The organism is Pseudonocardia adelaidensis, from assembly GCF_039543345.1.
Lineage (GTDB): Bacteria > Actinomycetota > Actinomycetes > Mycobacteriales > Pseudonocardiaceae > Pseudonocardia > Pseudonocardia adelaidensis.
The window spans coordinates 1-348,699 of sequence record NZ_BAABJO010000005.1; the positions used below are offsets into that span (position 1 = coordinate 1).

The 348,699-nt window shown below is 74.4% G+C and carries 323 protein-coding genes, 5 pseudogenes and 1 riboswitch; of the genes and pseudogenes, 166 read left to right on the forward strand and 162 right to left on the reverse strand.

The genetic code is table 11. The features are described 5' to 3' along the window. Positions 1-835, reverse strand: an 835-nt coding sequence (locus ABEA81_RS07435; protein WP_345604089.1) for an MFS transporter, incomplete at its 3' end; no start/stop codon positions are given. Next, the gene (locus tag ABEA81_RS07440) at positions 835-1,401 is read right to left on the reverse strand and encodes a TetR/AcrR family transcriptional regulator (protein ID WP_345604090.1); all 567 of its coding nucleotides are present in this window, start codon (positions 1,399-1,401) and stop codon (positions 835-837) included. The genes ABEA81_RS07435 and ABEA81_RS07440, both read right to left, overlap by 1 nt. A gap of 52 nt (positions 1,402-1,453) precedes the next feature. Here ABEA81_RS07440 and idi point away from each other — a divergent pair, with 52 nt between their 5' ends. The 3 genes from idi to ABEA81_RS07455 are packed head-to-tail and all read left to right on the forward strand — an operon-like array spanning position 1,454 to position 3,947. Then, positions 1,454-1,981, forward strand: coding sequence for an isopentenyl-diphosphate Delta-isomerase (gene idi / locus ABEA81_RS07445; RefSeq protein ID WP_345604092.1), 528 nt, complete (start codon positions 1,454-1,456; stop codon positions 1,979-1,981). Further along, the gene (locus ABEA81_RS07450; protein ID WP_345604093.1) at positions 1,978-2,922 is read left to right on the forward strand and encodes a ribose-phosphate diphosphokinase; all 945 of its coding nucleotides are present in this window, start codon (positions 1,978-1,980) and stop codon (positions 2,920-2,922) included. Before idi ends, ABEA81_RS07450 begins: the two co-directional genes overlap by 4 nt. Further along, positions 2,922-3,947, forward strand: a complete 1,026-nt coding sequence (locus ABEA81_RS07455) for a hypothetical protein (protein ID WP_345604094.1) — start codon at positions 2,922-2,924, stop codon at positions 3,945-3,947. Before ABEA81_RS07450 ends, ABEA81_RS07455 begins: the two co-directional genes overlap by 1 nt. Here ABEA81_RS07455 and ABEA81_RS07460 read toward each other — a convergent pair. Then, entirely contained in the window at positions 3,935-4,444 is a 510-nt protein-coding gene (locus tag ABEA81_RS07460) for a cupin domain-containing protein (RefSeq protein ID WP_345604095.1), read from the reverse strand. The two genes, ABEA81_RS07455 and ABEA81_RS07460, sit on opposite strands and share 13 nt — an antisense overlap. A gap of 114 nt (positions 4,445-4,558) precedes the next feature. Here ABEA81_RS07460 and ABEA81_RS07465 point away from each other — a divergent pair, with 114 nt between their 5' ends. Beyond that, a complete protein-coding gene (locus tag ABEA81_RS07465; protein ID WP_345604096.1) occupies positions 4,559-4,921 on the forward strand; it encodes a VOC family protein in 363 nt (120 codons plus the stop codon). 140 nt (positions 4,922-5,061) lie between these two features. Here ABEA81_RS07465 and ABEA81_RS07470 read toward each other — a convergent pair whose 3' ends face one another. Further along, positions 5,062-5,274 carry a hypothetical protein gene (locus ABEA81_RS07470; protein ID WP_345604097.1) on the reverse strand — a complete coding sequence of 71 codons (213 nt, stop codon included), beginning with the start codon at positions 5,272-5,274 and terminating at the stop codon, positions 5,062-5,064. Positions 5,275-5,487: 213 nt separating this feature from the next. Between ABEA81_RS07470 and ABEA81_RS07475 the strand changes: the two genes are divergently transcribed. Together ABEA81_RS07475 and ABEA81_RS07480 are read left to right on the forward strand one after the other, a co-directional pair. Continuing rightward, entirely contained in the window at positions 5,488-5,673 is a 186-nt protein-coding gene (locus ABEA81_RS07475; RefSeq protein ID WP_345604098.1) for a MerR family transcriptional regulator, read from the forward strand. 42 nt (positions 5,674-5,715) lie between these two features. After that, positions 5,716-6,750 carry a methyltransferase gene (locus tag ABEA81_RS07480; RefSeq protein ID WP_345604099.1) on the forward strand — a complete coding sequence of 345 codons (1,035 nt, stop codon included), beginning with the start codon at positions 5,716-5,718 and terminating at the stop codon, positions 6,748-6,750. Here ABEA81_RS07480 and ABEA81_RS07485 read toward each other — a convergent pair. The 3 genes from ABEA81_RS07485 to ABEA81_RS07495 form a co-directional block, all read right to left on the reverse strand. Then, the gene (locus tag ABEA81_RS07485) at positions 6,702-8,168 is read right to left on the reverse strand and encodes an MFS transporter (RefSeq protein ID WP_345604101.1); all 1,467 of its coding nucleotides are present in this window, start codon (positions 8,166-8,168) and stop codon (positions 6,702-6,704) included. The two genes, ABEA81_RS07480 and ABEA81_RS07485, sit on opposite strands and share 49 nt — an antisense overlap. Before the next feature lie 287 nt (positions 8,169-8,455). Then, positions 8,456-8,920, reverse strand: coding sequence for a group II truncated hemoglobin (locus tag ABEA81_RS07490; RefSeq protein ID WP_345604102.1), 465 nt, complete (start codon positions 8,918-8,920; stop codon positions 8,456-8,458). 78 nt (positions 8,921-8,998) lie between these two features. Continuing rightward, on the reverse strand, positions 8,999-9,637 hold the full coding sequence (locus ABEA81_RS07495) for a TetR/AcrR family transcriptional regulator (RefSeq protein WP_345604103.1): 639 nt from the start codon (positions 9,635-9,637) through the stop codon (positions 8,999-9,001). 63 nt (positions 9,638-9,700) lie between these two features. On the opposite strand from ABEA81_RS07495, the gene ABEA81_RS07500 reads away from it, so the two are divergent. Then, positions 9,701-10,744, forward strand: a complete 1,044-nt coding sequence (locus ABEA81_RS07500) for an aldo/keto reductase (protein ID WP_345604104.1) — start codon at positions 9,701-9,703, stop codon at positions 10,742-10,744. Position 10,745: 1 nt separating this feature from the next. Here the strand turns inward: ABEA81_RS07500 and ABEA81_RS07505 are convergent, their stop codons facing one another. The 13 genes from ABEA81_RS07505 to ABEA81_RS07565 all read right to left on the reverse strand — a co-directional run bounded on the left by ABEA81_RS07505 (position 10,746) and on the right by ABEA81_RS07565 (position 23,681). Continuing rightward, entirely contained in the window at positions 10,746-11,714 is a 969-nt protein-coding gene (locus ABEA81_RS07505) for an ABC transporter substrate-binding protein (protein ID WP_345604105.1), read from the reverse strand. 119 nt (positions 11,715-11,833) lie between these two features. After that, on the reverse strand, positions 11,834-12,979 hold the full coding sequence (locus ABEA81_RS07510) for an NAD(P)/FAD-dependent oxidoreductase (protein WP_345604106.1): 1,146 nt from the start codon (positions 12,977-12,979) through the stop codon (positions 11,834-11,836). A gap of 18 nt (positions 12,980-12,997) precedes the next feature. Next, positions 12,998-13,789 carry an ABC transporter permease gene (locus ABEA81_RS07515; RefSeq protein ID WP_345604107.1) on the reverse strand — a complete coding sequence of 264 codons (792 nt, stop codon included), beginning with the start codon at positions 13,787-13,789 and terminating at the stop codon, positions 12,998-13,000. Next, entirely contained in the window at positions 13,786-14,655 is an 870-nt protein-coding gene (locus tag ABEA81_RS07520; protein WP_345604108.1) for an ABC transporter permease, read from the reverse strand. Before ABEA81_RS07520 ends, ABEA81_RS07515 begins: the two co-directional genes overlap by 4 nt. Beyond that, positions 14,613-15,704: an ABC transporter ATP-binding protein gene (locus tag ABEA81_RS07525; RefSeq protein WP_345604109.1), complete on the reverse strand. Its 1,092-nt coding sequence runs from the start codon at positions 15,702-15,704 to the stop codon at positions 14,613-14,615. The genes ABEA81_RS07520 and ABEA81_RS07525 overlap by 43 nt, the downstream gene beginning before the upstream one ends. Further along, on the reverse strand, positions 15,701-16,759 hold the full coding sequence (locus ABEA81_RS07530) for an ABC transporter substrate-binding protein (protein ID WP_345604110.1): 1,059 nt from the start codon (positions 16,757-16,759) through the stop codon (positions 15,701-15,703). The genes ABEA81_RS07525 and ABEA81_RS07530 overlap by 4 nt, the downstream gene beginning before the upstream one ends. 11 nt (positions 16,760-16,770) lie before the next feature. Further along, positions 16,771-17,904 carry an N-methyl-L-tryptophan oxidase gene (gene solA / locus ABEA81_RS07535; protein WP_345604111.1) on the reverse strand — a complete coding sequence of 378 codons (1,134 nt, stop codon included), beginning with the start codon at positions 17,902-17,904 and terminating at the stop codon, positions 16,771-16,773. Next, positions 17,901-18,626, reverse strand: coding sequence for a GntR family transcriptional regulator (locus tag ABEA81_RS07540; RefSeq protein ID WP_345604112.1), 726 nt, complete (start codon positions 18,624-18,626; stop codon positions 17,901-17,903). Before ABEA81_RS07540 ends, solA begins: the two co-directional genes overlap by 4 nt. 142 nt (positions 18,627-18,768) lie before the next feature. Beyond that, positions 18,769-20,085: an ABC transporter substrate-binding protein gene (locus ABEA81_RS07545; RefSeq protein ID WP_345604113.1), complete on the reverse strand. Its 1,317-nt coding sequence runs from the start codon at positions 20,083-20,085 to the stop codon at positions 18,769-18,771. Then, on the reverse strand, positions 20,082-21,170 hold the full coding sequence (locus tag ABEA81_RS07550) for a branched-chain amino acid ABC transporter permease (protein WP_345604114.1): 1,089 nt from the start codon (positions 21,168-21,170) through the stop codon (positions 20,082-20,084). Before ABEA81_RS07550 ends, ABEA81_RS07545 begins: the two co-directional genes overlap by 4 nt. A gap of 8 nt (positions 21,171-21,178) precedes the next feature. Further along, complete coding sequence (locus ABEA81_RS07555; protein WP_345604115.1) at positions 21,179-22,057, reverse strand: branched-chain amino acid ABC transporter permease; 879 nt, start codon at positions 22,055-22,057, stop codon at positions 21,179-21,181. Positions 22,058-22,069: 12 nt separating this feature from the next. Then, on the reverse strand, positions 22,070-22,789 hold the full coding sequence (locus tag ABEA81_RS07560; protein ID WP_345604116.1) for an ABC transporter ATP-binding protein: 720 nt from the start codon (positions 22,787-22,789) through the stop codon (positions 22,070-22,072). A 106-nt stretch (positions 22,790-22,895) separates the two neighbouring features. Next, the gene (locus ABEA81_RS07565) at positions 22,896-23,681 is read right to left on the reverse strand and encodes an ABC transporter ATP-binding protein (RefSeq protein WP_345604117.1); all 786 of its coding nucleotides are present in this window, start codon (positions 23,679-23,681) and stop codon (positions 22,896-22,898) included. A 167-nt stretch (positions 23,682-23,848) separates the two neighbouring features. Between ABEA81_RS07565 and ABEA81_RS07570 the strand changes: the two genes are divergently transcribed. Together ABEA81_RS07570 and ABEA81_RS07575 are read left to right on the forward strand one after the other, a co-directional pair. Continuing rightward, positions 23,849-25,066 carry a PucR family transcriptional regulator gene (locus ABEA81_RS07570; protein WP_345604118.1) on the forward strand — a complete coding sequence of 406 codons (1,218 nt, stop codon included), beginning with the start codon at positions 23,849-23,851 and terminating at the stop codon, positions 25,064-25,066. A gap of 151 nt (positions 25,067-25,217) precedes the next feature. Next, the gene (locus tag ABEA81_RS07575) at positions 25,218-26,198 is read left to right on the forward strand and encodes an endonuclease/exonuclease/phosphatase family protein (protein ID WP_345604119.1); all 981 of its coding nucleotides are present in this window, start codon (positions 25,218-25,220) and stop codon (positions 26,196-26,198) included. Here the strand turns inward: ABEA81_RS07575 and ABEA81_RS07580 are convergent. Beyond that, positions 26,184-27,368 (reverse strand): FAD-dependent monooxygenase, encoded by a 1,185-nt coding sequence (locus ABEA81_RS07580; protein ID WP_345604120.1) that lies wholly within the window; start codon positions 27,366-27,368, stop codon positions 26,184-26,186. The genes ABEA81_RS07575 and ABEA81_RS07580 overlap by 15 nt on opposite strands. A gap of 63 nt (positions 27,369-27,431) precedes the next feature. Here ABEA81_RS07580 and ABEA81_RS07585 point away from each other — a divergent pair, with 63 nt between their 5' ends. From ABEA81_RS07585 to ptsP, 4 genes are read left to right on the forward strand one after another with little or no spacing between them, the layout of a single operon-like run. Then, positions 27,432-28,040, forward strand: coding sequence for a TetR/AcrR family transcriptional regulator (locus tag ABEA81_RS07585; RefSeq protein ID WP_345604121.1), 609 nt, complete (start codon positions 27,432-27,434; stop codon positions 28,038-28,040). A gap of 38 nt (positions 28,041-28,078) precedes the next feature. Then, positions 28,079-29,080 carry a dihydroxyacetone kinase subunit DhaK gene (gene dhaK, locus ABEA81_RS07590; protein WP_345604122.1) on the forward strand — a complete coding sequence of 334 codons (1,002 nt, stop codon included), beginning with the start codon at positions 28,079-28,081 and terminating at the stop codon, positions 29,078-29,080. Then, positions 29,080-29,727 (forward strand): dihydroxyacetone kinase subunit DhaL, encoded by a 648-nt coding sequence (dhaL, locus tag ABEA81_RS07595; protein WP_345604123.1) that lies wholly within the window; start codon positions 29,080-29,082, stop codon positions 29,725-29,727. The genes dhaK and dhaL overlap by 1 nt, the downstream gene beginning before the upstream one ends. 22 nt (positions 29,728-29,749) lie before the next feature. Further along, positions 29,750-32,191: a phosphoenolpyruvate--protein phosphotransferase gene (ptsP, locus tag ABEA81_RS07600; RefSeq protein ID WP_345604124.1), complete on the forward strand. Its 2,442-nt coding sequence runs from the start codon at positions 29,750-29,752 to the stop codon at positions 32,189-32,191. Between the two features lie 8 nt (positions 32,192-32,199). On the opposite strand, the gene ABEA81_RS07605 is transcribed toward ptsP, so the two are convergent. Continuing rightward, positions 32,200-32,643: a L,D-transpeptidase gene (locus tag ABEA81_RS07605; protein ID WP_345604125.1), complete on the reverse strand. Its 444-nt coding sequence runs from the start codon at positions 32,641-32,643 to the stop codon at positions 32,200-32,202. Positions 32,644-32,720: 77 nt separating this feature from the next. Here ABEA81_RS07605 and ABEA81_RS07610 point away from each other — a divergent pair, with 77 nt between their 5' ends. Further along, positions 32,721-33,650, forward strand: coding sequence for a dihydrodipicolinate synthase family protein (locus tag ABEA81_RS07610; protein ID WP_345604126.1), 930 nt, complete (start codon positions 32,721-32,723; stop codon positions 33,648-33,650). Here ABEA81_RS07610 and ABEA81_RS07615 read toward each other — a convergent pair. From ABEA81_RS07615 to ABEA81_RS07630, 4 genes are all read right to left on the reverse strand, one after another. Continuing rightward, positions 33,617-34,129 carry a flavin reductase family protein gene (locus tag ABEA81_RS07615; RefSeq protein ID WP_345604127.1) on the reverse strand — a complete coding sequence of 171 codons (513 nt, stop codon included), beginning with the start codon at positions 34,127-34,129 and terminating at the stop codon, positions 33,617-33,619. The two genes, ABEA81_RS07610 and ABEA81_RS07615, sit on opposite strands and share 34 nt — an antisense overlap. Before the next feature lie 319 nt (positions 34,130-34,448). Beyond that, positions 34,449-35,516: a sigma-70 family RNA polymerase sigma factor gene (locus ABEA81_RS07620; protein ID WP_345604128.1), complete on the reverse strand. Its 1,068-nt coding sequence runs from the start codon at positions 35,514-35,516 to the stop codon at positions 34,449-34,451. Positions 35,517-35,669: 153 nt separating this feature from the next. Continuing rightward, a complete protein-coding gene (gene dtd / locus ABEA81_RS07625; RefSeq protein WP_345604129.1) occupies positions 35,670-36,095 on the reverse strand; it encodes a D-aminoacyl-tRNA deacylase in 426 nt (141 codons plus the stop codon). Between the two features lie 10 nt (positions 36,096-36,105). Then, positions 36,106-37,578: a DUF7782 domain-containing protein gene (locus ABEA81_RS07630; protein ID WP_345604130.1), complete on the reverse strand. Its 1,473-nt coding sequence runs from the start codon at positions 37,576-37,578 to the stop codon at positions 36,106-36,108. Positions 37,579-37,764: 186 nt separating this feature from the next. Here ABEA81_RS07630 and ABEA81_RS07635 point away from each other — a divergent pair, with 186 nt between their 5' ends. From ABEA81_RS07635 to ABEA81_RS07675, 9 genes are all read left to right on the forward strand, one after another. After that, the gene (locus ABEA81_RS07635) at positions 37,765-38,352 is read left to right on the forward strand and encodes an HhH-GPD-type base excision DNA repair protein (protein WP_345604131.1); all 588 of its coding nucleotides are present in this window, start codon (positions 37,765-37,767) and stop codon (positions 38,350-38,352) included. Beyond that, entirely contained in the window at positions 38,353-38,751 is a 399-nt protein-coding gene (locus tag ABEA81_RS07640) for an ArsR/SmtB family transcription factor (protein WP_345604132.1), read from the forward strand. It abuts the gene before it with no gap. Between the two features lie 318 nt (positions 38,752-39,069). Then, a complete protein-coding gene (locus tag ABEA81_RS07645; RefSeq protein WP_345604133.1) occupies positions 39,070-39,744 on the forward strand; it encodes an energy-coupling factor ABC transporter permease in 675 nt (224 codons plus the stop codon). Continuing rightward, positions 39,745-40,044 (forward strand): energy-coupling factor ABC transporter substrate-binding protein, encoded by a 300-nt coding sequence (locus ABEA81_RS07650; protein WP_345604134.1) that lies wholly within the window; start codon positions 39,745-39,747, stop codon positions 40,042-40,044. It begins immediately after the preceding gene. Beyond that, entirely contained in the window at positions 40,044-40,778 is a 735-nt protein-coding gene (cbiQ, locus tag ABEA81_RS07655) for a cobalt ECF transporter T component CbiQ (RefSeq protein WP_345604135.1), read from the forward strand. Before ABEA81_RS07650 ends, cbiQ begins: the two co-directional genes overlap by 1 nt. Continuing rightward, positions 40,775-41,629, forward strand: coding sequence for an energy-coupling factor ABC transporter ATP-binding protein (locus ABEA81_RS07660; protein ID WP_345604136.1), 855 nt, complete (start codon positions 40,775-40,777; stop codon positions 41,627-41,629). Before cbiQ ends, ABEA81_RS07660 begins: the two co-directional genes overlap by 4 nt. 89 nt (positions 41,630-41,718) lie before the next feature. Then, complete coding sequence (locus ABEA81_RS07665) at positions 41,719-42,036, forward strand: DUF3099 domain-containing protein (RefSeq protein WP_345604137.1); 318 nt, start codon at positions 41,719-41,721, stop codon at positions 42,034-42,036. 54 nt (positions 42,037-42,090) lie between these two features. Continuing rightward, positions 42,091-42,786, forward strand: coding sequence for an ArsR/SmtB family transcription factor (locus ABEA81_RS07670; RefSeq protein WP_345604138.1), 696 nt, complete (start codon positions 42,091-42,093; stop codon positions 42,784-42,786). Further along, the gene (locus tag ABEA81_RS07675; protein ID WP_345604139.1) at positions 42,783-43,499 is read left to right on the forward strand and encodes a haloacid dehalogenase type II; all 717 of its coding nucleotides are present in this window, start codon (positions 42,783-42,785) and stop codon (positions 43,497-43,499) included. Before ABEA81_RS07670 ends, ABEA81_RS07675 begins: the two co-directional genes overlap by 4 nt. Positions 43,500-43,977: 478 nt before the next feature. Here the strand turns inward: ABEA81_RS07675 and ABEA81_RS07680 are convergent, their stop codons facing one another. After that, the gene (locus ABEA81_RS07680) at positions 43,978-44,835 is read right to left on the reverse strand and encodes a carbohydrate kinase family protein (protein WP_345604140.1); all 858 of its coding nucleotides are present in this window, start codon (positions 44,833-44,835) and stop codon (positions 43,978-43,980) included. After that, positions 44,832-45,779 carry a pseudouridine-5'-phosphate glycosidase gene (locus ABEA81_RS07685; RefSeq protein WP_345604417.1) on the reverse strand — a complete coding sequence of 316 codons (948 nt, stop codon included), beginning with the start codon at positions 45,777-45,779 and terminating at the stop codon, positions 44,832-44,834. Before ABEA81_RS07685 ends, ABEA81_RS07680 begins: the two co-directional genes overlap by 4 nt. Before the next feature lie 10 nt (positions 45,780-45,789). On the opposite strand from ABEA81_RS07685, the gene ABEA81_RS07690 reads away from it, so the two are divergent. Both ABEA81_RS07690 and ABEA81_RS07695 read left to right on the forward strand, forming a co-directional pair. Continuing rightward, positions 45,790-46,053: a DUF3039 domain-containing protein gene (locus tag ABEA81_RS07690; RefSeq protein WP_345604141.1), complete on the forward strand. Its 264-nt coding sequence runs from the start codon at positions 45,790-45,792 to the stop codon at positions 46,051-46,053. 45 nt (positions 46,054-46,098) lie between these two features. Further along, entirely contained in the window at positions 46,099-46,746 is a 648-nt protein-coding gene (locus ABEA81_RS07695; RefSeq protein ID WP_345604142.1) for a class I SAM-dependent methyltransferase, read from the forward strand. A gap of 88 nt (positions 46,747-46,834) precedes the next feature. Here ABEA81_RS07695 and ABEA81_RS07700 read toward each other — a convergent pair whose 3' ends face one another. Continuing rightward, on the reverse strand, positions 46,835-48,523 hold the full coding sequence (locus tag ABEA81_RS07700; protein ID WP_345604143.1) for a PHA/PHB synthase family protein: 1,689 nt from the start codon (positions 48,521-48,523) through the stop codon (positions 46,835-46,837). A gap of 254 nt (positions 48,524-48,777) precedes the next feature. Here ABEA81_RS07700 and ABEA81_RS07705 point away from each other — a divergent pair, with 254 nt between their 5' ends. Further along, positions 48,778-50,490 (forward strand): DEAD/DEAH box helicase, encoded by a 1,713-nt coding sequence (locus ABEA81_RS07705; protein WP_345604144.1) that lies wholly within the window; start codon positions 48,778-48,780, stop codon positions 50,488-50,490. A gap of 87 nt (positions 50,491-50,577) precedes the next feature. On the opposite strand, the gene ABEA81_RS07710 is transcribed toward ABEA81_RS07705, so the two are convergent. Then, positions 50,578-50,763, reverse strand: a complete 186-nt coding sequence (locus tag ABEA81_RS07710) for a DUF7455 domain-containing protein (RefSeq protein WP_142047742.1) — start codon at positions 50,761-50,763, stop codon at positions 50,578-50,580. 350 nt (positions 50,764-51,113) lie between these two features. Here ABEA81_RS07710 and ABEA81_RS07715 point away from each other — a divergent pair, with 350 nt between their 5' ends. The 5 genes from ABEA81_RS07715 (at position 51,114) to ABEA81_RS07735 (ending at position 56,894) form a co-directional block, all read left to right on the forward strand. Next, positions 51,114-51,932 carry an EamA family transporter gene (locus tag ABEA81_RS07715; protein ID WP_345604418.1) on the forward strand — a complete coding sequence of 273 codons (819 nt, stop codon included), beginning with the start codon at positions 51,114-51,116 and terminating at the stop codon, positions 51,930-51,932. A 284-nt stretch (positions 51,933-52,216) separates the two neighbouring features. After that, positions 52,217-53,344 carry a sugar ABC transporter substrate-binding protein gene (locus ABEA81_RS07720; RefSeq protein ID WP_345604145.1) on the forward strand — a complete coding sequence of 376 codons (1,128 nt, stop codon included), beginning with the start codon at positions 52,217-52,219 and terminating at the stop codon, positions 53,342-53,344. Positions 53,345-53,416: 72 nt separating this feature from the next. Beyond that, entirely contained in the window at positions 53,417-54,190 is a 774-nt protein-coding gene (locus tag ABEA81_RS07725; RefSeq protein WP_345604146.1) for an ATP-binding cassette domain-containing protein, read from the forward strand. Beyond that, complete coding sequence (locus ABEA81_RS07730; protein ID WP_345604147.1) at positions 54,190-55,683, forward strand: sugar ABC transporter permease; 1,494 nt, start codon at positions 54,190-54,192, stop codon at positions 55,681-55,683. The genes ABEA81_RS07725 and ABEA81_RS07730 overlap by 1 nt, the downstream gene beginning before the upstream one ends. Beyond that, a complete protein-coding gene (locus ABEA81_RS07735) occupies positions 55,680-56,894 on the forward strand; it encodes an ROK family transcriptional regulator (protein WP_345604148.1) in 1,215 nt (404 codons plus the stop codon). The genes ABEA81_RS07730 and ABEA81_RS07735 overlap by 4 nt, the downstream gene beginning before the upstream one ends. Before the next feature lie 13 nt (positions 56,895-56,907). Here ABEA81_RS07735 and ABEA81_RS07740 read toward each other — a convergent pair. After that, positions 56,908-57,297, reverse strand: a pseudogene (locus tag ABEA81_RS07740) (carboxylesterase/lipase family protein); the annotation flags it as partial. On the opposite strand from ABEA81_RS07740, the pseudogene ABEA81_RS42580 reads away from it, so the two are divergent. Beyond that, positions 57,276-57,398 (forward strand): annotated as a pseudogene (locus tag ABEA81_RS42580) (helix-turn-helix domain-containing protein); the annotation flags it as partial. The pseudogenes ABEA81_RS07740 and ABEA81_RS42580 overlap by 22 nt on opposite strands. Before the next feature lie 175 nt (positions 57,399-57,573). Then, positions 57,574-58,313: pseudogene (locus ABEA81_RS42585) on the forward strand (MmyB family transcriptional regulator). Here the strand turns inward: ABEA81_RS42585 and ABEA81_RS07750 are convergent. From ABEA81_RS07750 to ABEA81_RS07765, 4 genes are read right to left on the reverse strand one after another with little or no spacing between them, the layout of a single operon-like run. Continuing rightward, the gene (locus tag ABEA81_RS07750; protein WP_345604149.1) at positions 58,225-59,568 is read right to left on the reverse strand and encodes a right-handed parallel beta-helix repeat-containing protein; all 1,344 of its coding nucleotides are present in this window, start codon (positions 59,566-59,568) and stop codon (positions 58,225-58,227) included. The pseudogene ABEA81_RS42585 and the gene ABEA81_RS07750 overlap by 89 nt on opposite strands. Beyond that, positions 59,565-61,394, reverse strand: a complete 1,830-nt coding sequence (locus ABEA81_RS07755; protein ID WP_345604150.1) for a right-handed parallel beta-helix repeat-containing protein — start codon at positions 61,392-61,394, stop codon at positions 59,565-59,567. Before ABEA81_RS07755 ends, ABEA81_RS07750 begins: the two co-directional genes overlap by 4 nt. A 50-nt stretch (positions 61,395-61,444) precedes the next feature. Continuing rightward, the gene (locus ABEA81_RS07760; RefSeq protein ID WP_345604151.1) at positions 61,445-62,689 is read right to left on the reverse strand and encodes a glycosyltransferase; all 1,245 of its coding nucleotides are present in this window, start codon (positions 62,687-62,689) and stop codon (positions 61,445-61,447) included. Next, the gene (locus tag ABEA81_RS07765) at positions 62,686-63,612 is read right to left on the reverse strand and encodes a hypothetical protein (RefSeq protein ID WP_345604152.1); all 927 of its coding nucleotides are present in this window, start codon (positions 63,610-63,612) and stop codon (positions 62,686-62,688) included. Before ABEA81_RS07765 ends, ABEA81_RS07760 begins: the two co-directional genes overlap by 4 nt. A 596-nt stretch (positions 63,613-64,208) precedes the next feature. Between ABEA81_RS07765 and ABEA81_RS07770 the strand changes: the two genes are divergently transcribed. The 5 genes from ABEA81_RS07770 to ABEA81_RS07790 all read left to right on the forward strand — a co-directional run bounded on the left by ABEA81_RS07770 (position 64,209) and on the right by ABEA81_RS07790 (position 69,303). Further along, a complete protein-coding gene (locus ABEA81_RS07770) occupies positions 64,209-65,621 on the forward strand; it encodes a cytochrome ubiquinol oxidase subunit I (protein WP_345604153.1) in 1,413 nt (470 codons plus the stop codon). Further along, complete coding sequence (locus tag ABEA81_RS07775) at positions 65,618-66,634, forward strand: cytochrome d ubiquinol oxidase subunit II (protein WP_345604154.1); 1,017 nt, start codon at positions 65,618-65,620, stop codon at positions 66,632-66,634. Before ABEA81_RS07770 ends, ABEA81_RS07775 begins: the two co-directional genes overlap by 4 nt. Positions 66,635-66,677: 43 nt before the next feature. Further along, positions 66,678-66,791: riboswitch (TPP riboswitch) on the forward strand. After that, positions 66,782-67,798 carry an ABC transporter substrate-binding protein gene (locus ABEA81_RS07780; RefSeq protein ID WP_345604155.1) on the forward strand — a complete coding sequence of 339 codons (1,017 nt, stop codon included), beginning with the start codon at positions 66,782-66,784 and terminating at the stop codon, positions 67,796-67,798. It overlaps the preceding riboswitch by 10 nt. Further along, positions 67,773-68,552: an ABC transporter permease gene (locus tag ABEA81_RS07785; RefSeq protein ID WP_345604156.1), complete on the forward strand. Its 780-nt coding sequence runs from the start codon at positions 67,773-67,775 to the stop codon at positions 68,550-68,552. Before ABEA81_RS07780 ends, ABEA81_RS07785 begins: the two co-directional genes overlap by 26 nt. Continuing rightward, positions 68,545-69,303 (forward strand): ABC transporter ATP-binding protein, encoded by a 759-nt coding sequence (locus tag ABEA81_RS07790; protein WP_345604157.1) that lies wholly within the window; start codon positions 68,545-68,547, stop codon positions 69,301-69,303. The genes ABEA81_RS07785 and ABEA81_RS07790 overlap by 8 nt, the downstream gene beginning before the upstream one ends. Here ABEA81_RS07790 and ABEA81_RS07795 read toward each other — a convergent pair. From ABEA81_RS07795 to ABEA81_RS07810, 4 genes are all read right to left on the reverse strand, one after another. Beyond that, positions 69,222-70,034, reverse strand: a complete 813-nt coding sequence (locus tag ABEA81_RS07795; RefSeq protein ID WP_345604158.1) for a tetratricopeptide repeat protein — start codon at positions 70,032-70,034, stop codon at positions 69,222-69,224. The two genes, ABEA81_RS07790 and ABEA81_RS07795, sit on opposite strands and share 82 nt — an antisense overlap. A 104-nt stretch (positions 70,035-70,138) precedes the next feature. Further along, positions 70,139-71,149, reverse strand: coding sequence for a LacI family DNA-binding transcriptional regulator (locus ABEA81_RS07800; RefSeq protein ID WP_345604419.1), 1,011 nt, complete (start codon positions 71,147-71,149; stop codon positions 70,139-70,141). Between the two features lie 117 nt (positions 71,150-71,266). Next, positions 71,267-75,148: a hypothetical protein gene (locus ABEA81_RS07805; RefSeq protein ID WP_345604159.1), complete on the reverse strand. Its 3,882-nt coding sequence runs from the start codon at positions 75,146-75,148 to the stop codon at positions 71,267-71,269. Continuing rightward, on the reverse strand, positions 75,145-76,437 hold the full coding sequence (locus ABEA81_RS07810) for an MFS transporter (protein ID WP_345604160.1): 1,293 nt from the start codon (positions 76,435-76,437) through the stop codon (positions 75,145-75,147). The genes ABEA81_RS07805 and ABEA81_RS07810 overlap by 4 nt, the downstream gene beginning before the upstream one ends. Positions 76,438-77,169: 732 nt before the next feature. Between ABEA81_RS07810 and ABEA81_RS07815 the strand changes: the two genes are divergently transcribed. From ABEA81_RS07815 to ABEA81_RS07835, 5 genes are all read left to right on the forward strand, one after another. Then, on the forward strand, positions 77,170-77,517 hold the full coding sequence (locus tag ABEA81_RS07815; RefSeq protein WP_345604161.1) for an L-rhamnose mutarotase: 348 nt from the start codon (positions 77,170-77,172) through the stop codon (positions 77,515-77,517). Then, on the forward strand, positions 77,514-78,671 hold the full coding sequence (gene rhaI / locus ABEA81_RS07820; RefSeq protein WP_345604162.1) for an L-rhamnose isomerase: 1,158 nt from the start codon (positions 77,514-77,516) through the stop codon (positions 78,669-78,671). The genes ABEA81_RS07815 and rhaI overlap by 4 nt, the downstream gene beginning before the upstream one ends. A gap of 89 nt (positions 78,672-78,760) precedes the next feature. Continuing rightward, complete coding sequence (locus ABEA81_RS07825) at positions 78,761-80,791, forward strand: bifunctional aldolase/short-chain dehydrogenase (protein ID WP_345604163.1); 2,031 nt, start codon at positions 78,761-78,763, stop codon at positions 80,789-80,791. 80 nt (positions 80,792-80,871) lie between these two features. Continuing rightward, complete coding sequence (locus tag ABEA81_RS07830) at positions 80,872-82,323, forward strand: L-fucose/L-arabinose isomerase family protein (RefSeq protein WP_345604164.1); 1,452 nt, start codon at positions 80,872-80,874, stop codon at positions 82,321-82,323. After that, positions 82,320-83,771, forward strand: a complete 1,452-nt coding sequence (locus tag ABEA81_RS07835) for a rhamnulokinase (protein WP_345604165.1) — start codon at positions 82,320-82,322, stop codon at positions 83,769-83,771. Before ABEA81_RS07830 ends, ABEA81_RS07835 begins: the two co-directional genes overlap by 4 nt. Before the next feature lie 336 nt (positions 83,772-84,107). Here the strand turns inward: ABEA81_RS07835 and ABEA81_RS07840 are convergent, their stop codons facing one another. The 5 genes from ABEA81_RS07840 to ABEA81_RS07860 all read right to left on the reverse strand — a co-directional run bounded on the left by ABEA81_RS07840 (position 84,108) and on the right by ABEA81_RS07860 (position 87,992). After that, positions 84,108-84,551: an Hsp20/alpha crystallin family protein gene (locus tag ABEA81_RS07840; protein WP_345604166.1), complete on the reverse strand. Its 444-nt coding sequence runs from the start codon at positions 84,549-84,551 to the stop codon at positions 84,108-84,110. Positions 84,552-84,645: 94 nt separating this feature from the next. Beyond that, positions 84,646-85,410, reverse strand: a complete 765-nt coding sequence (locus ABEA81_RS07845; RefSeq protein WP_345604167.1) for an ABC transporter ATP-binding protein — start codon at positions 85,408-85,410, stop codon at positions 84,646-84,648. A gap of 11 nt (positions 85,411-85,421) precedes the next feature. Next, positions 85,422-86,195 (reverse strand): ABC transporter permease, encoded by a 774-nt coding sequence (locus ABEA81_RS07850; protein ID WP_345604420.1) that lies wholly within the window; start codon positions 86,193-86,195, stop codon positions 85,422-85,424. 5 nt (positions 86,196-86,200) lie between these two features. Further along, entirely contained in the window at positions 86,201-86,986 is a 786-nt protein-coding gene (locus ABEA81_RS07855; protein WP_345604168.1) for an ABC transporter permease, read from the reverse strand. Further along, positions 86,976-87,992 (reverse strand): ABC transporter substrate-binding protein, encoded by a 1,017-nt coding sequence (locus tag ABEA81_RS07860; protein ID WP_345604169.1) that lies wholly within the window; start codon positions 87,990-87,992, stop codon positions 86,976-86,978. Before ABEA81_RS07860 ends, ABEA81_RS07855 begins: the two co-directional genes overlap by 11 nt. Before the next feature lie 278 nt (positions 87,993-88,270). Between ABEA81_RS07860 and ABEA81_RS07865 the strand changes: the two genes are divergently transcribed. Then, on the forward strand, positions 88,271-89,398 hold the full coding sequence (locus ABEA81_RS07865) for an ABC transporter ATP-binding protein (protein ID WP_345604170.1): 1,128 nt from the start codon (positions 88,271-88,273) through the stop codon (positions 89,396-89,398). A 273-nt stretch (positions 89,399-89,671) separates the two neighbouring features. Here ABEA81_RS07865 and ABEA81_RS07870 read toward each other — a convergent pair whose 3' ends face one another. The 4 genes from ABEA81_RS07870 to ABEA81_RS07885 all read right to left on the reverse strand — a co-directional run bounded on the left by ABEA81_RS07870 (position 89,672) and on the right by ABEA81_RS07885 (position 93,813). After that, the gene (locus ABEA81_RS07870) at positions 89,672-90,157 is read right to left on the reverse strand and encodes a DinB family protein (RefSeq protein ID WP_345604171.1); all 486 of its coding nucleotides are present in this window, start codon (positions 90,155-90,157) and stop codon (positions 89,672-89,674) included. A gap of 63 nt (positions 90,158-90,220) precedes the next feature. Then, positions 90,221-92,308, reverse strand: coding sequence for a xanthine dehydrogenase family protein molybdopterin-binding subunit (locus tag ABEA81_RS07875; RefSeq protein ID WP_345604172.1), 2,088 nt, complete (start codon positions 92,306-92,308; stop codon positions 90,221-90,223). Between the two features lie 3 nt (positions 92,309-92,311). Further along, positions 92,312-93,310, reverse strand: coding sequence for an FAD binding domain-containing protein (locus ABEA81_RS07880; RefSeq protein WP_345604173.1), 999 nt, complete (start codon positions 93,308-93,310; stop codon positions 92,312-92,314). Continuing rightward, on the reverse strand, positions 93,307-93,813 hold the full coding sequence (locus ABEA81_RS07885) for a (2Fe-2S)-binding protein (protein WP_345604174.1): 507 nt from the start codon (positions 93,811-93,813) through the stop codon (positions 93,307-93,309). The genes ABEA81_RS07880 and ABEA81_RS07885 overlap by 4 nt, the downstream gene beginning before the upstream one ends. Positions 93,814-93,877: 64 nt before the next feature. On the opposite strand from ABEA81_RS07885, the gene ABEA81_RS07890 reads away from it, so the two are divergent. Next, positions 93,878-94,753 (forward strand): TroA family protein, encoded by an 876-nt coding sequence (locus tag ABEA81_RS07890; protein WP_345604175.1) that lies wholly within the window; start codon positions 93,878-93,880, stop codon positions 94,751-94,753. Here ABEA81_RS07890 and ABEA81_RS07895 read toward each other — a convergent pair. The 3 genes from ABEA81_RS07895 to ABEA81_RS07905 are packed head-to-tail and all read right to left on the reverse strand — an operon-like array spanning position 94,731 to position 96,258. Then, a complete protein-coding gene (locus ABEA81_RS07895) occupies positions 94,731-95,177 on the reverse strand; it encodes a hypothetical protein (protein WP_345604176.1) in 447 nt (148 codons plus the stop codon). The genes ABEA81_RS07890 and ABEA81_RS07895 overlap by 23 nt on opposite strands. Next, complete coding sequence (locus tag ABEA81_RS07900; protein WP_345604177.1) at positions 95,164-95,751, reverse strand: TetR/AcrR family transcriptional regulator; 588 nt, start codon at positions 95,749-95,751, stop codon at positions 95,164-95,166. The genes ABEA81_RS07895 and ABEA81_RS07900 overlap by 14 nt, the downstream gene beginning before the upstream one ends. Before the next feature lie 33 nt (positions 95,752-95,784). Beyond that, positions 95,785-96,258, reverse strand: a complete 474-nt coding sequence (locus ABEA81_RS07905) for an Lrp/AsnC family transcriptional regulator (RefSeq protein WP_345604178.1) — start codon at positions 96,256-96,258, stop codon at positions 95,785-95,787. Between the two features lie 59 nt (positions 96,259-96,317). On the opposite strand from ABEA81_RS07905, the gene ABEA81_RS07910 reads away from it, so the two are divergent. Genes ABEA81_RS07910 through ABEA81_RS07925 form a run of 4 tightly spaced genes read left to right on the forward strand, consistent with a single transcriptional unit; the run spans position 96,318 to position 99,607 of the window. Beyond that, positions 96,318-96,740 (forward strand): DUF2000 family protein, encoded by a 423-nt coding sequence (locus ABEA81_RS07910; protein WP_345604179.1) that lies wholly within the window; start codon positions 96,318-96,320, stop codon positions 96,738-96,740. Next, a complete protein-coding gene (locus tag ABEA81_RS07915) occupies positions 96,737-97,342 on the forward strand; it encodes a LysE family translocator (RefSeq protein ID WP_345604180.1) in 606 nt (201 codons plus the stop codon). Before ABEA81_RS07910 ends, ABEA81_RS07915 begins: the two co-directional genes overlap by 4 nt. A 42-nt stretch (positions 97,343-97,384) precedes the next feature. Next, the gene (locus ABEA81_RS07920) at positions 97,385-98,839 is read left to right on the forward strand and encodes a DUF2252 domain-containing protein (protein WP_345604181.1); all 1,455 of its coding nucleotides are present in this window, start codon (positions 97,385-97,387) and stop codon (positions 98,837-98,839) included. A 3-nt stretch (positions 98,840-98,842) separates the two neighbouring features. Next, entirely contained in the window at positions 98,843-99,607 is a 765-nt protein-coding gene (locus ABEA81_RS07925; RefSeq protein ID WP_345604182.1) for an alpha/beta fold hydrolase, read from the forward strand. Between the two features lie 118 nt (positions 99,608-99,725). On the opposite strand, the gene ABEA81_RS07930 is transcribed toward ABEA81_RS07925, so the two are convergent. Beyond that, entirely contained in the window at positions 99,726-100,643 is a 918-nt protein-coding gene (locus ABEA81_RS07930) for a substrate-binding domain-containing protein (RefSeq protein WP_345604183.1), read from the reverse strand. 26 nt (positions 100,644-100,669) lie between these two features. On the opposite strand from ABEA81_RS07930, the gene ABEA81_RS07935 reads away from it, so the two are divergent. The 3 genes from ABEA81_RS07935 to ABEA81_RS07945 are packed head-to-tail and all read left to right on the forward strand — an operon-like array spanning position 100,670 to position 103,282. Further along, a complete protein-coding gene (locus ABEA81_RS07935; RefSeq protein ID WP_345604184.1) occupies positions 100,670-101,512 on the forward strand; it encodes an ABC transporter substrate-binding protein in 843 nt (280 codons plus the stop codon). Positions 101,513-101,519: 7 nt separating this feature from the next. Beyond that, positions 101,520-102,206: an ABC transporter permease gene (locus tag ABEA81_RS07940; protein ID WP_345604185.1), complete on the forward strand. Its 687-nt coding sequence runs from the start codon at positions 101,520-101,522 to the stop codon at positions 102,204-102,206. A 56-nt stretch (positions 102,207-102,262) separates the two neighbouring features. Further along, positions 102,263-103,282 carry an ABC transporter ATP-binding protein gene (locus tag ABEA81_RS07945; protein WP_345604186.1) on the forward strand — a complete coding sequence of 340 codons (1,020 nt, stop codon included), beginning with the start codon at positions 102,263-102,265 and terminating at the stop codon, positions 103,280-103,282. A 70-nt stretch (positions 103,283-103,352) separates the two neighbouring features. Here ABEA81_RS07945 and ABEA81_RS07950 read toward each other — a convergent pair whose 3' ends face one another. Beyond that, positions 103,353-104,261 carry a DMT family transporter gene (locus tag ABEA81_RS07950; RefSeq protein ID WP_345604187.1) on the reverse strand — a complete coding sequence of 303 codons (909 nt, stop codon included), beginning with the start codon at positions 104,259-104,261 and terminating at the stop codon, positions 103,353-103,355. 107 nt (positions 104,262-104,368) lie between these two features. After that, positions 104,369-104,815, reverse strand: coding sequence for a MarR family winged helix-turn-helix transcriptional regulator (locus ABEA81_RS07955; protein ID WP_345604188.1), 447 nt, complete (start codon positions 104,813-104,815; stop codon positions 104,369-104,371). A 239-nt stretch (positions 104,816-105,054) separates the two neighbouring features. Between ABEA81_RS07955 and ABEA81_RS07960 the strand changes: the two genes are divergently transcribed. Continuing rightward, positions 105,055-105,255 (forward strand): hypothetical protein, encoded by a 201-nt coding sequence (locus ABEA81_RS07960; RefSeq protein WP_345604189.1) that lies wholly within the window; start codon positions 105,055-105,057, stop codon positions 105,253-105,255. Between the two features lie 60 nt (positions 105,256-105,315). On the opposite strand, the gene ABEA81_RS07965 is transcribed toward ABEA81_RS07960, so the two are convergent. The 4 genes from ABEA81_RS07965 to ABEA81_RS07980 form a co-directional block, all read right to left on the reverse strand. Continuing rightward, positions 105,316-106,095: an HpcH/HpaI aldolase family protein gene (locus ABEA81_RS07965; RefSeq protein WP_345604190.1), complete on the reverse strand. Its 780-nt coding sequence runs from the start codon at positions 106,093-106,095 to the stop codon at positions 105,316-105,318. 19 nt (positions 106,096-106,114) lie between these two features. After that, entirely contained in the window at positions 106,115-106,843 is a 729-nt protein-coding gene (locus ABEA81_RS07970; RefSeq protein WP_345604191.1) for an SDR family NAD(P)-dependent oxidoreductase, read from the reverse strand. 63 nt (positions 106,844-106,906) lie between these two features. Next, the gene (locus tag ABEA81_RS07975; RefSeq protein WP_345604192.1) at positions 106,907-108,115 is read right to left on the reverse strand and encodes an alkaline phosphatase; all 1,209 of its coding nucleotides are present in this window, start codon (positions 108,113-108,115) and stop codon (positions 106,907-106,909) included. Between the two features lie 63 nt (positions 108,116-108,178). Continuing rightward, positions 108,179-108,901, reverse strand: a complete 723-nt coding sequence (locus ABEA81_RS07980; protein ID WP_345604193.1) for a GAF and ANTAR domain-containing protein — start codon at positions 108,899-108,901, stop codon at positions 108,179-108,181. A 269-nt stretch (positions 108,902-109,170) separates the two neighbouring features. On the opposite strand from ABEA81_RS07980, the gene ABEA81_RS07985 reads away from it, so the two are divergent. The 3 genes from ABEA81_RS07985 to ABEA81_RS07995 are packed head-to-tail and all read left to right on the forward strand — an operon-like array spanning position 109,171 to position 110,868. Continuing rightward, entirely contained in the window at positions 109,171-109,578 is a 408-nt protein-coding gene (locus ABEA81_RS07985) for a hypothetical protein (protein WP_345604194.1), read from the forward strand. Positions 109,579-109,634: 56 nt separating this feature from the next. After that, positions 109,635-110,066: an STAS domain-containing protein gene (locus ABEA81_RS07990; RefSeq protein ID WP_345604421.1), complete on the forward strand. Its 432-nt coding sequence runs from the start codon at positions 109,635-109,637 to the stop codon at positions 110,064-110,066. 55 nt (positions 110,067-110,121) lie between these two features. Next, positions 110,122-110,868, forward strand: coding sequence for an ANTAR domain-containing protein (locus tag ABEA81_RS07995; protein WP_345604195.1), 747 nt, complete (start codon positions 110,122-110,124; stop codon positions 110,866-110,868). Here the strand turns inward: ABEA81_RS07995 and ABEA81_RS08000 are convergent. The 3 genes from ABEA81_RS08000 to ABEA81_RS08010 are packed head-to-tail and all read right to left on the reverse strand — an operon-like array spanning position 110,817 to position 113,175. Then, on the reverse strand, positions 110,817-111,578 hold the full coding sequence (locus tag ABEA81_RS08000; RefSeq protein WP_345604196.1) for an SDR family oxidoreductase: 762 nt from the start codon (positions 111,576-111,578) through the stop codon (positions 110,817-110,819). The genes ABEA81_RS07995 and ABEA81_RS08000 overlap by 52 nt on opposite strands. Before the next feature lie 55 nt (positions 111,579-111,633). After that, positions 111,634-112,584: a LysR family transcriptional regulator gene (locus tag ABEA81_RS08005; RefSeq protein ID WP_345604197.1), complete on the reverse strand. Its 951-nt coding sequence runs from the start codon at positions 112,582-112,584 to the stop codon at positions 111,634-111,636. A 12-nt stretch (positions 112,585-112,596) separates the two neighbouring features. Beyond that, on the reverse strand, positions 112,597-113,175 hold the full coding sequence (locus tag ABEA81_RS08010) for a TetR/AcrR family transcriptional regulator (RefSeq protein WP_345604198.1): 579 nt from the start codon (positions 113,173-113,175) through the stop codon (positions 112,597-112,599). An 86-nt stretch (positions 113,176-113,261) separates the two neighbouring features. Between ABEA81_RS08010 and ABEA81_RS08015 the strand changes: the two genes are divergently transcribed. The 4 genes from ABEA81_RS08015 (at position 113,262) to ABEA81_RS08030 (ending at position 116,763) form a co-directional block, all read left to right on the forward strand. Then, complete coding sequence (locus ABEA81_RS08015) at positions 113,262-114,188, forward strand: aldo/keto reductase (protein ID WP_345604199.1); 927 nt, start codon at positions 113,262-113,264, stop codon at positions 114,186-114,188. A gap of 78 nt (positions 114,189-114,266) precedes the next feature. Continuing rightward, positions 114,267-114,740, forward strand: coding sequence for a 2,4'-dihydroxyacetophenone dioxygenase family protein (locus ABEA81_RS08020; protein ID WP_345604200.1), 474 nt, complete (start codon positions 114,267-114,269; stop codon positions 114,738-114,740). Between the two features lie 159 nt (positions 114,741-114,899). Then, entirely contained in the window at positions 114,900-115,529 is a 630-nt protein-coding gene (locus ABEA81_RS08025; RefSeq protein ID WP_345604201.1) for a TetR/AcrR family transcriptional regulator, read from the forward strand. Continuing rightward, on the forward strand, positions 115,513-116,763 hold the full coding sequence (locus tag ABEA81_RS08030; protein ID WP_345604202.1) for an MFS transporter: 1,251 nt from the start codon (positions 115,513-115,515) through the stop codon (positions 116,761-116,763). Before ABEA81_RS08025 ends, ABEA81_RS08030 begins: the two co-directional genes overlap by 17 nt. Here the strand turns inward: ABEA81_RS08030 and ABEA81_RS08035 are convergent. Beyond that, on the reverse strand, positions 116,718-117,134 hold the full coding sequence (locus ABEA81_RS08035) for a nuclear transport factor 2 family protein (protein WP_345604203.1): 417 nt from the start codon (positions 117,132-117,134) through the stop codon (positions 116,718-116,720). The genes ABEA81_RS08030 and ABEA81_RS08035 overlap by 46 nt on opposite strands. Positions 117,135-117,193: 59 nt before the next feature. Between ABEA81_RS08035 and ABEA81_RS08040 the strand changes: the two genes are divergently transcribed. Further along, positions 117,194-118,789 (forward strand): phytoene desaturase family protein, encoded by a 1,596-nt coding sequence (locus ABEA81_RS08040; RefSeq protein WP_345604204.1) that lies wholly within the window; start codon positions 117,194-117,196, stop codon positions 118,787-118,789. Between the two features lie 123 nt (positions 118,790-118,912). On the opposite strand, the gene ABEA81_RS08045 is transcribed toward ABEA81_RS08040, so the two are convergent. Both ABEA81_RS08045 and ABEA81_RS08050 read right to left on the reverse strand, forming a co-directional pair. Then, positions 118,913-120,736, reverse strand: coding sequence for a hypothetical protein (locus ABEA81_RS08045; protein WP_345604205.1), 1,824 nt, complete (start codon positions 120,734-120,736; stop codon positions 118,913-118,915). 296 nt (positions 120,737-121,032) lie between these two features. After that, entirely contained in the window at positions 121,033-121,812 is a 780-nt protein-coding gene (locus ABEA81_RS08050) for a YqjF family protein (protein WP_345604206.1), read from the reverse strand. Positions 121,813-121,919: 107 nt separating this feature from the next. Here ABEA81_RS08050 and ABEA81_RS08055 point away from each other — a divergent pair, with 107 nt between their 5' ends. The 3 genes from ABEA81_RS08055 to ABEA81_RS08065 are packed head-to-tail and all read left to right on the forward strand — an operon-like array spanning position 121,920 to position 125,904. Then, positions 121,920-122,402, forward strand: a complete 483-nt coding sequence (locus tag ABEA81_RS08055; protein WP_345604207.1) for a MarR family winged helix-turn-helix transcriptional regulator — start codon at positions 121,920-121,922, stop codon at positions 122,400-122,402. A 59-nt stretch (positions 122,403-122,461) separates the two neighbouring features. After that, on the forward strand, positions 122,462-125,104 hold the full coding sequence (locus ABEA81_RS08060; protein WP_345604208.1) for an MFS transporter: 2,643 nt from the start codon (positions 122,462-122,464) through the stop codon (positions 125,102-125,104). After that, a complete protein-coding gene (locus ABEA81_RS08065) occupies positions 125,101-125,904 on the forward strand; it encodes a YceI family protein (RefSeq protein WP_345604209.1) in 804 nt (267 codons plus the stop codon). The genes ABEA81_RS08060 and ABEA81_RS08065 overlap by 4 nt, the downstream gene beginning before the upstream one ends. A gap of 81 nt (positions 125,905-125,985) precedes the next feature. Here the strand turns inward: ABEA81_RS08065 and ABEA81_RS08070 are convergent, their stop codons facing one another. Next, on the reverse strand, positions 125,986-127,035 hold the full coding sequence (locus ABEA81_RS08070) for an NAD-dependent epimerase/dehydratase family protein (RefSeq protein WP_345604210.1): 1,050 nt from the start codon (positions 127,033-127,035) through the stop codon (positions 125,986-125,988). A 128-nt stretch (positions 127,036-127,163) separates the two neighbouring features. Here ABEA81_RS08070 and ABEA81_RS08075 point away from each other — a divergent pair, with 128 nt between their 5' ends. From ABEA81_RS08075 to ABEA81_RS08085, 3 genes are all read left to right on the forward strand, one after another. Next, complete coding sequence (locus ABEA81_RS08075; RefSeq protein WP_345604211.1) at positions 127,164-128,957, forward strand: thiamine pyrophosphate-requiring protein; 1,794 nt, start codon at positions 127,164-127,166, stop codon at positions 128,955-128,957. A 6-nt stretch (positions 128,958-128,963) separates the two neighbouring features. Then, positions 128,964-129,410, forward strand: a complete 447-nt coding sequence (locus ABEA81_RS08080; protein ID WP_345604212.1) for a universal stress protein — start codon at positions 128,964-128,966, stop codon at positions 129,408-129,410. Between the two features lie 264 nt (positions 129,411-129,674). Further along, complete coding sequence (locus ABEA81_RS08085; RefSeq protein WP_345604213.1) at positions 129,675-130,832, forward strand: trypsin-like peptidase domain-containing protein; 1,158 nt, start codon at positions 129,675-129,677, stop codon at positions 130,830-130,832. Positions 130,833-131,184: 352 nt separating this feature from the next. On the opposite strand, the gene ABEA81_RS08090 is transcribed toward ABEA81_RS08085, so the two are convergent. Continuing rightward, the gene (locus tag ABEA81_RS08090; protein WP_345604214.1) at positions 131,185-131,850 is read right to left on the reverse strand and encodes a uridine kinase family protein; all 666 of its coding nucleotides are present in this window, start codon (positions 131,848-131,850) and stop codon (positions 131,185-131,187) included. Positions 131,851-131,860: 10 nt separating this feature from the next. After that, positions 131,861-133,246 (reverse strand): MFS transporter, encoded by a 1,386-nt coding sequence (locus tag ABEA81_RS08095; RefSeq protein ID WP_345604215.1) that lies wholly within the window; start codon positions 133,244-133,246, stop codon positions 131,861-131,863. An 88-nt stretch (positions 133,247-133,334) separates the two neighbouring features. Here ABEA81_RS08095 and ABEA81_RS08100 point away from each other — a divergent pair, with 88 nt between their 5' ends. Continuing rightward, positions 133,335-133,814: a MarR family winged helix-turn-helix transcriptional regulator gene (locus tag ABEA81_RS08100; protein WP_345604216.1), complete on the forward strand. Its 480-nt coding sequence runs from the start codon at positions 133,335-133,337 to the stop codon at positions 133,812-133,814. 8 nt (positions 133,815-133,822) lie between these two features. On the opposite strand, the gene ABEA81_RS08105 is transcribed toward ABEA81_RS08100, so the two are convergent. Genes ABEA81_RS08105 through ABEA81_RS08135 form a run of 7 tightly spaced genes read right to left on the reverse strand, consistent with a single transcriptional unit; the run spans position 133,823 to position 139,658 of the window. Then, on the reverse strand, positions 133,823-134,713 hold the full coding sequence (locus tag ABEA81_RS08105) for a hypothetical protein (RefSeq protein ID WP_345604218.1): 891 nt from the start codon (positions 134,711-134,713) through the stop codon (positions 133,823-133,825). Further along, a complete protein-coding gene (locus ABEA81_RS08110) occupies positions 134,710-135,321 on the reverse strand; it encodes a nuclear transport factor 2 family protein (RefSeq protein ID WP_345604219.1) in 612 nt (203 codons plus the stop codon). Before ABEA81_RS08110 ends, ABEA81_RS08105 begins: the two co-directional genes overlap by 4 nt. After that, positions 135,251-136,168, reverse strand: a complete 918-nt coding sequence (locus ABEA81_RS08115) for a sugar phosphate isomerase/epimerase family protein (RefSeq protein WP_345604220.1) — start codon at positions 136,166-136,168, stop codon at positions 135,251-135,253. Before ABEA81_RS08115 ends, ABEA81_RS08110 begins: the two co-directional genes overlap by 71 nt. After that, entirely contained in the window at positions 136,165-136,809 is a 645-nt protein-coding gene (locus ABEA81_RS08120) for a nitroreductase family protein (protein WP_345604221.1), read from the reverse strand. Before ABEA81_RS08120 ends, ABEA81_RS08115 begins: the two co-directional genes overlap by 4 nt. Continuing rightward, on the reverse strand, positions 136,806-138,074 hold the full coding sequence (locus ABEA81_RS08125; RefSeq protein ID WP_345604222.1) for an MFS transporter: 1,269 nt from the start codon (positions 138,072-138,074) through the stop codon (positions 136,806-136,808). The genes ABEA81_RS08120 and ABEA81_RS08125 overlap by 4 nt, the downstream gene beginning before the upstream one ends. After that, positions 138,058-138,882, reverse strand: a complete 825-nt coding sequence (locus ABEA81_RS08130) for an alpha/beta fold hydrolase (protein ID WP_345604223.1) — start codon at positions 138,880-138,882, stop codon at positions 138,058-138,060. Before ABEA81_RS08130 ends, ABEA81_RS08125 begins: the two co-directional genes overlap by 17 nt. An 11-nt stretch (positions 138,883-138,893) precedes the next feature. Next, positions 138,894-139,658 carry an SDR family NAD(P)-dependent oxidoreductase gene (locus tag ABEA81_RS08135; protein ID WP_345604224.1) on the reverse strand — a complete coding sequence of 255 codons (765 nt, stop codon included), beginning with the start codon at positions 139,656-139,658 and terminating at the stop codon, positions 138,894-138,896. A gap of 84 nt (positions 139,659-139,742) precedes the next feature. On the opposite strand from ABEA81_RS08135, the gene ABEA81_RS08140 reads away from it, so the two are divergent. Both ABEA81_RS08140 and ABEA81_RS08145 read left to right on the forward strand, forming a co-directional pair. After that, a complete protein-coding gene (locus tag ABEA81_RS08140) occupies positions 139,743-140,666 on the forward strand; it encodes a LysR family transcriptional regulator (protein WP_345604225.1) in 924 nt (307 codons plus the stop codon). Then, complete coding sequence (locus ABEA81_RS08145) at positions 140,653-141,630, forward strand: sigma-70 family RNA polymerase sigma factor (RefSeq protein WP_345604227.1); 978 nt, start codon at positions 140,653-140,655, stop codon at positions 141,628-141,630. The genes ABEA81_RS08140 and ABEA81_RS08145 overlap by 14 nt, the downstream gene beginning before the upstream one ends. On the opposite strand, the gene ABEA81_RS08150 is transcribed toward ABEA81_RS08145, so the two are convergent. The 5 genes from ABEA81_RS08150 to ABEA81_RS08170 all read right to left on the reverse strand — a co-directional run bounded on the left by ABEA81_RS08150 (position 141,600) and on the right by ABEA81_RS08170 (position 145,618). Continuing rightward, on the reverse strand, positions 141,600-141,998 hold the full coding sequence (locus tag ABEA81_RS08150; RefSeq protein ID WP_345604228.1) for a PPOX class F420-dependent oxidoreductase: 399 nt from the start codon (positions 141,996-141,998) through the stop codon (positions 141,600-141,602). The genes ABEA81_RS08145 and ABEA81_RS08150 overlap by 31 nt on opposite strands. Positions 141,999-142,128: 130 nt before the next feature. Then, positions 142,129-142,329, reverse strand: a complete 201-nt coding sequence (locus tag ABEA81_RS08155; RefSeq protein ID WP_345604229.1) for a DUF397 domain-containing protein — start codon at positions 142,327-142,329, stop codon at positions 142,129-142,131. 21 nt (positions 142,330-142,350) lie between these two features. Continuing rightward, positions 142,351-143,193: a helix-turn-helix domain-containing protein gene (locus ABEA81_RS08160; RefSeq protein WP_345604230.1), complete on the reverse strand. Its 843-nt coding sequence runs from the start codon at positions 143,191-143,193 to the stop codon at positions 142,351-142,353. 46 nt (positions 143,194-143,239) lie between these two features. After that, positions 143,240-144,337 (reverse strand): PTS fructose transporter subunit IIC, encoded by a 1,098-nt coding sequence (locus ABEA81_RS08165; protein ID WP_345604231.1) that lies wholly within the window; start codon positions 144,335-144,337, stop codon positions 143,240-143,242. Positions 144,338-144,355: 18 nt separating this feature from the next. Continuing rightward, the gene (locus ABEA81_RS08170) at positions 144,356-145,618 is read right to left on the reverse strand and encodes an MFS transporter (RefSeq protein WP_345604233.1); all 1,263 of its coding nucleotides are present in this window, start codon (positions 145,616-145,618) and stop codon (positions 144,356-144,358) included. Between the two features lie 241 nt (positions 145,619-145,859). On the opposite strand from ABEA81_RS08170, the gene ABEA81_RS08175 reads away from it, so the two are divergent. Next, positions 145,860-146,201, forward strand: a complete 342-nt coding sequence (locus ABEA81_RS08175) for an MmcQ/YjbR family DNA-binding protein (protein ID WP_345604234.1) — start codon at positions 145,860-145,862, stop codon at positions 146,199-146,201. Here ABEA81_RS08175 and ABEA81_RS08180 read toward each other — a convergent pair. Beyond that, the gene (locus ABEA81_RS08180; protein WP_345604235.1) at positions 146,186-148,132 is read right to left on the reverse strand and encodes a heavy metal translocating P-type ATPase; all 1,947 of its coding nucleotides are present in this window, start codon (positions 148,130-148,132) and stop codon (positions 146,186-146,188) included. The two genes, ABEA81_RS08175 and ABEA81_RS08180, sit on opposite strands and share 16 nt — an antisense overlap. Before the next feature lie 76 nt (positions 148,133-148,208). Between ABEA81_RS08180 and ABEA81_RS08185 the strand changes: the two genes are divergently transcribed. From ABEA81_RS08185 to ABEA81_RS08200, 4 genes are all read left to right on the forward strand, one after another. After that, positions 148,209-148,526 carry an ArsR/SmtB family transcription factor gene (locus tag ABEA81_RS08185; protein WP_345604236.1) on the forward strand — a complete coding sequence of 106 codons (318 nt, stop codon included), beginning with the start codon at positions 148,209-148,211 and terminating at the stop codon, positions 148,524-148,526. Between the two features lie 267 nt (positions 148,527-148,793). Further along, positions 148,794-149,363 (forward strand): CBS domain-containing protein, encoded by a 570-nt coding sequence (locus tag ABEA81_RS08190; RefSeq protein WP_345604237.1) that lies wholly within the window; start codon positions 148,794-148,796, stop codon positions 149,361-149,363. Positions 149,364-149,409: 46 nt separating this feature from the next. Continuing rightward, positions 149,410-151,122, forward strand: a complete 1,713-nt coding sequence (locus tag ABEA81_RS08195; RefSeq protein WP_345604238.1) for an MFS transporter — start codon at positions 149,410-149,412, stop codon at positions 151,120-151,122. A gap of 124 nt (positions 151,123-151,246) precedes the next feature. Beyond that, positions 151,247-152,305: a methyltransferase gene (locus ABEA81_RS08200; RefSeq protein ID WP_345604239.1), complete on the forward strand. Its 1,059-nt coding sequence runs from the start codon at positions 151,247-151,249 to the stop codon at positions 152,303-152,305. 63 nt (positions 152,306-152,368) lie between these two features. Here ABEA81_RS08200 and ABEA81_RS08205 read toward each other — a convergent pair whose 3' ends face one another. Beyond that, positions 152,369-153,919: an RNA polymerase sigma factor gene (locus tag ABEA81_RS08205; protein WP_425570480.1), complete on the reverse strand. Its 1,551-nt coding sequence runs from the start codon at positions 153,917-153,919 to the stop codon at positions 152,369-152,371. Positions 153,920-153,999: 80 nt separating this feature from the next. Here ABEA81_RS08205 and ABEA81_RS08210 point away from each other — a divergent pair, with 80 nt between their 5' ends. After that, a complete protein-coding gene (locus ABEA81_RS08210) occupies positions 154,000-154,899 on the forward strand; it encodes an inositol monophosphatase family protein (protein WP_345604241.1) in 900 nt (299 codons plus the stop codon). A gap of 97 nt (positions 154,900-154,996) precedes the next feature. Here the strand turns inward: ABEA81_RS08210 and cei are convergent, their stop codons facing one another. Then, on the reverse strand, positions 154,997-155,656 hold the full coding sequence (gene cei / locus ABEA81_RS08215; protein WP_345604243.1) for an envelope integrity protein Cei: 660 nt from the start codon (positions 155,654-155,656) through the stop codon (positions 154,997-154,999). After that, positions 155,653-156,756, reverse strand: coding sequence for a phosphotransferase family protein (locus ABEA81_RS08220; RefSeq protein WP_345604245.1), 1,104 nt, complete (start codon positions 156,754-156,756; stop codon positions 155,653-155,655). Before ABEA81_RS08220 ends, cei begins: the two co-directional genes overlap by 4 nt. Positions 156,757-157,002: 246 nt before the next feature. On the opposite strand from ABEA81_RS08220, the gene ABEA81_RS08225 reads away from it, so the two are divergent. Next, positions 157,003-157,305: a DUF4193 domain-containing protein gene (locus tag ABEA81_RS08225; protein ID WP_142104151.1), complete on the forward strand. Its 303-nt coding sequence runs from the start codon at positions 157,003-157,005 to the stop codon at positions 157,303-157,305. Positions 157,306-157,416: 111 nt separating this feature from the next. On the opposite strand, the gene ABEA81_RS08230 is transcribed toward ABEA81_RS08225, so the two are convergent. After that, positions 157,417-157,896 carry a DUF3093 domain-containing protein gene (locus tag ABEA81_RS08230; protein ID WP_345604246.1) on the reverse strand — a complete coding sequence of 160 codons (480 nt, stop codon included), beginning with the start codon at positions 157,894-157,896 and terminating at the stop codon, positions 157,417-157,419. A gap of 113 nt (positions 157,897-158,009) precedes the next feature. Between ABEA81_RS08230 and dut the strand changes: the two genes are divergently transcribed. Together dut and ABEA81_RS08240 are read left to right on the forward strand one after the other, a co-directional pair. Beyond that, a complete protein-coding gene (gene dut / locus ABEA81_RS08235) occupies positions 158,010-158,465 on the forward strand; it encodes a dUTP diphosphatase (RefSeq protein WP_345604423.1) in 456 nt (151 codons plus the stop codon). 29 nt (positions 158,466-158,494) lie between these two features. Continuing rightward, on the forward strand, positions 158,495-161,122 hold the full coding sequence (locus tag ABEA81_RS08240; RefSeq protein ID WP_345604247.1) for a DUF3710 domain-containing protein: 2,628 nt from the start codon (positions 158,495-158,497) through the stop codon (positions 161,120-161,122). A gap of 2 nt (positions 161,123-161,124) precedes the next feature. On the opposite strand, the gene ABEA81_RS08245 is transcribed toward ABEA81_RS08240, so the two are convergent. Further along, on the reverse strand, positions 161,125-161,814 hold the full coding sequence (locus ABEA81_RS08245; RefSeq protein WP_345604249.1) for an alpha/beta hydrolase: 690 nt from the start codon (positions 161,812-161,814) through the stop codon (positions 161,125-161,127). Positions 161,815-161,960: 146 nt separating this feature from the next. On the opposite strand from ABEA81_RS08245, the gene ABEA81_RS08250 reads away from it, so the two are divergent. Next, complete coding sequence (locus ABEA81_RS08250; protein WP_345604250.1) at positions 161,961-162,344, forward strand: OB-fold nucleic acid binding domain-containing protein; 384 nt, start codon at positions 161,961-161,963, stop codon at positions 162,342-162,344. A gap of 118 nt (positions 162,345-162,462) precedes the next feature. After that, positions 162,463-163,140 (forward strand): DUF3159 domain-containing protein, encoded by a 678-nt coding sequence (locus ABEA81_RS08255; RefSeq protein WP_345604251.1) that lies wholly within the window; start codon positions 162,463-162,465, stop codon positions 163,138-163,140. Positions 163,141-163,390: 250 nt separating this feature from the next. Here ABEA81_RS08255 and ABEA81_RS08260 read toward each other — a convergent pair whose 3' ends face one another. Continuing rightward, positions 163,391-164,047, reverse strand: a complete 657-nt coding sequence (locus ABEA81_RS08260) for a potassium channel family protein (RefSeq protein ID WP_345604252.1) — start codon at positions 164,045-164,047, stop codon at positions 163,391-163,393. Positions 164,048-164,052: 5 nt separating this feature from the next. Beyond that, positions 164,053-164,715: a potassium channel family protein gene (locus ABEA81_RS08265; RefSeq protein ID WP_345604253.1), complete on the reverse strand. Its 663-nt coding sequence runs from the start codon at positions 164,713-164,715 to the stop codon at positions 164,053-164,055. Between the two features lie 120 nt (positions 164,716-164,835). On the opposite strand from ABEA81_RS08265, the gene ABEA81_RS08270 reads away from it, so the two are divergent. Beyond that, the gene (locus ABEA81_RS08270; RefSeq protein ID WP_345604254.1) at positions 164,836-166,881 is read left to right on the forward strand and encodes an APC family permease; all 2,046 of its coding nucleotides are present in this window, start codon (positions 164,836-164,838) and stop codon (positions 166,879-166,881) included. After that, on the forward strand, positions 166,878-168,047 hold the full coding sequence (locus ABEA81_RS08275) for a class I SAM-dependent RNA methyltransferase (RefSeq protein ID WP_345604255.1): 1,170 nt from the start codon (positions 166,878-166,880) through the stop codon (positions 168,045-168,047). Before ABEA81_RS08270 ends, ABEA81_RS08275 begins: the two co-directional genes overlap by 4 nt. Positions 168,048-168,079: 32 nt before the next feature. On the opposite strand, the gene ABEA81_RS08280 is transcribed toward ABEA81_RS08275, so the two are convergent. From ABEA81_RS08280 to ABEA81_RS08295, 4 genes are all read right to left on the reverse strand, one after another. After that, positions 168,080-169,264, reverse strand: a complete 1,185-nt coding sequence (locus ABEA81_RS08280; protein ID WP_345604256.1) for an ROK family transcriptional regulator — start codon at positions 169,262-169,264, stop codon at positions 168,080-168,082. A 64-nt stretch (positions 169,265-169,328) separates the two neighbouring features. Continuing rightward, positions 169,329-171,275 (reverse strand): primary-amine oxidase, encoded by a 1,947-nt coding sequence (locus ABEA81_RS08285; RefSeq protein ID WP_345604258.1) that lies wholly within the window; start codon positions 171,273-171,275, stop codon positions 169,329-169,331. Beyond that, complete coding sequence (locus ABEA81_RS08290) at positions 171,272-172,825, reverse strand: APC family permease (RefSeq protein ID WP_345604259.1); 1,554 nt, start codon at positions 172,823-172,825, stop codon at positions 171,272-171,274. Before ABEA81_RS08290 ends, ABEA81_RS08285 begins: the two co-directional genes overlap by 4 nt. Positions 172,826-172,930: 105 nt before the next feature. After that, positions 172,931-173,515, reverse strand: coding sequence for a TetR/AcrR family transcriptional regulator (locus tag ABEA81_RS08295; protein ID WP_345604260.1), 585 nt, complete (start codon positions 173,513-173,515; stop codon positions 172,931-172,933). Positions 173,516-173,626: 111 nt separating this feature from the next. Here ABEA81_RS08295 and ABEA81_RS08300 point away from each other — a divergent pair, with 111 nt between their 5' ends. The 5 genes from ABEA81_RS08300 (at position 173,627) to ABEA81_RS08320 (ending at position 181,816) form a co-directional block, all read left to right on the forward strand. Continuing rightward, entirely contained in the window at positions 173,627-174,802 is a 1,176-nt protein-coding gene (locus tag ABEA81_RS08300) for a macrolide family glycosyltransferase (protein WP_345604261.1), read from the forward strand. A 106-nt stretch (positions 174,803-174,908) separates the two neighbouring features. Beyond that, complete coding sequence (locus ABEA81_RS08305; RefSeq protein WP_425570481.1) at positions 174,909-177,377, forward strand: Tex family protein; 2,469 nt, start codon at positions 174,909-174,911, stop codon at positions 177,375-177,377. A 94-nt stretch (positions 177,378-177,471) separates the two neighbouring features. Further along, positions 177,472-178,425 (forward strand): TIGR03557 family F420-dependent LLM class oxidoreductase, encoded by a 954-nt coding sequence (locus ABEA81_RS08310; RefSeq protein ID WP_345604262.1) that lies wholly within the window; start codon positions 177,472-177,474, stop codon positions 178,423-178,425. 163 nt (positions 178,426-178,588) lie between these two features. Continuing rightward, positions 178,589-180,325: a DEAD/DEAH box helicase gene (locus ABEA81_RS08315; protein WP_345604263.1), complete on the forward strand. Its 1,737-nt coding sequence runs from the start codon at positions 178,589-178,591 to the stop codon at positions 180,323-180,325. A 135-nt stretch (positions 180,326-180,460) separates the two neighbouring features. Continuing rightward, entirely contained in the window at positions 180,461-181,816 is a 1,356-nt protein-coding gene (locus ABEA81_RS08320; protein ID WP_345604264.1) for an MFS transporter, read from the forward strand. A 33-nt stretch (positions 181,817-181,849) separates the two neighbouring features. Here ABEA81_RS08320 and ABEA81_RS08325 read toward each other — a convergent pair whose 3' ends face one another. After that, positions 181,850-182,548 carry a DsbA family oxidoreductase gene (locus ABEA81_RS08325; protein ID WP_345604265.1) on the reverse strand — a complete coding sequence of 233 codons (699 nt, stop codon included), beginning with the start codon at positions 182,546-182,548 and terminating at the stop codon, positions 181,850-181,852. 137 nt (positions 182,549-182,685) lie between these two features. On the opposite strand from ABEA81_RS08325, the gene ABEA81_RS08330 reads away from it, so the two are divergent. Next, positions 182,686-183,285, forward strand: coding sequence for a class I SAM-dependent methyltransferase (locus ABEA81_RS08330; RefSeq protein ID WP_345604266.1), 600 nt, complete (start codon positions 182,686-182,688; stop codon positions 183,283-183,285). Here the strand turns inward: ABEA81_RS08330 and ABEA81_RS08335 are convergent. Together ABEA81_RS08335 and ABEA81_RS08340 are read right to left on the reverse strand one after the other, a co-directional pair. Continuing rightward, a complete protein-coding gene (locus tag ABEA81_RS08335; protein WP_345604267.1) occupies positions 183,264-184,511 on the reverse strand; it encodes an ROK family transcriptional regulator in 1,248 nt (415 codons plus the stop codon). The genes ABEA81_RS08330 and ABEA81_RS08335 overlap by 22 nt on opposite strands. A gap of 116 nt (positions 184,512-184,627) precedes the next feature. Continuing rightward, positions 184,628-185,449, reverse strand: coding sequence for a shikimate dehydrogenase (locus tag ABEA81_RS08340; protein ID WP_345604268.1), 822 nt, complete (start codon positions 185,447-185,449; stop codon positions 184,628-184,630). A gap of 51 nt (positions 185,450-185,500) precedes the next feature. Here ABEA81_RS08340 and ABEA81_RS08345 point away from each other — a divergent pair, with 51 nt between their 5' ends. From ABEA81_RS08345 to ABEA81_RS08375, 7 genes are all read left to right on the forward strand, one after another. Beyond that, complete coding sequence (locus ABEA81_RS08345) at positions 185,501-186,238, forward strand: SDR family NAD(P)-dependent oxidoreductase (protein ID WP_345604269.1); 738 nt, start codon at positions 185,501-185,503, stop codon at positions 186,236-186,238. 110 nt (positions 186,239-186,348) lie between these two features. After that, positions 186,349-187,596, forward strand: a complete 1,248-nt coding sequence (locus tag ABEA81_RS08350) for a glycosyltransferase family 4 protein (protein WP_345604270.1) — start codon at positions 186,349-186,351, stop codon at positions 187,594-187,596. Further along, positions 187,593-189,722, forward strand: a complete 2,130-nt coding sequence (locus ABEA81_RS08355; protein ID WP_345604271.1) for an amylo-alpha-1,6-glucosidase — start codon at positions 187,593-187,595, stop codon at positions 189,720-189,722. Before ABEA81_RS08350 ends, ABEA81_RS08355 begins: the two co-directional genes overlap by 4 nt. A 237-nt stretch (positions 189,723-189,959) precedes the next feature. Next, a complete protein-coding gene (locus tag ABEA81_RS08360) occupies positions 189,960-190,829 on the forward strand; it encodes an ABC transporter permease (protein ID WP_345604272.1) in 870 nt (289 codons plus the stop codon). Then, on the forward strand, positions 190,826-191,599 hold the full coding sequence (locus ABEA81_RS08365; RefSeq protein ID WP_345604273.1) for an ABC transporter ATP-binding protein: 774 nt from the start codon (positions 190,826-190,828) through the stop codon (positions 191,597-191,599). Before ABEA81_RS08360 ends, ABEA81_RS08365 begins: the two co-directional genes overlap by 4 nt. Further along, positions 191,596-192,405, forward strand: a complete 810-nt coding sequence (locus ABEA81_RS08370; protein ID WP_345604274.1) for an ABC transporter permease — start codon at positions 191,596-191,598, stop codon at positions 192,403-192,405. Before ABEA81_RS08365 ends, ABEA81_RS08370 begins: the two co-directional genes overlap by 4 nt. Before the next feature lie 14 nt (positions 192,406-192,419). Next, the gene (locus tag ABEA81_RS08375; protein ID WP_345604275.1) at positions 192,420-193,562 is read left to right on the forward strand and encodes an ABC transporter substrate-binding protein; all 1,143 of its coding nucleotides are present in this window, start codon (positions 192,420-192,422) and stop codon (positions 193,560-193,562) included. On the opposite strand, the gene ABEA81_RS08380 is transcribed toward ABEA81_RS08375, so the two are convergent. Then, a complete protein-coding gene (locus ABEA81_RS08380; RefSeq protein ID WP_345604276.1) occupies positions 193,543-194,670 on the reverse strand; it encodes a GNAT family N-acetyltransferase in 1,128 nt (375 codons plus the stop codon). The two genes, ABEA81_RS08375 and ABEA81_RS08380, sit on opposite strands and share 20 nt — an antisense overlap. Before the next feature lie 47 nt (positions 194,671-194,717). Here ABEA81_RS08380 and ABEA81_RS08385 point away from each other — a divergent pair, with 47 nt between their 5' ends. Both ABEA81_RS08385 and rnhA read left to right on the forward strand, forming a co-directional pair. Next, a complete protein-coding gene (locus ABEA81_RS08385) occupies positions 194,718-195,557 on the forward strand; it encodes an arylamine N-acetyltransferase family protein (protein ID WP_345604277.1) in 840 nt (279 codons plus the stop codon). A 22-nt stretch (positions 195,558-195,579) separates the two neighbouring features. After that, a complete protein-coding gene (gene rnhA / locus ABEA81_RS08390; protein ID WP_345604278.1) occupies positions 195,580-196,032 on the forward strand; it encodes a ribonuclease HI in 453 nt (150 codons plus the stop codon). A 246-nt stretch (positions 196,033-196,278) separates the two neighbouring features. Here the strand turns inward: rnhA and ABEA81_RS08395 are convergent, their stop codons facing one another. Next, entirely contained in the window at positions 196,279-196,953 is a 675-nt protein-coding gene (locus ABEA81_RS08395) for a LysM peptidoglycan-binding domain-containing protein (protein ID WP_345604279.1), read from the reverse strand. A 161-nt stretch (positions 196,954-197,114) separates the two neighbouring features. Between ABEA81_RS08395 and ABEA81_RS08400 the strand changes: the two genes are divergently transcribed. Together ABEA81_RS08400 and ABEA81_RS08405 are read left to right on the forward strand one after the other, a co-directional pair. Next, complete coding sequence (locus tag ABEA81_RS08400) at positions 197,115-197,804, forward strand: tetratricopeptide repeat protein (RefSeq protein ID WP_345604280.1); 690 nt, start codon at positions 197,115-197,117, stop codon at positions 197,802-197,804. A gap of 48 nt (positions 197,805-197,852) precedes the next feature. Continuing rightward, positions 197,853-199,451: an amino acid permease gene (locus ABEA81_RS08405; RefSeq protein ID WP_345604281.1), complete on the forward strand. Its 1,599-nt coding sequence runs from the start codon at positions 197,853-197,855 to the stop codon at positions 199,449-199,451. Positions 199,452-199,543: 92 nt separating this feature from the next. Here ABEA81_RS08405 and ABEA81_RS08410 read toward each other — a convergent pair whose 3' ends face one another. After that, the gene (locus ABEA81_RS08410) at positions 199,544-200,053 is read right to left on the reverse strand and encodes a DinB family protein (RefSeq protein ID WP_345604282.1); all 510 of its coding nucleotides are present in this window, start codon (positions 200,051-200,053) and stop codon (positions 199,544-199,546) included. Positions 200,054-200,100: 47 nt separating this feature from the next. Beyond that, complete coding sequence (locus ABEA81_RS08415) at positions 200,101-201,537, reverse strand: MFS transporter (protein WP_425570482.1); 1,437 nt, start codon at positions 201,535-201,537, stop codon at positions 200,101-200,103. An 87-nt stretch (positions 201,538-201,624) separates the two neighbouring features. On the opposite strand from ABEA81_RS08415, the gene ABEA81_RS08420 reads away from it, so the two are divergent. Then, a complete protein-coding gene (locus tag ABEA81_RS08420; RefSeq protein WP_345604284.1) occupies positions 201,625-202,017 on the forward strand; it encodes a MarR family winged helix-turn-helix transcriptional regulator in 393 nt (130 codons plus the stop codon). A gap of 136 nt (positions 202,018-202,153) precedes the next feature. Here the strand turns inward: ABEA81_RS08420 and mtnA are convergent, their stop codons facing one another. Next, positions 202,154-203,278 (reverse strand): S-methyl-5-thioribose-1-phosphate isomerase, encoded by a 1,125-nt coding sequence (mtnA, locus tag ABEA81_RS08425; RefSeq protein ID WP_345604285.1) that lies wholly within the window; start codon positions 203,276-203,278, stop codon positions 202,154-202,156. A gap of 25 nt (positions 203,279-203,303) precedes the next feature. Then, positions 203,304-203,723: a hypothetical protein gene (locus ABEA81_RS08430; protein WP_345604286.1), complete on the reverse strand. Its 420-nt coding sequence runs from the start codon at positions 203,721-203,723 to the stop codon at positions 203,304-203,306. Between the two features lie 72 nt (positions 203,724-203,795). On the opposite strand from ABEA81_RS08430, the gene ABEA81_RS08435 reads away from it, so the two are divergent. Beyond that, the gene (locus ABEA81_RS08435) at positions 203,796-204,398 is read left to right on the forward strand and encodes a TetR/AcrR family transcriptional regulator (protein WP_345604287.1); all 603 of its coding nucleotides are present in this window, start codon (positions 203,796-203,798) and stop codon (positions 204,396-204,398) included. Here the strand turns inward: ABEA81_RS08435 and ABEA81_RS08440 are convergent. From ABEA81_RS08440 to ABEA81_RS08460, 5 genes are all read right to left on the reverse strand, one after another. Beyond that, positions 204,379-206,706, reverse strand: a complete 2,328-nt coding sequence (locus tag ABEA81_RS08440) for a phosphotransferase (protein ID WP_345604288.1) — start codon at positions 206,704-206,706, stop codon at positions 204,379-204,381. The two genes, ABEA81_RS08435 and ABEA81_RS08440, sit on opposite strands and share 20 nt — an antisense overlap. A 252-nt stretch (positions 206,707-206,958) precedes the next feature. Continuing rightward, positions 206,959-207,828, reverse strand: coding sequence for a L,D-transpeptidase family protein (locus ABEA81_RS08445; protein WP_345604289.1), 870 nt, complete (start codon positions 207,826-207,828; stop codon positions 206,959-206,961). 168 nt (positions 207,829-207,996) lie between these two features. After that, positions 207,997-209,748, reverse strand: coding sequence for an ABC transporter ATP-binding protein (locus ABEA81_RS08450; RefSeq protein WP_345604290.1), 1,752 nt, complete (start codon positions 209,746-209,748; stop codon positions 207,997-207,999). Next, positions 209,745-211,250: an ABC transporter ATP-binding protein gene (locus tag ABEA81_RS08455; protein ID WP_345604291.1), complete on the reverse strand. Its 1,506-nt coding sequence runs from the start codon at positions 211,248-211,250 to the stop codon at positions 209,745-209,747. Before ABEA81_RS08455 ends, ABEA81_RS08450 begins: the two co-directional genes overlap by 4 nt. A gap of 30 nt (positions 211,251-211,280) precedes the next feature. After that, complete coding sequence (locus tag ABEA81_RS08460) at positions 211,281-214,718, reverse strand: indolepyruvate ferredoxin oxidoreductase family protein (protein ID WP_345604292.1); 3,438 nt, start codon at positions 214,716-214,718, stop codon at positions 211,281-211,283. A gap of 143 nt (positions 214,719-214,861) precedes the next feature. Between ABEA81_RS08460 and ABEA81_RS08465 the strand changes: the two genes are divergently transcribed. After that, complete coding sequence (locus tag ABEA81_RS08465) at positions 214,862-215,311, forward strand: Lrp/AsnC family transcriptional regulator (RefSeq protein WP_345604293.1); 450 nt, start codon at positions 214,862-214,864, stop codon at positions 215,309-215,311. Positions 215,312-215,373: 62 nt separating this feature from the next. Here the strand turns inward: ABEA81_RS08465 and ABEA81_RS08470 are convergent, their stop codons facing one another. The 7 genes from ABEA81_RS08470 to ABEA81_RS08500 form a co-directional block, all read right to left on the reverse strand. Further along, complete coding sequence (locus tag ABEA81_RS08470) at positions 215,374-216,579, reverse strand: alpha-D-ribose 1-methylphosphonate 5-triphosphate diphosphatase (protein ID WP_345604294.1); 1,206 nt, start codon at positions 216,577-216,579, stop codon at positions 215,374-215,376. 76 nt (positions 216,580-216,655) lie between these two features. Continuing rightward, positions 216,656-217,387 carry an ATP-binding cassette domain-containing protein gene (locus ABEA81_RS08475; protein ID WP_345604295.1) on the reverse strand — a complete coding sequence of 244 codons (732 nt, stop codon included), beginning with the start codon at positions 217,385-217,387 and terminating at the stop codon, positions 216,656-216,658. 2 nt (positions 217,388-217,389) lie between these two features. After that, on the reverse strand, positions 217,390-219,252 hold the full coding sequence (locus ABEA81_RS08480) for an alpha-D-ribose 1-methylphosphonate 5-phosphate C-P-lyase PhnJ (protein ID WP_345604296.1): 1,863 nt from the start codon (positions 219,250-219,252) through the stop codon (positions 217,390-217,392). Beyond that, complete coding sequence (locus tag ABEA81_RS08485; RefSeq protein ID WP_345604297.1) at positions 219,249-220,349, reverse strand: carbon-phosphorus lyase complex subunit PhnI; 1,101 nt, start codon at positions 220,347-220,349, stop codon at positions 219,249-219,251. The genes ABEA81_RS08480 and ABEA81_RS08485 overlap by 4 nt, the downstream gene beginning before the upstream one ends. A gap of 1 nt (position 220,350) precedes the next feature. After that, entirely contained in the window at positions 220,351-220,920 is a 570-nt protein-coding gene (gene phnH, locus ABEA81_RS08490) for a phosphonate C-P lyase system protein PhnH (RefSeq protein ID WP_345604298.1), read from the reverse strand. Then, positions 220,917-221,345: a phosphonate C-P lyase system protein PhnG gene (locus tag ABEA81_RS08495; protein ID WP_345604299.1), complete on the reverse strand. Its 429-nt coding sequence runs from the start codon at positions 221,343-221,345 to the stop codon at positions 220,917-220,919. The genes phnH and ABEA81_RS08495 overlap by 4 nt, the downstream gene beginning before the upstream one ends. A gap of 15 nt (positions 221,346-221,360) precedes the next feature. Next, complete coding sequence (locus tag ABEA81_RS08500; protein WP_345604300.1) at positions 221,361-222,086, reverse strand: GntR family transcriptional regulator; 726 nt, start codon at positions 222,084-222,086, stop codon at positions 221,361-221,363. Between the two features lie 190 nt (positions 222,087-222,276). On the opposite strand from ABEA81_RS08500, the gene ABEA81_RS08505 reads away from it, so the two are divergent. Then, the gene (locus ABEA81_RS08505; RefSeq protein WP_345604301.1) at positions 222,277-222,852 is read left to right on the forward strand and encodes a hypothetical protein; all 576 of its coding nucleotides are present in this window, start codon (positions 222,277-222,279) and stop codon (positions 222,850-222,852) included. Positions 222,853-223,068: 216 nt separating this feature from the next. Here the strand turns inward: ABEA81_RS08505 and phnE are convergent, their stop codons facing one another. Genes phnE through ABEA81_RS08520 form a run of 3 tightly spaced genes read right to left on the reverse strand, consistent with a single transcriptional unit; the run spans position 223,069 to position 226,408 of the window. After that, positions 223,069-224,676, reverse strand: coding sequence for a phosphonate ABC transporter, permease protein PhnE (phnE, locus tag ABEA81_RS08510; RefSeq protein WP_345604302.1), 1,608 nt, complete (start codon positions 224,674-224,676; stop codon positions 223,069-223,071). Further along, the gene (gene phnC, locus ABEA81_RS08515; RefSeq protein ID WP_345604303.1) at positions 224,673-225,461 is read right to left on the reverse strand and encodes a phosphonate ABC transporter ATP-binding protein; all 789 of its coding nucleotides are present in this window, start codon (positions 225,459-225,461) and stop codon (positions 224,673-224,675) included. Before phnC ends, phnE begins: the two co-directional genes overlap by 4 nt. 5 nt (positions 225,462-225,466) lie before the next feature. Further along, a complete protein-coding gene (locus ABEA81_RS08520) occupies positions 225,467-226,408 on the reverse strand; it encodes a phosphate/phosphite/phosphonate ABC transporter substrate-binding protein (RefSeq protein ID WP_345604304.1) in 942 nt (313 codons plus the stop codon). Between the two features lie 373 nt (positions 226,409-226,781). Here ABEA81_RS08520 and ABEA81_RS08525 point away from each other — a divergent pair, with 373 nt between their 5' ends. The 4 genes from ABEA81_RS08525 to ABEA81_RS08540 are packed head-to-tail and all read left to right on the forward strand — an operon-like array spanning position 226,782 to position 230,591. Continuing rightward, positions 226,782-227,402: a bifunctional 4-hydroxy-2-oxoglutarate aldolase/2-dehydro-3-deoxy-phosphogluconate aldolase gene (locus ABEA81_RS08525; RefSeq protein ID WP_345604305.1), complete on the forward strand. Its 621-nt coding sequence runs from the start codon at positions 226,782-226,784 to the stop codon at positions 227,400-227,402. Then, on the forward strand, positions 227,399-228,352 hold the full coding sequence (locus ABEA81_RS08530; RefSeq protein WP_345604306.1) for a sugar kinase: 954 nt from the start codon (positions 227,399-227,401) through the stop codon (positions 228,350-228,352). Before ABEA81_RS08525 ends, ABEA81_RS08530 begins: the two co-directional genes overlap by 4 nt. Positions 228,353-228,402: 50 nt before the next feature. Continuing rightward, a complete protein-coding gene (locus ABEA81_RS08535; protein WP_345604307.1) occupies positions 228,403-229,839 on the forward strand; it encodes an Nramp family divalent metal transporter in 1,437 nt (478 codons plus the stop codon). A gap of 5 nt (positions 229,840-229,844) precedes the next feature. Then, positions 229,845-230,591: a pirin family protein gene (locus ABEA81_RS08540; RefSeq protein WP_345604308.1), complete on the forward strand. Its 747-nt coding sequence runs from the start codon at positions 229,845-229,847 to the stop codon at positions 230,589-230,591. A gap of 42 nt (positions 230,592-230,633) precedes the next feature. Here ABEA81_RS08540 and ABEA81_RS08545 read toward each other — a convergent pair whose 3' ends face one another. From ABEA81_RS08545 to ABEA81_RS08560, 4 genes are all read right to left on the reverse strand, one after another. Beyond that, entirely contained in the window at positions 230,634-231,071 is a 438-nt protein-coding gene (locus tag ABEA81_RS08545; RefSeq protein WP_345604309.1) for a DUF1707 SHOCT-like domain-containing protein, read from the reverse strand. Between the two features lie 79 nt (positions 231,072-231,150). Continuing rightward, on the reverse strand, positions 231,151-233,466 hold the full coding sequence (locus ABEA81_RS08550; protein ID WP_345604310.1) for a penicillin-binding protein: 2,316 nt from the start codon (positions 233,464-233,466) through the stop codon (positions 231,151-231,153). 66 nt (positions 233,467-233,532) lie between these two features. Further along, positions 233,533-234,204, reverse strand: coding sequence for a maleylpyruvate isomerase N-terminal domain-containing protein (locus ABEA81_RS08555; protein WP_345604311.1), 672 nt, complete (start codon positions 234,202-234,204; stop codon positions 233,533-233,535). Positions 234,205-234,245: 41 nt separating this feature from the next. Next, entirely contained in the window at positions 234,246-234,794 is a 549-nt protein-coding gene (locus ABEA81_RS08560) for a MarR family winged helix-turn-helix transcriptional regulator (protein WP_345604312.1), read from the reverse strand. Positions 234,795-234,842: 48 nt separating this feature from the next. Here ABEA81_RS08560 and ABEA81_RS08565 point away from each other — a divergent pair, with 48 nt between their 5' ends. Then, a complete protein-coding gene (locus ABEA81_RS08565; protein ID WP_345604313.1) occupies positions 234,843-236,111 on the forward strand; it encodes an amidohydrolase family protein in 1,269 nt (422 codons plus the stop codon). 13 nt (positions 236,112-236,124) lie between these two features. Here ABEA81_RS08565 and ABEA81_RS08570 read toward each other — a convergent pair whose 3' ends face one another. Further along, entirely contained in the window at positions 236,125-237,189 is a 1,065-nt protein-coding gene (locus tag ABEA81_RS08570) for a LacI family DNA-binding transcriptional regulator (RefSeq protein ID WP_345604314.1), read from the reverse strand. Positions 237,190-237,344: 155 nt separating this feature from the next. Between ABEA81_RS08570 and ABEA81_RS08575 the strand changes: the two genes are divergently transcribed. Genes ABEA81_RS08575 through ABEA81_RS08605 form a run of 7 tightly spaced genes read left to right on the forward strand, consistent with a single transcriptional unit; the run spans position 237,345 to position 245,395 of the window. Continuing rightward, positions 237,345-238,634 carry an ABC transporter substrate-binding protein gene (locus tag ABEA81_RS08575; protein WP_345604315.1) on the forward strand — a complete coding sequence of 430 codons (1,290 nt, stop codon included), beginning with the start codon at positions 237,345-237,347 and terminating at the stop codon, positions 238,632-238,634. Between the two features lie 2 nt (positions 238,635-238,636). Next, complete coding sequence (locus ABEA81_RS08580; RefSeq protein ID WP_345604316.1) at positions 238,637-239,578, forward strand: carbohydrate ABC transporter permease; 942 nt, start codon at positions 238,637-238,639, stop codon at positions 239,576-239,578. Further along, positions 239,568-240,500, forward strand: coding sequence for a carbohydrate ABC transporter permease (locus tag ABEA81_RS08585; RefSeq protein ID WP_345604317.1), 933 nt, complete (start codon positions 239,568-239,570; stop codon positions 240,498-240,500). The genes ABEA81_RS08580 and ABEA81_RS08585 overlap by 11 nt, the downstream gene beginning before the upstream one ends. Positions 240,501-240,531: 31 nt before the next feature. Further along, positions 240,532-241,299, forward strand: coding sequence for an SDR family NAD(P)-dependent oxidoreductase (locus ABEA81_RS08590; protein WP_345604318.1), 768 nt, complete (start codon positions 240,532-240,534; stop codon positions 241,297-241,299). A 5-nt stretch (positions 241,300-241,304) separates the two neighbouring features. Next, entirely contained in the window at positions 241,305-242,828 is a 1,524-nt protein-coding gene (locus tag ABEA81_RS08595) for a heparinase II/III domain-containing protein (RefSeq protein ID WP_345604319.1), read from the forward strand. Further along, on the forward strand, positions 242,829-244,721 hold the full coding sequence (locus ABEA81_RS08600; RefSeq protein WP_345604320.1) for a heparinase II/III domain-containing protein: 1,893 nt from the start codon (positions 242,829-242,831) through the stop codon (positions 244,719-244,721). Positions 244,722-244,735: 14 nt separating this feature from the next. Beyond that, positions 244,736-245,395 (forward strand): YesL family protein, encoded by a 660-nt coding sequence (locus ABEA81_RS08605; protein ID WP_345604321.1) that lies wholly within the window; start codon positions 244,736-244,738, stop codon positions 245,393-245,395. A 201-nt stretch (positions 245,396-245,596) separates the two neighbouring features. Here ABEA81_RS08605 and ABEA81_RS08610 read toward each other — a convergent pair whose 3' ends face one another. After that, entirely contained in the window at positions 245,597-246,295 is a 699-nt protein-coding gene (locus tag ABEA81_RS08610; protein WP_345604322.1) for a GntR family transcriptional regulator, read from the reverse strand. A gap of 245 nt (positions 246,296-246,540) precedes the next feature. On the opposite strand from ABEA81_RS08610, the gene ABEA81_RS08615 reads away from it, so the two are divergent. The 8 genes from ABEA81_RS08615 (at position 246,541) to ABEA81_RS08650 (ending at position 256,177) form a co-directional block, all read left to right on the forward strand. Next, positions 246,541-247,521 (forward strand): carbohydrate ABC transporter permease, encoded by a 981-nt coding sequence (locus tag ABEA81_RS08615; protein ID WP_345604323.1) that lies wholly within the window; start codon positions 246,541-246,543, stop codon positions 247,519-247,521. Then, positions 247,518-248,414, forward strand: a complete 897-nt coding sequence (locus ABEA81_RS08620; protein ID WP_345604324.1) for a carbohydrate ABC transporter permease — start codon at positions 247,518-247,520, stop codon at positions 248,412-248,414. Before ABEA81_RS08615 ends, ABEA81_RS08620 begins: the two co-directional genes overlap by 4 nt. A 34-nt stretch (positions 248,415-248,448) precedes the next feature. Beyond that, positions 248,449-249,873 (forward strand): ABC transporter substrate-binding protein, encoded by a 1,425-nt coding sequence (locus ABEA81_RS08625; protein WP_345604325.1) that lies wholly within the window; start codon positions 248,449-248,451, stop codon positions 249,871-249,873. A 22-nt stretch (positions 249,874-249,895) separates the two neighbouring features. Continuing rightward, on the forward strand, positions 249,896-251,647 hold the full coding sequence (locus ABEA81_RS08630) for a GH39 family glycosyl hydrolase (RefSeq protein WP_345604326.1): 1,752 nt from the start codon (positions 249,896-249,898) through the stop codon (positions 251,645-251,647). After that, entirely contained in the window at positions 251,644-253,089 is a 1,446-nt protein-coding gene (locus ABEA81_RS08635) for an NAD-dependent succinate-semialdehyde dehydrogenase (protein WP_345604328.1), read from the forward strand. The genes ABEA81_RS08630 and ABEA81_RS08635 overlap by 4 nt, the downstream gene beginning before the upstream one ends. Continuing rightward, positions 253,086-253,994: a dihydrodipicolinate synthase family protein gene (locus ABEA81_RS08640; RefSeq protein WP_345604329.1), complete on the forward strand. Its 909-nt coding sequence runs from the start codon at positions 253,086-253,088 to the stop codon at positions 253,992-253,994. The genes ABEA81_RS08635 and ABEA81_RS08640 overlap by 4 nt, the downstream gene beginning before the upstream one ends. Then, positions 253,991-255,682 (forward strand): dihydroxy-acid dehydratase, encoded by a 1,692-nt coding sequence (locus ABEA81_RS08645; RefSeq protein WP_345604330.1) that lies wholly within the window; start codon positions 253,991-253,993, stop codon positions 255,680-255,682. Before ABEA81_RS08640 ends, ABEA81_RS08645 begins: the two co-directional genes overlap by 4 nt. 273 nt (positions 255,683-255,955) lie before the next feature. Then, positions 255,956-256,177: a hypothetical protein gene (locus ABEA81_RS08650; protein WP_345604331.1), complete on the forward strand. Its 222-nt coding sequence runs from the start codon at positions 255,956-255,958 to the stop codon at positions 256,175-256,177. A 20-nt stretch (positions 256,178-256,197) separates the two neighbouring features. On the opposite strand, the gene ABEA81_RS08655 is transcribed toward ABEA81_RS08650, so the two are convergent. The 4 genes from ABEA81_RS08655 to ABEA81_RS08670 form a co-directional block, all read right to left on the reverse strand. Continuing rightward, positions 256,198-256,716 (reverse strand): MFS transporter, encoded by a 519-nt coding sequence (locus ABEA81_RS08655; RefSeq protein WP_345604333.1) that lies wholly within the window; start codon positions 256,714-256,716, stop codon positions 256,198-256,200. Between the two features lie 244 nt (positions 256,717-256,960). Then, positions 256,961-258,472, reverse strand: a complete 1,512-nt coding sequence (locus ABEA81_RS08660) for a tripartite tricarboxylate transporter permease (protein ID WP_345604334.1) — start codon at positions 258,470-258,472, stop codon at positions 256,961-256,963. 10 nt (positions 258,473-258,482) lie between these two features. Beyond that, positions 258,483-259,016, reverse strand: a complete 534-nt coding sequence (locus ABEA81_RS08665; RefSeq protein ID WP_345604335.1) for a tripartite tricarboxylate transporter TctB family protein — start codon at positions 259,014-259,016, stop codon at positions 258,483-258,485. Beyond that, a complete protein-coding gene (locus tag ABEA81_RS08670) occupies positions 259,013-260,029 on the reverse strand; it encodes a Bug family tripartite tricarboxylate transporter substrate binding protein (protein ID WP_345604336.1) in 1,017 nt (338 codons plus the stop codon). The genes ABEA81_RS08665 and ABEA81_RS08670 overlap by 4 nt, the downstream gene beginning before the upstream one ends. 117 nt (positions 260,030-260,146) lie before the next feature. On the opposite strand from ABEA81_RS08670, the gene ABEA81_RS08675 reads away from it, so the two are divergent. The 5 genes from ABEA81_RS08675 (at position 260,147) to ABEA81_RS08695 (ending at position 265,225) form a co-directional block, all read left to right on the forward strand. Further along, positions 260,147-261,040, forward strand: coding sequence for a LysR substrate-binding domain-containing protein (locus ABEA81_RS08675; protein ID WP_345604337.1), 894 nt, complete (start codon positions 260,147-260,149; stop codon positions 261,038-261,040). A 70-nt stretch (positions 261,041-261,110) separates the two neighbouring features. Continuing rightward, the gene (kdgD, locus tag ABEA81_RS08680) at positions 261,111-262,025 is read left to right on the forward strand and encodes a 5-dehydro-4-deoxyglucarate dehydratase (RefSeq protein ID WP_345604338.1); all 915 of its coding nucleotides are present in this window, start codon (positions 261,111-261,113) and stop codon (positions 262,023-262,025) included. Continuing rightward, entirely contained in the window at positions 262,025-263,356 is a 1,332-nt protein-coding gene (locus tag ABEA81_RS08685) for an enolase C-terminal domain-like protein (protein WP_345604339.1), read from the forward strand. The genes kdgD and ABEA81_RS08685 overlap by 1 nt, the downstream gene beginning before the upstream one ends. A gap of 55 nt (positions 263,357-263,411) precedes the next feature. Beyond that, complete coding sequence (locus ABEA81_RS08690) at positions 263,412-264,548, forward strand: L-talarate/galactarate dehydratase (RefSeq protein ID WP_345604340.1); 1,137 nt, start codon at positions 263,412-263,414, stop codon at positions 264,546-264,548. Positions 264,549-264,604: 56 nt separating this feature from the next. Next, positions 264,605-265,225 carry an L-threonylcarbamoyladenylate synthase gene (locus tag ABEA81_RS08695; RefSeq protein ID WP_345604341.1) on the forward strand — a complete coding sequence of 207 codons (621 nt, stop codon included), beginning with the start codon at positions 264,605-264,607 and terminating at the stop codon, positions 265,223-265,225. Between the two features lie 19 nt (positions 265,226-265,244). On the opposite strand, the gene ABEA81_RS08700 is transcribed toward ABEA81_RS08695, so the two are convergent. Next, positions 265,245-265,568: a MoaD/ThiS family protein gene (locus tag ABEA81_RS08700; protein ID WP_345604342.1), complete on the reverse strand. Its 324-nt coding sequence runs from the start codon at positions 265,566-265,568 to the stop codon at positions 265,245-265,247. Positions 265,569-265,579: 11 nt separating this feature from the next. Next, a complete protein-coding gene (locus ABEA81_RS08705) occupies positions 265,580-266,695 on the reverse strand; it encodes a WD40/YVTN/BNR-like repeat-containing protein (protein ID WP_345604343.1) in 1,116 nt (371 codons plus the stop codon). Positions 266,696-267,082: 387 nt separating this feature from the next. Between ABEA81_RS08705 and ABEA81_RS08710 the strand changes: the two genes are divergently transcribed. Both ABEA81_RS08710 and ABEA81_RS08715 read left to right on the forward strand, forming a co-directional pair. Next, positions 267,083-268,540 carry a hypothetical protein gene (locus ABEA81_RS08710; protein ID WP_345604344.1) on the forward strand — a complete coding sequence of 486 codons (1,458 nt, stop codon included), beginning with the start codon at positions 267,083-267,085 and terminating at the stop codon, positions 268,538-268,540. 31 nt (positions 268,541-268,571) lie between these two features. Continuing rightward, complete coding sequence (locus ABEA81_RS08715) at positions 268,572-269,780, forward strand: cysteine desulfurase-like protein (protein ID WP_345604346.1); 1,209 nt, start codon at positions 268,572-268,574, stop codon at positions 269,778-269,780. Between the two features lie 178 nt (positions 269,781-269,958). Here the strand turns inward: ABEA81_RS08715 and ABEA81_RS08720 are convergent, their stop codons facing one another. Next, a complete protein-coding gene (locus tag ABEA81_RS08720) occupies positions 269,959-270,612 on the reverse strand; it encodes an RNA polymerase sigma factor (RefSeq protein WP_345604347.1) in 654 nt (217 codons plus the stop codon). A gap of 55 nt (positions 270,613-270,667) precedes the next feature. Then, positions 270,668-271,180 (reverse strand): Lrp/AsnC family transcriptional regulator, encoded by a 513-nt coding sequence (locus ABEA81_RS08725; RefSeq protein ID WP_345604348.1) that lies wholly within the window; start codon positions 271,178-271,180, stop codon positions 270,668-270,670. A gap of 67 nt (positions 271,181-271,247) precedes the next feature. On the opposite strand from ABEA81_RS08725, the gene ald reads away from it, so the two are divergent. The 4 genes from ald to ABEA81_RS08745 all read left to right on the forward strand — a co-directional run bounded on the left by ald (position 271,248) and on the right by ABEA81_RS08745 (position 275,108). Beyond that, positions 271,248-272,381, forward strand: a complete 1,134-nt coding sequence (ald, locus tag ABEA81_RS08730) for an alanine dehydrogenase (protein ID WP_345604350.1) — start codon at positions 271,248-271,250, stop codon at positions 272,379-272,381. 140 nt (positions 272,382-272,521) lie between these two features. Continuing rightward, complete coding sequence (locus tag ABEA81_RS08735) at positions 272,522-273,571, forward strand: diacylglycerol/lipid kinase family protein (RefSeq protein WP_345604352.1); 1,050 nt, start codon at positions 272,522-272,524, stop codon at positions 273,569-273,571. A gap of 8 nt (positions 273,572-273,579) precedes the next feature. Next, positions 273,580-274,347: a precorrin-6A synthase (deacetylating) gene (cobF, locus tag ABEA81_RS08740; protein WP_345604354.1), complete on the forward strand. Its 768-nt coding sequence runs from the start codon at positions 273,580-273,582 to the stop codon at positions 274,345-274,347. Continuing rightward, positions 274,344-275,108, forward strand: coding sequence for a cobalt-precorrin-6A reductase (locus ABEA81_RS08745; protein WP_345604356.1), 765 nt, complete (start codon positions 274,344-274,346; stop codon positions 275,106-275,108). Before cobF ends, ABEA81_RS08745 begins: the two co-directional genes overlap by 4 nt. 32 nt (positions 275,109-275,140) lie before the next feature. On the opposite strand, the gene pip is transcribed toward ABEA81_RS08745, so the two are convergent. Together pip and ABEA81_RS08755 are read right to left on the reverse strand one after the other, a co-directional pair. Beyond that, a complete protein-coding gene (pip, locus tag ABEA81_RS08750) occupies positions 275,141-276,091 on the reverse strand; it encodes a prolyl aminopeptidase (protein WP_345604357.1) in 951 nt (316 codons plus the stop codon). 17 nt (positions 276,092-276,108) lie between these two features. Next, entirely contained in the window at positions 276,109-276,882 is a 774-nt protein-coding gene (locus ABEA81_RS08755; RefSeq protein ID WP_345604358.1) for a class I SAM-dependent methyltransferase, read from the reverse strand. Positions 276,883-276,985: 103 nt separating this feature from the next. On the opposite strand from ABEA81_RS08755, the gene ABEA81_RS08760 reads away from it, so the two are divergent. Beyond that, positions 276,986-277,159 carry a hypothetical protein gene (locus ABEA81_RS08760; RefSeq protein ID WP_345604359.1) on the forward strand — a complete coding sequence of 58 codons (174 nt, stop codon included), beginning with the start codon at positions 276,986-276,988 and terminating at the stop codon, positions 277,157-277,159. 3 nt (positions 277,160-277,162) lie between these two features. Here ABEA81_RS08760 and ABEA81_RS08765 read toward each other — a convergent pair whose 3' ends face one another. Then, complete coding sequence (locus tag ABEA81_RS08765) at positions 277,163-278,194, reverse strand: DNA polymerase IV (RefSeq protein ID WP_345604360.1); 1,032 nt, start codon at positions 278,192-278,194, stop codon at positions 277,163-277,165. 95 nt (positions 278,195-278,289) lie between these two features. Here ABEA81_RS08765 and ABEA81_RS08770 point away from each other — a divergent pair, with 95 nt between their 5' ends. Then, on the forward strand, positions 278,290-279,975 hold the full coding sequence (locus ABEA81_RS08770; RefSeq protein WP_345604361.1) for a S8 family serine peptidase: 1,686 nt from the start codon (positions 278,290-278,292) through the stop codon (positions 279,973-279,975). A gap of 49 nt (positions 279,976-280,024) precedes the next feature. Here the strand turns inward: ABEA81_RS08770 and ABEA81_RS08775 are convergent, their stop codons facing one another. After that, entirely contained in the window at positions 280,025-281,485 is a 1,461-nt protein-coding gene (locus ABEA81_RS08775) for a GDSL-type esterase/lipase family protein (RefSeq protein ID WP_345604362.1), read from the reverse strand. A 163-nt stretch (positions 281,486-281,648) separates the two neighbouring features. Beyond that, positions 281,649-283,808, reverse strand: a complete 2,160-nt coding sequence (locus ABEA81_RS08780; RefSeq protein ID WP_345604363.1) for a SpoIIE family protein phosphatase — start codon at positions 283,806-283,808, stop codon at positions 281,649-281,651. A 246-nt stretch (positions 283,809-284,054) separates the two neighbouring features. On the opposite strand from ABEA81_RS08780, the gene ABEA81_RS08785 reads away from it, so the two are divergent. Next, positions 284,055-288,557, forward strand: coding sequence for a HAMP domain-containing protein (locus ABEA81_RS08785; RefSeq protein ID WP_345604364.1), 4,503 nt, complete (start codon positions 284,055-284,057; stop codon positions 288,555-288,557). Next, on the forward strand, positions 288,554-289,096 hold the full coding sequence (locus ABEA81_RS08790; protein WP_345604365.1) for a response regulator: 543 nt from the start codon (positions 288,554-288,556) through the stop codon (positions 289,094-289,096). Before ABEA81_RS08785 ends, ABEA81_RS08790 begins: the two co-directional genes overlap by 4 nt. A gap of 102 nt (positions 289,097-289,198) precedes the next feature. Here ABEA81_RS08790 and ABEA81_RS08795 read toward each other — a convergent pair whose 3' ends face one another. Both ABEA81_RS08795 and ABEA81_RS08800 read right to left on the reverse strand, forming a co-directional pair. Then, positions 289,199-289,387: a CsbD family protein gene (locus ABEA81_RS08795; RefSeq protein ID WP_345604366.1), complete on the reverse strand. Its 189-nt coding sequence runs from the start codon at positions 289,385-289,387 to the stop codon at positions 289,199-289,201. Between the two features lie 83 nt (positions 289,388-289,470). Next, a complete protein-coding gene (locus tag ABEA81_RS08800; protein WP_345604367.1) occupies positions 289,471-290,604 on the reverse strand; it encodes an AbrB family transcriptional regulator in 1,134 nt (377 codons plus the stop codon). A gap of 36 nt (positions 290,605-290,640) precedes the next feature. Between ABEA81_RS08800 and ABEA81_RS08805 the strand changes: the two genes are divergently transcribed. Beyond that, positions 290,641-291,765: an Rv2629 family ribosome hibernation factor gene (locus tag ABEA81_RS08805; RefSeq protein ID WP_345604368.1), complete on the forward strand. Its 1,125-nt coding sequence runs from the start codon at positions 290,641-290,643 to the stop codon at positions 291,763-291,765. A gap of 252 nt (positions 291,766-292,017) precedes the next feature. Beyond that, positions 292,018-292,311 (forward strand): annotated as a pseudogene (locus ABEA81_RS08810) (STAS domain-containing protein); the annotation flags it as partial. 4 nt (positions 292,312-292,315) lie between these two features. Here ABEA81_RS08810 and ABEA81_RS08815 read toward each other — a convergent pair. From ABEA81_RS08815 to ABEA81_RS08835, 5 genes are all read right to left on the reverse strand, one after another. After that, positions 292,316-293,056, reverse strand: coding sequence for an ATP-binding protein (locus tag ABEA81_RS08815; protein WP_345604369.1), 741 nt, complete (start codon positions 293,054-293,056; stop codon positions 292,316-292,318). Then, positions 293,053-293,262 carry a hypothetical protein gene (locus tag ABEA81_RS08820; protein ID WP_345604370.1) on the reverse strand — a complete coding sequence of 70 codons (210 nt, stop codon included), beginning with the start codon at positions 293,260-293,262 and terminating at the stop codon, positions 293,053-293,055. Before ABEA81_RS08820 ends, ABEA81_RS08815 begins: the two co-directional genes overlap by 4 nt. Beyond that, a complete protein-coding gene (locus ABEA81_RS08825) occupies positions 293,259-293,507 on the reverse strand; it encodes a hypothetical protein (protein WP_345604371.1) in 249 nt (82 codons plus the stop codon). Before ABEA81_RS08825 ends, ABEA81_RS08820 begins: the two co-directional genes overlap by 4 nt. Positions 293,508-293,740: 233 nt before the next feature. Continuing rightward, on the reverse strand, positions 293,741-294,730 hold the full coding sequence (locus ABEA81_RS08830; RefSeq protein ID WP_345604372.1) for a YihY/virulence factor BrkB family protein: 990 nt from the start codon (positions 294,728-294,730) through the stop codon (positions 293,741-293,743). A gap of 128 nt (positions 294,731-294,858) precedes the next feature. Then, positions 294,859-299,265 (reverse strand): SpoIIE family protein phosphatase, encoded by a 4,407-nt coding sequence (locus ABEA81_RS08835; RefSeq protein ID WP_345604373.1) that lies wholly within the window; start codon positions 299,263-299,265, stop codon positions 294,859-294,861. A gap of 142 nt (positions 299,266-299,407) precedes the next feature. Here ABEA81_RS08835 and ABEA81_RS08840 point away from each other — a divergent pair, with 142 nt between their 5' ends. After that, the gene (locus ABEA81_RS08840) at positions 299,408-300,262 is read left to right on the forward strand and encodes an SDR family oxidoreductase (RefSeq protein WP_345604374.1); all 855 of its coding nucleotides are present in this window, start codon (positions 299,408-299,410) and stop codon (positions 300,260-300,262) included. A gap of 38 nt (positions 300,263-300,300) precedes the next feature. On the opposite strand, the gene ABEA81_RS08845 is transcribed toward ABEA81_RS08840, so the two are convergent. Further along, the gene (locus ABEA81_RS08845) at positions 300,301-301,929 is read right to left on the reverse strand and encodes a RecQ family ATP-dependent DNA helicase (RefSeq protein ID WP_345604375.1); all 1,629 of its coding nucleotides are present in this window, start codon (positions 301,927-301,929) and stop codon (positions 300,301-300,303) included. A gap of 121 nt (positions 301,930-302,050) precedes the next feature. Between ABEA81_RS08845 and ABEA81_RS08850 the strand changes: the two genes are divergently transcribed. The 3 genes from ABEA81_RS08850 (at position 302,051) to ABEA81_RS08860 (ending at position 304,967) form a co-directional block, all read left to right on the forward strand. Further along, complete coding sequence (locus ABEA81_RS08850; RefSeq protein WP_345604376.1) at positions 302,051-303,061, forward strand: glycosyltransferase; 1,011 nt, start codon at positions 302,051-302,053, stop codon at positions 303,059-303,061. A 5-nt stretch (positions 303,062-303,066) separates the two neighbouring features. Then, complete coding sequence (locus tag ABEA81_RS08855; protein WP_345604377.1) at positions 303,067-304,290, forward strand: glycosyltransferase; 1,224 nt, start codon at positions 303,067-303,069, stop codon at positions 304,288-304,290. Between the two features lie 101 nt (positions 304,291-304,391). Further along, positions 304,392-304,967, forward strand: a complete 576-nt coding sequence (locus tag ABEA81_RS08860; RefSeq protein ID WP_345604426.1) for a D-sedoheptulose-7-phosphate isomerase — start codon at positions 304,392-304,394, stop codon at positions 304,965-304,967. Positions 304,968-304,999: 32 nt separating this feature from the next. On the opposite strand, the gene surE is transcribed toward ABEA81_RS08860, so the two are convergent. The 5 genes from surE to ABEA81_RS08885 are packed head-to-tail and all read right to left on the reverse strand — an operon-like array spanning position 305,000 to position 308,724. Next, positions 305,000-305,770, reverse strand: coding sequence for a 5'/3'-nucleotidase SurE (gene surE, locus ABEA81_RS08865; protein ID WP_345604378.1), 771 nt, complete (start codon positions 305,768-305,770; stop codon positions 305,000-305,002). A gap of 15 nt (positions 305,771-305,785) precedes the next feature. Next, positions 305,786-306,367, reverse strand: coding sequence for a PfkB family carbohydrate kinase (locus ABEA81_RS08870; protein WP_345604379.1), 582 nt, complete (start codon positions 306,365-306,367; stop codon positions 305,786-305,788). Then, a complete protein-coding gene (locus ABEA81_RS08875; protein ID WP_345604380.1) occupies positions 306,304-306,711 on the reverse strand; it encodes a 1-phosphofructokinase family hexose kinase in 408 nt (135 codons plus the stop codon). Before ABEA81_RS08875 ends, ABEA81_RS08870 begins: the two co-directional genes overlap by 64 nt. A gap of 40 nt (positions 306,712-306,751) precedes the next feature. After that, on the reverse strand, positions 306,752-306,967 hold the full coding sequence (locus tag ABEA81_RS08880) for a hypothetical protein (RefSeq protein WP_345604381.1): 216 nt from the start codon (positions 306,965-306,967) through the stop codon (positions 306,752-306,754). A gap of 56 nt (positions 306,968-307,023) precedes the next feature. Then, positions 307,024-308,724, reverse strand: a complete 1,701-nt coding sequence (locus ABEA81_RS08885) for a formate--tetrahydrofolate ligase (RefSeq protein ID WP_345604382.1) — start codon at positions 308,722-308,724, stop codon at positions 307,024-307,026. A gap of 215 nt (positions 308,725-308,939) precedes the next feature. On the opposite strand from ABEA81_RS08885, the gene ABEA81_RS08890 reads away from it, so the two are divergent. The 7 genes from ABEA81_RS08890 to ABEA81_RS08920 are packed head-to-tail and all read left to right on the forward strand — an operon-like array spanning position 308,940 to position 316,355. Beyond that, positions 308,940-309,503 carry a D-glycero-alpha-D-manno-heptose-1,7-bisphosphate 7-phosphatase gene (locus tag ABEA81_RS08890; RefSeq protein WP_345604383.1) on the forward strand — a complete coding sequence of 188 codons (564 nt, stop codon included), beginning with the start codon at positions 308,940-308,942 and terminating at the stop codon, positions 309,501-309,503. Beyond that, a complete protein-coding gene (locus tag ABEA81_RS08895; protein WP_345604384.1) occupies positions 309,500-310,657 on the forward strand; it encodes a glycosyltransferase family 9 protein in 1,158 nt (385 codons plus the stop codon). Before ABEA81_RS08890 ends, ABEA81_RS08895 begins: the two co-directional genes overlap by 4 nt. Next, positions 310,654-311,397 carry an SDR family oxidoreductase gene (locus ABEA81_RS08900; protein ID WP_345604385.1) on the forward strand — a complete coding sequence of 248 codons (744 nt, stop codon included), beginning with the start codon at positions 310,654-310,656 and terminating at the stop codon, positions 311,395-311,397. Before ABEA81_RS08895 ends, ABEA81_RS08900 begins: the two co-directional genes overlap by 4 nt. Further along, entirely contained in the window at positions 311,388-312,581 is a 1,194-nt protein-coding gene (locus ABEA81_RS08905; protein ID WP_345604386.1) for a glycosyltransferase family 9 protein, read from the forward strand. Before ABEA81_RS08900 ends, ABEA81_RS08905 begins: the two co-directional genes overlap by 10 nt. Then, positions 312,554-314,104, forward strand: coding sequence for a D-glycero-beta-D-manno-heptose 1-phosphate adenylyltransferase (gene rfaE2, locus ABEA81_RS08910; protein ID WP_345604387.1), 1,551 nt, complete (start codon positions 312,554-312,556; stop codon positions 314,102-314,104). Before ABEA81_RS08905 ends, rfaE2 begins: the two co-directional genes overlap by 28 nt. After that, positions 314,101-314,928 (forward strand): glycosyltransferase family 2 protein, encoded by an 828-nt coding sequence (locus ABEA81_RS08915; RefSeq protein ID WP_345604388.1) that lies wholly within the window; start codon positions 314,101-314,103, stop codon positions 314,926-314,928. The genes rfaE2 and ABEA81_RS08915 overlap by 4 nt, the downstream gene beginning before the upstream one ends. Then, entirely contained in the window at positions 314,925-316,355 is a 1,431-nt protein-coding gene (locus tag ABEA81_RS08920; protein ID WP_345604389.1) for a PfkB family carbohydrate kinase, read from the forward strand. The genes ABEA81_RS08915 and ABEA81_RS08920 overlap by 4 nt, the downstream gene beginning before the upstream one ends. Positions 316,356-316,373: 18 nt before the next feature. Here ABEA81_RS08920 and ABEA81_RS08925 read toward each other — a convergent pair whose 3' ends face one another. Next, the gene (locus ABEA81_RS08925) at positions 316,374-317,402 is read right to left on the reverse strand and encodes a glycosyltransferase family 9 protein (protein WP_345604390.1); all 1,029 of its coding nucleotides are present in this window, start codon (positions 317,400-317,402) and stop codon (positions 316,374-316,376) included. A gap of 42 nt (positions 317,403-317,444) precedes the next feature. Here ABEA81_RS08925 and ABEA81_RS08930 point away from each other — a divergent pair, with 42 nt between their 5' ends. Together ABEA81_RS08930 and ABEA81_RS08935 are read left to right on the forward strand one after the other, a co-directional pair. Continuing rightward, the gene (locus ABEA81_RS08930) at positions 317,445-318,545 is read left to right on the forward strand and encodes a glycosyltransferase family 9 protein (protein ID WP_345604391.1); all 1,101 of its coding nucleotides are present in this window, start codon (positions 317,445-317,447) and stop codon (positions 318,543-318,545) included. Between the two features lie 130 nt (positions 318,546-318,675). Next, positions 318,676-319,275, forward strand: coding sequence for a UdgX family uracil-DNA binding protein (locus tag ABEA81_RS08935; RefSeq protein WP_425570484.1), 600 nt, complete (start codon positions 318,676-318,678; stop codon positions 319,273-319,275). 139 nt (positions 319,276-319,414) lie between these two features. Here the strand turns inward: ABEA81_RS08935 and ABEA81_RS08940 are convergent, their stop codons facing one another. Further along, on the reverse strand, positions 319,415-321,943 hold the full coding sequence (locus tag ABEA81_RS08940; protein ID WP_345604392.1) for an ATP-dependent Clp protease ATP-binding subunit: 2,529 nt from the start codon (positions 321,941-321,943) through the stop codon (positions 319,415-319,417). A 105-nt stretch (positions 321,944-322,048) separates the two neighbouring features. Here ABEA81_RS08940 and ABEA81_RS08945 point away from each other — a divergent pair, with 105 nt between their 5' ends. The 4 genes from ABEA81_RS08945 (at position 322,049) to ABEA81_RS08960 (ending at position 325,961) form a co-directional block, all read left to right on the forward strand. Beyond that, the gene (locus tag ABEA81_RS08945; RefSeq protein WP_345604393.1) at positions 322,049-322,744 is read left to right on the forward strand and encodes a methyltransferase domain-containing protein; all 696 of its coding nucleotides are present in this window, start codon (positions 322,049-322,051) and stop codon (positions 322,742-322,744) included. Positions 322,745-322,933: 189 nt separating this feature from the next. Further along, positions 322,934-323,695: a 3-oxoacyl-ACP reductase FabG gene (gene fabG / locus ABEA81_RS08950; RefSeq protein ID WP_345604394.1), complete on the forward strand. Its 762-nt coding sequence runs from the start codon at positions 322,934-322,936 to the stop codon at positions 323,693-323,695. Between the two features lie 21 nt (positions 323,696-323,716). Next, positions 323,717-324,973, forward strand: a complete 1,257-nt coding sequence (locus ABEA81_RS08955) for a DUF4032 domain-containing protein (protein WP_345604395.1) — start codon at positions 323,717-323,719, stop codon at positions 324,971-324,973. Between the two features lie 106 nt (positions 324,974-325,079). Next, positions 325,080-325,961, forward strand: a complete 882-nt coding sequence (locus ABEA81_RS08960; RefSeq protein WP_345604396.1) for an SAM-dependent methyltransferase — start codon at positions 325,080-325,082, stop codon at positions 325,959-325,961. 150 nt (positions 325,962-326,111) lie between these two features. Here ABEA81_RS08960 and ABEA81_RS08965 read toward each other — a convergent pair whose 3' ends face one another. The 7 genes from ABEA81_RS08965 to ABEA81_RS08995 form a co-directional block, all read right to left on the reverse strand. After that, the gene (locus ABEA81_RS08965; RefSeq protein ID WP_345604397.1) at positions 326,112-327,467 is read right to left on the reverse strand and encodes a hypothetical protein; all 1,356 of its coding nucleotides are present in this window, start codon (positions 327,465-327,467) and stop codon (positions 326,112-326,114) included. Positions 327,468-327,523: 56 nt separating this feature from the next. Beyond that, complete coding sequence (gene cydC, locus ABEA81_RS08970) at positions 327,524-329,308, reverse strand: thiol reductant ABC exporter subunit CydC (RefSeq protein ID WP_345604398.1); 1,785 nt, start codon at positions 329,306-329,308, stop codon at positions 327,524-327,526. Continuing rightward, the gene (cydD, locus tag ABEA81_RS08975; protein ID WP_345604399.1) at positions 329,301-330,989 is read right to left on the reverse strand and encodes a thiol reductant ABC exporter subunit CydD; all 1,689 of its coding nucleotides are present in this window, start codon (positions 330,987-330,989) and stop codon (positions 329,301-329,303) included. The genes cydC and cydD overlap by 8 nt, the downstream gene beginning before the upstream one ends. Further along, complete coding sequence (gene cydB, locus ABEA81_RS08980; RefSeq protein ID WP_345604400.1) at positions 330,986-331,987, reverse strand: cytochrome d ubiquinol oxidase subunit II; 1,002 nt, start codon at positions 331,985-331,987, stop codon at positions 330,986-330,988. The genes cydD and cydB overlap by 4 nt, the downstream gene beginning before the upstream one ends. A 14-nt stretch (positions 331,988-332,001) precedes the next feature. After that, a complete protein-coding gene (locus ABEA81_RS08985; RefSeq protein ID WP_345604401.1) occupies positions 332,002-333,435 on the reverse strand; it encodes a cytochrome ubiquinol oxidase subunit I in 1,434 nt (477 codons plus the stop codon). 99 nt (positions 333,436-333,534) lie between these two features. Next, positions 333,535-334,254, reverse strand: coding sequence for an anti-sigma factor family protein (locus ABEA81_RS08990; protein ID WP_345604402.1), 720 nt, complete (start codon positions 334,252-334,254; stop codon positions 333,535-333,537). Next, positions 334,251-334,793, reverse strand: a complete 543-nt coding sequence (locus ABEA81_RS08995) for a sigma-70 family RNA polymerase sigma factor (RefSeq protein ID WP_345604403.1) — start codon at positions 334,791-334,793, stop codon at positions 334,251-334,253. The genes ABEA81_RS08990 and ABEA81_RS08995 overlap by 4 nt, the downstream gene beginning before the upstream one ends. A gap of 192 nt (positions 334,794-334,985) precedes the next feature. On the opposite strand from ABEA81_RS08995, the gene ABEA81_RS09000 reads away from it, so the two are divergent. The 6 genes from ABEA81_RS09000 (at position 334,986) to meaB (ending at position 342,114) form a co-directional block, all read left to right on the forward strand. Beyond that, positions 334,986-335,675 carry a hypothetical protein gene (locus ABEA81_RS09000; RefSeq protein ID WP_345604404.1) on the forward strand — a complete coding sequence of 230 codons (690 nt, stop codon included), beginning with the start codon at positions 334,986-334,988 and terminating at the stop codon, positions 335,673-335,675. A 73-nt stretch (positions 335,676-335,748) separates the two neighbouring features. Beyond that, positions 335,749-336,450 (forward strand): DUF6529 family protein, encoded by a 702-nt coding sequence (locus ABEA81_RS09005; protein ID WP_345604405.1) that lies wholly within the window; start codon positions 335,749-335,751, stop codon positions 336,448-336,450. Positions 336,451-336,460: 10 nt separating this feature from the next. Beyond that, a complete protein-coding gene (locus ABEA81_RS09010; protein ID WP_345604406.1) occupies positions 336,461-336,934 on the forward strand; it encodes a Rieske (2Fe-2S) protein in 474 nt (157 codons plus the stop codon). Between the two features lie 121 nt (positions 336,935-337,055). Next, the gene (locus tag ABEA81_RS09015) at positions 337,056-338,975 is read left to right on the forward strand and encodes a methylmalonyl-CoA mutase family protein (RefSeq protein ID WP_345604407.1); all 1,920 of its coding nucleotides are present in this window, start codon (positions 337,056-337,058) and stop codon (positions 338,973-338,975) included. Continuing rightward, positions 338,972-341,131: a methylmalonyl-CoA mutase gene (gene scpA, locus ABEA81_RS09020; RefSeq protein ID WP_345604408.1), complete on the forward strand. Its 2,160-nt coding sequence runs from the start codon at positions 338,972-338,974 to the stop codon at positions 341,129-341,131. The genes ABEA81_RS09015 and scpA overlap by 4 nt, the downstream gene beginning before the upstream one ends. Beyond that, positions 341,131-342,114, forward strand: a complete 984-nt coding sequence (meaB, locus tag ABEA81_RS09025) for a methylmalonyl Co-A mutase-associated GTPase MeaB (RefSeq protein ID WP_345604409.1) — start codon at positions 341,131-341,133, stop codon at positions 342,112-342,114. The genes scpA and meaB overlap by 1 nt, the downstream gene beginning before the upstream one ends. 10 nt (positions 342,115-342,124) lie before the next feature. Here meaB and ABEA81_RS09030 read toward each other — a convergent pair whose 3' ends face one another. After that, a complete protein-coding gene (locus ABEA81_RS09030) occupies positions 342,125-343,369 on the reverse strand; it encodes an MFS transporter (protein WP_345604410.1) in 1,245 nt (414 codons plus the stop codon). Between the two features lie 263 nt (positions 343,370-343,632). On the opposite strand from ABEA81_RS09030, the gene ABEA81_RS09035 reads away from it, so the two are divergent. Together ABEA81_RS09035 and ABEA81_RS09040 are read left to right on the forward strand one after the other, a co-directional pair. Then, complete coding sequence (locus ABEA81_RS09035; RefSeq protein WP_345604411.1) at positions 343,633-344,436, forward strand: metal-dependent hydrolase; 804 nt, start codon at positions 343,633-343,635, stop codon at positions 344,434-344,436. Between the two features lie 33 nt (positions 344,437-344,469). Continuing rightward, positions 344,470-345,279, forward strand: coding sequence for a DUF1932 domain-containing protein (locus tag ABEA81_RS09040; protein ID WP_345604412.1), 810 nt, complete (start codon positions 344,470-344,472; stop codon positions 345,277-345,279). 129 nt (positions 345,280-345,408) lie between these two features. On the opposite strand, the gene ABEA81_RS09045 is transcribed toward ABEA81_RS09040, so the two are convergent. The 5 genes and pseudogenes from ABEA81_RS09045 to ABEA81_RS09065 all read right to left on the reverse strand — a co-directional run. Continuing rightward, positions 345,409-345,576 carry a hypothetical protein gene (locus tag ABEA81_RS09045; RefSeq protein ID WP_345604413.1) on the reverse strand — a complete coding sequence of 56 codons (168 nt, stop codon included), beginning with the start codon at positions 345,574-345,576 and terminating at the stop codon, positions 345,409-345,411. A gap of 154 nt (positions 345,577-345,730) precedes the next feature. Continuing rightward, entirely contained in the window at positions 345,731-346,471 is a 741-nt protein-coding gene (locus tag ABEA81_RS09050; RefSeq protein ID WP_345604414.1) for a GntR family transcriptional regulator, read from the reverse strand. A 107-nt stretch (positions 346,472-346,578) separates the two neighbouring features. Next, entirely contained in the window at positions 346,579-347,337 is a 759-nt protein-coding gene (locus ABEA81_RS09055; protein ID WP_345604415.1) for an FAD-binding oxidoreductase, read from the reverse strand. 7 nt (positions 347,338-347,344) lie between these two features. Beyond that, positions 347,345-347,953, reverse strand: a complete 609-nt coding sequence (locus ABEA81_RS09060; protein ID WP_345604416.1) for a sulfite oxidase-like oxidoreductase — start codon at positions 347,951-347,953, stop codon at positions 347,345-347,347. Positions 347,954-347,960: 7 nt separating this feature from the next. After that, positions 347,961-348,699: pseudogene (locus tag ABEA81_RS09065) on the reverse strand (hypothetical protein); the annotation flags it as partial.

The following is a 348,699-nucleotide window of genomic DNA, read 5'->3' on the forward strand; positions in this document are numbered from 1 at the left end:
GCGCGGCCACGCGGGCGGCGCCGAGGCGGTCGGTCACGATCCCGGCGAGCGGCGCGGTCAACCCGCCGAGCAGCGCGAACGCGCCGAAGACCAGCCCGATGCCGGTGGAGCCGAGCCCGAGCGCCGACAGGTGCAGCGGCAGCACCGGCTCGGCGAACGCGATCGCCGCCGCCCCGAGCGCGGTGAGCCCGATCAGCAGGCCGGCCCGCGGTCCCCGCGCGACCTCCCGCAACGAGGCCGATGCCGGCGCGGCCGCGGTGGGCCCGACCCACGCGAGCCGCGCCCCGGCGGCGGCCGCCGCCAGCACCGCGACCAGCACGAACGGGGCGTGCGGGCCGAACGCGTCGGCGAGGAACCCCGAGACGGCCGGGCCGAGCAGCACGCCGAGCCCGACGGCGGAGAGCGCGAACCCCATCACGGTGCCACGTCGCTCGGGCGGGTGGGTGCCGGCGATCAGCGCCAGCCCGGCCGCCCAGCTCGCGGCCGCCGCGACGCCCTGCGCCGCCCGCGCGAGCGAGAGCACGGCGAGGCCGACGGCACCCGGGACGTCGACCACGGCCGCGAACAGCGCCGTCGCGGCGGCGAGCGCGATCAGGCCGGCGAGCAGGGGTGCCCGCGCGCCGCTCCGGTCGACCCAGCGGCCGACCACCGGCGTCGCGACGAGCATCGCCACCGCGTACGCGGCGAAGAGCAGCCCCGCGGCACCGGACGAGCCGGCGACCGCCGGGAGCACGGGCAGCAGCGGTACGAGGCTGCCGTACAGGAACATGTCGACGGCGAGCGCCAGCGTGACGACCCCGGCGGCGGCGCGGGGGCGGGTCGGTCCGCGGGACATCACGGGAGGATCCCTCCGAGTAGGGGCCGCACGCTGGTGGCGTCGGCCGGGGGAACGAGGGCCGGGTCGTGGCCGGCGAGCAGCGCGGTGCCGCACAGCCACGTGAGGAGGTGGGCGGCGGCCGGGGCCGGGTCGGCGGTCGGGGCCACGGCGGCCCGCAACCGGTCGCGCCACGCGTGGAAGCCTGCCGCCTTCTCCGCGAGCGCGCCGGAGGAGGCGGCCGCGCGCATGCTCACCGCCATCAGGGCGGCGAACCGGCGGTCGGTGTGCAGCGCCGTGAGCCAGGCGAGTGCGAACGCTTCGAGGCGGTCGGCGAGCGGGACGCCCGGGGTGTCGAGCGCGGCCCAGACGGGGGCGGCGACCACGTCCCACGTCTCGCCGAGCACGGCGGCCAGGAGCGCCTCCTTGTCCGCGAAGTGGTGGTAGACCGCGCCGCGCGTGACGCCGGCGTCCTCGGCGATCGCGGCGAGCGTCGCCCGGTCGATCCCGTCGCGGGCGAAGGCGAAGAGCGCGGCATCGAGGACGGCGGCGCGCGTGGCTGCGGTGTCCTCGGCGGTACGGCGCACGGCCTATTGATACATGCATGTATGTATGAAAGGCAAGCACTACGGTGGGCACGTGACGGAGCAGGTCGTACTCCTCGACGACGGCGGCTGCCCCATCGGCGTCGCCGACAAGGCCACCGTGCACGGGGCGAGCACACCGCTCCACCTGGCGTTCTCCTGCTACGGCTTCGACGGCGCAGGCCGGCTGCTCGTCACCCGGCGGGCCCGCCACAAGGTGACCTTCCCCGGCGTGCGCACCAACACCTGCTGCGGCCACCCGGCGCCGGGCGAGGCGGTGGCGGATGCCGTCCGGCGGCGGCTGGCCGACGAGCTCGGCGTGGGCGCCGTCGACCTGCGGCTCGTGCTGCCCGACTTCGCCTACCGGGCGGCCGCCGGGGGCGTCGAGGAGAACGAGCTCTGCCCCGTCTACGTGTGCACGCTCGTCGGCGAGCCGCACGCCCGGCCCGACGAGGTCGAGTCCGTGGAGTGGTGGAGCTGGGAGGCGTTCCTCGCGGCGGCCACGGCGGGCGAGCTCTCCCCGTGGGCGCAGCTGCAGGCCCCGCTGCTCGATGCCCGCCGAGACGATTGGAACATGCGATGAGGGAGATCACGATCTTCAGCGGCTCGGCCCACCGGGAGCTCGCGGCCGCCATCTGCCACCACCTCGAGGTGCCGCTCGCGCCCTCGCGGGTCACCCGGTTCGCCAACGACTGCCTCGAGGTCCAGCTGCTGGCCAACTGTCGCGAGCGGGACGTGTTCATCGTGCAGCCGCTGGCGCCGCCCGTTCAGGACAACCTCGTCGAGCTGCTCCTGATGCTCGACGCGGCCCGCGGCGCGTCGGCCGCGCGGATCACGGTGGTGATGCCGCACTTCGCCTACGCCCGCTCGGACAAGAAGGGCGCCCCGCGCATCTCGATCGCCGCCCGCCTGGTGGCCGACCTCATGCAGACGGCAGGCGCCGACCGGGTCCTCACGATGACGCTGCACTCCCCGCAGGTGCACGGCTTCTTCGGGGTGCCGGTCGACCACCTGCACGCCCTGCACGAGCTGGCCCGCCACTTCCGCGGCGGGGACCTCTCCAACTCGGTGGTCGTGTCGCCCGACCTGGGCAACGCCAAGGAGGCCTCGCGCTTCGCGCGGCTGCTCGGCCTGCCCGTCGCGGCCGCGGCGAAGGAGCGGATCTCCGATGACAAGGTCCTGATCAGCTCGATCATCGGCGACGTCCGCGGCAAGGACGTCGTGGTGCTCGACGACGAGATCGCCCGCGGCAGCACGATCGTCGAGCTGCTCGACCGGCTCGTCGAGCACGACGTCGCCTCGATCCGGGTCGCGTGCACCCACGGCCTGTTCAGCGACGGCGCGCTGGACCGGATCGGGCGGCGCGACGACGTCGCGGAGATCGTGTGCACCAACACCGTGCCGCTGCCCGGCGCCGAGGACGCCCCGAAGCTCACCGTGATCTCGGTCGCCCCCGCGCTCGCCGAGGCGATGCGCCGGATCCACAACGGCGAGTCGGTGAGCGTGCTGTTCGACGAGCACTGATGCTGGCCGGGGAGGCGCGGGCCGCGGCCCTGGACTGGGCGCGGTGCCGGACCGAGCCGGGCTTCCGGGGGGCCTACCTCGCGGGCTCCACCGCGGACCGGCCCGCCGACGCCGTGCAGCCGCCCTGGTCGGACGTCGACGTCACCGTCGTGGTGGCCGGAACGGCTCCCCCGAAGCCGGGCAAGATCCGCCACCACGGTGCGCTCCTCGACGTCTCGTACCTGCCGGAGGAGCTCCTCGCCGACCCCGATCGCGTCGCGGCCACCCACTACCTCGCGCCGTCGTTCGCCGGCCCGGACGGCGTGCTGCTCGACCCCACCGGGCTGCTCGGGCGGCTGCGGGCCGCGATCGCGCCGACCTACGACTCGCCGGGGGCACGGCGCCGCCGGGTCGCGGACGTGCTCACGGCGATCCGGATGCGGCTGTCCGCGATCGACGCGGCTGCCCGATGGCCCCAGCAGGTGCAGGCCTGGCTCTTCCCGTCCACCCTCGGCACGGTCGCGGCGCTGGTGGCGGCCGGAGAGCGCCCGACGGTCCGGCTGCGCTTCCGGCGCGCCCGCGACGTGCTCCACGACCGTCCCGGCGGCTACGCCCGAATGCTGGAGCTGCTCGGATGCGCCGGTGTCGACGCCGGGGTGGTGGTGCGCCACCTCGACCGGCTCGGCGACCTGTTCGACGAGGCCGCCGCGGTCGGCAGCACCCCGTTCCCCTTCTCGTCGGACATCAGCGCCGAGGCCCGGCCGATCGCGATCGACGGCAGCCGCGCGCTCGTCGACGCGGGGGATCACCGCGAGGCGGTGTTCTGGATCGTCGCCACGTTCGCCCGCTGCCAGCAGGTCCTCGACGCCGACGCGCCACCGGAGCGCTCCCGGGCCGCGGAGCGTGCGTTCCGGGACGCGCTGGCGGAGCTCACCGGCGTGCGCGGCCCGGACGACCTGCGCGCCCGGTCCTCCGCCACCGTCGCCCTGCTCCCGGAGCTGGAGGACGTGGCGGCGACCATCGTCGGCTCCCGTCAGACGAAGTAGCTGTCGTGGCGCGTGAAGAACTCGGCGCGCTGCTCGTCGTTCATAGCGGCCAGCTGGGTGATCCCCTCGAAGTAGGCCTCGCGGGGTGCCCCGGGTGTGAAGAGCATCAGCATGGACACCGGCTCGCCGGACTCGTTGCGGAACGCGTGCAGCCCGCCCGGCGGGACGTACAGGAAGTCGCCCGTGGTGCCGTCGATCCAGCGCTCGCCGTCGAACAGCCGCAGCGTCCCGGACAGGACGAAGAACGACTCCGACATCGTCCGGTGGAAGTGCGTCGCCGGTCCACCGGGCTCCGGACCCATGTCGACGCGGTAGAGCCCGAAATCGCCATCGCTGGACGGCCCGGTGGCCAGGTAGTGGTAGGCGGTCCCGGAGCCGACCGTTGGACCGGAGGAGGTGACCGGCGTGGACACGAAGTCGGGTGCCGTGCTCGCGGAACGGAACGTCGCATTGATCTCCCCCGCCGCGCCGGCGTAGCGGGGATGTGGGTAGGACACGAGGCCTCCTGTGGGTGAACCGTCGGACCGTCGGCCCGGTGCCGGCCAGTGTTCGGCCTGAACCCGGGTCGAGGTCAATCCCCGGCTGCGCCGGATCCGGCTACCGTCGTGGGCATGGTCAGCAGGCTGATCGCGGTGGCCGTCGACTGCCGGGACCCGGAGCGCTGCGCCACCTTCTGGTGCGCCGCGCTCGGCACGGAGGTGGACCGGCGGTGGCGCGATGCCCACGGTGTCGAGTACGTGCAGATCGGCACGGGGAAGGGCCCGTTGCTGCTCTTCCGGCCGGTGCCCGAGGCGCGGTCGGGGAAGAACCGGCTGCACCTGGACATCGCGCCCGCCGTCGGCACGCAGGAGGCCGAGGTCGCGCGGCTCGTCGACCTGGGCGCCACCCGGATCGCCGACGAGCCGGAGCTCCCGTGGGTGGTGCTCGCCGATCCGGAGGGCAACGAGTTCTGCGTGCTGCCCCCCAACGGCTGATCGAACTGAGCAGCACGTGGGCGCTGCTGCGATGACCCCGGCGTACTGATCGCCGGCACTGATCGGTTCGAGCAGGACCTCGGCGCTGCCGGGATCGCGCTGGTGCTTCTCGCGGCGGCGGTGGGGGCCGCGGTGGGGGTTCAGTGCCGGGTCGCGAGAAGGCGGCGCGCGGTGTCCGCGACCAGCCACAGGCTGCACGGCCAGGCGAGGTGGGCGCTGCCCGTGCCCGGCAGCCCGCACCCGCGGCAGCGGCTCCTGGCGTCCGGGACGTGCGCCGCCAGCAGGACCTCGACGACCTGCGGCATGCGCGCCAGCTGCGCAGCAACGGGCGATGGTTCTGTAGCGTCCCGCATCGGGTCCGCACTCCTCAGCAGTGTGGGTCAAGGCCCCGGCCTGGTGTTGCAGCACCCGGCCGGGGCCGCCTCGGGTGGAGGCCCACCGATCGTCCCAGCGTCGACTGAAATGCACAATATGACTTTAGCGTTTGATACGGTGGGTTAGGCTGGTTCGCCGTATGTGCTGATGAGCGACGTCTTCGCTCAGTTCGCTGATCTACCGTCTGACTTGTGGGGAAGCGTCTGATCTCGACGGGCGAGCTCGCCCGCGAGCTCGGCGTCGCCCGCGGCACGATCCTGGTGTGGATCAGCAACGGCGTGATCACACCGGAGTACACGACGCCGGGCGGGCACCACAGGTGGGTGCTCGAGGACGTCCGCCGTCAGCTCCGGGACGCACGGCAGCGCGACGAGTAGGTATCTGGATCCGGGTTCCGCCCGCTCGTACCGTCCATGGGCATGACATCCGCCGCCTCGCGGCTCGCCCGGCTCGCCGACGGCTACGTCGTGACGCAGCTGCTGTGGGTCGCGGCCGAGCTGCGGATCGCCGACGCGCTGGCCGACGGCCCGCGTTCCGCGAAGGAGCTCGCCACGCAGGTCGGCGCCGACCCGGACGTGCTGCGCCGGGTGCTGCGGGGTCTCGCGGCGGAGGAGGTTCTCGACGATCTCCCCGGCGACCGGTTCGGGCTCACCGCTACGGGCGAACTCCTGCGTGACGGGGTCGAGGGCTCGCAGCGTGGTGCCGTCCTCGCCCGCGGTGGCCTCTACTACGGCGCGCTGGCCGGGTTGCTGGACGCGGTGCGGGACGGCGGCGTCCCGTTCGAGCTCGTCCACGGCAGGACGTTCTTCCAGCACCTCGACATCCACCCCGCGGAGAGCGCCCGCTTCCAATCGTCGATGGCGGTGCGCGCCGCGCGCGAGGCGGCCGCGGTGGTGGAGGCGTACGACTTCCGCCGGTTCCGCACGCTCGTGGACGTCGGTGGCGGCACCGGCGTGCTGCTCGCGGAGATCCTGCGGGCGGCCCCGCCCGTGTCCGGTGTGCTGTTCGACCGGCCCGAGGTCGTTCGGGGCTCACAGCTGCCGCACGTCGGCGGCGACTTCTTCGCCGAGGTCCCGGCGGGCGCGGAGGCCTACGTGCTCTCCCGCGTGATCCACGACTGGCCCGGCGCCGAGGCCGTCGCGATACTGAGGACCGTCCGCCGCGCGATCCCGGACTCCGGCACGCTGCTGCTGGTCGAGGCGGTGCTCCCGGCGCGGGCGTCCGACGACCCCGCGGCGGTGCGGATGGACGTGCACATGCTGACGCTGCTGGGTGGCCAGGAGCGGACGGCCGACGAGTTCGCGGCGCTGCTGGCGGCCGCCGGTTTCCGGCTCGACCGGGTCATGCCGACGGGACCGAGGAGCGGGGTGCACGTCCTCGTGGCCCGGCCGGCCGAGGTCCCCCGTCACTCCGACCGGCCACGCAGCAGGGCCGCCAGCGGCGGCGAGTCGTAGGCCGGTCCGTCGCCGTCCACCCACCGCCGGATGTGGGGAGCCTGGGGTGGGGAGCCGCCGAGCAGGAGCACCCCGGTCAGCGCGACGGCCCCGGCGGCCGCGGTGCCCGCGACGAGCAGCGCGGCGTGCCGGACGCCGGTGGCGGGATCCGCCGCGGAGGTGGCCGCGCGCAGCAGCAGCGGGGCGAGCAGGAAGGCCGCCTCGGCGCGCAGGAGCTGCACGAGCGCGAACGCGGGACCGAGCCGCGGGGCGGGCACGCTGAGCGCACCCAGGAAGAGCCCCGGCCCGACGCCCGCGCCGGCCCCGAGGCCGAGCAACGCTCCGGCCGCAGCGGCCAGCGGGACGGCCGGGAGCGCCCCCGCGACGGCCAGCAGCACACCGGCCGCCGCCGTGGTGAGCAGGCCGCCCAGCACGAGCACCGGCAACCAGCGGGTGGGCAGCACGCGGACGATGAGCCACAGCGCGACCGCCATCCCGAGCACCTGGGTGGCGAGCACGGCGCCGACGGCCGCCGGACCCATGCCCTCGACCTGCTGGAGGCGGACGACGGCGAGCTCGACGAGGGTCGTGAAGGCGGCGCCGCTGAGCATCGCGGCGCCGACCCCGGTGACCGGCAGGGTGTGCGCGATCAGCCGCACGGGCATCAGCGGCCGCTCCTTGCGGTACTCGCGCACGACGAGGACGACCAGCGCGGCCACGCCGACGCCGGTCACCAGCACCGCGGCCGGCGGCGGGGCGGGTGCCGCGGCCAGCAGGCTGACCCCGAGGAACGGCAGGATCGTGGCCGCCGCGGCGAGCGGGATGCCGGACGGGTCGAAACCCATGTGCGGGTTCGGGTCGCCGCCGCGCTCGAAGCCCAGCACGCCGACCACGAGTGCGGCGAGGGCCACCACGGCCGCCCCGGCGAACAGCAGCCGCCACCGCTCCGGGCCTGCCGCCACGCCGCCGACCGTCGTCCCGATCGCGGCGCCGCCGAACAGGCCCAGGTTGATCAACGAGACGGTGAGCGGGACCCGCGCCGCCCCGTGGCGGGTGACGAGCGGGGGGAGCGCGACGACGAGCAGCATCCCGGTCGCCCCGCCGTGCAGCACCCGGCCGGCGCCGAACCAGACGACGTCCGGCGCGAGGGCGGCGATGCTCGCGCCGAGGGCGGACGTCGCGGTGCACGCCAGGTAGAGCCGCCTGGCCGGGGCGCGCTGGACGAGGTCGGCGGCGACGACCACGCACAGCGCGTACGCCGCGTTCGCCAAGCCGTTCGCGAGCTGCAGGCCGGACCTGGTCGCGCCGAGCTCCCCGCCCTGCAACGGCGTGAGCGGGAAGGACGCCGTCGACAGCACGACGAACGGGCCGAGGCCGAGCAGCGCCATCGCCAGCGCGCTCGACCAGCGCCCGGCGAGCGGGACGGGGAGCCGGCCCACGTCCGGGTCAGCCCGGCACGCCCCGGTGGCGGCGCAGCGCCGCGCCGGTCCACGGGGGCGGCGGCCCGATCGGAGCGCCCCGATCGCCGAGGCCGCACCTGCCTGCGCAGCTCCGGGACGCGGTCGGGCCGTCCGTGCGGAAGCGGTCGCGGGGTCCGGGGACGCTGCAGCGCATCCCGACGTGTTACCCGTTCAGCCGTGATCGAAGCGGGTGGCCGGGTGCCGCGGGGCGGGGTCGCTGGAGATCAGGGTGCCGGCGTGGCTGCCGGGTACGTGCCGGCCGGTGGTCACGGGGTGTACGGCGGCGCCTCTCCCCAGCCCCAGCGGGGGGTCGGGTAGTCCGTGGGCGGGTTGGCGCCCGGCGCGGAGTTGGCCTTGGCGATGCGGGTGCCCCACTCGATGTAGGCGACGAAGGCGGAGCGGAACTCGGGATCGCCGGGCAGCCCCGCCTCGTCGGCGCTCTCGGCGATCAGCTGCGCCCACCGGGCCCGCTGCTGCTCGGTGATCGCGAGGCCGATGTGGTGGGAGAGCATGGCCGGGTAGCCGCCGAGCTGGTCGGTGTACTCGGTGGGCCCGCGGAACACCTCGCCCAGCCAGCGGGCCACGTGGTCCTGGTGGTCCGGGCTCATGTGGCGGAAGATCGGCTCGAGCAGCGGGTCCTCGAGCACGCGCTCGTAGAAGACGTCGGTGAGGCGGTGCAGGGCGGCGGAGCCGCCGCACCACTCGTACAGCGTGGGAACGGCGTCGGTCACGGGATCCCTCCAGGAATTACGTAATTACAGCGTATAGAGGATCGGCCGACTTCTGAATCCGCCCAGGCGGTCGACCGGTCAGCGTGGCGGGGATCCGTAAACGGCTGCGAGCCAGACGCCGGTGATCGTGTCGACGAGGACGTCCTCGTCGTCGAACGGGGCGACACCGGCAGCCGCGAGGTACTGCAGCCTTTCGCTGAGCCAGGTGAGCGCGCTCGCCAGGTGATCGGCGGGAAGGCCGCCTCGCGGGGCGACACCCTCCGCCCGGTCGCGTTCGATGCGCTCCGCCGTGGCCGCGGTGAACCCGGCCATCAGCACCGTCCACAACTCGGTGAGCTGCGGATCGGTGTGCCAGTTCTCGACGATCGCGCGTAGGACGGGGGCCTTCCGGCGCCACAGCTCGCTCCCCGCGGTCACGGACCGGCGCAGGGCGGGCTCCGGCGGCCCGCCGCCCGCACGCGCCGTCCAGGACTCGGCTGTCGCGTGCCCGCTCTGCACGGCGCCGCGGACCAGCTCGGCGAGCACGTCGTGCTTGCCGCCGAAGTAGAAGTAGAAGCTCGCCCGGGACACGCCTGCGGCCGCGAGGATCTCCGCGACGGCGAGCTTGTCGAACGGGCGGCGGGCCAGCAGGGATTCGGTGGCCTCCAGGATCGCTGCGCGCACATCCCGGGTGACGGGCGTGGCAGCGCGCCCTCGGCGGGGAGTCGGCGCGGTCACACGCGGACCATACAGTATGTCTGGATAGGTTGTCCGTACACCCTGTATGGATGGAGGCTCCTCATGCAGTACCGGCTCCTGGGCCGCACCGGCCTGCGCGTCGCTCCGTTCGCGCTGGGGGCGATGACCTTCGGGGACACCTCGTGGGGCACCGACGAGACCACCTCCCGGGCGATCGTCGACCGCTACCTCGACGCAGGCGGCAACTTCATCGACACGGCGAACGGTTACGCATCGGGTCGCAGCGAGGAGATCCTCGGCGCCGTGTTGGCCGAGTCCGGCCGCCGCGACGAGGTCGTCCTGGCCACGAAGTTCACCGCGGCCCGCCGCGCAGGCGACCCGAACGCGGGCGGCAACGGGCGCAAGAACATCCTCGCGTCCCTCGAGGAGTCGCTGCGCCGGCTCCGCACGGACTACCTCGACCTCTACTGGCTGCACATCTGGGACACGGTGACCCCCGTGGAGGAGGTGATGTCGACCTTCGACGCCCTCGTGCGCGCCGGCAAGGTGCGGGCGGTCGGGCTGAGCGACACCCCGGCCTGGTACGCGGCGAAAGCGCAGCTGCGGGCCGCGGCGCACGGCTGGGAACCGGTGGCCGCACTGCAGCTCGAGTACTCGCTCGTCGAGCGGTCCATCGAGCGTGAACACGTCCCGGCCGCGCTCGACCTCGGCATGGGCATCGTCCCGTGGTCACCGCTCGCCCACGGGTTCCTCACCGGCAAGTACACCCGGGGCGGCGACGACGGCATCGTCGGCGAGGGCCGGGTCCAGGCCCTGCGGGCCTCTCCCTACGGCCGGAGGCACACGGAACGGGACTGGGCGGTCCTCGCCAGCCTCGTCGAGATCGCGGACGAGCTCGGCGCAAGTCCGGCGCAGGTGGCGCTGAGCTGGGTGACGAGCCGGCCGGGCGTGAGCTCGACCCTCGTCGGGGCCCGTACGGTCGCACAGCTCGAGGACAACCTCGGTGCGCTCGACGTGATCCTCTCCGCCGAGCACCTCGCGCGGCTCGAACAGCTCGGTCGCCCCGACCTCCTGCACCCGTACGACCTGCACGTGCCCGAGCACACCCGGCGGCTGCACGGTGGCGCCGTCGTCGCCGCGGGGTAGGTCACACCACCTTGCGCGCGGACTCCAGGTGCCCCGCCAGCTCGGTCGTGTACGCCGCCTGCGCGGCGTAGTCCATGCTCGCGAACACCCACGGGTAGACCTGGCGGGCCTGTCCCGCGGCCGTCCGCGCGAACGTCGGCTGGGCGAGGATCTGGTCCGCCGTCATGTCGTCGATCTGCGACTCGAGCACGATGTCGGCGGGCAGCGAGCCGACGTTCTCCCAGCTCACGATCTGCCAGTAGTAGCCGGTCCCGCCCGGGTCGACGAACCGGACGCCGAGGTCGGCGAGCGCCGTGAGGGTCGGGTCGTCGGGGGCCTTCGCCACGTAGAAGCCCTCGGCCGGGTAGGCCGCCACCACCAGCACCTGCAACCCTGACGCCGCCGCGGTGCGCAGCCGGTCGGCCGCGGCGTCGTACTCGGCGCGGGCGCCGGTGACCACCGCCGGGTCGGCGCCGAGGGCGAGCGCGAGCTGGGCCGTGCGGTCGATCACCTGCACCGCCGACCCGTCCATCGTGATCGCGACGATCGGGGCGATGCGGGCCACCGCCTCCTGCTGGGCGAGGTCGGCGAAACCGTAGAGCGGGGCCTGCGGGTCGATCGTGCCGGCGGCGTCGACGGGATAGGCGTGCGTGACGATGAGGTCCGGGTGGGCGGCGGCGAGGGCCTCCAGGTCGATCTGCCCGTACATCGGCCCGAGCTCGGCCACGCCGGACAGGTCACGGCCGGCGAACCGCTGGTCCTGGCTGATCGCGGTGTAGCCGAAAGCGGCGACCGGCTCGATCCCGTAGTTCCACAGCGACGCCACGACGTCGGTGAGGCCGGCGACCCGGGTGGGCCGGTGATCCACGGTGACCGTGGTGCCCAGGTCGTCGGTGAACGACCAGCTCCCCGTGCCGGTGGTCTCGGGCGGCGAGGTGGAGCAGGCCGTGACGGCCAGCAGGCCGGCGAGGAGCAGGCCGAGCAGTCGCATGGACGATCTCCAGTAGGTAAGAAGCCTCACCTTACTCAGAGGTGCCCCGGATGCTCCCTGCCGATGTCAGCAAAGCCACTTTCAGGACGCCACACGTCAGGAAAGTGGCTTTGCTGACCTCACTGCTCGCCGGGGCGCCGGGCCGGCGCGGGCGATGCCGTGGGGCTGCCTGCGAAGCGGCTCGGGCGGAACGCCGCCAGCAGCGGTGACTCCGTGCCGAGCAGCTCGCCGGACACCAGGTCGCCCAGGAGCGGGCCGAGGGTGATACCGCTGTGGGTCGCCACCGCGTAGAAGCGGCGGTCGGGATCGGCGAACCCCGCGATCGTCAGGCCGTCCGCCGGTAGCGGCCGCTGCCCGACGCGGATCTTCTCCAGCCGGGTGCCCGCGGTGAGGGCGAGCACGTCGGGCAGCCGCCCGGTGATCTCGGCGGCGAGCGGGCCGTCGGCGGGCGGCGGGGAGGCCGGGTCGGCGGCGCCGTCGAGGTCGAGGGCCTGCAGCAGCAGGCGCCCTCCGCCGTCGGGCCGGACGTTGAGCCGGGAGTGGGTGAGCAGCCGCGACAGCCGGGCGGGCACCGGCTCGGTGGTGGCCAGGAACCCGACGGTGGCCGAGCCGGCCAGGTCCGGGTCGAGCAGGGGCACGTCGAGCCCGGCGAGCGCGGCCACCGGTGTGCTCCACCGGCCCGCGCAGCACACGATGACGTCGGCGGCGTGCTTGTCCCCGTGCGCGGTGGTGACGGTAGGGGTCGCGAGGTCGATGCCGCTCACCTCGGTGTGCGGCAGGACGGTCGCGCCGCGGTCGCGGGCCTCGCCGAGCAGCCGGGCGTGCAGCAGCCCGGGCAGGGTGTGGGCCTCGTCGGGGTAGAACACGAACTCCGCGTCGGCGGGCGCCACGAGGTCGGGCTCCAGCGAGAGGGCCTCGGCCCGGGTGAGCCGCCGCACGGGGTAGCCGCGGCCCTCCAGCTTCGCCACGCGCGCGGCGAGCAGCGCGGCGTGCTCGTCGGTGGTGGCCCATTCCAGGTGCCCGGTGGGGAAGAACCAGGATGTCGGCCCGCCGGCGAGCGCGTGGTGGGCGGCGACGCCCGCGCTGTTGAGCTCGAAGTAGGGCTGCGGGTCCTTGTTGTTCGCGTTGACCCACGCGAACGACGTCGCTGTCGTGCCCGCGCCCGGGCGGCCGGCGTCGAGCACGGTGACCTCGGTGCCGCGCCGGGTCAGGGCCGCCGCGACGGCCGCGCCCACCACTCCGGCTCCGATGACGACAACACGCACGGGAAGAGCTCCGTTCTTTCAGCGACTGGTGCCGAACAGGCGGGCGACGCCGACCACGCGTTCGATGACGAGCGCGGCCACGACGGCCAGCAGCACCATCAGCGTGCCGACGGCGGTGACCGTGGGGTCGTAGTTGTACTGGAGGTAGTTGAAGATCCGGACGGGCAGCGTCTGCATGTCGGTGGTCACCACGAACAGGGCGACGGTGAGGTCGTCGAACGAGGTGATCAGCGCGAAGAACGCCCCCGCGATCAGCGAGCCGCGCACCGCGGGCAGCGTGACGTGCCAGAACACCTGCAGCGAGCTCGCGCCCAGCCCGGCGGCCGCGCGCTCGGCCGAGCGGTCCAGGCCGTGCAGGCCGGCCAGCACGAGCCGCACCGTATAGGGCACGGTCAGCACGAGGTGCGCGAGCAGCAGGGTGAACGGGCTGGAGGCCATGCCCAGCTGCGCGTACCACTGCAGGAGCCCGATGCCGAGCACGATCGTCGGCACCGCGAACGCGCTGGAGAACATCGTGTCGAGCGCCGTGCGCCCGGGGAACGGGTACCGGTGGATCGCGAGGCCCGCGGCGAGCCCGAGCACGGTGGACACGACCGCCGCGCCGATCGCGACTCCGAAGCTGAGCGCGAACGACATGAGGAACTCCGGCCTGCCGGCCAGCTCCAGGTACCAGTGCACCGTGATCCCCTGCGGTGGGAACGCGACGTAGCTGGTGGTCGTGAGCGAGGACGCGATCGTCACGAGCACGGGCGCGAGCAGGAAGAGCGCGACGAGCGTGGCGAACAGCCCTCCGGCGACCCGGCCGATCACGACAGCGCCCCCGCCCGCTTGCGCAGCAGGGCCGCGTAACCGGCCATGAGCGCCGTGGTGACCACGACGAGGATGAAGCCGATCGCGGCGGCGTAGGGCCAGTCGAGGTTCACGGTGGCCTCGGTGTAGACGAAGTACGGCATCAGCTTGACGGTCGGCCCGCCGAGGATGGCGGGGGTGACGAAGCTCGACACCGTCAGGCTGAACACGATGAGCGACCCGGCCACCATCCCGGCCACCGACAGCGGCACGGTGATCCGCCAGAAGCAGCTCCAGCCCGACGCGCCGAGGCCGCGGGCGGCCGGTACCAGCGTCGGGTCGATCCGGTCGAGCGCGGCCACGAGCGGCAGCACCATGTACGCGAGCATCACGTGCAGCATCCCGATGACCACGGCGACGTCGTTGTAGAGCATCGCCGGCGGCTCGAGCCCGACCCCGCGGAACACCGCGGCCACCGGCCCGTTCGGCCCGAGCACGACCAGCCACCCGTACGCCCGGATCACCATGCTGATCAGCAGCGGCGAGAGCAGCACGAGCGAGAGGTAGTTGCGCACCCGCGGGGAGCGACCGCGCAGGTAGAGCGCGAACGGGTACCCGATGAGCAGGCAGCCGAGCGTGGTGACGGCGCCGATCAGCAGGGTGTGCACGAGGACGTCCCGGTAGAACGGGTCGCCGAGGAAGCGCACGTAGTTGGCGAGGGTGAAGCCGCCCTGCGCGGTGCGGAAGCTGTTCAGCACCAGCGTGAAGAGCGGCGCGACGAAGAGCAGCGCGAACACCGCCATCGCGGGCAGCGCGAGCAGCAGCCCGGTCCGGCGGGCCGTGCTCACCCGGAGCGGGCGACCAGCGAGGCGTGCTGCGACGGCCACGTGCACCTCACCTCCTCCCCGGTACCCGGCACGGCGGCGGCGAACGGCACGGTGACCTCCAGCTGCCCCGCGGCGGTCTCCACGTGGCAGCGCACGCGGGTGCCGAGGAACCGGGTGGACGTGACCCGACCGGCGATTCCGTCCGTCCCGAACTGCACGGCTTCGGGCCGCACGTAGACCCGCGCCGGCGCGCCATCGGCCGGTGCCGCTCCGACCGCGGTCGCGGCGATCACATGCCCGTCCGGCAGGCGGCAGCCCCCGGCCGTGGCGACGCCGTCGAGGACGTTGACCTCGCCGACGAACGTCGCGACGAAGTCCGTGGCCGGGCGCAGGTAGACGGTCTGCGGGTCGGCGATCTGGTGGATGGTGCCCTCGTTCATCACCGCGATCCGGTCGGAGACGGCGAGGGCCTCCTCCTGGTCGTGGGTCACGAGGATCGCGGTCGTCCCGATCCGGCGCTGGAGCGCGACGACCTCGTCCCGCAGCCGCACGCGCAGCTGGGCGTCGAGGTTGGAGAACGGCTCGTCGAGCAGCAGCAGGTCGGGCTCCACGACGAGCGCCCGCGCCAGGGCGGCGCGCTGCTGCTGGCCGCCGGAGAGCTGGCGCGGGTGGCGGCCCTCCATCCCGTCGAGGCCGACCATCTCCAGCGCCTCGGTGACCTTCCGCCTGCGCTCCGCGGCCGCGGTGCGCCGCATCCGCAGCCCGAAGCCGACGTTGTCGGCCACGGTCATGTGGGGGAAGAGGGCGTAGGACTGGAACACCATGCCCATCGCGCGCCGGTTCGCCGGCACGGTCGTGAGCTCCCGGCCGTCGACCTGCACGCTGCCGGCATCCGGCAGGAGGTGGCCGGCCACGATGTTGAGGGTGGTGGTCTTGCCGCAACCCGACGGGCCGAGCAGGGTGAGGAACTCGCCGGGCTCGGTCTGCAGGTCGATGCCGCGCACGACCTCCCGGCCGCCGAGCGTCTTGCGGATCCCCCCGAGGGTCAGCCGGCCGCGCGCAGGCGCACCGACGGGCGCCCCGGTGACGGACCCGGTCGTGGCCGTCACCGGACCTCCACCTCCCGGTTCCAGCGCTCGGTCCAGGCGGCGCGGTCGCGGTTGATCGTGGGCCAGTCCAGCTTGCGCAGCTGCCCGACCTCGTCGAGCCCGACGACCTTCGACTCCAGGTCCGGTTCGAGGGTGACGCCCGGCACGACGGAGCCGTCGTAGGTGGCCCGCGCTAGCTCGGCCTGCACCGCCGGGTCGAGCAGGTGGGCGACGAACTTCTGCGCGAGGTCGGCGTGCGGTGCCCCGGCGACCACGTTCGCGGTGGTGACCAGCGCCATCGCGCCGCCCTCCGGGTAGACGAACCGCACGGGGAAGTCCTTCTCCGCGAGCGACGACACCCGCGAGACCCCCCACACCGATGCGGCCGCCTGGCCCTGCAGGAAGTAGTTGGAGACGTCGGCCGTCGTGTCGAACGTGACGGCGTTGCGCGCGATCTGCTGGACGGCGGTGAACCCGGGCTCGATGTTCTGCTCGGAACCGCCGTTCTGCACCCCCGCACCGACGAGCATGCCGACGCCGTAGGTGTTGGTGATCGACGGGAGCACCAGCGCGCCCTGGAGGCGCGGGTCGGCCAGGTCGCTCCACTTGGTGGGGGCGGGGATGCCGTGCTGGTCGAACCACTCCGGGTTGTAGGCGATGCCGGTGGCGGTCACGCCGAACCCGACGCCGACATCGCCGGGGAGCCGCGCGACGTCGACCACCTCGTCCACCGGGACGACGGCGGTGTCGAGCGGCGCGACCAGCCCGGCGTCGCGCGCCTGGGCCTGCGGGCCGTCGTCGAGCAGGGCGACGTCGATCTGCGGGCTCGCCTGCTGCGCCTTCAGCTTCGCGATGCTGTCGGTGGAGGAGCCCGGGATGTAGGTCACCGTGCAGCCGCAGGTCTGCTCGAAGCCGGGGATGATCGACTCGCGGAACGCGGTCTCGAACGAGCCGCCGTATCCGGCCACGACGAGTGCGTTCGCGTTGCCCGTCGGGGTCGGGGGCGCGCAGCCGGTGACGGCGAGCGCGAGCGCGCCCACCAGCGTGCCGAGCGCGAGCCGAAGTCTCGGGCGCATGGGGATACCTCCTACAGGGGCCGGGCGGGGGAGAGGTGGTCGACCGGCCGCGGGGTGGAGCCGGTGAGAACGAGGTCGGCCGCGGCGTCGCCGAACACGGGCGCGAGCTTGAAGCCGTGGCCGGAGAAGCCGGTGGCGACGTGCACGCGCCCGCCGAGGCCGGGGAGCGGACCGAGCAGGCCGTGCCCGTCGGGGGTGAAGCCGTCGCAGTAGGTGGCGATGCGGATCGGGTCGGGCACGAGCCCGGGCAGGACGGCGGAGACGGCCGTGCGCAACCGGTCGACCAGCTCGGGGGCGGCGCTGCGGGGCAGCGCCTCCGGGGCGTCGACGGGTGGGAACTCCCCGTGCGGGTTGACCTTCACACCCCTGCCGTCCACGGCCGGGAAGCAGGAGAAGGCGTGCGGGCCCACCCGGACCGCGATCGGGCACCGCTTCGCGTCGAACAGGCTGGGATCGTGGCGGGTGAACCAGGTGGACGTGATCGTCCGCGGCTGGACCGGGAGATCGCCGAGCAGCGTGCGGGCCCACGGCCCGGGGGCCAGGACGACGGCGTCGAACCGGTCGGTTGCTCGGTCGGTGCGGATCGTGACCCCGTCGCCGTCCGGCTCGACGTCGAGCACCCGCTCGTAGCGGCGGATCGTCGCGCCGGCCCGCTCCGCCGCGGCCGCGGCGGCCTGCACCGCGGGTTCGGGCGTCAGGAACCCGGCATCCGGGTCGAGGACGAGGACCTCGCCGTCGCCGAGGGGGTGCTCGGGCACCCGCCGCCGGGCCTCCGCCCCGGTCAGGAGCTCGACCGGCAGGTCGTACCGCTCCGCGCAGTCGAGCACGGCCCGCACCGTGGGGTGGTCGGCCGGGCCGACGGTCGCGCCCCCGACGAGGTGCAGCAGCCGCGCCCCGGCGGCCTCCTCGAGCTCGTGCCAGAGGCCGCGGGCCGCCTGCAGCAGCGGGACGTACTCGGCGCCCTCCTTGTAGGCGGTGCGGAAGATGCGGGACTCACCGCCGGCGGCGCCGCGGTCGTGACCCGGCGCGTAGGTGTCGAAGCCGGTGGCCGGCACGCCGCGGGCGGCCAACCGCCAGAGCGTCATCGCGCCCACGGTGCCCGTGCCGACGACAGCGATTCCGGGGGCGAGTCGCGGTTGGCTCATCGGGCGCTTCCGAGCGAGGTCTCGACGTAGAACCGGGAGTCCGCGGCCGGGAGGATCGCCTGCATGTGCTCGACGACCTCGTCGCGCACCGTCCAGGTGACCCGCAGCCAGCGGAACACCGCGGTGCCCTCCGGCAGGCCGAAGAGCTCCGCGTGCGTGGCGTCGAGGGCGTGCGGCTCGACGTAGAGCCGGGACCGTTCGAGCACGACGCCGCGCCGGCGCAGGTACGGGTGCGTGGTCACGTGGACCAGGTCCTGGTCGAGCAGGTCGGGCGCGTACCGGAACGGCAGCACGGCCAGCTCCGTGGCCGCCACCCGGCTCCCGTCGGCGGTGAGCTTGTGCCGCTCGACCTGCACGACGGCCTCGTCGGCGGCGACGCCGGGCAGCTGCAGCGCGGCCGTCCCGCCGGGGATCACCCGGGCGTCGACGACGCGGTGGTCGCCCGGCAGCTCCGGGCCTTCCAGGAGCAGGCCGGCCGAGCGGAGCAGGTTGTGCTCACCGGCCGTCTGCGCGACGAACGTGCCCCGGCGCCGGTAGCGCACGACGAGGCCGGCGTCGGCCATGTCGCGCAGCGCCCGCTGCACGGTGATGCGGGAGACGCCGAACTGCTCGCCGAGCTCGGCCTCGGTCGGTACGCGCGTGCCGGGCGGCCAGGTGCCGGCCAGGATGCGCGACTCCAACTCCTTGCGGATCTGCGCGTGGAGCGGGTCGCTCGTGGTCATACCCGGGGATCCTGGGCGGCCGGATTTGATATGTCAATAGCGCAATAGAGATGTCATATGGCAGCAACGGGGGCGAGTTGCAGCAAGGCCACCCTGTTGCCGTCCCCTGGCAGGAAGGTGGCCATGCTGCAACGCGCCTGCCTCAGCTCACCGGCTGCACGTCCGGGATGCCGTCGGCCGGGGGAGCGGCCCGCTCGCCGGTTTCTTCCGTGATCGGGGCGTCGCCGTTGTCGGTGACGAGCACCGGGGTGAGGTTCTCCGTCCTGCCCCCGGCGATCCGGGTGACCTGGACGCCGGAGATACCGGCGTGCCGGTCGGCGGAGTACCGGAACGGCGCGGCCCACGGCCCCTCGAACGTCCTGCCCGCGCGCTCGACCGCGTCGACGATGCCCTTGCGCGTCGGGTTCGGACCCGCGGCCTGCAGGGCCTGCACGAACGTGTAGGCCTCCGCCATCCCGTACACGCGGTAGTTCGTGAGCTCGCCGTCCCCGCCGTTCGCGTCCCAGACCCGCTGGAACAGCTGCATCCACGGGTCGTCCGGCGTGTCCACGCCGGGCAGGTACTCGGTGGTCAGCACACCCTCGAGCAGCCCGGCGTCGGTGACGGCGCCCTCGGAGAAGCGGGCGAGCAGCGAGCCGACGAGCGTCGGGTCGGAGCCGACGTTGGAGTAGATCCACTGCGGGTGGTAGTTCAGGCGGAGCGACTGCAGCTGCGACAGCGCCGTGTAGGACGGCACGTTGAAGCCGATCACCAGGTCGGCGCCCGCCGCCTGCAGGGCCGCGATCTGCGGGGCGACGTCGGTGTTGCCCGGTGTGTACCGCTCGGCGGCCACGATCTGCTTGTCGAGGAACCGGCGGGCGCCGGCCTCGCCGTCCCGCCCGAAGTCGTCGTCCTGCAGGAACAGGCCCACCTTGGCGTTCGGGAAGTTCTGCGCCACGTACTGGGCGATGATCTTGCCCTCGATCTCGTAGTCGGGCTGCCAGCCGAACGTCATGGGGTTGTCGGCCGGGTGGTCCCACAGCCGCGAGCCGGAGGAGACGAACAGGTCGGGCACGCCCTCGCTGTTGAGGTAGTCGAGCACGGCGGAGTGGGTGGGTGTGCCGAGGCCACCCATGATCGCGAAGACCTGGTCCTGCAGCACCAGCTCGTTGACGACCTGGCTGGTCTGCGTGGGGTTGTACGCGTCGTCGCGGAAGACGTACTCGATCTGGCGGCCGTTCACGCCGCCCGCGGCGTTGACGAAGTCGAAGTAGGCCTTCGTCCCGGTCGGGATCTCGCTGTAGCCGGGCGCGGCCACCCCGGTGAGCGGGAAGTGGGCGCCGACCTTCACCGACGTCGGCGTGATGCCGGCCTCGGCCGCCGCTCCACCGCCGCCCTCGGCCGGGCGGCCGCCGGCACCGCACCCGCTGACCAGCAGCGCCGCCGCCGCGAGCGCGGCGCACAGACCCCTTGCCTTCATCGTGTCCTCCTCCGGCGACCCCAGACCTTCTTCAACACGCCCACCGCTCCCGTCGGGGCGAGCAGCATCACGAGGATCAGCACCACGCCGTAGACGAACGGGGCGAGCTGCGCGGCCTGCGTGCCGTCGAGCCCGGCGGCGGTGCCGAGGTTGGTGACGGCGGGCGGCAGGAACACCAGCAACGCGCTGCCGAGCAGTGCGCCGGCCAGGCTGCCGAGGCCACCGACGACCACGGCCGTGAGCAGCCCGAGCGACAGCACGATCGTGAACCCGCTGGGCGCGGCGAGCCGCACCACGACGCCGAGCACGGCACCGGCCAGCCCCGCGCACGCCGCGCTGACCACGAACGCCAGCACCCGGACCTGACCCAGCCGGATCCCGGCGAGCTCGGCGGCGACCTCGTCGTCGCGCACCGCCCGCCAGACGCGCCCGACCCGTCCGGCCATGAGGTTGGCGAGCAACAGCAGGACCAGCAGCAGCGTGCCCCAGCCGAGGTAGGCGAGGTACTTCGCGCTCGGCGTCTCGTGCGCGAAGAGGAAGTAGACCGTGGCGTCGAACCAGCCTGGTACGTCGGGCGAGGCGATGCGCAGGCCCTGCTCGCCGCCGAGCGTGTGGTCGAAGTAGATCGCGAGCCCGGGCACGGCGACGGCCAGCGCGAGCGTGGCCCCGGCGAGGTAGGGCCCGTGCAGCCGCGCGGCGGCGGCCCCGACCACCGCCCCGACGAGCGCCGTCCCGGCCGCGGCGACGAGCATGATCAGCGGGAGCGGCAGCGCCCCGTCACCCTCGGGCCCGAGCAGCAGGCCGGTCGTGTATGCGCCGACGGCCATCAGCGCGCCGTGTCCGAGCGAGATCTGGCCGTTCAGACCGGTGAGCACGGTGAGCCCGGCCGCCGCGATGGCGTAGTAGGACATCGTGGCGAGCTGCGAGTTGCGGAACGGGCTGGTGAACTCCAGTACGAGCACGACGGCGACCAGCGCGACCAGCACCGTGAGCCCGTGGCGGGCGAACGTCGAGCGCGGGCGCCACCGGAAGCGGGGCTTGCGGGACGGGGCGGACGGCGCCTGCGGGAGCGTCTGCTGCACCATCGGACCCCTCAGACCCGCCGCGCCGCGGTGCGGGCGAAGAGGCCTTGCGGCCGCACGAGCAGCACCGCCACGAGGATCACCAGCGCCGCGAGCGCGACGAGCTCGCTGCCCAGGTAGCCGCTCACGTAGGACAGCAGGAGACCGATCGCGAGGCCGCCGACCACGGCACCGCCGGGGGAGTCGAGCCCGCCCAGCACCGCGGCCACGAACCCGTACACGATCACGGCGTCCATGTAGGCGGGGAACACCAGGCTTCCGCCCGCGATGAGCAGCCCGGAGAGCGACCCCACGACCGCCGCGAGCGCCCAGCCCAGCGTCAGCATCCGGCCCACGCGCACCCCGAGCAGCCGCGACACCTCCTGGGAGAACGCGGCCGCGCGCATCTTCAGCCCGAGGTCGGTGAACCGGAAGAGCGCGACCAGTGCGAGCATCACGACGACCACCGCGACGATCACGTAGATGCTGTTCGCGGTGAACGCGATGTTGGCCCCGCCGACCGTGAACCCGCGCAGGTCGAACGGGGCGGGGAAGGACCGGAACGTCGAGCCGAAGAGGATCGCGGCGAGCGCCTGCAGCGCCACGAACAGCCCCAGCGTGACGATCACGGCGTTCAGCTCCGGGCCGCCCTCGACCGGGCGGATGACCAGCCGCTCGACCAGCGCACCGAGCACGAGCCCCGACCCGAGCGCCACGACGAGCCCGACCCAGTAGGACTGCCCGCCCTCGATCAGCGTGAGCGCGATGTAGGTGGTGAACATGCCCATGGCGCCCTGGGCGAAGTTGACGATCCGGGTGGAGCGCCAGATCAGCACCAGTGCCAGCGCGAACGCGGCGTAGACGGCGCCCTGGCCGAGCCCGGTCAGCGTGACGTTGAGGAACTGCTGCATCGCGCCCCCTGCTCAGAATCCGAGATAGGCGTGCCGGAGGGCGGCGTCGGCCGCGAGGTCGGCCGCCGCCTGGCGGGCAACCACCCGGCCGAGGTTCAGCACGACCCCGGCGTCGGCGATGGACAGGGCGCTGCGTGCGTTCTGCTCGACGAGGAGCACGGTCATGCCGTCCTCGTCGACGAGCCCGCGCAGGAGCTCGAAGATCTGCGCGACGATCCTCGGTGCCAGCCCGAGCGACGGCTCGTCCAGCAGCAGCACCGACGGTCCGGCGAGCAGCGCGCGCCCGATCACGAGCATCTGCCGCTCGCCGCCGGACAGGACGTGCGCGTCCCGGCGGCGGCGCTCCGCGAGCGGCGGGAACATCTCGTACACCTGCGCGAGCCCTCGGCCGGTCTTCCGGCGGGACGCCCCGAGCATCGCCCCGAGGCGCAGGTTCTCCTCCACCGTCAGCTCGGTGATCACGCCGCGGCCCTCGGGGACGTGCGCGATCCCGGCGCGGGCGATCGCCTCGGCCGGGGCGCGGGTGAGGTCGGCGCCGTCGAGCAGCACCTGACCCGCCTGTGGCCGCACCAGCCCGGAGATCGTGCGCAGCAGCGTGGTCTTGCCCGCCCCGTTCGCCCCCAGCACGGCGGTGATCCGCCCCGGCTCGGCGACGAGATCGACCGAGTCCAGCGCGGTGACGGCCCCGTAGGAGGTGGTGAGCCCCCGCACCTCGAGGCTGCCGGTGCTCATGGCGCCCCCTCGCAATCCCGGGCCCCTCGCCGCTCCCCGCGTGTCAGCAAAGCCACTTTCACGACACCAGGCGTCCTGAAAGTGGCTTTGCTGACGTTCCGGCGCCTCACTTCCGCGCCTCCTCACCCAGGTACGCGTCGATGACCGCCTGGTCGTCCCGCACCTCGTCCGGCGTGCCGTCGGCCACCACCCGGCCGAAGTCCAGGACGGTGATGCGGTCACAGACCTCCATCACCAGGTCCATGTGGTGTTCCACCAGCACCACCGCCATCCGGGTGGTGAGCCCGCGGATCAGCTCGCCGAGCTCGGCCATCTCGCCGGAGCCCAGCCCGCTCGCGGGCTCGTCGAGCAGCAGCAGGTCGGGCTCGGTGGCGAACGCGCGGGCGAGCGCCACCCGCTTCTGCACGGCGTACGGGAGGCTCCCGGGGAGCCGGTCGGCGTAGCCGTCGGCGCCGAGCTCGGCGAGGGCGGCCATGGCGCGTTCGCGGAGTGCCCGCTCGTCCCGGTCGGAGCGGGGGAGCGCGAAGAGGGTGGACGTGAAGCCCGCCCGCCGGTGCCGGTCGGCCCCGACCATCACGTTCTCGGCCACGGTGAGCCCCCGGAACAGGCCGACGCCCTGCAGCGTGCGGGCGATGCCCATCGCCGCGAGCCGGTGCGGGCGCAGGTCGCGCACCGGGCGGCCGTTGCGCAGCACGGCACCGGCGTCGGGCCGGACGAACCCGCAGCAGACGTTGAACAGCGTGGTCTTGCCCGCACCGTTCGGCCCGATCACGCCGTGCACGGCGCCCGCGGCGACGGAGAGCGAGACGTCGTCGAGCGCCACCAGCCCGCCGAACCGGACGCCGACGCCTGCCACCGCGAACACCGGCACCTCTGCGGCGGGCGGGTTCACGGCGTGCGTCCTCCCGGTGGGCTCGGGGGCGGCGGTGCCCCGGGTCACACCTTGGGCGCGGCGCCCAACCAATGCCATGGGCGCAGTGCCCAGCATCCGGGCTGCGGATCTGGGCGGTGCGCCCGGCGGGCTGGACTCGGGTGTGCGCACTGCTGCACAGTGCCGGGATGCTGCCCACCGGCCGCCCCGGTCGCCGGCTGCGGCCGGCCGCCGACGAGGCGTTGCGGGTGCTCGGCTCCGCGCTGCTCGGGGACGTCGACGGCCTCGCCGACCGCCTCACCGTGCTCGTGCTCCAGCGCGAGCCGGTCTACGCCGAGCGGGACATGATCGACGAGCTGAGCGCAGCGTGCCGGGCCAACATGGAGCGCGGGGTCCAGGTGATCGCCGACCGGGTGCCGGACGGTGTCGACCCCGAGGACACGTCCCTCGACACCGGGCGGCGCCGGGCCCGTGCGGGAGTGCCACTGGAGGTCGTGCTGCGCGCCTACCGGTTGGGCGGGCGCGTGCTGTGGGACGCGCTGCTGGAGGCGTCGCGGCGCCGGTTCGCCGGCGCGTACGACGAGGCGCTGCTGGACGCCGCGAGCTACGTCTGGCGGGTCAACGACAGCAGCTCGTCCGCGCTCGTGCAGGCCTACCGGCAGGAGGAGCTGCGTCTGCAGAGCCACGACCTGGGCCGCCGCCACGCCGTCCTCGACGGGCTCATCGAGGGCCGCGGCAGCGACCCGGTCTTCCTCCGTGACGCCGCCACCGTGCTGGGCCTCCCGGAGAGCGGGCCGGTCCTGTGCGTCGTCGCGCCCGTCGGGCCGTCCGGGGAGGACCCGCTGCGCGCGCCGCAGGAGGCGCTCGCGGCCGTCGGCATCGCGTCGGCCTGGTTCCTGCGCCCGCACGACGAGGTCGGCGTCGCTGCGCTGGGTCGCCGGGCGCCGCGGATCGCCCTGGACGCGCTGCGCCCGTGCGCGGTCGGCCGGGCCGGCGTCTCCCCGGTGGTCGACGGCCTGGGCGCACTCGACACCGGCTACCGGCTCGCCCACACCGCCGCCCGCACCCTGGACGCACCCGGCCTCGCCGTCCTGGACGAGCGGCTGCCCGAGGCGCTGCTCGCCGACAGCCCCGAGCTCGCTCCGCGCGTGGTCCGCGCCGGCCTCGGCGACCTCCTCGACCTGCCACCCGCCGACCGCGACACGCTCCTGCAGACGCTGGAGCAGTTGCTCGCCGCAGGCGGATCACCGACCCACGCGGCCACCGCGCTCTTCTGCCACCGCAACACCGTGATCTACCGGATGCGCCGGATCGAGGCCGCCACCGGCCGCTCGATCGGCGACCCCCGCGACCGCCTGCTCCTCACGCTCGGCCTGCTGGCCACCCGCACCGGGCCCCGCCCATGACGATCATGTGCCGGGCGCAGCGGGCTCGTCGGATAGCCTGACGCGGCCCGAGCGACGCGGCCGGCGCGGAACCGGCCCCGTCCCGTGGACGTTGACCCAGAAGCCCGCCGACGCGACTGCCGGGCGCCCACCGAGAGAGGATCCGGCATCGATGGCCCTGGTACCGCTGGTCTCCGCGCTGGTACGCCCGTTCGTCCCGCGCAGCCTCCGGCCCCGGGTCGCGGAGAAGGTGTACACGGCCCACGCGCTCGTGCGGGGCGGTCCCGCCACGTTCGCCGCGGTCGTGCAGGCGTGGCGCCCGCACGCGGTGGCGTCCGCACTCGCGGGTGCCGCGCTGCTGGCCACCCGCCGCCGCACCCGCCCGCTCGCGGCGGGCCTCGCGGCCGCCGGGCTGGCGGCCGGGGCGCCGGTGGTGCGGCGCGCCGCGCGGAGAGCCACCGCGGCGCCGGGGCCGGGCGATGTCACCGTCCTCACCGCCAACGTGTGGCACGGGCACGCCGACACCGGGGCGCTCGCCGCGCTGGTGGCCGACGAGCGCCCGCACTTCGTGGTGCTGCCGGAGGCGGGCGCCGACTTCCGCGACAAGCTCATGCCGCTCCTCGCCGGGCTCGGCTACGGGGCGTGGGTGGCGTCGGGCGGCGGGAACCGCGACGGCCACGACGTCCTCCTGCTGGTCGGCGAGCACGCGGGCGACGTCCGGGTGCGGGCGGACCACCGGATGCGGCTGCCGCACCTCGAGGCCACCGGCGGCGTCCTCGGCGCGCGCACGCTCTACGCCGTACACCCCACGGCGCCGATGTCCCGGCGCAGCACCGCCTGGTGGCACGACGAGCTGGCGCTCGTCCGGAGCTGGTGCGCCGGACCGGTGGCCCCGCTGGTGGCCGGTGACTTCAACGCCACGTTCGACCACCCCGCCCTGCGCGCCGCGCTCGGCGGCTGCCGCAGCGCCGCCGACGGCACCGGCCGCGGCGTGGTCGGCACGTTCCCGGCCGGCCTGCCGCGATGGCTCGGCATCCAGATCGACCACGTGCTCGTGCCGGCGGACGCCGTCACCACGCGGTTCGAGGTGCTCGACCTCGCCGGCGCCGACCACCGCGCCGTGCTCGCCCGGGTGCGCCTACCTCGTTGTTGAGGACAGCGCGCGGTGCGCGGCCTCCGGCGCGAACCGGTAGTGGACGGCGAGCGAGCGCACGGCGAGGGCCGGGGGCACGAGGCGGAACAGCACGTCCCGCAGCCGGCCCCGCCACCCGGTGAGCCCGAGCAGCCGGTGCATCCGGCGGCTCTCCCGCAGCAGCGCGGACGTGCGGGGCCTGCGGAGCGCGTCGTACCGCCGGAACGCGTCCGGCACGTCCCGCGCGGTGGCACCGTCGAGCACGACGCCCAGCGTCGCCGCGTCCTCGAACGCCTGGCAGGCGCCCTGCCCGAGATCCGGCGTCATGGCGTGGCCCGCGTCCCCGAGCAGGACCACGCGGCCGATCGCGAGCGTGGGCAGTGGCGAAACCAGCTGCTGGGTCTCCGCGACGTGCACCGACTCCGCGGGCGTGGCGTCGATGAGCGCGACGGTGGCCGGGTGCCAGCCCGCGCGGCGGTCGCGCAGCCAGCGGTGCCGCTCGGCGGGATCGGCCGGGGCCGCGCCGTGCCACGTGGCGTACCAGTAGACGCCGCCGTCGGCGAGCGGCAGGCAGCCGAAGCGGTCGCCGGTGCGGTGGTCGACGAACTCGCCGACGGCCATCTCGACGCCGTCCGGCGCGGCCGGTGCGATCGCGCGTGCGGCGTACTCGCCGGAACCCGCGACGCCGGGGTGGTCGGGCAGCAGCGCGGCCCGCAGCGTGCTGTGGGCGCCGTCGGCGACGATCACGGCGTCGGCGTGCACCGGGCCACCACCCGTGCGGAGCTCGATGTGGTCTCCTGCGTTGTACAGCGCGAGGACGGGCGTGTCGGTGAGGACCGTGCCGGGCGCGAGCGCGTCGACGAGCAGGCCGTGCAACCAGGAGCGGCGGACGACGACCAGCGGCGCCCCGACCTGCTTGCGCACAGCGGCCAGGTCCGCGGTGAGCAGCGGCTTCCCGTGCCGGTTCCGCATGCCGCCCCCGGCGTCGAGCGGCCCGGTCTGCGCGCGCACGGGTTCCCCCAACCCGAGCGCGTCGAGCGCGAGCACCCCGTTGGGCATGATCCCGATTCCGGCCCCCGCCTCGCGCAGCTCCGGCGTCCGCTCCAGGACGGTGACGGTGTGCCCGGCGCGATCCGCGGCCACCGCCGCTGCCAGACCACCGAGCCCCGCCCCGATGACCACGACGTGCATGGCTCCCCCCTCTACATCTGTAGAGTGGAGCGTAGACCACTGGCTCACGGATGTAGAGGGGATATGGGCGACCGCAGAACCGAGATCCTCGACGGCGCGTTGCGGGTGCTGGCCGAACAGGGCATGCGAGGGCTCACGCACCGCGCCGTGGACGCGGTCGCCGGCATTCCCCAGGGCAGCACGTCGTACTACTTCCGCAGCAGGTCCGCGCTCGTCATGGGCTGTGTCGAGCGGATGCTGGAGCTCGATCTCGCCATCGAGGCGCCTGCCGTCTGCGCCGTCCGCAATGATCATCGCGCGCTGGTGGACGTACTCGTCGACACCGTTGTCTCGTTGGTCACAACGCAGCGGTACCGCACGCTCGCGCGCTACGAGCTGAGCCTCGCCGCCATGCGGGATCCGCAGCTGCGGGCCGCACTGGTGTGCGCCGGGGACACCGTCCGCGCCTTCGGCGCCCAGATGCTGCGGGACCTCGGGGTCGCCGACGCGGCCCGCTCGGCCGAGGAGCTACTGGCCATGCTGGACGGCCTGCTGTTCACGATGCTCGTCCGGGGCCCGCAGGAGCCCGCCGCGATCGCCGAAGCGCTCGGTCCGTCGGTGGAACGGGCCGTGCGGGCGCAGCTGGGTGTCTCGGGCACCAGGACCGTGGCGCAGGGCACGGAGGAGTCGTAGGGTCCGCGAGATCGTCCCATCGTCGCGGAGGGCCGGGCGTGAAGAAGCTGATCAACGATCCTGCAGACGTCGTCACGGAGGCCTTGAGCGGCATGGCCGCGGCCCACCCCGACCTACGGGTGGATCTCGACCACAAGATCGTGTACCGGGCGGACGCGCCCGTCCAGGGCAAGGTCGGGCTGCTGTCCGGGGGCGGGTCCGGGCACGAGCCGCTGCACGGCGGGTTCGTCGGGCCCGGCATGCTCGACGCGGCCTGCGCGGGTGAGGTGTTCACCTCACCGGTGCCCGACCAGATGCTCGAGGCCACGCGCGGCATCGACGGGGGCGCCGGCGTGCTGCACATCGTGAAGAACTACACCGGCGACGTCATGAACTTCGAGATGGCCGCCGAGCTCGCCGCTGCCGACACCGGCGTGGAGGTCGTCTCGGTCGTCACGAACGACGACGTCGCCGTGCAGGACAGCCTCTACACGGCGGGCAGGCGGGGGGTGGGCGTCACCGTGCTGGTCGAGAAGCTGGCCGGCGCGGCGGCCGACGAGGGCCGCGACCTCGCCGGCGTGGCGGCCGTCGCCCGGCGGGTCAACGACGCGGGCCGGAGCATGGGGATGGCGCTCACGTCGTGCACGGTGCCGGCCGCGGGCCGGCCGACGTTCGACCTGCCCGACGACGAGATGGAGATCGGCATCGGCATCCACGGCGAGCCGGGGCGGCGGCGGGTGCCGCTCGCACCGGCCCGTGAGGTGGCCGAGATGCTGGTGGAGCCCATCCTCGCCGACCGCGACTTCACCGGCGACGGCGGAACGCTGCTCTTCGTCAACGGGATGGGCGGCACGCCGATGCTGGAGCTGTACGTGATGTACCGGGAGGTCTCGCGGATCCTCGCGAAGGCCGGGGTCTCGGTCGCCCGGTCGCTGGTCGGGCCCTACATCACGAGCCTCGAGATGGCCGGCTGCTCGGTCACCCTGCTCCAGCTGGACGACGAGCTGCTGCGGCTCTGGGACGCGCCCGTGCGCACGCCCGGCATGCGCTGGGGCGTCTGATGGCGGCTCCCGACGAGTTCGCGGTGATCGACACCGCCGCGCTCGACCGCTGGATCCGCGCGTTCGCGGCCGCCGTGGCCGAGAACGAGCAGGAGCTCACCCGGCTCGACTCGGCGATCGGCGACGCCGACCACGGCGCCAACATGAACCGCGGCCTCAAGGCGGTGGTGGCGAAGCTCGACGAGGCCGCCCCCGCAGGCCCGGGCGCGCTGCTGAAGCAGACCGGCATGACGCTGGTCAGCACGGTCGGCGGCGCGAGCGGGCCGCTCTACGGCACGTTCTTCCTGCGGATGGCCACCGCGATCGGCGACGCCGACACGGTGGACCAGAAGCTGTTCGCGGCGGCCCTGCGGGCGGGCGTGGAGGGCGTGGTCGCCCGCGGCAAGGCCGAGGCCGGCGACAAGACGATGTACGACGCGCTCGCCCCCGCCGTCGACGCGCTCGACGCCGCGCTGGGCGGTGAGGACACCACGGGCGCGCTCCGGGCCGCCGCCGACGCCGCCGCGCAGGGCCGGGACGCCACCACCCCGATGCAGGCCCGCAAGGGCCGCGCGAGCTACCTGGGCGAGCGCAGCGTGGGTCACCAGGACCCGGGGGCCACATCGGCGACCCTGCTCCTGCAGGCCGCGGCGGACACGCTGGGATGAGGCTGCAGGACGGGGCGGCCCGGTGACCCCCCTCGTCGGGCTCGTCGTCGTCTCCCACAGCCGTGCGCTGGCCGAGGGCGCGGTCGCTCTCGCGCGCGAGATGGCGCCGGGGGAGCTCGCGATCGAGGTGGCCGCCGGGCTCGACGAGACCACGTTCGGCACCGACGCCGTCGCGATCGCCGGCGCGATCGGGGCCGCCGACTCCGGGGCCGGTGTCGTCGTGTTGATGGACCTCGGCAGCGCCGTGCTGTCGGCGGAGCTGGCCCTCGACCTGCTCGACGACCCCGACGCGCGGAACCGCGTCCTGCTGTGCCCGGCGCCGCTGGTGGAGGGGCTCGTCGTCGCGGCCGTCACGGCGGCGGGCGGGGCCGGGCGGGACGAGGTGGCCGCCGAGGCCGCGGCCGCGCTCGGGGGGAAGCGGGCACAGCTGGGCGCGCCCGCGGACGCCGCTCCCGCCCCGGCCGCGGACGCCGAGGTCACCGCCGGGTTCACCGTCGCCAACGCCCACGGGTTGCACGCGCGTCCCGCCGCCCGGCTGGCCGCGCTCGTCCGGGGCCTGGACGGGGCCGAGGTGCGCGTGCGCAACGCCACCACGGGTTCGGACTGGATCCCGGCCGCGAGCCTGGCCGGCCTCACCGCACTGGGCGCGTTGGCCGGGCACTGCGTCGAGGTCGGGGCGGCGGGGCCGGGCGCGGCCGAGGCCGTGGAGGCGGTGCTGGCGCTCGCCGACCGGCAGTTCGACGAGGCGCAGGCCCCCGCGGTGCCGGCCCCTCCGCCGTCGTCCGCGGCCGGGCCGCTGGGGGCGTCGCCGGGGATCGGCATCGGGCCCAAACGCGCGGCCGAGCCGCCCGCCCCGGTCGTGCCGGACGAGCCCGTGGGCGACGCGGCCGTGGAAGGCGAACGCCTCGATGCGGCCTTGGCCGCGGTCGCGGGTGAGATCCGCGCCGGCCGCGACACCACCGCACGGGAGCTGGGCGAGGCGGAGGCGGCCATCTTCGACGCCCACCTGCTACTGCTCGACGACCCCGCCCTGCTCGCCGACGCCCGCTCCGGGATCCGCGCCGGGGCGTCCGCGCCGCGGGCCTGGTCGGACGCGGCGGAGCGCGTCGCGGCCACCTGGGAGGCGCTGCCCGATCCGTACCTCGCGGCACGGGCGGCCGACGTGCGCGCCGTCTCCGCCCAGGTGCTGCGGGCGCTCGCCGGCGGCCCGGCCATCGTCCCGGTGGACGCGTCCGGCCCGGCGGCCGTGCTCGTCGCGCGCGACCTCACGCCGGCACAGGCCGCCGCGCTCGACCCGGAACGGGTGGCGGGCGTCGTGCTCGCCGCGGGCAGCCCCACCGCGCACAGCGCGATCCTGCTGCGTGCCCGCGGGGTGCCTGCGGTCGTCGCGGCCGGTCCGGCCGTGCTCGCCGCGCCGGACGGCACCCCGGTCGCCCTCGACGGCGCCACCGGCGAGCTCGCCGTCGACCCGGCGCCCGGCGTGCTCGACACGTTCCGCGAGCGGGCCGCCGCGCGGGCCGAGCGGGAGGCGCGGGCCCGGCAGCAGGCGGCGACCCCCGCCGTCACGCGCGACGGCGTCGGCGTGCTCGTCGGCGCGAACGTCGGCTCACCGGCGGACGCGGTGGACGCGGCGGCGGCCGGGGCGGACCTGGTGGGGCTGCTGCGCACCGAGTTCCTGTTCCTCGGCCGCACCTCGGCACCGGACGTCGACGAGCAGGAGGCGGCCTACCGCGAGGTCGCCGCCGCGCTGGGCGGCCGGCGGGTCACGATCCGCACGCTCGACGTCGGCGGCGACAAGCCGCTGCCCTACCTGCCGCTCCCGGCCGAGGCCAACCCGTTCCTCGGCCTGCGCGGCATCCGGCTGGCCGAGGACCATCCCGGCCTGCTCGCCGACCAGCTGCTGGCCGCCGTGCGCGTGGCGCACGAGACGCCGGTGAGCCTGATGTTCCCGATGGTCGCCGCGCTCGGTGAGCTCGTGGCCGCCCGCCGCGCCCTGGACGCCGCGATCGCCGCGGACGGCCGGGGCACGCCGGTGGGGCTGCAGGTCGGGATCATGGTGGAGGTGCCCGCGACGGCGCTCAAGGCGGCCGCCTTCGTGCCCCACGTCGACTTCTTCAGCATCGGCACCAACGACCTCACCCAGTACGCGCTGGCCGCCGAGCGGGGCAACCCGGGCGTCGCGACGCTGGCCGACCCCCTCGACCCCGGCGTGCTCCGCCTCGTCGACGCGGTGTGCCGGGCGGCGGGGGAGCGCGCCCTCGTCGCGGTGTGCGGGGAGGCCGCCGCCGACCCGCTCGCCGCGCAGCTCCTCGTCGGGCTCGGGGTGCGCGAGCTCAGCACCGCCCCGCCCGCGGTGCCGGGCACCAAACAGACGGTCCGTGACATGGACGTCGCGGAGGCCGTCGAGCGCGCCACCGCGGCGCTGACCGCCGACGGTCCCGCAGCCGTCCGCCACGCCAGGTGACCGGACGGTCAGCGGTGGACCTGGACCGCGTCGCCGGGCTGCAGGGCGCGGTAGAACGCGGCCGCGGCGTCGGCGGAGAGCCGGACGCAGCCGTGGGAGCGCGAGTCCCGGTCGCCCTCGTGGAAGGCCACGCCACCACGCGTGAAGAACACCGCGTGCGGCATGGGCGCGTCGTCGTAGGCCCGGCTGCGGTGGTCGTCGTCCTTGTAGGTCACCGAGAACCGCCCGACCGGAGTGCGGTGGCCCTGGCCGCCCGCGGTCACCCGCACCGGCCCGTAGGTCACCTCACCGCGGTCCATCAGCCATGCCGTGCCCTCGGACAGGTCCACGCAGGCCCGGGCCGTCGCGTCGCACGGGGCCGATGCGGCTGCCCCGGGCGCCGTCCCGATCAGCAGGCCGGCAACCGTGGCGGTGGTCAGGGCCGCGCCGGCGAGCGGCCGTGCGAACCGCATGGGAACGTCCTCCTCGTGAGTGGGATGCACAGGGCGTTCCCCCATCGGGAGGATCTCATGCGCGGGGGTGGCGCACGGTGATCCAGGGAGTCTGTCCGGTCCTCGAGGTCCCCTTCACGGCCGCGGGCGACGTCGACTACGACGGCTTCGACCGCGTCACCGAGCACGTCATGGGCACCGGCGTCGGCGCAGTGATGTTCCCCGGGTTCGCCTCGGAGTTCCCCAAGCTGGACGACGCCGAGCGCACCCGCCTCACCGGCAGGCTCCTGCGGGCGGGAAACGCGCACGGGGTGCCTGTGGTCGTCTCGGTGCCCGACCACGCCACAGTGGTGGCGATCCGGCGGGCCCGGGAGGCGATCGACGCCGGGGCCGCGGCGATCAACATCCTGCCGCCGCACGTGTTCGCCCCGGCACCGGCGCAGGTGCGCCGGCACGTCGAGGCCGTGCTCGACGCCGTCGCCGGCACGCCCGTCGTGCTCCAGTACGCGCCGGCGCAGACCGGCACCGCACTGGACGCGGAGACGATCCGCGCGTTCGCCGAGCGCCACGGAGCGGGCCTGCAGGTCAAGGTGGAGGTGGTGCCGCCCGGCCCGGTCGTGAGCGCGCTGGCCGCCGGGCCGCGGCCGGTCGGCTGCCTGATCGGGTACGCCGGGGTCCACCTGCTGGACGGGCTGCGCCGCGGCGCGGTGGGCGTGCAGCCCGGGTGCTCCTTCGTGGAGGTCTACGTCGAGATCTGGCGGCTGTGGCACGCCGGTCGCATCGCCGACGCTGAGGCGCTGCACCGCAGGCTGCTGCCCTACATCGCGTACTGGATGCAGCACGTCGAGCTCATCGTGCAGGCCGAGAAGACGATCTCCCGGCGCCGCGGGCTGATCGCGGACGACCACTGCCGCATGCCCGGGCGGCCGCTGGACGGCCCGGAGTCCGCCGAGGTGGACCGCTTCCTGGAGGAGTTCGCCGACCTGCTGGCCGGTCAGGGGTCGGGCGGCTCGGTGGTGACGCCGTAGCGGCCGCGGTAGAACAGGAGCGGCAGTCGGTCGGGGGCGGCGCCGAGGTCGAGGACGCGGCCGACGGCGATGGTGTGGTCGCCGCCGTCGTACTCGTTCCAGAGGATGCAGTCGATCCAGGCGCTGACCCCGTCGAGCACCGGCGCGCCGGTCGGGCTCGGGCGCCACGGCACACCGGCGAACTTGTCGACGCCGTCACCGGCCGAGCGCGCGAAGCCGGCGGAGAGCTCCTGGTGGTCGGCGGCCAGCACGTTCACGCAGAACGTGTCGGCCCGGCGGATCCGCGGCCAGGTGGACGACGTGCGGGCGGCGGCGAAGCTGACCAGCGGCGGGTCCAGCGACAGCGAGGCGAACGACTGGCAGGTGAAGCCGATGGGGCCGCCCGGGGTGGCCGCGGTGACCACGACGATGCCGGACACGAAGTGGCCGAGCACCTCTCGCATGACCGCGGGGGAGACGGGTCCGGCGGGAGCACCCATGGCCGTCAGCCTAGGTCAAGTGCCCCCCGCCGGGGGTCCGCCACATATCTCGACAGCCCAGCTTCCCGCTGGCCGCGCCGGCGAACCGGCCGAGTACGTCCAGTACGAGGCCGGTCCGCCGACACAGCCAACAGAAACCTGGATCCGCCGATATACGTGCCGGCCCCCCGGCGGGGGGCACTACTCGATCGTGTGAAGCTGGGCTCTCGCCGGTGTGCCCCGGTCGGAGCGCTCCGCCGGAACAGGTACACAGTGCGCTGGCCGGCGCCACCCGGCTCACGGGGAGCCCATTCGGGTGGCGCCGGCCAGGGCACCGGTGTCAGCTCGCGTAGGCGCGCAGCCGGTCGGCGCGCTCGCCGATCCGCAGCTTCGCCATGACCTCGCGCTCGATCTGGCGCACCCGCTCCCGGGACAGCCCGAAGCGGCGGCCGATCTGGTCGAGCGTGCGCGGCTGGCCGTCGTCGAGGCCGTAGCGCATCCGGATGACCTGCTGCTCGCGCTCCTCGAGGGTGGCGAGCACCCGGCGGAGGTCGTCGTGCAGGAGGTGCGAGATCACGGTGGTCTCGGCGTCGGTGGCCTCGCCGTCCTCGATGAAGTCGCCGAGCGGCGCCTCCTCCTCGGACCCGACCGGCATGTCGAGGCTCACCGGGTCGCGAGCGTGGTCGAGCAGGTCGGCGATCTTCTCCTCGTCGATGCCCGACTCCGCGGCGAGCTCCTCGTGGGTGGCGTCGCGGCCGAGCTTCTGGTGCAGGTCGCGCTTGATCCGCGCCAGCTTGTTGACCTGCTCGACGAGGTGGACGGGCAGGCGGATGGTGCGGGCCTGGTCGGCCATGCCGCGGGTGATCGCCTGGCGGATCCACCACGTGGCGTAGGTCGAGAACTTGAAGCCCTTGGTGTAGTCGAACTTCTCCACCGCGCGGATGAGGCCGAGGTTGCCCTCCTGGATCAGGTCCAGCAGCGGCATGCCGCGACCGGTGTAGCGCTTGGCCAGCGACACGACGAGGCGCAGGTTGGCCTCGAGCAGGTGGTTGCGGGCCCGCCGGCCGTCGCGGACGATCGCCCGCAGGTCGGCGGCGTACTGCTTGTCGAGCTCGCCGGGCGCCGCTGAGTCGAGCACGTGCTGGGCGAAGACGCCCGCCTCGATGCGCTTGGCCAGCTCGACCTCCTGCGCCGCGGTGAGCAGCGCGGTCTTGCCGATACCGTTCAGGTAGACGCGCACGAGGTCGGCCGCGGGACTCTGGGCGTCGAGGTCCTCGGCGGAGATCTCCGGGGCGATCTCCTCGGGACGGTCGCCAGGAGTGGTACCCAGCGCGTCGGAGTCGGTACGCTGACCCGGGATGGCGGGCCGTGCAGTCTTCGCGGGCCCGTTGATGGTGGGCGCTGTCATGTGGTCCTCCCCTTGCGCGACCCGGGCGGGGCGTTGGGCTACAGCCGTCCGCTCGTGGCTCTCATGGGGGTCAACGCCCCCTCAGTTCATATCGTTCCCAGAGTGAGCGCATGCACTCATGCTCTCTCAGCGCGCCCTCAGCCCGGCCGGGAGTCACACCTCCACGAGCACCGTGAACGGCCCGTCGTTCACCGATTCCACGGCCATCATCGCGCCGAACACCCCCGTGGCCACCGGAGCGCCACGCTCCCGCAACGCGGCCACCACCGCCTCCACCAGCGGTTCTGCCTTCTCGGGCGCGGCGGCGGCCGACCAGGACGGGCGCCTGCCCTTGCGGGTTTCCCCGTAGAGCGTGAACTGGCTCACCACCAGCAGCGGTGCGCCCGCATCCGCGCACGACACCTCTCCGGGCAGGATCCGCAGCTCGTGCAGCTTCCGGGCCATCACGGGAGCGGCGGCCACCGTGTCGTCGCGGTGCACACCGAGCAGCACCAGCAGGCCGGGGCCGTCGATCTCGCCGACCACCTGGCCGTCCACCCGCACCGCCGCCCGTGTGACGCGCGTCACCACTGCTCTCATCGGGCAGCCCTCATGCCGGCACCAGGACGCCGTGCCTGACGAACTCGCGCACGGCCGGGAGGGCCGCGGCCACCAGCTCGCCCGCCGGCCGGTCGTGCGCGACGGCCAGCAGCTCCACGAGCTCGCCGAGCGCGAGCGCGCCCTGGCAGCCGGCCAGCAGCGCGGCGGCGGGGCCGTCGACCTCGTGCCGCCAGCGCGGCCCGTCGAGCCGCGCGACGGCGGCGCCGACCTCGGTCCACCCCTCGGCGCCCGGTTCCGCGTACGTCTCCAGCACCACCGACGGGGCCACCGCCAGCGGCGCGGCGAGCAGCGCGTCGTCACGGGCGTGGGCGCGCAGCCAGTCGATGCGGTCCAGCCAGCCCGCCGTCTCCGGGCCGAGCGGGTCGGCGACCTCCCCGAGGAGGTCCTCGAACACCACGCTCGGCTCCCCGTCCGTGCGGCGCAGGGTGAGGAACCCGAACCCGACGGCCTCGACGCGCTCGCGCTCCATCCAGTCCAGCCACGCGCCCGCCTGCTCGCGCGCCCCGGGGGAGGCGAGGTCGAGCCCCGCGTCGCGCTGCCACGTGCCGACGTGCAGCGCCGGGTCGGACACCTCCCGCTGCACGATCCACGCGTCGACGCCGTCCGGCAGCCAGGACCGCACGCGGTCGGGCCAGTCCTCGCCCCGCACGTGCAGCCACGAGCCGAGCAGCTGGGCCACGCCGCCGGGCTCCAGGTGCTCGGGGAGGGCGCGCAGCAACGCCGCCAGCGCGGCGTCGCCGTCCTGGCCGGAGTCGCGGTAGACGTAGTCGACGCGCGCGGGTCCCGGCACGAACGGCGGGTTGGACACGATCTGGTCGAACCGGCGGCCGGCAACCGGCTCCAGCCACGGCCCGTCCACGAGCTCCACGTCGACCCCGCTCAGCGCGAACGTCGCCCGCGCCATCGCGAGCGCCCGCGGCGCGACGTCGGTGGCCGTGACGGCCCGGGCGTGCCTTCCGGCGTGCAGGGCCTGCACGCCGCAGCCGGTGCCGAGGTCGAGCAGCGAGCCCACGGGGCGCCGGACCGTGGCGGCGGCGAGCGTCAGCGACGCGGCCCCCACCCCCGTGACGTGGTCGCGTTCCTGGCGGCGGGCATCCAGGTCGGAGAGCACCCACCAGTCGCCGTCGTCGTCGCCGTACGGGCGCAGGTCGAGCGCCGCGCGCCAGCCCTGCGCCTCCTGCAGGAGCAGGCCGGCGGCCGCCGCGTCGGCGGGCGGAAGCGGCGCGAGCGCGGCCGCGACGGCGGCGTCCGGCTCGGTCGAGCCGAGCAGCAGCAGCCGCACGAGCACCCCGAGCTCAGCGCCGTCCCGGCTCGCGCGGAAGGCCGGCTCGACCTCGCTGCGCCCCAGCGCGGCGTGCGCGGACGGGCCGAGCAGCTCCCGGACGCCGTCGGTGGTGTAGCGGGCGCGCAGCAGCGCAGTACGCAGTGCCTCGGCGGCGGCGGGGGAGAGGTGGGGAAGCACGCCGACAGTCTCGCGTGCGGCATACCGACCCGTGCCGGGCGGTCACACACGAACGGTGGTGCCCGCACACCAACTGCAGTTGGTGTGTCAGCACCGAAGTCGGTGTGCGAGCGCGGATGTTGGTGTGTGCGGGTCCGGGCGGCGCTGGATGGCTCCCGGAGGCCGTGGCGGCGCTACCCTCCGGTCGTGGCCCTCTGTCTCGCCCAGGACGCCGACGCCGACGCGCTGCTCGACCGCGACCCGCTCGCACTGCTGATCGGCATGCTGCTGGACCAGCAGTTCCCCATGGAGCGGGCGTTCGCCGGCCCGGCGCTGATCGCCCAGCGGCTCGGCGTCACCGTGCTCGACGCCCGCGAGCTCGCCGCGTACGACCCCGAGGCGCTCGTCCAGGTCTTCCGCGGCCCGCCCGCCGTGCACCGCTACCCCGGCTCGATGGCCGGACGGGTGCAGGCGCTCGCCGCCGCCGTCGTCGAGCAGTACGACGGTGGCGCGTCCCGGCTCTGGAGCGGCGTCGAGGACGGGCGCGAGCTCTTCCGCCGGCTCGCCGCCCTGCCCGGGTACGGCACGCAGAAGGCGCAGATCTTCACCGCGCTGCTCGGCAAGCAGCGCGGGGTCACCCCGCCGGGCTGGCGGGAGGCGGCGGGCGGGTACGGCGAGGAGGGCGTGCACCGCTCGGTCGCCGACGTCGTCGATGCCGCGTCGCTGGCGCAGGTCCGCGAGTACAAGCAGGCCAAGAAGGCGGCGATGAAGAGCGGCGCGAAGGCTGGAGGCTGAGTGCACCGGGTCCCAGCGGCCCGCCGGGACGCGCGGGTCATCGATCCCGACCAGGTGTGCGACGCCGCGGCCGTCCTGGCCGACGCCGCGCAGGTGCAGCACTCCGCCGCCGTGCTCGACGCGCTGGGCGACGTCAACCGGCTCAGCATCCTGCTCGCGCTGCACCACGCGGGTGACCTGTGCGTCTCCGACCTGGCGTTCGCCGTCGGGATGAGCGACAGCGCCGTCTCGCACGCGCTGCGGCTGCTGCGCGCCCACGGGATGGTGAGCGCGCACCGGGAGGGCAGGCTCGTCCGCTACCGGGTCACCGGTGGCCTCACCACCCGGCTGCTGGACGTGGTGTCCGAGGGCGTCGTCGGCGAGGTCGTCCTGCACGCCCACGGTGCTGATCACCGCTAGGAGGGCGCACCTCGTCGACCGGGTGCGTGACGCGAGACGGGGCGTGTGACCCGCGCGCGATCCCGGAGGCCCGCGCTTCGGGGCCGAGGCGAGGCGTGGGGCAGCCGGTCGCGAGCGGGGGACGGTGCGCTGGGAGGTACTGATCGGATCGGTCACGATGGCGATGCCGAAGGCCACCATCCCGGCCCTCACGATCGGGCAACGGCCTCAGGGCCGCAGCCTCGGTGATCAGTGCCCGGGGCGTCCGCGCCGACCTCTGAACGATTGAAGGACTGTTCAGGCTTGAAGGTGATCGTGCCGGCGGCTTAGGTTCTGCCGGTGCACATCGCCGAGGGGTACCTGCCGCCGCTGCACGCACTGGCCTGGACGGCGGTGGCCGCCCCGTTCGTGGTGCACGGGGCGCGGGCCGTGGTCCGCCAGGTCCGGGAGGAGCCCGAGACGCGGCTCCTGCTCGGGGCGGCCGGCGCGTTCACGTTCGTGCTCTCGGCGCTGAAGCTCCCGTCCGTCACCGGCTCCAGCTCCCACCCGACGGGCACCGGCCTCGGGGCGATCCTGTTCCGACCACCCGTGATGGCGTTGCTCGGCACGATCGTGCTCACCTTCCAGGCACTGCTGCTCGCCCACGGCGGGATCACCACGCTCGGTGCCAACGCCGTCTCGATGGCGGTGGTGGGGCCGTGGGTCGCGTACGGGGTGTACGCGCTGGTCCGGCGGCTGGGCGGCGGGCTCTCGGCCGCGGTGTTCCTCGCCGCGGCGCTGGCCGACCTCTCGACCTACTGCACCACGGCCGTGCAGCTCGCGCTCGCCCACCCGGACCCCGCCTCCGGCGTGCCCGGGGCCCTCGCCGAGTTCATCGCGATCTTCGCCGTGACGCAGGTCCCCCTGGCGGTGAGCGAGGGCCTGCTGACGGTCCTGGTCGTGCGCCTGCTCACCCGCGTCAGCCCGGCCGAGCTCGCCCGGCTCGGCATCCGCCCGGCCCGCCAGGAGGCGTGAATGTCCCGGTTCAGCCTCGTCAACTGGTTGCTCGTGGTGGGAGTCGTGCTGCTCGCGGCCGTCCCGCTCGTCATCGGCAGCGACACCGAGTTCGCGGGCGCCGACGGCGTCGCCGTGGAGCGGATCGACGAGAGCGACTACCGGCCGTGGTTCGCGCCGCTGTTCGCGCCGTCGCCGGAGACGGCGTCCGGCCTGTTCGCGATGCAGGCGGCGATCGGCGGCGGCGTGCTGGGCTACGTGTTCGGGGTGGCCCGCACCCGCCGCCGCAACGCCCCGCCGCCCGCCGACCCGCCGGCCTGATGCCCGCGCTCGATGCCGTGGCCTGCACCGGGCCGTGGCGCCACCGGCACCCGGGGGAGAAGGCCGCGCTCGCGTTCGGCCTGCTCTGCTGCGCCGTCGCGCTGCCGCCGTGGCCCGGCGCCCTGGTCGTCGGGGCCGTGGCGGCGGCGCTGCTGCTCGGGCCGGCGGGGCTCGGGGTGCTCCGCCTGCTGCGGGCAGCGCGCGGCCCGCTCACGTTCGTCGTGGTCGGTGCGCTGCCGCTGCTGTTCTCGGTGGGCGGCCCGGCGCTCGTCCGGGTCGATCCCGCAGGGGTGGGCGCGGCGCTCGCGCTGACCGGGCGCGCCACGGCGGCCGTGCTGTGCCTGCTGCTGTTCGCGGCCACCACGCCGCTCGCCGACACCCTGCCCCGGCTGGCCCGGCTCGGGGTGCCGCCGGCCGTGGTCGACGTCGCGGGGCTCGTCTACCGCATGCTGTTCCTGCTGCTCGACCGCATCGCCGCGGTGCGGGCGGCGCAGGCGGGCCGGCTCGGGTTCCGGGACTTGCGCACGGCGTTCCGATCGGTGGCGGGCCAGGCCGGTGCGGTGTTCGTGAGCGCGTTCGACCGGGCGCGGCGCATGGAACAGGGCCTCGCTCTGCGCGGTGAGCCGGGAGCGTTGCGGGTGCAGCTGCCCGCGCAGCGGCTCTCCCGCCGGTTCCTGGCGGCAACCGCGGTGTTGCTCGCGGCCGTCGTCACCCTGTCGCTGGCGTTCGCGTGACGCCCCCGGTGCTCGAGGCCCGCGGCCTGCACTTCGCGTACGAGCCCGGCCGGCCCGTCCTCACCGGCGCCGACCTCGCGCTGCACGGCGGGCGCCGCACCGCCGTCCTCGGCCCGAACGGCGGCGGCAAGACCACGCTCTTCCGGCTGCTCGCCGGGGCGCTCGCCCCGGACGCGGGGCAGGTGCTGCTCGACGGGGTCCCGGTGCGCCGCACCCGCGCAGGCCGGACCGCGCTGCGCACCCAGGTGCAGCTCGTGCTGCAGGACCCGGACGACCAGCTCTTCGCCGCCACCGTGGCCCAGGACGTCTCGTTCGGGCCGGTCAACCTCGGGCTGGACGAGGCCACGGTGCGCGCCCGGGTGGACGCCGCCCTCGCCGCGCTCGACCTCACCGCGGTCGCGGACCGGCCCCCGCACCTGCTCTCGTTCGGCCAGAAGAAGCGCGTGGCGATCGCGGGCGCCGTGGCGATGGCACCCCGGCTGCTGGTGCTCGACGAGCCGACGGCGGGCCTCGACCCCGCCGGGGTCGAAGCGCTGTTGGTCACCCTCGCCGAGCTGGAGGCCGGTGGCACGACCCCGGTGCTGTCCACCCACGACGTCGACCTCGCCCACCGGTGGGCCGCCGATGTCGCGGTGGTCGTCGACGGGCGGGTGCGGACCGGGCCCGCCGATGCCGTGCTCGGCGACCCGGACCTGCTGCGGACCGCCCGGCTCGGCCCGGCGTGGGCGCCCGCCGTGCACCGGCTGCTGCGCGCCGCGGGATCGGACGCCCGGCCCCGCAGCGCGGCCGAGCTGCACGCCCTGCTGGAGGGGCGCACGAACCCCGGCGAGCCGCGCGTGCCGGCCCGGTGAAACGGGCACCCGGGTGGGGCAGACGCGGCCGCACCCGAGTGGCACGATGGGTGCAGGCGCGACAGGCGCCAGAGGGAGTACATGCAGCCGTGGCAGCAGATCCGCAGCGCGCAACCGACCCGGTTCTCATCACCGATGCGGCCCGCTCCTACGAGGAGGAACTCGCCGTCCGGAAGCGGCGCTACAAGATCATGATGGGGATGCGGATCCCCTTCATGATCGCCGCCGCCGCCTTCTACCAGATCCCGTGGCTCGCGGTCGCCCTGCTGGTGCTGTCGATCCCGCTGCCGTGGGTGGCCGTGCTCATCGCCAACGACCGGCTGCCCAACAAGGCGGAGAAGACCAACCGCTACCAGCCCGACCGCCGCCAGATCGAGCAGCGCGAGCACCCGGTCATCGACGGCTAGAGGCGCCGGCACACTTCAACCGCCGTTGAAGCATCCGCCGGTTACGTTCGGTCCGTGACCGGAGAGGCCGACCTCGCGCGGATCGGGGCGTTGCTCGCCGACCGCACGCGCGTCGCGATGCTGCTGGCGCTGCTCGGCGGCCGGCCCATGTCGGCGTCCGCGCTGGCCGACGTCGCGGGGGTGTCCGCATCGCTGGCGAGCGCGCACCTGCGCAAGCTCGTCGAGGGCGGGCTGCTCGTCGTCGAGTCCGCCGGCCGGCAGCGGCACTTCCGGCTGGCCACCGCGGTGGCGGACGCCCTCGAAGGCCTGCTGCTGCTCGCGCCGCCGGACCGGGTCACGTCGCTGCGCGCGTCCGTCCGCGGGCAGAACCTGCGGCGGGCCAGGATGTGCTACGACCACCTTGCGGGCACGGTCGGTGTCGTCCTCACCGAAGCGCTCGCGCGGCGCGGGGTGCTCGTCGAACGGGAACGCGGCTACGCCGTCACCGCCGAGGGCCCGCTGGTGCTCGCGGAGATCGGCGTCCGGCTCGACGGGCTCGACCGCCTGCGCCGGCCGCTGGCCCGCCGGTGCATGGACTGGAGCGAGCGGCGCCACCACCTGGCGGGGAGCCTCGGCGCCGCCCTCACGAGCCGGCTGATCGAGCTGGACTGGGTGCGCCTGTCCGAGGCGAGCCGGGTGGTGCGGTTGACGACGGCCGGGCAGCGGGGCCTCGACGAGTGGTTGCAGGTCGATCTGGGAGTCGGGTCATGAGAGCGGACGAGGTCGACGTGCTGGCCTTCGACGTCTTCGGTACGAGCGTCGACTGGTGGACCGGGATCACCTGCCAGGTCACCGGGATCGCCGCCGCGCGCGGGATCGACGTCGACGCCGCGGCGCTCGCGGGCGCGTGGCGCGACCGGTACCTCCCGTCGATGGCGCGCGTGCGGACCGGCGAGCGGCCGTGGACGCCGCTCGACACGCTCCACCGGGAGTCCCTCGACGACGTCCTGGACGAGCTCGGCCTCGCCGACCGCTTCGCCGAGGCGGTCCGTGAGCAGCTGGTGCGCTGCTGGTACCGGCTGCCCGCCTGGGACGACGTGGCGGGCGGCCTGGACCGGCTGCGCGGGCGCTACCTCGTGGTGGCCCTGTCGAACGGCGGGTTCGCGCTGCTCACGCACCTCGCCAAGCACGCGGGCCTGCGGTTCGACGCGGTTCTCTCGGCCGAGCTCGCCCGCACGTACAAGCCCGACCCGGCCGTGTACCGCACTGCGGCCGGCCTGCTCGGCGTGGAGCCGGCGCGCATGCTCCTCGTCGCCTGCCACGGGTGGGACATCACCGGGGCGGCGAACGCGGGGCTGCGCACCGCGTTCCTCGAGCGCCCGGGCGAGAAGGGCCCGGACCACACGGCGGACCGGGCGGTCGACACCAGCGCCGACCTGGTGGTCCGCGGCGTCGGCGAGCTGGCGGCTGCACTGGGCTGCTAGTGCGCTAGTGCCCCCGCCGGAAGTCCGCCGAACAATTCGGCGGCCCAGCCCCACGCTGCGCGCACCGGCCGACGTCCCGAGTACGCCCGGTACGAGGGCCGTCGCCCGGCACACGCAGCGAGAACCTGGATCCACCGACTTACCCAACGGACTTCCGGCGGGGGACATTAGTGTCCCGAGTCGAAAGTCCACCACGTATCTCGACGGCCCAGCTCCACGCTGAGCGCACCGGCGAACCGGCCGAGTACGCCCGGTACGAGGCCGGCTCGCCGGCGCACTCAGCGAGAACCTGGATCCGCCGATATACGCACCGAACTTCCGACTCGGGACACTAGATGAGCGCGGCGCCGCCGTGAGGCGGTCCGGCCGGGCGGGTCGGCGCCGAGCCAGCGCGGTGCTCAAGGGCAGAAGGTCGGCCATTTCCCCGTGATCGGCGATCCGGTGCGGGTGCTGCTAACCCACCGCGAACCGCTGGGGCTCAGCCGGGCCGCGCGCCCAGCCGCCCCACCGCCGCCGCGCGCGCGGCGCAGCCCGCCTCCAGGGCGGCCGCGGGGCCCGCGCCGGTGAGCCACGCGACGAGCACACCCGCGTCGAAGGCGTCGCCCGCGCCCGTCGGGTCCACCACCTCGATGGGCGGCGGCTGCGCGGTCCTCGTCCCGTCCCGGTCGGTCCAGCGGGCCGGGGCCGGGCCGTCCGTCGCCGCGACCGCCCCCACCACACCGCGCAGCGCCTCGGCGCCCCCGAGGGCGGCCAGCTCGGCGGCGTTCGGCAGGAGCAGGTCGACGCCCCGGACGTCGTCGGTGAACCCGGCGCCGAGGGCGGGCGCGACCTGCGGGTCCACCGACGTGCTCAGCCCGGCCGCGCGGGCCCGGGCGAGTGCCGCCCGCCCCGCGGCCCGCGACGCCGGGCCGAGCAGGACGTAGCCCGAGAGGTGCAGGTGATCGGCCGCTTCGACGGACGGCAGGTCGGCGGGCGCCAGCCGGGCGGCGGCCCCGCGGTCGGAGAGCATCGTGCGGTCGCCGTCGGCGAGGAGCACGACCACCGTGCACGTGGGGAGCTCGGGATCCACCGCGAGCGCGGGGCGCACCCCGGCCGCCCGCAGGTCGTCGGTGGCCGCGCGCCCCGCCGGGTCGTCGCCGACCCGCGCGACGAGCGTGACGTCCGCGCCGAGGTGCGCGAGCCACGCGGCGGTGTTCGCGCCGGCCCCTCCGGCGCGCGTGCGGATCCGGGCGGGCACGTCCGCGCCGGCGACGGCGGGCGAGCACGGCTCGACCAGGACGTCCACCGCGACGTCGCCCACCACCACGACCCGGGGCCCGAACCGCGGCGGTGTCATGTGCCGAGCGCGCCCGCCACCCGCGCGGCCAGCTCGGCGTTGGCCAGCACGAGGGCGAGGTTGGTCCGCAGGCTCGCGCCGTCGCTCTCGGCGTGGAAGTGCTCCAGCAGCACCGGCGTGACGTCCTTGCCGGTGACCCCGCGCGACGCGACGAGCGCCAGCCCCTCGTCCAGCAGCCGGTCGTGCAGCACGCCGTCGAGCTCGGCGTCCGGCGGCACGGGCTGCGCGAGCACGGCGCCCGACGTCCCACCCAGCGCCCGGTGCGCCAGCCACACCGCGGCGGCCTCGGCGGGCGTGTCCACCCGCCACGGCACCGGGTGGCCGGAGTCGCGGCGGTAGAACCCGGGGAAGGCGTCGGTGCGGTAGCCGAGGACGGGCACCGACTCGGTTTCGAGGACCTCGAGGGTGGCCGGCACGTCGAGGATCGACTTCACACCCGAGCACACGACGAGCACCGGTGTGCCGGCGAGCGCGGCCAGGTCGGCGGACACGTCCCAGGTCTCCCGGGCACCGCGGTGCACACCGCCCAGCCCGCCGGTCGCGAACACCCGCACGCCCGCGGCGTGGGCGAGCGCGGCGGTCGCCGCCACCGTCGTGGCGCCGTCCCGGCGCAGGCCGACCGCGGCGCCGAGGTCGCGGGCCGACAGCTTCGCGAGCCCACCCGCGCACACGCGGTCCAGCTCGGCCGCGGTGAGCCCGACGCGGGCGACCCCGTCGAGGACGGCGACGGTGGCGGGCACGGCGCCGTGGGCGCGGACGGCGGTCTCGAGGTCCTCGGCGGCGGCCCGGTTCTGTGGAGCCGGCAGGCCGTGGGCGAGCAGCGTGCTCTCCAACGCCACCACCGGACGGCCGGCGGCGACGGCGTCGGCGACTTCGGGTGAGGTCAGCAACTGCGCACGCGGGAACGGATCAGGTGGGGAGACGGGAACGGGCACGTGCGGCATCATGGACGACATGGCCACGCAGGTTCTGCCCGACGTCGACACCCGGCCCGAGGGCACCGACACCTCCGGCGACGACGCGCCGAAGATGTTCCACTACGTGAAGAAGGCCAAGATCACCGAGAGTGCGGTGCTCGGCAACATGGTGGTGGCGCTGTGCGGCGAGACGTTCCCGGTCACCCGCTCCCCGAAGCCGGGCTCGCCGGTGTGCCCGGAGTGCAAGAAGATCTTCGACACGTTCCGCAAGGGCGACGGCAATGACGGTGGCGGGGACTGAGCGGCCGCGCTGTTGACTGACCACTCTGCCGGGGTACCCGCCAGCATGCCGTCCCCGGCCCAGGTCCCCCTGCGCAGCGCGCTCCGCGCCTGGGTGTACGACCGGGTCATCGCCGGCATGACGGCCACGTGGTACCGGCACGTGCTCGCGCGGTTGCCCACCGGTGCCCGCATCCTCGACGTCGGGATCGGCACGGGAGCGGCGCTGGCGCGGTGCGCCGACGTGGTGCGCGCCAAGGGGCTCGGCGTGGTCGGCCTCGACATCGACCGGGACTACCTGGCGTGCTGCCAGGCGGCGCTGGGCCGCGCCGGCCTCACCGGCCACGTCACGCCTGTGCTGGGCTCGGTCTACGACCACCGTGGCGGCCCGTACGACGCCGTGTACTTCAGCGCCAGCCTGATGCTGCTCCCCGACCCGGCAGCCGCCATCGCGCACGTCGCGTCGCTGCTCTCCCCGGACGGGCGGCTCTACAGCACGCAGACGTTCCACCACCACCGGTCCCCGCTGCTGGAGTGGGCGAAGCCGCTGGCCCAGCACGTCACCACGATCCACTTCGGGCGGGTCACCTACGAGCACGAGTTCCGCAAGGCGTTCGCCGACGCCGGGGTGGAGCTCGAGGAGCTCAGCACGATGCGCAGCACCCGGTACTCGTCCTACCGGCTCGCCGTCGCCCGCGTCCCCGACGCCGCTTAGACACTGTGGACGTACTTTGCGTAGCGGTGCCGGTGACGTGCTCCCTCGAAGCGGCTCCGCCGCTTTCCCGACACCGCCTGGCGTCTCGCTAACGTCCCAGCACGTACGCGCCGGGGGCCGGGGCCAGCGCGTGCATGCCGCGCCCGCCGAGCTCCGGCGGGGCGTCCCGCACCGGGCCGCTGCGCGCGACGAGCCACGAGAGGTGGTCGGTCCACCACGAGCCGGGCCGGTCCTCGGCGTCGGCGAGCCAGCGCCCCGGCTCGCCGGGTACGGCGGTGCCCGCCCGGAACCCGGCGCCGATGCCGCCCGGCGGGCTCACCAGCGAGGCGGCGTGCCCCCCTGTCGCGAGCACGAACCGGCAGGTGCCGCCGAGCAGGTCCGCCGCCGCGTACGCATCGCGCCAGGTGGTGACCGGGTCGGCCGCACCGGTCACCAGGTAGCAGTCGCGGTCGACCTTGGCCAGGTCCAGCGGGGTGTCGAGTAGGCTGGCCGCGCCCGGCACCGCGAGCGGGGCCCGCAGGGCGACGTCGACGAGGTCGCGGTGCAGGCCGGCCGGCGCGCGCGCCGTGTCGGTGAGCCAGAACAGCACCTCCGACGCGGGCGGTTCGGCGCCGCAGAGGTAGGAGTGCACGGCCTGCGGCCAGAGCAGGGTGTCCGGCGCCCGCCAGGCCAGCTCGGCGAGCAGTGGGCGGCCGTCGAGGTGGCCCGCGCGCTCGGACTCCGCCACGGCGGCCCGCGCGGCTACCGGGTCCGGCGGCACGGACCGGGCATCGAGCACGGTGCCGGCGAGCGTCACGGCGGCGACCCGGTCCTGGGTGCCGGTGGCGGCGAGGTGGGCGAGCAGCATCGCGGTGATCGTGCCGCCCGCGCCGAACGCCATCAGGGACGAGCGGTGGGTCCGGGTCACGTGCTCGGCGGCGTCCATCCCGTCGAGCACGGCCCGGCCGTACGTGTCGAGGTCCCAGTGTGCGTGGGCCCGGTCGGCGGGGTCGGGGTTGCGCCAGGACAGGGCGAACACCTGCACGCCCGCCCGGACGAGGTGCTCGACGATGCTGCGGCCGGGCGCGAGGTCGGCCAGGTAGTAGCGGTTCAGCACGGGCGGCACGACGAGCAGCGGCACCTCGTGCACCAGCTCGGTGCGGGGCAGGTACTGGATGAGCTCGAAGACGGGCGTGCGCAGCACCACCGCCCCCGGCGTCGCGCCGACATCGGTGCCCACCTCGAACGTGCCGGCCGCCGCGGGGACGGGCGTGCGTGGCGGCGCGGCCATGTCGCCGACGAGCCTGCGCACACCGCGCACGGCGCTCGCCCCGCCGGTGCCGATGGCCGCTCGCCACACCGCGGGGTTCAGCGGGGTCGTGGTCGGGGAGAGCACGCCCGAGAGCGCGGCGACGGCGGCGCGCATCCGCGCCTCGTCGGGGGCGGCGAGCCCGGCATCGGACACGAGCGCGTCGGCGGCGGCGCTCGCAGCGAGGTGTGCCTGGGCGAGGCGGCGCAGGAGCGGGTTGCGCATCCACGCCGGGTCGGCGTAGCGGTCGTCGTCCGGGCCCGGCAGCAGTCGGGAGCGGCCGGCGCCGATCCGGGCCAGCTCGGCGGCGAGGCCCACGCCGCGGCGGGCAACGGCTCCCGGCCGTGCCGCGAGGCCTGCGGCCATCCGCAGCGCCGAGCCCCCGGACAGCAGCCCCAGCGGGCCGGTCTGCCCGTCGGCGATCAACGCGTCCAACCCGGTGGTGGCGGCTGCCGCGGCATCCGCTGCTGGCGGGTGCGGGTCGATCATCGCGGGCTCCTCGGTGCCGGCAGGGGGCTGCCGGAGCATCGCCCCCGCCGGGCACCGGGGGCAAGTCGTCGCCACCCGGTCAGGGGGCGCCGGCGTCCGTCCCCCAGCATGCACCATCGGCGGGTCCCACCCGTCCCGCGGGCGCGGCCCGTTAACCTGATCGACGCCCCCCAGCCGCCCCGCGACATCAACGGTGCCGTCGCGGTCGCCCGTGCCGGGCCGGATCCCTCGCAGTCGAGACGTCAGGGAGATGTGTGTCCGCGCCGACCCCTCAGGCCCAGCAGATCGCTCCCTCCGCACGACCGTTGCGCGCCTGGCAGCGCAGCGCACTCGCCCGCTACCTCGCCGCCGCGCCCAAGGACTTCCTCGCCGTCGCGACGCCCGGCGCGGGCAAGACCGCGTTCGCGCTGCGCGTGGCCTCCGAGCTGATCGCCGACCGGGTGATCGACGCGATCACGGTGGTGACGCCCACCGAGCACCTCAAGCACCAGTGGGCGGTGGCTGCGGCGAACGTCGGCATCGCGCTGGACCCGGACTTCCGCAACTCCACCGGCGCCACGTCGTCGGACTACCGGGGTATCGCCGTGACCTACGCGGGCGTGGCGTCGCACCCGCTCCTGCACCGGGCGCGCACGGAGAACCGGCGCACCCTGGTGGTCCTCGACGAGGTGCACCACGCCGGCGACGCCCGCTCGTGGGGTGACGGCGTGCGGGAGGCCTTCGACGGCGCCACCCGGCGGCTCACGCTCACCGGCACCCCGTTCCGCAGCGACGACAACCCGATCCCGTTCGTCGACTACCTCCCGGACTCCGACGGCAGCCTGCGCAGCCGCGCCGACCACTCCTACGGCTACGCCGAGGCCCTCGCGGACGGCGTCGTGCGGCCCGTCGTGTTCCTCGCCTACTCCGGGACGTCCAGCTGGCGCACGAGCGCGGGCGAGGAGATGACGGCCCGGCTCGGCGAGCCGATGACGGCGGAGCAGACCGCCCGCGCCTGGCGCACCGCGCTCGACCCGGCGGGCGAGTGGATCCCGGCGGTGCTGTCGGCGGCCGACCGGCGGCTCACCGCCCACCGCAACGGCGGTATGCCGGACGCGGGCGGCCTCGTGATCGCGTCGGACCAGACCACCGCGCGCGCCTACGCCGAGATCCTCACCCGCGTGACCGGCACCGCCCCGGTCGTCGTGCTGTCCGACGAGCCGGGTGCCTCGGCGCGGATCGCGAAGTTCTCCGAGTCGGAGGACCGCTGGATGGTGGCGGTCCGGATGGTGTCCGAGGGCGTCGACGTGCCGCGGCTCGCGGTCGGCGTGTACGCGACGAGCGCGTCCACCCCGCTGTTCTTCGCCCAGGCCATCGGGCGGTTCGTGCGGTCGAGGAGGCCCGGGGAGACGGCGTCGGTCTTCGTGCCGAGCGTGCCGGTGCTGCTGGGGCTCGCGAGCGAGCTGGAGGCCCAGCGCGACCACGTGCTCGGCAAGCCGCACCGGGCCGACGAGCAGTGGGACGACGAGCTGCTCGCCCGCGCCCAGCGCCAGGAGGACGAGCCGGGGGAGGACGAGAAGTCGTTCACCGCACTCGGCGCGGAGGCCGAGCTGGACCAGCTGATCTACGAGGGCACCTCGTTCTCCGCCGACGAGGAGGACTACCTCGGCCTCCCGGGCCTGCTCGAGCCCGAGCAGGTGCGCACCCTGCTCAACCAGCGGCAGAAGGAGTGGATGACCCGCTCCCAGAAGAAGGCGCCCGCGGTGGCGCCGCCGCCCGCCGAGCGGCCCCAGCTGACGGTCCGGGAGCAGCTGAACAAGCTGCGCAAGGAGCTCAACACCCTGGTGGCCCTCTACCACCACCGCACCGGCAAGCCGCACGGCGTGATCCACAGCGAGCTGCGCAAGACCTGCGGCGGGCCGCCCACGGCCATGGCCAACATCGAGCAGCTCGAGGAACGCATCGCCACCTTGCGCTCCTGGCGCTGACCAGGTGCACGGACGACGACGGGGCGGGGACCTGTGTGGTCCCCGCCCCGTCGTGGCGTCGGATCGGGCCGGCCGGAGCCGGCCTGGTCAACTGCCTGACTGCACGTCGATCTCCAGCTCGCGGAGCTTGTCGGCGTGGGCCCGTGCGTGGTGACCGCAGAACAGCAGTTCGCCGCCCTTCGGCAACACGGCCCGGACCTTCGCAGCCGCCCCACAACGGTCACAGCGGTCTGCGGCGGTCAACTCGGGCCGGGTCAGGGTTCCTGGCTGCATAGCGGTCTCCCTCCGTCTCGACCCCGGGCTGCAGACCCGAGATCGCTTGCTGTGACGACCGCTCGCGCGGTGCGCCCACTCTCCCAGACGTTCAGCACCCCTGCACGTGTTCCCGTGGCGCGTCGCGACGGACGTCACGCTCGACCGGATGGCCGAGCGTCATCGCGGTGACGCTGCGGTGACTCCTGCAGATCCAGTTGACTACGTGTGAATGATGCGTTCCCGCACGGGATGCCGCAACACGACCCGTGTAAACACTTCTGACAAGCCGACTACGCTGAGCACACGTGCGGAGTGGTGTGGCAACCCGGGTTCCGGCGCCCGTCCTGTTCGTCGTGGGCGCGGTCTCGATGTACGTCGGCGCGGCGCTGGCCGTCGCGCTGTTCGACCGGTTGCCGCCCAGCGCCGTTGCCGTGCTCCGCCTGCTCGGGGCCGCGCTGGTGCTGCTGGCGTGGCGGCGGCCTGCGCGATCGGCGTGGCGCGGCGCCCGGTTCTGGCGGGCCTCCGCGTTCGGGCTGGCCACCGCACTGATGAACATCGCGTTCTACGAGGCGATCGCCCGGCTGCCGCTCGGCACGGCGGTGGCGATCGAGTTCTGCGGCCCGGTGGCGGTCGCGGCGGCGGCGTCGCGCCGCCCGCGGGACGTCGCCGCGGTGCTCTTCGCCGCCGTCGGCGTGCTCCTCATCGCAGATGTGCGCTGGTCAGGGAGCCCCTCGGGGGTGCTGTGGGCGCTCGGGGCGGCCACGATGTGGGCCGCGTACATCGTGCTCGGCAAGCGCGTGGCGTCCGGCGGCAACGGCCTGGACGACATGACGGTCGGGTTCGTCGTGGCGGCCGTCGTGCTCTCGCCGCTGCTCTTCGCCGCGGGCACGGGGGCGGTCGCCGCGCTGGCCGACCCGCTCGTGCTCGTGCTCGCGGTGGGCGTCGGCGTGCTGTCGAGCGTGGTGCCGTACGTGCTGGACCAGGTTGTTCTGCGCCGCCTCGGGCAGGCGCGGTTCGCCGTTCTGCTCGCCCTGCTGCCTGCCACGGCCACGGTCGTCGGCCTGATCGGGCTGGCGCAGGTCCCGACGGCGCTGGAGTTCGTCGGCATCGCCGCCGTCGTGGCCGCCGTGGCACTGCGGTCGCGCGACGGGGACACCCCGGAGACGGTGGGCCGAACGGGAGCCTGACCACGCTCCGTAGCGGCGGACGCTCTCACGATCCGTCATGGGATTCCGCCTGATGGAGTGACGCCGGGACGGTCGGGTGAATCGAGGTCGCCGGCGCCGCCGCACGCGGCCCCGAGGGGCCCGGACGCCGCCCCGAAGTGCGTCCTCGACAACAAATGCCGCTCCGTGAGACCGAAATGTGACCGTCCGCGCCGGACTGTAACGATCCAGTGTGCTTGGCGCCACCGCTGTCGGGGACATACGTTGTCGGTCACAACATTCCCCGCAGCTGTGGAAGGACGACCATGCGCACCAGGAGAACCGCGCTCGCGGCCGCAGGGCTGGGAACTGCCCTCGTACTCGCCGCCTGCGGCCAGAACGCTGCCGCGCCCTCGGGGCCGGCCGAGAGCAACGCGCCGACCGGCGGGGTCAAGGTCGGGGTGATCCTCCCCGAGACCAAGAGCTCCGCCCGCTGGGAGGGCTTCGACAAGCCGCTCCTGGAGAAGGCGATGCAGGCCGAGGGTCTCGACGCCGACATCCAGAACGCCCTCGGCGACGAGCAGAAGTTCTCCACGCTGGCCGACAGCATGCTCGCCAGCGGGGTCAAGGTGCTCGTGATCGCGTCGATCAGCAGCGAGTCCGGCTCGGCCGTGGCGGCGAAGGCCAAGGCCCAGGGTGTCCCGACGATCGACTACGACCGCCTCAACCTCGGCGGCTCCAGCGACTACTACGTCTCGTTCGACAACGAGAAGGTCGGCCAGCTGCAGGGCGAGGGACTCGTGAAGGGCATCGAGGCGGGGGGCAAGCAGAACCCCCAGATCATCGAGATCGAGGGCGCGCCCACGGACAACAACGCCACGCTGTTCTACAACGGCCAGCAGCGCGTGCTCGGGCCGAAGTACCAGTCCGGTGAGTACAAGCTCGTGCAGAGCCAGAAGATCGCAGACTGGGACGCCCAGGTCGGCAGCACCACGTTCGAGCAGATCCTCACGGGCAACGGCGGCAAGGTGGACGGCGTCGTCGCGGCCAACGACGAGCTCGCGGGCGGGATCATCACCGTCCTCACGAAGTACGGGCTGAACGGCAAGGTCCCGGTCACCGGCCAGGACGCCACCCCGGCCGGCCTGCAGGCCATCCTGCGCGGCGACCAGTACATGACGGTCTACAAGCCGATCAAGCAGGAGGCGGACGCCGCCGCGACGCTCACCGCCGCGCTGGCGAAGGGCGACACGGCCGCCGCCAGTGCGCTCGCCACCGGCTCGGTGGATGACACCAAGGGCAACCGCAAGGTCAAGTCGGTGCTGCTCGAGCCGCAGCTGATCACCAAGGACAACGTCAAGAAGGTGATCGACGACGGCCAGGTCAAGGGCTCCGAGGTCTGCGTCGCCGAGACCCAGGCCGCCTGCCAGCAGCTGGGGATCAGCGCCAGCTGAACTCTCGACCCCTCGTGAGCGGACGCGCGCGCTCGAGTGCGCGCATCCGCTCACGAGGACCGGAGGTGCACCATGAGCGAACCGATCCTGCAGCTGCGCGGGGTCAACAAGAGCTTCGGCGCCGTGCAGGTGTTGCACGACGTCGACTTCGACGTGCGGGCCGGTGAGGTCACCGCCCTCGTCGGCGACAACGGGGCGGGCAAGTCGACGCTGGTGAAGTGCGTGGCCGGCATCCACCCGTTCGACAGCGGGGAGATCCGCTTCGCCGGCGAGCCGGTCACGATCCACGGCCCCACCGACGCGTCCCACCTCGGCATCGAGGTCGTGTACCAGGACCTCGCGCTGGCCGACAACCTCGACATCGTGCAGAACATGTTCCTCGGGCGGGAGCGGGGCAAGCCCTGGCTGCTCGACGAGGCCGACATGGAGCAGGCGGCCCGCCGCACCCTGGCGTCGCTGTCGGTGCGCACCGTCACCTCGGTGCGGATGCCGGTGGCGGCGCTGTCCGGCGGGCAGCGCCAGACCGTCGCCATCGCGAAGGCCGTGCTGTGGGACTCCCGGGTCGTGCTGCTGGACGAGCCGACGGCCGCGCTGGGCGTCGCGCAGACCCGGCAGGTGCTCGACCTGGTCCGCCGCCTGGCCGAGCAGGGCCTCGGCGTCGTGCTGATCAGCCACAACATGGCCGACGTGTTCGAGGTCGCCGACCGGATCGCCACCCTGTACCTGGGCCGGATGGTCGCGCAGGTGCCGACCAAGGACGTGACGCACGGCCAGGTCGTCGAGCTGATCACCGCGGGCCGGTCGGGTGACCTCGGCCTGCAGCGCCCCGAGAGTGTGGCCGTCTGATGCCTTCCGAGAAGGTCAGTACCGAGAAGACGAAGTCCGAGGAGTCGCAGGTGGAGAAGACGGCCGACGCCGTGGGTGCGGCGGAGCGCGCCGCGCCCGCATCCGCGCGTGCGGCCGACTTCGGCATCGACACCACGGCCCGGAGCACCCAGGAGGCGATCCGCGCCTACCTGAGCAATCTCCGCAACGGTGAGCTGGGCGCGCTGCCCGCCCTGCTCGGGCTCGCGGCGCTGTTCGTGCTGTTCACCGTGCTGGACACGGGTGGTACGTTCCCCAGCCTGCTGAACCTGGCCAACCTGCTGCAGCAGGGGGCGGGGCAGACGATCATCGCCATCGGCCTGGTGTTCGTGCTGCTGACGGGCGAGATCGACCTCGCAGCCGGCACGGCGTCCGGGCTCGCGGCGGCCGTCATGGCGCTGCACCTGGTGAGCGGCGGCAACCTGCTCGGCGGCATGGGCACCACGGTGTTCGTGATGTTCCTCGTGGTGATCGTGGTCGCGATCGTGCTGGCACTGATGTTGCGCATCTGGTTCGGCGCCGTGCTCTCGGCCGTGGCGTTCGTGCTGCTGTTGATCGGTTTCCCGCCCAACCCGTGGCTGGAGATGCTCCTGGCCGTGTGCGTCGGCGTCACGATCGGCTGCCTCACCGGGTTCGCCGTCGCGAAGCTCGGCATGCCCTCGTTCGTGGTGACGCTGGCGCTCTTCATCGCGTGGCAGGGCGTCATCCTGCAGCTGATCGGCGAGGGCGGAACCCTGGGCCTGCGCGACCCGGTGATCATCGCGGTGGCCAACGGCAACCTGTCGACGCTGGGCAGCTGGGTGCTGTTCGTGGTCGCCGCGGGCGGCTACGCGGCGGTGCTGCTCAACCGGCAGCGGTCGCGGCGCAAGCTCGGGCTGGTGGCGCAGCCGACCGGGCTCGTGCTGCTGAAGGTGGGCGCCGTGGTGGTGCTCGCCGCGGTGGCGACGTTCCTGCTCACGCTCGACCGCTCGCCGGGCACCACGCCGATCGCGGGCGTGCCCTACGTCGTGCCGGTCGTGCTCGTACTGCTCGTCGCGGGCACGTACGTGCTCGACCGCACCCGCTTCGGCCGGCACGTGTACGCGGTCGGCGGCAACCGGGAGGCCGCGCGCCGGGCGGGCATCGACGTCACGCGCGTGCGGGCCACCGTGTTCGTGATCGGCTCGGCGTGCGCGGCGATCGGCGCGATCGTCTACTCCTCGAAGGTGGGCTCGGTGTCCCCGGCCGCGGGCGGCGGCAACACGCTGCTGTTCGCCGTGGGCGCCGCGGTCATCGGCGGCACGTCGCTCTTCGGCGGACGCGGGCGCGTCAGCAACGCCGTGATCGGCGGGGCGGTGCTCGCCACCGTGAACAACGGCCTCGGCCTGCTCGGCCAGCCCGCGTCGGTGGTGTTCCTCGTCAACGGGATCGTCCTCCTGCTCGCCGCGGGGGTCGACGTGCTGTCGCGGCGGCGATCGGCGGTCGCCGGCAGGTGAGTCGCACGTGGGGCGGTGACGGCGGCGGCGGGGCGTCCGCCGTCACGGCGGGTGCCCGGCCCGACGAGGCCCGCCGGCACAACCGCGCCGCCCTGCTCCGGCGCCTGCACGTCGCAGGGCCCTGCACGCGTGCCACGCTCGCCTCCGAGCTGGGGCTCAACCGCAGCACGATCAAGGCGGTGGTCGACGGCCTCGCCGAGGCCGGCGTCGTCACCGAGGCGGTGCCCGCGCAGCGCAACGGGGCCGGCCGGCCGTCGCTGATGGTGCTGCCCGAGCCCGAGGCCGCCGTCGTGCTCGCCATCGACGTGCGCGTCGAGCAGGTCGCGATGGCCATGGTCGGCATCGGCGGGCAGGTGCTCGGCCGGCACAGCTGGAACCTGCACCACCGCACCCGCGTTCCGGGCGAGGTGATCACCCACATCGCGGAGTCGGCGCAGCTGCTCGCCGACGAGCTCGCCGTGTCCGCCCGCGGCGCGGCGGTCTCGGTCCCCGGCGTCGTGCGGCGCGACGACGGGTTCGTGCACGAGGCGCCCAACCTCGGGTGGCGCGACGTCGCGCTCGGCGCCCGGCTGGGGACCGTGCTGCGGATCCCGGTGCAGGTGGCCAACGACGCCGAGCTGGGCGCGCTCGCCGAGCACGTCCGTGGCGAGGCGCACGGCGTCGACGACCTCGTCTACATCTCCGCCGACCGCGGCGTCGGCGGTGGCGTGATCGCGGCAGGCCGGCCCCTGCGGGGCACGCGCGGGTACGTCGGTGAGATCGGCCATCTCGTCGTCCGGCCCGGCGGCCGGGCCTGCTACTGCGGCAACCGCGGCTGCTGGGAGACCGAGGTGGGGGAGGCGGCGCTGTGCCGGGCCCTCGGGCTGCCCGAGGACACCCCGCGCGGCGTGGTGGTGGCCGAGCTGCGCTCGCTCGCGGACGCACCCTTCCCCGGGCCGGCCACCGCTCCACTCGACGAGTTCGCCGAGTGGCTGGCGACCGGTCTCGTCACGGTCGTCAACGTGACGGCCCCGGACCTCGTGGTGCTCGGCGACCTGTTCACCGCGCTCCCGCCCGCGGTCGTCGACCACGTCCGGACGCAGGTGCACGAGCGGAGCCTGGTGAGCAGGGCGGTCGGGGGCACCCGCATCGAGACCAGCCCGCTCGGGCGCGACGCCAAGCTCGTGGGGGCGGCGGAGCTGGCCTTCGAGCCGGTGCTCGGCGCGGTATGAGGGATCGGGACGGTCAGGACGTCCGGCCTGGCAACACCTCCACCACCGGTCGATGCGGGTCGTAGGCGGGCCAGCCCGGGTCGCCGGTCGTGGCGAACGCGACCCACGCCCCGTGCACCCGCCCGGCGAGCCCGGTGGGGACGGGGTCGGGGCCGAGCAGACCGCTCTCCCCGTGCAGCCACGACTCGTGGGCGAGGTCGAAGACGAACGGCAGCTCGACGGTGTGGGCGGCACCGAGCCTGCCGCCGAGGGCCGTCGAGCGGTACCCGAACGAGTAGACGTGGGTGCGGCCGCCGGACAGCTGCGCGTGTGCCGCGGCCATCCGCGCGGTGCCGGCCCCGAACAGCGCCTCCCCGAGCAGCGCCGAGCGCAGCTCGCCAGGTGTGGCCCCGGGCCGGGCCGCTCGGTGGCGGGCTGCGCCGCGAGGAGCTCGCCCAGCTGGCAGGCGTCAGCGTCTCGTACTACACGCGCCTCGAGCAGGGCCTCTCACGCGGCGCCTCGGCAGAGGTCCTGGAAGCCGTCGCCCGCGCCCTGCGGCTCGACGACCACGAGCGCGAGCACCTCGGGCGGCTGGCCGAGGCCTCCCGCCGGGCGCCCCGGGTGCGCAGGCCACGGCCCGAGCGGCCCGCCGACGAGACGCGGGATCCTGCGTGCCGTCGACGCCGTCCCCGCGCTCGTACTGGGCCGGCGTACGGACGTGCTCGCGTGGAACGAGCTGGGGCACGCCCTGACCGCTGGGCACCTGGATCCGGACAGCCCCGACGACCCGGCCCGGCGGCCGAACACGAGCCGGATGCTGTTCCTCGATCCGCACTGCCGGGAGCTGTACGCGGACTGGGAGCGCAAGGCGCGCGCGGTCGTCGGCTACCTGCGGATCGCGGTCGGCCGGTACCCGAGGACCCGCTGCTCGCGGCGCTGATCGGCGAGCTGACGATGAAGAGCCCCGAGTTCGTCGCGCTGTGGGCCGACCACCGGGTGGCGCCGTGCGACGCCGCGTCCTACGAGCTGCACCACCCCGTCGTGGGGAGGGTGACGGTGACGCAGCAGACGCTGGCGATCGCCCGTTCGCCGGGCCAGTCGCTGGTCGTCTGCACGACGCCGGCCGGGTCCCCCCTCCGAGGAGGCGCTCACCCTGCTCCGGGCCACCGGGGTGGCGTACGCCGGCCGGGCCGCGCGGGTGCCCGGGCCGGGGTGAGGGCTCGATGGCGCCGTGCTCGCCCTTGTGGTGGTGATCGCCGATCCCATGCCTCCGCGTGGTCGGACCCAGCGGTAGGCGCACCGGATCCCGGGGCCGGCCCCGGCGCTGACCCCGCCCTGATCGGCCGGGGCGCTACCCCCTGTCCGCCACCACGTCGGCGTCGGTGTTGCCGCTCACCTCGTTGGCGCTGTCCGGGGCCACCGGGTCGCCGGTGGACATGATCCCCGAGCGGTTCTCGGTGATCGTGTTCCCGGTGAGGTCGACGGCGCCGCTGGTGTCGACGTACACGCCGTACCGGGCGTTCTCCGCGATGACGTTGTCGTGCACGGCGGTGCCGGTCGACTCGCTCACCACGCGCAGGCCGTCCTGCTGGTTGCCGCGGAGCTGGTTTCCCTCCACGACGTTGCCCTCGGCGAGCTGCGTGACCCCGACGCCGGTCTCGCCGTTGTCGTACACCTCGTTGCCGCGCAGCGTGTTGGCGCCCGACTCGTTGATGTTGATGCCCTGGGCGTTGTTGCCGAACGACTGGTTGCCCTCGACGAGGTTCCGGTCCGAACGCAGGTACAGCACGATCCCGTGGTGGGCGTTGCGGTACACCACGTTGTCGCGGATCACGCTGTCGGTGCAGTCCTCGGCGAGGATGATCCCGTGCTTGCCGTTGTCGTGCACGACGTTGCGCTCGATGGAAAGCTTCGTCGACCCGGTGTGCGGGTCGATCCCGTACAGGACGTTGTCGCGGAACTCGTTGTCGAGCACGGACAGGCCGCTCACCTCGTAGGTGTAGAGCCCGTAGTAGAGGTGCGACACGACGCTGTCGGTGATCGACCCGCCGGTGCCCGCGGTGCGCCAGGACAGCCCGTACGCCTCCACGTCGCCGTGGCCCAGGTAGTGCAGCTCGGCGTGGGAGATCGTCATCTGGGCGCCGTCCCGGGCGAGCAGGAAGCTGCGGCCGTCGTCGAAGCCGGTGTCCACGCTGCCCGTGCCCTCGTCCCACGACGTGACGCAGGAGCCGGTGATGTCGAGCTTCCCGCCGAGCGCCTCGACCGACACGAACCGGCCCGGGGCGCTCGCGAGCTTGAGCCACCGGACCTGCGGCGCGCTGATCTGCAGCTCGGCCCCACCGCGCACGGCGAGGTCGGCGCCGAGCTGCCACTCGCCGGGGTTCACCTCGCGCAGGGCCGCGGGGTCACCGACGGCCGCGGCGATCGCCGGCAGCGTGACGCCGGTGCCGGCGACGAGGTCGATCACGTTGGTCGCCCGGTCGAACCGGACGTCGAGCCCGGTGGGCGCTGCGGGTGCCGGCGCGTCGGCGGCCGGGGCCTCCCGCACGCACGGCTGCGCCGGATCGGACGCGGCGGGCGCCGGGACGTCCCGGCGCTCCAGCGGCGCCGGTGCGGCCGTGCCGCAACCGGCCACGAGTACGGCCGCGACGGCGCCGGTGACGAGCGCCTGCACGGCGCGGCGCCAGGTAGTCACAACGCCTCCATCGGAAGGGGCGGGCGGCGGCGCCGGGTGGCGCCGCCGAGCCGGCGCTGGCGGAACGTGTGCAGCTCCTCCAGCACCACGGCCAGCAGGATCAGCGGGACGCCGACCGCGCCCAGCAGGTTGAGCGGCGGCAGGCTGAGGTCGTTGGCGCCCTGCTGGGTGACCACGCCGCGCACCGACTCCAGCGCGTGCACGTTGGAGTCGACGAGCGTGAACGGGCTTCCCTGGGCGCTGTTGACCCCGAGCTCGGTGGTGTCGACCGTGATCCCGGACGCGTAGACCTGCTCCGGGGAACGGGAGCGGATCCCCTCCCTGGCGGCCGTGATCGTCGAGTTCGTGACCGTGGCACCGGCCGCGAGGTCCAGCCCCGTGCCGCCGCCGGTGATCTGGGCGCCCGTGATGCGGGCGTCCGGGGTGAAGCTGCGCACGCCGTCGGACTCGACCCCGTTGACGGCGAGGTCGGTGACGACGAGCCCGGACGTGCCGGCTGCGGTGACGAGCCCGTCGCGGCCGCCCTCGACGGTGAGCCCGGTGAGGCGGATGTCGTGGGCGCCGCGGTCGACCCGCACGGCCGAGCGGGAGTCGTACACGTGGACGTCGTCGAGCGTGATGTCGTTGCCGTTGACGGCCACTCCTGCGACGCGGGCGCCGCTGAACGTGGAGTTCCTGGCCTGGAGGCCGCTGGTGCTCTTCTCGACCACCAGCCCGCGGGTGCCGCCGGTGGTCTGGATCCCGTCCAGCACGATCCCGGAGCTGTGGACGTGGGTGAACACGCCCAGCCGCTGGTCGGTGGCCGTGTAGCCGGTGACCGTGATGCCGGTGGAGCGGGAGATCCGCAGCCCGCCGGCCTGGTCGGCCGTGGTGTCGACCGCCGAGATCTGCGTGCCGTTCTCGCCGACCACCGCGACGCCGAAGGCGCCGTTGGCGTTCGTGCTGATGCCGTTGATCGGGCGACCGCCGCTCGCACCGGACACCAGCACGCCGTTCTCGCCGTTGCCGGTGGCCCGGATCCCGCTCATCGTGGTGCCCTCGTCACCGGCCAGCACGAGCCCGTCCTCGGCCGAGTCGGACACCGTGAGCTGGTCGATCTGCACGCCTTCCGAGTGGGACAGCTGCACCCCGGTGCTGCCGCGCGCCACCGTGCTGCGCACGAGCGATCCGGTGCTGCCCTTGTGGAACTCCACGGCCGCGTTGCCGTCGTCGTCGGCCCCGGGGGTGCCGTCGGACACGGCGCCGAGATCGTTGATCGTGGCGTCAGTGATGTCGAGCCGGCCGCCGCCCGAGGCGACGATCGTCGGGCGACCCTTCGCCTCGGGCGGGAGCGGCTGCCCGGTGGCGGGGTCGACGGACGTGACGGTGATCCCGTTGATGGCGAGGCGGCCGCTGCCGGTGTGGATCGAGGCGGCGTCGGCCTGGGTGGCCCCGCCGGCGAGCGCCACGGTGTGCACGGGGCTGCCGGAGCCGCCCAGCTGGAGCGCGACGCGCGGGGTGAGGACGAGGGTGGCGTCGAGCGTCGCGGTGCCGTCGGTGACCTTCAGCCAGTCCGACGGCAGGGCGCGGTCGAGGTCGGCGATGGTGACCGTGCCGCTGGCACGGCCGACCTGGCGCGTGACGCGGCCGTCGGTGGCCAGGTCGATGCGGTAGTCGCGCACGACCGCCATGTGGTGCGGGCGGCCGCGGGACTCCCACGCCCTGCGCACCGAGGCGGCGGTGTCAGGGGTGATCACCTGGGTGGGTTGGACCACCGCCACCGGACGGGCCACCGGGACGGCCATCGCCGTGCCCGCCGTGAGCCCGAGGCCGATGGCGGTGGTCATGCCCGCCGCGAGGATGCGTCCGACCCACCGCGTACTGGTGGTGCCGGTGTTCATGCAGCAGCCCTCCGGAGGGGGATGACGTTGTCGTGGTGGTCGTCGTCGGTGTGGTCGCCGACGGTGGTGCGCACGACCTCGCCGTTCTCGACCGCGACCTGGCGGGTGAGCCAGGCCTGCTTGCGGATGGTGACCAGCGCCGTGATCTTGATGATCGCCATCAGCCAGGAGACGGCCACGTAGCCCAGCACGAAGAAGAAGCTGGACGGGCGGCGGCGGATGTGTGGGGCGAGCTTGGCCGCGCGGCTGATCTGCCACCAGAGCAGCAGCACGCCCGCGAGGATCCAGTTCTGGGTGATGAGCGCGATCACCATCGCGGTGGGCCCGAGCAGCAGCGTGAAGCTCGAGATGCCCTTGTCGATCATGGTGTAGGCGAGGAACGGGTGGCGCCACACCCAGGGCTTCGACAGCGCCCGCAGGTCCGAGCGCCATGTGTTGCGGGCCCAGCGCAGCCGCTGGCGGAAGAAGATGCGCCAGCGGTCCGGGAACGTGGACCACACCTCGGCGGTGCGCTGCATGTAGGTGAGGTGCCCGCGCTCCAGGATCAGCGTGGTCAGCCGCTTGTCGTCACCGGAGAGCGACTGGACACCCCAGAACGTCTCGTTCATGAAGTCGTCCTCGATCTCCAGCAGCAGCTCGCGCCGGTAGACCGCGGTGCGCCCGGACAGACAGGAGACGGCCTTGCCCAGCAGGCTCTGGCTGGCGTTCTCGTCGAAGTAGCGGTGGTCGAGGAACATGTCCGTGATCCGGGCGAGGAACCCCTTCGACCCGTAGACCGACTGGCGGGTGCCCACCCCGCCGATCCGCGGGTCGGCGAACGGCTTGGCCACCTCGGTGGCCACGTCCTGGGCCCAGATCGTGTCGGAGTCGACGAGGGCGACCAGCTCCGTGCGGGCGGCTCGCCACCCGCGGCGCAGCGCGTCGCGCTTGCCCGGGACGTCGGTGATGACGACGGTGACCGGGTAGCGGCTGGCGACGTCCTGGCAGGTGGTGTCGGAGGCGTCGATGACGAGGATGACCTCCTCGACGTCGTTGGCCAGCCACGACTCGATCGCCGCCGCGAAGATCTTCGGGTCTTCCTGGTAGACCGGCACCACGATGGACAGCGGCAGCCGGTGGGTGTTGATCACCGGCTTGTACAGCACCGCGGGGATGCGCCGCACCAACCACGCACCCCAGCGGATCAGGCCGAGCACGCCCAGCGGGGTGCCCAGCACGTAGTAGTAGACCGGCAGGTTCATGCCGACTTGCGCTCCCCGGTGGCCCTGCTCTGCTCGCGGAGGTCACCGGCGGCGGCGTGCGCCGCCTGCTCGACCTCGTGCTCGACGATCGCGGCGAGCCGGTCGTTGACCTCGACCACGGCCGAGAGCAGCGGCATGTCCACCCCGACGGTGTCGGCGAAGCCGAGGAAGCCCTGGGTGTCCTTGGGCAGGCACACCCCGCCGTAGGGGGCGCCGCCGCGGATGCCGTACTCGGGGTTGATCGAGCCTTCGGCGGAGCGGGCGACGGTGGCGGCGATCGGGTCCAGGTCCAGGCCGAGCTTCTGGGCGACCAGCCACATCTCGTTCCAGAAGCTGATCTTGGTGGCGTTGAAGATGTTGTGCGCGCACTTGATGAACTCGGCCTCGGCCGGGTCGGTGAAGGTGCGCAGCTCGCCACCGAACGGGGAGAGCACGGCGCGCAGCCGCTCCACGTTCCGCGGGTCGCGGCTGGCGATGATGGTCATCCACGGGTTGGCGAAGTCCTCGGCCGCGGAGACCGCGCGCAGGAACTCCGGGTTCGACGCCAGCCCGAAGCCCTCGTTCGCGACCATCCCGGAGTTCTCCTCCAGGGTGGTCTTGACCAGGCCCTCGGTGGTGCCCGGGGGCACGGTGGAACGCACGACCACGATGTGCTTCGCCGACGCGCCCGCGATCGCGCGACCCACGGCCGCGGTGCCCGCGGTGAACGCCGACAGGTCGTAGCGGTGCCCGTCGTTCGGCGTCGGCAGCGTCAGGAAGATCAACGACTCCGGCTCGCCGGCCAGGTCGATCGCGGTGCGGGCGTCCCAGCCGCGGTCGCGCAGCTCGCGGACCCGCACCTCGTTGATGTCGACGAACGTGACGTCGTGGCCGGCCTTCAGGAAACCTTCACCGGTTGCGGCGCCCACGACACCGGAACCCATGATGAAAATCCTGCTCTTCACGGAAATGTCCCCCCTGCTGATGGCGATCCGAGGACGAGCAAGATCCACCTCGGATCTGGATACGGTGTGGCGGAGCGGCGGACGGCGCCGTCCGCACGGATGGTTCGAACCCGCCCCGGTCGTCGCGGACCGGCACGCGGGCATGCTCGAACACCCCGTGGGCGACGGGTGCTCGAGCGCATCGGTGCGGGTCAACCGATCCTCGGTGCGGCCGGTGCCAGCTCCCGCTGAAGTCGTCCGGTGTTGCGCCCCCGCCGGACGGCTCCCGTTTCCGGGAGTCGAGATCGGTCGTTTCTCCTACCGCTGACCGGCTGATCGCCGGTGGAACCCCTACGAGATCAACCTTATCTCAACGGCCCCTGAGATCGTCTCAGATTCGGAGTAGCACCGGGTCCGAGGGCCGGTGGCCTCGGCGCGATTTCCGCAGGTCACGGCGTTGCGCGCGGCGAGCGATCGCGCGTCGCTGCGGAGAGGCGGCGACTGTGATAACCGGCACTGCCGTTCCACCAGCCCAAACGCAATGGTGCGGCGCGGAGTTCCGCGGGTAGCCCTGCCCCGACGACCGGGGGTGGTGCGTGGGCGCTACGGAATGGGTCGTGGTGGCCGCGACCCCGGGAGACCTCGTGGCTGCGCGCACGCAGATGGGGTTCTCGCTGGGGTGGCACATCGTGATCGCCTGCTTCGGCGTGGGCATGCCCGGCCTCGCCGTCTTCGCGGAGTGGCGAGGGCTGCGGACCGGGGACCCGGCGTGGGAGGGGCTCGCCCGCACCTGGGCCCGCTCCATGGGTGTGCTGTTCGCGGTCGGTGCGGTGTCGGGCACCATCCTCAGCTTCGAGATGGGGCTGCTGTGGCCCGGCCTGATGGGAACCTTCGGCGACGTGATCGGGCTGCCCTTCGCGCTGGAGGGGTTCGCCTTCTTCATCGAGGCGATCTTCCTGGGGATCTGGCTGTACGCCTGGGACCGGCTGCCGCCGCGCATCCACGTGCTCACCGGCGTGCCGGTGCTCGTGGCGGGGGTGGCCTCGGCCTTCTTCGTCGTCACGGCGAACGCGTGGATGAACCAGCCGCGGGGCTTCGACCTCGTCGACGGCCGGGTGACCGGTGTGCGGCCGTGGGGGGCGATGTTCAACCCCGCGACGCCCCCGCAGACCGTCCACATGATCGTCGCCGCGTTCATGGTCACCGGGTTCGGCATGGCCTCGGTCTACGCCGTCGGGCTGCTGCGGGGCCGCCGGGACCGCCACCACCGGCTCGGCTTCCTCGTCCCGTTCACCGTCGCGGCCGTGCTCGCCCCCGTGCAGGTGGTGGTCGGCGACTGGGCGGCGCACTTCATCGCCGACAACCAGGCGCTCAAGCTCGCGGCGATCGAGGGGCTCTCCGAGACCACGGCCGGGGCGCCCCTCTCGCTCGGCGGGATCTACACCGGCGGAGAGCTGCGCTATGCGCTGGAGATCCCGAACGCGCTCTCGTTGCTGGCGCACTGGGATCCGGACGCGGTGGTGCTCGGCCTCGACCAGGCCGCGCCGGACCTGCGGCCGCCGGTCAACGTCGTGCACCTGAGCTTCCAGCTCATGGTCGGGATCGGGTTCGCGCTGGTCGCGCTCGGCGCGTGGCAGGCGGGGAGCTGGTGGCGGCGCCGGGACCTGCCCGGATCGCCGTGGTTCCTGCGCGCCGCCGTGCTCGCCGGGCCGGCTGCGGCGCTCGCCCTCGAGGCCGGGTGGGTGGTCACCGAGGTCGGCCGCCAGCCGTGGGTCGTCTACGGCGTGCTCCTCACCCGTGACGCGGTCAACCCGCACCCCGGGCTCGTGGCCGGTCTGCTGATGGTGCTGGCCGTCTACGCGGTGCTGACGGTCGCGACGGTGACGGTGCTGCGGCGGCTGGCCCGCCGCGGTCCGGTGGCGCCCCAGGAGCGTGCGGGAGAACCGGTGTCACAGCTCCCGGTATCACAGCGTCCCGCGTCACGGCGCCCCGGCGAGGCCGAGCGGTGAGCGCGGCGGACGCGCTGCTCGCGATCCTCTGGGTCGGGCTCACCCTGTACGCGCTGCTCGGCGGCGCCGACTTCGGGGCCGGCCTGTGGGACCTGCTCGCGGGCGGCACCGAGCGCGGCAGGCCGCAGCGCGACCTGATCGAGCACTCGATCGGCCCGGTCTGGGAGGCCAACCACGTGTGGCTGATCTTCGTGATCACGCTGTTCTGGACGGCGTTCCCGGCGGCGTTCGCCCCGTTCGCCGCCACCCTCTACATCCCGCTCACCCTCGCGGCGCTGGGCATCATCGCCCGAGGAGCCGCCTTCGCGTTCCGCAAGGCGAGCGAGGAGCTCGCGCTGCAGCGCGCGTACGGTGCCGCGTTCGCCTTCTCCTCGCTGGTCACGCCGTTCTTCCTCGGCACCACCGTCGGTGCCGTCGCGTCCGGGCGCGTGCCGGCGCGGATCGGCGCGGGCGACGTGATGGGCAGCTGGTGGAACCCGACGTCGGTCACCGCAGGCGTGCTCGCCGTCGGGACGACGGCCTACCTCGCCGCCGTCTACCTGTGCGCCGACGCCCGGCGGGCCGGGCGGGAGCGGCTCACCGAGGGCTTCCGCATGCGGGCGCTCGGCACCGGCGTGCTCGTCGGCATCGCGACGATCGCCGCGCTGGTGGTCGTCCACGCGGACGCGCCCGGCCTCTTCGCCGGGCTGACGGGTCCGGCGCTCCCGGTTGCCGTGGTCAGCGTGCTCGCCGGCGTCGCGTCGCTCGGGCTGCTGGTCGCCCGCCGCTACGTGCTCGTCCGGCTGACCGCCGCGCTGGCCGTCACCGCGGTGCTCTGGGGGTGGGGTGTCGCGCAGTACCCGACCGTGCTGCCCGGGCTGACGGTCGCCGCGGCGGCCGGAGACCCCGCGGTGCTCTCCACGGTGCTGTGGGTCCTCGGGTTCGGGGCCCTGCTCCTGGTGCCGTCGTTGCTGTTCCTGTTCACGGTATTCCAGCGGGAACGGGCGTTCCAGCGGGAACGTGCGGCGCGCTGAGAGCGGCGGGGTGCGCACGATCGGGCGGTACGACGTATTGTCGTGCCGACCCCACGGGAGCCTCGCGTTCCGAGGCTGAGAGGGCGGCAGGACCGGCCGCTGACCGTTCGTACCTGACCCGGTTAGTACCGGCGTAGGGAGGAACTGGTGAAACCCGTACGTGCCCGAGCGCTGGCGGCCCTGTCGGCCGTGCTGGCACTGGTGCTGGCCGGCTGCGGCAGCGGGAGCGGGCCGCAGCCGATCCGCGTGGCACTCGACTGGACGCCGAACACCAACCACACCGGCCTGTTCGTGGCCCAGCAGGAGGGCTGGTTCCGCGAGGCGGGCCTCGACGTGCAGTTCCTGCCGTACAACAACACCTCTCCGGACACGCTCGTCTCCTCCGGCGCCGCGGAGTTCGGCATCAGCTTCCAGGACTCCTTCACGTTCTCGAAGGCGGCGGGCGCGGACATCACCTCCGTGATGGCCGTGCTGCAGCACTGGGCCACGCAGATCGCGGTGCGGGCCGACCGGGCCGACATCACGTCGCCGAAGGACCTCGACGGCAAGACCTACGGCGGCTTCGGCGCGGCGTACGAGGAGCCCAAGATGCGCGCGGTGATCCGGGACGCGGGCGGCACGGGCACGTTCCGGACGGTCGTCCTCGGCACCGCCGCGTACGAGGCGCTCTACGCGGGGCAGGTCGACTTCACGGAGCCGTTCGTCGCATGGGAGGGCATCGAGGCGGAGATGCGCGGGCAGCCGCTCAAGACGTTCTCCTACACCGACTACGGGTTCCCGGACGCCTACAACGTGCTGCTCATCGGCAACTCGCCATGGCTGCAGGCCCACCCCGACCTCGCGGCGAAGTTCGTGCAGGCGGCGCAGCGCGGCTACCAGCTCGCGGCCGACGACCCGGACCGCGCGGCCCAGCTCCTGATCGACGCCAACCCCGGCACGTTCACCGAACCGGACCTCGTCCGGCGCAGCCAGGAGATGCTCGCCGACCGGTTCCTGCGCGACGAGAACGGCCGGGTGGGCACCCAGACGCTCGAGAAGTGGACGGGGTACTCGGGCTGGGTGTTCGGCACGGGGGCGCTGACCGGACCGGACGGGGCCCCGCTCACCCAACGCCCGGACTTCACCACCTGGTTCAGCGATGACTACGTCGCGCCGCCGGCCTGACTCGCGGGTGTTGCCGCGGGTGCTGCCGCCGCTGGTGCTCGTCGTGGCGGGGCTCGTGGCGTGGCAGTGGGCCGTCACCGCGGCGGCGGTGCGCCCGCAGGTGTTGCCCTCGCCCCTGCGGGTGCTGGAGCAGGGCTGGGCGTTCCGCGACCAGATCTGGGCGAACACGCTGCCGACGGTGCAGGTCACCGCGGTCGGGTTCGCGGTGTCGCTGGCGCTTGGCTGGGCGATCGCGGTGGCGGTGGACTTCTCGCCGTGGCTGCGCCGCGCCCTCACGCCGCTGCTCGTCGCCTCGCAGACGCTTCCGATCATCGCGATCGCCCCGCTGCTGATCATCTGGTTCGGGTTCGGGCTGTTCCCGAAGGTCGTGGTGATCGCCCTCGTGACGTTCTTCCCGATCACGGTCGGGCTCGTCGAGGGGTTCGCCGCCACCGACCGGCAGGCCACCAGCCTGCTGCGCAGCATGGGCGCCTCGCGCTGGCAGCAGTTCCGCTACGTGCGGCTGCCCGGCGCCATGCCCCGGTTCTTCACGGCGCTGCGCATCGGGATCACCTACGCCGTCACCGGCGCGATCTTCGCCGAGTACGTGGGCGCGACGGCCGGGCTGGGCATCTTCATGAGCGTCCAGAAGAACTCCTTCCGCACCGACCTCGTGCTCGCGGCCGTGCTGGTCACGGCGCTGCTGTCGGTGGCGCTGTTCCTGCTGACCTACGCCGTGGAGCGGCTCGTGATCCCGTGGTGGCGCCGTGGCTGACGTGAAGCTCGTGGTGGACGGCTTGCACAAGTCGTTCCCGGGCCCACTCCCCGTGCTGGACGGGGTGGAGTTCGACGTGGCGCCCGGCGAGTTCGTCTCGGTGATCGGGCCGAGCGGCTGCGGCAAGTCCACGCTGTTCAACGTGATCGCCGGGCTGGAGACGCCGGATGCCGGGCGCGTGCTGGTGGACGGTGCCGACGCCACCGGGCGCGTCGACCACGTCGCCTACATGCCGCAGCGCGACCTGCTGTTCCCGTGGCGCACGGTGCTGGACAACACGACGCTCGGCCTCGAGGTGGCCGGGGTGCCGCGGCGCGCCGCGCGGGAGCGGGCCCGCGCGCTCTTCGCGCCGTTCGGCCTCGAGGGGTTCGAGTCGGCGCGGCCGCACGAGCTGTCGGGCGGGATGCGCCAGCGGGCCGCGCTGTTGCGCACCGTCGTGCAGGACCGGGCCGTGCTGCTGCTCGACGAGCCGTTCGGCGCGCTGGACTCGCTCACCCGCACCGACATGCAGACCTGGCTGGAGGAGGTCCGCGCCGGCTTCAAGTGGACCGTCCTGCTGATCACCCACGACATCCGCGAGGCGGCGTTCCTGTCCGACCGGGTGGTGGTGCTCGGGCCGCGGCCCACGCGGGTGCGGCGGGAGGTGGTGGTGGACCTGCCGCGCCCCCGTCAGGTCGAGCTGATCACCTCGACGCGGTTCGCCGAGGTCGAGGCCGAGCTGCTCGCGGCGTTGCGCGGTTCCCCGTCCTGAAGCACGCTCAGCAGCTCGTCGTGCAGCGCGACGGTGTCGGGGTGGTTCGCACCGAGCAGCGCGGACGAGTCCGCGAAGGCCTGCCGGAACAGCGCGACGGCCTCGTCGGAGCGGCCGAGCGCGGCGAGGCAGCCCGCGGCGTTCGCGCGCAGGGCGATCGTGTGCGCGTGGCGGGGGCCGTGGGCCTGCTCCGAGTCGTGCAGCGTGACCTCGAGCAGGGTGAGCGCCGACACGACGTCCCCCGCGGCGGCGCGGGCGAGGGCCATCCCCATCCGGGAGACGAGCGTGTCGGGATGGGTGGGCCCGAGGATCCGGCGGCGGTCGGCGGTGACGCGCGTCGACAGCTCGACCGCCTCATCGGCCCGCCCGGCCAGGCGGTAGGCCGAGGCCAGGGCGTCGGCGGCCGTGAGCGTGCGCGGGTCGTCGGCGCCGAACACGCGCACGCGGTCGGTGAGGTTCGCGGCCATCAGCTCCAGCCCGCGCCGGTCACCGGCGGCCACGAGCGCGGCGGCGAGGTTGCCTGCCACCGTGAGCGTGTGCGGGTGGTCGCCGCCGAGCGAGCCGATGCACCCCTCGTGGGCGTCCTCGAACCGGGGCACGGCCTCGGACACCCGCCCCACCGCGAAGTAGCTGACGCCGTCAGCGTTGCGCGCGGCGAGCGCGGCGACGTCCTCCGGGCCGCGTTGGCGGGCGGATCCACGATCGCGTCCCTCGCGCGACCACCACGCCATCGTCGACCCCTTCCCCCAATCGGTGGAGCCAGACGGTACCGATAGGCCCTGGGCCCCTCGACGCGGGTCCCGGGAAAGTGATCATCCCGGCCGGGCGGTCCCCGTCACGCGGGCCTGCTGGCCGGGCGCAGGCGGGTGGAGGCGCGCACCACGAGCTCGGGGGCGAAGACCACCTGCTGGTGCTGGTGGTCCTCCGGCGCCCGGGCCTCCTCGAGGAGCAACGTGGCCGCGGTCCGGCCCAGCAACTGCCGGGGCTGGCTCACCGACGTCAGCGGCACGGCCGCGGCCTCGGCGAACTCGATGTCGTCGTAACCGACGATCGCGAGGTCGTCGGGCACGCGGAGGCCGAGGCGCACCATCTGCTGCAGCAGCCCGAGCGCGACGAGGTCGTTGGCGCAGAACGCCGCCGTGGGGCGGCGCGCCGCGGGCATCCCGGCGATCCGCTCCCCGGCCCGGCGGCCCTCGGCGACGTTGAGCGCCGCCGTCTCCATGATCACGAGGTCGGCGCCGGGCGAGCGGGCGGCCGCCTTCTCGGCGCCGGCGATCCGGTCGGCGACCTGCCCGATCGCCCGCGGGCCGCCGACGAACGCGATCCGCCGGTGGCCCGTCTCGAGGAGGTGCGTGACGGCGAGGTCGCCGCCGAGCACGTCGTCGACGGTCACCGAGCAGCCGTCCGGGCCCGCGCCGCGGTCCACGATCACCACCGGCGTGCCGCGGCCCGCGAGCGCACCGAGGCGCGGGTCGGCCGCGTCGACCGGCGTGATCAGCACGCCCTCCACGCGTTGCTGCTCGAGCAGGTCGAGGAAGCTCGCCTGGCGGTCGCTGCTCTCGGCGCTGTTGCAGAGGAAGAGCGCGAGCCCCGCGCCGTCCGCTGCCTCCTGCACGCCCTCGGCCACGTCGGTGAAGAACGGGTTGGACGTGTCCAGCACGACGTAGGCGAGTGTGCGGCTGCCCCCGCCGCGCAACTGGCGCGCCGACTCGTTGCGCACGAACCCCAGCTCGGCGATCGCGGTCCGCACCCGCTGCCGGGTGCCCTCGCTGACCAGCTCCGGCCGGTTGAGGACGTTCGACACGGTGCCGAGCGAGACGCCGGCGCGCAGCGCCACGTCCTTCATGCTCGGGGCGCCCCGTGGGCCCGTCCCCGCCGTCACCGCTGTCGCCTCCCGAGACCGCTGGAACGGATCGAGTCTAGTGCTCTCGAGGTCATGGCCCCGCCACCCGCGGCGGATCGGTCATCGAGACCCCCCGTACCGGTGCAACACGACCGGCCCGAGCAACCCGGTCCGGACCTGCCCCGCGTAGACGCCGGCCGTGGGGGACGCGTCGTCGAGGTACCCGGCCAGGGTGCCGCGCACGACGACCTCGATCTCGTTCTCGCCGGGTCGCAGGTGCCCGGTGAGCTCGGCGCGCCACGGCCCCCACACCAGCCGGGCGGCGAGGCTGCCGTTCACGCGGACGTCGGCGGTGCCGCGCACCTCACCGAGGTCGAGCACGCTGCGCCCGCCCTCCGGCACCACCGCGGTGGCCCGGTAGGTCACGTGCCCGCCCAGCGCGCGCAGGCCCAGCTCCTCCCACGGCACGAGCGGCGTCTCGGCCTCGGTGACCTCCAGCTCGACGGGACCGTCCAGCAGCGCACCGCCGCGCCTGCCGTCGCGAGCTTTGAGGCGGAGCAGCACGTCGGGGCCGTCGTGCGCGGGGAGCCGGAGGACCCCGTCGACCGGGGTGATCTCCGTGCCGTCCACCTCCGCCACCACGGGCAGCGGTGTCGGGACCCGCAGCGCCACCGTTCCCGGCGGGACGCGCAGCCGCAGCCGTTCGGTGCGCTCGGGGCCGGGCGCGATGTCCGGCACGACCGGGAGCACCACGCCCCGCCCGCCCGCTGCCGGGTCGAGCCAGTCCGCTCCGGGCAGCGGGTGGGGCCGCGGGACCGCGCACACGAACGCGGGATCGCCGGGGTGCCTGCGGCGCAGCTCGAGCGGCACCGCGGCGCCGTCCCGCCGGGCGGTCCAGCCGGGCCCGCTGCACACGCCGAGGTCCGGGGAGTCGAGGGTGGCGGCGGTCGGCTCGCCGCCCTGGTTGGTCACGCGCAGGACGAGCTCGTTGGCACCGGCGCGCAGGTGCGGTCGGATGTCGTAGGCGTGCACGCGGACCTCGCGGTGGCCGGGGTACGGCTGGAAGTCGCCCTGGCGGCCGACCTCTGCGCCGTTGACGAGCACGCGGCACGCCCCGTCCGAGCCCACGTGCACCCGCGCGTCCGCGGGAACAGCGTCGAGCGGGAGGTCGAGGACGAGGTCGGCGGACTCGCCCACCACGACCTGCCCGGCCGGGAGCATCCACTCCGGACGCCGGTACGCCGCGGCGTCGGCCACCACGGCGAACGACGCGCGCAGCGGGCCGTTGCGCTCGGCGGTCAGCTCGATCTCGACGGCCACGGTGCGGCCGGCCGGAAGGGGGCTGAACGTCAGGTGCCCGGTGCCGTCGACCGGCACCTCGGCGCCGTCCACCAGCACGCGCCGGGGCGCCCCCGCCCCCACGGCGAGCAGGAGCCCCGGCCGGTCCGGAAGGGGCAGGTGGGTCCGCACGGCCACCCGTTCGCCGACGCGGACGTGCCGCCAGTCCAGGAACTCCTCCGGCACGTGGCCCTTGGGCCCGAGGGTCTCGGCGTGCGCGGGGTCGTCGCGGATGCCGCGCGCGAGCGACCACTCGGCGGGCCGCCACCCCGCCCCCGGCCCGCGGACCTCCGCGAACGGCCCGAACCCCGCCGTGACCGGCGTCCAGTCCCCGCCGTCTCGCGCGTGTTCCAGGCGCCATGCCTCGATCGGGAGGGTTCCGGGGCGGTCGGCGGCGGCGAGGTCGCCCCACCGGTTGTCCAGCGTGGACTCGGGGCGCACCCGCCACGGCCCGTCGAGCGGAATCGTGTCCAGCAGCGGATTCAGCGGCTCCGCGGTGGCGTCCGGGAGCTCCGAACCGAGGACGACGAGGGCCACGGCGCCGTCGTCGAAGGGCACGGCGAGCTCCCACGCCCCGTCCGGCGCGGCCGAGACCTCCAGCTCGGTGCGCCGGCCCGTGCCCGGCGACCAGCTCTGCGCCCGCGGCCGCTCGATCCCCGTCACCCGCACCCGCGCGACCCGGTCGCCGGCCACGCGGAACCGGTAGCCGGTGGTGCGCAGCGCGTCGTTGTAGCCCTGCCAGGTGAAGCCGCTCTCCAGCCAGGACCCGTGCAGGTCGAGGATCGGTGCCTCGGTGCCGGTGTGCTCGTCGTGGGCGGTGAGGGCGAGCACGTGCGCGTCGCCGTGGCGCCGCAACAGGAACGGGGCGTCGGCCTGCACGCGCACCGGGCCGTGCCGCACCGCGGCCGGCGCGTCCTGCGCGGTGGCGACCACGGCGATCGTCCCGTCGGCGACGGCCGCCGCGAACCGCTCCCCGACGCCCGCGTCGCCGCCGGGGAACAGCTCCGGCGCCCGCTCCACGCAGAGCACCCGCCCGCCCGCGGCGGCGAACTCCAGCAGCCGCTCCGCGGCATCGGCGTGCAGCGCGGACACGGCGGGCAGCACGAGGGTGCGGTAGACCTCGGCGCCGATGCGCAGCGTGTCCGCGAGCACCTCGCCGGTGGCGAGGGTGGCCTCGTCGAGGGCGTCGTGGTCGATCCCGGCCCGCTCCAAGACCCCGCACCGCTCGGAGAGCCACGAGTTCACGCCGTTGAGCTCGCGGAACACACGGTTGACCCGCTCGGCGTCCGGGAGCGGCCCGGCGAGGGTGACGTGGGCCTGCGCGGTGGTGGTGGGGGAGAGCAGCAGCACGTCGGCGACGTGCGTTCCTGCGGTGAGCACCGAGCAGAGCCGCGCCACCGCCGTGGCGAACACCGGGTAGGAGGGCCAGTACGGCTGGCGCCAGCAGGTGGACGGCGGCGCCCACTCCCACCAGCCGCCGACGGTGGAGTAGTAGACGGCGTGCGGGTCGTAGAGCGTGGCACCGCGGCGCAGGAACGCCGAGAGCCAGTCGTAGGTCTCCTCCAGCGTGCCGCCCCAGCCGGAGGAGTGGAACGCCTCGATCCAGGTGCGCTCGTGCCCGTTGGCGTGGGCCAGCGAGCTGTGGACCTTGGCGTCGCCCCAGTGGTCGCTACCGGGGGCGCCGTAGCCGCGGTGCAGGCCGAGGTAGTCGCCGTAGGTGTGCACGCCGCCGACCGGGTCGCCCTCCCGGGCCGGCGAGGCCTGGTCGAACCCGCAGACGAGCCCGCGCTCGGCGAACCACGCGTCGTGCTGGTCGAAGAAGCCGCGGCGGGCCAGCGTGGCGCGGTGGGCGTGGTAGTCGCGGCGCACCCGGGCGGCCTCGGGGGAGGGGTCCTGCTCCCAGAGCGCCCAGAGCCGGGGGAGCAGGTCGTAGCCGTGCTCCTGCTCGAAGGTCGCGGCGAAGTCGTGGCCCCACGTCGGCATCGGCGGCAGCTCGTCCTGGAAGAAGCCGCCGATGCTGCGGCCGAACCAGTGGCCGACGGCCTTCTCCATGGTGCCGTGCACCTGGTCGAGCAGGGCGGCGCAGGCCCGGGTGGAGAAGTAGTCGAACCCGCTGGTGCCGGCGTGGACGAGCGTGACGCGGGCCGGTGCGCCCGCCCAGCGCGCGACGCCCTCCGCCAGCGGGACGGGGACCCGCTCCCCACCCGCGGGGACCGCGTAGGCGGCGAGCGCATCGTGCCCGGCCGGGGCGGAGACGGAGACGTCGGTGCCCTCCGCCTCCGTGCGGAACAGCGCCTGCCCGGCGAACGCCGGCTCGGCCGCGACCAGGCGGCCCTGGAAGTTGGCCCCGGAGAAGCCGATCTGGTCGTAGAGCCAGAGCGTGAAGCCCAGCTCCTCGGCGTCGGCGCAGGCGCCGTCGAACAGCTCCAGCCACTCCGGGGAGAGGAACGGCGGGTCGTCGGCCACCGAACCGAACATCGGCCCGGTCGGTGCCAGGCACAGCACCACGGCCTGCCGGACGCCGCCCGCCACGAGCTGCTCCATCTGCCAGCGCAGCCGCTCCCGGGTGACGGTTGCGCCGCTCCACCACCAGATGGGCAGGGGGCCGTACTGCGGGCCGGGGTCGGTGAACCGGGCGAGCAGGTCCTCGACCCCGGCCGTCATGCCGCGGCCCGCTCGGCCTCGATCTGTTCGAGCGACTTGCCGACGGTGTCGGGCATCCAGAAGAACCCGATGACCCCGCTGATCAGGAGGAACGCCGTGAGCAGCAGGGCGACCGGCCCGATCTCCACCGCCGCGAGGATCGGCACGAAGAACGACCAGATGCCCAGCAGCGTGCGGGCCACGCCGAACGTGAAGCCCTGCGCGGTGCCGCGCAGCATCGTCGGGAACAGTTCCTGGCTGAACACCTTGTACGTCGGCTCGCCCGCGAGCGAGGCGCCGATGCCGAAGAGCACGATGTTGGCGATCACGACCGGCACCGTGAACGGCAGCACGAGGTAGATCGCGTACGCGGCGATCTGGAACAACGCGCCGATGCCCCACATCATCCGCCGGGTGCGGGAGCTGCGGTCGTTGTAGCGCATGAACACGAACACGGTCGAGAAGATCGTGATGATGAAGCCGGCGCAGGACAGGGCGATGCCGGCGGCCTGCGTGCCCGCGCCGAGCGTCTCGACGACGTACGGCGTGAAGATGCCTGCGGTGCCCGCGGCGAGCCCCCAGAACGTGTAGATCGACGCCGTCCACACGAGCGCGCGCAGGTTCGGCCCGCGGAAGAGCGCCGCCACCTGGTCGCCCATCGACCGCGCGCGGCCCGAGGCCGCGGTCCAGCGCGCCGACTCGACCATGCCGCGCCGCAACGCCCAGGTCACGAGCGCCACGATCGCGAGGTGGATGAACACGATCCGCGTGCCCAGCAGCCCGATCGGGCTCAGCACGAGCGCCAGCACCAGCACGACCACCGGGCCGAGGCTCCAGGCCACCTGCGTGAGCCCGATGAGCCGGCCGCGGCCCTTCGCCGGTGCGAACTCGCCCACGAGCGCGAGCGAGGTGGGCACGTCCGCACCCACCGCCAGGCCGACGATGAACGTGCCGGCGAACAACATCGCCGGGTCCACGGAGAACGCGATCAGCAGGATGCCCAGTGCGTAGACGAGCAGGTCCCACTTGTAGATGCGCTTGCGACCGAGCTTGTCGCCGAGCCGCCCACCGACGAACGCGCCGATCGCGCATCCGATGGCGTTCGGCCCGATCGCCGTGAGCGCGCCGACCCCGAAGCTGGAGAGGCCCAGCTCCGACTGGAACAGCGTGAGCCCGGCGCCCAGCGCCACGATCGAGCCGGCGTCGAGGTAGGACGCCATCGCGGCGAGCACCGACCACTTCCACTGCTGCCTGCTGATCGTCGTGTCGTCCCCACCGGGCTCGACCCCGACGGCATCGGGTGCGGCCATGGGCTCTCCTCGTCCTCGTCGACGGCGTGGCTGTTGAAACGTATTAAGGCGGCAGGCTAGCGCCGGTGCAGACCGGCAACAAGCCCCAATTTTCACGTCTCGAGTTGAGATCATCCCAGTTTGACGCGCGATGGAGCGGGCGGCGTCCCGCGCGCCTCGCCGCGTCGATGGACCGAACGGTGCATTCGCTCGCACCCCGTGGGCACAACCGTTGGGGTCCTTCTCCGGGCCTCCTGGCGGCGCCGCGCAGTGTGCGGGGCCGCCCCTCGCAGCCGCTGGTGCGACCCGTGACCTTCGAGCCTCTGCGGCCACTACGGGCAGCACCGCGGGCAGGCCGGGGCCTGCCCGATGGTCCGCGCGGCGCCGCCAGGAGGCGGTCCCGCAGCGGGGTCGGCGCGCGGCGATCACGGGCAGATGGTTGCTCCGCAGGGGTGACCACGGGCGGATGGTCGCTGCCGGAGATCATTCGGCCACCATTTCGCCTTGATCGGCGATCCGGTGCGCGCGCTGCACCTCGGACGGCACCACGTGTGACGACGCCGCCGTCGAGCGCTCCCCCGATCGCCCTCGACCACTGAGAACCCAGGAATCAACCATCCAGCGAGCGGGAGTGCCGGTCGCTCCGTGCGGGTGCGTGGCGGCGACCCCGTTGACGCCCCCGGCGCCGACCCCTAGAGTGAATTGAAAGGTTTCATTCCGTCGCCGACGTCGTCGCATGGAGGGCCGAACACCTTGCGGTACTGCTTCCTGCTCCAGGTCCGGCCCGACCGCTTGGACGAGTACAAGGAGCGCCACCGCGCGGTGTGGCCGGAGATGCTCGCGGCGCTGCGCGACACCGGCTGGCGGAACTACTCGCTGCACGTGCGCGATGACGGGCTGCTCGTGGGGTACGTCGAGTGCGACGACCTGGCCGCCGCGCAGCGCGCGATGGCCGACACCGAGGTGAACACCCGCTGGCAGGCCGAGATGGCGCAGTACTTCACCGGCCTCGACGGCCGGGCCCCGGACGAGGGGTTCCTCGTCCTCGAGGAGGTCTTCCACCTGGAGGACCAGCTGTCCCGAACGGAGAACGACAGGTGAGAGACGTCCGGGCTGCCCTGCGGCAGCAGCGCATCGAGACCCCGTCGTGGGCCTACGCCAACTCCGGCACGCGGTTCAAGGTGTTCACCCAGCCCGGGGTACCGCGCAACCCCGAGGAGAAGATCGCCGACGCGGCGGTCGTGCACCGGCTGACCGGCGTGGCGCCCACGGTGGCGCTGCACATCCCGTGGGACGAGGTGGACGACTACGCGGCGCTCGCGAAGTACGCCGCCGACCAGGGCGTCGGGATCGGGGCGATCAACGCCAACGTCTTCCAGGACGACGACTACAAGCTCGGCTCCGTCACCAACCCGGACGCGGGCGTGCGCCGCAAGGCCACCGACCACCTGCTCGAGTGCGTCGACATCATGGACGCCACCGGCTCGCGGGACCTGAAGCTCTGGTTCTCCGACGGCACCAACTACCCGGGGCAGGACTCGATCCGCGCCCGCCAGGACCGGCTCGCCGAGGCGCTCTCCGAGGTGTACGCCCGGCTCGGTGACCACCAGCGGATGCTGCTGGAGTACAAGCTCTTCGAGCCGGCGTTCTACACCACCGACGTGCCGGACTGGGGCACCTCGTACGCCCACTGCATCGAGCTCGGCCCCAAGGCCACCGTCTGCATCGACACCGGCCACCACGCCCCGGGCACCAACATCGAGTTCATCGTGGCGTTCCTGCTGCGGGCCGGGAAGCTCGGCGCGTTCGACTTCAACTCCCGCTTCTACGCCGACGACGACCTCATGGTCGGCGCGGCCGACCCGTTCCAGCTGTTCCGGATCATGCACGAGATCGTCTCCGCCGACGCGCTGGGCGAGGAGGCCGGCATCGCGTTCATGCTGGACCAGTGCCACAACATCGAGCCGAAGATCCCGGCGATCATCCGGTCGGTGCTCAACGTGCAGGAGGCCACGGCCAAGGCGCTGCTCGTCGACGCCGACGCGCTCGCCGCGGCGCAGCAGGCCGGTGACGTGCTCGGCGCCAACGCGGTGCTGATGGACGCCTACAACACCGACGTCCGCCCGCTGCTGCGCGAGCTGCGCGAGGAGATGGGCCTCGACCCCGACCCGACGGCCGCATACGCGAGGTCCGGCTACGCCGAGAAGATCGTGGCCGAGCGGGTGGGCGGCGAGCAGGCAGGCTGGGGCGCGTAGGCCTCGCCCTGGTGTCAGCAAAGTGGCTTTACTGACGCCAGGCGTCATGGAAGTGGCTTTGCTGACACCCCTCGACCCCGGAAGGGATCATGACCGTCGTTCAGGAGCTCATCGCTCGGAGCAATCGGCTCGGGGCCGACCCGACCACCACCAACTACGCGGGGGGCAACACCTCGGCGAAGGGCTCCGAGACCGACCCGGTCACCGGGCAGCCGGTCGACCTGATCTGGGTGAAGGGGTCCGGGGGTGATCTCGGGACGCTCACCGAGAAGGGCCTGGCCGTGCTGCGGCTCGACCGGATGCGGGCGCTCGTCGACGTCTACCCGGGCGTGGAGCGCGAGGACGAGATGGTCGCCGCGTTCGACTTCTGCCTGCACGGCAGGGGCGGCGCGGCGCCGTCGATCGACACCGCGATGCACGGGCTCGTCGAGGCCGACCACGTCGACCACCTGCACCCGGACGCCGGCATCGCGATCGCCGCGGCCGCGGACGGCGAGGCGCTCACGAAGGAGATCTTCGGCGACCGGGTGCTGTGGGTGCCGTGGCGGCGCCCCGGCTTCCAGCTGGGCCTCGACATCGCCGCGATCAAGGCGGCCAACCCGCAGGCCATCGGCGTGATCCTCGGCGGGCACGGGATCACGGCGTGGGGCGCGACCAGCGAGGAGTGCGAGCGCAACTCGCTCGACATCATCCGCACCGCCCAGGCCTACATCGACTCCCGGGGGGCGGCGGAGCCGTTCGGCCCGCTGCGCCCCGGTTTCGAACCCCTTCCGGAGGACGAGCGACGGGCCCGCGCGGCCGCGCTCGCGCCCGTCGTCCGCGGGCTCGCCTCCACCGACCGGCGGCAGGTCGGCCACTTCACCGACTCGGATGTCGTCCTGGACTTCCTGTCCCGGGAGAAGCTGGCCCCGCTCGCCGCGCTCGGCACGAGCTGCCCGGACCACTTCCTGCGCACCAAGGTCGCGCCGCTCGTGCTCGACCTGCCGGCCACCGCGCCCCTCGACGAGGCGATCGCGCGCCTGGAGGAGCTGCACGCCGCCTACCGCGACGACTACCGCGCCTACTACGAGCGCCACGCCACCGCGGACAGCCCGCCCATGCGCGGCGCCGACCCGGCGATCGTGCTCGTCCCCGGCGTCGGCATGTTCAGCTTCGGGGCCAACAAGCAGACCGCACGCGTGGCCGGCGAGTTCTACGTCAACGCGATCAACGTGATGCGCGGCGCCGAGGCCGTCTCGACCTACGCGCCGATCCCCGAGTCGGAGAAGTTCCGCATCGAGTACTGGGCCCTCGAGGAGGCCAAGCTCCAGCGGATGCCCAAGCCCAAGCCCCTCGCAACCCGGATCGCGTTCGTCACCGGCGGCGGGTCCGGCATCGGCAAGGCGATCGCCCACCGGCTGGCCACCGAGGGTGCCTGCGTCGTCGTGGCCGACCGGGACGGGGACGCGGCCGCCGCCGTCGCCGCCGAGCTGGGCTCCACGGACGTCGCGGTGCCGGTCACCGTCGACGTCACCGACGCCGAGGCCGTCGCCGCGGCAATCGACGCCACCGCGCTCGCCTTCGGCGGCGTCGACCTGGTGGTCAACAACGCCGGCCTGTCGATCTCCAAGCCGCTGCTGGAGACCACCGAGGCCGACTGGGACCTGCAGCACGACGTCATGGCGAAGGGTTCGTTCCTCGTCTCCCGCGCCGCGGCGAAGGCGATGATCGCGCAGGCGATGGGCGGCGACATCGTCTACATCTCCAGCAAGAACGGCGTGTTCGCCGGGCCCAACAACGTGGCGTACGGCGCGGCGAAGGCCGACCAGGCCCACCAGGTGCGGCTGCTCGCGGCGGAGCTCGGCGAGCACGGCATCAAGGTCAACGGCGTCAACCCGGACGGCGTGGTGCGCGGCTCGGGGATCTTCGCGGGCGGCTGGGGTGCGCAGCGCGCAGCCGTCTACGGCGTGCCGGAGGAGGAGCTGGGCAAGTTCTACGCCCAGCGCACGCTGCTCAAGCGGGAGGTGCTGCCCGAGCACGTCGCGGCTGCGGTCTTCGCGCTGACGGGCGGCGACCTCACCCACACCACCGGCCTGCACATCCCGGTCGACGCCGGCGTGGCGGCGGCCTTCCTGCGCTGACGCACCCGTGAGTGGATACGAGTGCTCCCACCCTCGTATCCACTCACGACCCCCAGCTCGACCGACTCGAGGAGGAGCCGATGACCACCGTCGCCGAGGCGCGCGGGTCCGCCCTGCGCCGCGTCACGTCCCGCCGGACCACCGTGGGCCTCGTCGCCGGCGGGCTGGGCGCGTACTGGCCGCAGTTCCCCGACCTGCTCCCGCAGCTGCAGCGCTCGGCGGCGCGGGTGTCGGAGCGGCTGCGGCAGGTGGGCGACATCGACGTGGTGGACGTCGGCTTCATCTCCGACGCCCCGGAGGGCGCGGTCGCGGCGGAGAAGCTGCGCGTCGCGGGCTGCGACCTGATCGTCGGCTTCCTCACGACGTACATGACGGCGTCGATGCTGCTGCCCGTGGCGCAGCGCAGCGGGGCGCCGGTGCTGCTGATCAACCTGCAGCCCACCGAGAAGATGGACCACGAGACGTTCGACACCGGCGCGTGGCTCGCCTACTGCGGCGCCTGCCCGCTGCCGGAGATGGCCAACGCGTTCGAGCGCGCGGGCGTGGACTTCCGGTCGGTGTCGGGCTACCTCGAGGACGAGCGCGCCTGGGCGCGCATCGGGCGCTGGGTCAAGGCGGCGGGCGTGCGCGGGGCGCTGCGGCACGGCCGGCACGGGCTGATGGGCCACCTCTACCCGGGGATGCTCGACGTCTCCACCGACCTCACGTCCGTGTCCACCCAGCTGGGCGGGCACGTCGAGGTGCTCGAGTTGGACGACCTGCGGGTGCGGGTGGAGGACGTCACCGACGCGCAGGTCGGCGAGCGGGTGGCGCTCGCGCAGGAGGTCTTCGACTTCGACGACACGGTCAACCCGGACGACCTCGCCTGGGGCGCGCGCGTGTCGGTGGGCCTCGACCGGCTCGTCGACGACTTCGCGCTCGACTCGCTCGCCTACTACCACCGCGGCCTGAACGGTGAGCAGCACGAGAAGCTCGGCGCCGGCATGATCCTCGGAGCCTCGCTGCTCACCGCCCGCGGCGTGCCGGCGGCGGGGGAGTACGAGCTGCGCAACTCCATCGCCATGCTGGTGATGGACCGGCTCGGCGCGGGCGGCTCGTTCACCGAGCTGCAGGCGCTGAACTTTTCCGACGACGTGGTGGAGATGGGCCACGACGGCCCGGCCCACCTGGCGATCAGCTCCCGCCGGCCGCTGCTGCGCGGCCTCGGCGTCTACCACGGCAAGCGGGGCTGGGGCGTGTCCGTCGAGTTCGACGTGAAGCAGGGCCCGGTCACGACGTTCGGGATCGGGCAGCGCCGCGACGGCCGGTACGTGATGGTGGCGTCGGAGGGCACCGTCGTGCCCGGCCCGCTGCTGAAGATCGGCAACACGACGTCCCGGGTCGACTTCGGCTGCGATCCCGGCGAGTGGACCGACGCCTGGAGCGCGTCGGGCGTCGACCACCACTGGGCGCTCGGCACCGGCCACCGCGCCGCCGAGCTGAAGGCCGTGGCCGAGCTGCTCGGGCTCGAGTTCGTGCAGGTGCGGGTGTGAGGGTCGCCGCCGTCGACCTGGGAGCGTCCAGTGGCCGGGTGATGGCCGCCGAGGTCGGCCCCGACCGGCTGGAGCTCACCGAGGTCGCGCGGTTCCCCAACGGGCCCGTGCGGCTGCGGGACACGCTGCACTGGGACCTGCTCGCCCTGTACCGGGGCGTTCTGGACGGCCTGCGCGCTGCTGGCCCCGAGCTGGACGCGGTGGGCATCGACTCGTGGGGCGTCGACTACGGCCTGCTCGACGCCACCGGCGCCCTGCTCGGCAACCCCGTGCACCACCGCGACGCCCGCACCGACGGGGTGGCCGAGCGGGTCAACGGGATCGTCCCGCCCGCCGACCTGTACGCGGCCACCGGCGTGCAGGTGATGCCGATCAACACGATCTACCAGCTGGTGGCGGCGCTCGGCACCCCGCAGCTGGCCGCCGCCAAGCAGCTGCTCCTGCTGCCGGACCTGCTCGCGTACTGGCTCACCGGCACCCGCCGCGCCGAGGTGACCAACGCGTCCACCACCGGGCTGCTGGACGTCGCGGCGCGGACGTGGTCGGACGGCGTCGCCCGGCGGGTGGGCATCGACCCGGCCCTGTTCGCGCCGCTCGTCGAGGCGGGGGAGCGGATCGGGGACGTCTCGCCGCACGTGCTCGCCGACACCGGCCTCACCGGCCCCGTGCCGGTGATCGCGGTGGGTTCGCACGACACGGCGTCCGCGGTGGTGGGCGTGCCGGCCGAGGGGGAGCGGTTCGCGTTCATCTCCTGCGGCACGTGGTCGCTGGTCGGGGTGGAGCTGCCCGCGCCGGTGCTCACGGAGGCCAGCCGCGCCGCCAACTTCTCCAACGAGCTGGGCGTCGACGGCACCGTGCGCTACCTGCGCAACGTGATGGGCCTGTGGCTGCTGCAGGAGTGCCTGCGCGCCTGGCCGGACACCGACCTGATCACCGTGCTCGACGAGGCTGCCGCCGCGCCGGCCTTCGCCGCGGTCGTCGACGCGGGTGCTCCCGAGTTCCTGGCGCCCGACCGCATGCCCGAGCGCATCGCCGACGCGTGCCGCAGGCTCGGCCAGGACCCGCCCCCGAGCCGGGGTGCCACCGTCCGCTGCGTCCTGGAGAGCCTCGCGCTCGCCCACCGGCGCGTGGTGCGCCAGGCCGTGGCTCTGTCCGGCCGGGAGGTCGACGTCGTGCACGTCGTGGGCGGCGGCTCGCGCAACGCCCTGCTCTGCCAGCTCACGGCCGACGCCTGCGGCCTGCCCGTCGTCGCCGGCCCGGTGGAGGCCACGGCGATGGGGAACGTCCTGGTGCAGGCCCGCGCCCTGGGGGCGCTGCACGGCGACCTCGCGGCCTTGCGCGCCCTGCTGCGCGCGACGCAGCCGCTCACGCGCTACGAACCGCAGGGCGACGAGCGCGCGTGGGCGGAGGCCGAGCAGCGCCTGGAGCGGACCCCCGCGCGGGCCTGAGCGGCTCCCGCTTCGGACGCCGGCCGGTCGGGGTGCGCCGCGCAGGCCTTGCGGTCGCACACCAACTCGTGCGCTCACGCACGAACTGCAGTTGGTGTGCGGGCACCGACGTTGGTGTGTGACGCCTCCGGGGCGGCGTCGGCTGCCGGGTCACGCACCAACTTGTGTCCTCACGCACGAACTGCAGTTGGTGTGCGGCCACCGAGGTCCGTGTGTGAGCTCGCGGCCGTAGCGTGAGCCGCGTGCCAGGTTGCTGCGAGCGCGCTCTGGCCCCAGATGCGACGAACGGCGCGCTCGTCGGCACCTAGCCGACGGGCGCGCCGTTCGTCAGGATCGTCAGGCGGCCGGCTGCTCGATCGCCGCCGTTCCGGTCGTCACCGGGATCTGCCTCGCGCCGCTGCCGGCGTGGGCGCCCGCGACGCGCACGGTCAGCACGCCGGCGTCGTACGACGCGGTGACGGCGTCGGCGGTGACGTGCGCCGGCAGGCCGAAGCTGCGGCGGAACGAGCCGTAGCGCACCTCGCGCAGGCTGCGCCCGTCCCGCTCCTCGGTGCGCTCGTCACGCCGCTCGCCGCGCACGACGAGTCGACCGCCGTCGATCTCGACGGTGACGTCGCGCTCGGCGTCGAGGCCGGGCAGCTCCAGCCGGACGAGCGCGTCGTCGCCGTCGCGCTCGACCTCGGCGGCCGGGACGAAACCGCGCGGTTGGCGGGCGGCGCGGAACAGGGCGTCGAACTCGGCGAACGGGTCGCGCCGGGTCCACAGCGAAAGGGTGCTCATGATCTTCTCCTCGGGGGGCATCGGGGCCGGCTCCGCTCCGGCCCAGCACCCTCCTCAACATGAGCCGACCCGGCTCAATTCCCAACATGTGGGACTAGGCCTGCCGGCGTTTGATCGCCCGGAAGATGTGGGCCCGCAGGTGGGCGAACTCGGGGAGCTCCTTGGTCTCGACCTGGTCGCGCGGGGACGGCAGGTCGACCTTCAGGACCTCCTGCACCTCGGTGGGCGCCGAGGTCAGCACGACCACCCGGTCGCCGAGGTAGGCGGCCTCGTCGATGTCGTGCGTGACGAAGACGACCGTGATCCCGTACTCGGTGCGCACCTGGAGCACGAGGTCCTCCAGGTCGGCGCGGGTCTGCGCGTCGACCGACGCGAACGGCTCGTCCATCAGCAGGATCTCCGGCTGGTACGCCAGCGCGCGGGCGATCGCCACCCGCTGCTGCATCCCGCCGGACAGCTCCCAGGGGAAGTGGTCGATGAAGCCGGTCAGCCCCACCGACCCCACGGCCTCCTCGACCAGCCGCGTCCGCTCGGCCTTGGCCATGCGCTTGTGGCGCAGCGGGAGGGTGATGTTGTCGCGCACCGACATCCACGGCAGCAGCGAACGGCTGTACTCCTGGAAGACGAAGCCCACCTGTTCCGGCGGCCCGTCGATCGCACGCCCGCCGAGCAGCACCTGCCCCGAGCTCGGCCGCAACAGCCCGGACATGCACCTGAGCAGGGTTGTCTTGCCGCATCCCGACGGCCCGACCACGCACACGAACTCGCCCGCCTCGACGCTGAAGCTGACGTTCGCGATCGCGCGGGTGATCCGCTCACCCTCGCCGTAGGACTTGGCGAGGTCGACGACGTCGATCATGGACCGTCCTCTCACTGCAGGGCGCTCGCGCGCGCGCCGCGGTGCCACCTGAGCACCCGCCGCTCCACCAGCGCGAACGCCGCGTTGAGCAGGTAGCCGAGCAGGCCGAGCAGCACGATGCCGGACCACATCTCGGGGATGTCGAACGAACGCTCCGACTGGAGGATGAAGTAGCCGATCCCGCTGGTGCTCGCCACCATCTCGCTGATCACCATCAGGATGAGCGCCAGCGAGAGGCTGGTCCGCATCCCCGCGAAGATCTGCGGCAGCGCGGCGGGCCAGATCACCCGGCGCAGCCGCTCCGGCCCGCGCACCCCGTAGACGCGCGCCGTCTCCAGCATGGTGTGGTCCACCCCGCGGACCCCGTCGATGGTGTTGAGCAGGATCGGCCACAGCCCCACCAACGCGATGACGAAGACCTTCATCGCGTCGCCCACACCGAGCACGAGGATGGCGAAGGGCAGCAGGGCGGGCGGCGGGATCGCCCGGACGAACTCCACGATCGGCTCGGTGACCCGCCGTGCCCCGGTGGACAGGCCGAGCGCGGTGCCGAGCGGGATGCTGACCGCCACCGCGATGGCGAACCCGGCACCGAGCCGCGCGAGGCTCGGCACCACGTCGGTGCCGACCCGCTCGAACACCCAGGTGTCGGCGAACGTCCGCAGGATCTCGGCGAGCGGGGGGAAGTAGAAGTTGTCGGCGTTCGCCGACCAGACCCACCAGGCGACGACCACGGCGGCCGGCACGGCCAGCTCCAGCAGGATCAGCCGGACCCGCCGCCACATGGCCGTCACGCCGCGCTCCCCTCGACCGTCCGGTGCGCCGGGTGCCAGCGCAGCACCCGCCGCTCGACCCGGGAGAAGATCCCGTTCAGGCCCCAGCCGACGAGGCCCGTGACGATGATCAGCGCGTACATGAGGTCGGTGGCACCCCCTGCCCGCGCCGCGTTGATCTCCCGGCCCAGCCCGGCGGAGCCGATCACCAGCTCGGCCGTGACCGCCAGGATGAGCGCGACGGTCGACGAGATCCGCAGGCCGGTGGCCACGTACGGGACCGCGCTCGGCAGCACCACCCGGGTGAGCCGTTCGCTGCGGCGGAGCCCGAAGACCCGGGCGGTGTCGAGCGCCACCGGGTCGACGTCCTGCATGCCGTACACGGTCTGGATGAGCAGCGGCCAGAGTGCGGCGAACGCCGCCAGGAAGACCTTGCTCTCCAGGCCGATCCCGTAGACGAGGATGGCGAGCGGGATCAGCGCGACCGAGGGGATCGGCCGGAGGAACTCGATCAGCATGCGGCACGCCCGGTACCGCACGGCGCTCGTGCCGATCGCCACCCCGGCCGGGATCGCCAGCGCGGCCGCGAGGCCCAGCCCGAGCGCCCACCCCTGCAGGGTGTGCCCGACGGCCGCCCAGAGGGCGCCCTGGCCGAGCTCGCCCGCGAGGGTGACGACGGTCCGCGACACCGGCGGGAAGTAGGTGCTGGGCAGCACCTCGGCCCGGGACGCCGCCTCGGCGAGCAGGAGCGCCACGGCGATGCCCGCCACCGGCGGCCCCCAGGCGCGCGGATCAGCTCGCACCGGGCTGCCAGATCAGCTCGGAGACGTTCGGCTCCTGGTCGATCAGCCCGTACTGCGTGCTCAGCCGGCCCATGAGCTCGATGGACGGCCGGTTGAGGTCGGTGCCCCACTTCGGGAGGCGGACCTGGCCGATGAGCTCGGCCGGGATCTTGGTGTAGCTGCCCAGGGTGGCGCGCACGTCGTCGGGGTGGTCCGCGGCGTAGGTCAGCGAGTTGTTCATCGCACGGACGAACCGCTCCACCACGTCCTGGTTCTGCTCGATGTAGGGCTGCATCGTGAAGTACGTGGCGACGGTCAGGCCGGGGTCGACGTCGAAGATGGTGGGCATCATGTCGCGATAGCCGTTCTTCTCGGCGATCGTGCGGAACGGCTCCACCACGACGATCGCGTCGACGTCGCCGCCCTCGAGCGCCTGGTTCATCTCGGGGAACGGCACCTCGGTGAACTGCAGCGTCGAAACGTCGACCCCGTGCTTCTCCAGGGCCGCCTTCGTCATCACGTCGTTGATGTTCTGCAGGGTGTTGATGGCGATCGTCTTGCCTGCGAGGTCCTTCGGCGAGCGGATGTCGCTGTCGCCGCGCACGAACAGGTGCGTCCACGACTCGGGTTCCGTCGCACCCTCCTGCACGCCCTGCGCGATGATCCGCACCGGGAGCCCCTTGCTCGCGGCGATGAGCATGGACGTGGTGTTGGAGAACCCGATCTGCAGGTCGCCGCTCTGCACGGCGGGCAGGATCTCGGCGCCGCCCGCGAACTGCTGCGGCTCGATCGTGAGCTTCTCCTGCTCGAAGAAACCCATCTTCATCCCGAGGTAGAGGGGTGCGACGTCGGCGATCGGTATGACGCCCACCTTCAGCGTCGCGGGCGCGTTGTCGGCAGTTCCCCCGCCGCCACCTCCGCCGCACGCGGCGAGGAGGCCGAGGGCCGCGGCGAACGCCACCGCGAGGAGGCGACGCGCGTAGCGCGGCCTCGTCGACCGGCCGACCGGCGAAGGTACCTGCACCATTGCGGACCCCTCTCGACCTCGCACCCGCGCGCGTCGGGCCGAGTATCACGGGGCGGACGGGAGCCGTACAGCGATGAGTCCAGGCCGTTATCCGTGGGCAGGAACAGCCGCCGATGGGCGATTCGCGAATGCGAAGGAGCGCGTTGTGGACGGCGCTGCAGGGCACGTCGCGCGCCGCAGGCCCCGCGCCGGCCGTGGTCCCGACGTCGCGGCACCGGGGGATGGTCCCGGGGAAGTCGCATGACAACCGTCGGGGGTGCTGCTTACCGTTCCTTGACGTGGACACTGGTACGGGCCTCGAGGACGTCACGGTCACCTACGGCGAGGTGCCCGCTCTCCGCGGTGTCACGTTGCTGGCCGAGCCCGGTGAGGTGCTCGCGGTCGTCGGTCCCTCTGGGAGCGGCAAGACCACCGCACTGCGCGCCGTCGCCGGGCTCCAGCCGCTGCGGGAGGGGCGGGTGCTGGTCGCCGGCCGCGACGTCACCACGGTCCAGGTGTCCCAGCGCGACGTCTCGATGGTCTTCCGCTCCACCACGCTCGTGCCGTTCCTCGACGTGGCCGCCAACCTCGCGCGTTCGGCGGGCGCGTTCGGCGTGCCGGAGCCGGAGGCGGCGCGGCGGGTGGCCGCGCGGAGCAAGCTGCTCGGGCTGGTCCGCCTGCTGCCCCGGCTGCCGCACACGCTCTCCGCGGGGGAGTCCGGCCTCACCGGGATCGGGCGCACGCTCGTCCGCACGCCACGGGCGTTCCTGTTCGACGAGCCGCTCGCCCACCTCGACGCCGCCGAGCGCGCCCGCACCCGTCGCACCATCGTCGACGCCGTGCGGAAGGCGGGCGTCGGCGCCCTCTACGTCACCCACGACCAGGCCGAGGCCATGGCCGTGGGCGACCGACTCGCCGTGCTGCACGAGGGCCGCATCCGGCAGGTCGACCGGCCGCGCCGGGTGTACGAGGCGCCCGCCGACACGTTCGTCGCGGATTTCGTCGGCGACGCCGGGATCGGGCTGCTCCCGGCCCGCCTGGTCACGTCCGGCGGCGCGGCCGGCTTCCAGGTGGGTGGGCGCACCGTCCCGCTGTGGGGGCCGGTGCCCGAGGCCCTCGCCTCCCGCGTCGGCTCGCGGGTGCTGCTCGGGCTGCGGGCCGAGGACGTCGCGGAGGCCGGCCCCGGCGCCGACCCCGCGTCGGTGGCGGTGCCGGTGTCGGTGCGCAGCGTCGAGCGGCCCGGCCACGACGCCGTGGTGAGCGCCGAGGTCGGGCTGCCGGGGGAGGCCGACGGCGCGCGGCTGGTCGCCCGCGTCCGCGGCGGCACGTCGCTGCGGACGGGGGCGCGGGCCCAGCTGCTGCTCGATGCCCGGCGGGCGCACGTCTTCGACCCGGCCACCGGGCGGGCGCTCATGCACCCGAACTAGCCCTCGCCGATCGCCCCCGCGCGGCAACCGCGATCGACGAGTGCGGTCAGAGCCGCATCGGTGCGGCTGCCTCGCTGTTGGTGCCATCCGGCTGCGTGAGGTCCAGGCATGGCCTGACGGCCTGGTGCTCCTCGACGATTCACGTGCGCGCCACCCCGGGCCGCGGCGCGGTCGCTCACACACCAACCTTGGTGCTCGCACAGCAACTGCAGTTCGTGTGCCGGCGCCACGGTTGGTGTGCCACCACCTGGCGCCGGGATGGACCTGCCCGGGTCAGCGGCCGGTCGCGCCGTCGATCAGCTCGCGGAGGATGTCGGCGTGCCCGGCGTGGCGGCCGGTCTCCTCGATCATGTGGGCCAGCGCCCAGCGCATCGACGGTGCACGGCCGGGCCGGGCCACCGGTGCGGTCAGGTCGGTGCAGGCGTCGATCACCGCGTTCGCCCGGTCGACGGCGTCGCGGTAGTCGGCCAGGACGGACGCGACCGTCTCGTCCGGCCGGGGCCGGAACGTGCCCGGCCAGTCGGCCACCTGCTCGCCGAGGAAGGTGAACCGCTCGACGTGGGCGAGGTGGCGGACCAGCCCGAGCAGCGACGTGCCGGAGGGGACGCCCGGGGTGCGGACCTGCGGTTCCGGGACGTCCTCCGCCTTCGCGGCGACCGCGGTGCGCAGGTGGTCGAGGAAGCCGCGCAGCACGTCCTTCTCACCGGGGCCGGTGCGCGGGGGCGGGGTGTCGCGCCGGCGGGCGCGGGTGGGAGGCATGCGGTCAGCGTGACCCAGCCGGCGCGGGTCGGCACGGTTCCTTGCCGTCCCGGCAAGACGGCGTCACGGCAGGGCGGCCAGCAGCTTGTCCAGGGTGATCGGCAGGTCCCGCACCCGCACGCCGGTGGCGTGGTGCACGGCGTTGGACACGGCCGCGGCGGTGCCGACGATCCCGATCTCGCCGATGCCCTTCGAGCCCATCGGGTTGACGTGCGGGTCGGGCCGGTCGAGCCAGTGCGCCTGCACGTCGCCGACGTCGGCGTCGACCGCCACGTGGTACTCGGCGAGGTCGTGGTTGACGACGTGACCGAACCGCGGGTCGAGGACGCTCTCCTCCTCGAGGGCCATCGACAGTCCCATCGTCATGCCGCCGAGGAACTGGGAGCGGGCGGTGCGCGGGTTGACGATGCGGCCCGCGTCGAACACGCCGACCAGGCGGGGCACCCGGACCTCGCCGGTGTCGGCGTGCACCCGCGCCTCGACGAACTGCGCGCCGAAGGCGAACATCGCGTAGTCCTCGGCCTCGGGGTTCCTCCCGGAGGAGCCGTCCATCTCGTCGCCGTCCTCGGGGTCGGTGCCGAACTTCTCCCGGAACGCCCGGGCGGCCGCCACCAGCGCCGACCCCCAGCTGGACGTGCCCGACGAGCCGCCCGCGACCGACGCGGTGGGGTGGTCGGTGTCGCCGATCAGCACGTCGACGTCCTCGCCTGCCACGCCGAGGGCGTCCGCGGTGATCTGGGGGAGCACGGTCCAGGCGCCGGTGCCCAGGTCCGCTGCCCCGATCCGCGCCACGTAGCGGCCGGCCTCGTACCGGATCACGGCGCTGGAGGGCTGCCGCATCGCCGGGTAGATGGACGATGCCACGCCGGTGCCGACCAGCCATTCACCGTCGCGCCGTACGGCGGGTCGCGGGTCGCGGTCGTGCCACCCGAAGCGCTCGGCCCCCTCGCGCAGGCACTGCACCAGCCCGCGGCTGGAGAACGGTCTGCCCGAGTCCGGATCGACGTCGGGCTCGTTGCGGATCCGCAGCTCGACCGGGTCGACCCCGAGCTCGGCGGCGAGCTCGTCCACCGCGACCTCGGGCGCGAACATCCCGGGGCACTCGCCCGGCGCGCGCATCCAGGACGGCACGGGCACGTCCAGCGCGGCGAGCCGGTGGGTGGTGCGGCGGTTCGGCGCCGCGTACACGTGCCGGCTCACCACCGCGGTCTGCTCGGCGAACTCCTTGATCCGGGAGGTCTGCTCGATGACGTCGTGCGCGATGGCGACCAGGCGCCCGTCGCGCTCGGCGCCGAGCTGGACCCGCTGGATGGTGGGCGTGCGGTATCCCGCGAGGGAGAACATCTGCTGCCGGGTGAGCGCGAGCTTCACCGGCCGCCCCGGCACCGCCCGCGCGGCCAGTGCCGCGAGCACGACGTGGGCGTGCGGCGTGCCCTTGGAGCCGAAGCCGCCGCCGACGTACGGGCAGATCACCCGGACCCGATCCTCGGCCAGGCCGAAGACCCGGCAGATGGCTGCCCGGTCGGGGTGCACGCCCTGGGTCGAGTCCCACAGCGTCAACGCCTCCTCGTCCCACAACGCGGTGGTGGCGTGCGGCTCGAGCGGGTTGTTGTGGTACATCGGCGTCGTGTACGTCTGCCGCACGGTCACCGGCGCGGCGGCCAGCGCGTCGTCGACGGCGCCCTCCGCGGTGTCGGTCGGGAAGGCGGGGTTCACCTTCTCCGGGGCGTAGAGGTCGCCGCGGTCGGCGGTGAGCACGACGTCGTGCGGGGCCTCGTCGTACTCGACGCGCACCAGCTCGGCGGCCCGGCGTGCACCCTCGGAGGACTCGGCGACGACCACCCCGACGAACTGGCCGCGGAAGGCGACCTCGTCGCCCTGCAGCACGGCCAGCTCGGCGTCCTCGGTGGACGCGAGCCGCTCGGCGGTGGCCGGGGTCAGCACGGCCAGCACGCCCTCGGCCGCCTCGGCGGCCGAGGTGTCGATCCGCGTCACCCGCCCGCGGGCGATCGCCGCCTGCACGGGGTGGCAGTACGCCGGGTTCGCCACCGGCGTCTCGTAGGCGTAGGTGGCGGTGCCGCGCACCTTGTCGGTGCCGTCGCGGCGCACCGGGTCCCGCCCGATGGCCCGGGTCTCCAGCAGGTCGGTCATCGCTCAGGACTCCTCGGCGAGTTCACGCAGGACGGCCACCAGCGTGCGCGTGAGCAGCGGGATCTTGAACGCGTTGCCGCCGTCGATCCCGTCCTGCGGGCGGGCGTCGGCCAGCTCGGCCTCGGCGGCGGCGCGGAAGCCGCGCACGTCGGCCGCGGCCCCGCGCAGCACCTCCTCCGCGCGCCGGGCCCGCCACGGCTTGTGGGCGACGCCGCCGAACGCGATCCGGCAGTCGCGGACCGTTCCGTCGTCCACATCCAGCGCCGCGGCCACCGAGACCAGGGCGAACGCGTAGGACGCGCGGTCGCGCACCTTGCGGTAGCGGGAGCGGCGGGCGATCGGCGACGGCGGCAGGTCGATCGCCGTGATCAGCTCGCCGTGCTCGAGCACCGTGTCGTGATCGGGCCGGTCCCCCGGCAGCCGGTGCAGGTCGCCGAACGGGATGGTGCGCTCGCCGTCCACCCCGAGCACGTGCACCTGCGCGTCGAGCGCCGCCATCGCCACCGCCATGTCGGAGGGGTGGGTGGCGATGCAGTGCTCGGAGGCGCCGAGCACGGCGTGCCCGCGGGTGGCGCCGCCGATGGCCGAGCACCCCGAGCCGGGCTCACGCTTGTTGCAGGGCGTGGTGACGTCCTGGAAGTAGACGCAGCGGGTGCGCTGCAGCGGGTTGCCGCCGGTGGTCGCCATGTTGCGCAGCTGCCCGGACGCGCCGGAGAGCAGCGCCTGCGCGAGCACCGGGTACCGCTCGCGGACGCGGCGGTCGGCGGCGAGGTCGCTGTTGCGGACCCCGGCGCCGATGCGCAGCCCGCCCCCGTCGAGGTCGGCGACCTCCCGCGAGGTGAGCGCGGTGACGTCCACGAGCAGGCCGGGTTCGGCGACGCCCAGCTTGAGGTGGTCGACGAGGTTGGTGCCGCCGGCGAGGAACGCGGCCTCGGGGTCGGCGCTGACGGTACGGACGGCGGTGGCCGCATCGGCGGGCGCCTCGAAGGTGAAGGGCCTCATCGCCGCGCTCCCGCCGCCGTGACGGCCGCGACGATGCCGACGTAGGCGCCGCAGCGGCACAGGTTGCCGCTCATCCGTTCCGCCACCTCGTCGTGGTCCAGCCGCGGCTGCGCGCCGTCCGGTGTCACGGCGCTGGCCCAGCCGGACCCCAGCTCGTCCAGCGCGCCCACCGCGGAGCACACCTGACCCGGTGTGCAGTAGCCGCACTGGAAGCCGTCGTGGTCGAGGAACGCCCGCTGGACGGGGTGCAGGGCGCCGTCGCTGCCGAGCCCGTCGGCGGTGGTGACCTCCCGGCCGTCGTGCGCCACCGCGAGCGCGAGGCAGGCGAGCACCCGCCTGCCGTCGAGCAGCACGGTGCACGCGCCGCACTGCCCGTGGTCGCAGCCCTTCTTCGGGCTCGTCACCCCCAGCCGCTCGCGGAGCGCGTCGAGCAACGTCGTGCGGGTGTCGACGGTGACCGGCCGCGACACGCCGTCGACGTGGAGGGTGATGTCGGCGTCCATACCCCAGCGTTCCCGGCATCGCAGACCTCATGCCGAGGCGCGACGGCCGAACTAGCCTCTGCACGTGCGGATCGCCTCGCTGCTCCCGGCGGCCACCGAGATCGTCGCCGCCCTCGGGCGCGCTGAGGACCTCGTCGCGGTCACGTACGAGTGCGATCCGGCGATCCGCGAACGGACGCCCGTGGTGGTCGACACCGCCCTCCCGCCGGGGCTGGAGCCCGGCGAGATCGACGCGGTGGTGCGGGACCGGACCGCCCGCGGCCTGCCGATGTACGAGCTGGACCGGGCCGCCCTCGCCGCGCAGGATCCCGACCTGATCCTCACGCAGGATCTGTGCCGGGTGTGCGCGTTGCCGGCGGGCACGGTGGCCGACGCGCTGGACGCGATCGGCTGCCGGGCCGACGTGCTGTCGCTCGACCCGCGGTCGGTGGAGGACGTGCTCTCCGCGATCGCGGCGGTCGGCCGCCGGATCGGGGCGCCTGCCGCGCTCGTCGGCACGTTGCGAGACCGGCTGGACGCCGTCGAGGCGGCGGTCCGCGGTCGGCCGCGGCCGCGCGTGCTGGTGCTCGAGTGGGTCGACCCGCCCTTCGTCGGCGGGCACTGGGTGCCGGAGCTGGTGCGCCGGGCCGGCGGAGACCCGGTCGGCGGGGTGGAGGGTGGGCGCAGCGTCGCCACGGGCTGGGCCGAGCTCGCCGTGCAGGCCGCCGGCGTCGTGCTCGTCGCGCCGTGCGGCTACGGCCTCGACTCGGCCGTGGCACAGGCGGCCGCGGTGTGCGAGCGGTTCCCGGACACGGCTGTCCTGGCGATCGACGCCGACTCGTACGTGGTGCGCGCGGGCCCGCGCCTCGTCGACGGGATCGAGGCGATCGCGTGGGCGCTGCACCCGGACGCCGTGCCGCCGCCCCCGCCGGGGCGGATCACGCGCTGCGCACCGGCCTGAACCAGCCCGCGTAGGCGAAGACCAGGCCGAGCACGCCGAGCGCCGCGAAGAACACGCGGGCCACGATCGTCGCCGTCGGGGAGAGGAGGGTGGCGCCGGCGCCCGCCTCGATCGTCGACGGGGTGGCGATCAGGAGGAACCCGCGGATCGCCACGAACCAGCCGAAGAGCGAGATCGCCACGGCGAGCGGGCCACGCCAGTTGCGGTGCAGGCCGATGACGACCAGCCCGGCCGCGAGCATGAGGGCGCCGAGCACCAGCACGTTGAACGTCTGCGCGAACAGGTCGCCGACCAGGCCCCGCAGGTCGGGCAGGCGGATCGCGTAGACGATCCCGAAGGTCGCGACGTAGGGGCCGATGACGCGGGCGAACGCGCGGGTGCGCAGCTGCGCCTCCCGATCGGCCGTGGGGTCAGCGGTTGGCATCTCGTTCTCCTTCCGGCCGGTAGCCGGCCTGGTGCAGCACGGCGCGCAGGTACCGCTCCGCGTCGTCGGCCGTGGTGGTGTCCGGGCGGGAGACCAGGTGTTGCCAGACCGCGCCGGTGAGCACGTCCAGCAGGACGCCGGGATCGGTGCCGGGTGGCAGCTGCCCACCGTCGCGCGCCCGTTCGAGCACCCGCGTGCGGGCCTGGTCCCGGTGGGCCCCGAACCGCTCCTGGTAGGCCGCGACGAGCTCGGGGAGGTCGTCGGTCGCGCCGTAGAGGCGGCGCAGCAGGCGGCGCTGACGGGGGTCGGCGAGCGCGTGGGCCCAGCCGGCCAGCAGGTGCTCGACGTCGCGGATCTCCGGTGCCGCCGGGGGGTTGCCGTACGCGGCCTCCACGGTGGCGATCAGCAGGCGGCCCTTGTCCGGGTACCGCCGGTAGACCGTGGCCCGGGTGACGCCTGCGCGCCGGGCGACCTGCTCGATGCTGGTGGCCTCGACGCCGCGTTCGAGGAGCAGTTCGAGCGCGGCGGACAGGATGGCGGCATCTGCCTCCTGGCTGCGGGGACGACCGGGCACGGCATTAACAATACAGCCCTGTGCTGTATTGAATCAACGGCTGGGGCGGACCGGAGCTGTCACCGGCCGGTCGAAGATGAGGTGCGTCTGGGCGTGGCCGACCTCGGGCCGGGTGGTCAGGTGGTCGACGATCAGGCGGTGCAGGTGGGCGCTGTCGGCGACGGCGACGTGGAGGAAGAAGTCGTCCGGGCCCGACACCGTGTAGAGCGCGAGGGTTTCCGGCAGCGCGAGCACCGCGGCCGTGAACGCCTCGACGAACTCCCTGCGGTGCGGGCGCAGCTGGACCGCGACGAACGCCTGCAACCCCCGGCCGATCGATGCCGGGTCCACGACCGCGCGCACCGCCGTGATCACGCCGAGCGCGCGCAGCCGGCGCACCCGCTCGTGGCAGGAGGATGTGGGCAGGCCGACGCGGGCGGCCAGCTCCTTGTTGGTGATCGACGCGTCGTCCTGCAACTGCCGCAGGATTCGCCAGTCGACCGGATCCAGATCGTCAACATCAGGCATATTCTGGACGATATCCGGATCTGGTTGTCAACTCCCGGACGATGCCCGAGATTGGCGCGGTGCCTCCCCGCTGTGTCCTCGTCCTCGACCCCGCCGCGCCGCGGTGGCTGATCGCCAACGCCGCCGCCGTGCTCGGCGCCTCCGCCGGTGCCGCGGGCGCCGCCGCGCTCGGCCCGGAGCTGACCGACGCCTCCGGAGCGCGGTGGCCCGCGATCGCGGAGATCGTCGTCCCGGTGCTCGCCGCGTCCCCCGCCGAGCTCGCCGCCCTGCGTGCGGCCGCACCGGATGCCGGCGTCACCGCGCTGGCCTTCCCCGACCTCGCGCAGGCCTCGCCCACCTACGCCGACTTCGCGGCCGCGGTGGCCCGCACCGCGACCGCCGACATCGGCGTGCACGCCGTCGCGCTGCTCGGGTCGGGAAACGCGGTCCGCCGGCTGACCAGGCACCTGCCCGCGCTGACCGACCCCGTCCCGGTCCCGTGACGCCCGAGCGCTGGACGGCGTTCGTCGGCGTCCTGCTGGTGGTGCTGTGCACCCCGGGCCCGGACTTCGCGGTGGTGCTGCGGCACGCGCTCGCGGACCCGCGGCGGGGTGCGAAGGCCGCAGCCGGGATCGTGACCGGGCTCGCCGGGCACACCGCCGCGGCGGCCCTCGGCCTGTCCGCCGTGCTCGCGGCCCGCCCGGACGTGCTCACCGCCGTCCGCTTCGCCGGTGCGGCGTACCTCGGGTGGCTCGGCGTGCAGGCCCTGCGCGCGGCGTTCGCCCGCGCTCCGGCGGCGGCGGCCCGCGTGCGCAGCTCGCGCCCCTACCTCGACGGGCTCGCGGGCAACCTGCTCAACCCGAAGGCCCTGCTGTTCTTCCTGGGCCTCATCCCGCAGTTCGTCGTGCCGGGGCCCACGGTCACCGCCCAGCTGCTCCTGCTGGCCGGCACCACGGTGCTGGCGTCCGTGATGTGGTGGGCCATCGTGATCCCGGTCGTCGCCCGGGGCCGGGCGGCGCTCGCCCGCTCCCGCGTACGGCGCGCCGTCGACGCCGCGACCGGGGGCGCCCTGCTCGCCGTGGCGGTCGGCGTCGCGCGGGGCTGACGGGCCCGTCGGGCGTAACATCGCCAGGCGTAGCATCACGGCGTGACCGGCCGTGCGCAGCTCCCGGTTGCCGGTCCGGTTCGCGGCCACACCGTTCTCGCCGACGCCGACGGCACGCCCTACTCGTCGCTGCGCCAACGGCCCGTGGAGCGGGCGGAGCGCTACGCGCTCGGCAAGGCGTTGCGCAAGCGGGTGCCGCGCTCGTCGCTCGGCGAGTGGAGCCCGCCCGCCGACCGCCGCGACCCGGTCGAGCTGATCATGGAGAGCCACGTCGGCCGGGTGGATCGGCTGGTGCCGGTGCGGGTCGGCCGGATGATCGAGTCGCCGTACGGCTTCCTGCGCGGCACCGCGGTCGTCATGGCCGATGACGTGGCGGGCCTGCCCGCCACGGGGATCACACCGGTCGTCTGCGGCGACGCCCATCTGGGCAACTTCGGCTTCTACGCCTCCCCGGAACGCGACCTCGTGATCGATCTCAACGACTTCGACGAGGCCCACCCCGGCAGCTGGGAGTGGGACGTGCGCCGCCTCGTGACGAGCGTCTGGGTGGCCGGGCGGCAGAACGGCGCCGGCGAGGACGCCTGCGAGACCGCCGTGAGCGCGTGCGTCGAGGCGTACCGGGACGAGCTGCGCCACCTCGCTGACCAGCCGCTGCTCTCGCGCTCCTACCAGCGGCTCGACGTCGACCGGCTCGCGCAGGAGAGCTCGAAGCCGCTGCGGTCGGAGGTCGAGCGGGCCGCGAAACGGGCGCGCAACCGCACCAGCGACCGGGCCCTGCCGCGGTTCACGACGGAGGTCGAGGGCAGGCGCCGGATCGTCGAGGAGCCACCGCTCATCACGCGCGTGTCGGACGCGGAGGCGGACGAGCTCGCCGAGGCCCTGGACCGGTACCTCCTCACGCTCGCCCCGCACTGGCGGCGGGCGCTGGGTGGCTACACGATCGTCGACATCGCGCACAAGGTGGTGGGCGTCGGGAGCGTCGGGTTGCGCGCCTACGTGGCGTTGCTGGAGGGCTCCTCGCCGGACGACGTGGTGTTCCTGCAGCTCAAACAGGCGCGCCGGTCGGTGCTGGCGCGGCACGTGCACGGCGAGTCGGCGTGGCACGCCCACCAGGGCCAGCGGGTGGTGGAGTACCAGCAGGCGCTGCAGACGGTGAGCGACCCGCTGCTGGGCTGGACCACCGTGGTTGGGCGCCACAAGGAAACGCAGCAGTACTACGTGCGGCAGTTCCGCGACATGAAGGGCACGGTGGCGCTGGACGCTATCGATCCGGGCGCCCTCGCCGACTACGCCGGTGTGCTCGGACACCTGCTCGCGAAGGGCCACGCGCGCACCAGCGGCGCGTCGATGATCGCCGGTTACGTCGGCGGCTCCGACAACGTGGACATGGCCATGTGCCGGTTCGCCCGCGCCTACGCCGACCAGACCGAGGCCGACCACGCCGCCCTGATCAAGGCTGTCGAGCGCGGTCTGCTGCCCGTCGAGCGGGGGGTGTAGCAGGTGACGGTGGACCTGCCGGCGGCCCCCTGGAGCCAGGTCCGTCGCATGGCGCGGCACGTCGGGCGTTCGCTCGGGCCGGCGCTGGGCCTGACGACCCCCGCCCTCGTGCGCCATCCCGTCTGGCAGGCGGGAGGTGCCGACGGTGGCGGGACGGGCGTGGTCGTGACGCCCGGGTTCGCAGGCGCGGACGCGTCCATGGGGATGCTGCGCCGGTGGCTCGCCCGCCGCGGCTACACCCCCACCGGCGCCGGGCTGGGGATCAACGTCGGCTGCACCGAGGAGCTCGTCGACCGGCTCGAGCGGCGCGTCGGGGAGCACGCCGAGCGCACCGAGGGCCCGGTCGTGCTGGTCGGGCACAGCCGGGGCGGGATGCTGGCGCGCATCGTCGCCGTCCGCAGGCCCGACCTCGTGCGCGGGCTCGCGATGCTGGGCAGCCCCGTTCTCGACCCGCTCGACGCGGGTGGCCTCGCCGCCATGGTGCTGCCGGCGGTGCTGCGCCTGTCCGAGCTGGGCGTGCGCGGCCTGGTCGACGGCGACTGCCTCACCGGGCCGTGCCGCGCGGCCGCCGCGCACGGCCTCGCGGCCCCGCTCCCCGTGCCGGCCGTCTCGATCTACTCCCGCGACGACGGCGTGGTCGGGTGGCGGTCCTGCCAGGACCCGGAGGCCGAGTGGGTGGAGGTCGGGAGCAGCCACACCGGCATGGGCACCGACCCCGCCGTCTACGCCGCGCTCGCCCCGCGCCTCGCCGCATGGGTCGCCTCCTGACGCCGCCGCGTCGGAACGAGGAACTCGCCTGTCGAAACGGGGGACTCGCGTCCCACGGGGCGAGTCTCGCGTTCGGGTGGGCGAGTTCCGCGGTCGGCACGTGGCGTGCGGGGACGTCTCAGGCTTCCAGGTCCTCCACCTGGCCGGCGCGGGAGGTGTCGTAGCCGCCGAGGGCCGTGACCGCGACCCGGGTGGCCGGGTCGAGCAGGGCCGTCACGAGCGGGGCGGCGGCGTCGAGGGCGTCGCCGGGGAGGACGACGTCGTACTCCTCGGACACGAGCGGCACGAAGTCGAGGTCGAGGTCGTGGGCCACCGAGCGGACGCCGAGGCCCGCGTCGACCACGCCGGACGCCACCGCCAGCGCGGTCTCCAGGTGCGATCCGGTCTCCGGGCCCGCCACGGCGTCCGGGTCGTGACCCGCCTCGAGCAGCAGCCGGTCGAGCAGCACGCGGGTGCCGGTGCCGAACCGGCGCTTGGCGACGCGCACGGTGGCCAGGTCCGCCGCCGCGGCGAGTCCGCGGGGGTTGCCGGGCGGTACGAGCAGGCCCTGCTCGCGGCTCCACAAGTGGACGAGGTGGGGCCGCAGCCCGCGCAGCAGGCCGCGGGCGAACGGGGCGTTGTAGCGGCCGCTGTGGTGCAGCAGGTGCACGGCGGCGCCATCGGCCCGGCCCTGCCGCACCGCCCGTAGCCCGCCGAAGCTCCCCTCCGTGCCGATCGACCGGACGGTGCGGCCGAGCCCGCGGGTGACGACGTCGAGGGCCGGGTCGTCGCTGCCGGCCAGCCGGAACACCTGCTCGCCGTGCAGGAACCGGCGCGCGGCCATCGCGCCGCCGGTGGCGACGCGGGTGCGGCGCCGGTCGGCGGTGACGATCACGCCCGCGTCCGCCAGCGTGCGGACGGCCCGCCCGATCGTCGACGCCGTGGTGCCGAACCGCTGCGCCATCTCGCGCACGCCGGGCAGCTCGGCGCCCTCGGCGAGCTCGCCCGCGCCGATCCGGCCGGCCAGCTCGGCGCAGATCTCCCGGTACCGGGTCACGCCTGGCGACCCTATAGTCCCGGTCTGTGCAAGCACAGTTGCGAGCAGCCGTTGCCGGCGTCGTCCTGGTGGTACTCGCGGCGTGCGGGTCGCCCGCCGCCGGCCCGTCCGCGGAGCGGTCGCTGATCCTCGCGACGACCACGAGCACCCAGGACTCCGGCCTGCTCGACGACCTGCTCCCGGCGTTCACCGACGCCACCGGGTGGGCGGTGAAGCCGGTCGCCGTGGGCAGCGGGCAGGCGATCGAGATGGGCCGCCGCGGCGAGGCCGACGTGCTGCTGGTGCACTCGGCCGCCGCCGAGGAGCAGTACGTCGCCGAGGGCACAGCGGGGCGCCGCCTGCTCGTCATGCACAACGACTTCGTGCTGCTCGGACCGGACGCCGACCCGGCAGGCGTGCGAGGGGTGCCCGTCGAGGAGGCGATGCGCCGGATCGTCGCCGCGGGGGCGGTGTTCGTCTCCCGCGGCGACGAGTCCGGCACCCACGCGCGGGAGAAGGCGCTGTGGGAGCAGGCGGGGGTGGCTCCGGGCGGGTCCTGGTACCAGGAGACGGGCCAGGGCATGGGGGCCACGCTGCGGGTGGCCGCGGAGAAGGCCGGCTACACGCTGTCCGACCGGGCCACGTACCTCTCCCAGCCCGGCGGGCTCGCGCTGCTCGTCGAGGGCGACCCGGGGCTGCTCAACGTCTACCACGTGATCGAGGTGACGAAGCGCGCAGGCGAGCGGGTGCAGCCCGATGCGGCCGCGGCGTTCGCCGACTGGATCACGGGGCCGGAGGCGCAGCAGCGCATCGGAGAGTTCGGCCGGGCGCAGTACGGGCAGCCGCTGTTCGTCCCCGATGCGGGCAAGCCGGATCCCACCGGCGCCTGACCGCGCGATGGACGTCCTGCTCGACGGCCTGAGGCAGGCGCTGTCGCTGCTGTTCTCCGGCGACGCCGGGACCTGGGCGATCACCCTGCTCACGCTGCGCGTCTCGCTCGGTGCCACGGTGGTCGCCGCACTGGTCGGGGTGCCGATCGGCGCGGCGATCGCGCTCGGCTCGTTCCCCGGACGGCGGGTGCTGCTCGCCGCGGCGAACACCGGGATGGGGCTCCCGCCGGTGGTCGTCGGGCTCGTCGTCACCGTGTTCCTGTGGCGCAGCGGGCCGCTCGGTGGGCTGGGCCTGCTGTACACGCCCACCGCGATGGTGGTGGCGCAGGCGGTGATCGCCACCCCGGTGGTGGTCGCGCTGGTGGCGGCCGCGTTGCAGCAGGTCGACCCGGAGTTCCTGGTGCAGATGCAGGGGCTCGGCGCCACCCGGGTGCGGGCGCTCTGGGCGCTCGGGGTCGAGGCGCGGCTGCCGCTGCTGGCCGCGGCGATGGCGGCGTTCGGTGCCGTGGTGAGCGAGGTCGGCGCGGCGCAGATGGTGGGCGGCAACATCGCCGGGCAGACCCGGGTGCTCACCACCGCGGCGGTGCTCGCCACCAGCCGCGGCGAGTTCGGGCTCGCCATCGCGTTCGGGCTGGTTCTGTTGTTGCTCGCGTTCGCGGTGAACCTGGTCGTGACGCTCGCCGGTCGGCCATGAGCGAGCATGCGAGCGAATCATCGGCTATGAGCGAGCGTGCGAGCGGATCATCGGCCATGAGCGAGCTTGCGAGCGAACCATCGGGCCAGCGCCCGCGGATCGGCTGCCGCGACCTGCGGGTGAGCGCGCGCGGCCGGGAGCTGCTGCACGTCCCGGCGCTCGACGTCGCCGCGGGCGATGCCCTCGCCGTGCTGGGGCCGAACGGGGCGGGGAAGTCGACGCTGCTGCGGGCGCTCGCGAACCTGGGCGGTCTCCACCGGACCGGCGAGGTGCTCCTCGACGGACGGCGGGCCGGGTCACGGGAGCTGCGGTGCGCGGTGGCGGCCGTGCTGCAGCGGCCGATCCTGCGGCACGGGTCGGTGGCGGCGAACGCCGCGGCGGGCCTGCGGCTGCGCGGCACCGGGAGGGCGGAGGCACGGCGCCGGTCGGCCCCGTGGCTGGACGCGCTGGGTGTCGGGCACCTCGCGCCCCGCTCCGCGCGCACGCTCTCCGGCGGGGAGGCCCAGCGCGTGGCGATCGCCCGTGCGCTCGCCGTCGCGCCGCGGGTGCTGCTGCTCGACGAGCCGTTCGCAGGCCTGGACGCCACCACCCGCGCCGACCTGCTCGCCGACCTGCACGCCGTGCTCGACGGGTTGGACACCGCGACCCTGCTCGTCACGCACGACCGGCACGAGGCCGTGGCGCTGGCCGGCCGGACCGCGCTGCTCGTCGCGGGCCGGATCCGGCAGCTCGGGCCGACCGAGCGGGTGCTGGACGAGCCGGTCGACGTCGACTGCGCCCGGCTCGTCGGGTTCACCAACCTGCTGCCGCCCGCCGTCACCGGCCGCGCGGAGCTGTGCGCGGCCCGGCCGGAGCACTGCTCGATCGGGGGGGCCGGCGGGGTGCGGATCCCCGGAACCGTGCGCCGGGTCGTTCCGCTCGGCGGCGCCACCCGGGTGGACGTGGACACGGCGGCAGGCACCCTCGCCTGTCGCGCGCCGGGTGCCGAGGGCCTGGCGCCCGGTCACCGGGTCACGGTGTCGGTTGCGGAGGCCGGTCTCCGCACGATCCCGACGAGCGGGCCGTTCGCCGGCTAGTGTCCCGGACCGGACTTTTGGTCCGAGACACTAGGTTCCGACGGACGGTCCGCTCGTGCGAGGGGCGAGGTCATCCCCGGCCAGGAGGCCGGGCCGAGCCGACCGGAACACGGCGGCCGGTGCTCGCCCAGTACGCGCCGGCGAGAACGAGGGCGCAGCCGGCGGCCTGCAGCGGGGTGGGGCGCTCGCCGAGCACCACGGCGCCGAGCACGACCGCGCCGACCGGTGTGAGCAGCAGCAGTACCGCGGCCGTCTGACCGGGCAGGTGCGGCGACGCGAGCGCGACGAGGAGCCAGCCCAGCACCTGCCCGGTCAGCGCCACGAGGGCCAGCCAGCCGAACGCCGGCCAGCCGGGCGTGAGGTCGACCCCGTGCCACACCGCGCCGACCAGGAGCGAGAACACCACGGCCGAGACCGTCACGTCGGCGTAGGAGCGCAGCGGAGCACCGGCCCCACCACCCCGGCGCAGCAGGTACAGGAACCCCGAGTAGCAGACCGCGGCGAGCACGGCGTGTACCGCGCCCGCAACGGGGGCCGGTGCCGAGCCGCCGCCGTCGACGACGCCCGCGGTCAGCACGACCCCCGCCGCCAGCACGGGGAGGGCGCTCGTGTAGCGCCATGTCGGGTGCTCTCCGTCGATCAGCAGGGCGAGCAGCGGCACGAGCACGACCTGCACGTTGACCAGGACCGTCGACATCCCGGCGCCGATCTCGCTGATCGCCTGTGTCCACAGGAGCATGTCGCCTGCGAACAAGGCGCCCGCCGACCACGCGACGAGGCGGGCGGGTCGTTCCGGCCCGTCGCGCCGCCGTTCCACCGCGGCCAGTGCGAACAGGGCGGGGAGCGCGAGGACGGTGCGCCAGAACGACGCCGTGCCGGGGGAGGTGGCGGACACGCTGATCAGCACCGCTGATGCGGACACGCACAGCGCACCGACGGCCGTGCTCGCCCGGGGCGACGTGCTCGGCAGATCGGTCATCCTTCCGGCCTACCCGGACCCTGCCGGCACCAATGATGGCCGGTGCCGCGTCCCGGCGCGCGATCCTCGCCGGGCTCGCTGCGGGGAAGGGCGAGCCGCGGACATCGTCAGCGGGCGGGACCGTCGGCCAGGCCGCTGCGGCAGCGGTTGAGGTAGTCCCGCAGCTCCGCGCGCTCGGCCGTCGTGAGGTCGCCGAGCATCCGCTCCTCCAGGGCGCGCACCTGCGACTCCATGCGCTCCAGCAGGTCGCGTCCCGCGGGGGTGAGGCTGATCAGGAGGCGGCGGGCGTGGCGCGGGTCGGGATGGCGGGTCACGAGGTCGCGGCGCTCGAGCGCGGTGACGAGATCGCCCATCGACTGCGGGGTGACGAACGCGTTGCGGGCGAGCTCGGCGCTGGTCAGGCCGTCGCGGCGGGCGAGGGCGGTGAGCGCGGTGTACTGCACCACCGTGGTGCCGGATGGGCGAAGCAGCTCGTCGAGCCGGGACCGGACGGCCAGCTCGACCTGCTTGACGGCGTAGAGCAGCGACGGTCCCGCCGCCGGATCCGCCGTCATACGCCCAGCCCCCTCCGTCGTGTCCTCCCCGCCGGACAGCGTATGAGCACGCAGCCCGGGCGCACGCACCACCTCGCATGATCGGCCGGGTCGGCCGGGTGGGGGTAGGGTCAGCCGAGTCAGGTCGGGCGGGCACACCGTGTGCGCCTCGTGCAGATCGCCGCCTGACGAACGGTCGCGCCGGACGGTCGCCCCTGCACCACGCGGCCCTCGGCGGACGGCTGAGGGAGCACGGACGCATGAGATGGACCGGACAGCCTTCCCGCACCGAGGACCACGGCAGGTTCGCCGTGGCACAGGCCGCCGCGGAGGCCGAGAGCGCCGACCAGCACCGCCGCGCCGCCCGGGTGGTCGCGGGCCGGGCCGTCGACGCCACCGAGTGCGCGGAGATGCTCGCGATGCTCGGCCTGGACGGCGGGGCGGAGCGCGTCCGCCACTGACGCCGCATCGGTTCGTGCAGCTCCGAGCGGGGCAGGGCGCCCGGCGCCGGCGAGCGCGGTTCAGCCCTGCAACACCGACCGGATCGCCGCGATCCCGGCCGCGAGCGCCTGCTGGTAGAGCCACAGGTCGCCGTTGTAGGCGAGCAGCGAGAAGCCGCGACCGGCCAGATCGGTGGCCTGCTCGACGGACGTCGGCATGAACCCGGCGATCGTCCCGGTGTCGGCGGCGGCCTTGGCGACGCGGTCGAGCGCGGCGAGGTAGTCGGGGTGGTCGAACTGCCCGGGGATGCCCATCGAGTTGGTGAGGTCGAAGTGCCCGACCCACACGACGTCGACCCCGGGCACCGCGGCGATCTCCTCGACCGCCTCGAGCCCCGCGACCGTCTCGATCTGGCAGATCACCGCGTTGTCGCTGTTGGCCTTGCGCATCGTGGCCACGTTGTCGCCGGTGCGGTAGTCGTCGTGAGCCACGCCGAACGCGGCGCCGCGGCTGCCGTCCGGCGGGTACTTCGACCACTCCACGAGCCGCGCGGCCACCTCGGCCGAGCCGACCATCGGCGCCATGATCCCGCTCGCGCCGACGTCGAGGGCGCGGCTCACCGTGGTGCGGTCGAAGGCCGACGGGATCCGGATCCAGGCCGGCACCCCGGTGGGCCGGGTGGTGGCCACGAGCCCACCGAGCGTCTCCCAGCCCCAGCCGGTGTGCTCGGCGTCGTAGAGCACGAACTCGGCGCCCGCGTGCGCGGCGAGCCGGCCGATGCCGTTCGTGGCGAACTCGAACACGAACGTCCCGAGCGCCAGCTCGCCCGACCTGGCCTTCTCGATCACGGGCAGGGTCACGGTCGCCGCCTTCCTCTCGTCACCTGAGTGCGAAACCGCCGTCGATCAGCAGCTCCGTGCCGCAGCAGAACGCCGAGTCATCGCTGAGGAAGTACTCCACGGCCTTCGCGATCTCCCAGGGCTGCGCGAACCGGCCGAGCACGGTCTCGCGCATCCACTGCGGGTGCAGGTCGTCCTTCGCCATGGTGAGCGGGGTCTGCACGTAGCCCGGGGAGACCGCGTTGACCCGCACCCAGCGCGGCCCCCACTCGACGGCGAGCGAGCGGGTGAGCGCGCTGACACCCGCCTTCGACGTGTTGTAGGCGCACTGCCGCTGCGGGTGGTTGACGATCGCGTTGCCGGACATCGAGGCGATGTTGACGATCGCGCCCCCGCCGCGGGCGAGCAGCTCGCGGCCGAACTCGCGGCAGGTGAGGAACACCCCGCGCAGGTTCACCGAGAGGATCCGGTCGAACTCGGCGAGCGGCATGTCCTCCGCGGCGACGTCCTCGACGATGCCCGCGCTGTTCACCAGGTCGACCGCGCGATCGTCGTCGGCGTAGAGCGCGCGGACCGCGCGGGTGACGGACTCCTCGGAGGTCACGTCCACCGGGTGGCCGGTGACGCCGGCCGGGAGCGCGTCGAGCCCCTTGAGGTCGAGCCCGTACACCTGGGCGCCCTGCCCGGCGAGGCTCTCGCAGATCGCCAGCCCGATCCCGCCGGCTGCGCCGGTGACGGCGATGCGTCGCCCCTCGAAGCGGTCGGTCACGTTCGCTCCCCTCCTGGCCGGGTGCCGCGGTTCGGCGATGGCCCCGCGGCTCGATGGTGCCACTCAGGCGCTGATGCTCATCGCCTCGAGCAGCTCGGGGAAGACCTGCGTGTTCGCCATGGCGCCGTCGAACGCCTCCGCCCCGGGTCCGCCCGCCGTGATGGGCACGGGGCCGTTGGTGGGGCCGGTGCGGGTCCACCGCAGCCACAGCTGCTGGTCGGAGTCGGCGGCGGGGTACGGGCCGTCCGCGCCGGGCCGCGTGGCGCCCGGGTCGGCGAGGCTGACGTTCATGCCGCCCGTCTCGTGGTCGCCCGCCACGACGATCAAGGTGCCGGGGTTGACCGCCTGGAAGTCGAGCGCGGCCTGCACGGTGGCGTCCAGGGCCCGGCCCGCCTCCAGCACGAGCCCCCCGTTGCCCGTGCGAGCCATCGCGTCGATGCCCGCCTCGTCGACGACGAGGAAGAAGCCGGCCTCGCGGCGGTCGAGGGCGGCGAGTGCCGCGCGCGTCATGTCGGGGAGCGGCACGGCGGGCGCGTAGCGGCCCTCGCCCGGCCGGCCCGGCTCGAACATCGGCCCGTCGGCGAAGAGCCCCAGCAGCCGGTCGGCGGCCGCGGCCCGCAGCCCGGCGGCGTCGGTCACGGTGGAGTAGCCGAGAGAGCGCGCCTGCCCCAGCAGGTCCGACCACGGCGCCGCCCCACCACCGAGTACCACGTCGACCCGCGACCCCTCCAGGTACTGCCGCGCGATCGTCCGATCGACCGGGACCTCCCCCTCGTCGCCCTCCGGGTTCTCGATCGGCGGCCGGGGGGCGAGGTGCGCGGCGAACGCGGCGGGTACCGGGTCGGTGACCTCGGCCGTGGTCACGAGGCCGGTGGCCTTGCCGGCGTCCCGTGCGTGCTCCAGCACGGTGGTGAGCGGTTGGCCGTCGGCGTCGACCCCGATCGCGCCGGGGGCGGTGGGCATGCCGGTGGCGAGGGTGGTGGCCCCCGCCGCCGCGTCGGAGACCGGGTCCACGGGTGCGATCGACCCGCCCGCGTCGAGCCGGTCCATCGCGAGCTGTCCCGAGGGCCCGGCGATCGCGAGCCGCAGGAAGTCGTGCTGGGCCTGGCCCATCCCGCTGCCCAGGATCAGGATGACGCTGCGCGCCACCTCCTCGCGGGCCCCCTCGGCGGGCGCGTCGGCCGGGACCGCGCTGCACGCCGCCAGGGCGCAGGCGAGGACACCGGCCGCCAGGATCCGGGCCACGCGGATGTGGGCGGGCGGCGCAGCCACCGGTGGGAGACCTCCAGGCGTCGGGGATCCCGGCAGCCTAGTCCGGCGCGTTCGCGAGCGGGGTCAGCCGCCCCGGCCCTCCCCGGCGGCGCGGGCGATCGCCGTGACGAGCTCCGTGGCGACGTGCCGCAGCTTGGTGTTGCGTTGCTGCGACACCCTGCGCAGCACGTCGAACGCCTCGTCGGCCGAGCACCGCTCGCGGCCCATCACGATCCCGATCGCCTGGTCGATCACCGAGCGGGACGACAGCGCGATGCGCAGGTTGTCGGTGAGGCTCACCTGGTCGTACGTGCGCAGGGCCGCGGTCAGCGCGACGGCGGCGTGGGCGGCGAGGACCTGCGCCAGCTGCAGGTCGCGCTCGTCGAAGCCCGCGCCCGCGGCGGCGTAGAGGTTGAGCACGCCCACCGGGCCGTCGCGACCCATCAGCGGCACGCCGAGCGCGCCGGTGATGCCGTGGCTCAGCATCCTCGTGGCGAAGTCCCCCCAGCGCCCCTCGCCGCGCACGTCGGCGACGTGCACGGGCGACCCGGTGCGCATGGCGTCCAGGCACGGGCCCGAGCCCCGCTCGTACTGGTACTCGTCGATCTGGGATGCGAGCCCGTCAGCGGCCGCCACGGTGATCACCCGGCCCCGTTCGGCCAGGGTGATGCTCGCCGTCGTGGCGCCCGCGACGAGCCGGACCGACAGTTCCGCCACACCGCGCAGGAGATCGTCGAACGACTCGGTGGACAGCAACAGCGCCGCCAGCTCCGCCGCGCTGTCGTCCTGGTCCCGATCCACCGTCATGTGCGTGCCCGTCCGCGAACCCGAGAACATGCCGGTCGACGTCCCGGGCGCCCCATAGCGTGGCACGACGGCGCGCCGTCCGCACGGGGCGAACCCGCAGATGGACGTACGGTTGCCGTCCTCGCGCCCCTCTCGTAGCATCCCCGAACGGTTGGACCGACAGCCGGTGCGTGAGTGCACGCGCGGCATTGGCGTGGTTCTGAGCCCCCGGTCCCCTGATCCGCCGCCTGCGCTCCGCGAGTCGAGAAAACGGCAGCAGAGGGGAAAGCATGCACGCTGTTGTGCAGCCGGAGCGATACGTCATTCCCGACCCGCAGGCCCTGCGGATCATGTCCGTCCAGCCCGATCGCGAGCACGCCTTCGTCGAGGTGATCGGCGCCTGCGGCCATGAGGGCGCCGCCGAGCTGCGGCAGAGGGTGGACGGGTTGCTGATCGCCGGCGCGCGCTTCGTGCTGGTGGACCTCACCGGGGCGGGCGAGGTCGCGCCCACGACGACCGCCGCGCTCGCCGCGGCCGGGCGTCAGCTGACCCGGCGCAAGGGATGGCTCAGGACGGTGGGCCACGACGCCGGGTCCGCCGCGCGGTACGAGGCCTCGCTGCTCGACCTGTTCGCGATGTACCAGGCGGCCGCGTGGAGGGGCGCGGGCCGAGGCGCCGGCGGTGCATCGGCACGATGAGCACCGAATGGAGGTCCGGATCTGGCAGCGCCCTCCTCCACCGGGAACCCGTGCCGATGGACCTGTCGGCGCTGGTGCCCGCCCCGCGCCGGGAGAGCCACCCCGCCGTTCCCGATCAGGCCGCACCTGATCGGGACGAGCCGCTCGACGTGCGGCTGCACGCGCCGACCCCCGACACGGTCATCGTGCGGGTCGCCGGTGCGCTGCACCTGCGCAGCTCCGCGGTGCTGATGATCCGGGTGCGGCAGCAGCTGTACCGGGCGCCGCACGTCATCCTCGATCTCACCTCGGTGACGTGGGTGGACGTGCGGGTCGCGGGCGAGCTGCGGGCCCTGCACGCGAGGGCCGCCGGGTGCGGCACCCACCTGCACATCGCCGCCGAGAACGAGCGCGTCGTCGACGCGCTGCGGCGGATCGGCCTGCGCGAGCCGGTCGTACCCGGCACCGCCGACGCCGTCCTCGCCTGCCTGGCACCCCGTAACGATTGAGGCACGGGCAGCGACCGCCTGCCGGGGTCGGGGTGAACGTGCCGGGGGGACGTCGGTGGGGCGGGCAGCTGCGGGGGAGCAGGTCGGCGTCGAGCTGGCGGCGCTCGTGGTGGCGACGTCGTCGGTCGACGAGCTGCTGGTGGGGATCGCCGAGCTCACGGTGCGGGTGGTACCGGCCGCCGTGTCGGCGAGCGTCGCGCTCACGGCGCCGGCGTGGAGCGGGCACGCGATCGCGGTCGACGAGCGCGTGGCCCGGCTGGAGGCCCTGCAACGGCGCGACGCGGCAGGTCCCGGGGCGGACGCCCTCCGAGTGGCGCATCCGGTCGAGGCAGGCGACCTGAGCGCGGAACGGCGTTGGCCCGTCTACGCCAGGGCCGCCGCCGGTGCCGGGATACGCGCGATCAGAGCCGTGCCGATGCTGGTGCGTGACTGCCCACCGATCGGCGTGCTCACCGTCTACGGAGCCGCGGCAGCCGCGTTCGGCGGGCCGGACCACGGGCACGCCGACCTGGTCGCCGGCCTCGCCACGGTGGCCGTGACCGGCACGATGCGCAACTACGACGAGACCGCGCACTCCGCCCGCCTGCGCCAGGCGCTGGCCTCGCGATCGGCGATCGACCAGGCGATCGGAATCGTCATGGCGGAGCGGACCTGCTCGGCGGAGCACGCCTTCAGCACCCTGCGCGCCGCGGCGCGGCAGCGCTCCACGACGTTGCAGGACGTCGCCGCCGACGTCATCGCGGGCCCTGCTCAGCGGGAGAGCCAGCCCCCGTCGACGGCGAGCACGTGCCCGTGGACGTAGTCGGCGGCCGGGGAGGCGAGGAAGACGGCGGCCCCCGCGACGTCCTCGGGCTCGGCCCAGCGGCCCGCCGGGATCCGGGCCAGGATCTCGGAGCTGCGGGCCGGGTCGCTGCGCAGCGCGGCGGTGGTGGCGGTGGCGACGTAACCGGGGGCGACCGCGTTGACGTTCACGCGGTGCGGGGCCCACTCGTTCGCGAGCGCGCGGGTGAGCCCGGCGATGGCGTGCTTGCTCGCCGTGTACGAGGGCACGAGGAGCCCGCCCTGGAAGCTCAGCATCGACGCGACGTTGATGATCTTGCCGGAGCCGCGTGCGACCATCCGGCGCCCCGCCGCCCGGCACAGCTCGAACGTGGCGTGCAGGTTGACCTCGATGACGCCGTACCAGTCCTCGTCGCTGAACTCGGCGGCCGGGGCGCGGCGGATCAGCCCGGCGTTGTTGACCAGGATGTCGACGGCGTGGGCCTCGAGGAGGCGCTCGACCACGGCGCTCCGGGCGGAACGGTCGGCGAGGTCCAGCAGCTGCGTGGTGACCGCGGCGCCCGCGGCGCCCGCCTCCTCGGCCACCGGGCCCAGGTTGTCGCGCTCGGACAGCAGGATCAGGTCCGCGCCCGCCGCGGCGAGGCCGAGCGCGATCGCGCGGCCGATCCCCGACCCGGCGCCGGTGACCATGGCCAGCCGGCCGTCGAGTGCGAAGGGGGAGGTGGGAGCCACGGCCAGACGGTAGGAGTGGCCGGTCGCGGCGGTGAAGAGCGAGTTCCGGATGGGGCTATTCGGATGTCGGATCCGGCACCGGCTCCGTGCCGTCGGGGCGGGGCTGGCGGATGATCTGCTGCAGCAGGGTGCGGGCCGCGGCGGTGAGGTGGCGGGCGGAGTCCCAGTGGACGGCCACGCGTCGGCCCGCACCGCCCTCCAGCCTGCGGACGCAGACGCCCGCGGTGTCGGTCACCCGCGCGGCGAGCGCGTTGGTGATGCCGACCCCGAAGCCGTGGCGCACCAGCGACATGAGCGTCTGAGGCTGGTTGGTGGCCTGCACCGGCTCCAGCTCGTACCCGCACTCCCGGAAGCGCCGGTAGGACTCGAACTCGCCGGTCTCCGGCGCGTCGAGCCTGCCGATGGACAGCAGCGGGTGCGTGGCGACCTCCGCCACCGGCAACGGCTCCGGTAGCTCCGACAGCGGGTGCCCGGGCGGGTGCAGCGCGACGAGGGACTCACCCCACAACACGTGCTTGCGCACGGTCGACCGGGCCGGTGCCGGGCTCACCGGCCGGATGCACAGGTCCAGCTCGCCCGCGGCGAGCGCATCGTCGAGCTCGAGCGTGGAGCGCTCGACGAGCACCACGCGCACGTCCGGGCTGCTGCGTGCGGCCTGGCGGAGCACGTGGGGCACGAACGCGGCGCTGGCGCTGGGGTGGCTCCCGAGGGTCACGACGCCCCGGGCGCCGCCGCGCCACGCCGCCATGGCGGCCTCGGTGGTCTCGACCTCGCGCAGGATCGACCGGGCGTGCTCGGCCAGCGCCGTGCCCGCCTCGGTGAGCTCGACGGGCCGCTTCCGCCGGTTGAACAGCGGGATGCCGACCGCGCGCTCCAGCGCGGCGACGTGCATGCTGATGCGCGGCTGGGAGCGGTGGGTGGCCTCGGCGGCGGCCACGAAGCTGCCCGTGTCGACGACCGCGAGGAACGACACCAGCCATTCCAGCCGCATGTCCGATCTCAGCATCGCGGCCAGACCCTACGTCCCCGGGCCGCGCCGCACCATCAGGGCGTCGAGGACGAGGTCGAGCAGCCGCCCCGTCTGCTCCGAGGTGCCGTCGGTCCCGGCGGACAGGAGCACCCCGACGAGCATCGCGGTGACGTCGCCGGGAGGGACGTCCGCGCGGAGCGAGCCCTCCCGTGCGCCCGCCGTGAGGATCGTCGCGATCGCGCCGGTGATGCGCTCCCTGGTGGTCGGGGTGGCGATCCGTCCCGATGCCCAGCCGGCGCGGAGCGTGTCGAGCATCCCCCGCTTCGTCGAGACGAACGCCGCGTAGCGGTCCATCCAGGCGCGGAGCGCGACCGCCGGCGGGAGCTCGTCGAGCAGGGCGGAGGCGCTGCTCGTGACGTCGTCGAGCTCGGCGCCGTAGACGGCCTCGACGAGCGCCTCGCGCGTGGGGAAGTGGCGGTAGAGCGTGCCGATCCCGACACCGGCCTGCCGGGCGATGCCCTCGAGCGAGACGGTGCCGTCGGCGGTGGCGAAGGCGGCCCGGGCGGTGGCGATGAGCTTCTCGCGGTTGCGCCGGGCGTGGGCGCGGACGGGGAGGTCGGGAGCCAAACCGGAGGCACCTCCGATAATGGTACGGTTGCTGCGGCGGAGGGGCCTCCGCTTCCGCCATAATCCCACGAGGACGGAGCTCTCGAATGTCGACCCACACCCCGTCGTCCGAGGTCACGCGCTCCGGCGGCGCGGGCATCCTCGCCGGCCGCACCGTGTCCCGCATCGGGTACGGCGCGATGCAGCTCGAACGTCTGCACGGCGACCGCGCCGCCGCCGTCGCGCTGCTCCGCCGCGCCGTCGAGCTCGGCGTCGGCCACGTCGACACCGCGGAGTTCTACGGGAACGGCCTCGTCAACGGGCTCATCCGCGAGGCGTTCCGCCCCGAGGACGGCGTTGTCGTCGTGAGCAAGGTGGGCGCCGACCCCGACCCGGGCGCCCCCCGCCCGCTGCGCCCCGCTCAGCGGCCCGAGCAGCTGCGGGCGAGCGTCGAGGACAACCTCAGGAGCCTCGGGACGGACCGGATCCCGGTCGTGAACCTCCGGCGGCTCGACGCGGGCCCCGGGCTCCGGGCCGAGGGCGACCAGGTCGTCGACCCCGACGACCAGCTCGCGGTGCTGACGGCCATGCGCGACGAGGGCAAGATCGGAGCGATCGGGCTGAGCGGTGTGACGATCGACGTGCTGCGCCGGGCGATCCCGGCGGGCATCGCCTGCGTGCAGAACCTGTACAGCCTCGTGGCGCGCGACGACGAGGACGTGCTCGCGCTCTGCGTCGCCGAGGGGATCGCCTGGATGCCGTTCTTCCCGCTGGGTGGCGCGTTCCCGACCATGCCCAAGGTGACCGACGAGCCCGCGGTGCGGGACGCGGCGCGGTCGCTCGGCTGCACGCCGGCGCAGGTCGGCCTGGCCTGGCTGCTCCGGCACGCCCCGAACGTGCTGCTCATCCCCGGCACCGCCGACCCCGAGCACCTCGAGGCGAACGTCGCCGCGGGCGCGGTCACGCTCGACGGCGAGATCCTCGCCGCGCTCGACGCGGTCCCGTCCCGCCCGGCGGACCTGCCGCTCCACTGACCGCAGCATCAGCCGTGCGCATGCCGGCATCCACGAAGCGCGATTCACGCTGCGCGCGTCCGGAGGTACAACGGGGCGATGAGTGACCTCGCGAGCGAGCACGCCTTGGACTTCCTGGTCCAGTCGGCCGACCTGCCCTGGGTGCCGCAGGGCTCGAACAACGTCTGGTTCAAGCCGATCCGCATCAACCTGGAGAAGGGCAGCTGGGTCAACCTGCTCAAGGTTGCCAAGAGCGGCGTCGTGAACCGGCACCGCCACCTCGCCGAGGTGGAGGGCTGGGTGCTGCAGGGCAGGTGGCACTACATCGAGCACGACTGGCAGGCCACGCCCGGCGCCTACGTCTTCGAGCCGCCCGGCGACGTCCACACGCTGGTGGCCGATGTCGAGGACGAGTCGCAGCCGATGCTCACGCTGTTCTCCATCCACGGCCCGATCGAGTACATGGACGCCGACGGCAACCTCGCCTACGTCGAGACGGCGGAGACGAAGCTGAAGCGCTACACGGACTACTGCGAGGAAGCCGGGATCGAGCCGGCGGAGATCGTCTTCTAGCGGGTGGCACGCGGGGCCCCGCCGGCGCACCCGTGTCGGCTCGGGCACCCCGCGTGGGCGGGCGCCCCCGTCGACGGGCGCGTGGAGCGAGACGGGGTGCGCGGCCGTCCCGCGCTGCGGTGAGTTGCGTAGTGAGGACTCACTACGTATCGTGGAGGCATGCCTTCCGAAGACACCCCACGCCGGCGCGCGCCGCGCCAGAGCACCGAGGAGCGGCGCGCGATGATCGTCCGGGCCGCCATCCCGCTGCTGGTCGAGATCGGGCCCTCCGTCACGACCCTGCAGATCGCCCGCGCCGCCGGGATCAGCGAACCGACGATCTTCCGCGCGTTCGCGGACAAGAACGAGCTGCTGGCCGCCTGCCTGACCGAGATCACCGATTCCCGGCACGTGGTCGACGAGCTCGACGCGATCGATCCCGGCCTGCCGTTGCGGGACCGCCTGATCGCGTTGATCGAGGCCGTCCGGGCGCAGGGGGAGCGCACCGGCGCGGTCGTCGACGCGGTCAGCCTCGCGGGCATGTCGCGGCCGCGGCGGGAGGACGTTCCCGAGGACGAGCGGGCGCGCCTGTCGGAGCGCCGGAACGCGTCCTGGGCGCGGTTGCGGGCCGCCGTGGCCGCCGTGCTCGAACCGGACGCGGCGGAGCTCCGCATGCCCGCGCCGGATGTCGCCGGCATGGTGCTCGCGATCGTGATGTCGCTCGGGCGAGGTGGCGGCTGGGGCGCGGGCGACGCGAGCGTCACCACCGACGGCCTGGTCGACCTCCTGCTCCATGGCATCACCGCGTAGCGCGGTCGCCGGCGACCGCCGGTTCGCCGCGCTGTGGGCCGCGCACAGCGTCTCGACCTTCGGCGACGCGCTCACGACGCTGACCCTCGTCCTGCTGATCACGGAGACGACGCACTCGGTGGCCGCGGTCGGCGGGCTCACCGTGGTGATCGCGGTCCCGGGCATCGCGGTCGGCCTGCTCGCCGGCGCCTACGTCGACCGCTGGGACCGGCGCCAGATCATGATCGTCGCCGACGTGTTGCGGGCGGCCCTCCTGGTGGTGCTGGCGCTGGTCACCCGGGGGTCGGTCGACCTGCCCACGATCTACGTGATCGCGTTCCTGCAATCGGTCGTCGGTACCTTCTTCAACCCGGCGCGGGCCGCGCTGATGCAGGTGATCGTCCCCGCCGACGAGCAGCTGCGCGCCAACTCCCTCGTCCAGACCACCACCGTGACCGGTGAGCTCGCAGGCGTGACCCTCGCCGGCGTCCTCGTCGCGGGGCTGCACACCTACTGGATCTCGTTCGGGGTCGACGCGGCGACGTTCGCGGTGTCGGCCGTGCTCGTCGCGACGATCCGCGGGGTCGCGACGGGCGCCGCCGGAGGGGACACCGCGACCTGGACGGCGGTGCGCGACGGCCTGTCGGCGGTCCGTTCCGCGCCCACGCTCCAGGCGCTGCTCATCGTGTTCGGCGCGCTCACCTTCGCGCTCGCCCCGATGGCCGTGCTGCTCACCCCGTACGTCGTGGACACGCTGCGGATCTCGACCGCATGGATCGGCCCGATCCAGGCCGGGGACACCGCGGGCAACATCGTGGGCGGCCTGCTCGTCGCGATGCTCGCCCGGCGGCTCGCGCCGCGCAGGCTGGTCGTCACCGGGCTGTTCGCGCTGGCGGCGGTGATCGCGTCCACCGCGCTGGCCACCACGGTCCCGGCGTTGATGGCGGTCCACCTGCTCTTCGGCCTGCTGACCGTCGCGATCGGGACCGGGATCGGCGCGCTGACGCAGACGGAGGTCGACAACGCCCTGATGGGCCGGTTCGTCGGCGTCATGTCGATCGTGCCCGCCGCGGTGTCCGTGCTCGCGGTGGCCCTGTCCGGCAGCCTGGCCGCGGCGCTCGGCGTGCGGACGGTGCTCGTCGTCGCCGGCGCCGTTCTCGCCGCCGGCGCCGGCGTCGCCTGGGTCCGGTTCCGGCAGGCGGCCCGCCGTCACACGGCGTCGAACGCCCGCGCCACGGCGAGGCTGTCCTCGTAGATGTGGTAGCGGGTGATCAGCCCGTCCGCCACGGTCACGTGGAGCGCGAACGCGGCGACGTAGCTGCGGCCGGTCGGCTTCGCGGTGTGGGCGATCTCGCCCAGCACCACCGCGTCGGCCCCGTCGACGAGCACCGCGTGGACGCGGGCGTCGCTCTCCCCGGGCACGTGGTGCTCGGCGATCTCCCGGAAGTTGTCGGCGGCCTCGGCCCGGGTGCCGCGGCGGCGGATCCACGGCACGGTCTGCGTGTAGTCGCCGTCGGGCCAGTCGAGCTCCCAGTCCACCTCGTCGGCGAACAGCGGCGCGATCCGGTCCGGGTCGCCCGCCGCGATGCGGCGCAGGAGCTCGTCGACCGTCTGTCGGGTGTTCATGGGACCAGCCTGGCGGCCGGTCGCGGCACGATCGATGACGTCCCGGGTAAAAGTGGGACATGGAGATCGCCGACGCGGTCGTGATCGGCGGCGGGCACCACGGCCTCGTCGCGGCGGCGGTGCTGGCGGACGCCGGCTGGGACGTGTGCCTGCTGGAGGCCACCGACGTGCTCGGCGGCGCCGTCCGTTCCGCCGAGCTGCACCCGGGGTTCACCGCGGACCTGTTCAGCGCGTTCTACCCCCTCACGGCGGGGTCGCCGGTGCTGCGCGCCCTCGACCTCGGCGGCCACGGGCTGCGCTGGGCCCACGCGCCCGCCGTCCTCGCCCATCCGGCGCACCCGGACGGCGCCCCCGCGGCGGTCCTGCACCGGGACCGGGAGCGCACCGCGGCCGCCCTGGGGCCGGGCGACGGCGAGGCGTGGCTGCGGCTGTGCGCGCAGTGGGACGCGATCGGCGACGCGGTGCTCCGCTCGCTCTTCACCGCGTTCCCGCCGGTGCGGGGGCCGCTGGAGCTGCTGCGCCGCACCGGCACCGCGGACGCCCTTCGGCTCGCCCGCTTCCTCGCGTTGCCGGTCCGGCGCATGGGGGAGGAGCTGTTCGCGCGCGAGCCTGCGCGCCTGCTGCTCGCCGGCAATGGCGGGCACGCCGACATCCCCCCGGACGCGCCCGGCAGCGGCGTGTTCGGGTGGCTGCTCGCGATGCTGGGCCAGCAGCACGGCTTCCCCGTGCCGGTGGGCGGGGCGGGGGAGCTCGCCGCGGCACTCGCCCGGCGGGCCGCGGCGGCGGGTGCCGAGCTGCACACGGGGGAGCGGGTCGAACGGATCGACGTGCGCGGTGGCCGTGCGGTGGCCGTGCACTGCGCCACCGGCCGCACGGTGCGGGCCCGCCGCGCCGTGATCGCCGACGTCGCCGCGCCCGCGCTCTACCGCGACCTGCTGCCGGCGGCCGCGGTGCCGTCCCGGCTGCGCGCCGATCTCGAGCGCTTCGTGTGGGAAACCCCGACCGTCAAGGTCAACTGGGCGCTGCGCGAGCCGATCCCGTGGCGCAACCCGGGCACGGCCGGGGCCGGCACCGTGCACCTGGGCGCCGACGCGCGGGGCCTCGTGCGGTGGGCGGGTGAGATCGAGTCGGGCACCGTCCCGGCCACACCGTTCCTGCTGCTCGGGCAGATGACCACGGCCGACGCCTCCCGCTCCCCGGCAGGCACCGAGAGCGCGTGGGCCTACACCCACCTGCCCCGCGGTGTCGCCGACGACCGCACCGCGGACGGGCTGGCCGAGCGGATCGACGAGGTCGTCGAGGCGTTCGCGCCCGGCTTCCGGGACCGCGTGGTGCACCGGATGGTCCAGCGGCCCCGGGACCTGCAGGCGGCCGACCCGAACCTCGTGGACGGGGCGGTCGGCGGCGGCACGGCGCAGCTGTACCAGCAGCTCGTGTTCCGCCCCGTGCCAGGGCTCGGCCGGTCCGAGACGGTGGTCGACGGCCTGTACCTGGGCAGCGCATCGGCGCACCCCGGTGGTGGGGTGCACGGGGTGTGCGGCTGGCTCGCGGCCCGCGCCGCGCTCGCCGACCACGGGTTGCTCGGGGGGCTCCGCCGCCGCGCCCGGTCCGCGGCGCTCGAGCTGATCTACCGGGACCCGCCCCCGCCGAGGTGAGGGCGGCGCCGGGGCGCGACGGGCCGGGCGGCCCGCTTCGCCCACCCACCCCCGACCTCGCACGGCGCCCGCCCGTGCGTAGGCCCGATCCCTTCAGCGGGGTGATGCGTGAGCGGCCGGGGATCAGTCGCTCTGCGCGCTCTCGTCGTCGCCGCTGCTGTCGGCGCTGCTGCTGTCGTCGCCGCTGCTGTCGGCGTGCTCGCTGTCGTCGCCGCTGCTGTCGGCGTGCTCGCTGTCGTCGCCGCTGCTGTCGGCGTGCTCGCTGTCGTCGTCGGCGTCGCTGCTGCTGCTGTCGCTGTCGTCGGTGCTGCGAGCGTCGCTGCTGTCGTCCCCGTCCGCGTCGTCGGCGCTGCTGCTGTCGTCGGTGCTCGCCCCGTCGGTGCTGCTGTCGTCGGTGCTGCTGTCGTCGGTGCTGCTGTCGGTGCTGCTGTCGTCGTCCCGGATGGCGTCGCGCGGGTCGTCGTCGCTGCTGGTCCTGTCGTCGTCAGCGGCGGCGTTGTCGGCCCGGGAGTCCTCGTCCGACCGGTCGCCCAGCAGGGCGGAGGTCAGGCCGCCGACCGCGTTGCCCACGGTGTCGGTGACCTCCCGCCCCGGCTCGTCGGCCGTGGGCGTCGCGTCGCCGGTGTCCGTGTCGGTGTCGTCCTCGCGGTCCGCGCTCCCGAGCGTCACGGAGGGCACCTCGACGGCCGGGACCTCGACGTCGGGGAGGTCGACCTCGGCGGGGCCCAGCGCGAGGCCGGGCGGTTCGATCGTCGTGGCGGAGACCTTCGCCCCGGGGAGGGCGACCTCGGGCGGTGCGTCGGAAGACAGCGCGAGGCGGGCCCCGGAGACCTCGACGTCGGGGGTCGTGACGGGCGCCCCGGACGTCGCGACCGGGCCGACGCGCGCGCTCGAGGCGGCGAGGTCGGGCGTGCGGACCTCGGCGGGCGTGGTGGACACCGACACCTCTCCCGGCGCGGCTGCGACGGCCACCACCGGTGGGACGACCGCGCCCGGCCCGGCGGTCACCGCCGGAGTGCGGAGCGGGCCCACGGCGGGCAGCTCGGCGCCCGTCGCCGGCAGCTGCACGGCCGGCGTCGTCACCGCGGGGGCCGCCAGCACCACACCCCCGCCGGTCTGCGAGCCGCCTCCGCCCGGACCGGCCGGTTCATTGCCGGGGGACGCGCCGGGGGCGCCGCCGCCGGGGATGCCGCCGCCGGGGGCGTGCCCCGAACCCGGACCCGTACCGCCGCCCGTACCGGTGGCAGGCGGCGCGGGCGATGCGCCGGGCGGGGGCGTCCACGACCACGTCCCGCCCGGCGGGGTGCCGGCTCCGCCGGGCGGGACGGTCCCGGGCTCGGGCCCGACTGCGGGACCGGCCGGCCCCGTCGGTGCCCTGTCCGGAGTCAGGGGGCGCTGGACCGGGTCGGAGCGGCCGAACGCCGCGGGGCGGGTCGCCGGGACACCGAGAGCGGTGCCGTCCACCTCGGACGGGATCCCGTCGGCGAACAGCAGGCGCATGGCGGCGAACACGGACCTGTCCGCACCGGTGCCGCCGGACGAGCCGTATCCGGAGTCACCCGGCGCGCCCGCGGACGGCAACGGGATGTCGCGGTCATGGCCCGGCGCCGAGCGGCTCGCGGCGTCCTCGACCACCGACGGTCCGAGCACGGCCGTGGCGGCGAACAGGGCGCCGGCCGCGACCGCGACCTTGCGGACGTTCCGCCGGGGTGGCTCGGGCGCAGGCTGCGGGACCCGGGCGTGGCCACGCGGCAGCAGCGGGCGGTCGGCCACGTGGGGGCCGCGGCCCTCACGGCGCAGCAGCGCCGCGACCGACACCGCGCCTGCCGGGCCCGTCGGTCGCGGGGGAGGCGGGGGTGCCCCGGCGTGCCGGGCGAGCAGCTCGGCGACGCTGATCGTTTCGGCCCTGCTGGCGCGGGGGCCGTGCGAACAGGTGGGGTGTTCCACGGGTCACGCCTTCCGGGTGTTCGTGCAGGTCCAGATCGGGGGCGAGTCGATTCCTACTCGCCACGCGCGGGGGACGGCCAGACGCTGTTCGCCCGCTCGTCGGACGTCACCTGATCAGCCGCGAGACCTCGTCCACCGCCACCGAACGTCCCGGAACTACCACCCACCGATGTGGACGCCACCTCTTCGTGCTGATCGACGGTGCTGATCAGGCCGAACGGAGCAGTAGCACCGAGCCTCACGATGAGTGCCCGCCCCGCTACCCGTCGCGCGGGTGTGACCGTGGGTCACGTGACTCACCCCGACGGCGCTGCCCCGTTGTCCGGGCGACCAGTCGACACAGGGGCCGTGAGGACCGGACACCCGAACGTCGCGGCCACCCCGCCGCTGAAGGCGACGTGGTCCGGCGGGCGCCGCGCGAGGTCGCCGAGCCCGGCCGCGGCCAGCAGCCCGTCGTCCAGCTCGTGCACCTCCGCGCGCCGCAGCGGCCAGGCGACGTGCGTGGTGGGCAGGTACCAGGTGCGGCCGAGGTGGCCGACGTGCAGGCCCCAGCGGGCGGTGAGGAACCGCTCCAGCGGACCGTCGATCGGAGGCCCGACTGGCGCGACGGCGACCCGGCTGCGGACCGGCGGGCCCGGCCCGCGCAGTCGGGCGGAGTAGCCGCGCAGCGCGCCTGCGCGGCCGAACCGCATGCTGGCCCACCGGTACGGCAGCCCGAACACGGCGCGGCCCGCGGCGACGGCGGGCCGGCTCTCCGCGGCCATGCAGCGGAACACCACGCCGCGGCGGCCGGCGGCATCCACCGAGTACAGCCGCACGTTGGTCTCCAGGAACGTGCCCCACGGCACCGGCGGGCCGCCCGCGACGGCCGTGCCGACCAGGCGGAACGGGATCAGCCCGACGTAGGTGGACCCGTCGGCCACGTCCGGCGCCACGCCCGCCGGGAGCAGGTGCCGCACCGCGTCCGGGTCGACGGCCCAGTGCAGGAACGCCACGTCGAGCCAGTGTTGCGTGAGCAGGTGCGGGCGCGGCATGGGCGGCGGGTCGGCCCGCGCGGGCCCGATCGGTGCTTCCACGGTCGCATCGTGCCGCGCGCCGCCGGTGTCGGACGACACACCCAAATCAGTTGTAGAGGCCAACTAATTGCGTATAGTTGTTGGTAGCAACCAACTTGGAGGCTCTTGTGATCACTGCGGCCACCGCCGACGAGCTGCTGGAGCTCCTCCGCACGGTCATGCGGGCGAGCCGCACAGCACGGCTGGGTCCCGAGGCGGAGGACATGCCCGGCTGGAAGTTCGCCGTGCTCGGCCTGCTCGCCCGGGAGGGGGAGCAGCGCCTCGGCCAGGTCGCGGCGCACCTCGAGGTCGACCCGTCGGTGGCCAGCCGCCAGGTGGCCACGCTGGAACAGCTCGGCCTCGTCACGCGTCGCCCCGACCCGGCCGACGGCCGGGCGCAGCTGCTCGCCGTCTCACCCGCCGGGCTCGCCGCCCGCGACGGGTACCTCGCCCAGCGGGCGCGGTGGGTGGCCGATGCGCTCGACGGCTGGGACGACGCCGAGGTCGCCCACCTGGTGGAGCGGATGAACCAGCTGGTCGCCCAGCTGCACTGCGCGCTGGCCGCCCACCACCGCCCGCCCGCGCGGGTGGCGGCCGGGTCCGCCTCCTGAACACACACCACATGACACGTGCCCGAGCAGAGTCCCGAGCATCGGCCCGAGGAGAAGGATTGACCACCACAGCAGAGGAGACGCTGCCTGCCCAGGCCGCCGTCGCCCGACAACCGGCTGCAGCCGACAGCGGGCGGATGTCGCGCAGGCAGGTCCTGGAGGCGCTCTCCGGGATGCTGCTCGCGATGTTCACGGCGTTCCTGTCGTCGACGATCGTGTCGAACGCCCTGCCGACGATCATCACCGACCTGCACGGCACGCAGAGCCAGTACACCTGGGTGGTCACCGCCACCCTGCTCGCCTCCACGGCCACGACTCCGATCTGGGGCAAGCTCGCCGACCTGTTCAGCAAGAAGCTGCTGGTGCAGCTGGCGATCACCATCTTCACGGTCGGCTCGATCCTCGCCGGCTTCTCGCACTCCGTCGGCATCCTGATCGGCTGGCGGGTGCTGCAGGGCATCGGCCTCGGCGGGCTGCAGGCCCTGATCATGATCGTGATGGCCGCGATGATCAGCCCCCGCGAGCGGGGGCGCTACACCGGTCTGATCTCCACCGTCATGTCGGTGGCCCCGGTGGCCGGCCCGCTGATCGGCGGCCTCATCGTCGACACCGACTGGCTGGGATGGCGCTGGTGCTTCTGGGTGGGCGCGCCGCTCGCCGTGGTCGCGCTGGTGGTCGTGCAGCGCACGCTCAACCTGCCGGTCGTCAAGCGCAAGGTCAGCATCGACTACCTGGGCGCAGCGCTCGTCGCGGGTGGCGTGTCGGCCCTGCTGATCTGGGTGACGCTCGCCGGCAACCAGTTCGCGTGGGGCTCCACCACCTCGCTCGCCCTCGCCGGGCTCGGCCTGGTGCTGATCGTGCTCTTCCTCGTGGTGGAGGCGCGGGCCAAGGAACCGATCATCCCGCTGCGGCTGTTCCGCGACCGCACCACCACGCTCGCCATCCTCGCGAGCATCGCCGTGGGCGTGGCCATGTTCGGCGGCGCGGTGTTCCTCGGCCAGTACTTCCAGATCGCGCGGGGCTTCTCGCCGACGGCGGCCGGACTGCTCACGCTGCCGATGATCCTCGGATCCATGATCGCGGCGACCGGCTCGGGCTCCCTGATCACCCGGTACGGCAAGTGGAAGATCTACCTGGTCCTCGGCGCGATCTTCCTGCTCCTCGGGTTCGGTGCGCTCTCCACGATCGACCACAGCACGAACCTGGTGCTGGTCGGGTCCTTCCTGTTCGTCCTCGGCCTCGGCATGGGCATGTCGATGCAGAACCTCGTCCTCGCCGTGCAGAACTCCGTGGCCGCCACCGACCTCGGGGCCGCGAGCTCCACCGTCACGTTCTTCCGCTCCATGGGCGGCACGATCGGCGTGTCGGTGCTCGGCGCCGTGCTCGCGTCCCGGGTCGCCGAGCTGACCGCACGGGGCCTCGCCACCGCGGGCGTGGCCGCCCCCACGGGCGGCGCAGGCATCGGCAACCTCAACGAGCTGCCCGCGGCCATCGCCGCGATCGTCCGCGCGGCCTACGGCGACGCCACCGCCTGGATCTTCATGATCGCCGGCGCCCTCGCGATCATCACCCTGATCGCCGTGCTGGCCATCCGTGAGGTCCCGCTGCGCACGGAGACCGGGATGGAGCGCGAGCGGGCCGAGGCCGGCGCCGTCACCGACCGCGCCGTCACCGACCGCGCCGTCACCGACCGCACTGCTACCGACCGCGCCGTCGCCCCGAGCGGCAACGGCACGCGGCTGAACGGCAGCGCGTACGAGTGGGAACGGCTCGGCGCGACGAACGGCAACGGCAACGGCAACGGCAACGGCCACCGGCCCGCCGACGGGGAGGGCAAGCACGCCGCCGTCCCCGGAGCTCTTCCGGCCACCGAGCGGCCGTCACCGCGCCCGCGCCGGACCCCGACCGGCCCGGGCGTCCACGGCACCGTCTCCCGCGCCGACGGCGCCGCGCTGAACGGGGCGGTCGTCACGGTCACCGACCAGGTCGGGCGGCAGGAGGGCAGCACCACCACGGACCACGACGGGACCTACCGCGTCACGCTGACCAGCGGCGGCACGTACCTGGTGGTCGCCGCATCCGGCGCGCTGGAGCCGCGCGCCGCCCTGGTGCCGGTGGCCGAGCAGCCGGTCCGCCACGACATCGTGCTCTCGGGCAGCAGCGGGGTGTACGGCCTCGTCACCAGCACCGCAGCCGGCGCCGACGGGCTCCCGCGCCCGGTGCCCGCAGCGTCCGTCACGCTGATCGACGTGCGGGGCGTCGTCGCCGGTTCCACCCGCAGTGACGGCAGCGGCCGGTACCGGCTCCCCGGCGTCCCGGAGGGCCAGTACACGCTGGCGGCCACCGCGCCCGGCCACCCACCGGTGGCGCTGAGCGTGCGGCTCGACCCGGATCGGCACACCGAGCGTGACATCGCCCTGCCCGCCCGCGCCGTCCTGCGGGGCACCGTCCTCGCGACGGGCGCCGTCGTCGACCACGCCGTCGCCACCCTCGTGGACGCCGACGGCACCGTGGTCGCATCCACGATCACCGGCCCGGGCGGCACGTTCGAGTTCGCCGACCTGCCCCCGGGCACCTACACGCTCAGGGCGCGCACCTACGACCCGGTGGCGCAGGTCGTGCAGGTGTCGGCCGGGACGACGGCCACGACGGTGGTCGAGCTGGTCCCGCCGTCCGTCGACGCCGAAGAGGTGTACCGGTGACCGGCGGAGCGGTCGCCGGTCGGCTGGCGACCTCCGACGGGCGGCCGCTCGTCGGCACACTCACGGCGGTCGACGCTACCGGTGGGCAGGCCGCCCGCACCGCGAGCGGCGACGACGGCCACTTCCTCATCGACGGGCTGCCCGCGGGCGGCTACACGGTGGTGGTCGCCGCGCCCGGCCGGCAGCCGCGGGCCAGCGCGGTGACGGTGGCCGACGACCGGATCACTCCGCTCGGCGTGCTGGAGCTGGCCCCCGAAGCCGGCGCCCCGCTCCCGGCCCCGGGCACCTGGACGATCGACCCGCAGCACTCGAGCATCCGCGTGAGCGCACTGCACCTCGGGATGAGCCGCATCCACGTCCGGCTGCGGCGCTTCGGCGGGCACATCGAGGTGGCCGACCCGTTCGAGGGCAGCTCGGTGGAGGTCACGATCGACCCGGCAGGCCTCGACTCCGACGAGCCGGACCGCGACGCGCACCTGCGCAGCACCGACTTCCTCGACGTCGTCCGCTACCCGGAGATCCGCTACAAGAGCGAGGGGCTGCGGCGCGTCGACGCGGAACGCTTCACGCTCGACGGCGTGCTCACGCTGAAGGACGTGAGCGCCCCCGTGCCGCTGCACGTCGTCTACGGCGGCACCGGCCCGGACCTCACCGGTGGCACGCGCGCAGCGTTCTCCGCCTCCACCGAGATCTCCCGCGACGACTTCGCGATCAGCTGGAACCAGCCGGTGCTCGCCGGCACCCTGGCCGTCGGCCGCACCCTGCGCGTGGAGATCGACATCCAGGCCTGGCGCGCGTAGCGGAGGCGGTCTTCGCGGGCACGGGCGGATCCGGCCCGGGAACGCGCCGAACTGCTGAGCAAGGCCGGTGCCCTGATCCGGCTACGGTTGCTCGCCCGCGCCCGTGCCCACCTCGCGGGAACGCAGCGGTCCTCCGGTGCGCGGGGAGAGCGGGGGCGTGTCCATCCCCGCACCGTCGCGGAGCCCGCCGAGGAACTCGTCGAGCGTCTCGAGCGAGTCGTGGCGCGGTTGCCAGCCCAGCTCGGAACGGGCCCGGTCGGTACTCATGATCGGCACCCGGAGCAGGGCGTCGAGCAGGTGGGGCGATGCCGGGGTCAGCCGCAGCTGCCACGCGGTCGCGACGGCGGCCCGCGCGGGGCGCGCCGGCAGCCGCACCGGGCGGGCACCCAGCAGCCGGGCGAGCTGCTGCGCGTCGACCACCGGGTCGGTGGCCACGTTGAACGCGCCCCGCACGTCCCGGACCACCGCCCGCCGGAACGCGTCGGCCGCGTCGAGGGAGTGCACCACCTGGAAGCGCAGGCCGGGCAGGTCCGGCACCACCGGGATCAGGCTCGGCCGGACGAGCCGGTTCGGCAGGAACGGGCCGACGAACAGCCGCCGCTGCTCGGCGCCCGTCTCCCGCTTGAAGACGAAGCCCGGGCGGATGCGCACGATGCGCAGCTGCGGGTGCTCGGCCTCGATGCGGTCGAGCACGCGCTCCAGGTAGGCCTTCTCCCGCGGGTACGCGGCGGTGGGCCATCCGTCGGTGGGCCAGCTCTCGTCGACCGGGGTGTCCTTCGGGCCGGGTGAGTATGCCCCCACCGAGGATGCGTGGACGATCGTGCGCACGCCGGCCTCGACCGCGGCGCGGAACAGCCGGATCCCGCCGAGCACGTTGACCCGCCACGTGAGGATCGGGTCGTGCGACGGCTGGATCAGCCAGCCCAGGTGGACCAGCGCGTCGGCGCCGCGCAGGTGCGCGGCCACGTCGTCGGTGGCGATGTCCGCGGTGGCCCATTCGACGTCGTCCGGGCGCCACGCCGGTGAGCGCCGCGCGAGGCCGAGCACCGAGGTGACGTCCGGATCGGCGACGAGTGCGGGGACGAGGCTGGTCCCGATGTTGCCCGTGGCGCCCACGACGACGACTCGCATGCCGGTGGGTGACCCGTGGTGCCCGTCGCAAACTGGCCGATTCGCACCCGCACGACGCGGTGTCACGCCGCTGATCTCGGGTAAGCCCCCCGGTAGGACCGGCGAACGAGCAGTGGAGGCGAGTGCACGTGGCCGACTCAGTGGGTGACTACGTCCTGCGCAGGTTGCGGGAGTGGGGTGTCGAGGAGGTCTTCGCCTACCCGGGGGACGGGATCAACGGTCTCGTGACCGCGTTCGGGAAGGCGGAGGACCGGCCGCGGTTCATCCAGTCCCGGCACGAGGAGATGTCGGCCTTCGAGGCCGTCGGGTACGCGAAGTTCTCCGGGAAGGTCGGCGTCTGCATGGCGACCTCGGGGCCGGGGGCGATCCACCTGCTCAACGGCCTGTACGACGCGAAGCTCGACCACGTGCCGGTCGTCGCGATCGTCGGGCAGACCGAGCGCAGCGCGATGGGCGGGTCCTACCAGCAGGAGGTGGACCTGCAGGCCCTGTTCAAGGACGTGGCCAGCGAGTACCTGGTGGAGGTCAACGTCTCCGAGCAGCTGCCGAACGCGCTGGACCGGGCGTTCCGCACCGCGCTCAGCCGCCGCGCGCCGACCGCGCTCATCATCCCGAGCGACCTGCAGACCGAGCCGTACACGCCGCCGCAGCACGCGTTCAAGCAGGTGCCCTCCAGCGAGCCGGGCCTGGTGGCGCCGACGCTGGTGCCCGCGGAGGCGGAGCTCGTCCGCGCCGCCGAGGTGCTGAACGCAGGGCACAAGGTCGCGATACTGGTCGGGCAGGGCGCCCGCGGCGCCGCCGCCGAGGTCGAGCAGGTGGCCGACGTGCTGGGCGCAGGCGTCGCCAAGGCGCTGCTGGGCAAGGACGTCCTGTCGGACGAGCTGTCGTTCGTCACCGGGTCGATCGGGCTGCTCGGCACCCGCCCCAGCTACGAGCTGATGCGCGACTGCGACACGCTGCTGATCGTCGGATCGAGCTTCCCGTACTCGCAGTTCCTGCCCGAGTTCGGGCAGGCGCGGGCCGTGCAGATCGACATCGACGGCACCATGATCGGGATGCGCTACCCGACCGAGGTGAACCTCGTCGGGGACTCCGGGGCGACCCTGCGGGCGCTGCTCCCGCTGCTGGCCGGGCCCACCGACCGGGCGTGGCGGGAGAAGGTCGAGGAGAACGTCGCGGGCTGGTGGGAGACCATGCGGCGGGAGGCGATGGTCGACGCGGACCCGGTGAACCCGATGCGGATCGTGTGGGAGCTCTCCGAGCGCATCCCGCACAACGCGATCGTGACGTCCGACTCTGGCTCGGCCGCCAACTGGTACGCCCGTCACCTGCGCATCCGGGGAGACATCCGCAGCTCGCTCTCGGGCACCCTGGCCACGATGGGTCCCGCGGTGCCGTACGCGATCGGCGCGAAGTTCGCCCACCCGGACCGCCCGGCGATCGCGCTCACCGGCGACGGTGCGATGCAGATGAACGGACTGGCCGAGCTGCTGACGATCGCCCGCTACGCGGACCGCTGGTCCGACCGCCGCTGCATCGTCTGCGTGCTGCACAACAACGACCTCAACCAGGTCACGTGGGAGTTGCGCGCGATGGGCGGGGCGCCGAAGTTCGAGGAGTCGCAGGTGCTGCCGGACGTCTCGTACGCCGACTTCGCCCGCGGCCTCGGCCTGGAGGCGATCACGGTCACCAGCCCGGACGAGCTGGGGCCGGCCTGGGACCGCGTGCTCGCCGCCGACCGGCCCTCCGTCCTCGACGTGCACTGCGACCCCGAGGTGCCGCCGATCCCGCCGCACGCCACGTTCGAGCAGGCGAAGTCGGCGGCGCAGGCCGTGCTCAAGGGCGACCCGGACGCGTTCCACCTGGTCGCCGAGGGCATCAAGACCAAGCTCCAGGAGGTCGTTCCCGGCCGGGGGAGGTGAGGCGCGGTGACAGCCCAGGAACTCGCCGTCGGGGTGGACGGCACGGCCGAGGGCGTGGCAGCGCTGCGCTGGGCCGTGGACCACGCGCGGGTGACCGGAGCGCGGGTGCTGGCGGTCGCGGTGACCGAACCGCCGTTGCCGGTGGCGGGCGGCCCGGAGGTCGGCGGGGCGTTCATCGCGCAGCCCGCGCTCGACGACGAGCAGCTCACCGCGGCCGCCGAGGCCTGGCTGTCCGAGGCGATCGCGGCGCTGCCGGCCGACGCGAGGGAGCTGGTGGAGCGGCAGGTGCGGCACGGGGACGCGGCCACCGAGCTCCTGGAGGTGGCGCGCGACGCCGACCTGCTGGTGCTGGGCAACCACGGCCGCGGCGGGCTCACCGGTGTGCTCGCCGGGTCGGTCGCGCAGCGGTGCGCCCACCACGTCACGTGTCCGCTGGTGCTCGTCCCGGTGTGAGGTCCACATGAGGTGTGTGACGTGATCGGGTGTACGGGGCCGCAGGCCGGTCACGAATCGCGCAGAAGTCGTGCACCAATGGCTGACGGCGGGCACACTCGTGGGCATCGACGAGGACGAGAACGACGGGGCGAGCGGCTCCCGGTACGGGGTGTGGACGGGAGTTCGCCGGGGGGCGGACGCTGCCGATCGGAGGCCGGGAAGCGCGCGTTCCACCGTGCACGAGCCCATGGGGGGAACCGAAGCGTGAGATCCGTTGGGAAGGTGTCGACAGGGGCACTGGTCAGACGGCTGTCCGGGCTGGCGGTGGCGCTGGCCGTCGTCGCGGTGTCGCTGCTCACCGGGGCCGCGCCGGCGCAGGCCGACGAACCGGCGCCGCCGCCGCTGAACGGCCTCATCGACCCCGGGCTGCTGGAGTCGGTCCAGCAGTCGATCGTGGGCCTGGTCATCACCTGGGAGGAACCGCAGGACCCGTTCGCGCTCGCCCCGGCGCCCGCGCCCGCGGCTCCCGGGGACGACCTGCCGGTCATGACGATCTGCACCGGCTGGTTCGACTCCCCCACCACGATCGTGACGGCGGGCCACTGCGTCGACCCGGCGGAGGGCAGGCAGGCCCTCGACAACCGTGCGGGCCCCGCGGTCGACCCGACCACCGGCGCACCCCAGCCGAGCCAGGGCGCGCGTCCGGAGCCGAAGCGCACGGTCTGGGCCTTCCAGCCGCGTGAGCTGCAGGGCGCCGTCATCACGGCGCCGGTCATCGTCCGGGTCGACAGCTTCCGCAAGGCCGACGAGGGCGACACCGCCAAGCTCGAGATGTACGGCATGCCGCCGGCGAAGCCGCTGGCGATCGCGCCTGGGGAGCCGCAGCTCGGGGAGACCGTGACGTCGATCGGGTTCCCGGGGATCAACATCGACGAGACCGACGGCGTCGACATCCGCGGCCTGGCGAGCGGCGGCAAGACACCCGCCGAGGTGCTGCAGGACTCCCGGCTCCAGCCGGTGAACACCAGCGGCACGATCACGGCCCGCCAGTTCCGCCAGGGCGTCGCCGTCTACCAGATCAACGCCGACCTCGCGGAGGGCATCTCCGGCGGGCCCACCATCAACGCCCGCGGCGAGGTCCTCGGCATCAACAGCCAGATGACCGTGCCGTTCATCGGGCAGAACTTCAACGTCATCACCGACACCGGGATGCTGCGGGACTTCCTGGGGCAGGGCGCCGCGCAGCCGGGGGCGGCCCCGCAGGGCGAGCCCAGCCAGGTCGCGATCGAGAACACCGCGAGCGGCACCGGGCAGGCCGCACCCCTGACGGTCGTCATCGCCTTGATCGGTGGAGCGGTCGTCGGCGCGATCCTGATGTGGCTCTTCGCCCGCCCGAGGTCCGCGCCTGCGCGATCCGGTTCGGGGGAGTCCGAGGAGTAGTCCGAGGAGTAGCGCCCGCCCCGTCCCGCCGACGCAACCCGCGTGCGGGTGGTGGTCGTGAGCGGCATGCATCATGCCATTCGAGCTGCGCACCTTCCGCGCCGGTGACTACCAGGCGGGCGTCGATCTCGATGACAACGCCGCGATGCTCGAGCTGATGGACGAGCGCCCGTGATCTCCTGCGACGTCAACGACCTGATCCGTGCCCACAACGTCGACGACCCCCGGCACGGGGAGTATGCGACCTGGTTGCGGGGCGCCGTCAACGGCGATCGATCGTTCGGGCTGTCGTCGCTGGTCGCCGGCGCCTTCCTGCGGAAGGTGACGCATCCCGAGGTTCTCGTGAACCTGCTCAGATCGATCGACCGGAGAGCGGCGGCGCCACCACGACCTCGCGTTCGGGATCGTGACCGATCTGTGGCGTTCCCGCGACGATGATGCTCGCCCGCTCCCACGGGCGATCGGCGGCCAGGAACGGGAGCTCCTCCGCCTCCCACTGCCGCCAGCCTTCGAGTGCCCTCGCGTCGCCGCCGTCGCGAACGAGGCCGCGGCGCTCGGCCGTGGGCCAGTCCGACTGCACCCATACGGCAGTGTCGATCAGGTGGGAGAGCTCCCGTCTGGAGGCGCCGACGCCTTCGACGATCACGAGTGGTGCCCGTGCTGAGGCGTCGATGTGGCCGGTCCGACCGTGAGGAGCCCAGGCCGGCGGCTGGTAGTGGACGTCATGGCCATCGTGCAGCGGCTCGAGCACACCGGCGATCATGAGGTCGTCCCAGCCGAAGCGCGAGTGCTCCCACGCGATGTCATCGGTGTGCACGACCTGCGTCCCCGGCAGCGCGGCCCGGATCCGCCCGGCGAGCGTGGTCTTCCCGCTGGCCCCTCGCCCGTCCACCGCTGCGATCGGCGGCCGGGCCTTCGTCGTCCGGGGCGGCTCGAGCAGGAGGGCTGTGAGGGAGGCCAGCGGCTCGATGCGCCACGGCCCGGCCGGCGGCTCCTCGTCCCGCAAGGTCAGGCGCATGCAGGAGGTACTACCAGCGTCCGCGTTGGTTCGGGATCCGCATGGCCAGTGCACCTGCCCCGCCCATCACCACGGCGAGGGCCAGGAAGGCGACGGTGTTGGCCGCGGCCGGGTCGGCGGCCGCGGAGCTCGCCGCGGTGACCAGCGAGACCGCGACGATCGCGCCGGCCTGCCGGAACAGCACCCGCAGGCCCGAGACGGCCGCGGCCTGCTCCGGCACGAGGTGCATCCCGGCATTGGCCGAGGACGGGGAGGCGAAGCCCATCCCGAGGCCCATCACGGCGGCGCCGAGGGAGAGCCAGACCTCGGGGCCGCTGTGCACCGGTGGCAGTGCGATGAGCACCAGCGCCACGGTGATCGCGGCCATCCCGGCGAGCAGGAGCGGCCGGTGCCCGAGCCTGCGCAGCAGGCCGACCGCCACCGCCGACACCACGATCATGAAGACGGCGCGGACCGTCAGCAGGCCGCCGGAGGCGATGGGGGACATGCCGTAGCGGATCTGGGCGTAGTGCGGCAGCAGCGCCGAGAACCCGATCACGGCGGCGCCGAACAGGACGTTCATCACGTTCATGACGCCCAGCGAGTGCCCGGTCAGCAGGCGCGGCGGGATGATCGGGTCGGGGTGCCGGTGCAGGTGGCGCAGCAGGAACCGGCCCGCCACGAGCGCGACGGCGCCCGCGACGACCACCGAGGCCGGGCCGGTCCAGCCCTCGCCGAACGACCCGATCCGGGTGATCGCGATCATCCCGGACAGCAGGAGTGCGGTGAGCCAGCCGACGCCGACGAGGTCGACGCCGCCCATCGCCGCGCGCGGGGTCTCCCGGATCAGGGCGCGCCCGAGGCACACCAGCAGGATCCCGACCGGCACGTTGACGAAGAAGATCTCCCGCCACGACGCGAACGTGAGGATGAGCCCGCCGGCGAGGGGCCCCAGCACCGCGCCGATCGGGAAGGCCGTGCTGAACAGCGCGATGGCCCGGTCGCGGTCCGGGCCGAACTCGGCCGAGACGATGGCGGTGGCCACCGGGAGCAGGACACCGCCTGCGAGCCCCTGGAGGAACCGACCGATGATCAGCTCCACGGTGCCCGAGGACAGCCCGCACAGCACCGACATCAGCGTGAATGCGGCGACCGCCACCAGGTACACGCGGCGGGCGCCGAACCGGTCGCCCAGGGGGCCTGCGAAGGGCAGGATCAGGATCTGGCCGACCGAGTAGATCGTGATCGTCCAGCCCATCCACGCCAGGCTCGCTCCGAGGTCGGCCTGCATCGCCGAGAGCGCCGTGGCGACCGAGGTCTGGTCGATGGCGTGCATCAGCATGGCGAGCACGACGGTGGCGAACACCAGCCAGCGGACGAGGGGGCGGCGCGGCGCGGCATCGACTGTGACGGACACCGGGCCCCCTCCCCAACTTGCCTTTCGGCAAGCAATTTAACCACGGGTCGTGACCACATGGCATCGCCCGTCCTGGTTTCATGGGCGGATGCAGGGCACAGGGGCTGCCGCGGGTTTCGACACCGACGCCGCCATTCGGCTGCGACGCGTGATCAGCAAGCTGGCCCGGTCGATGAACGAGTCCGCGTCGAGCGAGGAGCTGACGCCCACGCAGGCGTCGGTGCTCGGCGTGGTCGTCGCGCGCGGCCCGATCCGGATCTCCGCGGTCGCCGAGCTGGAGGGCGTCAACCCCACGATGCTCTCGCGGGTGATGGGCGTGCTGGAGCAGAAGGGGCTGATCGAGCGCTCCTCGGCCACGTCGGACCAGCGCGGTGTGGTGGCCGAGGCCACCGTCGAGGGCCGCGAGAAGAGCAAACGGATCCTCGAACGCCGCACGGCGATCCTGTTCGCGGTGGTCGAGCAGCTCCCCCCGGAGACCGCGGCCGCGCTGCTGGCCGCCCTGCCGGCACTGGAGGAGCTCACCGCGGCGTTCGCGGAGCGCAGGCCCACCCTCGCGCAGGGCGGCTGACCGGCGCGTCAGCCGGTGAGCTCGACCCGGAAGATCTCGAACGTCGCCACCGGCTGCGGGCCGCCCATCTCCGCGAAGTGGGCGTTCAGGGCGTACACAGCGCCATCGCGCAGCGCCGCGGTGGTCGTGGTCGCCTCCGGCGTGGTGAGGCGGCGGCCGGTCACCCGGGCGGACGCCCAGCCGCTGTCGCTGCGCAGCTCCAGCACGGCGGGGTGGAACGGCGCCGGGGTGACGACGGCCCGGTCGGGGAGGAGCAGGAGGCCGTCGGCCGCCAGTGGTTCGGGCAGGCGCACCTCGGTCAGCCGCTCGGGCCGGTCGAGCGGGACGCGGAAGAGCGTGCGGGCGCTCGCCAGCGACACGAGCAGGTGGCCGGTCGGCAGGTACTCGATCCCGTTCAGGCCGATGCCCTCTCCGGACAGGCGTGGGTCCTCGACGAAGACGCTCGCTCGCCCGTCCGGCGTGACCCGGTAGATCACCGGCGTGAAGCTGTCGGTGACGTAGGCGTTCCCGGCGGGGTCGACCGCCACGTCGTTGGCGAGGTGCCGGGCATTCGGGCGCAGCGCGGCCAGGTCCACGAGGTGGCGCCGGTGCCCGGTGGCGAGGTCGTGGATCGCCAGCTTCGCCTCGCCTGCGACCTGCGGGTCCCCGACGGCGGCGAAGGCGGCGCCCGCCACCAGCAGCCGGCCGTGGGCGGCGTCGACGTGGAGACCGAGCGAGCTGGTGATCCCGTCCGCCGCGGCGAACTCCTGGAGGGAGCCGTCGTCGCGGACGGCCGTGACCGTTCCGCGGGCGACCGAGCTCACGAGGAACCTCGCCCCGTCCCACTCGACGCCCTCCGGGTAGAGGCCCGGATCGTGGACGAGCACCTCGTCCGGGAGTGCCGCAGTGGAGCGGGTCATCGCGGGTCTCCCGCCGTGTCCGAGCCCGCGAGCCACGCCGCCCCCTCGGCGTAGAGCCGCTCCACGGCCTCGCCGGTGAGCCCCGGCAGCCCGCCCTCGACCGTGAACCCGGCCTTCGTCTGCACGTAGCCGAGGTGGCGGTAGCCCTCCGGGAAGTGGCCGAGCAGCTGCGGGTCCAGGTGCAGCGTCGCGTCCGGGTCGACGACGTCGAGGCGGTCCTTCTCGTAGATCGGCTGGCGGCGCACGATGAGCCATCGGCCGCCGTCGCGGGCCAGGAAGTCGTAGAAGCGCCCCGTGCACACGACGTCGACCTCGACCCCGTCGACCTCGGCCCGCTGGCTGATGGTCATCTTGGTCTGGGCGATGGCGCGATCTCCGCGGACGTCCGCGGTGTGCCCGCCGAGGAAGTGCAGGATCCGCACGCCGTTCTCGAACCCGGTGCGGCTGGCCTCGACGAACTCCGCGGCCGGGCCCTGGAACCACGTCGCCGTCATCCAGCCGGCGCTCGGGTGCCAGACGGTGGCGAACCGCTCCCAGTCACCCGCGTCGCGCCACAGCGCCCAGTCCTCCACCAGCTTGCGGATCGCCTGCGCATCCTCGGAGGTCATGTTCCTTCCCTTCCTCCCAGTCGGGGGCCCCGCACGCCGCGAGGACCTTCGCGTTGTGGCGCAGGGTCGACAGCGGGTCCCGTTCGGTGCTGAGGTCCTCCAGCGACACCCAACCCGCGTAGCCGATCTCGCGCAGGTGTCCGAGCACGCCCGCGACGTCGACCGCGCCGTCGTCGAGCGGGCTCCAGCGGGGCCCGTCGACCGGGGAGACCGCGGCGTTCTTGAGGTGGACGTGGTGCAGGTACGGCCCGAGCAGCTCGGTGGCGATCCGCCGGTCCTCGTAGCCCTCGACCACCAGGTTCCCCACGTCGTAGATCACGCCGACGCGCGCGGGGTCGAAGTGCGCCACCGCGCGGTGGGCGAGCGACGCGCTGGGGAAGATCGTGCCCTGGTGGAGCTCGACGGCGATGCGCACGCCCCGCCGGGCGGCGCGCGCCTGCGCCTCGTCGAGGAAGCCGAGGGCCTGCGCGAACAGCGGGTGGTAGCCCGGCCCGCCCGGTCGCGGGCGGGGGCCCTGCAGCCGGACCTGCGGTGCCCCGGCGGCCTCGGCGACGTCCAGCACTCGGTCGAGCGTCGCGCGGTCGCCGGTCTGCACGTAGGGCGTGAGCCCGACGACGGCGAGCCCGGCGTCCGCGCACAGGCGGGCGGCGCGGGCGCCCGCGGCCGGGTCGAGCGCGAGCGTGCAGCGGTTGCCGCGCAGGAACGTCCCGGCGGTGCTGCCGGCCGCGTGCGGGGCCTCGCCGACCTTCCACTCCAGTCCCCGGTAGCCGGCGGCCGCGGCGTACCCGACGGCCTCCTCGGGGGTCAGGGTCGGGAGGGCGACCGTCGCGTACGAGTAGCGGATCACCACTGCTCCCAGTGCAGGACCTCGGCGACGGGCACGCGGGAGCCGGGCCGGAAATCCGTGCCGACGGTGTGCGCGACGGGCGTGAGCGCCACCTGCATCACGCGCTCGTGGTCGATGCCGAGCAGCTCCGCGGCCTCGCGCTCGAAGTGCAGGTGGGAGGTGGTCCAGCAGGTGCCGAGGCCGTGCAGGCGGGCGGCGAGCATGAAGCTCCACGTCGCCGGGAGGATCGAGCCCCACGTCCCCGCCTGCTCGACGACGGCCGCGCCCTCGGTCCGGCCGGTGACGCACGGGACGACGAGCGCCGGCATGCGGTGCAGGGTGCGGTACAGGTGGTCGACACCGTCGAAGACCTTCTCCATCGTGCCCGGCTTCGCGTACGCGCGGCGGGCGTCCTCCTCGGGCATCGGGGTCCCGCCGGCCCGCGTGCCGCGCCGCCAGATGTCCGCGAGCGCGGCCTTGCGGTCGGGCACGGTCACCACGACGAAGCTCCAGCGCTGCCGGTTGCGCCCGGTCGGGGCCTGCACGGCGATCTCGACGCAGGCCTCGATGAGCGCGGGGTCGACGGGCCGGTCGAGGTCGAGGCGCCTGCGTACGGCGCGGGTCGTGGTGACGAGCTCGTGCGCGCTGAGGTCGAGCATCATCGGGCCACCGCGTCGCGCTCGGGGTCGGCGACGGCGGCGAACAGCAGCCCGGCGAGGGCGAGCAGCCCGCCGCACATCAGGAACGCGGTCGTGTAACCGGCGGTGGGGGAGGAGGTCGAGTCGAGGATCAGGCCGGTGATCAGCGGGCTCACGATGCCGGCGCAGCTGCCCGCCGCGATCAGCACGGCGAGCGCCCCGGCCCGCTTCGCGGCGGGCGCGATCTCGGCGATCATCGGCAGCGTCACCGTGTTGACCGTGACGGAGAACCCGTAGCCGAGCACCAGCACCGCGATGGCGACCACGGTCGAGGACACCCACGGCAGCACGCAGAGCAGCGCGCCGGAGGCGGCCAGCACGAGCCCGCCGGCGATGCCGCGGACCGTGCGGGAGCCGGTGCCCCTGCGCAGCATCCGGTCGCCGAGCGACCCGCACCCGAGGAGCGCGACGATCCCCATCGCGCTCGGGAGCGCGTACAGCAGCCCGGACGCGGTGGCGGTGAAGCCGAGGCCGTTCTCGAAGTACGACGGCAGCCAGGTGAACACGACGGCGGCCAGCGCGCCCTGCGCGAAGTAGGCGAACGCGGCGACGAGGAACGTGCGGCTGCGCAGCAAGCGGGTCCAGCGCGCCGGCGCCTCCGCCCCGACGGGGGTGGACTCGGTGGCGAACGGCCCCATCCGGCCCACGGCGCACCAGATCACGGTCCACACCAGCGCGAGAACGCCGACGGTCAGGAACCCGCTGCGCCAGCCGAAGGCGACGACGACCACCGTCAGCGCCGGCAGCAGCGCGACCTTCGCCACCGCGGAACCGCTCGTGATCAGCGACGCCGGGAGGCCCCGCCGCTCGTTGGGGAACCAGGAGTAGGCCACCGTGTGCAGCAGCGGGACGACCGGTCCCTCGGCGGCGCCGACGACGAGCCTGCTCACCACGAGCGCCACCGCGGCGGTGGCGAGGACGGCGGGCGCCTGGCCGATGGCCCACAGCACGCCGGAGGCCAGCAGGAGCAGGCGGGGCGATACGCGGTTGGCGAGCAGCCCGAGACCGAGGCAGGCGATGAGCTGCAGGACGTACGACGCGCTCCCGAGCGCGCCGAACGCGGTGGACGACAGGCCGAGGTCCTCCCGCACCGGGTTGGCCACGATGCCGAGCAGTGCCTTGTCGAGGAAGACCACCACGACCGCGCCGACGACGGCGGCCGTGACCGTCCACGCCCGCGCGCTGCTGTGGACCGGTGGTGCGAGGGGGCGATCAGCGTTGACCGTCATCGGGTTCTCCTTCGAGGTGGGCGAGCCACCGGCCGGCCTCGTCGCCGACCAGCTGCGGGCGTTCCTGGTGGATCCAGTGGCCGACGCCGGGCACGTCGACCACGCGGGACGCGGGGTGGCGCAGGTGCGACCGTTCGAGCGCCGCGCGCGCCGGGTCGCGGTGGAACGCGAGCACCGGTTGGGTCCGGCGGGCGAGCAGTTCGTCCGCGGCGGGGCGGAACCGGATCGAGCTCGGCGCGAAGAGGTTCGCGCGCATGCTGCGGGCCACGACGAACGGCGGCACCCGCGCGAGCGTCCGCTGGTGCCATTCGCGCAGGTGCGGTGCGGCCGTCCGGGCGTCGGGGCCTGCGGCGACGAGCCGGGCGACGTCGCGGACGACCGCCTCCGGGTCGTCCTGCTCGGCGATCGGGTGCAGCCGTTCCCGCTCCTGCGGGTCGCCGCCGTAGTCGGGGTCTATGAGGACGAGGGCGTGCACGAGGTCCGGCCGTTCGACGGCCAGCCGGGACGCCAGCGACGCGCCCATCGAGTGCGCGACGACCACGGCGGGCCCCATGCCGAGCGCGGTGATCACGGCGGCGAGGTCGGCCGCGAGCTCCGCTGCGTCGTACCGGGAGTCCGGGGCGCTGCTGGAGCCGTGACCCCGCAGGTCGGCGGCTACCACGCGGCGGCTCCGGCGCAGGTCGGGGAGCAGGTGGATCCAGGTGTCGGAGCTGTCGAGCCAGCCGTGCACGAGCAGCGCGGGCCGGCCGGGACCGCCCGGCTCGTCGGTGTGGTGGAGCTGCACGCCGGGCAGCTGGAGAACGGGCACCGTCGCCTCCGTCAGGGCCTCGGCGCGAGCTGCGCGCCGCCGGCCACGTGCAGGACCTCGCCGGTGATGAACCGGGCCCGGTCGGACGCGAGGAACGCCACCGCGTGGGCGACGTCCTCGGGCGTGGCCAGGCGCGGGATCGCGGCCATCGCCCGGTGCCGCTCGGCGATCGCGGCGAACTCGGCGTCGCTGCGGCCGCCGCGCGTGAACGGGGTGACCACCATGCTCGGCGCGACCGCGTTCACGGTGATCCCGCGGGGGCCGAGCTCGACCGCGAGGGCCCGGGTCAGCCCCACCAGGCCCGCCTTCGACGCCGCGTACGCTGCGGGCCCACCGGAGAGCCAGGTCCGGGAGCCGATGTTGACGATCGCGCCGCCGCCCACGGTCAGCAGGTCCGCGCTCGCGTGGCACAGCAGCGCGGGCGCCCACAGGTTCACGGCGACGACCAGGTCCCAGTCGGCGCGCATCTCGGCGAAGCCGCCCCGTGCGTTGCGGCCCGCCGCGTTCACGAGCTGGTCGAGGCGGCCGAACCGGGAGCCGAGCTCGTCGACCAGCCGCTCGACGTCGTCCTCGTCGGTGACGTCCGCCTCGTGGCCGACGGCGGGCCGGCCGGTCCCGGTCCGGATCCGCTCGGCCTGCCGCGCGGCCTCGTCGCCGTCGACGTCGACCAGCACGACGACGGCGCCGTCGGCGGAGAGCCGCAGGGCGCTCGCGGCCCCGAGCGCTCCGGCGCCGCCCGTGACCACGGCGACGCGCTCGTTAGAACAACCAGGCATAGAGCGAGTACAGGATCTGTGGTCCGTCCTGTCCAGGTCCTGCTCGCTACCGCTACTTCTGCTTCGGAGGCATAAGGTGGCCGGGTGGAACTGCGGCACCTGCGCTACTTCCTCGCCGTCGCGGAGTTCGGTTCGCTCAACCGGGCGGCGGCCCACCTCCTGGTGGCCCAACCGTCGCTGAGCCGCCAGATCCGGGCGCTCGAGCACGAGCTCGGGCGGCCGTTGCTGGAACGCAGCGCGCGCGGCGTCGCGCTGACCGCGGCCGGCACGGCGCTCGCGGGCCACGCCCGCCAGCTGCTGGCCCTCGAGGCGGCCACGGCCGACGTCGTCGCGGGCACCGACCGGGTGCGGGAGACCGTGTCGGTCGGGGTGCCGCCCGGCATCCCGCCGGACTGGCTGGTGGAGACCGTGCGCACCATCGGGGCGGACGTGCCCGACTGCACGCTGGCGCTCGTGGAGGCGAACACGTCAGAACAGCTGCGGTCGCTGCAGAAGGGCGAGCTCGACGTCGGGATCGTCCACCAGGCGCCGCCCTCGGGGCACATCGGGAAGCTGCTCTGGACCGAGCCCTTCGGCATCGCGCTGCGCCCCGGCCACCGGCTCGCCGACGCGGCGCAGCACCGGCTGGCCGACCTGGACGGCCTGCGCGTCCTGATCCACTCGCGGGGACAGGTGCCCGGCCAGCAGGACGGTCTCCTCGCGGCCGCCGCGACCGCGGGCGTGCACCCGACCTGGCTCTTCGCCCGGTTCGTCGAACACGCGCTCGCCGCGGCCGAGGCCCACCGGGCCGACGCGGTGGTCGTCGGGGCGCGCACCGCGTGCAGGCAGCTGTCCGGCTGGCGCTGGACGCCGCTGCGCGACCTGCCGCTCTCGCTCACCACCTGGGTGGTCCGCCGCGGTGAGACCCGGCGGGTGGTCCGGGCCGTCGCGGACGCGCTGGGCGAACGGCCCGAGCCGACCGATTCCCCTTCGCCGCCGGACGGGTCTACCTGTCATGACCACGAGTGACTTCGCCGCCCGCACCGAGCCGTTCCGCCGCGAGATCCTCGCGCACTGCTACCGGATGCTCGGATCGCTGCAGGACGCCGAGGACGTCGTCCAGGAGACCTACCTGCGGGCGTGGCGGGGCTACGGCGGGTTCGAGCAGCGCTCCTCGGTGCGTACCTGGCTCCACCGGATCGCGACGAACGCGAGCCTCACCGCACTGGAACGCCGCGGCCGCCGCGTGCTGCCCTCCGGCCTCGCAGGCCCGTCCGAGGACCCGTACGCACCGCCGGTTCCCGCCGGGCCGGAGGTCAGCTGGGTGCAGCCGATCCCGGACGCGCTGGTCACGGCCGATCCCGACGACCCGGCGGCTGCGGTGGTGGCGCGGGAGGACCTGCGGCTCGCGCTCGTCGCGAGCTTGCAGCTCCTGCCCGCCCGGCAGCGGGCGGTGCTGCTGTTGCGCGACGTTCTGGCGTTCCCGGCCGCCGAGGTCGCCGCCGTGCTCGACATGAGCGTCCCGGCCGTCAAGAGCGCGCTGCAGCGCGCCCGGGCCCGGGTGGAGGAGGCGGCGCCGAGCGCCGATGCGCTCGTCGAGCCGGACGAGCCGCGGGCCCGCGCCCTGCTCGACCGCTACATCGCCGCCTTCGAGAACGCCGACGCCGCGGCCTTCGAGGAGGTGCTGCGCGAGGACGCCGCGCTGGAGATGGTCGGCTCGCGCACCTGGTTCTCCGGGCTGAACACCTGCCTGCCGTACATCACGAGCCCGCCGGTGCTCGGGGCACCGGGGGACTGGCGGATGGTGCCGGCCCGCGCCAACGGGCAGCCGGCCGCGGTGGCGTACCGCCGCGGCCCCTCCGGCGTCCACGAGCCGTTCGGGGTGGCGGTGCTGACCGTCGCGGAGGACGGGATCGGCCGCATCGTCGTGTTCGCCGACCCCGGCCTCGTCACGGCCTTCGGCTATCCGGCAGAGAGCGGGGGCCAGAAGTAGAGCCGCTCCGGGTGGATCCGCACGATCACGCGCTCGGCCCCGGGCTCGGGAGGTGGCGTCGCCCCGCCCAGGTAGCGCCCGTACATCTCGTGGAGCAGGGTCTTGTCCGGGTCGTCGGTGATGTCGACGTGGCCGCGGATCTCCACGTACCGGCCGGAGTGCGCGAGCACCAGCAGGCTCACGCGCGGGTCGCGTTCCATGTTGCGGGTCTTCAGCCGCCCGCGGATCGTGCTGAACACGACGGTCCCGCCCGTCGGCTTCACGAAGATCACGGACGACTGTGGCCGGCCGTCGCGGTTCGCCGTGGAGAGGATCGCGGTGTGCGGCCCGTCGAGGAGCTCGCGGGCCGCATCGAGTTCGGATGTCATGCAGGGGCAGACCCGGCAGGTTCGGAAGAGGAACCGGCCCCGAGGCCACTTCACAGACCCAGCCCGGGCTTCACACGAGGCCGGCCTTGTCTGCCTTGTGCGAAGGGCCTGCTCCGTGCGTGACGTCGGGTCAGGACCGGTCGAACTCGCCCGACCGCACGGCCGTGAGGAACTCCGTCCAGCTCGGGGCGGGGTAGCGGTGTGGGGGCAGCGCGCGGTCCTTCGTGTCCCGCACCGCGACGGCATCGGGCAGGAACGCCACCTCGACGCAGGAGTCACCGTTGCCGCCGCTGAAGCTGCTCGTGAACCAGCGGAGCTCGTCGTCGTCCACGGCCTTCTCCTTCGGACGGTCTCACCCCCCGGCTGACCGGCGGATCAGCGCCAGCGATTCGGCCGGGTCTAGCGAATCGGACAGCACATGCTCGAACGCCAGCTTAGCCCGCACGACCTCCTCAGCCTTGTCGAGCATCAATGCTCCGACCGTGTGCTCGATGTAGGCCATGTCGGGCTCTTCGAGCTCACCGAAGCTGAGGATGCTGAATCCGGAGGCCAGTGCCGCGTGAGCGCCGACGGCGGCCGGCAGCACGTGCAGGGTGACGCTGTCCAGCTCTGCGAGCATGGCCAGATGGTCGAGCTGCTCACGCAGCCCGTCCGGCCCGCCGACCGGACGGTGCAGTACGGGTTCGTCGACCACCGCTACCAGCTCCAGCGGGTTCTCGGCCGACGACAACCGCTGCTGGCGGTACATCCGGGCCGCGACCTCGTTGTCCAGCTGCTCGTCGGTCCGCCGCACCGGCACCGCGCGCATCAACGCCCGGGCGTACCCGGCGGTCTGCAGCAGCCCGGGCACGTAGCCGAGGGTGAAGACCTGGACCCGGCTCGCCTCCGTCTCGAACGCGATGTAGCTGTTGTTGCCCAGCCCGTACGCCCGCCACCACCCCGGCTGCTGAGCCTCGCGGGCCAGATCCAGCAGCTCGTTCCACCGTGCGCCGCCCGCGTCGTAGACGTCGAGCATGCTCTTCACCCAGTGCACGTCGATGACGACCTGGGCGTTCTCGATCCGGGACAGCTTGCTCACCGAGAAGTCCAGCTTCGGTGCCGCCTGCTCCAGGGTGAGGCCCGACTGCTCGCGCAGCAGTTTCAGCTGGCGGGCCAGCACCCGCCGCCGGATCATCGAACCCTCGTGCCGCGTCACGTGACCCCCCGCTCCGTCCTGGTCACGGATCGTGGCACAGGGGATCTCAGGAGCGGGATTCCCGCATCCGCTGTTCCCGCGCCTTCAGGGCCAGGACGGCCGCGGTCGACACGAGGGTGCCGGTGGCGATCGCGAGGAGGTAGCCGAACGGGTTGCCGACCAGCGGGACCACGAAGATCCCGCCGTGCGGGGTGGCGGCGGCGACGCCGAGGGCGGCCGTCAGACCGCCCGTCACCGCCGAGCCGGCGAGGAGCGACGGGAGCACCCGCAGCGGGTCGGCTGCGGCGAACGGGATCGCCCCCTCGGTCACGTAGACGGCGCCGAGCAGCCAGGCGGCGCGCCCGGTCTCCCGCTCGGCGGGGGTGAACCAGTGGCGGCGCAGCGTGGTGGCGAGCGCCATCGCGAGCGGCGGCGTCATGCCGGCGGCCATGACGGCGGCCATCGCCGTCAGCGCCGCCGGCGTGCCCGTGGCCAGGCCGGCGACGGCGAACGTGTAGGCCGTCTTGTTGATGGGCCCGCCCAGGTCGGCGGCCACCATCAGCCCGAGCGTCGCGCCGGCGAGCACGAGGCTGCCGGTGGACAGGTCGGCGAGGCCGCTCGTCAGGGCGGAGGTCAGGGCGGCCAGCGGCGTGCCGACGACGAGCCACATCACGGCGCCGGTGACCAGGGTGCCCGCCAGCGGCAGGACCAGCACGGGACGCAGGCCCGCGACGGCGCTGGGTGGGTGCCAGCGCGCGAGCCGGTCGACGACGACACCGGCGAGCACCCCGGCGACGAGCCCGCCGAGGAAGCCGGCCCCGGTCTGCGCGGCGACGGTGCCGCCGACGAACCCGGGCACGAGCGCGGGCCGATCGGCGATGGCGTGGGCGACGTACCCGCCGACCACGGGCACGAGCAGGCCGAAGGTGAGCGTGCCGAGCTGGTGCAGCAGCGCCGCCCAGCTCTGCCCGGCGAGCCAGTCGAAGCCGTCGGTCACCGGGGGCGCGGTGCCGATCGCCGGGCCGCCGAGCGCGTAGCCGAGCGCCAGCAGCACGCCGCCGGTGACCACGAACGGGATCGCGTAGCTCACGCCCTGCATGAGCTTGCCGTGGATCGCGGCGAACGTCGGGACGGAGGTGGGGTGGGTCAGGGTGGCAGCTTCCATGTCGAAGCCTCCTTGTCATCAGGTCGCGAGGGCTTCCAGGCCCGGGTACGGGCGCCGGTCGGCGGCGGGTCCGGAGAGCTGCGTGTGGAGCACGCCGAGCTGGGAGGTGTGCCGCGCGACGGCGGCGCGGAGGGCGGTGCTGACGGCGTGGAGCACGCGTTCGCCGCCGCCGAGCGCGGGCACGGCCAGCCCTGCGGCCACCGCGGCCAGCGCGGCGACCGTCGCGAAGGCGACGGGCAGCCCGACCGCCTCGGCGACGATGCCCAGCAGCGGCGGGCCGCCGAGCAGCCCGGTGTAGCCGACCGTCGAGGCGAGCGCGACGCCGCCGGCGCCAGCGTGGGCGCCCGCGCGCGCGATGGCGATCGGGAAGACGTTGGCCAGGCCCAGCCCGATCAGCACGAAGCCCGCGAGCACGATCGGAACGGCCGGGACGGTGGCCACCACCAGCGCTCCGGTGGTCGCGAGCAGCGCCCCACCGGTCACGACGCGGGTGGGGCCGGCGGCGTGGACGAGGCCGTTCCCGGCCAGCCGGCCGCAGGCCATGGCGAGGGAGAAGCCGGAGTAGCCCGCGGCCGCGAGCACCGGCGTCGCGCCGATCTCCTGCAGGTGCAGCGCACCCCAGTCGGTGACCGCGCCCTCCCCGAACGCCGTGCAGCCTGCGATGACGCCCAGCACCACGACGATGCCGCGGGCGGTGCCGCGCGGCGCCGGGTCGGCGCCGTCCGGGGAGTGCTCGCCGTCGGCGGCGAGCAGGGCGGGCGCCACGGCCGCCGTCACGAGCGCGCCGAGCGCGGCGACGACGAGCAGGTGCACGGCGGGCGAGGCGACAGCGGCGACGGCTCCACCCGCGGTGGCCCCGCCGAGCCCGCCGGCGCTGAACCCGGCGTGCAGGGACGGCAGCACGGGACGGTGCAGCGCGGCCTCGACCTGCACGCCGATGGCGTTGGCGGCCACGTTCAGCGTTCCGGTGGCGGCGCCGAACCCGAGCAGCGCGGCCGCGAGCGCGGGGACCGAGCCGGTGAGGCCGGGGAGGGCGATCGCGGCGCAGGTGGCGATCGCGGCCGCCACCCCGGTGAGCCCGGGGCCGAGCCGGGCGCACAGCACGCCCGTCAGTTGCATGCTGGCGAGCGCGCCGAGCGAGACGCACAGCAGGGCGAGGCCGAGCGTGGTCGGCCCCGCGCCGACGCCCGCCGCGACGTCGGGGATGCGCGAGGCCCATGACCCGAACACGGCGCCGTCCACGGTGAACAGCAGGGTCGCGGCGATGCGGTGCCGGCGCACGGGTGTGGTGGTCGACCTGCGGCGACGGGCCGCTCGCAGGCGTGCGGGATCCAGGGGGAAGGGCATATGGGTTCCGGTTCCACGTGATCGTCGACTTCTGCGGGCATACGGCGCGGCGACGGCGGGCACCTGTCTCCAGCATCCCGGCAAGGCCGCCCGGAATCGATCCAGATCGTGGTGAGACCCCTCACGGCCCCGAACGCGTTCCGGAACTGTCGTGCCCCCGGTGGAAGCTGGGGCCATGGTCACGGTCGACTCCGTGCGGCGGCTGGCGCTGTCGCTGCCCCGCACCACCGAGCACCTCATCCACGACCGGGTGAAGTTCCGCGTCGGCCAGATCGTCTACGTCGCGTTCTCCCGGGACGAGACGGTCATGGGTTTCGCCTATCCGAAGGAGGAACGCGACGCGCTCATCGCGTCCGACCCCGCCAAGTTCCACCTGCCCGGGCTCTCCGACCAGCGGTTCCACTGGGTGCACGCCTGGACGGCCGCGCTCGACGAGGACGAGATGCGCGAGCTGGTGGTCGACGCCTGGCGGATGGTGGTGCCGAAGAGCGTGGCCGCCGCTCACCTGTCGCCGTAGCGCAACGCGCGCGGGCGGCCCGGTGTTCCGGCGCGCCGCCATGCGGCCGCGCGCAGGAGGCGCAGGCCGTTGAGCGCCACCACGACCGTGGAGCCCTCGTGCCCGGCCACGCCCAGTGGCAGGGGGAGGGTGCCGAGGAGGTCCCACGTCACGAGGCCGGCGATCACCGTGGCCGCGATCCCGATGTTGGCCAGGACCACCCGGCGCGCGCGGCGGGAGAGGCCGAGCAGGTTCGGCAAGGTGATGAGGTCGTCGCGGACGATCACGGCGTCCGCCGTCTCCACCGCCAGCGCGATCCCGCGCCCGCCCAGCGCCACGCCGACGTCGGCGGTGGCGAGCGCGGGGGCGTCGTTCACCCCGTCGCCGACGAGCAGCGTGCGGTGCCCGGAGGCCTGCAGTTCGCGCACGGCGGCGGCCTTGGCGTCGGGGAGGAGCCCGGCGCGCACGTCGGTGATCCCCACGGCGTCGGCCACCCGCTGCGCTGCGGCCGCGTGGTCGCCGGTGAGCAGCACGGGCGCGTTCCCGGTCAGCTCCGCGAGCCGTGCCACCGTGTCGGCGGCGTCCGGCCGGAGCCGGTCGACGAGCGCGAGGAACCCGGCCGGGCGGCCGTCGGCGGTCACGGTGACGACCGTGGCGCCGCCGGCCTGCAGCCGGCTGATCGCCGGGTCCGCGTCCGGCATGGTCGGCGAGCCGACGACCACGGCCGTCGCGCCGACGGTGGCGCGGACGCCCCGGCCGGGCAGGGAGCCGAAGTCGCCGGCGTCGGCGACGGCCAGCCCGCGTTCCCGCGCGGCCCGCACCACCGCGGCGGCGAGGGGGTGCTCGCTGGGGCGCTCGGCGGCCGCGGCCAGCGCGAGCACGGTGTCCTCGTCGAACCCGTCGAACGCGGTGACGGACTCGACGTGCGGCCGGCCCTCGGTGAGCGTGCCCGTCTTGTCGAACGCGACGACGGTGGTGCGGCCCAACGCCTCCATCGCCACAGCGGACTTCACGAGGACGCCCCGCCGGCCGCCGTTCGCGATCGCGGCGAGCAGCGGCGGCATCGTCGCGAGGACGACCGCGCACGGGGAGGCGACGATCATGAACGTCATCGCGCGCAGGAGCGTCGGCTCGAACGCCGCGCCGAACGCGAGCGGGATCGCGACCAGCGCCAGCGCGGCGACCACCACGGCCCCGGAGTAGCGCTGCTCGATGCGTTCGACGAAGAGCTGGGTACGCGCCTTGGTGGCCGACGCCTCCCGCACCATCGCCGCGATGCGGGCCACCACCGACTCCGTCGCGACGCGCTCGACCCGGACCCGCAGCGCGCCGGTGCCGTTCAGGCTGCCGGCGAAGACCTCGTCGCCCGGGCGTTTCGGGACGGGCAGGCCCTCGCCCGTGATCGAGGCCTGGTCCACCTCGCTGGTCCCGGAGATCACCACGCCGTCCGCTCCGACGCGCTCGCCGGGCCGGACGAGCACCACGTCGCCGACGTCGAGGTCCGCGACCGGGATGTTCTCCTCGGTCCCGTCGGCGTGGAGCAGAGCGGCGCGCTCGGGAGCGAGGTCGAGCAGCGCCCGCACCGACTCCTCGGTCCGCCGGGTGACCACGGCCTCCACCGCCGCGGAGGTGGCGAAGATGACGATGAGCAGGGCTCCGTCGAAGACCTGGCCGATCGCGGCCGCGATCGCCGCCACCACCATCAGCAGGTCGACGTCGAGCGCCCGCCCGCGCAGCGCGCGGAGCCCGGCCAGCGCGGGTTCCCAGCCCCCGGCCACGTAGCAGGCGAGGTACAGCGCCCACCAGACCGGTGAGGGTGCCCCTGTGAGCTGGGCGGCCCCACCGGCCGTGAAGAGCGCCAGCGCCACCGCGGCCCACCGCACCTCGGGCAGTGCGCCGATCGCCGCCCGGCGGTGGACGGCGGGCAGGGCGGGACGTTCGAGGGTGACCACGGCGTGGAACAATAGCTGCGCATATGCGAAGGTTCAAAGGCAGTCAGGTAGTTGTGGCCTCCGCTACCCTCGGGACGTGCACGACACCCTGCCCGACTTCGACATGCCCGGCGAGGACGAGGCACGGGCCGCCGCCGAGCGCTTCCGGCTGCTCGCCGACCCCACCCGGGTGAAGATCCTCTGGGCGCTCTCGCAGGGTGAGACGTCGGTGGCCTGCCTCGCCGAGCTCGTGGGCGCCTCGCCCACGGCGGTCAGCCAGCACCTGTCGAAGCTGCGACTCGCCGGCCTCGTCCGCGGCCGGAGGGACGGCACGTTCGTGCACTACACGGCGGTCGACGCCGACGTCTCCGCCCTGCTGGCCGCGGCACTCGGAGCCCGGCCGGCCGCCCGCTGAGCCGAGGCCGGTGTGCGGCCACCGTGGCCACGCCGCCCGGGCCGTTGCACACCAATCGTGGTGCTCGCGCAGCAACTGCAGTTCGTGTGTGGGCGCTTCTGTTGGTGTGTCAGTGCCTGGCCTCGTCGCGCCGAGCCGTCACGCACCAACCGTGGTGTTCGCGCACCAGCTGCAGCTCATGTGTGGGCGCAACGGTTCGGGTGCGACCGCCCCGGCCCACCTCTGGCGCCCCGCCGCCCGTGGAGCGCGCGGGGGGCGTCGGGGGCGATGCCCCCGGGTACCCCGCTCTCGACGAGCACCGGTGCCGTGTTGCTGGGGGTCGCGTTGCTGGGGAAGCGGTTCATGCGCAGGCGTGCCCGCCCCCGCCGGGTGCGGGCGGGCGAGCGGCTCGGTGGCCTGCTCGCCTGCGACGTGATGATGCCCCGGCCGTTCCTGGCTCCGGGGTGGTGGACGGTGCAGGCCCTGGTGGAGCAGCTGCTCGGGCCCGACGGGCCCCGGCACCGGATGTTCCCGGTGGTCGACCTCGAGGGGCGGCTGGTGGGGCGCCTGCATCTCGCCGAGATCGCCGCGATCGACCCACGCGCCCGCCGGACGACCACCGTCGCCGCCGTGGCGCGCCCCGTGCCGGCCGAGCAGGTGGTCGAGCACGACGTGCCGCTCGAGCGCATCGTGCGGCGCCCGCACTGCCCCGGGCGGGACATCGTCGTCGAGCAGGACGGTCGCGTGGTCGGGCTCATCGCGGTGGCGGATCTCCAGCGCGCGGCCGAGCTGGAGGCGCTGCAGTCCGACGCTGCGGACCACCGGGTGCCGTGGAACGGGTCGTTCGGCTGGCAATGACGGATCACACGGTCGCGCCGGTCGCTCTGGCGTAGAGTTATTGTCAATGCTAACGAGCGATGCGGAGAGTTCCCGCTACAAGTGGGTGGCGCTCTCCAACACGACCATCGGCGTGCTGATCGTCACGATCAACATGTCGATCCTGTTGATCGCGCTGCCCGACATCTTCCGGGGTATCGGCATCGACCCGCTCGCGCCGGGCGACATCGGCTACCTGCTCTGGCTGATCATGGGTTACCTCGTGGTGACGGCGGTGCTCGTGGTCAGCTTCGGGCGTCTCGGGGACATCTTCGGCCGCACCCGGATGTACAACCTCGGCTTCGCGGTGTTCACCGTGTTCTCGGTGCTGCTCGCGTGCGTGTGGATGCAGGGTGACGCCGCGGCGCTCTGGTTGATCGTCATGCGGGTCCTGCAGGGCGTCGGCGGGGCGCTGCTCCTCGCCAACTCCACCGCGATCCTCACCGATGCGTTCCCGGCCCACCAGCGTGGGCTCGCGCTCGGCATCAACCAGGTCGCCGGCATCGCGGGGTCGTTCATCGGGCTCATCGTGGGCGGGGTGCTGGCCCCGCTGAACTGGCGACTGGTCTTCCTGGTGTCCGTGCCCGTCGGGGTGTTCGGGACGATCTGGGCGTACCTCAAGCTGCGGGAGAGCGGCGCCCGTCTGCCGGCCCGGCTGGACTGGTGGGGCAACATCACGTTCGCCGTCGGGCTCGTCGCGGTGCTCGTCGGCATCACGTACGGCATCCAGCCCTACGGGGACCGGGCGATGGGCTGGGGCAACCCGATGGTGCTCGCCTGCATCATCGGCGGGATCGCCGTGCTCGCCGTGTTCGCGTGGATCGAGACCCGCGTACCGGAGCCGATGTTCCACCTGTCGCTGTTCCGGCTGCGGGCGTTCACCGCGGGCAACATCGCCAGCCTGCTCGCCGCGCTGGGGCGGGGCGGGCTGCAGTTCATCCTGATCATCTGGCTGCAGGGGATCTGGCTGCCCGAACACGGGTACGACTTCGAGCAGACGCCGCTGTGGGCCGGCATCTACATGGTGCCGTTGACCATCGGCTTCCTGGTCGCGGGCCCGATCTCGGGGATGCTCTCCGACCGGTTCGGCGCCCGCCCGTTCTCCACCGGCGGGATGGTGCTCGCCGCCGCCAGCTTCGCCCTGATGGACCTGCTGCCGGTCGACTTCGACTACCGGGCGTTCGCCGCCCTGCTCGCGCTGAACGGCCTCGCGATGGGCCTGTTCAGCTCGCCCAACCGGGCCGCGATCATGAACAGCCTGCCGCCCGGCCAGCGCGGCGTAGGCGCCGGCATGACCTCGACGTTCCAGAACTCGGCGACGGTGCTGTCCATCGGCGTCTTCTTCTCGATGCTCATCCTGGGGCTCGCCAGCACCCTACCCGGCACCCTCTACCAGGGCCTCGTCGACAACGGCGTGCCCGCCGACGCCGCCACGCGCGTCGCGAACCTGCCGCCGGTCGGGTCGCTGTTCGCGGCACTCCTCGGCGACAACCCGATCCAGAACATGCTCGGCCCCGACGTCCTCGCGACGCTCACCCCGCAGCAGGTGCAGTTCCTCACCGGGCGCACGTTCTTCCCGGAGCTGATCTCCGGTCCGTTCGCCTCCGGCCTCACCCTGGCGCTCGGCTTCGCCGCGGGCGCGTGCCTCGTCGCCGCGCTCGCCTCGGCCATGCGCGGGCGGACCTACCACCACAGGGAGCCCGGCCAGCCCGAGCCGCTGCCGGCCCGCGCGCAGGCCTGACCCCCGGCCCGGGCCGTGGGGACCGGCCGCCCGTCCGTGCTCTCGTGCGGTGGAAGGGGCGTTGTCGACCGGACCGCGATCTGCTCACGATTCGAGGATCGCCGAGCCTTCGTGGAGGTGGCCCGTGCCCGAGTCCGGCAGGGACGATGACGTCCTGGCCAATGCTGGCCGGTTGTTGGAGATGGTCAACAGCAGTTGGATGCCGCAGGCGTTGCGCACGGCGGCGGAGCTGGGCATCGCCGATCTGCTCGCCCACGGTCCCCGGTCCGCGCCGGACCTGGCCGAGGCCACGAGCACGCACGCGCCGTCGTTGCACCGGCTGTTGCGTGCGCTCGTCGCGATCGACGTCGTCAGCGAGCGCGACGACGGGACGTTCGAGCTCACGGCGTCGGGCCGGCTCCTGCAGACCGACGTCGAGGGCACGGTCCGGTCGTGGACGATCTACCAGGGCCGGGACGTCTGGGACGAGTGGGGCCTCATGCTCGAGGCCGTCCGGACGGGCAGGAGCGGGCGGGAGATCGCCACCGGCAAGCGGGGCGACTGGAAGCCCGGCTTCGAGCCGCTGCGCGACGACCCGGAGCGGGCCGCGATCTTCAACCGGGCGATGGCCGAGCTCACCCGCCTCAACGCACGCTCGCTCGTCGCCGGCTACGACTTCGGCGGGTACGCGCGCATCGCCGACATCGGAGGCGGTTACGGCGAGCTGATCGCCGCGATCCTGGCCGCCCACCCCGGCTCGCGCGGCATCCTCTTCGACCTCCCGCACGCGATCGAGAGCGCGCGACCGCACCTGGAGAAGAACGGTGTCCTCGACCGCTGCGAGGTGGTGAGCGGGAGCTTTTTCGACGAGGTCCCGGGCGGCGCCGACCTGTACGTCATGAAGAGCGTGATCCACGACTGGGACGACGTGCGCGCCGCGGAGATCCTCGGCAACGTCCGCAGGGCGATGGGCGCGACGTCGAGGCTGGTGCTGATCGAGCGGCTGATGCCCGAACGCATGAAGCCGGGCAAGGAGTTCCACGCCCTCGCCCGCGCGGACATGAACATGCTGGTGGCCCACGCGGCCCCGGAGCGCACCGCGGCCGACTGGCGGCGGCTCCTCGAGTCGGCGGGCTTCTCGGTCGCTGCCGTGTCGCCCGTCACCGCGACGTCCAGCGCGATCGAGGCCGTGCCGGCGGGGTGAACGCACAGCAGAACGCCCTCCGAGCCGGATTCCGCGGCTCGGAGGGCGTTCGGTGGGTGGCTCTCAGTCGAGGTAGTCGCGCAGCACCTGCGACCGCGACGGGTGGCGCAGCTTCGACATCGTCTTGGACTCGATCTGCCGGATCCGCTCGCGGGTGACCCCGTAGACCTGGCCGATCTCGTCGAGGGTGCGCGGCTGGCCGTCGGTGAGGCCGAACCGCAGCCGGACGACGCCTGCCTCGCGCTCGGACAGCGTGGCGAGCACCGACTGCAGCTGGTCCTGCAGCAGCGTGAAGCTCACCGCGTCGACCGCGACGACGGCCTCGGAGTCCTCGATGAAGTCGCCGAGCTGGGAGTCGCCCTCGTCGCCGATGGTCTGGTCCAGCGAGATGGGCTCCCGGGCGTACTGCTGGATCTCCAGCACCTTCTCCGGGGTGATGTCCATCTCCTTGGCCAGCTCCTCCGGCGTGGGCTCGCGGCCCAGGTCCTGGAGCAGCTCGCGCTGGATGCGGCCGAGCTTGTTGATGACCTCGACCATGTGCACCGGGATGCGGATGGTGCGGGCCTGGTCGGCCATGGCGCGGGTGATGGCCTGGCGGATCCACCACGTGGCGTAGGTGGAGAACTTGTAGCCCTTGGTGTAGTCGAACTTCTCGACCGCGCGGATGAGGCCGAGGTTGCCCTCCTGGATCAGGTCCAGGAACGCCATCCCGCGGCCGGTGTAGCGCTTGGCCAGCGAGACCACGAGGCGGAGGTTGGCCTCGAGCAGGTGGTTCTTGGCGCGCTCGCCGTCGCGGACGATCCACCGCAGGTCGCGGCGCATCTGCGGCGACACCTTCTCGCCCGCGTCGATCGAGCGGCGCATGCGCTCCGCGGCGTAGAGGCCGGCCTCGATCCGTTTGGCGAGCTCGACCTCCTCCTCCGCGTTGAGCAGCGCGACCTTGCCGATCTGCTTGAGGTAGGCGCGGACGGAGTCGGCCGACGCGGTGAGCTCGGCGTCCTTGCGGGCCTGCCGCAGCGCCTCGGACTCCTCCTCGTCCCAGACGAAGTCGGCCGACTGCTTCTGCTGGGAGCTGCGGGTGGTGGGGGCACGACGGTTGGCGCCGGTGTTGGCCGGCTCCTCGTCCTCGTCGTCCTCGTCCTCGTCGTCGTCCACGACCTCGACGACGTCGTCCGCGAGCTCGGCATCGAGCTCGACGTCGACATCCTCCAGCTCAACGGCCTCGGGGGCGCCGTCGAGCTCCACCTCGCCGTCGAGGTCGGTGGGCTCGCCCTCGGCGGTGGGGTCGGCCTTCTTGGTGGACTTGCCCGCCGTCTTGGGGGCCCCACCCTTCGCGGCGCCCGAGCGCGACCGGGTGGTGCCGGTCTTCGCGGTTGCGCCCGATCGCTTGCCGGATCGGCGAGCGGGTGCGGGACCTGCCGCCTGGTCGACGGTCGGGTCGATACGGGTTGCGGAGTCTGCGGCTGCCACTAGGCCCTCTCGCTGCGTGCGCTCTATGGTGCGCCGGGAGACGTCGAGCTCCGGCTGCTGGACGAGAATGTTGTGCTGGCACCTCGACGGGCGGCGCTCGGTGTCTGGTGTTGAGGGCCATCCCGCGTCGGGGTACTGCGCCATTGTAACTGCGTGTGCTCCAGCGGGCCGAAGCTGAGCCCGGTCGGCCTCGTCTGCGCACCCGTGCGGCGCGGTGTGGTCGGATGGAGACCGTGAACGAGGCCCGTCCCACCGCTCCGACCACTCCCGCTCAGCCGGCCGCGCGCGCCGACGACGAGCCCGCCGACCTGCGCCGCATCGCCGAGGGTCTCGTCACGCAGGCCGCCGGGCACCTCGAGGGGCTGCCCCGCCCGTGGGACGAGCGCGGCGGGAGCGCCGCGGGTGTCGCCACGAAGAGCACCCCGACCGACGTCGTCACCGCCTCCGACCACGCGCTGGAGGCCTTCATCCGCTCGCGGCTCGGTGAGCTGCGGCCCGACGACGCCGTCGTGGGGGAGGAGCACGGGAGCACGGCGGGGGAGTCGCGCACCGTCTGGCTCGTCGACCCGATCGACGGCACGGTCAACTTCCTGTACGGCATGCCCTGGTACGCCATCTCGGTGGCCGCCGTCCGGGACGGCGTGTCGCTGGCCGGAGCGGTGATCGAGCCGGCCACCGGACGGCTGTGGAGCGCCGCCACGGGTGCCGGCGCCACCTGCGACGGACGCCCGCTGCGCGTGTCGGGTGCCACCGACCTGTCGCTGTCGCTGCTCGGCACGGGCTTCTCCTACCGCCCGGAGCGCCGGGTGCGGCAGGCGCGCATGATCGGCGGCATGCTGCCGCACGTGCGGGACGTGCGGCGGGCCGGAGCGGCCTCGCTCGACCTGTGCGCCGTCGCCGCCGGCTGGGCGGACGCCTACCTCGAGCACGGCTGCAACTGGTGGGACTGGGCGGCCGCCGCGCTCATCGCCGAGGAGGCGGGCGCGCTCGTGCGCACGCCGGGACCGACGGGCAGCGTGCCCCCCGACGACGGCCTCGGCGCCGACGCCCTGTTCGCCGCCACCCCCGCCATCGCCGACGAGCTCGCCGCCCTGGCCCGCGAGCACGGGGCCGCGGACGTCTGACGGCCCCTCGCACAGCAACACTGGCGCTCCCGCACCGACTGCAGTTGGGGTGGGAGCCCCGAGGTCGGTGTGCGACGCCATGGGCGCCGGTTCGGGGTCAGCAGCTGGCGCTGCGCGCCTCCTCGACGAGCTCCGGGGGCAGGGTGGGCGGGGCGGGGGCGGCAGCGGCGGCGTCCGGGTCGGCGTTCGCCGCGCCGTCGGTGCCGCCACCCGGCTCGGTGAGCTGGTCGAGCGCGTCGCGCGCGGCGCGGCCCGGGTTGAAGTCGCCGAATCCCGTGCCCACCGAGATGTCCACCCCGGCGTCCGGGCGGCCGTCGCGCACGAGCTCGACGCAGGGCATCACGAGCGTGAGGGTGCTCGCCGCCGTCTCCCCGGCCGCGCCGAAGCGCAGTTGGCCGTAGCACTCCATGTCCTCGTTCGGGAAGAGCGGGTCGTTGCCGGTGCCCTTGACGGCGAAACCGAGGTCGCCCAGCTGCGCCGCCACCAGGCTGGCCTGCCCGCGCTGCCCGCCCGCGTTGAGCACGTGCACCTCCACGGTGGCCGGCGGGGCGGACGGCACGTCGTCGAGGGCGCCGCTTTCCAGGACCTCGCCCGCAGGAGGGTTGGGCACCGGGCAGGAGGACGCGCTGGCCGCGCCGCCCGCGTTGACGAAGACGATGCTCCACGTGGCGATCGCCGCCACGGCCAGCACGCTGACCACGACGAGCACCGGCCCTTGCCGGCGGCGCTGGTACGGGCGGGTTCGGGTAGCGGTCATCGGTCCAGTCCCTCCGCGAGCACGTGCTGGCCCAGCGCGACGAGCGGGGCGAGGCTGCCGTCGAGCCCGGCGGCCATGGATGCCGGCACCATCCCCGCCTGCACCCGGGCGAGGATGCCGGCGAGCACCACGCCCAGCTTGAACGCGCCGAAGGCGACATACCACGGCAGCGGGGCGAGGTCGATGCCGGACCCGGCGGCGTACGCGTCCGCGACCTCGGCGCGGCGCAGGAAGCCGGGCAGCCGGGTGGGGCTCGGCAGGTGCTGGGCGGCCCGCCACACCGGGTGCTCGTCGGCCTGGTGCCAGTAGACGAGCAGCAGCCCCAGGTCGGCGAGCGGGTCGCCGAGCGTGGAGAGCTCCCAGTCGAGCACGGCGCGGATGCGCCCCGGGTCGGCGGCGTCGAACAGGCAGTTGTCGATGCGGTAGTCGCCGTGCACGATCGTGTGCCGCTGGGTGGCGGGCACGGCGGCGGTGAGCCGCTCGGCGAGCCGGGACAGCTCGGCGGCGGTGGCCGCGTCCGCAGGCACGCCGTCGCGGGCCTGCTCCCACTGCGCCACCCAGCGCCGCACCTGCCGCGTGAGGTAGCCGTCCGGGCGGCCGAAGTCGCCGAGCCCGACGGCGTGCGGGTCGACGCCGTGCAGCGCCACGAGCACGTCGACGAGCGCCGTGCTCGCCCGGCGCCGCTCGTCCTCCGTGTTCGCCCATCCGGGTGGTAGTTCGCCCAGCGGTACGACGCCCTCGACGAGCTCCATCACGTAGCACGGCGCGTCCACCGGCGGCCCGTCCGCCGAGGCGGCCAGCACGCGCGGCACCGGGACGGCGGTGCCGGCCAGTGCGCTGATCACCCGCCGCTCGCGGCCCATGTCGTGCGCCGTGGCCGCAACCCGGCCCACCGGCGGCCGGCGCAGCACGACGGCGCCTGCCGGGCTGTCCACCCGGTACGTCAGGTTCGACCGGCCCGCGCCGAGCGGCTCGAGCGTGCAGTCCCGCCAGCGATCGTCGCCGAGCTCCGCCGCGAGCCACGCGCCGACGTCGTCCGGGTCGGCCCCCGGCGCCGGCGCGGGGTGCGGGCGATGCCCGCGCTCGGGAGAGACAGCCACCCGCGAACCCTAACCGCGCATGTGGACGCCACCTCCGGGCGACACGGGCAGGGGTGTGGCCGGCCGCGCACTGGGTTACCCTTCGGCGCCCCGAGGGGGAGCTCCACTATCGCGGGCGCGATAGCGCATCACGGCTGCGAGTGGGGCTGGGTTGAGACATGCGTCACAGAATCGCCGGGCACAAACCCCGGCCCCTGGGCGTTGTCCAGCCGCACGACGACGACAGTGTGTAAGAGGGTGGGAACGATGGCGACCGACTACGACGCGCCGCGGCGCAACGAGACCGACGACATGGCTGAGGACTCGCTCGACGAGCTGAAGGCCCGTCGCAACGAGGCCCAGTCGTCGGTCGTGGACGTCGACGAGTCGGACACGGCGGAGAGCTTCGAGCTGCCGGGCGCCGACCTGTCCGGCGAGGAGCTCACGGTCAAGGTGCTGCCCAAGCAGGCCGACGAGTTCACCTGCGCGAGCTGCTTCCTCGTCCACCACCGCAGCCGGCTCGCGTCCAGCAGCGGTGGACAGTACATCTGCCGCGACTGCGCGGCCTGAGGCTCCACAAAGGGGGGAATCGAACTGCCCCGAACCGCACCCCGGTTCGGGGCTGTGTCGTGTTCGGGGTCGTGCTTCGGGGTCGTGCTCGGGCTCGTCCCCCGTCCGGCGTCAGCGGCCGAGCGCGGCGATCAGGGCGTCCGGGTCGCGGGTGCTGACGATCCAGTACGGCGTGTCGTCGTCCGGGTCGGTGACCTCGATCCGGACGACGGGCCCGACCCACGCCCGGTGCACGAGGTGGGCCGCCGGGTCGAGCTCCGGGCCCAGCGCCACCTGCTTGTCCTTCCGCTGCACCACGTCGACGCGGCCGACGTGGCGCAGCGCGAGGCGGGCCTCGCCCGCCCGGAGCTCGCCGTCGGCGACCCGCACCCGGAGGTGGCCGAGCCACACCAGCGCCCCGAGGCAGAGCGGCACCGCGATCGCGTAGCCGATCCACGAGCGGATGCCCGGGTAGCCCATGTGCACCTCGGCGCCGAGCAACACCGCCAGTCCGAGCGCCGGCAGGTACCACCACAGCGGCACCGACAACCGCTCGTCGAACCGAGGGGTGCCGGACGTCGCAGGCGGGGTGGCCGACGGGTGCTCGTTCACGGCACCCGAGGGTAGCCTCGCCCGTCGTGCCCGGCCCCGTCGATGCTCCCCACCGCGAGCCGCTCACCGCACCGCTCGTCCCGGCGCCAGAAGATCCGGCCCCCACCGTCGAGGTGCTCATCACGCGGCTCGACCCCGGGCTGCCCGCGCCGTCCTACGCGCGGGCCGGCGACGCGGGCGCCGACCTCCACTGCACCGCCGACGTCGTGCTGGCCCCCGGGGAGCGCGCGATGGTCGGCACCGGGGTGGCGATCGCCCTTCCCCGCGGGTACGCGGGCTTCGTGCACCCCCGGTCCGGGCTCGCCGCCCGCGCCGGGCTGTCCATCGTCAACGCCCCCGGCACCGTCGACGCCGGGTACCGCGGCGAGATCCTCGTCTGTCTCATCAACCTCGACCCGCGCGAGGAGCTGCGGCTGCGCCGCGGCGACCGGATCGCCCAGCTGGTGGTCCAGAAGGTGGAGCACGCCCGGTTCGTCGAGGTGGGGGAGCTGCCCGCCTCCGAGCGGGGCGCGGGTGGCCACGGCTCCACCGGCGGGCACGAGCGGCTGCACACCGGGGACGGGCCGTAGTGGCGCGACGGGGCAGGGGTGCGTCCGGCGTGCGGCCGGACCCGGACGACGGTTTCGAGGTCGATGGGGGCGGGCTGGCCCTCGACACGGAGAGCCCGCTCCCACCCACCGGCCCGCACGACGGCGACGAGCTCGACCCCGAGCTCACCGACGCGGCCGGTCTGGTCGACTTCGGGTCGCTCCGCGTGCCGGTGCCACCGGACGGCACCGTCACCGTCGAGCCCACCGCGGGCGGCCGCATGCAGGCCGTGCACATCGCGCTGCCGGAGGGCCGGCTGTCGGTGAGCGCGCTCGCCGCGCCGAAGTCGTCCAAGCTGTGGCCCGAGCTGGCAGGCGAGATCGACGCCTCGCTGCGCGAGGGCGGGGCGCGGGTGCGCTCGTTCCCCGGCGAGTGGGGCCGGGAGCTGCACGCGACGTCCGGCGGCGCCACGTCCGTGTTCGTCGGGGTGGACGGGGCGCGCTGGATGGTCTACGGCGTCGCCACCGGACCCTCCGGGCAGGCCGCACCCCTCGATGCCGAGCTGCGCCGCTTGCTGCGGGGCACCGTCGTGGTGCGCGGCAAGCAGCCCTACCCGGTGCGCACGATCCTGCCGCTCACCATGCCCGATCACCTCGCGGCCGAGGCCGAGGCCGCGGCCGCCGCCGCGGTCACGGCGACGAAGAAGAGGTCGTCCGCCAAGGCCGGCGCGGGGAGGTCGGCGCCGGGCAGGGCGGCACCCGGGAAGACGGCACCCGGGAAGACGGCGCCGCCGAACTCGGACACGGCCACCGCGGCCGCCAAGAAGGCCGCCGCCCGGCGGGCGGCCGCCCGCAAGGCCGCAGCGGCCGCCGCGGTGAAGGCGGCGGCGGAGGCGCTCGCCGAGCAGGCGGCGGAGGACCGGGCCGCCGCCGCGGAACGCCCGGACGCCGGGACCGCCGCCCGCGGCGCCCGCACCGGTGCGTACCCGGCTGCCGGGACGGTCCCCACGGGCCCCGGTCCGGACGCGCCGCTGCACGAGCAGGCGCCGTCCGCGCGCCGGGCGGCCGCCGCGGCGTGGCGCGCCCGGCCTGCGGCGCCCCCGCCCGCGGAGGCGCTTCCCGTCGCCCGTCCGGTCGCCGACCCTCCCGCCACCGAGGCGCTGCCCCTCGCACCCGCGGCGCGCCCGGACCTGCCCCCGACCGAGGCGCTGCCCCACGTCGAGCCGGGCTCCGGGGGCAGGCGCCGGCTGGGTGAGCCCGTTGCAGCCCCGCCGCCCCCCGGAGGCCGGCGGCACCTGCCGGAACCCGCGGTCGAGGAGCCCCGCCCCGGCGGGCGGCGCCGGCTGCGCGAGCCCGCGGCCGACCTGCCCCCACCCGCCCGCGGGTACCCCGCTGATCCGCCGCTCCCGGAGGGCGGCAGGCGACGGCTGCGCGAGCCCGACGGGGTGATCGCTGCCACGGCACCGTGGGCCGTCGACGCGCCCGATGGGCGGCGCAGGTCGGCCGAGCCGGTCGCCGACACCGGGGTGTCCGCGTCCGGCCGCCGGCGCCTGCGGGAGCCGGGGGAGCGGGGCGCCCCACGACCCGCCGAACCGTTCGCCCCGCCCGGTCCGGCCGGTGCGGACCGTCGAGCGCCCGCGGCCGGCGCGGGCGTGTCCGCCACGGGCAGGCGCCGGCTGCGCGAGTCGTGGGAGCCGAGTGAGCCGGGCGTCGACGCGGGGGTCTCCGCGACCGGCCGCCGGCGCCTGCGGGAGTCCTGGGACGACGCCGGGCCGCGCCGGGAGACGGCTCCCGGTGGCCCGAGCGGTTCGGGCGGCAGGCGCGGGCCCGACGTCGCACCGCCCGTGCTCCCCGGTGGGGCCGCGGCGGACACCGGCGTGTCGGCGTCCGGACGGCGGCGGCTGCGGGAGCCGTGGGACGAGGCCCCGCCGCGCGACGCGCGGGCCGGGTCGATCCGGCCGGCCGACACCGAGGAGCCGGGCAGGCGTCGGTTGCGGGAGCCGTGGGAGGACTCCGGACCGGGTGTGTCGGCGACGGGTCGGCGGCGCCTGCGGGAGTCGTGGGACGGGGACGACGCCGGGGCCGGTCCGTGGGAGACGGGCCCCGGCGGGCCGCACCGGTCGAGCGGACCGCCCGGGCCCCTGGACGGCGGCATCTCCGGGGCCGGCAGGCGCCGCCTGCGCGAGTCGTGGGACGAGGCCGGCGCGGATCCCGGCCCGGGCGTCGCCGCGTCCGGACGGCGGCGCCTGCGGGAGCCGTGGGAAGGAGCCGAGCAGGGCGGCGCGGGGCCGGTCCGGCGGCGGCTGCACGACCCCTGGGACGATGCCGGCCCCGAGCCGGTGGAACCGGTCGGGCAGCGCCGGCATGACGCGGGTGCGGACCTGCTCTCCGGCACTGGTGGCCGGCGCCGCCTGCGCGAACCGGAGCCGGCGCCGGTCCGGGACGGGACGCAGACGGAGCCGTGGCTGCACGGCCCCGGGGGTCCGCCGGAGCGCGGCGCCCGCCGCACCCCGAACTCCGAGTACATGATCGAGACCGGGGAACAGGACGCCGGCTGGGTCGCCGCGCTCGACGGCCACGGCGACCGGCGCGACGGCGGCCGGCACTCGGGGGCGGGAAACGGGTCCCCCACGGTCCGGCTGGAGTCGCTGCTGAGCGAGCTGGATCCCAACCGGCCGAGGCGCCGCCACCGCCGCTGAGCTCACCGCGCGCCGACTGCTGCCTGTTGCCAGGCAGGCAGGACGGCCCGGCCGAGCACGGCGGGGTCGGCACCGACCGCGCCGAGCGTCGTCGTGCGGATCGCCGCGCGGGGCAGCGCCCGAGCCCAGGTGCGGGCCGTGGCCAGCGGGTGCACCGGGTCGTCGACGAGCGCGACGATCCCCACCGGCACCGTGAGCGAGCCGAGCAGGGCCCGGTCCGGTGCGGCCTGGGCCGCGGCGGCGTCGAGGGCGTCGCCGGGACCGGGGCCGTACCCGGCCCACGCGCGGGCGAGCTCGTCGGCCACCCACCGGGGACCTGCCGCCCGGGCCGCCGCCACCGCCGCCGCGAGCCCGCCCACCCGCACCTGCGCGGCCGTGGCCCTGGCCGCGGCGGCTGCGGGGGCGCCGTCGGGTGCGCCGGTCCAGGCGGGCATGGCGACCAGCACCCCGGCGAGCCCGGCGGGTGCCCGCTCGGCCGCCCACGCCGTGGCGACGTGCGCACCGAGGGAGACCCCGCCGACGAGGAACGGCCCGGGGCCCCCGGCCGCCGCGTCCAGCGCGGCCCGGTACCCGGCGACGACGTCCCCGCCGGGACGCGGCGCCACGGCCTCCAGCGTGATTCCCCACACGTCCAGGGCGGGCTGGAACGCGGAGCGGACGAACCGGGCATCCGACCCGGATCCGGGCAACATGACGGCCCGGACGGCGCGACCGGTCGACCGCTCGTCGTGGCCTGGGGAAAAGGGGCCCGGTGAGGTCAGCGGAGTGGGTTTCCTGGGGGTTACATTGAGAACATATCCGGGCCTCGCATGGAGGCGCCGAGCGAGCTGGGGGACAGATGACCAGCACCGATGGCGGTGCGTTCCGCCGCATGCTTCGCCGGCTCACCAGTGACGCCGACGAGCTGGACGCCGACGACCTCGAGGCGGGTGCGCAGAAGTCCGGCGCGCAGCGCGCGTCCGACTGCGCATGCGGCCAGGAGGTCACGATGCTCGGCAGGTTGCGCAGCGTCGAGTTCCGGCCGCAGGACGCCGAGGCGTCGCTGGAGGCCGAGCTGTTCGACGGCACCGACGGCGTCACGCTGATCTGGCTGGGCAGGCGCCGCATCCCCGGCATCGAGCCGGGCCGCACGATGCGCGTGCGCGGGCGGCTCGCGCTCCGGGACGGGCGCAAGGTGCTCTACAACCCGTTCTACGAGATCTGCCCCGCCAACACCGTCTGACCCGCACCCGCTGTCCGGCCGGTACCCTCGGCGAGGCCGGTCCGCCGGCCCGCTCGACAGCACCTGGATCAGCCGAGACATGCACCGGGCCTCCGGTCCGGCGCGCGCGAGGAGCACCGTGACCCACGGCCCGACCCCAGGCCACCCTTCCGAGTCCCGGACCGATGGTCGGGCGGCCGACAAGCCGCGGGACGAGCGCGCGGCGGCGAGCCTCCTGGAGCAGATGGGCGGCGTGCAGGGCCTCGTCGCCTCCACCATCCCGGTCGCGGTGTTCGTCCTGGCGAACGTCGTATTCGGGTTGCAAGCGGCCCTGATCTCCGCGCTCGTGGCGGGGGTCGCGATCGCGGTGTGGCGGGTTGCCCGCAAGCAGGCGCTGCAGCCGGCCGTGTCCGGCCTGTTGGGCGTGGGGGTCGCGGCCTTCATCGCCTACCGCACGGGCGAGGCTCGCGGCTTCTACCTGCCCGGCCTGCTCTTCAGCGCGGCGTGCGGCCTGGCCTTCCTGGTGTCGATGCTGGTCCGGTGGCCGCTCGCCGGAGTCGTCTGGCACGCGGTGAACGGTCACGGCCAGTCGTGGCGCGCCGACCGCAGCCTGCTGCGCGCCTACACGTTCGCCACGGCCCTCTGGACCCTCGTGTTCGCCTCCCGTGTCGTGGTGCAGGGCTGGCTCTACAAGGCCGACGAGGAGACGTGGCTCGGCATCGCGCGGCTCGCCATGGGCTACCCGCTCGTCGGGCTGGCGCTGCTCGGCACGATCTGGGCCGTCCGCCGGGCGGGGCGCGACCCGGCGCCCGCCTGACGGGCCCCGGTGGCGCCGCGCGCCTACCGTGCACGGCCGGAAGGCTGTCCACCGGACGGCGTAGATACGACCGGTGTTCGATCTTGAACTGAGACCCCTCACGTCGATGTCGAGGCTGTGGACAAGACAGCGGCGTGCCATGACGAGGTTGGTGGCAGGCCGCGACCGGTCGGGCACGGCGCGCCCACGGCCGGTCCGATCACGCCCCGAGCCGGTCGGGACCGCGAGAAGAACGACCTCGACCTCGGGCCTAGACGCCCAGCGCGGCGCGGATGTCCTCCTCCACGGCGGAGGTGGCGACGAACAGCAGCTCGTCGCCGGGTTCGAGGGCGTCGTCGGCCTGGGGCACGATCACCCGGCCACCGCGCAGGATCACCACGAGCGCCGAGTCGACCGGTAGCTCGAGCGACCGCACCGGCCGCCCGGCGAGCGGGGTGTGCTCCGGCAGCGTGACCTCCACGAGGTTGGCCTGGCCCTGCCGCAGCGTGAGCAGCCGCACCAGGTCGCCGACGGCCACCGCCTCCTCCACCAGGGCGGCGAGCAGCCGGGGGGTGGACACGGCGACGTCGACACCCCAGTTGTCGCTGAACAGCCACTCGTTGCGCGGGTCGTTCACCCGCGCCACGACGCGGCGCACCGCGAACTCCGTCTTGGCGAGCAGCGACACGACGAGGTTGACCTTGTCGTCCCCGGTGGCGGCGATGACGACGTCGCAGCTCTCCAGCCCGGCCTCCTCGAGGGAGGCCAGCTCGCAGGCGTCGGCGTGCACCCACTCCGCGCGTTCGACCGACTCGGGGTCGATGTTGGCGAGCTCACGCTCGATGAGCATCACCTGGTGCTTGTTCTCCACCAGCTCCAGCGCGATGGAGCGGCCGACTGCGCCTGCTCCCGCGATCGCGATGCGCATCTGTCTCAGCCTTCCTGGGGCGGTGCGCCGGCCGCCGCCGTGACGTCGCTGACCGTGCCGGACACCGCAGCGACGTAGATCGTGTCCTCGGCCTGCACCGCGGTCTCGGGACCGGGGAGCACCCCGGTTCCGAACCGCACGATGAACGCCACGCGACAGCCCGCGGCGGCCTCCAGCTCGTGGACCGGGTGGCCGACCCACTCCTCGTGCACCGGCAGCGGCAGGATCGCGACGGTGCCGGTGGGCTCGCGCCACGCCGAGGCGACGCCGTCGGGGAGCAGCATCCGCATCAGCCGGTCGGTGCTCCACGGGACGGTGGCGACGGTCGGGATCCCGAGCCGCTCGTAGACCGCGGCGCGCTTCGCGTCGTAGATCCGGGCGACGACGCGCTCGACGCCGAACGTCTCGCGGGCCACCCGGGCGGAGATGATGTTGGAGTTGTCGCCGCTGGAGACCGCGGCGAACGCCTGGGCCCGCTCGACGCCCGCCTCCACCAGAACATCGCGGTGGTAGCCCTCGCCGACCACCTGCTTGCCCCGGAACTCGGGGGAGAGCCTGCGGAACGCCTGCCGGTTGCGGTCGATCACCGCGACCTCGTGGCCGAGGCGGTCCAGCCCTGCGCACAGGGCCGCTCCGACCCGTCCACAGCCCATGATCACGACGTACAACGCACTGCCCTCCCCGGTCGCGGGAACGCTATCGCGTGGCGGGCCACCACACCGTGATTACCCACCCCGCCGGCTCCGCAGGCTCCGCCGGCTCACCGGCCCCCTGTATAGGCTTCCCCCGTGCCCAAGCTCGGCATCGCGCTGAAGCGCGTACTGGTCGGGCGGCCGCAGCGCAGCGACCGTCTCTCCCACACACTGCTCCCCAAGCGGGTCGCGCTGCCCGTCTTCGCCTCCGACGCGATGTCCTCGGTCGCCTACGCGCCGGAGGAGATCTTCCTGACGCTGTCGGTCGCGGGGCTCTCGGCGTACGCGTTCTCACCGTGGGTGGGCCTCGCGGTCGTGGTGGTCCTGCTCACCGTCGTCACGAGCTACCGGCAGAACGTGCACGCGTACCCGTCGGGTGGCGGCGACTACGAGGTGGCCACGGTCAACCTCGGGCGCCGGGCCGGGCTCACCGTCGCCAGCGCGCTGCTGGTCGACTACACGCTCACGGTGGCCGTCTCGATCTCCTCGGCGGCGGCGAACATCGGGGCGCTGCTGCCGATCGTCGCCGAGAACCGGGTGGCGTTCGCCGTCGTCGCGATCCTGGTGCTCACCGCGATGAACCTGCGCGGGGTGCGCGAGTCCGGCGTCGCATTCGCGATCCCGACCTACGCCTTCATCGTCGGCATCGGGTCGATGATCATCTGGGGGTTCACGCGCATCCTCGTGTTCGGGGACGTCGTGCTGGCCCCCAGCGCCGACGTCCAGCTGATCGCGGAGGGCGACGCGCTCACCGGTCTCGCGCTCGCGATGCTCGTGCTGCGCTCGTTCACGCAGGGGTGTGCGGCACTGACCGGGGTGGAGGCGATCAGCAACGGGGTGCCGGCGTTCCGCAAGCCGAAGTCCCGCAACGCCGCCACCACCCTGCTGCTGCTGGGCACCGTCTCGGTGCTGATGTTCTCCGGCCTCATCGCCCTGGCGCAGCTCACCGGCGCGAAGATCGCCGAGCACCCGGCGGAGCAGATCGTCAACGCCCCGCCGGGCTACGTGCAGGAGACGCTGGTCGCCCAGCTGGCCGAGGCGGTGTTCGACGACTTCACCGCCGGCTTCTTCTTCGTGGTGGTGGTCACGGCGCTCATCCTCGTGCTGGCCGCCAACACCGCCTACAACGGTTTCCCCGTGCTCGGGTCGATCCTCTCCCAGGACCGCTACCTGCCCCGGCAGCTGCACACCCGCGGCGATCGGCTCGCGTTCTCCAACGGCATCATCGTGCTCGCGGCCGTGGCGATCGTGCTGGTGATCGGGTTCCAGGCCGAGGTCACCCGCCTGATCGCGCTCTACACGGTCGGCGTGTTCACCTCGTTCACGCTCAGCCAGGCCGGGATGCTGCGCCACTGGAACCGGCTGCTCGCCACCGAGACCGACGCCGCCGCCCGGCGGCGGATGAAGCGCTCGAGGGTGATCAACGGGTTCGGCGCGGGGATGACCGGCGTCGTGCTGGTGGTCGTGCTCATCACGAAGTTCACCCGGGGCGCCTGGATCGCCATCGCCGCGATGGTCGTGTTCTACGTGATGATGGAGGCGATCCGGCGGCACTACGACCGCGTGGCCGTCGAGCTGGTGGTGGGGGAGACCGACGCCGTGCTGCCCTCGCGCAACCACGCGATCGTGCTGGTCTCCACGCTGCACAAGCCCACGCTGCGCGCGCTCGCCTACGCCAGGGCGACCCGCCCGGACCGCCTGGAGGCGGTCACGGTCAACGTGGACGACGCCGACACCAAGCGCCTCATGCGCGAATGGGACCAGCGCAAGCTGCCGGTGCCGCTCAAGGTCGTGGAGTCGCCGTACCGGGAGATCACCAAGCCGGTGCTCGACTACGTCAAGCGGATCCGCAGCGACAACCCGCGCGACGTGGTCACCGTGTTCATCCCGGAGTACGTCGTGGGCCACTGGTGGGAGCAGATCCTGCACAACCAGAGCGCGTTGCGGCTGAAGGGCAGGCTGCTGTTCCAGCCGGGGGTGATGGTCACGAGCGTGCCGTGGCAGCTGCGTTCGTCCGAGCGGATGGTCGCGCGGCGGCCCGAGACCCCGCCCGGCGCGTCGCGGCGCGGGTACGAGCCGGTGGCCCGCGACGACGGCTCCGCGGCACAGCCCAAGGCGGGCGTGGGGCAGCGGCGGCGATGAGGCAACGCGTCTCGGAGCCCGCACTCGACTGGACCGACCGGGTCCTGGAGCTCGACGTCGGCCCGGTCGCGCACGGCGGGCACTGCGTCGCCCGTCACGAGGGGCGCGTGGTGTTCGTCCGGCACGCCCTGCCCGGGGAGCGGGTGCTCGCCGTGGTCGTCGAGGATGGCGGCGGCGGGTTCTGCCGGGCCGACGCCGTGGCCGTGCGCGAGGCGGCGCCGGGCCGGGTGCCCGCGCCGTGCGTGTGGGCGCGGGCGGGCGGCTGCGGCGGTTGCGACTTCCAGCACGCCGACCCGGCCGTGGCGCGCGAGCTCAAAGCCGCGGTGCTCGCCGAGCAGCTGCGCAGGCTCGCCGGGATCGAGCGGGCGGTGGAGGTCGAGGAGCTCCCACGCGGCGCGCTCGGTTGGCGGCACCGGGTGCGGCTGGCCGTCGACGAACACGGACGGCCCGGTCTGCGCGCCCACCGCAGCCACGACGTCCTGCCGATCGCGGACTGCCCGATCACCCCGGCCGGCACGCTCCCGCCGGTGCTCGAGCGCCGTTTCCCGCCGGGGGACGAGGTCGAGGTCGTCGTGGACGCGGACGGCGTCGTGCACGTCGGGAGCGGCCCGGCTGTGCAGCGCGCCGCGGGGCGCGAGTGGCTGCTCTCGCCGGGCGTCTTCTGGCAGGTCCACCCGGCGCTGCCGGACGCGCTCGCGTCGGTGGTCGCGGAGTGGGCGGCCGCACCGGCCTCCGGCACCGCCTGGGACCTCTACGGCGGCGTGGGTCTCTTCGCGGCGGTCCTCGCCGGGCAGGTGGGGCCGGACGGGCAGGTCGTCGTCGTCGAGTCGTCGGCCCCGGCCGTCGCCGACGGGCGGGCGGCGCTGGCCGATCTGCCCCAGGTCGCCTGGCGCACCGGGCGCGTCGAGCACGTGCTGCCCACCCTCGACGGCAGGCCGGACGTCGTCGTGGCCGACCCGCCGCGGCGCGGGCTGGGCCGCGACCTCGTCGACGCGCTGTGCGCGCGTGCCCCCGCCCGCGTGGTGCACGTGGCCTGCGACCCGGCGGCGCTCGCCCGGGACCTGGCGCTGTTCGACGCGCGGGGGTACCGCCTCGACGCGCTGCGGGCCTTCGACGCGTTCCCGATGACCCACCACTTCGAGAGCGTCGCCCTGCTCATGCCGTGAGTGGATACGAGTGCTCTGGCACTCGTATCCACTCACGGCTTCTGAGCTGCGAGGACGAGGTGGAGGGCGTGGTCGCGGACGTGGTCGATGCTCCGCTTGACCGCGCCGAGCATCACGGCGTCGCCACCGAGTGCCGAGGCGAGCACGCGCGGCGGCGGGTCGCCGTGGTGGGCGAGGCGCTCCTCCAGGGTGGCGAGCAGCGGGCCGCAGGACGCGGCCACCCGCCCGGCGATGATCACCCGCTCGGTGTCCACCAGGCTGGCGAGCGTCGCGATCACCCTGGCCATCCGCTCGGCGATCCGGTCGACGACCCCGGCGGCGAGCGCGTCGCCCGCGGCGGCCGCGGCGAACACCGCGGCGGCGTCGGGGTCGTCGGCCAGCACGGAGCGCGCGCCAGGGGCGGCGAGCGCCTCCCGTGCCCGGTCCCGCGCGATCCTGGCGATGCCGTCGGCCGAGCCGACGCCGCCCACCAGGCCGAGGAAGCGCATCTCGCCCGCGCCGCCGCGCGCGCCGCGGACCAGCCGTCCGTCCTCGACGATGCCGGCGCCGAGGCGCTCACCCGCCAGCAGCGCGACGAAGTGCCGCACGCCCCGGCCGTGGCCGCGCCAGCCCTCGGCGAGGGCGGCGAGGTTCGCGTCGTTCTCGACGACGGCCGGCAGGCCGTGGTGCGCCCGCAGCCGCTCGCCGAGGTCCGGGTTCATCACCTCCCAGTACGGGTTGCCGCGGAAGGTGGTGCGGCCGCCGGCGTCGACCGGGGCCGGCACACCCACCGTCACGGCCAGCACGCGCTCGGCCGGCAGGCCCGCGAGCGCGGCCGTGACGGCGTCCCCCACGGCAGCGACCCGCTCGTCGGCGTCGGTGAACCCGCCGCGGGGCGGGCCGTGGTGCCTGCCCAGCTCGGCGCCCCGCAGGTCGGTGACGATCGCGTCCACCCGGTGCTGCCCCGCGTCCACGCCGACGACGAGGCCCGCGAGGGGGTCGAACGCGTACCGCCGGGCGGGGCGGCCCTTCTGGTAACCGCCGTGCTCGCGCTGGTTGGCCACCTCGCGCACCCAGCCCCGCGCGATGAGCTCCTCGCAGACGTCGTGGACGGTGGCGCGGGAGAGCCCGGTGGCGGCCATCAGATCGGTGCCCGTCACCGGGGGTGCCTGCCACATGTGGTCGAGCACGAGCCGGGCGCTCGCCTCGCGCACCATCCGCGAGGAGGGCGCGGTCATCCGCTCCGGCTCCACCCGCCCAGCTTAGATTCGGGGCCGCGATGAACTCCCGTGCCGGACCGCCTCAGGTGGTGTGGCAGTGCGGTGCCGACGGTGGGAGGTCCAGTGAGGGGTTGCCGTCGAAGAAGCCGCTGGGTCTCAGCATGAAGCCCACCGTGCTGACCGGCATCACCGGCCAGTCCTCCGGCCGCACCACGTGGTGGGCACCGAACGTGTACCAGACCACCACGTCCTGGCCTTCGAGCGGCCGGTCACCCGCTATGTACGCCGGCAGGCCCTGGCCGCCGGGGTGCTGGTTGGGGTAGTCGCCCGCGGCGTACCGCTGGGTGTCGTCGGCCGCGGTGACCCACAGCTGGTGCCGGGTGAACCCGGCGCGCGGGGCGAACACGGCATCCGCGGAGTACATCGGCGGCACGTTCGCCCCCGGCATCAGCGCGTACGCGGTCGGGGCGCCGAGCGCGGACGTCCGCTCGGCGCTCTCGATCTTCCAGTAGCGGGCCCTCGACGCGTCGACGTCCCGCTGGGCGACCGACTCGCCGGCGAGCACCGTGCGGTGGGTCTGCCACGCGTTGCCGTGCGGGTTCGCCGGGCCGGGCGGGCTCGGCGCGGAGTCGACCTCCACCACGGTGTTGGCCGTGCCGTCCACGGTCATGTCCAGCCGCACGCAGAAGAAGTGCTGGTGGTGCGGCCCGTAGAGGCCGGGGGCGACGAGGGTGCCGTGCGCCGGCACCTCCCCGGGGGCCACGGCGCCGGTGGAGATCACGCCGGTGAGCTTGACCTCGTACTCGATCGTGCCGTCGGTGTAGAGGTACCAGAAGTAGCCGTACTCGTAGTTCCCGACGGTCACGATCGTCGAGATCACCAGCCTCCTGCGGCGGCGCACCTGCACGGCGCCGGTGCGGAAGTCGGTGTGCTTCCAGGCGATCCCGGCGTCCTCCTCGTGCATGCAGACGGCGTTCGGGATGGTGACGGGGGCGCCGTCGTTGTCGTTGACGACGCCGTCGAAGTAGTGGATGTGGCCCACGCAGTCGCAGCCCAGGGTGAGCGGGTTCGCCAGCCAGCCGACGCCGTACTCGCCCTGGTCGAACACGTTCTTGAAGCGGTGCGTCGGGGCCGGGTCGCCGTAGGGCACGTACATCTCGGCGAGGGATGCGCGGTAGACGATCGGCCGGCCGGCGTAGCCGACCTCGTGCAGGACGAGCCCCTCGCGCGGGGTGAACCCGATGCGCAGCCGCCAGCCCAGCCAGCTGACCGCGTGGCCCTCGACGGTGAAGCTCGGCCCGTCGGGCTGCGTGATCGAGATCGGGGCTACGTCGGTGCGGTGGGCCTCGACGGCGGGCACGTTGCCGGGTTCGAAGAGCCACGGTTCCTCGTAGTTGCCCGGCCGGGCCGGCAGCGGCACGACGCCGTGGTCGGCCACGTCCACCACCTCGCCCGCGTCGAGGTCCACCACCACGACCAGGCCCTCGACGGGACGGGCGTAGCCGTGCTCGCCGGGCGCGGAGCGCACCCAGGTGAGCGGGCGGGCGATGCGGCGGGCCGACGGGTCGTCCTCCGGCCCGGTCCAGCTGGACGCCCACGGGTCGATCATGGCCAGCGAGAAGTCCTGGATCCCGCGCCTGCGCATGGCCTCCTGCCAGCGCGGGTCGGCCTGCACGATCGCCTCGCAGGACGTGAACTCCTCGGCCATGATCGGCGGCTGCACGCCGTCCACCGGTGTCCAGGACAGGACCGTCCGGTCGGTCAGCGAGACCACGGCCTCGTACGTCGTGCGCGTGGCGCGGTCGTAGAGCACGACGTGCGCCTCCCGCGGGAGCGGCGCCGCGTCCGGCGTCCACCCGAGCACCGCGGACTTCGGCGGCTCGTGCAGGGTGACGAACACGAAGCGCGCGGAGTCGGTGAGGTCCTGCTCCTCGCGCAGCACCGCGGCCGCGGTGCCGATCTCGTCGGCCGTCAGGGGCTCGAGCGGGTGGGCCGAGGTGGCGACGGTGGGTTCCTCGACGGCGGTCATGCGGTGGCTCCGGTGGGCTGGGGGTCGGACTCCGGGACTTCGAACTGCCCGATGCGGGCGTAGCGGTCGGGGTAGCGGCCGCGCAGCACCAGTCCGAAGACGAGGCCCCCGACGAACACGGCGAGCACCACCCACGGCAGCACCACGATGTACGTGGCGTCGCCCGCGCCCGCGAGGTCGTAGCGGTTCACGATCAGCAGCACGCACGCGCCGGCCATCGCGGCGAACCCGAGTACGGGGGCGACGAGCGTGGACCACCAGTGGAAGCCGTCGCGCGCGGTGGTCAGGAAGTAGCGAATGATCGCGATCGAGACGAGCGCCTGCACGCCGAGGATGCCGAGCACGCCGAGCAACGGCGACCAGGTGCCGAGCTTGAGCAGCGCGCCCTCGTTGCTCGGGTCGTAGAGCACGAAGGCGAGGCAGTACAGACCGACGACGACGGTGACCGTCATCGACGCGACGGCCGGGCTGAGTCGCTTCGACGTGCGGGCGAGCGCACGAGGCAACACGCCCTCGCGGGCGAGCGCGAACAGGTAGCGGGCGCTGGTGTTGTAGAACGCCATCGTGCAGGCGAACGACCCCGTCACGATGAGGATCTCCATGAGCACGGTGGCCCACGTGCCGACGTACCGGTCGGTGAGCGGGTAGAACGCCGAGGCGATGTCGCCGGCGTACTGCGCCTTCACCGCCTCGACCGCGCCCGTGAGGCCCCATCCGGTGACGTAGACGTAGGAGATGATCACGTACAGCACACCGAGCCCGATGACCGAGCCGTACGTGGCGATGCGGGCGATCTTGTGCGGGTCGCGGGTCTCCTCGGCGTAGTTGGGCGCCATCTCGAAGCCGACCCACGACCAGAAGGCCGCGAACAGCGCGACGCCGGACGCGCCCGCGCCGAAGACCTGGATCGCTGCGGGGTTGTCGAAGATCGCGAGCGGGTTGAGCGGGGCGAGCGAGAAGCCCTCGGCGCCCCCGCTGGCAAGGACGCCGACCGCGAGCACCGTGAGCACGACCACCTCGGCGATCAGTGCGACGCCGAGCACCTTCGCCGTGAGCTCGATGTGGAACAGGGCGAACATGGTCATCAGTGCGAGCCCGACGATCATGTAGGCCCAGGCGGGAAGGTCGAGGCCGGTCAGGCTCGCCACCGTGGTCGAGGCGAAGTACCCGGTCGTGCCGAGTACGGCGGCGGCGAACACCATGTAGCAGAGCGCGATCAAGAGCCCCGAGCCCAGGCCGAGCACGCGCCCGAGGCCGCGCGTGACGAACGTGTAGAAGCCGCCCGCCGACGTCACCCGCCGGCACATGGCGATGTAGCCGACCGAGAAGATCGTGAGCGCGACGGTGGCGACGGCGAACGCGGCCGGGGAGGCGTAGCCGCCGCCGAGCGTCGCCACGGGGACGTTGAACAGCATCGCGGCGAGCGGGGCGGCACCGGTGACGATGCAGAACAGCACCGAGGGGAGGCCGAGGACGTTGCCGGCGAGCTGGTCGGACCCGGCGGGGAACGGGGTGCCCGCGGTCGGGCCGGTGGTGGGTGTGGCGGTCATGGCAGCTCCGGGGTCGAGGCGTGCGGACTACACGAGAGCAGCGTGAGCAGCCCACGTGTCCGCCGTGTCACGGCCGGATGAATGCGCGACGCTGCGTGTCCAGGCTCAGGGCACGAGGGCGCGCAGGGCGAGGTCCGTCACCGTGTCGGCGTAGTCCTCGGTCAGCGGCGCCGTACGCAGCAGCCACCGGTGGTACAGCGGCCCGACGAGCAGCTCGACGGCCACGGACAGGTCGAGGTCGGCGCGCAGCTGCCCGGCCCGCTGGGCGGCGCGCAGCCGGTCGGCGATGGCTCGGAGCTGGGGGCCGAGCAGGCGGTCGAGCACCATGCCGGCGAACTCGGCGTCCTCCTGCATCTCGATCATCAGGCCGCGGGTCGTGCCCGAGAGCTTCGGGTCGGCGAGCTCGGCGACGATCGCGCGCACCACGCCCCGGAGGTCGGCGGCGACGTCGCCGGTATCGGGGAGCGAGAGGTCGTCCGGGGTCGCGTTCACGGACGCGAGGAAGCCGTCGAGCACCACGGCCCCCTTCGACGGCCACCACCGGTAGATGGTCTGCTTGCCGACGCCCGCGCGGGCCGCGATCGCCTCGATCGTCAGCCTCCGGTAGCCCACCTCGTGCATCAGCTCGGTGGCCGCGGTGAGGATCGCCCGGCGGGAGCGCTCGCTACGCCGGGAGGGATCGGGGGGCACCGGGCGAGCATAGAGCCAGGCGAGACGAGACGCATCGTCTTGACATGGTGCCGCGCTTCGTGCACCCTCGGATGCCGAGACGGACCGTCTCGTTGCAGTGGAAGGAGCCCGATGGCGCACATCGCCATGGTCAGCATCCCGGCGCCAGGGCACGTGAACCCGAGCCTCGAGATCATCCGGGAGCTGGTGGCCCGCGGGCACCGCGTCACCTACGCGAACGACGCCGCATGGGCCGAGACGGTGCGCGACGCCGGCGCCGAGCTCGTCCCGTACCGCTCGACACTGCCGTTCCACCGCGAGGACGGCTGGAACGGCGACGCGATCGACGCGCTGCGGCTCTTCCTCGACGACGCGATGGCGATGCTCCCGCAGCTGCGCACCGCGTACTCCGGCGACCGGCCCGACCTGTTCCTGTACGACATCGCAGGCGGCGCCGCCTGGATCCTGGCCACCCGGTGGGGCATCCCGGTGATCCAGCTGTCGCCGACGTACGTGGCCTGGGAGGGCTACGAGGAGGACATGCGGCCGATCAACGACGGGTGGAAGGCCGACCCGCGCGGTGCCGACTACTACCGCACGCTGATCGACTGGCTCGTGGACAACGGGATGCCGCCCGACGAGATGTTCATGGGGCGGCCCGAGCGCGGGCTCGTGCTGATCCCGCGGGTCCTGCAGCCGAACGCCGACCGGGTGGGCCCGGTGTTCACGTTCGTCGGGCCCTGCCTGGCGCCGCGCCCCGCGCAGGGGGAGTGGGTCCGGCCCGCCGACGCCGAGAAGGTGCTCCTGGTCTCCCTGGGGTCCGCGTTCACCGACCACCCGGACTTCTACCGCCGCTGCATCGCGGCGTTCGGCGACCTGCCCGGTTGGCACGTCGTCCTGCAGGTCGGCAAGCACGTCGATCCCGCCGTGCTCGGCGAGGTCCTGGCGTCCGTCGAGGTGCACCCCTGGGTGCCCCAGCTGGCCATCCTGGAGCAGGCCGACGCGTTCCTCACGCACGCCGGGATGGGCGGCTCCGTCGAGGGCCTGTGGACCGGCACGCCGATGATCGCCGCGCCGCAGGCCGTCGACCAGTTCGGGAACGCCGACGCACTGGTCGCGGCCGGGGTCGCCCGCCGGGTCGACTCGGAGTCGGTCACGGCCGGCGAGCTGCGCGCTGCGCTGCTGGAGCTCACCGGCTCGGCGGAGGTCGCCGCGCGCAGCGCGGAGATCCGTCGCGAGCTGCGCGAGGAAGGCGGCACGGCGCACGCGGCGACGCTGATCGAGCAGGAGCTCGGGTCGCGCCGCTGACCGTACGACCGGCACGATCGTCGCGCCCCGTCGGACGAGCGTGCCGCTCGTCGGGCGAACCGGGCCCCCACGGTCGGCGCTACGCGCGACCCGGGACGATGTGGGGGTGACCAGCACGTCGCTCTCGACCCCGCAGCAGTCCGGGCCGCCGCAGCCCCACTCGATCCCGAACCGCATCGCCGACGAGCTCGGTGTGCGACCGCACCAGGTGACGGCCGCGGTCGACCTGCTGGACGGCGGCGCCACGGTGCCGTTCATCGCCCGGTACCGCAAGGAAGCCACCGGCGCCCTCGACGACGCGCAGCTGCGCACCCTCGAGGAGCGGCTGCGGTACCTGCGCGAGCTGGAGGAACGGCGCACCGTCGTCCTCGACGAGATCCGCAAGCAGGGCAAGTTGGACGAAGCCCTCGAGGCGCGGATCATGGCCGCCGAGTCGAAGGCGCGGCTGGAGGACATCTACCTGCCGTACAAGCCCAAGCGGCGCACCAAGGCCATGATCGCGCGGGAGAACGGCCTCGAGCCGCTCGCCGACACGCTGCTCGCCGACCCGACGCAGGACCCGGACGCGCTCGCGGAGGGCTACCTGAACGAGCAGGTCGCCGACGCCGCCGCCGCGCTGGAGGGCGCCCGGGCCATCCTCGTCGAACGGTTCGCCGAGGACGCCGACCTCATCGGCGGCCTGCGCGAGCGCATGTGGACGCGCGGGCGGCTCGTCACGAAGGTGCGGGAGGGGAAGTCGGCGCCCAACGATGTGGCCGCCGCGAAGTTCGCCGACTACTTCGACTTCTCCGAGCCGTTCACCAAGCTGCCGTCGCACCGGATCCTCGCGGCCTTCCGCGGGGAGAAGGAGGAGGTGCTCGACGTCGCCATCGAACCGGAGTCCGAGCCCATCGAGCCGGGCATCGTCACCGACTACGAGCGCACGATCGCGGCCGCGTTCGGGATCCGCGACGAGGGCCGGCCTGCGGACAAGTGGCTCTCCGACGCGGTGCGGTGGGCCTGGCGCACCCGGATCCTGCTGCACCTGTCGATCGACATCCGGGTGCGGCTGCGCACGGTGGCCGAGGAGGGCGCGATCAAGGTTTTCGCGTCGAACCTGCGCGACCTGCTGCTCGCCGCGCCCGCCGGCAGCCGCACCACGATGGGCCTCGACCCGGGCCTGCGCACCGGCGTGAAGGTCGCGATCGTCGACGCCACCGGCAAGGTCGTGGCCACCGACACGGTCTACCCGCACGCCCCTCGCAACGACTGGAACGGCGCGCTCGCGAAGCTCACGAAGCTGGCCACCGCCCACTCCGTCGATCTGATCGCGATCGGCAACGGCACGGCGTCCCGCGAGACGGACAAGCTCGCCGGTGAGCTCGTGGCGCACAACCCCGGACTCAAGCTCACGAAGGTCATGGTCAGCGAGGCCGGGGCATCGGTGTACTCCGCATCGGCCTTCGCGTCGGCCGAGCTGCCCGACCTCGACGTGTCGCTGCGCGGCGCCGTCTCGATCGCGCGCAGGCTGCAGGACCCGCTCGCCGAGCTGGTGAAGATCGACCCGAAGTCGATCGGCGTGGGGCAGTACCAGCACGACCTCGCCGAGTCGGCGCTGTCGCGCTCGCTGGACGCCGTGGTCGAGGACTGCGTGAACGCGGTCGGGGTCGACGTCAACACCGCGTCGGTGCCGCTGCTGCGCCGCGTCTCCGGCATCACGGAGGGCCTCGCCGCACAGATCGTGCAGCACCGCGACGCGAACGGCCCGTTCCGCACCCGCACCGCGCTCGCGGACGTCCCGCGGCTCGGCCCGAAGGCGTTCGAGCAGTGCGCGGGCTTCCTGCGCATCCGCGGCGGCGACGACCCGCTCGACGTCTCCGGCGTGCACCCGGAGGCCTACCCGGTGGTACACCGGATCCTGGCCCGCGCGAAGACCGACATCGACGCGCTGATCGGCAACACCCAGAAGATCAAATCACTCAGGCCGCAGGACTTCGTCGACGCGCAGTTCGGGCTGCCGACCGTCACCGACATCCTCGCCGAGCTGGAGAAGCCCGGCCGCGACCCGCGCCCGGCGTTCCGCACCGCCACGTTCGCCGAGGGCGTCCACAAGATCGCTGACCTGAAGCCGGGGATGCTCCTCGAAGGCGTGGTCACGAACGTGGCCGCGTTCGGCGCGTTCGTCGACGTCGGTGTGCACCAGGACGGCCTCGTCCACGTCTCCGCGATGTCCGACCGGTTCGTGTCCGACCCGCGCGACGTCGTGAAGTCCGGCGACGTCGTGCGCGTCAAGGTCCTCGAGGTCGACGAGGCGCGCAAGCGCATCTCGCTCACGCTCCGGCTCGACGACGAGGCAGGCGGCGGCGCGCGGCAGCGTGGGCCGCGCGAGCAGAACCGCGGCGGGCGCGAGCAGAACCGCGGGCCCCGGGACCAGAAGGGCGGGCCGCGCGGCCAGAAGGGCGGCGGCGACCGCCGGGAGCAGCGCGGGGGCGACCGCAAGGGCGGCGGGCAGCGTCAGGGCGCGCCCGCGCCGACGAACAGCGCGATGGCCGACGCCCTGCGCCGGGCGGGCCTCGCCGGGGGCGACAAGCGATAGCGGGCCGTGAGTGGATACGGGTGCTCCGGCACCCGTATCCACTCACGACCCCGTGGCGGGGTGATCGGCCCGGATCGCGGGTACCGCACAGGACATGGCGAGCATCGGCTACTTCCTGTCCTGCGAGCAGTTCGGCCCGAAGGAGCTCATCGACCAGGCCAAACGGGCCGAGGCTGCCGGCTTCGAGCGGCTGTGGATCTCCGACCACTTCCACCCGTGGAACGACGAGCAGGGCCAGAGCCCGTTCGTGTGGGGTGTGATCGGCGCGCTGTCACAGGCGACGTCGCTGCCGGTCACGACCGCGGTGACGTGCCCGACGTTCCGGATCCACCCCGCGATCATCGCCCAGGCCGCCGCGACCGCCGCCGTGCAGCTGGACGGCCGGTTCGTGCTGGGCGTCGGGAGCGGGGAGGCGCTCAACGAGCACATACTGGGTGACCAGTGGCCCTCCGTCGGCGTGCGGCTGGAGATGCTGGAAGAGGCGCTCGACGTCATCCGGAAGCTGCACGCGGGCGAGGAGATCAGCTACCACGGCACGTACTACGAGGTGCAGGACGCGCGGATCTACACGCTGCCCGCCGAGACCGTGCCGATCTACGTGTCCGGGTTCGGCCCGCAGGCCACCGAGCTGGCCGGCCGGATCGGCGACGGGTACATCACGACGATGCCCGACGCCGACCTCATCCGGGTGTTCCGCGAGGCGGGCGGCGCGGGGAAGCCGGTGCAGGCGGGCACGAAGGTGTGCTGGGACCGCGACGCCGAGCGGGCCCTCGACATCGCGCACCGCACCTGGGGCAACCAGGGCGTGCCCGGCCAGCTCTCCCAGACGTTGCCGCGGCCGCGCGACTTCATGGACGCCCAGACGCTCGTGACGCCGGAGATGATCGCCGGGTCGGTGGCGTGCGGCGACGACGTCGACGCGCAGGTCACCCAGGTCCGCCAGTACGCCGACGCCGGCGCCGACGAGGTGTACGTCTCGCAGATGGGCCACGACATGGAGGGGTTCTTCACGGCGTGGGAGAAGGACGTGCTCCCCGCGTTGCGGTAGGGCGGTGTGCGCGTGATCGCGGTCACCTGGGACTATGTGTGGTCGGTGGTGTGTTGGACCACCTGAGACCGCACCGGCCGGGTAGTGATCGTGCCGACGGCCCCGCGGGCTCATCCCGCGGGAGCGCCGTCGGTGCTCCCGTCCCTGCGACGGAAGACGATTCTTGATCGAGAACGAGCACCAGCTCGACGTACCCCGCTTCTCCGACCTCCCGCTGCGCGACGAGCTGCTGCGCGAGGTCGAGGAGCTGGGCTACCAGCACCCCAGTCCCATCCAGGCCCAGTCGATCGCGCCGCTGGTCGAGGGCCGTGACCTGCTCGGCCAGGCCGCCACCGGCACCGGCAAGACCGCCGCCTTCGCGCTCCCGATGCTGGAGCGCCTCGCCCAGCAGCGGCCCGAGCAGTCCAGGGGGGACGCGCCGTTCGGGCTCGTCCTCGCCCCCACCCGGGAGCTCGCGCTGCAGGTGGCCGAGGCCGTCACCCGCTACGGGCGCGGCCTGCGCGCACGCGTCGTCACCGTGTACGGCGGCGCGCCCGTCGGCCCGCAGTGGCGGGCGCTCCAGCAGGGCGTCGACATCGTCGTGGCCACGCCCGGCCGCGCGATCGACCTCCTGAACCGCGGCGCGCTGCGGCTCGACGAGCTCGAGACCGTCGTGCTCGACGAGGCCGACGAGATGCTCGACATGGGCTTCGTCGAGGACATCGAGACCCTGCTCGACGCCACCCCGGACACCCGGCAGGCCGTCCTGTTCTCGGCCACCATGCCGCGGCGCATCGAGACGCTCGCCCAGAAGTACCTGCGGGAGCCGGTCACCGTCCGGATCCGGCGCGAGGCCGTGCCCGAGGGCGAGGCCCCGAAGGTGCGCCAGACCGCCTACCTGGTGCCGCGCAGCCACACCACGGCCGCGCTCGGCCGCGTGCTGGAGGCGGAGCGGCCCACGGCGGCGATCGTGTTCTGCCGCACCCGGCTGGACGTCGACGCCGTCACCGAGACGCTCACCGCCCGCGGCCTGCGGGCCGAGGCGCTGCACGGCGGCATGGACCAGGAGCACCGCACGCGCGTGGTCGAGCGGCTGCGCAGCGGGCGCACCGAGCTGCTCGTCGCCACCGACGTGGCGGCCCGCGGCCTGGACATCGACCTGCTCACGCACGTGGTCAACCACGACGTGCCGCAGTCGTCGGAGGCGTACGTGCACCGGATCGGCCGGGTCGGCCGGGCCGGGCGCGAGGGCGTGGCGATCACGCTCGTGCCGCCGGCGAAGGTGCACGCGATGCGCGCCGTCGAGCGGCTCACCGGCCAGCCGATCGAGTTCGCCCCGGTGCCGACGGCCGCCGACCTGCGCGCGGCGCGGCTGGAGCGCACCTCCGTCGCCCTGCGCGAGCGGCTGGTGGAGGACCTGCGCGGTGACCTGCTCGACGAGGAGTCCGGCGACGGGGTCCGCGAGATGCTCGCCGGGCTCACCGCCGAGTTCGACCCGGTGGACGTCGCCGCGGCCGCGGTCCGGCTCCTGCAGGTGGCCACCGGTGCGCCGGACGACGCCGAGGACATCCCGGTCGTCACGCCGCGGTCCGGCGAGCGCCGCGAGCCCCGGGGCCGCGGCGGCGCCGCAGGCACCCGCCCCCCGAAGGCGGGCACCACGCGCCTGTTCGTCAACGCGGGCCGGTCGAGCGGCGTGCGGCCGCAGGACATCGTGGGCGCACTGGCCAACGAGTCGAGCCTGTCCGGGCGCGACATCGGCGCGATCCAGATCCACGAGCGGCACGCGCTGGTGGAGATCCCCGAGCACGCCGCCGACGACGTGCTGCGCAGCCTTCGCGGCGGCACCACGCTGAAGGGCCGGCGCACGAACATCCGCCGCGACCGGGGCTTCGCCACGGCGGGCCGAGGCCGCCGCGACTGATCCCACACTGCGCGAACGGCATTTTCGTCCCAACCTGTGCGACGAGAGTGCCGTTCGTCCGCGTGCGAAATCGGTGTTGATCTCGAGCCGGGCGGACGGTTAGGTGTAGTCCTCTGATGTGCTCGAGGAGGAGCGATGGCCGACGCGGGAACCGTGCAGAGCGGGGTGGTACAGGGGGCCGTGCGGAAGGCCATGTGGCGGCTGTTGCCGTTCCTCGGCTTCTGCTACCTCCTGAACTACGTCGACCGGACGAACGTCGGGTTCGCCGCGCTCACGATGAACGGCGACCTTGGGCTGTCGGCGGCGGCGTACGGCCTCGGCGCCGGGCTGTTCTTCATCGGCTACTTCTTCTTCGAGGTGCCGAGCAACGTCATCATGCACAAGGTCGGGGCCCGGCTCTGGATCGCCCGGATCATGGTGACGTGGGGGATCATCGCATCGGCCACCGCGTTCGTGCAGGGCGAGATCAGCTTCTACATCATGCGGTTCCTGCTCGGTGTGGCCGAGGCCGGCTTCTTCCCGGGGATCATCCTCTACCTCACCTACTGGTTCCCCCGCGTGCAGCGGGCCAAGATGGTGGCGCTGTTCTTCCTGGCCGTGCCGGTGTCGTCGGTTGTGGGTGGCCCGATCTCGACGCTGCTGATCCAGCACGGCGACGGCGCGTGGGGCTTCGAGGAGGGCTGGCGGTTCATGTTCTTCGTCGAGGGCCTGCCCTCGATCCTGGTCGGCATCGTGGTCCTCCTCCTGCTGCCCGACCGGCCGCACAAGGCGAAGTGGCTCTCGGGCGAGGAGCGCGATGCCCTGGAGAAGCAGATCACCGCCGAGGACGAGGCGCAGGTCCCGCACACCACCGGGCTGCGGGAGGGGCTGCGCGACTCGCGCGTCGTCGGGCTGTCGTTCGTCTACTTCGGGATCGTGTTCGGCTCCTACGTGCTGGCGTTCTTCCTGCCGCAGGTCGTGTCGGACCTGCAGGAGCAGTTCGGGATCAAGTTCTCGATCGCTCAGATCGGGTTGATCACGGCGATTCCGTACGCCGTCGCGTGCGTCGTCATGGTGATCAACGCCCGGCACTCGGACCGCACCGGCGAGCGCAGGCTGCACGTGGCGGTCCCGGCGTTCGTGGGCGCGGCAGGCGTCGCGGTGGCGCTGTTCATGGACTCGCCCTACCTCGTGATCGCCGCGATGACGCTCTGCGCCGTCGGGGTCAACACGGCGATCCCGGTGTTCTGGCAGCTGCCCAGCACGTTCCTGACCGGTGTGGGGGCCGCCGCGGGCATCGCGCTGATCAACTCGTTCGGCAACATCGGCGGCTTCGCCGGCCCGTACCTGACCGGGTTCCTGCGCGACCTGACCGGCAACAACAAGGCGGGCATGTTCGTCGTCGCCGCGTTCATGGTGATGGCCGGGATCGTGGTACTGGTGGTCGGCAGGCGACACGAGCGGGAGAGCCTGGCCGCCGGAACCGCCCGCGCGACGGAGGAACACCGGTGACGGCCGGGCGCCCCTGAGGTGATCGCACTCTGGTCAGACGCTGCAGGAGCCGTCGGCGCAGGCCTCGTCGCCGGCGGGGGTGAGGACCTGTAGCGGGTGGGCCTCGGCCCACGCCGTGTCGAGGACCTGCAGCAGCGCTTCCGGCGGCTGGGCGCCCGCCACGCCGTACCTGCGGTCGACCACGAAGAACGGCACGGCCGTGATCCCGTACGCTTGGGCCTGCCGCTCGTCGGCCCGCACGGCGTCGGCGTAGCGGTCGGAGGCCAGGACGGCGCGGGCCTCGTCGGCGTCGAGGCCGGCCTCGGCGCCCAGCCGCACGAGCGTGGCGTGGTCGGCGATGTGCTCGCCGTCGGTGAAGTAGCCGCGGAACAGGCGCTCCTTCACCGCGTCCTGCACGCCGCGTTCGGCGGCCAGGTGCAGGAGCCGGTGGGCGTCGAAGGTGTTGCCGCGGCGGGCCCGCCCGAAGTGGAAGTCCCAGCCGTCGGCGGCGGCCATCTCGGTCATCTGCCGGTGCTTGGCCTCGGCCTCGGCGCGGGACATGCCGTACTTGGTGGCGAGGTGCTCGTGGAGGTCGCCCTCCTGCTCGTGCGGTGCCTCGGAGTCGAGTTCGAAGCTGTGGTAGCTCACCTCGACCTCGTCGCGATGGTCGAACCGGGAGAGGGCCTTCTCGAAGCGGTGCTTGCCGACCGCACACCACGGACACACGACGTCGGACCAGATCTCCACCTTCACGACCAGGTCAACCTCCGGTGCCCGGGCCGTGTTCCCCTGGTACTCGGGCGGGGGCCGGCACCGAGCAGGAGATCGAGCCGGATCTCCCAGACCGCAGGCACGCCCCGGCCGGCCGTCGGAAGCACTAGCCTCGTGCCATGTCCGGCCTTCCCGAGGACTGGCGGAGCTGGCGCGCGCAGGAGGACCCCGAGCAGTACGACGAGCGCTTCCGGCGGCTGGCCGAGGCGGGGCAGAACCCGCACGCCGAGGCCGACCTGGTCGCCTCCTTCGCACCGGCCACGGTCCTCGACGCCGGGTGCGGCACCGGGCGCGTCGCGATCGAGCTGGCCCGGCGGGGGATCGCCGTGCGCGGCGTGGACGCCGACCCCGACATGATCGCCGCGGCCCGGGCGAAGGCGCCCGAGCTGGAGTGGGTCACCGCGGACCTCGCCGACCTCGACCGCCCGGAGCGCTTCGACGTGGTGGTGCTCGCCGGCAACGTGGTTCCGTACGTGGTGCCCGAGCGGCGGGCCCGGGCGGTGGCGGCGTGCGTGTCGCACCTCGCGCCCGGCGGCCGGCTCGTCGCGGGCTTCCGGTTGCGGCCCGGCTGGCCCACCCCGGACGACTACGACCGGTGGTGCGCGGCCGCGGGAGCCGAACCGGCCGACCGGTTCGCCACGTGGGAGCGCGACCCGTACGACGGCGGCGACTACGTGGTGACCGTGCACCGGCGGGATCAGGTGGCGGCGGCGACCTGATCGTCCCGCGGTTCGAGCAGCAGCGTGGACGGCCGGGTGGAGAAGGAGTGCTCGAGCACGAGGCACCCGGCGCCGATCGCGCCGACATCGGGCCCGAGCGAGCTGCCCAGCGCCGCGACCGGGTGCACGTGCCGGGCCTCGGTGGTGGTGAGCAGCGTGTCGCGCAGGATCGGGAGGAAGACGCCCGCGACCCGGTCCCAGATCGGCCCGCCGAACACGACGGCGCGCACGTCGAGCAGGTTGGAGATCGTGGCCGCGCCGCGCGCCAGCCGGGACGCGCTCCGCTCCAGGATGGGCCGGGAGGCGGCCGTCTCGCACAACGCCGTCAAGTGCTCGTCGATCTCGCGGTCTCCCGCGCCGGGTGCGGGCCGGGGGAGCAGGCCCGCGTCGGCGGCCTGGGCCACCAGCGTGCGCGGCATGCAGGCGACGCCGACGCAGCCGCGCTGGCCGCAGCGGCAGGCCGGCCCGTCGGCGTCGACGATCAGGTGGCCGATCTCGCCCGCGTTGTTCGTGCTCCCGCCGAGCAGCTCGCCGCCGGTCACGAGCCCCGCGCCGAGCCCGGTGCCCAGGTAGACGAACACGAAGTCCGTGAGCGCGGTGGCCGCCCCGCGCCACCGCTCCGCCAGCGCCGCGGCAGCCGCATCCTTGTGCAGCACCACCGGGTACCCGGTGGCCTCCTGCAGCAGCTCGCGCAGGCCGACCCGGGACCAGTCCGGCAGCAGCGGCGGCTCCAGCACGACGCCCGTCCCCGGGTCGAACGGGCCCGGTGCGGCGATGCCCAGGCCCAGGACGCGGCCCGCGTCGACCCCGGTGGACGCGACCAGCCCGGCGGCCGCCTGCGTGATCGCGGCGACCAGCTCCGGCGGGGACGCCGCCGAGGCGGGCAGGGTGCGGACCGACGCCACGACGTCGCCCACGAGGTCGAGCAGGGCGACCGTGGTGACCGTCGGGTCGACGTGCACGCCGATCGCGAAGTGCCCGGTCGGGTGCAGCTGCAGCAGTGTGCGCGGTTTGCCCCGGCCGGCGGGGAGCGTGCCCGCCTCCGTGATGAGCTCGCGGTCCAGCAGCCTGCGCGTGATGTTGGAGACCGCCTGCGCCGAGAGGCCGGTGAGCTCGGCGAGCTCCACCCGGGACAGGCCGTCGGGGGCGTGCCGGACGGCGTCGAGGATCACGGCCTGGTTGAAGTCGGCGACGCGTGGCAGGTTGGTGCCCCGCCTGCCCTCCATGGGGCGGATCGTAACCTCGAATGTGTTCGAGAAGCCCGCACGTGGGCCGCAGACGCCGGTGATCCTGCAGGTCCCGGCTGCCTGGGCGGCCCGCTCCGCGCTTGTCGAACACATTCTCAAGCGCGCGCCGCGACCGCGGCGTCGAGGGCGTCGCGCATGGCCGCGACCGGCGGCGTCCGGCCCGTCATCAGCTCCACCTGCGCCACGGCCTGGTGCAGCAGCATCTCCAGCCCGCTGACGACGCGCGCCCCCGCCGCCCCGGCGGCCGCCGCGAACGCGGTGGGCCACGGCGCGTACACCACGTCGAGCACCACGGCGCCGGGCCGCACCCCGGTGAGCCCGTCGGCGGCGCCCTTCGGGAGCGTGGACACCACCACGTCGGCCCGGGCGAGGGCGGCCCGCACGCGGGCGGGGTCGAGGAGGTCGTCGGTGATCCCGGGTGAGACGCCGAGCCGCCCGGCGGCGGCGCGCAGCTCGCCGGTCCGCGCCGTGGAGCGCACCAGCACGTCGACGTCGCGGATCCCGAGCTGGGCCAGGGCCGCGAGCGTGGCCTGCGCGGTGCCACCCGCGCCGAGCACGACCGCGCGCCCGGCAGGCGGCGCCCCGGCGCCGCGCAGGGCCGCGACGAGGCCCGCGACGTCGGTGTTGTCCGCGTAGCGCCGGCCGTCGGTGAGCACGAGGGTGTTGGCCGCGCCGGTCGCGACGACCAGCGGGGAGACCTCCCGCGCGACGTCGAGCGCCACCCGCTTCAGCGGCATCGTGAGCGACAGGCCCGCCCACTCCGGCCCCAGCCCGGCGACGAACCCCTCCAGGCCGTTCTCGTCGCACTCGTGCGCGCCGTAGTGCCAGTCGGCGAGCCCGAGCGCCGCGTACGCGGCGGAATGCAGCACCGGCGACAACGAGTGTGCAACCGGACTCCCCAGCACCGCGGCACGCATGGCGACCAGTATCTCCGGCCGGTCCGGCGGGGCGTGTGCCAGGCTCGGCGGATGGGAGAGACCGTCCTGGTGCTCGGCGGACGCAGCGAGATCGGGCTCGCGGTGGCCCACCGGCTCGCCGCGGGGAACACCGTGGTGCTCGCCGCCCGGCGCAGCGCCGATCTGGACGCCGAGGAGAAGCTCGTGCGCGAGGCCGGAGCGGCGGCCGTCGACCGCGTCGAGTTCGACGCCGACGCCCTGGACGGCCACCGCGGCGTGTTGCTGGACGTGGTCCGCAGGCACGGGCGCCTCGACGTCGTGGTGGTCGCGTTCGGGGTCCTCGGCGACCAGGCGCGCGCCGAGCGCGACCCCGCGCACGCCGTGGAGATCGTGCACACCGACTACGTCGCGCACGTCGCCGTGCTGCTGCACCTCGCCGCGATCCTGCGCGAGCAGGGCGCGGGCACGCTGGTCGTGTTCTCCTCCGTCGCCGGGTCGCGGGTGCGGCGGGCCAACTTCGTGTACGGCTCGGCGAAGGCGGGTCTCGACGGGTTCGCGAGCGGGCTCGCCGACTCCCTGCACGGCAGCGGCGTCCGGTTGGTGCTGGTCCGGCCCGGGTTCGTGATCGGCCGGATGACCGTGGGCATGACCCCGGCCCCGTTCTCGTCCACCCCGGACCAGGTCGCCGAGGCCACGGTCGCCGCCCTGCACAGGGGCCGGGACGAGGTGTGGGTGCCGGCGGTGCTGCGGCCGATCTTCGCGGTGCTGCGCCACGCCCCCCGCGCGCTGTGGCGGCGGATGCCGCGCTGACCAGTGGGGTGGATCACCTTGATCGGGGAGGGGGACGGTTGTTAGCACTCTTGCTCAGAGAGTGCTAACCGATCCGGTTCCGGAAGATTCGGGAGGAAGCCTTGAACCGGGTGTCGTCCACTGGTGCCGCCCTCGATCGTTCCCACTCCGCCGCCCGCCCCCTGCGGGTCGCACTGGTCGCCCCGCCCTACTTCGACGTCCCGCCCGCCGCGTACGGCGGTGTCGAGGCGGTGGTCGCCGACCTCGCCGACGCCCTGGTCGGGCGCGGGCACACCGTCACCGTCGTCGGGGCGGGGAAGCCGGGCACGGACGCCCGCTTCGTCCCGGTGTGGCCGCGCACCGTGCCCGAGCGCCTCGGCGAGCCGTACCCCGAGGTCATGCACGCGGTCGCCGCCCGCCGTGCCGTGGAGCGCCTCGCCCTCACCGGCTCCGTCGACGTCGTGCACGACCACACCCTCGCCGGCCCGCTCAACGCCCCCGCCTACGCCGCGCTGGGTCTGCCCACCGTCGTCACCGTCCACGGCCCCGTGGACGACGACCTGCGCGCCTATTACCGGGAGCTGGGCGACGACGTGCACCTGGTTGCCATCAGCGACCGGCAGCGCGCGCTCGCCCCCGAGCTGCACTGGACGGCCACCGTGCACAACGCCCTGCGGCTGGCCGACTGGCCGTTCCTGGAGCGCAAGGACGACTACGCGCTCTTCCTCGGCCGCTTCCACCCGGACAAGGCCCCGCACCTGGCGCTGGACGCCGCGCACGCCGCGGGCCTGCGCCTCGTGCTCGCCGGCAAGTGCGCGGAGCCGATCGAGAAGGAGTACTTCGAGCGCGAGGTCCGGCCCCGGCTGACCGACCGCGACCACGTCTTCGGCGTCGCCGACGCCACGGCGAAGCGGAAGCTGCTCGCCTCCGCGCGCTGCCTGCTGTTCCCGATCCGGTGGGAGGAGCCGTTCGGGATGGTGATGATCGAGGCGATGGCGTGCGGAACCCCGGTGGTGGCCCTGCGTGCCGGTGCGGTCCCCGAGGTCGTCGTCCACGGCGTCACCGGCATCGTGCGCGACGACCCCGCCGACCTGCCGCAGGCACTCCACGACGTGCGGGCGATCTCGCCGGCCGCCTGCAGGCGCCACGTCGCCGAGCGCTTCGACGTCGACGGGCTCGCCGCCGGGTACGAGAACGCCTACCGCAGTGCGCTCGGCGCCGAGCGGGCGACCGCGGCCGGGGTGCGCAGCTCCCTCGACCTGCTGCGCCGCGACTACGCGGATATCGACACCGCGCTCGACACGGCGATGGAATCCGCCCTCACCGACCGCGGTGACCACGAGGGCCCCGCGCTCCCGGTCTCCGGTGGTCCGTCGTGACCGAGGCGCCCACCGCCCTCAACGCCGGTGAGCCGGCGCTGATCACCGATGCGGGCGGCACCGTCGCCCTCGTCGAGGGGAGCACGTTCTGCCTCTCCGACGGCGCGGGCGACGTCCGCTCCGGCACCACGCACGGGTTCTTCTTCCGCGACGCCCGGATGCTGTCGCGGTGGGAGCTGCGGCTGGACGGCCGGGCGCCGCACGCGCTGTCGGTGATCACGCCCGAGGCGTTCACGGCGCGCTTCGTCCTGCGCCGTCCGCCGAAGGCGGGGCACGCCGACAGCACGCTGCTGGTGGTGCGCGAGCGGCTCGTCGGCGACGGCCTGCGGGAGACGATCACGTGCGAGAACCTGGGTCGGGAGGCCACCGCGGTCGGCCTCGAGCTGCGGGTCGAGGCCGACTTCGCCGACCTGTTCGCCGTCAAGGAGGGCCGGGCGGCGCACGGCGGGGCGGACGCGACGGTGGCCGGCACCGAGCTGCTCCTGCGCGACCGCTCCGACGGGATCCGCGGCCTCTCGGTGAGCGCATCCGCGGAGCCCGCGGTCGTGCCGGGTGCCCTGACCTGGCGGGTGGTCGTGCCCGCGGGCGGGCGCTGGACCACCGAGATCATGGTGCAGCCGACCCTCGCCGGCCGGCTGGTGGAGCCCCAGTTCCGGCGCGGCGAGCGCGCCGAGCGCACCGGCCCGGCCCGCAAGATCGAGGCGTGGCGCAGCGCCAGCACCGAGGTCGAGGTCGATGACCCGGCGCTCACCGCGGTGCTGCGGCGCACCGAGAGCGACCTCGGCGCGCTCCAGATCCACGACCCCGCCCGCGGCGGACGGCCGTTCGTCGCCGCGGGCGCCCCGTGGTTCATGACGCTGTTCGGGCGGGACAGCCTGCTCACCGCGTGGATGGCGCTCCCGCTGGAAGTCGGGCTCGCGCTCGGCACGCTGCAGACGCTCGCCGAGCTGCAGGGACGGGCGGTGGACCCGCTCACCGAGGAGGAGCCGGGCCGGATCCTGCACGAGATGCGGATGGGCCCGGACAGCGCGAGCGTGCTCGGCGGCAACCACTACTACGGCACGGCGGACGCCACCCCGCTCTTCGTGGTGCTGCTCGCCGAGTGCCGCCGCTGGGGCGCCGACGAGGCGAAGGTGCGCGCCGTGCTCCCCGCGGCCGAGGCGGCGGTGCGGTGGATGGACGAGTACGGCGACCGCGACGGCGACGGGTTCGTCGAGTACCGGCGCGCCACCGACCGCGGGCTGGTCAACCAGGGCTGGAAGGACAGCTTGGACGGGATCAACGACGCCCGCGGCCGGCTCGCCGAAGGGCCGGTCGCCCTGTGCGAGGTGCAGGGCTACGCCTACGCCGCGCGCCTCGCGCTGGCCGAGCTCGCCGAGGCGTTCGACGACCCGGCCGCCGCCGTGGCACACCGCTCGCGGGCCGAGGAGCTGCGCAAGCGGTTCGCCGAGGCGTTCTGGCTCGCCGACCGCGGCTGGTACGCCGTGGCGCTGGACGGGGACAAGGCGCCGGTCGATGCGCTGACCAGCAACGCAGCGCACTGCCTGTGGTCGGGTATCGCCACCGACGAGCACGCTGCCGCGCTGGTCGGGCGGCTGGCGGAACCGGAGATGGACAGCGGGTTCGGCCTGCGCACCCTCGCCACGTCGATGGGCGCCTACAACCCGATGAGCTACCACAACGGGTCGGTCTGGCCGCACGACACCGCGATCGCCATCGCCGGCCTCTTGCGCTACGCGCACGTCCCCGGTGCGGTGGCGCTCGCCCAGCGGCTCGCGGACGGGCTGCTCGACGCCGCGGCCGCGTTCGGGGGGCGACTGCCGGAGCTGTTCTGCGGCTTCTCCCGCGCCGATTTCAGCCCTCCGGTGCCCTACCCCACGTCCTGCTCCCCGCAGGCGTGGGCGGCCGCGGCCCCGTTGCTGCTGGTGCGGGCGTTCCTCGGGCTGCAGCCGGACGTCCCGCGGCGGACGCTCACGGTGGCGCCGCACGTGCCGCCGCGATGGGGGCGGCTGCGGCTGCGGCAGCTGCGGCTCGGTGGGGCCACCGCGGACATCACCGCCACCGGCGGCGAGGCCACCGTCGAGGGCCTCCCGGACGGCTGGACGCGGTCCGGCACGACCGGCTGAGGCCGGGCCGCACCTCGCGCACCCCGGGTCGCCTCGCGCCACCGGTGCCGGTGCGCGCCACCGGGTCACGCACCGCGTGGGGGCCCGCGCTACCCGGGTGGGCCCGCGCTACCGGTCGACGGGTGGCGCCGCCCGAATCGGGGCGCGCGGGCCGGCCGCATGCCCTACTGGGAACGCGTTCGTAACGCTACGGTCATCCCCTGCTCAGAGGATCACCCGGTCCGAGGGGAGCGCGGGATGGTCGGTCGGGCGCGCACGGTCGGCGCTGCCGTGGTGGCGTTCGCGCTGCTGGTGGTGCTGTGGGAGCTGGCCAAGCTCGTGCTGCCCGGCGACGGCGTGCTGGTCGGCGACACCCGCATCCTGCCCCGCACCGACGACTCGGCCATGCCGCACGTCTGGACGGTGCTCGGGCGGCTCGCCGAGCCGGAGGTGGCCGGTGCGGCCGATGCGCGGACGGTCGGGGCGGCCGTCGCGTCCGGGGCGCTGTTCAGCCTCGCGCTCGCGCTGGGCGGGCTGGTGCTCGGCGGTGTGCTCGGGATGGTGCTGGCACTGGCGATGCAGCGGTTCGCGCTGCTGGAGCGGGCGGCGCTGCCGTACGTCGTCGCGTCGCAGACCGTGCCGCTGATCGCGATCGCCCCGCTCGTCGTGGGCTGGGGCGGCAAGATCGCGATCATGGGCTGGGCCTGGCAGCCCTGGGCGAGCGTCATGGTGATCTCGTCCTACCTGGCGTTCTTCCCGATCGCGGTCGGCATGCTCCGGGGACTGAACGCGCCCGCGAAGGCCGACGTCGAGCTGTTCCGGACCCTCGCCGCCGGCTGGTGGACCACGCTGCTGCGGCTGCGACTGCCCTCCTCCGTGCCGTTCCTGCTCCCCGCGGTGCGGCTGGCGGCCGCGGCGGCGGTCGTGGGGGCGATCGTCGCGGAGATCTCCACCGGCACCCGCGGCGGGATCGGCCGCCTGATCATCGAGTACGCGCGGTCGGCCACCGGCGACCCCTCCCGCCTCTACACCGCCATCCTCGGCGCCGCCGTGCTCGGGCTCGTCGCGGCGGGCGCGGTGGGCCTGCTCGACCTCGGCCTGCGCCGCTACCGGGGGAGCGTCCGATGACCGCCGTGCTGCTCGCCGGCCTGCAGAAGCGCTTCGGTGACGGTGATCATGCGGTCCACGCGCTCGACGGCATCGACCTCGAGCTCGCCACCGGCGAGTTCGTCTCGCTCATCGGGCCCTCCGGGTGCGGCAAGTCCACCCTGTTGCGCGTGGTGGCCGATCTGGAGCAGCCCACGTCGGGCAGCGTGCTCGTCGGCGGGAAGACGCCGCACCAGGCCCGGCTGGACCAGGACTACGGGATCGCCTTCCAGCAGGCAGGCCTCCTGGAGTGGCGCAACGTGGTCGAGAACGTCGAGCTGCCGCTGCACGTCCACGGGGTCGACAAGGCGGAGCGCCGGGCGAGGGCCGCCGAGCTGCTGGAGCTGGTCGGGCTGGAGGAGTTCGCGGGGTCGCGGCCGAGCGAGCTGTCCGGGGGCATGCAGCAGCGCGTGGCGATCGCCCGGGCGCTCGCGCCCAGCCCGCGGCTGCTGCTGATGGACGAGCCGTTCGGCGCGCTCGACGAGATGACCCGCGAGCGGATGCAGGCGGAGCTGCTGCGCATCGCGCGCGAGACCGAGGCCGCCGTCCTGTTCGTCACGCACTCGATACCCGAGGCGGTCGTGCTGTCCGACCGCGTCGTCGTGATGTCGCCGCGACCCGGCCGGATCACCGAGATCGTCAAGGGCGAACGGCCGGGCGCCGACGCGGACGTCGACGACGTCCGCGAGTCGAGCGCGTTCTTCACGGCGATCACGACGGTGCGCGAGGCGCTGCGCAAGGGGCACCCGTGACGCGGGCGGTGCCGGGTGCGCCCGGGGTCGACGCCGGCCCGCGGCGGGGCCCGCGCGGGTTCGGGAACGTGTGGCCGCCGGTCGCGTTCGGGGCCGGGCTGCTCGTCCTGTGGGAGCTGGTGGTCCGGCTGGCCCGGGTGCCGGCGTTCCTGCTGCCGACGCCGAGCGCGATCGCCGAGCAGGTCGTCGCCCAGTTCACCGTGATCCTCTCCACGGCCGCGGTGACCGGCGGCAACGCCATCGTCGGGCTGGTGGCCGGGTTCGTCGCGGGCGTCGCGCTGGCGCTGCTGGCCGCCGGGTCGCGGATCTTCGGCGAGCTGGCCACCCCGGTCGTGCTGGCCGCGAGCGCCGTGCCGATCGTCGCGCTGGCGCCGGTGTTCACCACGATGTTCGGCTCGGCCACCGAGATCCCGCGCCGGCTCGTCGTGACGGTCGTGGTCACGGTGCCGGTCTTCGTCGCGACCGCCCGCGGGCTGCGGCAGGTGCAGCCGGTGCACGCCGAGCTCATGACGGCGCTCGCCGCCACCCCGTGGCAGCACGCCCGGTTCGTGCGGCTGCCCGGCGCGGTGCCCTACATCATGACGGGGCTGCGGCTCGCGGCCCCCGCGTCGGTGATCGCGTCGATCGTCGCCGAGTACTTCGGCGGCCTGCAGAACGGGCTGGGCAGCCGGATCACCGCGGCCGCCGCCAGCACCGCCTACGCCCGCGCGTGGGCCTTCGTCGCCGCCTCGATCGCACTGGGGCTGCTGTTCCACCTGGCCGGGCTGCTGGTCGAGCGCCTGGTGACCCGCGGTCGCACCGCCTGAACCCGGAGGTCCCCATGCCTCGCTCCGCCATCCGTCGCCTCGCACTGGCAGCCGCGTTGCTCGTGGCGGCCACCGCCTGCAGCGTCACGCCCCAGGGCGGCAGCAGCAGCGCCCCGGCGGGTGACGGTCCGAAGCCGGTCAAGCTGCAGCTGCAGTGGTTCACCCAGGGCCAGTTCGCCGGCTACATCGCCGCCGTCCAGCAGGGCTTCTACTCCGAACGCGGCCTGGACGTGCAGATCCTGGAGGGCGGGGTCGACATCGTCCCGCAGACCGTGCTCGCGCAGGGCCAGGCCGACTTCGCGATCGCCTGGGTGCCCAAGGCCCTCGCATCGCGGGAACAGGGCGCGGGTATCACCGACGTCGCGCAGATCTTCCAGCGCTCCGGCACCTACCAGGTGTCCTTCGCGGACAAGGGGATCAGGACGGCCGCCGACCTCAAGGGCAAGAAGGTCGGCAACTGGGGCTTCGGCAACGAGTTCGAGCTGTTCGCCGGCATGACGAACGCCGGGCTCACCCCGGCCTCGGACGTCACGCTGGTGCAGCAGCAGTTCGACATGCAGGCGCTGCTCTCCGGTGAGATCGACGCCGCGCAGGCCATGTCCTACAACGAGTACGCGCAGGTGCTGGAGGCCACCAACCCCGCCACCGGCGGGCTCTACCAGCCGAGCGACTTCTCGGTCATCGACTGGAACGAGGCCGGCACCGCCATGCTGCAGGACGCGATCTGGGCGAGCACCGACCGGCTGCAGGACCCGGCCTACCAGGACCTCACCAGCAAGTTCATCGCCGGGTCGATCAAGGGCTGGGCCTACTGCCGCGACAACGTCGAGTCCTGCCGGGACATGGTGGTGGCCGCCGGGTCCACCCTCGGCGCCAGCCACCAGCTGTGGCAGGTCAACGAGGTGAACAAGCTGATCTGGCCGTCACCCGCCGGCGCCGGCGTGATCGACGAGGCCGCGTGGGCCCAGACCGTCCGGGTGGCGCGCACCGCCGTCAACGCCGACGGGCAGACCGTGCTAACCCGCGACCCCGACGCCGAGGCCCACACCAACACCTACGTGCAGCAGGCCCTCGACGTGCTCAAGGCCGAGGGCGTCGACACGGTCGGCGCGGGTTACGCACCCGTCCAGGTCACGCTCAACCCCGGCGGGAAGTGAGCAGCTCGTACCAGACGCCGTCGTCGAGCGTGCGGTCCGCGCCGACGCCGACGACGGCGTCCTGGTGCACCTCCCCGACCAGGGTGAAGCCGGCCCGCTCGGCCACGTGCCGGCTCGCGGTGTTGTCCCGCGAGGCGCCGATCTGCAACCGGTGGCGGCCCAGCCCACCCTCCTCGCGGGGCGCGAACGCGTGTGCGACGACGAGGTCGACCGCCTCGCCGACGACGCCGCGGCCACGGGCGTCCGGGTGCGCCCAGTACTCGATCTCGCCACCCGTCGGGTTCAGATCGTCGTCGAGCCGGAAGACGGAGACGTTCGCGAGCAGCCGGTCGTCGTCCCGGTCGGCCACCGCCCACGTGACCTTCTGCCCGAGTGACTCGGCGAGTCGGCAGCCGAGGACGAACGCGCGCGCCGACTCGACGGTGTAGGGGTGCGGGAGCGCCGGCATCCAGTGGCGGGTTCGGGCATCGGAGCAGGCCTCGGCGATCCGCGGCAGGTCCGCGTCGGTGTGCGGGCGCAGCCGGACGTGTTCCCCCCGCAGCTCGGGCAGCGGCCACCACGTGGTGCGCGGCGCCATCTCCTCGTCCGGCATCAGCGAGGCGAACCAGCCGTCGACGAGCTCGCCGGACCGGCGCACGGCCCGCCGCCGCGTGCCCTCGAACGTGAAGCCGCACGCGTGCGCCACCCGCCAGGACGCGAGGTTGCCCGCCTGCGCCCACCAGTGCAGCACCGGCGCATCGGCCTGCGTGAACGCCCAGTGAGCCGCCAGCCGCAGCGCCCTGGACATCAGCCCGCGCCCCCGCGCCGCCGCGAGCAGCCCGTAGCCGACGAACGGGGGCGCACCGAGGTGCACGTCCACCTGGCCGGCGAACCCCCCGTCCTCCTCCACCACCCAGCGGGCCGCGGTGCCCTCGCGCCACCCGGCCGGCACGGTCACCTCGACCCACCGGCGCGCGTCGGCCTGCTCGTACGGCTCCGGGATGCTCGTCCAGCGGACGGTCTCCGGGTCGCGGGCGAGCACCACGAGGGCGTCGAGGTCGGCCGCCGTGTGGGCGCGGAGCGTGACCACGCCGTCGGTGAGGGTCGGTGCGGAGGTGGGGAGGGGCACCCGCCGATCATGGCGGTAGGCACGAGGTCTCCGGAAGGATGGCGGGCATGAGCACGGCCCTCGCGACCGACGCCCGACTCGCCGCCTACCTCGACCGCATCGGCAACCCGGAGGTGACCGGCCCCGACCTGCCGACGCTGCGCCGCATCGTCGCAGGCCACGCCCGCTCGATCGCGTTCGAGAACCTCGACGCGTTCACCGGGCGCGAGATCGCCCTCGATCCGGACGGGCTCACCGCCAAACTCGTGCACGGTGGCCGCGGCGGGTGGTGCTTCGAGCAGAACCTCCTGCTCGACGGGGCTCTCGACGCACTCGGATACGCCACCACCTGCCTCGCCGCGCGGGTGATGTGGGGCCGCCCGGCCGGTGCGCCGCCGACCCCGCGCAGCCACATGCTGGTGCGCGTCGACCTGCCGGAGGGCCCCCACCTCGTCGACGTCGGCTTCGGCGGGCTCACGCTCACCGGCGTGCTCGCGCTCGAACCGGACGTCGAGCAGGACACCCCGCACGAGCCGTTCCGGCTGGTGGCGGCCGAGCGGGCGGGGTACGTGATGCAGGCACGGGTGGGCGGCGAATTGCGGCCGCTCTACTGGTTCGACCTCACCGAGCAGCTGCTCGCCGACTACGAGGTCTCGAACTGGTACCTCGGCCACCACCCGCGGTCGCACTTCCTGAGCGGGATCATGGTCGCCCGTCCCGAGTCCGGCCGCCGCTACGCCCTCGGTGGCACGAGCCTCGCCGTGCACCACCTCGACGGGCCCACCGAGCGCCGCGCGCTGGAGTCGCCCGCCGAGATCCGCGAGGTCCTCGAGGAGACGTTCCTGATCGACACGTCCGGCCTCCCCGGCCTGGAGACGGCGCTCGCGCGCCTCTTCGCGAACGGGTAGCCGCGACCGATATCGTGTGCCGGTGCCGGACCGCGTCGTCGAGATCTTCACCGACGGCGCGTGCAGCGGGAACCCCGGCCCCGGCGGGTGGGGTGCGGTGCTGCGCTACGGCACCGTCGAGAAGGAGCTCCACGGCGGTGACGCCGGGCCCACCACCAACAACCGGATGGAGCTGATGGCACCCATCCGGGCGCTCGAGGCGTTGACCCGGCCCGCCACGGTCCGCATCTACACCGACAGCACGTACGTGCGGAACGGGATCCTCAGCTGGCTCCCCCGGTGGAAGGCGAACGGCTGGACGACGTCGGCCAAGACCCCCGTGAAGAACGCCGACCTCTCGCGCAGGCTGGACGAGGCCGCGGCACCGCACCAGGTCGAGTGGCACTGGGTGAAGGGCCACGCCGGGCACCCGGAGAACGAGCGCGCCGACCGGCTCGCGGTGCGCGGTGTGGCGGAGGCCGCAGTCCTGCGCTGAACGGCGCTCTCGACCGCTAGTGCCCCCCGCCGGAAGTCCGCCGAACAATTCGGCGGCCCAGCCCCACGCTGCGCGCACCGGCCGACGTCCCGAGTACGCCCGGTACGAGGGCCGCCGCCCGGCACACGCAGCGAGAACCTGGATCCACCGACTTACCCAACGGCCTTCCGGCGGGGGACACTAGCTGCCGGCGGATGAGCGACGCGCCCGATTTTCCCGGCTTCGCATCGCTGCGGGGCGGCGCTCCTAGGAGATGCGCAGCCGCCCGCCGGCGACGATCCGGTCGGCGTCGGCGATGTGCGGGTTGAGCCGGAGCAGGTGCGACACCGTGACGTGGTGGCGCGATGCGAGCCCGGTGAGCGTGGCGCCCGCCGGGATCACGACCTCGTTCGCCGGCGCCGGCCGGATCACGAGGTTCGCGCCCGCCCGGATTCGGTCGGGGTCGGCGATGGCGTTCTGCTCGGCGATCTGTTCGAGCGGGACCCGGTAGTGCAGCGCGATGCGCGCGAGCGTCTCCCCGGGCTGCACGGTGTGGGTGGTCGACCGGTCCGCACCGGGTGGCGCCGCGGGTTCCGGGGGTGCGCTGCGCGGCGGCTCGGGGCGCGGCGACTGCGGGCGCGGCGGGACGTCGGGGCCGGTGGACGTGGCCGGCGCCCGTGGGGTCGTCGGCCGGGGTGGCGAGGGGGGCACGGCAGGCTCCGGCGGGGGTTCCCCGACGGGCGTGGTGGCGGTGGCGAGCTCGGGTCCGGACTGGGTGGCGGCGATCGCCGCGATCACGCCGGCCGCGATCGGGACGGCGGCGAGCAGCCCGATCAGCGCCTGCCTGCCGGTGACCGGGGGCTTCCGGCCGGCTCCCGCCCGCGCCTCGGTGGCGGCGGACTCGAGATCGCGCCGCAGCCGCTCGTGATCCGGCTCGCTCATCGCCCGCCCTCGCTCATCGCGCGTATTCTGCATCCCTCGATCGGGGGTACGCCACCGGGTCGGGTTACGCAGACGGTGGTCACACCTCGCGATGGCGGCTTGCGTGGGCGTCGGTCGATCCGGTTGACTCTCCACGTTCGGCCGAGCGATCGTCACACAACGTGTCGACCTGTCCCTTGGGGGTCTGGATGCCCTGGTGGTCCGGTGAGGCGGACGGTGAGCCGCCCGTCGCCACGGATGGATCGCGACCGGCGGCGCGCAGCAGCGCCCCCGAACGGGGCACCGTGCACGAGCTCGCCGTCCGCAACGCGCGTGCCGCTGCCCTCTTCTCGGCGGGCAACGCGAAGGAAGCCGCCGCGATGTTCGAGGACACGCTGCGCGGGTGCCGTGCCCTGCTCGGCCGTGACCACCACGCCACGCTGACCGTCGCCGGCAACCTCGGCGCCGCGCGGGTGTCGGCGGGCAAGCGGCGCGAGGGCATCCACATGATCGCCGAGAACGTCGCCGACCGGGCGCGCGTGCTCGGCGACGAGGACCCCCGCACCCTCACCGCCCGCGACGCGCTCGCCGTGGCGTACCGGCTCGCGGGCGACGTCGACGACGCGGTGGAGCTCTCCGGCCAGGTCACGGCGCAGCGGCGGCGGAACCTCGGCCCGGCCCACCCCGACACGCTCACCTCGCGAATGGGCCTCGCCCGGGCCCAGGCCGCCGCAGGTGACCTCGAGGCGGCCACGGCACTGCTGAGTGCCGCCGTGCAGGACGCGGAGCAGGCGCTCCCGCCGCGTCACCCGCACCTCACCGCCCTCGTCGAGTGCGCCGAGGCCATCGGCATGACCCGCCGCGAGGGTTAGCCCTCCGACAACTCCCCGAGCTCCCCACCCCCGAACCGAGGCAACCGCATGTCGACCCCGACCGGCTACCTGACGCGCGAACGCGAGACCGCGCGCAGTGACGAAGCCCTGCTGCTGCGCCTGGGCTACTCCCAGGTGCTCTACCGCGAGATGGGCGGGTTCTCGAACTTCGCCATCTCGTTCACGATCATCTCGGTCCTCGCCGGGTGCCTGACGTCCTACTACCTGGCGTTCAACAACGGCGGCCCGGTCGCGATCACGTGGGGCTGGCTGCTCGTCGGCGTGTTCTCCGTGGTCATCGCGATGGCGATGGGGGAGATCGCGTCCTCGATGCCCACGGCGGGCGCGCTGTACTTCTGGGCGTCCAAGCTGGGCGGGCCGGCGTGGGGCTGGTTCACCGGGTGGTTCAACCTCCTCGGCCAGATCGCGGTCACCGCGTCGATCCAGTACGGATCGGCGACGTTCGCGACGGCGCTGCTGAGCCTGTGGTTCCCGGATCTGGTCGGCACCGACACGACCACGATCTTCATCGTCTTCAGCGTGATCGCCGCCGGGCAGCTGGCGCTCAACCTGCTCAACGTGAACCTGCTGTCGCGGATCAACACCCTCTCCGCATGGTGGCACATGGCCGGTGTCGCCCTGATCGTCGTGATCCTCCTGATCGTGCCCACCGAGCACCAGCCGGTCGCGTTCGTGTTCGGCGAGGTGATCAACAACTCCGGGTTCTCCGACACGGGCATCTGGTTCGTCTTCGGCCTCGGGCTGCTGATGGCGCAGTACACCGTCACCGGGTACGACGCATCGGCGCACATGAGCGAGGAGACCCGCGGCGCGTCGCGGGCCACGGCGCTGGGCATCGTCTGGTCCGTCGCCGCGTCGGTCGTGTTCGGGTTCGTCCTGCTGGTCGCGGTGACGTTCGCGGTGCCGGACGTGCAGGGCACGCTCGACGCCGCCGGGATGGCGGTGGTGTACATCTGGTCCGAGGCCACCAACGACTCGTGGGCCGAGTTCATGCTGGTCATCGTCGTGATCGCGCAGCTGTTCTGCGGCACGGCGTCGGTGACGTCGGCATCGCGGATGATGTTCGCGTTCTCCCGGGACCGGGCGGTGCCCGGGTCGCGGCTGTGGCGCCGGGTCGGGGCCAACCGCGTGCCGGTGAACTCGGTGATCGCGATCGCGGTCACCTCGTGGGCGCTGATGCTCCCGACCCTCGCCAACGGGGTGGTCGGCTACGCGGTCGGCACGTCGATCGCCGTGATCGGCCTCAACATCGCGTTCGCGCTGCCGATCATCCTGCGCATCAAGGCGGGCGACCGGTTCGAGCCGGGCGCCTGGAGCCTCGGCAGGCACTACAAGTGGCTCTCCCGGATCGCGGTGGCCTGGATCGGCGTGGTGTGCGTGCTGTTCCTGATGCCGATCTCGCCGAACGGCATTCCCGGCGCGGAGGGCTTCGCCTGGGAGGCGGTGAACTACGCCCCGCTCACGGTGGGCGGCGCGCTCGTCCTCTTCGGCGGCTGGTACTTCCTCTCGGCCCGCAAGTGGTTCACCGGGCCGGTGCGCGAGGCCCGCGTCGAGGACGAGCACCCCGCCACCCACCGCGAGAACGGCCGCCGGCAGCACGCGCGCCAGCCCGTCCGGCCGTACTGACGCTGTACGGGCGCTGTACGGGCGCTGTACGGGCGCTGTACGGGCGCTGTACCGGCCCTGTACCGGCCCTGTACCGGCGTCGTACCGACGCGTCAGCGGGCTGCCCGCAGCAGCCGCAGCTGGCCGAGCTCGGCGGTGTTCTTCATGAGCTCGGCGTTGACCCAGCCGAGCATCTGCGCCATGGTCATACCCGCGTCGGCGGGCCAGGGGAACGGGGCGGGCGCGGCGAGGTCGGCGTCGGTGAGCCCGTCGAGCACCGTGCACCACTCGTCGTGCAGTCCGCGGAGCCACCCGACCGTGGTGGCGGGGCCGGGCCAGGCCACCGCCGTCCGGTCACGTGGCTCGCGGCCCCGGGCGTGATCGGTCGCCACGCTCCACCACCAGCCGAGGTGCCAGGTCACCCAGCCGATCGTCGGCACCGGGATCGGGTCCGGCTCCGCGTCGGCCCAGTCGGGGGTCCAGGTCCCGTCGGCGTCCCGCCGCACCGTCCAGCAGAGCGGGGCCGGTTCCCAGAGGAAGTCCTCGGTGGTCAGCCGGTCCAGGTGCAGGTCGGCGAGCGACCAGGTCAGGTCGAACTGCCACCGCAGCAGGTCGCGGGTCATCCACTGATCATCGCGACCCGCTGCGGTGGGGTGCACCCGGGTTTCGGTCAGCCGGCGAGCGCCGGCTCCGCCGGGACCCGGTCGCGCCGCCGGACCAGCCCGCTCAGCGCGATCAGGAGCCCGGCGACGGCGAACCCGGTGACGACGCCGAGCGCGGGGGTGAACCCGGCCAGCAGGGCGTCCGGGCCGGTGCGCCCCTCGCCGCCCGCCACGAGCACCGCCGTGACGATCGCCAGGCCGAGCGCGCCGCCCACCTGCAGTGAGGTGTTGAGCAGCCCGCCCGCGAGGCCCTGCTCCTCGTCCGGGATCCCGGCGGTGGCCTGGATGTTGAACGAGGCGAACGCCAGCATGAAGCCGAGGCCCAGCAGGATCATGCTGGGCAGTACGCCGACCACGTACGGGGCGTCGCGGTCGACCACGAGGAAGAGCACGTATGCGGCCACGTGGGCGACCACGCCGGCCGCGATCGTGCGGGCGGTGCCCACGCGGTCGATCAGCGGGTCCATCCGCGGGGAGCCGACCGCGACGATCAATGCGGCGGGCAGGAAGCCGAGCGCGGTCTGCAGTGCCGACCAGCCCAGCACGGACTGCAGGTACAGCATCACCACGAACTGGAACCCGAGGTAGGCGCCGAAGAACACCATGACGCCGAGGTTCGCCCTGGCCAGCCGGCCGGAGCGGAGGATGCCCATCCGCACGAGCGGGTGGGCGCTGCGCCGCTCGACGATCACGAACGCGGCGAGGAGGACGGCGGTGAGCCCGAACTGCAGCAGGGTGCGCGGCGTGAGCCAGCCGACCTCCGGCGCCTCGACCACCGTGTACACCAGCAGCAGCATGGCGGCGACGCCGCTGATCGCGCCGGGGAGGTCGTAGCCGCCGGTGCGCCGCGCCGGCCGGTCGTCGGGCAGGATCCGGTACGCCGCGACCAGCGTGAGGATCGCGATCGGCACGGGCAGGAAGAACGTCCAGCGCCAGCCGACCTCGGTGAGCAGCCCCGAGAACACGAGGCCCGCCGAGTACCCGCTCGCCCCGAACACCGCGAAGATGCTCAGCGCCCGGTTGCGGGCCGGGCCTTCCGCGAACGTGGTGGTGATGATCGAGAGGGCCGCGGGCGCGGTGAACGCCGCTGCGGCGCCCTTCACGAGGCGGGTGGCGATCAGCAGGGTGCCGTCATCGACGAGCCCGCCGAGCAGCGAGGCGACGGTGAACACCGCGACGGCGACGAGGAACACCCGTCGCCTGCCGAGCAGGTCGGCCGTGCGGCCGCCGAGGAGCAGCAGGCCGCCGTAGGACAGGACGTAGCCGCTGACGACCCACTGCAGTGCGCTGGTGGAGAGGCCGAGGTCGGCCTGGATGACGGGGAGCGCGACGCCGACCATCGACACGTCGAGCGCGTCGAGGCCGACGACGAGGGACACGGTGAGGAGCACGCCCCAGAGCCGGGGCGGCCACACCGTGGAGGTGGTCGTGAGGGAGGCGTTCACGAGCGACGAGACTACATGCGTACGCATCTAATGCAAGCGAATTTAATGAGCGTGCATCACAGTCCTGCGCATGCTATTGTGCCCGCCGTGAGCTCCACGAACGTCAGCGAAGCCGAGGAGCTACTGCTGGACGAGTGGCACGCCCTGCTCGCCCGCCACGCCACGGTCTGCGGGGCCCTCGAGGCCGAGCTGCGCAGGCGGCACGACATCGGCGTGAGCGAGTTCGAGGCCCTCGAACGCCTCGCCACGGGCGGGCAGGAGAAGTGCCGCGGTGTGGAGATCACCGAGGCCGTGCACCTGAGCCAGAGCGCGGCGTCCCGCCTGGTCGCCCGCATGGAGCGCGACGGTCTCGTCGAGCGAGCCGGCTGCCCGGAGGACCGGCGCGCGATCTACATCGCGCTCACCGAGGCGGGCAGGCGGCGCTACCTGGAGGCCAAGCCGACGCAGCGGGCGGTGCTGGCCGCGACCATGGGCGGGTAGGACAGCCGGTATCGGCTCACGCAACCCGTGCCGGCCGGCGCACCCCCTCGACGGCGCGCCCGAGCATCGACCGGGGTGCGTGCGGCACAACGCCGGACACCGCCGGCCGCCGGACGATCGAGAGCAGCGGGCACGGTCACGACGGCCGTCGGCTTCGTGATGCTGCTCGGGGTGAGTTTCCTGAGCTGCTGGGACCGGCACCGGGTGAAGGCGCTGTGGCGGCCGGAGCTGCCGGCTCCGTCAACCGCATGTCCGGCCGCAGCTTCGGCTCGGCCACACCCCGCTCGGTGACGACGGCGTCGACGAGGCGGGCCGGCGTCACGTCGAACGCGGGGTTGAAGGCGCGGGTGCCGGCCGGGGTGGTCGGCACGCCGGCGTGCGAGGTGACCTCGGCGGCATCGCGCTCCTCGATCGCGATCGCGGAACCGTCGGGCGTCGCCAGGTCGACGGTGGACCACGGCGCGGCGACGACGAACGGGACCCCGGCGTCGGCGCAGGCGAGCGCGAGCCCGACGGAACCGACCTTGTTGGCGGTGTCGCCGTTGGCGGCGATGCGGTCCGCCCCGATGATCACCGCGTCCACGAGGCCCCGCAGGATCGCGCCGGGCGCCGCACTGTCGACCTGCACGACGTGGTCGATGCCGTCGGCGGCGAGCTCCCACGCGGTGAGGCGGGCGCCCTGCAGGAGCGGGCGCGTCTCGTCGACGTGCACGAGCCCGACCGCGCCCCTGCCGTGCAGCTCGCGGACGATCCCGAGCGCGGTGCCCCACGCCGTGGTGGCGAGCGTGCCGGTGTTGCAGTGGGTGAGCAGCCGCAGGGAACGGCGGGGGCAGTGCGCGAGCAGCCAGTCGGCGCCCAGCTGCGAGAGACGCCGGTTGGCCGCCTCGTCCTCGGCGAGCACCCGGCGGGCCTCGGCGAGCGCCGCCGCGGGTCCCTGCGTGACGAGCGGCAGCACCCGGTCCACGCCCCAGCCGAGGTTCACCGCGGTGGGCCGGGCGTCGCGGAGCCGCCCGATCTCGCGCCGCAGGTGCCGCTCGTCCCAGCCCTCGCGCCGGGCCTGGGCCAGCGCGAGGACCACCCCCAGCGCCCCCACCGCGCCCAGCGCGGGCGCGCCGCGGACGGCGAGCCGGCGGATCGCGCAGACGAGCGTGGAGACGTCCGGGGCCTCGATGTAGACCTCCTCGCCGGGGAGCCGGGTCTGATCGAGGAGGCGGACGGCGGGGACGTCCCCCTCGAGCCACTCGACGGTCGTGATGGCCACGCCACCACGGTATGCGGCGCGGGGCTCAGGCGGCGCCGCGCCACCAGCGGCGGGCCGTGGGGTGGGTCACGGCGCCCGGCGGGGGGACCTCGACGCCGACGGTCCGCCGCACGAGCCGGCGCTCGCGCTCCTGCGCGGCGGCGAGCGCGGGCGTGTCGGCGTGGGCGTCCAGCACCGCCCGGAGCCCGCGCCCGCCCGTCGCCGGGTCGGTCCACGCCGCCACGACGGCGGCGTCGAAGTCCGCGGGGGAGTCGGCGGGAGCGTTCTCGAGCAGGGAGTCGACGCGCGCGAGCAACGCGGTGCGCCAGCGGTGGTGGAGCGCGAGGAGGAACGCCTCGACGCTGCCGAACGCGGCCTCGACCTCGCCGCGGCGGGTGATCTCCGGGCGCCCGGTCCGGGCGGCTTCGGCGAGCACCTCGCGGACCAGCAGGAACTTCGGGGACATGGCGTCGGTCTCCAGCGCTGCGACGGTTACATACTCTGTGTACGTACACCGAGTATGTCGTAGACTCCGTGCATGTCAAGGCCGAAGAGCCGCCGCGAGCTCTACTCGGAGGCCACCCGCGCGGCGCTGCTCGAGACGGCCACCGCGATGTTCGCCGAGCGGGGCTTCGCGCGGACCTCCCTGGACGACATCGCGGTCGCGACGCAGGTCACCCGCGGCGCGGTGTACCACCACTTCGAGAGCAAGCAGGCGGTGTTCGAGGCGGTCTTCGACGCCCTCGAACAGGACATGACGGCGCGGGTCTCGGCCGCGGCGGCCGGGCAGCCGGACGCGTGGCAGGCGGCGATGGCCGCGCTCGACGCGTTCCTCGACCTGTGCTGCGAGGACCGGTACGGCCGGCTGTGCTGGCTGGAGGGCCCGCTCGCGTTGGGCTGGGCGCGGTGGATGGACTACGAGAAGAAGTACGCCTTCGCGCTGATCGACGGGTTCCTGCAGGCCGCCCGGGCGGAGGGCCTGCTCGCCCCGGTGCCCGCACCGACGAGCAGCGAGCTGGTGTTCCACCTGCTGGGCGGCGCGGGGCGCATCATCGCCGAGGCGCAGGGGGCCGACCGGCGGGCGCTGCGCGACGACTGCGCCGTGACGATCCGCCGGATGCTCAACGGAATGCGCGCGTAGCCGACTCCGGCTCCGCCGTGGCGGCCGGTCCGCTGTCGAGCAGCTCAGCGGCGCCCTGGACGACCACGCGCACGTTGCGCCGGTTCCACACCGGGTTGGCCGCCATCCGGTCCGAGCGGGTGACGCAGGCGTTGACGTGGTCCAGCCAGCCGAGCAGGACCAGCAGCTCGGGCGCGAGGACGCTGCCGCCGAGCGCCGACTGGCACCCGACGAGCACATCGGCCTCTGCCCGCGGCACGCCGCCGAGCCACCGCAGCACCACCGGGCCGAACTCCTCGCCGTTCGCCATCGCCTCCGCCATCGGGACGAACGTCGCGACGTCGAGCACCGCCAGACCGTCCGGCCGCGCGGTGCACCAGTCGATGATCGCGCTCACCTGGCCGTTCGGGGCGGCGAGCAGGTTCACCGGGAGGTAGTCGCCATGGGTCCAGCCGATCCCGACGACCTGACCGCGCAGCCGGGCGTCCAGCACCGCGGCGAGCCGGCCCGCTTCGGTCCGCAGCCCGGAGGGCAGCGTGCGGGACACGGCGGCGATCGGGCCGTGCACCCACGCGTCGAGCTCCGCGTCCCCGACCCGCCGGGGCGTGGCCGTGCGCCGGTGCAGCTCGCTGATCGCGCCGACCGCGCTCGACACGAACGCGCCGCGACGCGCCGGGTCGGACAGCGCGTCCGGCCCGGGCCCGCCGGGCAGCAGCGTCTCGGTGGAGCAGTAGGCGCCGCCGATCTCGGCGGTGCCGAGCACCCGGGGGATCAGCGGCGTCCAGTGCCGGATCCGCGGGTCGGTGTGCAGCGCCGCCAGCGCCTCGGTCTGCTGGCGCAGCTCGTGCTGCCCGTTCGCGGTGTCGGCGGCCTTCAGCAGAGCGCGCCGCTCGCCCACCGGCCCGACCGCGACCACGACCGTCTCGGAGCCACCGCCCATCCGGGAGCCGAGCGCCCAGCCGGCCGGAGCGCCGACCCGCTGCAGGCCGTCCGTGCCGACCCGGCGGAGCAGGGCGGAGCTGCGGATGGCGTCGATCCACCTGCCGAGCGGGCCGGGCACCCACGGCGCGTTCGTGATGAGCACGACGGCCGCGACGGCGCACTGCGCGAGCAGCCAGGCCAGCCCGACGGCCAGGACGCCTAGGTGGGGCATGAGCAACCAGGCCAGTCCGATCGTGAGCACCGAGAGGGAGGTCGGAACGCCGAACTGCACGCCGGTGCGCTGGCGCACGCGCGCCGTGCTGGTGGCCGCCGCCGTGACCACGTTGGGTATCGCGGACAGCGCGACGAGCGCGAGCGCCCCGGTGCCGGCCGCGGCGTAGTGCGGCCCGAACAGCGCGAGCACCAGCGGCGCGCCGAGGGCCAGCACCACCGCGACCGGGACCACGAGCATCAGCCCGCGCCGCACGGTCTCCCGCCGCGCCCTGTCGACCTTCGCCGGGTCGGCCGCGCTGTGGGCGATCATCGACTGGCCCATCCCGGAGGGCACCATGTACAGGGCGAGGCCGAACTGCCACACCATGTTGTAGGCGGCCGCCGCCTCGGCGCCGAGGCGGCCGAGCACCAGCACCGGCAGGCCCATCATCGCGGTCTGCCAGAACAGGGCACCCACGTAGTCGGCGCCGACGAACCGGCCGACGGCGCCCACCGTGATCGGCACCGCCCGGTCGGCCGTCTTCCTGCCGTGTGCGGGCAGCAGCCGGACCAGCAGCCAGAGGTTGATCGGCAGCACGATCAGGACCGTGGCGACCACCCAGGACAGGGCGATGCCGCCGGGCACGGCCGCGAGGGTGACCGCGACGAGCAGGCCGATCTTGAGCAGGGAGAACACGAGGTTCTCGATCGGCACCGCGGTGGCCCGGCCGACGGCGGTGAGGACGTAGTCCTGCAGGCTGAACAGCGTCCAGACCGGGCAGCTCACGGCGAAGAACGCGACGAGCGTGCCGTAGCCGGCCACATCGACGAGCTCGGGGGCCCACCAGATCGCGCCGAGCGCGAAACCCGCACCCGCGAGCGCGGACACGGCGACCGCCACGAGGTAGCCGAGCACCACCAGCCGGCGCGCCGCGGTGCCCGCGACGGGGACGAACCGCAGCAGCGCGTGCGACATGTTCAGGTGGGCGACGCCGCCGACGAGCATCAGCGACGAGAGCGCCACCGCGTTCACACCGACGACGTCGGCCGGGAGCATCTGCGCGGCGAGCACCCAGTACAGCAGCCCGACCGCGGACGTCATCCCGGAGCTCACGACCAGGGCCAGCCCGTCGCGGTGCTGCGGTGCCCGCCATCCGTTCAGCAGGCCTTTCACCCGCGCGACCGCCACTGCCACCTGCGCGCCCCCCAAGGAGATCCGGCGCTACTACACCGTCGTGAACACTGCGTGGACGGCCGCCGAACGCCGCCTGTCCGCGGGACATACTGCCGGAGTGCCGGATCTGTCCGCTCCTGACCCCGCCGGCGCAGCGCGGAAACGCTCGTCGCGGGCGTCACGCACCAACCCCGGTGCCGGCACCCCAACTGCAGTTCGGGTGCCGGCGCGACGGTTGGTGTGTGACGAGAGGGATCGGCGAGCGACCCCGCCTCAGTAGACCGTGACCTCCGTGCCCACCCGGGCGACGTCGCTGGCCCACAGCAGGTCCATGGCCGCGTTGGTGACGCGTACGCAGCCGTGCGACGCCGGGTGCGCGGGGATGCTGCCGGCCCCGTGCACGGCGATGCCGCCGTGGAAGTACTTCGGCCGGTAGAGCATCCCGAGTTCGGCCTCGCGCACACCGTTGATCTGGCGCTCGATCTCGAAGTCACCGCGTGGGGTGTGCGCCACGCCGGAGCCGCCGGACGGGCGGTCGTAGGTCTCCCCGCTGCCGGTGGAGGTGTTGAGCGCCCACTGCACCTGGCCGTCGCGCACGACGAGCAGGATCTGGCGCTCCAGGTCGACCTCGATGTGGTCACCCTCGGTGCTGCGGGCGGACGGCCGCGCCGCCGTGGGGAGCTCCGCGCGCGTCTGCGGCCCGGCGACGCCGTCGCGGTCGAGGCCCTCGGCCTTCTGGAACGCCATCACGGCCTGGCGGGTGAGCTGCCCGTAGTGGCCGTCGATCTCGCCGAGCCAGAAGCCGAGGCCGGACAGGCGCTGCTGGAGCTCCTGCACCGCGGGCCCGGACGAGTCGAGGTTCAGCACCGCGTCGGCGGCCTCGGGCTCGGCGGTGGAGGGGGTGGGGGTGGGAGGGGCCGAGGTGGGGGGCGTGGTGGTGCCGGACGGGGGTGTGGTGGCGGGGGCGGGCGCAGCGGCCGCGGGCGGGAGGGTGTCCGGGGAGGGGCCGAGCGGGCCCCCGCAGGCGCCGGTCAGGGCCAGACCGCCTGCCACCACGAGGGTGACCGCGATCCCGGCGGGTGTGCGGGCGGCGGGGCTCCGTTCCGCGCGGTGTGGTTCGTCGACGGCCGGGCCGGCAGCCATGGAGTACTCCTCGGGTCCAGAAACGATCATGCCCGGAGGAGTGTCCGGCGAAACGCCACGGCGTTTGCGACCGCGGCCCCCGACCGGTCAGCATCGCGAGATCATCCTGCACGCACGGGTGCGAGGCGCGCATATCGCCCCCCGGACGCGGCGATGTCACCCGGCAGGTCAACCGGCGGTGCGCCGGGGTCGCCCGTGCCACGACTCCCACAGCGCTGCGTAGGCACCGCGTCCCGCGATCAGGTCGTCGTGGGTGCCGATGTCGGTGATGCGACCGTCCTGGAGCACCGCCACCCGGTCCGCGTCGTGGGCGGTGTGCAGCCGGTGGGCGATCGCGACGACGGTGCGGCCGGCGAGGGCGGCCGCGAGGGCCCGTTCGGTGCTGCGGGCGGTGGCCGGGTCGAGGAGGGCGGTGGCCTCGTCCAGCACCACCGTGTGCGGGTCGGCGAGCACGACGCGGGCCAGTGCGAGCTGCTGGGCGACGGCGCCGCCGGGCTGCAGCGCACCCGGGCCGAGCCGGGTGCCGAGGCCGTCCGGGAGCTCGTCGAGCCGGGCACCGACGGTGCCGAGCGCGGCCCGCAGGGCGCCGTCGTCGGCATCGGGGGCGGCGAGGAGGAGGTTGTCGCGCACGGTGCCGAGGAACACGTGGTGCTCCTGGGTGACGAGCACGACGTGGCGGCGCCGCTCCGCCCGGTCGAGGCAGGCGATCGGCACGCCGCCCACCGTCACCGTGCCCGTGCGGGGCGTGTCCAGCCCGGCCAGCAGCCGGCCGAGGGTGGACTTGCCCGCCCCCGACGGCCCCACGAGCGCGATCCGCTCGCCGGGGTGCAGGTCCAGGTCCACGCCGCGCAGCGCATCGCGATCGTGCCCCGGGTAGCCGAAGTGCACGTTCCGCACCCTCACCCGCTCACCGCGCGGCGGCGCGCCCGCCGGGGCGGGCGGGCTGCCGGCGACGCCCTCGACGCGCGCGAACGCGGCGGTGCTGCTCTGCAGCTGCTCGAGGCGCCACAGGATCTCGTTGAGGGGCTGCGCCAGCTGCCGCAGGTAGAGCGTCGCGGCGGCCACGGCGCCCAGCGTCACGGCGCCGTGCGCGAGCAGCACGCCGCCGACCAGGAGCACAGCGACGACCGGGAGCACGTGGCAGACGTCGACGGCGGGGAACAGCACGCTGCGCAGGGCGAGGGTGCGCTCCCGGGTGCGCCGGGCCGTCTCGATCGCCTCGCGGCACGCGGCCACCCGGTGCTCCTGCAGCCGCAGGGCCTCGACGGTGCGCGCTCCGGCCGCGGTGGCGGTGAGGACCTCGGCGAGCGCGGCGGCGGCGGTGCCTTCCGCGAGGTAGGCGGCGTGGGCCCGCCGCAGGTACCAGCGCGTGGCGCACCACGTGCCGACCAGGCCGACGAGGCCGCACCCGCCGAGCAGGGGCGCCACGACCACCACGGCGGCGAGCAGGAACAGCGCCTGGACCGCCGCGACGAACAGCTCCGGACCGGCGTCGCGGAGCGTGACGGCCATCGCGGCGACGTCGCCGGTGCCGCGCGCGGCGATCTCGCCGGTGCCGGCCCGCTCCACCGTGGCCGTCGGGAGGGCGAGCACCCGCTCGACGTACCGTTCCCGGACGCGCGAGAGGGTGCGTTCGCCGAACCGGTACGCGACCCACCTGGCCTGGCGGGCCAGCAGGAGCTGGACCACCGCGCACGCGATGATGCCCAGCGCCAGCCGGTCCACGACCTCCGGAGCGCTCCCGGCCCGCACCTCGTCGAGGATGCGGCCCACCAGCCACGGCCCGGCGAGCCCGGCCCCCGCGGCCAGCGCGGTGAGCACGACCATCCGGGTGACCTCCCTGCCGTCGGCCCGGACCAGGCCCAGCGCGGCCCGGCGCGCGGCGGCCGGGGTGGCCACGGGGAGCGCGTGCTCCTTCACCGGGAGACCACCGCCCGGTAGCGCGGGTCGGTGGAGAGCAGCTCCTCGTGCGTGCCGGTCGCGGCGACCTGCCCGTCCAGCAGCAGGCACACCGTGTCGGCGTGCGCCAGCACCAGCGGCGAGGTGGTGATGACGAGCGTCGTGCGTCCCACCCGCGCGGCGCGCAGCCCGGCCGCCACCGCCGCCTCGGTGTGCGCGTCGAGCGCCGACGTGGGCTCGACGGCGAGCAGCACCTCGGGGTCGGCCACGAGCGCCCGGGCCAGGCGGACGCGCTGGCGCTGGCCGCCCGACAGGTTGCGGCCGTCGCCGTCGACGTGCCCGGCGAGCCCGCCCGGCAGCCCGTGCACGACCTCGTCGACGGCCGCGGCCGAGAGGGCGCCCCGCACCGCGGCATCGGTGGCGTCACCCTCGGGGGCACCGGGGGCGAGCACCTCGCGCAGGGGGCCGGCGAACAGCGCGGCGTCCGGGTCGGCCACCAGGATCCGTTCCCGGACCTCGACGGCCGCGATCGCGCCGAGGGGCTGCCCGTCCCACGTGGTGTCCGACGCGGTGAACCGGCCGAGCCGGTCGACCACGGCCGCGGCGTCGGCAGGCCGGGGGCTCACCAGCGCCGTGAACGTGCCCGGTGCCAGCTCCACACCGGAGTCCGGGTCCCGCAGCCGGGCCGGGGCCCGGGGGCCGGGGCCGCCGGTGACCGGGTGGGGTTCGAGGGCGAGGAACCGGGCCACCCGGTCCGCGGCCACCCAGCCGCGGCTGAGCTGGTGGCCACCCTCGATGAGCGCGTTGACCGGCGACACGAGGAGCGCGGCATACCCGTAGACGGCCAGCACGTCGCCCAGGGTCATCGCGCCTGTGGCGGCCGTCCGAGCGGCGATCCAGGTGACGGCGCCGACGAACAGCACCGGGAGCCCGGCCCCGACCGCCTCGATCCAGCTGCTGATCGCGCCGACCCGGTACCCCTCGGCGCGCAGGTCCGCGGAGGTGCGGCCGTAGCGCCGCGCGATGACCGCCTCGCCGCCGAGGCCGGCCAGCACGCGCAGCCCGCCGACGATGTCCAGCAGCCGGGCGGTGAGCGCGCCCTGCTGGACCCGGTAGGTCGCCTCGACCGCGCGGAGCCGGGCCAGCAGCGGTCCGACGAGCACCGCCAGCAGCGGAACGCCGAGCAGCACGACTGCCGCCAGCACCGGCGAGACCAGGCCCATCAGGGCCGCCACCAGCACGTACGTCACCGCCGCTCCGACGCTGGGCCCGGCGACGGTCAGGGCGGTGCTCACCATGATGACGTCGCTCAGGCCGATGCTGGCGACCTCACCCGTCGTGGTGCGGACGGGCAGGGCGGCGCCGAGCCGGGTGGCGTGCACCAGCACCGCGTGGGCGGTCAGCACGAGGCTGGTCATCGACAGCGTGCCGAACACCGATCCGGCGACCACCCGACCGCGCTGGCGCACGACCAGCCACCAGAGCACGTGCCCCGGACCGGGGCGGGCCGGCACGTCGATCACCGACCCCCCTCGTGATCAGCCCACGTCCGCTCAGGTTGCCAGATCGGCCAGCGCGGCGGAGGCCTTTTCGCGGAACGCGGACACGTTGCGCAGCTTGATCTCCTCGTAGCCGCGGATCACGTCCGGCAGGGCTGCGATCTCCGCGACCGCGTCGGCGGTGTCCGGGCGCAGGTGCTCGAGGGCGGCGCGGACCAGCGCCTGGTACTCCGGCACGAGTGCGCGCTCGACGCGGCGCACCTCGGCGCGCCCGAACGGGTCGAGCGCGCTGCCGCGCAGCCTGCGGGCGGCGCGCAGCGCGCGGAACGCGGGCCCCGCCGAGCGGCGCAGCCGGATCTTGCGGGTCATGCCGAGCGCGCGCAGCACCGGCGGGTGCAGCAGAACCGAAACGGCGGCGTCCGGGCCGAACTCGGCGTCGCGCCGCGCCCGCTCGGCCGGGTCGAGGTGCAGCCGCGCCACCTCGTACTCGTCCTTGTAGGCCATGAGCTTGTGCAGCCCGCGGGCGTAGGCGACGGCGACCCGCTCGCCCGCGTCGGTTCCCGCGCGCTCGGTGGCGATGGCCGCGACCCGCTGGACCTCCTCGGCGTAGCGGTCGGCGTAGCGCTCGTCCTGGTAGCCGGTGAGGTCGGTGACGCGGGTGGCGAGGACGTCGGCGAAGCGCGTCGCCGGCTCGGGGGCCGCGGCGGAGCCGGTGGCGGCGGCCACGGCGGCGGGCTCCGCGACCGCGGCCCGGCCCCAGCGGAACGCGGCGAGCGTCTTCTCGACACCCGCGCCGTTCAGGCGGATGGCCTGCTCGATGGCGTCCGCCGCGATCGGGATGCACCCGTGCTGGAACGCCGCCCCGATCAGCAGCATGTTCGCCGGCATGTGGTCGCCGAAGAGCGCCTCGGACAGGCCCTGCGCGTCGACGTGCAGCGCGGCGTCCGCGCGGGTGGCCGCGGCGATGCGGCCGAGGGCGTCGGCGGGGGAGCCGGGCACGGCGACGCGCCCGGTGACCATGGCCGCCGTCGGCACCACGGCGGAGCTCACCACCGCGACCGTGTGACCCGGCCGGGTGACGGCGAGGTTCGCCTCGGCGGCGGCGCCGAGCAGGTCGAAGCCGATGAGCACGTCCGCCGTGCCGGGAGAGGCGCGCAGCGCCCCGCGCACCGGCTGTTTGGCGATGCGGACGTCGCTCACCACCGGGCCGCCCTTCTGGGCCAGCCCGATCTGCTCCAGGCCCGCCGCGTAGCGCCCGTCGATGTGGGCGGCCATCTGCAGGATCTGCGACACGGTGACCACGCCGGTACCGCCGATCCCCGGCATGCGCAGCAGCACCCCGCTGTCACCGCTGAACCTGCTCGCCGGCTCGGGCAGCCCGCTGGGCGGCTCGGGCACCGGGCGCCGGGCCCGGTCACCCGGCTCCACCAGCAGGAACGACGGGCAGTCGCCCTTGAGGCAGGACAGGTCGGTGTTGCAGGACGCCTGGTGGATGCGGGTCTTGCGGCCGAACTCGGTCTCATGGGGCTGCACGGACAGGCACGTGGAGGCCTGGGCGCAGTCGCCGCAGCCCTCGCACACCCGCTCGTTGATCACGACCTTGGCGGTGGGGGTGGGCAGCTTCCCGCGCTTGCGCAGGCGGCGCTCTTCGGCGGCGCAGCGGTCGTCGTGGATCAGGACGGTGACGCCGTCGAGGGCGGCGAGCTCCCGCTCGGCCGCGGCGAACTCGTCGCGGTGGCGGACCGATGCGATCGGGTCGAGGGCGACGCCGCGGTAGGTGCCCGGGTCGGCCGTGGTGACGACCACGCGCCGCACGCCCTCCACCGCGAGCCAGCGGGTGAGCGCGGGGACGTCGAGGCGGCCCTCGGCGCGCTGGCCGCCGGTCATCGCGACGGCGTCGTTGTAGAGCAGCTTGTAGGTCATGGTGACGCCGGCGGCGACGGCCGCGCGGATGGCCAGTGACCCGGAGTGGTGGAACGTGCCGTCGCCGAGGTTCTGCACGAAGTGGCGGTCGTCGGTGAACGGGGCGAGCCCGAGCCACTGCGCGCCCTCGCCGCCCATCTGCGTGAGCCCGAGCTGGTGGCCGCGCCCGGCGCCGTCGAGCGCGATCATCGCGTGGCAGCCGATGCCCACGCCGACGAGCGTGTCGTCGCCGGTGCGGGTGGAGGTGTTGTGCGGGCAGCCGGAGCAGAAGAACGGGGTGCGTGCGGCCAGGGGGAGCGCGATCCGCGACGGCGGCTTCGGGGTGATCGTCTCCAGGTGGACGGCGGCGGTGCGGGGGAGCCGGTCGGGGCCGATGCGGGCGGCGAGCGCGCGGGCCACGTCCTCGGCGCCGACTGCTGCGCGGGCGGGCAGCAGCGTCCGGCCGTCGGGGTCGTGGCGGCCGACGACGCGCGGCGTGCCCGGCCGGCCGTAGAGCGCCGCTTTCAGGTGGTCCTCGAGGAAGGGGACCTTGTCCTCGACGACGAGCACCTCGTCGAGGCCATCGGTGAGCTCGGCGAGTGCGTCCGCGTCGACCGGGAACGGCACGGCGAGGGTGATGATCCGCAGGCCGAGCGCCTCCATGGCGGCCTCGTCGAGGCCGAGGTCGTCGAGGGCGCGCCGCACGACCGCCGCGCTCGTGCCGGACGCGAGCACGCCGAGGCGCGCGTTGCGGGCGGTGAACGCGACGCGGTTGAGCCCGGCGGCGCGGACGTAGGCGCGGGCGAGGTCGAGCCGCCGGGTGAGCGCGTCGTGCTCCGCGTCGAGGGCGGTGGCGCCGACGAGGACGCGGGGCGCCTCCTCGGCCCGGCCGGGCTTCGGCACGCCGAGGTCGAGCGCGCCCGCGTCGATCGTGGCGGCGTCGATCGTGGCGGCCGCGTCGGCGACGTCGGCCACGACCTTCATCCCGGTCCAGAGCCCGCACGCGCGGGACATCGCCACGGCGTGCAGCCCGAGCTCGACGACCTCCGCGACGGATCCGGGTGCGAACAGCGGGAGCAGCAGGCTCTGCGCCATCGGCTCGCACGAGCTGGGAACGGTGGAGGACTTGCAGGACGGGTCGTCGCCGATCAGGGCCACCGCGCCGCCGAGCGCGGTGGTGCCGGCGAGCGTGCCGTGCCGGATGGCGTCGGCCGCCCGGTCGAGACCGGGGTTCTTGCCGTACCAGAACCCGGTGACACCGTCGTGGCGCCGGCCGGGGGCCTGGCGCAGCAGCTGGGTGCCGGCGACGGCCGTCGCCGCGAGCTCCTCGTTGACGGCGGGCCGGACGACCACGCCCGCCTCGTCGAGGAACCGGCCCGCGCGCGCCATCTCCTGGTCCAGGCCGGCGAGCGGTGAGCCCTGGTAGCCGCTCACGAACGCGCGCGTGTCCAGGCCGCGCGCGGTGTCGAGCCTGCGTTGCTCCAGGACCATCCGCACGAGCGCCTGGATCCCGGTGATCAGGACGCGGCCGTGGCGGGCGGTGTACTTGTCGTCCAACGTGACTGTGGTGGGCGGCGCGGTGGGCGGCACTGTCGACCTCCGTCAGGGCGGGTACCAGGAGGAGACCGCCTCCGTCCCGCCGAGGCAAGAGCTCTGCAGCATCGGTGCATGAACACGCAAACGCCTTGTGCTTTGATCGGCTGACAGCTCGAGTTCTTTGCGCGGAGGGGCCCGTGTCCGACAACAGCGTGGTCGACGAGACCGATCGGCGGCTCCTCGACCTGCTGCGCGCCGACGGCCGCCGGACCTACTCCGAGATGGCCGTGGAGGTGGGGCTCTCCGTCGCGGCGGTGAAGCGGCGCGTCGACCGGCTGCGCGAGATCGGCGTGATCACCGGGTTCACCGTGCAGGTCGACCACGCGAAGCTCGGCCAGGGCGTCGAGGCGTTCATCGAACTGCGCTTCCTCGGCACCACGCGGGTGAGCGAGATCGTGCGCTCGGTCTCGACGATCCCGGAGGTGGACGCCGTCTTCACGCTCGCGGGCGACCCGGACGCGCTGGTGCAGCTGCGCGTGCGCGACCTGGCCCACCTGCAGCAGGTGATCGACACGCTGCGCCGCTCCGGCGTCGTGACGGGCACCCGCACCCTGATGGTGCTCGGGTCGTGGGAGCGGCGCGGCTAGCGTGTCGGGTGCGTTCCGCCGGACGCACCCGGGGGTGTCCACGGTTTCGAATTCGAGCCCGTTCAGGGTCCCTCCGCCCGCAGCACCGTCCGCACCACCGGCCAGGGCCGCCCGGCCTCGGCGAGGACGAGGTCGGCGCGGCTGCCGGGCGTGAGCGCGCCGCGGTCGGGGAGCCCGACGGCGTCGGCGGCGCCCGCCGTCACCAGCCGGACCGCGGCCGGCAGGGCCATGACGCCGTCGGCGGCGAGCAGGAACGCGGCGGCCAGCAGGCCGGAGGGCAGGTAGTCGGACGCGAGCGCGGTCACCAGGCCGCGGGCCAGCAGCTCGCGCGCCGAGGCGTTGCCGGAGTGCGAGCCGCCGCGCAGCGCGTTGGGCGCTCCCATGACCACGGGCATGCCGCGTTCCCTCGCCGCGGCAGCGGCCTCGAGCGTGGTGGGGAACTCGGCCACCGCCCCGCCGCGCCCGGCGAGCGCGGCGATCTCCGCGGCCGACGCCGGGTCGTGCCCGACGAGGCGCACGGCCCCGGTCCGCGCCAGGTCGCCCAGCACGGACAGCGCCTCGTCCCGGACGTCCAGGTTCGCCTCCCGTGCGGCGACGAACGCGTCGACGTGGGCACGCGCCTGTTCGGCGGTGAGGTCGCGGGTGCCCATCACCCACCGCTCGTAGAACGAGCGGTCGGCGTACTGGCCCTGCCCGGGCGTGTGGTCCTCGTGCGAGACGAGCGCGGTCGTGCCGAGCCCGGCCAGCCGGGTCCGCAGCGCCGCGAGCCCCCCGGCCGACCGCACGTCGAGCCGGTGCAGGATGCGGTGCTCGACGGGGCCGTCCCCGCGGTCGGCCACCTGGCGGCACAGCTCGAGCGCCGCGTCCACCGAGCGCACCTTGAGCGAGCCGTCGCCCTGCTCGAACGCGGCGCCGTGGAAGACCGTGGTGATCCCGGCGGCGCGCAGCTTGCCCTCGAACGACAGCAGGGCGAACCGCCACGGCACCTCGGCGCCCGGACGCGGCATCCGCTCGCGCTCGAGCCCGTCCGAGTGCACGTCCACGAGGCCGGGGAGGCAGTAGGCGCCGCCGCCGTCCACGTCGGCGCCCGTGCCGGCCGGGTGCGGGCCGACCTCGGCGATGCGTCCGTCCCTCACGGCGACGCGGGCGTCGTCCAGCACCCGGTCGGGCAGGACGGCCCGCACGTGCCCGAGCACGTAGTCGGCGGGCGGCCGCAGCAGCGACCAGCGCTGGGCGGTGGGCGCGCTCACGCCGGGCCGCCGGTGCAAGCCAGCATGGTGGCCTTACTGGCACAACACGGCAGCAAGGCCACCATGCTGTCACTCGCGTGCGGTCCGGGGCGCCTCATGCCGCCGCCCCGAGGACCTCGGCGGGCGTGCCCTCCGCCGCGACCCGGCCGTCGCGCAGCTCCACGACCCGGGTGGCGAGGGCGCGCATCGCGTCGGCGTCGTGGAAGACCGCGAGCACCGCGACGCCCGCGCCGGACAGGGACGCGATCAGGTCGAGCGCCCGCTCGCGGTTGGCGGGGTCGAGCGCGGACACCGGCTCGTCGAGCAGCAGCAGCCGCGGGGGCCGGACGGTGGCGGCCGCGAGGTTGACGCGCTGGCGCTCCCCGCCGGAGAGCACCCCGCAGTCGACGTCCCAGAGCGCCTCGTCGAGGGCGAGCCGGCGCAGGGCCGCCGCGGCCGCGTCGGATGCGGCGACGCGGTCGAGGCCCCGACGCCGGGCGGCCGCGGCCACCAGCTCGAGCGGGCCGGTGCGCGGCGGCGCGGCGAGGAACTGGGACACGTAGCCCAGCTCGCGGGACCGCAGCCGGGCGAGCGCGCGGTCCGGAAGGGACGTGAGCTCGACGGCGCCCTCCTCCCGGAACAGCGTGACGGTGCCGGCGTCGGGCAGGTAGGTCCGGTGCACGCAGCGCAGGAGGCTCGACTTGCCCGCACCGCTCGGGCCGGCCAGCGCGACGTGCTCGCCCGCGGCGACGTCCAGGTCCACGCCGCGCAGCGAGGCGACGGTGCGCCCGTCGACGGTGTGCAGGGTGAACGTCTTCTCGAGGCCCCGGATCCGCAGGACTCTCATGATCACCTCCGGGCCGCGGCGACGAGCCGCTGGGTGTAGGGGTGGTGCGGGTCGCGGAAGAGCTGGTCGGTGAGCCCCTGCTCGACCACCCGGCCGAGCTGCATCACGAGCGACCGGTCGGTCAGCGCCTCGATCACGGCGAAGTCGTGGCTCACCACCACGGCGGCGACGTCGCGCTCGGCGAGCAGGCCCCGCAGCAGGTCGAGCACGCCCGCGGCGACCGATGCGTCGAGGCCGGTGGTCGGCTCGTCGAGCAGCAGGACGTCCGGGTCGGTGGCGAGGGCCTTGGCGATCTGCACGCGCTGGCGCATGCCGCCGGAGAACGTGCGGACCGGGTCGTCCATGCGGGAGAGCGGCACCTCGACGCGGTCGAGCAGGTCGGCGGCCCGCGCGCGGATCGCGCCGTAGCTGCGCCAGCCCGCGGCGGTCAGGCGCTCGGCGATGTTGCCACCCGCGGTGACGTCCAGCGCGAGCCCCTCGGACGGGTCCTGGTGGACGATGCCGAGCGTCGCGATCCGGAGCTCGCGCCGGGCGGGGCCGTCGAGGGTCATGACGTCGGTGCCGCCGGCGTCGACGGCCGAGAGGAACAGGTGCCCCGCGGTGGCCGGCTCATCGCCGACGATGCAGCGCAGCACCGTCGACTTGCCGGAGCCGGACTCGCCGATCAACCCGACGGCCTCGCCCGGCGCCACGTCGAACCCGACGTCCCACGCGGCCACGATCGCCCCGGTGGACGGGCTGACGGCGGTGCCGTGCTCCGGCCCGGTGCCGGGAACGGCCGCGGCGCCCCCGGGCCCGTGCACCTTCCCGATGCCCTCGACGAGGAGCGCCCACTCCGTGCCCCGGGATGTTGCAGCAACGCCACCTTCACGCAACGACGTTGCATGGAAGTGGCCTTGCTGCAATCCGGAGGGGCGGGCGGCCGAGACGGACAGCAGGTGCAGCGGGGCCGCCGCGCGGTGGGTCGCCCGGTCGGCGTCGCCGTCCGCCACGCGCGCACACCACTCCGTGTCGCTGCACGCGAAGCGACCCGGCCCGGCCTCGACCAGGAACGTGTCGTCGGAGCCGCAGCGCACGCAGACCCCGTCGGTGCCCTCTCCCGGGCCCTCCACCTCGAACGGCACGTCGTCGAACGTCAGCGGCTCGACGTCGGTGTGCGGGGGGACCGCGAAGATCCGCTTCTCGCGCCCGGCCCCGAAGAGGCTGAGGTGCTCCGAGCGGTGCAGCCGCGGGACGTCCCAGCGCGGGATCGGCGTGGTGGCCATCACGTAGCGGCCGCCGACGAGCACCGGGTAGCCGGTGGACCTGGTGATCACCCCGTTGCGGACGAGGTCCTCGTAGAGGCTCACCCACATCGTCGAGTAGTCGGCCTCGGCGTGCATGCGGGCGCACTCGGCCACCGAGCGCTGCACGCCGCGCAGCGGCTCGGGCACCGGCACCTGCAGCACGAGCACGTGCCCGTCGTGCAGCGGCTGCTCGGGCACCCGGTGCCGGGTCTGGATCACCGTGGCCTCGCGGGAGTCGGCCGATTCGGCGCACCCGGTGCTGCCGGCGATGAGGCGGCGCAGGTTGGTGGCGTTGACGCCCGCGTCGTCGCCCTGGTCGATCACCTTGACGGTGTCGTCGGTACCGATCACGGCGAGCGTCACCTGCAGGCCGCCCGAACCCCAGCCCCGCGCCACCGGCATCTCCCGGGACCCGAAGGGCACCTGGTAGCCGGGCACGCAGACGGCGGTGAGGGCGGCGCGGCGGATCTCGCGCTTGGCGCCCTCGTCGAGGATGCCGACGGGGGCGGTCGTGGCGTCGATGCGGGCGAGGATGTCCTCGACGCCCGGGTTGGTCGTGATCGTCTGTGTCGATGTCACCGGCAGTCCCTCCCGGGAGGATCGGTGGCCACGCCGGTGGCGCGCATGGCCTGCTTGCGCTCGACCATCGACCGGAACGTGACGTAGTGCGGCAGCTTCAGGTGTTCGAGGAAGCCGGCGGAGTCCAGCCCGTCGGTGGTGAGCAGCAGCAGTTGTTCGAGGGGGCCCGAGCGGCCGAAGCGGCGGCAGGCGATGTCGAGGTTCGCCATCGCGATCGCCTTGCGCTCGTTGTGCCCGAAGCACAGTCCGTAGCCGACGTCGAAGCGGGTGCGGTCCTCGTCGGCGCCGTCGAGGTCCTCGATGGCCTCGGTCTCGGTGGCCCGGAACCGGCCGACCCGCACCGGCTTCCCGGTGTGCGGGTGCCGCACCGACAGCGGCAGGTGGCCGTGGCGGACCTCGCCGAGCGTCACCTCGTGGATGTCGCCGTCCGGGCCGAGGATCGAGCGGTACCAGAGCCCGACGAGGGCCCCGGTCTCCGCGCGGGCCATCGATGCGAGCACCGCCGAGCGTGGCGCGGGCGGCCGGGCGGGGCGGCGGGTGACGTCGAACGGCGCGGCGTCGGAGGGGGCGTGGTCCACGAGCAGGTCCTGCGACCGCAGGAACGCGGAGAACCGGGTGGGCCGGCGCTCCGCGCCGTTGGACGGACGGCCCGTTCGTGCGGACCTGTCGGACGGGGGTGTCGTTCGTGCAGGGGGAGAGGGCTCGCGCTCCAGCATCCGGCCCGTGTAGTCGGTCGTGCGGCCCAGCAGCTGCGGGCCGTCCGGGGTGCGGTGCGCGGGGACGATGCGGCGGAGCACGACCATCTCGTCCGGGTCCACCGGCTCGCTCACGGCCAGGCGGGGCAGGGTCGAGCGGTGGGCGCGCACCAGGTGCGCCGCTTCCAGGGTGTCTCCCTCCGCCTGGCGGAACGCGTCCGCGGCGGTGGGTTCGTGGTAGAGCCCGGCCTCGCCCTGCACGCGGTCCACGGCGAGCCGGAACCGGGCGCTGATCTGCGCGGTCGACGCCCACGGCGCCGGCGCGTCGTCGCGCTCCTCCCGCACCAGCCGCTCGGCCGCGAGGATCGCCTCCAGGCCGCCGCGGGCTCCCGAGTAGCCCATGTCAGTCCTCCTCGATGATCCGGGTGCTGCGGGGAATCCCCACCACAGCGCAGTCCGGGGCGATGAGCAGCAGGTCGGGTCCTGCGGGGAAGGCCGCGGCGGTCCGGGCCGCCACCAGGTCCGGCGGGCAGCCGCGGGGCGCGATCACCCGGCTGCCCGGGACGCCGGGCCCGGAGAGCACCAGCTCCGGCCCGCCGTCGAGGCCCGCGACGGCGAGCGCGACGAGCGCCGCCTCCTCGGGCGCCGCCGCACTGCCGGTGCGGACGGCCGCGAGCTCACCGGCGGCGAGCGGGCGCAGGGCCGCCACCAGCCGGGCCCCAGCGAGCGGCGCCACCGGCGCCGCCGTCGCCGTGCCGAGCGCGTCCGCCCACGCCCCGTCGGGCGTGTCGCCGAGCACGCAGACCGGGGTGTCCAGGTCGGCGAGCGCGAGCACCGGCAGCAGCGCGGCCGGCACGGCGGCGACCGGGGGCAGCGCCGCCCGCACGCCGGGGTGCGCGAGCGCGTCGAGCGTGGCGCGGAACGCCCGCTGCGCGGTGTCCCCGTCCAGCACGGGGACCGCGGTCGTGGTCACGTCAGCTCCTCGAACTCGACGACGGTCGGGGCGAGCCGCGCCCATTCCGCGGCCTCGGCAGCGGCCTCGCGGGCGGCAATGCGCCCGCACAGGTCGAGCACGTCGGCGGCGTGGGCCCGCCCGGCCTGCACCTCGGCATCGCAGATCGCGGCGGCGTGGGCGGCGGCGCGGTCGTCGCCGAGCCGCATCGACCACCCGCGCGACCCGCCCAGCTCCACCTCGGCCTGCACGGCGAGCACGTCGCCGAGCAGGAACCGCTCGCCGGCGATCGGCTCGCGCACCTGCGTGGCCACGCAGCCCACCTCGGGTGCTCGCAGCACGCGGGGCACCGCGCCGTCGGCGAGGCAGGCGTCGGCCAGCCCGACCAGCTCCTCGGAGCGCGCGAGCGCCAGCAGCGCGGCCCGCTCCTCACGCGAGAACTCCATCCCTCTCCTTCACGGCTACTCCCCCTCCGGGATCGAGCCCAGCTCGACCACCACCCGGACCGCGTCCGAGCGCATCCAGGACCTGCTGCACATGACCGGGCGGCCGCTCGCGGCGTCCCGGCTGACGCTCTCCACCAGCCAAACGGGCCGGCTCGGCTCGATCTCCAGCCCGGCGCAGACGGCGGGCGGGGGGACGTCGAGGCTCACCCGGCACCACGCGCGCACCGGGTCCACCCGTGCCACCTGCCGCAGCACCACGTCCAGCGACTCGGCGGCCTGCACCGCGAGGTCCAGGTCGGCGACCAGGTCGACCGGCACCCACTCGTCCACGCGCGCCGCGAGCAGGTCGTCGATGTAGGACTGCCGCTCCAGCCGGTGGCACGGGGTGCCGGCCGGCAGTCCGAGCGCGGCCGCGTGCTCGGTGGGCAGCGGCAGCGCCTCGATCCCGCGGACCACGGTGCGCGGGTGCGCGCCGGCCGCCGCGACCGTCTCGTGCCACGACGGGCGCCGGTCGTGCGAGATCGTGTAGTCGATGCGCCGGTTCACGAACGTGCCGGCGCCCTGCACGCGCCGCACCAGCAGTCGGCGTTCCAGCTCCTGCAGGGCGGCCCGCGCGGCCGCGCGCCCCACGCCGAACCGCCTGCCGATCCCGTGCTCCCCGTCGAGGCGGGAACCGGCCGGTGCGCCGGCGAGCTCGGCCGCGAGCTCGTCGGCGATCTCCAGGTACCGCGTGGTCGTCACGGTGGGCAACGCTGCCTGGCCGCCTTGTCCGGACAACGGCGCCGCCGGTAACGGGCGCGGAAACGGCCGTGAACGCCCGAGGCGGTTGTCGCCCGATCCGCCGGCGCACGGTCGGCCCGGACGGTCCGCACGGCTCACCCGTGACAGCGCGCACCTGCCGGTCGCGCTCACCCCGGCCGAACCTGGGCGCATGACGACGATCGAGTCGCGCCCGGTGCGGCGCATCGCGCGTGCGGTGGTCCGGCGCTGGCCCGCCGCCCTCGGGTTCGCCCTCGGCGCCGACGTGTTCCTCGCCGAGGTGACCGACGCGACCACGCACGGCTACGCGCGGCTGCTGATGCTCATGCCGCTGCTCTACGTGGTGCTGGCGGTACTGCGCCGGCGGCGCGCGAGCTGGCCGGTGCTCGGCGTCCTCGGTGGGTTGTTCGTGCTGCTCCGCGTGCAGGACCTGGTCGAGCCGGCCGTCGTGATCCTCGCCGCCGCGCTCGGCGCGACGGTCTGGGGAGCGGGCCACGGACTGCACCGCGAGCCCGACTTCCGCCTGCAGCTCGCCGGGATGGCCGGGTTCGCCGCGCTCGCGGTGGTGGGGCTCGCGGTCCACCCCGACCTCGGCCGCTACCTCGTCGCCGCCGGCATGCTCGCGCACGGGATCTGGGACTTCGTGCACATGGCGAAGGAGCGCACCGTCTCCCGCTCCTACGCCGAGTGGTGCGGGGTGCTGGACGTGACGGTCGCGGCCGGGCTGGTCGTCGTCCCCCTGCTGTGACCGGCACCGAGGGCTCGGGCTCCCGGCTGGGCTGCCGCACGCGCATCGAATCGGCCCTGGGAACGACCATTTGCCCTTGATCGCTGCGCTGGCCCCGGTTGCGGCCCCGGCCCGGTGGGACCGCCTCCTGGCGGCGCCACGCGCCCCATCGGGCAGGGCCCGGCCTGCCCGCGGTGCTGCCCGTAGGGGCCGCGGAGGCTCGGAGGTCGAGGGTCGCTAGCGGACCGCCCGGCGCAGCCACAGCGCGAGCAGTTCGACGGCCATGACCGTGGCGAACACCAGCCCCAGGATCGTCGTGACCACCCCGAACTGCATCACGCGTGAGGCGTTGAGCAGGTAGAACCCGATCCCGCCCGCTCCGACGATGCCCAGGAGCGTCGCGGAGCGGATGGTGACGTCGAGCTGGTAGAGCAGGTGGGCCACGAGCGCGGGCGCGGCCTGCGGGAGCGTCACGGCCGTGAAGACCTGCAGGCGGGACGCGCCGGTGGCGCGCACGGCCTCCTGCACGCGCACGTCGGTCTCCTCGAGGGAGTCGGCCACGAGCTTGCCGAGCAGGCCGACCGCGCCGATCGCGAGCGCCAGCGCCCCGGCGACCGGGCCGAGCCCGGTGATCACGACGAACACGATCGCGATGATCAGCTCCGGGATCCCGCGGACCACCACGACGACCGCCCGGAACGCCGCGGCCACCCCCGGCGCCGGGGCGACGTTGCGCGCGGCCATGGCGCCCACCGGGAGCGCGAGCAGGGCGCCGATGAGCGTCGCGGCGAGCGCGATCTGCACGGTGACGGCGAGCTCGGCCAGCAGGTCGGGGAGGATCCCGCCGGTGCTCGGCGGCCAGAACAGGCCCAGCGTGGCGGGCAGCTGCCCGGCGCCGGTGACGAGCTGCGCGGGGGTGAGGCCGGCCGCGGGCGCGGAGAGGGCGATCACGGCCACGGTCGCGCCCGCGTACAGGGCGGCGCGCACCCGCCGGGCCGTCCACGGCGGGGTGAGCCCGCCGGCGGGCGGCGGGGTCGCCGCCCGGCCGGTCGTGCGGAGCAGCAGCGCCCGGCGCACCGCGCCCGAGATCAGCTCGACCGTCACGCAGAGGCCCAGCACGACGAGCGCGAGCGCCATGCCGCGCTGGTAGTCGAGCCTGCGCAGGGAGTTCGCGATCTCGAAGCCGAGCCCGCCGACGCCCACGAACCCGAGCACCACGGAGATGCGCAGGTTGATGTCGAACCGGTGCAGGGCGGTCGCGACGAACGCCGGCAGCGCCGCGGGCAGCACCCCGGCCACCAGCTCCTGCAGCCGGCCCGCCCCCGCCGACCGCACGGCCGTGCGCGGCCCCTCGTCGACCTGCTCGATCGCGTCGGCGTAGAGCTTGCCGACCATCCCGACCGAGTGGAGCCCCATCGCGAGCACACCCGCGGCGGCGCCGAGGCCGAAGAGCCGGAAGAACACGATGGCGAGCACCACGTCGGGCACGGCGCGCGCGACGACGACCAGCGCGCGGGCGCCGTAACGGGCCGCGGGCGCCGGGCTGGTGTTGCCCGCGGCCAGCACCGCGACCGGCACGCTGAGCAGCACCGCGAGCAGGGTCGCGCAGACGACGATGGCAAGCGTCTGGGCGCACAGCCCGAGCACCTCGGCGACCGGCGGGAAGTCCAGCGGCACCGTGCGCGAGAGGAAGTCCGCCGCATTGCCCGCGCTGTCGACGAGGGTGGCGACGTTCAGCCGCAGCTCGCCCACCGACCACAGCGCCGCCCCGAGCAGCGCGAGCAGCACCAGGACCGCGGCCGTGCCCGTGCGCGAGGGCCGGGCGAGGGTCCGCGTACCGGTCACCGGGCGAGCACCGGCACGGCGGCGGGTGTCGCGGACGTGTACACCGCCATGGCCGTGTCGTGGTCCAGCCCGGCCACCGGCCGGTCGAGCACCACCCGGCCCGCGCGCAGCCCGACCACCCGCTCACCCAGCGCGAGCGCCAGGTCCACCTGGTGCAGGCTGCACAGGACGGTGAGCCGGTCCTCGCGGGCGAGCGCGGCGATGAGCTGCAGGACCTGCGCGGCGGACTCCGGGTCGAGGGAGGCCACCGGCTCGTCGGCGAGCAGGATGCGCGGCTGCTGCAGGAGCGCCCTGGCCACGGCCACCCGCTGCTGCTGCCCGCCGGAGAGGGTGTCGGCGCGCTGGAACCGCTGGTCGGCGAGGCCGACCCGGTCCAGCTGCTCCAGCGCGGCCGCGCGCACCCGCCGCGGGTACGTCGGCAGCCCGAGCCGCGGCCCGCGCAGCGCCCCCAGGGCGCCGGTGCAGGCGTTCTCCAGGACGGTCAGGCTGCCCACGAGGTGGAACTGCTGGAACACCATCCCGACGCGCTGCCGCAGCCGCCGCAGGCTGGTCCCGCGGGCCGTGCCGGCGTCGGTGCCCAGCACGCGCACCGTTCCGGACGACGGGCGGTGCAGTCCGTTGACGTGCCGCAGGAGCGTCGACTTGCCCGAGCCGGACGCGCCGAGCAGCACGACGACCTCCCCGGCGTGCACGGTGAGGGACACGTCGTCGAGCGCGTGGACACCGGGCCCGAAGCGCTTGTGGACGCCGCTGAGCTCGATGACGGACTCCGGTGCGTGGGTCACGGCGGTCAGCCCAGGCTCGTGCACGACTCGGCCTTCGTGACCTCGCAGACCCGGCGCACCCCGTCGTAGAGGGCGTCGTCCACCGGGGCGTAGCCCCAGCCGCCCTCCTCGCCGACCTTGCAGTCCGCCGCCGTCGCGCAGAACCCGCTCGCCGTGAGGTAGTCGACGTTCGCCTTCTGCGCGAACGCGTCGGCGATCACCTGCCGGCGCTGCGGGTCGACGTGGCTCGACACGGCGACCGGCGAGCCTGCGATCATCTTCGAGCGCCACACCACGCGCAGCTGCCCGGGCTGCAGCTGCCCGGAGTCGATGAGCTGCTTGTCGACGATGGTGTCGTAGGCGAAGCCGGCGTCGCACTGCCCGCTCGCCACCGCGAGCGCCGACGCGTCGTGCCCGCCCGCGAACACCGGGGTGATCCCCTTCGCCGGGTCCACGCCGGCCTCGATCAGGCCCGCGGTGGGGTAGAGGTAGCCGGAGGTGGAGTTCGGGTCGACGAAGCAGACGGTGCGGCCCGCGTACCCGGCGAGGTCGGTGATGTCGGAATCCGCGGCCGTGATCCCGTACGACTGGTAGCCCGGCTCGTCACCGGGGGCGTCCACCACCGATGCGATCGGCGTGATGCCCGGGTCCTGGCCCCTGGCCAGCACGTAGGAGAACGGGCCGAACATCGCGATGTCGATCTGCCCGGCCCGCATGCCCTCGATGACGGCGGCGTAGTCGGTGGCGTTCTGGAACTCGATCTTCGTGCCGGTCTCGCGCTCCAGCATCGCGAGGACGGCGGCGTAGCTCTGCTGCAGCGACGTCGACTCCTCGGAAGGGATCGAGGCGAACACGAGCGTGTCCTCGGCTCCGGGGGATGCGGGGGAGCCGACGGCGCTCTCGCCGCACGCGGTGAGCGCGAGCACGGCCGCGCACGCGACGGCGGCGCGGCGAAGGGTTGGCATCATGGGGGCAGCTCCTCTGGCCCGCCGGGGTCACGGTCGGCAGCGAGCGTGGGGCGCGCGGGTGCCCGGGCCGGCACGGCCGGGTGACGCCCGGGCGAACGGGACCGGACGGTTGGGGTGACCGGTCCGGACAGCGCCGCTCGCTCCGGTGCGAGTCCGAGATCACCCCGGCCGATCACGGGCACCGGCGTGCCGCACGCTTGTCGTGCCGCCTCGGGACGGTCATCATGCAGCGAGCCTGGTGAAACTTCATTCCACTACGTAAAACGTCGCTGGTGCCGTCGCGGGAACCCCGTTTCCGGCGCCCGCGGAGGGGGGACCACCGCCTGTGACCGGATCCAGCGCACCCGAGCGTCCCGATCATGATCGCGTTCCGGTGGGTGCCGCGCTCGCCGACACGCGCGTCGTCGCGATCCTGCGGGCGGAGAACGCCGACCGCGCCGAGGCGGTGGTCGACGTGCTCGTCGAGGCGGGCGTGCGCAGCCTGGAGCTGACGCTGACGACCAAGGGCGCCCTCGACGTCGTCGAGCGGCTCGCCGCCCGGGTGCCCGCCGAGGTGGAGGTCGGCGTCGGCACGGTGCTGACCGCAGCGGACGTCGACCGATCGGTGGCCGCGGGCGCGCGTTTCGTCGTGTCCCCCTCGGTGGAGCCGGAGGTGATCGCCGCGGCGCTGCGCCACCGGATCGCGAGCTACCCGGGCGCGTTCACGCCCACCGAGATCGCCGCGGCGTGGAAGGCGGGCGCGAGCGCGGTCAAGCTGTTCCCGGCCGGTCAGCTCGGCCCCGGCTACCTCGAGGACGTGCGTGCCCCGCTGCCGGACGTCCCCGTGGTACCCACCGGGGGCGTCGACATCGCCTCGGTCGCCGGGTGGCTGGCGGCGGGCGCGGTGGCCGTGGGGATGGGCTCGCCGCTGATCGGCGACGCGCTGGCACCCGACGGGGACCTCGGCGCCCTCGCCGAACGGGCGGGGGCGGCGCTCGCGGCGGCCCGCTCATGACCGGCGCCGGACTGGTCACCCTCGGTGAGACGCTCGGGCTGCTCGTGGCCGACGACGTCGGGCCGCTCTCGCTGACCAAGGGGATGCGGCTGTCCATTGGCGGCGCGGAGTCGAACGTCGCCATCGGCGTCTCCCGGCTCGGCGTGGCGGCGACCTGGATCGGGCGGCTGGGCCGCGACCCGATCGGTGACCTGGTCGAACGCAACCTGCTCGCCGAGCGCGTGCGGGCCGTCGTCCACCGCGACGACGCGCCCACCGCGCTCATGCTCCGCGAGCGGCGCACCGGTTCCGTGCAGAACGTCACGTACTACCGCCACGGCAGCGCGGGCTCGCACCTGCGGCCCGAGGACGTGCCGGCCGGGATCGTCGAGGGCGCCGGGGTGCTGCACGTGACGGGCATCACGCCCGCCTTGGGCGAGGGCCCCGCCGCAGCCGTGCGGGAGGCGCTCGCCCGGGCGCGCGCCGCGGGCGTGCCGGTGTCGGTGGACCTCAACTACCGGTCCCGGCTGTGGGACGCCGCCACAGCGGCTCCGGTGTTCCGGGAGCTCGCAGCCGGCGCCGACATGCTCTTCGCGGGCGACGACGAGGCCCGCATCGCGCTCGAGGCCGACGGATCGGTCGGGCCCGAGAAGCTGGCCGCGGCGCTGGCGGAGCTGGGCCCGCGCGAGGTGATGATCAAGCGTGGCCGGCACGGCGCCACCGCGCTGATCGACGGCAGGTCGATCGAGGTCCCGGCGGTCCCCGTGCACGCCGTCGACAGCGTGGGCGCGGGCGATGCCTTCGTCGCGGGCTACCTCGCGTGCCGGCTCACCGGCTGCGACCCGGACGAGGGCCTGCGCACGGCGGCCATCACCGGGGCGCTCGCCGTGACCGTGCCCGGCGACTGGGAGGCTTCTCCCCGGCCGCACGAGCTGTCCCTGCTGGGTGCGGAGGAAGACGTCCAGCGCTGACCGCGTCCGACCGCACCGAACGATCCCCGAACACCGAAAGGCCAGTACCGATGTCCGCGGACCACGACGACGCGGTCTCCACCGACCCGTCGACGCGTTTTCCCACGAAGTACCTGCCCCCGCCGCAGGTGCGCGAGCTGCCCGCCCCGCCGGTCGACCAGTGGCGGTTCGTGGGTCCCGGCATCATCGCCGCCGGGGTCGGGCTCGCGAGCGGGGAGTTCATCCTCTTCCCCTACATCGCCTCGCAGATCGGGCTGGGCTTCGTCTGGGCGGCGCTGCTGGGGCTGATCACCCAGTACTTCCTGAACATGGAGATCGAGCGCTACACGCTCGCCACGGGCGAGACCGCGATCACCGGGTTCAGCAGGCTGTGGCGGCACTGGGGCCTGGTGTTCGCGATCCTGGCCTACTTCGCGAACCTGTGGCCCGCGTGGGTGACCAGCTCGGGCACCCTGTTCAGCTACCTCTTCGGTGGCAGCGCACAGGTCATCGCGATCGTGCTCCTCGTGCTGGTCGGGGCGATCCTGACCCTCGCCCCGGTGGTCTACAACGCGCTGGAACGGGCGCAGATGGTGAAGGTGGCCGCCGTCGTGCTGCTGGTGGTCATCGGAGCGCTGTTCGCGATCGGCGCGGCGTGGGCGGACGTGCCGCGCATCGCCACCGAGGCGCAGTTCCCGGCCGCCGAGATCGGGTTCGCCACGCTGATGGGCGCGCTGGCGTTCGCCGGCGCGGGCGGCGGGCAGAACCTCGTGCAGAGCAACTGGATCCGGGACAAGGGCTTCGGCATGGGGCACTACGTGCCGAAGATCGTGTCGCCGCTGACCGGGGAGCCGGAGGCCCGCGGCCGGGTCGGGTACGTGTTCGTGCCCACCGAGGACAACCTGGGCCGTTGGCACGGCTGGTGGCGTTTCGCCAACCGCGAGCAGCTGTGGACGTTCGTGCTGATCTCGTTCGTGTCGATCGTGTTCATGTCGCTGATGGCCTACGCCACGGTGTTCGGCCACCCCGACGTCACGAACGACATCTCGTTCCTGAAGGTCGAGGGGAACGTGCTGATGGACCGGGTCGGCACCTGGTTCGGGTACTTCTTCTGGGTCGTCGGGGCGGTGTCGCTCTTCGCCGCGGCGCTGGGCATCGTCGACTACACCAGCCGGCTCGCCGCCGACGTGCTGAAGACCATGTACGCACCCGAAGCCTCGGAGAGCAAGCTCTACGCCGGGCTGGTGTGGGGCCTCGCGGTGATCGGGATCGTCGTGATCGCCGCCGGGTTCTCCCAGCCGATCGTCCTGGCCGTGATCTCGGCGTGCGTGGGCGGCGTGATGATGTTCATCTACTCCGGCCTGCTGATCGTGATCAACAAGAGGATGCTGCCGGCGGCCATCCGGATCCGCGGGTTCCGCGTCGGCGCGCTGGTGTGGTCGGTGCTCCTGTTCGGGGTGCTCGCCGTGCTCACGGTCGTCCAGCAGGCCGGGAAGCTGTTCGGCTGAGCGCCGTGCGCCGCATCGACCGGGTCGAGGAGGCCCTGCACGCGGGCCCGGACGCAGAGGTCGACGACAAGTGGCTGCACGTGCGGCCCGGCGACCCGCGGACGGCCCCGTTCCTGGTGCTGTCGGAGGACCGGATCACGGCGCCGGGCTTCGAGTGGCACCCGCACCGCGGCATCGAGACCGTCACCGTGGTGCTGGACGGGGCGCTCGAGCACGAGGACGACGCGGGTGGCGCGGGCGTGCTGGAGGCGGGCGACGCGCAGTGGATGACCGCGGGCCGCGGGATCGTGCACCGGGAGGTCGCCCACCAGCACGGCGCCGCCCACGTCCTGCAGCTGTGGCTGGAGCTGCCCGCGCAGGCCCGGTCGGCGCCGCCGGGGCACCAGCAGCTGCGCGCCGCCGACCGTCCGCGTCTCGCCCGGCCCGGCGCGGAGGTCGACGTGCTCGCCGGCACGGTGGACGGGGTGGAGGGCGCCGCCCGGCCGGCCGCGGCGGCGCAGGTGGTGCTCGTCACGCTCGCCCCCGGTGCGGCGCTCGACCTGCCCGTGCCGGCGGCCGACCGCGCATTCGCCCTCGTGGTCGAGGGGGGCGCGGAGGTGGGCGGCGAGCAGGTGCCGGCGCGCCGGACGGCGTGGTCGGAGCCCGCCGATGAGGCGTACCTGGAGCTCCGGGCCGGCGCGGAGGGCGCGCGCCTCCTGGTTGCGAGCGCCCGCCCCGGCCCCTCGCACACCAACCCTGACGCCCGCACATGAACTGCAGTTGGTGTGCGAGCGCCGATGTCGGTGTGCGACGGGTCAGGCTGCGGCGCTGGGCGGTGCCGCCCGGGGGGCGAGGCGGCCGTGCACCAGCACGCTGAGGCCCAGCCAGAACATCGGCCACACCGGCCAGAACCAGGGCGCGGGGTCCATCGCCCACCGCGTCACGAGGAAGACCGCGAGGAAGCCGACGACCGCGGCGTGCACGGCGAGCCGCCTGCGGCTTCCGGCGGTGAGCCGGCCGCGTCGCCAGGGGGCCGTGGCGCGTTCCGGTGTGGTCTTCTCCGCGGCGGGCAGGTCCGCGGTGAGCGGCCCGAGCTCGTCGCGGGTGACGGCGGCGTACGCCGCGGCCTGCCGCTCGTCGGCCTCGGCGATGGTGATCAGGCCTGCGGTGGCCGCCTCGCGCAGGCGTTCGGCGACGGCCTCGCGCTCGGCGTCGGAGGCGCGGATACCGGTGGGGTTCGACGGTGTCGTCATGTGTTCGATGCTGGCCCCGCGGGGCGAGCGCCGCGTCGGCTGCGCGGAGGCATTTCGCCTACGCCCGCGGCGGTAGGGGTCAGCCCGCGCCCGGCGGCGGGGGCGGTGGTGGGACCGACCCGCTGCTGATCTGCAGCGTGATCGTCTCCTCCGGGAGGGCGGTGCCCCGCGGGGACTGCCCGATGACGGTGCCGGCCGGCGCGGCGCTGTCGACGGTGCCGGTCGTCACCGGGAAGCCGGCCCGCTCCAGCCGGGCCCGTGCGTCGGCCTCGGTCCGCCCGATGACGTCGGGGACGCGCGTGGCCGCACCGCCCTCGAGGTAGCGCGGGTCGGTGGGTGGCAGCGGCTCGACCGGCTTCCCGGCGAGCAGGGGCGTCATGGCGCCGAACCAGGTCTGGGCCGGTGTCTTGCCGCCGAAGATGTTGCCGCTGCGGCAGGCGAACGGGGCGCCGGGGCCGTCGCACAGCGGCCGGGGGTTCGCCGAGTTGTCGAACGTGATGACCGCGCCGGCCATCTGCGGCACCACCCCGAAGAACGCGGCGGACTGGTGCACCTGGGTGGTGCCGGTCTTGCCGGCCATCGGCCGGGTCCAGCCGAACTGCGCTGCGGCGCCGCCCGCCGTGCCGCCCGCCTGGTCGTCCTTGGAGAGCCCGGTGAGCAGCGTGTTCGCCAGCCCCGGCTCGACGACCTGCTCGCACGGCGCCTCCGGCACCGGCACGGCGTTGCCGGCGGCGTCGGTGATCGACTCGATCGGGGTGGGCGGGCACCACTTGCCGCCGCTGGCGAGCGTGGCGCCGACGTTCGCGAGCTCCAGGACGCTGGTGGGTGTGACGCCGAGGGTGAAGGAGGCCTGGTTCTGGGCCTTGGTGACCTCGGCGATCGAGCGGTCGGTGGCACGGCCGGTGGCCGGGTCGACGAAGGGGGTGGTGGCGAGCGAGCGCATGCCCAGCCGTACGGCCATGTCGACCACGGGCGGGACGCCGGTGAACTCCTCCAGCCTGATGAACGCGGTGTTGGGCGACTGGGCGAGGGCGTCGGTGAGCGAGAGCCGCGGGGCGTAGCTGCCTGCGTTCTGCACGGGGATCGGGCGGCCGCTGCCGTCCCGGTAGATCGGCGAGGCGTACCCGCCGGGCGGCACCTCGATCTGGGTGTTGATGCCCAGGCCCTTCTCCAGCGCCGTGGCCGCGGTGAAGATCTTGTAGGTCGAGCCCGCGCCGAGGTTCACCGGCTCGTAGGGCAGCCCGTAGCTGGTCTGGTGCGCCGCGGCGTCGAGGCCGAAGACGCGGCTGGAGCCCATCGCCAGCACGCGGTGGTGGTCGGTGCCGGGCTGCACGATCGACATGACGTTGGCCGCGTCGGGCGAGTCGGGTGGCACCTGCGCCTTCAGCGAGGCGGTCATCGCCGCCATGGCGTCCGGGTCGAGGGTGGTGCGGATCGTGTAGCCGCCGCGCTCGAGCTGGTTCTGGGAGATGCCGGCGGCGGCCAGGTAGTGCAGCACGTAGCTGCAGAAGAAGCCGTCGTCGCCTGCGCCGATGCAGCCGTTCGGCAGGGTGTGCAGCGGCGAGGCCACCCCGAGCGGGCTCGCGAGCGCCGCCTGTGCCTGCTCGTCGTCGATCATGCCCTGTTCCTGCATGAGCCGGATCACGAGGTCGCGCCGCTCGCGCGCGGCCTCGGGGTGGCGCACCGGGTCGAACCCGCTGGTGCTGCGCACCATGCCGGCGAGCAACGCGGCCTGGGGGATCGTGAGCTCGTCCGGTGTGACCCCGAAGTACGTGCGGGCCGCGGCGGCGATGCCGTACGCGCCGTTGCCCCAGAACACCGTGTTGAGGTAGCGGATCAGGATCTCGTTCTTGGTGAGCTGCCGCTCCAGCTGCATCGCGATCTGCGCCTCGCGCAGCTTGCGCGCGGGCGTCTGCTCCACGGCCTCGAGCCGCTCGGCCTCGGTGCCGGCGAGCACGTAGAGCGTGTAGTTCTTGACGTACTGCTGGGTGAGGGTGGAGGCGCCCTGCTCGATGTCGCCCGACGCGGCGTTGGCGAGCACGGCCCGCAGCGTGCCGGGCCAGTCGACGCCGCCGTGCTCGAAGAAGCGCCGGTCCTCCACCGCGATGAGCGCGGCGACCATCGCAGGCGCCACCTGGTCGACCGTCACGAGCTCGCGGTCCTGCGCGAACAGGTGGGCGATCGGGGTGCCGCGGCTGTCGGTGACGGTGCTGGTCTGCGGGAGGGAGCCCGCGATGAGCTCGGTCGACAGGCCGCTGAGGCTGTCGCTCGCCTGGTTGGCGGCGAGCCCGGCGCCGACGGCCAGCGGGTAGGACACCCCGGCGACGAGCACGCCGGCGAGCAGGCAGAGGCCGAGCAGCAGCCCGACGCACCGAAGGATCAGACGCCCCCGCACAGCGTCCGACGGTAGCCGTGGCGGCGTCATGTCGCAGTCAGGGAACGGCCCCGCGGGGCCCGGGGCTCACCCCAGGACGGGGAGGCGGGCGGCGAGCGGGCCTGCCCGCGCCACCTGCTCCTCGTCGGGCCGGAGGCGGCCGGTGGCGATCAGCACCGCCGTCTCGTCCTCCCAGGGGAGCGGGCCGCCCGCGAGCTCCTCCACGGTGGCGCGGGCCGTGGTCAGGGCGGCCGGGGCGGGGGGGTCGAGCGTGAGCTCGGCGCCGAGGTCCAGGTGGTGGACGGCGAGCTCGAGGGCCCACGTGGCGAGGAAGTCGCCCGTGCGCATCGTGCGGCCCTGGATCGCGACGGCGCCCTCGGGCAGTGCGGCGACGGCGACGGCGATGGCGTCGGCGGTCGGGTGCAGGTGCGACACGATCCCGGTGGGGCACTGGTAGGCGACGCCCATCGCGCGGACGAACCGCACGTGCCCGACCGGGCCCGCCGCGGGTTGTCGTCCCGTCGGGGTGCTCCAGTAGCTCGCGGCGTCGGTGTTGGGGGAGCGGTCGGTGGGGCTGACGACGCCGAGCAGCATCTCCTGCAGGCCGAGGTGCACGTGGACGAGGACGTCGCCCACGGTCCAGCCCCGGCAGCGGCTGGCGGCGAGCAGCTGGTCGTCGTCGAGCCCGTCGGCCACGACCCGCAGTGCCCGCAGCCCGTCGAGGAACGCCGTACGCCCTGCGTCGTGGTCGACCTGCACGCCGAAAAGGCTAGTGGTCCGCGGTGCGGCCCGGGGTCCGGTCAGCCCGGACCCGGCCTGCGGGGCCTGCGCGCGGCCGGCGCACCCGGCCTGGGCATGGTGCCGGCCGCGGCGAACACCTCGCGCAACGCCGCGGCGGCCGCGGCGAGCACCGGCTCGGGCACGGCCGCGAGCACGGCGGCGTGGGAGGCCGTGCTCGTGCGCACCGCCTCCTCGGCGAGCGCCACGCCCTCGGCGGTGAGGGCCACGAGAGTGCCGCGGCGGTCGTCCGGATCGGGCCGGCGGGCGACGAGGCCCCGGGCGGCGAGGCGGTTGACCACGTTGCTCGTGCCGCCGGAGGACAGCAACAGGGCGCGGGTGAGGTCGTTCGGCCGGCGGGCGTAGGGCGCGCCCGCGCGGCGGAGCGCGGCCAGGACGTCGTACTCGGCGGGGGTGAGACCGAGGCCGGGCAGCTCGGCGTCGACGGCGTCGCCGAGCGCGCGCGCGAGCAGGGTGACCCGCTTGACCAGCTCGGTCTCGGGGCCCAGCACGTCGGGGAGCTCGGCCCGCCAGGCCGCGATGAGCTCGTCGGCGGGGTCGGTGGAGCGCATGCGCTCATGGTATAGCTTTAAGAAAAGCTATCGGGTGAGAGGAGGACCGTGGCCGAGATCCTCGTCAGGGGCGGGTGCGTCGTCGACATGCGCCCGCAGCCGGTCGTCCTCCGCGACACCGACGTGCACGTGGCCGACGGCCGGATCGCCGCCGTGGGACCCGGGCTCGCCGCGCCGGGTGCCGACGTGCTCGACGCCCGGCAGCGGATCGTGCTCCCGGGCTTCGTCGACACCCACCGGCACGGCTGGCAGTCGGTCCTGCGGGCCAGCGCCCTCGACGTCGACCTGGGCGGCTACCTGGAACGCGTCGCCGGCGGGCTGGCGCAGGCCCTGCACCCGGCCGACGTCGCGACGGCCGGCCTGCTCACCGGTCTGGAGTGCCTCGACGCGGGCGTCACCACCGTGCAGGACCACGCGCACATCGCCTTCACGCCCGAACACGCGGCCGCCGTCGTCGAGGGGTTGCGGGCATCGGGCGTGCGGGCGGTGTTCGGGTACGGGCGGCCGGTCCGGTCGCAGCCGCAGCCGTGGCGGGCGGGCGACGTGCGGCGGCTGCGGGCCCAGGTGCTGCCCGACGACGACGGCCTGGTGACGATGCTGCTGGCCGCACTCGGCCCGGCCCATGGGGACGTGGAGGAGACGGTCGCCGACTGGCGCCTCGCGCGCGAGCTGGACCTGCGGGTCGCGGTGCACATCGGCGCCACCCCCGCGGTGCCGCGGCCGGTGGCGCTGCTGCGCGAGCTGGGCGTCGTCGCCCCCGGGACCCTGTACGTGCACGGGAACTCGCTGCCCGACGACGAGGTCTCCCTGATCGCCGGCACCGGGGGCGCCCTGTCGATCACCCCGGCCGTCGAGGCGCGGATGGGGCACGGGCCGCCGATGCTGGGCCGGGTGCGGGCGCTCGGCGTGCCCGCGGGCCTCGGCGTCGACGTCGTCACCACCGTGCCGGGGGACCTGTTCTCGGTGATGCGCGCCGCGCTGCTCAGCGTCGACGCGTCGGGAGGGGAGCGGGTGCCGATGGCCGACGTGCTGCAGGCCGCCACCCTCGGCGGCGCCACCGCGCTGGGGATGGCCGACCGCATCGGCTCGCTGCGCGTCGGGGCGCAGGCCGACATCGTGCTGCTGCGCACGGACGCCGTGGCCACCGCGGGCGGGCACGACCCGGTGGGCCTGGCGGTGAACGCGCACCCGGGTCTCGTCGACACGGTGCTGGTGGCAGGCCGCGTCGTGAAGCGGGACGGGCGGCTGCTGCACCCGGGTGTCGGCGACGTGGTGGCGGCGGCGAACGAGGTCGCGCGGCGTCTCGCCGGCTTCTGACGGGGGGCTGGGGTCAGGCGCGGGGGGCCGGGCCGGTGGAGCTGCGCACCACCAGCTCCGGGCGCAGCAGCAGGGAGCCCCCGCCGCTCCTCGCCCCGCCGGTCCCGCTGGTCCCGCCGACGCCGGCGTGCAGGTGGGCGAACGCGGCGTCGGCCATCGCGGGGAGCGGCTGGCGGATCGTGGTGAGCGGCGGGCTGGCGAGGTCGGCCAGCACGATGTCGTCGAAGCCGACCACGGACAGGTCCGTGCCGACCTGCAGGCCGGCATCGCGGGCGCCGGCGATGATGCCGAGCGCGCACATGTCGTTGAGCGCGACGATCGCGGTGGGTGGCCGGCCGGTGGCGAGCAGCTCGCGGGCGGCGGAACGGCCGAGGTCAGGGAAGTCGAGGTCGCCGTAGTCGTGGTCGGCGGCGCCGGACCACACGACGGTGTCCTCGGCGGTGAGACCGAACCCCTCGAGGGCGGCCTCGAAGCCGCGGAACCGGGCGCGCCGGTTCACGCTGCGCAGCGAGCCGGAGACGAAGGCGAGCCTGCGGTGGCCGAGCTGCAGCAGGTGGCGGGTGGCGAGCTCGGCCCCGACGGCGTTGTCGACGGAGATGTTGACGAGCGACGGCGGGTCGCCCGCCTGGGCCGTGCGGTCGAAGGCGACGAGGGTGAGGCCCTGCTCCACGAGTGGGAGCACGTGTTCCAGCGACGGCAGCGACGAGCACAGCACCACGCCGCGGATGCCGTCGGCCCACAGCTCCTCGAGGTAGTCGCGCTCCCGGGCGGGGTCGCGCTCGCTGTTGCACAGCAGCACCCGGTGGCCGGCCCGCAGGGCCGCCGCCTCCAGGTGGCGCGCGAACGTGCCCCAGAACGGGTTGGCCACCGACGGCACCACGAGCCCGAGCACCTGGGACCGGCCGGTGCGCAGCTGGCGGGCCGGGCCGTTGGGGCGGTAGCCGAGCCGCGCGATAGCCTCTTCGACGCGTTCGCGGGTCTGCGGCAGCATCCGGTCCGACCGGCCGTTGAGCACGTTCGACACGGTGCTCGGCGAGACGCCCGCCTCTGCGGCGACCTGGTGGATCGTCACACTCACGACGCCTCCTCCGTGTCCACATCCCCGCCCGATGTCGATCGTTGACAGGGCATGAGCGCGCACCTAGTTTGGTGCATCGTTGCAATGGTGCAACGTTGCAGTGGTGAGCGCCACCCATCCGGCCGATCCACACCGCAGTGGAGGGGAGCTCAGCGATGACCATCCGACACCGGTCCGTCCTGCGGGCCGTGGCGGCCGCAGCGGCCGGCCTCGTGGCCCTCGCCGCGTGCGGGGGGCCCGCGCCGGGCGACGATGGCGACGGCGCCATGAGCGGCGAGATCAGCCTGCTCACGCCGATCTTCGAGGAGGCCGACGGCCACGCGGTGCTGGAGCAGCAGCTCGCCGCGTTCGCGCAGCAGCATCCGGGCGTCACCGTCAAGCCGGACTACACGTCCTACAACAAGCTCAACGAGAAGCTCACCACGTCGATCGCGAGCGGACAGCCCTACGACGTGATGCTGATGGGTGCCGGCTGGATCCCGCCGTTCGCGGCGAAGGGCGTGCTGGCCGACCTGCAGAAGGACCCGGCCGAGCTCGCGTCGCAGTACTACGAGGGCGCTTTGTCCCCAGGCCTGTACCAGGACAAGGTGTACGGCCTGCCGATCATGATGGACACGCGGATCGGCATCTACCGCAAGGACCTGTTCGCGCAGGCCGGGATCACCGAGCCGCCGAAGAACTTCGCGGAGCTGCGCGAGTACGGGAAGCGGCTCACCCAGCGCGGCCCGGACGGGAAGCTGGCGGTCGCCGGGCTGGACGTGCTCGGGATCGACCCGCGGCAGGAGTTCCTGACCCTGCTGTGGGCCGCGGGTGGTGAGCTCTTCGGTCTGGACGGTTCGCCGGCCTTCAACTCGCCCGCTGGGGTCAAGGCGCTGCAGACGATGAGCGACGTCATCCAGGTCGACCGCAGCGAGGACATCGGCTGGACCGAGCCCAACTCGAAGACCGGAAACGTGATGGCGCAGGGCCGCGTCGCGATGATGGTCGGTCACCACAACTTCTGGACGGCGATCCAGCGGGAGAACCCCGACCTGATCGCGCAGGACAAGCTCGGGTTCTTCGTGATCCAGGACGAGCGCCCCGCCATGTTCCAGGGCGGCACGCTCGCCACGGTCGCGGCGCAGAGCAAGCACCCGGCGGCCGCGACGGCCCTCGCCGAGTTCCTGGCCTCCGAGGGCCCGGCGCTCGCGGCCAACCAGCAGCGCGGCAACATCCCGGCGCTGAAGTCCCTGGAGTCGTCGGACTTCGTGCAGCAGAACAAGGCGATCCAGTTCGCCATGCAGCACTTCGACAGCGTCCATTCCGAGGGCGGCGTGCCGCAGTGGCTCGACATCCGCGACAAGTTCAAGCCGGCGATCGAGAGCGCGATGCTGGGTCAGAAGACCCCGCAGCAGGCCCTCGACGACCTGGCGGCAGAGGCGTCGGCCGCGCTGGCGGGCCGCTGAGCATGGTCGCTCCGACCACGGCACCCCCGGCCGCCCGCGTGGCGGCCGGGGCTCACCGGCGTCAGCGTCCGCTCGGGCGCGAGCGCCGCCGGGCGGCGTACCTCATGCTCGCCCCGGCCGTGGTGCACCTCGCGTGGTGGATCGGGATCCCCACGGTGGCGACGTTCGTGCTCGCCTTCACCCATTACGACATCCTCGCCGGCACCATGGCCTGGGCAGGCCTGGACAACTTCGTCGCGATCTTCCGCGACCCGGTGTGGTGGAAGGCGATCTGGAACACCGTCGTCTACACGTTCTTCACGGTGCCGGTGGCGATGGCGATCGCGGTGGTGATCGCCGTTCTGCTCAACACGAAGCTGCGGGCGCGGGCCTGGTACCGCACCGCTGTGTTCATGCCGCACATCACCGCGACCGTTGCGATCGCGCTGGTCTGGATGTGGATGTTCGAGCCGAACATCGGCCTGTTCAACTGGGTGCTCTCGTGGTTCGGCGTGCGCGGCCCGGCATGGGTCTCGGATCCGTCGTGGGCCATGACCTCGGTGATCCTGATGAGCGTCTGGAAGGGCATCGGCCTGAAGATGGTCATCTACCTGGCGGCGTTGCAGGGCATCCCGCACGACCTCTACGAGGCCGCGGAGATCGACGGCGCCGGTCCGGTACGCCGCTTCTTCGCGATCACGCTGCCGCTGCTCGGGCCGGCCACGTTCTTCGTCCTGGTCGTCTCCCTGATCGACTCGTTCCAGGTGTTCGAGCAGTTCTACGTGCTCACACCGGAGGGTGGCCCGGCCAACGCCACCACCGTGATGACGTACGAGATCTACAAGTCGGCGTTCCAGCGCTTCGACATGAGCACGGCGAGCGCGCAGAGCGTGGTGCTCTTCGTCTTCCTGCTCGTGCTGACGATCGTCGGCAGGCGGTTCACCGGGAGGGACGATGTTGCCTGACGGCGCGTTGGCCGCACCGGAGGCGCCTGCGTCGGGGGCGCCCGGGACGGGGCGGATGGGGGGTGCGCCCCGTCCCGGGCGGATCGTGCTGCACGCCGTCCTGATCGTGCTGTCGCTCCTGATGGTGGCGCCGTTCGTGTGGATGCTGCTGACCTCGCTGAAGTCGCACGCGGAGGTCATGGCCTACCCGCCGACGTTTCTCCCGTCGGTGTGGCAATGGGTGAACTACCCGGACGCGCTGCAGTTCGCGCCGTTCGGCACCTACTTCCGCAACAGCCTGGTGATCGCCGTGAGCCACACCGTGATCAACGTGGCGCTCGCGGCGATGGCGGGGTACGCGCTCGCGCGGTTGCCGTTCCGCGGCCGCTCGGTGCTGCTGATGCTCGTGCTGGCGGCGATGATGATCCCGACCTTCACCAAGATCGTGCCGCAGTACCTGCTCGCGAAGACCATGCCGCTCTTCGGCGGCAACGACTTCCTCGGCCGCGGTGGCAGCGGCTGGCTGGACTCCTGGTGGGGGTTGATCGTGCCGGGAGCGGTCACGCCGCTCGCGATCTTCCTGTTCCGCCAGTTCTACCTGTCGCTGCCGCGCGAGCTGGAGGAGGCCGCGCGCCTGGATGGCCTCGGCGAGTTCGGGATCTTCGCGCGTGTGATGACGCCGCTCATGAAGCCGGCGATCGCCACGGTCTCCCTGATCACGTTCGAGAACAGCTGGAACAACTTCGTGTGGCCCCTCATCGTCACGCGGAGCGACGAGCTGCGGGTGATCCAGGTCGGGCTGGCCGCCTTCCAGCAGGTCGACGAAACGCTGTGGGAGTACATGATGGCCGGCACGGTGCTCGCCACCCTCCCGATGATCGTGTTGTTCCTGTTCACCCAGCGATACTTCGTGCAAGGCTTCGCCACGGCGGGGATCAAGTAGCAGGGATCGAGCAAGTAGTGAGGGAGATCGCGTGAGCTTCGATCTGACGGGCCGCCGCGCCCTGGTCACCGGGGCCGGCCACGGCATCGGCGCGGGCATCGCCGAGGGGCTCGCCGCTGCGGGCGCCGACGTCGTCGTGCACTACGGGCACTCGGCCGGGCCAGCGGCAGAGGTCGTCGAGCGGATCGGTGCGCTCGGGCGCAAGGCCACCGCGATCGGCGCGGACGTCACGGTCACGGCCGAGGTCGACCGGCTCCTCGACGAGGCCGTGGGCTTCCTCGGCGGCCTGGAGATCGTCGTCACGAACGCGGGGCACCTCGTCGGGCGCTCGCCGGTGGCGGAGATGACCGACGAGCACTTCTCCACGGTGGTCGAGGTCAACCTCGGGTCCACCTTCCGCACGGTGCGCGCGGCGATCCCGCACCTGCGCGCGGCCGGCCCGAAGGGCCGCGTCGTCACGATGGCCTCGCTCGCCGCGCACAACGGCGGGGGCGCGGGCGCTGCCGTGTACGCCGCGTCGAAGGCGGGGGTCGTCGGGCTGACGAAGGGCCTGGCCAAGGAGCTCGGCCCGGCCGGGATCACCGTCAACGCGCTCGCGCCCGGCTTCATCGGGGGCACCGCCTTCCACGACACGTTCACCCCGCCCGAGGCGCAGAAGGCGATGGTCGGCGGCATCGGGGTGGGCCGCGGCGGCACCGTCGAGGACGTCGCGGGCGCCGTGGTCTGGCTCTGCTCGGACGCGGGCGCGTTCATCAACGGCACCACCGTCGACATCGACGGGGGCGTCGGGTACCGGTGAGCCCGGTGGCGCCCGCGGTGCTGCCGGGCGAGCGGGGCGGGTGGTGGCACCACTACGTCTGCCCGGCGCACGGGGTCGAGCTGGAGCACGTCGGCCTGCTCACCGGCGAGTTCCCCGAGGGCGGGGTGCCGTGCGCGCACGGCTGCCGGGTGGACACCGCCGACGTCCGCGGTGCGTGGACGGTGCTCGCCCACCAGGCGTGTGCGCGGGCCATCCTCGCGGCCGCCGGCGGATCGGCGGACGAGCGGGCAGGCGCCGTCGCGCTGCTGCGCGAGTACTCCCACCGCTACGCCGCGCTCGGCACCACGGGGCACAACGGCGCCGCGGGCTGGATGCTGCGCGGCCGGCTGTTCCACCAGGCGCTCACCGAGGCGATCTGGGCCGTGCCGATCGGGCTCGCCGCGCGGCTGCTCGGCGACCCGGTGCCCGAGCTGACGGAGGGGCTGGCCGATGCGGCCCGCGTCGCCCGCGACTCGCTGGTGGCCGACGGGCGTTTCCGCTCCAACTACACCGCGTGGCTGGACGCGGCGGGCGCCGCCTGCACCGGCAAGCCCGAGTGGCTCGACGGGCCGCACGGGATCTTCGCGCACGTCCTCGCCTCCACCCACGCCGACGGGTGGGAGTGGGAGGCGAGCACGTACTACCACTCGTTCGTGCTGCGGGCCTACCGGCACGCGATCGCGGCGGTGCCGGGGGTGAAGGTGCCGGCCACGGTGCGGGCGCGGATCGACGCGATGGCCGACGTGCTGCGGATGCTGGTCACGCCGGGCGGCCTGCTGCCGTCCCTGCACGACGGCCCGTACCGGCGTGCCGAGTGGGACCGCGAACTCGCCGAAATGATCGACACGGGGCTCGAGATGACGCCCGCGGCGCACCGCCCCGTCACGGTGTACCGGGACGCGGGGTACGCGATCCTGCGGGGTGGCGGCGTGCGGGCGATCGTCGACTACGGGCCGCACGGCGGGTCGCACGGCCACCTGGACACGCTGTCGCTCTACCTCTACGGCGACGACGTCGCGTGGCAGCCCGACCCCGGGCAGGTCCCGTACGGGCACGCGTACTGGCGCCGGTACTACGCGTCCACGGCGGCGCACCCCACCTTCTCCGTCGACGGCCTCGAGCAGGCCGAGTGCGCTGGGGAGCTGGTGAGCGCCGGTGCGGACGAGGTGACCGTCGCCTGCGGCACCGCCTACGACGGCGTGAGCGCGGTGCGGCGGGTGGTGCTCGCCGCGGACGGCACGCTGCGCGACGAGCTGTCCGTCTCGGCCGAGCGGCCCCGGCGGATCGCCGCGCACCTGCGCCCGGACGTACCGCTGACGGTCCGCACCGACCCGGACGGCACGGTCCACACGCACTGGGAGGGCCATCTGCACGGCACCCACACGGCCTCCGGCGCGGCGGCGCGGTTCGCCGCCCGCCCCGGCCCGGGCCCCGCCGACGACCCGCAGCGCACCCGCACCCACGTCGACTGGGTGGCCGAGGACGCCACCTCCGTCACGTTCCGGTCGACCTACCGCGTAGGACAGTGAGTGGAACCCCTCCTGATCGCCGGCCGCCTCGATGACCTGCGGGCGTCGCTCACCACCACGCACGCCGCGCAGTGGCGGCGGCTCGCCGAGCAGTGCGACTGGTACCGCGGCCAGACGCCGCCCGCCGAGCACCCGACGGCGAGCATCACCTACTTCGGCCCGGCCGCGGCCAACCTGGCACTGGCGTACCGGCTCACCGGGCAGCGCGGGTACCTCGACGAGGCGTGGCGCTGGATCGCCACGGCCATCTCCTACCCGCACTGGGGCAAGGCCAAGATGCCCGACCACGACCTCGATGCGGGCTGGCTGCTGCACGGGTTGTCGCTGGCCTACTCGTGGCTGCGCGACGACCTCGCGCCCGACCGCGCAGCCGCGCTGCGTGCGAAGCTGGAGCTGCAGGGGGAGCGGCTGCAGGAGTTCGCGGTGGAGACCGAGGGGAGCTGGTGGTCGTCCAGCTTCTGGCAGAACCACAACTGGATCTGCTACGCGGGCCTCGCCACCGCGGGCTACGCACTGGACCGCCCGGAGTGGACGGCCCGCGCCCGCGACAACTTCGCCCAGGTCCTGGAGCTCATGCCGGCCGACGGGTCCGACTCGGAGGGCGTCGTCTACTGGCGCTACGGCGTGCCGTGGCTCGCGATCTACGTCGACCTCCTCGAACGCACCGAGGGCATCGACTGGTGGCGGCGCGGCTCCTTCCTGGAGAACACCTTCACGTGGCGGCTGCACCAGTGCGCGCCCGGGTTCGAGGAGAACGTCGACCACGGCGACTGCCACGACCGCCGCAGCGGCCACAGCGTGGCGCTCTACTACAAGCTCGCCTCCGCCTACGGCGACGGGCGGGCCCGGTGGCTCGCGGACCGGGTGGCGCAGCGGTACTTCTGGCGCGAGGCCTACGCGTCCGGTGTGAAGCCCGGCGTGATGCCCGAGGCGTTCTACGAGCTGCTCTGGTACGACCCGGCCGTCGAGCCGGTGGACCCCGCGGGCGAGCCGACCGCCGCGTACTTCCCGGACCTCGGCCAGGTCACCGCCCGCACCTCGTGGGCCGATGACGCCGCGTTCGTCAGCTTCAAGGCCGCCCCGGGTGGCGGCCACACAGCCTGGGAGACCGCGGAGCGGTTCCGCCGCGAGCGCGGCTGGGAGACGCTGTCGGCCGGGCACCACCACCCCGACGCCGGCGGCTTCGTGCTCACCGCGCACGGCGCGTTCCTCGCCGTCGACTGCGGCTACAGCAACGCCAAGCGGGCCGCCGAGCACAACCTCGTGCTCGTCGACGGGCAGGGCTGGGCGGGGGAGGGCCGCTACCACGTCTACCAGGACCTGCCCTACGAGTCGCAGCCCCGGCTGCGGGACGTCGCGATCGTCGACGGGTGGGTGCACGCGGTGGCCGAGTCGGCGGCCATGTTCGACCCCGCGCTCGGCGTGCGGCGGGTGGAGCGCACGCTGGTCGTCACGCCGCGCGGGCGGCTCGTGCTGCGGGACCGGCTGGCCGCCGACGAGCCGCGGGAGTGGACGTTCCTGCTGCACAGCGACTGGCCCGCGGACCCGGTCGACGGCCGGTGGGCCATCCGCTCCGGCTCGGGGATGGCCTGGCTCACGAGCCTCGGGCCCGACGTCCAGCGCGTCGAGCAGGCCGACACCGCGATCGAGGCCAACCCCACCGGCAGCACCCCGAGCCTGCGGATCACCAAGACGCTGCGCACCGTGCGCATCAGCACCCCCCGCCTCGCCGAGGCGGTGTTCCTGACGGCCCTGGAGCCGACCGGCGCCCTCGACCCCGAGCCCGCCCTCGCCAGGGCGATCCCGGACGGGGTCGACTTCGGCGACGAGCAGGTCCGCTTCGCCGAGGAGAGAACGGTGTTGACGGCCGGGGAACGGGTGACGCGCTTGTGACAGCCTCATCCGGCGTGGACGAACGGCACCCCCGGACGATGGGTCCGGACGAGCGTGCCGCTCGTACGACGGGATGGGAGCGCGAGGCCCGCGGGTGGGCCGGGGCCGCCCTGCGGGGGCTCGAGTTCGTCGCCTACCCGGCGATCGCGGGGGCCGCGTTCTGCCTGCTCGCCCTCGGCGTCGTGACCTGGCTGCCCGCGCTCGGGGCGCTCGCATCCGCGTTGCACCGGTGGCGCCGGGACGGCGACACCCGCTGCTTCACCGGGGTCCTCACCGCGTTCCCCGGGTACTGGCGGGCGCTGTGGCGGCATGCGCTGGTGGCGGCCGTGGTGCCACCGGCGATGCTCGTGGCGATCGTGTTCCTCGCCGGGCGGCCCGAACCCGTGTCGATCCCGTTGCTCGCGGTGCAGGTCGGCGGGCTGGCCGTGTTCGCCGTCTACCACCTGGCGCTGGCCGTGGTGGCGGGCGCCGACCCGGGCGGGCGGCCGGCGTGGCGGGCCCGCGCACTGGTGCTCGCGTTCGGCTCCCCGCGCCGCGGTCTCGTGCTGCTCGCCGCGCTGCTGGTCGCGCCCGTGCTCGGCCTGCCGCTCGTGCTCGGCCCGCTGCTGTTCGGCCCGAGCCTGCCGGTGCTGTGCGGCCTGGTGCTCGTGGACCGGGTCGATGCGAGCCGGTGACCCCGGCCCGTCGCACACCAACTTGCGTGCTCGCACACGAACTGCAGTTGCTGTGCCGGCACCGACGTCCGTGTGTGACGCGCGGCGGCCTGTCCGGCGTCGCACACCAACACCTGCCTCACCCGCCAACACGTGTGCCCGCACACCGACTGCAGTTCCTGTGCCGGCGGCGCAGTTCGTGGGTGACCGCCCGCCGGGGCCTCAGCCGTCGGTCGCCGCGGCCTCGGTGCGGGCGGCACGCAGGCGGTCGTAGGCGCCGACCAGGTGCTTGTCGATGAACGCGACGGCGGCATCGACGTCGCCTCCCGCGACGATGTCGCGGATGGCGCTGTGCTCCGGGTGGGCGATCTCGTGGAAGTCGCGCCGGGCCTGGTGGCGGTCGTGCAGGAACATCGCGACCTGGCTGCGCGTCTGCTGCCACGAGCGCTCCAGCCGGGAGTGCGCGGCCGCGCGGACGAGCACGTCGTGGAAGGCGAGGTCGAGGTCGACGGCCACCTCGGGTGCGTAGTCGGCGTCGAGCCGCAGCATCCGGTCGAGGACGGCGTCGAGCTCGGCGAGGTGCTCCGCGGTGAGCCGGCCGCAGGCGCGCTCGACCGCGAGCCGCTCCAGCGCGCGCCGCAGCGTGTAGACCTCCTCGGCGTCCTCGCTGGTGAGCGTGATGACCTGGGCGCCGCGGTGGCGGCGCAGCACCACGAGCCCCTCCCGCGCGAGCTCGACCAGCGCCTCGCGCACCGGCCCACGGCTCATGCCGAGCGCGGTGGCGAGCTCGGCCTCCCGCAGGTGCGCGCCCTGGGGGAGGGCGCCGGTAGTGATCATCTGCCGGATCGCGGGCACCACGGTGGCCGACAGCGCAGGGCTGGGTTGGGTCGCGATGGTGAGGTGGTCGAGCGGCCCAGGCACAGCGTCTCCCTTGCGATCGAAACCCGGTCGATTGTTAACATTTGACTTTTGACTACGCTGCGACCAGGCTACGGCACGGCAGTCGCTCGACGAGGCGCCGCGATGATCATCCGCATCGACGTCCGCCTCCTGCCGGCCGACGAGGCGACCCGCCCCGCCGCGACCGACCGGGCCCCGCGCACCCCGCACCGCACGACGATCACTGCCGGCGCATTTTGTGAGCGCTCACACCGTGGAGAGCACCGATGGCGAAACCGACGCTGGCGGACCCACCCGTCGCGACCCCGACGGCGGAGCAGCTGAAACCCGCCCCCGTCCGGGGCGACCACCTGCGGCGCCGGAACCTGTGGATCTGGGCGTTCCTCATGCCGACGGTGGTGCTGTACGGCCTGTACACGATCTACCCGGTCGTCGCCAGCTACTGGTACTCGCTCGTCGAGTGGAACGGGTTCGAGTCCGAGCAGCGCTTCGTCGGGATCAGCAACTACCAGGCCGTGCTCGCCGATCCCGGCTTCTGGAACTCCGTGTGGATCACCCTGGTCTTCATGCTGCTGGTGGTGCCGGCCCGGATCTTCCTCAGCCTGCTGCTGGCGATCGTGCTGAACTCGCCGAAGCTGCCGTTCGCCGCGCTCTTCCGCACGGTCTACTTCCTGCCCGTGGTGACCACGACGGCGATCGTCGGGGTCGTCATGCAGTTCATCTTCGATCCCGCGAGCGGCCCCATCAACGCCGCCCTGCAGGAACTCGGCCAGTCGCGGGGGATCAACTTCCTCGGCGACTCGGGGATCGCCCTGCTGACCGTCTCGGCGGTCTACGTCTGGAAGTTCTTCGGGGTCACCATGATCTACTGGCTGGCCGCGTTGCAGACGATCCCGAGGGACCTCTACGAGGCGGCGACGATCGACGGGTCGTCGGCCGTGCAGACCTTCCGGCACATCACGCTGCCGCTGCTGATGCCCTTCCTGCTGATCATCACGGTGCTGACGATCGAGGACACGTTCCGCGCCTTCGACCTGATGCAGTCGATGACGGGCGGTGGGCCGTTCTTCGGCACCGAGGTCATCGAGATCTACATCTACCGGTGGGCCTTCGCCGCCTCGATCCCCCAGCTGGGCTTCGCGTCGGCGGCCGCGGTGCTGTTCGGCCTGTTCGTGATGGTGTTCGGGTTCTTCCAGCTGTGGGCGGTCTACGCCGCGCGGCGCCTGAGGGCGGAGACGACGCGATGAGCACGACGACACGCACGACGACGTCACACGCTGTCCCGGCTGCCCGCCGTCGCACCCTGCGCGACCGGTTCCGGCGCATCCCGTGGTGGGGCGCGGTCGCCCTGCTCGCGCTCCTCGCGCTGCTGTGGATCTACCCCTTCCTCTGGATGGTGTCGGCCTCGGTGAAGAGCTCTTCCGAGGTGTTCAGCAGCGGCACGAGCCTGTGGCCCGAGGAGTTCGACTGGGAGAACTACTCCCGGGCCTGGGACGACGCGGGCTTCGGCCGGTACATGCTGAACACGGTGATCGTGACGTTCGCGACGGTCGCGATCGTCGTCGTGCGCTGCGCGCTGTGCGGGTACGTGCTGGGCCGCTACCGGTTCCCGGGGTCTCGGATCATCGTCGGGATCCTGGTCGCCACCCTGTTCGTGCCCACCGGGTACACGATCATCCCGATCGTCAAGCTGTCGATGCAGCTGGGTGTCCTCAACTCGCTCGCAGGGATGGTCCTCGCCCTCGGCGGTGCCGCGAACGTGGCCTTCATCCTGATCTACGCCGGCTACTTCCGGCAGCTCCCGAAGGAGCTGGAAGAAGCGGCGATCATGGACGGCGCCGGGTTCTTCCGGGTCTTCTGGACCATCATGCTGCCGTTGTCGATGCCGGTCACGGCCACGGTCGCCCTGCTGACGTTCCTGGCCACCTGGAACGCCTTCTTCCTGCCACTGGTCTTCTCGTTCAGCAGCCCGGAACTGCGCACCCTCAGCGTGGGGATGCAGGCGTTCGTGGGGGAGAACGCCACCGACTGGTCGGGGATGGCCGCGGCAGGCGTCATCTCGATCGTCCCCATCGTGGTGCTGTTCCTGTTCCTGCAGCGCTACTTCGTCGAGGGCATCGCCGGTGCCGTCAAATCCTGAGCTTCGCCCCCACATCTCGAAGAGGAGAAGTGAGATGTCCCGAATCAGCCGCCGATCGTTCCTCGGCGCCACCGGCGCACTCGCCGCGACGACCTTCCTCGCCGCGTGCGGAGGTGGGTCCGGTGGCTCGTCGGGCGGCGGCGGGCTGCGGTGGTGGGACCACTACAGCGCCCTGCAGAACTTCCACAAGGACTGGGCCGAGACCCAGTCGCAGGCCCTGGGCGTGAGCGTCGAGTACACCTACAACGACGTGACTCGTGCGGTCGAGGCGCTGCAGCTGGCCAACCAGAGCAAGCAGCTGCCTGACGTCTACACGAACATCCTGGACATCCCGCTCGCCGCACTGGTCCGGGAGGGGTGGGTCCACGAGCTGGCCCTCTCCGACGAGGTGAAGGCCCGGCTGCCGGAGGGATCCCTCACCGAGGGGATCACGAACCTCGACGGCAAGGTGTACGGGCTGCCGCTGTTCGCCTTCCGCCAGTACGCCGCCGCCACCTGGTTCAACCGCGACATCGCCGCTCAGGCCGGGATCGACCCGGCGAACCCGCCCACCAGCTACGACGCGTACCGCGACGCCCTGCGCCGGATCGCGGCGACCGGCACCGCGCCGATGATGCTCGCGCTCGGTGGCAAGGCGCGCATGGGTGAGCAGATCAACGACATGGCGTGCGCCGCGGGCTTCCCCGGGTTCGAGGGGCTGGTGTTCGGCACCGGCGAGTTCGCCTACCACCACGACGCGTACGTGACGGCCATCGAGTTCTGGAAGGAGCTGAACGACACCGGCCTGATCATCCCCGGGGCGATCAACTTCACCGTCGCCAACGCGCGCACCCGGTGGGCGGCCGGCTCCGCGGGCTTCTTCCCGGACGGGCCGTGGTGCGCGGGCGGGGTCAAGGCCGTCAACCCGGACTTCGTGCCCACCATGGCCGTGGGCCCGATCCTCACCCCCGAGGCGGGCACGGCACCGGTCGTCTACCGCGGGGCGCCCGCCTCGCAGATCTTCGTGGCCGGCAGCACAAAGGACGCCGAGCACGCGAGCGCGCTCGTCAGCTCCTTCACCACGCCGGAGTACCAGGCCGGACTCGCCGCCGGCATGGACCAGCCCCCGCTGAACCTCGAGATCGTCGGGACCGCCGACGTGATCGAACCCTACCGGCAGGTCGTCCGGTTCTTCGAGGAGCAGGTGAAGCGGATGCCCGAGGCCGTGGTGCGCAACCCGCAGTACGCCGCCGTCCAGGCGCAGCAGGCGCCCATCAGCCCCAACCTCGGCGACATCGTCCAGGGCTACCTCGGCGGCAACATCCCCGACCTGCGCGCCGCCCTGCGCCAGCTCTCCGACGCCTCCACCGCCGACCGGGACAACGCGCTGAAGAAGGCCACAGCCGCAGGCGCCCAGGTCTCGGAGGCCGACTTCGCGTTCCCGAACTGGCAGGCCGGCACCGACTACGCCTACGCCTGACACCTGATCCCGAAAGGCTGAGATGACCCGAACCGACCAAAGCAGGACCGACCAGAACAGCTCGCCGAGCGCGGTGCAGGCGCTGCGCCACGCCCCGCACGTCCCGGACGCCCCGCACGTGCGGCGCGCCGCGGTGCGGGTGGACGCGGGCGACGACCGGGGCGCGTTGCCGCGGCCGTGGGCGAGCCTCGGCTACGACGAGATCAACTGGACCTACACCGCGCAGGGCAAGCGGACGCTGAACACGATCGGCTCCTTCGCCGAGACCGCCTACCACGTGCGGCCGCACTACATCTTCAACAGCGGCACCGGGCTCGGGCTGCCGCACTGGGGCGCGGGCAACGTCTACCACGAGGACGCCGACGGCACCCCGTTCTACGACTTCACGATCGCCGACCAGGTCTACGACACGATCGTCGGCGCCGGGCACCACCCGCTCGTCGAGCTGGCCTTCACCCCGCGCGCGCTGGTGCCGGAGGACCGGGCGAAGGCGGACTTCGCGTTCACCCCGAGCCCCACCCTCTACAGCGAGTACGAGGCGGGCTGGTGGTCCTACCCGCCGAAGGACTACGCGAAATGGGGCGGCCTGGTCGCCGCCCTCGCCGCGCACTGCCGCGACCGCTACGGCGCCGACGAGGTGTCGCACTGGCTGTGGGAGCTGTGGAACGAGCCCGACATCTCCTACTGGCGCGGCACGCCGGAGGAGTTCCACGAGCTCTACGCCGTCACCGCGCGGGCCGTGCGCAGCGTGCTGCCCGGGGCGAAGGTGGGCGGGCCCGCCGTGACCGGCGGCGACCAGGGCGCCGAGTTCCTGCGCGGCTTCCTCGCCGCGTGCGCCGAGCGGGACCTGCCGCTGGACTTCGTCTCGTTCCACACCAAGGGCGCGCACTTCACCCCGTGGCGCACCTACGGCCCGATCGGCGCCCCGGCGCCGGAGCGGCAGTCCCCGTCGACGACGAAGATGCTGCGCGAGATCGACAGGGCGCTCGCCGTGATCGAGGAGTTTCCGCAGTACACCGGCCTGCCGGCCATCGTCGACGAGTGCGACGCCTCGGTGCCCGCGCACTGGGGCGTGTACGACAACCCGAACTTCGCCTACCGCAACACCGAGTACTACCCGGTGTTCCAGGCCAAGCTCATGAAGAAGGTGCTCGACCTCAACGAGCGGCACACCGCTCAGGTGGCCGAGGCCACCACGTGGAGCTTCTCCATGGAGGGCGAGCGCTACTTCGAGGGCACCCGCAGCTTCGTCACCGCGTCCGGCATCGAGAAGCCGCTGATGAACGGCTACCGCGCGCTCGCACACCTGGGCGACCGCAGGCTCGGGGCGAGCTCCGACGCCGCCGTCGCGGTCGACGACCTCGCAGCGCTCGGCGCCGGCCTGGCCGAGGAGGTCGACGTGCTCGCGTCGGCCGGCTCCACCGACGGGCGCATCGCGGTGCTGGTCTGGCGGCACGCCGACGACCAGTACGCGACCGACGACGAGCCCACCGTGGTCGACCTGCGGGTCGACGGCCTCGCCGCGGGGGAGTGGACCCTCCGGCACTGGCGGATCGACGCGGGCCACAGCAACAGCCACACGGTGTGGCAGGACCTGGGCGCTCCGCAGGACCCGACGCCGGAACAGCTGGCCACGATCACCGACCGGCAGGGCCTCGAGCGCTACGCCGAGGACACGACCGTCACGGTCGACGGGCCGGGGTTGTCGCTCACCGTGGAGCTCCCGCTGCCGGCGGTGAGCCTGCTCGTGCTCGTGCCCGGGACGAACGCGTGAGCAGGATCCTCGAGCAGCTGTTCATCGGCGGGGCGTGGCGCGACGCCTCCGACGGCGCCGTGATCGACGTCCACGACCCCGCCACCGGGGAGGTGGTCGCCCGGGTGCCCAACGCGTCCGACTCCGACCTCGACGACGTGCTCGCCGCCGCGGCCGCCGGGTTCGCGACCTGGCGGCGGTCCGCCCCCGCGGAGCGCGCCGCGGTCCTGCGGCGGGCGGCCGCCCTGCTGGCCGAGCGCGCGGAGGACATCGCCGCGGTCCTGACCCAGGAGCAGGGCAAGCCGCTGGCCGAGGCGCGGGCCGAGGTGCGGCAGGCGGGCGAGTACTTGGACTGGTTCGCCGGCGAGGCCCAGCGCTCCTACGGGCGGGTGCTCGCCACCGAGCCCGGGCGCCGGTCGTGGGTGGAGCGCCGCCCGGTCGGTCCCGTCGCGGCGTTCACGGCGTGGAACTTCCCGGCCTCGCTGCCCGCGCGCAAGCTCGCGCCCGCCGTCGCGTACGGGTGCAGCATCGTGCTCTGCCCCGCCGTCGAGGCGCCGCGCACGGCGATGGCGCTGGTCGCGGTGCTGCAGGACGCCGGCGTGCCGGACGGGGTGGTCAACCTGGTCACCGGCGACCCGCCGCGCGTCAGCACCCACCTCATCGCGTCGCCGACCATCGCGAAGATCACGCTGACCGGGTCGGTGCCGGTCGGGCAGGAGCTCGTGCGCCTGTCGGCAACCCACCTGCAGCCGCTCACCCTCGAGCTCGGCGGCCACGCCCCGGTGCTGGTGCTCGACGACCTCGACGACGCCGCCGTCGAGCGGGCCGCGGCCGCGGTCGTGCGGGCGAAGTTCCGCAACGCGGGGCAGGTCTGCGTCTCGCCGAGCCGGATCTTCGTCCAGGACGGCGTGCACGACCGGTTCGTCGCCGCCGCCCTGGACCGGGTGGCGGAGCTGCGGGTCGGCCCGGGAACCGACCCGGACGCCGACGTCGGGCCCCTCGCCAACGAGCGCAGGCGGACCGCGGTGGCCGAGCTCGTCGACAAGGCGGCGGCCGACGGCGCCACCGTGCGGTGCGGCGGCCGGGTCCCCGACGGCCCCGGCTGGTTCTACCCGCCGACCGTCCTCACCGACGTCCCGCCCGGCGCCGCGCTGCTCTCGGAGGAGCCGTTCGGCCCGATCCTGCCGGTGCTGCGGTTCACCGACCTCGACGAGGGCCTGGCCCGCGCGGGCGACGTACCGTACGGGCTGGCGGCCTACGTGTTCACCTCCGACCTCGCCCGGGCCGACACCGCGATCGCGGGCCTGGACGTCGGCATGATCGGGGTGAACGAGACCGCACTCGCGTCCGCCGCCTCCCCGTTCGGCGGTGTGCACCTGTCGGGCTATGGCCGCGAGGGGGGTACGGAGAGCATGGAGGCCTACACCGTGGCCACCGCGGTGTCGACGAAGGGAAGTCCGTGACAGTCGAGAAGCTCGCGCCCGGGGTGTGGGGGGTCCTCGCGACGCCGCTGACGGCGGACGGCGCGAGTGTGGACACCGAGTCCCTCACCCGGCAGGTGGAGCACTACGTCCGCATCGGGGCCACCGGGCTCACCGCACTGGGGGTGTTCGGCGAGGCGGCGCGGCTCACCCCGCAGGAGCGGCGCACCGTCGTCGCCACGGTCGCAGCGGCGGCCGCGGACCTGCCGATGGTGGTCGGGCTGTCCGCCCTGGACGCCGACGCGGCGTGCGCCGAGGCCGAGAACGTGCTCGACGCGCTGGACCGCCCGCCTGCCGCGCTGATGGTGCAGGTGGGCTCGCCCGACCCGGACACCGTGGTCGCGCAGGTCGGCGCGGTCGCGGAGCGCACCGGGCAGGGGATCGTGGTGCAGGACTACCCGGTGGTGAGCGGGGTGACGATCGCCACGGACGACCTGGTCGCTGCGGTACGGCGGATCCCGGCCGCGGTGGCCGTGAAGTCGGAGTCGTCGCCCAGCCCGCCCGCCGTCGCCACGCTGGTGGCCGGGCTGGACGTGCCGGTGTTCGGCGGTCTCGGCGGCACCGGCCTGCTGGACGAGCTCGCCGTCGGTTCCGCGGGGGCGATGACCGGCTTCTCCGTGCCCGAGGGGCTCATCGCGTGCGTGGGCGCGTTCCGCGACGGCGGGTACGCCGCGGCGCGCGAGGTGTGGCGCGACTACCTGCCGCTGGTCAACTTCGAGTTCCAGGCCGGCATCGCGTTGTCGCTGCGCAAGCACAGCTTCGTGCACCGCGGGCTGATCGCCACGCCCGCGGTCCGCCCGCCCGCCGCCCTCGCCCCGGAGTCGATGCTCGGCGTGCTGGCCGAGCACCTGCGCCACACCCCGCACGCGCTGCAGGTCCGCTCGTGAGCGGTCTCGACCGGGGCTTCGCCAACTACGGCGACGTCGCGTTCTCGCGGTTCCTGCGCCGCAGCTTCCTGCACGCGAGCGGGCGCTCCCCGGAGTCCCTCGACCGGCCCGTGATCGGCATCGCGACGTCGCCGAGCGACTTCAACCCTTGCCACCGGGCGCAGCCGGAGCTGGTGACCTCCGTCGAGCGCGGGATCCTCGCCGCGGGCGGGCTGCCGATGGCGTTCCCGACGATCTCGCTGGGCGAGAGCTTCCTGACGCCCACCTCGATGGTGTTCCGCAACCTCATGGCGATGGACGTCGAGGAGATGGTGCGGGCGCAGCCGATGGACGCGGTCGTGCTCGTCGGCGGCTGCGACAAGACCGTGCCCGCGCAGCTCATGGGCGCGTTCTCGGCAGGCCGCCCGGCGATCCAGCTCGTCACCGGGCCGATGTCCACCGGGCGCCACCACGGCGAACGGCTCGGTGCCTGCACCGACTGCCGCCGGTTCTGGGCGCGGTACCGGGCGGGTGAGGTCGACGACGCCGAGATCGCCGAGGTGGAGCGCAACCTCGCCACCACGGCCGGCACCTGCGCGGTGATGGGCACCGCCAGCACGATGGCCTGCATCGCCGAGGCGCTCGGGATGGCCCTGCCCGGCAGCGCCACCGCCCCGGCCGTGCACGCCGACCGGCTGCGGGTCGGCGAGGCCACGGGCGCCGCCGCCGTGGAGATCGCCCGTGCCGGCCGCACCCCGGACCAGGTCGTCACGCCGGCGTCGATCCGCAACGCGCTGCGCGTGCTGCTCGCGATCGGCGGCTCGACGAACGCGCTCGTGCACCTCACGGCGGTGGCCGGGCGCCTCGACCTGCGGATCGACCCGGACGAGCTCAACGCCCTCAGCGACACCACACCGGTCCTGGTGGAGCTCAAGCCGACCGGCGACCACTACATGGAGGACCTGCACGCGAGCGGCGGCCTGGGCGCGGTGCTGCACGAGCTGCGGGACCTGCTCGACCTGTCCGCCCCGACCGTCACCGGCAAGACGCTAGGCGACGTCCTCGGTGACGGACCGCGCTGGGTGGACCGCTCCGTCGTCCGCCCGCTGTCCGACCCGGCGCGCCCGGTGGGCGGCCTCGTCTGGCTGCGCGGGTCCCTCGCGCCGCAGGGTGCGGTGATCAAGCGGTCGGCCGCCGACCCCGCCCTGTTCGAGACCACCGGGCGGGCCGTGGTGTTCACCTCGCTAGAGGACCTCGCGGCCCGCATCGACGACCCCGACCTCGACGTCACGCCCGACGACGTGCTCGTGCTGCAGAACGCGGGCCCGCGCGGCGCCGGCATGCCCGAGGCCGGCTACCTGCCGATCCCGGGGAAGCTCGCCCGCGCCGGCATCAAGGACATGGTGCGCATCTCCGACGCCCGGATGAGCGGCACCGCCTACGGCACGATCGTCCTGCACGTCACGCCCGAGGCGGCGGTGGGCGGCCCGCTCGCGCTCGTGCGCACCGGCGACCGGATCCGGCTGTCGGTGCGCGATGCCCGCCTCGACCTGCTCGTCGACGAGGCCGAGCTGGCCCGCCGCCGCGCGGCGCTCCCACCACCGCCACCCGGTCCCGCCACCGGCTACGGCCGCCTGTTCCACGAGCACGTGCTCGGCGCCGACCAGGGCTGCGACCTCGACTTCTGCGTGCCCGCGGCCACCTCGTGACCCTGGCGGCGGTCCCACAGGAGCGCCCGCCCGCCGTGACGATCCGCGCGTTCGGGCACGCTGCGTGCGTGCCCCTGTCCCGTCGGTCGCGGCTCGTCACTCGATCGGGCGGGATCGGGTCGCTCCCGGTGAGAACTGTGCTCCTATGAGGAGAAGCAGACCGACGCTGGTGAGCAGGCCAGCACTGCGCCCGTGACCTCGGCTTTTCCCGGAAGCCGGCCACTCGACCTACTGCGCCGTCGATCTGGGGGCGCCGGAGGAAAAGGGGCGATCATGTTCACCCTGATCGTGCTTGCCAGCGGTACGAGCATCACGCCACTGATCAGGTTCATGCTCGCCGGGTTCGAGTGCCTCTCGCTCGGCGCGGTCGTCCTCCGGATCACGGACGCGTTCCGGGCGCCGCGGCTGGCGGATCTCGCGGCCCAGCGCCGGGAGCGGTGGGAGGCGGTCCACCCCGCTCCGGCGGGCGACGTGATCGACCAGGACGACGACTGACGCGCGCCCCGGGAGCCGGGTCAGGTCGGTGCGGTCGCGGCGCGGCGCAGCGACGCACCGTACGGGTCCGGCGAGAGCAGGGCGGTGACGATGGTGATCATCGCCATCGCCGACATGTACAGGGCGATCAGGTTGTACCCGCCGGTGGCGTCCAGCAGGGCGGTCGCGATGACGGGGGCCAGGCCGCCGGCGAAGACGCTGGCCGCCTGCGCCCCGATCGAGGCGCCGCTGTAGCGCACCTGCGGTTCGAACAGCTCGGAGAAGTAGGCCGGTTGCGGGGCGTAGACCGCGCTGTTGCCGACGTTGACCGCCACCACGGTCGCCAGGACGATGACCGGCAGCGAGCGGGTGTCGAGCGCCCAGAAGTACGGCCAGCTCATGGCGAGCAGGACCAGCGAGCCCCACAGCACGACCGGGCGGCGTCCGTACCGGTCGCACGCCCAGCCGTAGAACGGCAGGCTCACCAGGTGGTCGTTGCCGGCGGCCTGCATCGAATCCATCGAGTCGTGCACGATGCCCGTGAAGATGGTCTTCGTCAATCCCGCGGCGGCCTCGTTCCAGCGGCACGGATGATCTCCTCGGGCGGCAGCGTCACAGAGAGCGTTTCGAACGCGTCCACGGCCCTCGAGGTCGACGTGACGGGTCTCCGCCCGAGATCGAACACCCATGAGGTCTACGCCGTCCCGGTGGACCACCTGCCCTCTCCGCCGACACGTACGAGGGCCGGGCCCCGATCCCGGCGATCAGCGCCCAGGCGGTCGGGGGGCTGCGGCCGCACGCGTACTACGGCCTCTCCGCGAGCTCCTCCGCGGGCCTCCGGCGGCGCGCGAGCAGCGGTCTCACGAGCGGGAGGAGCGCGACCACCGTGAAGGCGGCGAGCAGCGTGCCGGAGATGGGGCGGGTGACGAACCCGGTGGCGTCGCCCTCGAAGATGATCAGGGAGCGGCGCAGGGAGTCCTCCAGCAGCGAGCCGAGCACGAACGCGAGCACGAGCGGGCCCGGCTCGAACCCGAGCTTCTTCATCAGGTAGCCCAGCGCGCCGAAGACGATCACGAGTGCGATGTCGAAGACGTCGTTGCCGACCGTGTAGACGCCGACGAGGGTGATGAGCACGGTGATCGGCGCGAGGATCGTGGCCCGGACGCGCAGGATCCGGACGAACAGCCCGACCAGCGGGATGCTCATGATCAGCAGCAGGATGTTGCCGACGTACATCGAGTTGATCACCCCCCAGAACAGGTCCGGGTGCTCGGTGACCAGCCGCGGTCCGGGGCTCACGCCCTGGATGAGCAGCGCACCGAAGATCACGGCCATCGTCGCGTTGGCCGGGATGCCCAGTGTCAGCAGCGGGATGAACGACGAGGTGGCGGCGGCGTTGTTGGCGGTCTCCGGCGCCGCGACGCCCTCCACCGCCCCGCGCCCGAACCGCTCCGGCTGCTTCGCGCGGCGCTTCTCGATCGCGTAACCGGCGAGCGAGGCGATCGTGGCGCCGCCGCCCGGCAGGATCCCGAGCACGAACCCGATCAGCGAGCCCCGTCCGATGGCCCCGGACGACGCCCGCAGGTCGGCGCGCGACGGCCAGACGTCCGCGACGCGCGCCGGGGCCTGCACCGCCCGGTGGCGCTCCTCCAGGTTGTAGAGGATCTCCCCGAGCCCGAACAGGCCCATCGCGATCGGCACGAAGTCGATGCCGTCGGCCAGCGAGAGGTTCTCGAAGGTGAACCGCGCGGCGCCGGTGAAGCTGTCGCGGCCAACGGTGGCGAGCAGCAGCCCGACGCAGGCGGCGACGAGCGCCTTGAGCCGGTGGCCGCTGCTCACGGTCGCGACCAGCAGGATGCCCAGCAGCGCGAGCGCGGTGTACTCCGGCGGTCCGAAGTCGAGCGCGAACCCGGCGACCAGCGGCGCGAGCAGCGACAGCGCCACGATCGACACGGTGCCGCCGATGAACGAGCCGATCGCCGCGATGCCCAGCGCGGTGCCGGCCCGGCCCTGGCGGGCCATGGCGTGCCCGTCGAACACCGTGACCACCGAGGACGCCTCGCCGGGCAGCCGCAGCAGCACCGAGGTGATCGTGCCGCCGTACTGGGCGCCGTAGAAGATGCCGGCGAGCATGATGATCGCGGTCACCGGCTCGAGTCCGAACGTGATCGGCAGCAGGATGGCGATCGTGGCCGCCGGGCCGAGTCCCGGCAGCACCCCGACGAGCATGCCGACGACCACGCCGATGAGGCAGAACAGCAGGTTGGTCGGCTCCAGTACCACGCTGAAGCCCTCGACCACCGGAGTCAGGTCCACGGGGAGCCCCTCAGAACATGTGCGGGATGGGCACGGTGAGCAGCCCGACGAAGACGACGTAGAACCCGACCACCGTGGCGATGCTCGTGACGATCGAAGTCCGCCACGGCTCGCCGCCGAGGAACCTCAGCCACACGAACATCAGCAGGGCCGACGGGATCTCGAAGCCGATCACCGCGACGACGGCGACGAACCCGGCCATGGTGGCCAGGCCGGCGAGCACGAGCAGGCTCGCCCGGGTGAACCGCTCCGCGTCCCGGGTCCGCCCGGTCATCGCCAGCAGCCCGAGCCCGAGCACGACGAGCGCGCCGCTGATCAGCAGCGGCCAGGTGCCCGGGCCCGGAGTGCGTGCGCTGCCCACCCCGAGGGCGAACGAGCCGAGCAGCGCGGCCACGCCGAGCCCCACCACCGCGACCCCGACGACGACGTCGGTCGTCCGCCCGGCGACCGGCGGCCTGGCCTCGTGCCCGGCCTCCTCGATCTCGTGCAGTGCCTCCGACAGCCCGGGCGCGGCGTCGGGTTCCCCGGTCGGCTCCCTCGTCACTGCCCCGTGCCCAGGGTGATGCCGCGCTGCTCGGTGACCCGGCGGTAGCTCTCGAGGCTCTCCGTCCACTGCCTGCGCAGCTCCCCGCCGTCGACCTCGTTGGGCGTGAGCTGGTTGTCGGCGTTGAACCGCTTGTAGGCGTCGGTGCCGAACGCCTTCTGGAACGAGGCGCGCAGCCGGTCCAGCACCTCGGGCGGGGTCCCCTTCGGGGCGAACACCGCGCGCGACTGCTGCACCGGGACGTCGTAGCCGGCCTCCACCGCCGTGGGGGTGCCCGACAGGTAGGACGGCCGCTCCCCGGCGAATGTGACGATGGGTGTGAGCGTGCCCGACTCGATCTGCTCGACCGCCTCGCCCAGCTGGATCGAGCCGACGTCGACCTGGCCGCCGAGCACCGCGGTGAGCGTGGGCGAGCCGCCGTCGAACGGCACGGCGCTGGCCGCGATCCCGGCCTGGCCGAACAGGAGTGCCTGGGACAGCTCGCTCCCGGTGCCCACGCCGGTGGTGCCGTACGTGATCGGGCGGCCCGCGTTCGCGAGGTCGGCCACGGTGTGGAAGCCGGAGGCCGCGGCGGTCACGAGGACGTAGTCGTCCTGCGAGATGCCGGTGACGATGTCGTAGTCGGCGATGTCGACGGCCTCGTCGGGGGAGACGGCGAGCGGGGTGATATAGGCGAGGCTGCCGTTGAAGATCATGAGCGTGTGCCCGTCGGGCGCGGCGGTCGCGAGCTCGCGGGCGGCGAGCGCGCCGTTGGCGCCCGGCTTGTTCTCGACGGTGATCGGCACGCCCAGGTCGTCCGACGCGGGCTCGGCCAGCGCCCGGGCGATCAGGTCGGTGCTGCCGCCGGGGTCCTGGCCCACGAAGACCGTGATGGGGTCGCCGCCCGGGAACGCGGCCTCCGCACCGGACCCGCCGGAGCCGCCGAGGTTGCCTCCACAGGCGCTCAGCGCCAGAGCCGCGGTGATCCCGAGCGCGGCCACCGCCCCGCGGCGCCTGCCGACGTTCCTGGTCATGTGGTTCTCCCCTTCGAGACGCCGGTAGCCCTTGCCCGGGGCAGCCTAGGAACGGCGGTCATGCCTGTCCAAATCCCATGGAGCATGGATTGATACCGCCAGGGCATGATGGGGTGCATGGTGTACACCCTCGAGCAGCTGCGCGGGTTCGTGGCCGTTGCCGACGAGCTGCACTTCGGACGGGCCGCGGCCCGCCTGAAGATGACCCAGCCGCCGCTCTCGCGCCAGATCCAGAAGCTGGAGCGGGCCGTGGGCGCGCAGCTCCTCGTGCGGGACAACCGGCGGGTGAGCCTGACGGCGGCCGGGTCGGTCTTCCTCACGGAGGCGCGGCGGCTGCTGGCGCTGGCCGAGGCGGCCCCCGATCTCGCGCGCCGCGTCTCGTCGGGCACCAGCGGTGTGGTGCGCATCGGGTTCACCGCCGCGTCCACGTACGGCGTCCTCGGCCGGCTGCTCAACGAGCTCGGCCGCCGGCTGCCCGACGTCGACGTCGACCTCGCCGAGATGGTCACCCGCGAGCAGGTGGCGGCACTGGCCAACCGGGAGATCGACCTCGGGCTCGCGCGCCCGCCGTTCGACCGGGACACGTTCGAGTCGCGGCTGCTGCACCGGGAACCGATGCTCGTCGCGGCGCCGGCCGGGCACCGGCTGCTCGCGCTGGACCGCCCGGCGACCGCGGCCGACGTCGAGGGCGAACCGGTCGTCATGCACTCGCCGACGAAGGCGCGCTACTTCTACGACCTGATCGCCGGGGTCGTCGCGATCCCGCAGGAGGACATCGTCCACAGCGTGAGCCAGGTGCTCACGATGCTCTGGCTGGTGGAGGCGGGCCGCGGCATCGCGTTCGTGCCCGCCTCGGCGGCGCGGCTGCCGATCGCGGGCGTCGGCTTCGTGCGGCTGGCCACCCCCGTGCCCGAGCCCGCGGAGCTGCACCTGCTGTGGGTGAGGGAGTCCGCGAACCCGGCGTTGTGGCGGGTCCTCGACGTCCTGGACGGCGCTGCGGTCGCCTCCTGATGCCGGACCGGTATCGCACCATGCGGAACCGCTCTTGGACAGGCATCGTCGCGGTTCTTACGGTGACCGCGTGACGCTGCTCCCCCCGGACGTGCTCGCCGACCGGCTCCGGTCCGGCCTCCTGTCCTTCCCGGTGACCCACTTCGACGCCGACCTGCAGTTCGACGAGCCCCGGTACCGGGAGCACCTGGCCTGGCAGGCCGGGTTCGACGTCGCGGGCCTGTTCGCCGCGGGTGGCACGGGGGAGGGCTTCTCGCTCACCCCGCCCGAGGTCGACCGGGTCGTGCGCGCGGCCGTGGCCGAGGTGGGCGACCGGGTGCCCGTCGTCGCGCCGGCCACCGCGGGCACCGCGCTCGCCGTGGCGCAGGCGAAGGCGGCGCAGGACGCGGGCGCGTCCGGGGTGCTGCTGTTCCCGCCCTACCTCACCGAGGCCGGCCAGCGCGGCCTCGCCGAGCACGTCAGCGCGGTGTGCCGGGCCACCGACCTGGGCGTCATCGTCTACAGCCGGGCCAACGCCGTGCTGACCGACGCCACCGTGGCCGAGCTCGCCGAGCGCAACCCGAACCTGGTGGGGTTCAAGGACGGCGTCGGCGACATCGAGCGGCTCACCCGCATCTACGCCCGGCTCGGCGACCGGCTGACCTACATCGGCGGCCTGCCCACCGCCGAGACGTTCGCGCTGCCGCTGCTGCAGCTGGGCGTGAGCACGTACTCCTCGGCGCTCTACAACTTCCTGCCCGAGTTCGCGCTCCGGTTCTACGCCGCGGTGCGCCGGCAGGACCGGGAGACGGTCTACCGGCTGCTGTCGGAGTTCGTGATCCCGTACCTCGACATCCGCGACCGCGGGAAGGGGTACGCGGTCTCGATCATCAAGGCCGGCCTCACCGCCGTCGGCCGGGACGGGGGCCGGGTGCGCCCGCCGCTCACGGACCTCACCGGGGGCGAGCGCGCCGAGCTGGCGACCCTGGTGCAGAAGGTCTCCTGATGGCCCTGAAGATGGCCACGGTGGCGCGGGTGGAGGTCGTTCCCGTCGCGGGGCACGACAGCATGCTGCTCAACCTGAGCGGCGCGCACGGGCCGTACTTCACCCGCACGATCGCGATCGTCACCGACAGCGCGGGACGCACCGGCGTCGGCGAGGCACCCGGCGGGGAGGGGATCCGCCGGACGATCGCCGACGCGGCCGACCTGCTCGTCGGGCGGCCGGTGGCGCGGGCCGGATCGCTGCTGCGCTCCGTGGGCGAGGCCTTCGCCGACCGGGACGCCGCCGGGCGCGGCCTGCAGACCTTCGACCAGCGCACCACGGTCCACGCCGTCACCGCGCTCGAGTCGGCGCTGCTCGACCTGCTCGGCCAGGACCTCGGGGTGCCGGTGGCCGAGCTGCTCGGGGAGGGACAGCAGCGCGCCGAGGTCCCGGTGCTCGGCTACCTGTTCTACGTGGGGGACCGGCGCGCCACCGACCTGCCCTACGTCGCCGAGCAGGACCCGGCCGACGACTGGGAGCGGCTGCGCCGCGAGCCCGCGCTCACCCCGAAGGGCGTCGTGGCGCTCGCCGAGGCCGCCCAGGCGCGGTACGGGTTCGCCGACTTCAAGCTCAAGGGCGGCGTGCTCTCCGGGGAGGAGGAGGTCGCCGCGGTGCGGGCGCTGGCCGCCCGCTTCCCGGACGCCCGCATCACCCTCGACCCCAACGGGGCGTGGCCCCTCGCCGAGGCCGTCGAGCTCTGCCGCGACCTGCGCGGCGTGCTCGCGTACGCCGAGGACCCGGTCGGCGCCGAGGGCGGCTTCTCCGGCCGGGAGACGATGGCCGAGTTCCGCCGCGCCACCGGCCTGCCCACGGCCACCAACATGATCGCGACCGACTGGCGGCAGCTCGCGCACGCCGTGCGCGCGGGCGCCGTCGACATCCCACTGGCAGACCCGCACTTCTGGACCATGCGCGGGTCGGTCCGCGTCGCCCAGCTCTGCGCGGGTTTCGGGCTGACCTGGGGATCGCACTCCAACAACCACTTCGACGTGTCGCTCGCGATGTTCACCCACGTCGGAGCGGCCGCCCCCGGGCCGATCACCGCGCTCGACACGCACTGGATCTGGCAGGACGGGCAGGCGCTCACCCGCGCGCCGCTGCAGATCCGGGACGGGGCCATCGCGGTGCCGGACACCCCCGGCCTCGGCGTCGAGTTCGACCCCGAGGCCTTGGCCGCGGCGCACGAGCGCCACCGCGAACACGGGCTCGGCGCGCGCGACGACGCCGTCGCCATGCGATACCTCGTGCCGGGCTGGGAGTTCGACCCCAAGCGCCCCTGTTTGCTCCGATGACGCAGCCTCGTCCGATGACGCCGCTCGTCCGCTGACCCCTCGGAAAGGTTCCCGCATGTCCGCCGTCCTGGACCGGATCAGCTCGGTCACCCTGTCGTCGGTGACGCTCCCGCTGCCGACCGGCATCAGCGACGCGAAGGTGCTCACCGGCCGCCAGCGGCCGATGACCGAGGTCGCCTTCCTCTTCGCCGAGATCGCCACCGAGGCCGGGCTGGAGGGCATCGGGTTCAGCTACTCGAAGCGGGCCGGGGGACCGGCCCAGTTCGCCCACGCCCGCGAGGTCGCGCCGGACCTGGTCGGCGAGGACCCGAGCGACATCGGCCGGCTGTGGACCAAGCTCGTGTGGGCGGGCGCCTCCGTCGGGCGCAGCGGCGCCGCCACCCAGGCGCTCGCCGCGATCGACGTGGCGCTGTGGGACCTCAAGGCCAAGCGCGCCGGCCTGCCGCTCGCCAAGCTGCTCGGCGCCCACCGCGACTCCGTGCGCTGCTACAACACCTCGGGCGGCTTCCTGCACGAGCCGATCGAGCAGGTTCTCGACAACGCGACCCGCACGCTGGGGTCCGGCGTCGGCGGCATCAAGATCAAGGTCGGCCAGCCCGACCACGCCGAGGACCTGCGCCGGGTCCGCGCCGTCCGCGAGCACATCGGCGACGCCGCCCCGCTCATGGTGGACGCCAACCAGCAGTGGGACCGGCCCACCGCGATGCGGGTCGGGCGGGCGCTGGAGGAGTTCGGCCTCGTCTGGATCGAGGAGCCCCTCGACGCCTACGACGCCGAGGGGCACGCCGCGCTCGCCCGCACCCTGGACACCGCGATCGCGTCCGGCGAGATGCTCACCAGCGTTGCCGAACACGCCGAGCTGATCCGCCACGACGCCGTCGACATCCTGCAGCCCGACGCCCCGCGCATCGGCGGCATCACCCAGTTCCTCAAGCTCGCCGCGCTCGCCGAACACCGGAACCTGCAGCTCGCCCCGCACTTCGCGATGGAGATCCACGTCCACCTCGCGGCCGCGTACCCCTTCGAGCCGTGGGTGGAGCACTTCGACTGGCTCCACCCGCTCTTCCCGGAACGCCTGGAGATCCGCGACGGCCGGATGCACCTGTCCGAGCGTCCCGGCCTGGGCGTCACGCTCAGCGAGAAGGCGCGGGAGTGGACGATCGAGAAGGTCACGGTCGAGAAGCCCCGCTGACCCGCACGGGCGTTTCGATCTGCCGGGAGCGCCCGATCCGTCCTACGCTCCGCCCCATGGCGCGGTACTTCGACGTCCACCCGGTCGATCCCCAGCGACGCGCGATCAGCCAGGTCGCGGACATCGTGCGCGACGGCGGGCTGATCGCCTATCCCACCGACTCGTGCTTCGCTCTGGGCTGCCAGCTCGGCGACCGGGACGGCATCGACCGCATCCGGTCGATCCGCAAGCTCGACGACAAGCACCACTTCACGCTGGTGTGCAGCGACTTCGCCCAGCTCGGGCAGTTCGTGCACATCAGCAACACGGTGTTCCGGGCGGTCAAGTCCGCGACGCCGGGCAGCTACACGTTCATCCTCCCGGCCACCAAGGAGGTGCCGCGGCGGCTGCTGCACCCGAGGAAGAGGACCGTGGGCGTGCGCATCCCCGAGCACGTCGTGACGCAGGCACTGCTCGCCGAGCTGGGCGAGCCACTGCTGTCGTCCACCCTGCTGCTGCCCGACGAACCGGAACCGCTCACGCAGGGCTGGGAGATCAAGGAACGGCTCGACGGCGCGGTGGACGCGGTGCTCGACTCCGGTGACTGCGGCACGGAGCCCACGACGGTGGTCGACTTCTCCGGCGACGAACCGGAGATCATCCGCAGGGGAGCGGGCGACCCGAGCCGCTTCGAGTAGCCCGCGCCCCGCCTGCTCGTCAGCCGCCCGCCATCGCACCCACCACCAGGAACGGCTCCTTCCCCGCGGCCACCTCGGCCGGGAGCGGTGCGTCCGGTTCCTCGTGGGACAGGTCCTCCTCGCAGGCGAAGAACCGCACGAAGGCGCGGCGCCGCAGCGTGGTGCGGTCGCGGATGGTGCCGCGCAGCACCGGGTGGCGGGCCTCGAGGGCGTCGAGCACGGACCGTTGGGTGACCGGCGCCGGCACGTCGAGCCGCACCTCGCCGTCGATCCCGGCCAGCTTCCTCAGGTGCGCGGGCAGCTTCACCCTGACGCCGGTCGCGCTCGTGGATGTGCCGGTCATGACAGCGCCGGTCATGACAGCGTCTGGACCTGCACCGACAGCACGGCGGGCAGGTTCTCGACGATCGGGGCCCAGGTGTCGCCCGCGTCGGCCGAGGCGTACACCTGGCCGCCGGTGGTCCCGAGGTAGACGCCGCACGAGTCCAGCGAGTCGACGGCCATCGCGTCGCGCAGCACGTTGACGTAGCAGTGCTCCTGAGGCAGGCCCTTGGTGAGCGGCTCCCACTCGTTCCCCCCGGTGCGGCTGCGGAACACCCGCAGCCGGCCGTCCGGCGGGAAGTGCACGGAGTCGCTCGTGATCGGCACGACGTAGACCGTGTCCGGCTCGTGGGCGTGCACCTCGATCGGGAACCCGAAGTCGCTGGGCAGGCCCTCGCCGATGTCGTACCAGTGCGCGCCGCCGTCGTCGCTGCGCATCACGTCCCAGTGCTTCTGCATGTAGAGCGTGTCCGGGCGGTCCGGGTGCATCGCGATGTGGTGCACGCAGTGCCCGACCTCGGCGTCCTCGTCCGGGATGCCTTCCGACCGCAGGCCGCGGTTCGCCGGCTCCCACGACGCGCCGCCGTCGGCGGTGCGGAAGACGCCCGCCGCGGAGATCGCGACGTGCATCCGCGCCGGGTCGCGCGGGTCGACGACGATCGTGTGCAGGCACATCCCGCCCGCGCCCGGCTGCCAGCTCGACCCCGAGCCGTGCTCGCGCAGGCCGGGCAGCTCCTGCCAGCTGGCGCCGCCGTCCGTGCTGCGGAAGAGCGCCGCGTCCTCGACGCCCGCGAGCACGGTGTCCGGGTCGGTGGCCGACGGTTCGAGGTGCCACACCCGCGCGAACTCCCACGGGTGCGGGGTGCCGTCGTACCACTGGTGGGTGCCGGGCACGCCGGCGTAGGCGAACTCGTTGCCCACCGGCGCCCAGGTGGCGCCGCCGTCGTCGGAGCGTTGCACGATCTGCCCGAACCAGCCGCCCGACTGCGACGCGTAGAGCCGGTCGGGGTCGGCGGGAGAGCCCGCCACATGGTAGATCTCCCACCCCGCGAAGTGCGGTCCGCTCACCTCCCAGCGCTGGCGCAGGCCGTCCGCGGTGAGCACGAATGCTCCCTTGCGCGTGCCCACCAGCACCCGAACACCGGTCATGGCACTCCTCCTCGCACATCGGTGGTCCCGGCCGGGCTCGTACGCCCGGCGCAGACTTATGACCTCCCATGGCAGCCGAACTCATCGGCGGGGAGCGCTTGTACCACTCCACCGCGGCGAGGCGGCCGCTCGCCACCCGCCGGTAGGCGAAAGGCACCCGAATGGGCTACGGTGCCTGCCGTCCGACGGAGGTCACGGCCGGTCGGGGCCGCCCGTCGCAGGCAGGCGCGCCCTGAGCGCACTTTCCGCTCTTGCGATCGGCGGGAGGCCGCCGCGGGGTAGCGTGCGGTCGCCAGGGCAGCCGGTGACGTTGCCCGAGCGTGACTCACGTCACGCCGCTCGGGGGTGGAACCGGCACGACATCGACCCTTTGGAGAGGACCGGCTGGTGGACAGAGGTTACGAGGGAGACTCGGGCTACCTCGCGCACCTCGGATCCGCTGCGGGCACCGACCGCTGGGATGTCGGCACGGCCGATCGTGACGCCGATCGCGCGGGTGACGACGTGGCCGCGGGGATCGCGCGGCGGCTGCAGGCCCGGCTGGACCGCCACGTCTGGCTGTTGGAGCGGCTGCAGGCCGAGCAGCTCTACCCCGAGCCGCCCGGCCTCCCCGAGCTGCAGGACACGGCCCACCGGATGCGCCGCGACGCCGAGAGCCTGCTGCTGCTCGCGGGCCACGAGCCCGGCGTGCGCTCGGCGGGGCCGCGCCCGCTCGGCGAGCTCGTCTCCGACGCCGCCGCCGTGGCCGAGGAACCCCACCGGGTGGACGTGCGGCCGGCCCCGGCCGCCCTCGTCGCCCCGGCCGCGGGCGTGGAGTTCGTGCACGTGCTGGCGGAGCTGATCGACCACGTCACCGCGGTGTACCCGGGGGCCCGGATCGATCTGGTGAGCTATCTCGAGACCCCCGCGTACGGCACCGGCAACGGCGGCGCCACCGTCGACGTGTTCGTCGACGGCGCGGCCCGCCACGACCCCGAGGGGCTCGGGGGCCGTCGCGCCGCCGCGGCGGCGGAGCAGCTCGCCCGGTGCTCGCGGCACGAGGTCGCCCTGCGCAGGCCCCCGGGTGGCCCGCCACCCACCGGGTCCGGTCTCGTCGCGAGCGTGCACTGCCCACCGTCGGCGGTCACGGTGGAGGAGCCGGTGCTCCCCGCGCCGGAACCCGCGGTGGACCGCACGGGGTTGTCGTCGCTGTCGCTGTCGTCGCTGTCGACCTACGAGTTCGGCTTCGACGCCGGTGGCGGCAACGGTCACGCCAACGGCACGAATGTCGTCAACGGCGGCAACGGCACCAACGGCACGAACGGGACCCACGGCGGCGACGCCACCAACGGCTCGGCCCCGGGCGGCGAGCCGAGCAACGGCAGCGTGCTGCCGTCGCTGTCGTTCGACGAGGCGCCCGCCTACTCGCCGTCGTCCTCCTCGCAGGTGGACGAGCTGTTCGGCCCGTTGCTCGACCTGCCGCTGGAACCCATCGACGACCGGTACGCCACCCCGATCTTCGAGGCGATCGCGTCCGCGTGGTTCCGCGAGGACGAGACGAGCGGGGGATCCGAGTCGCTGGACTGGAAGACCCCGCAGGACGACGAGTGGCGCGAGGCCGCCGCCCGCGCCGCCCGGTCCGAACCGGCGCCCCCCACCACGTCCAGCGGGCTGCCGCGGCGCCGCCCCGGCGACCAGCTCGTGCCGCCGCCGCGCAGCACCGAGAACGGGCGCGGCAGCGTGCCGCCCGTCACCCCGCCCGCCGAACGCGCGCCCGACCGCGTCCGGGACCGGCTCAGCACCTACCAGCGCGGCCTGCGCGAGGGCCGGCACCGTGCCGAGGGCGCGGAGCCCGAGGACTGGTGATCCCGGGCACCCGCCGTGGCAGGGTGTCGGGGTGATCTACGACGTCGCGGCGGTTCGCGCCCAGTTCCCGGCCCTGACGGCGGGGTACGCCCATTTCGACGGTCCGGGCGGCTCCCAGGTCCCCGCCCCGGTGGCGGACGCGGTGCGCCGCACCCTGGTGGCGCCGCTGGCCAACCGCGGCCGGGTCACCGCATCCGAGCGCATCGCCGACGACATCGTCGTGGCCGCCCGCCGGGCCGTGGCCGACCTGCTCGGCGCCGATCCGGGCGGGGTCGTCTTCGGCCGCAGCATGACCCAGATCACGTTCGACGTCGCCCGCACGCTCGCGGCGACGTGGGAGCCCGGCGACGAGGTCGTCGTCACCTCGCTGGACCACGACGCGAACGTCCGGCCGTGGGTGCTCGCGGCGGAGGCGGTGGGAGCCAGCGTGCGCTGGGCGGAGTTCGACCCGGCCACCGCCGAGCTCCCGGCGGAGGCCGTGGCCCGGGTGCTCTCCCCGCGCACGCGGCTCGTCGCCGTCACGGCCGCGTCGAACCTGCTCGGCACCTGCCCGCCGGTCCGCGCGATCACCGACCTCGCGCACGACGCGGGCGCGCTCGCCTACGTCGACGGCGTGCACGCCGCCGCGCACCTGCCCGTGCACGTCGACACGCTCGGCGCGGACTTCTTCGCCTGCTCCCCGTACAAGTTCCTCGGGCCGCACTGCGGGGTGCTGGCCGCGGCGCCCGCCCTGCTCGACGGGTTGCGCCCCCAGAAGCTGCTGCCGTCGCCCGACGTGGTGCCGGAGCGCTTCGAGCTCGGAACGCTGCCCTACGAGCTCCTCGCCGGGACCACCGCCGCGATCGACTTCCTCGCCGGCCTGGCGCCGCCGGGGCCCGGTGACAGCCGGCGCGACCGGCTCCTCGGCGCGATGGGCGCGATCGGGGGCCACGAGGACCGGCTGCGGGAGCGGATCGAGGACGGCCTCGCCCGGCTCCCCGGTGTGACGGTGCTGTCGCGGGCGGCGCACCGCACGCCCACCCTGCTCGTCACGTTCGCCGGCCGGGAGCCGGCCGCCGCGTACGCCTTCCTCGCCGAGCGCGGCGTGCACGCACCGGCCGGCACCTTCTACGCGCTCGAGCCCGCGCGCCGCCTCGGCCTCGGTGACACCGGGGCGCTGCGGATCGGCCTCGCACCCTACGTCGACGACAGCGACGTCGACCGGCTGCTCGCAGGGCTCGGGGAGTTCCTGGAGTCCTAGTGCCCTGAACAACTCGGGCCTACTGCCCGGCGCCCGGGCGGCGCCCTCGCCGCGTCGGACGTCCGCACCGATACAACAGCGGTACCGGCGCGAACGTCCGCCGTGCGATGACACCACCGGGACGCCGCTCGCTACGGCCGGAGTTGCTCAGGCCCCCTTAGGTCGGGCCTCGGCCGGTTCAGGCGACGAACGCCGGGTCGAGCCGCTCGCGCAGGCGGCGCAGGCCGTCGGACGTGTAGCGCTTGACCGCGCCCGCGGACAGCTGCATCACCTCGGCGGCCTCGGCCACGGACAGCTGCCACTGCATCCGCATGACCACGGCCTCGCGTTCGCGGGGGGAGAGCGTGGCCAGGGCGTCGCGCAGCAGGTGGGCGTCGGCGACCTGGGTGGAGACGTCGACGGGCGAGCTGGGCGCATCGGCCTCGCGGTCGGGGTCGTCGATGCTCACGTCGGCCCGGGCCGGGATCACCTCGCGCAGCTCGCGGTTGATCTCGTTGCAGACGGCGGTGAGCACGTAGGCCTGCATGTTGGTGATCTCGGGCGGGTCGCCCTGCTGGCGGCGCAGGATCTTCTCGAAGGCCCGCTGCACGACGTCCTCGGCGCGGCCGGGGTCGCCGACCTTGCGCGTGGCGTAGCGGACCATCGCGGGCGAGCGCTCCCGGTAGGCCGTGGCGAGCCGTTCGGCGAACGCCGCTGCGTCGGCCCGGGACACGCGCCCGATCCGCGACCGGCCGGGCGGCACCAGCCCGAGGACGGTGCCGTCGCCGCGCGCGGCCGCGGCCTGCAGCAGCCGCGAGAGAAGAGGGAATTCCTCGACAGGATCGACGTCCACGCTGCCCCCCCGGAGTGTGATCGGGGCACATCCTACGGGGCCGCCGGTCGGCCGCTCAGATTCCGCGGCGGCCGGCCGCCCTGATGTGTTCGAAGATCAGGTTCGTCTCGGTGCCGGCGATGGCGGGATCGCGGTTGAGGTGGTCGGCGACGAAGGCGCGCAGCGCGTCGGTGCTGGGGGTGGCGACGTGCAGCAGGAAGTCGTTGGCGCCCGCGACGAAGTAGACGTCCAGCACCTCGGGGCGGCCGGAGAGCGCCGCGACGTGCTCGGTGAGGCTCCCACGGGCGTGCGGCTGGAGGCGGATGGCGATCATGGCCTCGAGGTCGTGGCCGAGGGCACGCGGGTCGATGTCGGCGTGGAAGCCGCGGATCACGCCGCTCGTCCGGAGGGCGCGCACTCGGGCGAGGCAGGTGGACTGCGCGATCCCGACCCGGTCGGCCAGCTCCCTGTTCGAGATGCGCGCGTCGTCGGCGAGGGCCCGCAGGATCGCCCGGTCGGTCGCGTCGAGGCGAACGACCTTCGGCCCGAGGGGTCGTTCGGGGCGCGCACCTGCAGGGGGTAGTGGCACGGGAGCAATCTACCGAATCTCCTGCGGATCAGTTGCCGCAGTTCGGCAGTATCTTCATCCTCGGAGCATGAGGATCGGTGTGGCCCGCGAGGTCAAGAACCACGAGTACCGGGTGGCGCTCACCCCGGCCGGGGCGCAGGAGCTCACGCGCGCCGGACACCACGTTCTCGTCGAGCGCGGCGCCGGGGTCGGCAGCGCGATCAGCGACGCCGACTACGAGGCGGCGGGCGCGCACATCGTCGGCGGTGCCAACGGCAACGGGGCCGACGAGGTGTGGGGCGCGGCCGACCTGCTGCTCAAGGTGAAGGAGCCGATCGAGCAGGAGTACCACCGCATGCGCCGCGACCAGGTCCTCTTCACCTACCTGCACCTGGCGGCGTCCGCGGAGTGCACGCGGGCGCTGCTCGACGCGGGCACCACCTCGATCGCCTACGAGACCGTGCGCCTGCCCGACGGCAGCCTGCCGCTGCTCGCGCCGATGAGCGAGGTGGCGGGCCGGCTCGCGCCGCAGGCGGGCGCGAACGCCCTCATGCGGGCGGCAGGCGGGCGCGGCGTGCTGCTCGGCGGGGTGCCCGGCGTGCGGCCGGCGAACGTCGTGGTGATCGGCGCCGGCGTCGCGGGCCAGAACGCGGTCGCCATGGCGGTCGGGCTCGGTGCCGACGTCACGGTGCTCGACCTCGACCTCGGCAAGCTGCGCCGGATCGACGAGCGCTACGCGGGCCGGGTCCGCACCCTCGCCTCCAACAGCCACGAGCTGGAGAAGGCCTGCCTGGATGCCGACCTCGTGATCGGCGCCGTCCTCGTGCCCGGCGCCCGCGCCCCGCGGCTCGTGAGCAACGACCTGGTGCGCCGGATGAAGCCCGGCTCCGTGCTCGTCGACATCGCGATCGACCAGGGCGGCTGCTTCGAGGACTCGCGTCCCACCACGCACGCCGACCCGACCTACACCGTGCACGGCTCGGTCTTCTACTGCGTGGCCAACATGCCGGGTGCCGTCCCGCACACCTCGACGTACGCGCTGACCAACGCCACGCTGCCCTACGTCCTGCGCCTGGCGAACCTCGGCTTCGCCGATGCGCTCGCGGCGGACCCCGCGCTCGCCGCCGGCCTGTCGACGCATCGCGGCGCGCTGACGAACCTGCAGGTCGCCCACGGCCTCGGGCTGCCCTACGCCGACCCGCACCACCTCGTCGCCGCCTGAGCAGCACGCCGGGTTCCGCCGTGGTTCCCCGGGGTTCCGCGGTGGTTCCGCGGTGGTTACCGTCACGCGGTGGGGTACGCCGTCCGGTTGTGTGGCGTAGGCCGCGCGCCGTGAGCCGCGCCGGCGCATAGGGTTCCGCCGTGAACGAGTGGTGGCTCCTCGCGCTCGCGGCGCTGCTCGTGCTCGGGCTGCTCGTGGGTGTCGCGGTGATCCGGGGGCGCCGGCGTGCCGCCGACCCCGACTCGCTGACGGCCGAGCCGGAGGACCGCCCGCTCGCGGCCGTGGTGGTGAACCCCACGAAGATCGAACCGGGCACGCGGCAGCGGATCGAGTCGGTGTGCACGGGGCTCGGCTGGGCCGACCCGCTGTGGCTCGAGACCACGGTGGAGGACCCGGGCACCGGGCAGGCGGAGCTCGCGGTCGAGAAGGGCGCGGACGTGGTGCTCGCCTGTGGCGGCGACGGCACCGTCCGCTCGGTCGCCGAGGCGCTGGTGGGAACCGGGGTGGCGATGGGGCTCGTGCCCGTCGGCACCGGCAACCTGCTCGCCCGCACCGTCGGCATCCCGGACAACGTGGCCGCCGCCACGCGCGTGGCCCTCACCGGTGACGACCGGACGATCGACGTCGGCCGCATCCGGATCGACGGCTCGCCCGAGGAGCGGGTGTTCCTCGTGATGGCCGGCACCGGCTTCGACGCCGCGATCATGGAGAGCACCCCGGAGGCGCTGAAGGTCAAGGTCGGGCCGCTGGCATACGTGATCTCCGGGCTGCGCGCGATGCGCGGGCGCCGCATGCGCGTGACCCTGAGCCTCGACGACGGCCCACCGCTGCGCCGCCGCACCCGCACCGTCCTCGTCGGGAACAGCGGCACCCTGCTCGGCGGGCTGGTCCTCATGCCGCGCGCGACGATCGACGACGGTGTCCTCGACGTCGTGAGCCTCGCACCGGGCACGGTTGCGGGCTGGGTCGCGGTGGCCCTGCGCGTGATCACGAAACGCCCCAGGGGGCACGAGCGCGTCGAGCACTGGCAGGCCCGCTCGATCGTGGTCCGCACCGAGGCCCCCCAGCCGTGCCAGGTGGACGGCGACCCGGTGGGCAACGTGCAGGAGCTGTCGATCCGCGTCGAGCCGCACACGCTGGTGCTGCGCGTGCCGGACGTGCCGCCGCCGGGCGCGCCGGACGCGGGATAGGAGCCGGAGTGCGCACGGTTTACGTGATCGGTGTCGGCGCGGGCGACCCCGAGCACCTCACGCTGCAGGCGGTGGCCGCGATGAACCGCGCCGACGTGTTCTTCACGATCGACAAGGGCGAGGCGAAGGCCGAGCTGAGCGGCCTGCGCGCCACCCTGCTCGCCCGCCACGTGACGCGGCCGCACCGGGTGGTCACCGCCCGCGACCCGGAGCGCGACCGCGACGCGCCGAGCGGGCGCTACGCCGGTGCGGTGGCCGACTGGCAGGAGCGCAGGGCGGCGCTCTACGAGCGGATGCTCGCCGACGAACTCGGCGAGGACGACCGCGGCGCCTTCCTGGTGTGGGGCGACCCGGCGCTCTACGACGGAACCCTGCGGATCCTGCAGGGGATCCGGGAGCGGGGTGCCGTCGCGTTCGAGGTGGTCTCGATCCCGGGGATCAGCGCCGTGCAGGCGCTCGCCGCCGCGCACGCGATCCCGCTGAACCGGGTCGGGCGGGCGGTCATCGTCACGACGGGGCGCAGGCTCGCCGACGAGGGGCCGCCCCCGGGGGTGGACGACGTCGTCGTCATGCTGGACGCGGTGGACGCTTTCGCCGCGTTGCCCGGCGACGGCTGGGACATCTACTGGGGTGCCTACCTCGGCACGCCCGACGAGGCGCTCGTGCACGGGCCCCTGGAGCGGGTGGGGGAGGAGATCGTGCGGCTGCGCGGCGAGCTGCGCGCCCGCAAGGGCTGGATCATGGACACCTACCTGCTCCGCAGGCGGACCCGGTGACCCCGCGGAACGTCCTGGTGCTCGGCGGCACCCACGAGGCGCGCCGGCTCGCGGCCACCCTGCACCGCGATCCCGCGTTGGTCGTGACGTCCTCGCTCGCCGGGCGGGTCGCGGTGCCGAGGCTGCCCTGCGGCGACGTCCGCATCGGCGGCTTCGGCGGCGCCGACGGCCTCGCCGCCTGGCTGCGGGGGCACCGCACGGACGCGGTGGTGGACGCCACGCACCCGTTCTCCGCCCGGATGACGGCGAACGCGGTGGCGGCCGCCGCCGCCACCGGCGTGCCGCTGGTCGTGCTGCGGCGGCCCGGCTGGACCGAGGGACCGGGGGACCGCTGGCACCGGGTGCCCGACCCGACGGCCGCGGCCGCGCTGGTACCGCGGCTGGGGGCGCGCGTGTTCCTCGCCATCGGCAGCGGTGATCTCGCCGCGTTCGCCGGCCTGGACGCCTGGTGCCTCCTGCGTGCGGTCGACCCGCCGCCCCCGCCGCTGCCGGCCAGGCACCACCTCGTGCTCGCCCGCGGCCCGTTCACGGCCGATGCCGAGCGCGCGCTGCTGCGGGAGCACCGCGTGGAGGTGGTCGTCGCGCGGGACAGCGGCGGCGAGCTCACCGCGGCGAAGCTGGTGGCCGCGCGGGAGCTCGGCCTGCCCGTCGTCCTGGTCGACCGGCCGCCCGCGCCGGACGCGCCTGCCGTCGCGAGCGTGGAGGAGGCGGTGGCCTGGCTGAGCGCGACGCTGGCGGAGCCGGATGATCAACTCCGGTGATCACCGCGAGGTACGGCAAGGGGCGGCGGTCCTCAACGGGCGGCGAAGCGGTCGAGGGCGGCCCCGATGTGGGCGCGCACGGCGTCACTGCCCGTGTGCCCCGAGTCCTCGACGATCACCAGCTCCGCGTCCGGCCAGGCGCGGGCGAGCTCCCACGCGGTCTGCGGCGGGCCGCCCATGTCCAGGCGCCCGTGCACGAGGAACCCGGGGATGCCGGCGAGCCGCCCGGCGTCGCGCAGCAGGGCGCCGTCCTCCAGCCAGGCGCCGTGGGAGAAGTAGTGCGTGCAGATGCGCACGAACGCCAGCCGGGCGAGCGGCGGGCGGTCGCCGTATGCGCCGGTGTGGGCGTTCGGCTCCGCGGAGATGACGGCGTCCTCCCAGGCGAGCCAGTCCCGGGTGGCCCGCTCGCGCACGGCGGCGTCGGGGTGTGTCACCAGGCGCGCGTAGGCCGCCACGAGGTCGCCGTCGCGTTCGGCGGGCGGAACGCCGTCGCGGAAACGCTCCCACGCCTCCGGGTAGAAGCGCCCGACGCCGCGGTAGAGCCAGTCGATCTCCGACCGACGGGTGGTGGTGACGCTCGCGATCACGATCTCCGAGACGCGGTGCGGGTGCCGCTGCGCGTACGCGAGGATCAGCGTCGACCCCCACGACCCGCCGTGGAGCAGCCAGCGCTCGATCCCGAGGTGCTCGCGCAGCCGCTCCATGTCGGCGATCAGGTGCTCGGTGGTGTTCCCGCCCATGTCCGTGGCGGGGTCGCCCGCGTGCGGGACGCTGCGCCCGCAGCCCCGCTGGTCGAGCAGCACCACCCGGTAGCGGCGCGGGTCGAACGCACGGCGGTGGCCCGGCGTGCACCCGGAACCGGGGCCGCCGTGCACGACCAGCGCGGGCTTGCCGTCCGGGTTGCCGCAGGTCTCCCAGTGGACGCGGTTGCCGTCGCCGACGTCGAGCATCCCGTGGTCGTACGGCTCGATGGGCGGGTACACGCCCCGGACGGTAGTGATCAGGCGGGGCGGGCCGCGAACAGGATGTGCGTGCCGCCGTCGCGCGCGCCCGGCTCGGCGCACGCGGCGACCTCGTGCTCGACGAAGCGCCGCCAGGCGGCCCGGTCGGCGGCGAGGTGGGCGAGCGTGTCGGGGTGCCCGGCCGACGCCCAGTTGCTCGCGCTGCCGTCGACGAGCTCCCCGCCCGCCGCGTGGACGAGCTGCACGACGTCCGACCAGCGGTACCTGCGATCGGTGGTCTCCCGCCCGTCGAGCGCGGACGGCTGGTGGCGCCACGACCCGAGCAGCGACAGTACCGACGCGACGACGACCCCGTCCGGCGTGACGACGCGCAGGAGCCCGCGCAGCGCACCCACCGCGCAGCAGCGCACGGCCGACAGCGGCCCCCCGTAGGCGAGCACCACGTCGAACTCGCCGTCGGCGTAGCGGCCCACGTCCGCGCCGTCGAGGACCTCGCGCCGCAGCACGCTGCGCTCGGCCGGGGTGCCGCGCACCCTGCGCTGGTGGGCGGCGAGGAGGGCGGACGACGCGTCGGTGACCACGACGCGGCACCCCCTGGCCGCGAGCTCGGTGGTGAACCGGTGGGCTCCCGCCCCGATCTCCAGCACGCGCGCACCGCGCGGGACGAACCGGCGCAGGAACCGGCGGTGGACCTCGCGGCTCACCCAGCCGCACGCGTCGGTGCCCGGGCGGGCGGACCCCTGCTCACCGAGCCGGTCGAAGTGCCGGTCCAAGTGCCTGCGCACCGCCCCCACCGCCGCACTGTGATCCACGCGACCGACGATGCGTGGAGCGGGCTGAGGTGCCTCTCAGTTCGCGGCGTGCCACCGAGGCGCGGCGACCGGGGGCGAAACGTTCACGAGCGGCAACGGCGCGATGGACGCCGACGGGTGGCCGTTCCAGCGCATCGACTGCGTGTTCGTCCGCTGCGGTGACGGCGGTCTGCCCACGCTGCGTGTCGCCGGCTCCCGTCGCGTCTTCGACCGACCCGTCGACGACGTGTGGGCGAGCGACCATTTCGGCGTGCTCGCCACGCTGGAGCCGCGATGACGGCTATCCGAACTCCGCCCGCACCCCCAGCAGCCGTACCGGGCGGCGGGAGCCGAACAGCTCGAGCACGTCGAGCGCGGCCGCGGTGAACCGGTCGGCGTCGGTGGTGGGTGCCTCGAGGGTGGCGCTGCGCGTGTAGGTCGAGAACGGCGCGAACCGGACCTTCACCGCCACCCGCACCGCCGGACGGCCCGCGGCGTCGATCTCCGCCGCCAGGCGCCGGGCGAGCGCGGCCACCTCGGTGCGGACGTCGGCCCAGTCGGTGAGGTTCTCCTGGAACGTCGTCTCGTGGCTGCGCGAGCGCGGCACCCACGGGGTGCCCTCCACCACCGCGCGGCCGATCCCGCGGCCCAGCTGCACGTACCAGGGCCCCAGCGCCGGACCCAGCTCGGCGGCGAGTGCCGCCGGGTCGGCCATGGCCAGCTCCCGCACGGTGGTGATGCCGCGGTCGGCGAGCTTGCGCGCCGTCTTCGTGCCGATGCCCCACAGCGCCCCCGTTGGGCGGTCGAACATCACCTCCGCCCAGTTCCCGGCGGTGAGCCGGTACGCGCCGTCGCCGGTGGGCGGCTTGGCGAACTGCGTGGCGAGCTTGGCGCGCAGCATGTTGTCGCCGATCCCGATCGAGCAGTGCAGCCGGGTGTGCTCGAGGACCTGGGCCCGGATCGTGGCGGCCAGGTCCTCCGGGTCGTCGGTCTCGGCGCCGACGAACGCCTCGTCCCAGCCCATGACCTCGACGACCACGCCCGGCCGCGCCCGCAGCGTGGCCATCACCTCCTCGGAGATCTCCTCGTAGTGCGCGTTGTCGGCGGGCAGGAACACCGCATCCGGGCAGCGCTTCGCCGCCGTCCGCAGCGGCATGCCGGAGCGCACCCCGTACTCGCGCGCCTCGTAGGAGGCGGTGGCGACGACCGCCCGCTGCGTCGGGTCGCCCTTCCCCCCGACGACGACCGGCCGCCCGGCCAGCTCCGGGTGGCGCAGGACCTCGGCAGCGGCCAGGAACTGGTCGAGGTCGACGTGCAGCACCCAGTAGGCCACCACGTCAGTGTGCCGTGACGGTCCGACCACCCCGGATGTCCTATCGTCATCGACCGACCCCGGATCCCGGGGCGTCGGGGGAACCGGGAGGTCGCGTGAAGAGCCCTCGCGCAGTGGGGTGGGCGATCGCGGCCACCGTCGCCGTCGTCGCCACGGCGGGCGCGGCGTCCCTCACGCAGGCTCCCGCGGCCACCTCGGCGGCCCCCTACGCGATCCCGGCGACCTCGGTGCCGGCGGGCCACGCCACCTTCACCGTCCTCCTCGACGGCCCGGCCGCGCGCGACGGCGTGGTCTCCGCGATCGAGGCCGCGGGCGGGCACCTGCTGCGGGAGAACACGGCCGTCGGCGCGCTGGTGGTGGACGCCCCACCCGCGGGGTTCGTGGAGCGGGTGGCCGCGGTCGAGGGCGTCTTCGGCGCGACGCCCGCCCAGGTGGTGGGCACGGCCGGGTCCGCGCCGGCCACCCCCCGCGCGGGCGCCGCGCTCACGCTCCCCGCTGCGGCCGGGCCGAAGGGCCTCGACCCGCTCGACACGCGGCTGTGGGGCCTGTCCATGATCCGGGCCGACGCCGCGCGGGCCGTGCAGCCGGGCGACCGCCGCGTGCTGGTGGGCATCGTCGACACCGGGATCGACGGGAGCCAGCCCGACCTCGCCCCGAACCTGGACAAGGGGCTCTCGCGCAACTTCGTCACCGACATCCCCACCGACCCGAGCGGTGCCCAGCTGGACGGCCCGTGCGAGTTCGACGGTTGCGTCGACCCGGCCGATCACGACGGCGGCGGCCACGGCACCCACGTCGCCGGCACGGTGGCGGCGGCTGCGAACGGGTCCGGCGTCTCCGGGGTGGCGCCGAACGTCACGCTGGTGAACCTCCGCGCCGGGCAGGACGCGGGCCTGTTCTTCCTCCAGCCCGTCGTCGACGCCCTGACCTACGGCGCCGACATCGGCGTGGACGTGATGAACATGTCGTTCTACGTGGACCCGTGGCGCTACAACTGCATCGACAACCCGGCCGACCCGCCCGCGGCGCGGATCGAGCAGCGCACCACCGTGGAGGCGATCAACCGGGCGCTGGAGTACGCGCACGCCAAGGGGGTCACGCTGGTCGGGTCGCTCGGCAACGAGAACGAGGACCTCGGCCACCCGCGCCAGGACACGAGCAGCCCGAACTACCCCAGCGGGTCCGACTACGCGCGCCCGGTCGACAACGCCACCTGCAGCGACCTGCCGGTGGAGGGCCCGCACGTCATCGGGGTGTCCGCCGTGGGGCCGACGGGGGAGAAGGCCGACTACTCGAACTACGGCGTCGAGCAGATCTCGGTGGCCGCCCCCGGCGGCAACGGCGACCTCGGCGGGAACCAGGACATGATCCTCTCGACGTACCCGAAGAGCATCCTGCAGCAGGAGGGTGACGTCGACGCCGCAGGCGAGATCACCCGGAAGGGCACGGCGGGCGGCGTGCAGAAGGTCTGCGGCGCCGACCCGGCCGCCGGCTGCGGGTACTACGCCTACCTGCAGGGAACGTCCATGGCCGCGCCGCACGTCACCGGGGTGGCGGCGCTGGTGGTGAGCCGGCGCGGCGTGCCCGACCCCCACCACCCGGGCGGCCTCACGATGGACCCGGACGCGGTGGAGCGGGCGCTCACCGGGTCGGCGCACGAGACCGCCTGCCCGGTGGCCGCCCCGCCGACCGCACCCTGTGAGGGCCCGGCGAACTTCAACGGGTACTACGGCAACGGCATCGTGGACGCGAAGGCCGCGCTCGAGCAGCCCGCGGGGTAGAGCGCGCACGGGCGGATTCGCGACCCTGCCAGGGCTGCCGCCCGCGCGCTCACCCCGACGCTGGGGGCGCGATCTGGCGCACCACGGACGAGGCCATGCGCAACGACCCGATCCCGGTGGGGTGGAACGGGAACGGGTCGGCCATGCCCTGCAGGTCCGGCCCCAGCCCGTCGGTGCCCTTCTCGCACAGCATGGCGAGCTGGGGGTCGGCCACGGCGAAGCCGTACTTCTGCGCTCCCGCGGCGAGGACGTCGTTGAGCTGCTGGTTCCGGTCGTTCAGCAGCTCGATCTTCACGGGGTCCAGGCCGGGGAAGCCCTCGGCGCGGGTGTCGGCGCAGTCCGCGCCGGGCGGGAACGCGCCGTACGACGTCATGATGATCACTTGTGGCCGGCCGGGCAGCTCGTTGAGGTCGATCAGCAGGTCGCCGTAGACGCGGTCGAAGGCGGCGAGGCGGTAGTCGAACTCGCCCTGGGTGAGGCGGTCGGAGCAGTCCGGGACGCCGTAGCAGTAGCGCAGGAAGTCGATCCAGCCCACGTCGTTCGGGCCGATCGCGACGACGACGAACCGCAGGTCCTGCGCCTGTTTGAGCACCCCGACCTGGGCGGGCACCGAGCGGCCTCCCGCGTCCTGGGGTCCGCGCAGCCCGCTGGTGACGGTGGCGCCGGGGCAGGCGAGGTTCAGCACGCGCGCCGACGTCAGGTGGCCGACCTCCGCGGCGAGCGAGTCGGTGCTGCGCCCGCAGGCCGCGTCGTCGGGGGTGCCGTCGGCCACCGGCGGCCCGCCGAGCCGGGATGCGCGCGAGTCGCCGATCACGGCGCCGTCGAAGCCGGTGATCGGCGGACCGACGGGGTCGGGGGTGAGGTGGTAAGCGCCGACGAGCTGGGCGAGGGAGGTGACGCCGCGCAGGCCCTGCAGCGACCCGGTGACGGCGAGCGCCCCCGAGACCAGCCACGCGAGCACCGCGGTGACCAGTGCGATGACCGTCATCCGGCGGGCGGCGCGCACGCAGTAGGAGACGATCTCGTGCAGCGGCTCGTGCTCGCCGCCGTGGGCGCGGCTCTGGCGGCGCAGCACCACGAGCGTGCGGATGCCGGCGGCGCCCCCCGCGGCCGCGAGGGTGAACGCGATCAGGCCGAGCCCGCCCAGGACGTACCAGGTGAGGAACCCGCGGGAGACCGCGGAGATCGCGTCGTCCTGTGCCTGCGGGCCCGCGACGGGGTCGAAGACGGCGGCCGCGGCGGCGTTGCGCTGCACCGGTCCCATCGTGAGCTCGGGGCGAAGCGGGCCGTAGATGTGCATCTGGTCGATGTCGAGCGCGGTGTTGCCGACCTGCACGAGCCGGGCGGGCCCGGCGACGGACAGGTCGGGCGGCCGGGCGCCGACGGAGATGTGCTGGCCGAAGACGACGAGCTCCTGCGCCGGGGTGAGCGCGACCGTGACCGGGATGCCGACGCACAGGCAGAACAGGACCAGCACGATGGTCGGCCAGGAACGCAGCTCCCTGAGCACTGTGCGCCGGCTGCGCTGAGCGTCCAGTGCTCCACCTCCGTCATCCACGGGTCGGGGGTCGTCGGGAGCGGATCTCGGGCCTCCTCCACTATGCGTCGGCTCGGCGGCCGAGGGTACGGCCGACCGGTCGATCCGTGGGCGGCTCCGGAGGGGTGAGTCGGCCTCAGGGTGCGGCGCGCACGGCGAGCAGCGCCACGTCGTCGTCGAGGGGCTCGGTGGAGAAGCGTTCCACGGCCTCACGCACGGCGCCGACGACCTGCACGGCGGGACGTCCGGCCGCGCGGGCGGCCACCGTCAGGAGCCGCTCCGCCCCGAACTGCTCGCGGCCCCTACGGCGCTCGGTGACACCGTCGGTGTAGACGAGGAGCGTGTCGCCCGGGTCGACGCGGTGCCGGGTGCAGGTCAGGCGCACGGTGGGCACGAGCCCGACCGCCGTGCCGAAGGTGCCGATCAGCTCCGCGGTGCCGTCCGCCCGCACGAGCACCGGCTGGACGTGACCGGCGAGCACGAGCTCGACGTCGAGCCCGCCCCGGGAGGTGCCGTGGGACCGGTCCGGGCCGCCGGTGCCGCGGTGGCGCCGCCGCACCATCGCCGCGGCGAGCGTGCAGAACTGCAGCGGGTCGCCGGCCTCGATCATGACCTCGTTGAGCCGCTCGACGGCCCGCGGCAGGGAGCGGTCGTCGCGCACGAGCACCCGCAGCACGTCGCGCACCAGACCGGTGCGGGCGGCGGCCCGCGCGCCCTTGCCGCACACGTCGCCGATCGACACGAGCCAGTTGGACGGGTCGACGGTGAGCACGTCGTAGAAGTCGCCGCCGACGTCGCTGCCGGAGCTCGCCGGGAGGTACTCGGCCGCGAAGTCGAGGCCGGGGACCATCGGCAGCGCCCGGGGCAGGAGCGCGTGCTGGAGCGCCTGGGAGACGGCGACGTGCGCCGCGGTGCTCTGGGCGTTGTGGATCGCCAGCGCGGCGCGCCGGGCGACGTCGCCCGCGAGCACGATGTCCTCGGGGCTGTGGGACCGGTTCGGCGGCCTGCCGACGAGCAGGGTGCCGAGCGTGCGGCCGCGGGCGCGCAGCGGCAGCGCGATGCCGTCCGTGGGTACGGCGAACCGGACGGCCGCCGAGCCGTCGCGCACGACCTCGGTGAGCCGGGTGCGCAGCTCGCCGGGCAGGCCGGGGTAGCCGTCCGGGTCGAGCACGGCGCGCAGCTCGGGCAGGGCGTCCTCGTCGGCGTGGGTGAGCGCGGCCAGGCGCATCCCGCCGGAGGGCTCGACGAGGTGCACCGCGCACCAGCGGCCCAGCCGCGGCACGACGACCTGCGGCACCACCGCCACCGCGAGGTCGACGTCGAGCGACTGGCCGAGCAGCTCGCTGGTCTCGGCGAGGTAGGTCATCCAGGACCGCCTGCGCTGGTCGACCGCGCGCAGCCACTGCGACTCGACCGCCATGGCCACGCGGTAGGCGATCAGCTCGGTGAGGTCACGGGTGCGCTCGGGGTCGGCGGCGGCGCTGCCACCGATGCGGTGCGTGACGCGCAGCACCCCGCGCAGCGGCGCGGTGGTGGGCAGGCGCACCTCGACCCGGCGGTCGGAACCCGCCCCGATGCCCGTGATGATCTCGCCGCCGGTGGAGAGGCCCGGATCCGGGCTGCCGTCCCGGGCGACCTCGCGGGCGCCGGTGCCGTCGCCCTCGTCGACCTCCACGCTGACCGACTCGGCGTCGAGCAGCTCGCGCAGCCTCCGCACCAGCTCGGCGACGAGCTCGGACGGTTCGAGCCGGTCGACGAGCCCCGGTGGCACGTGCAGCAGCCACCTGGCCTGCTCGGCCGTGGTCCACACCCGCTCGGCGTCCGGCGGGGCGGGTGGGGCCGGGGTGGCCGCGGGCCGGTCCTCGCGGGCCAGGGAGAACCAGATGACGTGGCGGCCGTCGGCCTCGTGCCGGGTGCCCCACGTGGTGGCCAGCCGCTGCACGAGCGCGAGCCCGCGCCCGTGGCTCGCCGCGCGCCCGTAGCGCTGGCGGGGCTGGGCCAGGTGGATCTCGAGCGGACCCGGCCCGCGGTCGGTGACGGCCACGGTGAGGTCGGCGTCGGTGACGGTGAGGGCCACCTCGAACTCGGTGCCGGCGTGCAGGACCGCGTTCTCGCAGAGCTCGCTGGCCAGCAGGATGGCGGTGTCAACGAGGTCGGCGTCGACACCCGGGACATCGCCGGGCGGCTCGCCCGGTTCCTCGAGCTCCCGCAGCGCCTCCTGGAGCATCCGCCGTGCCCGACCGGCCGATCGCGGGTCCGGCGGCAGCCTTGTCCGGCGCTCGAGCAGAACGGGCACGGCGTGCAGTCTGCACCCCTCGTCCGTCGAGTGCCCACTGCACCGGCCCACCGGCATGTCCGGCGATCCGGTATGTCCGGCGGCCCGGTCGACCGCTGGCCGCCGGCCGCACCGGGCCGGGGTCGGATCCGCTGCGGATCCACTAGGGTCGGGGGCTGCGGCGGCCGCGCCGGTGCCCCGACCCCCCGTGGATACGGCGCGCGCCCGTTCCAGGTCGCCGGACCGAGCAGTGGAGGAACGGCCGAGATGACCACGACCCCGCGCCAGGGCGTCGAGCCGACGGGCACTGCGCCGTCGGCGGATGCACAGGCGCCGGCGCCCGAGACGGCGATCCTGGACGAGCTCGCCGACGTCCTGCACCAGGTGAGGCGCGGACGGTTCGACGTTCGGATGCCGCGGCGGGCGGGTGCGCCCGGCGAGGTGGTCGACCAGGTCAACGAGCTCGTGGCGCTCCTGGAGCGCCGCAACCGCGATCTCCTGCGGATCAGCCGGACGGTCGGCCGCGAGGGCCGGATGTCCGAGCGGCTGAACGAGGAGGCCTACGACGGCGCATGGGCCCACGGCGTGCAGGCGGTCAACGCGCTGATCGAGGACCTCGTGACGCCCACGGCCGAGATCGCGCGCGTGATCGAGGCGGTCGCGGAGGGCGACCTGTCCCAGCACATGGCCCTCGAGATCGAGGGCAGGCCGTTGCGCGGCGAGTTCCGCCGGATCGGCCGCACGGTGAACACGATGGTCGACCAGCTGTCGTCGTTCGCGGACGAGGTCACGCGCGTGGCGCGTGAGGTGGGCACCGAGGGCATGCTCGGCGGGCAGGCCGACGTCCGCGGCGTCGCAGGCACCTGGCGTGCGCTCACCGACTCGGTGAACACGATGGCGAGCAACCTGACCAACCAGGTGCGCTCGATCTCCACGGCGGCCACGGCGATCGCGCAGGGCGACCTCTCCCGCAAGATCACCGTGAGCGCCCGCGGCGAGGTGGCCGAGCTCGCCGAGACGATCAACTCGCTCACCGACACGCTGCGCCTGTTCGCCGACGAGGTCACCCGGGTGGCGGTCGAGGTGGGCACCGAGGGCCGCCTCGGCGGGCAGGCCGCCGTGCCGAACGTCGCCGGCACCTGGAAGAACCTCACCGACGCCGTGAACCTGATGGCGGCCAACCTCACCGACCAGGTGCGCGGCATCGCCCAGGTGGCCACGGCGGTGGCGCAGGGCGACCTGTCGCAGAAGATCGCGGTGGACGCCCGGGGCGAGATCCTGGAGCTGAAGTCGACGGTCAACACGATGGTCGACCAGCTGTCGTCGTTCGCGGACGAGGTCACGCGGGTGGCTCGCGAGGTGGGCATCGAGGGAAAGCTCGGCGGGCAGGCCGCGGTGCCCAACGTCTCGGGCACGTGGCGCCACCTCACGGAGAACGTGAACGAGCTGGCGGGCAACCTCACCGCGCAGGTGCGCAACATCGCCCAGGTCACCACGGCCGTCGCCCGGGGCGACCTGTCGCAGAAGATCACGGTGGACGCCCGGGGCGAGATCCTGGAGCTGAAGTCGACGGTCAACACGATGGTCGACCAGCTGTCGTCGTTCGCGGACGAGGTCACCCGCGTGGCCCGCGAGGTGGGCACCGAAGGCAAGCTGGGTGGGCAGGCCACGGTGGGCGGGGTCGCGGGCACCTGGCGCGACCTCACCGACAACGTCAACTACATGGCGTCGAACCTCACCGGCCAGGTGCGCAACATCGCGCAGGTCACCACGGCGGTGGCGCGCGGCGACCTGTCGCAGAAGATCACGGTGGACGCCCGGGGCGAGATCCTGGAGCTCAAGTCGACCGTGAACACGATGGTCGACCAGCTGTCGTCGTTCGCGGACGAGGTCACGCGCGTGGCGCGTGAGGTGGGCACCGAGGGCAAGCTCGGTGGCCAGGCGGAGGTGAAGGGCGTCGCGGGCACGTGGCGCGACCTCACGGAGAACGTGAACCAGCTGGCGGGCAACCTGACCGCCCAGGTGCGCAACATCGCCCAGGTCACCACGGCGGTGGCGCAGGGCGACCTGTCGCAGAAGATCACGGTGGACGCCCGGGGCGAGATCCTGGAGCTCAAGTCGACCGTGAACACGATGGTCGACCAGCTGTCGTCGTTCGCGGACGAGGTCACCCGCGTGGCCCGCGAGGTGGGCACCGAGGGCAAGCTCGGCGGGCAGGCCACGGTGAAGGGCGTCGCGGGCACGTGGCGCGACCTCACGGAGAACGTGAACCAGCTGGCGGGCAACCTGACCGCCCAGGTGCGCAACATCGCCCAGGTCACCACGGCCGTCGCCCGGGGCGACCTGTCGCAGAAGATCACCGTCGACGCGCGCGGCGAGATCCTCGACCTCAAGCTGACCGTCAACACGATGGTCGACCAGCTCTCGTCCTTCGCCGACGAGGTCTCGCGGGTGGCCCGCGACGTGGGCACCGAGGGCAAGCTCGGCGTGCTGGCCCAGGTGCGTGGCGTCTCGGGCACGTGGCGCGACCTCACCGAGAACGTCAACCAGCTCGCGGCCACCCTCACCACGCAGCTGCGCGCGATCTCGGCGGTCTCCACCGCGGTGGCGAGCGGCGACCTGACCCAGCAGATCACGGTGGCGGCCCGCGGTGAGATCGCGGACCTCAAGGACACGATCAACCAGATGATCGCCACCCTGCGCGAGACCACCCAGCAGAACGCCGAGCAGGGCTGGCTCGACTCGAACCTCGTGCGCATCGGCGGCCTCCTGCAGGGGCAGCGCGACCTCAACGAGGTCTGCCAGATGATCATGAACGAGGTCGCCCCGCTGGTGAACGCCCAGGTGGGGGCGTTCTTCCTGGCGGCCGAGCCCTCGATCATCTCCGGCGGCGACCCGGACCGCTGGGTCATGACCGGCGGCTACGCCATGACGGCGGGGGACCCACCGCTGTCGTTCGGGCCGGGGGAGGGGCTCGTCGGGCAGGCGGCCGCCACCCGCCGGGTCGTGCTCGTCGAGGGCGTGCCGCAGGGCTACCTGCCGATCCGCTCGGCCGTGGGTGCGGCGTCGCCCCGCGCGGTGGTGGTGCTGCCGGTGCAGTTCGAGGGCGAGTGCCTCGGGGTGATCGAGCTCGGGTCGGTCACGCCGTTCTCGCCGCTGCACCTGACGTTCCTGGAGCGCCTCGTCGCCACGATCGGCGTCGCGATCACCACGATCCGGGCCAACCGGCGCACCGAGGAGCTGCTGTCGCAGTCCCAGGTGCTCGCGATGGAGCTGCAGGACCAGTCGGCGGAGCTGCAGCGGGCCAACGCGGAGCTGGAGGAGAAGGCCGAGCAGCTGTCCCAGCAGAACCGCAACGTCGAGATCAAGAACATGGAGATCGACGCGGCGCGCCGCGGCGTGGAGGAGAAGGCGCAGCAGCTGGCGCTGGCCAGCCAGTACAAGTCGGAGTTCCTGGCCAACATGAGCCACGAGCTGCGCACGCCGCTCAACTCGTTGCTGCTGCTCGCCCGGCTGCTCGCCGACAACCCGAACAACAACCTCACCGAGAAGCAGATCGAGTTCGCCAGCACGATCCACAGCGCGGGCTCCGACCTGTTGCGGCTGATCGACGACATCCTGGACCTGTCCAAGATCGAGGCGGGCCGGGTGGACGTCGACCCGGCGCCGGTGGATCTCGCCCACGTGTGCGCATCGGTGGAGCAGGCCTTCCGCCCGCAGGCCGAGGAGAAGGGCCTCGAGATGCGGGTCGAGGCAGGCGACGACCTGCCCGAGACGATCACGACCGACGCCCAGCGGCTGCAGCAGGTGCTGCGCAACCTGCTCGCCAACGCCGTGAAGTTCACCGACTCCGGCCACGTCAGCCTCGGCGTCTCCGTCGTACCGTCGGGCACGCTGCACGGCGTGCCCGCGCTCGACTCGGCCCGCACCGTGATCGCGTTCACCGTCGGGGACACGGGGATCGGCATCCCGCAGGAGAAGCTCGAGATGATCTTCGAGGCGTTCCAGCAGGCCGACGGCACCACGAGCCGCAAGTACGGCGGCACCGGCCTGGGCCTGTCGATCTCCAAGGAGCTCGCGCGGATGCTGGGTGGCAAGATCGAGGTCACCTCGCAGCCCGGTGAGGGATCGGTGTTCACGCTCCTGCTGCCCGACGAGCTGCCCCCGGTCACGGCGGCGGCCGCCCGGCTGACCCCGCGCCCCCCGATCCCGGCGCTCGCGCTCCCGGAACCGACCCTGGAACCGCCGCGCCCTGCCGCGTCACCGAACCCGATCCTGCGCACCGGGCCCGGCGGGCCCGCCGGCGTGCGGCCCGCGCCCGAGCTGGCCGGCGTCACCGTCCTGATCGTCGACGACGACGTGCGGAACGTGTTCGCGCTCACCAGCGCGCTCGAGCTGCACGGCCTCACGGTGATCTACGCCGACAACGGCACGGAGGGGATCCGCCTCCTCACCGAGCACCCCGAGGTCGACGTGGTGCTGATGGATGCGATGATGCCCGACCTGGACGGCAACGAGACCACGCGGCGCATCCGCAGGCTCCCGCAGGGGCGGGACCTGCCGATCGTGTTCCTGACGGCGAAGGCGATGCCGGGCGACCGGGAGTCGAGCCTCGCCGCGGGCGCCACCGACTACGTCACGAAGCCGGTGGACCTCGACGAGCTGCTCGCGCTCATGGCGTCGTGGGTCACGCCGCGCCGCGGCCGGGCGGGCACCGCGGGTGTCGCCGGGCTCGGCAGCGGGATCGGGGCAGCCGGCGGTGGACGGTGATCCGCCAGACAGCGCGCGTGCTCGCGGTCGACGACCGCCGCGAGAACCTGCTCGCCCTGCAGGCCATCCTCGAGGGGCTGCCGATCGAGCTGGTGGCCGTCACGAGCGGTGAGGACGCGCTCAAGCGGCTGCTCGTCGAGGACTACGCCGTGATCCTGCTCGACGCGCACATGCCCGGCATGGACGGCTTCGAGACCGCGGGGCACGTCAAGCAGCGCGAGCGCACGCGCCACATCCCGATCCTGTTCCTCACCGCGGTGGACTACGACCCGCACCTCGCGTTCCGCGGCTACCAGGCCGGCGCCGTCGACTACATCACCAAGCCCTTCGACCCCTGGGTGCTGCGCTCGAAGGTGGCGGTGTTCGTCGACCTCTGGAGCACCCACACGCAGCTCGCCGACCGGGCCGGGGAGGTCGTGGTGCTGCGCGGGGCGATCGACGAGGCGCTGGCGCTCCTGGAGAGCGGTGACGCGGCCGACCTCGCGCGGGCCCGCGCGCGGCTGGCGGCCGTCCGGGGCGCGCGGCTCGGGACGGGCTGACCCGCTCACACCGGTTCCGGGATCGGCGTTCGGATCGGTACGGAGCTCGGCATGGTGAGGCCCCGGCCGGTCGGGGGTCGGCCGGGGCCCGGAACGGGGTGGTCAGCGCCGGAAGGCGTCCTTGACCTTGTCACCCGCCTGCTTGAGGTTGCTCTTCGCCTGGTCGCGCTCGCCCTGCGCCTCGAGCTCCTCGTCGTCGGTGGCGCGGCCGACCGCCTCCTTGGCCTTGCCTCCGAGCTCCTCGAGCTTGTGGTCCACCTTGTCGTGGGGCGTCTTGTCGTGGCGGCCCATGGGGTCCTCCGATCTCCCGCTCCGGGCGCCGGTTACCCGGCGCGCGACGCGCTACGCATCAGTTCGGCCGAACGGGTGACGGGTCACGGGCCGGGGCGGGTGGTGATCCGGGCGATCGCGGGCGTCACCAGCAACATCACGACCACCCGCAGCACCTGCACCGCCATGACGAAGGTGACGTTCGTGCCGGCGGAGACCGCGGTGGCCAGTACGGCGTAGACCCCGCCGGGCGTGGTGGCGAGGTAGCCGTCCAGGGCGCTCGTGCCGGTGGCGGCGGACAGCACGAGGCCCAGCCCCGCGCAGGCGACGATGACGGCCACGACGAGCGCGGCGGCCGGGAGAAGCGCGCCGAGCACCGTGCGCAGGCTCTCCCGGGTGAAGCGGGCGCCGGCCTGCCACCCGATCACGGCGTACGCGATCTCGACGAGGACCGCGGGCGGGGTGGCGCCGAAGGACCAGCCCCCGAGGTTCACCGCGATCGCCACCGTCATCGGCCCGAGCAGGGCGGGGGCCGGGATCCGCGCGAGCCCCGCGAGCACCGTGCCGGTCGCCGCGCAGACCGCGAGGTAGGCGAGGTCGACGACGAGCGGCGCGGGCCCGTTCGGCTCGGGGGCGGCCCCCGCGGCCGCGCCGAAGCCGACGGCGGCCACCACCGGCATGGTGGCGGTGACCATCCCGACGCGCAGGTACTGGACGACCGCGACCGTGCGGTCGTCGCCGCCGAGCTCGCGGCTCACCGCCACCAGCCCGGACGCGCCGCCCGCGGTGAGCGCGAGCATCCCGGTGAGCGGTGAGATGCCGCGCCGCAACCCCAGCAGCAAGCCCGCGGCCATGCTCACCGCGAGCGTCGCGAGGCAGACGAGCAGCACCGGCACCCACTGGCCGGCCAGGCCTGCGAGCGTGCCGGGCTGGGCGAGCACGCCGATGACCACGCCGATGGCCGCCTGCGCCGCGCCGTTCAGCGGCCGCGGCACCACCACGGGCATCCCGCCGAGCGCGAGGACGGTGGCGACCAGCAGCCCGGCGAAGAGCGCCGGGGACGGCACGCCGAGGGCCGTCATGGCGGTGCTGCCGGCGACGGTGAGCACGACGAGCAGCGCCCAGCGCGCCCACGGCGGTGTCCCGGGCGCCCTCATGTGGTTCGTGATCCCGCCGCCGATCGCGGTGCCGATCCCGTCGCTGATCCCGTCGCCCGTCCCATTGCCGTTGATTCTCACCGCATGCCCGCGCGGGTGCCCGGGTAGGCCCCCGACGTGGACCTGCGATTCCTGAACGAGCTGACCAAGCACGTCGGTCCGTTCGCCACCGTGTACCTGGACACGTCGCACGACACGGACGACGCGGCCCGCGCCATCGCGCTGCGCTGGGCGGACGCCCGGGAGCGGCTGGCCTCGGAGGGGGCCGACGCCGGGACACTCGACGCGCTGGAGACGGCCGTCGAGAGCGCCCCGCCCGCGGTGGGCCGCGCCGGGCGGGTGCTCGTGGCCCGTGGTTCCCGGGTGGTGCTCGACCGTGCGCTGCCCGAGCCGCCGGTGTTGCCCGAGGCGCACTGGGGCCCGCTGCCCGATCTGCTGCCGGCCCTCGTCGACCAGCCAGAGCCGGTGACGGCGGTGGTCGTGCGCGTCGACGAGACCGGTGGGGAGATCCTCCTCGCCGGGCCGGACGCGCGCCCGGTGGTCACCGAGCAGGTCGAGGGCCGCGAGCACCCCGTGCACAAGGTGCGCAGCGGGGGGTGGTCGCACCTCGCCATGCAGGAGCGCGTCGAGGAGAGTTGGCGGCGCAACACGGCACAGGTCGCCGAGCGAGTCGACCGGCACGTGGCCGACGCCGGGGCGAGCGTGCTGCTCGTCGCGGGGGACCCGCGGGCGCGCTCGCGCCTGATCGACGCGCTGGGGGAGCGCAGCGCGTCGATCGTCGTGCAGCTGGAAGGGGGCGGCGCCGGTGGGGACGACCTCGCCGCCGCCGTGGCCGAGGCCCTGCGCGACGTCGTCACCTCCACCCGGCTCGCCGTGCTCGACCGCTACGAGAAGGCGGCAGGCCGGGGGGACGGCCTCGCCGTGCAGGGCGTCGGGCCGGTGCTCGCCGCCCTGCGTGCCGAGGCCGTCGACACGCTCCTGCTCGACGCGGGGGTGCACCGCGACGGCACCGTGTGGATCTCGCGGGAGCCCGCCCAGGTGGCCGAGGCGCCTGCGGACCTGCGCGTCGCAGGCTCCGACCCGACCGCCGAGGTTCCCGTCGATGCGGCCATGCTGCGTGCGGCCGCGGGCTCGGGTGCGGGCTTCGTCCCGATCGGGGGCGGGCGGACCGGGCTCGTCAGGCGCCCGCTCGACGACGGCGTCGGCGCCCTGCTGCGCTACCCCCTCCCGGCGGGCGCGTGATCACCGGCCCGGCGCGGCGGGTCCAAGATCGACCCGTCCGGGTGTGACCCACTTGCGAGCCGGTTGGCCTGGGTGCAGGCTGGCACCCGGGCCGGCTCGCCCCGACCGGCCGGATCCCACTCGGAGAGCGGAACGGGATGACCCACGGATCCGAGCAGATCGGACCCGCCGAGCGGACACAGGTCGCTCAGCGCCGGGACCTGCTGCGGGTCGAGACGCGCGAGTCGCGGCGGGGGGTGCTGGTGCTGTTCGCCCCGCGGGGAGGTCGACGTCTCCAGCGCCGACGTGCTGCGGGACGCCACCCGCGGCGCGCTCGCGGCCTCCCCGCGCTGCCTCGTGGTGAACCTGACCGGGCTGACCTTCTGCGGGTCCACCGGGCTGGTCGTGCTCATGGACGCGTGCCGGGAGGCCGAGGCGGCCGGGGTGCGGTTCTGCACGGCCGCCGGGCCGGCGATCGTGCGCCGGGTCCTCGAGATCACGCGGCTCGGGCCGGTGCTGCGCCACCGCCAGTCGCTCGCGGCGGCGCTGCAGGAACTGGACGCGTAGCGGCTCAGGCGGTCAGCGGGATCTGCGCCCACGTGGTCTTGCCGTCGGGGTGCTGCTGGACGCCCCACGCGCTGGAGACCATCGCGACGAGGTGGAGGCCGCGTCCGCCGGCCCGGGCGGTGTCCACCGGCCGGGGTCGCAGTTCGGGCCCGGGTGCGTAGTCGCGCACGCTGACGCGCAGGCTCGTGCCGTCCACCGCGACGGACACCCGGCACCCTTTGGGCGCGTGCTGCACGACATTGGTCACGAGCTCGCTCGCGACGAGCACGGCCGCGTCCTCCGCCTCGGTGGCCGACCAGTCCACGCAGGCTTCGTGGACCAGCGCCCGCGCCATGGCGGGGGCGACGGGCGTCGCTGGGAGGTCGCGGTGCCGCATGACCCGGTCCGGCCTGTGGTGCAGCCTGTCCGACGCGCGGTCGGGGTCGTCGACCAGCGGGACGGTGCGGTCGATGCGCAGCGCCCGGATCCGGGTGGCGAAACGGTCCCCGGCGCCCGTGAGGACCAGCTGCGCGGCCGGCCAGCCGCCGGCCGCCGCGAGTGCCGCCGGGAAGACCTCGGCGGCGGGGTCCCAGTCGAGCTCGAGCCCGGCGAGGTCGACGACGACCGCACCGGGGTCGCGCAGCAGCTTGCCCAGCAGCGCGCGGGCCCGGGGCACGGTGGCGAGCGAGAGCCCGCCGCGCAGACGCAGCAGGTGGTGGTCGCGGCGCGCCTCGACGTCGCCCCACAGCCCGGCCACCACCGTCATGACGTCGTGGCTCCCTCTGCCCGGGCGTCCTGGCCGTCGACGCGCTGGTCCTGCTCCATCATGAGGATCACGCCGCCCGGCCGGCCGTCGTACCCGGCGAGCGGGCTCCCGAGCACCCGGACGCCGATCCCGCGGCCGCGCCGGTTCACCGCGGGGAGCGCGGGCTCCTGGGGCCCCGGCTCGCCACCGAGGGCGCGGCGGATCATCGGGGCCAGCTGTTCCAGGGGCAGCCCGATGTCGGGGGTGAGGAAGTGCTGCCCGATCGCTCCTCGTTGGTCGTCTCGAGTTCCTCGTCGGCGGGCTGGAGCTCCTCGTACGCCCTCTCCAGCTGGCCGAGGGTGGACTCCAGTTCCGAATGCAGCCGGCCGGCGTCCATGACGTCGAGGAACGCGACGGCGGCACCGAGCACCCCCGAGTCGCGGTCGGCCAACGGGCTCACGTGCACGTCCATCGTGAGCTGCCAGCCGCCGCGGTGCGCGCCCGGCAGCTCGAAGCGGGAGCCCCGCGACGCCCGCGCGGAGTGCCTCGACCCCGCCCGCGAAGGCGCCGATCACGACCACTCGCCGGCCCATACCGCGTCGACTACCCGCGCCTCCGGATCCCGACACCACGCACCGCACGGCCAGGCCTCTCCGCCGTCGGCGCCGAGCCGGCGCGGCCGCCGGATCAGCGGCCACCGGGGGATCAGCCCCGGTCGGCGACCTCGTCCGCGGCGACGGCGTCCCGCTCGCCCATCGGGACGGGGCGCCCCCGGGTGGTGTCGCGCTCGGTCTGCCGCTCTGCCTCGGCGTTGATCTCGGCCCCGAGCAGGACGACGTAGCTGGTGAGGTACAGCCACAGCAGGAGCACGACGACGCCCGCGAGGGCCCCGTAGGTGCGGTTGTAGCTGCCGAAGTTGTCGACGTAGAGGCTGAAGGCGACGCTGCCCGCGATCCACAGGACCGCGGCGACGAGCGCGCCCGTGCTGGCCCAGCGGATGCGCGGGGCGTCGCGGTCCGGGGCGAGCCGGTAGACCACGGCGAGCGCGACGACCACGACCGCGATCAGCAGGCCCCACCGCACCACCTGGGCGAGCACCGTCGCGGCCCGGCCGAGCGGCAGCGCGTCGAGCAGCGGCGGGACGACCGCCACCAGCGCGAGCGCCACCAGGACGAAGACGATCGCACCGAGCGTGAGCAGCAGCGCCCTGGCGCGCAGCTTCACGAAGCCGCGCGTCTCCTCCTCGTCGTAGGCGATGTTGATCGCCTGGACGAGGTTGCCCGTGCCGCTGGAGGCCGACCAGAGCGCCGCCAGCAGCGCCACGACCAGCCCGATCCCCAGCGCCCCGGCGCTGCCCGCGGCGACGAGGCCGAGCTGGTCGGCGACCAGCGGACGCGCCTCGCGGGGCAGCGCTCCGGCGAGTCCCTCCAGCTGGTGGGCCACCTCGGCGGGGTCGGCGACGAGCCCGTAGAGCGTCAGCGCGGCGATCAGGGCGGGGAAGACGGCGAGGAAGCCGAAGAACGCCACCCCCGCGGCGAGCATCGGGACGTGGTCGGCCTTGCTCTCGGCGAACGCGCGGCGGGTGATCTGCCACCAGCCGCGCGGCGGGATGTGGACCGGGGTGTCGGCATCGCGGCCCGGCGCCGGTGGGGAGGCGGACTCGGTGTTCGTGGCGCGGGCGGCCTGCTGCGACACGGCGTGCTCCTCGGGGGTGCTGGACGCGGATCCCGCGGGTAGCCGCTTCGCCCGGGGTCAACCCTCGCGCGAGCCCCGGTTCGCGAGATGCCGTCCCCCGGCGGCCGACCGGTGGGCCGTCCGGCCCATCAACCGTCGAGCACGTCGAGCAGGGCGTCCACGCCGCTCAGGTTCAGCGCCCTGCGGACGACGTCGCCCCCGGCCACGCGCACCCGCAGCTTCCCGCCCGCCGAGCGCACGCGGCGATCGGCCTCCACGAGGAGGGCGACCCCCGCGCTGGCGAGGTATGTGGTGGCGCGGAGGTCCACGGTGAGGGTGCCGCCCGCGTCGGTGCGGGCCAGCAGCTCGTCGCCGACGGCTCGCACGCCCGCGAGGTCGAGCTCGCCGCGGACCTCGACCGTGCCGGCGCCGTCCTCGGCGTCACCGGTGATCCGCACGGTGGCGGGCCCGGGCCGGGGCGGCGGGATATCGGCGGCGCCGGCGGCATGGGCGGGACCGGCGGGGGCCGCCGGGGAGCCGGAGGGTGCCACCCTGAACCGCACCTCGGTGCCCTCCGGGCCGTGGTGCAGCCGCATGCCACCGCTGACGTCGCGGATCAGCTCGAGGCCCCGGCCGCGGTATCCCCTCTCGTCCGGGATGGGCCGCCAGCTGCCCTCGTCGCGGACGCGCGCCTCGATCCCGCCGTCCGCATCGCGGGTGAGCTCCACGGACATCGGGCCCGGTGCGCGGTCGCGGTAGGCGTGTTCGACGGCGTTGGCGGCGGCCTCGCCGACGGCGAGCTGCAGGTCGTAGACGTCGTCGTCGTCGATGGCGCTCGCCGCCGCCCACGCGAGGACGGCGGCCCGCAGCTCACGCAGGACCTGGGCCTCGGCCGGGAGCACCACCCGCAGCGGCGCCGGAACCAGCCTGGCCACGATGAGGGCGACGTCGTCGACCGGGTCGGGGCCGCCGCCCGCGGCCGTGCCGTCGAGCGCCCCGGACAGCAGCACGTCGGTCAGGGCCTCGGGTGCGAGGGCGTGGTGGCGTGCGGCGACGGCGGCCAGGCGCGCGATCCCGTCGTCGACGATCTCACCGCGCCGCTCCACGAGCCCGTCGGTGTAGAGCAGGATGCTCTCGCCCGGCGTGATCGTCGCCGTGCCTGCGGTGAACGGGGGCCGGGCGCGCACCCCGAGCACGGTGCCGCCCGCGTCCTCGAGGGGCCGGCAGCCGTTCGGGCCGGCCACGAGCGGCGGCGGGTGGCCGGCCCGTGCCCAGACGAGGTGGCCGGTCTCCGGGTCGAGCACCAGGCACGCGACGGTGCTGCCGGTGGCGTCGGGCACGCGGCCCGCGAAGCGGTCGAGCCGTTCGAGGGCCTGCACCGGGTCGTGGCCCTCGAGCAGGTAGCCCGAGAGCGCGCTGCGCAGCTGGCCCATGATCGCGGCGGCCCGCGCGCCCTGCCCGACGACGTCGCCGACGGCGATCGCGACGCGGCCCTCGTCGAGCGGCAGCACGTCGTACCAGTCGCCGCCCGCCTGGCTGCCGCGCGCGCCGGGCAGGTAGCGGGATGCCAGCGGGAGCCGGTCCAGCCGGGGGAGGGTCGGCGGAAGGAGGCTCTTCTGCAGGGTCTCGGCGATCAGCCGGCGCTCGTCGGCGGCGGCGGCGCGCTCGAACGCGGGCGCGGCCTGGGCGACGAGCGCGAGCACGAAGTCGCGTTCGTCGGCGGGGAAGGTCCGCTCGGTCGGGAAGGAGAGACCGATCGCGCCGACGACCCGGCCGACGGCCGCGAGGGGCAACGCGGCGGCCGCGTGCAGGCCCGCCGCCGCGGCGTGCTCGAGCTGGTCCGGCCACTCGCGCGCCCACTCGGACCGGTCGTGGATCCACACCGGCTCGCCGGTGCGCACCGCGGTGGCGATCGGCGCCTTGTCGTCGAGGCGCATCGTGGCGGCCGCGCCGACCACCGGCGCGGCCGGCCCGCCCGCGTGCACGAGCCGCAGGCCGCGCTCGGGCTCGGCGAGGTACACGCTCGCCGTCGCCGCACCGAGGAAGTCGGGCAGCCGCGCGACGAGCAGCCGCGCGGCCTCCAGGACGCTCCCCGCGGAGGCGAGGTCGGCGCTCACCTGCTGCAGCCGGCGCTCCCGGGCGCGCCTGCGGCCGGAGGCCAGCATCATCGACGCCCGCCTGCCCAGCTCGGCGGCCAGGTCGAGCTCCGTGTTGTGGTAGTAGCGGCCCGGCCCGAAGTTCACGAAGGCGAGCACGCCCGCCACCCCGTCCCCGACGACGAGCGGGACGACGAGTGCGTTGCCCGCCCGCAGCGCGACCCGGCGTGCGTCGTCGTCGGGGACCGCGGACCGGATGAGGTCCTCGGTGATCGGCACGACCACGGGAAGACCCGGCGCCAGCGCCTCGGCGAGCGACGGCGGCAGCCGGGTGGAGGTCAGCGCGCGCAGGACCTTGGCGACGGCCGGGTGGTCGTGGGCGGCCGCGACCCGGTGCAGCAGGCCGTCCGGGCCCACGAGCGCCGCGACCGCCGCGTCGCCGAGCTCGTGCACGACCAGCCGCACGAGGTCGCCGAGCCGCTCCTCGGCGCTGCCCTCCTGCGTGACGAGCCTGCCGGTGTCGGCGAGGAGCGCCGCCGAGCGCTCGGCGCGCTTCTGCTCGGTGACGTCCACGGTGAGGCCCTGCGCGGCGACCGGCGCGCCGTCCGGCCCGGTGACCACGTGGACGACCTGGTGCAGCCACAGCACCCGGCCGTCGATCGCGACGGCCCGGTAGGTGAGGTCGTGGTCGACCCCGGCGGCGGTGCGGTCGCCGGTGTAGGCGAGCGCCTCGTCCCGGTCGTCCGGGTGGATCATCGCGGGCCAGAAGTCGGGATCGTCGCACCAGCGGGCAGCGGGGTGTCCGAGCAGCTCCTCGGCCCGGTCGGAGACGAAGGTGAAGCGCAGGCAGCCGCCGGCCCGGCCCGAGCCCTCGTCCGGGCTGCCGTCCGGCCGCCACTCGGCCTCCCACACGATCGCCGCGAGCCCCTGCACCATCGCCCGCAGGCGCGCCGCCGCCGCCTCCGATGCCTTGCGGGCCGCGTGCTCGGTGGCGACGTCGCGCCGGACCTGTTCGGCGCGGCGCTCCTCGGTGATGTCGGCCGTGGTGGCCAGGAACCCGGTGATCTCGCCGGCGGGGTCGCGCAGCGGGCGGGCCGACGTGCGGACCTCGTGCACGCCGCCGCCGGCGGCGACGATGCGGTAGGTCGCGTCCCACACGGTGCCGGCCCGTACCGCGGCGGCCCACCCGTCCGCGGCCGCCTCGCGGTCGTCGGGGTGCAGCTGGTCGGTCCAGCCGGTACCCGTGAGTTCGGCGGGCCTCCTGCCCCACAGCTGGGCGATCTGGTCGTTGACGAACGTGGTGGTGCCGCGCCGGTCGGCGACCCAGATGCCCACCGGGGCCTGCGTGACGAGCGCCCGGTAGCGCTCGCGCTCCTGGAACAGCGCGCTGCTGAGCACCTCGTGCGGTGGCGAGTCCCCGTCGCGCCGGGCCGCGTCGAGCGCCCGGTCCAGTGCGCTCGCGTCGGTGAGCGCCGTGGACACGTGCGCGGCGACGGCGTGGAGGAACGCGAGCTGGTCGTCGTCCTGATCGGCACCGAGCGGGCGGTAGGGGTTGACGCCGAGGACGAGCACGCCCGCGGGGGCGCCCGCGCCCAGCGGCAGAACGACGGCCGCGTCCGGGGAGAGCGGCCCGAGCGGGTGGGCGGCCGGGAAGGCGCCGGGGAAGGCGTCCCGGAGCCCGCGGACGACGACCGGCTGCCCGGTGCGCAGCGCCTGCGTCAGGGCAGGGCCCGACCCGTCGGGCGCCGGCAGCGGCGGCAGCCCGTCCGGGAGGCCGTGGGCGGCCGCCACCTGCAGGCCCGGTTCGCCCTCTCCGTTCGTCCCGGGGCGCAGGACGGCGGCGAACGGGACGTCCTGCGGGTTGCGGGCGAGCGCGTCGAGCGCGGCGACGGCGACGTGGTCGACCGCATGGCCCGCGGGCGCGATGCGCACGGGGGACAGGTCACCCAGCGCGCGCAACGTCTCGCGCCTGCGCTCCTCGACCACGCGGGCGGTGGTCTCGGTGGTGGCCGTGAGGACGGCGATGACCTCGCCGCCCTCGCCGCGCACGGGGGAGTGCGTGAACGCCCAGTGGGTCTCCTCGCGCGCGTCCAGGCGGCGCAGGACCAACGGCTGGTCGTCGACGCGGACCGCCGCCCCGCCGGACAGCACCTGGGTGAGCGCGGGACCGATCGTCTCCCACGCGTCGGCGAAGCCGGTGGCGCCCGGCCGGCCGAGTGCCCCGGGGTGGGCGCGCCCGACGAGCGCGGCGAACGCGTCATTGTAGAGCGCGATGAGCTCCGGCCCGATCCACAGCACCATCGGGTGCGGGGACTCCAGCACGATCCCCACGGCCGCGCGGAGCGGGCCGGGCCACGCCGCGAGCGGCCCGAGCGGCCCCGCCGCCCAGTCGTGTTCGCCGACCAGCACGCCCAGCTCGCCACCTGCGGCGAGGAAGGGGAACGCGCGGGTAGCGGTCACCCGGAAAGTCTAGGTGGGGACGGGGTTCCGTCGCCCGGTGAGCGGGCGGCGCGCCGTGGCCCTCCCGGGGGAATCCGGCGTTTGGGTCGCATGTGTCCGGGCACATCGCTCGGACGCGCGACCGCCGTCCACGAGGAGTGACATGCCCGAGGAGACCCCGCCACCACAGCAGCAGACGCCGCCGGGGGAGACCGGCGCGATGGCGCCCGAACCCCGCGACGAGATGCGCGGCTGGTCCGGTCGCGACCTGCTCGCGGGCAAGGTCGCGCTCGTGACCGGGGGAGACTCGGGCATCGGGCGCGCCGTCTGCGCCGCGTTCGCCAAGGAGGGCGCCGACGTCGCGCTGGCCTACCTGGCCGAGGACGCCGACGCCGAGCACACCGCGGGCCTCGTCGAGGGCGAGGGCAGGCGGTGCCTGCTGCTGCGCGGCGACCTCGCCGGCGCCGCCCACTGCGCCGAGGTCGTGGAGCGCACGGTGGCCGAGCTGGGCCGCCTCGACGTGCTGGTGAACAACGTCGCCACGCAGACACCGGTCGGCTCGCCCGAGGAGATCGACGACGAGCAGTGGACGCACACGTTCGACGTCAACATCCACAGCTACTTCCGCGTGACCCGGGCCGCCCTCCCGCACCTCGGGGAGGGCAGCGCGGTCATCAACACGAGCTCGATCAACGGGCTGCGCGGCAACAAGAGCCTGATCGACTACTCGGCGACGAAGGGCGCGATCAACGCCCTCACCTACTCGTTGGCGCAGGCGCTGGTCGACCGCGGGATCCGGGTCAACTGCGTGGCGCCCGGCCCGGTGTGGACGCCACTGATCCCGGCGACCATGCCCGAGGAGAAGACCGAGTCGTTCGGCCGGCAGGTGCCGATGGGCCGGCCCGCCGACCCGGACGAGATCGCCCCGTCGTACGTGTTCTTCGCCGCGACGCAGCTCTCCAGCTACTACACCGGCGAGGTGCTCGCCCCGATCGGCGGCGAGACCCTCCCCGGCTGAGCAACGGTCGCCGCAGGCCCGTCGCTGCTCGGCGGGACCTACTCGGCGGGGCGCAGCAGGTCGTTCTCCCGCACCGCGTCCAGGGCGAGGGTCTTGTACCCGTGCTCGGCGAACAGCACCGTCACGCGGTCGCGCCCGGTGGACATCACCACGCCCTCGCCCCACTCCGGGTGCCGCACCGCCTCCCGGGTGCCGACGCCCGCGGCCTCCGCCGCCCCCGGGTCGCCGTCGCGCGCCGTGCCGGCCTCGCAGCTGTCGCAGTTCCCGCACGGCTCGTCCCGCTGCTCGCCGAAGTAGCCGAGCAGGGTACGGCGCCGGCAGTCGGTGCTCTCGGCGTAGCCGCGCATCATCTCGATCCGCGAACGGACGGTCTCCCGGCGGCGTTCGGCGATCTCGACGCCCCGCTGCACGGCCGCCTCACCCGCCGGGGCGCCGGTGGCGGTGAACCGGCCCTCGGGGTCGGCGGCCACGGCCCCTGCCTGCTCCAGCAGGTTGAGCGCCGCGGTACGCCGGGCGGGGGAGAGGCCTCCGTCCTCCCCGATCTCCTTCGGGCGCCGTGGCCGGCCGTCCTCGAGCGCTGCGAGCACGGCCCGCAGCGCGTCCGGCTTCGGGCGCCGCGCGGTGAGGAAGCGCTGCAGGTCGGCGTCGCGGGGGTGGTGGTGCAGCTCGGCGAGTGCCGGGTCGCCGTCCCGGCCCGCCCGGCCGATCTCCTGGTAGTAGGCGTCGAGCGAGGCGGGCGCCGCAGCGTGCAGGACGTACCGGACGTCCGGCTTGTCGATCCCCATCCCGAACGCGGACGTCGCGACGACGACGGTGAGCTCGCCCGAGAGGAACCGCTCGTGCACGTCCTCGCGGACCGCCCGCTTCAGGCCTGCGTGGTAGGCCGCGGCGGCGACCCCGCGCGCCCGCAGCGCCTCGGCGTGGGCGACGGTGTCCTTGCGGGTGGCGCAGTAGACCAGCCCGGGCCCGGAGCGCTCCACCACGCGCTCCTCGACCGCGGCGCTGCGCTGGTCCGGGTCGGCGTACCGGTGCGCGGCGAGGTGCAGCTCGGGGCGGTCGAAGGAGGCCAGCACCTCGCTGTGGTCGCGCAGCCCCAGCCGCTCGACGATGTCGGCGCGCACCGGCGGCGCCGCGGTGGCCGTCAGCGCGACCACGGGCGGGTGCCCGAGCCGCTCGATCACACCGCCGAGACGCAGGTAGTCCGGCCGGAAGTCGTGGCCCCACTCCGAGACGCAGTGCGCCTCGTCCACGACGAAGAGAGCGGGTCCGGCCACCCGGACCCGCTCCACCACGTCGTCGTTCGCCAGCTGCTCGGGGGCCAGGAACACGTACGCGGCCGTGCCGGCGTCCACCGCGTCCCACGCCGCCCGGTTCTCGCCCGCCTTCTGCACGGAGTTGACGGCCACCGCGTCCGCGGAGCCGGTCTCGGCCAGCCCCTCGCGCTGGTCGTGCTGCAGCGCGATGAGCGGGGAGACGACCACGGTCGGGCCCTCCCGCAGCAGCGCCGGCACCTGGTAGATCGCCGACTTCCCGGATCCGGTGGGCAGCACGGCGAGCACGTCGCGGCCGTCCGCCGCGTGCTCCATGGCCTCGAGCTGCTCGGGGCGCAGGCGGGTCCACCCGAAGGTGTCGGCGGCGGTGCGACGCAGGTCGCTGCGGGTGCTCACCCCGCTCCCGTACCCGCGCGGGCCCGAGCACCCACCATTACCGTCCGTAGTTCATCACTCCGGAGAGTAGCGGTTCGGCGAAGAGCGTTTTGAGCGTCGGCGATCGGCCAAACCGAGGAGGGTGAACATCCTCGTATGGCACGTGCACGGCTCGTGGACGACGGCGTTCGTCCAGGGCCGGCACCGCTACCTGCTCCCGACGCTCCCGGAGCGCGGCCCGTTCGGCGGGGGGCGCCCGGCGGCGTGGGACTGGCCCCCGTCGGCGGTCGAGATGTCGCCCGACGAGCTGGTCGACGCCGATGTCGACGTCGTCGTGCTGCAGCGGCCCGAGGAGTTCGAGCTCGCGCAGCGGTGGCTGCGCAGGACCCCAGGTCGGGACCTGCCCGCCGTGTACCTGGAGCACAACACGCCACGCGAGCACGCGGCCACCAGCCGGCACCCGGTCGCCGACCGCGACGACGTCCTGCTGGTCCACGTCACGCACTTCAACCGGCTGATGTGGGACGCGGGCAGCACGCGCACCGCCGTGGTGGAGCACGGCATCGTCGATCCCGGGCACCGCTACACCGGTGAGCTGCCGGCCGCCGCCGTCGCGGTGAACGAGCCGCTGCGGCGCGGGCGGATCACCGGCACCGACCTGCTGCCGCGCTTCGCCCGCACGCTGCCGCTGCACGTGTTCGGGATCGGCACCGCGGGGCTGGACGCCGCACTCGGCACCGGTGGGCGCGTCCGCGAATGCGGTGACCTCCCGCAGCACCGGATGCACACCGAGATGGCCCGCAGGCGCGTCTACCTGCACACGCCGCGGTGGACGTCACTGGGGCTGTCGCTCATCGAGGCGATGCACCTCGGGATGCCCGTGGTGGCGCTCGGCACGACGGAGGCGGCCGAAGCGGTGCCGTCCGAGGCGGGCTGCTGCTCCACCGACCCCGAACGGCTCGACCGGGCGCTGCGCGCGCTCGCGGCCGAGCCGGAGCTCGCCCGCCGCCTGGGCGCCGGTGCCCGCGCCCACGCACTGGCCCGGTACGGGCTCGACCGATTCCTCTCCCGCTGGGACTCGCTGCTCGCGGACGTGACCGAACGTCCGGCGGCCCGCGTCCCGGCCGCGGCCGTCACGAACGGAAGGAGCTGATCCGCATGCGCATCGCGATGGTCTCCGAGCACGCGAGCCCGCTCGCGGCGCTCGGGGGCGCCGACGCCGGCGGGCAGAACGTCCACGTCCTGGAGCTCAGCTCCGCCCTCGCGGAGATGGGGCACGAGATCACCGTGTGGACCCGCCGCGACGACGACGCCCTGCCCGACGCCGTGCCCGTGCGGCCCGGCGTGGTGGTGCGTCACGTCGCCGCAGGCCCGGCCCGGTTCGTGCCGAAGGACGAGCTGGTGCCGCACCTGCCCGCGTTCACGCAGGTGCTCGACGACGCCTGGACGGCGGACCCGCCGGACATCGTGCACGGCCACTTCTGGATGTCCGGGATGGTCGCCCTCGCCGCCGCGCGCGGTCGCTTCCCCGTGGTGCAGACCTTCCACGCGCTGGGCAGCGTGAAGCGCCGCCACCAGGGCGCCGACGACACGAGCCCGGACGGCCGGGTCCGCGCCGAGCTCGCGGTGGCCCGCCAGGCCGACCGCGTGCTCGCCACCTGCACCGACGAGGTGTTCGAGCTGGCCCGGATGGGTGCGCCGCGCCGCCGGATGACGGTCGTCCCGTGCGGGGTCGACACGACGCGGTTCACGCCCGACGGCCCGGCCGCCCCGCGCGGCGATCGCCCGCGGCTGCTGTCGCTGGGCCGCCTCGTGCGCCGCAAGGGCATCGACGAGGTGATCGACGCGCTGCGCCGCGTCCCCGCCGCCGAGCTCGTGATCGCGGGCGGCGAGGGGGATGGCGACCCCGACGCGGCCCGGCTGCAGGAGTGCGCGCGGCGCGCCGGGGTGGCCGACCGCGTCCGGCTGGTCGGGCCGGTGGCCCGCGGCGACGTGCCCGCGTTGCTGCGCTCGGCCGACGCGGTGGTGTGCGTGCCGTGGTACGAGCCGTTCGGCATCGTGCCCCTGGAAGCGATGGCCTGCGGGCGGCCGGTCGTGGCGAGCTCCGTGGGCGGCATCCAGGACACCGTCGTCGACCAGGTCACCGGCCTGCTCGTGCCGCCACGCCGGCCCGACGCCCTCGCCGCCGCCCTGCGCGACGTGATCGCCTCGCCGACCATGGGCGCCGCCTTCGGGATCGCGGGCCGCGACCGCGTCCTCGCCCGCTACGACTGGGAACGCGTGGCCGCGGCCACCGCGCACGTGTACGGCGAGGTCGTCGCCGCCCGTGCCCGGCGCGCGCAGCTGTCGGCCGTGCCGGAGTCGGCGGGGGTGCGGTCGTGAGCCCGCAGGCGACGGCGTCCCCGCTGCGCACCACAAGCCCGGGCACCACAAGCCCGGGCACCACAAGGCCGGGCACCACCCACCCGGGCGGGGTGGCGGACCTGCTCGGCACCCACGTCGACCGGCTCGCCGCCGCGCTGCCCGCCCTGCGCGCCGCCGCCCCGACCCTCAGCGGATGGGGCACCGACCTCGCGGGGCGCCTGCTGGCGGGTGGCCGCCTGCTCGCCGCCGGGAACGGGGGCAGCGCCGCGGAGGCCCAGCACCTCAGCGCCGAGCTCGTCGGCCGGTTCGACGGGGAACGCTGCCCGCTCGCCGCGATCGCACTGCACGCCGACACCTCGAGCGTCACCGCGATCGGCAACGACTACGGCTTCGAGCAGGTCTACGCGCGGCAGGTGCGGGCACACGCCCGCCCGGGCGACGTCGTGCTGCTGTTCTCGACCAGCGGCCGCAGCCCCAACCTCCTCGCCGCGGCCGCCGCGGCGGCCGGCGCAGGAGCGACGCGCTGGGCCGTCACGGGGCCGGGCCCGAACCCGCTGGCGGACGCCTGCGACTCCGCCGTGTGCCTGCCCGGTGACACCGCCACCGTCCAGGAGTGCCACCTCGCCGCCCTGCACATGCTGTGCCGGGCGGTCGACGCCGCCGTCCACGCCGTCCGCAAGCCGACCGCCGCCTGACGCGGCAGGCCCGGCGGGCGCCCCCGCCGGGCTCAGCCGCGGACGCGCTCCGACCGCGCGAGCCGGTCGGGCACCAGGCGCCCCACGTCCTCCGCGACCGAGCGCAGCGCGGTGAGCGTCGGATGCCCCGCGGCGAGGAGGGCGCCGTCGGTGCCCTCCTCGGGTGCGGTGCCGACCTCGACCTCGCCCAGGCGCAGCCCGCCGTCCGCCACCTCGTCGACGCGCGCCTGGACGGCGCCGAACTCGGCGAGCCGCGCGTGGCGCAGCTCCCGGTGCTCGGCCCCCGGCCGGTCGGGCACGTTCAGCGAGAGCGAGGTGCCCGGCGGGGCGTCGAGCAGGAGCTCCAGCACGCGGGGGAAGAGGTCGTCGGCGGCGCCCCAGGTGCGCTCGCCGGTGGGCCGCAGCGCGACGTCGAGGCTCACGGCGAGGCCGCGCACGTCGTGCACGGCGGCGGTGAGGATCGCGCCGACGGTGCCGGAGTGCAGCACGGCGCGCCCGACGTTGGCGCCGTGGTTGATGCCCGACAGCACGAGGTCGGGCACCGGGTCCAGCCAGCCGGTGAGCGCCGCGACCACGATGTGGCCCGGCTGGGCCCGCACCGCCCACGCGGGCACCCCGGCGTGCTCGGGCAGCTCGCGGCGCTCCATGAGCGTGCGGCCCTCGTCGCGCACGGCCGTGATCGCGGCGCTCGCGCCGCTGGACTGCTCGGCGGGAGCGGCCACGACGACGTCGAGCCCGGCGCCGACGGCCAGCCGGGTCAGCGCGGCGAGGCCGGGGGAGTCGATGCCGTCGTCGTTCGTCACCAGTGCACGCACCGTTCAGCCCTTCCACTCGACCAGTTCGACCCGCTCGGCCAGTGCGTGGACCGCGTCCGCACCGCCGGTGCCGAGCCCCCGGCGGACGACGTTCAGCGCGCCGCAGGCCGCCCCGGTGCGCAGCGCCTCCCGGACCGGCAGGCCGCGCACCAGCGCGGCGACCACGCCGGCCGTCATGGAGTCGCCCGCGCCCCGCGGCTCCGCGGGCTGCAGCGGCGGCACGTGGATCTCCAGGACCTCGGAGCCGGTGTCGGCGGGGAGCGCGAGCGCGGGCTCCGCCGCCCGGGAGACGATCACGGTGCCCGAACCCCGGTCCCGCAACTGCTTCATGGCGGCCACCAGGTCGGCCGGGTCGGCGCTCTCCGCCCGCCCGTCGGCGATGAGCTCCTCGTGGCTCACCTTCAGCACCACCGGCTCCCCGGCGAGGACCGCGTCCAGCCGCTCCCCCGAGAGGTCGGCGGCCACCCGGCACCCGTTGGCGTCGAGGTCGGTGGCGAGCCGCCGGTACAGCGACACCGGGATCACCTCGTCGGAGTTCGGTCCGGCGAGGAGCGCCGTGCCGTGCCGCAGCCCCTCCCGGAGCACCAGCTCGTAGAGCTCGTCCTGCTCGTGGCGGTCCAGCGGCTCGCCGGGCGCCTCGGCGATCGGCTCCCGGTCCGCCGGTCGTGCACGTACCCGCCGTTGCGCGCCTGCACCCGCACCGCGCGCAACTGCACGCCCTCACCCGGCAGCAGGTGTGCGAGCACGTCGCCCGGCTCGCCCCCGAGCGCGGCGCACAGCACCACCGGCACGTCGAACGCCGAGATCATCCGCGCCTGCCACACCCCCTGCCCACCGGCGTGGACGTGGATGTCGGGCCGGCCCGCGCGCTCTTCGAGCGTGACGGTGAGCAGTGGCGAGGGGGCGAACACGACAACGGTGGGCGACATGTCCGGTTCGTACCCGGTGCCGGGCAGGCGTACGCCGCGCTCACTGCTCGGGGGCGGGCGTCTCGGCGGGACGGGGGGCGTCCGGCTCGTCGCCGGTGCCGGCCTCCTCCTCCGGCCCGGGCGGGAGGGTGCGGTGCGGCCGGTCCTCCTCGGTGTCCGGGCGGATGGCGTCGGGCTCGTCCCGGCGGCCGATCGAGGGCCGCGCGGACTCCACTGCGCTGCGTTCGGCGGGTTCGTCGGGTTCGGGCTCGGCCATGCCACCGGGGTACCCCGGCGCCCCGCGGGCACACCGGATTGGTGTGCGGCCTGCGCTCAGGAGAGGTTGACGATCTCGCCGTTCGCGTCCAGGTCGATGCGGTGCGCCGCCGGGTCGGCGCCCAGACCGGGCATCGTGCGCATGTCGCCGCAGATCGGGTAGATGAACCCGGCTCCGACGGAGGCCCGCACCTCCCGCACCGGCAGGCGCCATCCGGTGGGCGCGCCCTTCAGCGAGGCGTCCGAGGAGATCGACAGGTGGGTCTTCGCGATGCAGACGGGCAGGTTGCCGAACCCGTTGCGCTCGTAGGAGTCGATCTGGCGGGAGGCGACGAGGTCGTAGTCGACGCCGTCGGCGCCGTAGACGCGCCGTGCAACGGTCTCGATCTTCTCCCGGAGCGGGGCATCGTCGGGGTAGAGGAACCGGAAGTCCGACGGCTCCTCCGCGGCCTCGGCCACCGCCTGGGCGAGCTCGGCGGCGCCGCGCCCGCCGTCGGCGAAGTGGGTGCAGACGGCCGAACGGGCCCCGACCGACGCGGCGATCTCGGCGATGGCGGCGTGCTCGCTCGGGTGGTCGTCCGGGAAGGCGTTGATCGCCACGACCGGGGACACGCCGTGCAGCCGGATGTTCTCGATCTGCTTGCGCAGGTTTGCGGCACCGGCGTGCACGTCGTCGGGGTTCTCCGCGAGCAGCTCCGCGGGCAGCGGCTTGCCGGCCACGATCCGGAACCGCCCGGAGTGCGCCTTGAGCGCCCGCACGGTCGCGACGACGACGGCGGCGTCCGGACGCAGGCCCGACGCGCGGCACTTGATGTTGAAGAACCGCTCGGCGCCCATGTCGGCGCCGAACCCGGCCTCGGTGATCAGGAACTCGCCCGCGTGGATCCCGATCAGGTCGGCGACCACCGACGAGTTGCCGTGCGCGATGTTGCCGAACGGGCCGGCGTGCACCAGCACGGGGGTGTTCTCGAGCGTCTGGAGGAGGTTGGGGCGCAGCGCGTCGCGCATGATCACGGCCATCGCGCCCGCGCCGCCGATGTCCTCGGCCGTGACGGGCTTGCCGTCACCGGTGTAGGCCACCACGATCCGGCCGAGTCGCTCGCGCAGCTCCGGCACCGAGCGGGCCAGCGCGAAGATCGCCATCACCTCCGAGGCCGCCGTGATGTCGAACCCGGTCTGGCGGGGGACGCCGTCCGTCTTCGAGCCGAGACCGACGATCACGTTCCGCAGCACGCGGTCGTTGACGTCCAGCACCCGCCGCCAGGTGATGTTGTGCTGGTCGATGCCCAGCGCGTTGCCCTGGAACATGTGGTTGTCGAGGAGGGCGGACAGCATGTTGTGTGCCTCGGTGACGGCGTGGAAGTCGCCGGTGAGGTGCAGGTTGAGCGTCTCCATCGGCACCACCTGCGAGTAGCCGCCACCCGCTGCGCCGCCCTTGATGCCGAACGTCGGGCCCATCGAGGGCTGCCGGATCGCGACGGTGGCGCGCCTGCCGATGTGCCGCATCGCCTGGCCGAGGCCCACCGTGGTGGTGGTCTTGCCCTCGCCCAGCGGGGTCGGCGTGATGGCCGAGACCACCACGTACTTGGCCTTCGGCCGGTCGGCCAGCGCGTCGATCGCGGCGAGCTCGATCTTCGCGACCTCGCGGCCGTACGGCGTGACCAGGTGCGGCCCGATCCCCATCCCCGCGGCGATGTCCTCCAGCGGCTGCAGCGTGGCGCTCTTCGCGATCGCCAGGTCGGACGGGAATGCCCCCATCGCGCCCCCTCTCCCTCAATGGCCCCGGATCCGGGGGCCGGCCGACACCCCGCGCGCCCCACGGTAACCGTGGAGTGGGCTCGATCACAGGACGATGATCCCCTGGCGGCGGTCCTCCTGGCCAGAGGGGAACTACGTGGAGTAGTAGCTGTTACGGGCAGTAGTAGTGCGGGGCGCGGCGGTTTACCGGCAGCAGGGTCGGACAGTCCTCCGACGTGATCGTCACCTGTGCGACCACCCACGACGTGCCCGGGGCCGTCCTGTTCGACCGGGACGGCACCCTCGTCGTCGACGTGCCCTACAACGGGGACCCGGGCCGGGTCCGGCCTGCGGTGGGCGCCGCGGCGGCCCTCCGGCTGCTGCGCGCCGCGGGGATACCCCTGGGCGTCGTCACCAACCAGTCCGGCATCGCCCGCGGGCTCATCACCGCCGAGCAGGCGGACGCGGTGAACCGGAGGGTCGACGCGCTGCTCGGGCCGTTCGACGTCTGGCGGCTCTGCCCGCACGGACCGGAGGACGGCTGCGCCTGCCGCAAGCCCCGGCCCGGCATGGTGCTGGCGGCCGCGCGGGAGCTCGGCGTCGCGCCGGAGCGGGTGGTCGTGATCGGCGACATCGGCGCCGACGTCGAGGCCGCCGCCGCGGCCGGGGCGGGCTCGGTCCTCGTGCCGACCCCGGTGACCCGGCCCGAGGAGGTCGCCGCCGCGCCCGTCGTGCGGCCCGACCTCGTGGCCGCCGCGCGGCACCTCCTCGGTGGGCGCGTGCCGGAGGTGGCCCGATGACCCGCCGGGTGCTGGTGGTCCGCCTCGACGCGGTGGGTGACGTGCTGCTCGCCGGCCCCGCCGTGCGCGCCGTCGCCGCCGACGCGGAGGTGTCCGTGCTGTGCGGGCCCGCAGGTGCCCCGGCCGCCCGGCTCCTGCCCGGCGTGCGCCGGGTGCTGGAGTGGGCGAGCCCGTGGATCGTGGACCCGGCACCGCCGGTGACCCGCCCGGACCTGGACGGGATCGTCGCGACCCTCGCCGGCCACGCGTTCGACGCGGCCGTCGTGCTCACGTCGTTCCACCAGTCGCCGCTGCCGACCGCGCTGCTCTTGCGGCTGGCCGGGGTCGGCCGGATCACCGGGGCGTCGGCCGACTACCCGGGCGCGCTGCTCGACGTCCGGTTGCGCCCCGGTGACGGCCCGGGTGACGACCTGCCCGAGGACATCCCGGAGCCCGACCGCGCCCTCGCGATCGCCGCCGCGGCCGGGTTCCGGCTCCCGGCGGGCGACGACGGGCGGCTCGCGGTACGCCGCCCGCCCGGCGTCCGGGCCCTGCTGGGACCGCTGCACCGCCGCCCCTACGTCGTGCTCCACCCCGGGGCCACCGTGTCCGCCCGCCGCTGGCCCGTCGAGCTGCACCGCCGCGCCGCGCGACTGCTCACCGACGCCGGGACGCCCGTCGTCGTCACGGGCGGACCGGGGGAGCGGGACCTCACCGCCGCGGTGGCCGCCGGCCACCGCCATGGCCGCTGCCTCGACCTGGGCGGGCGCACCGACCTCGCCCAGCTCGCCGGCGTGCTCGCCAGCGCGTCGGCCCTGGTGGCCGGCAACACCGGCGCGGCCCACCTCGCCGCCGCGGTCGGGACCCCGGTCGTCTCGCTGTTCGCCCCCGTCGTGCCGCCCGTCCGGTGGCGGCCCTACCGGGTCCCGCACGTGCTGCTCGGCGACCAGGACGCCCCCTGTCGCGGCTCCCGCGCCCGGGTGTGCCCGGTGCCGGGCCACCCGTGCCTGTCCCGCGTGGCACCCGAGGAGGTCGTGGCCGCGCTGAACCGGCTGGTGCCGGCGGCGCTACCCACCCCGCCCGGGCCCACCCCGCCCGGGCCCGCCCCGGCCGCGCCCCGCGTCCCCGTCCCGGCCGGGAGATCGGCCGGGGACTCGAAGGAAGGATCCCCGTGACCAGCACCCTCCCCGCTCCCGCCACCGCCGCCCGGGCCCCGCGCCCCGTCGGCACCGTTCTCGTCACCGGCGCCGCCTCCGGCCTCGGCCGCGCGGTCGCCCGCGCCGTCGCCGCGGCGGGGGGCAGGCCGCTGCTGCTCGACCGGGTGCCGGTCGAGCCGGGCCCGGAGCTCGGTGCCGCCCCGTCCACCACCGTCGACCTCTCCGACGGGCGCGGCAGCGAGGCCGCGATCCGCGAGCTCCTCGCCACCGCGGGCGGCCTCGACGCCGTCGTCACCGCGGCGGGCACGGACCGCTGCGGCGCCCTCGCCGACGTCCCCGCCGAGGAGTGGGAGCGCGTGGTCGGGGTGAACCTGCTCGGCACCGCAGCCGTGATCCGGGCGGCGCTCCCGGCGCTGAGAGCGAACCGCGGCCGCGTCGTCACCGTCGCCTCCACCCTCGGCATCCGCGCCCTCCCGGACGCATCGGCCTACTGCGCGTCGAAGTTCGGCGTGGTCGGGATGACCCGGGCCCTCGCGGCCGAGCTGGCCGGTGAGGTCGGCGTCACGCTGCTCGTGCCGGGCGGCATGGACACGGCGTTCTTCGACGGCCGCCCCGAGCAGTACAAGCCCGGGCCGGACGCGCAGCTGAACGACCCCGCCGAGGTGGCCGACGCCGTGCTCTACGCGCTCACCCGCCCGGACGGCTGCGAGGTGCGCGAGCTGGTGGTGTGCGCCTCCACGGAGCCCTCATGGCCGTGACCGACGTGGGCATGGGCCCGGCGCCCGGCAGGCACCCCGGTGCCGACCGCGGCGGGCCGGTGGACGTGGCCGCGGCGCGGCGCATCCTCGTGGTGCGCGCCGACAACATCGGCGACGTCGTCACGACCACGCCGGCCCTGCGTGCGCTGCGCGCGGCCGCGCCGGACGCGCGGATCGAGCTGCTCGCGTCCCCGGTCGGTGCCGCGGTCGCGCCGATGATCCCCGAGCTGGACGGCGTGGTGGCGGTCTCCGCGTCCTGGCAGCAGCTGCCCGGCGCCGCGAACGACCCCGCCGCGGACGCCGCCGCGGAGCGGGAGCTGCTGGAGCGGCTCACCGCAGGCCGCTACGACCTGCTGCTCGTGCTCACCTCGTTCTCCCAGTCGCCGTGGCCGGTGGCCCACCTGGGCCTGCTCGCCGGGATCGGCACGCGCGTCGTGCACTCGCGGGAGTTCGGCGGCGCGGTGGCCACGCACTGGGTGACCCCGCCGCCGGACACCACGCACCAGGTCGACCGCGCGCTGCACCTGCTCGCCGCGATCGGCGTGCCCCATCGCGGGCGGGAGACCTCCCTCCGGGTGCCCGCCGACGCGGCCCGGGCGGCGGCCGAGCTGGCGGCCGAGCTGACGTCCGCGGGACGGTTCGCGCTGCTCGCACCCGGTGCGTCGTGCGCGGCGCGACGCTACCCCGCCGAGCGGTTCGGCGCGGCGGCGGCGCAGCTCGCGCGGGCCGGGCTGCCGGTGCTGGTGGCGGGCTCCGCCGCGGAGGCGCCGCTCGTGGAACGCGTCGACTTCACCGGCGCCCACCCGGGCGTCACGCCCGTGCCGCCGGTGCCGCTGCCCGTCTTCACCGCCCTGCTCGCCACGGCTGCCGTGGCGGTCACCAACAACTCCGGCGGCATGCACATCGCCGACGCGGTGCGCACCCCGGTGGCCGTCACCTACGCCGGCACCGAGCGCCCCACCGACCTGCGGCCGCGCAGCACGCCGGCCGCGCTGCTGGGCCGGGACGTCCCGTGCGCCCCGTGCCGGCAGCTGCAGTGCCCGTTCCACCACGAGTGCCTCGACGTGCCCGCGGGTGATGTCGCCGCGGCAGCGCTCGGCCTCGTGTCCCCAGACCCGTCCCCCGAGCCCCGCTCGGGCCACCGAGAGGAGGATCGATGGCGACGCGTTCCGTCGACCACGTGAGCGCCCCCCTGATCGACCTGACCGCCGCGGCCCCGGCCCCGGCCGCGCTCGCCGGTCGCATCACCGAACGCGCCCCGCGCGTCGTCGTCGTGGGCGACGCGCTGCTCGACGGCTGGCTCTCCGGCCCGGCGCGCCGGCTCGGCCGCGACGGCCCGGTGCCGGTCGTCGAGCTCGCCGAGACGCGCATCGCCGCGGGCGGGGCCGGGAACGCCGCGGTCAACCTCGCGGCGCTCGGCGCCCGCGTCGACCTCGTGGCCGTGCTCGGCGACGACGCCGACGCGGCGCCCCTGCGCGGCCTCCTGCACGAGGCCGGGGTGCGCACGGCGCACTGCGTCACCGAGGAGGGGCGCGCCACCGCCGTGAAGCGCCGGCTGGTGTCGGGCGGCCAGCCGCTCGCGCGCTACGACGCCGGACCGGAGCACCCGCCCCGGCCGGCGACCGCGGGCGCGCTGGTGGCGGCGCTGGAGGCGGTCCTCGACCAGGACGGCGCCGACCCGGTCGACGCCGTGCTCGTGGCCGACTACGGCCTCGGGGCCGTCGGCACCGAGGTGCGCGATGCGGTGCGGCGGCTGCGGCCGCGGATCCCGCTGCTCGTGGTGGACACCCGGGCCGGCGACGGCTGGGCGGCGCTGCACCCCGACCTCGTGACGCCGAACGCGGCGGAGGCCGCCACCCTGATCGGCGGCGAGGAGCCGGTCGGAGCCGGGCGCAGGCTCGCGTGGGTGCTGAACCGCCGCGCCGACCTGGTGGCGGCCGCCGGGGGCGGCGACGTCGTCGTCACGCTCGACGTGGACGGCGCCGTCCGGCTGCCGGCCGACCCGACGGCACCGGCGCAGCGCACGACCGCCCGCCCCGGCCCGGAGTCCCGGGCGTGCGGCGCGGGCGACACCTTCACCGCGGCCCTGACGGCCGCGCTCGCCGCCGGCACCGGCGCCGAGGAGGCACTGGTCCTCGCCCAGTGCGCGGCCGACGTGGTGGTGGGGCAGGACGGCACCGCGGTCTGCTCGGCCGGTGCCCTGACCGCGCGGCTGGCGGCCCGCGACCGCGGTGGCCTGCTCGAGCACAGGGACCTGCTCGCGATCCTCGCCGAGCACCGGCGCCGGGGCAGCCGGATCGTGTTCACCAACGGCTGCTTCGACGTGCTGCACCGCGGCCACGTCGCGTACCTGCGGCAGGCCCGCGCGCTCGGCGACGTGCTGGTCGTCGCGCTCAACGACGACGAGAGCGTGTCGCGGCTCAAGGGCCCGGACCGGCCGGTGAACCCACTGGAGGACCGGGCCGGCGTGGTGGGCGCGATCGAGTGCGTCGACCTGGTGACCTCGTTCTCCGAGGACACGCCCGCCGGGCTGATCGAGGCCGTGCGCCCGGACGTCTACACGAAGGGCGGCGACTACACCCCCCAGATGCTGCCCGAGACCCCGATCGTCGAGCGCCTCGGCGGCGAGGTGCGGGTGCTCGACTACCTGTCCGACCACTCCACGACCGCGATCGTCGGCCGGATCAAGGCGGGTGGCAGGCGATGAGCGCGCGTGCGGCGAAGCCCGAGCTGGACGTGCTGGTGCCCACCTGCGACCGGCCCGTCGAGCTGGCGACCACGCTGGCCGGGCTGGCGGCGCAGGAGCACCCGTTCGGCCTGGCGGTGAGCGACCAGTCGCACGGGCGGCCGTCCTACGACACGGCGCCCGCGCAGACGATGCTGCGCGCCCTGCGCGCGTCCGGGCACCCGGTCCGGACGGTCCGGCACCTGCCCCGGCGCGGCCTGGCCGAGCACCGGGCGTCCCTGCTGGCCCGCTCCGGCGCCCGGTACGTGCTGTTCCTCGACGACGACGTGTGGCTCGAGCCGGGTGCCGTCGGGCGGCTGCACGAGGCGGTCGTGGCGCTGGGGTGCGGCCTCGTCGGCGCGGCGGTGCAGGGCCTGTCCTACCTCGACGACCACCGGCCCGCCGAGCTCGTGCCGTTCGAGCGGTGGACCGGCAGGCCGGAGCCGGAACGGATCGAGCCGGGCACGGCCGCGTGGGAGCGCTGGACGCTGCACAACGCGGCCAACCCCGTGCACCTCGCGCGCGAGCACCTGCGGCCGGGGGAGCGCTGGCTCGCCTACAAGATCGCGTGGATCGGCGGGTGCGTGCTCTACGACCGGCGGGTCCTCGAGTCGGTGGGCGGGTTCGGTTTCTGGCGCGACCTGCCCGAGGCCCACTGCGGCGAGGACGTGCTCGCCCAGCAGCGGGTGATGGCCGTGGCCGGGGGCGCCGGGATCCTGCCGTCGGGCGCCTACCACCTGGAGTCGCCCACCACCGTGCCGGACCGGACCCTGCAGGCCCGCGACGTCGTCGGGAGCGCGTCGTGAGGCCCGGGCGAGCCGGGCGGCGGAACCGGCGGGTCGTGGTGGTCGGGGACACCCTGCTCGACATCGACGTGGAGGGCAGCGTCGACCGGCTGTGCCCGGACGCCCCGGCCCCGGTTCTCGCCGTCGAGGGGGAGCAGGCCCGGCCCGGCGGCGCCGGCCTCGCGGCCGCGCTGGTGGCCGGTCGCGGCATCCCGGTGCGCCTGGTCACGGCCCTGGAGGACGACGAGCCGGGACGGCGGCTGCGCGGGCTGCTCGACGGCGCTGTCGACGTGGTGGCGGGGCCGTCCGCGGGCGGCACCGCCGTCAAGTGCCGGCTGCGCTCCGGCGGGCGGTCCATGCTGCGCACGGACCGCGGGCGGGGCGAGCCGGGGCCCGGCTTCGCCGCGGACCTCGAGCTGGAGGCCGCGCTCGCCGCCGCGGGCGCGTGGCTGGTGGCCGACTACGGCCGCGGCGTCGCGGCCGACCCGGACGTGCGGGCGGCGCTCGCGCGGCCGCTCGCCCGGCACGTGCCCGTCGTGTGGGACCCGCACCCGCGCGGGCCGGAGCCGGTGCCCGGAGCCACCGTCGTGACGCCGAACCTCGCCGAGGCGCGCGGCGCGGCGGGTGGTGAACCGGTCGCGGGATCGGGCGCCCCGGCGGCGCTGGAGCTGGCCGCCCGGCTGCTCGGGCGGTGGGACGCGCGCGCCGTCACCATCACGATGGGCAGTGGTGGGGCGGTCGTGCGCCACCGGCACGGCGCCTGCTCCGCCGCGCCGGCCCCCGCGGTCGACGAGGCCGACCCGTGCGGCGCGGGCGCCCACTTCGCGGGCGGCGTCGCCGCCGCGCTCGCCGCCGGGGCGACCATCGACGAGGCGGTCACCGAGGCCGTGCTGGGCGCTGCCGGGTTCGTCGCGCGCGGGGGCGGCGCCGCCGTGCGGCGGGCGGGCGACCGCTGGCTGCAGCCCGTCGACGCGGACGTGCCGCGCCCGGCCGCGCCCAGCGGGCTGGACGCCGCGGCCCGGCTGGCGCGGCGGGTTCGCGAGCGCGGCGGCACGGTGGTGGCGGCAGGCGGCTCGTTCGACGAGCTCCACACCGGCCACACCGCCACCCTCGAGGCCGCGCGCGCCCTCGGCGACTGCCTGCTGGTGCTCGTCAACTCCGACGAGTCCGTGCGCCGCCGGACGGGTGGCTCGGGCCCCGGGGTGCCGCTCGCGGAACGCATCGCCGCGCTGGCCGCGCTGGACTGCGTGGACGCCGTCGCCGTGTTCGACGCCGACGACCCGCGCCGGGCCCTGGGCGCCCTGCGCCCGGACCTGTGGGTGAAGGGCGGCGACCACGATCCCGCCGAGCTGCCGGAGACCCCGCTGGTCCGCTCGTGGGGCGGCGAGGTCGTCGCGGTGCCGTACCGGCCGGCCCGGACGGTGGTGGCGGCGACCACCCGGTCGTGACGCACCGCCGCCGGGTGGTCAGTGGTGCACGGCGGTGCGGGAGACGGCGTCGACGGGCGCTGCGACGGGCGCGGTGACGGGCGGGCTGACGGGCGCCTTCCCGCGCAGCCGGGCGGCCGCGCGCAGGACGTCACCGACGCCGACCGCGAGCAGGGCCGGGTCCGGGTCGTCGGCGAACGGGTCGCCGCGCCGCACGCTCGCGTCGCCGAGCGTGATGTGCGGGCCGTCCGCGGGAGGTCCCCACTGCGCCGGGTCGACCGGGCCGAACAGGGTCACCGACGGGGTGCCGAAGGCCGCGGCCAGGTGGGCCACGCCGGTGTCGCCGCTCACGACGAGCGCGGCGCCGGCCACGAGCGCGCTGAGCTGTTCCAGGTCCGTCCGCCCGGCGAGCACGCGGGACGCGCCGAGGCCCGCGGCACCGGCGACCGCGTGGGCCAGCTCCTGCTCGTCCGCGCCGCCGGTGACCACGACCGGGGTGAGCGGGCAGTTCAGCGAGGCGGCGACCTCGGCGAAGCGGCGCACCGGCCACCGCTTGGCGCCGTAGCGGGCCCCCGGGTGCACGATCACGGGCGCGCAGACCCGCCGGCTCGACACCCCGGCCGGGGCGGCCAGCCGCAGATCCTGCGGATCGGCCGGGACGCCGTGCCAGTCGAGCATCGCGCACCAGCGCTCGCGCTCGTGCGCGTGGCGCGCGGCGACCTCGTCGAAACGCGGGCCCGGCCAGCCGGGGGCCGCGAACCCGATGCGCCGGCGCGGCTCGAGCGCGTCCAGGGCCCGGTGGCTCTGCGGCCCGCGGCCGTGGAGGTTGACCGCGACGTCCGGGGCGCCCCGCGGCCACTGCAGTGCCTCGGGGGCGGCGGTGGGCAGCAGCTCGTCGACCGCGTCGACCAGTGCCACGAGCGGCGCGAGCGCGGCGGTGGTGGCGAGCACGATCCGGTGTCCGGGCAGCGCCCTGCGCAGCGCGCGCAGCGCGGGCACCGCAACGAGCAGGTCCCCGAGGTGCAGTGCCCGCAGCACCAGCGCGGTCGGCCGGGGAATGTGCTCCACCTGCCGTGCGTACCCCCGGCCGGGACGGGTAAATCCGCGCCCGTGTCGGATGAGCTCCCCCGCATCGCCGTACTCCGCTGCAACGCGCTCGGCGACTACCTGATGGCCACCCCCGCTCTCGCCGCACTGCGTGCGCGGTTCCCGGGCGCCGAGATCACGCTGCTCGGCGCGCGCTGGCACGACCGCTTCCTCACGGGCAGGCCGGGCCCCGTGGACCGGGTGCTGGTGGTGCCGCAGATCCCCGGGCTCGCGGCGCAGCCCGCCGGCGCGCCCACCGCGGACGCCCTGCCGGCCTTCCTCGAGGCGGCCCGCGCGGAGCGCTACGACCTCGCCGTGCAGCTGCACGGCGGCGGCGCCGCCGCCAACCCGCTCGTCGCGGCGCTCGGTGCCCGCCGCACGATCGGCCTGCGGGCTCCCGGCGCCCCCGCCCTGGACGCGGATGTGCCCTACCGCTACTACCAGCCGGAGGCCGACCGGTTCCTCGAGGTGGTGCGGCTCGCCGGCGCCGACGGCCCGGCCGAGTACCCCCGGCTCGCGGTCCTCGGCGCCGAGCGGGACGCGGCCGGGGCGCTGCTGCCGGGCGACGGTCCGTGGGTGGTGCTGCACCCGGGCGCGACGGACCCGCGCCGGCGCTGGCCCGCCGGCCGGTTCGCCGCGGTTGCGGACGCACTGGCCGCCGCGGGCGCCCGGCCGGTGCTCGTGGGCGCGGCGGGGGAGGCGGAGGTCGGCGCCGCGGTGCTGGCCGCCGCCGCGCGCCCGATCACCGACCTGACCGGACGCACCGACCTCGGCACCCTCGCCGCGGTGCTGGCGCGCGCCGCGGTCGTGGTCGCGAACGACTCGGGCCCGCTGCACCTCGCCCGGGCCGTCGGGACCGCGACCGTCGGCCTCTACTGGTGCGGCAACGCGATCAACGCCGCACCAGCGGGCCGCAGCCGGCACCGCCCGCTGCTGAGCTGGACGGTGCACTGCCCGGTCTGCGGCGTCGACTGCAGCACCGCGGGATACCCGCACCGCCCGGGCGACGGGTGCGAGCACCGCCCGTCGTTCCTCGACCAGATCCCGGTCGCCGAGGTGGTCGAGGAGGTGTCGGACCTGCTCGGGCGGGTCGGGGCCGGCGCACCGGCCCCCGCGCTCCGCTGATCGGACATCCCCCCGCGCTGACACACGAACTTCGGTGCTCGCACACCAACTGCAGTTCGTGTGTGAGCGCAACGGTTGGTGTGTGACCGGTCGAGGTTGGAGTCGGCGGACGACCGGGTAGCTCCCCTGGGTGACGACCGTGTCCGACCTCCCCGACCTGGACGAGCTGCGCCGCGAGGCCGCCGGCTGCACCCGGTGCGAGCTCTACGAGCCGGCCACGCAGACCGTGTTCGGGGAAGGCCCGCCCAGCGCATGGCTGATGATGGTCGGGGAGCAGCCGGGCGACCGCGAGGACGTCGAGGGCGCGCCGTTCGTGGGCCCGGCGGGCCGGGTGCTCGACAAGGCCCTGGAGCGGGCGGGCATCGACCGCTCGGAGGTCTACGTCACCAACGCGGTCAAGCACTTCCGCTTCGAGCGGCAGGGCAAGCGGCGCATCCACAAGACGCCGGGCGTCACCCACATCCGCGCCTGCCGGCACTGGCTGGACGGCGAGCTGGCCGCGGTGCGGCCCGCGGCGCTCGCGACGTTGGGCGCGGTCGCCGGGAAGGCCCTGATGGGGTCCGGGTTCGCGATCACGAAGGAGCGCGGGAAGGTGCTGGAGTGGGAGGGCCACCGGCTCGTGCCCACCGTGCACCCCAGCTCGATCCTGCGGGGGCCACCAGAGGCCCGCGACGAGGCACTCGACGCACTGGTGGCGGACCTGCGGGTGGCGGCGGGCCTGCGGCCGTGAGGTGCCCGGTCCGGGACGGCGCGTGCGATCGGCGCGAGGAGCACATCGGGGTCGCAGGCGAGACCGCCGGGTACCGCTCGCGGGGGTCCGGGGGGCAGGCGGCCGGGCCCCGGTTCGGGCGGTCCCCGGGAGGGCCCGCTCAGCCGACCGCCGCCGTCTCCATGTCCAGCCGGCCGTCCACGTCGTCCACGTGCACGTGGCTGCCCGCCGGGAGCTCGCCGGCGAGCAGCAGGCCGGAGAGAGGGTTGTCGACCTCTCGCTGGATCGTGCGGCGGAGCGGGCGGGCGCCGAACTCGGGTTGGTAGCCGAGCTCGGCGATCCGGCGTACGGCGGCGGGGGTGAACTCGACGGTGACGTCCTGCGCGGCGAGGCGCTTGCGGGTGTCCTCGAGCAGCAGGTCGGTGATGGTGGCGAGCTGGTCGGGGTCGAGCCTGCGGAAGACGATGATCTCGTCGATGCGGTTGAGGAACTCCGGCCGGAACACGTCCCGCAGCCGCGGCATGATCTTGTCCCGGAGCTCGGCGGAGTCGGCGTCGGTGCCGACGTCGCGGCTGCTGCCGAAGCCGAGCGTGGTGCCGCGGTTGGTGATCAGCTCCGATCCGACGTTGCTGGTCATGATCACGACCGTGTTGCGGAAGTCGACCGTGCGCCCCTGCCCGTCGGTGAGCCTGCCGTCGTCGAGCACCTGCAGCAGCACGTTGAACACGTCGGGGTGGGCCTTCTCGATCTCGTCGAGCAGCAGCACCGAGTACGGGCGCCGCCGCACGGCCTCGGTGAGCTGGCCGGCCTCGCCGTACCCGACGTAGCCGGGCGGGGCGCCGACCATCCGCGCGACCGTGTGCCGCTCGCCGTACTCGCTCATGTCCAGGCGCACCATGCGGTCCTCGTCGCCGAAGAGCGCCACGGCGAGGGCGCGGGCGAGTTCGGTCTTGCCGACGCCGGTGGGGCCGAGGAACAGGAAGCTGCCGACCGGGCGGTTCTCGTCGCCGAGCCCCGCGCGGGAGCGACGGATCGCCTCGGCGACGGCGGACACGGCCTCGTCCTGCCCGACGACCCGCGCGTGCAGCTCCTCCTCGAGGCGCAGCAGCCGATCGCGCTCGGCCTCGGTGAGCTGTGCGACGGGGATCCCGGTGGAGCGCGAGACGACGTCCGCGATGTCGGCGACGCCGACCTCGGGCACCCCGCCCTCGGCCGGCCCGGTCGCGGCGAGCCTCTCGCGCAGCTGCGAGATCTCGTCGCGCAGCTCGGACGCGCGCTCGTACTGCTCGTCGGCGACGGCCTGGTCCTTGTCGCGCTCGAGCTGCTCGAGGTGTTGCTCGATCCCCCGCCGGTCGGTCGAGGGCGTGCGGGTGCGGAGCCGGACGCGCGCCCCCGCCTGGTCCATCAGGTCGATCGCCTTGTCGGGCAGGAACCGGTCGGTGAGGTAGCGGTCGGACAGCTCCACGGCGGCCCGCAGCGCGTCCTCGGTGTAGCGCACCTGGTGGTGGGCCTCGTAGCGGTCGCGCAGCCCGTGCAGGATCTCGACCGCGTCCTCGCAGCTGGGCTCGGGCACCATCACGGGCTGGAACCGGCGGGCGAGCGCGGCGTCGGACTCGATGTGCTTGCGGTACTCGTCCAGCGTGGTCGCGCCGATGACGTGCAGCTCGCCGCGGGCCAGCGCGGGCTTGAGCATGTTGCCCGCGTCCATGGACCCGCCGCCCTCGCCGCCGCCCCCGCCGCCCGCGCCGACCATCGTGTGCAGCTCGTCGATGAAGACGATCAGCTGGTCACCGTTGGAGCGGATCTCGTCGATGAGGGTGCGCAGCCGCTCCTCGAAGTCACCGCGGTAGCGCGTGCCGGCCACCACGCCGGACAGCTGCAGCTCGACCACGCGGCGCCCCGCGAGCGTGTCGGGCACGTCGCCGTCGACGATCCGCTGCGCGATCCCCTCGACGATCGCGGTCTTGCCGACGCCGGCCTCACCGATGAGCACGGGGTTGTTCTTGGTGCGCCGGGAGAGCACCTCGATGGTCTGCTCGATCTCGTCGGCCCGGCCGACGACCGGGTCGAGGCGGCCCTCGCGGGCAGCGGCGGTGAGGTCCTGCGCGAACTGGTCGAGCGTCGGCGTGGCGGCCGGGCCGCCCCCTCCGCCCGGCCGCGTCCCGCGGGTGCCGGGCCCGGCACCCCGGGCGCCGGGCTGCTCGCGGGGGGCGAAGCTGGCCTCGGCCAGCAGCCTGCCCGCGGCCGACTCCTCGTTCGCGGCGATGGCGAGCAGCACGTGCTCGGGGCCGATGTAGGTGGATCCGAGCGAACGCGACACCTGGTGGCCGTCCAGCAGGGCGCGCTTCGCCGCCGGCGTGAGCGCGGGCGCGCGGCCCGTCGGCTCGGCCCGCGTGAGCCGTTCGTCGAGCATCCGGGCGATCCGGTCCGGGTCGGCGCCCGCCCGGTCGAGCCACTGGCGGGTGGGTTCGAGCTGGGTGGCCGCGAGCAGCAGGTGCTGGGCGTCGAGGTCGGTGTCGCCGCGGTCGATCGCGAGCTGGGCGGCCGTCGCGACGAGCTCCCGCGCACCGGCGCTCATCAGCCGGGTCAGGTCGATCCGGCGCACCGGCCCGCGGGCGCCGGGCCCGAAGAAGCGGGCGAGGAACTCGTCGAACGAGCCGGGGTCGCCCGACCCGAGGAAGCCGGTCATGGCACGCATCTCCTCCGAGAGGTTCAGATCGGGTCACCGGGGGCGTTCCCGGGCTGCGGTAGGCGAAACGGTTGCCCGGTGGTGGCGCCGGGTAGCGGTTGAGGCATGGGAGGCGAGGCGAGGCAGCAGCGGTACGACGACTACCTGGCGAGCGTGGTGGGGGAGCTCCTCGCCCACGACGCTCGGGTGCGCGGGATCGACGTCACCGCCGAGGTCGACGGCGGGGTGGTGCACCTGCGCGGGCGCGTCGACCGGGCGGACCAGCTGGACACGGTCCGGCGCCTGGTCGGGCGGCTGGCCGGGGTGCACGCCGTGTGGGACCGGGTGCGCGTCGCCGGCCGGGACCCCGTCGTGCTCGACATCGGGTGCGGCGACCAGCGCCAGTACCCGACCAACATCGGCGTGGACCGCAGGCGCACGCCGTCGGTCGCGGCGGTGGCCGACGTGGCGCGCCCGCTCCCGTTCCGCGACGCCAGCGTCGACCGGGTCTTCGCGGTGCACGTGCTGGAGCACCTGATCGACTTCCTGCCGCTGGTGGCCGAGTGCCACCGGGTGCTGCGCCCGGGTGGCGTGCTGCACGTGCTCTCGCCGTGGTGGAGGCACGTCAACGCGGTCGCCGACCCCACCCACGTCCGCCTGCTCGACACGCAGACCGTGAAGGGCATCTGCTCCGGCCCGGACCGCCCCTCCTGGTACCCGCTGCACGTCGGCCGGGACGAGTCCACCGTGTTCGCCGACCTGACCCCGCTGCCCCCGGGCGAGGATCCCGACGAGCGCCAGCTGGCCCGGTTCTTCGACTAGGAGCTCCCGCCGGCGCCCCGGCGGAGCGAACGCCACCCTCGCACGCGCGGTGCGAGCGAACGAACCGTTCGCTCCACGTCAGGCATCCCGCGAGATCGGTCACCGTCGGTTGGCGTGCCCGCGCGTGGTGTCCCAGACTCCGGGAGGATGTCGGTGCCGACATCGGGAACGAGGACGGGAGAGCAGGAAATGACCCAGAGCCCGCAGCGCGTGGCGATCGTGACCGGGGCCGCGCGCGGGATCGGAGCGGCCACCGCGCAGCGGCTGGCCGCCGACGGCCTCGCGGTGGCGGTGATCGACCTCGAGGAGGCGGCGGCGAAGGGCACGGTCGACGCGATCCAGGCCGCGGGCGGCCGGGCGCTGGCCGTCGGCGCGGACGTCTCCGACGCCGCACAGGTCGAGGCGGCCGTCGGGCGGGTGGCGGCCGAGCTCGGCGCGCCCACCGTGCTGGTGAACAACGCCGGCGTCACCCGGGACAACCTGCTGTTCAAGATGTCCGAGCTCGACTGGGACACCGTCATGGGCGTGCACCTGCGCGGCTCCTTCCTGATGGCGCGGACGGTGCAGAAGCACATGGTCGAGCAGCGCTTCGGCCGCATCGTCAACGTGTCGAGCACGTCGGCGCTGGGCAACCGCGGACAGGCCAACTACTCCACGGCCAAGGCCGGGCTGCAGGGCTTCACCAAGACCCTCGCCATCGAGCTGGGCAAGTTCGGCATCACGACCAACTGCATCGCGCCCGGGTTCATCGTGAGCGACATGACGAAGGCGACGGCGGAGCGGATCGGGCAGGACTGGGACACCTACCTGGCCGCCCGGGCGGCGGAGATCCCGGTGGCGAGGGCCGGTCAGCCCGAGGACATCGCGAACGCCGTGTCGTTCTTCGTCAGCGAGCGTTCCGGGTTCGTCAACGGCCAGGTGATCTACGTGGCCGGTGGCCCGAAGGCCTGACACCCGCCGGATACTGGCGCCGTGCGCTTCATCTTCCGGCCCCCGGCCGAGCATGCGGCCGGGCTGCTGTCGTTGCCGTGGCAGGAGCCCCTCGAGGAGTGGACCGACGACCGGCTCCTCGAGGTGGCCCACCGCGGCATCTCGCGGCACGTCGTGCGCTTCGTCGAGGCCGACGGCCACGTCTACGCGCTGAAGGAGATCGACGAGCGCCTCGCCCGGCGCGAGTACCGGCTGCTGGGCCGCCTGGAATCGATGGGCATGCCGGCGGTGTCGGTGCTCGGCGTGTGCGTGGAACGCCCACCCGCCGGTGCCGTGGCGGACGAACCGGGGCAGGACGCCATCCTCGTCACGCGGTTCCTCGACTACTCGATGTCCTACCGGTACGTGTTCTCGCACGGCCACGCGGCGCGCCCCACCGACCAGCTGATCGACGCGATGGTGGAGCTGCTCGTGCGGTTGCACCTCGCGGGCCTGTTCTGGGGCGACTGCTCGCTGTCGAACACCCTGTTCCGCCCGGACGCCGGCAGCATCGCCGCCTACCTCGTGGACGCCGAGACCGCGGAGCTGCACCCCTCGCTCACCGCGGGGCAGCGCAGCTTCGACATCGACTACGCCGCCGAGCGCGTCGGCGGCGAGCTGTTCGACCTGCAGGCGGGTGGTCTGCTGCCCGACGACGTCGACCCCGTCGAGATCGCGGCCGAGCTGCCGCGCCGCTACCACGCGCTGTGGGACGAGCTCACCCGGGAGGAGCTGCTGCGGCCCGACGAGCAGCGCTACCGCGTGGCCGCGCGCGTGGACCGGATCAACGAGCTCGGGTTCGATGTCGACGAGATCGAGCTGATCACCACCGAGGACGGGGTCCGGCTGCGCGTGCACACGCAGGTGGCCGAGACCGGCCGGCACCGCAACCGGCTCTACGCACTCACCGGGCTGGAGGTCACCGAGAACCAGGCGCGCAGGTTGCTCAACGACCTGCGCAGCTACCGCGGCTACCTGGAGCAGAAGGAAGGCCGCTCGGTGCCGGAGACGGTGGCCGGGCACCGGTGGCGGGCCGAGGTCTACGACAAGGTGATCGCGCGCATCCCGGAGTCCCTCGCCGACCGCCTCGAGCCCGCGGAGATCTTCCACGAGGTCCTGGAGCACCGCTGGTTCCTCTCGGAGCGGGCCGGGAAGGACGTGGGCACCACCGCGGCGGCGAAGTCCTACATCGACGCGATCCTGCCGCACACCCCGAGCACGCTGACCCTGCCCGGCGGGGACCCGCTCCCGCGCCCCTGACGGCACCGCTGGGCGAGTCCTGCCTCGTCAGGAAGGCCCTTGCGCCCCGTTCGCCACCACCCGGTGGGGGATGACCCCGCGCACGTGCGACCGATACGGTACGTGCGTGACGTCCGGCGCCTCGTACGATCCGCCGGGGTTCGATCCCCCGGCGTTCGACCCCGACGACCCACCCATGCCGCCATCGCGCCGGATCGACCCGTCGAAGCCGAACCTCGCGCGGGTGTACGACGGCTTCCTCGGGGGCAAGGACAACTACGCGGCCGACCGCGCCATCGTCCGCGAGATCCACGCGGCCACCCCGGAGCTCACGCGCGTGGTGCAGGAGGAGCGGGCGTGGCTGGGCCGGGTCACCCGCTTCCTGGTGAAGTCGGCGCACATCGAGCAGATCCTGCACGTCGGCGCGGGCATGCCCACCATCGACAACACGCACGAGGCCGCCCAGCGCTTCAACTCCGACACCCGTGTCATCTACGTCGCCGACGACCCCGTCGTGCAGGCGCACGGCCGTGCCATCCTCGCGGAGAACGACCTCACCCACCTGGCCGACGCCGACTACTCGCGGCCCGACGAGCTGTTCGGCCACGAGACGGTCAAGAAGTTCCTCGACCCGGACGAGCCGGTGGCGCTGATCCACAGCCGCACCATGCACCACGTGGCCGGCAGCGAGCGCGCGCACGAGATCGTGCAGCGCTACCTCGAGCTGCTCCCGTCCGGCTCCTACCTGGTGCTCACCCACTTCTGCGACCCGGAGGACGACGGCCAGGGCACCCAGCTCGCCCGGCTCGTCGAGGGCATCTTCAGCCGCAGCGGGCTCGGCCCGGTGGCCTTCCGCCCGCGGGAGGAGATCGCGGCGTTCTTCGACGGGCTCGAGCTCGTCGAGCCCGGTGTCTCGCGCCTGCGGGACTGGTGGCCCGACGGTCCGCTGATGGCGTCGGCCACCGTCGAGGACGAGATGATCCTCGGCGGGGTGGCCTGCAAGCCCTGAGCGGAGCATGCGCCCTCGGGTCGCCGATCAAGGGGAGATGGTGGTCAAACGATCTCTAGGAGCGTCCATTCGCCCTTGATCACCGCCGCAGGCAACACTCCGGCCTGCCGATCGCCGGCAGCGCCATCGTCACGAAGTCCGGCCGGAGGACTACGGGCTGCGGGGCACCACGGTGATCGACCACGGGCCGACCGGCTCGGTGTCGGACGCCACCTGCACCGACTCGTCGCTCGCGTTCACCACCACCGCGCCGTCGGCGGCGCGGAACACCAGCATCGGTGACGCGGGGGAGTGGCCGACCTCGACGTCCCCCTTCGCGAGCCGCGGCACGAGCCACTGCCAGGCCGCGGTGAGCGGGGTCGGCCGGCCGCCGTCGTCCTTCGTGCTGTCGGTCCAGAGCGCGGCGTAGTGCAGGTCGGGGTCGCCCTGCGGGCCCCACAACAGGGCGCCTGCCGCGCCGGACCGGGCGTACGCGGCCACGGCGGCGAGCGTGGCGGTGGCGCTGGCCGGGCTGTCCGCGCCCGGCTGTGCGCCGTCGGGCACGTCGGGGTAGAACTCCGCCCACCAGATGGGGAGGTCGGTGCGCTCGTGCAGCCACCGGTCCAGGTCGGCGTACTTCTGCGCGCCGTCGAGCACGGACGGCAGGGTGTCGTCCTTCGTCTTGGTGGAGGCGTCGACCGCGACGAAGTCGGCGCCGGCCTTGTGCTGCAGCCAGTAGTCGACCACGTCGAGTGCGCGCCGGTCCACCGCGCCCCACGGGCCGGTGACCTGGTCGGACGCGTCGGTCGTGCCCGGGTCGAGGCTGGTGAGCACGACGTAGGGGCCACCGACCTTGATGTCGGGGCGCACGGCCTTCACCGCGGCGTACACCTGGTTGTAGAAGTCGGTGTAGCCCTCGTAGTCCCAGCGGTTCGCGGCCTGGTTGTAGAAGCCCTTGAGCTCGTTCCAGACGAGCACGCGGTCGACCTGCGGGTAGCGCTCGACCGCCGCCGCGGCGAGCTTCGCGTAGTCGGCGAAGTGCTCGGGCAGCGGGTTGTCCTCGAGCTTCGACCAGTCGGTGTCGCCCTCGTCGCCGCCCTTCATCCAGTCGGGCGCGCAGCAGAGCGTGAGCATCGCCTTGCCGCCGGTCTCCTCGGTGAGCTCCATGCGCTGGTCGAGGCTGTCCCAGTCGTAGTCACCGGGGGACGGCTCCGGGTTGTCGGTGCCGAAGCCCATGAGGTGGTTGTTCTGCCAGATCGCCCCGTTGTCGCCGAGGATCTCCTTGCCCCGGTCCGTGGCTTCCTCGGGGTCGTGGGAGCCCAGGCTGTCCTGGGTGTGGGTCACCCCGAGCTCGAGGGGCACCGGCTGCTCGTCCCAGGTGAACCCCGAGTCGGCCTCGATCGCGCTCAGCGTCCGCTCGGACACGGTGGTCGGCTCGCTGGGAGCCGACGAACAGGCGGCGAGCCCAGCGATGATCACCGCGGCGAGCACCGCGAGCCGCGCGGCGTGGGGGCGGGGAGAACGCACGACGAACCTCGATGTCGACTGTTTCCGGAGGATGCCTGACGGGAGCGGCCGAAACACTACCGCTGCGCACGGACAGGTGAGACAGTGGCGGATCGACCCTGACGCGGTGCTGAGAACGCCCCCGCACCCGCCCTGATCGCGCTCCGGTACCAGCCCGGGCGTTCCCGCAGCTCAGTCGGCGTCCCCCGCTGCCGCACGCGCCCGTCGACCAGCACCACCACCTCGTCCATCCGGTCGAGTGCGGCGAGGTCGTGGGTGATGAGGATCAGCGAGCGGCCCGCGGTCGCCGCGAGCAGGTCGTCGAGCACCGCGTCGCGGGTGTCCTGGTCGAGGTGGGTGGTCGGCTCGTCGAGCACGAGCAGCGTGCCGGTCCGCCCGGTGGCAGGCACCAGGAGCGCACGCGCCAGTGCGAGGCGCAGGCGCATCCCGCCGGAGAGCCGGGCGCCGTGGGAGCCCACCTCGGTGTCCAGCAGCTCGGTGTCGAGCCCCACCCGCTCGAGCACGGCGCGCAGGCCGGCGTCGCCGGCCTCCGGATGGGCCAGGCGCAGGTTCTCGCGCACGGTGCTCGCGAACAGGTGCGGGTCCTGGGGCATGCCGGTGATCCGGGTGCGCACGGCGTCGGCGGGCTGCGCCGTCACGTCGCTGCCGTCCAGGTGCACGGTGCCGGCGTCCGGGTCGCGGAAGCGGAAGAGCACGGCCGCCAGGGTGCTCTTGCCCGACCCGCTCGGGCCGACCACCGCGACCCGCCTGCCCGGGGGCACGTCCAGGTCGACGCCGTCGAGCGCCCACGGCTCGCCGGGTCCGTAGCGGACGCGCAGCCCGCGGACCTGCAGCCCGTCGCGCGGAACGGCTCCGGCCGGGGCGGGCGAGGCCGGGCGCGGGGTGAGCGAGGGCGGGGTGTCCAGGACGTCGAAGAGGCGGGCGCCCGCCGCGCGGACGGCCCCGAGCCGAGCGGCGGCGCCCGGCAGCGGTGCGACGATCTCGAACGCGGCGAGTGCGGTGAGCACCAGCACGGCCAGGGGGACCGGGGCGAGCGTGCCGTCGCGCACGGCGGCGACGCCGAGCAGCAGGGTGCCCCAGAGCGTGAGCCCCGCGAGCAGCGCGGACGCGCCCGCGCCGAGGCCCAGCAGCCCGGCGTCGCGGCGTTCCACGCGGGTGAGCTCGGCGTCGGCGGCGTCGACCCGGTCGAGGGCGGCGGGCATGGCGCCGTACGCGACGAGGTCCGGAGCGCCGTGGAGGGTGTCGACCAGCGCCGTGGACAGCGCCGCCCGCCCGGCGGCACGCCGCCTGCCCGGCGCGCGCCCGGCGGCCGCCGCGGCCACCGGGACGGCCACCCCGCCGAGCACGAGGCCCGCCGCGAGCAGGAGCCCACCGGGCACGAGCAGCGCGGTGCTCACGGCCACCACGCCGGCCCCGGTGACGAGTGCGGCGAGCGGCGGCGTGAGGCCGCGGACGAGCAGGTCCTGGGTGGCGTCGGTGTCGCTGACGAGGCGCGTGACGAGGTCGCCCGCGCGGAAGCGGTGCACCGGCTCGGTGCGCGCCAGCCGCTCGTACACCCGGGCCCGCACGTCGGCCAGCGTCCGCAGCGCGGCGTCGTGGGTGACGAGGCGTTCCAGGTAGCGGGCGACGCCACGGGTGACGCCCAGCGCCCGGGTCGCGACGATCGCCACCGAGAGCGCCGTGAGCGGCGGGGACGTGGCGGCGGTGGCGATGAGCCATGCCGCGACGACGAGCAGCGTCACCCCGGCGGCCGTGGCCGCGGCGCCGGCGAGCACCCCGAGGGCGAAACGCGCACCCCGCGGCCGGGCGAGGGCGACCATCCGCAGCAGCGGGTCAGACACGACCGGCCCCCACGAGCCCGCCGTCGAGACGCACCACCTCGTCCGCGAGGCCGGACCATCCCTCGTCGTGGGCGACGATGACGCCGGTGCGGCCCTCCAGCAGCCGGGCGACGCCCGCGCGCACGGCGGCGGCGTGCTCCGGGTCGAGGTGTGCGGTGGGCTCGTCCAGCAGGACGATCGGTGCGTCCAGCGCCTCCCGGCGCAGGAACGCCCTGGCCAGGGCGATCCGCTGGCGCTGGCCCGCGGACAGGCGGCGCCCGCGCTCGCCGAGCGGGGTGGCGTAGCCGTCGGGGAGCGCGGCGATCACGTCCTCCGCCTCCGCGCGGCGCGCAGCCCGGCAGACCGCCTCGTCGGGGGCATCGGGGAGGCCGAGCCGGATGTTCTCGGCCACGGAGGCGTCGAAGAGGTACGGCTGCTGGGGCAGCCAGGCGATGCGCCGGCGCCACTCGTCCGGGTCGACGTCGGCCAGGTCGACCTCCCGCCCGTCGGCCGCGGTGACCAGCAGGCGGCCCGCCGTCGGCTCGGCGAACCGCAGGAGCAGGGCGAGGAGGCTGGTCTTGCCGGCGCCGCTGCGCCCGGCGACGAGGGTCGTCGTGCCCGGGCGCAGCGTGAGGTCGACGCCGTCGAGCGCCGGGGCGTCCCGCCCGGGGTAGGTCAGCCCCGTCGCGGCGAACCGGACGCTCGGGCGCGCCGCAGGGCGGACGGGGGCGGCCGGCGCGGGCGCGGAGCCGGGCACCGCGGCGGGCCGCTCCAGCACGGCGAAGACCCGCTCGGCCGCCGTCACGCCCTCCATGCTCGCGTGGAAACGGGCGCCCACCTCGCGCACCGGCAGGTACGCCTCCGGCGCGAGGATCAGCACGAGCAGCGCAGTCTCCAGGTCGAGGCGGCCGTACAGCAGGCGCAGCCCGATCTCCACCGCCACCAGCGCCACCGCGAGGGTCGCGAGCAGCTCCAGCACGAACGCCGACAGGAACGCCACCCGCAGGGTGCGCATGGTGGCCTCGCGGTGTGCGTCGGTCACCCGCCGGATGAGCGCGGCCTCGGCCGTCGCCCGGCGGAACACGGCGAGCGTCGGCAGGCCCTCCACGACGTCGAGGAAGTGGCCGCCGAGCCGCTGCAGCAGGTGCCACTGCCGGCGGGTCCGCGCTTCCGCGTGCATCCCGACGAGCGCCATGAACACCGGGATCAGGGGCAGGGTCAGCGCGATGACCAGCCCGGAGATCCAGTCCGCCCGGAACACGACGACGAGCACCGCGAGGGGCACCAGCGCCGCGAGCACGAGCTGGGGGAGGTAGCGGGCGACGTAGTCGTCGAGGGCGTCGAGGCCGCGGGTGGCGAGGGTGGCGAGCTCGCCCGCGTCCGTCGCGGCGGGGTCGGCGGCCGCCACGTGCCGCACGAGCCTGCGGCGCAGGTCGGACTTGACGCGGGCGGCGCTGCGCAGCGCTGCGGTCTCGGCCCCGTAGGTGAGGGCGGCGCGGGCGAGCGCGACGGCGCCGACGGCGGCGACGGTGCCGGCGAGTGCGTCCGCCGCGCCGGCTGTGGCACCCGCGACCGCCCGGGCGACCAGCCAGGCCTGCAGCAGGATCAGCGCCGTGGCGGCGAACCCGCACGCGACCGTGACGGCCAGGTGCACCCGCACCGCGGCCGTGGTGCGGACCAGGCGCGGGTCGAGCGGCCTCATGAGACGTGGGCCCGCGTCACGCGCCGCCGGAACACCCAGTAGCTCCAGGACTGGTACAGCACCACGAGCGGGAGGAACCCGGCGCCGATCCAGCTCAGGATGCCCAGCGTGTAGGGGGCCGACGCGGCGCCGGCGATCGTGAGGTCGAAGGCCGGGTCGAGCAGCGAGGGCAGCACGGCCGGGAACAACGCGCCGAAGAGCGCGGCGGTGGTACCCGCGACGGCGACGGCCGTGGCGGCGAACGCCCAGCCCTCCCGGCCGCGCGCGAGCAGTGCGGCAGCGGCGAGCAGCGCGCCGACGGCGACGGCCGCGACCACCACGGTGGCCGGCGAGCCGTGGTCGGCCTGGGTCCACATGAGGAACGCGAAGAGCGCGGCCGCCGCGGCCGGGGCCGCAGCCCGCGCCGCGGCCCGCGCCCGCCGCCGGACCGGGCCATCGGTCTTGAGCGCGAGGAACACGGCGCCGTGCAGCACGAACAGCGCGAGCGTCGTGATGCCGCCCACCAGCGCGTAGGGGTTGAGCAGGTCGGCGAGGCCGGAACGCACCACGCCGTCGGGACCCAGCTCGACACCGCGCACGACGTTGGCGAACACGAGGCCCCAGGTGAACGCCGGCACCGCGCTGCCGAACACGATCGCCGCGTCCCAGCGCGCCCGCCAGCGGGGATCGTCGCTCTTGCCCCGGTACTCGAACGCCACCCCGCGCCCGATCAGGGCCACGATGACCAGCAGCAGCGGCAGGTAGAAGCCGGAGAGCAGGCCCGCGTACCAGGCCGGGAAGGCCGCGAACATCGCCCCGATGGCGGTGATCAGCCAGACCTCGTTGCCGTCCCACACGGGGCCGATCGCGTTGATCACGACGCGGCGGTCGGCCTCCCGCTCGGGCCCGCGGCCGAGCACCGGCAGCAGCATCCCGACCCCGAAGTCGAAGCCCTCGAGCACGAAGTAGCCGGTCCAGAGCACCGCGATCGCGACGAACCAGACGGTGGGCAGGTCCACGGCGGGTCCCCCTCCTAGTAGACGAAAGCGGGGACGCGGTCGGACTCCGGCTCGCCCGCCGGCGGGTAGGGCACGACGTGGCCGGGCCCGGCCTTCACGTAGCGCAGGAGCAGCCGCGTCTCCACCACGGCGAGCACGCCGTAGAGCGCGGTGAAGACCGTCAGCGAGAGCGCCACCTCGGCGAGGCTCACGCCGGGCGAGACGCTCGCGGCGGTGAGCAGCTCCCCGACCACCGTCCAGGGCTGGCGGCCCATCTCGGTGAGGACCCAGCCGAAGATGTTCGCCGCGAGCGCGGCCGGCAGGGCGGCGATCGCCACCCGGTACATCCACCGCTGCCGCGGGAGCGCGCCGCGCCGGGTGAGCCACAGGCCGATCAGCCCGACGCCGACGCCCGCCAGCCCGAGCCCGATCATCAGCCGGAACGACCAGTACAGGACCGGGATGTTCGGGGTGTAGTCGCCGGGCCCGAACCGCTCGGTGAGCTGCCGTTGCAGGTCGTTGATGCCGTGCACCTCGCCTGCGGTCGAGCCGGTGGCGAGGAAGCTCAGGACGTAGGGCACCTCGAGGTCGACGACGTTGCGCCCGGCGCCGACCTCACCGATCTCGTGATCCCCGATCGCGAACAGGGAGAACCCGGCCGCGCTCTCCGTCTCCCAGATCGCCTCGGCCGACGCGAGCTTCATCGGCTCGTACTCGGCCATGAGCTTGGCCTGGTGGTCGCCGGAGAGAGCAACGACCGCCCCGGCGAGCGCCGTGGTCACCAGCCCCGCCCGCAGCGTCCGGCGGAAGAGGCCGGGCTCGCTGGAATGGGGGGCGCGCTCGCGGTGCAGGAGCTTGTAGGCCGAGACCGCCACCACGAAGAGCCCGGCCACCACGAACGATGCGGAGACGACGTGCACGTAGGTCGAGATCGCCTGCGGGTTGCCGAGCACCGCGCCGATGTCGGTGAGCCGGGCGCGCCCGGTGGCCGGGTCGACGGCGAAGCCCACGGGGTGCCGCATCCAGGCGTTGGCGGCGAGGATGAAGAACGCCGAGAGGTTCGAGCCGATCGCGGCGGCCCAGATCGTCGCCAGGTGCACGCGGCGGGGGAGGCGGTCCCATCCGAAGATCCACAGCCCGATGAAGGTGGACTCGAGGAAGAACGCGAGCAGGGCCTCCAGCGCGAGCGGCGCCCCGAAGACGTCCCCGACGAACGTCGAGTAGGCGCTCCAGTTCATCCCGAACTGGAACTCCTGGACGATCCCGGTCACCACGCCCATCGCGAAGTTGATCAGAAACAGCTTGCCGAAGAACTTCGTGGCGCGCAGGTACTCCGGCCGCCCGGTGCGGTGCCACGCCGTCTGCAGCGCCGCCACCACGACGGAGAGCCCGATCGTCAGCGGGACGAACAGGAAGTGGTAGATCGTCGTGATCCCGAACTGCCAGCGCGCCAGGTCCAGTGCGTCCACCACGTGCCTCCCCGCGAACTTCTACGGCCTGTAGTAGTTCTACCGCATGTAGAAGATCGGCGGGGGTCGGGGTGGCGCGGATCTCGGATCGCCCGGGGGCTAGGCCTTGGCGGTGGCGAACTCCTTGCCCTGGTCGTTCTCGACGACCACCTCGGCGACCTGGTCGAGGGGCACGAGGGCGGAGCCGTCGAGCGTGATCCCGTCGCGCCAGCCCTTCTCCGGGACCAGCCAGCTCCCCGCGACCTCGCGGGTGCCGTCGCGGGCCACCACGACGATGTAGCAGCGCTCGCCGCCGGGGATCCCCTTCACGGTGGCCGTGAGGCGCACCCAGCCCGCGGCCGGGGTGAGCGTGGCGCTCATCGCGACGCCGGGGGCGCCGGTGCCGGTCAGCTCCACGGCGCCCGGCGCGGCGACGACCGCGGGGGGCGGCGGGGACGTCTGGCGTCCGATCAGCACCCCGCCGCCGAGGAACACGGCCACGGCGGCCGCGGCGGCGGCGGCGACCAGGAACCGGCGCCTGCGGCGCTGGGTCGCGGCCTCCGCCCGCACCTGCCGCACCGTGCGCTGCAGCATGAGGTCGGCGTCGGGCGGTCCGTCGAGGAACGCCTCCGGTGGCACGTCGTCGAGGAGGTCGACCATCCCGCGCAGTTCCTCCCACTCGCGGCGGCACGCCGGGCAGCCGGCGAGGTGCTCCTCGACGGCGCGGGACTGCGCCGCGTCGAGCAGTCCCAGTGCGTGGGCGCCGAGCTCCTCGGGGTCGTGCGCCCCGCCGCGCTCCCGATCTGACCAGTCGCCGTTCCCGGCTCGGTGGCGGTTCACGCCGGCACCTCCCGCCCCGCCGCGTTCTCGGACACCGGGCCGGCCAGGGCCTGCCGCAGCGCCCGCAGCGCGTAGTACGACCGCGACTTCACGGTGCCGGCGGGGATGCCGAGCGCCGTGGCCGCCTCGCCGAGGCTGCGTCCCTTGAAGTAGATCTGGTCGAGCACCCCGCGGTGGTCCTCGGAGAGCTCGTCGAGCGCCGCCATCACGGTGACCGACGCCACCACGCTGTCGGCGTGGTCGCGCACCGTCGGCGGAGAATCGGGGTTCTCCGCCACCTCCTGCGGCCGGGCGGCCTTGGCGCGGTACCGGTCCGTCACGAGGTTGCGGACCACCGTCAGCAGCCAGCCCCTGGCGGAGCCCTTGCCGTTGGTCAGCACGTCCGGATGGCGCCAGGCGCGGATCAGCGTCTCCTGCACGATGTCCTCCGCAGCGGCGCGGTCGCCGGTCAGCCGGGTGGCGTACGCGAGCAGGGCGCGCCCGTGCTCGGTGTAGACGGCGTGCACCAGTGCCTCGTCACGATCACGGGCGGGTGGCATTGTCGGTGGGCTCCCGGGGCTTGGGTCGGGGGCGGAACACTAGCGAAGCCGCTCCCACCCCCGACACGGCCGATCGGCGCGTCCGGTTCACGGACGCCCCCGAACCATTTCCTCTGAACCGCTCGCGCCCGGGATCCGTGTGGGGAAGAGCGCGCCCGGACCGACCGGGCCCCGATGACCCGGGGGAGTGCCGTGGGCAGGTTCGCACCGCTGATCACGCTCGGGACGGTGGCCGCGCTCGGCGGCGGGTTGCTGTTCGTCAACACCACGGCGGGCCAGCCGTCCGTCACGGCCGGCACCGCGGTGGCGGCGCCGCCGATCACGGCCGCCCAGGCGGGTCCGGGACCGGCGCCGGAGGCCGCCCCGGTGGTCCCGCCCGCCGCCGCGCCCGCCGTGGCCAAGGCCGCGTACACGGGCCGCTCGGCCGGCAACGAGGTGACCGTGGCCCTCGCGGTGAAGGACGGCAGGGCCGTGGCGTACGTGTGCGACGGCAAGAAGCTCGAGGCGTGGTTCGAGGGCACCCTCGCCGGGGACGACCTGCAGTTGTCCGCCGCCGACGGGAAGCCCGCGATCACCGCGACGGTGACGGAGGCGGCCACGCTCGGCACGGTCACCGTCGGCGGCAAGGACCTGCCGTTCGCCGCGAAGGGCGTCGAGGCGCCGGCCGGGCTCTACGAGGGGCGTGCCGCCGTGCGCGGGGTACTCACCCGGATCGGCTGGATCGTCGAGGACAACGGCAAGGTCACCGGTGTCGCCAACGCGGGCGGCAGCCGCCGGCCTGCACCCGCCCTCGACCCGGCCGACCCCGCAGCGACGAGGATCGAGGGCGTGCCGGTCACGGTCACCGCCCTCGACGGGGCCGTCCCGGTGATCGGCCGGTGAACGCGCTCGCGACCGAACCGGGGTGTCACGGCGCCCGCACGGAGCACCGCCCGAGCGTGAGAGAGGACTCGCCATGACCCGCCCCGCACCCGGCGCCCCGCCGGGGCAGCGGACCGCCCAGATGGTCGGGCCGCACTCGGGACCGAACCGGGAGCGGAGCCTCCCGCGCGCGCCCGGTTACCCGGGCGGGGAGCCGCACCGCCGGGCCGCGCGCCGGGGAGGGGCGCGGCGCGGCGGACCGGCACTCCTCGTCGCGGCGGCGCTCGGATCGCTGGTCGCCGTGGGCCTCGGGGTGTACGGCAGGGTGCACGAGCCGGCGTCGGCCGTGCTCGGCGTCGCCGGCTTCTCCTCCTTGATCGCGGCGAAGGCGTGGCTGGCGACCGGTGCGTTCGTGCTGGCGCTGGTCCAACTCTGGTCCGCGGCCGCGCTCTACGGCCGGGTGGGCAGGCGATGGCGCGCGGGGGGCGGGGCCCCACCGTGGGTCGCGGGCCTGCACCGCTGGTCCGGCCGCGTGGCGGTGCTGCTCACCGTTCCGGTGGCCGTGCAGTGCCTGTACGCGCTCGGCTACCAGGACGCCAGCCTGCGGGTGCTCGTGCACTCCTCGGCAGGCTGCTTCCTCTACGGCGTGTTCGTCACGAAGATGCTGGTGCTGCAGCGGCCGCGCAGCCCCCGCTGGAGCATCCCGCTGCTCGGGGGCCTGCTCTTCACGGCCCTCACCGCCGTGTGGCTCAGCTCGGCGGTGTGGTTCTTCTCGACGTCCGGAATCTCGTTCTGAAAGGACTCACGTGCAACCCGTCCACTCCGATGTTCCCCGGCGCGCATTCGTCGCCGGCACCTGCGGCGCGGCCTGCGTCGCCGTGCTGAGCGGCTGCGCCACGTACGAGGTCGGTGTGTCTCCCGCGCAGGCGCCCGCCGCGCCCGGCGCCCAGGGCACTCCCGCCCCGGGCGGTTCCACGCAGGGTGGTGGTGGTGCCCACCCGCTCACCAGCACCGCCGACGTCCCGGTGGGCGGCGGCACCGTGTTCGCCGACCAGGACGTCGTGGTCACCCAGCCTGCCGCGGGGGAGTTCCGCGCCTTCTCCGCCACCTGCACCCACCAGGGCTGCAAGGTCGGCGAGGTGGTCGACGGCACGATCAACTGCAAGTGCCACGGCAGCAAGTTCGCCGTCGAGGACGGTTCGGTGGTGCACGGCCCTGCCCGCAAGCCGCTCCCGGAGCGGCAGATCTCGGTGACCGGGGAGGACATCGTCCTCGCCTGAGCCGCCGTGGGTCGGATCACCCCGCCGAGACCCGGCCAGGCCTCCCGCGCCGACCTACACTCCGGACGATCGGGCCCGGCGGCACGGTGGCCGCCCGGGGTGGCGGAAGGTGTGACGCTGCATGGACACGGCCCCCAGTGGTGGTAGCACGGCCCAGGTCGACGGTGCGGCGCTCGACGCGCAGGCGCCCCCGGAGCCGGAGGAGCTGGCGCTCGGCTCGGAGTTCCCGCAGGCGGACCGGGAGGCGTGGCTCGCGCTCGTCGACCGGGTGGTGCGCAAGGCCGGGCGCATCCCGGAGGACGCGGCGGCCGGCGCGGGGTTCGAGAAGCTGACCTGGCGCACGCTCGACGACATCCCGGTGCTGCCCCTCTACACCGCGCGGGACGTCCCCGATCCCGACGGGGTGGGCGTGCCGGGCGCCGCCCCGTACGTGCGCGGTGGCCGCGCGAACGGTCCTGCCCCCGACGGCTGGGACGTGCGGCAGCGCCACGCCGACCCGGACCCCGCCGCGGCCCGCACGGCGGTGCTCGCGGACCTCGAGAACGGGGTCTCCTCCATCTGGCTGGCCGTCGGCGCCGGTGGCAGCGCCGTCGCCGATCTCGGCGCGGTCCTCGACGGCGTCCACCTCGACCTCGCCCCCGTGGTGCTCGACGCCACGGCGGACACCGCCGAGACCGAGATCGCCGCCGCGCAGGCGTTCCTCGACCTGGCGGGGGAGCGGGACGGTGTGCGCGGCACGCTCGGCCTGGATCCCGTCGGGCGCCGCGCGCGCACGGGCGACGGGCCCGACGTGGACGTGGTGGTCCCCGTCGCGACCACGGTGGCATCGGCGTTCCCGCGGGTGCGGGTCGTCGTCGTGGACGCGCTGCCGGTGCACGGTGCGGGCGCGTCCGACGCGCAGGAGCTCGGGTTCTCGCTCGCCGCGGGCGTGGCGTACCTGCGCGCGCTCACCGGCGCGGGGCTGGACCTGGCCACTGCGGCCGGCCTGCTGGAGTTCCGGTACGCGGCCACCGTGGACCAGTTCCCGACGATCGCGAAGCTGCGCGCGGCGCGCCGGCTGTGGTCGCGGGTCACCGAGGCGTCGGGGCAGGCCCTCCCGCAGTTCCAGCACGCCGTCGGCTCGCCGTCGATGCTCACCCGCCGCGACGTGCACGGGAACCTGCTGCGCGGCACCGTCGCGGGCTTCGCGGCAGGCGTGGGCGGCGCCGACGCGGTCACGGTCGCGCCCTTCGACGCCGCGGCCGGCGCGGCCGGGCCCTTCTCCCGCCGGATCGCCCGCAACACCCAGTCGCTGCTGGTGCAGGAGGCGCACCTGGCGCGGGTGATCGACCCGGCAGGCGGCTCGTGGTTCGTCGAGTCCCTCACTCGGGAGCTCGCCACGGCGGCGTGGGCGTTCTTCCAGGAGATCGAGGCCGCGGGCGGCGTGCTCGCCGCGCTGGACGCGGGCCTGGTGGCGGACCGCGTCGCGGTGGTGCGCGAGCGGCGTGCCGAGGCGGCGGCGCGGCGCACCGCCCCGATCGTCGGCGTGAGCGAGTTCGCCCACCTCGCCGAGCCGCCGCAACAGCGCCCGCCGGAGCCGCCGCCCGCCGCCGGTGGGCTTCCGCGCTACCGGCCCGCCGAGCCCTACGAGGCGTTCCGGGACCGCTCGGACGCGGTGCTGGAGGAGACCGGGTCCCGGCCGCGGGCGTTCCTCGCCACCCTGGGTCCCCTGTCCGCCTACACCGCGCGGGCCGCCTTCGCGCGCAACCTGCTGCAGGCGGGGGGCATCGAGACCCCCGAGGCGGGCCCGACCGAGACCCCCGATGACGTGGCCGCGGCGTTCCGGGAGGCGGGCACCCCGGTGGCGGTGCTCTGCTCGACCGATCCGCTCTACGCCGACCGCGCCGCGGCGACCGTGGAGGCGCTGCGCGCGGCCGGCGCGCGGTACGTGTTGCTCGCGGGGAAGGCCGAGGTGCCCGGGGTGGACGGCCACCTGGCCGCGGGCTGCGACGCGCTCGCCGTGATCGAGTCGGTCCACCGGGCACTGGAGGTGCAGGCATGATCCCCGACTTCACCCGCGTGCCGCTGGAGGACGGGAACCCCGCGACCGGGGCGTGGGCGGGCGACGTCCCGGCCTGGACGGCCCCGGAGGGCATCGACGTCGCGCCGCTCTACACCGCGGCCGACCTGGCTGGGGTCGACTTCCTGCGCACCTACCCGGGCATCGCGCCGTACCTGCGCGGCCCGTACCCGACGATGTACACGACCCAGCCGTGGACGCTGCGCCAGTACGCGGGCTACTCCACCGCGGCCGAGTCGAACGCGTTCTACCGGCGCAACCTCGCGGCCGGGCAGAAGGGCCTGTCGATCGCGTTCGACCTGGCCACCCACCGCGGCTACGACTCCGACCACCCGCGCGTGGCGGCCGACGTCGGCATGGCGGGCGTCGCGATCGACTCGATCTACGACATGCGGCAGCTCTTCGACGGCATCCCGCTGGGGGAGATGTCGGTGTCCATGACGATGAACGGCGCCGTGCTCCCCGTGCTCGCGCTCTACGTCGTGGCGGGCGAGGAGCAGGGGGTGCCGCACGAGAAGCTGACCGGGACCATCCAGAACGACATCCTCAAGGAGTTCATGGTCCGCAACACCTACATCTACCCGCCGCAGCCCTCGATGCAGATCATCTCGGACATCTTCTCCTACACCTCGCGGGAGATGCCGAGGTTCAACTCGATCTCCATCTCCGGCTACCACATCCAGGAGGCCGGGGCCACGGCCGACCTGGAGCTGGCCTACACGCTCGCCGACGGCGTGGAGTACCTGCGGGCGGGCATCGACGCCGGGCTGGACGTCGACCGGTTCGCGCCGAGGCTGTCGTTCTTCTTCGGCATCGGCATGAACTTCTTCATGGAGGTCGCGAAGCTGCGGGCGGCGCGGCTGATGTGGGCGAAGCTGGTGAAGCAGTTCGGCCCGTCGAACGACAAGTCGCTCAGCCTGCGCACGCACTGCCAGACGTCGGGCTGGTCGCTCACCGCGCAGGACGTCTACAACAACGTGATCCGCACCTGCGTGGAGGCGATGGCCGCCACCCAGGGCCACACGCAGTCGCTGCACACGAACGCCCTGGACGAGGCGCTCGCGCTGCCCACCGACTTCTCCGCCCGCATCGCGCGCAACACCCAGCTGCTGCTGCAGCAGGAGTCGGGCACCACCCGCGTGATCGACCCGTGGGGCGGCAGCTTCTACGTCGAGCGGCTGACCTACGACCTCGCCCGGCGGGCGTGGACGCACATCGAGGAGGTCGAGCGCGCGGGCGGGATGGCTCAGGCGATCGACGCCGGCATCCCGAAGCTGCGCGTCGAGGAGGCCGCCGCCCGCACCCAGGCCCGCATCGACTCCGGGCGCCAGCCGGTGATCGGCGTGAACACCTACCCGGTCGACCAGGACGAGGACATCGAGGTCCTGAAGGTCGACAACGCCGGGGTGCGCCGCGAGCAGCTGGAGAAGCTGCGCCGGCTGCGGGAGGAGCGCGACGACCGCGAGGTGGACGCCGCGCTGTCCGCGCTGACCTCGGCGGCCGCGCTGATCGCCGAGGGCTCCCCGCGCACCGACGACCAGAACCTCCTCGCGCTCTCGGTGGCGGCGGCGCGGGCGAAGGCCACCGTGGGGGAGATCTCCGACGCGCTGGAGAAGGTCTTCTCGCGCCACGCCGGCCAGATCCGGATCATCTCGGGGGTGTACGCGCACGAGGCGGGGCAGAACCCGGCGATCGACCGGGCGCGCGAGCTGGTGGACGAGTTCGCCGCCCAGGAGGGGCGCCAGCCGCGGATCCTGGTGGCGAAGGTCGGGCAGGACGGGCACGACCGCGGCCAGAAGGTGATCGCCACCGCGTTCGCCGACCTCGGCTTCGACGTGGACGTCGGTCCGCTGTTCTCCACGCCCGCCGAGGTGGCCCGCCAGGCCGCCGACGCCGACGTGCACGTCGTGGGCGTCAGCTCGCTCGCCGCCGGGCACCTCACCCTGGTGCCCGAGCTCCGCTCGGAGCTCGCCGCGCTCGGGCGGGAGGACATCACGATCGTCGTCGGCGGCGTCATCCCGCCCGCGGACCACGCGGCCCTGCGCGAGGCCGGTGCGGCGGCGGTGTTCGGACCCGGCACCGTGATCGCCGAGGCGGCGGTGGACCTGCTCGGCACCCTCATCGCGAAGCTGCACTAGTGCCCAGGGAGGTCGACGTCGCGGCCCTGGTCAAGGGCGTGCTGGACGGGTCGCGGACCGTGCTCGCGCGGGCGATCACCCTCGTCGAGTCGCACCGCCCGGACCACCGCGAGGCGGCGCAGCAGCTGCTGATGGAGCTGCTCCCGCACGCCGGTGGCGGCCGCCGCGTCGGGATCAGCGGCGTGCCGGGTGTCGGGAAGTCGACCTTCATCGAGGCGCTCGGCACCCGCCTCACGGGGGCGGGCCACCGCGTCGCCGTGCTCGCCGTCGACCCGTCGTCGACCCGGACGAAGGGCTCGATCCTCGGCGACAAGACCCGCATGGGTCGCCTCGCGAGCGACGACAACGCGTTCGTGCGTCCCTCTCCCAGCGCCGGGACGCTCGGTGGCGTCGCCCGCGCCACCCGCGAGACGATCGTGCTGATGGAGGCCGCGGGCTACGACGCGGTGCTGGTGGAGACCGTCGGCGTGGGGCAGTCCGAGGTGGCCGTCGCCGCGATGGTCGACACGTTCCTGCTGCTCACGATCGCCCGCACCGGGGACTCCCTGCAGGGGATCAAGAAGGGCATCCTCGAGCTCGCGGACGTCGTCGCCGTCAACAAGGCCGACGGTCCGCACGAGGGTGACGCGCGCGTCGCGGCCCGCGAGCTGCGCGGTGCGCTGCGCATGCTGACGCCCGCCAGCGCGGCGTGGACGACTCCGGTCCTCACCTGCAGTGCGCAGACCGGCGCCGGCATGGACGAGGTGTGGACCGCGGTGCTGGACCACCGCGGCGCCCTCGAGGCGGCGGGCGAGCTGGAGCGCCGCCGCGCCGACCAGCAGGTCGAGTGGATGTGGCGGGTGGTCCGCGACCGCCTGCTCGACCGCCTCCAGTCCGACCCCGCGGTCCGGGCCGCGCTGCCCGACGTGGAGCGCGCCGTCCGTGGCGGCGAGCTCACCCCCACCCTGGCCGCCCAGCAGCTGCTGGAGCTGCTCGGCGGCTGAGGGCCGTCCCTCAGGCGAGTGCGGGCACCGGCTCGTCGGCGTCCTCCCGCGGCGGGTGCGGCACCCGCCGCGCGTCGCGGATCCGGACGAGCGCGGCCACCGCCGCGACCGTGGCCATCAGCGCGACGACGCCCGCCAGCTGGAGCGCCAGTGCCGGGCCGAAGGTCTCCGACATCCAGCCCACCAGCGGGCCACCGAGCGCACCGGCGGCCGCGGAGACGGTGGCCTGCGCCGCCAGCACGCGCCCGCGCATGTCCTCGGCGCTGTCGAGCTGCACCCGCGTTCCGAGCGCGGTGTCGATCACCACCGCACCCGCCGCGATCGGCAGGATGACCGCGGCGAACGGCAGGAGACCGGGGGAGAACCCGCTGAGGAGCTGCAGGGAACTCGTCACGAGCGCGGCGCCGATCAGCACGCGCATGCCGAGCTGCCGGCACCGGGCGGCGAAGAGCCCGCCACCGACGGTGCCCACCGCGAACACCGTGGACAGCAGGCCGAACCCCGCGGCCCCGGCCTGCAACGGTCCGGTGCTCATGGCCGCCATCGTCACCTGGTAGTTGCGTCCGATGCTCGAGAGGACGAACCCGAGCGCGAAGAGGACCAGCAGGCGGCTCTCCCCCCGCAGGTAACGCAGGCCGGCGAGCATCCCGCTGCGCCGGGGCGTGCTGACCTCCATCGGGTGCAGCGTGCCCGGCCGGATGGCGACCACGGCGGCGATCACGGCGACGAAGCTCGCCGCGTTCACGCCGAAGAGCAGGGATGCGCCGCCGAGCCCGGCGAGCACGCCGCCGAGGCTCATGCCGAGGATGCGGCCGGTCGAGTTGAGGACGCTGCCGAGGGCGAGCGCGTTGCCGAGGTCGGCCCGGCCGACGACCTGCGCGGCGAGCTTGCCCATCGGCGGTCCGTCGAACGCCGAGACGAGGCCGGTGAGCGCGGCGACGGCGTAGACCGCGGTGGTCGTCGCCCCGGCCAGGGCGATCACGGCGAGCGCCGCCGCCAGCAGGAGGTGCAGGGTCTGGGTGGCGAGCACCAGCGGGCGCAGCGGCAGCCGGTCGGCCAGAACGCCCGACCACGAGCCGAGCACCAGCATCGGCACGGCCTGGAAGAGGATCGTGAGGCCGACCGCGGTGGCCGAGCCCGTGGACTCGAGGACCAGCCAGTTGAGCCCGAGGACCTGCATCCAGGTGCCGGTGGAGGAGACGAGGTCCGATGCCGCCCACAACCGGTAGTTGCGGTGACCCAGTGCGCGGAACATCGGCGGCAGTTGTGGCCGCAAGGGGAGCCTTTCGGGGAGCGCTTCGGGGGCGCGACGGGGGAGCAGCACTGGTCCGGGGGATCGGTGACGCCGGCGTCGGCGCCGACCGTCGTCAGGGCCGCGGGGACGGCCCGTTGCAACCCACTGCTTCCCCGCACCGCATCCCGGGCCGGCGGGAATGAGGCGGACGCCACGCCCGATCGATGTTTCGACTGCGGCGCGCCCGCCCGGGGAGAACGCCCCGATCGGGTTAACGTCGCGGTGTGCTCGGGGTCAGTCACGCGCTGTCGGGAGCGGCCCTCGGGCTCGCCGTCGCGGGCTTCGTGCCCCAGCTGCTCGGGGAGCACCCGGACGCCGGCACGGTGCTGACGTTCACCGCGGTCTGCGCGGGCGCGGCGCTCCTGCCCGACCTCGACCACCCGTCCTCGATGGCCTCCCGCCGGTTCTCGGTGGCGTCGTGGCTGGCGAGCCACGCGGTGCGGCCGCTGTCGCGGCTGGTGTACGACCTCACCAGGGGCCGCCGCGACACCGGCCGGGGCTCCCACCGGGGCCTCACCCACACGGTCGTGGGCGCCGTCCTGCTCGGGGTGGCGGTGAATGTGGCGTCGGCCCGCTTCGGCACGCCGGTGCTGGTCGGCACGCTGTTCGTGTGCCTCGCACTGGCCATCAAGGGGCTCGACGACCTGGTGCCCGGCCCGCCGTCGCTGGTGATCGCCGCCGGGCTGACCTACGCGATCGAACAGGTCGTGCCGGGCGGTACGGCGGGCACGGCCGGGTGGCTGGGCACGGCCGTGACGCTGGGCATGGTGGTCCACTCGGCCGGCGACGCGGTCACCGAGTCCGGCGCGCCGCTGCTGTGGCCGCTGCCGATCCGCAAGCGGCGGTGGTACCCGGTGGGCAGCCCGCGGCCGCTGCGGTTCCGCACGGGCGGGGCCGTCGAGGCCTGGCTGGTGGCGCCCGCCCTCACCGTGGGTGTCTTCCTGCTCGCCGCGTTCGTCGTGCCCGGGGTGGCGCCGTGGCTCCTGGAGATGCGCGCCCACGTCGAGCGGCTGGTCGCGGGCGGCTGATGCCGCGGAGCGGGCGAGGGCGATGATGCACGGGTGGACTCATCCCTCGCGAGCCGGCCGGTGGTCGGGATCCTGCATCCGGGCGCGATGGGCGCCGCGCTCGGCTCGGCGCTGAAGGCGCGGGCGGGCACGGTGATCTGGGCGGCGGCCGGGCGCAGCCACGCCACCGCCAAGCGCGCGGAGCTCGCCGACCTCGTCGCCGTGCCCGACGTGGCCGAGCTGGCCCGGCGGGCGCAGGTGATCGTCTCGATCTGCCCGCCGCACGCGGCCCGCGCGGTCGCCGAGGAGGTCGCGGCCGCACTGGACGGCCGCCCGGACCCGCCGCTGTACATCGACGCGAACGCGGTCGCGCCCGGGACCGTGCGCGACATCGGCGCGCTGCTCGGCGAGCCGCGGGTGGTGGACGGGGCGGTGATCGGCAGGCCGGCGTGGGAGGCGGGCCGCACGGTGCTGTGGCTCTCCGGGGAGGCGGCGCCCGCGGTGGCCGACCTGTTCGCGGGCTCCCCGTTCACGGCGCGGGTGCTCGGGCCCGGTTTGGGCGCGGCCAGCGCGCTCAAGGCGTGCTACGCGTTGCAGACCAAGGCGTTGCCCACCGTGTGGGCGGCGCTCGCGGACGCCGCCGACGCCTACGGCGTGCGGGACGCGCTCTCCGACCAGCTGGCCCGCGACGGAGTGGACCTCACCGTGCAGCTCGACGCGCTGCGCGCCCGCGCCGGGGCGAAGGCGTGGCGCTGGGCCGGTGAGATGGACGAGGCGGCGGCGACGTTGGCCGCGGTCGGCGTGCCGGACGGCTTCTCCCGTGCGGCGGCCGAGGTGTACCGGCGCATGGCCGACGGCTCCTGATCCGGGCGGCTCCCGGCCCGGAACGCGGACCGCCGCCGCACCGGAGGGGTGGAAGCGGCGGCGGTCTGCACGGGGCCCACGGCCCCGGGTCGAGGTGGGTGGGTCGGTTGTCGGTGTCGGCTATCCCCGTCAGTCGCCGTCGCTGTCCGGGTGGTGCGGGACGCTCCAGCCCCGGTTCCCGGGCGAGCTGCCGGACTCGGAGCTCGACGCCGCGATCGCCGCCGGCGCGAGCAGCGCCAGGACGGCGCCGATCACCACGCTGACCAGGGCTGTTGCCGCCACACGCTTGCCTCGCATGGGGACAGCTTGGCCGCAGGGGTCGGGGTCCGTCGCGGTCGGCAGGCGAATTCCACCCGAAGGGGTCCCTTCAGGGCCGAGATCGGGTGGTGCGGGTACGCAGCGTGGCCGCCCGGGTCGCCCGACCCGGCGCGCCGCCCACGGGTGGGGGCGGTCACCGGCCGGTGAGGGCCACCTCGAACGAGTAGCGCGAGGCGCGGTACAGGTGGTCGCCGAACTCGACGACGAGCCCGCGGTCGTCGAACGCGGTGCGCCGCATCGTGAGCAGCGGGGCGCCACGGGTCTCGTCGAGCAGCTTCGCCTCGGCCGCGGTGGCGCGGCGGGCGCCGATGCTCTGGGATGCGGAGGCCAGCGCGACCCCGGCCTCGCGGAGCACCTCGTAGAGCCCGCGCTGCTCGAGCAGCTCCGGCTGCAGCGGCACGAGGTCGGCGCGCAGGTGGTTGCGCATGATCGCGAGGGGCTCCCCGTTCGTGCTGCGCAGGCGCTCGAGGGCGATCACGGAGGTGCCTTCCGGCACCTCGAGCGCGGCGGCCACCACGCCGGACGCCGGCTCGACGCTGTGCGAGAGCACGGTGGTGGCGGGCTGCTGGCCAGAGCTCGTGAGGTCGTCGAACAGGCTCGTGAGGCCGACCGGGCGCCGGACGCGCGCCCGCGCGACGTGCGTGCCGACACCGCGCTTGCGCACCAGCAGCCCCTTGTCCACGAGGTACTGGATCGCCTGCCGCATCGTCGGGCGCGACAGGCCGAGCTCCTCGGCCAGCGCGATCTCGTTGTCCAGCCGCGAGCCGGGCGGGAGGCTGCCGGACTCGATGGCCTGCTCGAGCTGGCGGGCCACCTGGAAGTACAGCGGCACCGGGCTGGCGCGGTCCACCAGGACCTGCGGGCGGTCGGGCATCGCAGCCTCCTGTCCGGTCGTGCCTGCCCAACGTCGTGCTGGCCCACCATGGTGCCGTTGGTCCTGACAACCTAACGATCGCCCCGCGGTGCCGCTACGGGCGCCGATCAGCCCGAGGGGCCGAAGCGCTCCACCCGGATGCTCTCCACCGGCACGCTGGCCTCGACGAGGACGGCGGTGGCGGCGTCGGCGAAGCCGGGGGAGCCGCACACGTACGCGGTCTCGCCGCCGCGCACCAGTGGCGCCACGTCGGCGAGCGCGAGGCGGCCGGCCGCACGGCCCGCGCCGGGGGCCGCGTGGCGCGTGTAGAGCACGGTGGTCTCGGGGCCGGGCAGCTCGTCGGCGTAGTACAGGTCCTCCGGCGAGCGCGCGGAGACGACGAGGCGCACCAGGTCCGGGCGGCCCAGCCGCCGGGCGTGGCGCAGCATCGCCATCAGCGGCACCACGCCGGAGCCACCGCCGACGAGCAGGGCCGGCCCGCTCGCGTCCCAGCCGAAGTAGCCGATCGGGCCGCGCACCTCGAGCTCGTCGCCGGGCACCACGACGTCGTGCAGGAACTCCGATACCTCGCCGTCGTCGAGCCGCTCGACGGTCAGCTCGATCTCGCCGCGGTACGGGGCGCCGGCGGACGACCCGCTGACGCTGTCGTCGGGTGCCGAGGAGACCGAGTAGTCACGGGATGCGGTGTAGCCGTCGGGAGCGGTGAGCCGCACGACGTAGTACTGGCCGGCGAGGTGGCGGCGCGGCTCGGGCAGCGCGAGCCGGAAGGTGCGGGCGCGCGGCGTCTCGTCCCGGACGGAGAGCACGCGCGCGTTCTGCCAGCGCAGGGTGCGGCGGTGGGTCGTGCCGCCGGGCGTGAGCGTCACCGTCCGCTCAGTCCCCCTGGTAGCGCTGCTCGGCCCACGGGTCGCCGCGGTCGTGGTAGCCGTTGCGTTCCCAGAAGCCCTGCTCGTCGTGGTCCATCAGGCGCAGGCCCGACACCCACTTCGCGCTCTTCCAGAAGTACAGGTGCGGCACCAGCAGCCGGGCCGGGCCGCCGTGGATGGCGCTGAGCGGCTCGCCGTCCGCGTCCCAGACGACCCAGGCCTTGCCGCCGGTGACGTCGTCCAGCGGGAGGTTCGTGGTGTAGCCGGTGTGCGACACCGCCATGACGTGGGTGGCCGTGGGCAGCGGCCTCGCGGCGGCCAGCAGCGTGTCGACGGCGACGCCGTCGAAGGTCATGCCGAGCTTCGACCACGTGGTGACGCAGTGGATGTCGCCCTCGTAGCGGGACCGGGGGAGGGCGTGGATCTCGTCCCAGGTCCAGGTGACGGTGTCCTCCACCTGACCCTCGATCGTGAACGTCCAGCGGTCGGTCGGGATGTTCGGGGTGGCCTCGGCGTGCAGGACCGGCCATTCGTCACGCGCGTCGTACTGCCCGGGTGGCAGCCGCGGGTCGCGCTCTCGGCGTCGTCCGACGAAACCTCGGGTGATACCGGCCATGCTCTGCTCAACCTCCGTGACGCGGGTTCATTCCGGGGCGCCGCGCGCCGGCCCAGCCCAGCAACGCGGCGAGGACGTCCTCGGCCACGGCCCCCGGCCGGTCGGACCCGAAGTGCCGGGCCGCCGCCGCGCGCAGGCGTACGCCCAGCACGGCCGTCCCGACGGCGGCCGCCGCGCCGAGGAGGCCGGGCAGCGTCGGGTCGTGCCCGTCGCGGCGGGCGACCGCGGCGGCCGAGGTGGCGCCGAGCGCGGCTCGGGGGACCAGCCCCGTCGGAGCGAGCCTGCTCGGCACGCTCGGGAGCTTGTCGGCGACGAGCTCGGCCGCGGCGGCCACGGTCGAGAGCGTGCTGCCGGCGCGGCCACCGAGCCGGGAGGCGAGGATGCCCGGGTCGCCCGGCCGGGAGGTGAGCGCGACCGCGGCGATGCCGGTGGCGCTGCGGGAGCCGCTGGACGCACCCAGCGCAGCCGCCCTCAGCAGGGCCGCGGGGTTCGCCCGCGGCACCGGCTCGCGGCCCTCGGCCACGCGGGACACCGAGACGAGCGTCGAATGCGTCGTGAACCCGTACACCAGCGGCGGGACCGCCGCGGCCAGCCGGTCGGCGCCGCCGGGACCGGTACCGCGGCGCGGGTCGACGATCCGCAGCGCGGCCGCGGGCCCTGCGCTCGCCGCGGCCGCCGCGAGCCCGAGCCGCGGGCCGCTCACGGCGGCGGGCGGGCGGACCGCGGGCGCGCGCAGCACCCCGGGG

Excerpts from the sequence above, each read along its gene's own strand:
- ABEA81_RS07960 (WP_345604189.1), top strand. The coding sequence starts at position 105,055 with ATGAGATGGACCGGACAGCCTTCCCGCACCGAGGACCACGGCAGGTTC.
- ABEA81_RS07945 (WP_345604186.1), top strand. The coding sequence starts at position 102,263 with ATGAGCGAGCTTGCGAGCGAACCATCGGGCCAGCGCCCGCGGATCGGC.
- ABEA81_RS08785 (WP_345604364.1), top strand. The coding sequence starts at position 284,055 with ATGACCACGACCCCGCGCCAGGGCGTCGAGCCGACGGGCACTGCGCCG.
- ABEA81_RS07710 (WP_142047742.1), bottom strand. The coding sequence starts at position 50,763 with ATGCAGCCAGGAACCCTGACCCGGCCCGAGTTGACCGCCGCAGACCGC.
- ABEA81_RS07560 (WP_345604116.1), bottom strand. The coding sequence starts at position 22,789 with ATGAGCACCGGCAGCCTCGAGGTGCGGGGGCTCACCACCTCCTACGGG.
- ABEA81_RS07555 (WP_345604115.1), bottom strand. The coding sequence starts at position 22,057 with ATGCAGCAGTTCCTCAACGTCACGCTGACCGGGCTCGGCCAGGGCGCC.
- ABEA81_RS07840 (WP_345604166.1), bottom strand. The coding sequence starts at position 84,551 with ATGAGCACCCTTTCGCTGTGGACCCGGCGCGACCCGTTCGCCGAGTTC.
- cbiQ (WP_345604135.1), top strand. The coding sequence starts at position 40,044 with ATGCCCGCGCTCGATGCCGTGGCCTGCACCGGGCCGTGGCGCCACCGG.
- ABEA81_RS08885 (WP_345604382.1), bottom strand. The coding sequence starts at position 308,724 with ATGGGGGCATTCCCGTCCGACCTGGCGATCGCGAAGAGCGCCACGCTG.
- ABEA81_RS08070 (WP_345604210.1), bottom strand. The coding sequence starts at position 127,035 with ATGCGAGTCGTCGTCGTGGGCGCCACGGGCAACATCGGGACCAGCCTC.
- ABEA81_RS08195 (WP_345604238.1), top strand. The coding sequence starts at position 149,410 with ATGCTAACGAGCGATGCGGAGAGTTCCCGCTACAAGTGGGTGGCGCTC.
- ABEA81_RS08030 (WP_345604202.1), top strand. The coding sequence starts at position 115,513 with ATGGCATCACCGCGTAGCGCGGTCGCCGGCGACCGCCGGTTCGCCGCG.
- ABEA81_RS07550 (WP_345604114.1), bottom strand. The coding sequence starts at position 21,170 with ATGGTGCAGCAGACGCTCCCGCAGGCGCCGTCCGCCCCGTCCCGCAAG.
- ABEA81_RS08760 (WP_345604359.1), top strand. The coding sequence starts at position 276,986 with ATGGACGCCGACGGGTGGCCGTTCCAGCGCATCGACTGCGTGTTCGTC.
- ABEA81_RS08360 (WP_345604272.1), top strand. The coding sequence starts at position 189,960 with ATGGTCGGTCGGGCGCGCACGGTCGGCGCTGCCGTGGTGGCGTTCGCG.
- ABEA81_RS08485 (WP_345604297.1), bottom strand. The coding sequence starts at position 220,349 with ATGGGCTACTCGGGAGCCCGCGGCGGCCTGGAGGCGATCCTCGCGGCC.
- solA (WP_345604111.1), bottom strand. The coding sequence starts at position 17,904 with ATGAGCCAACCGCGACTCGCCCCCGGAATCGCTGTCGTCGGCACGGGC.
- rfaE2 (WP_345604387.1), top strand. The coding sequence starts at position 312,554 with ATGGCGACGCGTTCCGTCGACCACGTGAGCGCCCCCCTGATCGACCTG.
- ABEA81_RS07580 (WP_345604120.1), bottom strand. The coding sequence starts at position 27,368 with ATGCACGTCGTGGTCATCGGGGCGGGGCTCGGTGGTCTGGCAGCGGCG.
- ABEA81_RS08670 (WP_345604336.1), bottom strand. The coding sequence starts at position 260,029 with ATGACCAGGAACGTCGGCAGGCGCCGCGGGGCGGTGGCCGCGCTCGGG.
- ABEA81_RS07755 (WP_345604150.1), bottom strand. The coding sequence starts at position 61,394 with ATGACCACCGCCATCGGCCTCGGGCTCACGGCGGGCACGGCGATGGCC.
- ABEA81_RS08435 (WP_345604287.1), top strand. The coding sequence starts at position 203,796 with ATGTCAAGGCCGAAGAGCCGCCGCGAGCTCTACTCGGAGGCCACCCGC.
- ABEA81_RS07680 (WP_345604140.1), bottom strand. The coding sequence starts at position 44,835 with ATGACACCGCCGCGGTTCGGGCCCCGGGTCGTGGTGGTGGGCGACGTC.
- ABEA81_RS07810 (WP_345604160.1), bottom strand. The coding sequence starts at position 76,437 with ATGGCCGCACCCGATGCCGTCGGGGTCGAGCCCGGTGGGGACGACACG.
- ABEA81_RS08475 (WP_345604295.1), bottom strand. The coding sequence starts at position 217,387 with ATGAGAGTCCTGCGGATCCGGGGCCTCGAGAAGACGTTCACCCTGCAC.
- ABEA81_RS07880 (WP_345604173.1), bottom strand. The coding sequence starts at position 93,310 with ATGAGGCCCTTCACCTTCGAGGCGCCCGCCGATGCGGCCACCGCCGTC.
- ABEA81_RS07805 (WP_345604159.1), bottom strand. The coding sequence starts at position 75,148 with ATGACGGCCGGGGTCGAGGACCTGCTCGCCCGGTTCACCGACCCCGGC.
- ABEA81_RS07450 (WP_345604093.1), top strand. The coding sequence starts at position 1,978 with ATGAGGGAGATCACGATCTTCAGCGGCTCGGCCCACCGGGAGCTCGCG.
- ABEA81_RS08150 (WP_345604228.1), bottom strand. The coding sequence starts at position 141,998 with ATGACATCCGAACTCGATGCGGCCCGCGAGCTCCTCGACGGGCCGCAC.
- ABEA81_RS09060 (WP_345604416.1), bottom strand. The coding sequence starts at position 347,953 with ATGGCCGGTATCACCCGAGGTTTCGTCGGACGACGCCGAGAGCGCGAC.
- ABEA81_RS07875 (WP_345604172.1), bottom strand. The coding sequence starts at position 92,308 with ATGACCGACCTGCTGGAGACCCGGGCCATCGGGCGGGACCCGGTGCGC.
- ABEA81_RS07700 (WP_345604143.1), bottom strand. The coding sequence starts at position 48,523 with ATGATCGACCCGCACCCGCCAGCAGCGGATGCCGCGGCAGCCGCCACC.
- ABEA81_RS09005 (WP_345604405.1), top strand. The coding sequence starts at position 335,749 with ATGACCCGCCCCGCACCCGGCGCCCCGCCGGGGCAGCGGACCGCCCAG.
- ABEA81_RS08505 (WP_345604301.1), top strand. The coding sequence starts at position 222,277 with ATGACGACGATCGAGTCGCGCCCGGTGCGGCGCATCGCGCGTGCGGTG.
- ABEA81_RS09045 (WP_345604413.1), bottom strand. The coding sequence starts at position 345,576 with ATGCGAGGCAAGCGTGTGGCGGCAACAGCCCTGGTCAGCGTGGTGATC.
- ABEA81_RS08675 (WP_345604337.1), top strand. The coding sequence starts at position 260,147 with ATGGTGTACACCCTCGAGCAGCTGCGCGGGTTCGTGGCCGTTGCCGAC.
- ABEA81_RS07690 (WP_345604141.1), top strand. The coding sequence starts at position 45,790 with ATGGCCACGCAGGTTCTGCCCGACGTCGACACCCGGCCCGAGGGCACC.
- ABEA81_RS08495 (WP_345604299.1), bottom strand. The coding sequence starts at position 221,345 with ATGGAGTTCTCGCGTGAGGAGCGGGCCGCGCTGCTGGCGCTCGCGCGC.
- ABEA81_RS07825 (WP_345604163.1), top strand. The coding sequence starts at position 78,761 with ATGACCGTCGTTCAGGAGCTCATCGCTCGGAGCAATCGGCTCGGGGCC.
- ABEA81_RS07760 (WP_345604151.1), bottom strand. The coding sequence starts at position 62,689 with ATGAACCTGCCGGTCTACTACTACGTGCTGGGCACCCCGCTGGGCGTG.
- ABEA81_RS07860 (WP_345604169.1), bottom strand. The coding sequence starts at position 87,992 with ATGGTGCAGGTACCTTCGCCGGTCGGCCGGTCGACGAGGCCGCGCTAC.
- ABEA81_RS08040 (WP_345604204.1), top strand. The coding sequence starts at position 117,194 with ATGGAGATCGCCGACGCGGTCGTGATCGGCGGCGGGCACCACGGCCTC.
- ABEA81_RS08335 (WP_345604267.1), bottom strand. The coding sequence starts at position 184,511 with ATGGAGGGCAGGCGGGGCACCAACCTGCCACGCGTCGCCGACTTCAAC.
- dtd (WP_345604129.1), bottom strand. The coding sequence starts at position 36,095 with ATGAGAGCAGTGGTGACGCGCGTCACACGGGCGGCGGTGCGGGTGGAC.
- ABEA81_RS08285 (WP_345604258.1), bottom strand. The coding sequence starts at position 171,275 with ATGACCGCCGTCGAGGAACCCACCGTCGCCACCTCGGCCCACCCGCTC.
- ABEA81_RS08535 (WP_345604307.1), top strand. The coding sequence starts at position 228,403 with ATGTCCGCGGACCACGACGACGCGGTCTCCACCGACCCGTCGACGCGT.
- ald (WP_345604350.1), top strand. The coding sequence starts at position 271,248 with ATGAGGATCGGTGTGGCCCGCGAGGTCAAGAACCACGAGTACCGGGTG.
- ABEA81_RS08365 (WP_345604273.1), top strand. The coding sequence starts at position 190,826 with ATGACCGCCGTGCTGCTCGCCGGCCTGCAGAAGCGCTTCGGTGACGGT.
- ABEA81_RS08575 (WP_345604315.1), top strand. The coding sequence starts at position 237,345 with ATGACCATCCGACACCGGTCCGTCCTGCGGGCCGTGGCGGCCGCAGCG.
- ABEA81_RS07725 (WP_345604146.1), top strand. The coding sequence starts at position 53,417 with ATGAGCGAACCGATCCTGCAGCTGCGCGGGGTCAACAAGAGCTTCGGC.
- fabG (WP_345604394.1), top strand. The coding sequence starts at position 322,934 with ATGACCCAGAGCCCGCAGCGCGTGGCGATCGTGACCGGGGCCGCGCGC.
- ABEA81_RS08025 (WP_345604201.1), top strand. The coding sequence starts at position 114,900 with ATGCCTTCCGAAGACACCCCACGCCGGCGCGCGCCGCGCCAGAGCACC.
- ABEA81_RS08190 (WP_345604237.1), top strand. The coding sequence starts at position 148,794 with ATGCCCCCGGGTACCCCGCTCTCGACGAGCACCGGTGCCGTGTTGCTG.
- ABEA81_RS08105 (WP_345604218.1), bottom strand. The coding sequence starts at position 134,713 with ATGACCCGCTCCACTGCGGCACTCCCGGACGAGGTGCTCGTCCACGAT.
- ABEA81_RS08375 (WP_345604275.1), top strand. The coding sequence starts at position 192,420 with ATGCCTCGCTCCGCCATCCGTCGCCTCGCACTGGCAGCCGCGTTGCTC.
- ABEA81_RS08905 (WP_345604386.1), top strand. The coding sequence starts at position 311,388 with ATGGCCGTGACCGACGTGGGCATGGGCCCGGCGCCCGGCAGGCACCCC.
- ABEA81_RS08260 (WP_345604252.1), bottom strand. The coding sequence starts at position 164,047 with ATGCGCATCGCGATCGCGGGAGCAGGCGCAGTCGGCCGCTCCATCGCG.
- ABEA81_RS08310 (WP_345604262.1), top strand. The coding sequence starts at position 177,472 with ATGGCGAGCATCGGCTACTTCCTGTCCTGCGAGCAGTTCGGCCCGAAG.
- ABEA81_RS08585 (WP_345604317.1), top strand. The coding sequence starts at position 239,568 with ATGTTGCCTGACGGCGCGTTGGCCGCACCGGAGGCGCCTGCGTCGGGG.
- ABEA81_RS07470 (WP_345604097.1), bottom strand. The coding sequence starts at position 5,274 with ATGCGGGACGCTACAGAACCATCGCCCGTTGCTGCGCAGCTGGCGCGC.
- ABEA81_RS07985 (WP_345604194.1), top strand. The coding sequence starts at position 109,171 with ATGCACGCTGTTGTGCAGCCGGAGCGATACGTCATTCCCGACCCGCAG.
- ABEA81_RS08560 (WP_345604312.1), bottom strand. The coding sequence starts at position 234,794 with ATGCGCTCCACCGACCCCGCCGACGAGCTCATCGCGGCCTGGCGGGCC.
- ABEA81_RS07650 (WP_345604134.1), top strand. The coding sequence starts at position 39,745 with ATGTCCCGGTTCAGCCTCGTCAACTGGTTGCTCGTGGTGGGAGTCGTG.
- ABEA81_RS08705 (WP_345604343.1), bottom strand. The coding sequence starts at position 266,695 with ATGACCGGTGTTCGGGTGCTGGTGGGCACGCGCAAGGGAGCATTCGTG.
- ABEA81_RS08145 (WP_345604227.1), top strand. The coding sequence starts at position 140,653 with ATGACCACGAGTGACTTCGCCGCCCGCACCGAGCCGTTCCGCCGCGAG.
- ABEA81_RS07455 (WP_345604094.1), top strand. The coding sequence starts at position 2,922 with ATGCTGGCCGGGGAGGCGCGGGCCGCGGCCCTGGACTGGGCGCGGTGC.
- ABEA81_RS08165 (WP_345604231.1), bottom strand. The coding sequence starts at position 144,337 with ATGGAAGCTGCCACCCTGACCCACCCCACCTCCGTCCCGACGTTCGCC.
- ABEA81_RS08700 (WP_345604342.1), bottom strand. The coding sequence starts at position 265,568 with ATGACCGGCACATCCACGAGCGCGACCGGCGTCAGGGTGAAGCTGCCC.
- ABEA81_RS08290 (WP_345604259.1), bottom strand. The coding sequence starts at position 172,825 with ATGACCGCCACACCCACCACCGGCCCGACCGCGGGCACCCCGTTCCCC.
- ABEA81_RS08895 (WP_345604384.1), top strand. The coding sequence starts at position 309,500 with ATGACCCGCCGGGTGCTGGTGGTCCGCCTCGACGCGGTGGGTGACGTG.
- ABEA81_RS08520 (WP_345604304.1), bottom strand. The coding sequence starts at position 226,408 with ATGATGCCAACCCTTCGCCGCGCCGCCGTCGCGTGCGCGGCCGTGCTC.
- cydD (WP_345604399.1), bottom strand. The coding sequence starts at position 330,989 with ATGAGGCCGCTCGACCCGCGCCTGGTCCGCACCACGGCCGCGGTGCGG.
- ABEA81_RS07845 (WP_345604167.1), bottom strand. The coding sequence starts at position 85,410 with ATGATCGACGTCGTCGACCTCGCCAAGTCCTACGGCGAGGGTGAGCGG.
- ABEA81_RS08385 (WP_345604277.1), top strand. The coding sequence starts at position 194,718 with ATGAGCACGGCCCTCGCGACCGACGCCCGACTCGCCGCCTACCTCGAC.
- ABEA81_RS08545 (WP_345604309.1), bottom strand. The coding sequence starts at position 231,071 with ATGACGACACCGTCGAACCCCACCGGTATCCGCGCCTCCGACGCCGAG.
- ABEA81_RS08020 (WP_345604200.1), top strand. The coding sequence starts at position 114,267 with ATGAGTGACCTCGCGAGCGAGCACGCCTTGGACTTCCTGGTCCAGTCG.
- ABEA81_RS08015 (WP_345604199.1), top strand. The coding sequence starts at position 113,262 with ATGTCGACCCACACCCCGTCGTCCGAGGTCACGCGCTCCGGCGGCGCG.
- ABEA81_RS07765 (WP_345604152.1), bottom strand. The coding sequence starts at position 63,612 with ATGGGTTCCGGTGTCGTGGGCGCCGCAACCGGTGAAGGTTTCCTGAAG.
- ABEA81_RS08320 (WP_345604264.1), top strand. The coding sequence starts at position 180,461 with ATGGCCGACGCGGGAACCGTGCAGAGCGGGGTGGTACAGGGGGCCGTG.
- ABEA81_RS07570 (WP_345604118.1), top strand. The coding sequence starts at position 23,849 with ATGCTGCCCACCGGCCGCCCCGGTCGCCGGCTGCGGCCGGCCGCCGAC.
- ABEA81_RS07940 (WP_345604185.1), top strand. The coding sequence starts at position 101,520 with ATGGACGTCCTGCTCGACGGCCTGAGGCAGGCGCTGTCGCTGCTGTTC.
- ABEA81_RS08685 (WP_345604339.1), top strand. The coding sequence starts at position 262,025 with ATGGCCCTGAAGATGGCCACGGTGGCGCGGGTGGAGGTCGTTCCCGTC.
- ABEA81_RS07620 (WP_345604128.1), bottom strand. The coding sequence starts at position 35,516 with ATGACAGCGCCCACCATCAACGGGCCCGCGAAGACTGCACGGCCCGCC.
- ABEA81_RS08250 (WP_345604250.1), top strand. The coding sequence starts at position 161,961 with ATGACCAGCACCGATGGCGGTGCGTTCCGCCGCATGCTTCGCCGGCTC.
- ABEA81_RS07715 (WP_345604418.1), top strand. The coding sequence starts at position 51,114 with ATGTACGTCGGCGCGGCGCTGGCCGTCGCGCTGTTCGACCGGTTGCCG.
- ABEA81_RS07980 (WP_345604193.1), bottom strand. The coding sequence starts at position 108,901 with ATGACGGTGGATCGGGACCAGGACGACAGCGCGGCGGAGCTGGCGGCG.
- ABEA81_RS08175 (WP_345604234.1), top strand. The coding sequence starts at position 145,860 with ATGGTCACGGTCGACTCCGTGCGGCGGCTGGCGCTGTCGCTGCCCCGC.
- ABEA81_RS08875 (WP_345604380.1), bottom strand. The coding sequence starts at position 306,711 with ATGTCGCCCACCGTTGTCGTGTTCGCCCCCTCGCCACTGCTCACCGTC.
- ABEA81_RS08275 (WP_345604255.1), top strand. The coding sequence starts at position 166,878 with ATGAGGCAACGCGTCTCGGAGCCCGCACTCGACTGGACCGACCGGGTC.
- ABEA81_RS07545 (WP_345604113.1), bottom strand. The coding sequence starts at position 20,085 with ATGAAGGCAAGGGGTCTGTGCGCCGCGCTCGCGGCGGCGGCGCTGCTG.
- ABEA81_RS08110 (WP_345604219.1), bottom strand. The coding sequence starts at position 135,321 with ATGACCTCCGAGGATGCGCAGGCGATCCGCAAGCTGGTGGAGGACTGG.
- ABEA81_RS08530 (WP_345604306.1), top strand. The coding sequence starts at position 227,399 with ATGACCGGCGCCGGACTGGTCACCCTCGGTGAGACGCTCGGGCTGCTC.
- ABEA81_RS09050 (WP_345604414.1), bottom strand. The coding sequence starts at position 346,471 with ATGCCCGACCGCCCGCAGGTCCTGGTGGACCGCGCCAGCCCGGTGCCG.
- ABEA81_RS07500 (WP_345604104.1), top strand. The coding sequence starts at position 9,701 with ATGCAGTACCGGCTCCTGGGCCGCACCGGCCTGCGCGTCGCTCCGTTC.
- ABEA81_RS08880 (WP_345604381.1), bottom strand. The coding sequence starts at position 306,967 with ATGGCCGAGCCCGAACCCGACGAACCCGCCGAACGCAGCGCAGTGGAG.
- ABEA81_RS07505 (WP_345604105.1), bottom strand. The coding sequence starts at position 11,714 with ATGCGACTGCTCGGCCTGCTCCTCGCCGGCCTGCTGGCCGTCACGGCC.
- ABEA81_RS08630 (WP_345604326.1), top strand. The coding sequence starts at position 249,896 with ATGACCCGAACCGACCAAAGCAGGACCGACCAGAACAGCTCGCCGAGC.
- ABEA81_RS08100 (WP_345604216.1), top strand. The coding sequence starts at position 133,335 with ATGCAGGGCACAGGGGCTGCCGCGGGTTTCGACACCGACGCCGCCATT.
- ABEA81_RS08430 (WP_345604286.1), bottom strand. The coding sequence starts at position 203,723 with ATGTCCCCGAAGTTCCTGCTGGTCCGCGAGGTGCTCGCCGAAGCCGCC.
- ABEA81_RS07830 (WP_345604164.1), top strand. The coding sequence starts at position 80,872 with ATGACCACCGTCGCCGAGGCGCGCGGGTCCGCCCTGCGCCGCGTCACG.
- ABEA81_RS07990 (WP_345604421.1), top strand. The coding sequence starts at position 109,635 with ATGGACCTGTCGGCGCTGGTGCCCGCCCCGCGCCGGGAGAGCCACCCC.
- scpA (WP_345604408.1), top strand. The coding sequence starts at position 338,972 with ATGATCCCCGACTTCACCCGCGTGCCGCTGGAGGACGGGAACCCCGCG.
- ABEA81_RS08695 (WP_345604341.1), top strand. The coding sequence starts at position 264,605 with ATGGCGCGGTACTTCGACGTCCACCCGGTCGATCCCCAGCGACGCGCG.
- ABEA81_RS08825 (WP_345604371.1), bottom strand. The coding sequence starts at position 293,507 with ATGGACGTGCACGTGAGCCCGTTGGCCGACCGCGACTCGGGGGTGCTC.
- ABEA81_RS08625 (WP_345604325.1), top strand. The coding sequence starts at position 248,449 with ATGTCCCGAATCAGCCGCCGATCGTTCCTCGGCGCCACCGGCGCACTC.
- ABEA81_RS07530 (WP_345604110.1), bottom strand. The coding sequence starts at position 16,759 with ATGCGCCCGAGACTTCGGCTCGCGCTCGGCACGCTGGTGGGCGCGCTC.
- ABEA81_RS08650 (WP_345604331.1), top strand. The coding sequence starts at position 255,956 with ATGTTCACCCTGATCGTGCTTGCCAGCGGTACGAGCATCACGCCACTG.
- ABEA81_RS09030 (WP_345604410.1), bottom strand. The coding sequence starts at position 343,369 with ATGTTCCGCGCACTGGGTCACCGCAACTACCGGTTGTGGGCGGCATCG.
- ABEA81_RS08245 (WP_345604249.1), bottom strand. The coding sequence starts at position 161,814 with ATGTTGCCCGGATCCGGGTCGGATGCCCGGTTCGTCCGCTCCGCGTTC.
- ABEA81_RS07895 (WP_345604176.1), bottom strand. The coding sequence starts at position 95,177 with ATGCCAACCGCTGACCCCACGGCCGATCGGGAGGCGCAGCTGCGCACC.
- ABEA81_RS08995 (WP_345604403.1), bottom strand. The coding sequence starts at position 334,793 with ATGCCACCCGCCCGTGATCGTGACGAGGCACTGGTGCACGCCGTCTAC.
- ABEA81_RS08815 (WP_345604369.1), bottom strand. The coding sequence starts at position 293,056 with ATGACGGTGGTGGCCGGGCTGTGGGGCGACGTCGAGGCGCGCCGCGAC.
- ABEA81_RS07695 (WP_345604142.1), top strand. The coding sequence starts at position 46,099 with ATGCCGTCCCCGGCCCAGGTCCCCCTGCGCAGCGCGCTCCGCGCCTGG.
- ABEA81_RS07885 (WP_345604174.1), bottom strand. The coding sequence starts at position 93,813 with ATGGACGCCGACATCACCCTCCACGTCGACGGCGTGTCGCGGCCGGTC.
- ABEA81_RS08840 (WP_345604374.1), top strand. The coding sequence starts at position 299,408 with ATGCCCGAGGAGACCCCGCCACCACAGCAGCAGACGCCGCCGGGGGAG.
- ABEA81_RS07585 (WP_345604121.1), top strand. The coding sequence starts at position 27,432 with ATGGGCGACCGCAGAACCGAGATCCTCGACGGCGCGTTGCGGGTGCTG.
- ABEA81_RS07605 (WP_345604125.1), bottom strand. The coding sequence starts at position 32,643 with ATGCGGTTCGCACGGCCGCTCGCCGGCGCGGCCCTGACCACCGCCACG.
- ABEA81_RS08945 (WP_345604393.1), top strand. The coding sequence starts at position 322,049 with ATGGGAGGCGAGGCGAGGCAGCAGCGGTACGACGACTACCTGGCGAGC.
- ABEA81_RS07575 (WP_345604119.1), top strand. The coding sequence starts at position 25,218 with ATGGCCCTGGTACCGCTGGTCTCCGCGCTGGTACGCCCGTTCGTCCCG.
- ABEA81_RS07800 (WP_345604419.1), bottom strand. The coding sequence starts at position 71,149 with ATGAAGGACGTGGCGCTGCGCGCCGGCGTCTCGCTCGGCACCGTGTCG.
- ABEA81_RS08820 (WP_345604370.1), bottom strand. The coding sequence starts at position 293,262 with ATGATCCGCCGCGCCCTCGGTGGCGAGCCGGGGCCCCAGGAGCCCGCG.
- ABEA81_RS08445 (WP_345604289.1), bottom strand. The coding sequence starts at position 207,828 with ATGGCTGCCGGCCCGGCCGTCGACGAACCACACCGCGCGGAACGGAGC.
- ABEA81_RS07685 (WP_345604417.1), bottom strand. The coding sequence starts at position 45,779 with ATGCCGCACGTGCCCGTTCCCGTCTCCCCACCTGATCCGTTCCCGCGT.
- ABEA81_RS08915 (WP_345604388.1), top strand. The coding sequence starts at position 314,101 with ATGAGCGCGCGTGCGGCGAAGCCCGAGCTGGACGTGCTGGTGCCCACC.
- ABEA81_RS07615 (WP_345604127.1), bottom strand. The coding sequence starts at position 34,129 with ATGGGTGCTCCCGCCGGACCCGTCTCCCCCGCGGTCATGCGAGAGGTG.
- ABEA81_RS08125 (WP_345604222.1), bottom strand. The coding sequence starts at position 138,074 with ATGACGGTCAACGCTGATCGCCCCCTCGCACCACCGGTCCACAGCAGC.
- ABEA81_RS07465 (WP_345604096.1), top strand. The coding sequence starts at position 4,559 with ATGGTCAGCAGGCTGATCGCGGTGGCCGTCGACTGCCGGGACCCGGAG.
- ABEA81_RS07480 (WP_345604099.1), top strand. The coding sequence starts at position 5,716 with ATGACATCCGCCGCCTCGCGGCTCGCCCGGCTCGCCGACGGCTACGTC.
- ABEA81_RS08405 (WP_345604281.1), top strand. The coding sequence starts at position 197,853 with ATGTCGACCCCGACCGGCTACCTGACGCGCGAACGCGAGACCGCGCGC.
- ABEA81_RS08580 (WP_345604316.1), top strand. The coding sequence starts at position 238,637 with ATGGTCGCTCCGACCACGGCACCCCCGGCCGCCCGCGTGGCGGCCGGG.
- ABEA81_RS08205 (WP_425570480.1), bottom strand. The coding sequence starts at position 153,919 with ATGGCGCAGTACCCCGACGCGGGATGGCCCTCAACACCAGACACCGAG.
- ABEA81_RS07955 (WP_345604188.1), bottom strand. The coding sequence starts at position 104,815 with ATGACGGCGGATCCGGCGGCGGGACCGTCGCTGCTCTACGCCGTCAAG.
- ABEA81_RS08855 (WP_345604377.1), top strand. The coding sequence starts at position 303,067 with ATGCGCATCGCGATGGTCTCCGAGCACGCGAGCCCGCTCGCGGCGCTC.
- ABEA81_RS09015 (WP_345604407.1), top strand. The coding sequence starts at position 337,056 with ATGGACACGGCCCCCAGTGGTGGTAGCACGGCCCAGGTCGACGGTGCG.
- dhaL (WP_345604123.1), top strand. The coding sequence starts at position 29,080 with ATGGCGGCTCCCGACGAGTTCGCGGTGATCGACACCGCCGCGCTCGAC.
- ABEA81_RS07785 (WP_345604156.1), top strand. The coding sequence starts at position 67,773 with ATGACTACGTCGCGCCGCCGGCCTGACTCGCGGGTGTTGCCGCGGGTG.
- ABEA81_RS07850 (WP_345604420.1), bottom strand. The coding sequence starts at position 86,195 with ATGTGGCGGCGGGTCCGGCTGATCCTGCTGGAGCTGGCCGTGCCGGCC.
- ABEA81_RS08410 (WP_345604282.1), bottom strand. The coding sequence starts at position 200,053 with ATGACCCGCGACCTGCTGCGGTGGCAGTTCGACCTGACCTGGTCGCTC.
- ABEA81_RS07540 (WP_345604112.1), bottom strand. The coding sequence starts at position 18,626 with ATGACCACGAGCGACCCGCTCCACGCGCAGATCCGCAAGGAGTTGGAG.
- ABEA81_RS08005 (WP_345604197.1), bottom strand. The coding sequence starts at position 112,584 with ATGCTGAGATCGGACATGCGGCTGGAATGGCTGGTGTCGTTCCTCGCG.
- ABEA81_RS07720 (WP_345604145.1), top strand. The coding sequence starts at position 52,217 with ATGCGCACCAGGAGAACCGCGCTCGCGGCCGCAGGGCTGGGAACTGCC.
- ABEA81_RS08225 (WP_142104151.1), top strand. The coding sequence starts at position 157,003 with ATGGCGACCGACTACGACGCGCCGCGGCGCAACGAGACCGACGACATG.
- ABEA81_RS08340 (WP_345604268.1), bottom strand. The coding sequence starts at position 185,449 with ATGCGTGCCGCGGTGCTGGGGAGTCCGGTTGCACACTCGTTGTCGCCG.
- ABEA81_RS07795 (WP_345604158.1), bottom strand. The coding sequence starts at position 70,034 with ATGGCGTGGTGGTCGCGCGAGGGACGCGATCGTGGATCCGCCCGCCAA.
- ABEA81_RS07730 (WP_345604147.1), top strand. The coding sequence starts at position 54,190 with ATGCCTTCCGAGAAGGTCAGTACCGAGAAGACGAAGTCCGAGGAGTCG.
- ABEA81_RS08300 (WP_345604261.1), top strand. The coding sequence starts at position 173,627 with ATGGCGCACATCGCCATGGTCAGCATCCCGGCGCCAGGGCACGTGAAC.
- ABEA81_RS08690 (WP_345604340.1), top strand. The coding sequence starts at position 263,412 with ATGTCCGCCGTCCTGGACCGGATCAGCTCGGTCACCCTGTCGTCGGTG.
- ABEA81_RS07675 (WP_345604139.1), top strand. The coding sequence starts at position 42,783 with ATGAGAGCGGACGAGGTCGACGTGCTGGCCTTCGACGTCTTCGGTACG.
- ABEA81_RS08120 (WP_345604221.1), bottom strand. The coding sequence starts at position 136,809 with ATGATGCTCGACCTCAGCGCGCACGAGCTCGTCACCACGACCCGCGCC.
- ABEA81_RS08795 (WP_345604366.1), bottom strand. The coding sequence starts at position 289,387 with ATGGGCCGCCACGACAAGACGCCCCACGACAAGGTGGACCACAAGCTC.
- ABEA81_RS08940 (WP_345604392.1), bottom strand. The coding sequence starts at position 321,943 with ATGACCGGCTTCCTCGGGTCGGGCGACCCCGGCTCGTTCGACGAGTTC.
- ABEA81_RS08280 (WP_345604256.1), bottom strand. The coding sequence starts at position 169,264 with ATGACCGCGCCCTCCTCGCGGATGGTGCGCGAGGCGAGCGCCCGGCTC.
- ABEA81_RS08330 (WP_345604266.1), top strand. The coding sequence starts at position 182,686 with ATGTCCGGCCTTCCCGAGGACTGGCGGAGCTGGCGCGCGCAGGAGGAC.
- ABEA81_RS08620 (WP_345604324.1), top strand. The coding sequence starts at position 247,518 with ATGAGCACGACGACACGCACGACGACGTCACACGCTGTCCCGGCTGCC.
- ABEA81_RS08210 (WP_345604241.1), top strand. The coding sequence starts at position 154,000 with ATGGAGACCGTGAACGAGGCCCGTCCCACCGCTCCGACCACTCCCGCT.
- cei (WP_345604243.1), bottom strand. The coding sequence starts at position 155,656 with ATGACCGCTACCCGAACCCGCCCGTACCAGCGCCGCCGGCAAGGGCCG.
- ABEA81_RS08135 (WP_345604224.1), bottom strand. The coding sequence starts at position 139,658 with ATGCCTGGTTGTTCTAACGAGCGCGTCGCCGTGGTCACGGGCGGCGCC.
- ABEA81_RS07950 (WP_345604187.1), bottom strand. The coding sequence starts at position 104,261 with ATGACCGATCTGCCGAGCACGTCGCCCCGGGCGAGCACGGCCGTCGGT.
- ABEA81_RS08345 (WP_345604269.1), top strand. The coding sequence starts at position 185,501 with ATGGGAGAGACCGTCCTGGTGCTCGGCGGACGCAGCGAGATCGGGCTC.
- ABEA81_RS08035 (WP_345604203.1), bottom strand. The coding sequence starts at position 117,134 with ATGAACACCCGACAGACGGTCGACGAGCTCCTGCGCCGCATCGCGGCG.
- ABEA81_RS08090 (WP_345604214.1), bottom strand. The coding sequence starts at position 131,850 with ATGCGCCTGACCTTGCGGGACGAGGAGCCGCCGGCCGGGCCGTGGCGC.
- ABEA81_RS08615 (WP_345604323.1), top strand. The coding sequence starts at position 246,541 with ATGGCGAAACCGACGCTGGCGGACCCACCCGTCGCGACCCCGACGGCG.
- ABEA81_RS07905 (WP_345604178.1), bottom strand. The coding sequence starts at position 96,258 with ATGCCTGATGTTGACGATCTGGATCCGGTCGACTGGCGAATCCTGCGG.
- ABEA81_RS08395 (WP_345604279.1), bottom strand. The coding sequence starts at position 196,953 with ATGAGCGAGCCGGATCACGAGCGGCTGCGGCGCGATCTCGAGTCCGCC.
- ABEA81_RS07870 (WP_345604171.1), bottom strand. The coding sequence starts at position 90,157 with ATGCCTCCCACCCGCGCCCGCCGGCGCGACACCCCGCCCCCGCGCACC.